Source organism: Desulfobulbus oralis (assembly GCF_002952055.1).
Classification (GTDB): Bacteria; Desulfobacterota; Desulfobulbia; order Desulfobulbales; family Desulfobulbaceae; genus Desulfobulbus; species Desulfobulbus oralis.
The window spans coordinates 630,007-1,086,078 of sequence record NZ_CP021255.1; the positions used below are offsets into that span (position 1 = coordinate 630,007).

Here is a 456,072-nt window from a genome sequence, read left to right on the forward strand (position 1 = left end):
TGCAGGGAGGGCACCTCCGTGCCCTTGTACAGACCGGCTGCCGAGGCACCCAGGGAAAAGGCCGGCGGCACGAACGAACAGACCAGCGTGCCGCTTTTCCTGAGGAAGCTGCGGCGGCTGGACGAAAAAGCGGCATGGCTCGCGTTTGGCGGCGCAAGGCGGCGAAACAGCCAGCGACAGAGGCGGAGGCCATCCAGACAGAAGGTCCAGAGGAACAGCAGAATCAATGCGGTAAAGAGCCAGATCTGCAGCGTCAGGAGCCAGGCCGGTATATCCGGTCCGGCAAGGTTGCGGAACAGGGCCGAATCGATGGCATACACCTGCGACACCACTGCCAGCCCCAGAATGGCGGCAATCCGCCGGGGCCAGGACCAGTCGTGCCGCAACAGCGCATGCCCGGCCAACCAGCATGCCGGCAGCAGAATGGCGAAGAAAAGAGTCAGCATATTGAATCAGACGAAACAGTCGGAAGGGAAGGCTGCAGGCCGTGCTCACCCGCCCCTGCCGTCGAGTCGCTGCATGTAGCTTGCCCACTCCACAGGCAGCAGGCTCTGTTTTTTGGTATTGCAGTCCTTGCAGCAGGGGACGAGGTTGTCTTTGGTGCTGCGGCCGCCCCGTGAAAGCGGCACAACGTGGTCCATGGTCAAATTGGCGTAGCCCACCTTTTTGCCGCAGTACCAGCACTCGCCGCTTGCAGTTTTCTGCTGCCACCAGCGGGTCTTCCGCAGTTGCCGGGCCTTGTCGCGCTCCCGCCGGAGCTCCGCCTCGTCCGGCTCGCTCATGCCCATGAGCGCCCGCAGCATTTCCTGTTCGTTCATACCGCAGCCCCCGGCTTGAGCAGTGACCGCACCTGGCCCACCAAATAGAGGGAACCAGCCACGCAGAGCAAATCCTCCGGCCCGGTATCCGCCAAGGCCGCGTTCAGCGCCGCGGCCACCGGCTCCACTACCCGGGTTCTGGCCCGCTCGGCAGGAGCGAGCCCCTGCTGCAACTCGCCGGGCCTGGCCGAGCGCAGGGTTTCGGCCCGGGTCAGAATGATGCTGCCGGCCAGCGCGAAGAGCCGGCTGCGCGCTGCCGCCATGTTCTTGTCCGCCATATTGCCCCAGATCAGCACGATGCGGCGCCCTGCCTCCAGGGCCTCCAGCGCCGCACAGAGGGCCGCCACGCCCGCCTCGTTGTGCGCTCCATCCAGAACAATGCGGCGGCCTCGTGCCTGCAGGTATTCCATGCGACCCGGCCAGTGCACTGCCGCCATGCCGCGCCGGATGGCCGCTTCGTCCACCGGCAGGCGCCCAGCCACGAGTTCCAGCGCGGCCAGGGCCAAAGCCGCGTTCAGGACCTGATGCTCGCCCGGCAACACAAGCGGCAGATCCCGAAATTCCCGGCCGTGAATGCCGCGATAATACAGACCATGGGGCCGCATTGCCGCCGAAAAATCACGGCCGAACAGGTAGAGCGGGCTCGCGTTCCGTGTACAGCATGCTTCTATGACTGCCCTGCTGTCGCCGTTTCGGCCGGAGCAGACCACCGGCACCCCGGGCTTGATGATGCCCGCTTTTTCCGCGGCAATGCTTTTGAGGTCCGCACCCAAATAGGCCTCGTGATCGCGACTGATATCGGTGATGATCGATACGAGCGGCTGCACCACATTGGTGGCATCCAGCCGGCCACCCAGCCCGGTTTCCAGGATGGCGACGTCCACCTGCTTTTCGGCCAGCCAGCGGAAGGCCGCAAGGGTCGCGCATTCAAACCAGGTGGGCTCCGGGCCGGCCGGAATCGCCGCGATCTCCCGGCGCAGCGCTGTCATCAGGGCAGCGAATTCCGCTTCGCTGATGAGCTCCTCTCCGATGGCGAAACGCTCCCGCACACTCACCAGATGTGGCGAGGAATACAAGCCTGCACGCCAGCCAGCCGCCCCAAAGAGCGAACGCAATGTACTGCCCACCGAGCCCTTGCCGTTGGTTCCGGCAATGTGGATGCAGGCCAGTCCCCGTTCCGGATGGCCCAGACCTGCCAGCAGCAGCCGCATGGTCTCAAGTCCCAGCTTGATGCGAAACATCTGCAGGCTGTCCAGGTACGCGCAGGATTCAGAATAGTCCATCAGAAAAGAAAAAAGGCTGTCACTACGGATTGAGCAAAAGAGACATGGTGGGACAGGGGGGCGAGACCCCCGAAACGCCACTGGTGGTGTGGCCGTACAAAAAATAAATAAAAACAATATATTACAGTACAGATTTAGTTATTGTAGCACAGTCTTGTCCCAGCGTATAGCAATTTTCCCGGGACACGCGCCCGAAAGGCGGCCAGAGCCGCTGCCGAAAAAAGCGGCCACAGGCTTTGCCCTTTTCCAACAGGTTGCTGTCCCTTGCCGCCACCTCATAGCAGGGTAAAGCGGTTTTTGTGAAAGCGCAGCAGGCCCTCCTTTTGCATCAGGCCCAGCTCGCGGGAAAGGGCACTGCGGTCGACACTGAGGTAGTCGGCCAACTCCTGCCGGTTGAAGGGAATTTCCACGGTGTCACGGCCCTTGTCGAGCCGGGAGGACAGAAAGGCCAGGAGCCTGTCGCGGGTGCTGCGGAGCGACAGGCATTGCATCTTCGTGGCCAGATGCACATTTTTTTCCGCGAGGATACAGGCCATGTTGGCAATTATCCGGGCATGGACGGCACAGGCGTTGGAGCATCTGGTGACAATGCGCTCATAGTCGGCCAACAGCACTTCCGTGCGCCCGCAGGCGACCACGTCAAAGGGCAGGGCCCCTATTCCGGCACAGGCAAAGGCCTCGGCAAAGAGTTCGCCCTCGGGCACCTGGGCCAGGATCATCCGGCGGCCCCGGAAATCTTCGTGCACTATCCGCACACCGCCGGAAAGGACAATGCCCACGGAAAACTTTCGCTCTCCGGCCCGGAAAATCGCGGCCCCGTCGGAGCAGCTCCGACGGACCGCTGCCAGACAGCGCAGCACGGGAGCAAATTCGCCGGCCTCGATGCCTGCAAACAGGCGGCAGCGCGTCCGTAATTCGGAAATTTTCATTTTGCGGCCCTTGTTGCAAATGCAACTGCTTTTTCCCCCTGTATAGGGTATATGTGGCAATCAGGGTGTACCTGTTTTCTGTCCACAGCGCCAGCATTGTCTCACCGGATGGTCGCGCTTTTCCTGGAAGCAAGCGGAACATTCCCTGCTGTGCGGCGGGAAGATCTCTGGAGAGCGGATGTTCGGGGCTCAGCAAACTGGGGGGAATGCCTATGAAAAAAAAGAGCACGATCATGCCCTGGATCGCCATGTGTTCGGTGGCGGTAGCGCTTCTGGTCTTTCTCAATCTGATGCGGGAAACGAAAATGCTGACGCTTCTGTCGCACGAGTCGGAGGCCTGTATCGTCTGTCATCCGATGAACACCCTGTACGCCACCTGGCAGCACAGTTCCCACCGGAACGGCACGGTCTGCATCGACTGCCACCTGCCCAACGACGGCTTCGTCAACAAATGGATGGCCAAGGCCCGTGACGGCATGCGCCACTCCACGGCCATGACGCTCAGAAACTACGGCATGAACCTGCACGTGACCGACGATGCGGCGGGCCGCATTCAGGCCAACTGCATTCGCTGCCACGAGAGCGCGGTTTCCCAGATGCTGGACAACAGCGCACTGTACGCCAAGCAGCGGGACGACACGGTGCAAACGGGTCGCCGCTGCTGGGAATGTCATCGCAGCGTGCCTCACGGGCGCATGCGCAACCTGGCCGCTACCCAGAACAACTTTCTTGAGCAGGACATCAAATAACCCCCGGGAGGAACGATATGAAGAAATATCAGGTTGTGACGTCCGTATCGGTGCTCGCCATTGTGGCCATGCTGCTTCTGACCGTGTCCGTCAGGGAAAACAAGGCGGATCAGGCGAGAATCGCCGCCACGCCGGAAATCAAAGCATTCGAGGTGCGCTCTTCCGAATGGGGCAGGCATTATCCCCGCCAGTACTCCACCTACATGCAGACCAAAAAAAGCGACGCCTTCATAGACGTTTTGGGGGATCTGGAACCGGGCCTGGTCATCAACTGGGCGGGTTATGCCTTTTCCAAGGATTACAGCCGGCCCCGCGGGCACTACTACATGCTGGAGGATCAGGCGGTCACCCTGCGTACCGGCGCGCCCGATCCGGCCAAAGGTATTCCCAGCCCCCAGCCGACCGCCTGCTGGACCTGCAAGGGGCCGGATGTGTCCCGGCTGATCGCCCGGGACGGCGAGCTGGAATTCTTCACCGGCACCTGGGACAAGTACGGCAGCGAAGTGGTCAATCCGGTGGGTTGCGCCGACTGCCACGATCCCAAGACCATGAAGCTGGTCACCACGCGGCCCCATCTGAAACGCGCCGTGGATGCCAGCGGCATCCTCAAGTACGACGAGGCCACCCAGCAGGATATGCGCTCCCTGGTCTGCGCCCAATGCCATATCGAGTACTACTTCAAGCCCACGGAATGGACGGACAAAAACGGCGAGAAGAAGGTGGCCAAAGTCAACACCCTGCCCTGGGACAAGGGGCTTTCCGTGGAGGCGATCGAGCAGTATTACGATGAAATCGGCTTCACCGATTACACCCACAAACTCAGCAAGGCGCCCATCCTCAAGGCCCAGCACCCGGACTACGAGCTTTTCCGCACCAGCATCCACTTCAAACGTGGTCTGGCCTGCGCCGACTGTCATATGCCCTATGTACGCGAAGGGGGTGTGAAGTATACCAGCCATCAAATTCTGGGCAATCCGCTGGACAGCATAGGCAATACCTGCCTGAACTGCCATCATGACAGCGAAGAGGGTTTTCGCGCCATCATCAAGCGGAAACTGGAGCGAAAATACGAGCTGGCCAAACAGGCCACGGTGAGCATCGCCACCGCCCATCTCGAGGCGCAGAAGGCCTGGGAACTGGGGGCAAGCGAAGAGGAAATGCGGCCCGCGCTCATGGACATCCGCAAGGGCCAGTGGCGCTGGGATTTTGCCCTGGCCTCCCATGGCTCCTTCTTCCATGCCCCTGAGGAAATGCTGCGCATCGTTGCCGACGCTACCCACTACGGCCAGGAGGCGCGTATCAAGTTGCGGGCCATTCTGGCCAAATACGGCGCTGGCGATTACGTGGCGCCCGATTTCTCCACCAAGGAAAAGGCCCAGGCCCTTGCTGGCATTGACCTGCTCAAGGAAAGCCGGGAAAAGACCCGCTTTCTCAATACGGTCCGCAAGGAATGGTTCAACGAGGCCAAGAAAAAGGGGGTCTTTGACCCGCAGGGCGAACAGGATATGATCCCCTTCATTTCCGCCTGGCCGGTGCCTGCGGAGGACGGATCCACGGAAAAGGCGCCCATGGAGACCAAGGCTGCCGGGGAGCAGACTCCCGACAGGCAGGCCACGGAAAAGCTGTAATCGGCACGTGGGGCCCCAGGCTGCATAAAGGCCTGCCCCAAAATCTGGCTGGACCCAGGCTTCGCTGCCTCCGCAGCGGAGCCTGTTCGCTTTTGTCGTGAACAGGAGAGGTCGAAAATCGAAGCTTTCCCTTTTTTCGGTATTTTGCTATGATCACCCATTCCATTTGAGGCCCGCCATGCTGCATGCGCGGGCTGTTTTCGTGTCAATCGGGAGGCATCCATGGCCAGTGTAGTCGTTGTTGGGGCGCAGTGGGGAGATGAGGGCAAAGGCAAGGTGGTCGATCTGTTGACCCGCTATGCCGATTATGTGGTTCGCTACCAAGGCGGCAACAATGCCGGCCACACCCTTGTGGTGGACGGAAAAAAATATGTGTTTCACCTCGTGCCCTCCGGCATTCTGTACGAAGACAAAGTCTGTGTCATCGGCAACGGCGTGGTGGTGGACGCGGCCGTGTTGCTGGGCGAACTGGACGATCTTGCAGCGCAGGGCCTGCAGGTCGATCCGAAGCGACTGCTCATCAGCTCGGGCGCCCACCTCATCATGCCCTACCACCGCCTGCTGGATCAGGCTAGGGAGGGGGCGCTCTCTTCCGGCAAAAAAATCGGCACCACTGGTCGCGGCATCGGCCCCTGCTACATGGACAAGGTCGGACGCGTGGGCCTGAAGGTGGGCGATCTCCTGGACATGCCCTTGTTCCGCGACAAGCTGGCCGCAGCGCTGGAAGAAAAGAATTTCATGCTCACCAAACTCTACGGACAGAAGAGTCTGGATGCCGGGGCCATTGCCGCCGAGTTCGAGCCCCTGGGCGAGCGCCTGGCGCCCTTTGTCGGCAATGCCTCTGTGCTGCTGGACCAGGCTCGCAAGGCCGGCCGGCACATTCTCTTCGAAGGCGCGCAGGGCACCCAGCTCGATGTGGACAACGGCACCTATCCCTTTGTCACCTCATCCAACACCGTGGCCGGCGGCGCCTGCACGGGCAGCGGTTTCGGCCCGGTGCATGTGGATGCCGTCATCGGCATTGCCAAGGCCTATACCACGCGGGTCGGCGGCGGGCCCTTCCCCACCGAACTGCCGGAAGAGGACGCCATCGGCGCCCATCTGCAGACGCAAGGCCACGAATTCGGAGCGACCACCGGTCGGCGCCGCCGTTGCGGCTGGTTTGACACCGTGGTGGTGCGGGATGCCGTGCGCCTGAACGGACTGACCGGTCTGGCCATCACCAAACTGGACGTGCTCACGGGCCTGAAGACGCTGCAACTGGCCAGTCATTATGAGGTGGCGGGCGAACGCTATGAGCGGATGCCGGAAAACATCAGAAAGGCGGCACAGGCAAAAGCCTTTTATGAAAGCTTGCCCGGCTGGGACGAAGACATTTCCGGCGTGCGCGAACTGGCCGATTTGCCGGCAGCGGCCCGCGACTATCTGAAGCGGCTCGAAGATTTGAGCGAAGTCAGCCCGGCCATGGTCTCGGTCGGAGCGGACCGGGAGGCCACCATTATGTTGAAGAACCCTTTTGAGCCTGTCTGAAACCTGCTTGCCAAAGAGGCAGGAATGCTTATTCAGCAGGGCGGGCGAGATATGAGCCAGCGGCGCTTTGGCGTACTTTTGCGGCTGGACCCAGAACATTGAACGGAAACCGGCCCGAGCGGTTTCCGGGGAGGAAAAATGGCACGTATTACCGTGGAAGATTGTCTGGACAGTGTGAATGGCAACCGCTTTCAACTGATTCATCTGGTGGTGGAGCGGATTCGCCAGCACCGCAAGGGCGAACCCTATCTGGTGAAGGACAAAAACCGGGAAGTGGTCATGACCCTGCGTGAAGTGGCAGCCGGCAAGGTACGGGTCGACAATATTCAGACTTTGGCTGCGAAGCTGAAGAAAGACAAAAAGACCGAGGCCGCTTCCGAAGAGGACGCCAAACAGCAGGCCCCGACCGCTTGAATGTGATGAGCCAGACGTATTACGAAATTCTCGAGGTCGGGAAGACGGCCACCGCCGAAGTCATTAAAAAGGCCTATCGCAAGATGGCCATGAAGTATCACCCCGACCGGAATCCCGGCGATCCCGAAGCGGAGCTGCATTTCAAGGAGGCGGCCGAGGCCTACGAGGTGCTGAGCGATCCGGAAAAACGCCGTATCTACGACACCTATGGCAAGGAAGGCCTGCAGAACAGCGGCTACGGAGGGCCGGGCGGCAATGCAGACATTTTCTCGCACATCAACGACCTCTTCGGCGATATCTTCGGTTTTGGCGGCGGCCGGCGGCGCGATCCCAATGTGCCGGTGCAGGGTGCGGATCTGCGCTACGATCTGCGCATTTCCTTCATGGATGCGGTGCACGGCATAGACCGTGATATAGAAATCGTCCGGCGCGAAACCTGCTGGACCTGCGAAGGCACGGGCGCCCGGCCCGGTTACAAGCCCCAGACCTGCCCGGCCTGTCACGGCAGAGGCCAGATTCTCCGCTCCCAGGGTTTTTTTCAGGTCAGCTCCCCCTGTCCGCACTGCGGCGGCACGGGTCAGGTCATTGCCCAGCCCTGTCAGGATTGCGGCGGTTCCGGGCTGGTGCGCAAGACCAAGACCGTGAAGCTGCATATCCCGGCCGGGGTGGACGATGGCTCCAGAATGCGGCTTTCCGGCGAGGGCGAGGGCGGACGCCGCGGGGGGCCCTCGGGCGATCTGTATGTGGTGCTGCATGTCGAGCCCCACGAGCATTTTCAGCGGGAAGGCCAGACCATATTTCTGGAGCTGCCGCTGGCCATGGTCAACGCCGCTCTGGGCTGTACCGTGGATGTGCCGACCATTCACGGCACCAGCAAACTGGAAATTCCGCCAGGCGCCCAGTCCGGCGACCGTTTCACCCTGCAGGGCGAGGGTGTGCCCGGCCTGCGCGGCGGCAGGGGCGATATGCTGGTCGAGGTGCGGGTCAAAACGCCTACAAAGCTGAGCGACGAGCAGCGCGAGCTGCTGCGGCGCTTTGCCGAGTTGAGCAGGGACGCCAAGCCGGAACAGGAGGAAAGTGGCTTCTTTGGCCGTCTTTTTCAGGGTCTGGGCCAGAAGCCAAACCCCAAAAGCGGTAAAAAGCAAAAGGCACAGAACTAGTGCCATGCCGGGTTGGCAGCGCCCTCGGCAAGCGGCATTGCCGTTGCCGAGGCCGACGGGATCATTTATGGTGTGCGTGAACAGAACAGGCACATCGTCCCAGGCATCGTTTCCTGCACACCTGGGCCTATGCCTGGATCCCGCAGGAGAAGGAGAATGGTCATGACCAACGAAGAATTGCTGAGTTTTAAAAGACTGCTGGAAGATATGAAGGCATCGATCAATGCCGGAGTCGACCGAACCCTGGACACGCTGAACGCCCCTGCCGGCAACATTCCCGATCCCAACGACCGGGCCAGTCTGGAAACCGACCTGAGCTTCGAGTTGCGCCTGCGCGAACGTGACCGCAAGCTGGGTTCCAAGATTGACGCGGCGCTCAAACGGATCGGCGACGGCACCTTCGGCATCTGCAAAAGCTGCGGCCGGCAGATTTCCCGGCAGCGGCTGGAGGCCCGCCCGGTGACCGAGTTGTGCATCGATTGTAAAACCCGGCAGGAAAAGCGGGAAAAAGAACAGGGGCGCTGATCCATGCCCGAACTGCGCAAAGACCCTATCCTTGGCCGCTGGATCATCATCTCCCAGGAACGGGGCAAACGGCCCTCGGATTTCTTGATTCCGGACAAAGCCCGGACAATGGGGGGCTTTTGCCCCCTCTGTCCTGGCAACGAGCACACCACGCCGCACGAGGTGCTGGTTTACGGCCGTGACGGCGGGGCCCCGGCAGACAGCCCCGGCTGGAAGCTCAGGGTGGTGCCGAACAAGTTTCCGGCCCTGATCATCGAAGGCAATCTGGACAAGCAGGCGGAAGGCCTCTACGACCGCATGAACGGCATCGGTGCGCACGAGGTCATCATTGACACCCCGGACCATAACACCCGCTTCGTCGATCTGCCGCCCGACGAGATACAGTTGTCCTTTGCGGCCTATCAGAGCCGGATCCGCGATCTTTCGCAGGACCGGCGTTTCAACTACGTGCTTGTCTTCAAGAATTACGGCTGCGCTGCCGGGGCCTCTCTCGAACACTCCCATACCCAGCTCATCGCCCTGCCGGTCCTGCCCCGGATGACCGATGCCGAGCTGGCCGGCGCGCTTTCCTATTTCCGCTACAAGGACCGCTGCATCTACTGCGACATCATCCGGCAGGAACTGCAGCAGAACATCCGCGTGGTCTGCCAGAACGAGCACTTTGTCACCCTGACGCCCTTTGCCCCGCGCTCGCCCTTTGAGCTGTGGATTCTGCCCAAGGAGCACAGCTCTTCCTACATCGACCTGCCCGAGTCCCGGCTGTCCTCGCTCGCGGCCATTTTTTCCGAATCCATGCGCCGTCTTGACGGCTGCATTCCCGATGTTTCCTATAATTTCCTGCTGCACACCCAACCGCTCCGCAGTGAAGCGCTCGAACACTACCACTGGCATTTCGAGATTCTGCCGGCCCTGACCTCCATAGCGGGATTCGAGCGGGGTACGGGCTTCTACATCAACCCCATGCCACCGGAGCAGAGTTGCGCCTGTCTGAAGGCGGTTCATCTTTAAGGAGGGCCTATGCCACCGAAAAAAATCCTGATCATCGATGACGAACCCGCCATCCAGATGTTGTACAACGAGGAATTTGTCGATGCGGGCTACACGGTGGCAAGCGCCTACAACGGCGAGGAGGGCCTGGCCGCCTTTACCGAAGATCCCCCGGATCTGGTCATCCTGGACATCAACATGCCGGGGCCGAACGGCATCGAGGTGCTGCGGCGCATGAAGGAACAGCGGCCCGATGTGCCGGTGATCCTCAATTCGGCCTACCAGGAGTTCAAGCAGGACCTGGGCGCCTGGGCTTCCGATGCCTACATCGTCAAATCCTACGACATCGACGAGCTGAAGGAAACCGTCCGCCGGCTTCTGGCCTGAGCCGGCCACCATGAAAGACATCCAGAACCAGTGTGACAGCAGGCGCATCAATATCCGCAAGGTGGGCATCCGCGGGCTGAGCTACCCGGTCATTGTGCTGGACAAGGCGCACCGGGGCCAGAAGACCGTGGCCACGGTGGCCATGTCCGTCAATTTGCCGCACCAGTTCAAGGGCACGCATATGAGCCGTTTCGTGGAGATCTTGAACGGCTTTCACGAGCGTTTTACCCTGTCCGCCTATCAGCGCATTCTGGAAGAGATGAAGGAGCGTCTCGATGCCGGAGCCGCCCATCTGGAAATGGCCTTTCCCTACTTTTTCGTTCCGGACCAAAGTGGGGGAAAACAGCTTGTGCGTTACGAATGCCGGCTCTTCGGCACGCTGGCCGACAGGCTGGAACTGGTGGCAGAAGTGCGGGTGCCGGTGGCTGTCGCCCCTGGCGGCGGGGCCATGGCCGTGGTGGCGGTGCGGATGCGGCAGCTCTTCTGGATTGAGGATCTGATTGAGACTGTCGAGGCTGCGCTGGCAGATCCGGGCGGGGCCTTTTCCGTGGAGCGGGCCAGTTCTGCCATAGCAGCGGCGCTCTCGGCCACTGGGGCGCTGATCTGGTTCCGGGTCCAGGTCACCAAACAGGGACTCGACCACCTTGCCTTTGCCGTGCGCGAATGGCCCGATCCACCGGAGGCGGTCCAGCCCGTTCACGCCCTCTCCCTTTTTGGGTCAGGGCCGGAGATGCCGATCAGCGACCTGAACGTGTAAAAGGCCGGCCGCTTTCCCTGCCAGCAGGCGGCAGGGGGCATAATCGTAACAGCCCCGAGCAGTTGATCCGGTTTTTGGTCTCCAACTTTTTCCTGTGTGCCGTCATGAGCGAACTGCGTGAACTTTTATTTGAAATCGGCGTTGAAGAGCTGCCCTCCGGCTATATCGAGCCGGCTCTGGCGAGCATGGCGGCACGGTCAGCCGCCCGGCTGAACGAACTGGGCCTGAGCTTTACAGGTATGGAAACCTTTGGCACCCCAAGGCGGCTGACGCTGGTCATCCGCGCCCTGCAGGACCAGCAGCCGGACCGGAAAAGGGAATACATCGGCCCATCCAAAGCCGCGGGGCTGGACGCCAACGGCCATCTGACCAGGGCGGCCGCAGGTTTTGCCCGTTCCCACGGGCTGGATCCGGAAGCGCTCGAAATCGTGGATACCCCGAAGGGCCCGTACTTCATGGCTGTGGAAGACATCAGGGGTGAGGCGACGAAAACACTCCTGCCTGGCTTGCTGGAGTCGCTGGTTCGCGAAACCGTGTTCCCAAAATCCATGCGCTGGGCCAGCACCACCTTGACCTTTGCCCGCCCCATCGAGTGGTTTCTGGCGCTCTACGGCGGCGAGATCGTGCCGCTTGCGATCGAGCAGATCCCCTGCGGCAATTTGAGCTACGGCCACCGCTTCCACGCCCCGCAGGCTTTCGCTGTCACCGGTGTTGACGACTATCTGCAGGCCCTGCCGCAGCGCTTTGTGCTGCCGCTCCCCGGCAGGCGGCGTGAAATGGTCGTTGCGGGCGTCAAAAAGGCCGTGGCCGAGCAGGTGCCGGTGGCGGATGCGCAGGCAGAGCTCCACGAAGGGCTTTTGGCCACGGTGAGCAATCTGGTGGAATACCCCTATCCCATCTGCGGCCATTTCGATGAAAAATTCCTGCAGGTGCCGGCTGAGGCCATCATCACCTCCATGCGGGAGAACCAGAAATATTTTCCGGTCAAGGATGGCAAGGGGGCTCTCCTGCCGTATTTTGTGGCGGTCAACAATACCCGCATCGAAGACCGCAGCCTTGCGGTCAGCGGCCACGAACGGGTACTGCGCGCCCGGCTTGAGGATGCACTTTTCTTCTTCAACGAAGACCGGAAGGCAAAAATGGAGAGCCATTGCCAGCGTCTGGACGGCATTGTGTTCCACCAGAAACTCGGCACCATGCAGGCCAAGTCGGCACGCATCGTGGCGCTTGCCGGCTTTCTGGCCGACAGGCTGGCGCCGGAACTGAGCGACACCGTGCGGCGGGCCGCGCATCTGGCCAAGGCAGACCTGCTCACCAGCATGGTGGGCGAGTTCCCGGAGCTGCAGGGCGTCATGGGCCGGGTCTATGCACTGCACGATGGAGAGTCCCCGGCCGTGGCCCAGGCCATAGAGGAGCATTACCTGCCGCTGCACGCCGGTGGCGCCGCGCCGGCCTCGCTCGCCGGAGCCATCGTGAGTCTGGCTGACCGCATGGATACCTTGGTGGGCTGCTTTGCGGTGGGCGAAAAACCGACCGGCAACAAGGATGCCCTGGGGCTGAGACGGCAGGCGCTGGGTCTGGTCAGCGTGATCCGCAGACAGCATCTGGCGCTTTCGCTGCGAGCCCTGGCAGAAAAGGCGCTGGCCCTGTACAGCGGGGTCGCGGCAGTGCAGAAGGCTGGCGAAAAGACTGTGGACGACGTGCTGGCCTTTATCCGGCTCCGCTTCGAAAACGAACAGATTGCCGAAGGACGGCCGCAGGAGGTGGTTGAGGCCGCCACTGCCCCCCGCTTCGACGACATCTGCGACTGCATGCAGCGCATTGAAGCGCTCCTGGCCTTCCGTGGCGAAGAGAATTTCCGTATCCTGACCGCATCCTTCAAGCGTATCAGGAATATTGTGAAGGATAACCGGAATACGGAAATCCGGCCCGAGTGCTTTGTGGAAGAGGCGGAAAAGGCACTCTTTGCCGCCCTGGGCCAAGCGCAGGAGGCGAGCCGGCCGCTCCTCGAACGGGCCCGGTACCACGAAGCTCTGGCCGCCATGCTCCTCATCAAGGAACCGCTTGACCGCTTCTTCGATCAGGTCATGGTCATGGCCAGCGACCCGGCCCAGCGCCAGAACCGCCTGAACCTGCTCACCGCCCTCCTGGCCATGATGCTGGAGGTGGCGGATATTTCCCGCATGAGTGTGAAAGAAGAGCAAAAGCCATGAAAGAAGCTTCGCTGCACCTGTGAAGACGGGCGCAGGCCGAAGCGCTGCTTCGCCCTGTTCCTGAGCACAAAAAAGCCCCGCCAGAACCTGGCGGGGCTTTTTTGTGCGGCTCAATCCGGCAAGAGGTTGTCGCCATCCATTTCAGGCGGCTTGGGAAGCCCCATCAGGTGGAGCACCGTGGGCGCAATGTCCCGGAGCGCGCCGCCCTCCCGGAGCTTTGCACCCTTCAGGCTGTCCGCCGCCACGATGAAGGGTACCGGGTTGGTGGTATGGGCTGTGTGCGGGCCGCCATCCCTGTCGATCATGACTTCGCAGTTGCCGTGATCGGCAGTCACCAGCATGGTCCAGCCGCGTCCGCGCAGAAATTCCCAGATCCGGCCCACGCAGGAGTCCACGGTTTCGCAGGCCCTGATGGCTGCCGGCAAGACGCCGGTATGGCCCACCATATCGCCATTGGCAAAGTTGAGCACGATCAGATCATAGGGCGCGCCTTCCTCTTCCGCCTGCGCCACCTTGAGGAGCAGCCTGTCCGTGATCTCCTCGGCACTCATCTGCGGCTTCAGGTCATAGGTCGCCACATCACGCGGCGAGTGCACGAGCACCCGCTCCTCCCGGGCATAGGGCTCTTCCCGGCCGCCGTTGAAAAAATAGGTGACATGGGCGTACTTCTCGGTCTCTGCAATGCGGAGCTGCCTGAGCCCCTTATTGCTCACGATCTCGCCCAGGATCTGCTGCAGGCTCTGGGGCGGGAAAGCCACGGGGAAAGGGAAATCCGCCTCGTATTCGGTCATGGTGACGAGTTGCCTGAGTCTGGGCCGGGCGCTGACGTCAAAGCCGGCAAAGTCCGCATCATGCAGGGCATGGCAGAGTTGCCGTACCCGATCGGCCCGGAAGTTGAAGCAGAGCAGACTGTCGCCGTCCTGGATGGTGGCCACTGGCTGCCCAGCCCGGCGCAGCACAATCGGCTTGATGAACTCGTCGCTCTCACCCCGGCTGTAGGCATCGGCCACGGCCTGCACCGGATCTGCCGCCGCCACACCCTCGCCCTGCATCAGGGCTTTCCAGGCCTGCTCGACCCGCTCCCAGCGCCTGTCCCGGTCCATGGCCCAGTAGCGGCCGGTGATACTCGCAACCGTACCGCAGCCAGTGCTCCCGATGATGGCCACGAGCGCTTCCATATAGCCCTTGCCGCTCTCCGGAGGCGTGTCACGGCCATCCATGAAGCAGTGGATGAAGACCGGCACCTTTTTCTGCGCGCCCAGTTTCAGCAGCGCCTCCAGGTGCCTGATATGGGAATGCACGCCGCCATCGGACAAGAGGCCGCAGAGGTGCAGCCGTCCTCCTGCCGAGGCCACGGTGTCAAAGAGCCGGTTCAGGACCGGATTCGTGGCAAAGGAGCCATCCGCAATGGCCTTGTTGATGCGCGTGAAGTCCTGGTACACGACCCGGCCTGCGCCGATGTTCAGATGGCCGACCTCGGAGTTGCCCATCTGGCCTTCGGGCAAACCGACAGCACCGTTGTGGGCCGTGATCCGTGTGGCCGGAAACTCGCGGCGCAGCTCATCCAGAGCGGGCGTTTTCGCCAGAAAAGGAGCGTTGCCCGGGCCATCCGGCGCAAGGCCCCAGCCGTCCATAATGATCAGGAGAACCGGTGTGCTGGTCATGGCAGCTCTCCCTGGCTGGCTTCAGCCAGCAGCGCGGTGGCGTCCAGGCGGGGCGAATCGTGCCACAGGCCTTCCAGGTCATAGAATTTGCGCTGCTCGTGATAAAAAACGTGCACCACCACATCGCCCAGATCCAGCAGCACCCACAGGCCCTCGTTCAGTCCCTCGCTGCTTCTGGCATTGGCGCGTTTGGCGCTCAAAGCCTCTTCGATCGCCCCGGCCAGGCCCTGCACGTGCCGGGTCGAACGGCCGCTCATGATCAGAAAGTAGTCGGTGAAGCTGGCCAGGCCGCGCACATCCAGAACCACCAGATCCTCGGCCTTGGCCTCTTCCGCAATACGCACGCAGGCAGCGGCGAGCGCCCGGCCATCCAGGTTTCTGCACTCCTGTTTCAACTGTCGCATCTTCTCGTCTTTTCTTCAGCTTTTGGCGGTTTCGGCCTTTTGGGCCAGGGCTGTTTTGCCCGCCGCACGGGGCTGGCGCTCCCGGGGCGGAAATTCAAAGGATATCCTGCCCTTGCCGTCGAGCAGCAGGTAGGCGTCAAAGGGCTTTTTTCGTTTGGAGATAAAGCCCCTGATCAGGGGCGTTCTGCCGGTGGCCAGCAGTGCCGCAATCTGCTCCCGCTCCAGGTTCCGGCCCAGGATGATCTTGGCGATGCGCAGCCCGTTCCTGTCGTCGCCGGCAAGGGCCGAGTCGGAGAGATAGGCGGCAGGCGTTTCAAAGACCGGGGTACCGTCTACGGGCGAGACGCCCACTGGCTCCTGAGCGCGGATGGCGTCCAGGTCGTCCTCGGCCACCGCGCCGGCAAAGAGAAAGTCCACCTTGCTGTTCTGGAGTCGGAGGGATGCGGTGAAGGGTTTGCCGCGCTTGGAGCGGAAATCGTCGAAAGGCCCCAGGGTCTCGCCCCGGATAAGCGCCGCTATTTCCTCTTCCCGCATGACACGGCCGCCCAGGACCTTGCGGATGACCAGCTTTTTGTCTTCTGACTCGTAGGCATCGGAGCGTTCGAAAAACCGGCTGCCCCCAATCGGCGAAAAGCCGGCCTCCGGCGCCTCGTTTCTCGGCCCGGCCTTGACGCGCGCCACAATTGCGCTCGTCATCCGGCGGATTTCCTCCATGAACTGGGGGCGGGTCATGGCGCCTTTCAGGATCTGGTTCAGCTTGTACTCCCACTCCCCGGTGAGCTCGGGCGAGGCCAAGACGTCAATCTCCCGCGCTTCCAGGAGGCTTATGAGTTCAAAAGCCTTGCCCGTGGGCGCCAGATCGCGCTGCTCCCGCACCACGTATTTTTCGTTCAAAAGCTTTTCAATAATGGCCGCTCTGGTGGCAGGCGTGCCCAGCCCCCGCTCCTTCATGGCTTCGGCCAGTTCCTCGTCGTCTACCAGCTTCCCGGAATGCTCCATGGCGGAGAGCAGCGTGGCTTCGGTATAGCGGGGCGGCGGCTTGGTCTCCTGCTCTGCCAGCTCTATGTCCCCGCACTGGATCGCCTCGCCTTTCGGCAAGGCCTGCAGCTCCTGCTCCGCATCCTCGCCGGCGCCGCTTTTCCCGTAAATGGCGCGCCAGCCCGGCTCGACCAGAATCCTGCCTTCGGTCAGAAAATGCTCGCCAGCCACCAGGGAAAGCCTAGTCGTGTTCAAATACACGGCCGGCGGGAAAAAGACGGCCAGAAAGCGCTGCACCACCAACTGATAGAGCTTCAGCTCCGCTTCACTCAGGCTGCCGGGCACATGGGCGGTGGGGATGATGGCAAAGTGATCGCTGATCTTTTTATTGTTGAAGATGCGGCGGTCAAATTTCAGGTAGCCTTTGGCCAGCGCCTCGTTCGCAAAGGCAGCGAAGTGCCAGCCGCACTGGCTCTCCACGGTTTTTTTGACAGTACCCAGGTAGTCTTCCGGCAAAAAGCGGCTGTCGGTGCGGGGGTAGGTCAAGAGCTTGTGGCGTTCGTAGAGGCTCTGGGCAAGGGCCAGCGTATTCTTGGCGGAAAAGCCGAAGCGGTTGTTGGCCTCGCGCTGCAGCGAAGTCAGATCGTAGAGCGCGGGCGCACTCTGGCTGCTCTTCTTGCTGCTCTCCGTGACCGTCGCCGGCTGCCCGCTGCACCGCCGGACAATGGCCAGGGCCCTGTCCTTCTGCCAGATGCGGCTCTTGCGGGCCTGCGGATTCTGCTCATCCTTCTCGAAAGCCGGGTCGATCCAGAGCCCCTCATAGCTCACAGGGCCACAGGAAAAATGGCCGCGCAGTTCCCAAAAGGTGCGGGGCACAAAGGCGCGGCGTTCCCGCTCCCGCCGCACCAGCATGGACAGCGTGGGGGTCTGCACCCGGCCGCAGGGTGTTTTCCGGAAGCCGCCGAAGCGGGAATTGTAGCAGGTGAGCGCTCTGGTGGCGTTGATGCCGATCAACCAGTCGGCTTCGGAGCGGCAAAGGGCCGTGTCCTCCAGCGGCTGCATCTCTTGATTGTCGCGCAACTGCTCCAGGCCGCTGCGGATGGCCTCCCGGGTCATGGACTGGAGCCAGAGCCGGCGGATGCCCTTGTTCGGGCTCTTGCCGCCCAGGGCCTCCTTCAGGATGTATTTGAAAATCAGTTCACCTTCCCGGCCGGCATCGCAGGCATTGACAATGACATCCACCTCCCTGCTTTTGATGAGCTTTTTCAGGGCGTTGAACTGGGTTTTGGTGTCCGGCAGCACGGCCAGGGGAAATTCGCTGGGCAGAATCGGCAGATTGTCAAAACTCCATTTCTGCAGAGCCGGGTCAATGTCTTCCGGGTAGGCGATGGTGACCAGATGACCCAGCGCAAAGGACACAATATGGCCCTCGCCCTCGTAGTGGGTTTTGGTTTTGGTGAACCTGCCCGGCAGGCAGCGCACAATATCGGCCGCCACACTGGGTTTTTCCGCAATGATCAAGGTCTTTCCCATACAAAAAAGCGCGTTTTGCGCACATGTGTCACAGGCCTGAAACGGACGTGCCCACCGTTTTCCAGGCCATCCGGAAGGCGGTGGGCGACAGAAGTAAACGGATGCGGCGCCTTTGTCAACTCCGGGCCGCACCGGCGGTTCAGCGCAGCAGGCTGGGATCAATCGCTCTCAGAGCCTTTTCCACACTGTCCAGATTGCGCTCCACCTTGCTGCCCAGCCCTGCCTCGGGATAGTTGTTCCGCACATCCAAAAGCAACTGGCGGGAAGACAGCAGCAGTTGCTTGCGAGTCCCGATATTGCCCGTCTGCATGGCCTGCACGAACAGCTCGGCCGCCTGCGCCCGCTTGACATCGCCAGCCATGGTCGCCGCTTCCCTGATGCGTTCCCTGGCCTGCTGGTTGAAGCTGCTGCCCAACAGCGAATTGAAGGTCTGGATCGCACCGTCATAGTCGCTGCCGCTCATCTGGGCCACGCCATGTTCATACTGCTCCTTCAGCGCCTGCTCCCGGGCCGCAATCTGTTCGGCGCTGAGCGGCGCAGGACTTGGGGCCTGCGGCGCGCCGCTCCCGCCCGCGGGCGCATCGGGCGACGGGGCGCCCGGCACAGCCGGGGCAGCGTTGGCATCGAGCGGGCCAGCCGTATCCCTGCGGGTGTTTTTGATGATGTCGTTCACGTTGGCCACCAGACGGGAGGCCGGATAGTCGTTCAGAAACTTCTCCGCCTGGGTGGCCACCGCATTGCCGTCACGTGCGGGGTTGTAGGCCAGGTAACTGTGCACGAGCACGGTATAGGCTGCCAGCTCATCACCGCTGGCCGTCTGCTGCTGCAGTACGGCCAACTGCCGCTGCGACCAGGAATCGCTCTGGCCGGACGGCAGGTGCGCCAGCCTGCCGTAGTACTGCTGCGCAGCCTGATAGTTGCCGTTGCCAAAGGCCAGATCACCCAGAACGCGCAGGACCTCCGCCGCCAGCGGGTCGTTCTGCTGGCCCAGCGCCGCGTCCAGAGCCGCAAGCTGGTTCTGGGCCTCTTCAAACTGGTAATTCTTCAACAGCGCCCGGCTGTACTGCAAAGAGGTCGCCGCTGCCGGCTGCCGGCCCGTACCCGCCCAGTTCTGATTGTAGAGGGTAATGACCCTGGGGTAGTCGCCCGAGTCAAAGGCAGCTTGAATCTGTGGGTCCGGGGCGGCTGCCGGCGACAGGGAGGCGCTGGGGGGCGGGGCCATCTGGTTTGGGGTCGTCTGGTAGCTGCCGTTTTTCAGGTCCGAGAGCAGGCGGCCGCAATCGCCTTCCAGAAACTGCATGTCCTGCTGATTCACCTGCTGGAGCATGTTGTTCGCTATGTTCTGGGCCATGTCCAGGTCGCTTTCCCGGGTCAGCCGCTTCTGCAGGGAATCATAGCCGGTCAGAATGTCCAGCAGTTCGGACTTGCATCTGGAGAGCCGCTCCATCTGCCCGTGGGGAATCATCATGGAGGATGGGCTGTTTTCGATCGCCTTGATTTCACCCAGCCTGGCCTCATAGGAGCGAATGCGGCTGGAGATGGTATTCAGGGCCGGCTGAATCAGATCGGGCCGGGGAATCTTTGGAGAGGGCGTGTTGCCGGACTGGATCGGGGGCCCGCTCTGCACCACGCGGGTATCCTGGCCGCCGCAGGCGGTCAGAACCAGCGCGGCCAGGGCCGCCGCGCAGAAAAAGCCGTGCCTGAGTGTATGCTGTTTTGCCATGCCGCACCTTTCTGGTGATTTTGCTGCAATCAGGGCGCTCTCAAGGCCCCGGAAGCCGTTCCTATCTTATTCACCTTCCGGCCAAAGAACAAGCCTCAAGTCTCAGTACCTTTCAAGCCCTGCGGTGGCAAAAGAGGCAGCGGTACGGCGGTGGATGCTGCTTGGGCAGGGGATTGGACATTTCCGGCCCGTGGCATTCCTGGCAGTGTTTTTCCGCGGCCCTTTTGGACCCGGTCTGGTAGGGCGCATGGTGCTCGTCTTTGGGCATGGCCGGCGTGGAGGCCGGAGGGGCCAGCCAGAGCAGGAACAGAATGCCCGCACCCGCCAGCAGGAAGAGCAGGTTCAGAAGCCAGATTTTTCTTTTTTTGCGGCACCCGGCCCCAGATGCAATATGCCCGCTGGATTCAGTCATGAAGCGCAGGCGCGGGGCCCCTCGGTCGGCTCATGTTTCGCCGCTGCAGCGCGGACATTTCGAGCTGGTGAAAATCCAGCACACGCAGGCGCAGCAGCAGGAGCAGCACTTCCGCCAACATGCCGGTCAACAGCGGATTCCGGCCCGACCAGTCCAAAATCCTCCAGTGGCGACGCTGACCTTGTATCAGGGCGGCCAGCGCAGGCGTCATGCTTTGTCGGCTCACAATCATCTCCGCAACCGCCTCTCCACTTGCAAATGCCGGAAAGATGCCTTCTCCGGTCAGGGGCGAAGCCAGCCCGGCCGCATCCCCTACCAGCCACTGCCGGCCAAAACACAGGCCGCAGTACGCGGCATTGATAAAGCCGGCCTGCCAGGCAACACCCTCAGTGGCCAGCCCCTGGCCGGCGGCCCAATGCGCCAGATGCTGCCGCAGGCAGGCAGCGCCCATCCGGCCGGCATCTGCCAGTGCCCCCACAGAGCTTGTGTCCCTGTGTGGAAAAATCCAGGCATAACCAGCGCCAAAGAGTCTGGGCGCCAGGTGCCATTCCATGCGCGGAAGCACCAAAGGCAGCCGGGCGTTCAGACCCAGAAAAAGCCTGGAAGGCAGGCCCAGAGTCCGGCGCAGCAGAGAACGGGCGCCGTCCGCGCCAACCACATGCTCGCAGCCTATGACCTGTACCCCGCCTGCGGCGCGCACGGTCACGCGGCCCGGCTCCACGGCCAACACCTGTGCTCCGCCTCTCAGTTGCGCACCGGCCTCTGCTGCCTGTCTGGCCATCCATTGGCCCAGTCGCCGACGGCTCAGGGTGGCGACAATGGGAGCCGCTTTCGGGTCGCGCACCACGATCCGCTGCCGTGGGCTGATCAGATGCTGCTCGGAAAAAACGCGTTCCAGAAGCTCCGTCGGCACGCGGGGCAGCAGGCCCTGGCTCGTGACGCCGCCTGCGCAGACCTTGTGGCCAAAGGCGCTTTTCCGTTCCAGAAGCAGCACCCCCACCCCCTTTTGGGCCAAGCGCTCCGCGCAGGTCAGGCCGCCCGGACCGCCGCCGACAATCACCACATCTGCCCGCTTGGGCAGGGGAGCCGCAAAATCTCCGGAAAATCTGCTCATGGCGTCACAAAAATGAAAAAATCCGGGGACGCAAAGCCCTGTCCGGCAAGTGGCAAGGACCTCTTGTCATGAACCGGGTCTCCGAAAAAAACCAGCAGGTCTGGCTATTCCAGGATGAGTCCAACCAGGCGGTCGAGATCGTCTCGGGAGTAGTATTCAATTTCCAGTCTGCCGCGTTGACCCTGCTGCACGATACGTATCCGGCTGTGCAGATGGTTGGCCAGTTGGATGCTCAAATCCTGGCAATATGACGCAGGCAAGCCAGCCTGAACCGCCGTGGCGCTGCCGCTGGAGGCGTTTTTTGTGGGCAGGCCCGGGTGACGCGCACAGAGCCGTTCGGCCGCACGCACGGACAGCCCTTCGTTCAGAATTTTGTCGCGCACGCTCTGCAGTCTTTCCGTGTCGTCCTTGACACGCAGGAGGACGCGGGCATGGCCTTCGCTGAGTGCGCCCATGGCCACATCCTGCTGAATGGCAGAGGGCAGGGCCAATAAACGCAGGGCATTGGCGATTGTGGAACGTTGCCGCCCCACCTTGCGTCCCACTTCTTCCTGGGTGAGCTGAAAGTCCTCCATGAGCCGGGCGTAGGCCTGGGCCTCTTCTATGGGGTTCAGGTCCTGCCGCTGGATATTTTCAATCAAGGCCAGTTCCAGACTCTCGTCCTGGCCGGCCCTGTCCAGGAGGATCACCGGCACTTCCTCCAGCTCCGCCAGTTTAGCGGCCCGCAAACGGCGTTCACCGGCTATCAAAGTGTATTGATTTCCGGGGCCTCTGGTCACCAGCAGGGGCTGAATGACCCCCTTTTCGCGGATGGAGGCGGCCAGTTCCTGCAGTTTCTCTGCATCGAAAAAAACGCGGGGCTGATTGGGATTCGCCTGTATCTTATCGATATCACAAAGAAAATATCGATCTTCCCGCTCGGCTTCATCGGCATTGGACAGCAGAGCCGCAACCCCGCGCCCCAGAACTGCTTTATCGCTCACTTGCTCGTTCCCTCCTCTCTCTGCTGCGCGTTGCGCTGCAGAAATTCTTTGGCCAGCCGCCTGTAGGCTTCTGCCCCTGCACTTGTCGGGTCGTATTCGTGAATGGTTTTGCCGTGGCTCGGGCTCTCGCTGAGTCGCACGTTTCTCGGAATGGCGGTTTCATATACCTGGTTGCCGAAATACCGCTGGATTTCCTTGGCTACCGAGAAGGTCAGCTTGTTGCGCCGGTCATACATGGTGAGCAGCAGGCCCTCGATATAGAGATCACGGTTGAAATTTTTTTTCACCCTGCGCACGGTCTGCACCAGCAGAGCCAGACCCTCCATGGCAAAGTATTCGCACTGCATGGGAATGATAATGGAATCGGCAGCCGTCAGGCAGTTAATGGTCAGAATGCCCAGGGAGGGCGGGCAGTCGATGAAGATATAGTCATAATCCGTTTTCAATGGACGGAGCACCCGCTTCAGGTGCTTCTCCTGCTGCTCGGTCCCATGCAGTTCCACCTCGGCACCCACCAGATCAATGGATGCAGGCAGAATCCGGAAATTTTCCACCTGACTGTCCACGACACACTGTGCCGCATCCTGGGCGCCCAGGTAGCAGTGGTAGATATTTTTTTGTGCGTCCACCCTGATACCGGCGCCACTGGAGGCATTGGCCTGCGGATCGGAATCCACCAGCAAGACCCTCTTTTTACGCAGGGCCACTGCAGCCGCAAGGTTCAGGGCCGAGGTGGTCTTGCCCACGCCGCCTTTCTGGTTGGCCAGGGCCACAATTTTTGCATTCACGGAAATTCCTTTTCCTCCTGCTGACACAGTGGTATGAGCTATACGAACGGGTGCCGTTTCGCAGGCGATGCTCCGGCGCCACTGTGTCACGAAACATGTTCTCCGCCAAAGTCCGGCCGCATAATACACCATTATCCTGCCGACGAGAACATCTCTTTGCCAGCAATGTTTCACGTGAAACACTGAGCTCCCCTCATATCACAAAAGGTGCATACCATTGAGTACGGAATACTCGTCTGATATTCTGATTGTAGGCAGCGGCGTTGCCGGCCTTTCCCTGGCGCTGAAAGCCTCCCGGTTCGCCAGAGTCACACTGGTGACCAAAAAAAACAGGATCGACAGCGCCACCAACCGGGCACAGGGCGGGGTGGCCGCGGTGCTTTCGGGGGAAGATTCCGTGGCAGACCACGTGCATGACACACTGGTTTCCGGGGATGGCATCTGCCATGAAGACGTGGTGCGTATGGTGGTGAGCGAGGGACCGGACCGGATACGGGAACTGGCGGATCTGGGCGTGCGCTTCCAGATGCAGAAAAACGGCTCGACCTTCGAGTTGGGCCGGGAAGGCGGACACTCTGCTCGGCGCGTAGCTCATGCCGCCGGTGTAACCGGCAACGCCGATCTGACCGGCAGGGAGATAGAACGGGCCCTGCTGGCCCGGGTTGCCGCGCACCCGGATATTGAGGTTCTGGAAAACCACATGGCCGTGGACCTGTTGATCGCCTCACGCGCGGGCCTGGCCCCCCCCAGCGAAGATCGCTGCCTGGGCGCCTATGTGCTGAATCACCAAACCGACAGGGTGGAGACTTGCCTGGCCAAAGTGACCGTGCTCTGCACAGGAGGCTGCGGCAAGGTCTACCTCTACACCACCAACCCCGCCATCGCCACCGGAGATGGGGTGGCCATGGCCTACAGGGCTGGCGCCAGGATCGCCAACCTGGAGTTTATCCAGTTCCACCCAACCTGCTTTTACAACCAGGAGATCACCGGTTTTCTGATTACCGAGGCTGTCCGCGGTGAAGGCGGCATTCTGCTCAATGAAGCCGGGCAAGCCTTCATGCAACGCCATGACCCCCGGGGCGACCTGGCCACCCGGGACATCGTTGCCCGTGGCATTGACGCAGAGATGAAACAAAGCGGTACAGCCTGCGTGTATCTGGACATCAGCCACAAGGCAGCAGATTTTGTCAGAAAGCGCTTCCCCAATATCTACGAAACCTGTCTCAGGGGTGGCGTGGACATCACCAAAGAGCCGATCCCCGTGGTGCCGGCGGCCCACTACATGTGCGGTGGCGTGCAGGTGGATACCTGGGGCCAAAGCAGCCTGAGCGGCCTGATGGCGCTGGGCGAAACCTCCTGCACCGGCCTGCACGGCGCCAACCGTCTGGCCAGCAACTCACTGCTGGAAGCCGTGGTCTATGCCGACCGGGCGGCACGGAAGCTGCCGGAAATACTGGCAGCCCTGCACAAGCTGCCGGTCCCTGGCACGGTGCAGCCATGGAAGACCGGTGGAGCCGCAGTCATCGACGAGGGCGTGCTTATCAGCCGTAACTGGGATGACATCCGCCGTCAGATGTGGGATTATGTGGGCATCGTGCGACGCACCAAGCGCCTGCAGCTCATGCGGGAACGCCTGACCACTTTGCGCCGGGAAATCAAAACGCACTTTTACGACTACCTGCTTACACCGGATCTGGTGGAATTGCGCAACCTGGTCGTGATTGCCGAGCTTATCGTCTGCAGTGCCATGTGGCGCAAAGAATCCCGTGGCCTGCACTACATCCGGGACTATCCAAACCGGGACGACGGCAATTTCCTTCGGGATTCCGTTCTGGATAAAAGTAACATGGCGGACTTGCTCGACAGTATATAATTGAAAATTATTCCTAATAACCTTTGGAAAAATTTTTTCTCTGTCTTATAATGCGGGGCATTGCAGAGGGCGGCCCGAAACAGCGCCCTCACCATTGTCGCGCTTTTCCGGAGAAATGAAGCTATGTCTGATACACGAAAAAATATACGGCTTGGCTGGATAGGCACCGGCGTCATGGGGCTTGCCATGTGCGGCCACCTGATGGATGCAGGCTACCCTTTGACCGTGTTCAACCGTACAGCGGCCAAGGCCAGGCCACTGGTGGAGCGTGGAGCGAAGCCGGCCGCTTCTGCCAAAGAAGTCGGTGCGGCAAGCGACATCGTCTTTTCCATGGTTGCGTATCCGGCTGACGTCGAGGCTGTGAGCATCGGCCCGGATGGGGCCCTGGCCGGGATGCGGCCTGGGTCTGTCCTCTGCGACATGAGCACATCCAGCCCGACGCTGGCGGCCCGCATTGCCGAGCAAGCGGCACAAAAAGATGTCATCGGCATGGATGCCCCGGTCACAGGCGGGGATGTGGGGGCCAAAGAAGCCACGCTTGCCATCTTTGTCGGTGGGGCAAGGCCCGGTTTCGAGCGGCTTCTGCCCTGCCTTGAAGCCATGGGCAGGAAAATCATGTACTGCGGCGCGGCCGGCATGGGTCAGCAGGCCAAGCTGGCCAACCAGGTTGCCATTGCCGGCGTCATGTTCAGTGTGTGCGAATCCCTGCTGTATGCCCAGCAAGCCGGGCTCGATGTACGGCGCTGGCACGAGCTGGTCTCTGTGGGAGCGGCCGGATCGGTTGCCATGAAGACGCTGGGCAGCCGCATGATGGACGGCGACTTTGCGCCCGGCTTTTTTATCGACCATTTCATCAAGGACTTGGGCCTGGTACTTGAGGAATGCCGCCGGATGCACCTGATCCTGCCAGGCGCGGAGCTGGCAGATACAATGTACCGCAGCATGCAGACCCATGGCCAGGGCAGGAACGGCACCCAGGCTTTCATCAGTGCCCTGGCCGAACTTTCCGCGAAAGCCTGGGCTCCTGTGCCCAAATAACCATCTGTTTTGCCGTCCGTTTGGAGTACAGTGACCATGGAGCAAAGCCCGCTACGCATGACCTATCAGCGAGAGATCATCCTCGAGGAATTGAAGAAAACGAAAACGCATCCCACTGCGGATGAACTCTACAGCACGGTGAAGCAACGCATCCCCCACATCAGCTTGGCCACGGTGTACCGCAATCTGGAGACGCTCGCCAACAGCGGCCTCGTGCGCAAGCTGGAAGTGACAGGCCGGCAAAAACGCTTCGACGGCAACACGGAACCACACGACCATATCACCTGCACTGTGTGTCAACGCATAGACGACATTGTCCATCCTCTCAACGAAGGACAAGCGCCCATGCCGCAATCTGCTGCCTGGCATGGCTACCGGTTGACCGGGTGGAGCGTGGAGTATTTTGGCATCTGCCCGGACTGCCTGCAGAAAAGTAATGCAGCAGTCACGGATAACACTCGATGACCACAATACCCCACACTCCTGTCCTTCAAAAAGTTAACCAAACCAAGGAGCACGTCATGACCCAGAAAAACGAAATCTACAAATGCGTCGGCTGCGGCAATGTTATCGAAGTTCTCCACTCCGGAACCTGTATCCCCCTGTGCTGCGGCAAGCCCATGGAGTTAATGCAGGAAAACACCGTGGATGCGGCCAAGGAAAAGCACGTGCCGGTTATCACCAAAATCGACGGCGGCTACAAGGTCGCGGTCGGCTCTGTTCTACACCCGATGGAGGAAAAGCATCTGATCGAATGGATCGAGCTGATTGCCGATGGCGTGGTTTACCGCAGGGATCTGAAACCTGGCGATGTGCCGGAGGCCACCTTCATGGTAGCAGCCAGTCAGGTGTCGGCCCGCGAATTGTGCAATCTGCACGGCGTGTGGAAGGCCGGCATCTGAGGCAGACATCATGAAAAACACGGAACTCGCAAAGGGCATCTACTGGGTTGGTGCGATTGACTGGAACATCCGCGATTTCCACGGCTATTCAACCAACCGTGGCAGCACCTACAATGCGTATCTCATCGTCGACGACAAAATCACCCTGGTGGATACGGTCAAGGCGAAGTTCAAAGGCGAACTGATGCACCGTATCCGGAGTATCATTGGTGACCCGAAGCAGATCGACTACATTGTGGTCAATCATGTCGAGATGGATCACAGCGGCAGCCTGCCCGAGGTCATTGCCGAAGTGCAGCCTGAGAAGCTTATCTGCTCAAAAATGGGGCAAAAGGCTCTTTTGCAGCACTTTCATCGCGAGGATTGGCCCTATCAGGTGGTCGGCAGCGGTGACGAAATCAAGCTCGGCGAGCATACGCTGAGCTTTCTGGAAACCCGGATGCTGCACTGGCCGGATTCCATGTTCGCCTATGTGAAGGACGAGCAACTGCTCTTCAGCAATGATGCCTTTGGGGAGCATCTGGCCACGAGCGAGCGTTTTGACGACGAGGTGGATGCCGGTGTGCTGGCCCATGAAACCACCAAGTATTACGCCAACATCCTCACGCTGTATTCGCAGCAGGTCAGAAATCTGCTGGCCAAGGTGGCGGAGCTGAAACTCGACATCAAAACGATTGCACCGGATCATGGCGTCATCTGGCGCAAGGATCCTGGTCGCATCATTGCCTCATACAAGCGCTGGAGCAACTATGAAAGCAACGGACGCGCGCTGGTCATTTACGACACCATGTGGGAATCCACCCGCAAAATGGCTTTTGCTGTGGCCGAAGGTCTCCTGGAGGCAGGTGTTCCGTACGACATGTTCGACCTGGCGGTTCACCACAGAAGCGATGTCATGACCGCTGTCCTGGATGCCAGCGCGCTGGTGTTGGGCTGCCCCACGCTCAACAACGGCATGACGCCGCACATGGCCGATTACATCCAGTATATGCGGGGGCTCAGACCAAGCCGGAAGATTGCCGCCTGCTTCGGCTCCTACGGCTGGTCCGGTGAATCGGTCAAGATGATGACCGAGATTCTGCAAGAGCTGAAAATGACCATCTGTCATCCCGGGCTCAGGGTGCAGTACGTGCCAACCCACGCCAACCTGCATGACTGCGTCGAATTGGGCCACACTGTGGCGAAAGCCACGAAAGCCTTCCTGGCAGGAGAGCAGGTCGAATCCGTGGTCTGAACACAAGGCGCCTGGACCGGCACGGTTGGGCGCCATTTTTTGTTGCAAATTGGGGGACAGTCCGTTAGCCTTTTGCATGCTCTGTCTTTGATCCGGAGAATGATTTTCCGAAAGAGCATTCTTTCATCCGACCATTGCAAGGAGGACACAATGAAAAAATTACTGTTTACCGTGTTTTTTTTACTGTGCTTTGCAACTGCAGCCTTTGCCAAGGTAAACATCAACACCGCAACAGTGCAGGAATTGACCGCACTCCCCGGGATTGGGCAGGTCAAGGCGGAAGCCATTGTGAAATACCGGGAAGCAAACGGTTCTTTCAAGAGTGTGGATGATTTGACCAAGGTCAAGGGTATTGGCCCCAAAATGCTGGACAAGATCAGGGATGAAATTTCTGTAGAGACCAAAGCCAAGAAGTAACAAATTCCGCTGTTTTCCCGACCCGACAATACAGGGCCTTTGCCGCTTTGCGCAAAGGCCCTGTATTTTTCTCTCCGGCTACGGCTACTTTTTCTTTGATTGAGGAGATGACCATGAAGCAAATCCGTTACCCTGTTCTCTCTGTGCTCCTGCCACTTGTTCTGCTCGCGGCTCTTGTTCTGCCCGGTCTGGCCACTGCACAGCCCATCAGGGTGTTGGTCAGCACTTTCCCTGTTTACCAATTTACCCGCAACATCACGCAGGGCAGCACAGCCCTGCAAATCGAGCTGATGCTGCCGGCACAGCTCGGCTGCCCCCATGACTATGCCCTCACGCCCCAGGATATGCGCAAGCTGGAATCAGCTCAAATTTTCATCATCAATGGGCTTGGCATGGAGGAATTCCTGGGAGCTCCGCTGAAAAAGGCCAACCCGAAACTGCAGGTGGTGGACAGCAGCGCCGGTATCGGCGATATCCTGAACTACAGCGATGCAGCCGAGGGGGAAGAGGCTGATGATGATCACAGACACCACGAAGCCGCCCATGTGCACAGTCATGAACATGATGCACAGCAGCGCCATCATGAACACAGCGAACATCATCACGGGCATGATGAACACCATCATCACCACTCCGGGCCCAATCCCCACCTCTTTGCCAGTCCGCGCATGGCCGCCCTGCAGGTAGCCAATATCGCCAAGGCTCTGGCAGCCGCGGCTCCTGGAGAAAGGGAACTCCTGAGCCGCAATGCGCAGGCCTACATCCAAAAACTCGATGCACTCAACGAGGCTTTCGAACAGCTGGGCAAACGGCTCGCCAACAAGCGTATCGTCACCCAGCACGGTGTTTTTGATTATCTGGCCCGCGACATGGGGCTGAACATTGTGGCCGTAATCGCCGCTCATCCCGGTCAGGAACCATCGGCAGCCGAAGCGCTGAAGCTGGTGCGGACCATCAAGGACGAAAAGGCGGGCGCTCTGTTTACGGAGCCCCAATATCCGGACGGCATCGGCAGAACCCTTGCCAAAGAAAGCGGCATTCCAAGCTCGGTGCTGGATCCGGTGGCCAGCGGCCCTGAAAATGCCCCTCTGGACTACTACGAGCGCATCATGCGCGCCAACCTGGCCAGTATGGCCGATACCCTTGGCACCAAGTAGACCCACAGAAGCGGCGGCCAGGGGTGAGGCGGCGCTACGCTTCGAAGCGCTGACCGTCATGCGCGGCGGGCTGCACATCCTGGATGCGGTCAGTGCCACCGTGCCCAGGGGCAGTTGTACCGCCATCGTTGGCCCCAACGGGGCGGGTAAAACGACTTTGCTGCTGGCTCTCCTGGGCGACTTGCCCTACCTTGGCCGTATCGACTTTCCGGGAAGGGCCGAGGGCCAGCGGCCGCGCATCGGCTATGTACCGCAGAAGCTGGACTTTGACCGTGGCCAGCCGATCACCGTACGAGAATTTCTGACACTCGGCCTGCAACGACGCCCTCTGTGGTTCGGCGTTGCAGGCAGGTGGCGGCGGAAGGCCCACGATAAACTCGCCCAGGTGCAGGCCCTGCATCTGGCCAGCCGACGTTTGGGCGCACTCTCCGGTGGTGAACTGCAACGGGTGCTGCTGGCGCTGGCGCTTCTCCAGGAGCCTGAATTGCTGGTTCTGGACGAACCCGAGGCGGGTGTGGACTTTCATGGCGGCTTTATCTTCTGCGAACTCCTGGACAGCCTGCGGAAGGAACAGCATTTTACCCAGCTCATGGTCAGCCACGATCTCTCCACGATCACGCATCACGCCACCCATGTCATCTGCCTGAAGCATGGCGTGGTGGCCGAAGGCCCGCCGAAGGAAGTGCTCACTCCAGCCAACCTGGGCATCACCTTTGGCTTGCATATGGGTCTGGTCAAACCGGACTCCCTGCCCTCCGGACTCACGGCCTGCACCGCTACCTGCTGCAATCCGCCCCGTAATCATGCCTGAACTGACCCCTCTCTACACACTGTTGGCCCATATCTGCCCCCTTGACTGCATGCAGTCCCGCTTTATGCAGCAGGCGCTTCTGGCACTGCTCCTGCTCGCACCCATGACCGCTGCCATGGGCATTCTGGTGGTGAATTTCCGTATGGCATTTTTTGCCGAGGCCATCAGCCATTCCGCCTTTACCGGCGTGGCGCTGGGCATGCTGCTGACTGTGTCGCCGGAGCTCACCATGCCGCTCTTTGGCCTGGCCGTGGGTCTGGGAATCGTGGCGGCCCAGCATCACAGCTCACTGGCCAGTGATACGGTGATTGGCGTCTTTTTTTCCGGCATGGTGGCCTTTGGTCTCGCCATGGTCAGCCGTGACCGCTCCCTTGCCCGTGACATGCAGCGCTTTCTCTACGGCGATATTCTCACCATCAGTGAGACGGAACTCTGGGTTCTGCTGTTGCTCGCCTGCGTGGTGCTGGTCTTTCTGGCCCTGAGCTATAACCGGCTGCTCTATGCGGGCCTGGACGAAACGCTGGCGCGCACGCACCGGGTTTCGGTCTTACCGCTGCAGTACGTATTCTGCGGCATCCTGGCGCTGTTGGTGATGTTCGCGGTGCAGGCGATTGGGGTCTTTCTGGTGACTGCACTGCTGGTGGTGCCGGCAGCCACAGCGCGCAATCTGTCTGGCAGCGCAGGCGGGATGTTCTGGTGGGCAGTGGTGGTAAGCGAAATTTCCGCAGGAACGGGCCTCATCATCTCCGCTCAGGACTGGGCCCAGACGGCCACAGGCGCAACGATTATTCTGATTGCCTGCGGCTTTTTTGCCGCGAGTCTCCTGGTGATTCGCCTCAAGAACTAAAAAAAGTACAAACAAAAAAACCGGACAGCCCACCCACAGGCTGCCCGGCGCCCCAACAATTCCCGGCGAAACTGCCTATTTCACCGGAAAGGACAAAATCGATCTGAGGCTCACCCCCTCATATCCTGCACCTTTTTCATCAAGCTTGACCATGGTACGCACCATCCAGAAACCCGGACTGGTGATTTTCACCGTGGCTCGACCATGGGCCACTGGAGAGGCGGTATAGGCCCAGGCATTGGGTACGTCAGAGAAACCGCTGTACGTAGCATAGATGGTATCGAATTTGGCCGGTTTGCCGTCGAGCAAAACCTTGAACTCGATTTCATCGCCCACTTTGGCCGCGAACGGATCGCTCATGGGGACGATTTCCAGGCGCTGGCCTACCACTTTATCATAGCCGGCGCTGTTACCGTCCACCGGCAAAAGCAGCTTGGAGAATTTTTCATACTGCACCTTCTCATACAGCATGGGCTTGCGGTGTCCGGTGATGATGGCCGTCCCGCCGCCTGCCAGCGTCACCTTGGTATCATAGGTCAGCCAGTTCTGATTGGCAGTGAGCGGCAAGGCTTTGCCCTGATAGAAAACTTCGGAATAGCCTTCGTCCTCCAGTTCTTCAGATCTCAGAAAAACGTGGGTAGAATACACGGACAGCGGCACCACCTGCTCTGCGTGGTAGCTGTCCCATGCCTCGGGCATCACAACAAATTCATGGGCAGAGGCCGCAACTGGCAAGGAACAAACAAACAAGGCAGCGGCAAATAAAAACGACGAGCAACGCATACCGACCTCCCGATCAGAGAAAGGAAAAGGAATCTTGAAAAAATCGTACGCAGTTATAGCGTATAATTTTTAAAATAATATTACCATTAGTACCGGCCTGCGTTTGCCCTGTCAAGTATTTTTGGCTGATGAATTCAAGTTGCATGTGCACCGGTGAGGCCCGGTTAAAAACTTCAGCGCAAGTCTGGCAGGTTAGGCTCAGCAGTCCATTGAAAAAGTCGCAGCAATGCGCATTGCGAGTAAAAAACATCGCAAGGCCGAGGTGTAGCCAACTGATTCTTCGTTACTTTGAATTTGAAATGCCTGTAGCATGGGACCTGAAATATAGTTTTTCAATGGCCTGCTAGCCGGTAAAAACAACCCTCACTGTTCAGGTTGGGCGAGTCACTCGTTATGAACTTCGACGATCAAAAGACGTGTGGGGCGGAACGGCGACCGCTATGCGTCGTCTCTGGCCTTGGCAGCATGAGCTGTCGGTTGATGCCCGGTCCTGCCACCTTTCCCTGCTCCAGGGCAGGGCCGGAACAAGAAATATGAAAACCCCGTATTTTTACGAGTTGTTGCAGCGCAGGATTTCCCCTTAAATATTGTTTCAGGCGCCTCGGTCACATCCGGGCGAAACTATCCTTTCCGGGATGCAGGGGAACAGCGTCGCCGTACGGCCGTCCTGCTGCATCCTGTCAGCCGAACCAGAACGGCCGGGAGAAGTCTATGGAAAACATCTACGATATTGTCATTGTCGGTGCCGGGCCAGCTGGCATGACCGCAGCCATTTACGCCATCCGGGCCAATATGCGGGTGCTGCTGCTCGACCGTCTGTCTCCGGGCGGCCAGATGATCAATACCAACGAGGTCGAGAACTACACTGGCGCGGGCAGATTGAGCGGAGCGGACTTGGCGATCAAAATGTTTGAGCATACCCAGGAACTGGGTGTGGCCTTCGATTACAAGACCGTTGTCGATATTGCCGTGGGTGATGCAGTGAAAACAGTCACCTGTGAGGAAGACGCCACGACGTACAAGACGCGGGCTGTCATTCTGGCCACCGGTACCGTACCCCGGCGCCTGAATGTGCCCGGTGAGGCGAAGTGGGCGGCTAACGGCATAAGCTGGTGCGCCATCTGTGACGGGGCCCAGTATCGGGGCAGGGATGTGGTGGTTATCGGCGGCGGCAATTCGGCGGTGGAGGAGGCCATATACCTGGCTGGCATCTGCACCAGGGTCAGCATCGTCACCCTGTTCGACCTGACCGCTGATCCCAAGGCCTGCGACCGGCTGCGCAGCATGCCCAATGTCAGTGTCTATCCCTATCAGGATGTGCTCGAATTCACCGGTGAAGAGCGGCTGGCCGGCGTCCGCTTCAAGTCAACCAGGGAAGATGCGACCGAGTGTTTGGTCACTTGTGACGGGGTCTTCGAGTATATCGGCCTCCAGGCCTGCTCCGAGGCCTTTGCCAGGCTCGGTATTCTGGACCGCAGCGGTTGCATCGAAGTGGACGCGCGCATGCGCACCAGGGTGCCGGGCATCTTTGGCGCCGGCGATATTACCGTCAAGCACCTGCGGCAGATCGTGACCGCCTGTGCAGACGGTGCGGTAGCGGCCAACAGCGCCGCATCCTATGTCGAATCTCTCAGATAAAAGGGTCACCAGGCCAAGGAGAAGCTATCATGATTACCGAAATCACCGCCCAGGACTACGAGTCGCTGGATCCGGCCACGCCGAAGATGATCGAATTTTATTCCAAGACCTGCGGCCCCTGCAAAATGCTGTCTTTTGTGCTCAAGGCCATTGCCCAGCAGAAGCCGGATTTTCCCATTTACCCCATTGATTTCGATGCGAATCAGGAGCTGAAAGAGCGGCTCGGCGTCAAAGGCTTCCCCACCATGCTGTTTTTCAAGGACGGCCGGGAGGTCAGCCGCCTGGAGGGTTTGCAGCAGAAGCCAGCCATTATCAAAGCCATAGAAGCGCTTGTCTGAACAGGAGGAAAGCATGGACTACAAGGTTCGTTACACCAATGAAGACCATCTCATCACCCGACAGAACCGTGCGGAGAAGGCATTTCTGGCTGCCTTTGAAAAGGACAAGCCGGAACTTGAAAATGCCCATGTGCTGATCAATCCCTACCTTATAAACCCGCTGTGCGCGCTTTTGCTTTTCAGGAGCAAAACCCCTGCCTCGGCCACACTGACCGTGCATGGCAAGCGCAACAGCCGCGAAGACATTGTGCATGTGTTTCCCCAGACAACCAGCCACGTTCTGCCGGTGATCGGGCTTTATGAGGGTATGAGCACTCGTGTCACGGTCAGCCTGTCCAGCGGGGAAAGCAAAACCTTTGCCATCGCCAGCCAGCCCCTGCCCGAAGATGTGTGCCGCTGCCGCAACATCAGCACATCCATGAATTATTTCGGCACAAACTTCATGTTTCTCACGCCTGCCGGAAAGAACCTGCCCACAGCCTACGATTACATGGGCGATATCCGCTGGCTTCTGACCGTCAACACCATGTTCGACATCAAGCGGCTGAAGAACGGCAATATCATGACCGGTTCACACCGCTTCTGCTACATGCCCTACAACAGCACAGGTCTGGTGGAGCTGAACCTTTTGGGCAAGATCTACCGGGAATACCGCCTCCCCGGCTGCTACCATCACGACCATTTTGAGATGGAGGATGGCAATATCCTGGCGCTGACCCAGGATTTCACCCGGGACACGGTGGAGGACATGTGTGTGCTGCTTGACCGCGAGACCGGCAATATCCTGAAAACCTGGGACTACCGCAAGGTGCTGCCCACGGATGCGGCGGGTTCCGGTTCTCAGGATGCGCACGACTGGTTCCACAACAATGCCGTGTGGTACGACAGAAAGACCCACAGTCTGAGCTTCTCCGGCCGCCATCAGGACGCCATTATCAACCTGGACTTCGAAACCGGTGAGCTTAGGTGGATTGTCGGCGATCCGGAAGGCTGGCCCGAGGCGATGCAGAAAAAATACTTTTTCAAGCCGGTGGGCGATCTGTCCCAATTCGACTGGCAGTACGAGCAGCATGCCTGTGTGATCTGCCCGGACGGCGATGTCATGTGTTTTGACAACGGCCAGTATCGCTCCAAGGACAAGGCCAAATACATCAGGAATCGCGACAACTTTTCCCGTGGCGTGCGCTTTCGTATCGACACCGGGAAAATGGAGATCGAGCAGGTGTGGCAGTACGGCAAGGAACTGGGCGAGGCCTTTTTCTCCCCCTATATCTGCAATGTGGAATACTACGCCGAGGGCCATTATCTGATTCATTCCGGCGGGATCGGCTGGCAGGACGGCTATGCCTCCGACATGCTGGGCGCCTTTATCAACCCCAAGACCATGCCCGGTACGGACATCTGCTCCAAGACCGTGGAGCAGAAAGACGGCGTCGTTATGTATTCTATGGAGGTGGACGGCAATTTCTACCGTGCCGAAAAACTGGCCCCCTATCACGACGGCGACAATGCCGCCTTTGGTGCAGGCAAATTGGTAGGCAGGCTGGAAGTGACGCCCACCTTTGACACCATTGCCGAGGCGAGTGAGACCAATACGGTCATCGACTCCTGGCATCAGATCCACATTGAAGAGGACGAAGACCGGCTGGTGTTCCACGGCCGCTTCGAACGGGGCTCTCTGGTGCAACTGCTGCTCCAGAGCGACAGAGAAACGCGTCCCTATTTCATCAACACCGCCGCTACCTGGGCACTGGCCATGTGCTCCGGCGCCTACCTCGAGAACGACGAGCGGGTCATCAAGAAGAACATCAGCAAGGAAGGCCTGGCGGGCATCTACGAGATCAAGGTGCTGGTGGAGGACAAAATCTACAAAACCGGCATCAGCATCTGCTGCCCGTAAAGTAAACGCCGGCCCGGCGAACGATTTGAGTTCCTGTGCCGGGCCGGCAAAGCCGTGCCGCTGTCCTCTGTGGCGAGCCGCAGGCAGGGCCCTTTCAGTTTCCATTTTGCCGTTTCAAGGAGATGATATGCAAGAAGAACCAAAGCGTTCCCTGCTTCCCCTGGTGCATACGCTCATCGGCTTGACCATCATGTTTTCCGGGCATTTCCTGCCCTGCCCTGCCATGGTGGTGGAGACCAGCGACAAGCTCCTGGCCCTGAATCTGCCACAGGTGGACGGCGGTTTGCAACTTGGCATTACCCGCACCGGCATGATCGTGTCCATGATCTTTTTCGGCGTCATCTATCTCTGGACCTTTGTCGACACGATATGGCCAGGCCTTGTGGGGCTCCTGGCGCTGATCTTCAGCGGTTTTGCCCCTGCGCCCAAGGTGATGCAGATGTTTCTGGGCAATCCCATGGTGGTCATGCTCTTCTTCCTGTTCATGGTGGCGGCGGCCATAGTGTACAGCAATCTGGCCGGCTGGCTGGCCCGCTATCTGATGACGCGGGACTTCATCAAAGGCCGCCCCTGGGTGTTGACAACGACCTTTCTGATCACCACCTACCTGGTGGCCTTTCTGGATCAGGTTTCGGCCACCTTCCTCATGTGGCCCATTCTGTACGCCATTTTCAGGGAAGTGGGCTTCAAAAAGGGCGACCGCTATGTGACGATCATGACTGTCTATGTCATCATTGTCATCCTGCTCTGCTTTGCCTCCGACCCCTTCAAGGGCGGAGCCATGTACCTGGTCAGCAATCTGCAGCACCTGGCTGCCAGCGACTCGGGGCTGGCGGCACCTCCACTGAACATCGCCCTGTATTTGTGCTTTGGCCTGATCATTTCGGTCTGCTGTATCGCACTGTTGTTGTTTCTGCTGCGTTTTGTCTTCCGGGCGGATGTGACGCCGCTTAAGCGGCTCGATCCGGCGGCGCTCAGGAAGGAGCCCCTGCCGCCCCTGAACGGTGTCCAGAAACTGGTGCTCATAGACTTTCTGCTCTATGTGCTCTGGCTGCTCCTGCCCGCCATTATCGGCACAGGCAATCCTGTAGGGGCCTTCCTGCAGAAAAACAGCATGGCCGGTTCCCTGCTGGCTGCCACGCTCCTGACGGTGGTTTTCGTCAAGGGGCGGCCTGTGGTGGATATCCACGCCTCCAACACGCAATACCCCTGGCGTGTGTTTCTGCTCATTGCCGTAGCCATGCTGCTGGGCGGGGTGATGACCGGCCCCGGCACCAATGTTGCCCTTTATATGGAATATGCGCTGCGTAATCTGCTGGGCAACATGGATGCCACCACCTTCTCTATTGTGGTGGTACTCATCGGCATTATATTTACCAATTTTTGCAACTCGGTGGTGCTGGGACTGGTGCTGACCCCGGTCCTGCTGGCTGTGGCCAATGCCTTTAACATCAGTTCCGCTCCCATGATGGCCTGTTTCATTTACGCCGTGCTCATCGCCGCCTGCACGCCGGCGGCCTCGCCCTTTGCCGCCTTGCTGTACGGGCAGACCGACTGGATCGACAGACGCGACATCGGGCGCTATACGGTCATATCTTCGGCCTTGGTGGTGCTGGTCGTCATTGTGGTTGGCATACCCCTGGCCCGCGTCCTGTTCTAGACGGTGCGGTGCGGCTGATGCTTTTGCAACGAGGGCGCATTCAAAGGCGCAGGTGCACCGGTGGGAGCCTGGTTAAAAAAACCGCAGCAAGGATCCTAAGAGTCGTTCGTCCAGGGTAATATGGCTGTGGGACATGGCGGGCTCCTTCTGGTAGACTGTGTATTGATACCGCCGACTCTACCAGAATCCTGGACTGGTAACCTTTTTGCCACCTTCGCAGCGGGTGCCTTTGCAAGGTGAATCTACCGGTGGGGAGCAGAAAAATAATCTCGGCATGAAATCCTGTCACCGCGACATTCAAGAGCGGCAAGGCTTGCGCAAGAGAGCGGCTGGTCAAAAGCGCTGTCCGGCATCGGCTGCAGAGGAGTTTTGTGGTGTTTTGCCGGCATGAGCGATGTCATGCCCGGCCGCATGATTCGGGCCGTATCTGTTGCGCCTGTGTGTTGGCGCTGTGCCGCTGTATTCTGCCCGTTTTGGTGCTGTTGCTCCTGCCCCTTGCGGGCAACTCGTACAGCCTGCAGCAACCCGCCGGAAAACCGGGGATGCGAGTGCTGGTGCTGGATTCCAATGCCCGGGATTTCCCGGCCTCCCTGTTGGTGGAACAGGGGCTGCACGAGGCCCTGGCCGCCGAGCCCAATCTGGCGCTACAACTTTCTTTTGAGTATCTGAGTCTGACCCGCTTTCGGGGCAAAGCGCAGCGTGATGCTCTTGTCTCTTTGCTGCGCCAGCGCTACAGCGGTCAGGTGGATTTTGTCATCGGCGTCGGTGTGGCTGCCGCCCTCTTCCTCATGGAATACGACAGCCTCTTTCCGGGAACCCCGGTCCTGCTCAACGGCATTCCGGAAACGCTGGGGGAACGTCTCCGGCATTCTGCCCTGCGGGACAGGCTGAGCTGCATCGTCGAGCCGAACAGCACCCTGCACGCACTCCGTGACTCGATCCTGCGGCTCAGGCCGGGTACCCGGCAGGTTTACCTGGTTTCCGGTATCAGTGAAAGCGACCGGGTGCGTGCCGGCGCCATCCGGCAGGCCTTTGCCAGTCTTGCGGACAGGCTGCAATTCATTGATCTGAGTGGCCTGCCTCTGGGGGATATCCTGGATCGCTGCGCCACCCTGCCGCCGGACTCGGTTGTTTTCTTTTCCACCCTCTTCGTTGATGCCAAGGGCAGGAGCTTTGTGCCCAAGGCAGTGCTGCAGGCGCTTTCTGCCTCTGCCAGCGCCCCTGTCTTCGCCCAGTACGATCAGTACCTAGGCAGTGGCATCGTGGGTGGGCCCATGTTCTCCATGCGGCAGGCAGGCAGGAAGATGGGCAGGGTCGTGCTGGACTGTTTGCAGGGGCGTTTTCCTGAACAATCCTTTTTGATCGGCGCTGACACGAGCTCCATCCAGTACGACGCCAGGCAGCTACGGCGTCATGGCATTGACATGCGGCTTCTGCCTGCCGGCGCCACCGTGCTGTTCCAGGAAATCAGCGTCTGGGACCAGTACAGGCATTACTTCATTGGCGTCGGCCTCCTGCTGGTTCTGCAGTCGGCACTCATTGTCGGGCTGGTGGGCACTTTGCGCCAACGCCAGCGGGCCCAGGCGGCCCTGTATGCCAACCAGCAGGAACTGGAGCGACTGGCCGGTCGTCTCATCTCCTCGCAGGAAGAGGAGCTGAGTCGTCTGTCCCGGGAATTTCACGACGATTACGCCCAGCGGCTGGCAGCCATGGCCATCGAGACCGGGGCGCTGGAACTGCAGTGCCAGGATATCGGGCCGGCCTTGCCGGGTCGGATTGGCCATATCAAAAACCGGCTCATCAACCTGTCCGACGATGTCCATGCCCTGTCCCGGGAGCTGCATCCCAGAATTCTGAAGGATCTGGGCCTGTCACGGGCACTTCATTCCCTGTGCCGGCACTTTTCCGACCGGGAGAGCTGTCCGGCGATCTGCCGTATCGACGCAGACAGTGACGACATCCCCGAGGATATAGCTCTTTGCGTCTATCGGGTTGTGCAGGAAGGCCTGCGCAATATTGCCAAGCATGCCCATGCACAGCGGGTGGATATCGATATTCGGCATACGACCGGCCGCCTGTCGGTGAGCATAGCGGACGACGGAGCCGGTTTTGATCCGCACAGGGTGCGCCATATCCCGGGCATCGGACTGGCCAGCATGCGCGAGCGGGTGCAGTATGTTCGGGGCACGTTCACCATCCAAACTGCGCCGGGGCAGGGGACAGTGATCCGGGTCACGGTGCCTCTGTCGGAGGAATATCATCATGAAAAAAGCGCGGATCGTCCTGGCCGATGATCATCGGTTGGTGGCCGAGGGCCTGCGAGGTCTTTTGGAGCCGGATTACCAGCTCGTGCGGATTGTGGAAGACGGGCGGGCGCTCCTTGAGGCGGTGGACCGCCTGATGCCAGATGTGGTGGTGGCGGACGTATCCATGCCGCTTTTGAATGGCATCGAGGCGGCGCGCCAATTGAAGAAGAGGCACCCGGCCATCGCTGTCGTCTTCCTCACCATGCACATCGACGTGGCCTACGCGGCCAGCGCCTTTGAAGCAGGCGCCTTGGGCTATGTGCTCAAGCATTCCGCGCCTGCCGAGCTGCTGACAGCAATCAGTTGCGCTCTCAGGGGCCGCACCTACATCACGCCCCTTTTGGCCGGAGAACTGCTCGACTACCAACGCAGGCGGCCAGAGGACGGGCAGCAAGACCCGTTTTCCCGGCTGACCTGCCGCCAGCGCGAAGTGCTGCAACTGCTGGCCGAGGGGCTTTCGGCCAAGGAAGCGGCGGCGGTGCTCGGCATTTCGGCAAGAACGGTCGAATTTCACAAGTACGGCATGATGGACAGCCTGGGCCTGAAAAGCTCGGCGGAACTGCTGCGCTTTGCATTGGAACACGGGGTCAAATAGCGCAGCCGCCTGTTGCCTGACCGCTCCATGCACCGCTATAGGCCCCCCATTTTTCCCTCCTGCCAGGACAGGCTGCTGCTCTCTTGGTTCCTGACACCGGTAAATTTATCTGCAAAACCCGGTAATTTTTCGAGTATTCAGAAGCGTTCTCTCAGGTTTTAATTCCTCCTGAACGCCGCATGAAGCGCCTGATTGCGATATACGTTTTTAACGCATGGGAGGAACGAAACATGAGCTTGGGAACAAGGGCAAAATATGCGTTCTACAGCACCGCTGCCATCTGCCTGCTGACAACTGGCCAAAGCCTTGCGGCGGACGAGACGCCGCATAAGACCCAGGAGATGGCGGAAGCCCAAAAACAGGCATCCACCCGCATCGGCCCCACGAGCGGCACACCGGTCAACACCATGATCAGCGGCGGCGGGGTTATTGCCAGGGGCAAGCTGCTCACCCAGGTGAACAGTTCCTTCCGGGACAAGGATGATATCGTGGAAAATGCCGGAGCAGGCGCCAGAACCTCGAAACAGCTCATTGCTCTGCTGAAGCTGCGTTATGGCCTGACCGATAATCTGGAAGCGCTCTTGGTGCCCGGTTATATCTATGTCCATCGGGATGCCTACGACCGTTTCGACAGCGACCATCTGGGTGGCCCGAATGATGCCAAATTAGGCATCAACTACGGGATTTTGCAACAGAAGCAGGGCGATCCTTTGAGCCTCTGCCTGACGCTTGGCCTCAACCTGCCGACCGGCCAGTCCGGAGCCAGGCACCCGCCGGGCAACGATGTCTGGTCCTACAACGCCGCTTTGGGCATCACAAAGGTCTGGCCATCCGGCCACCGCATCGACGGGGCGGTCGGGTTTACCCAGCCTACGGAAACCGGCAACCTGGGCGTGCGCAAGGATACCTCGTTCACCCTGACCGGCAGCTATCGCTACATCTTCAATCCCAACTTCGATGCTGGCCTGGAATTTACTGTGGAAAACAGCCGGGAATGGCAGCAAAACGGTGTGGACATGCATAACGGCTACACCGAAATGTACGCCGGCCCGGCCATCAACGTCAATTTCCCGGATTGGGGCATGTGGGTGGGTATTGGGGCCTACCTTCCGGTCTTCAGGGATTATGACGCGCCCACGGCAACGGATGACATCCGTATTGACTTCAAACTCGGCAAGATGTGGTCCTGGTGAGCGCAGCGGCTTCAGGGCTCGGGCAGCCCCAGGCCGTTTCCATGGGAGCGACTTGCCCTGCGCTGTAAAAAAATCTTGTGCCGGCTCAAGATCTGCTTGGCTCGTGTGCCGATCAAGACTGCTGACTTTCATTGAGTGCCACCTTTTGTTTTGAAGTGTGAAAACTGAATGAGCCAGTCTGATACCCATTCAACATGAAGGAGATCGCCATGCGTAAATTCGTCGCCTTTCTGGCTGGCGCAGCTCTTTGCGCCGTTCCCGTTTCTTCCCAGGCCTACGAAGCCATCTGCGGCCCCTTGGGTGTACTCCATTACCAGAAAGAAAAGTCCTACGGCGGTTATGTGCTCTACACCAATCATCGGGGCGGCACCAGGACCTACCTCATTAATCTTGAGGGCAGCGTGGTGCACGAATGGAATCACGGCCGTGAGGCCTTCATGGCCGAACTTCTGCCCAACGGGCACCTGCTGCGCGTCGAACAGGGCCCCGGTTCCCCGGTGACCTTTGGCGGCTGGCACGGAACTCTGCGCGAATACGACTGGGACGGCAACGTGGTGTGGGAATACACCATCCGCGACAAGAACAGGGTGGCCCATCACGGCTTCGACCGCCTGCCCAACGGCAACACCGCCATGCTCATCTGGGAAAAGATGAGCTGGGATGAAATGATCGCCAAGGGGCGCGACCCCAAGGACCCGACCGTCTACAAGGACGGTTTCAAATACCCCGACGGCAAGGTGCTGGAAGGCGTATGGCCCGATGCCATCATCGAGGTAGATCCCAGCGGCAAGATCGTGTGGGAATTCCATGTGAAGGATCATATCGGCACGGCCAAAGACCAGTGGGATCCGAACTATCATCTACCCTTCGGCTATATACCCGCGTACTTCGCCGGCCCGGACTGGACGCACTGGAACTCCGTACGCTACAATCCCAAGACGGACCAGTATCTGGTGAACTCCCGCGACTGGGGTGAAATGTACATCATCGACCGCAAGACCAAAAAAATGGTCTGGCGCTGGGGCAACCCCTACGCTTACGGCGCGGGCAGCAAGGAACAGGGCTATGCCCGCAACGGCGATCAGATCCTCTTCGGTTCCCACGACTGTAACTGGCTGCCCAACGGTAACCTGAGCATCTTCGACAACGGCACCATGCGTCCCAGCGGCAACCACAGCGCCGTCTATGAGATAGAACGCGACGGCACCTTCAACGGCGGCAAGATCGTCTGGTCGTTCAAGACCAAGGACTCGAACAGCTTCTATTCCGATTACCAGAGCGCGGCGCAGAAGCTCCCCAACGGTAACTGGCAGATCACGTCCACCAACAACGGTCACGTGTTCGAAGTGACGCCCGACGGGGAAGTGGTGTGGGAATTCGTGAACCCCATGTCTGGCGACGAACCCTACTGCGTGAGGAAGGACAAGAATCCCTGGACGCAGATTCACCGTGCCTTCCGCTATGCGGCCGATTCTCCGCAACTCAGGGGTCGCGATCTCAAGCCCATCCGCAAACTTGCGCCTTCCTGCCCCGACTGGCAGACTCTCCTGAAATACAAGCCTTCCCCCAACGGCGACGAAGCCCCGAAGGTGGAAAACACCCCTGCCTCTGACCAGAAAGGCTCTGATTACGCCATGCCCAAGAAGTAATGGATGAGCCCTGCCAGGCGGCCATGCCTGCTCCTGCCCCGGTCGCTCCGCAAGGAGCGACCTTGTTTTTGCCTGACCGGAACCCTGGCATGCGAAAAACTCGCACCTGCGGCGCGGCATTCTCCGGAAAAAGGCCCGGCAGAGACTGAGGAACGCCGGAGAGCCGCTTCCCCGGTAAACGGAAAACGAGGCCCCCGTCCGGCAGGGAGAAAGCCCGTTGCGGCGTGTTGCAGCGGAGACCTTGCCTCATGTGCCCCGGGGGCGGCATGGGTGCAGCGCAGGAATGAACCCCGTTCGCTGTATTGCGCAGCCGCCACAGGGGTCGCCCTGCCGCAGTAAAAAAACCTTGTGCCTGGGGATAAGAAAAGGGCGCCCTGAAAAATCAGGGCGCCCTCTTTTTCGAGCCGGCTTGACAGAGCGGGATCAGCCAATCACGGCCAGCACCGCATCCTTGGCAACCGAGTCGCCAGCCTTGCAGGGCAGGGACTTGACCGTGCCGTCGCAGGGCGCGGTCAGGCTGTTCTCCATCTTCATGGCTTCAAGCACCACAATGGCGTCACCTTTCTTGACCTGGGCGCCAACTGCCACGTCGTACTTGATGATCAGGCCCGGCATCGGCGCGGTGAGCGGCGTGCCGTCAAGCGCCGCCGGGGCCGGTGCTGCTGCCGCGGGCTTGGCGGCGGCTGCCGCTGCAGGTCGGGGTGCTGCCGCCGCTGCCCGCGGAGCGACGGCCACGGGCTGATAGTCGCCGGTTGGGTCAACATCCACACTGAAGTACTCGCCATCCACAAAGACGTTGAAGGTGCGGACATTGGGGGATTTCTCCGGCATGCCCTTCTCCGGAATTTCGATCACCTTGCCCTGGCGCGCCTTGTTGACCAGATCCTGCATTTTCCTGGCTTCTTCCAGGGTAATCTTTTTGTCGCCCGGAGCCACGTCGGTCTTGCCATACTTCCACTCCAGAAACTTGCGGCCTGTAGTCGGGAATTGGGCATACAGAATGACATCGTCCAGATCCTTGGCCAGTGAGCCGATTTCCTGCTTGGCCTTTTCCAATTCCGGCGCCAGCTCGTCGGCCGGACGTTTGGTGGTGGGCGTCTCGCCCCGGGCATAGCCTTTCAGCGCCTTCTTCTGCACTTCCGGATTGATCGGCACCGCGGTCTTGCCGTAGAGACCGTAGCACAGGTCCTTGACCTGGTCGGTGATCTTGCTGTAGCGCTCACCCGGAGGATCCAGCAAAACGTTGTTCACGGTCTGCACACCCACGATCTGGCTGGTCGGGGTGACCAGCGGCACCTGGCCCAGGTCCTTGCGCACCCGGGGCAGCTCCTTGAACACGTCGTCAATGCGGTTCAGGGCATCCATGGCACGGAGCTGGTTCACCAGGTTGGAGAGCATGCCGCCCGGGGTCTGGTGCAGGAGCACGTTGATGTCGATGACCGACGTCTTGGAGTTGTCGAGGAGATGCCGGTACTTGGGCAGGATCTCGCGTTCCATGATGGTGTCGATCGCCACCAGTTTCCTGATGTCAAAGCCGGTGTCGCGGTTGGTGCCCAGCAGCGCCATCACGATCGGCTCGATGGCCGGGTGGGAGGTGCGCAGCGCATAGGGGCTCATGCAGGTGTCGATGATGTCCACGCCGGCTTCAATGGCCTTGAGCATGGTCATGTCGGCCATGCCCGAGGTGAAATGGCTGTGCAGGTGAATCGGGAGCCTGGTTGCCGCCTTGAGCGCCTTGATCAGGTTATAGGCGTCGTAGGGCGCGAGCAGGCCGGCCATGTCCTTGACGCAGATGGAATCCGCGCCCATGCTTTCCAGATCCTTGGCCTTGCCCACATAATAATCGAGATTGTAGACATCTCCGCCCAGACGGGGCTCGGTGATGGTGTAGCACATGCAGCCCTGGAAGTGCTTGCCGGCCTTTTTGATGGCCTTGACCACGGTCTCGAAGTTCCGGTAGTCGTTCAGGGCGTCAAAGGTGCGGAAGATGTCCATGCCGTTTTCGGCAGAGCGCTCGACAAAGGCAGTGGCCAGATCGTCGGCATAGTTGCGGTAGCCGACCAGATTCTGGGCGCGGAGCAGCATGGAGAAAGGGGTTTTCTTGATGTATTTCTTCAGGGTGCGCAGACGCTGCCACGGATCTTCCTGCAGGTAGCGGTGCATGGTGTCGAAGGTGGCGCCGCCCCAGGTTTCCATCGCCCAGAAGCCGATTTCATCCATCTGCTCGGCAACCGGGATCATATCCTCGGTACGGCCGCGGGTGGCAAACAGGGACTGATGCCCATCGCGCAGGCTCAGATCCTCTATTTTGACGGGGTTCTCCGCTTTGGGCCGGTCCGGAGCATAATTCATTGTGGTCATCTGCACTTGATCGCTCATGGTCGAATTCTCCTGCAATTCATTGTCTTGGGTACTGGTTTCTACAGCATCAGAACGCTTTCATCTGGATAAACCGGCGCATCTGCATGATTTCCTGGCGGCCGGACAGGGCCCACAGGGGCGGCCCCACAAGCGGTTCCGCAGGCGCATCCAGGACAGCGAGCGCGGCGGCGGCTTCCTCATCCTGGAGATAGGCGTTCACGGCGGCAATCGCTGCGATTTTTTTCTTTTTCAGGTCTGCCATTCGTGCCTCCTGATGGAGTGGGTTCGGGAAATGGGCCAAAGGCCAGCTTCCCAAAATTACAACGGAATATTGCCGTGTTTTTTCATGGGCAGCGTGTCCCGCTTGCCCCGGATGGATTCCAGGGCATTGATGATGCGGGCCCGGGTCTCTGCCGGTTCGATGACTGCGTCAATGTAGCCCCGTTCAGCCGCGCAGTAGGGGTTGGAAAAGTTGGTGTTGTACTCCGCCTCCTTTTCCGCCAGAAAGGCCTGTGCGTCTCCGGCTTCCTTGGCGCCTTTGGCGTAGAGCACTTCGACCGCGCCCTTGGAGCCCATAACCGCGATTTCGCCGGTGGGCCAGGAGTAGTTGATGTCGGTGCGCAGATGTTTGGACGACATGACACAGTAGGCGCCGCCGTAGGCCTTGCGGGTGATGACCGTGACCTTCGGAATCGTGGATTCCGCATAGGCGTAGAGCAGCTTGGCGCCGTGGCGGATAACGCCGCCGAACTCCTGGGCCGAGCCGGGCAGGAAGCCGGGCACGTCGACAAAGGTGATGATCGGAATGTTGAAGCAGTCGCAGAAGCGGACGAAACGCGCGCCCTTGTCGGAGGAGTTGATGTCCAAAACGCCCGCATAGTAGGCGGGCTGGTTGGCGACAATACCCACGCTTTTGCCGTTGTAGCGGGCAAAGCCGATCACGATGTTGGGTGCGAAGTTTTTCTTGATTTCGAAAAAGATGCCGTTGTCCACTGTGGCGGTGATGACCTTCTTGATGTCATAGGCCGCATTCGGATTGTCCGGGATGATGTCGTTCAGCTCCGGAGCCGGGCGGTTGATCGGGTCGTCGCAGGGGGTGTCCGGCGGATTTTCCAGATTGTTCTGCGGCAGGTAGGAGAGCAGCTCCTTGATGTAGCGGATGGCGTCGTCTTCATCCTCGGCCGCGTAGTCGGTCACGCCGCTGGTGGTGGTGTGCATGACCGCCCCGCCCAGGGCCTCGGTGCTGATGTCTTCGTGCAGCACGGTCTTGACGACCTTGGGCCCGGTCAGGAACATGTAGGACTGCTCCTTGACCATGACAATGAAGTCGGTCAGGGCAGGCGAGTAGACCGCGCCGCCGGCGCAGGGACCGAAAATGCCGGAAATCTGCGGGATGACCCCTGAAGACAGCACGTTACGGGTGAAGATCTCGGTATAGCCGGCCAGAGCCTCGATGCCTTCCTGAATGCGGGCGCCGCCGGAATCGTTCAGGCCAATCACCGGAACGCCGTTCTTCATGCCCAGATCCATGATCTTGCAGATCTTTTCGGCCAGGGTGCCGGAAAGGGAGCCGGCCAGCACCGTGAAATCCTGGGCATAGATGTACACCGGGCGGCCATTTATTCTGGCGCTGCCGGTCACAATCCCGTCACCCAGAAACTTGTTTTTCTCCATGCCGAAGTTGTGGCAGCGGTGCAGCTTGAAGGCGTCGTATTCCTCGAAGCTGCCGGGATCGACCATGGCTGCGATGCGTTCCCGGGCGGTCTTCTTGCCGGCTGCGTGCATCTTGTCAATTCTGGCCTGCCCCCCGCCTTGGAGAGATAGGGCGCGTTTCTGTTTGAGTTCCTCTAACTTCTCTCTTGTGCTCATGCTTTCACCTTGCAGATGTTGCGGGAATTGCGGGGTCCAACAGAAGAAAGGGGGCCTGCCCCGGACACGCCGGAGCAGGCCTAATAGTTCAGACCTTAAAATATTTCAGACCTTATAAACCTGCTTGCACAGCTCGCCCAGTTTGCCCAGGTTCTGGCAATGATGGATGCCGCAGCGCTTCATGGCCTCGATCTTGGCAGCCGCCGTGCCCTTGCCGCCGCTGACAATGGCGCCCGCATGCCCCATACGGCGGCCTGGAGGCGCGGTGAGGCCGGCAATGAAGCCGACCACCGGCTTGTCCGGCATATTTTCCTTGATCCATTCGTAGGCGTCTTCCTCGGCATTGCCGCCGATCTCGCCAATCATGACCACAGCCTTGGTCTCGGGATCCTTTTTGAACTCCTTCAGGCAGTCAATAAAGCTGGTGCCGTTGATGGGATCGCCGCCGATGCCGATGCAGGTGGTCTGGCCAAAGCCGGCCAGGGTGAGCTGATTGACCGCCTCGTAAGTCAGCGTTCCGGAGCGGGAGACAACGCCCCAGGGGCCGCCAGGCTTGACGATGGAGGCCGGCATGATGCCGATTTTGCAGGCGCCCGGGGTCAGCAGGCCCGGGCAGTTGGGGCCGATCAGGCGAGTCTGCGGACGGGTCAGCAGGTAGTTTTTGACCTTCATCATGTCCAGTATCGGAATGCCTTCCGTGATGCAGACCACCAGCTCGATGCCTGCGTCAATGGCTTCCATGATGGAGTCGGCGGCAAAGCGCGGCGGTACGAAGATCATGGAGGCGTTGGCGCCGCTGGCCTTTCTGGCCTCGCGCACGGTGTTGAAAACCGGCACATCGTCCATCTTCTGGCCGCCTTTTCCGGGCGTTACGCCTGCTACGACCTTGGTGCCGTATTCAATGCACTTGCGGGTATGGAACATGCCCTCCGAGCCGGTGATGCCCTGGACGAGCAAACGGGTATTCTTGTCAGCGAAAATGCTCATGCTATCCTCTCAATGTATGGGGTTCTGTTGAACAGCGAGTGGGCCTTGAACTCACTTCACCATGGCTGCCACTTTTTCGGCAGCATCGTTCAGATCCTTGGCCGGGGTCAGCTTCAGGCCAGATTCGGATTCGGAGAGAATCTTGCGGCCCTCCGCCGAGTTGGTGCCTTCCATGCGCACCACGACCGGCACCGAGAGGTTCAGTTTTCTGGCCGCGTTGACCACGCCGTGGGCCAAAACGTCGCAGCGGAGAATGCCGCCAAACACGTTGATGAGGATGCCCTTGACGCGTGGATCCGTGGTAATGATGCGGAAGCCGTTCTCGATGGCCTCTTCGCTGGCGCTGCCGCCAACATCCAGGAAGTTGGCCGGAGATGCGCCCGCGAACTTGACGATGTCCATGGTGGCCATGGCGAGTCCGGCGCCATTGACCATGTTGCCCACATTGCCGTCCAGATGGATGTAGTTCAGCCCGTACCTGGAGGCGTCGATTTCCTGGAGATCTTCCTCGTCGAGATCGCGCATTTCCTGGATGTCGGGATGGCGGAACACAGCGTTGGAGTCAATGTCCATCTTGGCGTCCAAGGCGAGGATATTGCCTTCGGCGGTGATGATGAGCGGGTTGATCTCCACCATGGAGCAATCGTAGTCCATAAAGAGCTGGTAGAGATTTTTGACCAGCGCGCCCATCTGCTTGTGCAGTTCCTTTTCCAGGCCCAGGCCAAAGCAGATCTGGTTCAGGTGGAAGCTCTGCACGCCGGTCACCGGGTTGACATTTACGGTGATGATCTGCTCGGGGCTCTCGGCCGCCACTTCCTCGATTTCCATGCCGCCGGCCTGGCTGCAGATTATGGCAACCGTTGCGGTGGCGCGGTCGGGGATGATGGAGAAATACAGCTCCTTCTTGATGTTGAGGCCTTCCTCAACCAGCACCTTGCGCACCAGTTTGCCTTCCGCGCCTGTCTGTTTGGTGACGAGCTTCATGCCGATAATGGAATCGGCAACCGGTTTGACATCGGCCCTGGTCTTGGCCAGTTTGACGCCGCCGCCCTTGCCGCGGCCACCCGCATGCACCTGGGCTTTGACAACGACCGGCAGCCCGAATTCATCGGCAATCTTTTCGACTTCCGCTGAGGTCAGGGCCAGTTTGCCCCTGGGTGTGGGGACATTGTACTTCTGGAACAGTGCCTTGGCTTGATACTCGTGAATTTTCATAGACGCCATCCTTTTTGCGGCGACTCCAGAGCAGGGAGCCTGCCAGGGGAGGTTGAAGGGACTGCTTCCCTAGTGAGCGGATACGAGGGGCGGAAGAAAGCATACACTGCGGGTTCATGAGGTGCCTTGCAGAACGGTTGTCGCATATTGCATGCGCGTTGGCGGACGAGAAGCCTGCACCGGGACGCTTCAATGTTGATCGGCAATGTACAATGATTCAGCACCCAACATGAAACAATTATTTAAAAAAAAAAGCACCTGGCGTCAAGCTCTAAAGTGTGGGATATCCTGGGCCTGCCGACGTTCCAAGCCCTTGGCTGGCAGGGGCAGGAGCAGGAAAGCAGTGCCCCGCACAGTGCGCGAAAGGAGGGATCTGCAAGTTGCAATTTGAGTACTGGGCACCTGATCAAACATCGTATTTGTGCGCTTGTGCAGTCGTCCTGGGGCACTGGCAATCAGTTGCTCCGTTCTCTTTGAAAACTGCCGCCCTTTGGAAAATATTGTCGCAAAAATCTATTGTTCTTTTCATGCGTGCTGCGCGCCACCTCGCCGCCGCTGTAATCTCACAGGTCCGCTATCCGTTCCGGGTACGGGCGCGGCGATGCAATGCCCGGGACAGCGTTTCAGGCCTTCGCCAGCCGCAGACCTAGCTGGTAGGCTTTTTCCAAATCACGCGGGAACTGTTGTTCATGCACCCGCTTTTTGCTCTCCGGGTCAAACATCCCATGCATGTATTGGGAATAATCTTTGAACTGTAAAGTATCATTGATGGTCATCCATTCGGATGGACCGTGCAGAAGCATGCCCAGATATTTAACATAATTTTTGATGATTGCATGATAACCAAATTCTTCCATGATCTGTGCATCTACGTTCATGGTACATATAAGCCCACTGGCAATTTTCCCCTTGAATTTGCTGATTTCATTCTGGTTGTATGTAGAATTCATGAAGAGCAGTCGTTCAAAAAAAGCAATCATGGACGATTCAATGTTACTGAAATATATTGGTGTTCCCAGAATCAATACGTCTGACTGCATAACTTCCACCAAAATTGGTTGCAAGTCGTCTTTCAACACACAAATCTCTGCGTTATTATGCAGAAGCTTGCAGGCAAAACAACTGGAGCAACCCTTGAAGTTCAGACTGTAAAGGTGTATCATTTTTGTTTCTGCGCCCACTGCTGTCGCTCCTTCCAATGCTTTTCCCACAGCCTGTGCGGTATTCCAGTTTTTTCTGGGGCTGGCATTGATGCCCAATACCTTTTTCATGTTTTTTGCCTCTTGTGGGTGTAGTTGATGATTTTGCCGAGTTTCTACTGCCCCGGCGACATTGCCTAGGCCCGGTGCAGGTGGCCACAGGTGTCCAGCATTTTATCGTACAGCCATTTTTTCAGTAACTCCACAGGTTGCCGCTGCTCCGAATCGGCAAAGGGTATGTGGATGTTGCCTTGGATGCTCAAATCCGGTAGATGCTCACTGCCAAAATGCACCGCTCGGTCAGGGTGAGAAAAGGTACAAAGGACAGGGCGGGATTCTGGTAGAGTTGGCAGCACCAACAACCACTCAGCCAGAAGGAGCCCGCCATGTCCCATAGCCATCTTACTCTGGAAGAACGCATCAGGATCGAAATATTTGTGTCCATGGGCCTGAGCTGCCGGGAAATGGCCAGACGCCTGGGCAGGAGTCACAGCACTGTTTCCCGGGAGCTGCGCCAAGGCAGATCCAAATCCGGCTGTCGTACCCGGACTGCTGATTGCCGGTCCCGAAAAAAACGAAAGATGCTGCGCCATGACGCTGCACGAGCCGCTCCGATCTGGTCGCTTAGGTTGATGAGAAGCTCCGTAGCGACTGGTCTCCTGGGCAAATTGCAGGCCGCATTCGCCCTGGCAGCGCGGCACCAACGAGAATGGGGGGGCCTGCTGCGACAGTACTGCCCAAGAGGCATCAGCTTGCACAAAATCACGGAAAAACAGATCAGGAACGTAGTAGAACGGTTGCATAAGCGGCCTCGCAAATGGTAAAATTACCAGAATCTCGCTGAATTTTTTAAGCATAAATTCACTGGTGCAGTTGCAAGTTGAATGCATAAAATAGATCATAAATCACCGTTATCCTCCATCCTTGGCAAGATCCGCTCCTAGTCGCTCTCCAATGTATCGCAGTAACGGAGCCACCTGAGTGAGTTGATATGCAACTGGCTGATTCTCAGATTGCAGTAATTTCGACAAGAACTCCCAATCATCAGAAAGGTTACCGATATCCAATTCTTTCGGTTCCTCGAACTCATATACATCTCTGCTGGGAATATTCCAGTAATTCTCCTTTTCAAATTCAAAAAATTTTACCCCTCTTGTATCCATAATATGGTTGAAAAGGCGGTCAATGGTTTGTTTCAATTCAGATAAGTCTATCTGCATTACTTGCGTCCTTTCTTTCGTTCACATTCTTCCTGTATCCTCTTAAAATTCTCTATTTGACCGAGAAGACTTTTAATTCGACCAGTGAAAATATGCTCTTGTCGATCTGGATGAGTATTGAGCATAAGCTCTTTGTTCTCCATTGAAAAAGATCTCTAGTGTACTGCCGCAGCTTATCTTGATACTCTTTAAGCTGATCTCTCAAAGCCTTACATGGATCTCGACACTCACCATGTCTTACTGGATCTCCGCCAATATTCTGTTGAAGAAGTTGCAGCAATGCTCATTGTGAGTAAAAAACTGCATAATACAGAGGAGTAACTTACTGATTCTGCCTTACCTGGAATTTGCCATTCCTGTAGTATGGAACTGAAATATAGTTTGCAAAGGGCTATTATATCTTTCTCTCGGGAGATTATCAACAACTCTTGATTTCCTTGCACATCATGAATGCAGCTCCTTGATGCGAAGTTCACAGAGATCCATGAGCCGGCCAGTCCACTGTTCACGGCCGTGGATACGGGTGCTGACGGCAATGAGCCGGGCCAGGGAAAGCGTGGTATAGACCGCCACCCGCTGGTCATGGACATGACCGGTCAATGCGCCAAAGCGTGCGGCCAGTGCCTGTTCAATTCCGCTGAGACGATCAGGTTCGCCCTGGCTGCGCAGGCCGTAGTCGATGAGATGGGCGAGACAGTTGCCCGGATCGAGCCCCGGGTCACCCTGACAGTAGAGATCGAGATCCACCAGAAAGAGCCGGTCGCCGTCAAAAAGAATATTGTCATGATAGCAATCCCGCTGACTGGGACAGGGCGGGCAGTACGGCAGGCTGCGCCCCAGCCGCGTGCAGGCCGCAAGCAGCTCGTCGATGCGGTTTTTCCAGGCCGGATGCAGCCAGGTCACGGCGGTCAGTTGTGTCTCCAGGATGCGCAGCTCATCTTCCACGCCGTGCACCCGCTCCGACAATGGCCCCAGCCGGTGCAGCTTGTGCAGAGCCCCGGCGATCCGCCCGGCCAGGGCCGGGCCATTTTCCCCGTGCAATCCTTCGATAACCGGCCTTGCCGGCACCTTTTTCTGCAGCCACATGGAAAGATGCGGCAACAGGCCCAGGGGCTCGGGAACCGAGACGCCATCCGCGCAGGAACCGTCAAAACCGTTTTCCCACAGATGCCGCTGCACCGCATGGCTGCGCCGGTCGAGCCCCCTGGCCCTGATTTTGCCCAGAACCGAAAAGCGGCCGCCCTTTTCCGGGTCGGTCAGCTCATACTCGATCAGGCAGCGGCGGCCCGGTTTGTGCCGCCGCACGTAAATAGCCGCCACCTGCCATGCCGTGCCGGCAAAGGGATTGCGCCCGGATGCTTCCACCTGTTCCCGCAGGGCGCGGGTCATGTACGCCGGGTCTAGAGCCTGGACCAGCATGGGCATTTTGGAATCGGCAATCCTGCTCTCCGGATCGTGAACCGGAACGGGAGCGCTCGTGCCGCGCCCAATCGGCACGGCCCTATGTTCCGGTTTCATGCCGGGCATGGTTTCTCCAAAACGCCACTGCGTGGTACACGAGCCGGGCCATCAGCTCCGGCCACTGCGGGTGACGGGTACGAAAAGCCTGGGGCGTGAGCTGCAGCAGTTTTGCCGCTGTGTGGAGGCTGTAGCGCAAAAGAGTTTCCCGTTGTCCGCAAGCCTCCAGGTAGCCCTTCAGCACCACGTCTGCCAGTACAGCGGCGGTACCGGCCGCAAGGGCTCCCGCCGCCTCGTCATAGAACAGTTGCGCGGTAAAAGAGCCAAGATCCGCGGCAGGATCACCGATGCGGGCCTGATCGTAATCGACGATGGCGATTCCGCCGTCATCCGCCCCATCGACCAGCACCTGATCGCTGGAAAAATCTCCATGGATGGGGTGATGCGGGCAGGGCATGGAGAGCAGCTCCGCGCCGATCCCGGCGGCGAGACGGCGCAGCCGGACTGCCAGGGCTGGGCAGAGAAAGGCCGTTGCATTGGCGGCGGCCAGAACCGAGAGCGCCTCGTTTTCCGGCACAGCCCTGGCCAGCGAACCAGGGCTCTCTCGATGGAAGCCGGCCAGGGCCGCGCCCACGGCCTGCAATTGGCCAGACTTTCGGCTCAGCTCCCGAGCCTCGTGCAGGAGCTGGCGCAGCGGCCGGCCGTCCAGCCAGCGGCTGATTATGATGCGCTCATCCTGGGAAATGCCCAAAGGCCCGGCGACGCTCAGGCCGTCATCCGCGGCAAAGGCGCCGATGGTCCGCGCGGCCCTGCAGGCGTTTTTGAAGTCCCGCGCCTCATAAACCTTGATGAGCGCCCGGGCTGCACCGCCCACCAGCAATTTGCCCACGTATCTGCGCTCGTTTTTATAGCGCAGGGTCTCCATTCCGGCCGGCCACAGCTCGGGCATTGCGGGCAGAAGATCCTGCAGAAGCCGTCGGCGCGCATCCGCCTCCCCCAGCGCCGCCAGGCCCGGCAGTTTTCGATCCCGTGGAAAAGACCAGACCGCCAACTGCCAGGCATCCACAAAATGGGGCTCATGACCACCCTGCCCGGCACCGTTTCCCTTCTGGCAACGGGCCCGCTCTTTGGCGTATTCCTTTTCGGGATAGGCCTTGGCCGAAATCCGTATTGCCTTTTGAGCGCCGACCCCGGCGGCAAAACCCGCCAGGCAGTTGGTGTGCGGTTTGTATTTGAGATAGCTGAGGGTAAGATCAAGGATTGCCTGTTCCGGATAGAGCCGCTGCAAAAGTCCCAGCGCCCGCTCCGGATCGAGCAGGATGCTCAGTCCCGGCAGGCCGGGCTCTCTGGCAATCACCTCCAGATCATGGCCGTTCAGCATGGTTTATTCTCCGGCGGTTTCGCGCCCCTGCGAAGCGGACGGGTTGCGGGCCCGAAAAAGCGCGGCATACGACCCGCCCCGGCCGAGCAGCTCCGCATGGGAACCCTGTTCGATGATACTGCCGTTTTCGAGAAACACGATTTGATCCGCCCGGGCGGCCAGATCGAGATCATGGGTGATCATGATCACGGTGCGGCCCCGGGCGAGCTTGCCAAGGGCCTCGATCACCGCCTGTTCGTTGCTGCGGTCCAGACCGGTGGTCGGCTCGTCGAGGATGAGGATCGGGCTCTGCCGCAGGGCGGCCCGGGCAATGGCGATGCGCTGCTGCTGGCCGCTTGAAAGGGTGACCCCGCGCTCGCCCAGTTCGGTGTCGTAGCCATTGGGCATGGCCATGATGAAATCGTGGGCGTTGGCGAGTCTGGCCGCCTGCTCGATTTCGGCGAAGCTGGCACTGGCCGCGCCGTAGCCGATATTGTCGCGGATGCTGGCGGCAAAGAGCAGGCTGTTGGGCAGAACGATACTGATCTGCTCCCGCAGGGATTTGAGACGAAAGCCGCGGATATCCATCCCGTCGATAAGCACCCGGCCCTGACTGGGGTCATAGAGACGCAGAATCAGGCTCACCAGGGTGGATTTGCCCATGCCCGAAGGCCCGACCACAGCCACATGGCGGCCCGGCGGCACAGAGAGGTCAATCCCGCGCAGGATGGGATGGGCCGGATCGTAGGCGAAGCTCACCCCCTCGAAACAAAGAGAGCCCTTGAAGGGCGGGGCGGCCACCGCATCGGGCAGGTCCTCGATATCCGCCTTTTCTGCCATCAGATCGACGATGCGCTCGCCCGCGGCCACGGCTCTGGCCATCCGGCTGGTATACTTGGCAAACATGCGGATCGGCCGGAAGGTGCTCTTGAGGTAGGTGATGAAGACAATCAGATCGCCCGGCGAAAGCTCTCCCACCAGCACGAAGAGCGTGCCCTGCCAGAGAACAATGGCCGAGGACAGGCCGATCATGACATCGGCGCTGCGTTCCAGATTGGCGGTGAGGCGCTTGACCTGCACCCCGGTACCGAGGCTCTTCTGCCCCACTCGGGCAAAGACGTCGGCAAAGTTTTTTTCGAGCGACAGGGCCTGTACATCGCGGATGGCGGCCAGGGATTCGGCTGCGGTGGCCGCCATCGCCCCCTCCTGTTTGCGCAGTTTGCGGGTCATCTGGTGAATCTTTCTGCCCAGATGGGTGCTGATGAGCCAGAGCAGGGGCCAAGGCAGCAGCGCAAAGAGGGTCAGTTGCCAGTTCATCCACAACATCACCCCGATCATGCCGGCAAGTATCAGCAGATGGGCGAGCATCGGCATGATGGCGGTCACCATGGTCTCGCCGATCAGGTTCACATCGCTGACCACGCGCAGGGTCAGCTCGCCGGTTTTGGCCCGGTTGTGGAAGGAAAGGGAGAGCCCCTGCAGGTGCTGGTAGAGATCGTCCCGGATCCTGGCCATGGTGCGGCTGCCTGCCAGGGCGAAGCCGATGCTGCTCAGATAGGACAAGACTCCTCTGAGGGCAATGATCAGCACCAGACTGAGCGCGAGCAGAATCAGCAACTGCATGGAGTCGAGGCTGGCCAGCAGGGGAATTTTTGCAAAACCGCTGTGGGGACTGTCGGAGACGATCCAGTCGATGACGATTTTCAGCGGCCAGGGCTCCAGCAACTGGGCGGCGATACCGGCCAGAAGGGCCAAAAGGGAGCCGGCGAGCAAGGCGGTATGACGGCGCAGATAGGGGCCGAAACAGGCGAAGATGCGGCGCAGACTGGGCAGGGCCGCGGATATGCCGGCCGGCGCCTTGGAAGGCGTCGACAGGCCCTCCCCGGTCTTGCGGGTATTTTCGCTTGGGTCCTCGTGCCTTCCCTGCTCTTTTATCTGTAAACCCGCGATGGCAAGGATACGGGCCGCCACGCTGTCCCAACTGTGCCGGTTCAGGGCCTCGTCTCTGGCGGCTTGCCCCAGCCTGCGGCAGAGGGCCGGATCGGCGCGCAAGCCGGCAAGAGCGGCCTGCAGTCCGGCCGCATCACCCGGCGGATAGAGCAGACCGGTCTTTTGCTCGCGCACAACCCGGTCGAGCCCGCCGACCCGGCTGGCCACCACCGGCAGAGCGGCCGCCATGTATTCATAAATTTTCAGCGGCGAAAAATAAAAGGGCTCCATCTCCGGATAGGGGGCGACGCCCACATCCATCTGCCGCAGCCAGTTCGCGACTTCCGCCGGAGGAACCGCGCCGGTCAAAGTGACACTGTCGGAGATTCCGGCCTGCACAATGCTCCGCTCAATGCCTGCCCTTTCCGGGCCATCACCCACCAGCAGAAGGCGCAGGCCCGGATCCTGTGAGTGCATGGCGATGAACACATCGAGCAGCAGCTCAAGTCCGTGCCAGGGCTTGAGGGAGCCGAGAAAACCGATGGTAAAGGTTGCCGGCGAATCCGGCTGGGGACGATCCGCAAAGAGTTCGGCCGGAAAGCGGGCCGGATCGATGCCGTTTGCAAGCACCCGCACCCGTCCCCGGCTCTGCGGATAGCCATCGAGATAGGCGGCGACTCCCGGCGACACCGCAATGATGGCATGGGCCGCCGCAAAGACCCTGGCCGCAATCCGTTCCGCCTCCTCGCGGTGCACCAGTTCCCGGTGCCGGATCTGCTCTTCGATAAGCGGCGCATTGACCTCAAGGATGCCGGGGATGCCCTGGGATTCGGCATACTCCATGCCGGCGCAGCTCCACAGGGAATAGCGCTCGTAGACGCAGTCAAACGGCCCGGCGATCCTCAGGGCGTCCTGCACGGTGCCGGCGCTTACCATGGCCGCCCGCTCGCGCCGGGCGGTGTCGCCCCGCGGCGGCTCCGGCAGGCAGTGTACCGGCAGGTCTCTCAGATCCGCGGGCGGCTCCCCGCCCAGGCGCATGGCAAAAAGCTGCACCTGAAGCCCCTGCCGCCGAAAAGCACGGATGACTTCCTGTACGTGGATGGAGGCGCCCTTGGCACCAAAGACCGGAATGCCGGGGTCGGCGCAGACATATGCCAGACGCATCAGGCCCTCCTCGCCGGGGTCGCGGCGGCCGTTTCCGGCAGACGGGGGGTGGCCATGGCGGCCCTGAAGAGCTCACGCTGGGCCGCCGCGTTTTTCCGGATATCGAAATCCTCTTCAACCAGGGCCCGGGCCCTGCCGGCCAGGGATGACCGCAGATTCGCATCCTGCAACAGCCGCTCCATGGCATCGGCCAGGGCAGCGGGATCGCGCTCCGCCACGCAGAGACCGGTGTCGTTATGCCGCACCAGTTCGGGAATGCCCACCACCTGGGTGGAGATGACCGGCGTCCCCAGGGCCATGGCCTCCACAAGCACCGTGGGCAGGCCATCGCGGTCGCCGTCGGAGCTGATCACGCAGGGAGCGACAAAAAAGGCGGCCTCACGAAAAATCCTGATCAGCTCCGCGTGGGCTCTGGGCCCGGCAAGGCAGACCTGCTCAGCCAGACCAAGCCGCTCGATTCGCTGCTGCAAAGCCTCCCGCATCATGCCCTCGCCCACTATGCTGCAGTGAAAAGCAATGCCCCGCTCCCGCAGCAGGCCGCAGGCCTCGACCAGCACATCAAAACCCTTTTTCTCCACCAGCCGGCCCACGGCCAGGATTTCCCGGCTGTTCAGATTGGGGGGCCGGTACGTAAAACGGTCCAGATGCAGGCCGTTGTAGATACGCCGCACCTGTTCGGCCGCCTGACCATAGGTGGCCTGCAGATAGCGCTGGTTATAGCCGGAGACCGTGATCACGCCCGCGGCATCGCCCAGCTTCCTGTGCATGTCCTCCTGATCGACTGCCTGATGATAAATATCCTTGGCGTGTACGGTCAGGGTATAGGGAATGCGGGCAAGCCTCGAGGCAATGCGGGTGACCGTCGCCGCAAGCGTGCCAAAATGGGCGTGAAAATGGGCAATCCCGCGCTCGCGCGCCTTCAGGGCCAGCTTGATGGCCTGGAGTAGGTCTCCCTCCTCCATGTCGCCCAGCTCATCCAGAGCCTGCCAGAAACCCGGCAGTTCCCTGCGGGCAAGGCTCATCATCTCCCAGAGGCTGTGCGTGGCGGCGCTGATGTCGCGGATATAGGTGACCGGCGCCCTGACCTGGGCCAGGATATCCTGAAAATGGCTTTCCCGGACCGGCCGCAGAGCAAAGATGTGGATTCTCATCCCGGCCTTTTCGTGTTCGAGAATTTCATTGACGATAAAGGTTTCCGAGAAGCGCGGGTAGCGTTTGAGCACATAGGCCAGCGCGGGCTGTTGCGGTGTCGTCATGATGCAACCTTACTCGAACGAGTGGAGGAGGCGGAAGAGGCAGGGTCGGCGGCAACATGGGCGGACCCGAACATGGCGCTGACCAAAGCCGGAATCTTCTTTAGCCCCCCAAGATCGATCACATTGCGGGCAGGTTTGAAGGCCTGCTCCTTATGGAGCCAGCGGGAGAGAGCGGCCGGATTCAGATCTTCCAGGCAGATGACGTCGACCACACCCAGAGCCTGCAGGCGTTCGGCGCGGATTGTCTGCTCGAGTCGGGGCTTGTTGCGCGGCACGATCAAAGCGGGTTTGCCGAGGCTCAATATTTCGGTCACCGTGTTGTAACCGCCCATGGCAATGATCCGCTTGGCCCGCTGCATCAAGCCCATGGGTTCCTGCAGAAACTCCAGTACCCGCAGACGGGGATTTTCTCTGGCCTGGGAGCGCAGTTGCCGTTTTTTCTCCTCCGGTAAAAATGGTCCGGTAACCATGATGCCGTACTCGCCCTCCGGCAGTTGCGACCTGGCAAAGGCGCTCGCCACGGCCAGGCCGTCCTGCCCCCCGCCAATGACACAAAGGGTAAAGTCCTGCTGGAGCACATCCAGCTCTACCCAGCGCGCCGACTCCGGATCCACGTCCTCTTCTTCGCCGGACGGCAGACGGTCCATGGGGTCGAGATAGCCGGTGAAGGTCGTCTTGAGCCTCAGGGAGGGGGAAAAACTGTAGGCAGAGGTCTGATCGTACACGTCTGGATCGCCGTAGATCCAGACCGCTTCATAAAATCGCTCGATAAAGGCCTCGTTCTCCTGCTCCTGCCACTGCCTGCGCACCGCCTCCGGATGATCGATTATGTCTCGCAGACCCAACACGGTTCTGGTGGTATCGGAATCTTTCAGATTCTCCAAAACCGGGCTCAATTCCTGCAGAGCGCCGCGCGGCACATTATCCACGATAAAGAGGTTGGGGTTGAAATGGGTCAGGGCCGTCCCAATCACCTGGGACCGCAGATTGACCAGGGCATTGGTTTCTACAAAAAGGGAGCGGGGCGAGTAGTTCCCGTGCCGATCCTTGTGGTAGGCGGGCAGGGTCAGACAGTCGACGCCCTTTGGAATGCGGAATGCGCCCGCCTCGTGGATGCCGGCAATGAGCAGCACCTTGGCAGCCAAAGGCGACTCCGCCAGGGCCCTGGCGATAAGCTGGTTGCGGCGGATGTGGCCAAGGCCCATGGTGTCGTGGGAATACAGGACGATTTTCATGATCCGTTCTCTCGTTGATACTGGTGGGCTCGGAGCTGTCCCTTGTGCTCGGGCAGAAAATGGGGATTGCTCAGCTTGCCTGTTCCTCTTCTCAGGCTGTCTGTGCAAGGATCTATTCAGGATAGGCGCCCAAGCTCAAAACGCATTGGTTACGAAGGGCCAGCAACTTGGTGGGTTGTGTAGGTGGTGCAGGAGTGAGAGCGGGTAGATGCTCATGGCCAATGCCCCGCACGCTCAGGGGGAGAACAGGTGAAAGGGACAGGGCGGGATTCTGGGAGACTTGGCAGTGTCAAGCAGCAAGCAACCAGAAGGGAGCCGACATGTCCCATAGCCACCTGACCCTGGAAGAATGCATCGTGATCGAATGATTGTCAGCCATGGAACGAGTTGCCGAAACAGTACCACGTATCCAGGCCGAAGCCATACATGCTTTGGCCTGGAGCTGCGCCGCCACAGCTCCAAATCCGGCTGTCGGGCCCGAACAAGACGAAGATGCCGCGCCATGACCGCTCATGAGCCGGCCCGACCAGGTCGCCTGGATCGATGAGCAGCTCTGCCGCGACTGCTCGCCAGAACAGATTGCAGGCCGCATTCGCCCTGGCAGCGCGGCCCCAGCGAGAACGAGGGTGGCCTGTTGCGACAGTACTGCCCAAGGGACATCAGTTTGCACAAGATCAGGGAGAAGCCGCTCGTCAAGGCTGCTCATCGGCTGAATAGGCGGCCTCGCAAATGGTGAGCTGCCAGCGTTCTGCTGAAGCTCGTAACCTGACCCTCGCTGCTGCACTGGCAAGCTGCATGCACCATCTGCCATGGCCGCAGGATCATCGGCAGGCCCGGCATTTTTTCGCCCCCTTTCCCGCGATGCCTGTGCAATGAGAAGGTATCCCGGTTTTTTTACAGCGCGCGCCGGCGGACCCAGATATGGTGCGCGACCAGGAGCCCAAAGGCCGCGGCGGTGAAGACGTGAGCCTTTTCGCTGCCCATAATGCCAAGCGCCGCGCTGGTACCCAAGGCCGCAAAAAGCGTGCGGTTTTCCAGCTTGCGCGGTGGCACGCCGCCCAAAAGAGTCCTGAGAAAATGCGGCTCGGGCGCTCTGGTTTTGGCCAGTTCCGGCAGCTCGCTTTCAAGGGCTTTGCACAGGGCCGCGACCGCTGTTTCCAGGTGCCCGTTCTTCTTCAGATACACGAGAATCGATGCCTTTCCCGGCACCGCTTCTTTCACTCTGGTCACGCCCTTCAGGACCTCCAGCGCCCTGGCCCGACCCATTTCCGTACCCAAAACCGGGTGACGCAGGCGCACCCGGCCTTCCATGGCATGTACAACATACGCAGGGAACAGCATCGTTTTTCCTCCTGATTGCTTGAGCAGATTTTTCTTGACCACACTCAAATGGCTGGTATTTTAGCAGGGACTAAATTTTACAAAGAAACAAAAGAATATTTGCATTTTCGGAATGAGGCAAACATTTTTGTGTTTTACTTGAAAAAAATAAATTCACCGATATTTTTAAAGCATCTTTTTGATTGGGGCTAAAGTCAGGACTCTAGACCCAGTTTGGACTTTAACCCAAAAAGACGGGCACGTAAACACGTAGCTCTTTTCAAGGGAGGACAACATGAACGATGGATTGAAGCTCGGTCTTGCATTTCTTGGTGGCGTGCTGCTGGGCACGCTGGGTGCGGTTGCCCTCAGCCGGGGCAAGCTCGACATCAAGCCCGTAGCCGCCGACCTGCTCAGCCGGGGCATTGACGTGAAGGACGCCATCATGGGCAAGGTCGATGCCCTCAAGGAAGATGTGGCCGATCTGGCCGCCGAGGCCCGCGAGGCTTCCGACAAGCGCAAGGAAGCCAAAGTTGCCGGGGCCTGAACCCCTCAATGTGCTGGCTTTGCCCCTGCGATGGCTTTTGGCGTCGCAGGGCTTTTTTTTGAAACGCCGCGATTAGGGGGGCGGACATGACCTTTTACATTGTGCATGAACTCATTCGGCTGGCGGACGGGCATGGGGGCCGCATCCGGCTCCGCGCGAATCTGGCCTTTACCGCGGCCCGGGCGAATGACCTGAACCATGCTTTGGCGAACATCTCCGGCATTGAAGGCGTACAGGTCAATCCGAGGTCCGGCAGCGTGCTGCTGTTTTATGCAGACGCCGAGAGCCGTACCGCCGTTCTCCGGCTGTTGGCGGTTGCAGACACCCTGCCTGCCCGGCGAGAGGAAGGGGCAGCGGTGGAAGCCGAGGTCAGGCCGAAAAGTCCGTTCTGGCCGCTCATGCGCTTCTTTGTGGTCCGGCCCTTTCTGCCCACTCTCTGGCGCGTGGTGACAGCGGTCTGGGCCGCGGTGCCTTTTCTGGTCAAAGGCTTGCAGTCTTTGGCCCGCGGTCGGATCAACGTGGATGTGCTGGATGCGTCGGCGATCCTGGCGTCGTTGCTGCTACGGGATTTCCGCACCGTCTCGGTCCTGACCCTCCTGCTCGGGCTGGGCGACATTCTGGCCGCCTGGACGCGCTATCATTCCCTGAATACACTGGCCGAAAGCCTGAGCCTGAACGTGCAGAACGTGTGGCTCTTGCGTGACGGGAAGGAAGTGCTGGCCCCGATCGAGGAAGTTGCAGTGGGTGATCTGGTCGTGCTGGCCGCCGGCTCATCCATTCCGGTGGACGGCGTGGTGGAAGACGGCGTCGCAGTGGTCAACCAGTCCACCATGACCGGCGAGCCCCAGGGCGTGGCCAGGGAAAAGGGCGGCGCGGTTTTTGCGGGCACCGTCGTGGAAGAGGGCCGCATTGTCGTGCGTGTGACCAAGCAGGGCGACGACACCCGTTACCGTCAGGTCGCGGCGTTCATCGAGGAATCCGAATCCTTCAAGGCAAGCATTCAGGGCAAAAGCGAGCGTCTGGCCGATATGGCCGTGCCCTTCACCTTTGCCTTGGCGGCGCTGGTCTGGATTTTCACCCGGGATTTCCGTCGCGTCGCCGCAGTCCTCCTGGTGGATTACTCCTGCGCGCTCAAGCTGGCCACGCCCTTGGCCGTGCTGGCAGCCATGCGCGAGGGCGCCCATCAGGGCATCATCATCAAGGGCGGCCGTTATCTGGAAGCATTGAACGAGGCCGACACCGTGGTCTTCGACAAGACCGGCACGCTCACGGGCGCCTGCCCGCAGGTGGCCGAGGTCATTCCGGTACGGGGGCGGAAGCGCGACGACATCCTCCGCATCATGGCCTGCCTGGAAGAGCATTTTCCGCATCCGGTGGCACGGGCCGTGGTCAACCGGGCCTCGCAGGAAAATCTGCAGCACGAAGAAGAGCACGCCCAGGTGGAATACGTGGTGGCCCACGGCGTGGCATCCTACCTGCACGGCAAGCGGCTGCTGGTAGGCAGCCGTCATTATCTGGAACATGACGAGGGAGTGGATCTTGCTTCGCTGGCCAAGGCGATCGCCAAACAAAGCGCCCTTGGCCGCTCCCTGCTGTATCTGGCGGAAGACGGCAAGGCCGCCGGCATGTTGGCCATTGAAGACCCGCTCAGACCCGAGGCCACCGAAGTGGTGGCAAGCCTGCGGGAGATGGGTTTCAACCGTGTTCTGATGCTGACCGGCGACGATGAGCGCACGGCCAAAGCGATTGCGGACAGAGTAGGGATCACCGAGTTCAGGGCCCAGATTCTGCCCACCGACAAGGCGGGCATAGTGCAGGAACTAACGGCTCAGGGTTGCAAGGTACTGATGGTGGGCGACGGCATCAACGACGCCCCCGCGCTCTCGGCCTCCCACGTGGGCATAGCCATGATCGACGGCACGGCTCTGGCCCGTGAGGTGGCCAATGTCCTGCTCACCCGATCCGATCTGCATGGCATTCTCACGGCAAGGCAACTGGCTCGCGGCACCCTGAAGCGCATCCACACCAATTTCACGGCGACCCTGATCCTGAACAGCCTCTTCCTGGTTGGTGGCCTCACCATGCTGCTGCCGCCCGGTCTGTCTGCACTTTTGCACAACCTGACAACCCTTGGCGTATCCTTAAACGCCATGCGCCCCCACCTGAACCGGCACACCCACCCTGAACAGGCCGCGTAACGCCTGTCCAAACGCGCGTAAAAAAACAGGCCCGATCCTTAACGGATGGGGCCTGTTCGTGTTTACAGCAACGAGCGCGTCACAGTGCCGGCAAAGCCGAAACCGGCTGGCTGGCAAGGGCTGCAGACTGCGCCAGGGCTGCCGCTTCCCGCTTCTGACCGCAACGGGGGCAGCTTGCGCACTTGCCGCAGCAGCCGGGCTTTTTCCCGGCCGAATCCATTTCCAGAACGATGACCCGGTTGCCATCCACGGCCAGGGCAAAGCCACCCTGGCCCTTGAAGACGATCTGCCGGGGCGAAAGCCGCGTCTGCCGACAGGCGGCTTTGAAGCCCTGCGCCGCCAAAGGCTGCGGCTGCGCCGCCTCGCGCACATCGATGAAAATATGATTGCAGTGGTCGCGATACAATAAAAGCAGATTCATCACGGAGCAGGCCTGTGGCACGCCAAAAAGGCCGCAGCGGATGTGCAGGTTGTGCTGACTGAAACGATGACTGATGCCCAGAAATTGCAGGGCAGTACAGTGGTTCATGGGGCCTCCTGTCCGGTGCTGCAAAAAAAAAACAGGCCCGGAGTCGCCGTGACCCCGGGCTGCCTGAATTGCTGTTTGCCCGCGCCGGCCTGGGGTTGCCGGCGCGCGCCCACGTCACAGGTGCTGCAGAATGGATGCGGTGTAGTTTGACACCTCCTCATCATTGCCTCCGCCGTCGCCCTCCAGGCGCAAGCCTTCGGCCACGACCTCGGCACCCAGTTCCTTTGCCTTTGCCTCGATGACGTCCACTGCACCGCAGAAATGGACATACTCCCTGTCGCCGGAAGCAAAGGCAGCCACTTTTTTGCCCTTCAGATCCATCTTGTCGGCCTGTTCGAACAGGGTCGCGAAATCATCCTGCATTTCAATCTCATCGTCGCCCCAGCACGATGCGCCCATGAGCACCGCATCGTAGCCGTCTGCCAGATGATCCGCCGTGGCGGCCGCGGCGTTCTGCACCGTGACTTCATTGCCGGCCTTGGCCAGTTTTGCTTCGATGAGGTGCGCGATGTTTTCCGTGTTCCCAGTTGCAGAGCCAAAGACAATCAGGATTTTGCTCATATTGTTCCTCCATAAATTTTAGTCGAAACTAATTTTATTTATATGCTACAGAGGGGGCGGAGCAGCGTCAAGAAGAAAGCCTGGAGGAATCGGCAAAGGTAACACTTCGTGCAGGAAAGACAAAAACACCATCCCTGCCAGATTATGAAAACTGGATTTTGCGGGCCTCCTGCGCCTGGGAGTGGCAAGGAGCGCAACAGCCGGTTTCTGGTGTTGGCCAAGCTTGAGAACAAGACGGCCACTGCCCTCAAGGCGGTGCTTCTCTCCCGCCTGGGCCGGATCCCCGGTCTCTGCGGCGGCCTTTAACGCTGGGCAGCGGTTCGGAAATGGCCCGGTTCAAAGCAGTGGAGCGGGCAACTGGCTTGCTGACAGATTTGCCGCTGTAGAGTTCGCCTGAGCAAAGGGCAGTGATTTTGGATGTATTCCCGCTCGGATCAAGTGTGTCGATCAGCTCAGGCAACCAGCTTCATCTGTAATTGTTGCCAGTTGTGCCAGAGCTTCGCTGTATGAAATGGCCCTTGTTGCCTCCTGTTTTCATTAAAAGGTAAAGGAAACAAGTGTGTCTGAAACATAACTATTCACCCCTCCCTCACCATACGCAGTCAGGGCCTCCTTCAAGAGCTGGATAATATGCGGCTGTTCTTCCACTGGCGGAACAGGGCTCCTCAGCCATCCACCGCTAAAACCGTCAAAATGCCATAGCCTGCGATATGGCCGTTCTGAATAATTCTTAGAGCCGCCCCCCCGATAGAGCATGACCACACAATACCGGCCTTTCTCGTACAGCAGCCAATACTCCGGTTCCAAATCGCGGCCCAGATGATGTATCTGCACAAGGTAAGCGTCCCGCTCCCGGTCGCGGGTCCATTCCCAGTCACATCGACGCGCGTAATCGAAATGCAGCTCATCGCGCAGTTGCGCGATGCCGTACTTTTCCACGTCTTCGTCCGAGATGTACTCATTCACAAAGGCCATAATGCTGCCTCCTGGGAAATGATGAAAAATCTTTGCTCCGGCCCATGGGCCTGTTGAAAAACTATGATTCAGACCCCATGCTGCAGGAATGTCACAGTCCTGGTAATGCAGAATCGGTGAGTTGCTCCTCTTCCTTTTTCAACGCTTCGGCCAGCTTTTCTGCGCCCTGGCCTCCCCAGAGCGCTGTGACCATGGACTTGGCTCCCCTTACATCAAGCTTGTCGATAAGGGCGGTTAACTCTCTTTTGGCTTCTTTGGCATTGTTTGACAGCCTGGCCAAAAAGCCTTTGGCCTCATCGCACGTAAGATTACTTTTTGACGACAGTTCGGTTTCAAGTACAGTCATGATAAATACCTCCTGAAATTACGCTGCGTTAAACGACTCATCGAAAGAAACAACAGTCTCCGGAATTTGCTCGACTACGCCCAAAGCACCATACTCCGTCAGGGCTTCCTTGAGCGCCTGAAAAAATTCGGGCAGTTCTCCTTTAGGCGGAACGGAAAAAAGCCTGGACCCGTTTTGCCAAAAACCCTCAAAATGCCAGACAATCCGGTAGGGACGCTCATAAACTTTTCGACTACTCCCTTCGCCCTCATAAATCTGAAATGTGCTCAATTTTCCCTGGCGATAGAGCACCCAGACAGGAATGTCATTTTCTTTGCCAGGGCCTTTTCCTTTTCTTAGGTATATGTCGCGCTCCTTGTCCCGGGTCCAGGTATAGCGGCCTAACGGCTCATCGCGATAAAAAGCTTTTTCCAAACCCAAAAGGTCATACTTTTCCACGTCTTCGTCTGAAACGTACTCATTCACAAAGGCCATAATGCTGCCTCCTGGGAAGTGATGAAAAATCTTTGCTCCGGCCCATGGGCCACCTTTTCAGGGGCCATCCTGCATATAGCTGCCTTGCGTTATGGCTCCAATCTCCTGACTGGCACGGTCCAGGTATCGGGTTTCACTGCAAGGCCGTCATCCTCGTCCGGTGCCGGGAGATCAGAGGAGAAATCCGCTTCTCTGGCCGGCTTGTCGGGAACTTGCTGTGTGCAGGGACTTCGGCTTTTATGGCAATGAGTGACGAGGAGCCTGGGCACTGTGCCGGTGTGCAGGCAGGCCACAGAGTTCGGAAAGCAAAACGGGCCTGAGGCCCTTTGCTTCGATGCCCAGGCAAAGGCTCTCCACTTCGGCAAGCCAGCGTTCCAGTCCTCCGCTGCCTCCCCTGGGCGCCCTGTCGTGCAGCAGCACGATATCGCCTGGCCGAAGCCTTTTCAGCATACGGGCCGAAAGGCCGCACACGCGGCGGTTACCCATATCCCGCCCACGACAGGAAAAATTGACGGCCGCAAGCTGCTCCCGAGAGAGCGCCTCGGCATAGGCAGGCACGTTGATGCCCACCGGCGGCCGGAAGAAAGCCGGCTGCACGCCAAAACGTGACAGCGCCCGGCGGGTCAGGCGCATTTCCTGCGTCAGGCGCTCTGGCCCGCGAAACATGATGCAGGGCGCGTGGGTAAAGCTGTGGTTGCCTATCTCGTGGCCCGCAGCCAGGATAGCGCTGAGCTGGGCCGGGTACTGCCGCACTCTGCGGCCTGCGACAAAAAAGGTGGCCGGAAAACCGTGGCGGGCGAGCAGGGCCAATAAGAGCGGCGTAGAGACCGGATCCGGGCCGTCGTCAAAGGTCAGGGCGATGCAGCCGGCACTTTCCGGTCCTCGCGCACCGTGGCACAGTACCGGATAGAAGAAAGCCCAGCCCGGAAAGGCCGGGGCCAGCAGGCAGGCCCCCACAAAGCCCGCCAGGGGCAAGACGGCCAGAAACGGGGCACAGAGCCAGAGCAGCGCGGCCAGGGCAAAAGCCGCCATGCCGCATTGTTCCGCAGGCGAAAGCGGCCGACCCGGACTGCGCACCAGGCCGGTCATCCGACAAGGGCCCGCCAAAGCGCGAAGGCCAGCAGGACCAGAGCCGCAGTGTTCACCAGCATCAGTTGCCACCAGAAACGGTGACCAAACTCGCTCAGTTGCTGCAGAAACAACAGGCCGCCAAAACGACGACGCAGGCGGTCCAAACGCAGACAGGCATCGTTGTCGGAGGGGGAATCGCTCTGAAAGGCGAAGGCCGGGCAGGCGGCAAAAAAGCGGGGCGCGGGCAGGGAGCACAGAAAATCGTCGTAGGCGAGCCCGCGCCATGGCTGCTCTACGAGCCAGGCGGCAAAGGGCCGGTTCACGGCATAGGCATGGGTCAGACTGCGGTAGCGGATGCGGGCTACCGGCAATCCCCTGAGCTTGTGGCAGCTTTTGACCAGGCAGCCAAGGAAAAAGGCGTCCCACTCCGCTGTCTCCAGAAAAGCGGTCATTTGCGCGAGTCGATCTGCCGAAAAGCGCCGGAACAGCACATCGTCCTCAAAAACCAGAATCCGCTGCGCACCAGCCGCCTGTCCTCTCTGCAAACACAGGAGGTGGGATTCGTAAATACCCTGCTCCGGGTTCGCGGCCTTGTCGGCCATCACGAACTCCACAACCAGGCCCACCCGGGCAAACTCTGCCCGCACCGCCTCCCGGCGGTCGGCCCGTTTCCTCAGCGAAATGCAGTAGGCCCGGTCGAAAAAGGACCAGCCGGCAGGTGGCGGTATCCCCTTGTCCATCACCAGCACCGCGGGGGCTCAGCTTCCGGCCCAGGTCCAATACGGATACCGGGCCAGCATGGCATTGCTGTAGCGGGGATCGGTGCTCACCTCTTCGCCCACCCAGTCCGGTTTTTCGAGCGGCTGATCGGGGCTGGCCAATTCCACTTCAATCAGCACCAGCCCCGAGTTATTTCCGGCAAATTCGTCCACCTCCCATACCAGGCCATTCAGGGGAATGCGAAAACGGGTTTTCTCAACCAGCGGCAGTGGGCAGAGATCGAGCAACTGGGCCGCATCTGTTGCCGGAATGGGATATTCAAATTCCGGTCTGGCCAGACCATCCCCGTGGCCCTTGACGGTGAGGAAGGCGCTTGCACCGGCCAGCCGTACCCGCACGGTGCAGGCCCGATCCGCAGCCAGATAGCCCTGCACATAATGGGTACCTGCCGCCAGGCCGCGCCAGCCGTCGCCTGCGGGCAGAAATTTGCGCTCAATTTCCACTGCCATGAAGACTACCGGTTCACCCGGCCCCTGTCGGCAACAGGCGCCCCAGGGCGGCTCAAAAGCGGCGGGCTGGATTGGCCGGGAAGGCGCGCCTCCCAAGCGTCCAACAGCCCGGCGCAAAATCCGGCGACCCGCTGCCCAGGGGGCAAAACCGCTTCTGCAGGGCGGGCATTGCAGACCTTCCTCGCTCCACGCTGGAAAACGGCGCTGCTGGGTACAAAGAGACGCTGTGCATTGTCCGGCGGAGCAAGACAGAGTACTTTCATGGTTTACACAGCCTCCCTGGTTCAGCCTGCATCCTTGGTGGCACAGCACACATGCTGCAAAGTAAAGAAAGGCCTCCCCCGGCGCAAGGAAAATCCTGAACAGAGTCGTTCTGGAGCTCTTTTCCCCCACAGTCTTGTCCCGACATCTTGCTGTTGCAAAAAACCGCACAACCATCTACAAAAAAGGGTAGCATCTTCCCTGGCCGGAACCGTACCGGCCTTTTCCTGTACAGGCAGCAAAAGGCATACCATAATGGATATAAGCGCTTTTCGTCAGGACTATCAGAACACCCCCCTCAGCAAGACCGATCTCGACGCCGACCCGATACAGCAGTTTGCCCGCTGGTTCCAGCAGGCCTGCGACGCAGGCATTCATGAACCCAACGCCATGAGCCTCGCCACCGTGTCGGCCAGCGGCAAACCCAGCCTGCGCATGGTGCTGCTCAAATTCTTCGATGCCAAGGGCTTCGTCTTCTTCACCAACTACGGCAGCCGCAAGGCGCAGGATATCGCCGGCAACCAGGAAGTGGCCCTGCTTTTTCCCTGGGTGGATCTGGCGCGCCAGGTGATCATCACCGGTCCGGCCGCCAAGGTGAGCGCCATGGAGTCGGCCCGCTACTTTGCCAGCCGCCCCCGGGGCAGCCAGCTTGGGGCCTGGGTCTCGCACCAGAGCGCCGTCATCTCTTCCCGCCAGCTCCTGTTGCAGCAGTTCGACAAGCTGAAACAGAAATTTGTGAACGGTGAAATTCCGCTGCCCGATTTCTGGGGCGGCTACCGCATTGCGCCAGAGAGCATCGAGTTCTGGCAGGGGCAGACGAGCCGTCTGCACGACCGCTTTCGCTATCGCAAAGATGAAAACGGCGCCTGGGTCATCGAACGACTCGCGCCCTGAACGCTGCATTCAGGCCTCTCTGATGCCGAATATCATGCATTGCTGCCATCGCCTTGCAGCCCTTGTGCTGTGCGCGCTGCTGGTGCTCCTGCCTGTCGTGGCCGCTGGGCAGGAGGCGAAACAGCATCAAGCCGGTCAGGGCGATCAGGGGATCAGCGCCGCCAGTGACGGCAAGGCTGCCCCGAATAAAAAGGAGGATGCGGCTCCTGCCACGACGCCGGAAGCCAGGATCGCCCTGCTGAACGACCTGCTCGCACAGAAAAAAAATTTGCAGGACAATATCGCGGCCCTGAAAAAGAGCATTGCCAGCAGCCCGCCATATGCGGAGACAGCCGAACTTGCAGCCCAGCTCAACAACCTGAACCAGCAGCTCAACGACACTGACAACGACTTCGAGCGCATCGCCACCGGCGTGAATCCCATAGCCCTGCAGCCTGCCGAACAGAAAAAGGAGGCCTTTGACTGGAAAACGGAACTCACCGCGCTGGTCGAACCCATCATCCGGGAACTGCGCACCCTCACTGCGGCCACCAAACAGAAGGCCGATCTCCGCGCAGCCATCATGCGGCTGGAAAAACAGATACAGGTGACCCAGCAGGCGATCGCCAATCTGAAGGAACTGCGCAAGGCCGGCGGGGACAGAGCCCTGATCCGGGAACTGGACCAACTGCGGAATAGCTGGCAAAACGAACAGAACCGCCTGCAAAGCAAGCTGGATCTGAGCCGTCTGGATCTGCACCAGCTCAAGGCCGCGTCAGGCCGAGGCGCCATGCTCGGGCGGGTGGCGGAGCGGCTGAAGGATTTTTTCAAAACCCGGGGGCTCTATCTGCTCTCAGCCATTCTGGCCTTTGCCTGCACCTTTTTCCTCCTGCGCCTGCTCCTGAAACTGGCGCTCCACCAGCTGCTCGCCCATCAGGCAGACAGCCCCAGACGGCAGATGTACGCCCGGCTCGTTGCCGTGTTCTCCCACTTCGTCTCGCTGCTGTGCGCGATCGCCGCGATGCTGACCGTGTTTTTCCTCGTGGCCGACTGGTTCATGATCAGCCTGGTGCTGCTGATCTGCCTGGGAGTGCTCTGGGGCCTGCGTCAGACCTTGCCGAAGCAGTGGGAGCGCTCCCTCTTTCTGCTGAACTTGGGCCCGGCACGGGAAGGCGAACGACTCACCCTGAACGGCATCCCCTGGCGCATCGACAAACTGGGCATGTTCTGCTGGCTGTCCAACCCGGCCCTCGATGAGGTGCAACGCCTGCCCATCGAGCTGCTGCTGAAACAGGTTTCCCGGCCCTACAATCTGGACGAACCCTGGTTCCCGTGCCGGAAGGGCGACTATCTCCGTCTGGCGGACGGCAGTGTAGCGCAGGTCACCCATCTCTCCAGCGAGCAGGTGGTGCTGGCCAATCTGGGCACCGGCATGACCAACAGCTGCAGTACCGCGGCCTTTCTCGGCATGGGCATCAGCAATATGAGCCGGAAGTTCCTGGTTTCCGTCACCCTGGGCCTCTCCTATGACCTGCAGGCAGAGATCACCAGCAAGATTCCCGGCACCCTGCGCAGCTTCCTGCAAAGCAAACTCGAACAGGAGGGCTATACGGAAAAGTGCACGAACCTGAGCTGCGAATTCGGCTCTGCCGGCAGCTCCAGCCTCGATCTGTCCATTTCCCTGGAATTTACCGGCGAGATGGCGGCCCTTTACTACCGTCTGCGCCGGGCAATATGGCGCTGGTGCGTGGACTGCTGCACCGAAAACCACTGGGAAATCCCCTTTGACCAGCTTGTGGTGCATGGCGCGCCTGCAGCAGAGCCCGGCCCTGTTCTTGTGCACGAGGCCGCATGATGGACGATGCAATGCTTGCCGCCCTGCGGGAAGCAGTGGGCGCGGAGCAGGTGGCGGACAGCCGGACAGCACGCGTCACCCACGCCTTTGACGCCACCCAGCGCCGCTTTCTGCCGGACGTGGTGGTGTATCCGAACAGCACGGAGGAGGTGGCGGCCATTGTGCGGCTGGCAGCGGAGCGGCGCGTTCCGGTGCTGCCGCGCGGGGCGGGCAGCGGCTTTTCCGGCGGGGCCCTGCCGGTACAGGGCGGCATTGTGGTTGTGCTCACCCGCATGAACCGTATTCTGGAAATCGACAGCCGCAATCTCCTGGCCGTGGTGCAACCCGGCGTAGTCACCGCCACGCTGCAGGATGCGGTGGAGGCTGAAGGACTCTTTTATCCGCCCGATCCGGCCTCCAAGGCCTTCAGCACCCTGGGCGGCAATATCGCCGAATGCGCAGGCGGGCCGCGCTGCGTCAAGTACGGCGTAACCAGGGACTACGTGTTGGGCCTGACCGTGGTGACGCCCACGGGCCGGGTTATCCGCACCGGTGGCCGGGTGGTCAAAAACGTAGTGGGCTACGACCTGACCCGCCTTTTCGTGGGATCCGAAGGCACGCTCGGCATTGTCACCGAAATCATCCTGCGGCTTTTGCCCAAACCCGCGGCCCGGCGCACCATGCTGGCCACCTTCGACAGCATGGGAAACGCGGCCACCGCAGTCTCCACCATCATCCGCGGCAAAATCATCCCCGCCACTCTGGAATTCATGGACGCCTCGGCCATAGACTGCGTGCGCGGCGTAAAGGACATTGCGCTCCCGCCCGCCTGTCAGGCGCTCCTCATCATCGAGGTGGACGGCGAGGAGGCGCAACTGGGCCCAGAGCTGGAGCGTATCTGCGAATTGCTGCGGCCCCTGGGCCTCCTGGAGGCCACCATCGCGGGCAACGCCGCCGAGGCGGAGGCCATCTGGAGAGTGCGCCGCAGCGTCAGCCCCAGCCTGCGCCAACTGGGGCCGGACAAGTTCAACGAGGACATTGTGGTGCCGCGTGCCCAGGTGCCGGAGATGATCCGCAGGCTGGCTGAAATTTCAGCGCGTTACGGCGTGCCCATCATCAATTTCGGTCATGCGGGCGACGGCAATATCCACGTGAACGTGATGGTGGACCTTGGTCTGCCCGGTATGCAGGCCAGGGTGGACGGCGCGCTGGAGGACATCTTCAGGAATACGGTCGCGCTTGGCGGCGCGATCAGCGGGGAGCACGGCATCGGCATGGCCAAAAAGCCCTATATCGGCCTCAATCTGGATGCAGACACCCTGGCCGTTATGCGCGCGGTGAAACAGGCGCTGGATCCCCTTGGCATCATGAATCCCGGCAAGATTTTCCCGGATGACCCGGAGAATCTCCGCTCATGAACGCGCTCCGGGATCTGAGCGCCTACCGCGCCCGGCTGGCCGCCTGCGTGCGCTGCGGCGCCTGCCAGGCGGTCTGCCCGACCTATCGGGAAACGGGGAGGGAAAGCACGGTTGCCCGCGGCAAAATCGAACTGGCCGCCGAGATCCTGGCAGGTCGCATGACGCTGGATGAGGACAACCGCAGGGCCTTTGCCGCCTGCCTGCTCTGCGGAGCCTGCACGGCAGCCTGTCCGAATCAGGTGCCCACTGCCGCCATTGTGGCTGCCCTGCGGCGGGAGAGCGGCATGGCAGGCCACAGCAGCAGCGTCAGCCGGGGCGTGGCCGCGCTGACCGGGCACCCCCGGCTGACCCGGCGTCTCTTCGGCAGCGCCCGCCTTCTGGCGCCCTTCTTCCTGAAAAAGGTGCCGGAAACAAGCGGCCTGCGTCTGCGTTTTGCCGGCCAGGCCCTGCGGAACCGCGTTTTGCCGCCCTTACCCAAAAAGAGCCTCTTTGACCTTGTGCCGGAGCGGCTGCCAGGCCAGCCCGGCAAACCCACCGTGGCCTTTTTTGCCGGCTGCAGCATCAGCTACCTGTATCCAGACATCGGTGTGGCCGCGATCCAACTGCTGCACCGTCTGGGTTACACCGTACTGCTGCCACAGAGCCAGGCCTGCTGCGGCATGCCGGCCACCAGTTCCGGCAGGGGCGCACTCGCGGCCGAACTCATGCAGATCAACAGCCAAGCCTTTTCCGGGGCGGACACGGTGATCACGGCCTGCGCCTCCTGCGGCGGCATGCTCGGTCATCTGTACGCCGAAGGGGAGGACGAGGCGGCCAGGCAACTGGCCGCCCGGGTCAAAGACATCCACCTGTTCCTGCAGGAGGAGGGGCAACTGGCCGCCTTTGCCGCCCTGCCCAGATGGCGGGAGCGGTCGCAGGTCTGCTGGCACGACCCCTGCCACCTGAAGAACCATGGTATCACCGAGGCGCCTCGCGCGCTTTTACGGGCTCTGCCCAATGTGGATTTTACCGACCAGGCCGGCGCGGCGCTCTGCTGCGGTCTGGGCGGCACCTTTGCCCTCACCCAGGCCGCTTTGAGCCGAAAAATTGCAGGCCGCAAGGCAGCGGCCCTGGCAACCGCGGCAGCACATGGCACGGCACTGGTAGCCACCGGCTGCCCCGGCTGCCTCCTGCAGATCTCTTATATCATCCACATGGAGGGCCTCTCCCTGCAGGCCGCGCACAGCATCAGCCTGGCCTGGGCTGCACTGGAGCAGGCCCAGGCGGATGCCATCCAACCCTGAGCCAAGTCCCATGTCTGCTCCAAAAAATTCCCTTCTGGCTTTCTTCGCCTCGGTGCAGTTGGCGCTCTTCCTGCTGGGCCTGCTGGCCTCAACCGCCATCATCGGCACGATTATTCCGCAAAACGCCGACCCCATGTTCTATACGGAGCGCTACGGTCTGGCCAGAGCCCGCTTCTTCGAACTCCTGGACCTCGGCGACATGTACAATTCCTGGTGGTTTCTGGGGCTCCTGGCGCTCTTCTGCCTGAATCTTCTGATGTGCAGCGCCAAACGTCTGCCCCCGGTCCTCCGGCTGCTGCGCCGCGACCATCTGAGCGCCAGTGCCACCCAACTGGCCGCATTGCCGCTGCACAGGACATGGGCCAGTCCGCTGGCAGCGGACGCCGAAAGCACCCGGCTGCGGCTCCTGCTGCAAAAACAGGGCTGGCGACCCAGGGAGCGCCACCGGGACGACGGCATCATCCTCTTCGCCGAAAAGGCGCCATGGTCCCGACTGGGCGTGTACGTGGTGCACGCCTCCATTCTGGTGATTCTGGCCGGAGCGGTGCTGGGCTCGCCCAGCTTCGCCCGCCGGATCCTGCAGCAACCGGACTTTGCCTACAAGGGTTCGCTCACGCTGGCGGAAGGCAGTGTGTCCGGCCGGATCATGCCCCTGCGCGGCGGCGAGCCGCTCGACCCGGGCTTTGCCCTGCGGCTGGACAGCTTTGACATCGAAGTGTACGACAACGGCATGCCCAAGAGTTACCGCTCCCGGGTCACGATTCTGGATCAGGGCCATGAACAGCAGGCGGAAATTGCGGTCAACAAACCCCTCCGCTACCAGGGTCTCACCTTTTATCAGGCCAGTTACCAGAGTTCGCCGGAGTACCGGGTGCAGATCCGGAAAGAGCCGGACCTCATGCGCACCACGGCTATCATCACGGCCGCCACCGAATTTTTCTGGCCGGAAGGGGGCATAAGCTATGGCATTGTCAACCGGGAGCGCCGGGGCGAAATCACCGAAAAGGTCAAACTCTGGCTCTCGGACGGCCAGGGCGAGGCCGCACTTTTGTGGATGAACGTGGGGCAGGAAACCGTGATCGAGCGACCGAGCGGCCAGTACACTGTTTCCATCAAACCGCGTTATGTCTCGGTGCTGCAGGCTGCCAAGGATCCGGGCGTAGCTTTGGTGTATGCCGGCTGCCTGCTGATGCTGTTCGGACTGACCGTTGCCTTTTTCTTCTCCCACCGGCAGATTTTCCTGCTGATCGCGCCCGAAACCAGGGGCAGTCGCCTGCTGCTGGCCGGAATGGCCAGCAAAAACCGGGCCGCCTTTGCCGTCCACTTTGCGGAGCTTGCCAACACGCTCGCCACCCCCACCGATTCCCCCTGAAAAGGAGACACCATGGGCAGTTCCCAGCTCTTCGGCCTTGCCATGCTGGCCTATATCCTGGCTTCGGCCGCCTATCTGGGCGGTCTGCTGTTCAAAACCCAAAAATTCTGGCTGGCCGGCCGCATCCTCTGCGTCTGCGGCGTGATGCTGCACCTGCTCGCCACGCTGCTCCGCTGGTACGCAAGCCACCAGGTGGGCATGGGTCACGCGCCGCTCACCAATATGTACGAGTCGCTGGTCTTTTTCGCCCTCTCTGTGGCGCTGATCAATCTGTTTTTCGAACATCGCTTCCGGCTCCATACCCTGGGCGCCTTTGTCATGCCGGTGGCGGCTGTGTCCATGGCCTACGCCTCTTTCTCGGATCGGGTCGATGCCAGCATCAAGCCGCTCCTGCCGGCGCTGCAATCCAACTGGCTGATAGGTCACGTGGTCACCTGCTTCATCGGTTACGGCGCCTTTGCGGTTGCAGCCGGGCTGGGCGCCATGTATCTGCTGAAAAACCGGGCCGCCTCGCCGAACGCGGCCGACCGGCAAAACGCTCTGGTACAGGAATTGAACGACCTGGACGAGTTCGTGCACAAGACCATCATCTTTGGCTTTCTCTGGCTCACAGCCGGCATCATCAGCGGTGCGGTCTGGGCCAACGAGGCCTGGGGCACCTACTGGAACTGGGATCCCAAGGAGACCTGGTCGCTCATCACCTGGTTTTTCTACGCTTTCACCCTGCACGCCCGTTTTACGGGCGGAAAAAGCGGCTGTTTTCTGGCCTGGATGGCGCTTTTTGGCTTTGTGGCCGTGCTCTTCACCTATTTTGGCGTGAACTTCCTGCTTTCGGGCCTGCACAGCTACGGCTCGGCCTGAAAAGAAAGGCCCTGGCAGGGCAGTCAAGCGGTTGCCGGGGCCCGGACTCCGAACGACCGCTCTCGGTGCTGGTCCGAAGCCATAGGCCCAAGCCAGGCGCAAAAAACCCCGGCGCCTTGCGGCTGCCGGGGCTGTTCTTTTTTTGCCTGCACCGGCAAAATCAGTTCATGAGCGAGGCGCTGTGATGGTGCTGCACATAGGAGTTGAGGCCCTGGGCAATTCCTGTGGCAATCTGCTCCAGATAGGCTGGATTTTGCATCAACCTGGCTTCGTTGCGGTTGGTGATAAACGAAATTTCCACCAACACGGCCGGCATCTCCGCGCCGATCAGCACGAAAAAGGGCGCCTGTTTGACCCCCAGGTTTCTGATGTTGTACTTCTGCTTCAGTCCGCGGGACAGGGAGGCTTGAATGGCATGGGCCAGCTTGGACGATTCGTCGATTTTGGCATTCTTCAGCAGATCCCGCAAAATATCCTGTAATTCTCCAATATTGCGGGTAGAAGTGGCGTTTTCCCGTGCCGCCACCCGCATGGCATGCGCATCGGTGGCCAAGTTGAGGTAATAGGTTTCAACGCCGCCCACCCGCTTGTCCGAATTGGCATTCGCATGCAGGGAGAGGAAGAGATCGGCCTTCTTGGCATTGGCAATGGCGGTCCGCTCTTCCAGGGGGATGAATATGTCGCGGTTCCTGGTAAAGGATACCTGGTAGCCATACTGCTCCTGCAGTTTCCCGGCCACGATCCGGGCAAGCCGCAACACCACGTCCTTCTCCTTCACGCCATAGTCCATGGCGCCCGGGTCCTTGCCGCCATGACCAGGATCGATCACAATATGGTGCACGCCCAGGCCCAGTTGCTGGGCCAGGGACAGCGTGGCCGCTTTGCCGCCGCCAGAGGCCTCAGTAGCGCTGGCCGCCCATTTCTTCTGCTCGGTCAGATTGGGGATTCCGGCAGGGGGCTGTTCCTCCCCGGCTTCTGGCGTCGACGCCGTGCTCCCCGCTGTCTGCGACGGCGCTGTGCCGGGACGGGGGGCGCCTGGAGCGACAAAGGTGCCTCCCACCCCCCTGACAAGCGTTCCGGCGGGCGCATCCAAAGCGGTCCGCACGGAGGGCCTGGAACGGGGCGCCTCTGGCCGCGGCCTGGATACGGTCTTGACGCCGCGCACATCCACAATCACCCGAAACGGATCGGGCAGGCTGAAGATTTTGTAATCGGAAATGGATTCAATATCCAAAACCACGCGCACGGTATCCATGGTGTACTGGCCGCTACGAACCTGCCTGAGCAGACCGTCGCCAATGGCCACCGGCTCCTTGTTGTCCTTCGCCAGCAGGCTGTCGGCAAAGTCAATCAGCAGCCGCGGCGGCATGCCGTCCTTTTTTTCCAGCAGTCTGTGGGTATAGGCGACCGCCCGGGTGGCCGGAATGACGATGCGGGTATAGTCGTCGGAAGACCAGTGCTTGATCTGCTGAACCCGGGCCTTTTCCTGGCCGAGGGGCGCAGGCGAGGCCGCCGGCGACTCAGAAGTTCTGGCTCCTGTGTCTGCGGGCCGCGCCGTGGGAGGCGGGGGGGCGGGGGGGGGCGCTGCCTGGGCCTGAACGGGCGGACGGTTCAGGCGGCGCAGCAAATCAGCCGCAAGCCCGGCATGGTCGCCGCCCGGGTAGTCTTTGACGATCTTGTGCAGCAGCTCCGGCGCCTGCACCTTTTTTGCCGGATGCATCAGAGAGGCTTCGGCCGCATAGTACAGGGCGTCATCCGCCAGGGAGTTGGCCGGATAGGAGGCGGCCACGTCGTAAAAGGAATCTATGGCATTGTCCAGATCCAGCGGCATCCGGAAATGTTCGAACATCTGCCGGTACAGGCGGCCCTGCATGAACAGGCTGTTGGCGGTCAGCTCCTCGTTCTTGCGCATGAGCTGCACCCGGCGAAACTGCCGCACACAGGCCAGCCACCTGTCCCGGCTCTGGGCCTGCTCGCCGTTTTGCTCCAGACGCTCGTGCTCTGTCTTGGCCCGGGCATACAGGTCTTCGGCCGAACCGGCCAAAACCCGAACCTGGGGCAGGGGCATAATTCGAACCGGAGGCGCGGCCTCCAGCAAACAAGGCGGGATGCCTAGGAAAAGCAGACCGGCAAACAGAACAAAAAACGCAGGTCTTGCATATTGGAGGTGCATTGCCTTGATATAGTGAAAGGATGACATTTTTGAAAAAAGGATGTGCGAAAGGCCCGCACCGATCCAGGGTACCCGTTGCTTTTGCAGTTATATACAGGATTTACCCGAAGAGGTAAAAGAAATTGTACCATAAACAGGGCATGGCTGTTTTTTATGCATGCCGCTCGCTCCTATTTTGCCTCTCTGACAAGTTCCCGGATGCGGTACAGCGTATCCAGGGCCTCCCTGGGCGTCATGGCGTCTGGATCCAAGGTGCGCAAAAACTCGTCCAGCTGGCTTTCCTGCCGGGGAAAAAGCGACATCTGCCGGGGCGCCGGATCCGCCCTGGAACCTGCATCTCCTGGCTGGCCGTGCCGCTCGATTTTTTTCAGAATCGCGCTGGCCCTGCGGATGACCGGCGCAGGCACACCGGCCAGAGAGGCCACCTGAATGCCGTAGCTCCGGCTGGCGCCCCCTTCGACCAGCTTGTGCAGAAAGATGATGCTCTCGTTCCACTCCCGGACTGCCACGGAGAAATTACGCACCCCCGGGCAGGTGGCCGCCAGATCCACCAGCTCGTGGTAATGGGTGGCAAAAAGCGTCTTGATGCCAAGGCCGTTTTTGCCGGCCAGCTCTTCGGCCACGGCCCAGGCAATGGCCAGGCCATCATAGGTGGAGGTGCCGCGGCCGATTTCGTCCAGGATGACCAGGCTGTTTTCCGTGGCATTGTGCAAAATATTCGCGGTCTCGTTCATTTCCACCATAAAGGTGGACTGGCCGCTCCGAAGGTTGTCCATGGCGCCGACTCGTGTGAAAATACGGTCAACCAGGCAGATGCTCGCACTGTCGGCAGGCACGAAGCTGCCCAGATGGGCCATGAGCACAATCAGGGCGGTCTGGCGCAGCACTGTCGACTTGCCCGCCATGTTCGGGCCGGTGATGATGTGCAGCAGGCTGCCTTCATGGTCAAGGTGCAGGTCGTTGGGCACAAAGCGGCCGGGCTCCAGATTGCGCTCGATGACCGGGTGGCGGCCTTCTTTGATACTGATGCTGCGGCCCTCGTTGATCTCGGGCCTGCAGTAGCGAAAGCGCACCGCAGCTTCGGCAAGGGCAGCCAGCACATCCACTGTGGCCAGGTGCGCCGACATGGCCAGAAGCCGGCGGCTTTCTGAGGCAATCTGCCCGCGCACGCGGGAAAAGAGCGCAAATTCCAGATCGAGCCGCTTTTCCTGCGCGTTCGTGATGGCCTCTTCCAGCTCCTTCAGCTCCGGTGTGATGTAGCGCTCCACATTGGCAAGGGTCTGCTTGCGAATGAAATAATCGGGCACCTGGCCGGACTGCGTGCGGCTCAGCTCGAAATAATAGCCAAAGACCCGGTTGTAGCCGACCTTGAGCTTGCTCAGCCCGGACTTTTCCCGTTCCTTGCCCTCCAGCTCCAGAATGAGCTTTTTACCGTCCCGCAGGAGGCGCATCAGCCGGTCGAGTTCGGCATCGAAGCCCTCCCTGATCATGCCGCCCTCCTTCAGAGCGGGCGGCGCATCGTCCCGGATGGCGCTGGCAATGAGCCCGTGCACATCGGCAAGGGGGTCGAAGGCGCTGAAAATCTCCGAAAGAAGCGGGGCGGAGGCATCAGCCAGCATGGACTGAAATTCCGGCAATCGGGCGAGTGAAAGGCCAAGCGCATTCAGATCGCGGGCATTGCCCTGATTCAGGGTCAGACGGCTGCACAGGCGCTCCATGTCGGTGATGTGGGAGAGCAGTTCTCTCAGCCGCGCCCTGAGCTTGCTGCGCTGGGCCAGCTCCTCAACCGCCGCGAGCCGTGCCTTGATGGCATCCGCCGTTTTCAAAGGAAAAAGCAGCCAGTTGCGGAAGAGCCGCGCGCCCATGGGCGTGGCGCTCATATCCAACGTGTCCAGGAGCGAGCCCTCCCGCCGGCCGCCCACAATGGTCTCGGTCAGTTCCAGATTGCGGCGGGAAGATTCGTCTATGATCAGGAAATCACCGGGTTGCAGGGGACTCAGCCTGTCGATGTGACCAAGCCCGGTCTTCTGGGTCTCCTGCACATAGGCCAGAAGCGCACCCGCGGCCTGCAGGGCCAGCGTGAACTGCGCGCAGCCGAAACCTGCCATGTTGACGGTGTGGAAATGCTCCTGCAGCGTGGCCTGCGCACAGGCCCGCTCGAACAGGGCGGCCGGTCTGAAAGTCAGGCAGAGGGCAGCAAGCCTGGCCCTGATGGCCTCCGCGAGGCTGCTTTCCGCTTCGCCCTGTTCCTGCGGCTGCAGGAGTTCGGCCGGCTGCATGCGGACCAGGACATCCAAAAGGGCGTCATGACCGGCGGCAATGTCCACCTCGCTTGCCAGAAAGCGACCGGTGGACACATCCAGAAAGGCCAGACCGGCAAGCCGGTTTCTGGCCTTTGCAGGGCCCAGGACGAGCGCGCAGAGAAAGCATTCCCGCTTTTCGTCCAAAAGCTGGTCTTCCGTGGTCACGCCGGGTGAAATCACCCGCACCACCTCCCGCCGGACAATGCCCTTTGCCGCTTTGGGGTCTTCAACCTGCTCGCAGAGGGCCACCCGGTAGCCTGCGCGGATCATTTTGGCCAGATAGCCGCTCAAGGCATGGTAGGGCACCCCGCACATGGGCACTTTGGCCTCGTTATCCCGGCTCCGGGTCGTCAGGGCGATGCCCATAACCCGGGAGCCCAGCTCGGCGTCGTCCAGAAACATCTCGTAAAAATCGCCGATCCGATAAAAGAGCACAGTGTCCGGATACTGCGCTTTCATCTCCAGATACTGCTGGAGCATGGGGGTGATTTTGGGGGTAGGGGCGCTGTGCATAAATCAGGGCCGATAGTTCTGGAAATCGGGCAGAAGCACATCAAAGCTGCGTTCGATGTGCTGGGGAATGGTGCGCAGCTCGGCCAGCACGGTCATGAAATTGTGATCGCCCGGCCAGCGGGGCACCACGTGGAAGTGCAGATGTCCGGGGATGCCCGCGCCCGCACATGCCCCCAGATTCAGACCTATGTTCAGGCCTTCGGCATGAAAACGCCGTCGAAGCGTCTGACTGCAAAAGGCCAGCATGGCCATGAGCGCACTGTTTTCCTCCGGCGTGAGGTCGGCAAGATCGCCTGCATGGCGGCGTGGGGCCACGAGCAAGTGACCGTTCGCGTAGGGAAAGCGGTTCAGAAGCACGACCAAAAGCCGGTCACGGAACAAGAGCAGATGCGCCTTGTCGCTGGATCCTTCGCCTGGCGGCTCGAACAGGCAGCCTGTTGCACGCGGAGCCGAAGCCGCCACGTGCTCCATGCGCCAGGGTGTCCATAAGCTTTTCATATGTGCAGCAGTGTGGCCTGGAGTTCATCATCCGCTTCCAGAATGGCATAGGAACCGTTTTTGAAGGCGCCGGGGTTCAGGAAAAGTACACCGCCTTGCCCCGCTTTGGCGCCTTCCCTGTGACATACAGCCCGGTGGGTATGACCATAGATGATGCAATCCGCCTCGGGGAAGGCAGTCCACAGGCTGTCTTCAATATCCTGCAAATATGCGCCATGGGCCAGACCGATGGTAAAACGGCCCAGTTTGAACAGCCGGCGCTCGGGCAGAGCGAGACGGGCGCTGGCATGGCATGTGTTGCCGTGCACCGCATACACGCTTTTGCCGGCAAAAACCGACAAAATGCCGGGATCGACAAGATCGCCCGCGTGAATGATGATTTCACAGTCCGCAAAACAGCGGGCCGCCAGTTTTTGGAAAACCGGATCAACGGTTGTGATATGGGTATCAGAGAGAACACCGGCCCGGATGCTCATAATGGTCGCTCCAGAAAATGTCGGGCATGGATGCATTAAGCGCGTAACCGTCCAAATTAACGGCCAGCGCCTCTGGCGGCAAGCATTACGCGATTTTTCAGGTGCTGTTTGTAGCGGGACCGCCGCTTTCCTGCGGCCAGCGTATGGTCTCCTGCTCCGTGATCAGGATATCCAGCCGCATGTCGTGGGGCTCGGCCGGAATGAGATCCACAAGCTGGCAGGAAAAGGCCAGTCCAAGCCGCAGGGCCTGCGGCGCATTGCCGGAGAGAAAACGGTCATAGTAGCCGCCGCCATAACCCAGCCGGTTGCCCCTGCGGTCAAAAAGCAGGCCGGGCAGGATCACGATGTCCAGACTGAGCGCCGGAAAGAGGGCCGCCTCACGCCACCTGGGCTCTGGAATCCCCTGGTAGCCGGGCTGAAGTGCCTCATAGTCATGCAGCACAAGAGGCAGCATGGACTTTTTCTCGGGCACCGTCAGGGGCACGCATACCGTTTTGCCCAAGGCCAGAAGTCGCTCCGCCAGCGCGACCGTCGCCACTTCGCTTCTAAAGGCACAGTAGAGCAATACGCTTTTCGCCGCCCGCACTTCGGGAAGAGCGCATGCCTGCGCACCGATTCTGGCACTGGCCCTGGCACGATCCAGCCGGTCCAGCCCATCCCGCTGACCTCTCGCCCAAACACGCATCTTGTCCCGCTCTTGCCCCTTCACGCATTCCACCAGCAATGACCAAAGCTCCCTTTAAAAAACGGCTCTACCAAAAGCGGGTCAGGCCGCGCCCCCTACCTGTTACCGCCAGAGCAGCCACTGATACCTGGAAAAAGATACCGCTCAGACCGACTTTTATGTGCGAAAATTCTCATTTGCCAGTGAAGAATTTTTTTTTGTCCTGGCTGCTTTACTTTTCTTGAGTTTTCCTGTTATTTACGCTACTGAAAACCTGCCGGACAAGCTCAGAGGGACTGTTCTCAACTTGTGTTGTACACATGCAAAGGCAGGGCGCTTCGACCCGGCAAGCCACGGATAGAAGGCCGGAGAACGGGCTGGACAGGTCATGGTCAACCCGGAAGGCACAACCGGCAACATCACAATCTTGCACCACTTTTTCGAGCAACAGGAGGAAACGCATGACAGCACTGTTTTACCTGCTTGGCTATCTGGCTTTTATCGGGTTTATCAGCCTGGCCATCAGGAGACTCAGGACCTTTCGTAAAGCCACCCCCCTGCATGTACGCTGGGAATTGTACCCTGTACCCCACGAAGGCGACAAGGCGAAGCACGGGGGCAGTTATATGGAAGAAGTGGATTGGTGGAAGAAAAAACGCCACCTCAGCCATCTGGAAGACATCAAAGGTATTCTGGAAGAAGTGCTCTTCCTGCATGCCACCTTTAAGCACAATCTCAAACTCTGGGCCTGCACCTATCCCTTCCATCTGGGCATGTACCTGTTGATGGGCGGCACCATTATACTTATCATCTCCACTCTCCTGCAGATCTTTGGTATTGCTCCGGACAGCGCCCTGATAACAGCAATTGGCCATATAATCAATGGCAGTGCGCTTTTTGGCAGTTTCTGCATCATTGTAGGTGGCATTGCCCTGATCCAGCGCCGCCGCCATGATTCTGGTCTGAAACGCTACACAACCAATGAGCACTACTTGAATCTGGGCTCCTTTATCCTGTTTGGTGTTCTGGGTCTCCTGGCCTGCCTTTTCACGCCTTCTTTCTTTGATCAGGCAAGCACTTTTATGCATGGCTTGCTGACCCTGACCTTTACACCAATGAACAATACCCTGTTCAGCCTGCATATGCTCGTAGGTTTTGCTCTATTGATCATGATCCCAATGACCAATATGCAGCACCTGATTTTGAAGTACGACATGTATCATAATATCCGCTGGGAAGATACTCCAACTCCGTTCAGCTCCCGGAATCAGAAGAAGCTGATGGAAGCCCTGCAGCTCAAGGTATCCTGGAGCGCCGATCATATCCAGGGCAATGGCCAGAAAACCTGGGTCGATGTGGCCACAACCAATCCCGCTGCTTCTGAAACGGACAACTAGTGGATAATGAGGAGGACGTTCACGCCATGAATGATAATTTGAAAATAACCGACGTTTCCACTGTTAAAGACCAGATGGTCAGTATCGACATTAAAGATCTGCCCATTCTGCCGCTTGACGTCAAGCCGATGCCGTGGAAGCCCTTTACAGACGCCCAGAAGGAAAACACCGCCTGCATTCTCGATGAGGTTTGCGCTCTGAACATTCCAATGCCGAAAAGCCCGGCTGAAGAAGAGGATCTGGTGAACAAGTTCCTGACCGGTATGCGCAAGCTCTTCTCCAAGGAAAACAACTGGACCTGCCTGCCCATGCTGGAAACGAGCATGGACAACTGCGTGCAGTGCAATTCCTGCTCGGAAGCCTGCCATCTGTATGAGATGTCGGGCAAAAACGAGATGTACCGGCCGAACTACCGCTCGGAAATCCTGCGCCGCATCTACAAGCAGTACGTCAAGAAAGAACCGCTGGCCAAGTGGCGCTACGGCGATATGGGCCTCAACTGGAAAACCGTGGCCCGCCTGGGTGAACTGTCCTATCGCTGCAACCTGTGCCGCCGCTGCGCGCAGGTCTGCCCGATTGGCGTGGACAACGGCCTCATCGCCCGCGAGATTCGCAAGCTGTTCAGCCAGGAACTTGGTATTCACCCGCCAGAGTTGCACGACAAGGGTACCATGCTCCAGATGAGAGTGGGCTCTTCCACCGGTTTGACCCCCGAAGTGATCAAAGACACGGTGGCCAGCTTTGACGAGGATTTCAGCGAACTCACCGGAGTGAAATTCACGACGCCCTTCGACGTCCAGGGCGCCGACGTTCTCCTGATCCACAATGCCGGAGAAGTCGTGACCTGGGCCGAAAATGTCGCCGCCTTCTCCATCATCTTCCAGGAGGCCGGCCTGTCCTGGACAATGTCCAGCAAGATGCTGGCCTATGACGGTGTCAACTACGGCCTCTTCTATGACGATACCCAGCTCGCCCGTATCATTTTGAAGCACATGGAAGCTGCCAAGGAGCTGGGGGTCAAAAAAATTGTCATCGGCGAATGCGGCCATGCCACCAAGGCCATGAGCGTTATAGGAGATCGCACGGTTCCCTACGACATGCAGGTGCCACGGGAAAGCTGCTATGTCACCCTGCGCGACATCGTCATGTCAGGCAAGCTCAAACTCGACCCGTCCCGCAACTTCTTCCCGGTGACCTTGCACGATCCCTGCAACATCGTTCGACTGATGGGTATTGTGGAGCCGCAGCGTGAAATTCTGCGCAAGATCGCTCCCAAATTCCGGGAAATGCCCTGCAATGGTGTCCACAACTACTGCTGCGGCGGTGGCTCCGGTTTCGCCATCATGACCCGCAACAACCTAGAGCAGTGGCGCAACAACATTTCCGGCCGCAAAAAGATGTGGCAGATCAGCGAGGCCTTCAAGGAATGTCTGGGCCCGGAAACCAAGAAGTATATCTGCGCCCCCTGCTCTAACTGCAAGGGCCAGATTCGTGACATCTTGGGCGTCAACAAGCTCTTTACCAAAAACAGTCTGGCCTATGGCGGCCTGGTGGAGCTGATCGTGAATGCCATGACGAACGTCAACCCCTTCTCCATCTGGGAAGGCTGTGGTGAAATGGAAATGGTGGACTGGGCAACAGAGGCCCGGGAAATCTGGGAAGCCCAGCAGACCCAGGAAGCAGGAAATAACAGCGAAGAAAAGAAGTAATTTTTGCGTATACTAAAAAAAGGGGGAAGGTTGGAAGCCTTTCCCCTTTTTTTTTGCCTTTTCTCTTTTCCTGTCTGGAATGGAAAAAGATGCATATTCCTGCTTGACAAGGCGGGGCATTCTTTTTAGCCTTTTTGCCAACCCACGCCTTTATTTCCCAAACCAAGGAAGTACCATGATCAAACAGGTATCCGGAGAAATCTCTGCCGACGCTGTTCTGGATGCCCGGGACCTCAGTTGCCCCATGCCGCTTCTGCGCGTAAAACAGGAAATCGAACGCATCAAAAGCGGGCAGATTCTGCTTGTGCAGAGCACTGACCCTGGCTCACGCAACGATATTCCCGACTGGTGTGCCCGTATCGGACACGAATATCTGGGTGAACGTCAGGAAATCAACTACACCACCTACTATATCAGGAAGGGTTGATTGGCCCGCTTTGTCCTGTGAGGAATAGCATCACCACTGATCCCAACAAACTGGGAATTATCGTCACATCGCCCGAGCACCTGCGCCACGTGCTCGGGATAGTGCAGGCAGCCCTGCGCGCGGGAAAAGGTATCAAGGTTTTTTTGACCGGAAAAGCTGTCCATCTCACCAAATGCGCCGAATTTTCGGTACTGGCCGGGATGTGCGCAGTGGATGATCTGGCGATCTGCGCCGACAGTTACGCCTGCGAAGGCTACGATGTTGCAGACATCCCCCACGGCATAAGCTGCAGACAAATGCGCACCCAGGCTTTTCTGGGAGCGATCCTGGCCGAGTGCGGCAGGTATGTCGTTCTATGAGAACCCTCAAAGTCTATATCCTGATCACCAACAGGCTTTTCCACGACGGCATTCGCTCCGGCCTGGGCCTGACATTGGAAAATCACTATGTCTACCCGGTGGTCATGAATGACAAGTTTGATTTGCTGTCCGGCTATATGCAGGAAAACATCAACTGGATCAGCGAAATGGGAGGGCAGGTATTTACCTGCGCCACTGAAACTGATGAAGAGTCTGCCGACCTCAAACTGAGCTGTATCACTCTCGAAGAACTGGGCGAGCTTTTGCGGGACGCCGATTTCATTATTCCTTACGGCCTGCCCACCGCCTCTTATGCTCCACCTGCATGCAGCAGAAATAGGGAGAGGGGATGAAAATTTTACAGGTGTACCGCTCTGAGCCTTCTGAACAGGTCAAAAAGCTGGTAAAAATTCTCAATCGGGACCGCGTGGCCGACGAATTTCGCCTGTACGACGATGATCCCGATTATGACCTCCTGGTCCGAAAAATTTTTGCCAACGATAAAACGGTCTGCTGGTGGTAAACGACAGCGCTATCCGAAAAAGAACCTCATGATGCAGTTGTGGAACCAGGGCCGAAATTGCCGGATTTTGTTGTTTTCCCGGCTGGGATGTACACGATTGGTGAGCAGCACCACCACTTTGTCCTGCTGCAAATCAATCCAAAACGAAGTACCGGTAAAACCCAAATGACCAACTGTTGTTTGGGAAAAACAGTCGCCACTGCTGGAGTGGGCGGCACTTGGCCGGTCAAAACCCAGGGCCCAGGGCCCGGCAGGACTGGTGTAATCCAGAAAAAGGCGCAAAACTTCACTGTCCATGTACGGGTGCCTCTGCCGGCCGTGCCAGATATCCGCCAGCAGGATACACAACTCACCCACCGCAGGAGCCTTACCGAAAAGACCCGCATGCCCGGCCGTTCCCCCCAGGAGCCAGGCGTGTTCATCGTGGACTTCACCCACCAGCAAACGGCCGCGCCAGGGACAATGCTCCGTGGCCGCTATATTCTCCCTTGTCTGAGCAGGCACAGCGCCTATTGGCCGGAAAGCGAGCCCCTCTTCTAAGCCTATGGGGCCTGCTATGGTTGCTCTGAAAAAATCGGCAAGCGAGCCCTCGGCTACCTCTTCGACTATCCGGCCCAGCACCATATAACCCAAATCACTGTACACGCAGCTCGTCCGGCATTCATATTCAAAGGCCTCCCGAGCTATCAGGTTAAAAAGCCATTCCTGGTTATCTGCCTGCTGTAGCGGCGCAAATTGTCTGAAGTACTCACGGTACGCAGGCAGGCCCGAGCTATGGCTCAGCAGGTCTGAAATCCTTATCTGCTGCCAGTGGACCGGATAATCCCGGCAACACAAAAGACTGGCCAGAGGAGTTGAGAGATCCAGTTTTTTTTTGCTAACCAGAGCAGCTACGCAAAGTGCCGTGCACAACGGCTTGGTGAGGGAGGCCAAATCGAAAAGAGTATCGCCATCAAGCTTCTGGTCCTCTCTTCCATTTTGCGTCTGGCCGCAGGCTGCAATGAGCTTTTTCCACCTGCTTTTTTTTCTAAAGGCCACAAAGGAGGAGGCACCTGAGCAGACCTTTTCCAAAACGGCCTGCCGGCACAGCGAAAAAAGGAATTCATCTTGCTGTTTTTCCATGGTTTCTTATATATTTTTTTTGAGGGAACATTTGATTTTTTTAATAAATTAAGGTAGTTTAATGGGCTGTGCCAATTCTGTGGCCAAAATAATGTGGATAAGGTGTTCAAAGAAGAAAAATGCCTTGTTTTCCCATGTTATCCACCATGCATACACAAAAAGGAATATCATAAAAGTTTATGATATTCCAAGAGCTTAACATGTAAATCCACCGTGTAACCAGCATAACAATTACAACAAATCTATAAAAATAGGAATAAATTATGGGATTACACTGCATAGTTCGCTGTGACGATCTTTTGAAGGCGGTCAGCGCTCAACAGAATATTACGGGGAAAAAGGGCAGCATGGCCATTCTCAGTAATCTGCTTTTGGAAACGGATGACAATCACCTGATCTGTACTGGTACTGATTTGGAAATAGGACTAAAGCAAATTATTGCCGCTGAAATTATCGAAGCGGGAAAAATTACGCTTCCGGCGAAAAAACTTTTCGAGCTTGCCCGTGAATCAGGGGGAAATGATATCGTTTTGAAAGAACAGGATAACGCTTGGGTAGAAATAGAAGCCGGTTCAGGGCATTATCGTTTGGCAGGTATGCAAGCAGACGAATTTCCTCAGTTTCCCCTTTATGACGAAAAAGCACAAATTGCTGTAAAAAGTGAAATATTTACAGAAATTATAGATAAAACTTATTTTTCCATAGCACAAGATAAAGAGAGTATCTTTTCTCTTACGGCTGCATTATTACAAAAATATAAAGAAGAAGAAAATACCTATATAAAAATGGTGACAAGTGATGGTCATCGTCTATCTTTATGCAGTAAGAAAATTGAAACTAATATAGATATATTAGAATTAAATTCTTCTACTTTAATACCACGTAGAGGGATACAGGAAATACGTAAATTCTGTGAAAATATTGATATTATTAATTTGGGAATTGAGGAAAAACAAATTGTATTAAAAGACGAAAGCTCTATTTTAATTGTTCGCCTTATGAAAGGCGATTTTCCTGATTTTGCTTCACTATTACAAAGTATATCACAAGAAAATATTGTACATATAAATCGTATCCGTTTTCTAGAAGCATTAAAAAGAATAAACCTTTTTACAGAAGATATTTCTCATGCTATAAAGATAAGCCTAACACAAAACAAGATTATTCTTAATTCACAACATACGGAATACGGATCTGCAACTGATTCGTTTGAAATACAATATGGAGGAGAAGATATTGATCTTGCTTTTAACTGTCGATATTTTATAGAAGTTATACAAGTTATGGAGGGTGATATTATAAAATTAACGGTTAAAGATGAAAAAAGCCCTTGTATGATTACTTCGGATCAGGATGAGGGTTTTCTCTGTGTCATTATGCCAATGAAACTATAAAATCGATTGATTATGTCAAAAACCAACTACGATGCTGAACAGATCAAGGTACTGGAGGGGCTGGAAGCGGTTCGTAAACGGCCTGCCATGTATATCGGTAATACTGCTGAAGAAGGCCTGCATCATCTTATTTATGAAGTGGTCGATAACTCCATAGATGAAGCTCTAGCTGGTTATTGTACCGAGATCAGTATTACTATTCATGAAGATAATTCGATCACGGTTGAAGATAATGGTCGTGGTATTCCAGTAGATAAACACCCGACAGAAAAGATTTCTGCGCTGGAACTGGTCATGACTACATTACATGCAGGTGGTAAATTTGATAATTCCACCTATAAAGTTTCAGGAGGTTTACACGGAGTGGGTGTATCCGTTGTTAATGCTCTCAGTACCCAAACTGTAGCCACCGTTAAGCGTAATGGTCATATATATCGACAAAGCTATGAATATGGTAAACGAACAAGCGAACTGGAAGATTTAGGATCATGTGATGGTCGAGGAACAATTATATTTTTTGCTCCAGATCCCTCTATTTTTACCGAAACAACTATTTTTCGATATGATATTGTCAAAACTAGGCTTCGTGAATTAGCCTTTTTGAATAAGGATATTCGTATAAATTTAAAAGATGAACGGGATGGCGCAGAAGATACTTTTTACTATGATGGTGGTATTATTTCCTATGTAGAATTTTTGAATCGTAACCGTACAGCAGTTCATGCACAGCCTATTTTTTTATCTGGTGAAAAAGACAATGTACAGGTAGAGGTCTGCTTACAGTATATAGACGGTTATACTGAACGACTTTTTTCCTTTGTCAACAATATCAATACCCGGGAGGGTGGTACCCATATCGCTGGTTTTCGCGCTGCCTTGACCAAGTGCATCAATCGTTATGCCAATGACGAAAATGCTCCTAAAAATCTGAAGGAAAAGATGGAGGGAGATGATGTACGCGAAGGCCTGACCTGTATAGTTTCCGTGCGTGTGCCAAATCCACAGTTTGAGGGGCAGACTAAAACCAAGCTGGGGAATTCGGAAGTCAAATCCATTGTGGAAAACATTTGTACGGACAAACTTTCCATATACTTCGAGCAGAATCCGGCTGTGGCCAGAGCCATACTTGGCAAGGCAGTGGAAGCCGCCCGTGCCCGTGAGGCAGCAAGGCGCGCACGGGATCTTTCCCGAAAAAAAGGCACCCTGTCCGTGATGATGGCCGGTAAGCTGGCTGAATGTCAAAGCAAAAAACCGGAGGAGCGCGAACTCTTCATAGTGGAGGGGGACTCTGCCGGAGGCTCGGCCAAACAGGGCCGTGACCGCAGTATTCAGGCCATTTTGCCCTTGCGTGGCAAAATAATGAATGTGGAAAAGGCCCGCTTTGACAAAATGCTCGGTTCAGAGGAAATAAAGCAGTTGGTGGCATCCCTTGGCACCGGTATTGGAGAAGGCGAATTTGATCTGGAAAAGCTGCGCTACCATAAAGTTATCATCATGACTGATGCTGATGTGGATGGCGCCCATATCCGCACGCTTTTACTTACCTTCTTTTATCGACAGATGCTGCCGCTCATAGAAAAGGGTCATATCTATATTGGTCAACCCCCACTTTACCGGCTGGGAAAGGGCAAAAAGGAGCAATACTTCCTGAATGACGAGGAATTGGACAGATTTCTTTATACCCAGGCCAGCACTACCTTACAGATCAACAAAAAAAATGAAGAAAAGCTGGAATCGGAGAGCATGATCCGGCTTCTGCATGATCTATCCCGTTTTGCTCAACTTCTGGACTATCTGCAGCGCCTGAATGTACCAGAAGCATTGGTGCTTTTTCTGCTGGCTCAGGATATTCGCAGTGCCCGGCAATTCGAAGACAGCGCTGTGGTCGAAAATCTGGTGGCGAAACTGAAGGAGCAGCAGGTTCAGTGCAGCGAATTGCGTTCTTGTTCCTGGCGTCACAGTTGTTTTGAATGTGACGTTATTTTTTCCGGCCAGGCCCGGCAGGCAGCGGTTATGGGACCAGGAGTGCCGCTCTTGCCGGAATACCGGCAGGCAGCAGTGCTCTACAAGAATATTCGGCCCTATCTGGAAGGTAGTTTTGAAATTGCCAAAAGAGACGATGCCAATTCGCTTCTGCAGGCGGACAACTGGCGTATGCTGCTCACCATGGTAAGGGATGAAACCTTCAAGGGCAGTCATTTACAGCGCTACAAGGGTCTTGGTGAAATGAATCCCGAACAGCTTTGGGAAACCACCATGAACCCGGCCAACCGTACCCTGATCCAGGTGCATGTCGATGATATGGCGGTCAGTGACGACATGTTCACTACCCTGATGGGTGACAAGGTAGATGCCCGACGCGAGTTCATTCAGAGCAACGCGCTCTCTGCCGTGGACCTGGATATCTGAAATTTCCACAAAGCCGCCGGCAAAGCCCTGACGGCATCTTTTTTTGATCATTATGAGTGCAGAAGATCTTTCAGCAGGACAGAACCCCCATCAGAGTGTGGCCATTGACAAGGAGCTGCAGCGCTCCTACCTCGATTATGCCATGTCGGTCATCATTGGCCGGGCGCTGCCGGATGTGCGGGATGGACTGAAGCCTGTCCATAGGCGTGCGCTGTTCGCCATGCGCGAGCTGGGCAATACCTATAACCGGCCTTACATCAAATCGGCTCGTATTGTGGGAGACGTTATCGGCAAGTACCATCCGCACGGCGACACCGCGGCCTATGATACGCTGGTGCGACTGGCGCAGGATTTTTCCATGCGCTATCCGCTGGTAGATGGCCAGGGCAACTTTGGCTCCATGGATGGCGATCCGCCTGCGGCAATGCGCTATACCGAGGCCCGTATGACCAAACTCGATCAGGAGCTGGTCAGCGACCTGGACAAGGAAACCGTCGATTTCATGCCCAATTACGACAATTCCTTGCAGGAACCATCGGTTTTGCCCTCAAAAATACCCAATATCCTGATCAACGGCTCGGAAGGCATTGCCGTTGGCATGGCCACAAAAATACCGCCCCACAATATTACGGAGACTATCAATGCCCTGATCGCTCTGGTCGATAATCCAGATATAACGATATATGAATTGATGCAGCATATTACCGGCCCGGATTTTCCTACCGGTGGTATCGTCTGCGGACGAGCCGGTATCCGTGAAGCCTATGAAACCGGTCGGGGTGTAGTAATTATCCGTTCACGTACTCATATTGAGCAGCATGGTAATGATGAATCTATAATTATTACAGAAATACCTTATCAACAGAATAAATCTCTGTTGGTGGAAAAAATTGCGGAGCTGATTAAAGAAAAGCGTATTACTTCCATTTCCGAAATTCGGGATGAATCTGACCGCCACGGTGTACGGGTAGTATTGGAGCTGAAGAAAGGAGAACTGCCGGAAATAGTTCTGAATCAGCTTTATAAGATGACACCATTGCAAAAGAGCTTTGGTATAATCCTTCTCTGTATTGTCGGAAACAAACCAGAAATTCTGAATCTTAAGGAAGTATTACAGCATTTTCTGGAGCATCGGCGCACGGTCGTCTACCGCCGTACCTGCTATGAATTACGGAAAGCGGAGGAGCGTGCCCATATCCTGGAAGGACTCCGGATAGCCATCACCAACCTTGATGAAATTGTGGCGCTTATTCGTTCTTCATCAAATCCTGATGAAGCAAAATCCAGACTCATGACCAGATTTTCCCTGACAGATATTCAGGCACAAACCATCCTCGATATGAAACTGCAAAGGCTAACCAGCCTTGAGCGGGAAAAAATTATCAAGGATTATGAGGAGATTCTGCAAAAGATCAAATGGTATAAGGAAGTACTGGCAGACGGTAAACTGCTCCTTGAGATAGTTCGGGAAGAATTCGAGAAAATAAAGGAAGATTATGGTGACGAACGCCGTACTGAAATCATGGATGAACCGGATGAAATTCTTCCGGAAGACCTGATTGCACCGGAAAAAATGGTCGTCACCGTCTCCCACGGCGGCTACATCAAACGTAACCCCCTGAGCCTTTATCGCGCCCAGCACCGCGGCGGCAAGGGGATCAAGGGCATGGGCACCCTGGAGGACGACTTTGTATGCAGTCTCTATACCGCCTCGTCGCTTGACACCTTCCTCTTTTTCACCAACCGTGGCCGTGTATTCTGGCGCAAGGTCTATGAGCTGCCCCAGGCCAGCAGAGCTGCACTTGGCAGGGCTATCGTCAATCTTTTGGAGCTGGGCGAAGGTGAAAAGGTAGCAGCCATTCTGCCGGTTGCCGATCTCGCCAGCATGGACGATTCCCTGACCGTACTCACGATTACCAAGAAGGGTCAGGTCAAAAAGACTTCTATCTCCGAATACAAGCGACCGCTCAGAAAAGGCAAGGTGGGACTTACCATCAGGGAAGAAGATGAAATACTGACTGCGGCTATTACAAGCGGTCACGACGATATTTTGCTGGTTACCAAGAATGGTCAGTCCATCCGCTTTCACGAAGATGATGTACGCACCATGGGCCGCATGGCCTCGGGCGTGAAGGGCATCAATCTTATGGCGGATGACGAAGTGGTCGGAGCCGCCATTATCAATAGCGATGCTTCCATTCTTACGGTCACGGAAAACGGCTACGGCAAGCGAACGGCAGAGTCGGAATATCCGGTGCAGAGCCGTGGTGGCAAGGGTGTTCTGGCCATCAAGACCAGCGAGCGCAACGGCAAGGTGGTGGGGGTTCTCACCGTGCACGACGAAGATCAGGTCATGATTATCGCCAACTCCGGGCAGATCATCCGTATGCCAATGAATAGCTTGCGGCTGATCGGCCGCAATACCCAGGGCGTACGTCTGATCAATCTGGCCAAGGATGAGCTGGTAACCGACATGTCCATGCTGGCGCGGGAAGAGGGCGTGGATGACAGCGAAGAAGAAGGCATGGGCAGCGATAGGTCGGCAGACAGCGACAGCCCGGATGAGGCATGATGCAGAAAGTAGCGGTCATAGGTGCCGGAAGCTGGGGTACGGCCCTGGCAATGCTTTTGGCGGGCCGGCATGAAGTGTGGCTCTGGGGTCGGGACGCAGCCGAAATGGCTGCCATGCAGCGCTCCAGGGCAAATACACGCTATCTGCCAGGCCATCCTTTTCCGGAAAGCCTGATCGCCACGGGCGATCTGGAATCTGCCTTGACAGGGGCAGCCTGTGTGCTCATGGTTGTTCCGTCCCACGGTTTCAGGCAGGTCTTTCGGCAGGCTGTGCCATTGTTGCCCGGAAACATTCCGATGGTCTCGGCGGTCAAGGGTATAGAATTCCCCAGCATCCGCACCATGACCCAGATTATGCAGGAGGAAAGTGCTGGCAGGCCGCTTGCCCTCTGTGTGCTCAGTGGCCCAAGCTTTGCCGAAGAGGTGGCCTGTGGCCTCCCCACCGCCGTGACCGTGGCCTGTGCAGACAAAGTACAGGCTGCCCGCGTGCAGGAACTGTTCTCTACCCGCTTCTTCAGGGTGTATTCTTCACAGGATGTTTTGGGACTTGAGATCAGTGGGGCCATGAAAAACGTGATTGCCATTGCCTCGGGTATTTCCGATGGTCTGGGCTACGGCCTGAATACCCGGGCCGCTCTCATTACCAGAGGTCTTGCCGAAATCATCCGGCTGGGCACGGCCCTGGGAGCGGACAGTCGTACCTTTTCCGGACTTTCCGGTCTGGGGGATCTGGTTCTGACCTGTACCGGCAATTTGAGTCGCAACCGCAGCGTCGGTCTGAAACTGGGCGCAGGCAAGACGCTCAGGCAGGTGCTTGCAGAAATGACCATGGTGGCGGAAGGCGTCAGAACGACAGAGTCCTGTTTTCAGCTCGCCAAAGCCAGGGCTGTGGAAATGCCGATTCTGGAGCAGGTGTACGCCGTGCTGTACGAGGGCAAAAGCTGCAGAGAGGCGGTGACCCAGTTGTTTCAGAGGACCCTGAAGGAAGAACTGCTGGGGCATGGCAACTGAATGGTAGGCCTCACCAATGTTTGGACTACCAGACTCCAGCCGAGCTCTTTCACCTCGCCCTCACCGGTGCACCTGAGGGCTTGAATGCATTGTGGCACTTGCCAGGCTGCCAGGTGCCCCGCCTCCAGGACAGGCTCCTGTCGACCACACCTGACTTCTTAAACAGGAGCGCCATGCCAATGGCCCCCGGCCCGGCAGCCATGGAGCAGCTTGCTTGCCGCCCGCATCAGCGCTGCCATAGCGGCTGTGCCGGTGCTGTACCTCATGCTGAAGCGGCTGAGGTACAGCAGGAGACCCGGGCCGCGATTACACAGGAGGACCATGATGCCCGGCAAAAGCGAAGACAAGCCGTACCGCCGCCTGCTGCTCGTGATGGCGGTCTTGCCCCTGCTCCTGCCTGTTGCCGCCTGCCGGCAGGAGGCAAACAGCGGCTTTCAGGGTTACGTGGAGGGCGAATACCTGTATCTGGCCCCGGCCCGGGCTGGACGACTGGATGCGCTGCTGGTGCACAGGGGCGAGCGGGTGAGCGCGGGCGCCCGGCTTTTTCAGCTCGAGGTGGAAGACGAGGTGCGGACACTGGAAGCGAAGGAGGCTGCGCTGGCCCAGGCCAAAGCCGTGCTGGCCGATATGCAAACCGGCCAGAGAGCCGCGGAGCTGGCAGTGGCTCAGGCCCGCCTGGCCCAGGCCCAAACCGAGGCCGGGCGGACAGCGGCGCTCCTGCAGCGCCTGCACAGGCTTGCCAAAAACGGCGGCGTGTCCCAGCGCGACCTGGACGACAGCAGAGCCGCAGCCCACGGTGCCGCTGAACGGGTGCAGGAATTGGAACAGCAGCTTGCGGTCGCCACGCTGCCGGAGCGGCCGCACAGGATCGCGGCGCAGGAAGCGGCGGTCGCGGCGGCAGAGGCAGAGGTGGCGCAGGCCAGATGGGAGCTGGCCCGGAAAGGCGGTCAGGCCCCGGCTGCCGGGCTGGTGGTGGACACGCTGTTCCGCAAGGGCGAATGGGTTTCGGCAGGCAGTCCGGTGGTGCAGCTTTTGCCGCCCGAGGCTGTCAAGTTCCGCTTTTTCGTGCCAGAGACGCGGTTGGGCAGCCTGCGGCTGGGTACAGCGCTGCACTGCCTGGTGGACGGCAGGCCGGAGCCGGTGGCCGCTCAGATCGTATGGATCGCGCCGGAAGCCGAATATACGCCGCCGGTGATCTACAGTAACGAAACCCGGAGCAAGCTGGTCTTCATGGTGGAGGCCAGGCCAGCTGAGCCGGCACTTGCCGGCCGGCTGCACCCGGGCCAGCCCGTGCAGGTGCTGCTGCAATAGAGGGGCATTGCCCCGCAGAGCAATCCCGTCAAACGCCCACCGCTCACAAGCCCATGCCTGAAACCAACCAAGATGCGGCTGCCATTGACGTGCATGATCTGAGCAAGCGCTTCGGCAGAAAGCTGGTGGTGGACCGGGTCTCGCTCAGGGTGGAGCACGGCGAAATCTATGGCTTCCTTGGCCCGAACGGGAGCGGCAAGACCACGTGCATCCGCCTGATGTGCGGCCTTCTGACCCCGGATTCCGGCAGTGGCACCTGTCTGGGCTTTGACATTCTGAGGGAAAGCGCCGCCATCAAACGCCGGGTCGGCTACATGACCCAGAAATTCTCCTTTTGGGACGACTTGAGCATCCGCCAGAATCTGCATTTTGTGGCCCGGCTCTTCGAGATGAAAGAACGCCGGGCCGCGGTGGCGGCGACCATGGAAAAGATGGGGCTTGGCAGCCGGGCCGAGCAGTTGGCCGGATCGCTGTCCGGCGGCTGGAAGCAGCGGCTCGCCCTTGCGGCCTGCATGCTGCACCAGCCGGAACTGCTGCTTCTGGACGAACCCACCGCAGGCGTTGACCCCATGGCGCGCCGGGATTTCTGGGACGAGCTGCACCGGCTGGCGGCCAGCGGCATTTCGATCCTGGTCAGCACGCACTACATGGACGGGGCCGAACGCTGCCACAAGCTGGCCTGTATTGCCTCTGGCCAACTGCTGGCCACCGGCACGGCCCAGGAGATTGTGGCCGCGCAGGGGCTGGCGACCCTGGCCGTGACCGGGTCGGGTCTGAACGCCCTGGCGGAACGTCTGAAGACGCTGCCCGCTATCGAGCAGACCGTGATGTTCGGCGCGGCCCTGCACGTAAGCGGCAGGGACGAGCACGCGCTGCTGGCCACGCTGCGGCAGACCGCCTGGCCGGGCCAGGAGATCCGGCCCGTAGAGACCGGCCTGGAAGACGCCTTCATCGCCCTGATGCGCCGGGCCACAGACAACCTTGGAGCCGCCTCATGACAGGTTTTTCGTTCACCCGCTGGTGGGGCGTGGTCATCAAGGAGTGCCTGCAGCTCAGGCGCGACCGGCTGACCTTCGCCTTTATCGTGGGTGTTCCGGTCATGCAACTGCTGCTCTTTGGCTATGCCATCAACAGCGATCCCAAACACCTGCCGACCGCCCTGATCCTGGGCGAAAACAGCGCCTTTGCCCGCAGCTTCGAAGCTGCCCTGAAGAACAGCGACTATTTCCGCGTCATCACCCGGCTTGACGAGGCCACGGCCCGGCGGGCCCTGAAGCTTGGTGAAGTGCAGTTTGTAGTCAACATTCCTGCCGGTTTCAGCCGCCGCCTTTTACGGGGCGAAAGGCCCTCGATTCTGGTCGAGGCCGACGCTGCCGATCCCACCGCCACCAGCGGCGCCCTGGGCACGCTGCAGGGGCTGGCACTTGCCGTGGCCAGGCGGGAACTCACAGGCCCGCTCGCCCCTCTGCGCGGCCAGGCCCCGGCCTTCTCCGTCATCACCCACCGGCTGTACAACCCAGAGGGCCTGACCAGGTACAACATCGTGCCGGGTCTCATCGGCGTGATTCTGACGCTCACCACCGTGATGATGACCGGTCTTGCCGTGACCCGGGAACGGGAGCACGGCACCATGGAAAACCTGCTGGCCTCGCCGCTCAGTCCGCTGGAAATCATGACCGGCAAGATTGCGCCCTATATTCTGATTGCCCACATTCAGGTGTTTATCATCCTGGCGCTGGCCAGGCTGCTCTTCCAGGTGCCCTTTCTGGGCAACCCGCTGGCGCTCTACGTGGCCTCGCTCCTCTTTATCGCGGGCAACCTCATCGTGGGCGTGGCACTGTCCTCCTTTGCGCGCAACCAGTTGCAGGCCATGCAAATGACCATGTTCTATTTTCTGCCAAACATGATGCTCTCCGGCTTCATGTTCCCCTTTGCCGGCATGCCCGGCTGGGCGCAGGCCATTGGCAGCCTGCTGCCGCTCACCCACTTCAACCGGGCGGTACGCGGCATTCTGCTGAAGGGTAACGGCTGGAGCGAACTCTGGCCGCAGATCTGGCCCGTGGCAGTCTTCTGTGTGGTGGTGATGGGCCTTTCGGCGCGGTTTTTCAAGAGAACGCTGGATTAACCGAAACGAAAATCCTTATCAGAGATAAAAAGTCCTGAAGGCACGCGGAGCCCGGCAGCCGGCGGCGCAGAACGGGGCACAGGTCCGGCCGGAATCCGGATGTCTTTCGGACAGGTCCACCGATCAGAGCGTGATGTCAGCGTATTGGGCATTGCTGGCCCGGAGCAGGTCATCCGGCGCCAGCTCGATCTGCGAGCCGGGTCGGCCGCCGCTGACCACGATGCGGGGGAGCGCCTGTGCCTTGGCGGAAATTCGGGTGACCAGGGGCTTTTTCATGCCCACTGCTGTGCAGCCGCCACGGATATAGCCGGTGACCCTGGTCAGATCCGTGATGCGCAGCATGGCCAGCGCCTTCACACCGACGCTTTTTGCGGCTTTTTTCATGTCCAGTTCCTCGGCCACCGGCAGCACGAACACATAGTGATTCCGGTCAGCCCCCTCGGTGACCAGCGTTTTGAACACCCTTTCCCGCGGCAGGCCCAGCAGATCAGCCACCTGCATGCCGTCTTTGAACTCGGCGCACTCGTATTCGTGCTGCCGGTAGGCAATCTTCAGGCGCTCCAAAAGCCGCATGGCATTGGTCTTGACTTCCTTTTTGGCCATAGCCTTTCCTCGTTTCAGGTACCGGCAAGCCGGCCGCAACGGAGAGCGGAAACGGCCGTCGCCACAGGTGCAGGCGGCACGGTGGCCGGTGTGGCCAGCGCATCCGGCCTGCAGAGAGCTACACATCCTGCTGGCCGGCTTCACTTGCCGAACCCGGCCAGTCCTTTTCCGCCTCGCCCAGGTCTTTCAGCACGAGGGTCGGCTGGTACTGTTCTTTGGCCACATCCTCTAAGGTGGCTTCCCCGCTCAAAACCAGGATGGAGTCGATGCCGGCGTTGCGGGCGAGCTGCATGTCGGTGGTGAGCCGGTCGCCCACCATGAGCATTTCCGCCTTGCGATAGCGGGCCAGCAGCGGGGCCAGCACCTGGGGATCCGGCTTGCCGAAAATGAACTGGGGTTGCCTGCCGGTGGCGCTTGCAAAGAGGGCAATGAAGCTGCCCACGTCCGGGAGCGGGCCTTCGGGTGAGGGGCAGACCAGGTCTGGATGCGTGGCCAGAAAGAGCACCTGGGGCTTTTGCAGGAGCAGCGCCGCGCGCGCGATCCTGTGGTAGCTCAGCTCGGTGTCGTAGGCCAGCACCACGGCCTGGGCGCCTGCCTCGGCAAATTCCAGTTCCGGCATGCACTCGTGCAGATAACCCTGAAACTCCGTGTTGCCGACCGGATACAGGCATCCGATTTTCCGGGCACGCAGAAAATCCACCAGCGGCCTGACCGGCGAGAGCAACCGGGAGAGCGTGGCCGGAATGCCCATGAGGTTCAGCCGCGCCACATAGCTGCGGGGCGATTTCGAGGTGTTGTTGCTCAGAAAATAAAAGTCCAGATCCTGCCAGTGCCGCCGGATGAAGGCCACCGCGCCGGCAATCGGCAGATGGCCCAGGTAGACGGTGCCGTCCATGTCCAGCACCACGCAGCGTTTTCCGCTCCAGTCCATAGTGCACCCTGTTCCGCAAAATGATGGCTTTTGGCCGCCGCTCTGGTATAGCTCAGGCGGCACCGTTTCGCCACCCATACCTTCAGGAACCTGTCCATGACCCCGCTTCGTTTTGTGATCCTGTTTCTGCCGCCGCTCTGGCTGATGGCCCACGTGCTGGGCTGGAGGGGTCTGCGCTGGCCCCTGCGCCTGCTTGCGGCCCTGGCCCTGGTGCTGGTTTCGCAGGCCCATGCCATTGACGGCTGGCTCTTTCAAAGTATTGCCGGGCCGGACATGCCGGCCTGGCTGCTCATGCCGCAGCTCTGGCTCTACACGGCCATGCTGCTGCTCTTCTGCTGCACGTTCTTTTGGGACACGCTCTGGCTGCTGCGCCGGCTCTTCAGGCAAGCGGCCGTGCAGACCAGGGCCGACTTTGCGCCCGATCGCCGCCGCATCCTGCGCCGGGGCGGGGCGCTGGCCCTCTCTCTGGGCGCTTCGGCTGTGGGTATGGCGCAGGGGCTGGCGCTGCCCAAAGTCCGGGAACTGAGCCTGGCCCTGCCCGACCTGCCGCCGGATTTGGCGGGGCTCCGCATCGCGCATCTGGCCGATCTGCACATCGGCCCCCTGACGAGCAGGGAATGGGTGCGGGAGGTGGCAGCCCTGACCATGCGGCTCCGGCCCGATCTCGTCTGCCTGAGCGGCGACCTCAGCGATGGCCGGCCGGAATATCGGGCGGCAGATGGCGGCAGCCGGGCCCGGGCCTTCTCCGAGCTGGCCGCGCTCAGGGCCGAATACGGCGTCTTCGCCTGCACCGGCAATCACGAGTATTACAGCGATTATCCGGGCTGGATGGCGCTCTACGCCCGGAGCGGCATCCGGGTTCTGCATAACGAAGCCGTGCTGCTGCCGCGGGGTGCGGCCAGGCTGGTGCTTTTGGGGCTCGACGACCGCACTGGCGGCCGTTTCGGCCATCCGGTGGCAACAGATGTGCCGGCGCTTTTGGCGGGTCTGCCAGGCCGGGCGGACAATGCCTGCCGCCTGGTCATGGCCCACCGGCCGAACACGGCCATGCTGAACGCCCAGGCCGGCGCGGATATGCAGCTTTCCGGCCATACCCACGGCGGCCAGTGCCTGGGCATGGACAGGATCGTGGCCCACTACAACCAGGGCCTGGTGCGCGGCTGGTACAGGGTTGCCGGCATGCCGCTTTACGTGTCGAACGGCGCGGGGCTGTGGTCGGGCTACCCGCTGAGGCTGGGGGTACCGGCGGAAATCGAGCTGATCACCCTGCAAAGGGGCCAGGCCACGGTGATGCCCGAGCTTTGAGCCCGTGCCGGGACAGGGCGCTTTCCTGTTTCCAGAGCGGCCATGCGGATACAGAGCGGGCCTTTGCCCGGAGCTTCAGGCGTAGCCGTAGCGCCCGCGCAGGTGGAGGAAGCAGGGGAGGCTCACTGCCAGCGAGGCCAGTTCCGCCATGGTCCAGGCGCACCACAGGCCGTCCAGCCCGAAGAGCAGGGGCATGATAACCAGGCTCAGCGTGCCGAAGACGAACATGCGGAGCAGGGCGATCAGGGCTGAAACCCTGCCGTTGTTCAAAGCGGTAAAGAGTGAGGAAGCGAAGACGTTTGCCCAGAGGAGCAGGAAGGCCGGCGCGAAGAGGCGGATCGCCCGGGTGCTCAACTGGCAGAGTGCCGGGTCGTAGCCGGTGAAGGCCCGCGCCACCGGCCCGGCGGCCCAGGCGCAGAAGAGCGCGACGAAAAGCCCTGCGCCTGCGTTCAGAACGAGGCTTTTGGCACAAAGGTTTTTCAGTTCGTCCCGCCTGCCCGCGCCGAAGTTGTAGCTGAAGAGCGGGGCAACGCCAATGGCGTAACCGGCAAAGATCGTGGAAAAGACAAAGGAGACATAGAGCAGAATCCCAAAGGCCGCGACCCCATTTTCCCCGGCCAGCCTGAGGAGCTGGTAGTTGTAGAGCACAATCAGGTAGGAAAAGGCGATATTGTTGAGGAATTCCGAGGCGCCGTTGCCACAGGCCCTCCCGAGCACCCTGGCCGAAAATCCGGGCCGGGTCAGCCGCAACAGGCTTGTGTTTTTCCGGGCGAAGTAGAGGAGCGGCAGGCCCCCGCCAATGCATTCACTGATGGCGGTGGCCAGGGCCGCGCCCGTCAGGCCCCAGCCCAGCAGGGCCACCAGCAGGGCGTCCAGCAGCATGTTCGTGCAGCCGGCCGCCACCGTGACGGCCAGCCCCAGCTTGGGTTTTTCCGCGGTGACGAAGAAGGTTTGAAACAAAAACTGGAGCATGAAAAAGGGCAGGCTCAGCAGGCAGATGCGGCCATACACGAGGCTGCCTGCCAGCAGTTCGCCTTCCGCGCCCAGAAGCCGGGCGAGCGGCCCGATGACGGCCTCGCCCGCCAGGGCCAGGAGCGCCCCGCCCCCGAGCGCCACATACACGAAGAGGGAAAAGCTCCTCTGGGCCTCCGCTGCCCTGCCTTCGCCCAGGAGCTTGCCCACGATCGCTGCCCCACCCGTGCCCAGCATGAAGCCGATGGCACCCAGCATGCCCAGAAGCGGCACGATCAGCGTCATGGCCGCGAGGGCGCTCTTGCCGGCAAAATTGGAAACAAAGTAGCCGTCCACCACGCTGTAGATGGAGGTGAAGAGCATCATGGCAATGGCGGGGCAGGTAAAGCGGAGCAGGCGCTTGTAGCTGAACTGATCGGAAAGCCGGATGGTCATGGGTCTGGAGCTGGAATGGATTGCGGGGGAAAGGCGGTTTTTCGTCTTCCCCGCTTGGAATCGGAGGCTTCCTACGTTAAGATAGACTGGTCTTTGTAACCTGCCTGCGGGTCGCGCGCAACCCGGTACGGCCTGCACAGGCACTTTTCCCGAGATCGAGGCGCCATGCTGGAAACTACGGTTGTCGTTATCGGCGGCGGGGCGACGGGTATGGGCACGTTGCGCGACCTGTGCATGCGCGGCATCCCGGCCATACTGGTGGAGCAGGGCGGGCTGGCTCACGGCACCAGTTCCCGCTTTCACGGCCTTCTGCACAGCGGCGGCCGCTATGCGGTCACTGACAATGCATCGGCCCGGGAATGCATTGAGGAAAACCGCATCCTTCGCCGCATCGGCCGTTTTTGCGTGGAGGGCAGCGAGGGCCTTTTCGCGCTCACGCCGGCAGACGATCCGGCCTGGGTGGAGCCCTGGGTCGCGGCCTGCGCCAGGGCGGGCATTGACGCGCAGGAGCTGGAAGTTGGAGAGGCGCTGCGGCTTGAACCCAGGCTGTCGCCGGAGATCCGCCGGGTGTTCCGGGTGCCCGATGCGGGCATAGACGGCTTCCGGCTGGTGGTGCACAACGCCATGTCGGCCAGACGCTACGGCGGCAGGGTGCTCACTTACCACGAACTCACGGCCATTCACCAGAACGGCGGCCGGATCAGCGGCGTGACCGTTTTGGACAAGCGCAGCGGCCAGAGCGTGGCCATTGCCTGCCAGGCCCTGGTCAACGCGGCCGGTTCCTGGGCAGGCCGGGTGGCGGAGCTGGCCGGGCTGCGGGTGCCCATTGCGCCCGATCGCGGCACGCTCATCGTCTTCAATCATCGCTTCGCCTCGCGGGTGCTGAACCGGCTGCACCGGGGCGCGGACGGCGACATCTTCGTGCCCCACGGCTCCATCACCATGCTGGGCACCACCTCCAGTCCGGCCACGGGGCCCTCCGACACCCGGGCCACTTCCGCAGAGGTGCTGCGTCTTCTGGACCTGGGCGAGGCCCTGTTCCCGGAGCTGCGGCTGTACCGCATTCTCCGTGCCTTTGCCGGTACGCGGCCGCTGATGGCTGCGGATGGCGCCACCGGCCGTCAGGCCAGCCGCAGCTTTCAGGTGCGGGATCACGGCGCCGATGGCCTCCTGGGCATGTTCTCCATCTTTGGCGGCAAACTCACCACCTACCGCCTGATGGCCGAAAAGGTCTGCGACCGGGTGGCAGCCTATCTGGAGCTGCAGGCCGCCTGCCGCACCGCGGAGGAAGCGCTGGTGCCGGAGCCGGCCAGGGGCGATCTCGAACGGGCAGCCCGCTATTTTCCGGTGCAGGGCCTGCAGTTGATGGTCGGCCGTCTGGGCGACGAGCTGCCGGCGGTCATCGAGCGGGCCGCGGCGAGGGCGCGGCACACGCTGCCCGGCCGGAACGCCGGGGCAGGCAATCCGCTGCTCTGCGAGTGCGAGATGGTGACGCTTGCGGAAATCGAATGCGTGGGTCGTGATGCCGCCACCCATTCGCTCACCGATATTCGCCTGCGCACACGCCTGGGCATGGGCACCTGTCAGGGCACGTTCTGTTCGGTGCGCAGCATCGGCGCCCTGGTGGATCAGGATGTGCCCCTGGACTTGTCGCCGGTGGACAATGTGCGCAGCTTTTTGCAGGAACGCTGGCGTGGGCTCAGGCCGGCCCTTTGGGGCACGCAGGCCCGGGAGCTGGAACTGGGACGCGCCGTGTATGGCTGTGTGCTGAATCTTGACGGAGTGGCGCATGCAAAGGGCAACTGAAGTGCTGGTCGTGGGTGCGGGCATGGCCGGGCTGTGCGCGGCGCTGGCCGCGGCGCAGGCAGGCAGCCGGGTGGAACTGCTGAGCAATGGCGTGGGCTCGCTGGCCATCAGCGGCGGCTCGGTGGATCTTCTGGGCGCAGTGGGCGGAGACCCTGTGGACCTGCCCTGGACTGCCATGGCCATGTTGCCGCCGGAGCATCCCTACCGGCTTTTGGGCCGGGAGCGGGTGGCGGAAGCACTTGCGGCCCTGCAGGCCTGCACGGCCCGGCAGGGTCTGCCCCTGCATAACGCCACCCTGGACGGCGAGCCCTGCAATACCTGGCTGCCTACCGTCATGGGCACGCTCAGGCCCAGCTATCTGGTGCCCGCGGCCCTCAATCCGGAGGCGCTGGCCGGGGCGCATCGCGTGGTGGTGGCCAGTGTCGAGGGCCTGCGCGACTGCCAGCCGGCCCTGGTCATCCGCCAGCTCAGGGAACAGCCCCGCTGGCGCGGACGGGACTTCGTGCCGGTCAAGCTGGCCTCCCCGGAATGCGACAGCGGAGAGCGCAGTCTGAATGCGCTGGATCTGGCCCGGATGCTGGATCGGCCCGAGGGCCGGAACTGGCTGGTGCAGGCGCTTCTGCCCCATGTCGGCCGTGCCGATCTGCTGCTCCTGCCGCCTGTCCTGGGCAGCCGGGCCGATGCCTCGATCTGGCGGCATGTGAGCGAAGCCCTGCACTGTCCGCTGGTCGAGATGGCCAGCATTCCGCCCGGGGTGGGCGGTCTCAGGCTTCGGGATGCCCTTTTGCGCGAGCTGGGCGGATACGAATTCGGCATGGTGGAAAATACCGAAATCCTCCGCGCTGAAAGCGATGCCGGTCATTGCCGGGCTCTGGTCGCCGGCAATGTGGACGGCGAGAGCCGCTATGAGGCCCGGGCCTTTGTGCTGGCAACCGGCGGCATTTTGAGCGGCGGCCTGCAACTGGATCCGGGCCGGGCCCGGGAAAGCGTGCTGGGCATCGACATTCCGGTGCCTGCCGAAGTCGAGGCCCTGTCCGAAGCGGATATTTTCGGCCCGCACCGCTTCTCGCGCCTGGGCGTCACGGTGAATGGACGGATGCAGCCTGTACAGCCCCAGGATGCGGCCGGCCGGCCGCTCTGGGACAATGTCTTCTTTGCCGGGCGGACTGTGGGCGGCTATGATTTCGCCCTTGAAAAAAGCGGCCACGGCGTGGCCTGTGCGACCGGCTGGCAGGCCGGACTCTGCGCGGCCCGGCTGGCGCAGGAGGCCGGCAAGACGGCTGGCGCCGTCATGAGCGGGGTGCGGATATGAGCGTGCAGATCAACCCTGACCAATGCATTGCTTGCACCACCTGTCTGGTGCAGTGCCCGGTGGCAGAGGCGACCCCGAAGTTTCCGGGCCCACGCATGATAGGCCCGGCCTACGAGCGCTTCCGCCGCATGGGGCTCGAGGAAGACCCCTCGCTGCAGTATTGCACCAACTGCAAGAACTGCGACATCTCCTGTCCGCAGGGCGTGCCGGTGGCCAATATCAATATGCTGGCCCGGCTGGCGCAGTGCGAAAAAAAGCGGCCCGGCCTGCGTGAGTGGGTGCTGGCCCATGGCGACAAGGAGGCCCGGCTCCTGAGCCTTGTGCCGGCCTGGCTGAAAAATCTGGGCATGAACAATCCCCTGACCCGTGCCGTGCTGGACCGGCTGGGCATTGCCCGTCAGGCCACGCTCCCGGCCTATGCCGCCCAGAGCTTCCGCAGGCAGGCAGCGGCGCTGAGCCAGCCCGAGCTGCCGCGTCAGGTCGTGCTGTTCTCCGGCTGTTATATGGACATCTACGACCCGGCCACCGGGCTGGATCTGGTCTGGCTGCTGAACCGGGCAGGTTTCAGGGTGATCGTGCCCAGGGGGCTGGTTTGCTGCGGTCTGCCGCTCATTGCCAACGGTTTTCAGGCCGAGGCGCGGGCCAATGCGGTCAGGAATATGGCCGAACTCGCCCGCTGGCAGCAGCAGGGCCTGCCGCTCCTCACCATCTGCCCGAGCTGCCGCCTGATGTTTCGCGCCGAACTGCCGCTGTTCTTTCCGGAGCTGGAGGCGCAGTACGGTCCTCTGCCCGTGCAGGATGCCTGCGCCTTCCTTCTGGACTGCGTGGACTCCGGCCTGCTGCAGGCGCCGGAAACCGGGGAAGCGGCGCGGAGCATCATCTATCACGCGCCCTGCCATCTGCGTGCCCAGGGTTGCGGTCTGCCGGGGCTGAGCCTGCTCCGGCGTCTGGGCTTCAAGGCGGAGAATGCCGATGCCGGCTGCTGCGGCCTCTGCGGCAGCTACGGCTTCAAGAAGGAAAAATATGCCATCAGCCAGCAGATCGGCGAGCGGCTCTTTGCCCGGGTGCGTGCCAGCGGGGCGGAATGTGCGGCCAGCGAATGCGGCACCTGCCGGCTGCAGATCACCCACGGCAGCGGTCTGCCCTGCCCACACCCCCTGAGCCTCGTCCGCCAGCGACTGTCCGGTTTGCACTAACGGGCTGTTATACATCAGGGCCTGCCAGTGGGCAGCAGGGGGGTATGCTGGCGAGAGCTTAAGATTCCTCTAACATACTTTGTGAGGGATGTTATGTCGCTCTGTGTTTCTTCCGGTTTGTACGCTCTTTTTTCTTCTTCTCCATCCTTTTTCCGGAATGGCCCGGGCACAGAGCCTGCCCTGGCCCGGCTGCCAGCCAGACCTGCGGCGGGCAGATGTCCGGGCTGGGCTCTTTTCACTCTTCTTCTGCTGACGCTGTGTTGCGCTCTGGCTTTGCCACCCATGGCGCAGGCCGGGGAGAAGCAGGCCAAAGTCAAACCGCGCGTGAAGTATTATCAGGTCGAAGATACCGGCTGGAACGTATGCCGGGACATGGTGAAGAATCTGAACAAGCTGCAACCTTCACGAGTCTCGTTTTGGTGCAAGCTGCGTTTTCATCCGGATATGCCGCAATTCAGCGAACCTGACTGGGAAGAGCTGAAGATAGAAAACAACCTGCAGATGATTTACGACCTGGAGCACGAGTGGAATAGAACATCTGATCAACACCCGTCGTTTGCGGAATGGCAGGCGCAATATATTCACGATATGCGGGCTGGCTATAGAGAGCTGCGAGGAATTTACGGCGGCAGGCCATGGCACTGCCGTTCCCCTTTCCGTCCATGCCTGCGCAGGGCAAAAGTGCGTTTTGAGCAAAATGGTCCATTGGTCACGGTAGTGTCTTATACCTATCGGTCTTTGGCTGAACAGGAAAGTTTTTGCGAGACGCTCTACACGACTTGTTCGTATGATTTTTTGCATATGGATCGTGAGCCTTACCGACGGGATTATGCCAACTGTGTGGCAGCTGTGGAAAAAAAATTTGGTTTTGTTGATGGTCTTTGGGCTCCTCTCGGCATGCCATACGGGAATCCTACCGGGTTGGTAGAAGATTCTCTTTATGTGCATGTGCCTGTAAACGAATTTAATCCGCACGAATCTTATGAGGCTATACCAAATGATGAGAATAGCAGAAGATTTCCAAGCCAATGTGACGGGCGTCAACTCTTTTTATATAAAGGCCGGGCATTTTCCATATCCAAAAACCGTACAATTTGCCGGATGAATGACCATATGTTTAAAGATATTTGTGCAATTACTGGCGAAGAAGTACTCCAACCATGACGCCGGAGGTAAATCATGGCAATTAATGAACGCATTTTGACAGATCAGCAGTATCAGGATCTTCGTTATGCCCTGATAAGAACCCGTTAAAAACTTCGTAAGGCAGAGGGGTACCCACTGCTTCTGCGTTACCTGGAATTTGAAAATCCTGGAGCATGGAACCTGAAATATAGTCTTGCAACGGGCTGATAGGTTAACGAATCAATAATTGCAGTAAAAACAAACCATTATATTCTCTGCATCCTTTTTCCGGGAGGGGCGACATGGCTGTCTGTGTGGTCGATCATCCTCTTGTGCGCCATAAGCTGGGCATCCTGCGTATGGCGTCCACTGCCACCCACGAATTCCGCCCCGTGGCCAATGAGCTGGCCCGCCTCCTGATTTATGAAGCCACCAGCGAGTCACCAGCTTGTCCGCTGCAATTACTCCCGGATGCATCAGCATTTCCACAGCCACCCATTGGGTGACACGCCGCACCACCATAACGAATAGGTTCTTTTAGGATATCTGTACGATCACAAGCGAGGCGTCAGTTCAACCATACTTTGTGAGGGATGCCATGTTTCACAGTGTTCCTTCCGGTTTGTACGCTCTTTTTTCTTCTTCTCCATCCTTTTTCCGGACTAGCCCGGGTACGGCGTCTGCCCTGCATCTGCCGGTAATCAGGCCCTCGGCGCGGGGAGTCCTCAGTCTGGTCTTTCCCTTGCTGCTGGCGCTGTGTTGCGCTCTGACTCCGCCGGCCGTGGCGCAGGCCGGGGAAAAGCAGGCGGCCCCTGCGGGGGAACAGGGCACAGAGCCAGCCCCGGTGCCCTGCTTTTACAGCAAGAGCTCGTATAAGAAATTACCGCCCAAGGCGCAGGAGGTATACGCCCAGCTCTACGAGGCAAATATGGACTTTATCAAACACGGTCTGGCCAACTACTACAACACCGAGGACAAGAGCGTGAGCAGAAGATTCGATGATGTTAAAAAATTGTACGACTTAAAAGACTGCCATGCCTTTGGGCTGAATATTGATATGCGCCCGGGGGCTTTTACCAACTGGTCGATATCAGCGCCAAAAGCAGAAGCGACATCCAGATGCTTGCATCGCTCGGCCAGTTCCCCGGCCCCAGACCTGATTACAATACAGAAATTGCCCGCAGTCATCTGTATTGTGACTATCAGGAGGAGTACAATGGCCGTATCTATGAGTACTGGTACATGATGCAGTCGGCCTGGGGGACCCGCTGCCTGTACTGCGAGTTTTTTGTGACTGTGGCCCAGTCAAGGGGGGCAGAGCGCAAAATCATCCACCGGGCCAACCGGTTTTTCAGAACCTATAAAGTAGATGAAAATTTTTCCGTTGTGTTTCCTGAAGACAAGTACATAAATCATATTCGTGGCAGCTATACACATTGCCCCTTTTGCCCGAATTGAGGGTTGGCAACAACATCCCATTTATTTTGGAGGAATCTATGAACGTGTATCTGATGAAGTTGTACAGCAGTTTCAGGATTCTGAGCCGAAAATTACGCTGCGTATTTCTTCTGCTGCTCTGCCTTGGTAGTGTGCCAGTTGCTTCTTTTGCGTCGCAGCATGGAACTGAGAATACAGCATCGGTGCAGGAAGAATTTGTGCCCTGCTTCCGCAACTACTATGATTATAAGAAAGGGATTCCTGAGATGGCTCGTGCAGCGTATGAGGATCTGTATGCGGCGAACATAGATTTTATCAAGTATGGCCTGGCCAATTATTACAACAGCGAAGACAAGAGCAATGGAAAAATAATTCGTGATGTAAAAAAATTCTATGATAAAAGAGGAAGTAAGGCATATGGTATTGAAATTGATGTGCATTTTCAGGGGGGCTGGTATCAGTTGGCCAGTGTTCATGCCAAAACAAAGATTGATAAAAAAACTTGCGGAGTTTGGTCAATTTCCAGAGTATGATCCAAATTATAATGGCGCTGTTGCTCGTAGTGAGTTGTGGTGCGACTATCAAGAGGAGTATAATGGCCGTATTTACGAATACTGGCTCATGATGCAGTCATCCATAGCAAAAGCCTGCCTGTACTGCGAATTTCTGGTAACCGAGGCTCAGTCAAAAGGAAGTGAGCGCAAAATTATCCACAGGGCCAACCAGTTTTTCAGAACATACCAGGTTGATGACAAGTTTTCTGTAATTTTCCCTGAAAACAAATACAATCTTCATATTGTCGGACGGGCATATGGCTTTTGCCCCAACTGTCCTCGGTAGTATTTTTTGTAGTTACTCACTACACGAAGGAGGAAAACATGAACAATTACCTGATCCAACTGTATTTCAGCTTCAGGATTCTGAACAGAAAATTACGCTGCGTTTTTCTTCTGCTGCTCTTCCTTGGTAGTATGCCAGTTACTTCTTTTGCGTCCCAGCATGGAACTGAGAATACAGCATCGGTGCAGGAAGAATTTGTGCCATGCTTCCGCAACTACTATGATTATAAGAAAGGGATTCCTGAGATGGCGCGTACAGCGTATGAGGAAATGTATGCGGCAAACATAGATTTTATCAAGCATGGCCTGGCCAATTATTACAACAGCGAAGACAAGAGCAATAGAAAAAGAATTCGTGATGTAGAAAAATTCTATGATAAAAGGGGAAGTGAGGCGTATGGCGTTGTTATTGATGCGCATTTTCAGGGAGTCTGGTATCAGTTGGCCAGTGTTCATGCCAAAACAAAGATTGATAAAAAAACTTGCGGAGTTTGGTCAATTTCCAGAGTATGATCCAAATTATAATGGCGCTGTTGCTCGTAGTGCGTTGTGGTGCGACTATCAAGAGGAGTATAATGGTCGCATTTACGAATACTGGCTCATGATGCAGTCATCCATAGCAAAGTCGTGCCTGTACTGCGAATTTCTGGTAACAGAGGCTCAGTCAAAAGGAGGTGAGCGCAAAATTATCCACAGGGCCAACCAGTTTTTCAGAACATACCAGGTAGATGACAAGTTTTCTGTAATTTTTCCAGATGATGCATATAGAAAGCATCGTACATCCTATGGATTTTGCCCCAACTGTCCAAAGTAGTGCCTTTTTGTTTTTATTCACAACACTAAGGAGAAAACCATGAACAATTACCTGGTCCAACCGGTTTTTCAGAACCTATAAAGTAGATGAAAATTTTTCCGTTGTGTTCCCTGAAGACAAGTACAATCTCAACATTATTGGCAGGTGGTATGGTTTCTGCCCTGAATGTCCCGACTAACAGCCCCTTGAAAAAGTCGCAGCAATGCGCATTGCGAGTCATCAACTTCGTAAGGCAGCGGAACAACTCACTGATTCTATGTTGCCTGGCATTGGCAATTCCTGTGGCATGGGGTTTGAAATATGATTTCAACGGGCTGATAGGGCGCATAAATCTCCAGGAGGCGAATCGCATCTTTGGGTCTGACCAGGCCAATTCGCACCGCTGCCGCCCTGAGTCAGTACCTGTTTGTTTTTCCACTCATGCACTCAATGTCCAGACAGTAGACATTGGTCTTGTGCAGGGCGGACTCCGCGTATCTCCGGCCCTGCTCCATAAAGTCAGGCGCATACCTGCGCACGAGATGCATCAGCCCGATCATTTTTTCCTCTCCTGAGCAGAGGCGCACAGCGCCGAAAACCATGGCGCTCCGGTAGCGCATGCCGAATGCGGCTGGCAGCGGCTCCGTTTTGCCCACTACACAGAAAGAAACCCTGTCGCAATGGGCCAGATTCGCCACCTTGTGGCCCGCCTGTGCGCTGTGCAACCAGATATGATCTTCGGCAAAGGCATAGCTCATGGGCACGCCGTAGGGCTGCCCATCCTGGCCGATGGTCGCCAGCACACCGTATTCGCCATTGCGCAAAAGCGCCCGTGTCTCCTCATCCTGCAACCGGCGCTCTTTTTTCCGCATTTCGTGCATGTTGCTCTCCAGGTTTGCCTCTCACAGCCGTCCAGCCGTCAATGGGCCGGAACCTTGCCCAGGGCCGGAATTTTTTCAAGACGGCGAAAGGGGCGATTGTTTGAATTGTCAATTTTAGAAGTGGCTAAAAATAATTGACATAACGTATTCGGTTTTTTAACATGGCCGCAAACGAGCTGCATGAAACTCGCAGGCAAGAACTTCAGAATATACGGAGGACAATCATGTATACCGAAGGTTCCGGAGCGTTCTCCGGACAGAGTCAGGCCGAATGGACGCGCCCGCAAAGTCAGGCATCGTCGTCATCGGCGTTCAGCGAACATCAGATTCGGCCAGATATCCGGCTGTTGGTGCAAAACCGGGACTGGGTCGACGAGCCCCTGCAGTTTGACTACAGAGCGGACGAATCGCCGGTGCAGTTTTTTTACTGTCTTTCCGGCAAGGCCCGCATCAGCATTGCCCGACCGGACGGCAGCGTGGTGACCGGACAGGTCGCTGCCCGCAACTATGCGGTTTCCTATGTTCCAGGCGCTGTGTCCACCTGTATTTCGAAGCGCAAGGCCAACCTGCAGGTGATTGCGCTTTTGGTGCAGCCGGAGAGTCTGCAAAAACTCATGTGCAGGGAGCAGGGCAGTTGCCAGCAGTCCTGCGCTTCCTCGTGCCGCTCCTGCGTCAGAAATCTGGTGGCAGGCGTTGTGCAGCAGGCCTTTCATCAGGAAGACATCCTCCCCCTGCCGCTGGAAATGACCTTGAAACAGATCTTCGACTGCCCGGCTCTTTCCGCCCTGGCGCCGGTCTTTCTGGAATACAAGACCATGGAGCTCCTCTACAACCAACTGAGCCTCTTCGATTCGTCAGAAGAAGAGGCGCAGAAGCAGATCACTCCGGCAGAGCTTGGGGCCGCGCAAAGGGCCTACGACATTCTCCTGCATGATCTGGCTTCGCCGCCCTCCCTGCTCAATCTGGCGAAAACCGTTGGTCTCACGCACACGCGGCTGAACCACATCTTCCGCCTGCTGCACCACGATACCGTTTTTGGCGTCCTCCGCGACAAACGGCTGGAATGCGCCCGAAAGCTCCTGGAGGACAACCGGAAGAGCGTCACCGAGGTGGCCTATGAATGCGGCTTTGCCACACCCAGCCATTTTTCACGGTCTTTTCTGGGCCGCTACGGCGTGCAGCCAAAACGCTACCAGAGCGGTTTTGCCGCGTCACAGCTTTCCTGATCTTTCCTGATTTTTCCGAGCGCCGCAGGAAGGGAAAAGGGAGAGACACGGTCCGCGCAAGCGCCGGTGTCTCTCCCTCTTTTTCATGCAACTCGCGGCATGCCAACGTTCAAGTCCGTTATTTCACGCCGGCAAAGGGCCTCATCTCCACATCACAGGTGCCGCCGACCCGCACCGATTCCTGCCTGGGCGCCGCGTTACACAGCTCGCCGCGGTTCTGCACCCGGCACCTGACCTCAATGGGACGGCCCTCGTTCACCCAACTGGGGGTTTTGCGATAGCGGCCGACACGCTCGAAGGTGCAGCCCTGCGGAATGCCATAGGGCGCACAGCGGGTCGTCTTTTTCAGGCTGATCCGGCGGGCATCCACCACAAAGCCGGGATAATTGTCCACCACCTGCGCCGTGTCGCGGTCAGCGCCACTCCGCGCCAGGAAGGATTGGAACAGATAGCCGCCAGGCACCCGCGCGCCAACCTTGATGCGCGTGTCGGCCAGCAGGACAAAATTATTGCCTTTTCTGGCCACTGCCCCGGAGAGGTACTCCACCCGATCGTACTGCGGGAAGCACTTGCCCATGGCCGGAGCGTGGTAATAGTGCTTGAGCGCCTTGAGCGCCGGGAGCGGATTGCCGGGGAAGATTTCCGCCAGATCGCTGTCGCCGCCGTAAAGGATGCGCTCGACATCGGAGACATTCTGCTCGTAGAGATTGCGATACAGCGGGTATTCGCGGCCCGCGCCACCGCTGTTTCGGAGGAAGCAGGAAGTCAGGCTCGAGGTCTGGGTCACGTATTCGTCCCAGATGTTGTACTGGGAAACCGCGCTGGCCACGCTGGTAAAATCGCCCGGACTCACGCAACCGTGGTGTTTGCTGCAGGATTCACGGGCCCGGTTTCGGATGGAAAGTGCTATGATGTTGCGCTCGCAGGTGCCGTAGGCGCTGCAACCGCGGCCCAGATGGCCTTCGAAAATCGCGGTGCGCATGGTGTAGTCGAGGTGCCGGGCCCGGTCAATGGCCTCCGGGCTCCACTGGGTTCGGGCCATGCGGCTAAAGCTGGCCCAGGCCTCTTGCAGAGCGGCACGGCGGCCCATGAGCCGGGTATTGACCGCCGCACAGGAGGCGGAATTGTGAAAGGCACGCACAATCTGGTCGGTCGTGCCCCGTGATCTGGCCGGTTCAGGCTCCGAGGCCGCAGCAGGCGGCTCGAAGACCGGCGGTTTCTTCATGTCGTAGAGGTCACGGCTGCTCAGTGCATACCGTGTGCCGGCCGGACAGTGATGATTGGCGGCCATCAGGTGCTGGCGTGCCCGGCGGGTTCCCTGAAAGCGGGCGATCGATGCCGGCGTGGCCCTGGCCGCATCCACCACGACCTTGAAGCCCACATAGGGTACGCCGTTCCGGTCGGTCAGGGCTTCGCCGCCGCTCACCACCACACAGGGAATGAGCGAGGAGCCCTGGGCCAGACTGCCGGCCGGCCGGATGGGCCCGCCCGAGTGCAGACTGGCAATCTCGTAATAGGGGATTGCGGCCGGGCCGTTGAAACGGTAGAGGGTCATGACCTGGGCCGCCGGGACCTCCGCCCGGGCGGCGGGGGCCATGGTCAGGGACAGCAGCAACGCGAGTAAAAGGACAGGAATCGGCATGGGGCAAGCGCAGGGGACAGAGGAACATGCAGGTCTTGCGGTACTGCTGGCCAGCTCCGCAAAGTCATCGCGATCATAACCGCGGCAGGCGCTTTCTGGCAAGCCCTTCCTGGGGCAGGAGCGCCCGATCCCGGCAGGGGCCGGCCTCAGGCGCCGCAGTCGGCCGGGTCGCCATGAACTTTGGCCAGGGCATGGGGCAGGGCGGGCAGCACGGCGGCCAGATTTTCTGTCACTGCCCTGCGGCTGCCTGGCAGGTTGAGGACAAGGCTCTGTCCCAGGACCCCGGCGACAGCCCGGGAAATGGCCGCATGCGGCGTTCTGGCCAGGCTGGCCGCCATCATGGCCTGGACAAAGCCGGGCAGGGGCAGATCGAGCAGTGCCGCCGTCACCTGCGGGGTGCGGTCGCGGGGCGAAAGGCCCGTGCCGCCGGTGGTGCAGATGAGGTCATAGCCCTGCCCCAAGGCCAGTTCAGGCAAAAGTGCCCGGAGCGCTGCCGGTTCGTCCGGCAAAAGAAAGCCCTGGGTATGGCAGAGCGGCAGGTGTGCGGCTGCAAGCTCCGCAATGGCCGGGCCAGCACTGTCTTCCCGTTCGCCCCGCGCGCCCTTGTCCGAAAGGGTGATCCAGGCCAGGCTGAAGCCCTCCTTGCGGGGCGCCAGATCCACAGGGCCGGCCGGCAGGTGGTCCAGCGCCTGCAAAAGGGGACAGGCCACCGCGTGCGGAGCGGCCGGCAGCCAGATGCGACCTGACACCGCGAAAAGGGCCGCGCCGTCCGGGGCCAGAAGACGCGTGCCCACAGCCAGGGGCGGCAGGGCGCAAAAGTCGGGCGATTCCAGCCGATGACCCGGACTGCCCTGCACGGCTGCAGGCAACAGCGGCAGGCAGGCATCTTGTGCGCAGGCACAGACCTGGAGACGAATGTTCATGGGTGGCTCCAAAAATTATTTCCGCGTTCCGGCCATTGAGCCGGGCACGGGCAGTTGACAAGACCGACGAAAGAGGAGGACGTATGCAGGAATCATTTTCCCATCTGGATGCCAGGGGGCGACTCAGCATGGTCGATGTGGGCGGCAAGGCCGCCACGGAACGCCGGGCCATTGCCGAAGCCGTGGTGGCGCTGGCTCCGGAGACCATGCAGCTTCTGCGTACTCAGGCCCTGCCCAAGGGCGACGTGCTGACCTGCGCCAAGGTTGCAGGCATCCTGGCGGCCAAGCGCACGGGCGAACTCATACCGCTCTGCCATCCGCTGGGCCTGAGCTTTGTGGATATCCGCTTTGCCATCACTGATGGCTGCGTGCGCATCACGGCCGAAACCCGCACCACAGGCCCCACCGGCGTGGAAATGGAGGCCATCGTGGCGGCGCAGATGGCTGCAGCCACCATCTATGACATGTGCAAGGCGGTGCAGCGGGACATTGTCATCAAAAAGGTCCGGCTTTTGCACAAGAGCGGCGGCAAGAGCGGCGTGTTCAACGTACCCGGCTTCCAGCCGCCGGAATGAAGACTTCAACCGCCGATGGCCGCCATCGGCGTGCCAGCCACGGCCTGACCCTGCGGCCGATTCCGCAGGAGTTCCGCGCCCACGGGTTTTTTCAGGCAGGCCAGGCGCAGCACCCTGGCCAACTGGGCATCATCGCAGGCCTGATGACGCAGGAGCCCGCGCAGGCGGTATTCGTGATCGTCAAAGAGGCAGGTGCGCAGGTTGCCGTTGCAGGTCAGACGCAGGCGGTTGCAGGAAGCGCAGAAATGATTGGATACCGCCGCAATAAAGCCCAGCCGGCCTCTGCCCCCCAGCACCCGGTACATGCGGGCCGGGCCGGCGTTCCGCAAAACCTGCTGTTCCGGCGCGAGCGCCACGCGCGCTGCCACTTCGCGGAAGATCTCGGCTGCGGGCCAGAAGCTTTCAGGCGACCAGTGCGTGCCTGCGCCCATGGGCATAAATTCGATGAAACGAACGTCCACCGGCAAGCTGCGGGCCGCATGGATGAAGTCATCCAACTGCCGGTCGTTGATGCCGCGCATCGCCACCGCATTGATTTTGACCCGAATGCCCGCGGCCAGCAGGGCATCCAGCGCCGACAGGACAGCGGGCAGCAGATCGTGGCCCGTAACCTGTGCAAAGGTTTGCCGATCAAAGCTGTCCAGGGACAGATTGACCGCTCCCAGCCCCAGCCGCCCGAGCAGCGGCACATGGGGCTCCAAAAGCGTGCCATTTGTGGTCAGGCGCAGGTCGAGCTGTGGAAAACGCTCTCGCAGCATGACAAGCAGATGCTCGCAGCCCCTGCGGACAAAGGGTTCACCCCCGGTCAGTCGCAGCTTGGTCACGCCGCCGGCGCTCATGAGGCCTACCAGACGCACGATTTCTTCGTAGCGCAGGATCTGCGGGTGGGGGATAAACTGTTGCCGTCCGAGGTTGCGGCAGTACAGGCAGTGCAGGTTGCAGCGGTCGGTCACGGAAAGGCGCAAATAATGCACCGGCCGGCCGTGGCCATCGATCAGGGGCTGCGGGAGCCGGCAAGCCGGCAGGGGGGCAAGCGCTGGCTTCGTCTGCATACGGCGCTTCTTCAGTCCTGGACAGGCAGGACAACCAGCGTGTCGCCGGTTCGCAGGCGGCCGCCGCGCAGCACTCTGGTGAACACGCCCTGGGTCGGCATGATGCATTCGCCCATGGCCTGAAAGATCTGGCAGTGGCTGTGGCATTCCTTGCCGATCTGCGTCAGCTCCAGCAGCACCTCGTTGCAGGAAAAACGCGTACCGATGGGCAATCTGGCCAAGTCGATGCCATCCACTATCAGGTTTTCGCCAAAGCAGCCGTGCTCCACCTGCGCGCCCCGCGCCTTGAAGGCCAAAATTTTTTGCCAGGAAATCAGGCTGACCTGCCTATGCCATTTGCCGGCATGGGCATCGCCGTCAATGCCAAAACCGGTCACCAGCAGGGCCTCGCCGACATCCCTTTTGGCTATGCCTTTTCTGGAGCTGGTACACACGGCAATGATGATGCCGCTCTTCTGTGCTTCTGTCATACTGGCACCTCTGAAGCGATTCGGGTCGTTCAAATCATCCCTTACGATGCGGGGCTCGGCCAGTGCGCAGGCATCCTTCCAGACATCGGCGGTCATGATCGGGATATCCGCCTCTCGCACGGTCTTGCCGTACTGCTTGCCGAGAGCCGGCAGCCCGTCCGGAGTGCCGATGTCTCTGGACCAGGCGCTGCAGACGCTTCGCGCGCATCTCCCGCACCCGCGGGTTTTTCAGCGTTTGACATCCGACAGGGAGCGCTCCCGGGCACAGTGGCGCTCACCGATCGGCAGGCTGGAGCTTGCCGCGCAGTTGCGGCAGCGTGCCAGCCAGTGCGGCCAGAAGCTCCGCCACCACGGAAACCGCTATTTGCTGGGGGGTTTCCGCATAGATGCCCAGGCCGATGGGGCAGCACACCCTGGCCAGTTCCCCGGCAGGCACGCCCTCTGCACGCAGAAGGCGGTACACGTGCTCCCGTTTGCTGCGGCTCCCTATCATGCCAAGATAGCGGGGATGGACGCGCAGCGCCTGTTCCAACACCTCCCGGTCAAAGGCGTGGCCGCGGGTCATAATGGCCACATAGTGCCTGGGCTCCAGGCCGCAGGCCGCCTCCAGGCCGGAAAAACCGGGTAAAACGTGGCAATGCCGGGCCATGGGGAAGCGTCCCCTGTTGGCAAATTCTTCGCGGTCATCCACCACGTCCACCACAAAACCGCAGGCATGGGCCAGGCGGGCCACTTCCAGGGCAACATGGCCGCCGCCGCACAGCAGCAGCAGCGGCGGAGCCTCCAGAGGCTCGACATAGTATTCGGCGCCGCTCTCCGTCGCGACGAGGCCAGGACGCTGTTTGGTGGTATCGAGAAAGGACGCGACCTCATCGAGTCCCTCGATCACCAGTTCAGAGCTGGCTGCTGCCCTTGGCAGTTTTTCCACATACAGACGGCGCTCCGGGACGAGCCGGCCCTTTCCCGCCAGCCTGACCAGCCAGGCGCCGCGCCGCCCCTGGCGAATGCTGGCGTCCGCCAGGGCAAACAGGCCTGCCTGCCCGGGTTGCAGGGCCTCGCACAGCACTTCCATGCGGCCGCCGCAGATCATGTCGCTGTCCATCGCGGCCGTGGCGTCCATAACAAAGACCTCACGCGCTGAGTGCTGATCGTTCAGGCACTGGCGCGCCGCTTTCATGGCGGCTGCCTCCATCGCTCCGCCGCCCACCGTGCCCTCAAAGCCGCCCCTGGTCTGTAGGGCCCTGGTGCCCGCATGGCGTGGGGCGGAACCCGCACTGGCCACAACCGTCACCAAAACAAGCGGCTCGCCTCCTTGCAGCAGAGCGGCTGCACGCGCCTCCAGCGTAGCCTCTGGTGTGGTGGCGGACAGGCCGCCTGACTGCTCATTCGCGGTTGTTGCCCGATCTTTCATGGCCAAGCTCCTCAAGGTGAAAGCTGCAAAACGCAGTGCCCCGTGCAGGCTGCCTCGGGAAAGGCTGCCCCTATGCGTGATCTTTTACCATATATGGACGGCCTGTGCCAGACCCGGGGCCGATTTCCCGCCAGGGAATGCCGGCCCTCCCTGGCGCTGTCCTCTAACACCCGGGGCTGCGCTGAACGCTTGTGGGTGAAGAGCGCTTTGTCACCCGACGATACCTGCGCCCTGGGAGGCGGCCGACCTGTCCGCTCCTGTTCCGCCCGACGCGGGCCTTCAGGCCCGGGCCTCTCCTCGCTGACGGCGTTCCATGTGGCGCTGCACCAAAAGGAGCAGACCCGAAAGGCCAAGACCAAGCCCCATGTAGAGGACTGTGGCTGCGGTGGTTGATTCCAGGCCGGCAAAGCTCAGGGATTCCACCTCCTGCGAAGCCCAGGTCAGCTCCGGCACGCTGATGAACATTGCAAGCGAGCTGTTCTTCAGGTTATGCACCATGCGCGCGTTCAGGGCCGGCAGCGAGGCCGAACAGGCCAGGGGCAGGACGAGGCGAAACCAGTAGCGCCAGCCGGTGAAGCCCGAAAGCCGGGCGCAGGCCAGGGCGTCCCGGCCCGTAGTGTGCATCACGGAAAACAGAATGTCGGCCAGATAGGGTGCATTGTTGACCGTCAGCCCGGCCACTGCAGCCCAGAAGGGAAAATGCTCCCAGCCGTTCAGCGCCCGGCAGGCGCCCTGCGGCAGGAGAAAGGGCAGGCAGTAGAAGGGCAAAATCAGCCAGAATACGCCGGGGATGCTGCGCACCACGTGGCAAAAGCCCGCGCAGAGGCGGGCGCAGACGACAGCTTGGGTGCTCTGACTCCGGGTTCTGCCAATCGCCAGGGCCACGCCCAGGGCAAGGGACAGCAGCGAGGACAGGGCTGCGATGCTCAGCGTGAGGGCCACGCCGTGCAGGAGAATGCGCAGATAGACAGGCTCGATCAAAATAGACCAGTGGGGTGTGTACATGGGATTTTCCCGTGGTTAAACTGCCACGCCTGGGGCCCAGCCCTGAAGCGCCCCTTGGTCCCTGCCGGACCACAGCCATTATAGCAGGAGAACGCGCATCGTGCAGGAAGAACAACGGAACCTGGTGCAAAACGGGCCAGCGCCTGCTCCCGACCGCTCCGGCCTCTTGCATCTGGCGCTGGTGCTGGCACGGATCCATCACGCCCGGCTCCTCGGCATCGACGCCAACGGGGTTATGGCTCTGCCCGGGGTGGCGCGGGTCATGACCGCGCGGGATGTGCGGGGCACAAACCGCCTGTTTGCGCCACAGGGCACACCGCACAGTCTGAACAGGGGTTTTGAGCAGCCTGTCATTTGCGACGATACAATCCGCCGCTACGGCGACATTGTCGCCGTGGTCGCCGCGGGCACGCGCCCTGTGGCCCGGGAGGCCGCCGCCCGGATCAAAATCGCCTGCAGGCCGCTGCGCGCCATGCTGAACTTTGCGGAAGCCGCAAGGCCCGGCGCTCCGTCCGTGCACGAGGGCATACCCAATGTCTTCATGGAGCAGCCGCTGTACAAAGGCCAGGACCCCCGCCCGGTGATCGAGGGGGCCGCCTGCGCAGTCGAGGCGGCTTTCAGCACCACCCGCGAGCCGCATTTGCCGCTGGAGCCGGATGCCATTCTGGCCTGGCCGGACGCCGGCGGCGTCGTCATTCGGGGCAAGGTCCAGGATCTCCACGGCATGGCCCGCAGAATGGCGCCAGCCCTGGGCCTCGCCCCGGAGCGGATCCGTATCATCGCCACTCCGGCGGGCGGCAGTTTCGGCGCCGCGCTGTCACCCGCCAACTGCGCCGTGGCCGCGGCCTGCGCGCTGGCTCTGGCCGCGCCGGTCTCACTGGTCATGAGCTATGAGGAACACCTGCTCACCACGGGCAAGCGCGCAGCGGTACAGGGCCTGGGCCGACTGGCCTGCGACGCCAGAGGCCGGCTCGTGGCCGGAGATTTTCTCGTGCACATTGACCAGGGCGCCTACAGCGAAGCCGCCGGGAGCCTGACCACCAAGATGCTGCGCTTTTTCGGCGCCCCCTATCGCCTTCCCCAGCTGCGCGGCCTGGCGCGCACCGCCTTTACCAACGGCAACTTCGGCGCCTCCGCCTTTGGCACGCCACAGGCGCACATCCTGGGCGAAACGCTGGTGGATATGCTGGCCCGGAAACTGGGCGCGGATCCCTTCGAGTTCCGCTGGCAGAATCTTGCGGAGCCCGGCGACACCGGGCCAAATTCCGTGCCCTTTCGCGTGTATTCCATGCGCGCCATGATGGACAAAATGCGACCCACCTACCAAGGGGCGCTGAGCACCGCCCGGCGCGAAAGCCGCCCGGAACGACGGCGTGGGGTGGGCGTCGCCTGGGGCGGCGATACGGTTTCCGGCGGCGCCGACCGCGCTGAAGCCGATGTGGAACTGAACCCCGATGGCAGTGTGACCGTCTATAGCAGTTGGGCCGAGCTGGGTCAGGGCGCGGATCTCGGCTCGCTCATGCTGGTCCATGAGGCGCTTCGCCCCCTGAAGCTGCAGGCCGAGCGGATTCATCTGGCGCGAAATGACAGCGCCTGCTGTCCTGACACCGGCCCCACCACCAGCAACCGTTCCCACCATGCAGCGGGTCTGGCCATCATCGACGCGGCAAACAGCCTGCTGGCCGCCATGCGCAGGCCGGACGGCGCCTTTCGCACCTGGGCGGAAATGCGGGCGGCAGGCCTGGCCATGCGCTACCGGGGCCGCTATCAGGCGCACTGGCCCGGCATCGACCCGGACACCGGGCGAGGTTATGGGGCGGCAGAGCAAAATTTTGTGCTCTATGTGGTGGAAGTGGCGGTTGAACCGGCCACAGGCCAAACCACGGTGCTCGCGGCGCACATGGTAGCGGATGCGGGCCGGATCGCTGCCCCACAGAGCGTGCGGGGCCAGGCTTTTGGCGGCTTTGCCCAGTCTTTGGGCTTTGCCCTGACTGTGCGGGGTTGCGACGGGCCGGGCCAGCTTGGCCCGCTGGACGCGGGCATTCCGCAGTGCCGTGACGTGCCGGACATTATGAATCTCGATTTTGTCGAAAGCCCGCGCGGCAATGGGCCGTTCGGATCAACCGGCTGTGCCGAGGGCTTCCAGAGCGCGGGTTGCGTGGCGATTCTGAACGCCATTGCCGATGCAGTGGGCCTGCGCATCACCGCCTTGCCAGCCACACCTGCCAAAGTGAAGGCGGCGCTGGAAAAGCAGGCCGGGGGCGAGGAGCAGGCGCCGTGGAACCTGGCATCCGAGCTGTATGCGCATCTGGCGCGCCTCAGGAAAAAAAGCGGCGTATGAAGCGGGGCTGTTGCTGTTCGTTCCCGCAAAAGCCGGCTTTTGGCCGACAGAGGCGCCAGACAGTTAGCCCCGCCCCAAGGCTTTCAGCCAGAGCGTATCGTTCGCAGCGGCTGCCAGTGCCAGCCCCGGCGGGAGCCCCTCGCTTTCCGGCAGCATGACGAGCCCGGCAGGATCCGAACTGTTTCGAACCAGCAGCAGATCGGCCAGACCCGCACGGAGCAGCAGCGGGGGTGTCGTGAAATCCAGCCGTCGCAGGGCGGGCGTGCAGCCCTGGCGTCTTGCCAGCAGGGCGAGCACGGGGTTGCAGCGCAGACTTTCGAGCGCCACATTCGGGCCCTCTGCTGCAATCCCAATGGTCAGCGTGCCCGAAAGCCTGACCCGGTCCAGCGCGGACACCTCCGGCAGGCCGCCGCTGAACAGTTGTCGTGTGGTGGCCGTACCGGGCTCCAGCAGGACCTGTTCCGGGCTGCCGACATCCAGAATGCGGCCTCGTTCCATGACCACAATGCTGTCCGCAATGCTCCGGGCAAAGGCGGTCTGATGGGTGACCACAACCATCGTCTGCCCCTGTTCCCGAATCTGCCGAATCAGGCCCAGCACCTCGCGCACACAGGAGGGGTCGAGGGCAGAGGTCGGTTCATCAAACAGCATGAGCCGGGGTGAAAGCGCCAGTGCCCGTGCGATCGCACCACGCTGACGCTCGCCGCCGGAAAGCTGACCCGGATGCCGAGCGGCCTTGTCTTCGAGGCCGATGGCACGCAGAAGCCCCATGGCCTCGGCCTCGGCCTGCCGGCGCGGCACGCCGTGCACCAGCCGGGGCGCAATGGTGATGTTGTCCAGAAGCGAAAGGTGCCGGTAGAGCTGCTCGCCCTGAAAGACCATGCCCACCTCGCCCCGGCCGCAGCCTCTGCGGCCCGGCCCATTGCGCAGTTGGCCGTCCAGCCGGACTGTGCCGCCGTCAACGGGGTCAAGCCCGGAAATCGCCCGAAGCAGCGTGGTCTTGCCGCAGCCGCTGGGGCCGCAGATCACCAGGCACTGTCCCTCCGCCAGTGTGAAGGAGAGGTGGTCAAGCACGAGCCTGCCCTGCCGCCTGGCCACCAGTCCAGCCACCGCAAGCAGTGGTGCGGGCGCTGCCCCAGCTTTGGTCATGCGCTCTCCTCACTCGGCCCAGATGGGGAGTGGCGGCGCAGGCGGCAGCGGATACCTGCCCTTTTCGCCGAACCACTTGTCGTAGATTTTCTGATAGCTGCCATCGATCAACATGGTACGCAGCGCAGCGTTGACCCGGTCGCGCCAGGCAGACTGGTTCTGCGGCACGCCAATGCCGTAATAGGTGGGGCTGTAGACCTCGCCCACCGGCTCGTAGGCCGGATCGCCGCCGGACACGCCCGCCAGAATGATGGTGTCGTTGGTGTAGCCATCCACCTTGCCCGCCTTCAGGGCCAGAAAGCATTCCGCATTGTTCTGGAAGGACAGGACTTTCGGCTCGGGATCGCCCAGTTTTTTCAGGGCTGCGGCTACGGCCTGCTGGGCGTTGCTGCCCTGGGAAATGGCGATGCGCTTGCCGACAAAATCCTTCAGTTCCCGGTACCTGCCCTTTTCGGCCAGGATACGCTTGCCGTCATTCAGATAGGTGTCGCTGAAGTCGATCTGGGCGTCGCGGCTCATGGTGTGGTTCATGTTGGAGAGCACCATGTCGGTTTCCCCGCTCACCAGTGAGGTGATGCGGGTTTTGTCGTTCACTTTGATGATCTCGTGTCTGAGCCCCATCTTGGCGGCCAGGGCGCGGGCCAGATCGGCGTCAAAGCCATCCGGCTCGCCCTGGTCGTTCAGAAAATTCATGGGCGGCGTGGCAAAGCCCAGGCCAATGCGCAGCGTGCCCCGCTTTTGAATGGCCTCGTCCAGATTCTTCCACTCAGCGGCCAGGGCGGAACCCGCGGCCATGCAGGCAAGCGTGAACAGGGGCAAAAGGAAGGTCGGGACAAACAACCGGGTTTTCATACACATCCTCCTGGTTCTGAGGTTCGGGAAAGCCGCCGGACCATCCGGCAGCGAAAAACATCTGCGGCCATTCGCCTTGTTTGCAGGGAGCAGGCCTGGATGAGACATGCGGATTCAAATGGTCGCCCAGCCCTTGCTCCCAACAGGACCTGGTGAGCAGGCTTTTTTTCAGAAGCTTTGCGCCGCTTCCAGCCCGTCCTGCCCGTATCGGCGCGCGAGCCGCAGGCGCAGACGCCTGGCCAGCCAGGTCAGGAGACCGGAAAAGGCCATAAAGCCCAGGGCAATGAAACAGTACATGGCAATCAGGGTGGCCGGGTAGCGATTGGCGAGCAAGATGCCGGTTTGCGTCAGTTCTATCAAGCCAAGCACGAAGACCACGGACGAGTCTTTGAAGAGCGACACCATGACGGCAAGCAGGGCGGGAATCATGGTGTGCATGACCTGCGGCGCGAGGATGACCCGGGCCGCGGTGCGCCTGGGCATGCCGGCCAGAAGCGCAGCCTCCATTTGGGCGGCGCCCACCGCCTTGACGCCGCTTCTGAACACCTCGGCCACCTGCGCTGTCCCGTACACCGTGAGCGCGGCCACTGCGGTCAGTCCCGGCGGCAACGAGCGGACACCCAGAAAAAGGGGCAAGGCATAGTGCATCCAGAACAGCATGAGCACCAGCGGAACGCTTTTGACCAGCTCGGTATAGGCCATGGCGAACGGAGCCAAAAAGCGCAGCGAAAAGACCCGAAAACAGCCCAGAATCACCCCAAGGAGGAGGGAGGCAGGCAGCGCCAGCAGCGCCAGCAGGATATTCAGGGCCAGACCGCCCGCAAGGTCGCCCTTCAGGCCAAAGAGCAAGGCGGGCAGGTAGCGGGCGGCTTCGGCAAAGGATGCGGCCGGGTCAATCATGAGGCTTCATCGTTCACTGACACTGATGCCAGCCAGCCCGTTGCAGCGCTTCCGCCGCACGTTCGCAGTCATAATCGCGCCAGGCCTTGTCCGCCGGCACCGTGTCGCGGGGAATGGCGCCCATGTCAATAATGGCCACGTTCGCGCCCGAGCTCAGCGTCAGGTCAGTGGTCGGGTGCACACAGATGTCGGGGGTATGACCGCTTCCCGCCAGACGCAGGGCCGCGGTGATCTGGGCGATGCGTTCGGGCGCAAGCATCTGCGTGTCGCCCAGCGGCGTCCCGGGCACGGGCACCCGGGCCATCAGGCCGGAGATTTCCGCTCCTTCCCGGACCAGCCCCAGAAAGGAAGTGGCGATTTCCCCGTTCCCGTGCTCCGGACCGATGGGTTCAACCATGGCGGCAAGGCGCAGCGGCGAGGCCTGCACGGCGCGCATCGTCGCCAGCCGAGTTTGCGGATCAAAGGCCGTGTCCGTGCCTTCCCGAAGCCGGAGGGTATGGTACACGCAGGAGCCCCCGGCAGCCGCTATCCTTTCCGCTGTCTGGAGATCGAATTCGCCGGTATTCAGCGCCAGTTCGCAGCTCTTGGGCACAAGCCCACGGATTGCCGCAAGCAGCCTGCACAGATGCTCGATGCTGAAAAATTCCGTGGTGCGCAGGACCAGATAGTGGACGCCTGCCTCTGCATAGTGCTGGAAGACGCGCAACACTTCGGCATCGTCATAAACCTTGGGCTGCCGCACAAGCCGCCACTTTTCGCCCAGGGAGCAGAAGCGGCAGCTCATCCGGCAAGGCGCATTGTCCAGGCCCAGTGCACCCCAGAGATAGCCTCTGCCGCCGGTGATGCGCAGCGCCTCGGCGTGGGCGGCCTGACGCAGCAACAGAGCCCCTTCGGAATCCGGCGCAATGTCCAGAAGCTCCACGAGTGTTTCCCTGTCCAGCAACTGTCCTGCCCGGCAGGAGCGGACAGCCTTCCGGACGAGTTCCGCCGCCTTCACAGGAGCTTCGCCAATTCGGCGGCGGTTGCGTTCACAAGCGGCGCGCAGACACTTGCGAACTTGCCCTCCTGTATGGCCGCAGCCCGTCCGCCCGGCGCAAAGATGTCGTGCCCGAGCAAGGTCTTGCAGGTGAGCGCGCCGCCGTGGGCAGCCAGAAAGCGCTTCAGGAAGGCCTCCCGCTTGTCCGCCAGAACGAGGCCGGCATCCATGACCGTCGCGTCATCGCTGCCCGCCCTGGCGGCATAGCGCGCCCCCAGAATCAGCATGGCAGCGGTGATGCAGCCGCAGGTTTCGGCGCAGCCCATGCCCGAACCAAAGGCCACGGCGGAGCGCCGCAGCGTGTCCGCATCGTCCCCAAGGCGCCCTGCCAGCATCATGCACACCTGCTCCGCGCATTCCCGGCCCCGGGCGAAATCGTCCAGGATTTCCTCCTGAGTCTTTTGCATAGTCGCCTCATAGTGACAAGTTTTCCGGCCTGGTGAACAGGCGCTGCAATAACGGATCAGCCGCTTCCTGCCGATCCGTCCGTTAAAAAAATCCCGGCAGCCGCATTGCCAGGCACCACGTGCAAATTACCTGACATTTGAACTCGCTCATTTTCAGCGGCCTGCTACCATCCCGGCAGGAAACGGCGGCTGGCGCACTGTCCGGGAATATGCCAGACTGCTTCGAGCGGCAGGCCGAAGTACCGGGCCAGCAGCGCCCGCATGACGCCCGCATGGGTAATCAGCAGCAGCGTTCCCCCGGGGTAGCGCTGCCGCCAGCGGGCCAGCGCGTGCAGGGCGCGGCGCTGCACCATGCGGAAACTCTCGCCGCCCGGGGGCACATAGTTCATCATGTCCAGGCCCCGGGCCTCAAAGGCGCCGGGCCAGAGATCGCGAACCTCGGCCCAGGTCAGGCCCTCCCAGAGGCCCAGGCCGATTTCGCGCAAATCGGGCTCCACATGCAGGGGCCAGCCCCGCTGCCGTCCATCCAGCAGGAGGGCCGCTGTCTCCCGGCAGCGGCCCAGGTCGGAGCAAAGAACAGCCGCAGGCTCCGGCTCCAGGGCTGGCAGGAAATCCTGGGCCAGGGCCCGTACCTGCGCCCTGCCTGCCGCACTCAGAGGGATATCCCGGGCGCCGGTCAGGCGGCGCTCCGGATTGGGCGGCAGCGCGCCGTGTCTGAGCAGCCAAATGCCCTTCACGCGCGCCGGTCCGGCTCTCTGGCAGGAGTCAAAACCTCTCTGGCCATGGCAAAAGGCGCGCAAGCGCATTCCCTGGCCACCCGCTCCGCCAGCTTCTGCGCCCGGGCCATACGGCCCAGGATGGCGGCCTGCACCGCTTTGTCGTCCGCAAAGTGCCGCATCTTCTCCTCATAGCGCCGCTCCAGCGGCACCAGCCTGTCGCCCGCGCAGTACTTGTCCGCCAGACAGACCAGTTCCCGTTCGCTCAGCGGCATGTCATCCGGCAGTTCCAAATCCAGGTGGTCGCGCACAATCCTGGCCATACGGGGCAGGCCCAGACTGTCCAGCAGTTCGCCGCCCGCCAGCTCGTGACGGGGCAGGCCCTTGCAGATGTCGTGCAACAGACCGCCGGCCTGTGCCAGCCTGGGGTCGCATGCAGCGGGTCGGCCCTCTGCCTCGCGCCTGGCGACCAGCCGCTCCGCAAAACGGGCGGCCACCTGCCCCACCGCCTCGGAGTGGCGCAGAATTTTCGGCAGCACATCCCGCTGCCGCAGCAGCACCCAGGCCTCCTCGGGGCTCAGCACCCCCCGCTCGGGAGCCAGCCTTTGCAGGCGCTTGTAGTCTTCGGGCCTGTCCATGTCCTCCAGAATCATGGCATCCGCCACCGAAAGCACCCGCCGGGGCAGGGTCGCAAGGGCGCCGCGCAGGCCCTCCCGGCCGTTGTGGGCCAGAATGCGCCGGATGTAGGCCGCTGGAATCAGGGGCGGGTGGCCTTCCCTGCCTGAAAAAAGCGGGATGAGCACCGGCGCGCCACTGCCGCTCCGGGCCCGATCTTTCTCCGCCTCCGCCTGCAGGGTCATGAGCGTGAGCGGCCGCAGCAGCGGCACATCCACAGGCGTGACGACAAGCGCCTCCGTGTCGCCCTGTGCCGCTCTGTTCGCAAAGGCCGAAAGGCCGGTGCACACCGAGGAAAACATGCCCCTCTCGGGAGCCGGATTGCGCACTGTCTCGAGATCCAGTCGCCTGGCCTCAGCCTCCACTGCCTCCGCATGATAGCCGCTGACCACCACGATATCGGTAAGGCCCTGACCACGAAAAAGGCGCGCCAGCCCCTCCAGTGCGGAGCAGTCCGCACCGGAGGGGCCCAGCGGCAGGGGCAGGAGGGCCTTGACCCGCCCCATGCGCAGCGACTGACCGGCTGCAAGAATAACAACAGATATATTCATAAGCTCTCTCGATGGACTTGTCTGGCAGTGCCCTTCTCCGGCTGCACGATGTGCGCCCTGCCGTCCGGGCCGCGGGCAATACGGCCCAAGACCGGCCCCAGCCGCTTCAGGGGACTGCCGCAGGCGCAGGGGCCGGGCAGCAGGCTGGCGACATCGCCTGTACGATAACGGATCAGCGGCATGGCCTCGCGCAGGGTGGTCAGCACCACCTCGCCCACCTCGCCCGGCGGCAGCACCGTGTCTCCGTCCATGTCCACGATCTCCACCACCACATCCAGCCAGCGCAGATGATAGCCATCATGGGCCGGGCATTCCAGCGCGCAGCCGTAGCAGGTTTCGGTCAGGCCGTAGTGATCCAGCACCAGACAGGCCCAGACGCGTTCCAGGCGCTGTCGCAGTTCAGCACCCAGGGGCTCGGTGCTGGTCAGTATTCCTGCAAGACCCGGCGGCGCGGCCTGGGGAAAAAAGGCCAGCAGCCGCGCCAACTGGGTCGGGGCCGCCACCAGGGCATGGGGGCCTTCGTCCAGCAGCCAGCGGGCCAGCCGCAGGCCCTCCCCTTCCCGCAGGAACTCCGGCGGCGGGTTCAGCACAAACACGCCCGCAGCGCTCAGTCCCTGCCGGAGCAGGTCGGCCACGCCATCGGGCCGTTCCGCTCCAGGCAGCAGCACCGCCAGCCTTTCGCCGGCACGCACCAGCATGCCCATGCCCACGGCAAAAAAATTCCGGGTCTGGGCCAGATCGCCGGCGCTGAAGGCCAGTCTTTTGGGCGGTCCGGTGGTGCCGGAGCTACGCAGCGTCACCATGCGCTCCACTTCGTTCAGGGAGACCGCCAGGAAATCCTCGGGCCGCTGCAGCGCTTCGGGCCGGGTGAAGGGCAGGGCGCTCAGCCCGGCGGGCGTGGCCAGATTCAGATCATACGCGGCGAGCTGCCGGCGGTAAAAACGGGAACGCCGTGCCCTGGCCAGGGTCCGGCGCAGCAGTTCGGCCTGCAGCCCGGCCAGACGGGCAGGCCAATCCACAGCGCCTGCGGCTCCGCATGCCGCAGCCAGGCATGCGTCCAGCGGGCAGGACGGGGCGCAGGCGGACAGCTTCACAGCGGGTAGAGGCGGGTGCCGCCCGCAGCGGTGAGGTTGTGCAGGCAGAAGGGAATGAGCCGTCCGGCCGGCCGGACCACATGGATGCAGCAGCCCCGCACCCGGTCCAGGTCCAGGCTGAGCGCGTCCTGAAAGGCCATGCCGGAGAGGGTGAAATGCCGCGCTACGCCTTCCTGGGCCAGAAAACGGTCAAAGGCGTCCCCAGCCCCGTCGGCCGGGGCCGGCCCGCGCTGTCCCCTCCAGTGGAGCGCCACAAAGCGCCTGGCCGCACGCGAACCCTCGGCCGCCGTGGGCAGTGGCGGAACGAGCCGCTGCAGGGGCCGGGCCGCATCACAGCAGGAGCCGCCCTGATGCAGCCAGGCCAGACCCGGCTTGCCCGTACCGTCCACGCGGCGGTAGGCGGCATTGAAGGAGCATAGTTCGTGTTCGCAGGCCGGCGGCCGCAGATGCTCCGGCCGCACCAGTTCCGGGGCCTGCCGGGCCAGCGCGTTCATGATCTCCGCCAGGGTCAGACGCGGCGCTTCGGCAAGCGGCCACGGATAGCGGCCAAAAAAGGCCGCCGGCTGCAGGTGCAGGCCCCGCACCGCGGGGCCAAGCTCCAGGGCCAGACGCAGCAGGGCGCCCAATTCGTGGTCATTCACGCCCCGCACCACGGTGGCCACCAGCACCACGCCCAAACCCGCACGGGCACAGTTGGCCAGCGCCCGGCGCTTGAAAGCCAGGCAATCCCGGCCCCGCAGCATGCGGAAAGCCGCATCGCCGACCGCATCCCACTGCAAATACACCGACTCCAGCCCCGCATCCGCCAGGGTGGCGGCATAGTCCGCCTCCTCTGCCAGACGCAGGCCGTTGGTGTTGAGTTGCACCAGGCCAAAGCCGCGCTGCCGCACCATATCCACAATCCCGGGCAGATCGTCCCGTACCGTGGGTTCACCGCCGGAGATCTGGACATTGCAGGCGCCGGAGGCCCGTTTCAGGGCATCCAGCCGCTGACCGATGTCTGCCAGCGCCGGGTCGGAGGGGGAACTGGCCGTACCCGCTGAGGCATAGCAAAGCGGACAGGCCATGTTGCAGCGCAGGGTGACTTCAATCAGGCCCGTACAGGTGTGCTGGCCGTGCACCGGGCAGAGACCGCAGTCGAAGGGACAGCCATCCTCGAGTTCGGTGGCCGGGTGTTGCGGATAGGAAGGACTTTTGGGCCGCGTCCAGTCTGCAAAGGCCGGGGCCGAAGGAATATTCGCCTCCGGCTCCTGCCACACCGCCACCCGGAATTGGCCGTGCTCCGGACAGCTTTTGCACAGTTCCACTGTCCTGCCATCAGCCGAATGGGCGTAAAAGGCATCCAGCCGCCGCAGACAAAGCGGGCAGAGGCTCTGGGTGCGGCGCAGCATCAGGTCTCCCTGCTCAAATCCAGTTCGTAGTTCTGCACCAGTTCCAGCATCTTTTCCCAGCATTCGGCCAGCAGCTCGCCGCAGGCCACCGGGTTGGGCTCTTCGCCCTGCTGCCCCGTGCCGGCGCCCAGGCCACGGGCGATCTGAGAGCATCGCAGGCCGCCATAGGATGCCACCCGCTCGTAGAACCAGGTGGCATATTCGTGGATCACCGGCGTCCGCATGGGATGGGGGCTGACCCCGTCCTGGGCCGTGCCCGCAGCCAGGGCCAGGGCCATGGCCCCGCTGGTCAGCAGGCCGCAGGGGCCGTCGGAATGGCCCAGGCCGTGGCACAGCCCCCCGGCCGCGCACACCAGATCCGGGTTCTCACGCTCCATGGCCTGCAGCATGAGGAGGGTCAGCAGTTGACCGCAACAGTAACCCTGACGCACCCAGGGCATAAGTGCCATCATCACTGGATTCATGTCATCGCTCCTTCTGGACTATCCACAACCCATAGCCATGGCGGCGCTGCATGGCGCCGCAGGCGCAAAGCCCGCCTACACCGTGCCAGATCATCTGCGCCGCCAGTTCCACCAGGGCCCGGTCATGATTTTCATAGCGCAGAATCCGGAAACCGGCTCCGGTAAAAAGCGCCTGCCATGCGGCAACCGATCGCGCTCCGGCCAGGCAGGACGAGCCAGCGTCGGCATCGGGCACAGCCAGGGCGCCAGCCCGCCAGGTCACATCGCTTGCCACAAGCAAAGCGCCGGCCCGCAAGATCCGCCGCGCCTCCTGCAGGGCGATCTCCGGCCTTGCCACCAAAGAAAGGACGCATTCAAAAAGCGCCAGCCGGGCGCAGTTGGAGGCCAGCGGCATGCTGCAACAATCCGCCCGGATGAGCGCCGCAGCTGCCGGCAGCTCTGGCCATTCATCCTCTCCGGCCTGCCTGTCCAGTCCCAGGGCCCGGTAGCCGCGTGCCGCCAGGAGCCGCAGGCTCGCACCCGCGCCCGCGCCACAGTCCACAACCAGGGATTCCGGTCCGGGCTGCAACAACGCCGCCGCCTCACACCAGTCCAGTGCCGCCTCTGTGAGCTTGAGACCCCCGGGCCGCCAGGCATTGCCGGCCACGGCCCGAAAACCTGGTTGTTCCCAAAGGGCGCTCACTTGTCTTCCACCGTAGCCTCCACTTCCCTCATCTTGCCTTCGGCCAGACTTTTCGGCACCAGGGTCAGGCCGCATTTGGGGCAGCGCGGCAGTTGCACGTCAAAGGCGCTCTGGAGATAGAAGACCGGCAGTCCGCCCGATTCCAGCGGCACACCGCAGCGCCCGCAAATCCACTGGCCGTGATCCGCCTCATAGCTCGGTCCAAGGCTCATACCCGTTCCTCCCGCCGGCCGTCAGTGGTGACCTGATTGCTCCGGATGACCTCATCGGCCTCCTGCCCGCCGGCTCCCGGCACGATCATGCGGTGACACCAGGCATCCAGCACCACAAAACCCGCGTCCCTTTTTTCATACTCGACCCAGAAGGTCACCTTCCGCGGCCGCCAGGAGCCGAGCCAGTGGCCGCTTTCCCTGTCCTGAAAGCGGTGACCGCTGGCCTCGGCGGCCAGCACTGCGCCACGGACGTCGTCCAGCAGGATATGCCGCTCTTCCAGGCTGGGCAGCATGTCATCCGGCACCTGCACCCGTGCCAGTTCGGCGGCAGCGGCCTCCCCCGGATCCTGGGCGCCTCCGCCGTAGCGCGCAAGCAGTTGCCGCCGCAGGGCCGCCCGGTTGGCGCGCCGGGCCGAAAGCCCCGGGCCCTGCTCCGTGCCCGCGCCTGCGCCGCCGGGCAGAAGCAGATCCAGAATATGCCAGCATGCCTTGCCGCTCGCCGCCATACGGTCGCGGCACATGATGCAGGAGGCCAAACCCGGATGTTCGAGCTGGGCGGCACGGTGCTCGGCCATAGCCCTGGCCAGTTCCGGCTGACTGCACCACACCAGGCCGCCATAGCCGCAACAGGCCGTCGCGGCGCCCGTGAGCAGCGGCTCCGCCACCCGGGCCCCGCATTTGGTCGCCAGACTGCGCACGGCTCTGAGCCACGGCTCGTTATGGCGGACCGTGCAGGGATCCTGAATGGAAAAGGTAGCGGGCAGCTTCGAGCCGTTTTGCGGCAAAAGCCCTTGCAAAGAGGCAATGTCCAGTCCGTCCAGCACCTCCCAAAGCGAAAGGGGCCGGGCTTCGGGCAGGGCCTCGCCCAGGGCGCTCAGACAGGAGGCACAGGCAGTGATGATGCGGGGCCGGCCCAGTTCTTCCCAGGAGGCACGCAGTTTGGCGCTGTGCTCGCGAAAGATGCGCGCCCGGCCCGCCCAGTGCGCCGGCATGCCGCAGCAGGAAAGCATGAGGGCCAGACCTGGGCTCTTGCCCTGGTTCAGCCGTTCCCGCAGCCAGCCATAGAGGGCGGCCACCTGCGCCCCCGGCGAGGCGGCAAGCTGGCAGCCCGGAAAGAAGAGCCAGGCAGGTGCAGCCGTCGTGCTGTCTGGCACGATCAGGCTGCATTCGGGCCCGGAGGCGCTTTCCATGTCTTCCAGCGCGAACTCATGGGCCGAAGGCGGCATAAAGCCGCGCGCCACCATGTCTTCCCGCGCGGAGAGGCAGAGTTCGGACATGGAGAAATTTTCGGGGCAGAGTTCCTCGCACTGGCCGCACAGGGTACAGCCGTTGATGAGTGCATTGGCCGTGTGAATACCCTGCACGATGGTCGCGTTGTTGAAGATCTGCCGGGCAAAGAAACGCGGATACCCCTTGTACTTCTGCATGTACACGCACTGCCGCACGCAGATCATGCACTCGCACTGGAGACAGCGGCCCGCCTCGGCGGCGGCCTCCTCCGGCGTGTACAGCGGCTCGCCCGCCGCCCCGGCGGCCGGTTCGATGCGGGGAGCGGCCGCAATGCCGCTCACATCGGTGTGCAGGGTGCCTGCAGCCTTTTCGCGGGCAGCGGTCAGGGAAGTCCCCCCCGTGATGCGTGTCAGGGTCTGGGCCGCGCGCCTGCCCTGACCGGCCTGCCCGGAGGCGGAGGCAAAGGCATTGCCCGTGGCGCTTCGGCCCAGCCAGCCTGCGCAGCACACATTGCCGTGCCAGAGCAGGGTTTCGGCATCCACCGCTCCTTCTTCCGGAGCGAGTCCGGAGCAGGCATCCACCAAAACGGCATCGTATTCGGCGGCGGCTCGTTCCACAAGCGCGGGGCACAGCTCCGCCTCGACAAAGCGCACGTTCTGGCGGCCCAGCCTTTCCAGATCCTGGGCCAGAAAATCCCTGAGACCTTCAGGCCGGCCCAGTCCGGGATACTGGGCCAATATGGCGCTCTCCAGCGCACCGCCATGGAAGAGCGTCACAGGATAGGATTTCCGGCCCAGGTCCCAGGCTGCGGTCAATCCCGCCAGGCCCGCGCCGACAATCGCCATGCGGAAGCGCTTGGGCGGCAGGGGCAGGGTCCGGCCCGGGGCGACGTCTGCCGACATGCAGGCCAGTTCCAGACCATGGATGGCGATGCTGCCGCCCAGGTCCCGGCGCAGGCAGACATTTTCGCAGGGATGATCACAGATGCAGGCCATAATGCCCGGCAGGGGCACGTGGCGCTCCAGCACCTTACGGGCCTCTCCGGGCCTGCCCTCGGCCATGCGGGCCATAAAGGCGCGCACATCGAGGTCAAAGGGACAGGCCGCTCGACAGCGCGGCGGGCTTTCCTGGGTACAGTGGGATTCTACTCTGTGCAGGCTCTCCTGATCCAGCAACATGGCTTCGCTTCTCCGGCAAAGGTGACAGGCGAGATGGCGGGTTGCCCCGTTCCGCCGGAGGCAAGCAGGCTGCACTCCGACAGAACGGGGGCCTTGAACAAGGCCCCCGCTGAGGTCGGACAGGTTTGTCCTTACTTTTTCGGCATGGCTGCCAGCACCTTCTCCGGGCGGGCGGGCAGATGGGTCACGCGGGCGCCACAGGCGTGATAGATGGCATTGATGATGGCTGCATGGGGAGCGGTCAGAGGCATTTCGCCCACGCCGGAGGCGCCAAAGGTGCCATCCTTTCTGGGCGTTTGCACATAAACGATCTCCATGTCATCAGGAATCATCTTGATGGTGGGTATACCGGCGCCGCCAATGGTGGCGTGCTTCTTCAGATCCTCATAGTCTTCACTCAGGGCCAGGCCCACTCCCTGGGCCAGACCGCCATAGATCTGACCGTCAACAATGAGTTTGTTGCACAGTTTGCCGATGTCAGTCACGCAGACCAACTTCTCCACCGTGCTCTTGCCGCTTGCGACCTCGACCGCGACCTCGGTCAGGAACAGGCCGTACATGTAGTTGGCAAAGGGCGAGCCCTGGCTTTTGGCGTCGCAGTTCGTGGCAGGCTGCGTCCACTTGCCGTCGAAGTGCACCGGCTTGCCGGCAGCCTTCAACTCGTCGTAGGTGTAGAAGCCGCCGCCCGGTTTCTTCATGCCCTCAACCAGCATCTGGCAGGCCACGCGGATGGCGTTGCCGGTGAGCACCTGGGAGCGGGAACCGCCGGCCGGGCCGGAGTTCGGGGTCTTGCTGGTGTCGTTCATCACCATATGAATCTGATCCGGCTCGATGTTCAGGGGCCGCAGGGCCTCATGGGCCGTGCCCAGGGTACCGGAATCCGCGCCCTGGCCGTGATCTTCCCAGGAGTTGCCCACCGTCACGCTGCCATCCGGGTTCAATTCGACCCAGGCCTCGGAAGAATCCGGGCCGTCCAGACCGGCGCCGTAAACGCCCAAAGACAGGCCCACGCCGCGTTTGACCTCTGCGGTGGAGCGTTCCCTGACCCGCTTCTTGGACGCCTCATAGTAGGGCCGCATCTTCTGGAACATCTCGGGCAGACTGAAGACCTCCGGCGTCTGTCCGGTCGGGGTGGTGTCGCCCGGGCGGTAGCAGTTCTTCTCACGCAGATCGAAGGGATCCATGCCCAGCTTCTCGGCCAGCTCGTCCATCAGCACTTCGGAGGGAAACTCCGACTCCGGCGCGCCGTAGCCGCGGAAGGCCGCGCCCCAGCAGTGGTTGGTGGCCACGGTACGGCCCTTGCCGCGGATATTGGCAATGCCGTAACCAGCGCCGATATACTGGGCGCCGCGCAGGGTGAGCAGATCGCCGAACTCGGAATAGGGGCCGTGGTCGCAGGTCCAGTCCGTCTCCATGGCCAGGATCTTGCCCTCCCTGTTGGCCGCCATGCGCACGTTGGTCCAGAAGGGCGAACGCTTGCCGGTGTAGTTCTGCTGCTGCTCGTAGTTGTAGTTCAGATGGCAGGGCCTGCCGGTCGCCATGATCGCCACGCCCAGGAGGGCTTCCATGGTCGGGCTGAACTTGTAGCCAAAGGTGCCGCCCGTGGGATTCTGGACCACGACGAGCTCCTCGGGGAACTTCAGGCCCAGGCCGGGGGCGATCATCAGGGCGTGCAGGTGGATGCCGACCGACTTGGAGTGGATGACCACCTGACCCTTCTCGTTGATGTAGCCGAAACCGACATCAGGCTCGATCGGCAGATGGGGTTGGCGCTGCGTGTAGTAGCTGCCTTCCACCACCACGTTGTTCGGGTCGTCGAAGAAGGGCTTGGTGTCCGCGCCCTTTTCCTCCACCGGTTCATAGTAGACGTTCGGCGTGCCCGGGTGGATTTCGATGGCGTCCGGGGCCATGGCTTCCGGAGCGTTCATGTACTCGGGCAAAAGCTCGAGATCGAATTTGACCTTGTCCGCGGCGGCGCGGGCATGTTTCTCGGTGTCGGCGCAGACGATGGCCAGGGCGTCGCCGTACTGGAAGATTTTCTTGTCGTTCAGAATGGGCCTGTCCCAGCCGTCGCCCTTGTTGTCGGGGAAGGTGATGAGGCCGGTGATGCGGTTCTTGCCCTTCACGTCCTTGTGGGTCAGGACGCGGTAAACGCCGGGCATTTTTTCGGCTTCGGAGGTGTCGATGCCCTTGATGTTGGCATGGGAAACCTTGGCCTGGGCCAGGGCCAGATGCAGGGTGTCCTGAGGCATTCGCAGCGCGGAATCGTTGCCGAATTCCCAGGAACCCGTGACCTTGGCCACCGCACTTGGCCGTGGCATGGTGCTGCCCCAGATGCGGCCGTCGGCGGGCATCTTCCAGGTCAGATCTTCAAGGCGCTTGTCGCCGCGCATAAGGGCGGCAGCGTCCATGACCGCATCGACCAGCGGCTTGTAGCCCGTGCACCGGCAGACATTGTGGTTTTTCTGGAACCAGTCGCGCACTTCTTCACGGCTGGGGCTCTTGTTTTCCTGCAACAGGGCATAGGCGGAAAGGATGAAGCCGGGCGTGCAGAAGCCGCACTGCGCCGCACCGTGGAAAATCCACGCGTGCTGCAGGGGATGCAGGCGGTCCGCGGTTCCGACGCCTTCCAGCGTGGTGAGAGCCGCGTTGTCGTTTACGCGGCTCATCTTGACAATGCAGGCGCGGGTCGGCTTGCCATCGACAAGCACGGTGCAGGCGCCGCACTGGCCCTTGCCGCAGCCGATCTTGACGCTGGTGATGTGCAGTTGGTTGCGCAGCACATCCACCAGGGTGTCGTTCAGATCGACCAGGACACGCTGGGGCACGCCGTTGACGACCAGGGTTCTTGTTTCCATAACAGCCTCCTTGGAAAAGGGAATGTATATGCCAACGCGGAACTCCGCGGGGTGGCCCGCTTCTCTACTTGCAAAACGGACAAACGGGATAGTGGCACTCCGGGCACTGGGAACAGAAGCCGCCGTGGCCGAGGGCAATGATGTCTTCAGCCTTGAGCTCGAGCCCGGCAAGCAAACGTGGGACAACCACGTCAAAAATGCTGGCCTTGTGGTACATGACGCAGCCGGGCAGGCCCAGAACAGGCACACGGCCCGCCGCGCCCTGCGCGTACGCGAGGAGAAACATGGCGCCCGGATACACCGGCGCGCCGTAACTGAGAATATCCGCGCCGGATGCGCGGATGGCGCTGGGGGTGCGGTCATCCGGATCGACCGACATGCCGCCCGTTACCACCACCATGTCCGCGCCCTGGGCCAGAAAGGTGCGGATAGCCTCCGCGGTCATGCGCTCCTCGTCGTTCGTGAGCATCTGCCCCATGACCGTGCTGCCCAGAGCGGCGAATTTTTTCTTCAGCACCGGACCAAAGGCATCCTGGATACGGCCGCTGTACACTTCGCTGCCCGTGGTCACCACGCCGACTCGTGCAGACTTCAGGGGCAGGATTTCGATCACCGGCCCGGTAACGAGTCGTTCCATGGCCTGCAGCTTGGCATCCTCGATCAGCAAGGGAATCACGCGCATGCCGGCAACGGCACGGCCCCTGTTGACAAAGTGCAGGCTGTGCAGCGTGGCCACGGTGATCTCGCCCAGACTGTTGATAGCGGTCAGTGTGGGCACATCGATGCGCAAGAGACCGTCGCAGGCGGCCTTGAGATCGATGCGGCCCTCCTTGGGCGCGGTGCGCTCCAGATGCTTTCCGCCCACCGCCGCCACGATTCTCTCCGCGGCATCGTTCTCGTGCACCAGGCCTGCCCGGGGCTCATAGACATACAGGTGTTCCTTGCCGACACTCAGCAGGATATCGATATCCTCCGCCCGCACTACATGGCCCTTGCGAAAAACCGGGCCCTTGCTCTTGCCAGGTTCGATGCGGGTGATGTCCTGGCACAAAACAGTACCGACCGCGTCGCGGACGGGAATGGTGGTCATCAGCGGCTTGGACATAGCATCTCCTGAACTGGGGATATCGGATGAGAGAGCTTATTCACTATACGGTATTTTTATACAATGTCATATCATAATTTGGATATCTGACCGCTATCCGGAGAGCGCGTTTGCTATAGGAATAAAAATCAACTGGTTATAAGAAAAACTGGAAACTGATTCCTGGATTCGGGCACCACAGGCATCCAGCACAAAAAAGCCTGCAAGCCTGAAGAGTCGTCGAACCAGTCGCCTCATGCCTTGCAGCCGCTGCTGCGGATACGATCAGAAAACAGCGAGCCGGGACAGGGCTCGCTTTGCCAGATGGCCGCCTGTCCGGGCGCGCACAGAAGGCGGGCGAGAAGCGGCGGCCGCCACCAGGCAGGCGTTCACGCGGTGCAGGGCCGGGGCCAGATCAAGGCCTTCCTCCTTCCGGACAGAGGCCGCAGCGTTGAGGCGCCCGAACCAGAGTTTCCGGGCTTTCCCCGGGGGCAACAGGGTCAGGCAGGTATTGCCTTCCCGGTTCTCCGGGCGGATCGTCAGCCTTTCGGCTGCGACCAGAGTGCCATGACAGCGGAAGCGCCCATAGTGGGTTCAGCCTCCCGGAAAAGCGGAGGGGCATCGGGCACTGGGCAAGGGTGGCAGGGCCAGGGCTGTTACTGCGTGCTGGCCTGCAGGTGCCGCAGACAGGCCCCGGCGGAAGGAAAGGCCGCCCGCAGGGCGGGATAATCCGGGATGCTTTGCGCCCGGCCCCTGTTGTAGAGCACCAATGCGCCCGCGAACTCGTCCACGTCGTCCGGGTCGTGGGTGATGATGATGGTGGGAATGGTGAGGGTGGAGAGCATTTCCAACAGCTCGTGACGCAGGCGGTCCCGAAGCAGGGGATCCAGTGCGGAAAAGGGCTCGTCCAGAAGGAGCAGTTGCGGATCGGCATTGAGCGCCCGGGCCAGCGCCGCACGCTGCTGCTGCCCGCCGGAAAGCTGGGCCGGATAATGATCCCCCAGCCCGCCGATGGCGAAGCGTTCCAGCATGGCCTGCGCCCGCTCCCGCTCCGGGCCTCTCACCACAAGGCCCAGAGCGCCGGAACGGGCATAGGCCACGTTCTGCAGCAGCGTCAGGTGCGGAAAGAGGGCGTAGGCCTGAAACATGTAGCCGATCTTCCGTTCCTGCACCGGCACAAAGACACGGGTCCCGCTGTCGTAGAGCGTGCGCGCAGCCACGCGGATATATCCGGCATCCGGCCGGACCAGCCCCGCGATGCACTGCAGGGTCAGCGTCTTGCCCGAGCCCGAGGATCCGAAGAGCACAGCGCTCTTGTGTTGGTCGCCGATGTCGTAGCGCACCTCCAGGCGAAAGGGTGCGGCAACATGGCGAAACTCCTTGATCAGGCTGAGCGAAAGCATCAGTGCCGCCTCCGCAGTTTCATCAGCAGTTCCGCAGACATAAGCAGGGCGACGCACACCGCCGAAGTCACGATGACGAGCAGCGCCGCCCGGGCGTCCTCGCCAGCCTGAAAGGCGTCATAGATGGCCAGTGCCAGGGTCTGGGTCTTGCCGGGAATGTTGCCCGCGATCATCAGGGTGGCGCCAAATTCGCCCATGCCCCGAGCAAAGGCCAGCATCACGCCGGCAAAAAGACCCCGCCAGGCCAGAGGCAGCGACACCGTGACGAAAACACGCCATTCCGAGGCGCCCAGGGTGCGGGCCGCATCCTCCAGACTGCGGTCGACCTGCTCCAGGGCCGCCCGGGCGGATTTGTAGATCAGCGGAAAGACCACCACCGTGGCCGCGATCACCGCCCCCTGCCAGGTGAAAATCAGATTGATGCCCACGCTGTTCAGCCAGTGCCCAAAGACGCCGCGCCGGCCCACCAGCAAAATCAGGTAGTAGCCCAAAACGGTGGGCGGCAGGACCAGCGGCAGGGAGCAGAGCGCGTCCAGGAAGGCAGGGACAGGGCCTTGCGTCCGGGACAAGCGCCAAGCGGCCAGTGTGGCCGCCACAAAGGAAAAAAAGGTGGCCGTCGCGGCCACCTGGAGGGAAAGCCGCAGCGGCGTCCAGAGAACAGGGGCAGTGGCATCCATGCCGGCAAGGGAGGGCATGACAGCCGGCCCAGCCTGCTGTCATGCCGCGGGGGAAAACTCAGGGTTTGCTGAAACCGTACTTGGCCAGTACGGCCTGGCCTTCCGCAGACAGCACGAAGTCCACAAATTTCTGGCCCATTGCGGCATTCTTGCCGGTAGTGGCCACTGCAATCGGATAGCTGACCGGGTCATGGCCTGCAACATTCATGACCACATCCACCTTGTCGGCCATCTGCAGGGCATCGGTGCGGTACACGAAACCGGTCTCGACCTCGCCGCGGGCCACATAGTCCAGCACCTGACGCACGCTGTTGCCCTGAATATACTGCGGCTGCAAGGCCTCCCACAGTCCCACGGTGCTCAGGGCGGATTTGGTATAACGGCCGGCGGGCACGGACTCCGGATTGCCCAGGGCTATTTTTTTGAAGTTCCTGAGATCCGCCAGATCAACCGGCTTTTTCCCGCCCTTGGGCACAATCAGCACCAGATCGTTCAGGGCGAAATTCCTGCGGGTGGCAGGATCAACGACCTTGGCCGCCACAGCCTTGTCCATGGTGGCCTGGTCGGCGGAGGCAAAGACATCCACCGGCGCGCCCTCCTGAATCTGCTTCAAAAGCGGGTTGGAAGCAGCAAAGTTGGTGTGCACCGTCAAATCGGCCTGCTGCTTTTCAAACAGGCCTTTCAGCTCGGTGAAGGCATTGGTCAGGCTGGCTGCGGCGGAAACCGTCATTTCGGCAGCGGCAGCGGGCAGGCACATGACACTCAGGGTCAGGAGGAGCAACAGGGTATGGGCCAGGGCCCCTCCAATCATAGCTTTTCTCATGATCTTTCCTCCTTTCTCAGCATGGGACACGCTTTGGGATAATGCCCGGCACCGCTTTCCTCCGAAAGCAGTGCCGGTAAGGTCATGGCGGAAACGCCGGGATTATTCCGTGGCGAGCATGACCTCCGAGGCCTTGATGATGCCCACCACCAGCTTGCCCGGGGCCAGATCCAGGCGCTTGACGCTGTTTGCGGTAATGACCGAACACAGCAGGTCGCCGCCGGCCAGATCCACGGTGACCACGTCGTTGACCACGCCGGGCTCAATGGCCTTGACCGTGCCGGGCAGAACGTTGCGGGCCGAGATTTTTGCCGGTTGGATGTCCAGGCCCAGCATGACCGAACTGGCCTTGATCACGACCATGGCCTGGCTGCCTTCCTTCAGCCCCAGACGCTGCACCGAGTTTTTGGTAATGACTGAAGTCACAACCGCTCCGCCCCGCAGTTTGACGCTGACCACGTCGTTGACCGCGCCCGTCTCAATGTGGGTGACCGTGCCGGGCCAGATATTTCTTGCGCTGATGTTCATGTTGACCTCCTTTAAGATACCGTATTACGGATGATTTTTCCGTAAATCCACTATATGGGATGTGAGTATACCATGTTGTCTTTTCCATGCCACAAAAAAATCCCCGGGATAAAGAGGCCTGAGCCTAAGAATTTTTTCAATTTGGTATTGACTTAATTTGCTGTTTTTAAAGGCTTTTCAAGCCTAGCAGGCATGAGTCCAATGGTCTCAGCCCTTCTGAAATACGTTCAGTGAACCAAGGTTCGTTGGTACTCTGGGAATGTTCTTATCTTTTACGATGGAATTTTTTGGGCGTTACACCGTACCGTCTGAAGAACTCATGACTGAAATGACTCAGATTCTGGTAACCGATATGCATGCCGACCTCCGTGACATTCATGCCGCCAGAGGCAAGCAATTCACGAGCAATCTCCAGACGATAATTTCTAAAGTATTCAAACACAGGCAGGCCGAAAACCTGCTTGAAGCCCATTTTCAATTTTTTTTCACTAAGGCCTGCCATTTTCGCTAACTGTGCAAGGCTTGGTGGGTTTTCCATATCCCGTACCAACAATTCTCTAACATCCTTTATGCGCCGTATATCTGAAGCCGATAGTGATATTGTCCGTTCATAACTATTATTACTGGAAAGGTATTCAATAAGTTGTATTTCAATGAGTTCAAGAGTTCGTGTTTCCATATATAATTTGTGTAATATTCCTGAATAGTCGCTGGTTACAATGTCGGCTACAAGGCGCATTTTTCGAGTACTGTGAGTGCCTATCCACTGAAATGCAGTTTTGCGGCCTTCAAGCACACGTTCCAGTTGCTTTGTGATGTTGCTATGTTCCGCAACAAGATAGGGATAAAGGAAATCTTTATTCATGATAATACTTAGTCTACGCATGCCACCTTTGCATCTCATATTCCCTACTGTGTCTGAAAGATATGTGATGCTATTACTCCCACTGGTGTGTAACTGCTTTGTTCCGCTCAGCGCTCCATGTTTGTAGCTACAATGGTTTGATCCAGTGAGCATAAACCCGAAGATGAGCGGAGAACTCTGAATTTCAAATTCCACACACAATGGATTTGTGGGTGGAAGTTGGGAAAGTTGCAACACGAGTCCCGGTCTGAGCATAAAAGAATCGGTTCCGCAGGTTCGGTAAAAACCAGGACCAGCGAAGAGTGTCAAATCTTGTCCTAATCCCATACTTTCCTCAACGACCCCGGCGATACCCCGCTGGGGATATTTTTTGACCCTTCCACGGTTAGCAAGACTCCTTTTTTTAGTTTAATGAAAAAAACATCAAATTCAATTAAAAGCAGCACACGTCCGGAAAGGAGACAGGCCATGCGACACCATATTTTTGGAGGGATCCTAAGTTTTTTTCTTCTATTCGAAAGCGCCCATGCGGCAGAATCACAGCTGCAACCCGCTGATACCTACATGCTGGAAACGATCACCGTTACCGCTACTAAGCGTGAACAGACGCTCCGGGAGATTGCAGGCAGCGTCTCCACAGCTTCGGATATCGATCTGGAAAATCAGGGGGCTGAAACCCTGCAGGACGCCACAAAAATATTTCCCAACGTCCACATGAAAAGCACCAGTTCCGGTAACGAAATTGTCATTCGCGGCATGTCCACCTGGGATACGGCATTGCAGTCTCCTGCGGGGCTTTATGTGGATGGGGTCCCGTATCCCTTGTCATACATGCAAAACATTTATCTCCATGAAATAGAAAGCGTTGAGGTAATGCGTGGTCCGCAGGGGACGCTTTATGGCAGGAACAGCGAGTCAGGAGTAATCAACTTGGTACGGCGTACACCGGACAATTGGTTGCGAGGTTCGCTTTTTACGGAATTAGGAAGTCATGACACTTTGCGTCTGGGAGCTTCCGCGGCCGGACCATTGATTGAAGACAAAATATACTTTTCAGGAAGCTATCTTCGCCATCAAACGGATGGCTTTGTCCTCAACGAATATAAACAGAAAGATCAGGCGGCACGGCACAAGGCTGATTCGGGACGAGTGGTGTTACGACTCACCCCTACGGATGCGTTGGATGTACGCATGTCATTGGATGCCACACACAGTGACGATGGTATAGGCAGTATGCGCCTGTCCACCGGCCCATACCGTAGCGGACGGTATAAAATTCGCTCCGACGCCCCAGACGAAGCTTCGTCTGATCTTGTGATTCCTGCGTTCACCATCACACATACTGGAGAGTATGTTAGAACGACATCAATAACCAGTTATTTAGATTATAAATACAAGATGTTGTCTGATCTCGACAGAACGCCTTTGCCTCAAGGCGAGTCCGAGATAAACATTAATCAATGCAATATCTCGGAAGAGCTGCGCTTTTCTTCCGTAGGTAAGCAGAGGCTTTCTTGGGTAGCTGGGCTCTTTGCGGGAAAAACTCCCATGACTACGAATGTAAACCGGATTCTCCGACAGTCCGCCGCAACCACATATCTGCATACAGACTACACGGAAACAACTGGAGCACTTTTCGGGCAGGGCACCTATGCCATTACGGACGTTTTTCGGTTGACCGCAGGCCTACGAACTGAATATACCAACTTAGACGGTGAACAAACATATAAAACCACTGCAGGGAATCGTATGTATGAAAAAGATTTTGATTATACTGAATTCCTTCCTATGGTTTCAACCTCTCTCGATGTTACAGACAATCTGACTACGTATGCATCATGGTCTCAAGGCTATCTACCAGGAGGATTTAATGTTTTTTCATACAGTTCAAAAGATACATTTTATTATAATCCTGAATACAGCACAAATTACGAAATTGGGTTGAAAACGCAATGGATGGATAACAAATTACAAGCCAATGTTTCCGCTTTTTATTCTGACATCAGAGACAAACAGGTTCGGGAAGAAGTTCCATCTGCAGGCATCGGTACATGGAAATTCACAAATTCTGCAAAGGCTCATACCTCAGGCATTGAGCTAGAGGTCAGGTTGTACCCACTTGAGGGCTGGGAGTTGCGTAGTGGCGTTGGATATGCTCGTTCTGAAATTGACGACTGGATGGTGTCTACTCCAAGTGGTGGAATAAAAAACTACAGCGGCAATCGTCTGACTTGGGCACCAGAGCTCACTTATCACCTAGGTGTTGGTTATATACATCCATCCGGATTTTTCGCACAGACTGAATATCTCGGATCTGGGAAACAATATTTCGATGCTGAAAATACACTTAGCGATCCTGGATATAATACAGTAAATCTTCAATTCGGATACCGTGGAGAAAATCTTACCGTGGCTATTTGGGGGAAGAATATCTTTGATACACATTATATAACAAAGAAACTTGTGGCTAATGGTAACAAAATTGAGGAGGACGGCAATCCCTTCAGTTTCGGTACAACTGTTTCATGGAGTTTTTAGAATGCACGATGAAAAAAAAATTGCATCCGAACATTCTACGTCACCGGATGTTTCAATCCTCACAGAATGGATGCTCGGCTCAGTGCGCACAGCCTTGCTTGATCTGGCCATTGAGCTGGAATTACCCGATATTCTTCACAAGACGGGTACGCTGGAAGGTATAGCAGCACACCTCGGTAATCCGCATGCTGAAAATCTCGCTCATGTCCTTGATGCTATGGCAGCTCTCGGCCTTGCCTCAAAAAAGAATGGGATCTACGCCAATTCTGCACTTGCCGAAATGTATCTTCGCAAAGAAACCAATACCTACCTAGGCCACCTGATGCGTAGACTCCAGGCCATGCAGCACCGGAATCTCCGTAACATGAAGGAACTGCTCTATTTTGGGCCGCAGCCGGTAAAAGAAGATGATCGTATTGACGGAAAAAATCTGTGGAAAAAATCTAGCCGCGACATGATTGCTTACCAACAGGGCGAGGTATCGCGCAGACTGGCGGACATGGCGGTGTCGCTGCCAGAATTTTGGCATTTCCGCCATATGCTCGATCTTGGATGCGGACCAGGTATTATTGGTTTGTCTATCATGGGCCGTAATACAGCATTACGGGGAGCATTCTGCGATTTGCCGCCTGTACTGGAGTTGGCCCGAAAGGAGGTCGAGGCTGCGGGTATGAAAGAGCGTGCGGAGTTCTATCCCGGTGATTACAACCAGATCGACTTTGGATGTGGCTATGATTGCATATGGGCTGGACAGAGCCTGTATTTTGTGAAAGACCTCCCTGCATTCATGAAAAAGCTGCTGGACGCCCTGAACCCCGGTGGAGTCTTTGTCAGTCTGCACGAGGGACTGAATCGAGAGCGCACCGCCCCGGAGAAGGTGGTTATTTCCCGCCTCTCTCTGGCGTTGGAAGGCCAAGATGTTTCGTTCGAGGAGGGGCGCATAGCTGGGCTGGCACTTGAGGCTGGTTTCGCCTCTCTGGAACGGCGAACTATCAACATGCTTTTTGGTGAAAATGAAGTGGCAATCCTGCGTAAGTCCGGGACATTGACGGAAGGTGCGGCATGAACATCCGTTCGTGCGCGTCCGCGCTTCTTCTTGCTTGGGTGGTCTACGGGGGCTGGACTATCTCTGTCGCGGCGCAACCTCCCCTACGCCTTGCCGGTCCACCCGTGCGCGAGGCCATTCCGCTAGTGTTAATGCACACTCTACCTCCCCACGTACCAGGAAGGGAAGGGGCTGTGTTCACGCCCTGGAATTCACCAGAGCAGCTTCGCGCTCTCATCGCCAAAGGAAAGGTAGATGTGGCACTCATGACGGTGGCGTCCGCCGCCGCGTTGCACAGAGGTGGAGAGGTGGTTCCCTTTTTCAGACAGTTTGGCGGCAAGTTTAAGGTGGGCTTGTGTCATAGTTAAGCCACCAAGACAAGTTCCCGCTCTCCGGCATAGCCGGGCAGAGGAAGTTGCCAATATGCCTCATCCGGGGTACGGCTGTCCAGCGAGGAATGAGGACGTTTGCTGTTGTAGTAATCAATCCAATGTTTCAACCCTTGCCTGAGTTCCCTGCCGTCAGCAAAGGCATGCAGATACACGCATTCGTATTTCAGGGAACGCCACAAGCGCTCTATCATCACATTGTCGCGCCAGCTTCCCTTGCCGTCCATGGAAATGCGAACTCCGGCAGCCTGCAGGGTGCCAACGAAGTCATCGCTCGTAAACTGGCTGCCCTGATCCGTATTAAAAATATCTGGCGCGCCATAACGGTCCAGGGCTTCTTCAAGCGCCTCAATACAAAAATCAGCCTCCAGAGTGTTGGACAAACGCCAGGACAAAACCTTGCGGCTGGCCCAGTCCATCACGGCTACCAGGTAAAAAAAGCCGCGCTGCATTGGAATGTAACTGATATCCGCAGTCCATACCTGGCCGGACCGATTGATCTGCAGGCCGCGCAACAGATAGGGAAATACCCTGTGGTGCGGATGCGGTCTGGAAGTGTTGGCCTTCTGGTAGATGGCTCTCAGGCCCATCAATCCCATCAGACGGCGGATTCGTTTACGGCCAACCCGATAGCCTGCACGCCGTAAATGACGCATCATCTGCCGGGCTCCATACCAGGGCGTGTGCAGATATTGTTCGTCGATGAGTCGCATCAGGCGCAGGTTCTCCTCGCTTTCTCCAGTCGGGCGATGGTACCAGCCCGAGCGTGACAGGGCCAGCAAACGGCATTGCCTGGAAATGCTGAGCTGTTCATGGTTTGGATCAACCAGTTTTTTCCTTCTCTCGCAGCTCAGCGACAGCGCTCGAAGGCATTGGCCAAAAAATCACGTTCCACCGTGAGTTGGCCAATTTTGGCATGAAGCTCCTTGATCTGCGCCTCTGAGGTCTTGCTTTTGCGTTCGCTGGCGCCAGCAAAGGCAGCGGCCATATTGTCCATGGCCTGACGCTTCCAGCTGGTGATCAGGTTGGGATGGAGTTCGTAGCGGCTGGCCAGTTCGGCAATGGTCTGCCCGCCACGAATCGCCTCCAGAGCAATCTTAGCCTTAAACTCGGCTGAAAAGCGTCTGCGTCGTGTGGTACTCATGGGTGTCGCTCCTGATTTGGGATGTGCAACCCACCTTAACACTCTGTCCAATTTTCAGGGGCCACCTCTCACAACAAGGGCGTGCACTGCACTGTAGTGGCCGTATTTTCCGGTCCAGCTTGGATTGTTTCCACGAATCAGGAATTTTCTAGCGTGAACATGCTGAATGGGGAGGAGATTCTGTTGCCTTTCGGGCCAGGGGAAATGCCGGAAGTTGTGTTACGCATACTCATGAAAAAACACGGGCTGAGCTTCATGCCCCGCCATGTGGGTAGCGCTCTAGAGGCTGTGGGTATGCTGCGTAGCAGTCGTGCAAAGCATGCCTTTCTGGTGGAACCGGCGGCAGGAAAGGCCATATCTGCCCTTGGAATTCAGATTGATGCCGCAGGAAATCCCCTTCGGGGCTGTCTTGATATCCGTGCGCTGTGGGCCGAAACGTTTCCTCAGTCTCCCTATATGCCACTGGGGGCGCTTGCCGTTTTTGGTTCGCTGGCGGACAGCCGAGAAGCTCTAACTGCCATCCGTGCGAGTTATGTTGAGGGCGTGATCCATGCTAGGGAGCACCCCCGCATGGCGCTTGAAACTACGGGCGTTGTTTTTCCTGTTTTGGGCAGGAGTCTTGAAGGAATGGGTGTAGAGCGAGTTTGCGACATACACATTATGGACAGCGACCACGCAGCGATGATGGTGACTTTTTTTCTCACCCAGTTACTTGAAGTTTCTCCGGCCTCCATTGGAGGGCGTATGCCTGGAGAAGGCTTCCTGAGGTTATCCAATGCGCGCCACTGATATGTTCTGGGGGGGGGTGGGCTGCGGTGTTCTTATAGGAGCGTGGGAGGTTGCGGCGCGGGGCAGTCAGGGATTTGTTATGCCATCGCCAGCGGCGACGCTTATCGCCCTGTGCGATATCCTTTCGCAGCCAGACTTCTGGCGCGATGACTTCCGCATCAGTTTTGAGCGTTTTGTGTGCGGTATCGCTTTAGGTGGAGGTGCGGGGATCTGCTTAGGGCTGGCAGCTGGGTTTTACAAACAGCTGCGTTTGGCGCTTACCCCCGCCCGCTGGATGCTTTCCAGCGTGCCTGGCGTAGTTGTGGTCATGCTCGGCATGCTTTGGTTCGGTATTGACTCTGAAATGGTGATTTTCGTTGTGGCCCTAACGGTAGTGCCAACGGTGTACGTAGGTGTTGTGGAAGGTATCCGTGCCGTGGATTCCGGGTTGCAAGAAATGATCGCCGTTTACCGCATTGCCCGCTTACAACGCTTCTGGCATGTGTATCTTCCAGCTATCACAGCACCTTTACTCTCAAGTTCCATTATCGCCCTCGGGGAGGGATGCGTGTAACCATTCTGGCGGAAACTATAGGTGCCACCTGTGGGCTAGGCCATGCTTTAGCCATTGCCAGAACCAATCTGGATACTGCGGCGCTTTACGCTTTGGCGCTGGTCAGCATGCTTCTGGTGGGTGTTCTTGAGGCGGCTTTGCTGTTGTTGACCAGACACAACACCTCTCAGAGGAAGGCAAGATGACTTCTCTGGTGCTTTTTTCTCAGGTGGGTTTTGCCTACGCAAGACATGATGTTTTGCGTGACCTTTCCCTACAGCTGAATCCTGGAGAAGTAATAGTTTTGCAAGGTTGCAGCGGAGTAGGCAAGTCAACGTTATTGCGTCTGGCTGCGGGCATTTTGCGTCCCACAAGTGGATATGTCCACATCGGAGCGCAACGCATTGGTGTTGTCTTTCAGGAACCCCGTCTGCTGCCGTGGAGAACCGCACTCCAGAACGTCATGCTACCTTTGCTCAGCTTGGGGATGGATCCCGCCCAAGCCGGACAAAAGGCGACGAATATGCTGGAACATATGGGGTTAGCCCATTTTCTGGAGGCGGTGCCCGAGGAACTCTCCGGCGGCATGAAGCAGCGCGTTTCACTGGCCCGGGCGCTAGCTGTGAACCCGGAACTATTGCTTCTCGATGAACCGTTTGTCGGTTTTGATCCCGCTCTACGCGCCGAAATGAAACAATATTTGGCTGATTTCCTTTCCCAATCTAGAGCTGGAATGATGCAGATTGCACATGACAATGAAGATATATTCATAAAAACGGCACACATTATGATGTTGGGTCAACATAATGTTGAATGCCATCAAAAAAGGACACAAATATGAAAAACGTGGAACCGTTCTGGATGACGCTTCAGAGTTTTAGAGATGATACATTTATCGTGCAGATACTGATCATCGTTGCGTACTTGTGCATATTGTTTCTAATTGCCAAACAAGAGGGGTCTAGAACTGATGCTATTATCAAAATTATATTGAGTAGTATATTTATTTTTAACAGTATTGTTTGCTTTTTGATCTACTTCAGTGAACTACCCATGGCTAAATTTTTTGCTGGCCCACTGTATCTAGCTATAGGATATCTATTTCTTGTAGATATTATGGCTAAAAGAATTCATTTTACATTCAATATTTCTCCTTTGAGACGTTTCTTGGCATTTACCTTTATCATTCTTACTTTCTTGTTTCCAGTATTTGGTATGTTCAGCGGCCATGGCATGATTGCTCTGCCAGGTGTGCCATGCCCATTAGCAATCTTTACACTGGCTCTTCTCAGCGCAGCAATACCACGTGTGGATAATATCATTGTTTTTATGTTGCTTGCCTGGGTTCTGGTCAATATTCCTAAGATTTTTGGATATGTTGGATGCTACGAGGAAATAATCCTCATTCTGGCTGGTGCGTATGTACTTGGTCTGAACAGAATCATGCCAGAGGAAAGCACCGGAGACGAACATGCTTCGACATGAGTTCTTATCAAAACCGAAGTTCGAAATTACCCCACGCTCCATAGTGAAACGACCTGTAGAATGTGTGGATGCTGGAAGCGCCTATTGCCCGTGCCAACTCGCGGAACTTGGACAATGTATAGAGTGCTCACTGCTACGCGGTGAAGACGAATGCCGTTGCCATTGGGCCGGATCGTGCATTTGGTCTCACAGCCAGTGGGGGAGAGGTAAGATCCGGCAAAGCTGCAAGTTTCCAATCCTTCAACAATGGGAGCACCATGAGGGTGCGATAATAGTTGTTGTACGAGTTACGCCGTCCCTTGCGGCTGAGCTGCGTGCGCCAGGAAGCTTTGTTTTCGCTCGTGGTAACGAAAATCCGCATTTTGATACCCCTATTGCCGTTGTTAGAGCATCCCCAGAAACACAAACTATCATACTCGCATACAAGATAATAGGTCCGAAGACTATAAGCCTGCGTGGATCCGGAACTGAGTTGTGGATACGCGGCCCGTACTGGAATGGGATAACAGGCCGTAGACGTATTATGGCGATGAGGGGCGAATCTTGCCTTCTTGTGTCCGGGGGTATTGCAGCTTCTGTCCTACCCAATGTTGCTGATTCGCTGCTACGTGGTGGAAATCAAGTCACTGCGGTGCTTGGAAAACCAGAATGTGCATTTATAAAGGAATTTTTGCCGGCATCTGAGATGCGCGTTCTTGAAATGGCCTTTCCTGACGAAAAAGAAGCTCTCCATACACTGATGAAGGAAATATCTTGCCAGATGGTGTTCTGTGCCGGAGGGGAGCTTTTGACCAAAATGACGGCGGATATTTCGGCTCGCGCTGGTGTGGCTGCATTATTTTTTGGCGCTGTCAGGCGAACCATGTGCTGCGGCGAAGGCATATGTGGAGCATGCCATGATGTAATTGGTTGTGAATCCATCAGAGTGTGCAAAACACTGCGCTAAGGTGCGCTACTCGGTAAGGACGGGCAGAACATGAAAGGTACGGCGATTATTATCGGAGGCGGGTGGGCAGGTTCTGCGGCGGCACTTGCTGCAAAGCAAGGTGGAGCCGACAGGGTCGTCATTCTGGAGCGTACGGACATGCTTCTTGGCTGCGGTTTGGCGGGTGGAATCATGCGGAATAATGGCCGGCAAACGGCAACGGAGGAATTGACAGCCATGGGTGCGGGAGGACTTTTCAGCATCACCGACAGTGTCGCGACGCACAAAAATGTTAATTTCCCGGGGCATGCACACGCTTGGCTCTATTCTACTACTAAAATCGAACCGGCGGTGCGGAACTTTCTGGAAATGTGTGGTATTGAGATACGATTCCGCTCGCGTGTGGTTGAATTTCTGGCTAGCGGCTCAACCATTTGCGGCGTGACGTTGCATGATCTGACAGAGTCAAGGCTCGAAGGTGACGTATTCGTAGACGCTACAGGCTCTGCGGGTTCGTTGAGCAATTGCACACGATACGGAAACGGTTGCGCTATGTGCGTTCTGCGCTGCCCTATGTTTGGACCTAGGATTAGTCTGACGGCCTGCGCTGGGCTGACTGATTACGTCGGTATGAGACTCAACGGTGAAGTAGGCTCCCTTTCCGGTTCTTTTGAACTCCGTAAGAACTCTCTTTCTGTGGACATCCAAAAGGCATTGAATACGCGAGGGCTTGCCATTGCTCCGTTGCCAAAATCATTGATCAACCGGGAGAAGCTGCGGAGCAAATCTTGCCAGCAATACGCTCTGCAGGAGTATGCGGCTAATGTGATTCTCCTGGATACCGGAGACACGGCTAAAGTTATGACACCGTTTTTGCCACTGGAAGATATGCGATGTATTGCCGGATTTGAAAACGCTATGATTGCCACGGGGAGCGGATATGCAAACTCGGTACGCTTTCTGTCTAGAGCCCCTCGGGATAACTCACTAAAGGTGGATACCTTTTGTAATCTCTTCTGTGCTGGTGAAAAATCCGGATTTTTTGTGGGTCACACCGAAGCTATAGCGACAGGATCTCTTGCCGGACATAACGCAGTGCGGACCTTGCAGGGAAAACATGCAATTACGCTACCGAAAATTCTTGCTTGTGGTGACATTATTCATGCCGAACAGGAAGGCATTTCTTCTGAGTTGGGCCTCGTAAAACGCTATACATTTTCTGGAGGAGAGTATTTCGACAGAATGAAAGTAAAAGGTCTTTACACAACACGGATGAGTGAGATTGCTAATCGCGTTCGTGAGGCAGACTGTTACAGAATATTTGCAAATAGAATATAATAGAATAGGAGTTTGAGCATGACGAATCAACACACAACACGCTGCTTTTTCGGCTGCAATGCAGGCAATGGTTTTCATACTTTTTTTAACTTTTTACCCAGGCTTGAAAGAGCACGTATTATTATTGTCAAAGGTGGGCCAGGGACGGGAAAATCTACGTTCATTAGTGCCGTTGGAGAGACTTTTGCTCAACAGGGTTATGATCTGGAGTATCAACATTGTTCCCTTGACCCTCAATCGTATGACGCTGTTGTCGTTCCGGCATTGAAAGCCGTAGTCACTGCTGCCACAGGTCACCATGTCTTTGATCCCAAAAATCCCGGTGCAGTGGATGAAATTCTCAACCTTGGTGACCATTGGGACACCGAAAGAATCCGTCAGCACTCCAAAGAAATTATAGAAATCAACCAGGAAGCGGAGAGGCTTTTCCGTAAAGCTTTCCGGATCTTGAACGCAGCCAGACAGTTCCTTGCCAATGTGGAAGATATTCATATTGCTCACCAAGATCCTAGAGAGCTGTCCACTGTAACAGAGTGTATCATTGCAGAAGCTCTTCTTCGCTCCAACTCGGAAATGTACGGTGCGGAACGCCATGCCTACATTTCTTCCAATACACCGGAAGGAACCATTCACAACATCGCCAGTCTGTTGCGCCCAGAAACTACGGCTTTTGCTGTGAAGGGAGAAGCGGGCATGGGCCGGACAAAAATTCTGGCGGGCGTGGCCGAAAAAGCGAAACTCCTTGGTTTTGATGTGGAGTATTACCATAGACCTATTGACCATCATCTGCTGGATCACGTGCACATTCCCGCACTGAATCTTCTGGTGACAACGCAACCTGACGAGTTGTCGACGCAGGTTATCGAAGAATCCTTTACGCTTCAGGGAAAGAAGACTAAACGTCAAACAGAGCTTCAGGACGAAATTTCAGAAAACGTGGCCAGATATGAACAGACTCTTTCTCTTGCAATGCAAACCCTAGCGCAGATCAAAGCAGAACATGGCGTTCTTGAAAAATATTACATTGACAGTATGGATTTTGATGGGGTCAAAAAGCGCCTTGCCGCAACCATAGAATCCATTGAGCGGCAGGCCACCATATCTAAACAGGCGCATTAATTATGCATCTGAGGTGAGGCATTGTATACTACTGGATGATATGTTCATGTCTAATTTGGATTAACATACAGAATACGCTTACATAAGTTTTAAATAGGATTACAAAATCTCATTATATGAGAATGTAATGCTATATTTACCAACAAGTATAATTGGAGTGCACCCTGCGTCGAGACCATCGTAGCCACTTGAAAAAGTTGCAGCAATGCGCATTGCTAGTCTCAGGCCTCATTAATTGCCAATAAGCAGGAAATCTGGTTAGTTGTGCTCAAGGAGGACGCCATGAGCCAACTTTTCTACCTTTCTGCCGGACAACTCGAACGTATCAAGCCCTTCTTTCCACGTTCACATGGTATTCCGCGGGTCGATGACCTGACAGTCATCAGCACATTTATGTCATCGAGCATGGCCTGCAGTGGCAAGACGCGCCACGTGAGTATGGCCCGGTACAAGAGGCTGTACAATCGTTTTTTGCGCTGGAGCCGGATGGGTATCTTCAACAATATTTTTACCGAATTGGCAAAAACAGCGGGACAGGATGGCCAGGTGATGATCGATGCGACCCACCTCAAGGCGCATCGAAGCGCCGCCAGTATACTTGAAAAAGGACTCTTTCCCGCTGGATCGGACGCACAAAAGGCTGGGCCGATGCCGGAGCCGGGCCGATTTTTGCCCGACTGGCAAGCTGAAGCTGCCCATCCTGGTCATTTGGCTGCCGAATGAGGTTGATGTCCCGGATTGTGCCATGATTGTCATTTCAAGATGGCGCCACTGACACGCATGGCCACAATGGCCTCTTTGCAGCCCTTCGGCAAATCAAGCCTTCTGCAACAGGCTGACATGGAACGTGGCGGGCTCCCTCCGGCTGCCTGGTGCCTGACGCTTTCACCCTCGACCAGAATCCTGCCCTGCCCATTTTACCTTTTCTCTCCCTGACCGAGTGCTGCATTGGCAACGGGAATCTACCCGGCGATGGGAAAAATTCCTCCCATGGGTACGGAAAAGGAGTATCATCGGCTGCAGACCTCGGGCACAGGGCTCGGGGCCAACAGGGCCGCCTGCGGAGCACCGGCGGTTCCGGGAGCCTGAGCGCCTTGCCGCGCGCGGCATACGATCATCCCACACAAGGAATGCCCATGGCCTGTCTTGCCGATAACCTGCCTGCTCAGGTCAAGAGCCTGCGCCTGGTCACCGATGCTTCCTGGTTGGGCGAGGGCGCCATGCAGGCGGCTTTTTTTCAGCCAGACCTGCCTGGCCAAGCGGATCGCTTTGCACGTGCTGCCTGCCCAGCGCGGATCGCTTTGCGCGGCGGATTCTGCCCTTCGCCGGGCTCAGGCGGCCCTGGCGCCCTCTTTCGACCACGTCGGGAGCATGGCGCAGGCAGGCGGCGTGGCCCTGGCTTTCCCCGGGTTCTCGTAGTGCCCGGGGCGGCGATTCCGAGCGGAACCCATATCCCGTTGAGTTGCCGGAGGAAAACCGTTCAGCAGATGAGCATCCTGTCCGTGATGCAGCGGGAGGCAAAACGGCAGGAGGCCGAAAGCCCGGTGCCGGCCTTTTGCGCCCAGGTGCGGGCAGAGGGCCAGCGCAGCCAGTGCAGGTTCTCGCCCGGCCATGTCGCTGAAAATGTCATTGGCCGGGCGCATTGTGCGGTGCTGATAGTTGCCGCACAGGAAGGTGCCGGCGATCCGTCCCCTGATGCCACCGGCGCTGCGTCATGACCCGTCACCTCATCCTGCGTCTTTTTCCCTTTGTCGCCTGGTTGCCCCTGTCGCCGCTGCTTTTGCGCGCAGACCTCGTTGCCGGCATTACCGGTGCCCTGGTGCTGGTGCCCAAGGCCATGGCCTATGCGCAGCTGGCTGGCCTGCCCCTGCAGTTTGGCCTCTATACCGCACTGGTTCCGGCCATTATCGGGGCCATGTGGGGTTCTTCGCGGCAACTGGCCACGGGCCCTGTGGCCATCCTCTCGCTGATGACCGCGGCGGCGGTCACGCCCCTGGCAGCTCCAGGTTCCGCGGACTATATCGGTTTGGCCCTGCTGCTCGCCCTGATGGCGGGCTGCATTCAACTCGTTCTTGGTCTGGTCAAACTGGGCAATGCGGTCAACTTTGTTTCCCATCCGGTCATCCTGGGTTTCATGAACGCAGCCGCCCTCATCATCGGGCTGTCCCAGTTGGACATGCTGCTTGGCATTCCCAAGGGCCGCAGCGATTTTTTCCTGATGGATGTCTGGGAGATGCTGGGCTACCTGCCCCTGACCCATCTGCCGACGCTGGCCATGTCGGTGGGTACCGCGCTGCTGCTGCTTGGGGTCAAGCAGATCCGTTTCCTGGCCAAATCCGGGGTCTTGCTGGTGGTGCTGCTCACCACCCTGATCAGCTTCTGCATCGGCTTTGAACATAAAACAACGGCCCGCATAGACGATGTGGCCACCCCGGTTGCCCGGGAGATCATCGAAAAACACGATGCCTCCCTGCGGCACATGGCAGCGATCGCCAACAGCATCACCAGCCTGAACGCAGAGCTGCGCCAGGCGGAAAAAAACAGGGACTCCCGGGCAGCCGCCGAGTTGCGCTTTCGCCTCAACCTGCTGGAGATCGAAAGCGAGGCGGCACAGAAGGACAGCCGTGCCAGCATGCGCACCCTGCGCAAAACCTATTTCGTGCGTACGCTCTCCGGAGAGCCGGTCCGGTTCCACCAGTGGAACGCGGTACCCCAGGGGGTCAAGACTGACGGCCGCCTGTGGCATATCCAGAAGATCAGCCAGGGGCAACTGTACCTAAACGGTGGTGGCGAGGTGGTGGGCGCCGTGCCTGCCGGTCTGCCCTCATTGAAAATGCCCGCGATCAGCCTCAACGGCATAGCGCAACTGATGAGCGCTGCCCTGGTTGTGGCCCTGGTGGCCTTTATGGAATCCATTTCCATGGCCAAGGCCATGGCCGCCTCAACCAGGCAGCGCATCGATCCGAACCAGGAGTTGATCGGACAGGGTCTGGCCAACATCGGCGGTTCTTTCTTCCAGGCCTATCCGGCCAGCGGCTCCTTCACCGGTTCGGCCATCAACCTGCAGGCCGGGGCGAAAACCGGCCTGGCCATGGTGTTCAACGGTTTTTTTATCGCCATAACCCTGCTGTTTCTCACCCCCTATATCTACCATTTGCCCAAGGCGGTGCTGGCAGTGATCATCACCTTTGCCGTGGCCAGCCTGATCACCCCCAGGGCCTTTTTGCAGGTCTGGAGGGCCAGCCGGGCCGATGCCTGTGTCGCTGTGGCCACCTTTGTGCTCACCCTGCTGGCCGCGCCCCATCTCGATAAAGGGATCATCATCGGTGCCTTGCTGGCCATCGGTCACAGTCTCTACCGTACCATGGCGCCCAGGGTGGCCATTCTTGGCCGGCATGAAGACGGCAGTTTTCGCGATGTGACCGTCATCCCGCATCTGGTTATTTCCACCAGGGTGGTGGCCCTTCGCTTTGATGGCGCCCTGTATTTCGCCAATGTCGCCTATTTTCAGGACGCGGTGCTGGCAGCAGTGGCAGATCACCGCGACATCAAGTACTTGCTTGTCGTGGGCGATGCGATCAGCTTCATCGATTCTTCGGGCGAGGGCATGCTGCACAGTGTGGTCGCCCAGCTCCATCGCTCGGGGGTGGAGGTGGTTTTCTCCGGCTTGAAGAAGCAGGTGTTGGATGTGCTGCGCGCCACAGGTCTGTTTGGCTTTATCGGTGGGGAGCAGAATATCTTTGCCACCGAAACCCAGGCCCTAACCGCTATCTACTCCAGGCTGGGCGAAGGTGAAAACGCCTGTGCCATACCGCCCGTCCAGAGGCCGTCAAGGGGCAGGGGGGATCGGCCATGACAGGGCAGTCCCTGTTTTTGAGGTACTGCTTCTGCGCTGGGCCTGCAAGACAGCCCAGCCGATAATGCAACTTGCAAGCGTACCGGTGAGGGCAGGGTTCAACACTTCAGCGGGAGTCTGGTAGCTTGAGCGGTTGCGAGGTCGTCTATGCGGCCGATGGGCCGCCTTGCCCCTGGCGGCGCAGGCCGGATCCGCCGCCACGCCCCAAAGCGGGATCTGCCTACAACAGGCTGCGGCCGCCGGGCTATATCGATAGGCCCGGGAAACCGGCCTCCGCCCCGGCCTTGCCGCCTCCGGCGTTTGTGGGGCGGCGTAAATGGCGATAGTTGGTATCGCCAAGCTGTGGGGCTGCATAAATCCAACGGTAGATGGTCTCTCACTGATGCGCATGCCTGCATCCTCTGGATAGTCCAGCCGCGGACAGCCCGCAATCTGTTCGGGCGACCAGTCGCTACGGAGTTTCTTATCGACCCAGACGACCAGATCGGAGCGGCTCATGCAGCGGTAATGGCGCAGCCCCCGGCAAAGGCTGTATGGCTTCGACCAGGGCATCTGGCAATTTCCCGTAGCTCAAGCCTGTGGATACAAATAATTTGATGCCGATGCGTTCTTCCAGAGTAAGATGGGTATGGGACATGGCGGGCTCCTTCTGGCTGCTTGGCTATTGCTACTTTCAACTCTACCAGAATCCCGCCCTGTCCTTTTAACTTTTCAGGTTCCTACCAAGTGGTGAATTTGGAATGAGAATCTACCGGGCATAGCAGATTAGGTTCAGGCCTCATTAATTGCCAAAAAGCAGAAAATCTGGTTAGTTGTGCTCAGGGAGGACGCCATGAGCCAACTGTTCTACCTTTCTGCCGAGCAACTCGAACGTATCAAGCCCTTCTTTCCACGGTCACATGGTATTCCGCGGGTCGATGACCGGAAAGTCATCAGCGGCATCATTTATGTCATCAAACATGGCTTGCAGTGGAAGGACGCGCCGCGCGAGTATGGCCCTTATAAAACGCTCTACAATCGTTTTTTGCGTTGGAGCCAGATGGGCATCTTCAACAACATTTTTGCCGAATTGGCAAAAACAGCGGGACAGGATGGCCAGGTGATGATCAATGCGACCCACCTCAAGGCGCATCGTACCGCCGCCAGTTTGCTCAAAAAAGGGCTCTTTCCCGCTGCATCGGACGCACAAAGGGCGGGCTGAACTCCAAAACTATGCCCTTTGCGACGCTCACGGCAGGCCAGGTAAGCGACTACAAGGGAGCCGCCCTGCTTATGGATGCCATAGATGCTTTGCCCGAGGCCAGGGAGCTGCTGGCGGACCGTGGTTATGACGCCGACTGGTTCCGTGATGCCCTGCGTACCAGAGGCATTACGCCCTGCATCCTGCCCGGAAGGAGCCGAAAGAGACTCTGCCCGTACGATCAAAATCTGTATAAACAGCGGCACAAGATCGAGATCATGTTTGGCAGGATCAAGGACTGGCGGAGAATAGCCATGCGTTATGACCGCTGCGCACATACCTTCTTTTCAGCTCTGTGCCTCGCGGCTTCCATCATATTCTATCTCGATTAATGAGGCCTGAGCCTAGACAAACCTTTTTGTCCGGAAAAAACAAAAAATACCATTACATAACAACCAGTTATCGCTATTCCAAAGTTAGTGGGACAGCAGTGCCGGGGAACGCAGGTTGTTCTGCACGGTGCCGAGTTGACCTGGGTCTTGCCAAAGGGCAGGGCAGCCCCCGGTCAAGACAGTGGGCAAAGCTGCGCTCCACCCGCTCGCCCCGCGCCCGCAAAAGCGCCTTGCCCGTACTGGAACTGATCCGCTTCCTGTTCCCGTACACCGCATCCCGGGCATCCATGTCGCCTTTCCAGCGCAATCGCCCCTTGCGCGCCGGTTCACTGATCCGGCTTGTGCAAGAATCCGGCAAATCCTTCAGCACTTTCCGGCTGTGATAGCCCTTGTCCGCCACCAGGGCAAAGGGCTCGTCAATGCTGGGCGCTCCTTCCTTGTCCCCGACCACGCACAGCCTGGCCTGGGCGTCGTCAAGTGTGGTGGCAAGCGTTGTGGTGTCACCCTGATCCGCAGGATGCACCACAGCCGAAACAATGGCCCCGGATTCCAGATCAACCACATGCTCGGGCTTGTACGCCATGTGGGTGCGGCCATCCTTGAGTTTGCCTATGCGTGCGTCCTCATCGGTGCTCGATTGCCAATCCTTGTTGGAGGTCTTTCTGCCCTGGCGCTTGCGGTCAAAGGCGATCAACTCCGCCCTGGTCGGCGTCCTGATGCCGCTCTCTTCAGCCAGGCGTTCAAGCATTTCCTGGTAGGTTTCGCCTGTATCCCGACGAACAATGCTCTTCATGGCCGCATTCGCCTCCATGCTAGAGGCTTCGATGCCCAGATATTTCCCGTTCAGCAGCTTGGCTTGCTCCAAAATCCGCAGCACAAAGACAAACATTTCGTGATGCACTTCCAGTGGCAGGCGCCCCCGGATGCGGCACAGGGAGGAATGATCGGGCACGGATTCGGTGGGGCCGAGCCCGAGGAATTCGCGCAGAGAAAGGGAGTCGGCACAGCGCCAGCAGATGCCGCGTTCAGAGTCGATGCCCTCGAAGTAGCCGATCAAAAGCATGCGGAAATAGCGCCCCGGCGGGATGGACCTGCGGCCGAGTTTTTCGGCGTAGAAGGGCGCACAGAGCTTTTCGAGGAAGGCGTCAAATGCTTTCTGGTGCAGGAGCTTCTGCAGCCGCTCGTAAAAGACATGCCCCTGACTTTGGGGCAGCTGATCATAGATCAGCCACATGCTCTTCTGCTCTGCCTGCTTCCGGCCAAGACTCATGACGCCTCCTCAACATAATTTGATCGCCTGTGCACTATTATGCCTTGCCTGAAGACTTTTTCAACGGGCTGCTGAAGTGATTTCTGAGGCGACCGGAGCGTCGCGGCACCGTGTTCATGAAGGAACGGCTGTGCTTTGCCTGGCTCCTTGATCCAGGCTTTCAGCACGCCAGCCGCACCCGATACTTGCGCAGGAAGCCCACGGGATTGTAGGTCATCTTCGCCTGGCGCAGGCCAGCCTCGTCCAGGTCCTGGGCCCGGTTGATGGTGGCGAAGCCCCGGCCCGCATGGCGGGAAAAGGCGCAGTTGATGGTCTGATAGACGCCCTTGAAGCCGCCCAGCCCCTTTTCAAAATGCACTCCCAGGCTTTTGCCGTCCAGATTCTCCCCCACGCTGAAGGCCACGATCCGGCCGTCCACGTACAGTGAACCGCCCACCAGCCCCCGGAACTGGTTCCAGTGACTGAGCACGCGGTTGATGGCCTCGTTTTCAGCACGCAGGGACAACGAGCCCTCGCATTCGTGCCACTGGCACCAGTCATCCTGCAGGCCCAGCACATCCTCGACCATGGCATCGCTGATGGGGCGGTAGTCTGGCTCGCCGTAGCTTTTGATGTAGTTGTTCAGGTGGGTGTGTTTCTTGTGAAAACGCCTGCCCGGCAGGGTGGCCAGCTCTTCCTGGCTGTACAGGTACTCCCACTGGCCCCGGTCTTCTTCGATGTCCAGCGTTTCGGGCAGATCACGCTGCCAGAGCTGCGCCAGCTCCTCCGGCACGCGGATGATCTCCGGACCCAGGCCGGAATCCGGCAGATCCTGCCAGTTGACGGCATCCCATGCGCCAATGGGCGCCCAGAGGCAGGGTCTGGGCCGGGTCTGGCGAATCCAGCACAGGCCGTCCGTAAAGACCCATTCCAGACCGTAGTGCCGCTGCCAGCCCCAGAGATTGGCCAGGGTATAGTCCAGCGAGCGGCGCGGGGTCTGCTGCCAGAGTTCATAGTAGCGTTCGCTTTCCGCCAGGGTCACGGGGGTAAATGCCTTGCTCACCGGTATGCTCCTCTTGGGATTTCAGGTTTTTTCGACGCCAGCCCGCTGCGCCGAAGGGCTGACGCGCATGGCGAAACGTGTCCAGTTGCGGCGGAGCAGCACGTACAGCATGATGCTGGTTTGCACCGCCTGCGAGGCCAGCATGGCCAGGAAGACGCCATCCGCCGTACCCCAGAGCCTGTGGCCCAGCAGCCAACCCAGCGGCAGCCGCAGCAGCCAGAAGGTGCCGCCGTAGATGAAGAGATTGTAGCGGGTGGCGCCTGCGCCCACCATAATGCCGCCCATGACCGTGCTGGCGATGGAGAAGGGCGTGGACAGCAGATTGTAGTTGAGATAGTTCACAATCTGCATCTGTGCGCCGGCGTCAGAGGCGAGCATTGCGGCGAGCGTCTGCCGGAAGGGCCAGAGGCAGGCGGCGACCACGCTCATCATGAGGCTTGCCACCCAAACCATGTTCAGGCCGACCCGTTTGGCCTGGGCCGGCTTGCCGGCGCCCAGGGAATTGCCCACCAGGACGGCCACGCTCATGTTGAAGGCCATGCCCGGTAAAAAGAGCAGCGCCTCCACCCGCATGCCGGCGGTGAGGCCGGCCAGGGCATTGACCTTGTCATGGGGCAGCGAGGCCACCAGCGCAAAGAGGGTCAGGTAGCCGGAATGCCAGACGAGCTGGGCCGCGCCGGCCGGCAAGGCCACCTTCATCAGATAGGGCAGACCGGCCTTCAGCCAGCGCCGGGTGGGCAGGGCGCTGCCGGAGAGGTAACCGGTTCGGTTCAGGAGTATGCAGTTGCAGAGCGCCCCCAGGGCCACCGAGCCCACCATGGCCCAGATGAGTCCCATGTAGCCGCAGTCCGGCAGCCCCATCCAGCCCAGTCCCAGCCCGAGGCAGAGCACAAGATTGACGCAGCAGACCAGCATGGCCACGGCCAGGGCCGGCAGCACCTGCCGGGTGGCGCGAAACATCATGCCGGTCGCGGCATAGAGATACTGGGCCGGCAGAGCCAGCATGCTGGCCCGCCACATCTCGCGGGACTGGGGGAAAATGCTCTCCGGCACCCTGAGGAGACGCAGAATGGCATCGTGCCACAACCAGCCCGCAAAGGCCACTCCCAGCCCCAGCGTGAAACAGCCGATTACCGTGGCCGCCACATAGCGCCGGGCCCGATCACGCCGCCGCGCACCCAGAGACTGGCTCACCGCCGCCATGGCGCCGCTGGAGAGCGCCATGGCCACCACCATCAGAAAGGTGCTGCACTGGTTCACCATGCCGAGGGCGGCCTGGGTGTCCGCACTGATCCGGCCGGCCACCCAGACGGCCACAAAGCCCATGAAGAACATCAGATACATCATGAGCATCTGGGGCCAGGTCAGGCTCCAGACGACGCGGGGGCTGGTGCTCAGGTCGCCGGTTTTCGCGGAAGCATCAGCGGGGCTGTGCCTTGTTGCCATAGCTTTTCATTCGGTTCGGATCATGCAGAGGCCGGAATCGACGGTTCCCGGCCCGGCCCGTGCTGCCGTGAAGCTATGCACGATCCGGCCGCTTGCAAGGGCGGCTCTGCAGGACTCGCCGCATGCCGGGGCAGACGATGCCCTGGGCCGGCTGGCGGCATGGGGCGCTTTCCTACCACTCCACCCTGAGCATGTTCTCCGCCGGCCGCACGCGCGCCAGATGGATACGCACCGTGTCGCCCGGCTCCACATGAAAGGAGGGCATGGGCGGCAGATCCACCTCAAAGAGGCAATCCGTCAGCAGCAAACAGACCCGTCTGGGATTGCTGCTGATCACCATGGCCTTCACCCGCTCGCCTTCCCGCGGTTCCAGATAGCGCAGAATCCAGTAGCGGTGGCGCTGCTGGCCTATGGCCGCGGCCCGGGCCAGATTCTGCTGCAGGATACCGGCAAAGGCCTTGCACTCCTCCGCCGAAAAGAGCATGCCCCTGCCGGCCAGCGCGTGGCCAAGCTGGTGCTGCATGACCAGATCCAGAAAACGCCGGATGGGCGAGGTCAGGGTGGTGTAGCTGTTCAGGCCCAGGCCGCTGTGGGTCTTGGGAAAGGTTGTCAGCTCGCCCCGGGAAAGCCACTGGCGCTGGCAGGCAATGTCAAGGATGGTGTTGTCCGCACCGCTCAGCAGGCGGCGGCGCGGCGGGGGCTGCGAGCGAAACAGCCCCGGCAGCTCCCGCACCGCGCAGTAGTCCGCAGCCATGGCGTTGGCCAGGATCATCAGCTCGGCGACCATGGAGCGGGCAGGGCTGTCCGCGGGCTCCAGGCGCACGCCGATATGCTTCCGGTCGCTCAGGTCAAAGCACACATCGGGGAGAGACAGAAAGAGCGCGCCCTGTTTCAGCCGGTTCTGGCGCAGCCGCTGGCGCAGGCGGTTCAGCAGCCTGAAGGCCGGTTCGCTGCGCATGAGCGAGTCCACCTCGTGATAGCTCAGGCGGCGCTGCACGCAGACGACGGAAGGGGTGATGCTGCTGTGCAGAATGTCGCAGTCTTCGTTCAGGGTGACCAGAAAACTGAAGGCCGGCCGCACCTGGCCCTCGATGAGGCTGCACAGACCCTGAGAGAGCGACTCCGGCAGCATGGGCACCTGCCCTTCCGGAAAGTACATGGAGGTGGCGCGCTCCCGGGCCTCGGCAAAGAGCGGGCCGTCTGGCGCCACATGGCGGCTGACATCGGTGATGTGAATGCCGACCTGCAGCCGGCCCTCCTGCATGCTCACATGCAGGGCGTCGTCGAAGTCCCTGGTGTCTTCGGCGTCAACGGTGAAGAGGGGCAGGTCGCGGAAGTCCTGACACCTGGGGGCGGCCAGCAGCGCCGCCGCGTCGGGCGCCTGCGCCAGGGCCGCGCAGGCCATGCTTTCCGCCGAAAAGACCAGGGGATAATCCGAACGCAGGAGCGCCAGATTTTCGTCCTCATCCCAGACGCCGGCGGCCACCAGCAATTGACGGGCCGCATCCGGCGCGGTCAGTCCGGCCTGTTTGAAGATGTCGCGCATCAGCTCGGCCGTCCCGCTGTCGGCACGTTCCAGCGCCCAGTCCTGCACCATGCCGATGGTCTGGTCGCGCTCCGGCCACTGCTCGGCGTGCACCGCTTCGCCCTGCCGCATCCGGCTCAGCCAGCGGGCCGCGTCCGCCACCTGCCGTGCACGGATGGCGGCCTGCTCACGCTGGCGCCTGAGCTGCTCCACCTGCTCGGCGCTGTTGACATGAATCTGGCCGTTTCGGTACCTGAAGTAGAAGGGGTCGGCAAAAACCGCGCGGAGAAAGGCGGCGCGCCGGTCATCGTCCAAATCCCTGCCAAAATGCAGCCCAGCCAGAAAATCAGGGGCAAAACCGCCTTCCGGCTCGTCGCTTACGAGTTCCCACAGCTCGTCCAGCCGGATGGCCGCAGCCAGGGCCCTGCGCCTCTCGCAGCGTTCCTGCAAAAGCGTCTGGGTGGCGCTGCGCCGCTCCCAGGCAAAACGCTCTTCAGAGGCGCTCAGGATGCGGCTTTCGGGCAAAAGAAATTCCCGGCCGCTGTGGCCGAGCAGGCGGAGTTTCCGTTCGCTGCCGGCGATCACCAGGGCACAGTGAAAGACGCCGTTATCTATATATTCGATGAGAGTGCCGGGGAGAATCATGGCTTTCTTGAGGGAATGCGGCATACAGTGTAAAAGATTCACTCTATCCGGCCTGTTGCTCAAAGTCACCCGTTTTCACAAAAATCAATGCTTCCGGAGAACTGTTGATGGCAGTTGCCTTTCATTCCGGCGTCGCCGCCCTGCTGGGGCCGCCCAATGCCGGCAAGTCCACCCTTTTGAACCGCCTGTTGGGCCAGAAAATCGCCATTGTCACGCCCCGGCCGCAGACGACCCGCAACCGCATCATGGGCATTGTCCATGGGGACGACTACCAGATTATCATGCTGGACACCCCGGGCCTGCACAAGGCCAGGGCGGAAATGAACCGCCGCATGGTCCGGGTCGCGCGGGAGGCCATGCGGGATGCCGATGTGACGGTGTTTCTGGCAGATGCGGCCGAAGCGGCGAAAAAGGCCGATTATCTGCAAAGGCAACTGGCCCTGCTGACGGCGCCGGAAGCCGGCGCAGCCGGGCTGCCGGACTGCCCGCTGCTGCTCGCCCTGAACAAAAGCGACCAGGTGCCGCCCGATGCCCTGCACAGGCTGGCGCAGCAATGCCGGGCGCAGCACGATTTTGCCGGCGTGCTGACCCTGTCGGCAATCCGGGGCGAGGGCCTGGACGCGCTGGTGCAGGCCATTGTCAGCCATCTGCCGGAGGGGCCGCCCTACTACCCGGAGGATATGCCGGCCGACCTGAGCGAGCGCTTTCTGGCTGCGGAAGCCGTGCGCGAAGTCATTTTCCTGCGCACGCGGGATGAGGTGCCGTATGCCACGGCAGTGCTGATCGACCTTTTCGACGAGACGGTCAGCCCCAACCGCATCGTGGCCACCATCATAGTGGCGCGGGATTCACAAAAAGGCATTCTGATCGGTAGGGGCGGGGCCATGCTGGGCGAGATCCGCCGGCAGGCCACCCGGGAACTGGCCCGGATGCTGGGCCGACCGGTGCGCCTGGCGCTGTGGGTGAAGGTGCAGAAAAACTGGCCGGAAAAAAACGGGGCGCTGACCCGGCTGGGACTGCCGGAATAGCCCGGCTCAATCTTTTTTGAGCAGCTCCAGCGCGCGTCTGAGCTGGTTGTCCTGCTCCAGCCGCTTGCCCATGTCCATAATGCTGTTGACGCGCTGGAAGGTCTCTTCCTGGCGGGAACCGTCGGGTGCGGCCTCCGTTGCCGCGTGGGCTGGTTTGGCGTCGTTGTCCAGATGGCCGGGCAGATCCTTTTCCCGAAGGATCTCCTGCCCCGCCGCCGCGCTGTCCTGATCTCCGGGCGTATCCAGCGGGACCACGATGTCCGGCCGGATCCCCGTGGCCTGGATGGAGGCGCCGCTGGGCGTGTAGTAGCGTGCGGTGGTGAGCCGGATGGCCGCGCCGTCGGGCAGCGGCACGATGGTCTGCACCGAGCCCTTGCCAAAGGAGGTGGTGCCCAGAACGCGCGCCCGTTTGTGATCCTGCAGCGCGCCGGCCACTATCTCCGAGCCGCTGGCCGAACCGCCGTTGATCAGCACCACCATCGGATAGTTTTCGACCCGGGTATCCGGATGGGCTTCATACAGAATCTGCTCCCGGTTGCCCCGCCCCCTGGTGGAGACAATGGTGCCGTGATCCAGAAAGATGTCCGCCACTCTGACCGCCTGTTCCAGCAGGCCGCCCGGATTGTTGCGCAGATCCAGCACCAGCCCCTTGATCGGCTGCTGGGCCCGAAGCTTGTCCAGCGCTGTGAGCGTGTCGTCGGTGGTCGAATCCTGGAAGTTGGAGATGCGGATATAGCCGTAACCCGGCGCCAGTTGGCTCGCCCTGACCGAGAGCAGCGGAATTTCAGCGCGAACCATCGTAAAATCGCGGGTGCCCCGCCACTGGGCCCGGTGAATGGACAGGGTGACCTTGCTGCCCTTGGGCCCCCGCATCTTCTTCATCGATTCGACGAGGCTCATGTTCTTGGTGGGCTGGCCGTCAATGCGGAGAATCTGGTCGCCGGGCTTGATGCCCACACGGTCGGCCGGAGTGCCGTCTATGGGGGCAACCGCGGTCAGCACGCCGTCCAGCAGGGTGACCTCTATGCCCACGCCGGTGAAGCTGCCGCTGGTTTCCTCCTCAAGTTCCTGGTAATCCTCGGGCGTCATATAGCCGGAATGGGGATCCAGAGAGCTCAGCATGCCGTTGACCGCTCCCTTCATCAGGCTGTTCATGTTGGTCTCGTCCACGTAGTACTGCTGCACGAGCGTCAGCACATTGGCGAACATTTCCAGCTCCTGATAGGCATCCGGCTTGTCGCCGCCCGGCTTGTCGCCGCTTTCCTTGGCGTCGCTCCAGGCGGGCGCCGCCAGCAATGCCAGCAGGACGGCCACGAGCAGAAAGGCGGCATGTGCAGTGCCACAGCGCAGCGAAAGCAGTGCACTCAAGGGCGGCAGGGCGGGAGCTGAGGGTCTGGCAGACATAGGCAGTACGGATGCATTCATTCGGCCTCCGGCGTCGTTTCGGCATGCTTGTCTGGCGGGACGGGCGGAGCTTCCTGGTTATCGTTCTGGTTCGGAATGGGCACCAGAGGCGTCTCATCGGGCGAGGGCGCAGGCGGGGCGTCAGCGGGCTTTTCCGGACCTGCCCCGGCCGGCGGCAGCACAGTCTTTTTGGGCGCCCTGGATAAAGCGCCGGGTTTGAGCCAGGTCGTCGGGTCTTCGGCCACCGAACCGTGGCGAACTTCAAAATAGAGGCCCTTGCCGATCAGGGTGGCAAAGGTGTCCGTGGTGCCCAGCAGATCGCCCTGGGCGACCCGGGTTTTCTCGCCGACCAGGATTTTGGCGAACTTGGCGGTCACCGTGTAGTACTGCTGGGCATGTTCGATGATCACCATCTTGCCGTAGCCCGGCATGTAGTCGGCATAAATGACCACGCCGCCGTACACGGCCCTGACTTCCCGTTCGCCGTCAACGCCAATGGTAATGCCATGGGCAAAGGGCGCGGAATCGACTTCGTCCCCGAAGCCGGGCTCCATAAAGGAGCGGATGATGCTGCCCTCGATGGGCGGCGGCAGCTTGCCCTTGCTGCCGGTAAAGGCGCGGACAACCCGCTGCCTTTCCTCATCGGCCATACGCTTCAGCGTGTCGGTCAGTTCGCGCTGGGCCCGGTTCATCTCCTGGATGGCCCGCTCGTGGAGACTACGCTCGGTCTGCACCTTGTCCAGGAACTGCTTCTGCCGGTCCGCTGCCAGTTGCAGTTGGTGCTGCTGCTCGCCGGCCTCGGCGATCAGTTGCGCCAGTTCGTCCTGTTCCCGGGCCAGGGCCTGTTTGGCCCGCTCAACCTCCTGCATGCTTTCCCGGAAGCGGAGCAGATGCTCCCGGTCGTAGGTGACCAGCGAACGGAAGGCCTCGTTGCTGCGCACCAGTTCACCCATGCTCGAACTGGAAAAGAGGGCGTTGAAGAGCCCCGTTTTTCCCATGAGATAGGAGGCGCGCATCCGTTTCATCAGATGCTCCTGGAGTTGCCGGTGCTGCCCGGCCAGCCGGGCCAGTTCCTGGGCCCGGGCCTCGATAAGCGCCTGTTTTTCATCCTGCCGGGCCTGCAGATCCTCCAGTTGCCGGCGTTGTTCGTCCATGGCCATGTCGAGGCGCTGCAGCTCGGCCAGCAGGCCATGCTCTCTGCCGGCGTTTTCCTCCAGTCGCTCTTCCTGGGCCTGGATGGATTCCTCGAGCTGCCTGATGCTGATGCGGGTCTCTTCTTCGCTGAGGGCCTGCGTGGTTTTGGCTGGCCGGGTATCGCTTCTTCCGGTCTTCGCCGCTTCGGCCTGGGGCGACAGGGCAAGCAGCGAGAGCAGGGTGCAGAGCAGAAAAAACCTTCCAGACATCACAGATAAAGAACCGGGCGGGTGGAATGAAAGCTGCCCGTGGCGCAGAGCAGCGTGCCTGCCGCCACAATGGCGCACATAACCGGCCAGGACAGGAAGTCGAAGGGCACCAGATGAAAAAGCGTGGGGCCTGCAAACTGGAGCCTGATCCAGCGGTAGAGCAGGTAGAGCGCGGAGATGCCCGCAAGCGAACCGCAGAAGCCCATGAGCGCCCCTTCCAGCAGAAAGGGCATGCGAATGTAATGGGTGGTCGCGCCCACCAGCCTGAGCAGCTCCAGTTCCCTCATGCGGGAGAGCATGGAGAGCCTGATGCTGTAGGCCACCATGAAGGTCGAGGTCATGATCAACAGGATGCCCGAAAGCGTGATAACGATGCGCATGAGCTGGATGAAGGAGTGGAAATGGTCTATCCACTCCCGGCCGTACTGCACCTTTTGCACGCCGTTCAGGTGTTCCAGATAGTCGGAGAAGCGCTTGATCTTGGCCAGACTGTCGAGAGAGCGCTTCGGATACACTTCAATGGAAGGCGGCAGAAAGTCATTGGGCACGCCGCCCAGCACGTCGCTGTCACTGCCCAGTTGCTTTGAAAAACGCTGCAAGGCCTCATCGCTGCTGACAAATTCGATACGGTCCACCGCGTCGAACTGCTCGATCCGGTGGCGGTATTCCTCCTGCAGCGCCGGCGGCGGGTCTTCGTTCAGGTAGACCACGAGCCGGAGGTCGTTGCCCATGCCCGCGCCTACCTGAATGGCATTGGCATAGGTGAGATAGAAAAAGGAGAAAATCAGCACCGAGAGCAGCACCGTGAAAAAGCTCATGAGCTGTGATTTCCAGGTCAAAAGCAGGTTGCGGCCGGTGTGCAGCAGCATGGTGGCGAGAAATCTCATGCCTGACCCTCCACAGGCGCGGCCCCGGTTGCAAAGGACGTGTCCGAGCCCACCAGGCGGCCGCCGCGCAGCTCCAGGATCCGCCGGCCCAGGCCACGGTAGAGGCTCTTGTCGTGAGTGGCGATCAGCAGTGTGCAGCCCTGCCGGTTGAGCTGGTAGAACAGGCTCATCACCCGGGCCGTGTTTTCAGCGTCCAGATTGCCGGTCGGCTCGTCGGCCAGCAAAATCTCCGGGTTGTTCGCCACCGCGCGGGCGATCGAGACCCGCTGCTGCTCGCCGCGGGAGAGTTCGCCGGCCAGCATATCGTACTTGCGACTCAGGTTGAGCTGCTCCAAAAGGCTGCGCACCCGCTCCTCTATGACCGATTTTTTTTCGTACATGACCTCCATGCTGAGGGCAATGTTGTCGGCCACGCTCTTGTCCGCCAGCAGTTTGAAATCCTGATAGGCCACCCCCACCTTGCGGCGCAGGAGATGGATATTTTTGTGATTGAGCTTGCTCAGGTCAAAACCGGCCACGTCCAGAAGCCCCTTGCTTTCCTTTTCCATGCGGCTGATGAGCCGCATCAGCGTGGTCTTGCCGGCGCCGCTCATGCCTGTCAGGTATACGATTTCGCCCTTGTTGATGGCAAAGGAGATATCGGAGAGGGCTTCGACATCGGGCGGATAAAACTTGGAGACCTTGATGACTTCAATCACCGGAGGCGGTGGCAGTTCCTGATTCATGGGCATGGCAGGGTTTGAGGCAGCGCGGGCTGCAGACAAAAAAGAAAATTGCCGGCCAGGCAACAAGAGAACACCCCGGCACTGACCAGCATGCTTCTTACTATAGCATCTCGTGAGGCAAGTCCAGCGTTTTTTCTGGAGAGATTGCGGGGTTGCGGCACCGGGGACCGCCATCGTGTCCGGACGGTGGTGTGCGGCAGGGGGCTTTCTGCTGGATAGGGGCCAGGGAGCCGGGTATAGTTCCGCCCATCCTGCTCCTGGAAGCGAACAGCACAAGTGGAGGTGTTTCATGGCGTATCGGGCGCTGCTTTTTGATCTGGACGGCACGCTGCTCAACACATTGGAGGATCTGGCGAACGCCTGCAACCGCGTTCTGGCGGCAATGGGGCACAAAACCCATGCCGTGCCGGAATACCGTTTCTTTGTGGGCTCCGGCGTGCGGATTCTGGTCGAACGGATGCTGCCCGCGCCTTTGGGCCGGGAGGTCGAAACAGTGGAGACTGCGCTCGGCGCCTTCAGGGAGGAATATGCCAGGTGCTGGCACGAGCACAGCCGGCCCTATCCAGGCATTGCCGACCTGCTGGATGACCTGGTGCAGCGTGGGCTGGAGCTGGCGGTGCTCTCGAACAAGCCGCAGCACTTTACCGAACTCTGCGTGCAGACGCTGCTGCCATCCTGGCCCTTCCGTTCGGTGCTGGGCCAGCGGGAAGGGGTGCCCAAAAAGCCGGACCCGGCAGGGGCGCTGGAGACGGCCCGGCTGCTGGGGCTCGCGCCCGCTGAAATGCTCTACGTGGGCGACAGCGATGTGGACATGCTGACCGCGAAGCATGCAGGCATGAGCGCCGTGGGCGTGCTCTGGGGCTTCCGCGGCGCGGATGAACTGCGGGCTGCGGGTGCGGATGTGCTGGCAGAGCGGCCCGGGATATCCTCCGCTACCTGGACAGAAGCCTCTGATGTCTGAGCTGCTGGCCCTGCTGGCCCCGCCCTGCGTGGGCGCCCTGATTGGCTATGTCACCAACAAAGTCGCCATCCGGATGCTGTTTCGGCCGCTGCGGCCCTGGCATCTGTGCGGCTGGCGCCTGCCGTTCACGCCGGGGATCATTCCGGCCAAGCGCCATGCCCTGGCCCTGCGCATCGGTGAAATGGTGGGCGCTCGTCTGCTCACTGCCGACTCCATCAGCCGGGCCATTGCCGCCGAAACCTTTCAGCAGCAGCTCCAGGCCCTGATGGCGCGGCAGATTGCGGCCTTTTGCGGGCGGGACTGGCCCCCGCTTTCCGCCCTGTTCCTGCCGGATCATGCAGACGAGCTGGCGGCCCTGCAGAAACAGGCCAGCAAGGCGCTTGCCGGCTGGTTGCAGGCATTTTTGACCGGGCCCGGGGCCGAGGCGCGGCTGGCGCCGCTGCTCACCGGGACGGGCGCCCGGCTGCAAGAGGCGTCGCTCGAGCCGTTCATGCAGCGCCTGCTGGCCCAGGCCCTTGCCGGGAGCGGCGAAAGTCTGGGCCGCTTCTGTCAGGCCCTGCTCCGGCAGGCCGCTGCTGAGGGCCTGGCACTGATCGATCTGGTGCCGGAAGACCTGAGCCGAAGGCTCGCTGTGTTCATGCAGGCCCAGGGCCCGCTCATTCTGGAGCGTGTGGCGGATGAAGTGCTGGCGCAGGAAAGGCGGCCCCAGGTGCTGGAGCTGCTGGTCGCCCTGGTCTATCAGGTTCTGGGATCGCTTGGGGCCCTGGGCGCGATTGCCCAGGGCTTTTTCGAATCCGGCGCCATGGCCGGCAAAATCGACCGCTATCTGGACAGCCACGGCGACGAGGTCAGAGGCTGGCTCACGAGTCCGCCCCTGCAGCGGCAACTGGCCACGGTACTGGAAGAAAGCGTGGATGTGCTGCTGCGCAGACCGCTTGCCGATCTGCTGAACGAATTGCCGCCGGGCGAGCTGGACGCGCTGTGCCGAAACCTGGGCGAGCGCCTCGTGGCGGCGCTGCCTGGCCCGGCGGCGAATGCGCATCTGGCACGGCAACTGGCACTGGGCCTCACCCGGCTGCTGCGGGCAGCGCCGGACGGCAAAACCAGTCTCTCGGCCCCAGTTGCAGCCTTTTTTCGGGAAGAGGCGGGCCAGGCGCTGCTGCGGGACATGGCCGCCGCCCTGGTGCGGCAGCTTTTTAGCGGAGCGCCGGGCCCCATCCTGGGCCCGCTGTTCCGCCAGTTCCCGGACTCGACGCGCGAGCTGGTCAAGACCCGGCTGGTCCGGCTCGGCAAGGAGCTCCTGCTGCGCGAGCTGCCCGGCCTGGTGCAGGCGCTCAATTTCCGGGAGCTGATCAGCGAAAAGATCGATGCGCTGGATCTGCTGCAACTGGAGCAACTGCTTTTGGGCATCATGGCCGAGCAGTTCCGGTATATCAATCTCTTTGGCGCGGTGCTGGGCTTTCTGATTGGCGGCTTGAACCTGGCGCTGCAAGGCCTGCGGTAATCGGATGGCAGGCCCATGCACAGCGGCTGAATGTAGCTTGCAGCAGCGCTGCTGGCGAACTGGAGCAGAGCTCATGGGCTCCCTTCGCGGGGATAGCCCGGCTGATGGCCGCACCGGCCGGCGCTGCCTCGCTGTTCGCGCCCGCAAAATGGCTGGACAGCCTCTGCCTGCAAAAAGGCGACGCAGGCCATGATCAGGTACCTGCGTAACCGTTCCAGACAAGGCAGGATAACAAAAAATGCAGGCCGGGATTGCACAAGGGACTGTGGCCTGCTATCCTGCAGCCACGGTTTTTTCATCCCTTCAAGCCCAGACACGCCATGCTGCACATCAACGACAACTATCTCAAGTTACAGGCCTCCTACCTCTTTGCCGACATTGCGCACCGGATTTCCGTCTTCCAGCAAAAGCACCCGGAGCGCGAACTCATCCGCATGGGTATCGGAGATGTCACGAATCCCCTGCCGCAGGCCTGCATCACGGCCTTCCACAAGGCGGTGGACGAAATGGGCGCAGCCGCTACCTTCCGCGGTTACGGCCCGGAACAGGGCTATGAATTTCTGCGTCAGGCCATTGCCGAGCACGACTTCCAGAGCCGGGGCGCCGACATCGACGCCGGTGAGATCTTCATCTCCGACGGCGCCAAATGCGATACCGGCAACATTCAGGAGCTCTTTGCCCAGGGCGCGCGCATTGCCGTGCCCGATCCGGTGTATCCGGTGTACGTGGACACCAACGTCATGGCCGGACGCACCGGGGTCTGGGCGCAGGGTCGCTACCAGGGCCTGATCTATCTGGACTGTACCGCTGCAAACGGCTATGTCCCGGAGCTGCCGGCGGAAAAGGCGGACCTGATCTACCTCTGCTTCCCGAACAACCCGACCGGCGCTACGGTGAGCCGGGAGCAGCTCGGACTCTGGGTGGACTATGCCCACAAGCATCAGGCGCTCATTCTCTTCGACGCGGCCTACGAGGCCTTTATCCGCGACGAGCGGCTGCCCCACACCATTTACGAAATTCCCGGCGCCCGGGAAGTGGCCATCGAGTTCCGCAGCTTTTCCAAAAGTGCGGGCTTTACGGGCACCCGTTGCGCCTATACCGTGGTGCCCAGGGACTGCAGGGCCTGGGACGCGGCGGGCCGGGAGCAGAGCCTGCACGGTCTCTGGAATCGCCGCCACAGCACCAAGTTCAACGGCGTCTCCTACCCGGTGCAGCGGGCCGCCGAAGCGGTGTACTCGCGGGAAGGCCAGGCCCAGTGCCGGGCGCTCATCGACGGCTATCTGGAAAATGCCCGGCTGATCGGAGAGGCGCTGGACGAGCTTGGCTACCAGCATGTGGGCGGCAGCAACTCGCCCTATATCTGGGTTGCCTGCGGCCGGGATTCCTGGGAGTTTTTCGATCTGCTCCTCACGCACGCGGGCGTGGTCTGCACGCCCGGCGCCGGTTTTGGCCGCTGCGGCGAAGGTTATGTCCGGCTTTCGGCCTTCAATTCCGGGGAAAATGTGCAGAAGGCCATGGAGCGCCTGGCCGGGGCAGCCAGGATGCTGAAGGCCTGAAGGCCGCCCTGCTGCCTCCTGGGGGCGCATCGGGTACGAAGCAGCAACCTGTTGCATGCGGCAGGCGGCCCTTTGGCCGGCGAGTCAAAGGCAAAACTGCCAGGACCGCAAAGGCCCTGGCAGTGGCCCATGCGCACCAGGCGGGCCCGGGCGCTACAGGTTCAGAAGCCGCTTCGCGTTTTCCGAAGTGATTTTTCTGAACAAAGGCTCCGGTAAATCCAGCGCCCGGAGGGCGTCCAGCCCCTTTTTCTGGTCGGTCCAGGGCAAATCGCTGCCAAAGAGCAGGTAATCCGCCGGGTGCGCCAGAAGCATCCTGCGGAAGCGCTCCGCAGGCAGCATCTCCGGGCCGAAGGAAAGCTCCAGATAAATGGGCCGGCCGAGGAGCAGACGCTCCACCTCGTCCCAGTCATCCCAGCCGCCCAGGTGGGTGGCGACCAGCCTGAGTTCCGGCCAGCCTCTGGCCAGCCAGAGCGTCCTTGCCGGGTCGGAGCGGCGCAGCCTGGGGAAGGCGATGTCAAAGCCCGAATGCAGCACCAGTATGAGCCCCAGCCTGCTGAGTTCGTCGTAGAGCGGAAAGAGCGCCGGGTCGTCCAGGGTGAAATCCTGATAGTAGGGGTGCATCTTGATGCCCGGAAAAGCGGCCGCGTGCAGTTGCCGCACATGCCCGATCATGTGCGGGTCTTTGGGATGCACCGAAGGCAGCGGGATGAGGCGGGCGCTGCGCACGCTCTGTGACCAGGCCATAATATGGTCGAACTGGGCCGGCTTGGTGGCAATGGAGCAGATGAGCGCCTGGTCGATGCCGGCCCTGTCCATGGAGGCCAGAAGCCCTCTGATGGTGCCGTCGCTGAAGGAACTGCCGGCCTTTTGGGCCAGGGCGCCGATGGCCCGGGGCGCCAGCGTGTCCGGGAAGGCATGGGTGTGGCAATCGATGCAGGGCATGGACGCTCAGAAGAGGCGGACCACAAACAGGCCCACTTGCAGCACGAGCAGGGCATAGATGCCGGCCATGACATCGTCCAGCATGATGCCGATGCCGCCGTGGAGGTGGCTGTCCAGCCAGCTCACGGGAAAGGGCTTCCAGATGTCGAAGATGCGGAAGAGCAGGAAAGCGGCGCAGGCGGCCATGGGGTGGGCGGGCGCGGCATAGAGGGCGATGAGCTGGCCCACTACTTCGTCAATCACCACCGAGCCAGGGTCGGCTTGGTCGAGAATCTTCTCCGCCGCCCCGGCGCTGATCAGGCCCACGACGAAGAGGATGGCCACGATGAGCCAGTAGGGTGCGGGCCGGATGGGTAAAAAATAGGTGATGGCCAGCCACAGCAGGGCCGTGACCGCGGAGGCCCAGGTGCCCGGCGCCCCGGGCAGAAAGCCGATGCCGCCAAAGGTGGCGAGACGAAGCAGGATTTTGTCCACGGAGTTTCCTTTCAGGTAAAGATCAGGCCGGGCGCAAGCGGCGTGCCATGCAGACAGGCGGCAAGCGGCATTCGCCTTTTGCCTTCCGGCTGGATTTCTCTGAGACACAAAAGGCCCTGACCGCTGGCCACATACAGGCCGCTCCCATCGGCGCGGCAGATGGTGCCCGGAGCGGCGTCACTGCTCTGCTCCACACATACGGGCTTGAAAAAACGGTAGCGCCGGCCCTGCAAGAAGGCATAGGCCGAGGGCCAGGGGTCACAGCCGCGAATCAGGCAGTGCAGGCGGGCGGCGGGCTGGGTCCAGTCAAGATGCCCCAGGGCCTTGTCCAGCATGGGGGCCTGAGTCGCGAGGGCCTGTTCCTGCGGGCGTGGGCTGAGCTGCCCCGTCTTCAGGCCCGCCACGGCCTGCACGAGCGTCTGCGCCCCCAAGGCGGCCAGACGCGGAGCCAGGGTGCCTGCCGTATCCTCCGGTCGAATCGCCTCCCGGGCCGTGAGCAGTACCGGGCCGGTATCCATGCCCGCATCCAGTTGCATGATGGACACGCCCGTTTCCCCATCCCCATTGATGAGCGCCCACTGAATCGGCGCGGCGCCACGGTATCTGGGCAAAAGCGAGGCGTGCACGTTGATGGCCCCCAGCGGGGCTGCCCGCAGAACCGCTGCGGGCAGTATCCTGCCATAGGCAACCACAACCAGCAAATCCGGCGCAAAGGCCTCAAGCTGTGCCAGGAACTCCGGGGCCTTCACGCTTTCCGGCTGCAGCACCGGCAGGCCATTGGCCGCAGCCAGCCGCTTGACCGGCGGCGGCTCCAGTTTCCGGCCGCGGCCCCGGGGCCGGTCGGGCTGACAGACCACAGCAGCCACCGCGTCCGGACCCTCGAGGAGCGCCTGCAAACAGGGCACGGCAAAGTCCGGCGTGCCCATGAAAATCAGGCGGAGGGGTCGACTCATGCCGCTTCCTGCCCGTCCCGTGCCAGGATCTTTTTGAGTCTGTTTTTGTAAAGCGCACGTTTGAGGCCGCTCAGATGGTCAAGAAACAGAATACCCCGCAGGTGATCCACCTCGTGCTGGATGATGCGGGCAAAGCGGTCTTCCGCGTCGAAGTTCAGCGGCTGTCCCGCCACGTCCAAAGCCTGTACATGAATCCTGTAGAAGCGCCTGACCGAGGCGTGGTACTCGCGCACGCTCAGGCAGCCTTCGTCGTCGGCCACCGTGCCCTGACCGCCCGACAGCACCGGGTTGATGAGCGCCAGATAGTCCTTTTTTTCCTTGGTGGACTGATCGACCACCACGACCTGCACCGGCAGGCCGATCTGGTTGGCGGCCAGACCCACGCCGGGCGCAGCGAACATGGTTTCGCCCATGTCGGCCACCAGCTTTTTCAGTTCCTCGTCAAAAACGGTCACCGGTCTGGCCTGCTGGCGCAGAATCGGGTTGGGGTAGGTTATAATCTTTCGCAAGGCCATCTTTTTTGTGGAATGGAGGAAACTTGTGCTACGTACAATCCGGATGTTATGTAATCCCTTTGGCCGGGCTTGTAAAGACAGGATAGCCACTGTCCGAGGCCGGGCAGCGATGGCCGGCTGGTCCGCCTGGTCGCACGAGATCCGCTGCCGGTTCCTGCGCTTGTTTTCTCCGGGCCGATACAGTAGATTAGCACTCCGTTTACCGCTGCCCAAAAGCGGCAGGCCCGGAATGCCCAGCCAATCACACGGGAATTCCCCCTTTCAGGGAGCAAGCATGAGCGGTTTTGGCCTTTTGAGTATCATCCTTTCCTATCTTGTCGGCTCCATTCCCTTTGGCCTGCTTTTATCACGAAAGAGCGGCATCGACATCCGCAGCCAGGGCAGCGGCAACATCGGCGCCACCAATGTGACCAGACTGTTGGGCAAAAAACTGGGCGCGCTGACCCTGCTCTGCGATGCAGGCAAGGGTTTCCTGCCCATCGCCTGCCTCAGCCTCTGCACCCGGGAGCCGCTCGTTCTGGGGCTGGCTGGCGCGGCCACAGTCCTGGGCCACATGTTTCCCGTGTATCTGGGCTTTCACGGCGGCAAGGGCGTGGCTACGGCGCTGGGGCTTTTTCTGTTCCTCGACCCCTGTGCCGTGGCGCTGGCCCTCCTGGTGTTTCTCATCGCCCTCTGGCGCACGAATTATGTTTCCGTCGCTTCCCTGGCCGCGTCGGCCTCCCTGCCCCTCTGGATCTGGATCCTGCGCGGCAGCTCCTGGCATATTCCACTGGCCCTGGTCGTGATGGCGCTGATCTGGAGCAGGCACCGCGGCAATATCGAACGGCTGCGGCAGGGGACGGAAAAACCCTGGAAAAAGGTATGAAACGGCAGTAATGGCAGGAAATTGAGGTGGCAGCCGGCCTGCTGGAACCGGGGGCGGCCACTACCATGGCAGACATCAGGGGGCTGTCACCGTCTGTGCCGCCAGGGCCACCCGGCTGGCTCCGGAAACACCGCAGACGAAGCGCGGATGTGCCGCATGACCGCGGCCTGCAGCGTGCTCGGAGGCTGCGGCGAACGGTACCTTTTCCCCTGAACGGTCTGGCTTCTGCGGTGAAAGGGGCAGCTTACGATCCCGGGGACTGGTGGTTGGCCCGCTTTGCTCGGGATCCCCGGGGCAACAGCAAATAGAAGGGGCAACACACGTGCGCATCCCGGAAGCAATCGCTCAAAAGAGACCTTTTGTTTCACTGGAGTTTTTTCCGCCGAAAAAGCGGGAGGACTGGCCGGCCTTTCTGCAGACCGCCCGCGAACTGGCCGGCCTGAAGCCGCTGTTCGTCTCCGTCACCTATGGTGCAGGCGGCTCTTCCCGGAGCAACACCCTGGAAATCTGCCGGCTGCTGGCGGAGCGTTGCGGCTTCACGGTCATGCCGCACCTGACCGGGGTGCTCGCGAGTCCGGAAAGTATCGACCGTTTTCTGGATGAAATCAAGGCGATCGGCATTGACAATGTGCTGGCCTTGCGCGGCGACCGGCCAGCCGCCTTCACCGGTGCGGATGAGGAACTGTTCGCGGCCTTTCCCCATGCGGCCGACCTGATTCGCCACATCAGAGAGCACAGCCCGGGGCTTGCCGTGGGCACAGCCGCTTTTCCCGAGGGCCATGCCGAAGCCCGTTCCTTTTCGTCAGACCTCAAAGTGATGCGCGACAAGTTCCAATCTGGCGCGGACTTTGGCATCACCCAGCTTTTTTTCGACAACCGCAGCTACTTCGACTATGTCGAACGTCTGGGTGAACTGGGTGTCACCGCGCCCGTCATTCCCGGCATCCTGCCGGTGCGCAGTCTGGCCTCGCTGCGCTTTACCCTGAAGCTCTGCAACGCCCGCGTGCCCGGCAGCCTCATCAACGAGCTGCTGGATGCGGAAGAGCGGGAGGGGCCGAAAGCGGCCTTCGAAGTCGGCATCGCCCACGCGCGGTCTCAGGTCCGGGAACTCTTCGAGCGCGGAGCGCCGGGCGTGCACCTCTACACCCTCAATCGGGCCGACATGTGCACCCGCCTGCTGGACGGTTTGCTCTGAATGGCGTGACCCGGACACGTTCGGAAAAAACCATTGGGCCGAAAAACTCGGGCCGCAGGCTTGACAAAGCGCGGCAATCCTGCTTTCTAATAAGTTTTGAGGAGAGGAAATTTTCGTAATGGTAAAAAGAAACGCATTATGGACAGAGAAGCAATAAGCGACGGGCACGCAGGCCTTTCACGCCGCGCCTTTCTCCGGGGAGCCCTGGCCGCGGGCGCGGGGCTGCTGCTGTGCCCGGTTCCCCAAAGCGTCAGGGCGGCCGTCCCTCCGGTCCGGCGCCGCCTGGCCTTCTACCACACGCATACCGAAAAGAATCTGGAGCTGACCTATGCAATCGGCCGCATATACAACCCGGTGGCCATGAATCAGCTCAACGCCTATCTGGGCGATTTCCGTACGGGCGAGATCCACCCCATTGATCCCCAACTCATGGATATCCTCTGGGCTCTGCAAAAGCGGATTGGCGGCAGGGGCGTCTTTTCCGTGATTTCAGGCTACAGATCGCCCCACACCAATGCTGCCCTGAAACGCCGGAGCCGCGGCGTCGCGGGGAACAGTCTGCACATGCAGGGCAAGGCCATTGACGTGCGTTTTTCCGAAGTGGCCAGCGAAGCGCTGCGCGACTACGCCATTGACCTCCAGGCCGGCGGGGTGGGCTTCTATCCTGATTCCGATTTTGTGCATCTGGACACCGGCAGAGTCCGCACCTGGTAACCGGCGCTACAGTAGCAGGACGCAGACCCAGACCAGACAGGCCAGGGCGATGGCACAGGCGACTGCCGCCGAACCCAGATCCTTGGCCCGGCCGGAAAGTTCGTGCCGCTCGGGGCCGATCCGGTCCACCACGGCCTCAATGGCGCTGTTCAGCAGTTCAACCAGCAGGATGGCCAGCACACTGCCGGCAAGCAGTGCCCGCTCCACGCCGTTTTCGCCCAGCCACAGGCCAAGGGGCAGGAAAACGAGTGCGGCAAGCGCCTCCTCACGAAAGGCCGCTTCGTTGACCCAGGCGGCGCGCAGCCCGGCCCAGGTGCATGCGCTCGCTCTCAGCAAACGGTGCCAACCCCGACCATTTTGTTTATCCACCTTTTCCCTCCGGATTTCTGGACATATGCGCCCCATAAGTGGCGACCCGGTCTCATCAGGTACCACGGCACAGGTACTGCCCGAGCGCGTTGTTTTTCGCCATGACCCAATAAAAACCGAAGCCCGATGCCTCTGCAATCCAAATGCACGCATCACCTGCTCGACATCCTGTTTCTCCACAGCCTGCACCATGGAAAAAATCTGTGGGACAGCAGTGATTCAAGACCCCTTCACTGTTGTTCTTCCGCGTTCGGTGGACAGTGGGCCCGTCCTGGACATGTTTTGCCCAGCCCTTCACGGTACCCTGGCAGCGCCGGCCGCTCCACTTCCGGCAGTTCCTGATAGGAGCGCCAATCCTCCAGGGACTCCAGATGGGTGCTGACTGTGGTATTGGGCAGGAGTTCCGCCACTGCGTTTTCAAATTTGCTGGCCTGGCAATGGGCACAGTGCACGGTCCAGTGGCCGGGAAAAAGCATGTGCACGGTCACGAAGCGGGAGGCTGCGGCGCGCCGGGTTCGCAAGGCGTGGAAAACGATGCCCTCCTGCTCGTAGGGCTGCATGGCCTTTTTGATGCGTTCCATCTCTTCCTCCGGCAAAGCCGAATCCATCAGGCCGTCAAAGGAGCGGCGCACAATGCTGTAGCCGGTATACAGGATATTGAGGCCCACCAGCCCGGCAATCAAGGCGTCCAGTTGCATCCAGCCGGTCAGCCATACACAGGCCACGCCCACAAGCACGCCCGCCGAAGTCCAGACATCCGTCATCAGATGCCGGCCATCCGCCTCCAGGCTGATGGATTCGTGCACCCTGCCGGCATGCAGCAGGATGCGGGCTGTAACGAAGTTCAGCACCGAGGCCACGGCCGAGACGGCCAGGCCCACGCCTATCTGGCCCAGCACAGGGCCCGGATGAAGCAGCCGGTCGATTGCGGCATAGAGAATCGCGCCGGCAGCGAAGATGATCAGCATGCCCTCGAAACCGCTCGAAAAATACTCCGCCTTGTCATGACCAAAGGGGTGGCCCTCGTCTGCCGGCCGTGCCGCATAGCTCAGCATGACCAGCGCAAAAACCGCGCCCGCCAGATTGACGATAGACTCCACAGCGTCCGAAAGCAGGCCCACCGAGCCGGTGAGCATCCAGGCCCCGGTCTTCAGCACAATGGTCAGGAGCGCCGTGGCCATGGAAAGCCAGGCGTAGCGGGTCGGGCGGCTTTGCGATGCGGTCATGCTTGAACCTCTGAACAGGTGCGATGGAGGAGCAGGTTGCGCTGTATCCGGGCAAGGGACCAAGAGGCTTGCGGCAGGAGGCCCCGATCACTTCGACTCATCCTGCGGGACGACGGCCCCGGCTTCACGAATCCCAGGCAGCGGTGCGGTATAATGCTGGAAAAGGCTGCGGATACATCGGGCAAAACGCAGGGCGCAGCGGCCTCAGGCTTTGTCTCTGCCGGACACGATTGCTGGTTTATGATTCTCGTTATACAACTTTTTGTTGTAAAAAACAGGCTGCTGGCGGTTTTTTAGGGAAATGAGGCCGGCCTTGGACTGCGGCACCTGCACGAATCGGGGCAAAGCTGGACAGCGGTTCGCAGTCATGGTAAATGGAACGATCCTGGAAAAATCAGATCTGGCGCTTCCCCGTAGCAGGTATGAAACAAAATATCCTTATCACCGGCTTCATGGGTGCGGGCAAGAGCAGTGTTGCCCGGGCACTGGCCGAGTTGACCGGCCTCTTTGCCGTGGACACCGACGATCTGATCGAATCGCTGCTCCACTGCTCCATCAAAAGCTATTTTGTCAGCCATGGGGAAAACGCCTTTCGCCGGCTGGAGCAGCGGCTGGCCAACTGGCTCGCCTCTTCGGTCGATCATACTATTGTCGCTACCGGTGGGGGCTTTTTCCAGGTGCAGGGGCTCATGGAGCTGGGCCAGGTCTGCTTCCTGAACGCTGACTTCGACACCATCTGCCGGCACCTGCATGTCTGTGCCGGTGACCAGCAGACCGTGATGCGCCCGCTCTTCCAGAACCTTGAGGCCGCCAAAAAACGCTTTGACGAACGGCTGCCCCTGTACCGCCAGAATGCGCACCACATTATCACGGTTGGCACCCAGGACAGCATGGATCTTGCCCGGCAGATTCAGGATATTCTGCGGCAAAACGGCCTGTTGGCCCAGTGAACCGCGATCAGACAGACAGGAACCGACAATGCCTCAAATCTCAGCTTCCAGCTTTCTGGACCGCACCTTTCGTGCAATCTGCCCGCAGGACAACGAATGGCGCGACCGGGCCAGAGCCCGCCTCTCGGAACTCACCATGCCCTTCTGGGCCCTGGGCGATCTGATGGATCTGGCTGTGGACCTCGCCGGCATCACCCGTTCGCTGCATCCGCCCGTGGCCCGAAAACGCGTGGTCGTCATGGTGGGCGACCACGGGGTTGCCACCGAGGGGGTGAGCCAGTATCCGGTCGAAGTGACGGGCCAGATGCTGCGCAATATGGTGAACGGCGGCGCGGGCATCAATGCTCTGGCCTCCCAGGCAGGTGCGGAGATTACGCTGGTGGATGTGGGCGCGAAGGAGGATTTTTCGGATCTGGTGGCCAGTGGCGCCCTTATTGCCAAAAAGATCGGTCACGGAACGGACAATATGCTGCTTGGCCCGGCCATGAGCCGCACGCACGCGGTCATGGCGGTGGAGGCGGGCATTGAAATTGCGAACCAGTTGGCCGATTCGACAGACCTGTTTGCCACCGGGGAAATCGGCATTGGCAACACCACGCCCAGCAGCGCCGTGGCGGCAGTCATTACGGGCCGCCCCGTGATCGAACTCACGGGCCGTGGCACCGGGCTGGACGATGCCGGTCTGGCGCACAAGGTGGCAGTCGTTGAGGCGGCGCTGCAGAAAAACCGGCCAGATGCCAAGGATGGTCTGGACATACTGGCCAAAGTCGGCGGCTTTGAACTGGGCGCAATCGCGGGGCTGATCCTGGGTGCAGCGGCCAAACGCAAGCCGGTGGTGGTGGACGGCTTGATTTCAACGGCCGGCGCGCTCATTGCCTACAAGCTGGAGCCCTTTGTGCGAGACTTTATCGTCTGTGGCCACGGAAGCGCCGAGCCGGGCCACGCCCCCATGTGCGCTTTCCTGGGCAAAAAACCGCTGCTGCAACTGGGGATGCGCCTGGGCGAGGGTACAGGCGCGGCGCTGGCCTTCAACCTTGTCGAGGCGGCGGCCCGGGTGCTGACCCAGATGGCGACCTTTGCAGAGGCCAGTGTCAGCACTGCCAGAAAAAACTAATTTATCAAAACATACCATGTTCAAGAGGAGAATCTTTATGCTGCATTCCATTTTGTTCTGCATCACCGCGGCCCTGATCGTGGCTGTGGCTGCGCCGGTCGTCGCTGGAGCCCAAGCGCAGCCGGTCAAGGTGACCTATACCGTGCCGGCAGAACTCAGTGACCAGGAGAAAAAATGGTACGAAATTTTTCAGAAAGGCAACGCTCTGGCTGTCGGCTGGGTGAGTATTTCCCAGGACCTGCTCTCCCGCCTGCCCCTGAGCGAGCAGCTTGAGCAGAAGGAGAGGCTGCGTGAGCTGGGCGACAAAATCGGCCGGGAGTGGTGCAAGGACAACAGGACCAGAAAAATTGACACCACCATGTTGCGGCAATGGGGCAAAGAGCTGAAGACCGCCTCGGGCAAGGGCAACGAGGTCCTGACCCTGGCCCTGAACAGCATCGACCAGAAGGTGGAGCGTCAGTTGGCAAAATAGCGTGGGGAGCGGCCCTTGCCCAGGGTGCTGCGGAAAGTGACAGCCATGGACGGTCCAGACCGTGCAGTCACGAAATTGGAGCCATAAAACAAGCCACCTGATATGAACGCCGCGAGAAATGAAGACGTATGCTTCGCATCTCGGGTGGCTATGCCACGCCACCGCTTCAGGCGCGGAAAGGCGTTTGCTGTCAGGTGCCTGGCCTTGTCAGGCTCTTTGTCCTCACCACGCCGCTCTGTACGCCTGCTTTTGGGCACAATGAGCGGCGATATCCCCTGTCTTGCCGCCTGCTCAAAAATCGCATCGGTGTCAGATCCCTGTCGGCCAGCAGCCTTTCCGCAGTAACACCGTCAATCAGCGCGACTACCTGTGTGCCCTCTGCTGTTGTACCAGCCTGTTGAAAAGCCTCCAGGCAGGGCATAATGGTGCCCAGGCGATCAAACGTTGTCGAGGGGAGGGGTCCATGCGTCCTGACCGGAGGCAGGCACGGCAGAAGAGCCTGTGGCTTTCGTACGATCAACGGCCCCAGAGTCAGGGGCAGGTCTTGTACCAGCGGCTGCAACAGCTCCTGCACGAGGAAGGATTTGATACCTTCCCCGAAAAGCTCTGCGCTCCATTCTCCGTCGAAAAATCTGGCCGCAGCTCCATCCCGCCGGGCCGCTCTTTCCGCATGCTCATGATCGGCTGTTTCGGGGCATCGACTCTGGGCCCGGCATCTGCCGGCGCAGTTCGCGATGCCCTGTCCCTGCGGGAATTCTTGGGCCTTGCCTCTGGTGAATCCGTGCCCGCTCACTCCTCCCTATGCTGCACATTTTGGAAAAAGCCAGTTTGCTGCATGGCAAAGATGAGGGGATCGACGCCTCTGCCATGGCGGCGAATGCGGCCATGAAGCGCCATTGTGCGCAGCAGGGACAGGGGCGAGATTTATCAGGAAGTGCTTGTCGCCTGGCAGAGGCAAGCGGCAGCAGGACGCCGACCCAGGCGGAATTGTTCGCCTTTGACCGCAGGCGCCAGGGCGAAAAGACATCCAACAAGGATTGGCAATCGACCACGGACGAGGCAGCGCGCAGAGCCAAACTAGGCTCAGGCCTCATTAATCGAGATAGAATATGACGGAAGCCGCGAGGCACAGAGCTGAAAAGAAGGTATGCGCGCAGCAGTCATAACGCATGGCTCTTCTCCGCCAGTCTTTGATCCTGCCAAACATAACCTCGATCTTGTGCCGCTGTTTATACAGATCTTGATCGTACGAGCAGGGTCTCTTCCGGCTCCGTCTGGGAGGGATGCAGGGTGTAATGCCTCTGGCGCGCAGGGCATCACGGAACCAGCCCGCGTCATAAGCACGGTCTGCCAGCAGCTCCCTGGTCTCGGGCAAAGCATCTATGGCATCCATAAGCAGGGCGGCTCCCTTGTAGTCGCTCACCTGGCCTGCCGTGGCCGTCGCAAAGGGCATGGAGTTTTTGGAGTTCAGCCCACCCTTTGTGCGTCCGATGCAGCGGGAAAGAGCCCTTTTTTGAGCAAACTGGCGGCGGTACGATGCGCCTTGAGGTGGCTCGCATCGATCATCACCTGGCCATCCTGTCCCGCTGTTTTTGCCAATTCGGTAAAAATATTGTTGAGGACGCCCATCCGGCTCCAGCGCAAAAAAACGATTGTAGAGCGTCTTGTACGGACCATACTCGCGCGGCGCATCTTGCCACTGCAGGCCATGTTTGATGACATAAATGATGCCGCTGATGACTTTCCGGTCATCGACCCGCGGAATACCATATGAACGTGGAAAGAAGGGCTTGATACGCTCGGGTTGTTCGGCAGAAAGGGAGAAAAGTTGGCTCATGGCGTCCTCCTTGAGCACAAGCAACCAGATTTTCTGCTTTTTGACAATTTATGAGGCCTGAGCCTAAACGATGGCCGCACCCATTGCCTGTTCGAGATGGAACAAATGACACGCACGGGCATAATAGCCTCTTTGCATCCCCTTCGGAAAATCAACCTCTCTTCAACGGGCTGCTATACGTTGTCCCACTTGTTGCGACGAGGAGTGAAGCGAGCGCCCGTATGTGGCGCGTGAACAAAACCTTCGTGAGCTCTGCAAGATGGCAGCCACGTGACAAAAACAACAAAGGGCGAACCCGGCGGCCCGCCCTTTGCACATCTTTCGTCAGACAGGATCAACTCACCAGTTCTCGCACAGAATCTCGAAGTGGTCGATTGGGTGGTTGCAGGCCGGGCAGCGTGCCGGCGCCTCGGTGCCTACGTGGATATAGCCGCAGTTCCGGCAGCGCCAGACCACGATCTTGTCCTTCTTGAAGACCGTGCCCTGGTCCACGTTGGCCTTGAGGGCCAGAAAAACCTTTTCGTGCTGCTTTTCCGCAACCGCAATGGCCAGAAAAATTTTGGCGATTTCCTCAAAGCCTTCTTCCCGTGCCGTTTTGGCAAATTCGGGATACATCACGTTGGTCTCGTAATGCTCGCCGCCTGCCGCTGCCGCCAGATTCTCGGAAGTGGTTCCGATTGTGCCTGCCGGAAAGCTGCCGGTAATCTCCACCTCGCCGCCTTCCAGCAGCTTGAACAGCCGCTTGGCATGCTCCTTTTCCTGATTCGCTATTTCCTCGAAAATCGTAGAGATCTGCACAAAGCCGTCCTTTTTGGCCTGGCTGGCAAAAAAGGTGTAGCGGTTGCGCGCCTGGGATTCGCCGGCAAAGGCGGTGAGGATGTTCTTTTCGGTTTTACTGCCCTTCAAATTCGCCATGATGTGCTCCTTGGTTGTGCCGCTTCTGCGGCTGGACTGTTCAGGCGGCTTTGCCCCGGTTTCACGTGGGTGCACGCAAAACACCGCCTCCCGCCGATGCGGGCCGTGGGAAAATGTTCATTGCTCATGCGCCCGCTGCTGCAGGGCCATATCCATCAGCACCAGGGCGGCCATGGCCTCGACAATGGGCACGGCCCGGGGCACCACGCAGGGGTCGTGCCGGCCCTTGGCGCTCAGCGTCGCCGGACTGCCGTCAAAATCCACCGTTTCCTGGGGCAGGCCAATGGTTGCCACCGGCTTGAAGGCCACACGGAAGACGATGTCTTCGCCGTTACTGATGCCGCCCTGCACGCCGCCGCTGTTGTTGGTCAGCGTGCCGAGCCTTTGGCCCTTGCTGACAAAGGGATCGTTGTGCCGGCTGCCTCTGAGGCTTATCCCCGCAAAGCCGGAGCCGATGTCAAAGCCCTTGGTCGCCGGGATGGACAGCATGGCCTGGGCCAGCCGCGCCTCCAGTTTGTCAAAGACCGGTTCCCCCAGACCTGCGGGCACCTGACGGCACAGGCAGTTGACAATGCCGCCGGTGGAATCCTTCGCTGCCCGCAGCTCCTCAATGAGCTGCTGCATCCGGGAAGCGCTTTCCGGATGGGGACAGCGGGTGATGTGGGCATCCACCCGGTCCCGGCTCATGCAGCTCAGGTCCGGCTGCGGCATTGCGATATGACCGACCGCGCTTACCCAGGCGACGATCTCCACCCCATACCTGAGCCGCAGCCATTTTTCCGCAATGGCCCCGGCCGCCACCCGGCCGATGCTTTCCCGGGCGCTGGCCCGGCCACCGCCGCTCGCGGCATGGATGCCGTATTTTATCTGGTAGGTGTAGTCGGCATGGGAGGGCCGCGGAATGCTGCGCATTTCGCCATAATCGCCCGGCCGCTGGTCCGTGTTCTGCACCAGCAGCATGATGGGCGTACCCAGGGTCTTGCCGCCTTCGGTGCCGGAAAAAATCTCGACCCTGTCCTCTTCGTCCCGATGGGTGGTGATGCTGCTCTGACCGGGCCGCCGCCGCGAGAGCTGGGGCTGTATGTCCGCTTCCGTCAGCGCCATGCCGGCCGGACAGCCGTCCACAACGGCGCCGACGCCCCGGCAATGGGACTCGCCAAAGGTGCTGACCCGAAACAGATCGCCAAAGCTGCTGGCCATGATGCCCCTCCGTGCTTGTCATTGAGCCCCGCCGCCGGCCCTGCCAATCCGGGCCGCCGCGATGCACATGATGCCTGCACCATAGTGCTGAAATCAGGCCCGCGCAAGACCAAGGCGGAAGCGCCGAAGCCCGCAGGCAAAAAAAGCGCCTGGGTCGCATGACCACAGGCGCTGGTGTTTCTTGTCCGTGCCTGCAAAAGCGAACAGCGGCACCCGCCGGAAAATGGGGCTGGAGCGCTCCGGGCAGGCTGCCCCTGTCCCGTCCGCCCAGACCTCCAGGCTCGGGGCCGGAACAGAAGCGGCTCCGGTGAGTCCGCACACATTGTCCGGCGCTGAATCCGGCCATGGCTCAGGCCTTGCCTTCTTCTTTCCAGTCCGGCCGCAGGTGCAGTTCGGTGAGCTGCGCACGGCTGACCGTGGACGGCGCGTCGGTGAGGGGGCAGGTCGCCTTCTGGGTTTTGGGAAAGGCAATCACATCACGGATGGAGCTGGCGCCGGTCAGGAGCATCATCAGCCGGTCCACCCCAAAGGCGATGCCGCCGTGGGGCGGCGCGCCCAGTTCCAGTGCCCGCAAAAGAAAGCCGAATTTGTCCCTGGCCTCCGCCTCGCCAATGGCCAGCGCTTTGAAGACCTGCTGCTGCATGGCGGACGTATGAATGCGGATGGAACCGCCGCCCACCTCGTTGCCGTTCAGCACCAGATCATAGGCCCGGCTCCTGACCTTGCCGGGCTCAGTCTCGAGAAGCGGCAGATCTGCCTCTTTCGGCGCGGTAAAGGGATGGTGCACGGCGGTGTAACGCCTGGCCTCGCTGTCGTACTCCAAAAGCGGAAAGTCCGTAACCCAGAGGAAATTGTCCTTCTTCGGGTCCAGGAGATGCAGACGACGACCCAGTTCCAGCCGCAACTCGGAGAGCACCTGATGCACCACCTTGGCCGTGTCTGCGCCAAAAAGAATCAGGTCGCCCGGCTGCGCGTCCAGCGCATCCCGCATGGCCGCGATTTCCAACTCGCTGAAGAACTTGGTAATGGGCGACTGCCACTCGTTTTCCTTGACCTTGATCCAGGCCATGCCGCGGGCGCCGAAGCGGGCCGCATAGGCGGTCAGATCGTCCAGCTCCTTGCGGGAAAAGGAACCGCAACCCTTGGCGTTGATCGCCTTGACCAGGCCGCCCTTTTCCAGCGCGCTCTGGAAGACCTTGAAGCCGCAGCCCTTGAGGGCCTCGCTCAAATCCACCAGTTCCAGGCCAAAGCGGGTGTCCGGCTTGTCGCTGCCAAAGCGCCGCATGGCCTCGGCATAGTCCATGCGCGGGAAAGGCGTTTTGGGCCGCTGGCCCCTGATGCCTGCAAAGAGTTCGGCAATCAGGCCTTCGACCAGGCCCATGATGTCCTCCTCGTCCACAAAACTCAGCTCCATATCGATCTGGGTGAACTCGGGCTGACGGTCGGCGCGCAGGTCTTCATCGCGGAAGCACTTCACGATCTGGTAGTAGCGGTCCATGCCCGCCACCATCAAAAGCTGCTTGAAGAGCTGGGGCGACTGGGGCAGAGCGTAGAATTTGCCTGGATTCACGCGGCTGGGCACCAGATAGTCGCGCGCGCCCTCGGGCGTGGACTTGGTGAGCATGGGCGTTTCGATTTCCAGGAAATTGTGGCTGTTCAGATAGGCCCGCACGCACTGCATGGCCTGATGCCGCAGAATCAGGTTATTGGCGATTTCCGGCCGGCGCAGGTCGAGGTAGCGGTACTGGAGTCTCAGCGTATCCGAAACTTCCACATCCTCGTCCAGCGGGAAGGGCGGGGTTTCGCTGGTGTTGAGGATGCGCAGCTCGTCCGCCATCACCTCGATGGCGCCGGTCAAGAGCTTGGGATTGTCCATGTCCGCGGGCCGCTTTTCCACATGGCCGCGCACCGCGAGCACCCATTCGCTCCTGAGCTGGTGGGCCTTGGCGTGGACCTGGGCGTTCACCTCCGGGTTGAAGACCACCTGGGTGATGCCCCAGCGGTCACGCAGGTCGATGAAGATGACGCCGCCGTGGTCGCGGCGACGCAAGACCCAACCCATCAGAACGCATTCTTTGCCCAGGTCCTGTACGCCCAGGTCGTTGCAGGTGTGTGTGCGCTTTAAAGCACCCATTGATTCCATAGTTTTCTCCAGAAAAACGGCTGCGGCATGAGTGCCGCCTTAAAACCAAAACAAATTTGCCTGCGGCCAGGACAGTGCCACCACAGTTATCAACCAACGTAGACAAGGGCCCTAGTCACACATGTATAAATAAGCGTGGTCAGGATGGAAACGGTTAAGGCAGTTACCATGGTGATGTTCAGCGTCATGCTGTAGGCGACCATCTGTGCACCAAAATACACGGCTAGTTCCAAAAATCCCGCCAAGGTGCCGAAACTTGAGTCCAAGCCGGATTGATGCAAGGCGAGCAGGGCCAATGCAGTAAAAAACAGACTGTAAATAACAGCCTTCGCCGCATCACCCGCACTGACCGGACAGCGGGTGATGAATTGGGTGACCAGCTTGATAACGGTAAGAGCGAAAACAAAACGCACTGCCAAAAACACGGTCAGCCCAATGGGCAGCATAAAGGCCAGGGCAATCAGCAAGATGGTGGCCAATAGAGCCAGCATGTCAAGCAGCGCCCATCGCTCGTACCAGTTCGCACAGTCGCAGATTTTGCCCTTCCGCCTCCTCGGCCAGCGAAAACGGCCTTTGCTCCTGCGTCCGCATGTCGCGCAGGATAGCTTCCTTTCTTTCCCATTCCTGCCCGCCCACAATCAGGGTATACCGAGCCTGCAGGCGGTCCGCGATTTTCATTTGCCCCTTGAGGCTGCGGCCGCTGTAATCGATGGCCACATGCAGGCCCTTTTGCCGCAGCAGCTGGGCCAAAAGCGTGCAGTGACGCAGGGCTTCCGGCCCCAGGGCAGCCAGATACAGGTCGGTGTCGCCTGAGCCGGCAGCCTGCTCGTTCTGCTCCATGAGCAAAATCAGGCGCTCCATGCCGATGGCAAAACCGATGCCGGCAACCTTGGGCCCGCCCAGATCCGCAATCAGGCCGTCGTAGCGGCCGCCGCCGCCCACGGCAGACTGGGCGCCCAGGCGGTCGGTCACAAATTCAAAGGTAGTGCGGGTGTAGTAGTCCAGCCCGCGCACCATAAAACGGTTCAGGTTGTAGGGAATGCCCAGCATCTCCAGGGTCTCGCGCACCGCGGCGAAGTGCGCCCTGCACTCGTCGCAGAGGGCGTCCTGGATGGAGGGCGCGTCGGCCACCAGGGCCCGGCAGCCGGGCTTCTTGCAGTCCAGCACCCGGAGCGGATTGGTGTGCAGCCGGCGGCGGCAGTCCTCGCAGAGCTGATCCTGCACGCCTGCCAGCCGTTCGATCAGCACCTGCCGGAAGGCCGGCCGGCACCTGGGGCAACCCATGGAATTCAGCTCCAGACTGACGTCCACGCCCAGCTCGTGAAAGAGCATGTGACCCATGGCGATCAGCTCCGCGTCCTGCTCTGGCTCGACAGGGCCGATAATTTCGGCGTCGAACTGATGGAACTGGCGCAGCCGCCCCTTTTGCGGCCGCTCATGACGAAACATGGGGCCCAAGGTGTAGAAGCGCTGCACCGGCTGCTGGACATGCATGCCGTGTTCGATAAAGGCGCGCATGATGGAGGCCGTGGCCTCGGGCCGCATGGTGAGGCCCTTGTCGGCAAAGGTATACATCTCCTTTTCCACCACATCGGTGGCCTCACCGATGGAGCGGACGAAGAGTTCGGTTTTTTCCAGAATGGGCGTTCTGATCTCGCGCAGCCCAAAGCGGCGGCAGATCCCGGTGGCGCAGGACTCCAGCCGTTGCCACAGATGGATCTGATCCGGCAGAATGTCCTTGAAACCGTTGATGGCCTGAAGTGTCGTCATGGCTTGATTGCGGCAAAAATATGGGGCGAAAACACGGAAAGCCAAAAAATTTACCTCAGAACTTGGCATTGCGTCAAGTCGATGTGGATTATTTTGCCTATCGCTTTTATAATGCTAGGATAGTCTTTTGCCCCCATGGCCGGGGGCAGGTCCTGAAGCCTCTTGTTCAAACGAGATTCGCATGAGACTGCCCGAATTGAGAATAGGTCCACTGATTGCCAAGATTCCGATCATCCAGGGTGGCATGTCGGTGCGTGTATCCACCTCCGAACTGGCCGTGCCAGTCGCTGAATGCGGCGGCATTGGCACCATCGGCGGCTCCGGCATTCCGGTTGAGGAACTGCAGGAAGACATCTGCAAGGCGAAAAAGGCCACAAAGGGTGTGATTGCGGTCAACATCATGTACGCCATGCGGGATTTTCACAATCTGGTGATGGGTTCCATCAAGGCCGGGGCCGACATGATCATCACCGGGGCAGGCTTTTCGCGGGACATTTTCAAGATCGGCAAGGAACACAATATCCCCATCGTCTCCATCGTGTCTTCGCTGTCCTTCGCCAAACTGGCGGAAAAGCTGGGTGCGGCCGCAGTGGTGGTCGAGGCCGCCGAGGCGGGCGGTCATCTGGGAACGATGACGCCGCTCCGCGAACTCTTCCCCTCCATCCGCAAAATGATTTCCAAAATCCCCCTGATTGCAGCCGGCGGCATCACCAACGGCTATGAAATGGGTGAAATGATGGATCAGTACGGCGCCGACGGCGTGCAGCTCGCCTCCCGTTTTGTCTTGAGCGAGGAATGTTCGGTCTCTCAGAAATTCAAGGAAAGCTACCTGCAGGCCGGCAAGGACGACATTGTCCTGGTGAGTTCGCCGGTCGGCATGCCGGGCCGGGCCATTAGAAATCCCTTTGTGGACAAGATGCTGGCCCACGACGAGTCTATCGTCTCCAGAAAATGCCGCTTCCAGTGCCTGCGCAAGTGCGACCGGAAGTACTGCATCAGCGAGCGGCTTTTGGCCTCGCGGGATGGCGACGTGGAAAACGGATTGGTCTTCTCCGGCGCCAACGCCTTCAAGATGAAGGAAATTCTGCCGGTGCGGGAAATCTTTGACCGCTTCGTCAAGGCGGCCGAGTCGGTGTACAAAGAGCGGACCCAGGAAAGCGAACTGGCCACGGTCACGAGCAACGCCGGCTGAGCCTCAACGTTCTGCGTTCCATTCTTCAAGCATGTCCAGCGAGCATCGGCCAGCAGACACAGTGCCCGAAACAAAACCGGCATCCCCCCCGACGGCGACCATTATCCCTGAAGGCGAGCACCCGATCCGCGAGCAACTGCTCGACCGGGAGGCCCTGAAGGTGCTGTACCGCCTGCGCGATGCCGGCTTCAAGGGCTATCTGGTGGGCGGCGGCGTGCGCGACCTGTTTCTCGGCAAAAAGCCCAAGGATTTTGACGTCTCCACCGACGCCCGTCCCGGCGAACTGCGCAGGATTTTCAGGAACAGCCGCACCATCGGCAGGCGCTTCCGGCTGGTGCAGGTCTTCTTCCACGGCAACAGGATTGTGGAGGTCTCCACCCTGCGTTCCCACAGCGAAGGCGCCGAAAACGGCGAGGGCGACGTTCTGGCTGCCAACAACACCTTTGGCACGCTTGACGAAGACGCCTTCCGTCGCGATCTGACCATCAACGCTCTGTTCTACGAAATAGAAAACCACACGGTCATCGATTACGTGGGCGGTGTGGCGGATCTGAACCGCGGCATCATCCGCATGGTGGGCGACCCCGGCCTGCGTTTCCACCACGATCCGGTCAGGATGCTCCGGGCGATTCGCCATGCGGCCCGCACCGGCTTCAGCATAGACCCGGCAACTTTTGCCGCCCTGGGCGAACATGCCTCCGAACTCATGCTGTGCCCGCCCTCCCGTTTACGCGACGAAATTCTGAAGGACCTGCACTCCGGCGCCAGCCGCGCCTGGGCCGAACAGTGCATGGCCACGCCGCTCTGGCTGACACTGTTCCCCTTTCTGGGCGAAGGCGGGAAGGGGCGCGTGCGTGAAATGCGCACCATGCTGCTCAGGATGCTTGCGGAAATCGACCGGATCAACCAGAGTGGTACCGAAGAAAAGCCGGTGCACATGGACGACCATTTCCTCTTTGCCGTCCTGCTTTTGCCCTGGGCCATCACGGCCTTTGATCTGCCCGGTGCGGAGCGGCTGCAGGGAGCGCGTTTCCACGAACTCGCGCTCGCCCTGCGCCAAGGTGTGGAGGAGTGCTTCGGCACGCCGTTCAACATCCAGCGCATGGCTAAGGATCGCATCTGTGTTCTGCTGATGCAGCTCCCGACCCTGCATCACGCCAGCGCTGGCGGCAAGCCGCCCCGGTGGCTCAAAGGCAAGAGCTACTATGCCGAATGCAAACGCTTTTATGATCTGTTTCAGCTTGGTCTGGGCGACAGAAGCGCCGGAATTGCGGCGGAGGACTTTGTGCAGCCCAAGGCGGCAGAGCGGGTGGTCACGGTCATCAGCGCGGTAGAAACGCCCAGTTCCCGTTCCCATGGCCGGGGCAGCGGCACGCCGGTGTTCAGCAGGCAGCCGGGCGGCGTCTTTGGTCTGTGCAGAAAACCAGCGTCCTGAATCACCTGGCCGTGCCGCCCGCCGGCGGAACGGCGAGAAGGTGTCCCTGCTCCGGGCTTTTCGCCTGAACCAGCTTGGCTAAAAAAAAGCGGGGTCTGGACTCTATCGCAGCGCTCTGCTGCCATTCCGTCCGGAACCGCCAAGGCATGGAGCGCAAAATGCACAGCATGGCAAAGACCTTTTTTCGAAATTTACGTCAACCAGCGGGCCTTGTCGGACGCTGCGTCCTGAGTCTCATGAATATCGGCCATGCCCCACATTCGGCCTGGGGCAGGGCCCACCTGTCACCAGCCCGGGATGCGCATATCCTGGATATCGGCTGCGGCGGCGGGGCCAACCTCGCCCATTTCCTCAGGATGTGCCCCGAGGGGCTGGTGTGCGGAATTGACTTTTCAACGGTCAGCGTGGCCCACAGCCTGAGAAAAAATGCCGATGCCGTCGCAGCGGGCCGCTGTGAAGTCAGACTGGGCAACGCGTCTGCCATCCCCTATGGCGAGGACCGCTTTGACGTGGTCACCGCTTTTGAAACCCTGTACTTCTGGCCCGATCTGCCCCAGGCCTTTTCCGAGGCGTATCGGGTGCTGAAGCCGGGCGGCCTGTTCCTCATCTGCAATGAAGCGACGAATCCGGAATGCCGCTGGACTGCGTTGATCGAGGGCATGCAGGTCTACACTGAAGATACCCTGCGCGGCCTGCTGGCAGCGGCCGGTTTCACGGACATGGACAGCGATACCGGCAGGAGGGGCAATCTGTGTCTGCGTGCCCGCAAAGCTCCGCGCGGGAATGGGGAAGAGGCGGCGGCCCAATCCGGCGAGAGTGCATGACTTGTTAGGCGGCATTTCGCAGCGCACGATTTCCTTTCCGGGAGCCAGGGGCGCGCCCACTCTCGGCCACAGCAATCTTGCGGCCCGGCGCTATCGGGCGGCAAGTCCAATCATGGAGCCGTTTCTGCCGCACAGGCCGCCGTTTTCCCGTTTCGCGCGGCGGAACGAAAAATACCCATGATTGCAACACGTGCAAATGCCCATGATCCCAATCTGGGCGGCCGGTACGCCGGCTGTCGCAAGCTGTCTGGCGCTCATGGCCCAGAAGTCGAAATGCGCGGGCTTGCCGGTTGCGGCAAAGGCATGCATCCATGCCGGCAATTCCTGTTTGTAGGTGATGAATTCGGCGCAGCAGGGCCCGAGAGAGGGGCTCACGACCGCGCGCAGCTCTGCGGGACGCACGCCAAATGCGGACCGCATCCGGGCAACGGTCTTGCCGATGATGTTCGCCACGCTGCCGCGCCAGCCGCAGTGCACCGCGGCCACGACCCGTCGCCCGGGCGCGTGCAGCAAAACCGCCTGGCAATCCGCCTGCTGAATCAAAAGCGCCAGCCCCGGCACATTCGTGATGACGGCGTCAAATCCGGAAAATTCCCCGCTCTCCGGCATGTGGTCCAAAAGCAGTACTCGGTCGGCATGCACCTGCTGCAGGGCGACCAACTGTCTCAGGCCCAGGGCGGCCAGCGCCCGTCGCCGGTTTTCCTGCACCAGATCCTGCTTGTCGCCCACATGGCAGGACAGATTGAGCGTGGCAAAAGGCCCGGCGCTCACCCCGCCCAGACGGCAGAACATGGCGTGCGGCGTTTGCAGCAGGGGATGTTGCAATGCGGGCGGCAGGGCGCTCTTCACTTCGGGCATGCTGGTCGGTCCTCTTGAGATCCAAAGGGGGCAAGCTCCGCTCAGAAAACCACAGTGCAGGCCCGGGAGCAAGGGGCTTTGCGTTTTTCCGGCCTTTGCCGGAAAAGGCCGTGCTTTCCGGCTTCTTTTGTCAAGACATGCACTTTCCGATTGAATTTTTCCCGTTTGGTCACGTACATTGAGGCCATGGCCGGAGCAGCCGGCCCCGCTTTTGCCCATGACCCTTCGCTCTGGGCGGGACATGGGCTGCCCCAACCCTTTCCTGTAATGGAGGTTCGGAAATGAAACGGAGTATTGCGCTCTTTGTCGCCCTGGGGATGATCTGTGGCCTGGCTCTTGCCGTCGCGCCGTCCGCCCGGGCAGCCAAGCCCCTCATCGTCAAGATTGCCGGCATGAAGCCAGAGGGCGAGCCGGAAACCATTGGCATGCACCAGTTCGGCAAGTATCTAGAAGAGCTGTCGCAGGGCAAGTACAAGGTGCAGGTCTTCCCCAACAGCCAGCTCGGCAAGGAAGACGCCTACATCGCCAGCACCCGCAAGGGCGTTATCCAGATGTGCGCCACCGGCACCCAGACCTCGGCCCTGCATCCGGCCATGGCCATGCTGGAAACCCCCATGCTGTACGATGATCTGGACCACGCCCGCCGTGCCATGGCAGGCAAGACCTTTGAGCTGATCAACGAAGGCTTCACGGAAAAATCCGGCCTGCGGACCCTGAACGCCTTCCCGCTGGGCTTCCGTCATTTCTACACCAAAAAACCCATCAAGAGCATCAATGACCTGAAAGGCCTGAGGATGCGCGTGCCCAACATTCCGCTGTACACCAATTTCGCCAAGGAATGCGGCATCAGCGGTCAGCCCATGCCCTTTGCCGAGGTGCCCGGCGCGCTGGACCAGGGCGTGATCGACGGCGGCGACAGCCCGCTGGCCGACATTGTGAGCCTGAAGATGTACGAGATTACGCCGGAAATCACCCTGACCGGTCATATTCTGGTCATCCATTCGCTCTACATCAACGACAGGTTCTATCAAAGCCTGCCCGCAGAAGACAAAAAGTGGTTTGACGAGGCGGCCAGGCGTTCGGCCGACGACGTGTGGCAACTGGTCAAGGAGGGCGACCTCAAGGCCAGGGAAACCATCACCGCCGGCGGCGGACGCATCACCGAGCCGACCAGCGAATTCCATGACTACATGGTGGAGGCCGGCAAGCGGAGCTGGAAGCTCTTCTATGACACGGTACCCAATGCCCAGGCCATTCTGGACAGTGCCGCCAGCTACCGCAGCAAATAATTTTTTGCCCGTACGGGCCGGGAATCTTGCCTTCCCGGCCTTTTTTATTCGTCCGTTCCGAGACCAGGGGAAAAGAAGCCATGCAAGAGAACAAAACCCAGTCTCCGCCGCAGAAGTCGAATCCGGCGCAGCTGCTGTTCGAGATTTTCTGCGCCGTCATCTTTCTGGGCATGATCGGGCTGGTGTTCTACAACGCCGTGCTGCGCAAATTTTTCGGATCGAGCTTCCCACCCAGTGAGGAGTGGGCTCGCTTCCTCTTCATCTACATCACCTTTTTCGGCGCAATCGAGGCCTTCATTCACCACAAGCACATTGCGGTCGACCTCCTGGTGAACCTGCTCTCCGGCCTCACGCGCAAGACCGTCAACATCCTGGCTTCGGCGTTCAGCCTGCTGGCCCTGGGGCTGCTGCTCTACGGCGGCCTGATCAATGTGCAGCAGACCATGGACACCAGATCCGTGGCCACGGGCGTCAACATGGCGCTGATCAACGGCACCCTGCCCCTCATGGCCATAGCCGCCATTCTGGTGGAACTGCGCTCGCTCTGGAAAATCATTCGCCGGCCCGCGGCCTTGTTTCACAAGGGACAGGGGTGAGCCATGGAACTCCTCATCTTCCTCGGGTCGCTGTTCTTTTTCATGCTGCTGGGCGTGCCGCTGGCCCTGGTCCTGGTCTTGTGCGCCATTGTGCTCATGTGGCATTCGGGCATGTGGGACGCCATGATCATTCCCGGCAGCATGCTGGACGGCGCCAACAACTACCCGCTCATGGCCATTCCCTTCTTCGTGTTCGCAGGCGAAATCATGGCAGCCGGCGGCCTGTCCAAGCGGGTGGTGCAACTGGCCCAGCTCATCATCGGCCGGGTGCGCGGCGGTCTGGGCTATGCGGCCGTCATTGCCAGCATCATCTTTGCCGGACTCATGGGCAGTTCGGTTGGCGAAGCCGCGGCCTTGGGCGGCCTCCTGCTCCCCATGATGCGGGAGGTGGGTTATCATCCCGGCCGGGCCGGCGCAGTGGTGGCCTCGGGCGCCATTCTTGGCCCCATCATCCCGCCCAGCACCAACTTCATCCTCCTGGGCGCCACAATCAGCGGCCTCTCCATTACCAAGCTCTTCATGATCGGCCTCATGCCCGGCATCATGATCGGCCTGGCCCTCTGCATAGTCTGGTTTTTCATTGTGCGCCACGACGGCTACAACGAGACCATCAAGTTCAGCGCCAGGGAGGCGGTACGCATCGTTATTGACTGCACCCCCGCCTTTTTGATGCCCGTGCTGCTGCTGGGCGGCATCCGCTTCGGCTTCTTTACCCCTACGGAGGGCGGCGCCTTTGCGGCGGTCTATGCGATTCTGGTCTGCGTGTTCTACTACCGGGAGCTGAACCTCCGCGAACTCCTGCGCGTGAGCGCCCGGGCGGCCCGCACCACCTCAGTGGTCATGCTGATTGTGGCCACGGCCACGGCAGTGGGTTGGTTCATCACCATAGCCCGGATTCCGGACCAGGTGACCCAGTTGTTCACGCCCCTGATCGACAAGCCGATTCTGCTGCTCCTGTGCATCAACGTCTTCCTGTTCCTGATCGGCATGGTCATGGACCTGACGCCCAATGTGCTCATCTTCGCGCCGGTCTTCTATCCGCTCATCCAGCAGGCCGGCATCAACGAGTACTACTTTGGCCTGCTCTTCATTCTGAATCTGGGCATCGGCGTTATCACCCCGCCAGTGGGCACGGTACTCTACGTGGTGTGCAGCGTGGGGAACATCAAGTTCACCGATCTGGTGGTCAAGCTCATACCCTTTCTGCTGGTGGAAATAGGGATGCTCTTCCTGCTGCTCTTCTTCCCGAAACTGTCCATCGTGCCCATGAACTGGCTCATGGGCGGCGGCTAAAGCATTGCAACCTTAAGATTGTATAGAGCCACAAGATCTGAACCAGCCCTGGGCATCGTTTGCAGAAACGCGGTCCAGGGCTTTGTCGATTCCCGCTGACCAGGTCTTGATGAATTCACGTTGCACGTGCAGCAAGCGGCTCCGGCGCCAGAATGCGGCTGCTGCGCACAAATGCCATTGACTTTAAGGGGCGTTTCCGAAAATATACGGGGCGTTTGCGCTCCGGTTGGTCGGGGCGCTTTTCGCGCATTCGCTGTCAGGAGGAACAGCCATGAAGAAATTGACGGGCCTTGCGGCCCTGACTTTGGCGCTCTGTCTCGCCGCTCTGGGCGCTTTTGTCCAGACCGGTCATGCCAACGAGGCCATCCGCATCGGTCTCATGGGCCCGATGACCGGTTCCTGGGCCAGCGAAGGTCAGGAGATGAAGCAGGTGGTGGAGCTTTTGGCCGAGCAGTACAATCAGGCGGGCGGCGTTTTGGGCAGAAAAATCGAAATCCTCACCGAGGATGACGGCAGCGATCCCCGTACCGCGTCACTGGCCGCCAACAAACTCGCGACCCGCAACATTGTGGCCGTGATCGGCACCTATGGTTCCTCCATCACCGAGGCCTCCCAGAGCATCTTCGACGAGGCCGGCATCGTGCAGATTGCCAACGGCTCCACGGCCGTGCGCCTCTCCGCCAAGGGCATGCCCAACTTCTTCCGTACCTGCCCGCGGGATGACGACCAGGGTAAAATGGCGGCCAGCGCCCTGAAAAAGCTGGGCGCAAAAAAGGTGGCCATTCTCCATGACAATAGCTCCTACGCCAAGGGACTGGCCGAGGAAAGCCGGGAACACCTGCAGGCAGCAGGCGTGTCGGTCATCTTTTTCGACGCGCTGACGCCGGGCGAACTGGACTACAACGCCATCCTGACCAAACTCAAGGCCGCTGATGCGGACTTTGTCTTTTTCACCGGCTACTATCCGGAAGCCGGGCTGCTCCTGCGCCAGAAAAAGGAAATGGGCTGGAATGTGCCCTTCATGGGCGGCGATGCCGTGAACAATCCGGCGTTGATCGAAACCGCCGGCACTGCCGCTGCCGAGGGCTTCTACTTTGTCAGCCCGCTGCTGCCGGCCAATCTGGACACGCCGGATGCCAAAAGTTTTGTCGAGGCCTTTACGAAAAAGTACGGCAATGCGCCGAAATCCATCTATCCGGTGCTGGCGGGCGACGGCCTGCGCGTACTGGTCGAGGCCTTTAAACAGACAGGCACTACGGAGAGCGCAAAGGTGTCTGCCTATCTGAAATCTGCCCTGAAGAATTATTCCGGGCTGACCGGCCCGCTCGCCTTCAGCGAAAGCGGTGACCGGGCGGGTAATGTCTACCGGCTCTACAGGGTTGACGCCAGGGGCCTGTTTGTGCCCGAAAACTGAAGATGCTTCCGGGTTCGCCAGATATGCGATCCCGCTTTTCGGCCCAGGGACCTTTTGATGGGATCTTTTCTGCAGCACTTTGCCGACGGCTTCGCGGCCAGCGGCGGTTTTGAGCAGCTCTTTCAGCAACTGACCGGCGGTCTGGCGGTGGGCGGCATCTATGCCCTGGTGGCGCTGGGCTATACCATGGTCTACGGCGTACTGAAGCTGATCAACTTCGCGCACGGCGACCTCTTCACCATTGGCGCCTACCTGGGCCTGACCCTGCTGGGCTCCCTGGCTCTGGGCGAGCATCTGGGCGCCTTCGCGGGCATTGCCGTGCTGGCCCTCATGGTCATGGTGCTGGTCGGCCTGATCGGCATCATTCTGGAGCGCAGCGCCTACCGGCCCCTGCGCACCTCACCCAGGCTTTCCGCCGTGGTGTCGGCCCTGGGGGCCTCCATCTTTTTCCAGAATGCCGTCATGCTCATCTACGGGCCGGGCAAGTTCGTGTTTCCCCAGGGGCTTTTGCCCGCAACGCCGGTGCAGCTCTTTGGCTTTTCCGTGCCGCTCATGCGCATCCTCATCCTGGCCGCCTCCCTCCTGATGATGGTGGCGCTCTACCTGTTTGTGCAGAAGACCCGCATCGGCACGGCCATCCGGGCGGCAGCCATCGATCAGGACGCGGCCCGGCTCATGGGCATCGACGTTAACTTCGTCATCATGATCGTGTTCTTCATCGGCCCGGCCCTGGGCGGCGCGGCGGGATTGATGGTGGGGCTGTACTACGGCCAGATCGGTTTCACCATGGGCTGGATTTATGGCCTCAAGGCCTTTGCCGCGGCCATCATCGGCGGCATTGGCAATATCCCCGGCGCCATGCTGGGGGGGCTTTTGCTGGGGGTGATTGAGGCTCTGGGCGCGGCCTACATTTCCTTTGCCTGGAAAGACGCCATCGCCTTTTTCGTGTTGATTCTGATTCTGATTGTGCGGCCCACCGGGATTCTGGGTGAACGGGTGGCGGAAAAGATATGAAACGGCTCTTTGGATATCTCGCCCTTTTCGCGCTCCTGGCCGCCGCTCCGCTGCTCCTGAACCGGTTTTGCGCAGACAGCCGCTACTGGGTGGATGTGCTGAACAGCGTGGGCCTTTATCTCGTTTTGGCCCTCAGTCTGAACATCATCCTGGGCTATGCCGGCATGTTCAACATGGGCCATGCCGTGTTTTACGCCATCGGCGCCTACACGACAGCCATCCTGAACACCCGCTTCGGGGTGCCCGTCCTGGCCACCCTGCCGCTCGCAGGCTGCACTGCGGCCGTCTTCGCGCTGATGACGGCCCGGCCCATCATCCACCTCAGGGGCGATTATCTGCTGATTGTCACCATTGGCATGGTGGAAATCGTCCGCATTGCGCTGATGAACGACGTCTTCGGCCTGACCGGCGGGGCCAACGGCATTTTTGGCATTGAGCGCATCAGGTTCTTCGGCTTCAGGCTGACAAAACCCGTCCACTATTTTTACCTGATCTGGGCCTTTGCCGGGCTGACGGTCCTGCTCTTTTCCCTGCTGGAAAATTCCCGTTTTGGCCGCGCCCTCAGGTATCTCAACGCAGACGAGGTGGCGGCCGCAGGCAGCGGTATCGATGTGGCCCACTACAGGCTGGCCGCCTTTGTACTGGGCGCGGGCTGGGCCGGCATGTGCGGTACGCTCTTTGCCGCCAAGATGACCATCATCTCCCCGCAATCGTTCAACTACTGGGAATCGGTGCTGCTGTTCATGATCGTCATCCTGGGCGGTTCGGGCAGCATTCCCGGCGTGATTCTGGGCGCCTTTCTGGTGGCCGGCCTGCCGGAACTGTTCAGAAGTTTTGACAATGCCCGGCAGCTCGTCTTCGGCCTGGCGCTGATGATCATGATGATTGTACGACCCCAGGGGCTGTTGCCACCCAAAACGCGGCGCTACCAGGCGGCCGCGCCGCTCACGGCTCTGGCGGAGAAAACACCGTGAGCCTCCTCGCTCTCGAGCGCATCAGCAAGCGTTTTGGTGGACTGCTAGCCGTTGACCGGGTGAGTTTTGCCGTGGAAGAGGGCAGAGTGGTCGGCCTGATCGGCCCCAACGGGGCGGGCAAGACCACGGTTTTCAACCTGATTACCGGCAACCTCAGACCAGATGCGGGCACGGTCTTTTTCCGCGGCCAGAATCTGCATGGACAAGCACCCCACAGGATTGTGGCGCTGGGCATTGCCCGCACCTTCCAGAGCATCCGGCTCTTTCAGGGCATGAGTGTGCTGGAAAATGTGCTGGCCGGCTGTCACTGCCGCATGCAGGCCGGCCTGTTTTCGTCACTCTTCCATACCCCGGGCCAGCGCCGGGAGGAGCGGGCCGCCCTTGCCGAGGCCCAGCGCGTGCTGGCATTCGTGGGGCTTTTGGCGGCTGCGAACCAAGTGGCCGGAAACCTGTCCTACGGCAAGCAGCGGCTCCTGGAAATCGCCCGGGCACTGGCCACCCGGCCCAGTCTGCTCATCCTGGACGAGCCGGCAGGCGGCATGAACGAGCAGGAAACCGCCGAGCTGGCCAGCCTCATTGCCCGGCTGCGGGTACAGGGTCTGAGCATTCTGTTGATCGAGCATGACATGCGGCTCGTGATGCGTTCCTGCGACCATCTGGTGGTTTTGGAGTATGGCCGCAAGATTGCAGAGGGCACGCCCGCGGAAATTCGGAGCAACCCGAAAGTGATAGAGGCCTATCTGGGCGCGGATACGGACGATGACGACGCTGCTTGAAATCAGGAACCTGCACGTGAGCTACGGCAATGTGGAGGCGCTGCACGGCATCGACCTGGCTGTGGAGGCCGGCGAGATCGTCACCATTCTGGGCGCAAACGGCGCAGGCAAATCCACCGCCCTGCATGCCGTGAGCGGGCTGCTCAGGCCCACAGGGGGCGAGATTCTCTTTGATGGCCAGCCGCTGCACCGGCTCCCGGCGCACCGCATTCTGCGGGCGGGCATCAGCCAGTCGCCGGAAGGACGCAGGGTCTTTGGCACCCTCACGGTACGGGAAAATATCAATCTGGGCGCATACACGGTGCGTGATCAGGCCCTGGCGGCGAAAAACAGAAAGTGGATTTACGAGCTTTTTCCGCGCCTGGAGGAGCGGCAGCACCAGCTCGCGGGCACGCTTTCCGGCGGCGAGCAGCAGATGCTGGCGATCGGCCGGGCCCTGATGAGCAGACCGCGCGTCTTGCTGCTGGACGAGCCGAGCCTGGGGCTGGCACCGCTTTTGGTGCAGGCCATCTTCCAGACCATCCGGGAAATCAATGCGGCCGGCGTGACCGTGCTGCTGGTGGAGCAGAACGCGCGGGCGGCGCTCCGGCTTGCGCACCGGGGCTATGTGCTGGAGCTTGGCCATATTACAGTTTCCGGGCCCGCAGACGAGCTGCTCGCCGATCCGCAGGTCAGGGACGCCTATCTGGGCGGGGCCTAGGGGGCGGCGGTTGCCGCCGGTCTGGGCATGAGCAGGATGAGCAGGACGCTCGCCGTATCCGCCCCGGAGCGGGAGCTGCCGTGGTGCATCGGCAGGGCGCTTGTTGGCGAACGGCACAGGTCTGCTGGCTGCGAACCATGGCCGGGAGCCGGAAATTTCCAAAAATCGAGGCAGGAGAAAGTTCGATGGCAGCTTTGCTGGTGGTCTTGGTGTTCATAGTACTTGGCGCGCTGGCCCTTTTCATTGTCCTTGCCATGTGCTTCCGCACCGTGGTCGAGACCAATGAAGTGCATATTGTCCAAAGTGCGGATAAAACGGTTTCCTATGGCAAGGATACGGGAAACGGCAACGTCTATTATGAGTTTCCAAGCTGGGTTCCCCTGTTTGGCGTGAGTAAAATCGTTCTGCCCATGTCGGTCTTTGCCATAAAAATCAACGAATATGAAGCTTACGATGTTGGCCGCCTGCCCTTTATCGTTGATGTGACGGCTTTCTTCAGAATCGAGAATTCCAACCTGGCGGCGCAGCGGGTTCGGGATATCAATGATCTGGAAAGCCAGTTGACCAACATTATTCAGGGTTCCATTCGTTCCATTCTGGCCAAAAGGGAGCTGGAAGAAATTCTGGCCATTCGCTCAGCCCTTGGTGATGATTTCACTGAAGCCGTGACCACGCAACTGAAAAACTGGGGGGTGGCGCCGGTCAAAAATATCGAATTGATGGACATCAAGGATCGGGATGGGGAGAGAGTCATTCACAACATCATGGAGAAAAAGAAATCAGCCATTGAGAAGGACAGCAGGGTCGAGGTGGCTGAAAACCTGAAAAGGGCGAAAATCGCGGAAATAGAAGCACAACGGGAAACCGATATCAAGGAGCAGGAAGCCCATAAGCTCGTTGGTCTGAAAACCGTGGAAAATGAGCGGGAGGTGCAGATTTCCCGCGAGCAGGCCAATCAGTGCATTAATGCGCAGCAGAAGATTACGCAGGAAAAGGCCATGGAAGTCCTGCAGGTTCAGGAAGTGAAAAAGGCGGAAATCAAGAAGCAGGTGGAGATTGTCCAGGCAGAGCAGGAGCAGCAGAAGGTGGAGATCGATGCGGAAGCCAAGAAAAACGCCAAAATAAAAGACGCGGAAGCGAACCGGGCAAACCAGATCCTGATTGCGCAGGGCGACCGGGAAAAACAGATCCTGAATGCGCAGGCCAACAAGGAAACCCAGATTCTGGTGGCGCAGGGGGCGAAGGAAAGCCAGTTTTTGGCCGCCGAAGCGCTGCTGGAGATGAAAAACAAGGAGAGTCAGGGTATTCAGAAAATCGGCGAGGCGGAAGCCGAGGCCCTGCGCCTGAAGGAGCTGGCTCCCATCAGCGCGCAGATTGAACTGGCCAGGGCGATTGGCGAAAATGGCGGGTATCAGGGCTACCTGATTGCCATCAGGCAGCTCGAGGCCTGCGAGGTGATCGGGGTGGAGCAGGCCAAGGCCATGAGCCAGGCAGACCTGAAGGTCATTGCCAACGGCGGCAGCATCGGCGAGGGCATGAATGACATCAAGGACATTATCAGCGCCAAGGGGGGCGTGCAGCTCGGTGCCATGCTGGAAGGGCTGGCCCAGAGCGATGTTGGCAGGAAAATACTGGGCCGGGTCGTGGAGAGGCCGCAGGACCGGAACGGGGAAAAGTAAACAGACATTTTTCAGCAAATGCAGGAGTGCTCATGGCTCATATTCTGATAGTCGGTGCGGGCGGGGTTGGTTCGGTGGCAGCACACAAGTGCGCCCAGGTGCAGCAAGCGGGAGGCGTTTTTGACCGCATCACCCTGGCCAGCCGTGGACTGGCCAAGTGTGAGGCGATTGCCGCTTCCATCAAAAAGCGGCTGGGGGCGGACATAGCCACAGCCAGGCTGGATGCCGACAATGTCGCTGAAACAACGGCCTTTTTGCAGCGGGAAAAACCGGATCTGCTCCTCAATCTGGCCCTGCCCTATCAGGACCTGCCGCTCATGGAGGCCTGCCTGGCCGCAGGCGTGGACTATGTGGACACCGCCAACTACGAAGCTCCGGATCAGGCCAAATTCGAGTACAAGTGGCAGTGGGCCTACCGGGAGCGCTTTGCGGAACGGGGCCTGTGCGCGCTGCTGGGTTCCGGCTTCGACCCCGGCGTGACCAACGTGTACACCGCCTGGGCGGCAAAGCACCACTTTGACGAGATCCGGCAGCTCGACATCATCGACTGCAATGCCGGCGATCATGGGCAGCCCTTTGCCACCAACTTCAACCCGGAAATCAATATCCGCGAGATTACCCAGCGGGGCCGTTATTTCGAGCATGGCGAGTGGGTGGAAACCGATCCGCTTTCCTGGGCCATGCTCTTTGATTTTCCGGAGGGCATTGGCCCAAAGAAGTGCTTCCTCATGTTCCATGAAGAGCTGGAATCCCTGACGAAAAACATCAGGGGCCTGACCCGTGCGCGTTTCTGGATGACCTTTTCCGAGCAGTATCTGAACCATCTGCGCGTGCTGGAGAACGTGGGCATGACCCGCATCGACAAGGTCGAATTTCAGGGCAGGGAGATCGTGCCCCTGCAGTTTCTGAAGGCCGTGCTGCCGGAGCCGGCCTCGCTGGGCCCGCTCACCCATGGCCGCACCTGCATCGGCTGCGTGTTGCAGGGCAGACAGGCGGGCCGCGAGAAGCGGATGTACGTGTACAATATCTGCAGCCATGAGGCGGCCTACGAGGAGGTCGGCTCGCAGGCCATCTCCTACACCACCGGCGTGCCGGCCATGATCGGCGCCAAGATGGTGCTGGAGGGCAAATGGAAAACGCCCGGCGTGTGGAATATGGAGGAATGCGATCCGGATCCCTTCATGGCCGATCTGAACCGCTACGGCCTGCCCTGGAAGGCCGTCGATTGGCCGTGACCGCCTTTGACGGCAGTAAAAATTGCCGTTTTGATCCGGCCGGGCTCGAGCGGACGCCGGCCTTTGTGGTGGATCTGGGCCTCCTGCGGCAGAATCTCTCGATTCTGGCCCGGGTCAGGGCGGCCACGAGCTGCAAAATTCTCCTGGCGCTCAAATGCTTTGCCCTGTTCAGGGTCTTCCCCCTGCTCGCCGGCACGCTGGACGGCGTCTGCTGCAGCTCCCCCCATGAGGCTCGGCTGGGTCGTGAAGAATTCGGCGGCGAGGTGCACTGCTTCGCCGCAGCCTTTTCCGATGCAGATATTGACGAACTGGCCCTGAGCAGCGACCATCTGGTTTTCAACTCCCTGGCCCAGAAACGCCGCCTGTTGCCGCGGGCCCGGAAGAGGGCCGCGCAACACGGCCGCAGGCTGGCCTTTGGCCTGCGCATCAATCCGGAGCATTCGGAAGGGGCGGTTCCGCTCTACGATCCCTGCGCGCCCGGCTCCCGGCTCGGCATCAGGCGGCGGGATTTTTCGCCCGATGCGCTGGATGGGGTCAGCAGCCTGCACTGGCACAATCTCTGTGAGCAGAACGCGGATGCCCTGGAGCGCACCGTGGCAGCGGTCGAGGCCCATTTCTCCGAATTTTTGCCCAAAATGAGTTTTGTCAATTTTGGTGGCGGCCATCACATCAGCCGCCCCGACTACGACGTCGAAGGGCTGATGGCGGTCATTGGCCGCTTTCAGGAACGCTGGGGCGTGCAGGTCTATCTGGAACCGGGTGAGGCCGTGGCCCTGAATGCCGGCTATCTGGTGGCCTCGGTCTTGGACGTGCAGCCCGCGGCAGGCGGCGAGGCGGCCAACGTCATTGTGGACACCTCCGTGGCGGCCCACATGCCGGATGTGCTGGAAATGCCCTACAGGCCCCATATCGTGGGCAGCGCGGCACCGGGTACAGAGGCCTTCCCCTGCACCTGCCGGGTAGGCGGGCTCTCCTGTCTGGCGGGGGACGTGGCCGGGGACTATGCCTTCCCGAACATGCCGGCATGCGGTGAACGGCTGGTCTTTACCGACATGGCCATCTATACCATGGTGAAAACCAACACCTTTAATGGCGTGCAATTGCCCGATATCGTGCTCTTCCACCCCGAAACGAAGGAGCTGGAGCTGGTGCGCCGTTTTGGCTACGAAGATTTCCGCATGAGGCTCTCATGATGCCGGATTTTCTTGCCTCTGAATGTACGAAACGGGGGCCCGAGGCGCGCTTTCATGTGCTGCCCGTGCCGCTGGAGGCCACGGTTTCCTACGGCGGCGGCACGGCCGGGGGACCGGCTGCGATTCTTGCCGCCTCCCAGCAGCTCGAGGACTGGGACGGCCATTCCTGTCCGCTGGAGGCGGGCATCCACACCTGCGCGGCTGTTGACTGCAGCGGCGGGGTGGAGGCGGCGCTTGCCCGCATAGAGAGGGCGACTGCGGCGATCCTGGCGCAAAAGCGCCTGCCCGTGCTGTTGGGCGGCGAACATTCGGCCAGCCTGGGCGCGCTCCGGGCGCTGGCCAGACTGCGCGGCAACAGGTCCTTTGGCCTGATCCAGATCGATGCCCATGCCGATCTGCGGGAGGCGTACGAGGGCACGAAGTTCAGCCACGCCTGCATCGCCCGCCGGGCCGTGGATGATTTGGGGCTTCCGCTCTTCCAGTTCGGCTGCCGCGCCTTCTCGGGGGCCGAGGCGGAGTTTCGCAAACATCATCCGGCCATCCACTTTCTGGATGCCGCCGACTTTGCCGCAGCTGGCTTCCCGGAGCAGCTCCTGCCCCCGGAGTTCCCGGACGAGGTTTACCTGAGCTTTGACGTGGACGGGCTCGACCCGGCAGTCATTCGTGCCACCGGCACCCCGGTTCCCGGCGGCCCGGGCTGGCGGGCCTGTCTCTCCTTCGTGCAACGCGCCCTTGCCGGCCGCAAAGTCCTGGGCTTTGACGTGATGGAACTGGCTCCCCAGGCGGGCGACCGCGTTTCGGATTTTGCCGCAGCCCAGCTTGTCTACGCACTGATGGGCATTGTGCAGAGAAATGAAGCCCGCACATGAACCCAAGGCCCGATTGGGGGGCAAGGCTGCTTTTTCATCCCTGTTGCGGGTGCAGGGCCGGGCAGGCCGCACTGTGCAGTGCGCAGCACATTGCCTGTCCCATCGAGGAGGCAAAGATGAGTGCACCATTCATCGTCCACACCGAAGCCAGCCGCTCCTGGGGCGGGCAGGAGATCCGCGTGCTCACGGAACTCCTGGCCATGCGGGCGCGCGGCTGCAGGGTGGCGCTCCTGGCCACTGCCGGCGCGCCCTTGGCCGAACGTGCGACTGCGGCCGGCATTGCCGTTCACGAGCTGCCGGGCTTCAGGGACATGAATCCGGCTACCTGGATGCGCCTGTGGCGACTCCTGCGCTGGCTCCGGCCCACGGTCGTGAACGCCCACTCTTCCGACGACTCGTGGACCGCCGCGCCCCTGGCCCGGCTGCTGGACGTGCCCCTGGTGTTGCGTACCCGCCATGTCCTGACCACCGTGTCATGCCTTGGACTCTACCGCCTGCCTCACGCTGTGGTGGCCTGCAGCGAGGCCATTGCCGACGGCCTTGTCCGGCAGGGGCTGGACAGGGGGCGCATCAGCGTGATCCCCACGGGCAACGACGAAGGGCGTTTTCGGTTTTCCGCAGACAAACGACAGGCACTCCGTGCCCGCTACCAGATTCGGGAAGGCGAGCTGCTCGTTGGCAACGTGGGCTTTCTGCGCGGCTACAAGGGGCAGCATTTCATTCTGGACACCCTGGCCGCCTTGCCGCAGCGGTACCGGGCCATCTTGGTGGGCGATGGCGATTTGCGGGGCGGGCTGGAACAGCGGGCTGCAGAGCTGAATCTGGGCGGACGGGTAATTTTTGCCGGCCATCAGGAGCGCCCCGAGGACTTCTATCAGGCCTTTGATCTGTTTTTCTTTTCATCCCATGCGGCTGAGGGGGTGTCCCAGGCTCTGGTGCAGGCGCTCCTGAACGGCCTGCCGGTCCTGGCCTGCAGGCTGGCTTCCACAGAGGAGGCGCTGGCAGGCGTCACGGCCAGCAAGCTGGTGAACCATGGTGATGTCCGGGCCGCCTGCGCTGGCGTTCTCGAACTGGCCCCGCGGCCTGGACGCGATCCCGTACAGATGGCAGCACAACACCAGTTGATTGCCGCGCGTTATGGGCTGTCCGCCATGATGACGCGACTCACCCGGCTCTACGCTCGCCACGGTATCGTGCTGCCCCAGGCGACCTCCGGCCCGGCGACAAAAAAGGTGGTTGAAGCCCTGTGCACAGGCGCGTAATATAGGGGCAGACGCCGGACAGTTCTCGCTTTTCTGCAGGATACCTTTATGCAAGCTTTAGCGCCTTTTCTGGCTTTTATACTGTTGTTGCTGGGCGGATGTGCGGACACGACCCCGCCTGCCGCCTACCAGGGCCCGCAGTATCCGGAAAGCGCCCGGGTCGAAGTGCTGTTCCAGCCCGGGCAGATAGCGCCTTCCTGCCGGGTTTTTGCCGAGCTCCTCGCCTTTTATCCGGCAGATGTCTCGGCCCAGACCATTGCCGCCGTGCTGACCGGCGAGGCCCGCGTGCGCGGCGCGCAGATCCTGCTCATCGGCCAGAGCCGGGAAGCGGCGGAGGATGAGGACGAGCCCTATTTTCTGTACCTGGGTCCAGCCCGGGAGTACGCCATGGACCGGGGCTGGAGCAACTGGAGTTCCGGCTACAGCGTCTGGAAAAAGCAGGGCGACTGGCTGAATCTGGGCCACAGCGAATGGGGGCGGGAGGATGTTTTGTACCAGAGGCCGCTCGCTGTGCAGGCGGCCATGCTCCGCTGCAACTGAGCGTGGCCGAGGGAGGCGGCTGCCCGGCGCCTGTCGGCCACCCGCCTGGACCTTTTTTATCTCTGACCCGCAAGCGGGCCAATGACACAGGAGGCATGCATGCTGACCCTTTCCATACTCTCTTTTTTTGACAGCACCCAGATACCGCAGCAGTTCAAGGATGTTGATGTGGCCATCTTCACCAACCCATGGTTCATGGTGCCCCTGGTGGCCCTGGTCGGCTGGTGGATCTACAAGCAGGCCTGGCGGGACCTCTTCATTCTGGCCCTCCTCATGGCCGACTGGTATCTCTCGGGAACCGAATACATGAGAACCCTGATTGTGGGCGATCAGCTGCAGATCAACAAGATCCTGCCGATCATATTTGGCGCGGCAGCGCAACTGGGCCTGATCATCTATCTGCTCTTCGTCAGGGGCGACTGAAAACGGAGCGCCTTTTGTCATTCAATGCCGCCTGCCCCTGAAGCAGGAATGGAGCCATCATGCAGTACCGCAACAGTGTTTTTGTGGTGACCGAGGAGCGATCCTGCCCGTTGTACAGCGTTGGCGACGAGGTCCGGGCCAAGGACCTGATCCTCAGTGTCACACGGGGCAGGCCGGTCTGCCTGTCGATGCTGGAGAAGCTGATGCCGCTCCTGTCAACGGAGTCCTCGGCCCATGCGCGTGGCAGAAGGAAGGACAGGGTGGAATGCGGCGGCTGCGAGGGCCTGATTCGTCTGGAGTCGAAAAAAGACGGCGCCTTTACCACCCTGCAAATGCGCCTCATGGCCGTGGCCGAGCGTCAGGCCCAGCTCTACAAGTCCGACAACGGCTTTGCCGTGCTGCGGCAACTGCCGGCCTTTGCCGAGCTGCAGGACGAGCTGTTGTACAGCTTTTGCACCATTGGCCAGGTGCAGCGCTTTCAGCCCGGCGAGCGGGTGGTCAACCGCGGCGAAGTGGCGGACCGCATCTTTATTATGCTGACGGGCCGGGTGGTGCTGAGCGAGCAGGATCAGCACGACGAAGAAGAAACTGTGGTGGAACTGGCGCCCGGCGAACTGATCGGCGAGATGGGGCTGGTGGCCGACACCGTCTATGCCTTCGACTGCTACTGTCTGGAGCCGGCCAGTCTTTTGACCATGCCGGTGGAACAGGTCAAAGCGTTTTTGAGCCAGCACCCGGCTCTGCACATTTTCTTTTACTCGCAACTCGCCAAACGTCTGGAAAAGTTGAGTTTGTCCCGGATGGAAGCGGCCAGCGGTTTCAGCGCCAGCCTGAGGGAGATGATGGTCGTGGAACTCTGCCAGCTCATCAATACCAGCCGGAAAAGCGGTCGGGTCACATTGGTGCTGGACGACGATACCAAGGGCGAACTGCTCTTCAACGGGGGCGAGCTGATCGGGGCCAGGCACGGCAGGGAGTCGGGGAAAGAGGCCTTTTACTCCCTGCTGGGCCGGAATGACGGCACCTTTACCTTCGTTTCCGGCCTGAGCGAGGAGGAGAAAGGGCTGCCCCTTGTCGGCGGCTTCATGGGGCTGATCATGGAAGGCATGCAGCAGATAGATGAAAGCCATGCCGCAAAAAAGCGCCGGATGAGGCCGATGCTGGGCCGGAGCAGGTAGGCCCCTTTACAGCTTCCGGAAGATGAGACAGGCGTTGGTGCCGCCAAAACCGTAGCTGTTGCTCATCACCGTGGCGAGCGGGCATTCCCGCAGGGCGGTGACGATGTCCATGGCAGCGGCTTCGGGCTCCATGTCTTCGATGTTGGCCGAGGCGGCGATGAAGCCATGCTGGAGCATGAGGAGCGAATAAATGGCCTCGTGCACGCCGGCCGCGCCCAGGGAATGGCCGGAAAGCGACTTGGTCGAGCTGATGGGCGGGCTGCTTGCGCCAAAGACTTCGCGGATCGCGGAGAGTTCCACCAGGTCGCCGATGGGTGTGGAAGTGCCGTGGGCGTTGATGTAGTCGACCCGTCCCGTGCAACTCGCCAGCGCCAGCCGGATGCAGCGCACCGCGCCTTCGCCGGAAGGCGAAACCATGTCCACCCCGTCGGCGGTCGCGCCATAGCCCACGATTTCGCCGTAGATTCTGGCGCCGCGTTTCTTCGCCCGTTCCAGCTCCTCCACCACCACGAGGCCCGCGCCGTTGGCCACCACAAAGCCGTCCCGGTTTTTGTCGTAGGGGCGCGAGGCCTGCGCCGGCTGGTCGTTGAAGTGGGTGGAAAGCGCGCCCATGGCGTCAAACATGGCGGTCTGCGTCCAGTGCTCCTCATCCGAGCCGCCGGCAAACACGATGTCCTGTTTGCCCATCTGGATCTGCTCCAGCGCGGTGCCGATGCAGTGGGAACCTGTGGCGCAGGCGGATGCAAGCGAATAGCTGAGGCCCTTGATGTGGAAGGCGTTGGTCAGGCAGGCGGAAACCGTGCTGCTCATGGTCCGCGGCACCATGAAGGGGCTGAGCCGTTTCAGGCCCTTGCCGCGCATGATGTCGGCCGTGGCAACCACATTTTCCGCCGAGGTGCCGCCGGAGCCGATGACGAGTCCGGTGCGCGGATTGCTGACTTCGTCTTCGGCAAGCCCGGCGTCCTGTATGGCCTGCCCCATCGCGATGGCGGCAAAGGCTGCCGCATCGCCCATGAAGCGCAGGTTTTTCTTGTCCAGATGCTCTTTAGGATTGATTCTGGTGAAGGCCCCGATCTGGGCGCGCAGCCCGAGTTCCCTGTACGGCTCGTGGAAGCCCGCTCCGGAACGTCCCGTTTGCAGCGATTCCAGCACCTCGCCCAGGCTGTCGCCCAAGGAGGAAACAATGCCCATACCCGTGATGACGGCCCGTCGCATGATGTTCTCCCGCTCTGAAACATGGGCACGGCAACCCCCACAGCTGCCGTGTGGGGCCACAGTCTACCAAAAGCGCGCAAAAGCGCAAGTCAAGCTGCCCAGGCAGGGCGGGACCCAGGCCCGGATGGGCCTGGCGAGGCGGAGACCATGAACATGCGGCAGAACAAACAGGCCATTCTGGCCCTGGTGGCCGATACGGGCCTGTCTTTGGCAGAGCTGCTGACCCGGCTGGCCGCTTACCCGGCACAGGCGGCGGTGCATGCCCTGTTTTCGGCCTTGTGCCGGCCGGAAGCGCTCTTGCGCTGGCGGGGCGTGTCCTGCATGGGCGCGACTCTGGCCCGGCTGGCCGATGCCGACATGGAGGCCGCCCGGATTGTGATGCGGCGTTTGCTCTGGAGCCTGAATGACGAGTCCGGCGGCATTGGCTGGGGCGCGCCGGAAAGCATGGCCGAGGCTATGTGCCGCCACCAGGGACTGGCTCTGGAATACGCTCACATGCTGCTCTCCTATCTCCGGGAGGATGGTGCGGAACCCTGGCAGGACGGCAATTATCTGGAGCATCCGCTTTTGCAGCAGGGCGTGCTCTGGGGTCTGGCCCGCCTGAGCGGCTGCCGGCAAGCCCTGCTGGTGCAGCTCGGTGCCGGCCCGGAACTGCTGCCTTTTCTGGCTGCGCCGGAGGCCACGGCCCGGGCGCTCGACTGCATCGCCCTGGGCAATCTGGGGCTCGAAACGACGCGGGCTGCCCTGCAAGCCCTGGCCGGGGACAGGGCTCCGGTGCGCCTCTACACGGCAGAGGGGGCCTTTGTGCAAACGAGCGTAGGCGCCTGCGCCACAGGAGCAATGGAGCGGATATGAGCAAGACAGCGCAGCGATTTTTTCCGGCCGCGGCCTGTGCCCAGTTGCACATCGCCCTGGGCGATGCCGGCGCCAACCTGAGCGCACTCGAGGGGCTGCTGGCAGCCCGGCCGCCGATCCCGGACAGCCTTGTGCTGCTGCCCGAGATGTGGGCGAGCGGCTTTGTCTTTGGAGAAACGGCCCGTCTCGCCGCGGAAACTCCAGAGCTGCTGGAGAACCTGAAAAAACTCGCGGCCCGTTACCACATTTTTCTGGCGGGCAGTCTGACGGCCCTGGAGCAGGGCCGGAGCCTGCCCCTGAACCGCCTCTATCTGGTGGGGCCCGAAGGGCTGCTCGGGCAGGCGGACAAGCAGTTTCTCTTTGCCGCATGGCAGGAGGATCGGCATTTCCGGCCGGGCCGGGCCTGCCTGCCCATGGCAACGCCAATGGGCCCGGTGGGCGCTTTGGTCTGCTATGATCTGCGCTTTCCCGAGATCTCCCGCGAGCTGGCCTTTGCCGGCTGCCGGCTGCTCATCGTCGCTGCCGAATGGCCCCTGTCGCGACTGGCCCACTGGCGGGCGCTGACCCAGGCCCGGGCCATTGAAAACCAGTGCTATGTGGTGGCCTGCAATGCCTGCGGGCAGACGGGCGGGCTGATCATGGCCGGGCATTCCAGGATCCTGGGGCCGGGCGGCGAGGTGCTGGCCGAGGCGGGGGAGGAACCGGGCCTCGTGGTCGCGCCCCTCGATGCCGCGGCACTGGATGCCCAGCGTCATCTCTTCTGCGCGCCGGCGGAACGGCCCTGGCGCGGGAGCGACAGCGGCAAGCTCTGCACGCTGGCCGAAGTGCTGCCACGGCTTGCGGCCCTGCGCGGCCAGGGCAGCCGGATCGCCTTTACCAACGGCTGCTTTGATCTCCTGCATGCCGGCCACGTGACCTATCTGGAAGAGGCCAGGCGCTCGGCAGACTGTCTGGTCCTGGGGCTGAACAGCGACGCTTCGGTCCGTGCGCAGGGCAAGGGCCGGGAACGGCCGGTCAACCCCGAAGCCGACCGGGCGCGAGTGCTGGCGGCCCTGGGCTGTGTGGATTTTATCGTGCCCTTCGATACGCCCACGCCGCTCGCCCTCATCAGGGCCATCCTGCCGGATGTGCTGGTCAAGGGTGCAGACTGGCCGGAGGAGCAGATCGCAGGCGCGGCCGAGGTGCTGGCGGCGGGCGGCCGGGTGCTGCGCATCCCCCTGAGCCCGGGGCGCTCCACCACGGCGATCATCCGGCGCATTGCAAAACATGTGGCTGGGTAGCGGCCACCAGCGCCGCCTGCGGCCTCAGCGTCCCTGGCTGCGGCATAGCGGCGTGGAGCGCAGGGCAGGCAGTTCTGCATTTCATCAGGAGAGTATTTTGCCTATGTTGCTTCAGAGCGTACTCGAGCGTGAGCCGAAAAGGCAGGGACAGCGGGTATGGCGCAAACGGCGGCATCTGGACGGGAGCATGCGGCAGCCGGCCCCTGGCCCCGGCTTGCGGCCGCGCCGCCTTTGGCCCGTTTGGCCATGAGCCCGCCCGTACTCCGGATTCTGGGCCGCGTGCGTTCCGGGCTCGGCAGCCTGGATGAAGCGCCCCCTCAGGGCGAAGAGGGCGGATCTGCTGCCTGGCTTGAGCTCGACGAAGCGCTGGCTCCGGCCCTGACCGGGATCAGGATTGGGCAGGAGCTGGTGCTGCTCACCTGGCTGCACAGGGCCAGACGCGACACGCTGCTGTGTCATCCGCGCTCCGATCCCAGCCGTCCCCTGACCGGGGTTTTCGCCACCCGCTCGCCGAACCGGCCCAATCCCATCGGCCTGCACCGGGTGCAAGTCCGCCGGATCGAGGGAACGCGCCTGCTGGTCTTCCCGCTGGAGGCCATAGACGGCACCCCAATTCTGGATCTCAAGGCCGCCTGGCGGGTACCTGCTGCCCCTGGTCTCAAGGGCCAGCTTATCTGAACCGGGGCTGACAGTGCGGGCAGAACCAGGTTGAACGACCGGCCAGCACCGTGTGGCTCAGGGGGGTGCCGCAACTCGGGCAGGACTCGCCGCTTTTGCCGTATACCTGCAGTTGCAACTGGAAATAGCCGGGATGACCGTCTGCGCCCAGAAAATCGGCAATGGTGGCACCGCCCGCCTGAATGGCGGCCTCGAGAATCCGGCGGCTCTCGTGGATAAGCCCTGCCCAGTCGGGAGCCTGGAGCGTGGCAGCCGGCCGCTCCGGATGCAGGCCGGCGGCAAAGAGGATTTCGTTGGCATAGATATTGCCGATGCCGGCAATCAGGCGGCTGTTCATCAGGAAGGATTTGAGCGGCGTCTGGCGTTCGGCTGCCAGGGCCAGCAGCGTTTCGGCCGTGAAATCCGGCCCCAGCGGCTCCAGCCCCTCGGCGGCGGAAAAGGCCTGCTCGCTTGTGGCCGCGTCTTTGGCAGGCCACAGCAGCACCGCGCCGAAACGACGGGCATCGTTGAGACGCATGAGCTGGCCGCTGTCCAGGGCCAGCTCCAGATGATCGTGCCTGCGGCGCGGCGTAGCGGCAGGCAAGAGCGAGAGCTTGCCGCTCATGCCCAGATGCAGGACCAACACCGCGCCGCCGGCAAAACGAAAGAGCAGATACTTGGCGCGACGGTCGATGCCGACGATCCGCCCGCCCAGCAGATGCCGTTTCAGCCGCGCCGCACTCACCGTGGCCCGGAGCGGGAGGCGGCTCGTCCAGGCCGCCTGCACCACCCGGCCCGCCACCGCGGGCAAAAGACCCCGACGGGTCACTTCCACTTCCGGCAGTTCAGGCATGTTCTCCATCCTCCGCAGTCAGGGCCAGGGCATGACCGGCACGGAGCGCGGCCCGCACCACCACGGATTCGGGCCGGTCGCTCAGGGCGCAGTACAGTAAAACGGGTGCTCCGGCCGCCGGACTGCCCTCGAGAGCCGTGACCCGGATGCGCTCCATGAACGTCGGCTGGCTGGCATAGACACGCTTCTTCACCGCCTCCTTGGCGGCCCAGAGCAGGGTCAGCCAGGAAAGGGCATCCGTGCCGGCGCCCAGCGCCCGTTCTTCGGCATCCGCAAAGCGCTCCTGCACCCGCACAAGCCTGGGGCTGCGTTCCTGCACATCCAGCCCGCAGGCTGCATATGCGGCAACTGCCACGGCCAGACCGCCGCTGTGGGACAGGGAAAGCCGCGGCATCGGGCGGCAGATCTGGTCTGCAGCCTGCGCCAGGGGTTGGCCGTGACAGTCATTGACGATGCCGATCTGTGCTGGGACCAATGCCTTCGTTGCTGCCAGTTGCATCAGGGCGAACTTGGCCGCAAGCCGGCCACCCAGCCACTCCTGGCGCCGTCTGGGCAGTTTCAGACCGCAGAAACGCCGCTTCTCCGCCTCGGTCAGGAGCCCTGACAGCGCAGCCCCGACACCGGGCGGCGCCGCCAGCTCCGCAAGCAGTTGCAGCGGCAGCGCTGCCAGCCGGATGTCTGCGGCAGCGGGCGGCGTCATGCCGGCCCAGAGTCCGTCCATATCCTGCATGCCCTGACACAGCAGCGGCCAGAGCTCTGTGGCAGAAAGTCCAGCTTCTATCATAGGCGGGGCGAGAGTCATCAGGCCCTGAGGCCTGCGGGCGCAGCCAGGCGCCCGTATTCAGTGGTGGACAATCTGGCTGGTCCTAGTATTTTATGGGCATTGAGCTGGCCTTCAGGAGCAAAGCGGCGCAGACCCTGAAACATCTCCTCTCCCCGCGTCAGACGGCAGCAGCAGTTTTTTCAGGCCAGCCAGGGGCTGCTTGCCATGGAGGCGGCAACAGGGGAGGACAAGCCGCTTGCCCTTTCACCTCAACCCCCGGAATATCATGAACGATGCTGTCACCTGGCTCGATCTGGTCGTCTTCATCCTGCTGGCCTTCTTCATCGTGCGCGGCGCCTGGGTAGGACTGATTCGCCAGCTTGCCGCCTTTTTCGCCCTGGTGGGCAGTTATGTCATTGCCGCCCGCTATGTGGGCCTGCTTCTGCCCTGGACCAGAAATTTCGTGGACAGGCCGGCCCTGGTCTTTCTGGTCAGCTTTGTCCTGCTCTTTCTGGCTGCCGCGATCCTGTTCAGTCTGGCCGGAAAAATTCTGCACAGGCTGGTGCAGGTCGTGCTTCTGGACTGGTTCGACCGGCTGCTGGGTCTGCTTTTGGGCATCGTCAAGGCCGGCATCCTGGCCTCATTGCTCTATATGGCGCTGGCCAGCACGCTTTCCGCATCGAACACCCTGCTCTCCCGCTCCTGCACCGCACCCTTTCTCCGCGAGGGCGCGGAATTGCTCAAGACCCTGATCCACGATCAAAAGATTCGCGACTACTTCAGGGAAAACGCGCCGGCCATCCCGCCGGAGCTGATGAACCCGGACGGGGAAAAAAACAAAGAACCCGGCTGGACCCAGGGGCAGGGCCCCGGCAAGCCGGGACGGTCGGATGTGGCAGAGCCGAAGGCCGCCGGAAAACCGCGCTGATCAGCCCAGAGCCTCGGCCAGAAGCGCGTCCCGGCAGCGGCCGACAAAGCATCGCAGATCCTCTTGCCAGTCCTGCATGACATTGCAGCCGGCAGCCTTCAACCGGCTGTTTTCCAGAATGGAATTGGCCGGCCGCCTGGTGGGCGTGGGATATTCGGCCGTGGTGCAGGGCTCCATGCTGTAGGGCAGGCCCATGCAGTCCAGAAAGCAACGCGCAGCCTCGTACCAGGTGCTGTAGCCTTCGCTGGTGGCGTGAAAAATGCCGGTCAGATCGCTGGCCAAAAGGCGCTCGATCTGCAGGGCCAGCCGCCATGACCAGGTCAGCGAACCGTACTGGTCGTTGACCACCCGGATGCAGCGCTTCGGGTTGGCCAGAGCCAGGCGCAGCATGGTCTTGAGGAAATTGCCGTTGCCCATGCCGTAGAGCCAGGCGGTGCGCAGAATGGCGTAGTCGGCCGTTTCCGCCTCTACGGCGCGCTCGCCGGCCAGCTTGCTCCTGCCATACACGGACAGCGGCCGTGGCGGGTCGGTCTCCACATAGGGCCTGGGCACCGGCCGCTCACCGTCGAAGACATAATCGGTCGACACGTGGATGAGCCGCGTTCCGTGTTTGCGGGCCGAGCGGGCCAGCAGCTCCGGACCCCTGGCGTTGACGGCCATGCAGGCCTCGACCCTGGTCTCGCAGGCGTCCACGGCGGTGAAGGCCGCGCAGTTGACCAGCACTGCCGGCTTTTCCCGCGCAAACAGGGCTGCCACCTGCTCCGCATCGGTGATGTCCACTTCCGCCGAGCCGCCGGCCCAGATCTGGTGTTTTCTGCCCAGAATTTCCCGGGCGTCCTGGCCAAGCTGGCCGTTTGCGCCAACAATGACGATTTTCATGTCCGCCTCAGGTCCGCAGGGCCGCCTGCCCATCCAGCATGTCCATCAGGTAGCGGCCATACTGGTTTTTCAGCATGGGCGCGGCCAGACGCTCCACCTGCAGCGCGTCGATATAGCCCATCCGGTAGGCGATTTCCTCGATGCAAGCCACCTTGAGCCCCTGCCGCTCCTGCACCGCTTCGATATAGCTGGCCGCATGCTGCAGGGATTCGTGGGTGCCGGTGTCCATCCAGCAGAAACCCCGGCCCAGCAGTTCCACCGACAGCCGGCCCTGTTGCAGATAGTGCCGATTCACGTCGGTAATCTCCAGCTCGCCCCGGGCCGAAGGCCTGATGGCGCGCGCCACCTGCACCACGTTGCTGTCATAGAAGTACAGGCCCGGCACTGCGTAGCGCGATTTCGGCCTGGCGGGCTTTTCCTCGATGCCGATGACCCTGTTGTTCGCGTCGAACTCGACTACCCCGTAGCGTTCCGGGTCATTGACCAGATAGCCGAAGATGATGCCGCCCTCGGTCAGGTGGCTGCAGTGCTGCAGTACCCGGCCAAAATTGTGGCCATAGAAGATATTGTCGCCCAGAACGAGGCACACCGGCTCCCTGCCGATGAAGTCCGCGCCCAACAGAAAGGCCTGGGCCAGACCCTCCGGCTGCGGCTGCTCCAGGTAGCTGAAATTCAGCCCCAGCCCGGTGCCGTCGCCAAAAAGCGCCTGAAAGCGCGGCAGATCCTGGGGGGTGGAGATGATGAGAATGTCGCGGATGCCGGCCAGCATCAGCACCGACAGCGGATAGTAGATAAGCGGTTTGTCATAGACCGGTAAAAGCTGCTTCGAAAGCACGCGCGTCAGCGGATAGAGACGGGTGCCGGAGCCGCCCGCGAGAATGATGCCTTTCATGGTTGCTCCCTGTGGCAGACGACACAGCTCTTGCAGGGTGCGCTGTGTCTGTGCTACTTTTGATTGCTATCGTGACAGGCATATACTGTATTTGCCCTCTCTTTCAAACCCTCTTTTCACCATGGCCGCAAGCCTGCGCTGCATAACACCTTCAGATATCCGCGGCAGGGTGCCGGATGAGCTGAACGCCGCCCTGGCCGCCCGTATTGCCCTGGCCTTTGTCAGATACACCGCCAGCCGGCACGTGGCGCTGGGCCGGGACGTACGGCCGAGCAGCCCGGAACTGGCCCGGGCGATCGGCAAGGCCCTGCTGGCCCAGGGCGTGTCCGTCACGGATCTCGGTCTTTCGGGCAGCGAAGAGCTGTATTTTGCCGTGTTCAACGGGGAGGCTGCCGGCATCGACGGCGGCATCATGGTCACGGCCAGCCACAATCCGGCCGAATACAACGGCATGAAGCTGGTGGGCCCTGGGGCAGCGCCCATCTGCCAGACAAATGGGCTGCCGGAGATTGTCCGGCTGGCGGCGGGTATGACGGCCATGCCGGACACCGCGGCAAACCCCGGGCATTATGCGAAACAGCCGGACAAAAGCGCCTATGTCAGGCGCATCCTGGACATTGCCCGTCCGGAACAGCTCCCGCCCTTCAGGATAGTGGTCAACAGCGGCAACGGCTGCGCCGGGCCGGTCATTGACGCCCTGGCCCCACACCTGCCCTTTGAGCTGATTCGCCTGCACCACAGGCCAGACGGCCGTTTTCCCAACGGTGTGCCCAACCCGCTGCTGCCGGAAAACCGCAGGGATACGTCCGAGGCGGTCATCCGGCAGCGGGCCGCACTGGGCATTGCCTGGGACGGCGACTTTGACCGCTGCTTTTTCTTTGACGAGAAAGGCCGTTTCATCGAAAGCGCCTATGTGGTCGGGCTCCTGGCTGCGGCCATGCTGGCGCTGCATCCCGGAGCCGCCATTCTGCACGACGCGCGTGTCGTCTGGAACACGGAAGACATGGTGGCCCGGGCCCACGGCCGGACCATCATGGCGCCAAGCAGCCATGCGCTTATCAAGGCCGCCATGCGGCAAAGCGGTGCGATTTACGGGGGCGAGATGTCGGCGCACCACTATTTTCGGGACTTTGGCTGCTGCGATTCCGGCATCCTGCCCTGGCTTTTGGTCTGTCGGCTCATGGCGGAGCAGGGGCAGCCTCTGTCCGCACTGGTGGCCGAGCGCATCCGCGCTTTTCCGGTCAGCGGAGAGATCAGTCTCAGGCTCAAAACGCCGGCCGGGGCCATACTGAACACAGTCCGAAGCCGTTACGCCGATGGAGTGGTCAACGAAAGCGACGGCCTGTCCATCAGCTACCCGGATTTTCGCTTCAACCTGCGGCCCTCCAGCACCGAGCCGCTTTTGCGCCTGAACGTGGAGACACGAGGGGATGAGCGCCTGCTGCACGACAAAACCCGGGAGCTCCTGGCGCTGCTCCAGCCCCTCGTCTGAGTCGTAACCCGAAAGGACCGCTATGGCCATTCAACCCGTCATTCTGGCCGGGGGCACCGGCACCCGACTCTGGCCGCTTTCCCGCGAGCTGTATCCCAAGCAGGTGATCCGGCTTCTGGGCGAGCATTCGCTGCTGCAGAACACCCTGCTGAGGGCGGCGCTCATCCCGGAAGCCAGGGCGCCGCTTCTGGTGGCGAGCGAACAGCAGCGCTTCATGATCCAGCATCAGGTGCAGAGTCTGGGCCGCTCGGCCCGCATGCTCCTGGAGCCCCTGGCCCGGGATACCGGCGCGGCCGTATGCGGCGCGGCGGCCTTCCATCGCGCTTGCGGGGCCGCGGACGACGTGCTGCTCATCCTGCCGGCCGACCATCTCATCCGCCGGACCGAAGCCTTCCTGGCCGCTGTGGCCGAGGCCGCCCGGCGCGCCCGGGAAGGCCATCTCGTCACCTTTGGCCTGATCCCCAGCCGGCCGGAAACCGGTTTCGGTTATATTGCGGCGGATGCCGGGGGGCAGGTGGAGCGTTTTGTGGAAAAGCCCGATCTGGAGACTGCCAAAGCCTACTGCATGAGCGGCAGATATCTCTGGAACAGCGGCATGTTCGCCTTCAGGGCCGATACGTTTCTGGCCGAAATGGCACGTCATGCGCCCGGGATCCATGCCGCCATGACGGCTGCCGTCCGTGACGGCAGTCAGGAGGAGGGCGGGGCCTGTTTTACCTTTGCCAAGGCCGCCATGGCCCAATCGCCGTCCATCTCCATCGACCATGCGCTGATGGAAAAAACGGAGCATGCCGTTGTCGTGCGCTGCGAGCTGGGCTGGAGCGACATCGGCTCCTGGCAGACCCTCTGGGAAGTCCTGGACAAGGATGAAAACGGCAATGCGGTCACGGGCGACGTGCTGCTCTCCGGCGTGCGCGATTCCCTGATTCGTGCGGACCACAGCCTGCTGGCCGCCATTGGCCTGGAAAAGATGCTGGTGATGCAGAGCGCGGATGCGGTGCTGGTCGCGCCGCTGGCCCGCTCGCAGGAGGTGAAGCAGATGGTTGCGGAGCTGAAGCAGCGGGGGCGGAGCGAATATCACTGTCACCGGCAGGTGTTCCGGCCCTGGGGCAGCTATACACTGCTGGAGGAGCAGCCGCGCTTTCAGATCAAACGGCTGTCGGTCAATCCGGGGGCCAGCCTGTCCCTGCAGAAGCACCGCTTCCGGCATGAGCACTGGGTCGTGGTGTCGGGCATGGCCACGGTGCAGAACGGCACTGACACCCTGACCCTGCATGAAGACGAATCCACCCATATTCCGGCCGGCACCCTGCATCGGCTGGCCAACAACCAGAGCGTGCCGCTGGAGATCATTGAAGTGCAGATTGGCAGCTACTTGGGCGAAGACGATATCGAGCGCTTCGAGGATGCATATGGCCGCCGCAGCGGCAGTGCGGACTGAAGGACGAAAAAGACACAGGCCATGCCCGCCGGGGTATGCGCTGTGCGGGGCGGCCGCAGCCTGCGAGAGAAGAGCCAGGATCAGGCTGTCAGGTGTTGCAGATCGCCTTGCGGATGGGCAAAGGCCTGGAACGCGTCCACATAGGCGTCCAGAAGCTTTTGATCGGCCTCGGACACGTAAAAAAATTCGATGCCATAACGGTAGCGCGGATGGATGAACGCCGAGTAGGCCACCCTGCCCATGATGTCGACCAGGGTGTTTTTCAACTCGAGCGTGATCATCACCTTCTGCCCCCTTTCCAGCGCAAGATGGGTCTCCATCAGGATGCCGCCCTTGCTGACGTTCAGGGTTCTGGCCATGGTATATTCCCCATGGCGGCCTCTTTCGTCCACCACGACAAAATCGAGCAGGTTCAGGGATTGTGGCCGGCTGTCTCTTCTGCGTTCTCTGTTCATGGGAGCATTCCACATTCGTTTAGGGCAAGCAACTTCCTGAAGCGGACAAGTCGTGATATAGTTATAGTGTTTACGGAACAAGGGCAATCTTTTTTTCGGACCTTGCCCGCGGAAGCAAAGATCGTGGGCAGCGTCCGGGAAAATCCGGGCTCTTTCCCGCAGTGACGAAGGCATGAAAGCGGGCGGCATTTTTTTGTCTGAAAGACTGCGGCCCGCCTGGCCTTGAACCGGACAATCAATCAGCCTATTCGGCACAATAAGGGGTATGATATGGAGAGAGAAGAAATTAAGGAGATTATTGCCAGGAAAAACGTCAATTTTTTCCGGCTGCAGTTTGTGGATATTTTCGGCTTCATGAAAAATATCTCCTTCCCGCTCAGCCAGATTGAAAAGGCGCTGGACGGCAAGATCATGTTCGACGGTTCCTCCATCGAGGGCTTTGTCCGTATCAACGAATCGGACATGTACCTGAAGCCTGACTTCAACACCTTCGCGCTGCTCCCCTGGCGCGACAAGTACGGTTCGGCTGCGGCCCGCATCATCTGCGATGTGCACAATGCCGACGAAAGCCCCTTTATCGGCTGTCCCCGGCAGAACCTGAAACGGGTGCTGGCCGAAGCCCGGGAAAAGGGCTATACCATGAACGTGGGCACGGAATGCGAGTTTTTTCTCTTCAAGCAGGATGCCAATGGCCAGGCCACCACCATCACCGACGACGTGGCCAGCTACTTCGACACCGACCCGGCCGACGCGGGCACCGACTGCCGCCGCAAGATCATCCAGACGCTCGAGGCCATGGGTTTTGAAATCGAGGCCTCGCATCACGAAGTGGCCATCGGCCAGCACGAGATCAACTTCAAATACGCCAACGCCCTGACCGCAGCGGACAACACCGTGACCTTCAAGTGGGTGGTGCGCACCATTGCGGCAGAATTCGGCCTGCATGCCACCTTTATGCCCAAGCCGGTTTTCGGCATCAGCGGCTCCGGCATGCACACCAACCAGTCACTGTTTACGCTGGACGGCAAAAATGCCTTTTTCGATGCGGATGCCGGCTTGCAACTAAGTGAAGTGGCGATGAAATATATAGCAGGCCTCTGCAAGCACGCCCGCAGCTTCTGCGCAGTCACCAATCCCCTGGTCAACTCCTACAAACGGCTGGTCTCGGGCTATGAAGCGCCGGTCTATATCGCCTGGTCAGCCTCCAATCGTTCGGTTCTGGTACGTATTCCGGCCTCACGAGGCATGAGCACCCGTACCGAGGTGCGCAATCCCGATCCGGCCTGCAACCCCTATCTGGCCTTTGCCGCCATGCTGGCAGCGGGTCTGGACGGCATCGAGAACAACCTGCCCACGCCGGAGCAGAGCACGGCCGATCTCTACGAAATGAACGAGGAGGAACGCCTGGCCGCAGGCATAGCCATCCTGCCCGTTGACCTGCACGAGGCGCTGGAATGTCTGAAAGCGAGCCAGGTCATGAAAAAGGCCCTGGGGCCGCACATTTTCGATAAGTATCTGGAAGGCAAGGAGCGGGAATGGGACGAGTACCGCACTGCGGTCACCGACTGGGAGATCAAAAGCTATCTTTGCAAGTACTGAATGCCCACCCGGCTGGGCTCCGGGCAGCCGGAGGCTACAACCGGCCTCTGGCTGCCTGTCGTTTTGCAAAGCCGAAGGCAGTCTGCATGGAGAGCAGCCTTGCAATACGCCAAAAGACTGCTTGGTGTGGCAGGGCTCTGCCCTCTCGGGGCGCATGGCCGGCTTTTCCAGGCCCCATCCGCACAGTCACCGTCTGGATAGGCCCTGTACCGGTGGCAGCCACGCCATGAGTGCGACGACCAGCCACACTATGCCGGCCATGCAGCCGCTGCGGCCGGAAACGAGCCTGCGTTTTGCCTGCCGGCCGGGGGTGATCTGCTTCAACGAATGCTGCCGTGAGCTGGATCTGGCGCTTTTTCCCTATGACGTGCTCCGGCTCAGGAGGGCGCTGGGCATTTCCTCCGGCGAATTCATGAAAAAATATGTGCTGGTGACCCAGGAAGATGGCCAGGTCTTCCCGATTTGCCGGCTCAGCATGGTGGACGACGGCCGGGCAAGCTGCGTCTTTGTGCGTCGGGAGGGGTGCAGTGTTTATGCTGATCGCCCTGCCGCCTGCAGGGCCTATCCGGTAGGCCGGGGCGCATCCTTCCGAGGCGACGGCAGCTTGAGCGAACGGCTCGTGCTGTTGCAGGAGCGGCATTGCCATGGCTTTGCCGAAAACTGCGAACGCAGTGTGGCCGCTTACCTGGAGGCTCAGGGTTTGAGCGAATACAACCGCTTCAACGACGCGCTCCTGAGATTGCACCAGCACCCGAGGGTGCTGGATGGCAGCTTCGTACCCACAGAGCGGCAGTTGCACCGATACGTGCTGGCCCTCTACGATCTGGATCGCTTCCGCCGGCTTCCGGGCAGGGCTGCGATTCAGATGGCCACCCGGCAGGAGGCGCTGCCAGACAAGGACGAGGAGCTTTTGCTGCTCGCCATTGACTGGCTGGTCAGGGATTTTTTCGGCCCCTGAACCCCGCGCCGCTCCTGCGCGTACAGGCTGTCTCTAAAGTCTTTGGAAAACACCGGCCAGAGTGAGTGCCGCCACGCCTGTCCACCGTGAAGCTGGCCCGGCCCATGCGGCAAAGCCTGGGGCAGCGCCGGCAAGGACAGCCACAACTCATGCATGGATACGGCCTTTGCTGCTGGAGTAGCATAATGCGTACACCAAAACTTGTGATTTTCGACTGCGACGGGGTGATGGTTGATTCCCGTGAAGCAGATCGCTGTTTTTACAATGATATTCTCTCGGCCTTTGGCTGCCCGCCCATGACCCGGGAACAGACGGATTACGTGTTCATGCACGATGCCCGGACCGGGCTGCGCTTTTTGTTCCGCGACCACCCGGAGGTGAGTGCCGCCGAGGTGGAGATGGTGGCGGCGGAGAGCGATTTCACGCCCTACCTGCGGCGCATGACTCTGGTGCCGGGGCTGGTGGATTTTCTGCATGCGCTTCGCCGGCATGGCTTTACCGCCATATCCACCAACCGGGCCGGCTCCATGCAGGAGCTGTTGGCGGCCTTTGAACTGAGCCATCTCTTCGATTTTGTCATGACCGCGGCCGTGGCGCCCATGCCCAAGCCTGCACCCGACGGCATGGCGCTTATCCTCGGGCATTTCGGGTTGCAGCCGGAAGAGGCGCTGTACCTGGGGGACACGCTGGTAGATGCCCAGTATGCCGCGGCAAGCGGCGTGCCCTTTGTGGCCTTTGGCAACCCGGTGCTTGAGGCTAGGTATCATGCCGCGACTTTCGCCGAAGTGCGGGCCCTGCCGCCCGTGCAGGCACTGCTGGCCGGGGCCCCGCGCCCTCGCCCTTAGGGCAAAACAAATTCTTGCTTTTTCTGCCGTATCGGGTAGAAAGGCTCATCCCAAGCCGCCATTGCAGCGGTTTCTGGCGATGTAGCTCAGATGGTTAGAGCATGCGGCTCATATCCGCAGTGTCCGGGGTTCGATTCCCTGCATCGCCACCAAGGACAATTCCAGAGAGATCTGGCATGATATATATAAGCCCGCAGCCAATCGAGGTTTGCGGGTTTTTTCATGCCTGCCAGCCCGTGTATGAGGTTTGGGGCTTGATCGGGGCGTGTTGACAGTGCTTGCGAAGCTGGTTGTCTTCCGCAGTGTCTGCCTATGCAGCCAACAGAAGAACAACATACCCTGGTTCAGGCTGTGCTCCCGCACCAATGGGCCAATGTCAGTCGTCCAGCCTTGCAAGTATCCAGGGCTGAGGCCATTCAGGCGGGTGGCCAGCGGATAGGACACACTCGAGGCACCCTAGCCCAGGCTCTCAACGATGCGGGCAAAGGCGCTGGCATTGTGGCAGGCTTCGCCCAGCATGAGGCCGCCTAGCCCCTCGATCGCCCAGATGCTGCGGGCATTGCCCGCATGCACACCGCCGCCGTACAGAACCGGCCGATCATCACTCTGGCGTCGGATATGCGCCACGCTTTTGGCAATGGTCTCCAGATCCTCCTTCTGCAGCGGCATGGTCACCCTGGGCGTAAAGGCCCAGAAGACCTGTTCCTGCTCTTCCCGCCGGAGCGCGGCCAGTTGGGGGGCAAAAGTGCCGCTCTCCACGCAGACAATGGGCCTGATTGCCTCATCCAGGGCCTCGGCGACCTCCCTGGCCACGTCCTGCACACTTTCGTGGAAATAGCAGCGCCGTTCGCGGTGGCCTGCCAGGGTGTAGCGCACCAGGCCCTTCAGCCAGGCGGCCGGAGTGGCGCCGGTGTAACTGCCCTGGGGAAAGGGGGAAAGGGCCTGCGCCGCCAGACTGAAACCGGCGTGCCCCCCGATTTTGTCGGCAGCATCGCCAAGGGCCATGTCCGGCAGGGCCAGCACGACTTCAAGCGTGTCCGGCGTCTTGCCCAGGGCCGAGAGGAGGGCATCGCACCATTCGCCCACCAGTCTGGGGGAACGATAGGCTTTGAGGTTGGCGAGAACGATTTTTTTCATGGTCATGGCCGTTCTTCTTCTGGAGGATCGCCCTGCTGCAGAAAAGGCGCGAGTGCGGCCCGGATGTCTGCCTCGCTCATGCCGCTTATCCGTAGCGTTTTTTGCCGCCCCTGCCCGCCGCTTTTGAGGCTGACCGCGCTTTTGGGCAGGCCCAGAGCCTTGGCCAGCACGGCCAGCACCGCCCGATTGGCCTGACCATCCACCGGCGGAGCCGTGAGCCGGAGCTTCAGGGCGTTGTTCATCAGACCGGCAATCTGGTTTTGCGCGGCCCTGGGCTGTACGTGAACGTGCAGGAGCATGCTGCCGTCGCTCTGGGGCGAGAGGAAGGGCATTCAGCGCATCCCCACCGCCTGCTGCACCATGGCGCTCAGGAAGCTCTGCACAAACACAATGGCCAGGATGAGGGCAATGGGCGTCAGATCCATCCCGCCTATGGGCGGGATGAAGCGGCGCAGGCGGTCCAGCACCGGGTCGGTCACCCGGTGGAGAAAGCGCACCACCGGGTTGTGGGGATCGGGATTCACCCAGGAAATCAGCGCCCGGGCAATGATGATCCAGATGTAGGCGTCCAGAAGCAGATTGATCGGGCGGGTCAGGGCCAGAAAGAAACTGGTGAGAAGAGACATGGCAAGTATCCGAAATTAGGCCGCCGGAGCGGCTGAAAAAGAGTGGTCAGGCGATTTCGCTGCCCGGGTTCATGGCCGGGTCGACAAAGAGCAGCTTGAGTCTCTCCGTGCCATCGTCCTGTTTTTCCCTGGCCGCGAGAATCATGCCGGCCGAAACAATGCCCATGAGCCTGGCCGGCTGGAGGTTGGCGACCAGGGCCACCTTTTTGCCCAGCAGCTCCTCCGGGCGGTAGTACTTGGCAATGCCGGAAACCACGGTACGCTCCTCCGGGCAGTGCAGTGTCAGTTGCAGCAGCCTGTCGGATTTTTTGACCGGCTGCGCGGCCACGATTTCCGCCACCCTGAGATCAAGGGCTTTGAACTGCTCCAGGCTGATCAGCTCGGCGCCGCCTGCGGAACTTTTCGCGGCTTCCTTGTTGGCCGGCATCTCCTTCTTCCGCTCGAGACGCGGGAAGAGCTGAACAAGTTCGCCGATCTGGGCCCTGGCCGGCACGGCCTGCCAGTCGGCCAAATGGGCAAGCCGGGCCTGCGAAAATGCCGCCTCCATGCCCAGGGCCCTGGCCATTTTGGCCGCGGTTTCGGGCATGATGGGCTTCAGGGCCACGGCAATCATCCAGAGGCTGCCGCCCAGCAGGGCCAGCACGGTGTTGAGCCGCTCGGCCCTGTCCGGCTGTTTGGCCAGCTCCCAGGGCGCATTGCTCACGATGAAGCGGTTCAGCAGGCCAATAACCTCCCACAGGGCCTGCAGGGCCCGGTGGAAACGGAAATCACGCATTTCGGCCTCATAGGCCCGGGCCATGTGATCGAGAGCGGCCTGCAACTCGCGGTCGCTGTCCTCGAGAGCGCGGTCGCCGGCCACCGAAGGTATCCGGCCCCCGGCATATTTGCCGATCATGGTCAGGGAGCGGGAGAACAGATTGCCCAGATCGTTGGCCAGGTCCGCGTTCTGCCGGGCCAGGATGGCATCGTGGGAGAAGGAGGCATCCAGGCCGAAGTTCATTTCGCGCAGCAGGAAATAGCGGACTGTGTCCACGCCGTAGCTGTCCACCAGGTCCCCGGGCCTGATGACATTGCCCAGGGATTTGGACATCTTGGTCGAGTCCACATTCCAGTAGCCGTGCACGTGCAGCCGCCAGAACGGCTCCAGCCCCATGGCGTGCAGCATGGTGGGCCAGTAGATGGCATGCGGCTTCAGGATGTCCTTTGCGACCACGTGTTCGGCCACGGGCCAGAATTCGCGAAACATGGGATCGCCGGGCCAGTCCAGGCCGCTCAGGTAGTTGATGAGCGCGTCAAACCAGACATAGGTCACGAATTTGTCGTCAAAGGGCAGGGGGATGCCCCAGGTCAGGCGGCTCGTGGGTCGGGAGATGCAGAGGTCTTCAAGCGGCTCTTCCAGAAAGGCCAGCACCTCGTTCCGGTAGCGCTCCGGGGTGATGAATTCGGGATGCCTCCGGATGTGCTCGATCAGCCAGTCCTGGTGCCTGGACATGCGGAAGAAGTAGTTTTGCTCCGTTATCGGCTCCGGCTCCTTCAGATGGTCCGGACACAAACCGTTGACCAGCTCCTTGTCGGTCAGAAAGCGCTCGCAGCCACGGCAGTACAGCCCTGCATATTCACTGAAGTAGATGTCGCCCTTGTCCTGCACCAGGGTCAGAATGCGCTGCACCGTGGCGATATGCTCCGGGTCGGTGGTGCGGATGATATGGTCCGGCTGCACGTTCAGGATGGGCCAGATCGCCCGGAACTGGGCCGAGATGTCGTCCACATACGCGCGGGGTGTTTTGCCCCCCTTGGCCGCGGCTTCGGCGATTTTTTCGCCGTGCTCGTCGGTGCCGGTCTGAAAACGGACCTGGTCGCCCAACAGCCGTTTGAAACGGCTGTAGACGTCGGTGACGATGGTGGTGTAGGCGTGGCCCAGATGGGGCTGGGCATTCACATAGTAAATCGGGGTGGTGACGTAGGTTGGCATGACTTCCTGCTGGATTGAGACCGAATTTTATTCCTGACGCGTTTTGCCTGGCTTTCTGCGGCGATTGTGGCGGGGGCGGGCGTTGGCCGGGGGACCGGCCGCAGGCGCCATGCCCGCCTTGCTGTCCTCAGGGGGCGCGTTGGCGTCCGCGTTTTGCCACTCCGCCCTGCCGACGCTTTTATGCGTGCCGTCCGGGCCGCTCACGGTGAGGGTTTCGGTCAGCGGATGCTGCTGCAGGACAGTCCAGCTTACGCCGCCCAGGTCGAGCGTTTTCCCGGGCTTGGGCATTTGCCTGCGAACGTTTTTGTACTGCTCGTATTCGTAGGTCAGGCAGCAGAGCAGGCGGTTGCAGTTGCCGGAAATCTTGGCCGGGTTCAGCGGCAGCTCCTGGGTCTTGGCCATCTTGATGGAGACCGGGTCGAAGACCTTTAAAAAGGTGGCGCAGCACAGAGGCCGGCCGCAGGCGCCCAGACCGCCCAGCATCTGGGTTTCGTGGCGCACGCCGATCTGCCGCATTTCGATGCGGGTGTGGTATTGCCGGACCAGCACCTTGACCAGTTCCCGGAAATCCACCCGGTTTTCTGCGGTAAAGTAGAAGATCATCTTGGAGCCGTCAAAGAAGCGCTCCACCCGCACCAGACTCATCAGAAGGCCCTGACGCGCCACCTGGGCCTGACAGAAGGAGAAGGCTTCCTGCTCCTGCAGCAGGAGCGCTTCGTACTGGCTTCTCTCGTCTTCGGTGGCAGGCCTGAGGATTTCAAGACAGGTGGGTTTGTCTGCCGGTTGCAAAAAGGCGCCCAGGCAGCCGCCCACGATGGCAGGCTCCGGGCCCTGTTCCATATGCACCATGACCAGTTCGCCCCGGTGCAGGGGGGCTCCGTGGGTAAAGGCCGCATATTCCCGAATCCCCTCGCGGAAGCGGATGCGATAATGGTAAAGCTCCGCGCTTTCCGGAGGATCGGCAAGCCGTTCCGGTTTTTTGTCAGTTTCTGGTCCGTTCATGCCCGTACAGGAAAGGAGCCGAGAGGATCAAGAAGTTCAAGCAGCAGAACTTCAAAAACCAGGGCTGGGTTACAGTTGCGGGAAAGGGCGTCCAGCGCCTTTTCGATGGCTGTAACTTTAGCAGATAATTGCTCTGTATTCCAGACTTCTCTGATGGCCGCCAGGGCAGGGTCGGCTTGTCCGGGCGGTGGGCAGCCAAGCCGGCTGGCCAGCGCGTCTTTCAGGAGCGCGGCAAGGGGCCTGAGCAGCAGCTCGCCGAACCCTTTGTGTTCGTGCAGCCGGCCTGCCAGGATGAGCGCCCGCTGCACCCGCTCCGCCGGATTGCCGTGGTACTCGCCCAGGGCTGCCGTCAGGTCATGGTACAGGGGGCGCATGGCGTCCTGGGCCATGCCGATCGCCAGGCCGGGACAGCCGCCGCTCAAGCGGGCCAGTTCAAGGGATTCTGCCGGCGAAAGTCCCGGGTTCCGGCCCGCGATCACCTCGGCCGCGAGTCGTACTGGCAGGGCCTGCAGGGGGATCAGCTGGCAGCGGGAGCGGATGGTGGGCAGGATGCCGGCATTATCGTCTGCTGTCAGGAGCAGCAGGTTGCCGTCCGGCGGTTCCTCCAGAATTTTCAGCAGGCTGTTGGCCGCAGCCGCCTGCATGGTATGGGCCCCGTGAATCAGCACGACCCGGAGCGCCCCTTCCAGAGGCGGAAAGCCCAAAGCTTCCTTCATCCCCCGGATGCGGTCGATCCGGATGCCCTGGCCGTCCGCTTCGATCACGGCAAAGTCCGGATGATTGCCGCCTGCCATCTGGCGACAGGATGGACAAAGGCCGCAGCCCGCAGCCTCTGGATCCGCCTGCCCGTTCCGGCACAGCAGGGACTTGGCGAATGCCCTGGCGAGCGTTGTTTTGCCGCAGCCTTTTGGGCCGGTGAAGAGATAGGCATGGGCCAGCCGCCCGTGCCGCCGCGCGCGAGAGAGCAGGCGCAGGGCCTTGTCCTGACCGACGACGCTAAATCCGCTCATGCTCATCTCCCTGGCGCCTTAAAAGAGGCCAAGCTGCCGGGAATCGTCCTGCTTTTCCGGCTGACTTTTTTTCTTTGCCGTCCGATTCCCATGTCCGCTGTCCGGCTGCCTGTGCAGGCGCTGACGCAAGTACTCCGGCAGCCTGGGCGAGCCAGGCAGCCTGCCTAGCCGTCGCAGGCGCCGCGTGGGGGCTGGCAATGGGCACGAGGGCAGGGCCCTTGCCGCTCCGGCAGGCTGGGACGGCGCTGCAGTGGCCGTGGGAGCCCGTCGCTCCTTTGGCGCTGCGCCCTGCAGATACAAAAAGCGTTCCAGCGGCTTCTGGTAGGCGCTCCACTGGTAGCTGTCGGGCGGCATTTCGGCCTGCAGCCCGGCCACCACGTTCATCTTGGCATCCAGGTCGTCAATGTGGTGCAGAACCAGCGCCTCGGCAGTCATGGGCAAAACCGGTGAACCGAATTCAAGCTGGCCGTGATGGCTCAAAATGAGATGCGCCACCTGGTCTTCCAGCTCCTGCGGCAGCTTGATCTGGATCGCGGCCTGGTGCAGCATGGCCACCCCCATGACGAGGTGGCCCAGCAGGCGGCCCCGGTCGGTGTAGTCGATGGGCGGCCGTGGACCGGTAAATTCCTCCGTTTTTGCGATGTCGTGCAGCAAGACCCCGGTCATGAGCAGATCGGCGTTCAGGGCGGGATAATTGGCGGCCACGGCCAGTGCCAGCCTGGCCATGGAAAGCGTGTGTTCCGCCAGACCGCCCTGGTAGGCGTGGTGCATCCGCTTGGCAGCAGGCGCGGTAAGGAAGCGGGCGAGTGTGTCGCCGCTGAAGATGCTTTCCAGCAGGGCGCGCAGTTCCGCGCTCTGCACGCCTGCAATGTGGGCTTGCAGCTCGGCCGCCATATCGGCCCCATTCCGCTCGCTGGTCGGGAAGAAATCCGCCGGGTTCAGGCCGGCTTCATCCACCGCTTTCAGGTTCGCCAGTTTGAATTGCAGTTGGCCGCCGAACTGCTCCACGGTGGCGCTCACCCGGACAAAGGCGCCCTCCCTGGCCTGCGGGGCAAAGAACTCTGCCCTGTCCCAAAGCCGGGCTTCAATTGCACCGCTGCTGTCCATAAGCGTCAGGGCCAGATAGGGCTTGCCGCTCCGGGTTTCGGCCACCATGCTGCGGCTGACCAGAAAGACCGCATTGATCTGCTGGCCCTCCTGCACCTGACGCACAAAAACATGAGGCTCCTGTCCTGTCTCGAGCTGCGCCGTTCTGCCGGTATCGAATGAGTTCATAGCGGCGGTTCCTGTGGATAAAAAATACAACTATATTACTAGGGATTCTTCTTATAGAGGGATGCGAGCTTGTAGCCATCCTGCCATAGGGTATAGATCTCGGAATAACCAGGCACTTGATAAGTGTTGCCTATAATATTCCTATAATCTACAAATAAATAATCATAATCATTGATAACCCAAGTGATCCGTTTGAGTGCTTTTGAGTTCAAAGATACCAAGCCAACAGGTTCAAACTTGACCTTCAGTTTTTCGCTGTTGTCATGTTTCAGCATATAACTGTATATTTCCTTGCGACCATGACCGGCACGATTATTCTCAGCACCATATTTCATGCCAATGATATTGTACATGGCCTGTTCGTAGGGATGATTCTTGATCATTCTGGCAATACTTCCCAGGAATCCAAGGGACATGAGAAGCGGTATAATAAATAAAATATACTTTGATTTTTGTGCAACTTTTGAGTTTGCGACAATCTCTTGCAGCATCTGTATGCCGGCTGCAGCAATTACGACAAATGCCGGATACAGAATATACATGTGTCGCCATCTACCATATATCTTTATATGAAATACTATTTGAAATATAAAAAGGATAAAAAACAAACCCATATAAACCCAGAGAAATCGATATCTGACAAAATTCTCAAATTTTCTTCCTTTAAAGGTGTTGAATATAATTAATATCGTACCAATGAGAAAGGCAATAATGGTATAAACGGGAATTGTCAACAGCATATACACGGGGAGGTAATACCAGGGCATGTCTTCCCATTTACCTACTTTTCCCATGAATTCCATGGTGTCATTCCAGTTGGGAAAATTGAGGGCGCTGTTGATAGTGTAGAGCAGGGTTTCGCCAGGATTTAACCAATAAACCGGCATAACAATATAATAAATTGCACAAAAAATTATAATTAACCAGACGAGAGAAAAATTTGTCGTTAATCCCCTCTTTAAGCGAGGATTCAACCATGATTTAATATCATTATTTGATTTTAAAAATACTATATCTTCAACTATTGCATATGTAATATATGTTGGTATTAAAATAACCCCGTAAAAACGAATTGTTGTTGCCAGTGCGGTAAACAAGGCAAAGAGTAATAAATATATGTTATTTTCTCTGTTTTTCATTAATTTTATCATGAAAAAACAGGCAATAATATAGATTGAAACAAACAAGCCATCTTTAATATTGGTGATTGATTGAGCATATAAATTATAATGCAGATGCTCCATCAATACGCCTGCCAGGGCAATTAATTTGTTTGCTAGAATTTCTTTTAAGGTAAAATAAAAACAAATCAAAGCGATAAAATATATTATAAAGCAATATAAATGTCTATTTATCAAAGATTTATAAAATGATGTCTTAAATCCTTTCAGATCCTCAATAAAAATAATGGGTAGTTGAAAAAACATCCCGTATTGTCTGTCACGCCATTCTGGAAGCTCAGGCAGATTTCTGGCCGAGATCACCGGAACTTCCCGATGAAAGAGCAGGTCGTTTATGTATTCGTAGGTGATGAAGCCGCTGATCCGTTCCACCGCGGCATCACCAAAGATGTCATAGTCTTCATAGGTGCCAATACCGACGATGAAAATAGTGAGAAAGGTCGCCACAATGAGCCATGATGTCGCTTTGCCCCGCTCAATGAAACCCTGTCCACTCATACATCTTTCCCCACTTATTGAAATACCGGCTTTCTTTGCCTGTTACGGAATCCAGCAGCAGGCCTCAAACGTTGAAGCGGAAGAGGATGCAGTCGCCGTCCTTGACCTCGTAGTCCTTGCCCTCGGAGCGCATCAGGCCCTTGTCTCTGGCCGCAGCCTCGGAGCCGCAGGCCATGTAGTCCTTGTAGGCGATAACCTCGGCGCGGATGAAGCCGCGTTCAAAGTCGCTATGGATCTTGCCGGCCGCACCCGGCGCCTTGATGCCCTGGCTGATGGTCCAGGCCTTGGTTTCCTTTTCGCCTACCGTGAAAAAGGTGATGAGCTCCAAAAGCCGGTAGCCGGCCCTGATGAGCCGGTGCAGGCCGGGTTCCGCCATCTGCAGTTCGGCCAGATATTCCTTTTGCTCTTCCGGGGCCAGTTGGGCAATCTCCTGCTCGATCGCGCCCGCAATGCGCACCAGCTCCGCCTTTTCGCCTGTAGCGACCCTTTCCAGCGCGGCCACGTGCGCATTGCCACCGGCGAGTTCGTCCTCGCTCACATTGGCCACATAAAGCACCGGTTTGGCGCTGAGCAGGCATAATTCCCTCATTACCCCCTGGTGCTGCTCGTCCTTGCAGACAAAAGTCCGGGCCGGCTCGCCTGCGCCCAGATGCGCCTGCAGCCGTTCCAGCATGGCCAGTTCGGCGATCAGCGTCCTGTTGCCGGATTTGGCCTGATTTTTCGTGCGCGCCAGGCGTTTGTCCACGCTTTCCATGTCCGCCAGAATCAACTCGGTGTTGATGACCGACACATCGCGCAGCGGATCGACGCTGCCGTCCACGTGCACGATGTTGTCGTTCTCAAAACAGCGCACCACGTGGATGATGGCATCCACCTGCCGGATATGGCCCAGAAACTGGTTGCCCAGACCTTCGCCCCTGCTCGCCCCCCTGACCAGACCGGCGATGTCCACGAACTCCATCTGTGTTGGCACCTTGTTTCGGGTGTGTACCAGGTTGGCCAGCCTGTCCAGGCGCTCGTCCGGCACCGGCACGATGCCGATGTTCGGCTCGATGGTGCAGAAGGGATAGTTTTCCGCCTGAATGGCCGCTGAGGTCAGGGCATTGAAGATGGTGGACTTGCCCACATTGGGCAGGCCGACGATACCGCACTGGAAACCCATATTTTCTGTATTGTGTTGAGGTGTTGTGGTTCGGATGAGGAGCAAAAAGAAAGGCGGCCCGGCTGAGGGCCGCATCATGCAAGAGAGCTTCTTTTGTACACCAGCCGGGGCAAGTCTGGCAAGGAGGAAGGCTGGGCCTGCCGCTTCCCGTGGCGGGAGACCTGGCACGCTAAAGGGGTGCATTGCCTGCGCGCCAAAACGCCATTGCCCTGCTTTTGGCAGGGCAATGGCCTGGCTTTGTTCCGGATCTTGGGCTGCCACGGGGCGGCTTCGACTGACGGATCCGGCAAGGCCGGTCTGGCCCCCGCAGCCCGGAGCCGTAGCGCAAGGGCGGCAACGGGGATTTCCCTTTCAGGAACGAAATGCAGCGCCTGCCCCGTTCAGGCGCCTGCCTGCCCGCTTTTCCGGCAAGGGGCTTTCACAGCAGACCGGTTGCCTTCACGAACAGCACCACCATGATCGGCGGACACAGGTAGCGAATCATGAAGGCGAAGATCTTTTTCTGTCCGAAGCGCTCGCCGTTGCGCTCCATTTCTTCAATCACCCACCGGGGTTTCACCAGCCAGCCAATCAGCACGGCCGAGAGCAGCGCCACCAGGGGCATGAGCACGCCGGTGCTGATATAGTCCATCAGATCGAGCAACTGCGCCTTGGACCCGTTCGGCAGCGGCAGTTCCACGTAAAAACGGTTGTAGCCCATACAGATGACGGTGGAGGCCACCGCGTACAGGGCCGTGAGAATCAGGGTCGTTTTCTTCCGGGACGAGCCCAGGATCTCCATGCAGGTGGCGGTCAGGGTCTCCAGCACGGACACGCAGGAGGTCAGCGCGGCAAAGGCGGCCATGAGGAAAAAGATCAGGCCGATGAAGACGCCGATACTGCCCATGGCATTGAACACCTTGGGCAGAGAAACGAACATCAGGCCCGGGCCGGAGGCCATGCCTTCCATGCCCGCATACACAAAGATGGCCGGAATGATCATGAGCCCGGCCAGCACCGACACGCCGGTGTCGAAAAGGCCGATCTGGGCAATGGAGTGATTCATGTTCACCTGGCCCCTGACGTAGGAACCGTAGGTAATCATGATACCCATGGCGATGCTCATGGAGAAGAAGAGCTGCATCATGGCGTCCAGAAGAATTTGCAGGAAGGAGCTGAAGGTGAGGCCCTGGAGGTTGGGAATCAGGTAGACTTTCAGCCCCTGCAGGCCGGTGCGGGTGACGCCGCCGGCATCGGTATGGCTGAGGGTCAGCGAGAAGAGTGAAATGCCTACCACCACCAGGAGCAAAACCGGCATGATGAAGACCGAAGACTTCTCGATGCCCTTTTCCACGCCCTTGTACACAATCAGGGCGGTCAGGCCCAGAAAGATCAGGTTGAAAATCAGGGGGGCGCTGTCGGCGGTGATAAAGGCGCCGAAAAACTTGGAATCCGCCGCGGCCTGCCCGGCGCCGCTCAGGTAAACCGTGATGTATTTCAGAATCCAGCCGCCAATGACCGAATAGTAGGTCATGATGATGGCAGGCACGAGAAAGGTCAAAACGCCCAGAAAACCCCAGCCGGGCCGCACTATGGCGTAGGCCTTGACCGGACTTTGCCTGGTTTTGCGGCCAATGCTCAGTTCGGCAGCCAGCATCGTGAAGCCGAAGGTCACCAGCAGGAACAGGTAAATGACCAGAAAGAGCCCGCCCCCGTCCTTGGCCGCAAGATATGGAAAACGCCAGATATTGCCCAGTCCGACGGCGCTGCCCGCTGCGGCCAGCACAAAGCCCAGTTGGCCGGTGAAGCGACCCCCGCTTTTGGTTGCCATGCTTGTTCTCCTGATGGAAATTGACGAAATTGACAGAAAAAAGGCGCTTCGCCTGTGGCGAAGTGCCCCTGTTGACGGTAAAAAACCGCGGCGCTGCTCAGCGCTGCCTGGCCATCGTTTTCTTCCGCATTTCCGCGGCAAAATCCAGCATCCGCTGGATGGGCACCCGGGCCCGGGCCGCCATATCCGGCGCCACCTGAATTTCATTCGCTCCGTTTTCCAGCACAGCCGCCACCTTTTCCAGGGTATTCATGGCCATCCATACGCAACGGGTCTTGTCGTCTTGGGCAATGCCCTCATCCCCCCGGGTGGGTGCGGAAATCAGGATTTTCTCCGGCGCCTGCTGGCTCATTTTGTTGAAGATGCCACGCTCCGTGGCCACGATAAACTCCTGGTTCGGCAGTTGTTGCACGGCCTTGATCATGGCGGTGGTGGACCCGACCACATCCGCCAGCGCCGCCACATCCCGGGGTGATTCCGGATGCACCAGAACCGCCGCCTCCGGATGACGCCGCTTCATCTCGGCCAGGGCATCGGCTTGAAAGCTTTCGTGCACCACGCAGGAGCCGGGCCAGAGCAAGACATCGGCGCCGGTCTCCTGCTGGACATAACTGCCCAGATGGCGGTCCGGCGCCCAGAGAATCTTCTCGCCCTTTTCGGCCAGATGCCGCACAATGGGCAGGGCAATGCCGGAGGTCACCACCCAGTCGGCCCTCGCCTTGACCGCCGCGCTGGTATTGGCATAGACCACCACCGTGTATTCCGGGTGTTCGTCGCAGAAGCGGGCAAAAAGTTCCCCGGGGCAGCTTTCGTCGAGTGAGCAGGTGGCCTCCAGATCGGGCATTAACACCCGTTTTTCGTTGTTCAGGATCTTGGAGGTTTCGCCCATGAAGCGTACCCCGGCAACCACCAGGGTGCCGGCCGGATGCTCCATGCCGAAACGGGCCATTTCCAGCGAATCCGCCACGCAGCCGCCGCTTTCTTCCGCCAGATCCTGCAGGGCGGCTTCGGTGTAGTAGTGGGCCACCAACACCGCGTTCTGCCGGCGCAGCAGATCCCTGACATGCGCCTTCAGCCGGGCGCTTTCGGCGGCGCTGCGCTCCGGCAGCCGGGGCAGGGGGGGCGCCTGACACCGGGGTGTCTGCACGGCCGCAAGCTGCATGGCATCATTTGTTTTCATGGCGGATCCTTGGGAAGAAGGGCTGCGCAGTCCGGCACGCGGACCGCAGCGCAACATAGCCAGTGCCTTCCTGCAATGGCAAGAAAAAAGCGGCCAAACTGCGGAACCTGTGGTATGTTTTCGCTCTTCTGTGCACAAGTGCCGGGATGACCGGCCGCCAGACCTCGCACATCGTCGGGGCGGTGCCTGCAAACGGGCAGCCACCTTGCCCTTGCCTCATTCATCTATGGAGCTTTCTCATGGGACAGAACTATTTCAACACCCTGCCGCTGCGTCTGCAACTGGAACAACTGGGCCAGTGCCGTTTCATGCATGCCGATGAGTTTGACGGCGTGGGCAAACTGCAGGGCAAAAAGATCGTTATCGTCGGCTGCGGCGCCCAGGGTCTGCATCAGGGGCTTAACCTGCGCGACTCCGGTCTGGATGTTGCCTATGCCCTGAGAGAAGAGGCCATCAAAACCAAGCGCCAGTCCTGGAAAAACGCGACGGACAACGGCTTCAGGGTCGGCACCTATGAGGAAATGATTCCGACCGCCGATCTGATCGTCAACCTGACTCCGGACAAGCAGCACTCCAAGATTGTTGCCGCCATCATGCCGCTCATCAAAAAAGGCGCCTGCCTGGCCTATTCCCACGGCTTCAACATCGTTGAGGAAGGCATGGCAATCCGGCCGGACATCACGGTCATCATGGTGGCGCCCAAAGGGCCGGGCACCGAGGTGCGGGAGGAGTACAAGCGCGGCTTTGGCGTGCCCTCCCTGATCGCCGTACACCGCGAGAACGACCCGAACGGCGAGGGCATGGATCTTGCCAAGGCCTATGCCTGCGGTCTGGGTGCGGACAAGGCGGGGGTGCTGGAATCCTCTTTCGTGGCCGAGGTCAAAAGCGATCTCATGGGCGAGCAGACCATTCTCTGCGGCCTGCTGCAGGCCGCTTCCCTGCTCTGCTACGACAAAATGGTGCAGGAAGGTGTCGAGGAGGGCTATGCCTCCCAGCTCGTACAGAAGGGCTGGGAAGTGATCTCCGAGGCCCTGAAGCACGGCGGCATCACCAACATGATGGACCGTCTTGCCAATCCGGCCAAGATCATGGCTTTCGATCTGGCGGAGCAGATTCGGGACATCCTCACCCCGCTTTTCGAAAAGCACATGGACGACATCATGTCCGGCAAGTTCTCCAGCACCATGATGGCGGACTGGAAAAACGGCGACAGGGACCTGCTCGCCTGGCGGGCCGAGACCCAGGCCACGGCCTTTGAAAAGGCGAGCTCTGCCGATGAGGACATCTCCGAGCAGGAATACTTTGACAACGGCATCCTGATGGTGGCCTTCATCAAGGCCGGCGTGGAGCTGGCCTTTGACACCATGGTGGCCGCCGGCATCAAGATGGAATCCGCCTACTACGAGAGCCTGCACGAGGTGCCGCTCATCGCCAATCTGATCGCCCGCAAGAAGCTCTACGAGATGAACGTCGTCATCTCCGACACGGCCGAATACGGTTGCTATCTCTTTGCCCGGGCTGCCGTGCCCATGCTGCACGAGTTCATGGTCGGCCTTGACACCCAGGCCATCGGAGAAGGGCTGGACAGCGATGACAACGGCGTGGACAATCTGGAACTGATTGCGGTCAACGAGGCCATCCGCAGCAGCGATGTCGAGTATATCGGCGCGGAACTGCGCATGCACATGAGTGCCATGAAGCCGATTCTGTAAGCCTGGCTCCATCTTGTAAGCCACAGGGCGGGCGCGTTCCTCAAGGGGATGCGCCCGCCCTTTTTTTGCCGGAGCGGGGCCGCCCCGGGCCGATTCCTCAGGCGCCGGCTTCTGCCGCTGTTTGCTGATCTTCCCTTTCCTCCTCCATCTCCGCCTGCTGCGCGATCAGGCCGGCAAAGTCGGCCCGGGCCTGACTGGAGCCGATCACCGCCACCATGTCGCCCGCCTGCAGGCGGAAATCCGGGCCGGGATTGCTGGCCATGCGGCCTCCGCGCAAGACACCCACCACCGAAACGCCGGTACGGGCGCGGATCTGGGCCTCGGCCAGGGTCTGCCCGGCCAGTTCGCTGCCCTGCCGCAGCGGTTGCCATTCCAGATCAAAGCTCTGCTCGGCCGTGCGCAGTTGGGCCAGGGTCCTGTATTCCTGAATCAGGCGGTCGCCCCGATCGCCCTGCCGGAAGAATTCCTGCCGGAGCGGTTCGGTGTACTGATGCACCTCCTGCACGGGCAGACCCAACTGCAAAAGCGCCTGGCGGGTCATTTCCAGGCCTGCTTCAAACTCCGGGTAGACCAGATTGTTCACCTTTTGCTGCGCAAAGTCCTTGAGGAACTCGGTATCCGAGAGCCGCGCCACCACCCGGATCTGCGGATTCATGCGGCGCACGGCGCCGATGGTGGCCTGGGACACCACAATGCCCGGAACGGTGACCACGAGCAGGACCGCCCCGGCCGCGTTCGCCGCCTCTAGCACCAGAGCCTGACTGGTGTCGCCGAAAATCACGTTGAAGCCTGCCTGCTTGGCCATTTCCACCCGGCGCTGGTCCAGCTCGATGATGACAAAGGCAATATTGAGTCTGTGGAAGATGCGGGCCATCTGCATGCCCACACGGCCCCCGCCGGCAATCAGCACATGATTGCCGATTTCGTCGCTGGTAAAGTTGATGGTCTGGAGCGCCTCGCCTTTCCTGTAGCGCTTTTTGAGGGCGTAGAGACGGCTCGTCTGGTTGGAGAGCAAGGGCGTAATCAGCATGGTCACCACCGCGGTGGTCAGCACCAGACTGTAGATCTCCTCGGTGATGGCATGGTTCTTGAGACCAACGCCCGCGAGGACAAAGGTAAATTCACCGATCTGGAAGAGGCCCAGTCCCACGGCGATCGGAATGACATTGCCGTAATGAAAAATGCGCACAATGACGGAAAAGATGAACGCCTTGCCCACAGTGACCAACAGCACCAGGAGCAGTACCTCCTTCAGATGCGCGAGTAAGAATTTCGGGTCCAGCATCATGCCGACCGAGGCGAAAAAGAGCAGGGCAAACAGGTCGCGCAGGGGGATGACGTCCGCAAGGGCCTGATGGCCGTAGTCGGATTCGGTGAGCACCATGCCCGCGATAAAGGAACCGAAGGCAAAGCTGAGGCCGAACAGGTAGGTTGCATAGCCGATGCCCAGGCCGATGGCAATCACGGAGAGCAGAAAGAGTTCGCGGGAGCCCAGCGCCGCGATCCGCTTGAGGAGCACCGGCAGCAGCTTGGCGCCCACAAAGTACATGCAGGCCAGAAAGAGGGCGGCTTTGCCCAGGGCCATGCCCAGCGCGGGCAGCCAGGCCGCCGGGTCGCTGATGTCGTTCAGGAGTGGCAGGAGGATCATCATGGGCACCACGGCCAGATCCTGGACGATGAGCATGCCGATCATGACTTTGCTGGAAAGGGTGCCCATCCAGCCCTGATTCATCAGGGTTTTCAGGAGCACCATGGTGCTGGAGAGCGAAATCATGGCCCCGAACCACACCGAGGCCACCGTGCTCCAGCCCAACAGCTTGCCGATGCCGGAGCCCAGGGCGATCGTCAGCGCGATTTGCAGCGGCGTGCCCACAAAGGCCACCAGCCTGACCGGCAGGAGCGTCTTGTAGGAAAACTCGAGACCCAGCGCGAACAGCAAAAGGTCCACGCCTATGTCGGCCAGGAGCCGGATGTCCTTGATGTCGCTGACCGTAAAGCCGCCGGTGTACGGGCCTACGATAATGCCGGCCAGGATATAGCCCAGAATGAGCGGCTGCTTCAGCCGCTGCATGATGAGTCCGCAGAAAAAGGCGGTGAGAATCAACACAACGATGTCAGCGGCAATACCCATAAAAATGCCTGTAATGAGGAAAGGGAAGAGGGCGCTTTGCGTACCTGTACAGCAGGAGAGGCAACCGCCCGGCCGCTGCCCACAGGGCGGCCCGTCGCTGCCGCCCCTGTGTCCGTCTGTCCGCAGGGCGGGATTGCCGCTTTGCATCCGGCACGGCGGCTTCCAGACCCGGACATGCAGGCTGCCTGTTGACAGAAGACCCGGGGCAGCGGTAACAAGAATCCGGAGCCTGCTTTTTTGTGCAGTCATCCGGGTCAGGCTACATATACCTGATTGACCGGCCCTGTGCCAGCCGATTGCAGGGGCTGGCCCTGTCTTGGGCGGATGTTTTTCCGATTCTCGCGGGCAGCGGCCCGCAGCCACCAATGGAGGCAGCCATGTTGCTTGTTTTTCTCACCTATCTGGCAGTGGGCCTGATTGCCGGGGTGCTGGCCGGGCTTTTGGGCGTGGGCGGCGGCATTGTCATTGTGCCCATGCTGGAGTTCTGCTTTACCCGGCAGGGCATTGACAACGGCGTGCTCATGCACATGGCGCTGGGCACCTCGCTGGCCAGCATCATGTTCACCTCGGTTTCGAGCTTCATGGCGCATCACCGCCGCGGCGCGGTGGACTGGAGCATCGTCAGGCGCATCACCGTGGGCATTCTCGTGGGCACCTTTCTGGGCACCTTTGTCGCTGCCAGAATGTCCACCACCTTTCTCAAGGTCTTCTTCTGCATTTTCCTGTACGTGGTCGCCACCCAGATGCTTTTGGGCAAAAAGCCCAGGGCCAGCCGCGAGCTGCCGGGCCCGTCCGGCATGTTGGGCATGGGCGGCCTGATCGGCGTGGTCTCCAGCTTCGTCGGCATTGGCGGCGGCACGCTTTCCGTGCCCTTCATGCTCTTCTGCAATGTGGAGGCCCACCGGGCGGTTGGCACCTCGGCGGCCATCGGCCTGCCGATTGCCCTGGCCGGCGCTCTGGGCTATCTGTTCAACGGCTGGAGTGCCGCGGCCCGGCCCGAATGGAGCCTGGGCTACATCTATCTGCCCGCGCTTTTGGGCATCGTGGCGGCGAGTGTGTGCACCGCTCCTCTGGGTGCCAGGATCGCCCACGCCCTGCCGGTGGCCAGACTCAAGCGGGTCTTCGCGCTCTTTCTCTACGTGGTCGCCACCCGCATGCTGTGGAAACTCGTGGCGGGCTGAGGGCAGGATTTTTGACCTGCTGGGGGGCCATGAGTGGTATCCGGCCGGCAGTTGCTGAGTGCCTGCCCGCTCTTCTTTGCCGCCACCTGGTTATGGCGTTCAAAACAGGCTGAGCTGAACGAAGCGCCGGCTTGCTCTCTGCTTCAACCTGTACCTGTGCCTGAAAGCGGCCGCTTCCCTGGCCTTTGCGGTCAAATGATGCTGCGTTGACGCCGCAGGCATGGGTCAATCGATGTGGCCGCGGCCTGCCCATCCCCTTTGGGGCAGGCTTGTTATGCACTCTGCCAGGCTGCCGGCCGGCAGCCTGACAGGCATTGCCCTTCCCCGCATGTTGCTCAGCCGCCGCTTTGCCTGTCCCGGGCCCGTTGTGATTGCGTGATTGCTTTTTCATCGGGCCATTTTATAATGCAGCCATTGTGGTGCCGGTTCCGCTGCTTGCCCTGACCGGCATCTCCCTGTTTATCCGTTTTTGACGCCCCCGTGAGTATCTACAAATTGAAACCTGCTTTCCAGTGGCTGTTGCGGCCCCAGGTGAAACGGCTGGCGCAACGGGGCGTGACGCCCAATCAGATCACCTGTTTCGCCCTGGCCGGCTCCGCCGCGGTGGGCATGGTGCTCTGCCTGTTCCCCTGGCACGGGCTTTTTGTCCTCCTGCCTGTCTGGTTCTTTCTCCGGATGGCCCTGAACGCCATGGACGGCATGATGGCCCGTGAATACGGACAGCAGACCGTGTTCGGCTGCTATCTGAACGAGCTGGCCGACATTGTCGCCGATGCCTTCCTGTACCTGCCCTTCGCGCAGTTGCCGGAGTTCTGGCCGCCCTCCGTGCTGCTCTTCATTTTTCTGGCCGCGCTTGCCGAAACAGCGGGCATTCTCGGCGCCCTGGCCGGCGCGTCACGCCGCTACGACGGCCCCCTGGGCAAGAGCGACCGGGCAGCCCTGCTGGGGCTGCTGGCCCTGGTGCTGGTCTTTGTGCCCCGGTCCGGCCTGTATGCGCTGGTTTTTCCGGTGCTGGATACCCTGCTGTGTCTCACCATCTGCAACCGTATCCGGCACGGCATGAAAGAGGCGGCTGCAAAGCGGAACCCATAAACATCGGGGCACACTTATGCGTCACTGCCAGGAGAAATTTTTTACCACCCATGATGGCTGCCAGTTCTTCTACCGCTACTGGCCGGCGCTTGCCGGGAGGCCCAGGGGGGCGGTGGTGCTCATGCACCGCGGTCACGAGCATTCGGGCCGCATTGCCCATTTGGCGGAGGAGCTGAATCTGCCGGATTTCGCCATATTCGCCTGGGACCAGCGTGGCCTGGGCCGCACCCGGGCTTCAAGCGGGCCGGCCCTGTCCATGAATGTCAGCATCCGCGATACCGACAGCTTTCATGGGCACCTGCGGGACGTCTATGGCTTTGCCCATAACCAGACAGTGGTGCTCGCCCAGAGCATGGCCGCGGTGATTGCCAGTGCCTGGGTGCTGGACTATGCGCCGGATTTGCGCTGTCTCATCCTGGCCTCGCCCGCCTTCAGCGTAAGACTGTACGTGCCCTTCGCCCTGCCGCTCATGCGCCTTTGGCGCAGGCTGCGCGGCGAATTTTTCGTGAACAGCTATGTCAAGGCCCGCCTGTTGACGCACGATCCGGAGCGCCGGCGCAGTTTTGCCGCCGATCCCCTCATCCAACGCCCCATTGCGGCCACGGCCCTGCTGGAGCTGGCGGAGATGGGGCAGCGGGTGGTGGACAATGCGCCGGCTGTCATCAGCCCCACTCTGCTGCTTGTTTCCGGGCGGGATGCCGTGGTGCGGCACGAAGCGCAGCATCGTTTCTATGAACGGCTCGGGGCAGCCGACAAGGCGCGGATTTATGTGCCAGGAGCCTTTCACGACACGCTGGGCGAGCGGGACCGGGCGGACTCTGTCGCCGCCTGCCGCGACTTCATTGTGCGCTGCTTTGCCGGCCCGACTGCACGCCCCTGTCTCCTGGATGCGGATCGGCACGGATTCAGCCGCAGGGTGCAGGACCAGATTTCCAGGCCTTTGGCAGCCTGCTCGCTGCGCGGCATGTACTGGCAGTTGCAACGGCTGCTGATCCGCATTGGCGCCCACTTTTCCGAGGGCTTGCGCATCGGGCGGGAGACCGGTTTCGATTCGGGCGGCACCCTCGATTATGTGTACCGAAACCAGCCTGCCGGCACCAATGCCTTCGGGCTTTTTGTCGATCGGCTCTACCTCGACGCCATCGGCTGGCGGGGTATCCGGCAGCGTAAGGCCCACCTGGAGGAGCTGCTGCAAAAGGCCCTTGCTCTGGTGCAGGAACAGGGCATGCCCTTGACCGTCATCGATGTGGCGGCCGGTCATGGCCGGTACGTGCTGGACGCCCTGAAGGCCGCTTCCGTGGCGCCCCAGGACGTCCTGCTGCGCGATTTCAGCGAAGACAATGTGGCGGCCGGTCAGGCGCTCATACGTGAGCGCGGGCTGGAAGACACGGTGCATTTTGAAAAGGGCGATGCCTTTGACCGGGGCGCGCTGGCCAATCTGACGCCCAAGCGTTCCATTGGCATTGTCTCCGGTCTCTTTGAACTTTTCCCGGAAAATGCGCCGCTGCGCGCCGCTCTGGAGGGCCTGGCCGGAGCCCTGGCCGGGGGCGCCTATCTTTTGCTGACCAACCAGCCCACGCACCCCCAGCAGGAATATATCGCCCGGGTTTTACAGAGCCATCTGGCGGGCCGCCCCTGGGTCATGCGCTGCCGTTCCCAGGCGGAAATGGATCAACTGCTGGAGGTGAGCGGTTTTGAGCCCATCTGCCGTCTTGTGGACCAGTGGGGCATCTTCTCCGTAACGCTCGCACGCCGCAGGGATCTGCCTGCTTAAAGATCTGGCCGGAATTTTGTGGGAAACAGCATGCGCAGCAGAAGCTGGTACACACCGCCCAGAATTTTTCTGGCCTCGCTGCTCCGTCTCCTGACCGGGGTCCGCTGCCTCTGCCGCTGTCCGCCCGGGGGACGGCAGAGCATTTACTACGCCAATCACACCAGTCATCTGGACGCACTCGTGATCTGGGCCTGTCTGCCCGATGCCATCCGGCGCCGCACCCGGCCCGTGGCCGCCGGTGACTACTGGAGCGGGGGCCTGCGCGGCTTTTTCGCCAACAACATTTTTGACACTGTCCTGGTCGATCGGGGCGGCCGCTTTGACAAAGGCAGGCTCGCCCAGGCGCTCGCACCCGTTCATGCGGCCCTGGATCAGGGCGACAGCCTGATTCTTTTTCCGGAAGGCACCCGCAGCATGCAGGATGATGGTCACCTGCTGCCCTTCAAAAGCGGGCTTTTTCGCCTGGCCCGGGCCTACCCCGATGTGGCGCTCGTCCCGGTCTGGCTGGAAAATCTGAACCGGATGCTGCCCAAGGGCGGGGGAGCGTGGCTGCCGGTGCCCCTGCTGTGCAGCCTGATCATGGGCGAGCCCCTGCACGCTGTGCAGGCGGACGAGGACCGCCGGGTTTTTCTCGCGCGGGCGGAAGCGGCGCTGCTGGCCCTGGCCCCGCCCCATCCCGATGAGCGTTGACGCCATGTGGTACGTTATTCTGGGTGCCTTCGCCTATCTTGTTGTGAGCACACTGACCGGCTGGTTTTTGCAATGGCGTTGCCTGCAGCGCGCCGGGTCATCGGCAGGGGCGGCCCTGCCGGACTGGCTGGATAATTTGCTGGCGCGCAACCGTGCCTGGTGGGCCATGCAGATCGTCTTCGTCGCAGCCGTGGCCCTGGGCAAATGGGGGATAACCCTGCTGTTCATCTTTGTTTCCTTCAATGCGCTCCGGGAATTCGCGACGCTCGTGCCCTCCCGGCGGGCCGATTACCGGGCGCTCCTGTGGACTTTTTTCATCTTTCTGCCGCTTCAGTACTGGCTGATTCTCTGCGACTGGTACGGGCTCTACACCATCCTGATTCCGGTCTATGCCTTTCTGGTGCTGCCCTGTCCAACGGCCTTTTGCGGTGACACGACCCATTTTCTGGATCGGGTGGCGCGCGTGCAGTGGGGGCTGATGCTCTGCGTGTACTGCCTGTCCCACATTCCGGCGCTGTTTATGCTGCGGCTGGCTGACCCGGCCATGAACATGCAGCTCGTGGTTTTTCTGGTCGTGGTGGTGGAGGGGAGCGACGTGCTGCAATACCTCTGCGGCAAGTTGTGCGGCCGGCACCGGCTCGCCCCCAGTGTTTCGCCCTCCAAAATCGTGGAAGGGCTGGTCGGCGGCATTGGTCTGGCCACACTGTTGGGCGGCGCTTTGTCTTTTTTGGGGCCTTTCGACTTCTGGCAGGGTCTGGCCATCTCCCTGGTCATCACCTGCATGGGCTTTTGCGGCGGCTTTGTGCTTTCGGCCATCAAGCGTGATCACAAGGTCAAAGACTGGGGCACGATGATTCAGGGCCACGGCGGCATGCTGGACCGGGTGGATTCCCTGGCCTTTGCCGCACCGGTCTTTTTCCATATCATTCGCTATTTCTGGGCCTGAACCTTTGCGGCCCGGATCGCTGGCAGCCCGTTGTGATTGCGTGATTGCTTTTTTCATATGCCAGAGTAAAGTACACAGCTTTTGGAGGCGGCCCTTTCCTGGCCGCCCGTGATTTTTGCCAACAAGGAGCTGCCATGGCAGAACCCAACAGCGCCGGCAGAACGCCCCAGGAGCCACCTCCGCTGTATCACGAGGCAGGGCTTCTGGAAGAGTTCAACCTGCCGCCCAAAGTCATCCGTTATCTTCGCGCCCACCAGCGCCAGCTCTGGACGATTTTCGGTCTGGCACTGGCCTTGGTGCTGGTGCTTGCAGGCATTGACAGCTACCGCGGACACCGGCTGAAAAAAGGCGCGGAGGCGCTGGATGCCGCCCTTCATGCCGAAAGTGGCCAGCGGGAACAGTTGGAAAAGCTGCTGGCCGATTATGGCGCCACGCCGTCCGCGCTCTGGGCCGAGGTGGAACTGGCCCGGCTGGACGAACAGGCCGGCAAGACCGAGGCGGCGGTCAGCCGCTATCAGGCTGTTCTGGACAAGCTGAAGCGTGACTCCAAACTGGAACCGCTGGTGCTGGGCAAGCTGGCCGGTCTGGAAGAAAACCGCAAACATTGGGACGCGGCCCTGGGCTATCTTAAACGGCTTGAGGGCATTGCCGGCCGGGCGCCGGACGCCGCCCTGGCCATGGGCCGCATTTACGAGACCCAGGGCAAAAAGGCGGAAGCCCTGGCCATGTACAAGAAATTTGTGGAAGCCACCGCGATTTCACTTGAGGAGAGCGGTGTCGATCAGAGACGGCAGATGATCATGAGTCATATGGAATTGATGCAGGCCAGGTGATGGAAATTCTGCAAAAGCCGGATGAAATGCAGGCCTGGGCCCTGGCCCGGCGCAGGAGTGGCGCGGTCATCGCTCTGGTGCCGACCATGGGCTTTCTGCACGAGGGGCACCTCAGTCTGGTGCGGCTGGCCGCCCAACGCGCGGATACCGTGGTGGTGAGCATCTTCGTGAACCCGACCCAGTTCGGGCCGAATGAGGATCTGGCCCGCTACCCGCGTGATCTCGACCATGACCTGCAGCTTTTGGCAGAGGCCGGCGTGACCATGGCCTTCACGCCCACGCCGGATCTGATGTATCCCGAAGGCTTTCAGACCGAGGTGCGGGTCAAGGGGCTGTCCCAGGTGCTCGAGGGCAAAACCCGGCCCACACATTTTGCGGGTGTGGCCACGGTGGTGTCCAAGCTCTTCCACATCGTGCAGCCGGAGCTGGCCTGTTTCGGCGAAAAGGATTTTCAGCAGCTCGTGCTCATCCGCCGTATGGTCGCGGACATGAACATGCCGGTCAGCATCCTGGGCGGCCCCATTGTGCGTGAGGCGGACGGCCTGGCCATGAGTTCCAGAAACGCCTATCTGGATGCGGCCGGCCGCGCCTCGGGGCTGAGCCTGTCCTCGGCGCTCGGGCTGGCGCAACGGCTCTATGCGGACGGGGAACGCCGGGCTGCCGTGATTCTGGATGCGGTCACGCGGCATATCGACTCCTTCCCGCAGACCAAGATCGATTATGCCAGCCTTGTGGACAGCGATTCGCTGGACGAGACGAGCATGGCCAATGAGCGCACCCGGCTTGCACTCGCGGTCTATATCGGCGGCAAGGTCCGGCTCATTGACAATGCGCTTCTGGCGCAGCAACATATTTGAGGTGCACACATGCCCGGATTCGAGGTTTTTGGCGAAGAGGAAAAGCGGGAAGTCATGCAGGTGCTGGAGAGCGGCGTGCTCTTCCGCTACGGCTTCGAGGAGCAACGGGGCGAACAGTGGAAGGTCCGTCAGTTCGAGGAGGCCTTTGCCCGCTACACCGGCGCGGCCCATGCCCAGGCCGTGAACTCCGGCACCGCGGCGCTGAAGGTGGCGCTGGCGGCTCTGGGCGTGGGCGCGGGGGACGAGGTCATTACCCAGGGCTATACCTTTGTCGCCACCTGGGAGGCGATTCTGGACTGCGGCGCCATTCCGGTCTTCACGGAAATCGACGCCAGCTTGAACATGGACCCGGCAGATCTGGAAAAGAAAATCACGCCGCAAACCAGGGTCATCATCCCGGTGCACATGATGGGCGCTGCCGCGAAGATCGAGGAAATCCTGGCGATCGCGAACAGGCACGGCATTCCGGTCATCGAAGACACGGCCCAATCCATGGGTGCACGGCTCAACGGCCGGCATCTGGGCACCTTCGGCGCCATCGGCACCTTCAGTCTGGATTCGGTCAAGACCATTACCACCGGCGAAGGCGGCATGTGCATCACCAACGATTCCGCACTCATGCAGCGCATGGACAACTATCACGACCACGGCCACGACCATCTGCCCAATCCCGGCGGCCGCGGCGGCGAGAAACGGCCCTTTATCGGCTTCAACTTCCGCATGATGGAGCTGCAGGGCGCGATTGGTCTGGCCCAACTGGCCAAGCTGGACGGCATTGTTGCGGCGCAGCGGGCCAACAAGGAGGCCCTGCGCGAGGCGGCCAAGGCCATTCCGGGTGTAGGCTTCCGCGAGATGCAGGATCCCTCCGGTGACAGCGCCACCTTCTTTACCTTCATGCTGCCGGACAAGGCGCGGGCAGACAGGGCCGCTGCCATCCTGAAGGCGGCCGGAGTCGCGCCCACCCGCTGGAGCGAAAATACCTGGCACTACTATCCCAACTGGGAGCATCTTTTGCAAGGGCACACGGCCGCTGCGAACGACTGGCCCTTCAGCGTGGGCGGCAAGCGGCGCTACCTCTATGACCCCAAGGCCCTGCCGCAGACCGTTGCCATTCTGGAACGGGCGCTCACCTATCAGGTGCCGGTGCGGATGAGCGCCGAGCGCAGCCAGGCGCTCCATGACGGTCTGACCCAGGTTGCCAGGACGCTCTGATTTCAACCTGTTACGCCGTATGGTCGGGGCAGGGCGCATGGTGTGTCCTGCCCTTCTCCCTGTTCAGGACCCTGTCTTTGCCAGCCCCGGCTCCGGCCCTGAGCCATCCCTTTCTGCCCATCCCCCTGCTGCGACAAGCACGATTTCCCGCTTTCATTTTCTGGCCGGCTGCTGGTTGTTTGGCCTGCCCTGTGGCCTGCCAGACAATTTTTTTTCTTTGGGTCGGGCCTTGGGAAGCCCCGCATTTTCAGGCCCTCATGAGTGATTGCTTCTCAGGTACTGCAATATAGGAGCGTCATTGCACTTGCCTGATGCAAAAGAATGTATTAAAGGTTCCCGCCAACATCACAGAAGGAGCAATACGACACCGGGCCTGATCGTGTCTGTTGATCAGAATGTACCCACGGGGCGCCTTGCCGGCGCGGCCGCCACATTTTTTCGGGTGGCTGCGCTCATCACGTTTACCTGTTGTCAATTCGTTATTTGCACAGCGCTCCGGCAGCGAGCTGCGGCCCGGCCCGGTTGGCCCGGCTCTGGAATCAAGCCGAGGAGGGAAAAGTTTGAAATGGAATCAATGGGATTTGTGGAAGGTTTGCTCTGGCTGACCTTGAACATTTACCACGAAGCACGCAGCGAACCGGAAATCGGCAAGCTTGCGGTGGCCCATGTGACCCTGAACAGGGCCATGGAAGAGCAAAAAAGTATTGAGGAGGTAGTAACCGCACCCTATCAGTTTTCGTGGACCTTTCAGAAGACCTCGTTTATCCCGGCCGAGCCCGGCTCGCTGGAAGACAGCATGGGCGTGGCGCTCAAGGCCATCACCTCGAAAGATTTTACCCAGGGATCCACCTTTTACCATCGTACCGATGTTTCCCCCAGGTGGGCTGCCCATAAAAACTTCACCGCCCAGTACGGGTCCCACAAATTTTACCGGCAGGCAGGCGCTTCCGTCCCTCCGCTGCCGTTCTGATAGCCTTTGTTTCTGAACCGGTTTCAACCAATCACGCGTTGACAATTTTATAACGCTCGAATATAGAAAGCCATTCGCTAGGGGTGCGGCGTCATGCCGCTGAGAGGAATGCCAACCCTATGAACCTGCTCCGGATAATGCCGGCGAAGGGAAGCGCGCTCATCGAACACGAAATTTTTCACCTGTTCGTTTTCAGCCGCCAGCCCTCCCCGGGATGGCGGCTTTTCTTTTCCACTGTGTGCTCGTGATTTGACGCTATCCGCCACTTGGGCCAGCCCGGGGTGACAGCGCTGCAGGAAAGGTGGCTCCGCATCAACCCAGCGCCTGCTGGAAAGGCCGCATGCCGGAGCGATTGACTGCAGTTGTTCATGGCAGCCAGCTTCTCTGCGGGTTGCGAATTGGTTGTGGCAGGCCTGGATCAGCGGACAGACAAAAGGATGCCTGTGGCAGCCCTGCCGGCTGTCGCCCATAACAGCCGTACAGTGGCCGCTTACATGGCTGCAGGCATTTTCCAGGAACGGGGAGAGAGATCATGAGTCAGGCAAGCTTACCGGGTGGCGTCTATGGCATGACTGCCGAGCGCTTTTCCAGGGGACGCAGCAATATCGATGTGGTCAAGGCGATGATACAGGGGGGCGTGCGCGTGCTGCAGTACCGGGAAAAACGGCCTGACAAGCAGTTTCGCGTCATGCTGGAAGAGTGCCGGGCCATTCGTCAGTTGACCCGTGAGGCGGGCGTGCTCTTTCTCGTGGACGATTATCCGACCCTGGCGCTGCTTGCCGAGGCCGACGGGGTGCACGTGGGTCAGGACGACTGGCCCTTGGCCGAGCTGCGCAGGCTGGTCGGGCCGGATATGATGATCGGTGTTTCGACCCACGAAGCGGCCGAGGCCCAGGCAGCGGTTGCGGGCGGGGCAGACTATATCGGCGTGGGGCCTGTTTTTGCCACCCAGACCAAGGCCGATGCGGCCGCACCGCTTGGACTGGACTACCTTGACTATATTAAAAACAATATTCCACTGCCCTTCGTTGCCCTGGGAGGCGTCAAGGAACATAATCTGGCGCAGGTGATCGCCCATGGCGCGCGTTCGGTCTGTCTGGTGACGGATATCGTGGCGGCGGACGATATCTGCTCCAAGGTGCAGCGCCTGCAGGCAATGTTCTGATCCCGTTTTTTTCCGGTCCATGGGGGACCCCGGGTTCTGCGGGCCCGGTGTTTGACGATGATCCCGTAGTTGAGGAGTGTTTCCATGAGCACACAGATGGCTGCGGCCAGAAGAGGCGAATTGACCCCGGCGATGCGGCAGGTGCTGGCAGCCGAGCGCATTGACGAAAACGACCTGCTTGCCGGTCTGGCCAGCGGCACGATTGTGGTGCCGGCCAACCACAAACACGGGAGCCTGAGAGGCTGCGGTGTGGGCAAGGGGCTTCGTACCAAAGTCAACGTGAATCTGGGCGTTTCCGAAGACTGCTGCCATGTGGAGCGCGAGCTGGACAAGGTGCGGCGCGCCATCGAGCTCAAGGCGGACGCCATCATGGATCTGAGCACCTTTGGCGATACCCGGGCCTTTCGTCGTCGCACCGTGGAACTCAGCCCGGTCATGATCGGGACCGTGCCGGTTTATGACGCAGTCGCCCGCTATGGCAAGGAGGTGGGCAGGATCACGGTGGATGATTTTTTCGAGACTGTGCACGTCCATGCGGAGGACGGCGTGGATTTCATGACCATCCACGCAGGTCTGACCCAAACTGCGCTGCAGCGGCTGAAAAACAGGCCGCGCCTCAGCCATGTGGTCAGTCGCGGCGGCTCCCTGCTTTTGGACTGGATGAGCGCAAACGACCGGGAAAATCCATTTTACGAGCACTTTGACCGGCTCCTGGCTCTGTGCCGGGAATATGACATCACGCTCAGCCTGGGCGACGGGCTCAGGCCCGGTTGCCTGAAGGATGCCACCGACGCGGCCCAGATTCAGGAGCTGATTTTGCTGGGCGAACTCAGCGCCCGCTGCCGCGAGGCGGAGGTACAGGTTATGATCGAGGGGCCTGGCCACGTGCCCCTGAACGAGGTCGTGGCCAACATGCAGTTGGAAAAGAAGCTCTGCCAGGGCGCCCCCTTTTACGTGCTGGGACCGATCGTCACCGATGTGGCGCCGGGCTACGACCACATCACCTCAGCCATCGGGGGGGCCCTGGCCGGGGCCGCGGGCGCGGATTTTCTCTGCTACGTCACGCCGGCCGAGCATCTGCGCCTGCCCGACGCCCAGGACATGAAGGAAGGCATAGTCGCGGCGCGCATTGCCGCCCATGCGGCGGACATCGCCAAGGGCATACCCGGCGCGCAGGACTGGGATAACGCCATGGGCGAAGCCCGGCGCGAGCTGGACTGGACCCGCATGTTCGAACTGGCCATCGATCCGGAAAAGGCCAGGGCATACCGGGCCTCTTCCAGGCCGATCGATGCCGAAACCTGCACCATGTGCGGCGATTTGTGCGCTGTCAAACGCAGCCGGCGGATTTTGGCAGGGCAGTAGAGCAGCCACGAACACGCGAACAGGCAGGAAGGCCACCGCCCCGGCGGCTTTGTGCGGGGAAAATGGCAGGGCTTTGGCCCGCAGCTCGGGTGGCAGGCGGCCGGTCACTGGCCCCGCGGGATTTTCCCGGCTTCCTGGCCGCCGGAATCAATGGTTAGGCTCTGGCCTCATGAATCGAGATGGCATATGACGGAAGCCGCGAGGCATAGAGCTGAAAAGAAGGTGGTATGCGCGCAGCGGTCATAACGCATGGCTATTCTCCGCCAGTCCTTGATCCTGCCAAACATGATCTCGATCCTGTGCCGCTGTTTATACAGATCTTGATCTACGGGCAGGGTTGCTTTCGGCTCCTTTTGGGCGGGATGCAGGGCTTAATGTCTCTGGCGAGAGAGCATCACGGAACCAGTCGGCGTCATAACCACGGTCCGCCAGCAGCGCCTTGGCCTCGGGTAAAGCATCTATGGCATCCATAAGCAGGAGGGCTCCTTGGTAGTCACTCACTTGGCCATCCTGTCCTGCTGTTTTTGCCAATTCGGTAAAAATATTGTTGAAGACGCCCATCCGGCTCCAGCGCAAAAAACGATTGTACAGCGTTTTATACGGGCCATACTCACGCGGCGCATCTTTCCATTGCAGGCCATGTTTGATGACATAAATGATGCCGCTGATGACTTTCCGGTCATCGACCCGCGGAATACCATGTGAACGTGGAAAGAAGGGCTTGATACGCTCGAGTTGTTCGGCAGAAAGGGAGAAAAGTTGGCTCATGGCGTCCTCCTTGAGCACAACTAACCAGATTTCCTGCTTTTTGGCAACTAATGAGGCCTGAGCCTAGATTGTTTCTCAGTGAAGTGAAAATCAGGCTACTTTGGTTTCTTGAAGGGTATTATTCGTGTCTGTTGTGTTTTTTTGGCTTCTCCTCCATATTTTAAATGCAGGAAAATAGACTTCGAGTTGGTTTTCAAGCCATCTCAGATTTTCAGATTCTGCGCTTTCCTTTGCCCAAGTTTCAAATTCAACCAGGAATGCTTCTGCGGGCTGTGTGCGCTTGCCTTCTGCCTCGGTTGTTCTCTTAGGGCCTTGTCCGGTCATTATCCATCTTGTTGTTATTCCGTATTTTAGTTCAATTTTGAATGCCCATTCAGCTGGAAATGGGTCTTTCTTGCTTCGACTAAAAGTTGACTGTGGAATTCCAAGTAGTTCTTGGATTTCTTTGTCGGTTTTTAGACCGAGTTCAAGCTTAAGCCTTCCTAAGGCGGAAAAAAAATGCCCATTTGTCATTTTTTTTCTTGTTGAAATCCATAAATGGACATAAAATAACCAAAATTGGATTTTCTATTTATTCATGCATAAATTAGCACGAGTTGTTGCAGAAGATAGCAAATAACGAAATAACAAATTAGAAAAATACCATAAAAGCGACAAGAAACCAAGAAATGACAAACAGGGGGCGAAACGGCAGTGACAAGCGCAACGGGTCAGGGGCAACAAACATCGGTTTGGCCTACGACTGAGGCATCACGCAGGAATTTAGGGAGTACGTGGCTTGAGGGTCGGATTACGGAGTCACGGCAAGTGGGTGTGGATCGGGAAAATATGCCAATTTTTGAAACGATTTTGATGACGCCTGCTGCGGATAAATATTCGTGAGGATTTATCAATTGAGTGGAAATCCAGTGTCGGCCGTGGCGTGACGGGGGCGCTGGCATTATCCGCATTCTTTGTGGGTAGTCTGAGAAATGGAGCGGGAATTGTCCCTTATCCTTCCGTGAAGCGGGAAAGGGGGGCGCCCTTCCATTTTCGGGTGCAGGGGGGCAAGCAAACGAGTAGGTCAGCTGCGCAACCAAATTCTCAACGAATCCAGGATGGGCGAATACTCAGCTCAAACTCCTTTGTGCCGAGGGATGCATCCTTCTGGAATAATCCATACAGGTCCTTAACCGGACATTATTGATTAATTTAAGATAAGCACTTAAAAAATGATGGAAGAAAGGAGTCAAACGATGTTGTGCAAAAAAAGCAGATTCAGAGTGAAAAGTAATTCCTTGTTGCATAAATCCGTCGTTGTTGCTCTGCTCATCGCTGTGTGCGGGGTGGGGAGTGTCAATGCTGCACAAGTTATGAAAGTAGGTGGGGCAAGAGACGTGCCGCCTGTCTATTTCAAAGACGCCCAATCTGTTCTGATTGGTTTTGACGTTGATGTGCTGCGCGAAATAGGCAAGCGAATCGGGAAAAATATGGAATTTCAGGGTATTGACTGGTCCGAAAAGTCAGTACTGCTCAATAGTGGCAAAATTGATATTATTGCTTCCGCTCTGAATATCACTGATGAGCGTAAGACCAGTTATAGTCTCACACGCCCGATCATTGACAACGGGTATGTGGCAATTGTTCGGGCGGATTCGTCTATCAGAGAATTGGATGAGCTGAGCGCCAAAACTGTTTGCATACTCAACGGAGTTTATTATATTTCCGAACTTATGAAATTCAAAGGAAAATCCGGACCACCTGCCACAGTCATAACTGGCACGAACGAATTCTGCCTGACCGAAATGCTGAAAGGCAAGATGGATGCCACGGTAATCAAATTGCTGGCAGCAAACTATTATATGAAGTTCAATCCCGGATCTTTTCGTGTTCTGCCAGGAAAACTGACCACTGACAAAACAGCCTTTGCCTTACGTAAAAGCGATGCTGCACTACGTGATCAATTTGACAAGGTCATAGCTGAAATGGAAAGCGATGGCACCATGGCTGAGCTTCGTAATCGCTGGTTTGATCAGAATGAATAAAGGAGGGTGCACGTCTGCCGGAATTCAGCCCAAGGAAAGACTGTAAGGCAGATCTGCAGAATCGTGGTATTGAGCAGATAGAGTTTTCCCTGAAGACAGTACTGTCTCATTAAAATTGGTTCCTCGCTGTTTCATGTGGGTAAGGTGTTTTTTCCTTGTTCCCCTTCTTGAGGTTTTAATCCATGCGTGACACCGACCTTTTCCAAATGGCCCTTGGTTTGACTCCGCCGTGGCAGGTGGAGTCCTGCGAGTTTGCCGCAGAGCAAAAGCGCCTGGACATTCGTTTGGCCTTTCCCCGGGGCAGCGTCTTTGTCTGTCCGCAATGCGGCCAGGCAGACCTCAAGGCATACGACACCACGGAAAAGAGCTGGCGGCACCTGAACTTCTTCCAGCACGAAGCCTGGCTGACCGCGAAGCTGCCCCGGGTCAAATGCGACCATTGCGGCGTCAAGCAGGTATCCGTACCCTGGGCGCGTCCAGGCAGCGGCTTCACCCTGCTGTTCGAGGCCCTGGTCATGAGCCTCCCAGGGCCATGCCAGCACGAAGCCTGGCAAAGCATGTGGGCGAGCATGGCACCCGGCTCTGGCGCGTGGTGAATCACCATGTGGAGGAGGCCAGAACGAGCATCTCCTTCGCCGACGTCGCTTCCTTTGGCGTGGACCAGACAGCCAGCAAACGCGGCCACAACTACGTCACCGTGTTCGCCCACCTGCGAAGCCACAAGGTGCTGTTCGCCACCGGGGGCCGGGATGCCGCCACAATCCAGCGCTTCAAGGAAGAGCTTGCGGCCCACGGCGGCGATCCCGCAAAGGTAAACGAGGTGTGTTGCGACATGTCGCCCGCGTTCATTGCCGGCGTGGAGGCGAACTGCCCCGAGGCGCACATCACCTTTGACCGGTTCCACATCATGAAGGTGCCGGGCGACGCGGTGGACCAGGTGCGGCGCGAGGAGGCGAAGACTCGGCCCGAGCTGGCGAAGAGCCGGTATGTGTGGCTGAAAAACCGTGACAAATTACCTGCCTCACAACAGGAGCGTCTGGCGGCACTCACCATGTCCAGGCTGAATCTGAAAACGGCCCGGGCCTGGCAACTGAAAACGACATTTCAGGACTTGTTCCGGCAGGCCCCCGGCCAGGCGGAGGCCTTCCTGAAGAGGTGGTGTCTCGTGGGCACTGCAGGCTCCTCTGGCGGGATTACGCCGGAGTTCCCTGCTGATCGCCCGAAGGACTCCGGTTCAGGGCTCCGGCGATCTTGCGGATTCCGCAGCCCTGAGCACGAAGGCACAGTATACTTTCCCGTTCTGTTGCTGCGTTTAGCTCGTAAATCCAGGATGTATTTTCCTGAAGAGTGCCCCTTGCTGCTGGCGTTGCGCCTCGTGCCTGAGCCAGGCCTGCACCTGTTTGCCCCGTCGCAGGCGCGTGAGCTGCAGCATCAGGGGAAAAGGTGTTTCCAGGAGACCATAGTCTTTTTGCAGACGCCTTTCCATGTAGAGCCAGAGCCGGGCTGTGGCCTCGGCATCGGCCAGGGCCCGGTGCCAGTTGCCGTTCGGCGCGATGCCGCAGTGTTCGGCCAGAACCGAGAGCTGGTAGCGGGGCGCTTCCGGCACAATCCGGCGCGCGGCCAGGAAGGTGCAGGCATGGGGGTTGCCGCATTCCAGCCCCAGCCGCCCGAGTTCAGAAAGCAAAAAGCTGCGATCAAAGCGCACGTTGTGCGCCACGATGGGGGCATCGCCCAAAAACGCGCGAAAGGCAGGAAAGACCTCGCGGCTTTTCGGGGCGGTGGCCAGCATCTCGTTGGTGATGCCGGTCAGTGCCGTGATAAAGGCGCTCACCGGCAGACCCGGATCGACGAGGCTCTGGAAGCGCTCCCCAATCACACCGTTCTGCAGCCGCACTGCACCGATTTCAATCACCCGGGCGCCGTCCGATGGCTTCATACCCGAAGTTTCGAAGTCGAAAATGATCAGTTGGGACTGGGGCATGCTTGCTCCAAAGGACCGGAGATGCCAGGCCGGCGGATCACGGCGCGGAGGGGCTGAGCCGGCCGCCCCGCGCATTGCAGACAGGGAGAAGACTCTTTTGTGCCAGGGCAGGCGCTGGGTTTGCAGGCTTTGTCCTGCTCAAAGGCATCGGCTCTGGCCCTGCCCCCTGTCAAGCAGGGCAATCATCTGCCCAGGCTTCGACCCAGACCGGCCTTTTTGTGTTTTTCCTCTGCATGCAAAGCAAAAGGCTCCCGGCCCTCTGGGGCAGGGAGCCTGTCTGTTGGCCAGGCGATCACGCTTCAGAAATCCACCAGTTCCACGTCAAAGACCAGCCAGGCGTCCGGCGGGATGAGCCCGCCGCCTGCACCGCGCGTGCCGTACCCGAGCTCCGGCGGAATGATGAGGATGCGGTGTTCCCCCTTCTTCATCATGGCCAGGCCTTCATCCCAGCCCTTGATGACCATGCCGGTGCCGACCGGAAACTCGATGGGTTCCCCCCGGCGGCGCGAGCTGTCGAACTCCCTGTCGTTGCTCAAGAGCCTGCCTGTGTAGTGTACCTTGATCTTGGTGCCCTGGGCCGGCGTGGAGCCGCTGCCCTCCTCGACCAGAACGGTGTAGAGACCGGAAGCGGTACGGTGCGCCTTGGGCCAGCGGGTTTTGACGCGTTTTTCCATGGCCTCCTGTTGGCTCTTTTGCGCTTTGGCCGCCGCGGCTTTCCTGGCTATGAGCGCGGCATTGAAGGATTCCTGGTCGATTTTGAAGCGCTCGGCCTCGGCTCCCTGGCGGATGATTTCGATGTGTTGGATATGGTCGCCCTGGCGGATGGCGTCGACCACTTGCTGTCCTGTCACCACCTGGCCGAACACCGTGTGCTTGCCGTCCAGGTGCGGGGTGGCCGTGTGGGTGATGAAGAACTGGCTGCCATTGGTGTTTGGGCCGGCATTGGCCATGGAGAGCACCCCCGCGTTGTCGTGCCGCAGCGTGGCATCGATCTCGTCCGGGAACGCATAGCCGGGCGTGCCGGAGCCGGTGCCCAGGGGGCAGCCGCCCTGAATCATGAAATCGGCGATGACACGGTGAAAGGTGAGGCCGTCATAAAAAGGCTGACCCTTTTTGGGGCCGACCGTACCCATGGCCAGTCCCGCGAAGTTGATGACCGTGAGCGGGGTTTTGTCGTAAAACAGTCGCAGAAGGATATCGCCCCTCTCGGTGCTTATTTTGGCGTAAAGTCCGTCTTTCATGGTGTTTTCCTTGACTTGGGCGCCTTTTTGGGCGTTTGGCTTTGGGGCCGCCGGGCTCGAGGCCGGCAGCGCCGTGAAACAGAGGGTACAAACGAAGAGAGCGGACAGAAGCAGGCTCTGTCTGATGCCTGTGCAGTGCATGTGCAATCCTTGCCTTCATCGGCTTTGTGGCTTTCTGGGAGGACCGGTCGCCTGCTTACCCTGCCTGATGGCCCTTGTCAACCATGTTGGCGTGGCGGGCCGCTCAGGGGCGCTGAATCTGTTGATTTGCCTTGACAAAGAGCAGCCCTGTTCTATAAATTTTCGCGGGAATTTGGATCCGCCTCACGTCGCTGAAATGCGGCCTTCGCAAAGGCCGTTCCTGCATGTCCTATCATAACCTTTGGAGGAAAGATCATGTATGAGATTACTGTAGACAAGGCCAAATGCACGGGTGATGAAGAATGCGTCAACGCCTGCCCTGGTCAGGTTCTGGAGCTGGTTGACGGCAAGGCCGAACCGGTGCATTCCGACGAATGCCTGGGTTGCGAGACCTGCGTTGAAGTTTGTCCGGCCGATGCGATTACCGTCAAGGAAATGTAATTGCCTTTAGAGCATCCTGGTTCTCCACGATAAGCCCACATCCCTGGCGGAGTGGGCTTATCGTGTTTCTGCAGCCAGGCCAGGGACCGCCGCAGTCCGGCATTTTTCGGAAAAGACCATGGAAGCATCGAAACGGGTCATTGTCAGCCGAGCGGCTTTGGTCCACAACTTTGCACTGTGCCGCAGGCAGGCGAATGGCGCGGGCATTATCGCTTTGGTCAAGGCCGATGCCTACGGCCATGGCATGCTGGAGTGCGCCCGCCTCTTTGCCAATCTGGGTGCAGCCGGGCTCGCGGTTGCCGATGCGGTGGAAGGTGTGGCCCTGCGCGAGGCGGGTCTTGCCGTACCGATTTATGTACTGGCCGGGCTGGCCCCGCAGACGGTCCCTGGCATTGTGGCCCACAATCTGACGCCTTTGGTGAGCGATGGGGCCATGTTGGAGCGGCTTGCCCACGAGGCCCAGCGGCAGAAGCGGGTTTGCACCGTGCATCTGAAGGTGGATGTCGGCATGGGCCGGCAGGGTGCGCTGCCGGAGGATTTTCCGGAGCTGACCAGAAAGGCGCTCTCGCTGCCGGCCATACAAATCGGCGGGATGATGGCCCATCTGCCCAAGGCGGACGACCGGAACAGCGATCATTCAGAGCGGGCCAGGGATGCCTTTGCCAGGGTGAGCGCGGTCGCCCGGGCGCTCGTGCCCTATCCCCTTTTCTGTCATCTGGCCAGCAGCGGGGCCCTGTTTTATGTCGCAGACTCCAGATTTGACCAGGTGCGGCCGGGCATTGCCCTTTACGGTTGTTATCCCGGCGGGGCGGCTGGGAAAAAATCGGCTGGCGCGCCGGATCTCCGGCCTGCCATGAGCTGGACGGCCGATATTCTTTTGGTGCGTCAGGTGCCGGCAGGCCACAGCATTGGCTATGACTGCACCTGGATCACGAAGCGGCCCACCAAAATGGCCGTTTTGCCGCTCGGCTATGCGGACGGTTATCTGCGCAGGCTCTCGAACCGGGGGCAGGTCCTGATTGCCGGTCGCCGGGCGCCGGTTCTGGGCCGTGTGTCCATGAACCTGACTGTGGTGGATGTGACCGATATCCCGGGCGTCGATGCCGGCGACGAGGCGGTGCTTCTGGGCCGGCAGGGAGCGGATGAAATTACGGCCGACGAGCTGGCCGGCTGGATGGAGACCATCAATTACGAAGCGCTCTGTCTGATTGGCCGGCTGAACCGGCGTGTTTACCAGGATTGATGAACCCATGATCAAATCACAGGTTAAGGCGTGTCTGGAGCGGTGCGTGGCTCTGGGGGCGCAACAGGGCTACTGGCCGGAGGATGCGGCGAAGTCCTGCGGCATCGAGGTGCCCAAGCGGGCGGAGCAGGGGGATTTTTCCACCAATTTTGCCATGATGACCGCAGGCAGAATGCAGGCCAGGGCCCGGGATCTTGCGGCCAGGCTGGTGGAGCTTTTGGCCCGGGAGCCGATGTTTGCCAAAGTGGAAATAGCCGGCCCCGGTTTCGTCAATTTCTTCCTGAAGCCTTCGATATGGGCCCAGGTGCTGGCGCCGGTGTACGGGCAGGACGAAAAATTTGGCTGTTCGGAGACTGGCGTGGGCAAAAGGGTGCTGGTGGAATTCGTGAGCGCCAACCCGACCGGGCCCCTGAGCGTCGGCCATGGCCGCAACGCGGTGCTGGGCGACGCCATTGCCCGTGTGCTGACGGCAGCCGGCTACACGGTGCAGCGCGAGTACTACTTCAACGACGCGGGCCGCCAGATGCGGGTTCTGGGCGCTTCCACCAGGGCCCGCTGCATGGAGCTCTTGGGCCTGCCGTCCGAGTTCCCGGAAGACGGCTATCAGGGCGGCTACATCTACGATATTGCCAAAGACCTGGTGGCGGCAAAGGGGCAGGCGCTCAGGGATGCGCCGGACCAGCTCTTCATCGAGCAGGCCCGCGAGGCGATCTTCCAGGACATTCAGAACACGCTGGCCCGCATCGGCATCCGCTTTGACAGCTATTTCAACGAACGTTCGCTCTATGAGCAGGGTTTGCTCGAAAAGGTGGTGGCTGACCTGCGCGCCAGAGATCTGGTGTACGAAAAGGACAATGCCACCTGGTTCAAAAGCTCGGCTTTCGGGCAGGAGCAGGACAGGGTCATCATCAAGAGCAGTGGCGAGCCGACCTACCGGCTTCCGGACATCGCCTATCACCGGGAGAAATTTGCCCGCGGCTTTGACTGGATGATCAACATCTTCGGCTCCGATCACATCGCCACGGTGCCGGATGTCCTGGCCGGCCTGCGGGCGCTGGGCCTGGACGACAGCCGGGTCACGGTGGTGCTTTACCAGTTCGTCACCCTGATGCGCGGCGGCAAGCAGGTGAAGATGTCCACCCGCAGGGCCACCTTTGTCACTGTGGATGAGCTGGTGGATGAGGTGGGCAGTGATGCCATGCGCTTCTTCTTTTTGATGCGCAAGCCGGACAACCTGATCGAGTTCGATCTGGATCTGGCCAAGCAGCAGAGTCAGGAAAATCCGGTGTACTACGTGCAGTACGCCCATGCCCGCCTGTGCAGCATAGAACGGCAGGCGAAAGAGCTGGGCGTGGCACTGCCCACGGCCGCCGAGGCCGGCGATACCGCCCTGCTGGGCCGGCTGGACCTGCCGGAGGAGCTGACGCTTTTGAAAATGCTGGCCGCATATCCGGAATTGATCGCCGATGCGGCCCGGGATCTTGCGCCGCACCGACTTGTGTTTTATCTGATGGAGCTGGCCGGGGCCTTCCACAGCTATTACAACAGGCACAAGGTGCTGGGCGAGGATGCCGAACTGAGCCGGGCCAGGCTTTTGCTGGCCGGCGCACTGAAAAAGGTGCTCAGAAACGGCCTTGCCCTGATTGGCCTGACTGCGCCGGAGCGGATGTAGCCCGTGTTCGGCCTTTCCCGCAACAAGGCGCCGGAGCGCAGTATTCCGATTGCGTACGGCAATGCGGCCCAGCCCCAGCCCGGACAGCAGGGCAGGGCCTTTCGCATCGAGCTGAGCTGGAAGGGGCTCCTTGGCCTGATTGTTATCTTCTGCATCCTGGAGATGTGGATGTTTTTTGTGGGCATGTGGGCCGCTGCGAACATCGTGTTCCCCACGGGCAAGCCGGCTGTTTCGGAGATGGTGGCGCCAGGGACGGCCGCGCCCCAGACCGCTGCCCGGAAATCTCCCCCGCTGCCAGGGACCGGGCAGCGGCAAACGGAAGCCGCCGCCACGCCGGGGCCTGCGGACGAGGCGGCAGCGGATGATGGGGTCATGCGCGGCGAAGCGCCGCCTTCATGGTGAACTGATGGGCTTTTCCAACCGGCAAAGCGGGGTTTTTCTGGTGCTGGCCGCTGCCATGCTTTGGGGTACCTCCGGTACGGCCCAGCGTTTTGCGCCTGGGGGTTATGATCCTCTGGTCATTGGCGCGCTGCGCCTGCTGGTGGGGGGCGCGGCGCTGCTGTGCCTGGCGGTCTGGCGGCGGGAGCTGGGGCATTTCCATGACTGGAACTGGCCGCAGGTTTTGGGCGCGGCGCTTTGCATCAGCAGCTATCAGCTTTGCTTTTTTGCCGGCGTGCATCTGACCGGGGTGGCCGTGGGCACCATGGTGGCCATTGGCTGTGCACCGGTTTTGAGCGGTTTTTTCGGCCACTTTCTTTTCGGTGAAAGACTCAGACCTCGCTGGTGGCTGGCAACCTTGCTGGCAGTGACGGGCTGCACGCTGCTGGGCCTGGGCAGCGCCGCCCTGCACGTGAACATCTGGGGTATTTTGCTTGCCCTGGGCGCGGGTCTTGTGTATGCGGCCTACAATTTTTTTCTGAAGGCACTCCTGGCCAGGCATCCGCCCACGGCCGTGGTGGCAGTGGCAAGTGGCGGCGGCGCGCTGCTGCTCCTGCCGGTTTTGTGGCGTTGCGATCCGCTCTGGCTGCTGCAGTGGCGCAGTGTGGCGGTGGCCCTGTATCTGGGTCTGGTCACGCTGGCGCTTTCCTACTGGCTGCTGGCGCGTGGCCTGCGCGGTTTGCCCGCATCCACGGTGGTGACGCTGGGACTGGCCGAGCCGGTGACCGCAACCCTGCTGGGCCTGGTGGTGCTGGGCGAACGGCTGCACGGCCTGTCGGCGGCAGGTATTGTCCTGGTCTTTGCGGGTCTTTTGGTTTTGGCCGCTCCATTGCCGCGCAGGGGGGCGGGGCAGGGGCGCATTGGCGGGCGGGAGGAAACATGAACGGGCATGGGGGACAGCCGGGCCGCATCCGGCCCGCACGCATGGGCGATGTGCACCGCATCCACGAGATGCTGAACGGCTTTGCGGACCAGCGCCTGATGCTGCCCCGGGCGGTCAGCTCCATCTATGATCACCTGCGCGATTTTGTGGTCTATGCGGAAGGCGAGCAGCTTTTCGGCATCTGCGCGCTCCAGATCTGCTGGGACAATCTGGCGGAGATTCGTTCGCTCGCGGTGGATGTCAGTCGCCAGAAGATGGGCATTGGCCGCAGCCTGGTGAGTTCCTGTCTGGACGAGGCCAGGCTGCTGGAGATCGGACAGGTCTTTACGCTCACCTATCAGGCGCCCTTTTTCCGCAAACTGGGTTTTCAGGATACGGACAAGCAGCTTCTGCCCCACAAGATCTGGAGCGACTGCCTGCATTGCCCGAAATTTCCGGACTGCGACGAGGATGCCCTGATCTGGCGGGCGGGCGCGTAGGCAGACCACTTCCGGCCCCGGCAGGGGGCCGCCTTTATACATGGAGTCGAGCGATGCTGGGAAAAGCTCTGGCCAAGGTGTTTGGCAGCAAAAATGACCGCATGATCCGGCAGTACCGCCAGATCGTCGCCCGGATCAACGGGCTGGAAGAGGGCGTGAGCGGACTGGATGATGCCCGGCTTGCCGCCAAAACCGTGGAGTTCAGGGAGCGCATCGCGCAGGGCGAATCCCTGGACGCGCTGCTGCCCGAGGCCTTTGCCGTGGTGCGCGAAGCGGCCAGGCGGACACTCGGCGAGCGGCACTACGACGTGCAGCTCATCGGCGGCATCGTGCTGCACGAGGGCAAGATCGCGGAGATGAAGACCGGCGAAGGCAAGACCCTGACGTCCACTGCGCCGATTTATCTGAACGCGCTCGCCGGCAAGGGCGTGCATGTGGTCACGGTGAACGACTATCTGGCCAAACGCGATGTGGAGTGGATGGGCCAGATCTACCGCTTTCTGGGGCTGAACACCGGCTGCATCGTGCACGGGCTGGATGACAGGGAGCGCCGCGAGGCCTATGCCGCGGACGTGACCTACGGCACCAATAACGAGTTCGGCTTCGACTATCTGCGCGACAACATGAAGTTTTCGCTGGCCGATTACTGCCAGCGCGGCTTCAGCTATGCCATTGTGGACGAGGTGGACTCCATCCTGATCGACGAGGCCAGAACCCCGCTTATCATTTCCGGCCCGGCGGAGATGTCCACCGATCTGTACGCCAAGGTGGACGCCATCATGCCCAGGTTCAGGAAGGAGGAGCACTACACGGTGGACGAAAAGGCCCGGCAGGCCATGTTCACCGACGAAGGCGTGGAGCTGGCGGAGCGGCTTCTGGAGGTGGACAACCTCTATGACACCGCGAACATGATGCTCCTGCACCACATGGAGCAGGCCCTGAAGGCCCACGCGCTGTTCAAAAGGGATGTGGACTACATTGTCCGGGACGGCAAGGTGATCATTGTCGATGAATTCACTGGCCGTACCATGGAGGGCCGCCGCTATTCCGACGGCCTGCACCAGGCCCTGGAGGCCAAGGAGCGCGTCAGGATCGAGCAGGAAAACCAGACGCTGGCCTCCATCACCTTCCAGAATTACTTCCGCATGTACGACAAGCTGGCGGGCATGACCGGCACTGCCGACACCGAGGCGGCCGAGTTCAAGCAGATCTACGGTCTGGACGTGGTCGTCATCCCGACCCACGAAAAGATGAGCCGCCAGGACTATGCGGACGTGATCTACAAGAACCAGGAAGCCAAGTACCGCAATATCGTCAGGGAAATCAAGGCGCGCCACGAGAGCGGCCAGCCGATTCTGGTGGGCACCGTTTCCATCGACGTTTCGGAGAAGATCAGCGGCATGCTGAGCAAGGAGGGCATTCCCCATGATGTCCTGAATGCCAAGCAGCACGAGCGGGAGGCCGAGATCGTGGCCGGCGCCGGTCAGAAGGGCCGGGTCACCATTGCCACCAACATGGCCGGCCGCGGCACGGACATCAAACTGGGCGAGGGCGTGCGCGAGCTGGGCGGCCTGCACATTCTGGGCACCAGCCGCCACGAGAGCCGCCGTATCGACAATCAGCTCCGCGGTCGCTCCGGCCGTCAGGGCGATCCGGGCAGCTCCCGTTTCTATCTTTCCCTGGAAGATGATCTCCTGCGTATCTTCGGCTCCAACCGCCTGACCTTTCTCATGGACAAGCTGGGTATGGACGAAGACGAGCCCATCGAGCATTCGATGGTCACCAAGGCCATTGAAAACGCCCAGCGCAAGGTGGAAGGCCACAACTTTGACATCAGAAAGCACCTGCTCGAGTATGACGATGTCATGAACAAGCAGCGCGAGGTGATTTACAGCCAGCGCCGGGCCATTCTGGAAGGCACAGACGTGCATGCGCTGGTTGCCGACATCATGCAGGAACTGGTGGCGGAGATTGCGGCCGAGTTCGCCCAGTCCAGCGTGCCTGCCGAGGAGTGGGACTGGCAGGGCCTGGACGAGCGGCTCCTGCAGCAGTTCAACCTGAAGCTGGGCTGGAACGACGAGGAAAAACAGGGGCTGCGGAAGAAGGCGGACCTGCAGGCCAAAGTGCAGGAGGCGGTGGATGCGGCCTATGCGGGCCGGGAACAGGCCAACGGCCCGGAGCAGATGCGCCAGCTCGAGCGCATGGTCCTGCTGCAGATCCTGGATACGCTCTGGAAGGAGCACCTGCTGCAGATGGACCGCCTGAAGGAAGGCATTGGTCTGCGCGGTTATGGCCAGAAAAATCCGCTGCTGGAGTACAAGAAGGAAGGCTACAACCTCTTTGCCAAGCTGATGCAGGCCATCAATCAGCATACGGTCAGCAACCTCATGCGCATCCAGATCGTGCGGGAGGACGAGCTGGCCAGGATGGAGGAGGAACAGCGCATCCAGCGGGAGCGCCAGATGGCTCAGGCCAAACGGGTCGAGCGGCAGGACGGGGAAGCGCCCGCTCCCCAGCCGGTGCAGCGGGAAGGGAAGGTCGGCCGCAACGCGCTCTGTCCCTGCGGTTCCGGCAAGAAATACAAGAAGTGCTGCGGCCGCTTCTCCTGATGCAGGCCGTAGCCCCGGAGGAGGCCGGAGAGCGTCTCGCGGTCGGCAGGGCCGCAGGGCTCTGTGAGGCCATGGTACAGGAGGTGGGCCGCCACGTCCTGGGCAAGGAACATCAGGTGCGCCTGGCCATCTGCTGCCTTCTGGCCCAGGGGCACCTGCTCATTGAAGACCTGCCAGGCATCGGCAAGACCACGCTGGCCAAGGTGCTGGCCCGGATTCTGGGCCTCGAATTCCGGCGCATCCAGTGCACGAGCGACATGCTGCCGGGCGACATTCTGGGCGTCTCCATCTTTGACCAGAAAACGGGAGGCTTCCATTTCCATCCCGGCCCGATCTTCACCCAGGTCCTGCTGGCCGACGAGATCAACCGAAGCACACCCAAGACGCAGAGCGCGCTGCTGGAGGCCATGGAAGAATACCAGGTCTCGCTGGACGGCGCGACCCATCCGCTGGCCCGGCCCTTCTGGCTGCTGGCCACCCAGAATCCTCTGGAACAGGCCGGCGTCTACCCGCTGCCGGAATCCCAGCTCGACCGCTTCCTTTTCCGTATCACTCTGGGTTATCCGGAAAGGGAGGCGGAGCGGCGACTGCTGGCCCGGGGCGGCACGGGCAGCAGCACGGCGCTGGCCGGAATCCGGCCGCTTGCCAGCGCCAGGCTCGTGGTGCAGTTGCAGGCAATCGCCCGCAGGGTGCACCTTTCCGACACGCTGATCGCCTATGTGCAGGAGCTGCTGGCCTTCAGCCGCAACTCCGGCCAGTTCGCTGTGGGCCTGTCGCCCCGGGCCGGGCTGGCGCTGCTGGCTGCGGCACAGGCCTGGGCGCTCATGGCGAGCCGCGACTTTGTGCTGCCGGAGGACGTACAGGCGGTCCTGCCCGCTGTCGTCGGCCATCGCCTGCGCTCTGCCGACACGCTCGTCGAGCCGGGGCCCGAGGCGCTGCGGCAGGCCTTTGCCGGGGTGCACGTTCCGGCATGAGCGCCGAGATCCGGACAGCCAAGCCGCTGCCGCGTCTGACCCGCCTTTTGCCGTACTGTCCCCTGCCGCACGGCTGTGCGCTGCGCCCCACCTTTTACGGCTTTGTCTATTTGGGCATGGTGCTCGCCCTGCTCCTCGGCTCCATCAACTACAACAACAATCTGGGCTATCTGCTCACCTTTCTTCTGGGCGGGCTTCTGCTCGTGTCCCTGCGCCAGACCTGGCTGAACGTGCAGGATGTGCTTCCTGTCTCGGCCCGGGCGGAACCGGCCTTTGCCGGCGGCGTGGCCCGGGTGCTCCTGCAGGTGCGGGCGGAGAGCGAGCACTTGGCGCTGCAGTTGTCACTGGCGCCGGACTGCCGGGTGCTGACCGATGTAGCGGCAGGGGCGCTCAGCTCCGTGGAACTGGCGCTGCCGGTGCGGCAACGCGGCCTGCAGCGCTGCGAGCACCTGACAGTCGCCAGCACCTTTCCTTTTGGTCTCGTGGAATGCCAAAGGCAGGTGTTGCTGGCCCTGTCCTGCCTGGTCTACCCGACGCCCATCCGTACAGCCTTTGTCAGCCGGTCACAGGGAGATGACAACGAGGCGCGACAGCCCGCCCACATGAGCGTCGCTGCGGGCTTCGATTTTTCGGGTATCAACGCCTACCGGCCCGGCGACAGCCTGAACCGCATTCACTGGAAGAGCCTGGCTCGCGGGCAGGGCCTGCATGTCACGGAATTTGAGGAGGAAAACCGGGGCGGAGCCTTTCTGGCGCTGGCCCTGATACCGGGCGGCAACCTCGAGCACAGGCTCTCCCGCCTCTGCCATCTGGTGCTGCTCGCCTCCAGTCGTGATCTGCGCTATGGGCTGGATCTGGGCACGACCATCATCCAGCCCGACCACGGCCCTCGTCACCGGGAGCGCTGCCTGGAGGCGCTGGCCCTCTACCCGGGGGGAGCTCGCTCATGACGGCACAGGCCCGGCAGCAAACCGGGCTCAGGGCCACGCTGCTGTTGGCCATTGTCCTGGCCTGCCTGCTGCATCTGGTCAACATCTCCGCGCCCACTCTCCTGGTCTGTCTCGCTTTATGGGCCTACCAGCTACTCGGTTTTTTCCGGCCCCTGCCCAGCCCCGGGCCCAGAGTCCTCACCGTGGCCGGCGCGCTCTGTTTTGTCTTGATCGCAGCCACCAACGAAGGCCTGACCGTCGAGTTCTTCGTCTCGCTGCTGGTCCTCATGATCAGCCTCAAGCTCTTCGAGTTCCGGGGCTGCCACGACGCCATGATGACGGCGATTCTGAACTACTTTGTCGTGGCCAGCGGCATGTTCTTCAGCGATTCGCTTCTGGTGACCTGCTACATTGCGCTTTGCCTGGTGTACAACAACGCGGCCCTCGTGCGTGCCAGCCATCCGGGCCTGCCGTTGAAACGCTGCCTGCGTTGGGCCGGCCGGCTCACGTTGCAGGCCCTGCCCTTTATGGTCATACTCTTCCTTGTCTTCCCGCGCTTTCAGGGCGGCCTCTGGGGACGCCCCAGCCTCATTCAGGCCCGCTCCGGTGTGAACGATACCCTGAAGCTGGGCGGCGTGGCCGAGGTGGCGCGCAACATGGATGTGGCCTTCCGCGTGCATTTTGACGGCCCCCTGCCCCTGGAGACGCTCTACTGGCGCGGTCTGGTGCTCTGGCACTTCGACGGCGAGACATGGACGCGTGGGCCCGGGCAGCGTAGTCTGACGCCGGACCGGACGCAGACGGCCGGCATGGTGCGCAGCTACCGTGTGACGCTGGAGCCCCACGAAGGCCGCTGGCTCTACACTCTGGACCGGCCGCTCACAGTGCAACTCCTGCAGCCGCCACGTGGTCTTGCGATAAGTGGAGCCGGTGTGGTGGAAGGCGCCCGATCGGTGTCGGGCCGGGTGGAATATCAGGCCACTTCAGACACTGCGGCCCGGATGCTGTGGTCTGAACAGAACCGGATGGCCAAGGTCTGGGGCCGGCAGTTGCCAGAGAGCGGCAATCCGCGGGCCCGGGCGCTGGCCGCTCTCTGGCAGGGCAGGAGTCCCGGGGACATCGTCAACAGCGGCCTGGCTTTTTTCGGTCGGGGCGGCTTCCGCTACACGCTCGCTCCGGATGAGGAGCTGGGCGCCGATGCCATCGACGCCTTTCTCTTTGAGCGCCGCGCCGGCTTCTGCGAGCATTTTGCCGCCTCCTTCGCCTTCCTCATGCGGGCCGCGGGCCTGCCCACCCGGCTGGTGGTGGGTTATCTGGGCGGCACGGTCAACCCCTACGGCGGGTACCTGGCAGTGCGCCACGCCGACGCCCATGTCTGGTGCGAGGTACTGCTGAACGACGAATGGCAGCGCATCGACCCGACCGCGGTGGTGGCTCCCGGCCGACTGCGCACGGGCAGCGAAAGCCGCGCGCCTGCCCCGGCGGATCTCACCCTCTCGGGCCTTTTCAGCGTGGGCAATCTGCCGTCCTGGCTGCAGCCCCTGGGTAATGGCTGGGACTATGTGAACATGCGCTGGAACCAGCTCGTCATGCAGTACTCGGCGGCCAGCCAGCGCCAGCTTTTCGCCTGGCTGGGCCTTGACTGGGGCAGGCAGGCGGCTCGTCTTGGACTTTTGATCGCGGGCATTGCCGTTTTGGGCATTGGCTATTTTCTTGTGGCGGTCTTTATGCGGCGCAGCCCGCGGGAGGAGGCGGATGTGGTGGCCCAGGCATGGCGGCGTTTTCGGGAAAAGCTCGAGGGCGCGGGCGTGGCGGGAACAGCCAGGCAGGGGCCGGTGCGGCTCCTGGCCATGCTGGAGGCAGAGCGGCCCGACCTGGCCAGGACAGCGTCAGCCGTGGTGCAGCTCTACATTCGCCTGCGCTATGCCAAAACGCCCGAGGCGGCCCGTGGCGAAATGGAGCGGGAATTGGTGCAGGCGGTACGGGACTTCAGGGCTCCTCGACCGGGAAAGCAGCCCTGAGGTTTGGCGCGCAATGGCGGGCCGGCCGCGCTGAGCATGACGATTGGCGATCTGCCTGTAAACTCTATTGCAGCCTTTGAGTGTGGAGGTATCCGTATAGAATGGAAAATAAGCATTTGTGGAAATTTCAGGATAGTCAGCATAAAATGCTTGATTATTTCATAAGAAAATTCTGTATTCTGAAGTATTCTTTGTTCTTTATATAAAATACAATTATAAATATTAAAACTGCAAAATAATTAATGCCATAGTACAAAATTAATTTTGTTGTAATAGTTAAATTACTGAATGTATTTATATATGTATTTATTCTATCTATAATTAATATTTTTAATCCTATAAAAATAGTTAAACATATATAATAATTTAAAAATAATTTCATAAAATATAGAAATTTGCTTTGTATCAGTTTTCTATCATACATAACTACTGTTTTTGCGATAAAAAAATCAGTACACAAAGATGATATTGGCACCATAACAAGCATATTAACTGATATTTCCCCTAATAAACTCGGTATCTTTACGCCATAATGTATTAGCCACATGAATGTAAAAATAGAGATAACGGGGACACCATTTATTAGACTTGATGATAATAACAAGGCAGAATGCAAACTAATTTTTGCAGCTAAATAGCTTTTATGTTCATCCGGCATTTTTTTACTCTGTAAATTCAGGTTGGTATGTTCTCGTTGCAAAAGCACCGCCCGTTCAGAATGAGAACAGGTTAGCAGCCCATTGAAAAAGGCGCTGCAATGCGTATTGCAAGTAAAAAACTTCGTAAGGTAGAGAGGTAACTCAGTGATTCTGGGTTACTTGTAATTTGAAATTCCTGCAGCACAAGACATTAAATATATCTTATCAGTATTTATGTATAACATACATCTCATCAACATGAGATACTCAGCAATAATCTTGCTGATTATTTAATAAGAAAATTCTGTATTCTAAAGTATTTTTTATTTTTTAAATAGTATATTATTATAAATACTAAAACAACAAGGTAATTAGTGCCATAGAATAAAACAAATGCTGTTGGAAAAGAAAATTTATTAAATGTATGATTCTCTGTCGTAAAAGATGTTGTTAGTATAGATAATATGGTTATCCATATATAGTAATTTAAAAATAATTTCATAAAATATAGAAATCTATTTTTAATTATTCCTCTGTCGTACATAACTACTGTCTTTAGAATAAATAAATCAGTGCATAAAGATGATATTGGTAGCATAACAATCATATCAATTGATTCACGGGCTAATGGACACGCTTCCCATGTAAAAATGTATTTTAACCACATTATCATAAAAACAGATATAACTGGTATGCTATTTATTAAAAATGATACACATAATAAGGCGGAATGTAAAATAATTTTCTCAGCTAAATAACTCTTATGTTCATCTGACATTTTTTGCTCTGTAAATTCAGGTTGGTACACTATTACTGCAAAAGTACCGACCGATCAGGGTGAGAACAGACTATCCGTCCGTTGAAAAAAGGCACTGCAATGCGTATTGCAAGTAAAAAACTTCATAAGGCAGAGAAGTAACTCAGTGATTCTGCGTTATTTATAATTTGAAATTCCTGCAGCACAGGCCTGAAGTATGATTTTTATCTTTATTTATGTATAACCTATATCTCATCAACACAAGATACTCAGCAATGATATACTGATTATTCAATGAGCATATTCTGTATTCTGAAGCATTTTTTGTCATTTAAATAAAATATAACTATAAATATTAAAACTGCAGAATAATGGATACCAAAGAATAAAAAAAATCTCGTTAGATCATTCAATTTTTGAAACGCGCGAAACGCATTATTTTCTATAATAATTCGTATGGTTAATGATGAAAATATGGTTAAACATATATAATAATTTAAAAATAATTTCATAAAATACAAAAATTTACTTTTTATCATTTTTCTATCATGCATAACTACTGTTTTTACAATAAAAAAACTAGTACACAAAGACGATATTGGCAGCATAACAACCATATAACTTGATATTCTTGCTAATAAACTTGGTATTTTTATATTATAATGTATTAGCCACATGAATGTAAAAATAAATATAACTGGTATGCTATTTTTTATAAATGATATAAATAATAAGGCAGGATACAAAATAATTCTTTCAGCTAAATAGCTCTTATGTTCAGCTTCCATTTCTTGTCCTGTAAATTGCAAATATGCTATTGAGCCCGTGGTTAAAAATCTCAATGGGACTTTGCTAGTCTAAACGTTTACACGGTCATTATCCAACCGACGAGTTCCTGTCCGCAGCATTCCTTTCTTTCGTGATTAGCTGAAAACTGCTGCCTGGCCCGCCTGCCGACTCCAGATCCCTGCATCCAGGCATTCCCGAACCATCAACAGGCGTCAAAGTCTGCCGCAGTGCCTGTGCCTGTTCGCGTAGGCAGGGGATGTTTTTCCTCAAAAATCAACGGCTTCGGACTTTGCTTTTTTCTCTGTTTAATTACCCCGATGCCTTTGCTTTGGCAAGTGCCTGTACATCCGATCTTGGCCCTGCATAGGGGGGCTCATCCGGCCTGCAGGATATGTACGGCACAGGGTTGCCGACCTGTTCCCGGGGGCTCCCGCCGGGCCATGGGCCATGGCAAACGGCTTTTTATAGCCGCAGGAACTCATCCAGCATATGCGAGCGGCAGTCAGGCTACAAAAGGCCGTGATCGAGTCGTGAGCGAAGTGGCCGTGGCCGCTTCGGAGCGAGTTGCGATTCGTTCGCTTCATGGCGCTGCCGTCTTTGCATTTTCCCGCAAAGTGGGTATTATCCGGCCGCATTTTTCCCTTTAGCGACCCGGACATGCCTATGACCCGAGAAGAACTGCAGGCGCAACTCACCCAAATTCTGGAGCAGGATTTTGAATTCAGCAACGTGGCTCCAGGCGACAATCTGCGCGATGTGCACGGCTTTGACAGTATCGATGCCATTGAACTTTTGGCCAAGCTCGAAAAACTCCTGGGCTTTTCCATCAGCCGCGAGGAGAGGGAAGGCGCCATGCGCATCCGCACGCTTGCCGACATTCTGGACTATATCGAGACGCTCCAAAAGAAGCGGGCCGAAGACGGCGGGGGCGCATGAACCGCCGGGTCGTCATCACCGCCGTTTCCGCCATCACGCCCATTGGCTACGGCAAAAAGGACATCGTGGAGAGCCTGCAGAAGGGCCGCTCCGGGGTGAAGCCGCTGCGGGACGACGGGCTCCTCTGCAGCCGCATCCACTCGCGCGTCTTTGGCACGGTGGATGCGCCGGTGCCGCTGGACTTCCCCCGCCAGTTCCGCAAGACCATGGGCCCGGTCGCGCGTTACGCCTGCCGGGTGGCGGGCGATGTGCTGGCCGCTTCCGGCCTGCAGCAGGACTTCGTCGGCTCCGGCCGGCTCGGCGTGGCCTTTGGCTCCACCCACGGCAGCCCCAGCGTGCAGCGCGACATCTACCGCACCTTTTTTCAGCACATGGACGAGGGCTTTTCCTCTATCGGCGCCGTGGACTACCTGCGCTCCATGGTGCATACCACGGCGGTCAACATCACCCGCATGTTTGGCATCCGGGGACGGGTCATTGCCACAGCCACGGCCTGCACCACCGGCAGTCAGGCCATCGGTTTTGGCTATGAGGCCGTCAAGTTCGGCCTGCAGGACGCCATGCTCTGCGGCGCGGCCGACGAGTACGACACCACCACGGTGGCGGTGTTTGACAATCTTTTGGCCTGCTCGGTGAATTTCAACGACTCGCCCTCCAGAACGCCCCGGCCATTTGACAGGGATCGCGACGGCCTCGTGGTGGGAGAGGGCGCGGCTGCGGTCATGCTGGAGGAGTATACGCAGGCCAGACGCCGGGGCGCGCCGATCCTGGCCGAGGTTCTGGGCTTTGCCTGCACCAACAACGGCGGCGACATGATTCTGCCGAACCAGGACGGTATCAGGGCGACCTTGAAGCTGGCCCTGGAAAACGCGGCCCTTGCACCGCAGGAGGTGGATTTCGTGAGCGCCCACGCCACAGCCACCAAGATGGGCGACGTGATCGAGGCCCAGGCGATTGCCGAGGTGTACGGCGAGGGCGCATCCGGCCCCTATGTCAGCGGACTCAAGGGCTACACCGGCCACACCATGGGGGCCTGCGGGCCGATGGAGCTCGCCTTTACGCTCTACATGATGCAGGAGGGCTTTCTCGCGCCGACTTTGAATCTGGATGCAGTGGACCCACGCTGTGCCATGCTGAAGCATACCCCCCCCGGGCTGGCCGGCAGCCCCCGGATCGCGGCGATCCAGAATTTCGCCTTTGGCGGGGTCAACACCTGCCTGCTCGTCAAAAAAGGTCCCGATGTCTGCTGAGGTGCACGCTGCCCCGCTCCGGCGGGCCTACGATCTCGCGGTGACGCTGGCAGCCTGGGGCTATTTTCTGTGCGCCTTTCTGGCGGGCTTCGGTCTTTTGTACGCCGCCGCCGGCCTGTGCCCGAAACCGCAGCTCGCCTTCCAGCGGCTGAACCACTGGTATTACCGGGGCTTTTTCGCCCTGCTGCGGCTGGTTGCGCCGCGGCAAAGGTGGCGGCTTGCGCCCGAACTGGCGGCCTGCCGGAGCTGCGTTGTCCTTTGCAATCACCTTTCCTACCTGGATCCGCTCCTGCTGATGGCCCATCTCCCGCGCTGCACGACCGTGGCCCAGGCCCGCCTCTTCGACTACCCCATCTTCGGCTGGGTGCTGAAGTCCGCCGGTTATGTGCCGGCCAGCAGCGAAGGCCAGTTCGCAGGCCTGATGCTGGACCAGTTGGAGGGGCTGCGGCAGTACCTCGCGGAGGGCGGCGTCCTCTTTCTGTTTCCGGAAGGCACACGCAGCAAAAGCGGAGCGGTGGGCGCTCTGCTGCCGGGCGCGCTGAAGCTCGCGCGGCAAAGCGGCGCCCCCCTTGTGGTCTTTCGTTTCGACAACACGGGCCGTCTCTTTCCGCCCGGCCGTTTCCTGTTTGATGCGGCCAGCCCCCGGGAAATACGGCTCAGCTTCCAGGGCCGCATTGCGCCGGAAGAGCCTGTCTACTCGGGCCCGCTGGCCGAACTGTCCGCCCATCTGCAGGCGCTGCTGGCCAGGCCTGCCAAGCCCTCCGCATAGCGCCATGCATGTCCTCCTGCTCTCCATGCCCGACATTACGCCGGTTATCATCCACGAGGAGGCGGTGCATCTCCCCAATCTGGGCATCGCCACCATTGCGGCGAATCTGGACCCCGAACATGAGGTACGGGTGGCGGATCTGGTCCGCAAGCGGCGCTGCCTCAAAAAATACCTGAGCCGGCTCCTGCGGGACTTTCAGCCGGATGTGATCGGTCTTTCCTCCATGACCTGGCAGTTCGAAACCTGCGTCAGGATCGCGCATCTGCTGAAAAGCCTGCGGCCCCAGGCCAAAACCGTCCTGGGCGGCTACCATGCCACCCTGATGTTCGCGGAAATCGCGGCGAGCCCGGATGCCCGCTGGTTCGACTTCATGGTCCGCGGCGAGGGGGAAATCGCGATGAACCGGCTGCTGCGGGCCCTGGACGGTCAGGACGATGTGGCGCGCATTCCGGGCCTGTCCTACAAAATCGCGGGCCTGTTCCGGCACAATCCCCGGGCGGAGAACCTGGACCTTGCCGCCATCAGGCCGCCGCTGCGCGATCAGCGCCGCCTGACCTGGGGCTACCACATCATTGCCCAAAGGGGCGAGGTGCTGGAAACATCCAGGGGCTGCACCAGGGGCTGCAACTTCTGCTGCATGCGCCACATGTACGGCCGCTGCTTCCGCGCCTTTCCCATCGAACGGGTCATGGCCGATCTGGACGTGATCTATCACGAGAGAAAAACCCGCTGGGTCTTCCTTTCGGATGACAATATCGTGCTGAACGTGCAGCGGGTCATGCAGCTCTGCGAGGCCATCATCGCCCGCCGGTACAAGGGCCTCATGCTCTCGGTGCAGGCCGACTGCCTCACCATTGCCTCCCACGAGGAGATGGTCGCGAAAATGGCCGAGGCGGGCTTCCGCATCATCTTTCTGGGGGTGGAAAACGGGTCAAAGCGCAATCTGGCCCAGGCCGGCAAGGGCGACATCGTGGCCGCCGCGAAGCAGGCCATCAGGAACTGCCACAAATACGGCATCATGGTGCTGGCCGGGATGATCTTCGGTTTTCCCGACGACGATGCGGCCGCCATCCGTGAAAATTACGAATTCTTCCTGGAGATCGGCGCGGACATCCCCTACTGTCAGATCCTCACGCCCTACCCCAAAACCGGGATGCGGCAGCAACTCATGGATGCCGGTCTGGTGGCGAATCCGGAAGGCTACAAGCGCTACAACGGCCTCTGGGCCAACGTGCGCACACGGCACATGAGCGCCGATGAATTGCAGTTCCAGTTCTGGCTGCAGCGGGAACAGGTCTTCGGCTGGTGGAACCCGCCCGCCCTGCTGCGGAAAGAGGGCTGGCTCTGGACCTCCTTCTGGCGCTTTGTCATGAAGCCCCTGCTCAAGCGCAGCTACGAGAAGAAGCTGAAGACCATCGGCTGGGAAGGGCTCTTCCGCGAGGCCCGCGCCCACTGGCAGAGCATGAATCACTTTTCCGATCTGGAAGACTACTGATGGAGCTGTACAATCTGGAATTTTCGGCAGAGGCGGTGCGGGAAGCGGCCGCGGCCGGGCGACTGCTCTCCATGGAAATCGAGTTCAGCCGCCGCTGCAATTTCCGCTGCGTGTACTGCTACGTGGAAAACCGGGTTGCAGGGCAGAACGAGCTGAGTCCCGAAGAAAGCCGGGATGTGATCGTGCAGGCCAGGGACCTGGGGGCGCGCAAGATCATCATCCTGGGCGGCGAGCCCAGCATTGACCCGAACCTGCCGGCCATGCTGCGTTTCATTGCCGGTCTGGGGCTGGACATCGAGATCTTTACCAACGGCAGCGGCATCAGCCGGGAACTGGCCGCCCTGCTGGCGGCCGGCCGGGCCCGGGTAGCACTCAAGCTCAACTCCCGGAACCCGGAGCTGCAGGACCGGCTGGCCGGGAAAAAGGGGGCGGCCGCTCTGATCGGGCAGGCGCTCGCGAATCTGCGGGAGGCGGGTTATCCGCGGAACGGGCTTTTCCTGGCCCTGTCCACCGTGATCTGCCGCCAGAATCTCGTGGAGTTGCCGGAACTCTGGCGCTGGATGCGGGGGCAGAACATCGAGCCCTACTTCGAGGTGATCACCCCGCAGGGCCATGCCAGGGAGCAGCATGGACTCGCGGTGTCCGGCCCGGAGCTGAAAGAGCTGTTCGAGCGCCTGGCCCAAATTGACCGGGAGGAATTCGGCCGCATCTGGGAGCCGCAGCCGCCTCTGGCGGGGAACCGCTGCATGCGGCATCTGGTTTCCTGCCTGGTGACCGCCACGGGCGAGGTGATGCCCTGCGTGGGCGTGACCCTGTCGCAGGGCAATATCCGGGAGCGGAAGCTGGCCGACATCCTGCACGAGTCTCCGGTCATCCGCGATCTGAAAAACTACCGGCAAAGCATCAAGGGGCCCTGCCGCACTTGCGAAAAGGCGGCGGAATGTTATGGCTGCCGGGGCGCGGCCTATCAGCTGACCGGCGACTACCTGGCCAGCGACCCCACCTGCTGGCGGAACTGCCCGGATGGGGCTGAGCCGGCCTGCATCGCCGGCCCTACTGATCCGACTTGAGCACCGCCAGAAAGGCCCGCTGCGGAATATCCACGTTGCCCACGGTCTTCATGCGTTTTTTACCGGCCTTCTGCTTTTCCAGCAGTTTGCGTTTGCGGGAAATGTCGCCGCCGTAGCACTTGGCGGTCACGTCCTTGCGCAGGGCCGAGATGGTCTCGCGGGCAATGATGGTGCCGCCGATGGCCGCCTGAATGGCGATCTTGAACATCTGGCGCGGAATCTCCTCCTTGAGCCGCTCGCAGGCAGCCAGCCCCCGTTCCCGCGCCCTGCTGCGGTGCACCAGTTGGGAGAGGGCGTCCACCTGCTCGCCGTTCACCAGAATATCCACCTTGACCAGATCGCTTGTGCGGTAATCCAGCAGCTCGTAGTCAAAGGAGCCGTAGCCCTGGGTGACGGATTTCAGCCTGTCGTAAAAGTCGTAGATAACCTCGGCCAGGGGCAGCTCGCAGCTAAACTCGATACGGCCCGGCATGGGATAGTGGTAGCGGGTGTTTTCGCCGCGGCGCTCCAGGCAGAGGGTCATCACCGCGCCCATGTAGCGCTCCGGGATGTGGATGGTGGCCCGGATGTAGGGCTCCTCGATGCGGGCGATACTGGCCGGATCGGGGAAATAGGAGGGATTGTCCACCTCCAGGACGCTCTGGTTCTGCAGATGCACCAGATACTTGACCGAGGGCACGGTCAGAATCAGCGAAATGTCGAACTCGCGCTCCAGCCGCTCCTGCACCACCTCCAGATGCAGGAGGCCCAGAAAGCCGCAGCGGAAGCCGAAGCCCAGGGCCGCCGAGGAATCCTTCTGGAAGACCAGCGCCGCATCGTTTAACTTGAGCTTCTCCAGTGCGCTGCCCAGGTCCTCGTATTCGTCGGTTGTCACCGGGTAGAGCGAGGAGAAAACGACCTGCTGCATCTCGCGGAATCCGGGCAGCGGCGCGGCTGCCGGGTTGTCCTTCAGGGTGATGGTGTCGCCGGGCCGGGTGTCGGATACGGTTTTGACTCCGGCCACCACATAGCCGACTTCGCCGGCCGTGAGTCTGGCTGAGGGCTCGCGGCGCAGGCGGAAGTGACCCAGCTCCTCCACCCTGTACGTCGCGCCGTTGGACATGAAGATGATGGTGTCGCCGGTCTTCAGCGTGCCGTTCATGATGCGCACCGAAATGACCGTGCCGCGGTAGGGATCGTAGCTGGCGTCGAAGATGAGCGCTTCGAGCGCCTTTTCCGGGTCGCCTTTGGGCGGCGGCAGATATTTGACGATGGCCTCCAGGAGTTCCGGCACGCCCTCGCCGGTTTTGGCGGAGCAGAATTGGATGCCTGCGGCCTCCAGGCCCAGGTCGTGCTCTATCTGGCCTGCGATCCTGTCCGGCTCGGCGGAAGGCAGGTCGATCTTGTTGATGACCGGCACGATGACCAGGTCGTTTTCCATGGCCAGGTACAGGTTCGCGAGAGTCTGGGCCTCTATGCCCTGGGCCGCGTCAATGAGCAGGAGCGCGCCTTCGCAGGAGGACAGCGCCCGCGAGACCTCGTAACTGAAATCCACGTGTCCGGGCGTGTCGACCAGGTTCAGCTCATAGTCCTGGCCGTCCTGGCCATGATAGGGCAGGCAGATGGTCTGTGACTTGATGGTAATGCCGCGCTCGCGCTCCAGATCCATGTTGTCCAGCATTTGATCCTTGTATTCGCGCTCGCTGACCATGCCGCAGAGCTGGATCAGGCGGTCGGCCAGGGTGGATTTGCCGTGATCGATATGGGCGATTATGCTGAAGTTTCTGATATGGTTCATGCGTGCCGTTCTGTGGTGGAAAGGAAAGGTCCCGGCATTTTTAGCACAATGCGGCACAAAAGGAAACAAAAGGCGGGGCTGGCACTTTCCCGTGTTTTTTTTCCCCAATTCGGGTACATTCCGTTCGCATGAAGCTCAAACGACCGCGTACTCCCACGGGAAGACGCGGTTTTAACGACTTGGAGCCGATGAAAGAAGACGAGAGTCCCACAGATTTGCCGATTGAAGAACCCATGCACCAGCCGCTGGTCCTGCTGGACAGCGACGACAACCTGCCTGCGGTCAGCAACCCGGCCCTGCACCGCTATCTGCAGGAAATCAGTCAGTACGAGCTGTTGAGCCGCGAGGAAACGGAGGAACTGGCCATTCGCTTCAAGGAAACCGGCGACCCGAACGCCGCCTACAGGCTGGTCTCCTCCAATCTGCGGCTGGTGGTCAAGGTGGCCATGGATTTCCAGAAGTACTGGATGCAGAACTTCATGGATCTGGTGCAGGAGGGCAATGTCGGTCTGGTCCAGGCCACGAAGAAATTCGATCCCTACCGGGGCGTCAAATTTTCCTACTATGCCGCCTACTGGATTCGCGCCTATATCCTGAAATTCATTATGGATAACTGGCGGCTGGTCAAGATCGGCACCACCCAGGCCCAGCGCAAGCTCTTTTTCAGCCTGAACAAGGAGAAAAAGCTTCTGGAAGCGCAGGGCTTCCGGCCGGACGTGAAGCTTCTGGCCGAGCGGCTGAACGTGAAGGAAAGCGATGTCGTGGAGATGAGCCAGCGCATGGACAACTGGGACGTCTCCCTGGAAGCGCCGGTCAGAAGCGACTCCGAAGACGAGCAGAAAAGTTTTCTGCCCTCCGGCGGCCCGGGCATTGAAGACAAGGTGGCCGGCCGGCAGATGCGCGAACGTCTGGGCAAGGTGCTGGCCGCGGTTGACGACAGGCTGAACGACAAGGAACGCATGATTTTGCAGACCCGGCTGCTCACGGACGAGCCGAAAACCCTGCAAACCATTGCCGACGAGTTCGGCATTTCCCGGGAACGGGTGCGCCAGATCGAGGCCAACCTGCTGAAAAAACTCCGGCGGCAACTGGAAAAGGACCTGCCGGACATTCAGGATTTTCTGGACGGTGACGCCGCTGTGGCAAGCGAGGGTCCGTCTGCAAACGACTTTTAACCTTTTTCCTTGCTATGTCATGAGAGTTCCTCTGCTTGACTTGGGGCCGCAACTGCACAGCCTGCGGCCCCGGATGCTCGACGCCCTCACCCGGGTGCTGGATTCCACCGGCTATATTCTGGGCCCTGAGGTGACGGACTTTGAAGAGCGCATTGCGGCCTACTGCGGCACAAAGTGCGCGATCGGCCTTTCCAGCGGCACGGATGCGCTTCTGGCCGCGCTGATGTCCCTGGACATCGGCCCGGGCGATCTGGTGCTGACCACGCCCTACAGCTTTTTTGCCACCATGGGCGTGGTCCTGCGCGTGGGCGCGCTGCCCGTCTTTGTGGATATCGATCCGGACAGCTTCAACATGAATGCAGACCAGGCCGCGGAGGCGCTGGCCAGGGACCATAAAAATGGCCGAAAGATCAAGGCCATTCTGCCGGTGCACCTGTACGGCCAGTGCGCCGACATGCCGAAGCTGAGCCGGCTGGCCCAGGAGTATGCGGTGCCGCTCATCGAAGACGCAGCCCAGGCCATTGGTGCGGAATGCCCCTTCGAGCAGCCGGACGGCAGCGTGATCTGGAAGCGCAGCGGCAACCTGGGACTCTGCGGCTGCTTCTCCTTTTTCCCCAGCAAAAATCTGGGCGGCATGGGCGACGGCGGCATGCTGACGACCTCGGACGAACAGTATGGGGCGCTGGTGCGCTCGGTGCGCAATCACGGCGAGGAGGGCCGCTACTACCACAAACGGGTGGGCGGCAATTTCCGGCTGGATGCCCTGCAGGCAGCCATTCTTTCGGTCAAGCTGGACTACCTGGACTCCTGGCATCAGGGCCGGGCCGCCAATGCGGCACAGTACCGCAAACTGTTTGCCGACGCGGGTCTTACGGACAACCCGGTGCGGCTGCCGCAGGAGCTGTATGCGCAGGTGCCCGGCGCAGCGGAGCACCATCACCACATCTACAACCAGTTCGTCATCCGGGTGCGCAGGCGGAGCGAGCGCGACAAGCTGCGCCAGTATCTGCTGGACCATGAAATCGGCTGCGCCATTTACTATCCGCTCTGCCTGCACCAGCAGGAGTGCCTGCCTGCCGCGATGCGTGGCGCCCATCTGCCGGTTGCCGAGGAGGCGGCCGCCACTTCCCTGGCGCTGCCGATCTTCCCGGAGCTGCAGGCGGAGCAACTGGCCTTTGTGGTGGCAACGATTCAGAAATTTTATAAAAGCTGTTGATATCCGCAGGCCGCGGCCTGCATGCTTTCAGATTCCCGCTGACCAGGCGGGAATTTTTTTATGTTTTCTCTGCCGGCAGGGGCTCGCCTGCAGACGCAAGGCTCATGTTGTGAGCAAGGAGTGTTGGAGATGAACGCAGTGGAACGGATTCCCGTGTCGGTTGCCGGCAACAGGCAGTTGCGCGAGGAGTTGGAGCGGCTGGAGCGGGTGGAGCGGCCCGACATCATCAGGGCCATCGAAGTGGCCAGGGGCCACGGCGATCTGAGCGAAAACGCCGAGTATCATGCGGCCAAGGAACGACAGGGCATGGTCGAGGGCCGCATCATGGATCTGAAGGACAAGCTGGGCCGGGTCGAGGTCATTGACTGCACCAGGGTCAGCACCAAACGCGTGGTCTTCGGTACGGTCATCACCCTGTACGATGTGGCCGAGGAAAAGGAAGTGACCTTCCAACTGCTGGGGCCGGAAGAGGTGGATGTCAAAAATGGGGTCATCTCCTTTCGTTCCCCCCTGGGGCGCGCACTCCTGGGCAAGGAGGCGGGCGACGAGGTACTGGTGAAGACGCCGAAAGGCATGCTGGAATACGAGGTGCTGAGCATCAGCGCCTCGGAGACGCCCTGAGGGCATGGCTTGTGCAGGGCATTTTTTCGCGCTTTCGGACAAAAATCAAGAGAAGCGGCCAGGTCTTGCTGGTACAATGAGGCCGGACAGGAAGATGTATTCCTGCGCCGAAGACCCGGAGCAGAACCGCTCTCGGAAACCACGCTCCGGCCGGAGCCGGGGCTGGACGGCCCGGGCCTCAGGGCCGGCCCTGGCCTCCGGACAGACATGGCAGATGAACAGAATCGGGGAACTTGCATGAAGATACTCGTGATTGGCGGCGGGGGGCGTGAACACGCCCTGATCTGGAAACTGCGCGCATCCGATGCGAAGCATCAGTTGTACTGCGCGCCGGGCAATGCGGGCATTGCCGGCCTGGCCCGCTGCGTGGACATTGCGGCCGGCGATATTCCGGCACTGCTGGACTTCGCCCGGGGGGAGGCCATCGAGCTGACCATCGTCGGGCCGGAAGAGCCCCTGACCAAAGGCATTGTCGATGCCTTTCAGGAGGCTGGCCTGCGCATCTTCGGCCCCGGCAAGCAGGCGGCCATGCTGGAGGGCAGCAAGGTCTTCAGCAAGGATTTCCTCAAAAAATACCAGATCCCGACCGCGCGCTACCGGGCCTTTTCCGAAGTGGAAGCGGCCAAGCGCTATCTGGACTTCATGACGCTGCCCTGCGTCATCAAGGCGGACGGCCTGGCCGCCGGCAAGGGGGTCATCATTGCCCAGACCCGTGCCGAGGCCGAACAGGCGATCGAGCTGATGATGTGTGACAGGGCCTTTGGCGCGGCAGGCGAGCAACTGGTGATCGAGGAATGCCTGCGCGGGGAGGAGCTCTCCTTTCTGGCCTTCACCGACGGCAAGACCGTGCTGCCCCTGCCGTCCGCGCAGGATCACAAGGCGGCGCACGACGGCGATCAGGGACCGAATACCGGCGGCATGGGCGCATATTCGCCCGCCCCGGTGCTCACGCCGGAACTGGAACAGAAGATCATGGACGAGATCATGCTGCCTGCGGTGCGCGGCATGGCGACCGAGGGCCGGCCCTACTGCGGCATTTTGTATGCCGGCCTCATGGTGAGTGAGGGCCAGGTCAATGTGCTGGAGTTCAACTGCCGCTTTGGCGATCCGGAATGCCAGCCGCTTTTGATGCGGCTTAAGACCGATCTGGTCGAACTCTGCAACCACTGCATCGACGGCACGCTGGATCAGGTGCAGTTGAGCGTTGATCCCAGACCCGCGGTTTGCGTGGTCATGGCCTCGGAGGGCTATCCGGGCAGGTATGAGAAGGGCCGGGTCATTTCCGGGCTGGAAAAGGCCGCGGCCATGGACCGGGTCGAGATCTTCCACGCAGGCACCAGAAACGAGCATGGCCGGATAATCACGGATGGCGGCCGGGTCTTGGGGGTGACGGCCATTGGCGAGACCATTCAGGCCGCGGTGCAGCAGGCCTATGCCGCGGCAGCGGAGATCAGATGGGAGGGCGGCTGGTACCGCCGCGATATCGCCTACCGGGCGCTCTGCCGGCTCGCGGCGCCTGCCAGGCCGGTGGTGGGCATTGTCATGGGCAGCGATTCGGATCTGCCGGTGATGCAGGCCGCAGCGGAGTGGCTGGAGTCCATGGAGATTGGCTACGAGTTCACCATCGCCTCGGCCCACCGCACACCGGAGCTGGCCGCAAGCTATGCACAGGGAGCCCGGGAGCGCGGCCTCAAGGTGATTATCGCAGGCGCCGGCATGGCCGCGCACCTGGCCGGCGTGATCGCGGCCCACACCAGCCTGCCGGTTATCGGCGTGCCCCTGAACGCATCCTCCCTGGGCGGACTGGATGCGCTGCTCTCGACCGTGCAGATGCCGCCGGGCGTGCCTGTGGCCACCATGGGCATTGGCGCGCCGGGCGCGAAAAACGCGGCGGTGCTGGCCGCCCGGATCCTGGCCCTGGCCGACGACAGGCTGCGCGTGCGTCTGGAAGAGTATGCCGCGCACATGGCCCAGCAGGTCGAGGAGAAGAACGCCAGGCTGCACCTCCATGGCCGGGGTTGAAGCGGTCACGCCGGCAAGTCTGGCGCGGGCCACAGCCCTGCTGCGGCGGGGCGGCCTGGTCGCCTTTCCCACAGAAACCTACTATGGCCTGGCCGCGGATCCCTTCAACCCGGCGGCCCTGCAACGCCTCTTTCGGTTGAAGGCCAGACCGGTGGAGAAGCCGGTGCTGGTCTTGGTGCAGGATGGGGGCCAGTTGCCGCTTTTGGCCAGCGCAACGCCGACCTGCTATCCGGCGCTCATGCGGCATTTCTGGCCCGGCCCGCTGACGCTGGTCTTTCCGGCCCATGGCGCTCTGCCCGCCGAACTGACGGCTGGTACCGGCGGGGTGGGCATCCGGCAGTCCCCCCATCCGGTGGCGAGGCAGCTGCTCTCCGCCTGGGGCGGCCCCCTCACCGCCACGAGCTGCAACCGCTCCGGTCAGCAGCCCGCAGGCGACGCCCGGCAGGCGGCAGCGCTTTTTCCGGATGACGAGGGTCTGGTGCTGGACGGCGGCCGCACGCCCGGAGGCGCCGGATCCACGGTCGCGGGCCTGCGGGCCAATGGCCGATTGTGTTGTCTGCGCGAGGGCCGGATTCCCTTTGCCAGCGTGGAGCGAGTGGCCCGGGAGTGCGGCGGGAACCCGCACCGGCAAGGGCTCCTGCCGTCAGAGCGGTGCTGAAAAATCGCCGGGGTCGAGCTGCCCGTGAGGGCGAAGCAGGGCGCGGGAAAAGGCAGCTTGGCATGGCACGGGGCCGGAGCCGCGACTGCGAAACCGGCCCGATTCTGGCCCACCCGGGGGCGACATCTGCCGGGTGGGCTCATCCTGTCCGCATTACTTGCGGCATGCCGCTTTGTCCCTCTGCTGTCCAGGCCATTCGGCCGCCCGAACCTGCCGGCAACGGACCTGCCCCTGACTTTCCGCATCCGCTGCACCGCAGGCGTCGGGCCCGCTCAGGCCCTCCTGTCCTTCCAGAGCATGGCCACGAGCGGACTGGCAATGAACATGGACGAGTAGGTGCCGATCAGCATGCCGATCAGGAGCGCGAAGGCGAAGTCGTGAATGGTCGCGCCACCGAAGAGGAAGAGCGAGACCACCATGAACAGGGTGGTCAACACCGTGATGACTGAACGGGACAGGGTCTCGTTGATGCTGACATTGATCAGGTCAAAGAAACGCATTTCTTTGTTTTTACGCAGATTCTCGCGGATGCGGTCGAAGATGACGACCGTGTCGTTCAGCGAATAGCCGGCGAGCGTGAGCAGCGCGGTCATCAAAAGCAGATCAAACTCCTTGCCGCAGAGCCAGCAGATGCCCAGGACCGCCAGCACGTCGTGGAAGGTGGCGGCGGTGGCCGCAAGCCCGAAGCGGTAGTCAAAGCGGATGGCCAGGTAGAGCACCACGCCCAAAAGCGAGAGCACAATGGCCACAATGGCCTTGCTGCGCAGCTCGGAAGACACGGAGGCCCCGATTTCCGACTTGCTCTCCAGCGCAAAGTGCTTGTCCTTCAGGTGCTCGTCCAGAACCGCGGTGATGCGGTCGGAATCGTCGCCCACCGTGTCCTGGCTCTGCTTCAGCTTGATGATGAGCTGGTTGTCGCTGCTCACCCGCTGCAGATCCAGCCCCGCAAAGCCGTTCTGGCTCAGAACCGGTCGCACTTCCTCAAGCGTGAAGGGCTGGGCCGCCCTGTACTGCAGCATCAGGCCGCCGGTAAAATCCACGCCCATCCTGGCCTGGCCGCGGACCAGTTGCACAAAGGCCGTCAGCCCAACAAGCACCAGGCAGACGGAGATACAGAAGCAGACCTTGCGCAGGCTCATGAAATTGATATGGCTGCGCTTCAGCATCTGCATGAAGTGGAGCTGGTGCAGACGCCGCGCGCCAATCATGGAATCGTAGATCAGGCGGCAGATGAAGAGTACGGCCACGAGGTTGAAGATGATGCCCATGCTCAGGGTCACGGCAAAGCCCTTGATGGGGCCGGTGCCAAAGAGAAAGAGCACCAGGGCGGTGATCAGGGTCGTGACCTGGGAGTCGATGATACTGGACGCCGCCTTGCCAAAGCCGCCGTCCACCACGGCCTTGATGCTCTTGCCCGCCCCCATTTCCTCGCGCATGCGTTCATAGATGAGGACATTGGCGTCCACCGCCATGCCCACTGTGAGGATGATACCGGCGATGCCGGGCAGCGTCAGGGTCGCGCCCACCATGGCCAGTCCCACGAACAGGAAGAGGATGTTGAAGAGCAGGCCGATGTTGGCGATCAGGCCGGAGATGCGGTAGTAGAGCAGCATGAAGCCCACGACCAGAATCGTGCCGATGATGCCCGAATAGATGCCCTTGTTGATGGAATCCTGGCCCAGGCTCGCGCCCACGGTCAGATTCTGGATAATCTCCACCGGTGCAGGCAGGGAGCCGGCGCGGAGCACAATGGCCAGATCCGCGGCTTCGGCGTGGGTGAAGCGGCCCGTAATCTGGGCGCTGCCGCCTGCAATTTTTTCGGTAATGACCGGGGCCGAGCGCACCTTGCCGTCCAGAATGATGGCCATGCGGCGCTTCTCGTATTTTTCGGTGAGCTGGGCAAAGGTCTGCGCGCCGGAGCCGGTCAGTTCCAGGCTGACATAGGGCTCGTTGAAGTTGCCGCCGATGCGGACCTGCGCATCCTTGACCATGGCGCCGGTCATCAGCACCGGGCTTTCCATCAGCAGCGGCACCTCGGATTTCACCTGGGTGTCCCTGTCCACCACCTGCTCGAAGTACACCTCCGTGCCCTGGGGCAGGCGGCCCTGCAGGGCCAGATTGAGCTGCTTCCGGCTGCCGCCCCGCTGCCACTGACCGGCCTTGATGGCGTCGTCAATCAGGGAGGGCAGATTCTCGCCGCCTTCGGCCACGGCCTTGAATTCCAGTTGGGCGGTCTGGCCGATGAGGTCGATGGCGCGCTTCGGATCCTGCACGCCCGGCAACTGGACCACGATCTGCTCTTCGCCCTGCTTGAGGACAATCGGCTCGGCCACGCCAAACTGGTCGATACGGTTTCTGATGATCTCCAGCGCCTGATCCACCGAGTTCTTGCTGATGTTCTCCGCCTCTTCGGGCTTCAGCTTCAGGGTCACGCGGGGAAAACTGCCCGCCTCGGCAGAGACGCTGCTGTCCAGGCTCGCGAACTTGTCTTTGAGGATCTCTCTGGCCGCATCGGTTGCACCGGTGTTGGGCAGGGTCAGCAGAATTTCATCTGCCCTGCCGGAATCCAGCCGCACCGCGGTGATGCCCTTTTCGGCCAGCAGGTTCTTGAAATCCGTGGCCGCAAAATCCAGCGTATTTTCCAGGGCCTTGGCCCGGTCCACCCGCAGAACCACGTGCAGCCCGCCTTTCAGGTCGAGCCCCAGATTGATGCCGGCAGGGGCGCAGTACTTGGTCCACCATTCGGGCAGGCCGGAGTAAAAATTGGGCAAAAGCGCCAGCCCTGAGAAAAACACCAGAAAAATGACCAATGCGATCTTGAGTTTACGACCTGTTGTCATGTCCTGCTCCAGAAAAAGAAAGCGTACCGCCCAAAGCGACCGCCTGTTATATAAAGGCAGAATCCGCTTTGCGCAATGCCGGCCTGCGGCTCCGGTCGGGATTTCCCGGCAGAATGCGGGCTTCCGCGCAAAAATCGACTCCTTGATCGGCAATGGGGCGGGGTCGGTTGCCGTGCCGCGGGACTCCGGTCAACGCCGAAGCCCTGCCCGGCGGGAGCCCCACAACAGCCGTTGAAAGGCAAAGGGCTGATCCCGGAGTATCCCGGAATCAGCCCCTCCTGTCTGCCTGGCGGTTTTTTGACGCTGTCCAGGAAATGATGGCCAGCGCGCAAAGCCGTGCGTTGGGGTGGCGGCGGTTTACTGCTCGCTGGTCGCCTCGACGGCCTTGTCCTTCACGTCCTTCCCCGCCTGTTTTATGGCCTTGCCGGCATCCTTCATTTCCTCCCTGGCGCTGTCGGCCATCTTGCCGGCTTCAGTCTTCATGTCCTGCGCAGCGGCCTTGGTCTGGTCGGCAAATTCCTGACCCGCAGCCCTGGCCGCCTCGCCCGCAGAAGCGGCCTTGTCCTTCATGGCCTCGCCGGCGTCTTTCATTTTCTCCCTGGCGCTGTCGGCCATCTTGCCGGCTTCGGTCTTCATGTCCTGCGCAGCGGCCTTGGTCTGGTCGGCAAATTCCTGACCCGCTGCCCTGGCCGCCTCGCCCGCGGAAGCGGCTGCTGCCTTCATCTCCTCGCCCGCAGCCTGAACCTGATCGCCGACGCTTGCCGCCGTTTCCTCCACCTTGGCCGACGCATCCCTGGCCACATTCTTGGCTGCGTCAAGGGCCTGGGCGCCGGCGGTCTTGGCCGCTGCGCCCGCGGAGTTGGCCGCGTCCTTCATGTTCTCGCCCGCCTGCTGCATGGACGCGCCGGCATCCTTCATGGACTGTTTGGCCTCGTCCATGGGCGCGACTGTCTTCGTCTGCTGCGAGTCCTGAGTCTGGCTCTTGTTGCCGCCATTGTCACAGGCGGCAATGGTAAAAGCCGCCAGAACTACCAACGCGCATACAAGTTTTTTCTTCATGATGGCACCTCCGTGCAATGGTTTGCATGTAAACAGGGGTTGCAGCGGCCGGGGCCCCGCAACCGGAAAGATGGGCTCGTTCAGGCCATTGGGCCGTGCAGCAGGGGAAAGCCCATTTCCGCCCGCTGCTCCACATAGTGCTGCGCCACCTGCCGGGCGATCGCCCGGATGCGGCCGATGTAGCGGGTGCGTTCCGCCACGCTGACGGCCTTGCGGGCATCCAGCAGGTTGAAGGTGTGGGAGCACTTGAGACAGTAGTCATAGGCCGGCAGGGTCAGGCCGATTGCCGCCAGTCTCAGGGCTTCACTCTCGAAAAAATCGAAGGAGCGCCTGAGTTCCGCCACATTGGCCTGCTCGAAGTTGAAGGCGGAGAACTGGCGTTCCGCCTCGTGGAAGATTTCGCCGTAGTTCACCTTCTGGTTCCACTGGATGTCGTAGACCGACTCCACCTTCTGCAGGTACATGGCGATGCGTTCCAGGCCGTAGGTAATCTCCACGGTCACGGGTTTGAGGTCGATGGAACCGGCCTGCTGGAAGTAGGTGAACTGGGTGATTTCCATGCCGTCCAGCCAGACCTCCCAGCCCAGACCCCAGGCGCCCAGGGTGGGCGACTCCCAGTCGTCCTCCACAAAACGGATGTCGTGCTCCAGCAGGTTCAGGCCAAAGCCTTCGAGGCTCTTCAGATACATGCCCTGGACGTCGGGCGGCGAGGGCTTGATGACCACCTGATACTGGTAGTAGTGCTGCAGGCGGTTGGGATTGTCTCCGTAGCGGCCGTCGGTCGGCCGGCGGGAGGGCTGCACATAGGCCGCCTGCCATGGCTCCGGCCCCAGTGCGCGCAGCAGGGTGGCCGGATGAAAGGTGCCGGCGCCCACTTCCATGTCATAGGGCTGCATGATCAGGCAGCCGGCAGAGGCCCAATAGTGGTTCAGCGAAGCGATAATATCCTGAAAATACATGGTGTGAGAGTGCGTGAAATCTTGCGTTGCCTGTTTTCGGCGGGATGGCTACTGTAGAGCCCCACATTTACCATAGGCGCGGAAGGCGGTAAACGAAATTGTCACTTTGCCGCAGCGCCCAGTTGCCGGTGGAGCCCATGGAACCGCAATATATCCGCATCCGCGGGGCGCGGATGCACAATCTGAAGAACATCTCCGTTGACCTGCCCAGGAACAGACTGATCGTGTTTACCGGCCTCTCCGGTTCGGGCAAGTCCACGCTCGCCTTCGATACCCTCTACGCCGAGGGCCAGCGCCGTTATGTGGAGTCCCTTTCCACCTATGCGCGCCAATTTCTGGGTCAGATGGACAAGCCGGAGGTGGACCGGCTCGACGGCCTTTCGCCTGCGGTGGCCATCGAGCAGAAAACCACGGGCCGCAACCCGCGATCCACCGTGGGCACGGTCACGGAGATCTACGACTACCTGCGCCTGCTTTTCGCCCGGGCGGGGCAGCCCCACTGCCCGCAGTGCGGCGCGCCCATACGCGCACAGAGCATTGCCGACATGATAGATCTGCTCATGGCCGAGCCTGAGGGCACGAAATGCGTACTGCTGGCCCCTGTGGTGCGGCGGCGCAAGGGCGAGCACGAGCAGGTCCTGCAAAAACTGCGGCGCGAGGGCTATGTCCGGGTGCGGGTGGACGGAGAAATGCTCCAGCTCGCCGGGGACATCCGCCTGGAAAAGACGAAATTTCACAGCATAGAGGCGGTGATTGACCGGGTGGTCATCAGGGCCGGTCTGCGCAGGCGGCTGGACGAATCGGTGAGTACGGCGGTCAAGCTCGGCAGCGGCGTCATGATCGTTTTGTTCCCGGACAGCGGGGAGGAGCGGCTCTACAGCGAATCCGCGGCCTGCCACCAATGCGGGATTTCGGTGCCGGCGCTCACGCCCCAGCTCTTTTCCTTCAACAACCCGCAGGGCGCCTGCCCGGACTGCGACGGTCTGGGCGTGACCCGCTATCTGGACGAAAAACTCCTGGTGCCGGATGCCAGCCTGTCCATTGCCGAAGGCGCCATCAGGCCCTGGTACAGCCACAAGCTCGCGCCCTGGACCGTGCCGTGGATGGAGGCCCTGTCGCAGCACTACCACTTTGAGGTGAGCACGCCTTTTGAAAGGCTGCCGGAGCGGGTGCGGCAGCTTATCCTGTACGGCAGCGGCGAGGAAAAGATCGCACTCAGCCGGGGCCATGGCGCGGCCCGACGGGTCTCGCAGCAGCCCTTTGAGGGCCTGATCCCCCGCCTGAACCGGCTTTCCAGGGAGACCTCCTCAGTGGCCATGAGCGAACTGGCGGACCGCTACATGTCGGAGCGGGAATGCCCGGCCTGCAAAGGGGCGCGGCTGAAGCCCGAGGCGCTGGCCGTGCGCGTGGGCCCCTGGGGCATCAGGGACATGAGCGGCATGGCGATCGAGCGGCTGGCAAGCGAGCTGGAGGGGCTCAGCCTGGAGGCGAGGCACGCCCAGATCGCCGCGCCGGTCCTCAAAGAAATCCGCCAGCGTCTCCGCTTTCTGAAAGGCGTGGGCCTGGGCTATCTGACACTGGCACGCTCCGCGGGCACCCTGTCCGGCGGCGAGGCCCAGCGGATCCGGCTGGCCTCCCAGATTGGTTCGGGCCTGGCCGGCGTGCTCTACATCCTGGACGAGCCCAGTATCGGCCTCCACCAGCGGGACAACCACAAGCTCATCAAAACGCTTGTCAGTCTGCGCGATCTGGGCAACACGGTTATCGTGGTGGAGCACGACTCGGACACCATCGCCACGGCCGATCACGTCCTGGACATTGGCCCGGGCGCGGGCGTACATGGCGGCGAGGTGCTCTATTCCGGTCCGGTTGCCGGCCTCTTGGACTGCGAAGCCTCGCTCACCGGCGGCTATCTCTCCGGTCGCCTGAAAATAGCGGTGCCGAAAAAGCGGCGGCCCGTACAGGAACGGCATATGCTGGAGCTGCGAGATGCCTGCGTCAACAATCTGAAGCATCTGCACGTGCGCTTTCCCCTGGGCCTCATGACCTGCGTGACCGGGGTGTCCGGTTCGGGCAAGAGTTCCCTGGTCATGGAGACGCTCCTCAAGGAGGCGGAGCGCTATTTCAACGACAGGCGGGGCTATGCCAAAGGCCAGCCGCAACTCTTTGGCCTTGAACAGCTCGACAAGGTCATTGACATTGACCAGAGCCCGATCGGCCGTACCCCGCGTTCCAACCCGGCCACCTACACCGGCGTCATGTCTCCGGTACGCGAGCTGATGGCCCAGTTGCCCGAATCCCGGGCCCGGGGCTACAAGGCGGGCCGCTTCAGCTTCAACGTCAAGGGCGGCCGCTGCGAGACCTGCGAGGGCGACGGGGTTTTGCGCATCGCCATGCACTTCCTGCCGGACGTCTATGTGGAATGTGAACGCTGCCACGGCCGGCGCTACAATGCGGAAACCCTGGACATCCGCTACAAGGGCAAAAATATTGCGGACATTCTGGATATGACCGTGGCCGAGGCCCTGGACTTTTTCCAGAACCTGCCGGGCATTCAGGGCAAGCTGCAGACCATTGTGGATGTGGGCCTGGGCTATGTGCGGCTGGGCCAGTCCTCGGTCACGCTCTCCGGCGGCGAGGCCCAGCGCATGAAGCTCGCCAAGGAGCTGAGCCGCCGGGCCACCGGCAGGACGCTGTACATTCTGGACGAACCCACGACCGGCCTGCACCCGGATGATATCCGTCAGCTCCTGGATGTGCTGGGCCGGCTGGTGGCGGCGGGCAACACCGTGGTGGTGATCGAGCACAATCTGGATGTCATAAAAACTGCGGATTATATCATCGATATCGGCCCGGAAGGGGGCGAGGCGGGCGGCGGGATCGTGGCGACCGGCACGCCCGAAGAAGTGGCGGCCTGTCCGCAGTCCTTTACCGGCAAATTTTTGCAACAGCTCTTGCCCGGCTGATTTTTTGCTTTGCAGAGCGGCGCTTCCCGGCTAGGATGCGCCAATATTTTTTCAAGGAGGCATCATGGCTGATCAGCATGAGCAACAGACCGGGCAGCCGGTTTTTCGTATGCAGAAGATGTACATCAAGGACCTGTCCTTCGAGTCGCCCCACGCGCCCCAGGTTTTTCAGGCCTCGCAGAAGCACGAACCCACGATCGAGCTGGATTTGAAGCTGAAGCACGAAGTGGTGGCTGAAGACAACTACGAGGTGTCCATGACCGTCACCGCCAAAATGGTGGACAAGAGCAACAACGACACCGTACTCATGGTCGTTGAACTGGAGCACGCCGCAGTCTTTTTGCTCAGGGGCATTCCGGAAGAGCATCTGGAGCGTCTCCTGCGGGTGGATTGTCCCTTCATGCTGTTCCCCTTTACCCGGCAGATTGTGGCCCAGGTGACGATGGACGGCGGCTTCCTGCCCCTGAATCTGGAGCCCATCAATTTTGCGGCCATGTACGAAAACATGAAGAACAAAAACCAGAAGCAGGATGCCTGATTTTGCCCAATTGCCAGGGTCTGCGGGCCCTGAAGGGGAAATGTTCTGTTGAATTGTCTGGCCTGATGTGTTAGATAGGCAGCGCGATTTGCGCACCAGTGGCTCAGCTGGATAGAGCGTCGGACTACGAATCCGAAGGTCGGGGGTTCAAATCCCTCCTGGTGCGCCAGTAGAATCAAGGGGTTGCGGCACAAAACCGCAACCCCTTTCCTTTTGCTTTTTGTCCACATGCGGAAACGCGGTCCAGGGCTCTCCCGATTCCTGAGCCAGCTCGTTGTTGGTTCCGGCCTTTACCCCCGCATCTGCTGCACTGCGCTCCACCGCTTTCCGCAGGGATTCGGGGGGGCAGGGCTATGGGCCGGTCAACACGAACACGCTGTCGCCCCGTCCAGGCGGCTGGCAGATAAGACCGTCACTGCCGCCCAATACCTTCAACAGGTGCAGGACGGTCAGCCTCGGAAACACTGAGCTCCTATGTCCGCGCGGGCGCGCCTCGAGCCGCTGCTTCGGTCAACTGCGCTATTCCACCAGCTTTTTGTATTTGCCATAGCCTTCCCTGTCCATGTCGGCCAGCGGGATGAAGCGCAGGGCTGCGCTGTTGATGCAGTATCTGAGCCCGCCCTGTGCTTTGGGCCCGTCGGGGAAGACATGACCCAGATGGGAAGCGCCCATGCGGCTTTTCACCTCGGTGCGGACCATGCCGTGGCTGGTGTCGCGGTGTTCGCTCAGCCGTTCCGGCTCAATGGGCTTCGTGAAGCTGGGCCAGCCGCAGCCGGCATCGAACTTGTCCTTTGAGGAAAAGAGGGGCTCGCCCGAAACGATGTCCACATAGATGCCGGGCTCCGTGTGGTTCCAGTAGCGGCCGGAAAAAGGCCGTTCCGTGGCCCCATGCCGGGTCACCTCATAGGCTTCCGGCTCCAGCCGTTTTTTCAGTTCCGCATCGCTTGGCAGGGTAAAGTTTTCGGACCAGTTCCAGCCTTCCTGTACGAAATCCTGCTGCTGGCCGCCCTTTGGCCTGATGTCCTTCAGGCTGTCAAAGCTGATATGGCAGTAGGCTTTGGGGTGTTTTTTCAAATAATCCTGATGGTAGTCTTCGGCCGGATAAAAACTGGTGAGCGGCAGGAGTTCCAGGGCAAAGGGCCTTTGGTATTTGGCCTGCTCCGCGGCCATGATCTTCGCCAGCACGGCGCGGTCGGCCTCATCCCGGTAATATATGCCGCTGCGGTACTGGCTGCCCCGGTCATTGCCCTGCCGGTTCACACTGAATGGGTCGATAATTTTGAAAAACTGCCGCGCCAGGGTTTCAAGGTCAACGCGCGCCGGGTCATAGACCACACGCACGGTTTCCGCATGACCGGTGGTGCCGGTGCTGACCTGTTCATAACTTGGATTTTTCGTGGTGCCATTCGCATAGCCCGGAATTGCCTCCAACACACCCGGAATGCGGGAATAGTATTCCTCAACACCCCAGAAACAGCCGCCGGCAAACCAGATTTCCCGCGATGCGGCCAGACTTGAGTGAGCAGTCAGCATACAAAGCCCCCAAAAGAGGAGAAAAAGGACAATTCGGTCCGCGTGTCTGCCGCTGACCTTTGGGATGGTAGGTATCATCATCGAAAGACTCCTTGTTGTTTTTTAGTGCATGGGAGCAAGGCGGCCAGTGTCCAGCGCTCAATCGGTAGGCCGGAAAGTACAGGGCGCGCTCGTACGGACCAGATCTTATGCAGGAACCTCGAAGCCCTGTGCACAGGCTGTGCGCTGCCAAAGACTTCGCAAGCCTCTGCATGGGAGGTGGCATGCGCTCGCACTTCCTGGAATTTGGTTTTGGCCGCGGCTGGATGGAGGCAGCCTGATGTTGCGGATTGCGGGCCGGAGCAAGTCGTTGTGGACAAAAATGAAAAAGAAAAAAGGGTTACGGTTTATGCCGTAACCCTTTGATTTTCATTGGTGCCGAGACCAGGAATCGAACCAGGGACACACGGATTTTCAGTCCGTTGCTCTACCGACTGAGCTATCTCGGCACATTCACGAGAACGGATGCCTTCATAGCAAAAAGCCGGAAACGCTGTCAAGCCTTTTTATCCGATATGAGCAACTCGTCCAGCTCGACATTGAAATCATCCAGGGCGGTGCCTGTTTTGATGGCTGGGGCAGCCGGCCTGCTGGCAGATGCCGGAGCGCTTGTTTTTATGCCCAGGTTGTCATCGATATCCAGATTCTCCAGGTAAAAGACTCTTCAGCGGCAGGAAGATCCGCCGCAGGCGCCTGCAGATCGGAAATATCCACGCCGGAAAGGTTGAGATCCATATCCATGTCTGAGTCTGCGGGGGCATCGTCGCCTTCGGTCGGCAGCGGATCACCGCCATCCAGGGCCGCAACCTGATCAACAGCGCCGGCAAGGGTCCCCACCTCCGCTGCCTGGGCGCCTGCATGGAGCGGCAGTTCTTCCTGAGTCTCTTCAGGTTCGGGGGCGAGCAGAAACGAAGGCGAAATGGCATCGACCACGGTTCCCATCAGTGCTGTAGCGGCGGCGGCAATATTTTTCTTGCACCGTTTACAGCGTTCCAAATTGTCAAACGAGGTATAGCCACATTTGGGACAGCGCATGACAGGGTACTCCCTAAAAATTTGTAAAAAAGAGGCGATCGATATCCGCCTGTCCTTCATTATCCTGCTTCAGAAAAGAAAAGCAAGTGTATTCCTCAAAAACATAGTGTCAGCCCCATCTTTTTGCGGGCCATTCCGTACACAGCGGCCAGGCGCCATGCCGGCTGATTTTTACATCAAGACGTTGCAGCCCTGGTCGCAAAAATATGCTATGGTATCTGGCACGAAGCCGCAACAAGCGGTTCTGAACATTTCAGACTCACGACCTGACATGAACATCGTCATCATTGGCGCCGGCGCCATGGGCTGTCTCTTTGGGGCGCTGCTGGCCCCTGTGGCCCGGGTAAGCCTCTACTGCCGCCGGAAAAGTCTGGCCCGGATTCTGCGCACCCGGGGCATTGTCATCAAAAGGCTGGATGGCCGGCAGGAGCAGGTGCCGGTGCAGACCCTGAGCGAGTTGGAAACCGCTCCGCGCAAAACCTTCGACTATGCCCTCATCCTGACCAAAACCCAGGCCAGCAGCGAGGCCGGCCGCATTGCCCGGGAGCTCTTGCGCGCTGACGGTCTGGCCATTACCCTGCAGAACGGTCTTGGCAACCGGGAGCACATTGCGGCACACGTGGGGCCGGAGCGTGTGCTGGTCGGGGTCACCGCCCAGGCAGCCACCCTGATGGATGCCGGATCGGTGCGCCATACCGGCATGGGCGAAACGGCGCTGGGGCCGGCGGACAATCCGCAGCGGCTCCACGCCTTCAATCTGGTCAGACTCTTTGGCGAAGCAGGCATCCCCACCGTCATCGCAGACGATCCGGATGCGCTGCTCTGGTCCAAGCTTGTGGTCAACGCGGCCATCAATGCGGTGGCTGCCCTGCTGCGGGTGCCGAACGGCGTTTTGGCCGAAAGTCCGGACTGTCGAGCCATTATGGCGCAGGTGGTGGCCGAAGCCAGGGCCGTGGCCGAGGCCCTGCACATCGAACTGCCCGATTCCGATCCCCTGAGGCATGCGCTGGCCATCTGCAGGCAGAGCGCGGGCAATCGCTGCTCCACCCTGCAGGACGTGCTCCGTGGTCGGGCCAGCGAAATCGAGGCCATCAACGGCGCCATTGTCCGGCTCGGCGCGGAACACCGGGTTCCCACACCGGTCAACGACACGCTGACCCGGCTCATGCACGCCCTGGAGGCCACCACGGAGACGCGCGTGGTCTGAACACAAGAGGTCATCATGCAAACCAGGAAACTCACCATCCCCGATATTTCCGCGCGCAAGCAGGGTCCGCCCCTGGCCATGCTGACCGCTTACGACTACTCCTGGGCCCGGATCGTGGATCGGGCCGGGGTGGACATGGTTCTGGTCGGCGACAGCCTGGGCATGGTGATGCTGGGCCACACCAGCACCGTGCCCGTCACCATGGACGACATGGTCCATCACTGCCGGGCCGTGGCGCGCGGCATAGAGCATGCCCTGCTGGTGGCGGACATGCCTTTTGGCTCGGTGCGCAGCAAGCGCCAGGCCCTGGCCAACGCCATCCGGCTTGTGCAGGAGGGCGGCGCGGATGCGGTCAAGGTGGAGGGCGGCGCGGAAACGGCCAACATTGCGGCCGCCATCGTGCGGGCCGGAGTGCCGGTGCAGGGCCACGTGGGCCTGACGCCGCAGACTGCGGTCAGTCTGGGGGGCTTCAAGGTGCAGGGCAAGGACGCCACCGCGGCGCGCAAGGTCTTTGACGACGCCCGCGCGCTGGCAGATGCGGGTTGCTTTTCGGTGTTGATGGAGGCCGTGCCCGCTCCGCTGGCCGCGGAAATTACCAAAAGCCTGGCCGTGCCAACCATTGGCATCGGCGCCGGCAACCAGTGCGACGGGCAGGTTTTGGTCATGCACGATCTTTTGGGACTCTACGACCGTTTTGTGCCGAAATTCGTGAAGCAGTACGCGAAACTCGGCGAAACCGCCACCGCAGCCATTCAGGACTATGTCAGGGACGTGGCCAACCGCAGCTTTCCCGCGCCGGAACACAGCTTTCACATGAAGGATGAAGAACTGGCACTCCTGCTGAAGAGCCTCAGGTGAGGCGCTGCAGCGCGTGTGGCAGATGCTGCGGCCCCCTGCGCCCTGGCTGCCCTTTGCACAGCCGCTCGCACCGCTGATGGCAAGCGGTTGATGGAGGATGAGCCGGTCCTTTTCGTCCATCTGCACGGACCTGTGCCAACAGGGCGAGTACCGGTAGCCGGCCTGGCTGCCGTCCGGCGTGCGGATGAGGCCGCCGGAATGGACAAATGACAGGCATCGGCGCGCCACCACGCAGCCGGTTGGCCACTCTTTGTTCGTCTGCGGTCGCCTGCGCCCACACCCTGCCCCCGCGCAGGGAAAAGGGCCTGGCCACTGCCCGCTGACCGGAAGGATTCGGGGCTGGCCCGCGCAGGCGGCCGAGGAGCGGGATGACCTGCAGGCCGGACAGGCAGGGATCAGACTGAAAGCAGGAGTTTTTGTCTTTCAGCTTCGCAGATCCCCGAAAAAAGGGTGGCCCGAGAGCGGCCGCAGCATGGCAGAAAAGAGTTTGTCTGAACCGTCCCGGAAACCGCCTGGCCTGCGCTTTGGGCCGGGCAGGCTGCTTGCCGGGCCGGGCAGGCCGGTTTTTGCGGCGCCGGCGGGCCGCTGCGGGCGGGGGCCTGTATCTTCTCTTGAAAGAATGGCCATTTCGGTTTATGCACGGGCCTTATCCGGTGGGGGCCGCTGTTCCTCCCGGTTTTGTGCCTTACTTCAACTGAAACTTGTGTTGCATGACTATGGAAGCGGAACGTTTCGATCAACTGCTTGAGGAAAAGAAGAGCAAGCCTGTCCGGATGCAGCCCGGCGACCGGGTGGACGCGCTTATCGTCGGCGTGAGCGGCGAGCACGTCTTTCTGGACGTGGGCGGCAAGAGTGAAGGCGTCATGGCCGCAGCCGAACTCCGCAACGAGGCCGGCGAACTGAGTGCTGCCGAAGGCGACCGGGTGCAGGTGTATCTCCTGTCGAACCGGAACGGCGAGCTGATCTTCACCGCCCGGCTCGGCGGCCATGGCTCCCGGGAGCTGGAAGAGGCCTTTCAGGCCGGCATTCCGGTGCAGGGCACCGTGAGCGCCGAAGTCAAGGGTGGCTTTTCGGTGATGGTGGCGGGCCAGCGCTGTTTCTGCCCCTATTCGCAGATGGACATTCGCCGGGTGGAGTCTGCGGACGAGTATCTGAACAAAACCTTGAGCTTTCGGGTCATGGAGTACAGCAACCGGGGCCGTAATATCCTGGTGTCGGCCCGGGCCGTCCTGGAGGAAGAGCGTCAGCGGCAGCGCGAAAAGCTGGTGCAGGAACTGCAGGTCGGGATGCAGGTAGCGGGTGTGGTCAGCTCCATCCGGGATTTCGGGGCCTTTGTCGATCTGGGCGGGGTGGATGGCCTCATTCCCATCGGCGAGCTGGCCTGGGGCCAGACCGAGCGGGTGAGCGACGTGTTGAGCCGGGGCGACAAGGTCCAGGTGGTCATCAAGGCGCTGGACTGGGAGCGTGACCGCATATCCCTCAGCCTGCGCGATACCCTGCCCAATCCCTGGGATGCGGTACAGAGCGCCTACCCGGTCGGTTCGCGGCATCAGGGCCGGGTGGTCAGGCTCGCCCCTTTCGGCGCCTTTGTGAGCCTGGAACCGGGGGTGGACGGTCTCGTCCATATTTCCAGGCTGGGCGCGGGCCGCAAGCTGCACCATCCCCGTGAGGCCTTGGAACTCGGGCAGGAACTGAGCGTTCAGGTGGAGGGCGTGGATCTGGCGCAGAGACGCATCTCCCTGGCCCCGGCAGACTGGGAGCCTGCAGGGCAGGAGCCGGGCGACAAGGCATCCCGTTCCCCCCGCGAAGGTGGCGGGCACGGCGGTCATGAGCGGCAGGGCGAGCGGCGGGAAGCCTTCAAAATGCCAGCCGGCAAACCGCTTTCCATGGGCACCCTGGGCGATGTGTTCGCCAAGGCAGAGGAGCAGCGGAAGAAACGGTGAAAGCCGGCCTTGCAAACGGCTTCGTTTCCCCTTTCATTTTTCCGAATGGAACACCATGCTGGAACAGGAAGAACTTGCGCATGTGGCCAGGCTGGCCAGACTGGATATGGATGCGGCGGAACTGGCGCGAATGACCGGCCAGTTGGACGCCATTCTGCGCTATGCCGCCAAACTGGATGAGGTGGACATCAGCGGCGTGGCTCCGACCACCCATACGCTGAATGCGGTCAATGCCCTGCGCGACGATGAGGCGCGGCCCTCCCTGCCTCGCGACGAGGCGCTGAACAATGCGCCGGAGCGGAATGATCGGGCCTTCATCGTTCCCAAGGTCATTGCCTGAAATCCTGACGCCATGAATGCACTGCACACGCTGGGCCTGAGCGAGGCCCTGAATTTATTGGCAAAGGGTGAAATCTCGGCCCTCGAGCTGACCAGGGCGCATCTGGCGCGCATCGAGGCCGTGGACGGCCGTGTCAGGGCCTTTCTGGCGGTCGGCGCAGAACAGGCGCTGGACGCAGCCAAGAGGGCGGACGCAGACCGCAGGGCGGGGCGGGCCGGACTGCTCTGCGGCGCGCCTTTGGGCTTGAAAGACCTGCTCTGCACCAGGGACCTGCCTACGACCTGCGGCTCGAGAATGCTGGAAAACTTTGTCGCCCCCTACAATGCCACGGTGGTGGAAAAGCTTCTGCAGGCCGGGGCAGTCATCCTGGGCAAACAGGCCATGGATGAGTTCGCGATGGGTTCCAGCTCCGAGCACTGCGCCTTCGGGATCCCGGAAAATCCGTGGCAGGCGGGCCGCATCTGCGGCGGCTCCAGCGGCGGTTCGGCGGCGGCGGTGGCGGCGGACGAATGTCTGGCCTCGCTTGGCTCCGATACCGGCGGTTCCGTGCGCCAGCCCGCCTCGCTTTGCGGCGTGGTGGGGCTCAAGCCCACCTATGGCCGCGTATCCCGCTATGGTCTGGTGGCCTTTGCCTCGTCCCTGGATCAAATCGGGCCCCTGACGAAAAACGTGGCTGACTGTGCGCTGCTTCTGGAAGCCATAGCGGGCTTCGACCCCAGGGATGCCACCTCTGTGAACCGGCCCGTACCGCGTTATCGCGACGCGCTCCAGGCGGGCCTTGCGGGCAGGACCATTGGCGTGCCAACGGAGTATTTCAGCGCTGCCCTGGACAGCGACGTGGAAAAGGCGGTGCGGCAGGGCATTGCCGTGCTGCAGGACTTGGGCGCCCGGGTGGTGGACATCAGCCTGCCGCACACCGAGTACTGTGTGGCGGTCTACTATCTGATCGCGCCGGCCGAGGCCAGCTCCAACCTGGCCCGCTTCGATGGCGTGCGTTACGGCTACCGTGACCCGGAGACGGCGGAACTGCCCGAGCTCTACAGCCGCAGCCGGGCCCGCGCTTTTGGCGACGAGGTCAAGCGCCGTATCCTGATTGGCACCTATGCGCTTTCCGCCGGCTACTATGACGCCTACTACAAAAAGGCCTCGCAGGTGCGCACCCTCATTCGTGAGGATTTCACCCACGCCTTTCAGCACTGTGACCTCATTGCCTCGCCCGTGTGCCCACGGCCTGCCTGGCCCATCGGCGCGACCCAGGATGATCCCCTTGCCGTCTATCTCTCGGATATCCTGACCGTCTCGGCCAATCTGGCCGGCATCCCCGCCCTGTCTGTGCCCTGCGGCTTTTCCGCGGAAGGTCTGCCCATCGGCCTGCAGCTCCAGGCCGCGCATTTTGGCGAGGAGATCCTGCTCAGCGCCGGGCAGGCCCTGGAGAGCGCCCTGGGCATTACACGCAGGCCGGCATTGTGAGGCAGTCGGTCCGGACTGCAGCGTGTCCATACGGGCTGTTCCCTGGTGCAGCCGGACAGGAGACCAGGGCTGCCGTGCACTGTCCCCAACCAGCCATGATTTCCCGATGAAGCTGCCCATTCCCGAACACATCAGAAGCATCGTTCCCTATCCGCCCGGCAAACCGCTGGACGAGCTGGAACGGCAGTACGGCGTCAAAAACGCCATCAAGCTGGCCTCCAACGAAAACCCCTGGGGCCCTTCGCCCCGGGCGATCGCCGCGATTACTGCCGCTCTGCCCACTCTGCACCGCTATCCGGACGGCTCCTCCTATGCGCTGACCCAGGCGCTGGCCAGGCATCTGCACTGCGCGCCGGAGATGCTGGTTCTGGGCAACGGTTCCGACGAGATGCTGGGGCTTTTGGTGAGCGCCTGCATGGAACCGGGCGATGAAGCCATTTCCAGCTTTCCCTCCTTTTTGATGTACCAGAAGTGTGTGCAGGTACAGGGCTGCAGGAATATCGTCCTGCCCCTGAAGGATATGCGGCACGATCTGGAGGCCATTGCCCGGGCTGCCACCAGCCGTACCCGGCTCGTGTTTCTGGACAACCCCAACAATCCGACCGGATCCCTTTTTCCCGAGGCCGCCCTGCTCGAGCTCTGCCGGGCCCTGCCCGACACCGCCCTGGTGGTGCTGGACGAGGCCTACCGGGATTTTGCCGATCCCGCCCTCCAGCTGGATTCGGTACGCCTGGCTGGCGAGCAGCGCCAGGGTGCACAGATTGTGGCGCTCCGCACTTTTTCCAAGGCCTATGGGCTCGCCGGCCTGCGGCTGGGTTACGGCCTGATGCGCCCGGAACTGGCCGCCATGCTGCACCGGGTGCGCCATCCCTTCAACGTGAACAGTCTGGCCCAGGTGGGCGTGGTCGCGGCGCTTGCAGACCAGGAGCACTATGCGCGCACCATCAGCGGCACCCGTGCGGGTCTGGCCTGCTTGCAGGAGGCGGTGAACGGACTCGGCTGCAGGTGCTTTCCATCCCAGAGCAATTTCTTTCTGGTTGACGTGCAGGGCGATGCGAACCGGCTTTACGAGGCCATGCTCCACCGGGGCGTGATCACCCGCTCCATGAGCGCCTACGGCTTTCCGAACTATCTCAGGATCACGGTCGGCACGGAGGCGGAAAACCGGCGTTTTCTGACAGCCCTGGCCGAATGCCTGCACGAGTTGCACTATGGCTGAAAAACTTGCGATCGTCACCATCGACGGCCCGGCCGGAGTGGGCAAAACCACCATTTCCCGCATGGTGGCGGCCCATCTGGGCTACACCTGCCTGGACACCGGTGCGATGTACCGCTCCTTTGCCTGGATGCTCACGCGCACAGGCCATGATGGCGAGGATCTGAAAAAAGATCCGAGCCTGTTGGCCATGCTGGGCAATGTGGAGATGGTATTGCTGCCGCCTTTGCCGGGGGAGGAAAACGGCCGGGTGCGCCTGGGCGGGCAGGTCCTGGGTCCGGAACTGCGCACCGAGGCCATCAGCTTTCTGGCCTCCGAGATCGCCTCGCTGCCGGAACTGCGCCGGGTGCTGACCCTCATGCAGCAGCGCCTGGGCGCCAAAGGCCGGGTGGTGATCGAGGGCCGGGACACGGGCACCGTGGTTTTTCCGCAGGCAGCCTGGAAATTCTTCCTGGACGCCACCCCGGAAGAGCGTACCACAAGGCGACTCAGGCAATTGCGCGCCAGGGGCGATATGGCCACCAGTGAAGCGGCGCTGCTGGAAAGCATCGTGGCCCGTGATCTGGCCGACCGGAACCGGAGTATCGCCCCGCTGGTCGCCGCCGCCGATGCCTACACCATCGATACCACCAATCTGGACATCAGGGCGGTGGTGGGCGAAATGCTCGCACACATCGGGAGCAAGCCGCTGTAAGCCCGGTGTCGGCGCGGGCATGGGGGCCTGGTGCTCTTCGCCCGCCGCTCCCGGAAAAAGCCACAAAAAAACCGCCCTCCTTTCCGGATTGGGCGGCCTGCGGCATTCTGGCGGAGGGACAGGGATTCGAACCCTGGGTGGAGTCACCCCCACAACGGTTTTCGAGACCGTCCCGTTCAACCGCTCCGGCATCCCTCCGCAACACAGCCTTGCCTTTGTACCTTGCCTCCTGCGAAAAAGCAAGAAAACGCTCGTCTGTCAGGCGCCTGTCCGTTTTCTTTGCGGCAGGCGGTTTTCGTTTTCCTTCCTGTGGAGGTCTCATGTTCATCCAGAGAAGGCATGCGCTTCGCCTCATCGCCGCGTGCATACTTTTCCCCGTTTTGGGCGCCTGTGCCATGCTGCACGGTCTGCGGGAAAGCCCGCAGGTCGCTCTGGCCGATATCCAGCTTGCGAAGGCGGGGCTCATGGAAAGCGAGTTTCTGCTGCATCTGAGGGTGACGAACCCAAACGACGTGGCCTTCGAAGTCAGCGCCCTGTCCTGCGTCCTGAAGCTGGACGGCAGGCCCTTTGCCCGAGGCCTGGCCTCCAGCCGAACCCGGGTGGGCCCCTATGACAGCGCGCTGGTGCCGGTCAGCGTGTATGCCTCGGTGACGGATATGGCCGGCGCTCTGGCCCGCCTGATGCGGGCCGGCGTGGGGGGCGCCGCTCCTGCCCGGTATGAACTGGAGGGGACGGTGCTGCTGGACGTGCACGGTTCCCGGCTGAAGCGGCCCTTTGTCAGCAGGGGCCAGTTGTCGCTGGACAGGCTGGGAGAAGGGAAGTGAGTTCGGGCGACCCGGGGCCCTTGCCGGCTCTCCGGCGGACGCCCAATGCAGGTCAGAGCTGCCGGGCCTTGAAGGTGTCGCACTGGTCGGGATTGCCGCTTGCATAGCCCCGCCGGAACCAGCGGACCCGCTGCTCCGAGCTGCCGTGGGTGAAGGACTCGGGCGTGATATAACCACGCTGGCTTTTTTGCAGCCGGTCGTCGCCGATCTGGCTGGCCGCGTGCAGCGCCTCCTCTATGTCGCCCGGTTCGACCAGATTTTTGCTGCGGTCCGCATGGTGGGCCCAGATGCCGGCAAAGCAGTCGGCCTGCAGTTCCACCCGTACGGAGAGCTGGTTGTACTCCGTCTGGGACAGGCGCTGGCGCTGACGCTGCACCTGATTGCTGATGCCCAGAAGGTTCTGCACGTGGTGCCCGATCTCGTGGGCCACGACGTAGGCCTGGGCGAAATCGCCCGGTGCGTTCAGCTTCTGCTGCAAATCGTCGTAGAAGGCCAGATCAATGTAGACTTTCTGATCGGCTGGGCAGTAGAAGGGCCCCATGGCCGACTGGGCATAGCCGCAGGCCGAATTGACGGCGCCGCGGAACAGTACCAGTTTCGGCTCCTTGTAGGTCTTGCCGTGGGCGCGGAAGATGCGGTGCCAGTTGTCTTCGGTGTCGGCCAGCACCACAGCGACCAGTTCGCGGGCCTGCCGTTCCCTGTCGCTTTCCTGCACCGGGCCGGCTTCCTGCGGTTGACGGCCCTGCAGCACGCTGCCGATCTGCATGGTGGTTGAGGGATCTATGCCGAAATACATGCCCACCAGCGCCAGCAGCAAAAGTCCGATGCCGCCGCCCTTCATGGGGCCGGAGCTGCGGGAGCCGCGCCTGTCTTCCAGATTGCCGGATTGCCGTTGACCCTGCCAGCGCATGGGAACCTCCTGATATGCGAATGGGGAGCAGGTTCTGCCTGCAAACATCTGCCCAGGGTACTGTCCGTTTTTGCAAAAGGCAAGAGCAAGCCCTTGATTTCCTGAAAGGATCGCGCCCGGTCCGGATGCTTGACAGTCTTGACCGCTGCGGTACACTGCAGTGCCTGACCGATAAAAAAAAACGGCAAAGAGGCGAGCGGCATGCGCACACAGGGAGCGTATCTGGATGGGCGGCAACAGCAGGCACTGCTGGCCTGGGCCAGGCAGGCGATTGCCCGGGCCGTGCACGCGGGAGATGGGGCAGCGGGCGGCTCTTTGCCGGATGAGCCGGTGTTTCGGGAAAAGCGGGCGGCTTTTGTCACCCTGACCAGAAATGGCCGCCTGCGGGGCTGCATCGGCACGCTGCTTGCCGTGGAAAGTCTTGGGGACAGCGTGCGGCATAACGCCTTGAATGCGGCCCTCCGCGATCCGCGCTTTGCCCCGCTTGCGGCGGCGGAGCTGCCGGAAATACGGATCGAGATTTCCGTACTGGATGCACCTGCGCCCCTGGTCTATCGGGACAGTGAGGATCTGCTGAGCCAACTGCAGGCGGAGCGGCCCGGCCTCATTCTGGAGGCGGACGGCCATCGCGCCACCTTTCTGCCCCAGGTCTGGGCGCAACTGCCAGAGGCCCGGGATTTTCTCTCGGCCCTCTGCCGCAAGGCCGGCCTGCCCATGGATGCGTGGCAGGACTCGGGTCTTTGCTATCGGCGTTACGCCGTGCAGTGTTTTCGGGAGAAACAATGAGCGAGTTGCTGTTGCCGCCCGAGCTGGAGCGGGAGATGGCTGCCGTGTACGCGGAACTGGCCCGGGCCTACGAAGTCGTGGCCAGTGCCCTGGGTCTGAGCTGCAGCGGCTGTCCGGACAACTGCTGCGATTCCTGGTTCTTTCACTACACCTACTGTGAATGGGCCTATCTGTGGCAGGGCCTGAAACAGCTTGACGGAGCGACCCTTGCCGCCATCCACGCGCGGGCCGAAGCCTACCTGGGCGCTGCCCACAAGGCAGAGGCCGCCGGGCAGAGGCCGCGGCTGCTGTGTCCCCTGAACGAGGGGGGGCTGTGCCGGCTCTACCGGCACCGGCTTCTCATCTGCCGGAGCCACGGCGTGCCGGCCACGCTCGCCGGCCCGGACGGCCGGATGCGGCGCTTTCCCGGCTGCTTTCGCTGTCAGGAGCTGGTGGCAGGCAGTTTCGGCGAGCCGGCGCAGGCCCCGGCCATGGAGCGCACCGTGCTGTTCCGGCGTCTGGCCCTGGTGGAACAGCGCCTTTTGGGGCCGGACCGGCGCAGCTATCCGAGGCTGCGGCTCACCATTGCCGACATGATCGTGCAGGGGCCGCCGCAGCGGCAGTGAAAACCAGGGCGGCACCCGGGTCACAGAACAGGACAGAGGCCATGAACGAACTTTTGCAAAAAACAGGGGCAGTCCTGTTTTCCGGCGGTCAGATCGACCGCGACACCGCGCTGGCGCTGGCCGGAGCGGGAGAGGCGCTGTACCGGCTGGCCGATGAGGTGCGCCGCCACTTCATGGGCAACCGCTTTGACCTTTGCGCCATCATCAATGCCAAAAGTGGCGGCTGCACGGAAGATTGCCGTTTCTGCGCCCAGTCGGCGCGACACCATACCGGTGCGGCCCAGTACGCCATCGTTGACAGGAACGAGGCCTTGGACATGGCCAAGGCAAGCGACCGCCACGGTGTGGAGCGACTGGGCCTGGTCACGAGCGGCCGCAGTCTGAGCGCCAGGACCGTGGAGCAGCTCTCCGGCCTGCTCAAGGCGCTGCGCGCGGAAACCGGCCTGTATTTCTGCAGCTCTGTCGGTCTGATGGATGAGCGCATCGCAGGCGCCCTGGTCAGCTCGGGCGTGCGGCGTTGCCACTGCAATCTAGAGGCCTGTCGCAGCTATTTCCCCAGGGTCTGCAGCACCCACACCTGGGAGGAAAAGGTGGCGACCCTGCAACTCGCCCGCGCCCACGGTATGACGCTCTGCTCCGGCGGCATCATCGGCATGGGCGAGAGCCTGGCGGAGCGGGTGGATCTGGCGCTGGAACTGCGGGCGCTGGGCGTCAAATCCATTCCGGTGAACGTGCTGACCCCGATACCCGGCACTCCCCTGGGCGATGTGACGCCGCTGACCCTGGATGAGGTGCTGACCGCCATTGCCCTGTTCAGACTCATCAACCCGGATGCCGTGGTGCGTATGTGCGGCGGTCGTCAGCAACTGGGCAAGGCCCAGTACCGCTGCTTCAGTGCCGGCGCCAATGGGGCGATTGTGGGCAACTACCTCACCACGAACGGCAACGAGCTGGCAGAGGATCTGGCGCAGATTCGTGCCCTGGGCTTCAGCTTCGCCAGGGAGGCGGCCCATGCTTGACGAAAACGCGCTGGCCTTCGATCGCGAGCATCTCTGGCATCCTTACACCTCCATGACCAGGCCCCTGCCGGTTTATCCGGTGGCCAGGGCCCAGGGCGTGCGGCTCTTTCTGGCCGACGGGCGCGATCTGATCGACGGCATGTCGTCCTGGTGGTGCGCCATTCACGGGTACAACCATCCGGCCCTGAACGCTGCGCTCGAGGCGCAGATAGGGGAGATGTCGCATGTGATGTTCGGCGGCCTCACCCACGAGGCGGCCATTGCACTGGGCCGGCGCCTGTTGCGCATGGCGCCTGCGCCTTTGCAGCACCTCTTCCTTTGTGATTCCGGCTCGGTCAGCGTGGAAGTGGCGCTCAAGATGGCGCTGCAGTACTGGCAGGCCCTGGACCGGCCGGAAAAACACCGGCTCCTGACCATCCGCGGCGGCTATCATGGCGACACCTTTCATGCCATGTCGGTCTGCGACCCGGTCACCGGGATGCACGGGCTTTTCGCCGCCGCACTGCCGCGGCAGCTTTTTGCCCCGAGGCCCTGCTGCCGTTTTGGCGCGGACTGGGACGCCCATGATCTGGATGCAATGGCCTCGCTGCTCATGGCGCACAGCGAGGAACTCGCGGCGCTCATTCTGGAGCCCATCGTGCAGGGCGCGGGCGGGATGTGGTTCTACCACCCCGAATATTTGCGCGAACTGCGGGCGCTCTGCGACCGGTACGGCGTCCTGCTGATTTTCGACGAAATCGCCACCGGCTTTGGCCGTACCGGCAGGCTCTTTGCCGCCGGGCACGCGGGCGTGGCTCCGGACATCATGTGCGTGGGCAAGGCCCTGACCGGCGGCACGATGACGCTTGCGGCCACCCTGACCACAGCAGCGGTGGCCAGGGCGCTTTCCAGGGTGGACAGGGGCAAGCCGGGCGTGTTCATGCACGGGCCGACCTTTATGGCCAATCCACTGGCCTGCCGGGTGGCCTGCGCCTCCCTGGATGAGCTGGAGCGCTGCGGCTGGCAGGAGAAGGTGGCGCGGATTGAGGCGCAGCTGCGACGCGAGCTGGAGCCGGCCCGCAACATGCCGGGTGTGGCTGATGTGCGTGTCCTGGGGGCCATTGGCGTTATCGAAACCGAGAAACCGGTGGACATGGCCCGCCTGCAGCGCTTCTTTGTGGACAACGGCGTCTGGATCCGGCCCTTTGGCCGCCTGATTTACGTGATGCCGCCTTACATCATCGAGCCTGCCGATCTGTCCAAACTGACTGCCGCCCAGAGAGAGGCGGCGGCCATCACTGCCAGACATTGAGCTGCTTATGCATCAGGATCGTGTCAACAAAGTCGTTCTGCTGGTGCTGGTACTGGCCGTTTCCCTGCTTTTTCTGGGGATGATCCGGCAGTACCTGATGCCCCTTTTCATGGCGGCCCTGTTTTCGGCCCTGCTCTCGCCCGCCTACAGGCGCCTGCGCGACCGCCTGGGGGGGCGTTCGGTTCTTGCCTCGGTGTTGATCGTCGTGGCGGTTTTTACGCTGATTCTGGTGCCCCTGACCATCCTGACCGGCATCGTGGTCGGGCAGGCGGTGAGTGTCAGCCAGTCGGCCACGCCCTGGATTCAGGACCTTGTCAAGCAGCCGCTGCCCCTGCAGCAGTATCTGGAAAAAATCCCCTTTCACAAGCAGTTGATGCCCTACCGGGAGCAGATCCTGGGCACCCTGGGCGAGGCGGTGGGCGCGGTGTCCGGCTTTTTCATCAACAGCCTTTCCTCTGTGGCCAAGATGACGCTGAACGCCCTTCTGGGCATCGTCATCATGCTCTACTCCATGTTTTTCCTGCTGATCTCCGGCTCGGTGCTGCTGCGCAAGATCCTGTTCTTCCTGCCGCTCTGCGATGCGGACGAGCAATTGCTGCTGCACCGCTTCACCTCGGTCACCGCAGCCACCCTGAAGGGCACAATGATCATTGGCCTCCTGCAGGGCACGATTTGCGGCGTGGGCTTTGCAATCGCAGGCATCGAGGGCGCGGTCTTCTGGGCTACGGTCATGGCGGTGCTCTCCTTGATCCCCGTCCTGGGCACGGCCCTGGTCTGGGGGCCGGCGCTCGTCGTGCTGCTGGCGCAGGGGCATTACGGGGGCGCGCTTGTGCTGCTGGGCGTCTGCGGCGGCATTGCGGGCAACATCGACAATGTGCTCAGGCCGCAGTTGGTGGGCAAGGACACCCAGATGCACCACCTGTTCGTGCTCTTCAGCACCCTGGGCGGCATCGGCATGTTCGGCATCTTGGGCATCATCGTGGGGCCGATCATCGCGGCGCTCTTCATCACGCTCTGGGAACTCTACGGCCGGGCCTTTGGCGCCTATCTGCCCGTGGTCAATCTGCTTGCCGGTGGGGAGCGGCAGCCGGAGCGCCCCAGCCCGCAAGCCGTGGCAGTCACGCCCGCAGCCCCGGCCGGCAAGCCGGAACAGGCGGCCACAGCGCCGGCTGCCGACCGCCGCTCCAAAACCAGAAAGCCCGGCACGCGGGGCAGGAAGCTCCGTCGCCGGTGAACGCCGTTGTTTCAGCCTCTTTTATGAGGAGCCATAAAAGAACCGGAGCCGCTCCATGCAGCCCGGCCTTTGCTCTGTCAATCAATTCTTGGGCTCACAGGGAGCAACCATGAATGACAAACCAGCAATGACCTGCACCTGGCTGCACCGGCGACGGGCTTCGGTATGTGTTGTGTTTTTTGCGGGCTGGGGCATGGATGCCAGGCCTTTTGCACCACTTTCTGCAGGTGGAGTGGACGTATGCATGCTCTCGGGCTACCAAAAGGTTGAAGCCCCTAACATGATGCAATTACATGAATATGAAGAAGTGGTGCTGCTCGCCTGGTCCTTTGGCGTGTGGATGGCGGCGCAGGTCTGCACCTGGCAGCTTCGGGCCGGCTGCAGCGACATGATTGCCCTGGCTGGCACCCTGAAGCCTGTGGATGCACAGCTTGGCCTGGCGCCAGAGCAGTTCGAGGCAGTGCTTGCAAATTTTGACGAAACCGTGCTGGTCAAATTCTACGGCTCCATGTTTGACGAGGAGGCCCATAGCGCCCTGTTTTTAAAAAACCGTCCCCGCCGCGAGCTTGCCGACCTGAATCGCGAGCTGGCCTTTTTACATCGGGAAAGCCTGGCGGCGCCGGTGGCGCTGGACATGTTTACCCAACATATTGTCACCAGCCGCGACCGTATCTTTTCCGGCCGCAATCAGACGCGCAGTTGGGGCAGAGAAAATGTCCGGGTGCTGCAGTGGCCGCATTTTCCTTTCTATCACTTTGCCACCTGGGGCGAGCTGCTAGCCGCTTTACGGGCAGATGTGTGACAGACCGTGCCCTTCATGAACCGTATGGGTTTTTTTCCGCCAAAAGGCAGGCTACGCGATGGCTGCTAGTTCTCATGGCCAATGCGCCGCTCGCTCAGGGTGAGAAAAGGTGCAAAGGGCAGGGCAGGATTCTGGCCGAGGTGAAAGCGTCAAGCACCAGGCAGCCAGCAGGAGCCCGCCATGTTCCATAGCAGTCCGTTGAAGAAATGTTGATTTTTCGAAGGGGACACAAAGTTGGCGATTGTGCCCCTGCCTGTCAGTTGTGCCATCTCGAAATGACCATCATGACACAATCTGGAGTATCAGCCGTATTCGGCAGCCAAATGACCAATATGAGCAGGTTCAGCTCATCAATTCGGACAAAAAGCAGCCGGCTCCAGCATCGGCCCAGCCCCTGGGGGTGCCAAAACCAAACAGGGCCCGCAGCAGGATCCCCAAATTGAACCCCGCAACATGAATAATGTAACGCTTCTCCACATTGGCCAGTCCGCGAAGATGCACCCGCCGCATGCCGCCCCGGTCAAGGCAGTGGGCAAAGCTGCGTTCCACCCGCTCGCCCCGCGCCCGCAAAAGCGCCTTGCCCGTACCGGAACCGATCCGCTTCCTGTTCCCGTACACCGCTTCCCGGGCATCCATGTCGCCTTTCCAGCGCAATCGCCCCTTGTGCGCCGGCTCGCTGATCCGGCTGGTACAGGCATCCGGCAAATCCTTCAGCACCTTCCGGCTGTGACAGCCCTTGTCCGCCACCAGAGCAAAGGGCTCGTCAATGCCGGGCGCGTCTTCCTTGTCCCTGATCGCGCACAGCTTGGCCTGGGCGTCGTCAAGTGTGGTGGCAAGCGTTGTGGTGTCGCCCCGATCCGCAGGGTGTATCACCGCAGAAACTACCGCCCCGGATTCCAGATCAACCACATGCTCAGGTCTGTACGCCATATGCGTACGGCCATCCCTGAGTTTGGCTATGCGCGCATCCTCATCGGTGCCCGATTGCCAGTCCCTGTTGGCAGTCGTTTTCTCCTGGCGCTTGCGGTCAAAGGCGATCAACTCCGCCCTGGTCGGCGTCCTGATGCCGCTCTCTTCAGCCAGGCGTTCAAGCATTTCCTGGTAGGTCTCGCCTGTATCGCGGCGTACAATGCTCTTCATGGCCGCATTCGCCTCCATGCTAGAGGCGTCGATGCCCAGATATTTCCCGTTCAGCAGCTTGGCTTGCTCCAAAATCCGCAGCACAAAGACAAACATTTCGTGATGAACTTCCAGCGGCAGACGCCCCGGATACGGCACAGGGAGGAGTGATCAGGCACGGATTCGGTGGGGCCGAGCTGGAGAAATTCGCGCAGAGAAAGGGAGTCGGCACAGCGCCAGCAGATGCCGCGCTCAGAGTCGATGCCCTCGAAGTAGCCGATCAAAAGCATGCGAAAATAGCGGCCCGGCGGGATGGACCTGCGGCCAAGTCTTTCGGCGTAGCAGGGAGCGCACAGAGCTTTTCGAGGAAGGCGTCAAATGCTTTCTGGCGCAGGAGCTTTTGCAGCCGCTCGTAAAAGACATGCCCCTGACTCTGGGGCAGCTGATCATAGATCAGCCACATGCTCTTCTGCTCTGCCTGCCTCCGACCAGGACTCATATTGCCTCCTCAACACAATTTGATCGCCTGTGCACCATTATGTCTTGCCAGAAGACTTTTTCAACGGGCTGATAGCGGCCATTTGGCTCATGTGGCCGGGTAAAAATCTACCCTCAAGATTCAGAAAACGCGGATAACTGCATTCTGAAAGGTATCCATTAAAAATATCCAGAAAAACAAAGCGTTCAGGAGCGGCAGTCTTGTTCAGGAAAACAGTACAGAGAATTCTAGATATCCTTGCAATCCCATTGGCATACCTGCTCAGAAACAGGAGGGTGCAGGAAGAGTTGTGGAAGATAAACCACTTTCGTCCGGAAAGTGGTCTGTGTCACTGGTGTCACAGGCCAAACGACATAGAAGAGGAAGTATACAACATTGCAACCAGACAATCCGCACAGTATGTTGTCGATCATTTCAGCCACATATCCGGGACGATTGATCGCTACCACATGCTGCGATACTGCGTGCAACGGGCAAGTATCGACGGTCTTTTCCTGGAATTTGGCGTGTACAACGGCGATTCCATCAACTGCATTGCTGAAACCGTGCAAAAAACTGTCCACGGTTTTGACTCGTTCGACGGACTTCCGGAAGACTGGGAGGCCTGCAAGAGTGGCCAGTTTTCCCGCAATGGTGTTGCTCCCAAAGTCCATGACTCCGTACAGTTGCATGTTGGCTGGTTTGAAGACACCCTGCCGCAATTCGTGCAGAAACACAAGGAACCGGCCGCCTTTATCCACATAGATTCAGATCTGTACTCTTCGGCAAAAACAGTGCTGACTCTCTTGCAAAAGCAGATCGTTTCCGGAACAGTGATCGTTTTTGATGAATATTTCAACTATCCAAACTGGCAGCAACACGAATTCAGAGCCTTCCAGGAGTTTGTCCGTGATTGTGATATCCATTACGAATACATAGCCTACTGCAGCAGGGGATATTCCGTCGGCGTTCTGATAAAGTAGAAAATCTGCCCAGGCCCCGGCGGTTCAGGGCACCGGCGAACCGGCGGGGCTGGGGCGCCATTACCGCGTTTACCTTGGGGCCTTTGGGCCAGCCTGCGTCGTGCGCCCGAAAAACATGCCCGGCGCGAGCATGGCCCCATGCAAAGCACCGCACAGGCGCCCGGCTCCGATCGACATGGCGGAAGACATGGCGTTCACCGATTCCGCTACGTCCACCTGAAAATTGCTCCCGATAACGTCCTTGACAGCCTCGCAGCACAAGAATCCGTTGGCGTACGACGCCTCCGCGTGCTTCTGAAGGGCCTTCGGCCTCACTGCCGTTACGGGATACGTGACGATCGATTATTCGTGTCTCCCTCTGCAATTTGACAGCGGCTTCAGGAACTCGCCGCCCTGTTTTGCACGCGGCCGCCGCCTAACCGCTTTACTTCGGGAACAAAAGCTTCAGGTAGCCTCCCAGCACCCAAAGGACGACAAGGACGGCAATGGCCGTCTGCACGTGCCCCAACACCGCCATCCAGGCCAGCCCCGTGTACCCGGCCGCCATCTGCACCGCGAGGGCACTGATCACCAGGGGGAAGGTAAACGCCGCATGGCCGGGGGTAAAGAAGGTCCGGCAGAGCCTCAGCAGATACGACACACCCACCCCGTAGAAGAAGAGGGACAAGACAAGAAGCAGCCACACGAGGAGGGGCTCTTTCACCTCGAACGAGACCATGTAGCCCACCAGCAGCATGGATGCGGGCGCGGCAAGGATGACCGCCGTGGGCCTCGCGGCGTCCGGAACCTGCCCGACCTTCCAGAGACGCCAGCAGACGAAGGGCAGAAGGCAGAAGTAGGAGACAAAGGCAAACCAGAAGGCCATACGTCCGATATCCAGGCGCCCCGTCACCGGAGCGGAGGCGCTGGCCACAGCAATGCCCATGTAGACGATGAACCATGAAGGGAACACCTTCTCCAGGGCGAACCCCTTCAAAAACATCCAGCTGAACCACAGGATCAAAAGGGCATGACCGACGAGCCCGGCGTACCAGACGGCCGTCCCCGCCTCCGGTGCATAGGGTTTGACGTATCCGGCCAGCAACAGGGTCGCCATCGTGAAGGTCGGCAGGACGCTCGCCGCGACCGGGTTCTCGAGGGGCTCCTTCAACCTGGCGTTCAGGACCAGCAACTTGAGCAGATAGGGCAGATAGAGAAGAAAGGCCACTCCCCCGAGAAGCAGCCGTGCCCCGTGACTGTAGTCCTGCACGAGGTTGCCCAGCGCGAACAGAGAGAGGCTCAGCCCCGCGGTCGGAATAGGATATTGCCGCAGAAAATTCAGAACCAACATAGCTCTTCCCCCTTTCACGGCAGGCAAGTCTTTTGTTCACACTCGGGTATGGAGCAGGCGCGAGTGGCATGGTCACAAAAGAGATCAAGCGCCTCTGGGCCATGGCTTATAACCGAGGTGCAAGCAAGTCAAGGCTTGTTTGCAAAATCCTGGCAATCAGCGCCTTGACCATAACGAAGATGACGGCGCGGGCATCATGCCTGCCTCTGCCGCCAGGTAGCCCCAAGGCGACCCACGGCGGGCCGCCTGGCAAGCGAAGTTGGCTCAGCGGGAGAGGGCCCTGTTCAGGTTTTCGTCCAGCTTGGCAAGGAAATCCTGGGTGCTCAGAAACTTCTGGTCGCTGCCCACCAACAGGGCCAGGTCTTTTGTCATAAAGCCGTTCTCCACCGTGTCCACGCACACCCGCTCCAGGGTCCTGGCAAAGCCCATCAGGGCCTCGTTACCGTCGAACTTGCCGCGATACCAGAGGCCGCGCGTCCAGGCGAAGATGGAGGCAATCGGGTTCGTGGAAGTCTGCTTGCCCCTCTGGTGCTCGCGGAAATGCCGCGTCACCGTGCCATGGGCCGCTTCGGCCTCCACGGTCCTGCCGTCCGGGGTGAGGAGCACGGAGGTCATCAGGCCGAGAGAGCCGAAGCCCTGGGCCACGCTGTCGGACTGCACGTCGCCGTCGTAGTTCTTGCAGGCCCAGACAAAGCCGCCGTGCCACTTCATGGCGCTGGCCACCATGTCGTCGATCAGCCGGTGCTCGTAGGTGATGCCCGCCTGCCTGAACGCTGATGCGAATTCCTGGTCAAACACCTCCTGGAACAGATCCTTGAAGCGGCCGTCGTACTGCTTCAGGATGGTGTTCTTGGTGGACAGGTACAGGGGCCAGCCCAGGTTCAGCGCGTAGTGCATGCAGGAGCGGGCAAAGCCCCGGATGGAATCGTCCAGGTTGTACATGCCCAGGGCGCAGCCGCTGCTTTTGAACCTGTACACCTCGTGGCCGATCGGCTCGCCGCCGCCTTCCGGTTCAAAGATTATCTTCAGCGTGCCCGGGCCGGGCACCAGAAAATCCGTGGCCTTGTACTGGTCGCCAAAGGCATGGCGGCCAATGACAATGGGCCGGTTCCAGCCGGACACCAGGCGGGGGATGTTCCTGCAGATGATGGGCTGGCGGAAGATGGTGCCGCCAATGATGTTGCGGATGGTGCCGTTGGGCGACTTCCACATCTTTTTCAGGCCGAATTCCTGCACCCTGGCCTCGTCCGGCGTGATGGTGGCGCACTTCACGCCCACGCCGTATTTTTTGATGGCTTCAGCCGCCTCCACCGTGACCTGGTCTTCGGTTTCGTCCCGGTGCATGATGCCCAGATCGTAATATTTCAGATCAATGTCCAGATAGGGCAGGATGAGTTTTTCCTTGATGAATTTCCAGATGATCCGGGTCATCTCATCACCGTCCAGCTCCACGAGGGGGCTCGTTACCCTGATCTTGTCCATGGCTCGCCTGTTTACCTCCGCTGCGTGTTTGAATGGGGGCAAGGCCCCTTGTTCCCTCTTTCAGGCCGTCAAGCTGCCAACGGCCTCCATGTATTCGGCCACCGTGGGCAGCCTGCCCAAAAGGCCGCTGACCGCGGCCAGCTCGGACGAGCCCAGGAAGACCCTGGTGCCGTCGCCCATGCGGTTGTCAAAGTTGCGGGTCGAGGTGGAGATGACCGTGGCGTTCGGCATCACCCGGGCCTGGTTGCCCATGCACAGGCTGCAACCGGGAACCTCCATGCGGCAGCCCACCTGGGCGAAGGCGCTCAGGCAGCCCTCATCCTGGAGGGTCTGGCGCACCAGGCGGGTGGACGGGGCGATCCAGATCCGGCTCCTGGCGTAGGGCGCTCCATTAAGGAGCCTGGCCACGCGCAGCAGATGGGAGAGATGGGTCATGCAGGAGCCGATGAAGACCTCGTCGATCTGGGTGCCCGCCACCTCGGAGAGCAGCTTCACATCGTCCGGATCGTTCGGGCAGGCCAGAATCGGCTCCGTGATTCCGGCCAGATCGATTTCCAACACCGCCCTGTATTCCGGGTTCGGGTCCCGCCTGAGCAGTTCCGGCCTGGCCAGCCAGGCCTCCATGCTCGCGATGCGACGCTTCAGCGCCTCCGCGTCCTCGTAGCCCTCGGCCACCAGCGCCTTCAGCTCCCGGATGTTGGACTCCATATGCTTCTGCACCGTCTCGGGCGGCAGGGCCAGGGCACAGGCCGCTGCGCTGCGTTCCGCACTGGCATCGCTCAGCTCGAAGGCCTCCTCCACGCTCAGATCGTCCACCCCCTCGATTTCCAGAATCGTCCCGGCGAAGATGTTGATCTTGCCCTTCTTGGGCACGGTCAGCAGGTCCTTTTTGATGGCGAAGTAGGGGATGGCGTTCACCATGTCGCGCACCGTGATGCCAGGGTTTCTCCTGCCCGTAAAGCGCACCAGAACGGAAGGCGGCACTTCGAGCGGCATGAAGCCCAGGGCCGCGGCGAAGGCCACCAGGCCGCTGCCCGCCGGGAAGGAAATGCCCACGGGGAAGCGGGTGTGGGAGTCGCCGCCCGTGCCCACGGTGTCCGGCAGGAGCATCTTGTTGACCCAGGAATGGCACACGCCGTCGCCGGGCCTGAGGGATACGCCGCCACGCTCGATTGCGGCCTGGCGCATCAGCTCCCACCGGCCCAGATCGACCTTTTTCGGGTAGGCCGCGGTGTGGCAGAAGGACTGCATATACAGATCGGCCTTGAAGCGCAGGCAGGCCAGTTCCTCCAGTTCCTGCACGGTCATGGGGCCGGTGGTGTCCTGGGAAAGCACGGTGGTCATCTCGGGCTCGCAAAGCATTCCCGGCACCACGCCCGGCAGCCCGCAGGCACGACCCAGCATCTTCTGCGCCTGGGTGAACTGCTGGCCCGGTCTGGGCCGGGGACTTTCGGCCACGGCAAAACAGGTGGGCTCGGCCACCTTCAGCGCCGCGCAGGCCGCCTTGGTCAGGCTCTTGCCGATGACCAGATTGAGGCGGCCCCCCGCACGGTACTCGTCCAGCAGGGTCGCGGGCGGAGGCGTCACCCTGATTGCCGTGCCATCGGCTTTTGTGAGCGTCATCGCGGGCAGGGAGAGGGTGATCCTGTCGCCGCTTTTGATCGCGTCAACCTCGCATTCCAGGGGCAGTACGCCCGCGTCGCGGGAGGTGGCGTAGAAGATGGGGGCGAAGGTGCCCGCCAGCACCAGGCCGCCGCGCCGCTTGTTCGGGCTGCCCGGAATGTCTCTGCCAATATGCCAGGCCAGGGAGTTGACCGCGGACTTGCGGGAGGAACCGGTGCCCACCACGTCGCCGGCAAAGGCCACGAGCGTGCCGCTTCGCCGCATCTTGTCCAGTTGCTCCACGCCGCCCGGAAAACGTCTGATGCCAAAGAAGGTGGCGTGCAGGGGGATGTCGGCACGGCTCTGGGCCTGATTGCCCGGCGAGAAGTCGTCGGTGTTGATCTCGCCGTCCACCTTGTACACCTGGAAGTCCACCTGCTCCGGCAGGGCCGGGGACCTGGTGAACCACTCGGCCCTGGCCCAGGATTCCAGCACCGCCCTGGCGTGGATATTGCTGGCGGAGAGGGCCAGCACCCGGTCAAAGGCCTCGTAGATCTTGACCAGGGGCTTCAGAGCCTGGGCCGCCTGGGCCGCCACCTGGTCTTGCTCCAAGAGCCGGATGAGTGCGGCCACGTTGTAGCCGCCCCCCATATTGCCCAACATGGCGATGGCCGCTTCCGGGCTCACGGTCCTGGTCGTGACGCTTCCGGACGCCACTTTTTCCAGCCACGCGGCCTTGACCCTGGCCGCCGCCGCCACGCCCGGCTCCACGCGGTTTGCCAGCAGCTCAACCAGCTCCGGGCTTTCCTGACACCTGACCTCCCTGTCCTTGCCCAGAAAATCGGTCAGTTCCTGCACCTGCCCGGCGGAAAGGGGCAGGGCCGGAATGCCCTGCGCCTGGCGGGCGCCTGCATCCTCTTTGTACTTGCTCAACATTTGCATGATGTTCTCCAAAAAAGTTTGGGGTATGCGGGCCTGGCAACCAGGTGGATCGTCAGCAGGGGCCCAGGGCATGGCTGCTCCGGAAGGAGTGCGGCATGAGGCCGCTCAGGCTGACCAGGAACACCAAGGCGATGCGGCCCGATCGCCCCGGGCATCGCTTTTTGGGACTGTGCCTTGGTTGTCGTTCCGACCGGAGCCGGGAGCTAAGGCAAAAGCAGCAGCCGGCCGCTGGCGGCGTCCATCCGGCAGTGCATGCCGATGGGCAGGGGCATGTTTTGGCCCTGATGGCCAAAGGGCAGGCCCGCCCAGATGGGAAAACCCGGCGGCGCCAGTTCCAGCACGCGACGCCACAGGCCTTCCTGCAGCCGAAGCCTGGTCGTGCGGTTGTCGGCGCCACTATCGAAATCGCCCAGCAGAAGCCCGGCCAGACGGTCGAGCCGGCCTGCCTGGGCAAGCTGGGTCAGCATCCGGTCCAGCCGGTAGAGATATTCGCCGGTGTCTTCCAGAAAGAGCACGCAGCCGTCAAAGGGCCTGTCCCAGGGGGTGGCCAGCGCATGCACCAGGGTGGCCAGATTGCCGCCCACGAGCCGGCCCTGCCCTGAGGCAGCGGGGCCGCCGTCGCGCAGGATTTCCATGCCGGGCAGCGGCACGCTTTCGGGTATGCGGCCCGCCAGCCAGGCGAAGAGCTGCTCCCGGTCTTCCGGCCGGCAGCGGCTGAGCGAGGCGGCCATGGGGCCGTGCAGGCAGACGCAGCCGGCCGTGCCTGATACGTGGTTCAAAAGCAGGCTCAGATCGCTGAAGCCGATCAGCCACTTGCAGTGGCGCGCGAGCAGACCTGCATCCAGCAGCGGCATGAGCCGCAGACAACCGTAGCCGCCGCGTACCGCCATCACGGCCCGGATTTCCTCGTTTTCCCAGAGCCGGTGCAGGGCTGCCGCCCGGGCTGCATCGGTGTCGGCCAGATACTCGCCGGGTCTTGGCCCGATATGGCCCTCCTCATGCACCCGGAACCCGGCATCCCTGAGCAGGCCTATGCCTCGATACAGCAGCTCCGGATCCTTCGGCGGGCCGGCCGGGCAGAAGAGGCCAAGGGCATCGCCCCGGTGCAGGGGCGGGGGCAGGCGGCATGTGTCGGTCATGGCCTGCCCCCGGTATTGCGGGCAAAGAGCAGGGCCAGTCCCTTCAGGGTCAGCTCTTCGTCGACGCGCTCGACGCTGCGCATATAGGGTTTGACGAGGGCGGCCATGCCGCCGGTGGCGATGGTGGCCACCGGGCCCTCCGGCACCATCTGCCGGCCCAGCACCTCGACCATGCGGTCCACCAGTCCGCCAAAGCCGTAGAGCATGCCCGAGTGGATGGCCTTGACCGTGCTGGTGCCGATGGCCTGCTCCGGTATGGCATTGATGTCCAGCCGGGGCAGTTTGGCGGTGCGGCTTGCCAGCGCGTCCAGGGAAATGCCGATGCCTGGATGGATGGTGCCGCCCAGATAGGCCGGCCCAGCGCCCACGCAGTCGAAGGTGATGGCCGTGCCGAAATCGATCACGATGAGCGGCGCATGGATCTGCTCCCAGGCCGCCACCGCGTTGACAATCCGGTCAGCGCCCAGTTCTTCGGGCTGCTCGACCCGGATCTCCATGTCAAAGCGCATGCCGGCATGTACGGCCAGGGGCGGCCGGCGGAGAGCGCTGAGGGCCGTGCGGGCAAAGCCCAGCCAGCTCGTTTCCAGGGCGGGCACCACCGAGGCCACGATAAAGCCTTGGATGGCCGTAAAATCCAGCCCCAGCATGTGCAACAGGCCGTGATAGCGCAGGGCCAGCTCGTCCGCCGTCCGGTCCTGGTGCGACTGCATGCGCCAACTGCGCAGCAGGCGCCGGCCATCGTACAGGCCGCTTACGGTATGCGCATTGCCCACATCGACCACGAAAAGCATGCTTTCTCCCGAACTCTTACTGAAAGGTGGCGGCTCTGTCTTGAAGCGGCCGCCAGAGTAGTCTATTTTGCAGCATCCTGCCAGATCTGTCCGGGGCAGGAGCCTTTCTTTTTGGAGGGATTGCCCATGAAAGACTATATTCAGGTCACGACCACCATCGACACCAATGCCCGGGCCGAGCGGCTGGCCCAGGCGCTTCTGGAAAAACGCCTCGCCGCCAGCGTCCAGGTGGTGCCCTGCTGGTCGGCGTACCGCTGGCAGGGGCGGATCGAACGAGGCCGGGAGTTTCGCTGCGCCATCAAGACGCGCGCCGACCTGTGGCCGGAGCTTGTCGCCCTGATCCGTTCCCTGCATCCCTACGAGGTGCCGGAGATTTTCGCCACCGCCATTCTGGATGTTACGCAGGCGTATGGCGCCTGGCTGGACGAGGAGCTCGCGGAGGCGCACGATGGCCGCTGACGCCAAAGGGCGGGACACGCCGAAACGCCGCCGGAAAACATTTCGCTGCCACTGCTGCGGCCAGGAAAAGCCCTTCTGCTGGAACTGTGTGTGCGGTTTTCAGATCTGCCCGGAATGCTTCGAGGAAAACAGGTGGGGCATGAGCAATGGCCCGACCTGGATCTGCCCGGACTGCGAGCGGATCCACATGATGGAGTAGGCTGCATACAAAAAGGGCAGCGCCTGCCGCGCTGCCCCTGTGCAGAGGTGGGCCGGCCCTATTCGTAGCTCCGGCCAAGCAGACGGCCCGTGTCCACGATGGGAATGGCCTCGTCCCTGTAGCTGAAGCAGGAAAGGCTGATGGCCGGCCAGAGCGGACTGTCGTTTGGCAGTTCGCAGGCCATGCTGTCATCCACAAACACGGTTTCCGGCAGCGCCGGCAGCACCAAGGCGCCGTATTCCAGCGGCTGCCCGGGAACGCGCTGAAAGGCCAGCACCAGGATGTATTTGGGGGGCTCCGCCGCGGGCGCGGTCTGTGGCAGGAGCAGCCGGGCCAGATCAATGACCGGTATCCACTTGTCCTGCCAGAGCAGCAGGCCCCGTGCATGGGGGGCAGCGCCGGGCACAGGGAAGATGTCCGGATTTTCGACGATTTCAAGGGTCGTGTGCAGCGGCAGGGCCAGATGGTGGCCGCTGGCGAATGCCACGATACGGGCCGGGGCCGTTTTCCTGTGCTCCGTTCCATTCCGGCTCTCTCCAAGGGCCAGAGTGCTCGTCATTTCCTGAAGCGCTTCCTGATCACTCATCTTATGCCCCCAAGAGCAGATGTTGCAGGGTCTTTGCAGAGCAGACAAAAACCGGCTGCCCGTCCATGAGCGTATACTGCCGGACCGGCGAAGCCGCGTTGAGCAGCACGTCGGGCAGCTCATGGATTTCCGGAGCGAAGTCGGGCAGCGTCCTGGCCTCCGACCAGCACCACTGGGTGGTTATGCCCTCGGCGGTCACGATCTTCGTGGTGATGAAGCGATCTTCAGGACAAGTGTCGAGCAGGGTGAAATCCTGGGCAAGCACAATGTAGCAGACATCGTCCTGGCCCGGAACGGTCAGAAAGCCCGGCAGACCGCTCTGCGTGGGCAGGGTGTCCAGGTGCTCGATCTCCCCGATCTCGGCCTGCGGAACAAGCAGCCGCAGCTTGTCGGCGCGGAGGAGCACAGCGCCATGTTCTGTTGATGTCGTTTGAGCCATTTCGAGTCCCTCTATGGGTGCAGGCCGCCTGTCCCCGGCCTCAGGCGGCAGTGGCCAGCGCCCTGTTGATGACCTTGAGCAGATCGTTGTCGTTGTAGGGCTTGGTGATATACTGGTTCACGCCGGCACTGTCGGCCAGAGCCCGGTGTTTTTCCAGGGAACGCGAGGTGATCATGATGACCGGCAGGTTTTTGGTTTCCTCTTTGTTCCGTATGTAGCTGGTCAGTTCGATGCCGTTCATGTTGGGCATCTCCAGATCGGTAAGGACTATATCCGGCTTGAGCGTGTCCAGCATGGAGACGGCCTCCATGCCGTCCTTGGCCGTGCCGGTGTCGAAGCCGGCGTCCGTCAGCAGCTCCTGCAGGGAGTTGCGCACGGTCAGGGCATCGTCGACCACGAGCACGCTTTTGCGGCCCTGCCGCTGGGCGGCCTGTTCGGCGCCGGCATCCTGCCGGACCGGGGCCTGGGTCTTTCTGACGGCGCCGGCCAGGAGCTGGGGCACATCGATGTCCACCGCCACGCTGCCGTCGCCCAGGATGGACAGACCGGCCACGCCGCGGGCATGGCGACCGAAGCGGCCGGGATAGACGACGAGCAGTTCCCGGGCATCGACGAGGCTGTCCACCAGAAGGGCACGGGTCTTGTCCGCCAGATGGACGATGATGACATCATAGTCGTTCAGAGGCTTCTCCGGATCCAGCGGCAGACCGACCAGATCCGCCATGAACAGAGCGACCATGGCCTTTTCGCCCTGGCGGTAGAAGAGCTGGCCGCCCAGGCGGTCAAAGCTGCCGGCGCCCCGCGGCACCGCCTGCGACACGCTGATGGAGGGCAGGGCATAGCGGTGCTCGCCAAGGCCGACGATGATGGAGTAGACGGTGGAGAGACTCGCGGCAAAATGCAGTTCAAAGGTGCAGCCTTCGCCAGGCCTGGAGAAGACCTGCATCGTCCCGTGCCTGTCGCTGACCCATTCATGCACCACATCGAGGCCAACGCCGCGCCCGGAAATTTCGGTGACTTCCGTGTTGGTCGAGAAGCCCGGCGCCAGGATGAGCCGGGCCAGTTCCTCTTCACTGATGTCCGTGTGCCTGGCCGGGATCAGGCCCTTTTCGACGCCCCGTTTGGCAATGGCGTCATAGTCGAGGCCCCGGCCGTCATCCGAGCAGCGCAGGGCGATCTGCTGGCCCTGCAGGGCAAAGGACAGGGTGATGTGGCCTGCCGGCGGCTTGCCGCAGGCAATGCGGTCCTCAGGCGATTCCAGCCCGTGGTCGACCGCGTTGCGCAGGAGGTGCAGGAGCGGTTCGGCCAGCTTGTTCAACACGTCGCTGTCGATCAGGGTGTCGCCGCCTTTGAGTTCGAGCACAGCCTCCTTGCCGGTGGCCTTGGCGGTGGTGCGCACATTGCGTTGCAGGCGGGTCTCCAGAACGCCCACTTCGGTCATGCGGGTGCCGTTGACCAGATGCTGGAGGTCTCGGGAAAAAATCTGCTGGCGCGACTGGATGGCGGAAACCGAGGAGATCGTCCCCTCGAGCGCGTGGGTCAGCACGCGGAGGTCGCCCGTCTCTTCGGCCAGGGCATGGGTGGTGCTGTGCAACTCGCTGTACTGGTCCATTTCCAGCGGGTCGAATTCCGTATCCTCCGCACGCCGGTTCCGGGCGCGCATCATGGTGAGCGCGCGAATGTCCACCAGGTTCTCCAGTTCCATCAGGCGGCGCTGGACGCGCAGATTCTGGCGCACCAACTCTCTGGCCTGCAAGCCCAGCTTCTTCAGGCTGGCCTCCATGGCGGCGCTGGTCACCGAAACCTCGCCCGAGATCCGGAACAGTTCCTCGATGAGTTTGAGATTGACGCGCAGGGTGGCGGCGGTGCCCTGATCGACACCCCCGACCGCCTTGATGCCCGGGACCGGACTGGTCGATACGGCAGGGACCGGCATCTGTGCTCCGCCGCCTGCCGGAGCCCGGCGTACGAGCTGGCTCAGGTCGTCGCCGCGGTCAATCAGGTTGGCCAGATCCAGAATGCCCTGCAGCACGCTTTGTGCCTGCTGCGGATATTCGTCGCTGCCGTTGACGTAGTTGACCATCTGCTCCAGACAGTAGGCCCCGTCCAGCAGGATATCGCCCACCGTCTTGCCGACCTTGTTGTCCTCCTGGTGCAGTTCGAAGTATTCGAGAATGTCTTCCAGGTTGTGCCCCAGGGAGACCAGCCCCTTCAGGCCGATGATCGCGCCGGAGCCTTTCAGGGTATGGGCCACCCGCTTGGCAGCCGTCAGGTCGGAGCCGTCGCCCGAGCCAGCCACGATGCTGCGGATCAGCCTGATGAGATGGGCGGCCTGCCCGGGCGCCTCCTGCAGGAAGCCCTCGATAACCTTGGGATCCACATCCTCGGGCAACACCAGGGCCACATCCTCGGGATGCGCCAGCAGGGGCCGCAGGTTTTCCGCTCCGCCTGCGGCCGGCCCCTTGAGCTGGGCCGGCATCACGCCGAGCTGGTAGGTGACTTTGAGGGCCTGCTCCTCCTCCATCGGGCTGGGGGCGCGGCAGAGCATGTCCACCAGTCCGGCGGCGGCGGATGGATCCTCGGTGTGGCGCAGGTAGTAAACCATGCGATCCGGCCAATTGTGCAGAAATTCGACCGTCTCCTTCCGTTCCTCCGCCGTTTGGGAGGCCAGCAGCAGGGTATTGTCAAGAACATGGGTGCATACTGCCTGCAGGCCGGGAAATCCCGCCATTTCAGCGGCTTCGCCCATACGCTGTACCTGTCCGCTATACTGATCCATAGCGTCTATGAAGGCGTTGTCTTCGAAACCAAGCGTGGCAAGCTGTTCCAGACTTTCGTCCAGATGCGGCTTCATCAGTTCGATTTCTCCGGCCAGTGCCTCGATCAGGTCGTTCAGTTTCACGGTATGCACCCCCCTCTTGGGTTTGCGGCTCCAACTCAGGCTGCCTGCGGCAGCTTGAAGACGCTGACGGAATCAACGAGCTGGCGGGCAGTGTCGAGCAGGGAGTCGGTCTCCCGGTTCTGCGCCTGAATCTGCTCGGCGGTGTTCTCGGTACTGCTACCAATCTTCTGGACAGCTTCCAGCAGCTGGGCGCTCATGGCCTTCTGCTGTTCGGAAGCGCCGGCAATGTGGCGAACCTGCTCGACGAGCTGGGCGGTAATTTCCTGCGTGCGCCGCATCTGCTCGCCAGCCTTCTGGGCCTGCTCGGAACCGGCGACAACCTGTTCGATGGTCTTGTTCACGGTGTTGATGGTTTCGTTTGTTTCCACCTGGATGTTGTTCACCAGGGTGGCGATCTGCTCGGTAGCGTTACGCGAGCTTTCCGCCAGCCGCTGCACCTCTTCGGCAACGACCGCGAAGCCGCGCCCGGCCTCACCGGCGACGGCGGCCTGCATGGAGGCGTTCAGGGCCAGGACGTGCGTGCGTTCGGCGATGGTGTTGATCAGATTGACGATGCCGCTGATTTCCTGGGAACGCTCGCCCAGGCGCTTGATGCGTTTTTCGGTTTCGGCAATGGTCTCGCGGATGGATTCCATGTCGCGGACCGTGTCGGTAACGGTGCCCAGAGCGTTATGGGTAACCTCGGTGGCCTCACCGGCGGAAATGTTGCTCTGTTCGGCCAGGGCCGCCACCTGGTTCATGGTCTGGGTCGCTTCAAACAGCGATTCCATCATCTGGTTGACGTTTGTCCGTTCCTCTTCCGCGGTCCTGGTAACCTGCTCGGCTCTTGATTTCACGTTGCCGGACGCCTGGGCCACATGGCCGGCGATATCGGTGACGCCCATCAGCACGCGGGCGGTTTCCTCGGCCAGGGCGTTGATGGAGTCGGAAATCGTGCCGATAACATCTTCGGTCACAGGCGCTCTGACTGTTAAGTCTCTTTGCGAGAGCTGGTTCACTGCCTGCAGAATGTTGATGACCGAGTCGTTCAGCTGTTCGTTTTCACGCTCGGTTCTTTTCTTTTCGCTTTCCGTCCTTTCCAGGTCTCTTTTGGATTGGGCCAGCATCAGGAAGGAGACGAGGCCAATGAGGATCAGGGCGGCAAGGAAGAGGCTGATGAAGAGTGTCTGCGCCTGCCTCTGCGCGGATTCCGCGGCTTCGATTTCGCCCTTGGTACGCTCCTCCATGTGGTGGAAGAAGTCTTCCAGCGGCAGCATGGTCTGCGCTTTGGCCTGCAGGTATTCAGTGCCGTTGAGCAGGCGGATGGCGAAATCGCGGTCCGGCTTGCCCAGGCGGCCAAAGGTGTTGGAAGCGTCCAGATAGCGGCCTTTGACCGCATAGATGGCCTGATTCTCCAGGCGCACCAGATCGCGGGCGCTGCTTTCCACCTGTTCCAGAGCAGCGAACTCTTCCTTACTGAAACCGGCTTCACGCATCAGGTCCAGGAGCGATTTGGTCACGCCCGAACCTTCGCGGGCGGGTTGGCCGCCCGAGACCAGATCCCAGTAGACGTGATGATAGTGGAGCGGCCGCTCCAGCTTGCCGTTCCGGATATCGATGACCGCGTTGTAATCGCGTTCGAACTTGGCGTCGCCGGTAACGGCGTAGTTCATGGCCAGTCGGGTCTGGTCGTCGATGCTCTGCCACAACTCGGAGGCCAGCCGGTAGGACTGAATCTGGCTGGCCTGGGCTTTGGTCAGTTGAGCAGACGCGTTACGCAGCCGGTTGAACTGGAAGGCCAACAAGCCCAGAACCACGACAAGGGCAATGGTGAATAGAGTGATGTATCGTTTTAAATTCATGAGAGTCTCTCCTTGTTGGGCTTTTCAGCCGCTGTTTTATTTGTAATCCTTTTTGGCGGCGCCAAACCATTTCTTCGTGATGCGGTCCAGGGTGCCATCGGCTTTGATTGCCGCAAGTGCCTTGTCGAACTGGGCCAGCAGTTCGGCATCTGTTTTGCGCAGGCCGAAGGCTATCTCGTTTTCACCAAAGTTTTCAGCCAGAATATGGAATACCCCAGGCGAGTTGGCGACATAATAGGAAGCCGGCAGGGAATCCTGCACCGAGGCATCGGCAGAACCGTCAAGCAGCGCCTTCAGGCAGCCGTCCGCCCCGGGAAGCTGCTCTAATTTAGCGATGCCCTTGCCGGATGCGTCTTTGAATTTTTCGACTGCCGGCACGGAAAAAGTGCCCGCTTCCATGCAGACCGTTTTGCCTGCCAGATCGCTTTTGGAGCGGATGGAAGAATCCGCGGCCACCACGATCGCCTGGGCATTTTTTATGAAAGGCATGGTGAACGCGTAAATTTTTCGCCGCTCGGGCGTGACATTCAGGCCGGAGGCGAGCAGATCGACGCTGCGACTGTCGAGCAGCTCGTCTTTTCTGCTCCAATCAATGACCTGAAGTTCTATGGTTTTGTTGATTCTTTTGCCTATTTCCTGCAGGAGATCCACTTCATAACCGACGAGCTTGCCCTGGTCGTTGCGAATGCACATGGGGGCGAACACGTCCGTCACGCCGACTTTAAGCGCAGTCTCCTGCGCTTCTGATGAAAGTGGCAGCAGTAAACTGAGACAAATGAATGCGCTGAAAAAGAATAATTGTTTCATTGTAAACCTCCCCAGGAGAAAAATGAACGTAACAACCCGTTGAAAGGCTGATATCACGTTGTACATTCCACAGATGCAGAGCATACGGTTAAAGCCATAGATTTATAATTTGTTGTATGCAGCCAGAATAGTTTTCTACAGGCTGGTTAAAAACATCGTGGTGGTGCAACGCCGCTGCCCCGTTCACACCTGAGCCTAGTTTATGTCGCCCAGCCAGCGCTCACGAAGTCTTTTCATGGTGCCGTCAGCCTCCATGGCTTTAAGCGCGTCGTTGAATGTGCCGAGCAGGGCTCTGTCTTCAAGACGCAGGGCAAAGGCAGTTTGGCGTTTGCTCAGAGCTCCGGGCACGATACGAAACTGTCCGGGGTTGTGTTTGATATAATATTCACAGGTCACCCCATCCATCACGGCACTGTCCGTCTCGCCCGCCGTCAGCTGTATCAGGCAGCCTTCCATGGTGGGCGCTGTCTGAACTTTGGCTGTCTGGCCGCTGGCGCTCCGGAAGTCCTGCACCAGTTCGCCAGCTGAAGCGCCTTCCATGACACAAACCGTTTTACCGCCCAGGTCGTCCCGCGCTTTGATGGGCGAGGCAGTGTTCACGATAAGCATTTGAGTATACTTCTGAACCACCGGGTCGGTAAAGGCATAGATCTTTTTGCGTTCTTCCGTGATACTGAGACCGGAAGCGATGACGTCGATCTGCTTGCCGTTCAGCTCTTCTGTTTTCTGATCCCAGTTGATGACCTTGAATTGCATGGTTTTGCCGATTCGCCTGCCGACTTCCTGTAAAACATCCACGTCATAACCGACAAATTTCGTGTCGGCATCGCGAAAGACCATGGGCGGATTGTCGGCAAGTACCCCCACCATCAGGGTTTCCTCGGCATGCCCGCTCCCTGCCCACAGGATCGTAAGCAATGCGGGAACGACGGATAGTTTTCTCCAGAAAAAACCTTTCATTGCATCCCCCGATAGATTTGTTGTCTCCCCATCCGTCCCGGCGTGTTGCCGTTTCTATTTGCCTTTGCCAAGCCAGCGTTCACGAATGGCCTGCATTGTGCCGTCGGCTTTGATTGCCGCAAGCGCCCTGTTGAATTCCTCTGCCAGCGTGGCATCGGATATGCGCATGCCATACGCATATTCATCCTTGCCAATATCCTCGGGCAGAATGCGAAAGGCACCCGGGTTGTGGTTGGAGTAATAGATGCCGGGCACTCCGTCCAGAACGCTCGCATCCACCTCGCCGGCGAGCAGCTTGACGAGGCATTGTTCATTGCCGTCAGCCGTTTCCACCTGAATTTTTTGCCCGGGCAGTTTGCGAATTTCGTCGATAATATAGGCTCCAGTCAGCGCGCATACCGTTTTTCCCTCTAAATCCTTCTTGTTTTGAATTGGGGAAGCGGCCGCTACAATGATTGCCTGAAAATTCTGCATGACCGGCTGGGTATAACGGAGGATTTTTTTACGTTCTTCGGTAATACTCAACTGGGAGGCAATCACATCAATGCTTTTGTTCGCCAGTTCCTGTTCTTTTTGATCCCAGGAAATGACCTTGAATTCGATTTTTTTGTTAATGCGCCTGCCGATCTCATGCAAAAGATCCACATCGTAACCAATCAGCTCCGCGCCCCGATCGCGAAAGACCATGGGCGGAATATCGTCGCTCACGCCAACAACCAGTGTGTCTGCGGCAGTTGCTGTCTGAGCTCCTGGCCCGAACAGCAGCAAAGAGGCAAACAGGACCATACCCATTTTAAAGGAAAAGAAATTTTTCATATCCATCTTATGGCAATCCTGATAGAGTAGTAAAAATACTGATATTTGTTGGTGATGCAGTTTCAGGCTTTAAGCTGATCAAATGCTTATTTGACGCTGCCAAACCAACGCTCGTGAATGCTTTTCATTGTGCCATCCAACTGCATGGCACGAATTGTCTCGTTCAACTGTGTAAGCAGGGCCCTGTCACTGAGACGCAGGCCGTAGGCAAGATCGTCCTCGCCAAAGTGATCTGCCAGAATGCGGAATTGCCCAGGATTTTGATTTGAATAGTAGGTCAGTGGCGTCAAATCCAGCACTGCGGCTTCCACCTCTTCTGATATAAGAGAGATCAGGCAATCATGCAAAGAAGAAAAACTGAATTTTATTGTTGATCCTGATTTTACATTAAATCGTTCAACAATAGGTATGGAGTTACTGTCTTGAAGAAGACAAACTTTTTTCCCGATAATATCATTTTTTGTATGTATTGGAGATGTTGCATTAACTATAATGGCCTGGGCGTTTTGAATTAATGGCTCGGTGTAGGCAATGACTTTTTTTCTCTCCTCAGTAATACTGAGATTTGAGGCTATGAGATCAATATTCTTGCTGTTGAGTTCCTCGATTTTTTTATCCCACTCAATAACCTTGAACACTATGGGTCTGGAGAGACGTTTCCCTATTTCCTGCAGGAGATCCACGTCGAAACCGACCAGTTTCGATTCGTTGTCTCTAAAGCATATGGGTGGCACATCATCCGAGATGCCAACTGTTAGCGTGTCCTCCGCTTGTGCAGTGCCAGGACCTGTTCCGTCTGCCAGGATGCCCAAAAGACATGCGCCGGCAATGAGCATTTTGGAAAAACAAGATGGTTTCATACGCGCCATGTTGCAAAAAGAATGGGGGATTGATTTAGTCTGTATTTTACTCGTGACTGCCAAACCAGCGTTCGCCAAGGGTTTTCATGGTGCCGTCCGCCTCCATGTCCGCAATGGCTCTGTCAAATTCAGCCGCCAGCTGGGTTTCGTTTTTCCGCAGTCCAAAGGCGGTTTGGCCAACAGACAGCTCGCCTGACAGAATGCGGAACTGTCCGGGATTGTGTCTTACATAGTAGGCGCAGGTCACACCGTCCATCACCGCGCTTTCCACTTCACCGGAGGCCACCTGCACCAGACAAGCCTCCAGGGTCGGCGCCTGACTCTGCTTCGCTACCGGGCCCCCTGGCCCCCGGAACCCGGCCACTGTTGCGTTTGAGGAGGAACCCGCCATTGTACAGACGGTCCTGCCGCTCAGATCATTGGTGGTCTTCATGGGAGAGCTGTCAGCCACAATGGCCGTTTCCGTGAACTTTTTCACCACAGGGGCGGTCAGGGCATACAGCCCTTTGCGTTCTTCGGTAACCATGAGGGCAGCGGCGATAACATCAATTTTCCCCGAGTTGAGGTACTCTGTCTTTTCATCCCAGGGGATCACCATGAACTGCATGCTTTTGCCGATTCTCCGGCCAATTTCCTGCAGCACGTCCACGTCATAGCCAACGATCTCCGCCTCGGCGTTGCGAAATACCATGGGTGGAGAATCGTCAAGCACGCCGACTTTCAAGGTGCCCTCGGCCATGGCACTGCCGGTCCACAGGCCCAGCAGCAGTGCCGGGACGACGAAAAAGACATGATGGAACAGTCTGTTCATTGCATTTGCCCTCTATGATACAATGGTGTTTAACAGTATCTTGCTGCATTGAACGCGCGATTTTTCTCTTGGTTCTGGCCACCCCAAGCAGCGTACACGGGTGGGCTGCATTGTGCCAGCGCACTGCAGCCCCTCAAGGCTTTGATTGATGCGCTGAACCGCTGCCCTGTCTTTCAGACGCAGACAGAACGCTCCTGCTTCACTTTTCGAAAATGATCCGGGAGTATGCGCGACCATTGCTAATGATTACGTGGACAACAAGCTGCAATCAGGCAGTCCGCTGCCGCCTTGCCGGCCATCAGTTCCCGTAAACATGCATCAATTGAGCTGCTGGTACTGATTTACCTCCTTACTGCTTCTCCTTGTTTCTGAAGACTAGGGACGGATAGGTATCCTGTATTTCCATGGCCAAGCCTGTCGCTACTCTTTTCTTTGTAAAATGGGAGCCAACAGGAGCAGAACAAGACGCAGCGAATAATAAGGGTGCTTGTCATCACTATCCTGAATCATCGGTTGATGCACAGGTTGGCCACAGGGTGCACTCTTGCGCATCAACCGCTTCCCCTATGCTTTAATTCGCTTCCAGTGTGCGCTCCAATGCATTCAGCAGCGAATCACTGTCCAGGTCAAACCATATCTGCTCTTCAATCATACAGCAGGCCCGGACATGGGGTTCGAGGAGCTGCGGGGCCAGATCCGCATCGCTCTGCTTTTCGTTCGTCCATTTGAGGCGATAGGGCAGGTTGTCGATGAGAATGCCTGCCGCGTCGGCATCGTGCCCCAGGATCAGCAGTCGCTGGGTGCTTTGGTCCGGCGAGCTGTCCAGGTGCAAAAAGCGGAGCAGGTCAAAGACCGGGATGAGGCGGCCATGCAGGTTGACGACCCCAAGAAGCCAGTGGGGTGTATTGGGAAGGTGGTATATTTGGGGTATGTCGGTGAGTTCGCTGCTGTCATCGAAATTGATCATCAGACCCAGCTCCCCGACACGGATGCCCTGTCTGTTCTGCTCCCCCTCATAGGTGGCAGACTTCCGATTGTTGACCCTGAGCGCCATGACGCCCGTTTCGCCGCGCGCCAGGACAAAGTCCCGTTCCAGAGCCGCTACGGGCATCAGAGCGGGATAGACGAGCTCTGCCGCCATGGCGATGGCCTGTTCTGCTGAATCCGTACCCATATCCACCTCTCCGGGCTAAAAAGACTCGTGCTGGCTGCACTTACAGGTTGCGCAGAACGTCCAGCACATCCGCATCCGTGTAGGGCTTGGTGATATAGCCTTTGGCGCCCAGCATCTGCCCCCAGGCCTTGTCGGCCTTCTGATTCTTGGCGGTCACCAGCACCACGGGGAGATCCTTGGTGTTGGGATCGTTGCGCAGCGCGCGGGTGGCGGCGAAACCATCCATCACCGGCATGTTGACATCCATGACCACGCAATCCGGTTTGGCCTGTTTGACGGCATCCAGGGCAGCCTGACCGTTGACCGCGGTTGTCACCTGGTAACCGGCGTTGGAAAGCAGCTTTTCGATACGGCTGAGATCGGCTGGATTGTCATCTACAGCCAGAATTGTACGAGCCATTTTCTCTCTCCTTGACTATTTGGGAAAAAAGGAGCGCAGGCAGCAGAGCTGCCGCGTGTTACGCTGACAGATATTCATTCAGGGTTGTATACAGCGTTTGCGCCTGCACCGGCTTGGTCAGATAGGCGTCGCACCCGGCCATTTTGCCGCGGATCCGGTCAAAGGGCGAGGTGCGGCTGGTGAGCATGATGACCTTGACCCGCTTCAGCATGTGGGGCAGGGCCTTGATACGGCGGCAGGTCTCGTAGCCGTCCATGCCGGGCATGAGCACATCCAGCAGAATGCAGACATAGGGGACGTTCTGGCAGCGGGCGATGGCCTCGTCACCGCTGTCGGCAAAGTCGGCGTTCATGCCCCGCTTGGCGAGAAAGGATTGCAGCTGTTGCCGCACGGCCAGACTGTCATCCACCACCAGGACCCGCTTCGCCTCTTTGGGCGCGGCAGCGGCCGGGCCGGCGCTGGCGGTTTCAAGCTTTGGCGGGCCGGGTTTCGCTGTCGCCTGCGGCTGGAACTGAGAAACGGGTTGGGCTGTTGCTGTCTGGGCGGGGGCTTTGCCGCTGTTTTTGAACATGATCCGGGAAAGGAGCATGGGCAGAATGGGCCACTGTACCGGCCGCTTGAGGGCCGTGTGGTTGGCCGGAATTTCACCCCTGCAATCGACCCAGCCCACGGCCTTTTTGGCGAGCCAGGCTTGTGCGGCTGCCCATTGCATGGCTTCCGGACTTTGACCATCCACCAGAATGACGTCGGCCGCCGGCCCCTCGTCTGCCTCAAGCAGGTGCAGAGCGGGCGTGCGGCGTTGGGACAGTTTCACGATGGCCTGCAAAAGGCGCCGTTCAGTTTCATTGAAACCCAGAACCAGCAGCTTGAGCGAAGCGCTCTCCGGATTGGCTGTTTGCATAACTCACCTTTTAGATTGCAGGAAGGCTGCCTTCCTGCTTTTCAGGCGGCTGCACTGCCGCCACACAGCGCATTTGTGCCGGACCCAGAGTTTTGGCAAAGCACTCGGCATGCGGCATGAAGGTCTTTGCCTGAGTCAGACTGACCAAATTTTTCGATTTATGGCGCCTATGCGGCGCCTTGTCCCCCCGCCGGGGCTCTGCTCGCCTTGCAGGCTTGAAGGCCAACAGTCTATGGGACAGCGGCACGCGGGAACAATTTTCCGTATTCTCCGAAAATCGGGAACTGAAGTCAAGGGATGCGTGCAATATTTCCCGGGGTGCAAATCCGGGACTGCCGTGCGCCTGCAGGGTGGCCAGGAAGATTCGGGTGTGGAAATCGGACCAGGGGAAGCGCCCGGCCTGCACAGGCTGCGCATGCTCATGAGCTTCGTTCCACCAGAGCATGCACTGGACTGTAAGCCTTGACCAGAGGGGCAGCGACAAGAGCAGGGCATTTATCATTTGCCTTACTGCTGTCCTACAAGGTGCATTGAAGGTACAGGTGCGACGCCTGGGCTCTGGTCAAACACTGCAGCGGGGCTCGGCAGGTCGCACGGTCACCTGGTCGCTCGCTCTCCACCCTTCCGGCAGCGGAAGGGGGCGCTTGAACTCGTTGCAGGCGAGCGGGGCCCTCTTGCCCCCTGCGGCCGGCATTCAGCCTTCAGCGTGCAGCAGGTATTCTCCCAGCGGTGCGGCGGCGGCAAAAAAGGCGGTATTGTCCAATCGGCGCGCCTCATACAGCAGCAGGGCCGAACCAGTGGCGGCCGTGAACTGCACCTCGGCAATGCCCCCTGCAAGCAGGGCCTTGCGCAGTGCTTCGTAAGAAGTCGTTATGCGGAGAGCTGCATGGCGAATGCGTGCCCTGCCGGGCAGAAAGCTGACCAGGGAACGCCTGAGCATCTCGATGGCCAGAGGATTGATGCTCTGCTTTAGAGGCGCTGCCGTGTCTGCTGGAGGCGCCATTGGCTGGGCCCTGGGTTCCGTTTTATGGCTCTGCCCGGGTTGCACCGGCGGCCTGCCGATACAAGGCTCCGCCGCCGGCTGCCGCTGGCCCCTGCCATGCAGGCCGTGCCCCGATCCGCCCCCGTGTCCCGGGCCCCGTCCGCTGCCACGGGACGGCCCGGTTCCGCTTGCACTTTGTCCTGGGCCAGAGCCTCTGCCCTGGCGGCGGGCAGCCCCGGAATAGGCGACATTGCCGCCTGCAATCACCAGGCTGCTCCCTGTGGTGAGGGCCAGGGCCGTCTGGTGGCGCCCCTGGGCGAGAATGCGGCAGAGCGTTGGCGTCGAAATGCCCATGCTGCTGGCCGCGTCTTCCTGGGACAGTCCCTCGGCATCCACCAGACGCATGGCCTCAAGCATGTCCAGCGCGAGCACGGTCTGTCCGTTGGCAGCATCTCCCTGGGCCTGATAGACGGTGATCCTCGGCACAAAACCGATCCGGCGTACTTTGTGTGGCCTCATGGCAGGGCCTCTGCAATGACCGTATTGTCCGTGCAGGGGGCCGGAGCACCGGGATTGGCGCGACCGCGCCGGATCCCGCAGCCCGGCTCTGCCGCATGCGCCTGACCGCTGTTTTTACTCTGCATGTCCTGCCGCCTGGAGGGCCTGTTCGCAGTCGAGCAGAAAGGAGGCCAGCGGCAGAACCGCAAGCAGAAAACCCGGAGAGTCCAGGCGGCCCGCATCGTAGCTGAGCAGGGCCGAACCGGTGCGAGCGGAAAATTTGACGGCGTCAATACCCTTGGCCAAGAGCAGTTTTTCCAGCGGCGCAAAGGCGTCCGCCACGGTCAAACCCGGATGCCGTACACGAACGCGCCCCGGTATGTTGGAGACGATGCAGCGCTCAAGCAGGGCCAGCGCTTCAGCCTCATGCCGGTTGGCCTCAACAGTCTTCCCCGTCTCCGGCGCCTGCTCTGCCGGCAGCGCCCTTTCCTGGATACCCCCCCGATCTTCGTCGTGGCTGGCCCTTTGCGTTTTGCTATCGGCCAGACTCTGCAGCGCCTTGAGAATGTTCTGGCTGAGATCGCCGTCCCCGGAACGGCCCGCGGAGGAGCCGCGTCCTGAACCTGAAGCGCCGCCCCGGCCGCCTTGGCCTTTGCCCATGCCCCCGCCGCCTTGGCCTTTGCCCGTGCCCCCGCGGCCGCCACCCGCTTTGCCGCCGCTCAGCAGCCCGGAAAGCAGGGAAGTGGCTGCGCCGCTTTTCCCCAGTGTTTTGGCCGCTGCCAGTGCCAAACCGGCCAAGCCGCCTGCGCCTGCCAAAGTGCTCCCTTTCATTGTTGCCTCCTCTGTGCGCTTGCTGTCTGCGCACGGAAAATGTTACATATTTTTTACCTGCAAAGCTGCCGGAAAGGACAGTCCATGTCCATGCCGGAAACTTTGGGGAGGAAGGCGCGGACGCTTCCTCCCCCGGCGTCATGCCGCAATCTGCACCAGAGCCTTGCCCCTGCCACAGGCCGGGACTTACACTATGGGCTTTTCCTCCTCATTGGAAACGGGGGCCGCTTCCTGCGGCAGTGCCCCATGTTGACAGGACCTGGCGCCCTGTCCCTGATGCCTGTCCCTCTTCTGGTCGTGGTGCTCGCACTGACCCCGTCCCTGTCCGTGCCGGCGGCACCCCGGGCCTTTCCCCCGGGCGCCTTCTGTCCCGGCACCCTGAGTCTGATCCTGAGCCGCAGTCTGCCCAGACGGACGCCGGCAGTGGCGACCACGTTGGCCATGCCTGTGCATTGAGCCCCGGCTTTTGTCGTTTTCCATGTTCGTTGTCGTTTCGTGTCCTGTGTTCATGTCCATGGTGATGCTCCTGTATTTTGGGGGCTCTCCCAGTCCATGAAACCCGGTGTCATTGCCTGGGAATTGCCCTGTTATGAAATTAAACTCATAATAGGGCAGGGGGCGGAGAATGTCAACGAGTTAAAGAATTATTTTTCATAATAACCCTGCTTCGCCCTGCAGGCGGTGCCCGCATTGCGGCGAATCTTCTGTTGGGAGGCCGGTCGGGATCAGCGCTCGGCCAGGGCTTCCGGATCCAGGAGCAGAATGCGCTTGCCTTCCACCTGAATAAGCCCTTCCTCGCTCATTTTCTGGAAGATGCGGGAAAGCGTTTCCGGGCTGGTGCCCAAAAGACTGGCCAACTGGCCCTTGGGAATATCCAGGGCCACCTGCTGCATGTTCTTCTGCTCCCTGGCCATGTAGAGCAGGTACATGGCCAGACGGCCGGGCACTTCCCTGAGCGTCAGATGCTCGATCTGCGTGGCAAAACGGCGCAGCCGCATGGCCAGCACGGCCAGCATGTTGAGGGCAAGCGAAGAGTTTTTTTCCAGCAGGGCGACAAAGCGCTGTCTGGGGAAAAAGTACAGTTCTGCCTCGCTTAGGGCCGCAGCATTGGCCGGATAGGGCTGGCCATGGAAAACAGGCACCTCGCCAATGGGCTCGCCAGGGCCGAAAATATGCAGAATCTGCTCCTTGCCTTCAGGAGATGTTTTGAACACTTTCACCTTGCCTGAGGCAATGATATAAAAACCAATGCCTGCCTCGGCCTCGCGGAAGATGACCGCGCCCCTGCGGCAACAGCGTTTGCTGGTAATGCCGTAAAGTTCCGCAAGCTGCTCCTCGGAGAGGCCGCTGAAGAGCATGCACTGGCTGAGCAGGCGCATGGAATCGAGCATGGGTGCAAAAAACGTAGAATTGATTCATAGCAAAGACAGGGACTGCGCACAGCTATACTGTACCACCCGGCCGAAAGTAAACAGTATTGCTGCATTTCCCCCAGGCACAGGGGCGCCCGACCGTTTTGCCGCCGCTGCGGACAGGGCGCCAAGGTTGCAGATTTTTTCATGCGGATATTTTATGGATCGACGCTGCAAAACCTACATGACCCTGCCTGACCTGCATGCGGGCCTCCTCACGCCGGCGCAACTGGAGCGTCTGCTCAAGCTGGTCAGGGACTATGACATTCCCGGCGTCAAAATCACCAGCGCCCAGCGCATTGCCCTCCTGGGCATGGATCCGGATGGCCTGAGCGCACTGCAGCGGGATCTGCATCTTGACTCCGGCCCGGCTCACAGGCGCGGACGTGCCCACTATGTGCAGGCCTGTCCCGGCAAGGCCTGGTGCAGGTACGGCATGGCCGGGACCCTTGGCATTGCCGGCAAGCTCGAGCGGCTCGAACTGGACGGCCCTCTGCCCAACAAGGTCAAGATCGGTATTTCCGGCTGCCGCATGTGCTGCTCTGAATCCTGGCTGCGTGATATTGGCCTTATCGGCGAGAGCAGGGGTTGGCGGGTGATTTTTGGCGGCAATGCCGCTGGCAGGCCGCACATTGGGGAGGAGCTGGCCAGCGGTCTTTCGGAAGACGAGGCCCTGGAGCTGATTCGCAAGGCCTTGCATTTTTATATCCTGGCGGCCCGGGGCAAGGAGCGCACGGCCCGGCTGCTCGAGCGCATTGGCATTGCAGCCCTGCGACAGGCGGTGTCGGGATCACAGGGGCCAGAGCTGCAGCGGGTCGTTGGCGCCAAGGCATCACAGCACAATGGGGATGCAATCTCCACGAAAGATTAGGCTCAGGCCTCATTAATCGAGATAGCATATGACGGAAGCCGCAAGGCACAGAGCTGAAAAGAAGGTATGTGCGCAGCGGTCATAACGCATGGCTATTCTCCGCCAGTCTTTGATCCTGCCAAACATGGCCAAAGATCTTGTGTCGCTGTTTATACAGATCTTTATCGTACGAGCAGGGTCTCTTCCGGCTTCAGCGCAAAAAGCGATTGTAGAGCGTCTTGTGCGGGCCATACTCACGCGGCGCGTCTTTCCACTGCAGGCCATGCTTGATGACATAAATGATGCCACTGATGACTTTCCGATCATCGACCCGCGGAATACCATGAGAACGTGGAAAGAAGGGCTTGATACGTTCGAGTTGTTCGGCAGAAAGGGAGAAAACTTGGCTCATGGCATCCTCCTTGAGCGCAACTAACCAGATTTTCTGCTTTTTGGCAATTAATGAGGCCTGAGCCTAGCTCATTGGCTACGGTGCGGAATTCGTGGGTGGCAGTGGATGCCGTACGCAGGATGCCCAGCTTATGACGCACAAGAGGATGATCGACCGCACGGACAGCCAGACGCCCTCCGGGAAAAGGATGCAGAGAATATAATGGCTTGTTTTTACTGAAATTATTGATTTATTAACCTATCAGCCCGTTGCAAGACTATATTTCAGATCCATGCTCCAGGAATTTCAACGTCCAGGTCACGCAGAAGCAGTGAGTTGCTCCTCTGCCTTACAAAGTTTTTTACTCGCAATGCGCATTGCCGTGGCTGTTGCAACGGGCTCATAGACCTCAGCATCCCAAAACCTGCCCGCCCCTGCCTTCATCTCGTCGACTCCTGATGCTTCGCTGCGGCGGGTGCAGGCAGGCCCACCTGACGCCTTTTTTTGACAATGCCCAGCCGCAGCATCGCCAGCCAGCACAGCAGGGACAGGCCGGAGATCAGGACAGTCACGCTGCCCGCCGCATACACCAGACCGCTCCAGAAGGGCAGGGCGCAGAGGAACATGGACAGGCTGCCGCAGAGCAGGCCGCCAGCGTTGATGAGCGAGGTCACCGCGCCGTTGTCGCCCTGCACGCTCTCCATCATCAGCACCGTTCCCGGCGGCCGCAGGGCCGAGCCGCAAAAGGTGATGGGGGCGTAGAGCGCCGCAAAAACGACTGGACCGGCGCCGCCGAACAGGCAGAGCAGAATGCCGCAGACCCCGGACAGGCCCAGATGCACGGCAATCGTCAGCCGCCGCTGCCAGTGCCGGAAAAAACGCATGTGCGCGAGCGGCCCCAGCATGCTCACCACCGCATTGCCAGCAAAAAACAGGCTGTAGTGCTGGGGTGAAAGGCCGAACAGGGTCTGAAACACGTAGGACGAGACTGCCAGATAGGCCATGAAGGGCATGTTCATGGCGGAAAACAGCAGCAGCGGCCAGCGGAATTCCGGATGACCCAGCACCACGAAGAGCCGGCCCAGCGCGCTGAAGACCGAGCCCCTGTTCCGGTGCGCAGGCAGACAGGTTTCCCGAAAACCGAGCGCGCCCAGAAAAGACAGCAGTCCGCAAAAGGCCAGCATCCAGAAGATGCCCCGCCAGTCCACAGCCAGAAGAATCCAGCCGCCCAGAACCGGGGCCAGAATCGGCGCCAGCACCATCACGGTCTGCATCCAGGCAACCACCTGCTCAAGCGCCTGACCACGCAGCATGTCCTTCACTATGGCCAGCGCCATGGCACTGACCGCGCCGCTGCCCAGGGCCTGCAGGGCGCGCCAGCACAAGAGCGGGACAATGGAGCTGGCCAACGCAATCGCCACACTGGCAAACACGTAGACCAGGCTGCCGCCCAGCAGCACGGGCCGCCGGCCGTACTTGTCGCTGAGCGGCCCCCAGATCAGCATGGACAGGGCAAAGATGAGCAGAAAACCGCTCACGCTCAGGCTGGCTTTGGCGTAATCGGTTGCAAGCGAGGTCACCATGTGCGGCAGCGCCGGCAAATACATGTCGGTGGAGAGCGGAGCAAAGGCGCTGATAAAGGTGAGATAGCCTATCAGCCACTTGTTGCTGAAAATGAAGAGGCGTTTCATGCTGAAAACCGGGGCCGGAAAAAAGCTGGAGGCCTGAAAAGGCGGAACGTGAACGCCAGTATAGCACAGCGTGGGGCAATGTGCTGCATTGGCGAGGCGGACATGGCCCGGGAGCTGCCTGACCTTGAGTCCATCAATCCCCGTTGGACGGCATGCTGGTGCAGGCCACCGGCATGGCCGATACCCGGGACGTGGTCACTTAGTCCATGTTCGGCGTGGGTGCACGGGGCATCGGCTTAAGCGCCGGGTGGCCTTCTACCGGTGAGCGAAAAGCGCCGGAAAATGGGCGGTGGCGGGGAAACGGTCACCACCTACAGCATCCACAAAAGAACTGGGTGGGCAGCCCCGTTGATGCGAGCGGTTCAGCGCTCCCAAGGCGCGCAGCCGCAAGAGCAAGCACTGCGTTCTGAAGTGGACAATGCCCTCTGCTCGGCAGCCAGGTCAGCCTTGACGCCACAGCCTGCCCCGCTTGCGGTGCTGGCCAGTCTTGTTCCGCTGCCGGGCCGTATCGTGGGGGCGGCACGGGCCCTGTGGGCACCGTGCCGGGGCTAGCCTGGACCTGCACCGTGGCGGCCATTGCCTGGCTGTGCCTCCGACCGCTGGCTGCCGCTTCCCCGCTGACCCTGGCCGCGGCTCCGCTGGCTTTTCTCATGCTGCGGAACCGGGGCCAAAAGGCGGCAGTACCTCCAGTGAAACCCGGCAACCGGAGCCCGATTGGCAGGTTCTGACCCGCGGAAGGCCGGTCCAGAGAAGAACTGGTCGGCGCATTTTGGCAGGAGCCGAAAGAGAGGCCGGGCCGGAAGCGGGCCTTGTATCCCCGCTGGTTCCCCGGCTCTGGCAGGCTGCCTGCAGGGCATTGCGGACAAACGAAGAGGCCCCGCCTGGCCATGTGCAAAGCGGGGCCTTTTTGTGCCGCCTTGTTTCCTCCTTCAGCGCTTCGGCCGCCTGTCGATGATGCGTTGGGCCTTGCCCTCCGAGCGGACAATGGAGTGCGGCTGCAGGAGGCGCACCCTGGCGGTCACGCCCAGAAATTCCTTGATGCTCTTCCTGAGGCCGCTCTCCAGGGCCTGCAGCTTCCTGATTTCGTCGGCCAGCAGCTCTTCGCCCATCTCCACACAAACCTCCAGCGTATCCAGGTTGTCCTCCCGGTCCACAATGATCTGGTAGTTCGGGGTCAGCTCGTGGCAGGCCATCAGAAGCGCCTCTATCTGCTGCGGGAAGACGTTGACGCCGCGGATGATGAGCATGTCGTCGCAGCGGCCGGCAAGACGGGTGATGCGCACATGGGTGCGGCCGCACCTGCAGGGCGTGTAATCCAGGCTGGTGAGGTCGTGGGTGCGGTAGCGGATGAGGGGGATGCCCTCCTTGGTCAGGGTGGTGATGACCAGCTCGCCCTCCTCGCCCTCCGGCAGCGGCTCGCCGTTCTGCGGGTTCACGATTTCCGGGAGAAAATGGTCTTCCCAGAGATGCAGGCCTTTTTTCTCTTCCACGCATTCCATGGCCACGCCCGGCCCCATGACCTCGGAGAGGCCGTAGATGTTCAGGGCGTCAATGCCCATTTTCGCTTCCATGTCCTGGCGCATGCTCTCGGTCCACGGTTCAGCGCCAAAGCAGCCCACGCGCAGGGGCAGGTCCAGGAAATCAATACCTTCCGCCATGCCGGCCTCCCAGAGATGCAGGGCATAGGAGGGCGTACAGCAAAGCACGGTGGCGCCGAAATCCCGCATCAAATAGGCCTGGCGCTTGGTCGCGCCGCCGGAGGCGGGCACCACGGTTGCGCCAAGGCGCTCCGCTCCGCCGTGCGCACCCAGCCCGCCGGTGAAGAGGCCGTAGCCATAGGCCACATGCACCACGTCATGCCGGGTCACGCCGGCCGCAGCCATGCCGCGCGCGGTCAGCTCGGCCCAGTTTTCCAGATCGCGGGCGGTGTAGCCCACCACCACGGCCTTGCCGGTGGTGCCACTGGAGGCGTGGAGCCGCACGATATTGTCCCGGGGCACGGCAAAGAGGGCGTAGGGGTAGTTGTCGCGCAGGTCCTGCTTTTCGGTAAAGGGCAAAAGCCGCAGGTCTTCCAGCGATCTGATGTCTGCCGGTGTGATGCCCAGGGTGTCGAAGCGTTTGCGGTAAAAGGGCACGGTGGCATAGACACGGTTGCAGACGTTCTGCAGGCGGCGCAGTTGCAGCGCCTCCAGTTCTTCACGGGGCAGGGTTTCCTGTTTGATATTGAACAGCACGGGTTTTTCTCCTTGTATGGGGTTGGCCGGCTGCACCCGCCTCCGGGCAACAGTGGCGCGATCAGGCAGCAGGTTTCGCCTGGCAATTTGTGGGCTTCAGGAGTCTGTCAGCGAATCCACGAGCGGCTCCCAGCCGATGGCGTCGCTCTCGCGCACATCCGGCACCAGGACGATGTTTTCCGGAAAGCCGTAGTCATGGAGGGACCGGCGGCATGCTCTCAGGGTGTCGCGCACCATGACAGGCTCATAGTTGCCGTACAGGTTGTAGGCCAGACCCAAAAGCCGCATGCCGCGGTGCTGCACCGCCTCCAGACTCAGGCGGGTGTGGTTGATCGAACCCAGCCGCGGGCTGGTGACCAGCAAAAGCGGCCACTTGTGGCGGGCAAAATAGTCCAGCATGATGAGGTTGTCGTTCAGCGGCACCAGGAGGCCGCCTGCCGCCTCGGCAAGCAGCCACCGATAGCGGGCCTGCATGGCCGCAACCGCCTGGTCCAGCCCGGCCTCCTCGATGTGCTGCTTTTCCTGCGCTGCCGCCAGCGCAGGCGAGGCCGGCAGCTTGAAGACATAGGGATTGCTCAGATGCGCCTGATCTGCTTCGCTGAGGGCGATGCCCATCAGCTTGCGGTGCAGGGTGATGTCTTCGGCGATGCCGCTGCAACCGGTCTGCACCAGCTTGATGGTGCTGGCGCTGCCGAAGCGGGTCAGCAGATAGCGGGCCAGCAGTCCTGTGCAGTAGGACTTGCCCACGCCGGTGTCGATGCCGCCCACAGCAATGGTCTGTTGTGCATTCATGGCGCTGTCTGCCCGTTCTTTTGGGCCACGAGGTAGAGAGGATGCGCGGTCAGGCGCACGCCGCCGTTTTCGGCAAAATGTGCCTGGTAGGCCTCGGCAAAACGGGCGAGCCGGCCTTTGGTCCAGCCCGCCGGACTGCGGAGGGCGTTGACGCCGGTGTCCCGGAGATGCCGGAGCAGGTCCAGGGGGCTGGCAAAGTGGAGCTGGCTCCGCTGTTCCCGGGCCAGAAGAATCTGGAAGTGCCGGGCCAGAATGTCCTGCAGCTCGGCCAGACTCAGGTAGGAGAGGCCGCTCCCGGTCAGCTCACGGATCTCGTAAAAATTGTCCGGTCCGTAGAGGGCAATGGCCAGAATGCCTCCAGGGTTCAGGTGGCGGGCCAGTTTGGCCGCAAGTGCCGGAAAATCATGCACCCATTGCAGGGTGGATGAGGAAAGGATGCAATCAAACTGGCCGGGGATGGGCAGCTCTTCGATGTCTCCGCTCAGAAAGGCAGGCACGAGGGGCCAGTTTGGGCTTTTGGCCGCGATGCAGGCCGCAAAGCCGGGAACCAGATCGCAGACGACGAGCCGTGCGAGCCCGGGCCAGCGGGCCACGATCTTTTCCGTCAGGATGCCGGTCGCACAGCCAATTTCCAGGGCGGTGCCCGGTTTCAGCCGGGGCAGGGTTGCGGCCACGCCGGCCAGCAGGGTCTCGGCCACCTCCGCCTGCATCCGCGCTGCGGCCTCGTAGCTGCTCAAGGCATGGGTAAAGCGCCTTTGAATGAGGCTTTTGTCGGCATTCATGATGCGGAGGGAGGCGATGGGGGGCTGCTGTCGCCCTGTGTGGATGAAAACAAAGCATGTGAAAACGAAAAAAATGGGAAGGAGCAGCCGTCCCCCTCCCATTTTCCGCCAGCCTGATGAAAACGCTCAGATGCCCCAGAGCAGATCCTGCCTGATCCAGCCTTTCACGCCGTTTTCGTGCTGAATCTGCACCCAGCCGTCTTTCTTGGCAAGCACCCGGAACACCACCCCGTAAATGGCTGTGGCCACTACCTGGCTTTTAGTGTTGGGCTCCTTGCGGATGTTGACATTGCGGTCGCTGCCCTTGTTGGCCTTGACAACCGCATGGGCATCCTTGGAAATCACGCTCTTGTTGACCCAACCCTCGCTGCCTTCAAAATCCCTGACCCTGAGCCAGTCGCCGGATCTCTTGATGACCTGCAGGGGGAAACCGTCACCCATCTTCCACAGTACCTCGTGCTTGTGGCCAGGGCCTGAGCGCATGTTGACATTGTTGCCCTTTATGGCGACCATCTCGGCAAAAGCGGTGCTCTGGAACAGGAAGCAAAACGCACAAAACGCTGCGCAGAACAGTGAGGGTTTCAGGTTCATGGCGACACATCTCTTTGTCTGTGTTTAAGTGAAGCCCGGCAGAAATTTGCCTGGACAGCCAAAAACGGCACGCAGGCAGAAAGCCCGCGTGGGCCATGCCGGGGCGCTCCAGTGCTCCGGACAGAGCACTTTATCTTCTACTGGCCATGGCATAAAATTGCAAGCCTTTGCCTCATCCGAAACCATGCATTTTTCACCCAGCGAGCTGGAAAGGCGCCTGAATTTTTTTCTGCCCGAAGGCAGACTGACAGCGGCCCACGCAGACCCGGGCGGCAATATCAACCAGACCTGGATCCTGCGGCTCGCCCGGGGGCAGCGCGCGGTCCTCCAGCGGCTCAGCCCGGTGGTATTTCCCGATCTGCGGGCGCTCATGGCAAACTTCCGCACCGTGACCGCGCATCTGGCGGCCTGCCGACAGCGCGATCCGGTCATACCGGAATTCCCGCAGGCCTACCGCAACCCGGCAGGCCTCGATGCGCTCGATGAGGCGGACGGCAGCACCTGGCGGCTGATCAGCTACATCGGCCCCTCGCGCACGCTCATGCAGGTCAATGCCCGGCAGGCCACGGCGGCAGGCCGCATGCTGGCCCGCTTTCACAAGCTGCTCCTGCCGCTTGGCAGGCAAAAACTTGCCGACCCGCTGCCCGGCTTTCATGATACGGCAGCCTACCTCGCCCGCTTCGATGCGGTGAGCAGAGGCAAAACGCCGGCCAGTCAGGAAGAGGAATGCTGTTTTGCGGGCATCGACCGCCTGCGGCCCTTGGCCGGGCTGCTGGAAAGCGGCGCCCACGCTAGGCACCTGGTGCATGGGGATCCCAAGTGCGGCAATTTCCTCTTTGCGCAAAATGCCGATGCCGTGCTCAGCCTCATCGATCTGGACACGGTGCGCCTGGACTATGTGCTCCACGATCTGGGCGACTGCCTGCGCTCCTGCTGCAACGTGGGCGGTGAAGATGCCGAAACTCCATGCTTTGATGCTGAAAATTTCGCCGCCCTGGTGCAGGCCTATGGGGCAGGCGGCCGTGAAATCCTCACCCAGGACGACCGGGCACTCCTTGTCGATGCAACCCGGCTCCTTATTTTTGAGCTGGGCCTGCGTTTTTTCACTGACCATCTGGACGGCAACCGGTATTTTCAGTGCCGTTTCCCGGGTCACAATCTGAAGCGGGCCGTGACGCAGTTCAAACTGCATGCTGCCCTGATGCAGGACGAAAGCCGCCTGCGCACTCTTGCCATCTAGTCACAATCTGCCATGCCAAGTTCCTTTGCTCAGCTCGCCCGATCCAGCGAATGCCATGCCCGCACGGGCCGGCTCGCCACCCTGCACGGCCACATCGAAACCCCGGTCTTCATGCCGGTGGGCACCCAGGCCACGGTCAAGGCCATGACGCCGGAAGACCTGAAACAAATCGGCGCGCAGATCATTCTGGGCAATACCTATCATCTGTATATCCGTCCTGGCCACGAACTCATTCGCGAGCTGGGCGGCCTGCACCGCTTCATGCACTGGGACCGGCCTATCCTGACCGATTCCGGCGGCTTCCAGATCTTCAGTCTGAACGAGCTGGCCAGCATCACCGAGGACGGCGCGTCCTTCCGCTCCCATCTGGACGGGACAAAACTTTTTCTGAGTCCGGAGGATGCAGTGGCCGTGCAGGAAGCTTTGGGCAGCGACATCATGATGGCGCTTGACACCTGCATCCCCTATCCGGCCACCAGGGCCGAAGCGGCCAGAGCCACGGCGCTGACAAACCGCTGGGCCAGACGCTGCCGTGCGGCGCAGACCGACACCGGCCAGCTGCTGTTCGGCATAGTGCAGGGCGGTCTCTATCCTGATTTGCGGCTTGCCGCGCTGGCTGAACTCGCGGAAACCGGTTTCGACGGTTATGCCCTGGGCGGACTTTCGGTGGGCGAGCCCAAGGAGGAAATGCTGGCCATGCTGGCGGCATGCGGCCACCGGATGCCCGCCGATCACGCCCGCTATCTCATGGGCGTGGGCACGCCCGAGGATCTGGTGGAGGGTGTCATGCACGGCATGGACATGTTCGACTGCGTGATGCCGACCCGCAATGCCCGTAATGGAATGCTCTTTACTTCACAGGGGAAACTGGTTATTAAAAATGCCTGCTTTCAAAAGGATGCTGGCCCGCTGGATCCGCTTTGCACCTGTTATACCTGCAAAAATTTCTCCCGGGCCTACCTGCGCCACCTGTTCCAAAGCCACGAGATTCTGGCCAGTCAGCTCAACAGCATCCACAATCTGCACTACTACAATAACCTTATGGCCCAAATGCGCGAGGCCATCCGGCAAGACCGCTTTCTGGCATTCAGGGACGAGTTCTACCGCCTGCGCGGGGGTCAAAAACCCATGTAATGGAGGATTTCATGTCAGGAATTGCATTTGCCGCCGGAGGCGCGGCTGGTTCTGCGCCTGCAGCGGGCGGCGTGGCCATGCTGGGCCAGTTTTTGCCGATCATTCTCATCTTTGCCGTGTTCTATTTTCTCCTGATCCGGCCCCAGCAGAAAAAGGCCAAGGAGCATCAGGCCTATCTGGCCAATCTGAAACGGGGCGACAAGGTGATCACCAGTGGCGGCATTTATGGCCAGATCACCGGCCTGACCGAAAGTGCCGTGACCCTGGAAGTGGCTGAAAACGTGCGCATCAAGGTCAGCCGTTCCTCTATCCTGGGCTCAGCCCTTGAGGCTGAAAAGGCCGCTGCCGCCCCCGAGGAGAAGAAGGGCTGAGGCATTGGCGGCTGCTGAGCAGCCGCAGGCCATCGTGCATGGCAGCCTCAGCAAATAAAAAGGCCGCACCCGCATACAAAGGTGCGGCTTTTTTGTTGACATCGGAGGGAAAAGTGGGCGGCACCCCTGTTTTTAGAGACTCCTGTTCGGAAGGCATCTGATATTTGGCGCTGACCCCCTGGCACCGGGCTCCCCTGCCCTGTACCGTGTAAGCACGAAATTTCCCGGGGTAGATTCGGCGCACTGGCAAGTTGAACGCATCTCGGAAAAAATACAGCTTGCCAAAGTACTGCAGCGGGCGGCTGCGCTGACCGGATTTGTCGTATCAGGGCTACGATCATTTCAGTCCTGGAAAACGAACATGACAGGGTTGTAGCTTCCGGACCTTGAGCGCCACGTGAGGGGGAGGATTGGTTGCGTGCACCTTTTCCCGGATTGGTGCAGCCTGTGTCCGTTTCAGGCAGGAAATGCAGGACAGGGGGAGAAAGGGCCAACTTGTGCTTGCAGCAGTGCCTGCGGGCATCTATGATGTCGGAGGGCAGCCCGGCCGTACCTGACCGGTATCCGTACAGGTACGGTATAAGCTGGATACATGGGAGGATACACGGGACAAGGCCTGGAGGAGTCTGCCTTTTACAGGTATCCGCTTGAGAAGGCGTGTCGTCGTGGCAGGGAGGAATAGCCGGCAGTGGCGGTTACGCGCTCCCTTGCCATGTTTTCACTTCAAAACGTAACGAGGTTGCAGATGAACAGAAAGAGGTTGGGAAAGGGCTGGATCATGGCCCTTGCCATGCTGCTGGTGTGGTGTGGACCGGTGAGAGCCGCGGAGGACGTGCCTGCAGGCGAAGGGACGGTTTCGATGCAGGCCGCGGCCGATCAGGCCGGGCCGGTCACGCTCCGGATAGAGGGAGACAGCACCCTCAACAACGGTGGCACCATTCGGGTGCAGGGGCAGGCGCCTGCCGGAAAGCCTGTTTTTCTGGAGGTTTGGGCAGATGCCCACCAGGTGCGGGCCAGCCGCTTTGACGGCGAGCCGGACCCCAAGACCGGTGTGCGGCCCTATATCTTTTATCTGACCGAGCGCATGCCGGCCTATTTCAAGATCTTTGTTCCCATCACCATGCAGGACAAGATCGACGCTGAGAAAAAAAAGGGCCGCAAGTGGAGCATGTCGAACATCATCAAGGAGTTGGGAGCCGAATCGGCCTTCAATGTGCCTGCCGCAGCCCCTGTCCGGGCCTACCAAAGTTCCTTCATGGCCAGCGTCATCGGCAGCCGTGGCCAGCTGATCTCCGATAAGCCGAACCGGAAGGTGGCCATGCAGCTGACCAAGGCCCGCTTCCGCGACCTGGACAAGGTGGTTGCCGCCCAGGTCGATCTGAAACCGAATGGCAGCTTCACCGCCGACATCGTGCTGCGCTCCGGCATTGCCCCGGGTGCATACAAGATCGTGGCCCATGTGGACAAGGACAGTGCAAGCGCACCGGCAACCTTTACCAACACCATCGCCTTTCCCACCGTGTACCTGAACAATGCGGGCACGAGCATGAATCTGGTCTATCCCTTTCTGTTGAGCCTGGCGGTCACCATCTTTGGCGTGCTCATGGGGGCTGGCGGCGGTTTCATCCTCAATCCCCTGCTGGTCACCCTCTTTCCATTGCTCCCCCACACCGTCGTGGCCGGTACTGTGACACCCACGGTCCTCTTTTCACAGGGGAGCGGTATCTACAACTACTCCAGGATCAACTTCATCAGCTGGAAGCTCGGCGTCGGCATAGGTCTGGCCATGCTGGCCGGCGGCTTCATCGGCCCGAAACTGACGGAAATGATCAGCCTGACCCAGTTCACCTTTGCCTTTGGCTGGATCCTTTTGGTCCTGGCCGCCCTCATGCTCTGGCAGACCACGCCCGGGTATCTGGCAAAGAACAAGAAGGAGCAGGCCATTCTGAAGGAGTACAAGAAGCGCGCCCAGGAAGCGGCGACCAAGAAATGAGCATTTCCCACCGAGGAGGAGAACGATAATGAAAGTAGAATTCTGGGGACAGGAATTTCAAGTCAACATGTTCGTAGGCTGCCTGGGCGGCTTTCTCATTGCCGTGTTGGCGTCCATGTTCGGTTTTGGCGGCGGCCCCTTCATGGTACCGCTGATGACCGTCTTTCTCCGTCTGCCCATGTACCTGGTGGTGGGCAGTTCGCTGCTGGCCATCTTCTTCAACACCACCATGAGCACCATGCGGCACTATCAGTTCGGCAACTTCGACTGGATACTTTTCTGCGCCATGTTCCCGGCGGCGATCCTGGCAGGCTTCATCGGCCCGAGAATCGCCAAAAGACTCAGCCCCATCGTGGTCAAGCGTGTTGCCTGCGTGGGCCTCACCATCTTGGCCCTGCGGCTGCTGGGCGTTTTTTAACACTTATGGAAAACCCTGAGGAAACCGCCTTTCCGACTTCCTTCCGCCCCGGGCGGCACCGGAATTTTCCGTTGCCGCCCCGATCCTGTCTCTCTACAGCCCGCCAATGCCCTCCCAGGCGAGCAGCAGCCAGCCCAGCATGAGTACCAGGCCACCAGGGGTGCCAGCATGCCCCACGCGCCCATGGGTATAACAGCCCGTTGAAGAAAGATTGATTTTCCGAAGGGGCTGCAAAGGGCCATTGTGCCCGCGCGTATCAGTCGTGCCATCCCGAAATGACAATCATGGGGGCATAAAACGGAGCGCACAGCTTTTCGGGGAAGCTGTCAAATTCTTCCTCATGCAGGAACTGTTGCAGCAGCTTGTAAAAGACTGCCCCCCGACTCTGGGGCAGTTGATCGTACGAAAGCCACATGCTCTTCTGCTGTTCCTGCCTCCGGCCAGGACTCATGGACGCCTCCCTCGACACAATTTGATCGCCTGGGCACCACTATGCCTTGTCTGGTCAGCGCGGGACAGCATTGCCTGCAGGGGTTCCCGCTCCTTGAGCCGCAGCGCCAGAATGGAGGCGCCCCAGCGCAGATTGGGCAGCAGCAGGACGAGGGCCAGCAACAGCGCCGGCACTCTTCTGCGCAGGCGAAGCATGCGCAAAAACAGGCCGAGCAGGACGAGGAAGCCAACCGCAAGCCACAGGGCAACGGGTGTTGCAATCATAAAAATGGTGCATGCAGCGGCGGCGAACAGAGCCCAGACAATTTTTGTGGCCATGTTTGCTCAGCCCTGCCGCCGCATGCTCTGCCGGGCGCGGATGGCCTGGGCCAGGGTGTATTCGTCGGTGTACTTGAGATCCATGCCCATGGGAATACCGCAGGCCAGGCGGCTGGCGGTCACGCCCAGCCTTTCCAGCTCGCCGGCCAGATAGGCGGCCGTGGCCTCGCCGGGCACGGTGGAGCTGGTGGCGATCAGCACCTCGTCCACCACGCCGTTTTGCACCCGGGCGAGCAGTTCCCGCACCTTCAGTTCCTCCGGCCCGATGCCGTCCATGGGCGAGAGGACGCCGTGAAGAATGTGGTAGAGCCCGCCGAAGGCCCCGGTTTTTTCGATGAGCATCTGGTCGCCAGGCTCTTCCACCACACAGACGAGCCGCCGGTTGCGGCCGGGGTCGGCGCAGATGGCGCAGGGGTCGCTTTCCGAAAAGGTGAAGCAGTGGCGGCAGAGATGAATGGCCCTGTGCAGTCCTGCCAGGTCCTCGGCCAGGTTTCGGGCCTCGCTGGCCGGCTGGCGCAGCAGGTAAAGGGCCAGGCGCGTGGCACTTTTCCGGCCGATGCCGGGGAGCTGAGACAGGCTTTGAATCAGCCGTTCGAGTGCCGGGGGCGTGATCTGCATTCAGAACAGACCAGGGATATTGATGCCGCCGGTCAGCCGGCCCATTTCGCTCTTGGCCATGTCCTTGGCCTTGCCCAGCCCGTCGTTGACCGCAGCGCTCAGCAGGTCGCCCAGCATCCGGGCATTGGCGGGCGTAATCAGCTCGGGGTCGATGTGCAGGCCCACCAGCTCGATCCGGCCGTTGAAGGTGGCGGTGACCATGCCAGCGCCCGCCGTGCCGGTCACCTCCCGGTCTGCCAGTTCCTCCTGCATGGACTTCAGATTTTGCTGGAGCTGCTGCGCCTGTTTCATCAGATTCATCATGTCCATGATAGGTCCTCTTTTGGGATTATTCGTCGTCTTCCTGCGGCAAGTCGCTGTCGAAGCCGTCCATGGCGGAGGCATCCGGCCCTGCCGCCGTTTTGCCGGCAGAGCCGGTGCTGATTCGGATATCGCCCAACTGGCCGGCCATGACTTCCAGGGTGGTCAGCACAACGGGCTCTGCCGCCAGCGCCTTGCGTTCCTGGGTACTGGTGCGCCCGGTCAGCGGATTGACCTCCTCCGTTCCTGCCCTCTCCTCTTCGATCTGCACGCTGAGCGGGGCCTGAAAATATGCCTGCACGAATGTCGTCAGTTCTTCGGTATGGGCAGCCTGTTTCAGCATGATACAGTCGTTCAGGTCCGCAAACAGCACGGTGAGCGTGGTCCCATGCACCTTTTTCGACAGCGCCCTTTGCAGGCTGAGCCCCATCCAGGGCATTTTTTTCCGTACCTGTTCGGTAAAGTCCTGCCACTCGGCTTCGAGGCGGCGGGCCAGCGCATTCGAGTCGACCGGGCTGTCGGGCGCAGCCGCCGACGAGGCTTGTGGCATGTCCGCTGCGGCGGGCAGCCCGGCCGGCGGCGGGACTGCATCAAAGGCAGGCGGTGGGTCGGGGGCGCAATCGGGCGGCGCTTCGTCAAAGGGCGGCGCGTTTGGCAGAGGCGGCATATCGGGGCTATTTGCCCGGGCCTGTTCCCCGTCCGGGCGCCTGGCTGCGGCTTCTGTGGGCGGCACCTCCGGCAGGGGCCCTGCTTTTGCCGGTAACGGTTTTGCGGGCGCCGCGGCCGTCCGTGCCGGTGCCGTCCTTTTTGCCGCAGTGCCTGGCTCTGCCGGCAGGGGCGCATCGCCCAGAAGCTCGTTGAAACGGGAAATCAGTTCGGCGGTTGGCGTGACCTCCGCCACCTGCACGGCCCGGATGAAGGCCATTTCCAAAGCCAGGCGGGGATCGCGGCCTGCGTTGGGCTGCGCCATCGCATCCATCAGCAGGTTGAAGATCGCCGACAGCCGGTCTTGATCGTAAGGTGCGACCAAGGCGCGCAGGGCGGCAAGTTCGTCTTCGGTCAATGCCAGCAGGGCCTCGGTTTTCGGGCCCAGGCTGCAGAGCAAAAGCTCGCGGAACCAGTGCAGGAGATCGCTGGCCAGGCGTTTGAGATCGAGCCCCTGATCCTGCAGCGCCCCCAGCAGCGTGAAGGCCCGGCCCAGATCGGCCTCCAGCAGCGCGGCGCCCAGTTCCGCCACCGCCTGCCGGCTGACCAGACCCAGAACATCCTGGACATCCGCCTCGCTGACCTCCTGGCCGCAGTAGGAAAAGACCTGATCCAGAAGGCTCAGGCCGTCGCGCACGCTGCCCGCCGCTTCCCTGGCCACCATGTCCAGGGCTTTCGGGCTGATGCGTATGCCTTCCCGATCCGCAAGTTGGGCAAAATGATCGCGCAGTTCGGCAAGCGGCAGGCGCTTCAGCTCAAAACGCTGGCAGCGGGAGAGAATGGTCAGCGGCACCTTGTGCAGCTCGGTGGTGGCGAACATGAAATACACGTGCTCCGGCGGTTCTTCCAGGGTCTTCAGCAGGGCGTTGAAGGCCTCTGTGGTGAGCATGTGCACTTCGTCGATGATAAAGATCTTGTAGCGGGAGCTGCTGGGCTGGAAGCGGATGCCCTCCTTCAGCTCGCGGATTTCCTGAATGCCGCGGTTGGAGGCGCCGTCCACTTCCTTCAGGTCAACGCTCGTGCCGGCTGCGATTTCCCGGCAGGATTGGCATTCGTTGCAGGGCTCCACCCCCTGACGCCCGCTGCAGTTGAGGGCCTTGGCCATGATGCGGGCCAGGGTGGTTTTGCCGGTGCCGCGCACGCCACTGAAGATGAGGGCGTGGGGGACTCTGTCCTGGGCCAGGGCGTTTTTCAGGGTGCGTACCACCGCGCGCTGGCCGATGACCTCGGCAAAACGTTGGGGACGGGCTTTCCGGGCAAGAACAAGGTAGGACACGGCATTGTAAAAAAGCGGGGAAGAACCGGATAAAAAGATAGCCGGGCAACCCTGCGCACATAAAGAGGAATTCGCTACCGCTGCTTCCTTCCGGACCTGACGGGGTTTGCGTGTCTTTATTGCACAGGACCCGGCTATCACACTTGGGACCTTTGTAGCCTGAACGCTCATGGGGCAGCATTCAGAGAGTGCCTTTATAGCGTTTTCGCCCGGCAGGGTCAAGCAAATTTATCGGCTTCGGCCTGCATATTGTTGTGGCCCGGACATGCCGGGACCGGCACTTTCGCATCCGGGGCGGGCATGGCTTTCTTCCGCTTTGCCCGATGAGGGCTGGATAATCTCTGAACGGCGTTGTATGATGCGGCCCAGACAGGCAAAAGCGTCACAGAAACTTTTTCCATCGGGGCAAGCATGCGGGTGCAGGGATTTACTGCGGCGGCCACTGCGGCGGGCATCAAATATGCAAACCGGGCCGATCTGGGCCTGATTTTCTCCAGGGTGCCGGCAGCGGCTGCCGGCGTGTTCACCACCAACCGGGTCAAGGCCGCTCCGGTCCTGCTGGACCGGGAGCGGATGCGGGCAGGGCGGGCCCAGGCCATTCTGGTCAACAGCGGCAATGCCAATGCCTGCACGGGCGAGGCGGGCATGCGGGCGGCCCAGGCCTGCAGCACGCTGACAGCCCAGACCCTGGGCATTGACGAGCAACTGGTGCAGGTGGCCTCGACCGGGGTCATCGGCCAGCCGCTGCCGCTCCAGCCTTTTGAAAAGGCTGTGCCGGAGCTGGTGAACAATCTGGGAGCGGACAGGCTGTGCGAGGTGGCCCGCGCCATGATGACCACCGATCTGGTGGAAAAGACCGTAAGCACGCAGGTCAGCATCAAGGGCGTGCCGGTCACGCTCGCGGCCATGGCGAAAGGCTCCGGCATGATCCGGCCGGACATGGCCACCATGCTCTGCTTTATCCTGAGCGACGCGAAGATCACGGCTCCGGTGCTTAGCCGGCTTCTGCACAGGGCAGTGGATGAGAGCTTCAACACCATCACCGTGGACGGCGATACCTCGACGAACGATACGGCCATGGTGCTGGCAAACGGTCTGGCCGGCAACCCGTGCATCGACGAGCACAATCCGGAGGGCCTCCAGCTTTTCGGCGAGGCTCTGACCGGTCTGTGCCGGGAACTGGCGCTCCGGATCGTGGCGGATGGCGAAGGTGCGACCCGGCTTGTGCACGTTCGTGTCACGGGCGCGCGGACCAAAACCGAGGCCCGTAGTGCTGCCCAGACCATTGCCGAATCGCCCCTCGTGAAAACCGCCTTTTTCGGCAAAGACGCCAACTGGGGCCGGATCATCGCGGCGCTGGGCCGCTCGGACTGCGGCTTTCGGCAGGACGAGGTCAGCATCGCCTTTGACGATGTCCTCCTGGTCGAGCGCGGCATGGGCCTGGGGGCGGCGGCCGAGGCCAGGGCAACGGCCGTTCTGGGACAAAAGGAATACACCGTGACCGTGGGACTTGCCGAAGGGACATGCGAAGCCGAGGTGCATACCTGCGACTTTTCTTTTGACTATGTCAGGATCAACGCGGATTACCGGAGCTGAGGCTTGTGACCGGTCCGCCTGAAGATACCTGGCTTGTCCCGGATCCGCTCAGCCCCGAGCGGCTTCAGGCAGCGCTGGCTGCGGCCTTCCGGGTGCAGGCGCTGCCCGAATACGGCGCAGAGGTGACTTATGTGGACAGTTTTGACTGGCGGCTTTATCAGGCCGGCATGCTGCTGCATACCCATGGCCATTCCTGGACACTCTACGAAAGCTCGGGCAAACTCACTCTGCTGCGGGGCGGGCCGCTTTGCCGCAGGAGCTGTACGCTGGAGGCTTTTCCCGAGGGCGCCATGCGGAGCGCCCTGGCGCCGGTTTTGGGCCTGCGTGCGCTTCTGCCCCTGACCAGGGTGGACCTGCGCGGCCGGCAACTGCACCTCTGCAATGAGGCGGGCGACATCATGCTGCGGCTGGTGTGGGAGGAGCAGCGTCTGCTTGAAAGCGCCCAGAGCTTTCGCATGGTGCGCCTTTTTCCCCTCAGGGGACACAGGCAGGCCCTGGATGCGGCCCGGAGCATCCTGCGGCATACCGGCATCGTGCAGCCGGTTTCACCGCTGGCAGGCTTTGAAGCCGGCTGCCGTGCCGCGGGGCGCATTCCCCTGGATTACAGTTCGAAATTTCCGCAGGCCATTGCGCGCGACATGCAGAATCTGCGCGCCCTGGATGCGCTCCGGCTCATCTGCCTGCATCTGCTGACCGGCATTCGCCGCAATGTGCCAGGCGTGCTTGGGGATTGGGACACGGTATTCCTGCATGATCTCCGGGTGGCCCTGCGTCGCACCCGCACGGCCCTGGCCATGGGGCGGGACTTGTTTCCCGCGGGTACACTCGATGTTTTTCGATCCGGCTTTGCCGAGCTGGGGCGCGCTACCGGAGCGACCAGGGATCTGGACAGCTTTTTGCTCGGCGAGGCGAAGTACGCGGACCGCCTGCCTGCCGAGCTGCGACCAGGCCTGCACATGGCCTTTGCGGGCATTGCCCGGGAACGCGCCAGGGTGCGCCGCATCCTGGTGCGCCGTCTGCAAAGTGAAAAGACCGTGGGCCTGCTGCAGGACTGGGAGGATTTCTGGCGACAGGCCGGGCAGGGCGACGAAGCCGCGGCTGCCGGCGGGCCGGTCAGGGCCCTGTCCGACCGGATGCTCCGCAGGCACGGCCGCAGGGTGCTCGCTGCGGGGAGCGGCATTACCGAAAGCTCTTTGGATGCCGAACTGCACCAACTGCGGGTGGCCTGCAAAAAACTGCGCTACACCCTGGAATTTTTTCGCGCGCTTTACCCCGAAGAGGAGGCCCGCAGCGTCATCCACACGCTGAAGGAGGTGCAGGGCATTTTGGGCCGGCTGCACGACGGGGCCGTGGCGCGACAACTGGCTCTGGACTGGCTGGGCAGCATGCAGGCGGCAGGGGAAAACAGCGGCAGTGGGCAGAACAGTGCCCTGGCCGGAGCGGCCATGACCCGGATTGCCGAAGAGCTGCGGTTGCTGCGGCCGGCTCTGCTGGCACGCTTTAAAGAAGCCTTTGCGCCCCTGGCCGGGCGCTTCGGTGCTCTGGCGCCCTTCCTGGAACCGGAGCGGTTCTAGGCTCAGGCCTCTGCCCTCTACCGCTTTTACCTGCCGGTCAGCCGCAGGAACAGCCGCCTGATGCTGCCCTTGAGGAAGCGGCCCGGGTTGAAGCGTACGGACATGAGTTCGTCCGGCACCTGAAAGCCGTCCGCCTGCAGGGCCTGCAGCATGGCCTGGTCCAGCTCGAACCCGTTCAGGCTGGTGCCGCTTATGCCCAGCTTCCGCTCAGCCAGCCAGAGCGGGCTCCGGCTGGGCGGCAGACGCAGAATCCGGAGCAGAGCCGTATCCAGGGCAAAGGGATTGCGGCTGCCGGCCACACAGCCCAGCGGGAACGGCCGGCCGAACACCGGGCCGATGATGTGCATGGCCACGATGCCGTCCACCAGGTGCACGGCTGGCGGCAGCACGCCGGGAATGGAGGCGATCAGCTCGAAGAAGATGTGGTGTCTGCCGCCGTGGATCATGTGACGCAGCGGCTTCTGAAAGCCGGACACGCAGCCGAAGCAGTTTTTGACCGCAAGCGTTACCCGTGCCTGGGCATGGGCCTTGACCTTGGGCAGATTCACCAGCAGGTCGCAGTCCAGAGCCGCTTCCGCAAGGCCCACTGTCACGCCGTGGGTCAGGCTGATGGGTCGGCGCCTGCGGAAATTGCGCACCCTTACGCCAAGGGCTCCGAGTTTTTGGAGTGCGCCCATGGCATCCAGCACCCCTGCGGCCGAACCAAAGGCAGGGGAATCGCCGATGCTGACCCGGCTGCCCTGATCGAGGAACCAGCGGCTCACGGCCAGAATGAAGCGGGTATCCGTGCAGGCGAGGCGGCAGTTTTTTGCGGTCAGGAGGTTGGGCTTCAAAAGCACGTGCAATCCGTGCAGATTGGCGCCGTCCGTGAGCTTTCCGAGCATGGGCGCCAGCGTTTCGCCCAGGCCGGGTTCCTGATAATCCTTTTGCGGAGCCAGATAGATTTTTCGATCTTCGGGGAGCATGACAAAAAAACCGGCTTGATCTCCGAAAAGACCAAGCCGGAAAAGGAGAGAAGAGATGAAGAATTACCTAGCTTATAGCACAGGCCGTGCCAGTTTTTGAAATTTTTCAGGCGTGTTCATTTTATTGCGTTTTTTCAAGCAGATATGATTTTGCTGGTACAGCCGGGCTCAGGCAGGGCGGCACGGGAAAATTTAATTAACTGAACCCGGGCGGGCGCCACCTGAGGCAGTTTTTGGTAAAAGAACGTTTATTCAATGAAATAAAACGTTCATATTTTTTAACCCACGCATTTTGGGGCCTGCAGCCCCCCGGCACCCAGGGCCTTGTCTTCCCTGCCGGCTGCGCTGCTGCCTGGAAGACAAACGGGCCCTTCGTTTGGCCCCCTGACGAAGACTTTGCCATGCCTCTGACCATGCAGAGAGTGATTGAGCAGCGCAGGCTTGCGGCCCGGGTGACGGAACTGGGCGCGCAGATCAGTGGAGATTATGCCGGCCAGGAGCTGGTGTTGATGGTCGTGCTGGGCGGGGCCTTTGTTTTTGCCGCCGACCTGTGCCGCCAGATTACGATCGACTGCCGCATTGATTTTCTGCGTGTGGCCAGCTATGGCGCCGGCACCGAATCTGCAGGCACGATTCGTCTGGTGCAGCCGCCGTCCCATCCGGTTGCCGGCAGGAACATTCTGCTGGTGGACGACATCGTGGACACCGGCCTGACCATGGCATGGCTCAGGCACTATTTCCGCGGACAGGGTGCGGCATCGGTCCGCCTGTGCGCGCTCATCGACAAAAGGGAGCGCCGCCGGAGCGGCTTTGAACCGGATTATGTGGGTTTTGCCCTGGATCAGGGCTTTCTGGTGGGTTATGGCTTGGATTTTGCCGAGAGATACCGTAATCTGCCTGCCATATACAATTTGCAGGAGCAGGGCTAGTCTGCCCGCTTGCCTGCCCAGCCTGCACCACTTCGGGGGTTTATCATGTCGAAAAAGAAATTTGCCGTTATTCTGGCGGGTTGTGGTCATCAGGACGGTTCGGAAATTCACGAGGCCACACTCACCCTGTGGGCCATTCACAGGCACGGCTGCGATTTTTCCTGCTTTGCCCCGGACATCGGGCAGCATCACGTGCTGAACCACATCAATGGCCAGGAAATGGACGAGAAGCGCAACGTGCTCATCGAAGCGGCCCGTATTGCCCGTGGCCAGATCGCCCCACTGGCCACCTTTTCGCCGGCCGGCGTGGATGCGCTGGTACTGCCGGGCGGTTTCGGCGCGGCCAAGAATCTCTGCTCCTACGCCTGGGACGGTCCGAACTGCACGGTTCAGCCCGATGTGGCCCGGGCCATCCAGGCGGTGCATCAGGCGGGCAAGCCCATTGGCGCGCTCTGCATCGCGCCGGTGATAGTGGCCAGGGTTTTGGGCAATGGCGTGATGCTCACCAGCGGCCAGGATCAGGCTACGGCCCAAAATCTGCTTGCCATGGGTGCGAAGAATCAGCCCACGAGTTATGGCGAGATCGCGGTGGACAGGGCCAACAAGATCGTCTCCACGCCCTGCTATATGCTGGATTCCCGGATCGACCAGGTGGCGGACGGCATTGACAGGCTGATTGGCGCGCTGCTGGAAATGATGTAGGAGAAACAGAACCACGGTGCAAAAGGCCCAGGTCTCGGGCGAAGGCCGTTTGCATCCCGCGCACGGGCCGTGTTATCCGGCCCCGCCCGACCTTCGATCGGGGAGAGGTGCTTTTGGTTGAAATTCTGCTCCTGCTTTCGCTGATTATTTTTTCCTGCGTGTTGTTGAGCAGGATCTCCAGCAGAATCGGCGTTCCCTCGCTGCTGGCCTTTATTCTTTTGGGCATGTTTTTTGGTGCCGACGGTCCTCTGGCCATTAACTTCGACAACTTCGAGCTGGTCAGGGACGTGTGCACCTTTGCCCTCGTGTTCATCATGTTTTACGGAGGGTTCAGCACCAACTGGCGGCAGGCCCGCCCCGTAGCGGTCAAAGCCTTTCTCCTCTCGTCCTTGGGCGTGGTGCTGACAGCCGCGCTGGTGGGCCTGTTCTGCCATTTCGTTCTGGGCCTGGAACTGATGGCGAGCCTGCTGCTGGGTTCGGTCATTTCCTCAACCGATGCGGCTTCGGTTTTTTTCGTGCTGCGTTCGCGGCGGCTGCATCTCAGGGACAACACGGCTTCCCTGCTGGAGGTGGAAAGCGGCAGCAACGACCCCTGCGCCTACATGCTGACAGCCGCGTGCATTGCCTTCATGCAGGGCGGAGCCAGCGCGGGCGGCATTGCCCGCATGCTCTTTGCCCAGATCGTCTATGGCCTGATTCTGGGCGGCCTGATCGCCCTGTCCGTCCGATGGCTTATGCAGCGGATGAAGATCAATGTGGACGGTTTTGATGCCATACTGATGGTGGGCGTAGCCCTGTTCGCCTATGCCGCGCCCGAGGCCGTGGGCGGCAACGGCTACCTTTCCGCCTATGTTGTGGGCCTGATTCTGGGCAACACCGGTTCCTACGGCAAGAAGCATCTGTTCGGCTTTTTTGACGGCTTCACCGGCCTCATGCAGATGGGCGTCTTTTTTCTGCTGGGTCTGCTTTCCTTTCCGTCGGCCCTGGTGCACTGGGCCTTGCCCGGCCTGGGCGTGGCGCTCTTTCTCACCTTTGTGGCGCGGCCTTTGGCCGTGGCTCTGCTGCTGACGCCACTGCGCAGTTCGCTGGCCCAGCAGATGGTGGTGTCCTGGGCCGGGCTGCGCGGGGCGGCTTCCATCGTATTCGCCATTATGGCCCTCATGGCCGCAAACATCGAGCAGGGACTGTTTGACGTGGTCTTTGTCATCGTGCTCTTTTCCATTCTGCTGCAGGGCTCCCTGCTGCCCTGGGTGGCCGGCAAACTGGACATGATCGACGCTGGTGGCGACGTCATGAAAACCTTTACCGACTACTCCGAAGAAGAGCCGGTCCAGTTTATCCAGTTTAAAATTCCCGATGGCCATCCGTGGAGCGGCCAACTGCTTAGGGAGGTGCGTTTGCCGCCCGGGACCCTGGTGGTGCTGTTGAAACGCGACGGGAAAAACATTATTCCCAATGGGGAGACGCCGTTGCTGGCAGGCGATTCCGTTATCCTCAGCGCGGCGAGTCCCACGACAGTGGCCGGCATTTACCTGTCCGAAGTCCGCTTGGACAACTCCAGCGCGTGGTGTGGCAAGACCCTGGCCGAGCTGCCGCGGGAGAAGAATTCTTTGATTATCATGGTGCGCCGCAGCAAACGCATTCTCATCCCCAACGGCCAGACGCGTCTGGCCGCAGGCGATGTGCTAGTGCTCACCCGGCTGGAATGAGCCGCGCCTCTGTCTTCCGCCTGACGGCAGCGTGCCGCGGGCAGTACCGTATGATTGCAACGGTGATTGACCCCATTCAGGAGCAAACGATGACAAGTACCGCAAAAACCTTTCTGTTGATGGCTGCGCTGACCGCGCTCTTCATGTTCGTGGGTAGCGCGCTGGCCGGCCGGCAAGGCATGATCCTGGCCCTGTTCATGGCGGTGGGCATGAATTTTTTCGCCTACTGGTATTCGGACAGGCTGGCGCTCTCCATGAACGGCGCGCAGGAAGTTTCCGAGAGCGAAGCGCCGCATCTGCACGCCCTGGTGGCTGAGCTGGCCAATCGGGCCGCTCTGCCCAAACCGCGGGTTTACGTGGTGCAGAGCGACACACCCAATGCCTTTGCCACGGGCCGTGACCCGGAACATGCGGCGATTGCGGTCACAAGCGCCATTATGCAGGCCCTGAACCGGGATGAACTCGCCGGCGTTTTGAGTCATGAACTGGCGCATATCAAAAACCGCGACATCCTTATCAGCTCGATTGCCGCAGTCATGGCCGGCGCGATTGCCCACCTCACCACCATGGCCATGTTTTTCGGGGGCAGCCGCGACAGCGAAAACAGCAACCCGATTGCCGCTCTGGCGGCCATGATTGTCGCGCCCCTGGCCGCCAGTCTGATTCAGTTGGCCATTTCCCGCAGCCGGGAATATCTGGCCGATGCCACCGGCGCCCATATCTGCGGCCGGCCGCTGGCCTTGGCCAGTGCGCTGGACAAGCTGACGCATTACAATGAGGCCCATCCCATGAACGTCAATCCGGCCTCGGCCCAGATGTATATCGTGAATCCCCTGAGCGGCGGCCAGCTTGCCGGCCTTTTTTCCACGCACCCGCCCATGGCGGAACGCATCCGCCGGCTGCGCGGGATGCGGCTCTGATTGCGGCGACTGGCGGCAGAGCGGCGCCCTGTCCGCTTCGGCCGGGGCGCAGGCATGAAAACAAACAGGTGATGGCCTGTTCGCAAAACGGATAGGGTAGAGGAGCAGGATAAGCGCTGAATTCTGATAGGTAAGCGGACCGTACTGCTCCTCAAGGCAGTTGATTAACCGAAATGAAGGACACGAAGGGGGTACAGCATGTCTGCATTACGAGGAGGAACCTTAACTCTGTTGGCTGTACTGGGCACGTCATGTCTTGCACCGGCAGCAGCCCTGGCCTCGCCGGGTGCGCAGCACAGCATACCCGGGGCGGAGCTGCCGATCTACTGGGTCATTCCCTTTGTCTGCATGCTGCTCTCCATAGCTATCGGGCCCCTGGCGGCGCCCCATTTCTGGGAACGGCATTTCGGCAAGGTCTCTGTTTTCTGGGGCATGGCCTTCCTCGTTTCCTGCCTGATCGTGTACGGCCCTGCTGTGGCCCTGTACGAATTTCTCCACATTATTCTGGCCGATTACATCCCCTTCATCGTGCTCCTGTTCGCCCTGTTTACGGTGGCTGGCGGGGTGCGTCTCAAGGGCGTCCTGGTGGGCACTCCGCTCGTGAACACCGCTCTGCTTGCCGTAGGCACCATGCTGGCCAGCTGGATGGGCACGACCGGCGCGGCCATGCTCCTTATCCGCCCGCTTTTGCGCGCCAACGCCCACCGCAGGTACCGGGCCCATTCCGTCGTGTTTTTCATCTTTCTGGTGGCAAATATCGGCGGTTCGCTGACGCCGCTTGGCGATCCACCACTCTTTCTGGGCTACCTCAGGGGGGTCAGCTTTTTCTGGACCACGACCCACCTTTTTCTCGAAGCCGTACTGGTAGCCGCCATTCTGCTTGTCCTGTTTTTTCTCACAGACACCGTGCTCTTCCACAGGGAAGGCCGTCCCGCCCCGCCGGCGAACCCGGACGAAACCCGGGAAAAGCTGGGACTTGAAGGCAGCGTCAACCTGCTGTTCCTGGCCGGGATTGTGGCGGCGGTGCTCGTTTCGGGCATGTTGAAGCTTGGGGTCTGGATTGAGGTGAAGGGCGTGGCCATCGAGGGTCAGAATCTCCTGCGCGACTGCGTACTGCTGTGCATCGCGGCGCTCTCCTGGAAGTGCACCAGCATGGGCTGCCGTGAACGCAACAACTTCTCCTGGGGGCCCATCCTGGAGGTTGCCAAGCTGTTCTTCGGCATCTTCCTGAGCATGATCCCCGCGCTGGCCATCCTGCGGGCAGGCACCGACGGTGCGCTTGCTCCGCTCGTCAATCTCGTCTCGCACGAGGGGCGCCCGATCAATGCCATGTACTTCTGGCTGACCGGCGCACTTTCCAGCTTCCTGGACAATGCGCCGACCTATGTGGTCTTTTTCAACACCGCAGGCGGGGATCCAGTGCGGCTCATGGGCGAGTGGGCCAGTACCCTGGCGGCCATTTCGGCCGGCGCCGTCTTCATGGGCGCCAACACCTACATCGGCAATGCGCCCAACTTCATGGTCCGCTCCATCGCCGAAGAGCAGGGCGTGCCCATGCCGAGCTTTTTCGGCTATATGGTGTGGTCCGTAGGCATTCTGTGTCCGATTTTCGCCCTGATGACCTGGATATTTTTCATGTAAGTCCGGACGGCAGGCGTATACAATGGCCCCGGGGCCTGGCGCAGCTTTGGTCCGGCGCTTGCGGGCAGCGCGGCGCAGTGCATGGCATTCGGGCTTTCCGGGCAGGCGGCAGACCCTGTGTCGCCGGGTTGGCCGCCCGCTCCGGAAGTTTGGAGAGCAGAGGCAGCAGCAACAGCAGGAAGACACTCACCCACGGAGGAAAAAAATGAAAAAGTATCAGTGCGACGTTTGCGGTTATGTTTACGACCCGGCAGTCGGGGATCCGGATGGCGGCATCGCCCCGGGAACCGCCTTTGAGGATATTCCAGCCGATTGGGTTTGCCCGGTCTGCGGTGCCGCCAAGGACGACTTCAGCCCGGTGGAGGACTGAAATCTGAAAGCCCCGTTGCGGCTCTGCCGCACTGGCTTGACTGCGGAACAAAAGGGCGGCGTCTCAAAAGGACGCCGCCTTTTTGCCGCCCTTTGGCAGGTCTTGTTTTGGGGCAGGCCTTTTCTTGAGCGCCGTGCAACTGGCACGTTTTGCGGGCGGCATAGGCCGTGCGGCAGCGTAATCCGGCAGGATGGCAGGAGTCTTTGGTGGCGGCATTTTCCCTGGGATCAGCTTTCAGCATCTCGAAAGCAGGCCCGTGCCGGCAGTGCGGCGGCTGAACAGGAGGCTGACACCCTTTTCCTCTGCCAGTGCCCCAATGTTTTTAAGCGGGCGCTTCAAGCGGGCCTGCAACTTGAATGCCCAGGTTCTTTCTCTCCCCTTCTTTTGGCAGAGCGCACTAATTTGGGAGTGGAACCGAAAGCGATCTGCTATAGTCCATCCCTGCCGCAGGCATGCCGCTGGGTTCGTGCAGCTGCGGACACCGAAGCGGCAATGCCCAGGCTTTTGCAGCACCGCCCTGAACTCCAGAGGGTCTACAGTAAATGCAGCCTGCCCATGGGCTGGAGGCCATGGCCTTGGGGCAGGCCAGGATGCGGCCCGCGGGCAGCGAAGAACAGATGCCTGCCCGTATCAACGCCTGCGCGCCGCCTTGCCGCAGATGCTCCGGCTCTTTTGCGAGCCGGATTTCAAGGACTGAAGCATGAACAAGAAAACCATTTACCTGAAAGATTATCTGCCGCCGGCCTGGCTGATACCCGAAACCGAGTTGCGGGTGACGCTGGCTCCTGAAGACACGCAAGTCGAGGCCATTCTGCACTGCAAACGCAATCCGCACAGCAAAGAGCCAAACGCGGCCATTGTGCTGAACGGGGAGCGGCTGCAGCTTGAGCGGCTGGCGCTGAACGGCCGGGATCTGGCGGCCCGCGAATATGGCTATGCGGAAGGGCTTTTGAGCATTCCCGTGCAGGCCGACGAATGTACGATTGCCAGCACGGTGCGTATCAACCCCGCCGCCAATCTGGAACTGGACGGCCTGTACCGCTCGGCAGGCAACTACTGCACCCAGTGCGAGGCCGAGGGTTTTCGCAAGATTACCTTCTTTCCGGACCGGCCGGACGTGATGAGCGTTTTCACCACCACTGTGATCGGCGAAAAAACGGCCTGCCCGGTGCTGCTCGCAAACGGCAATCTCAGGGAGCAGGGCGAACTCGCAGGGGGTCTGCACTTTGCCACCTGGCACGATCCCTTTCCCAAACCCTGCTACCTCTTCGCGCTGGTGGCGGGCAATCTGGTGGCGCTGGAAGACAGCTTCACCACGAAGAGCGGCCGCCGGGTGGCGCTCGCCATCTATGTGGAACCGCGTAACGCGGGCAAATGCGGTCACGCCATGGCGGCGCTGAAAACCGCCATGCGCTGGGACGAGGAGCGTTTCGGCCGGGAGTATGATCTGGACAATTTCAAGATCCTGGCGGTGGACGACTTCAACATGGGCGCAATGGAGAACAAGGGCCTGAACGTGTTCAACTCCAAGTACGTGCTGGCCCTGCCGGAAACCGCGACCGACACGGACTTCGACAGCATCGGGGGCGTGATTGCCCACGAGTACTTCCACAACTGGACCGGCAACCGCGTCACCTGCCGCGACTGGTTCCAGCTCAGTCTGAAGGAAGGCCTGACCGTGTTCCGCGACCAGGAATTTTCCTCGGACATCGCCTCCCGGCCGGTCAAGCGCATCCGTGACGTGAACCTCATCCGCTCGATCCAGTTTCGGGAAGATGCCGGGCCGATGGCCCACCCGGTGCGCCCCGCATCCTTTGTGGAAATCAACAATTTCTACACTGCCACAGTGTACGACAAGGGGGCGGAGCTTATCCGCATGATGCACACGCTCCTGGGTGAAGCGGGCTTCCGCAGGGGCATGGATCTGTACTTTGAGCGCCATGACGGTCAGGCCGTGACCTGCGACGACTTCGTGGCCGCGCTGGCGGATGCGAACCACCATGATTTCACACAGTTCAAGCGCTGGTACAGTCAGGCCGGCACGCCGGAACTCTTTGTGACGAGCCGCTATGACGCGGCAGGCGGGCGGCTCCTGCTGCGACTGCGCCAGAGCTGCCCGGCCACACCGGATATGGCGGAGAAAAAGCCCTTTGTCATCCCGCTGGCCCTGGGGCTGCTCGCCAGGGACGGGCGGGAACTTTCCTTCAGCCACGCGGGCCGGAAGAACCCGGCCTTTCTGACCATCACCCAAAAGGAGCAGGACTTTGTGCTCGATGAGGTGGCCGAGGAACCGGTTCTCTCGCTTTTGCGCAATTTTTCCGCACCGGTGAAGCTGCACTTTGACCAGAGCGACGAGGAGCTGTCCCTGCGCCTGGGATACGACCGCGATCCCTGGGGCCGCTGGGATGCCGGTCAGCACCTGGCGCTGAAGGCCCTGATGCAGGGTATCGAACAGTTCCGGCAGGGGCACCAAAACATCACTCTGCCGGATACTCTGAAGCACGGCATGGCGGCGCTGCTGGACGACGAGCGGGCAGATGCGGCATTCCGCGCCGTCAGCCTGGTCCTGCCCACTGAAAACTGGATTGGCCAGCAGATGGCGCCCCTGGATCCGGAGGCGGTCTTTTGGGTACGGCAGCGGCTGCGGGCACTGCTCGGGCAGGAACTCCGGCCCGCCTTCCTGCGGCATTACGAAGCCCTGGGCAAGGCGGCGCACAGGCCCTATGTCTACACCACCGCCGAGGCCGGCCGGCGGGCGCTGCGGAACATGTGCCTCGACTACCTGCTCTGCTGCGCGCCGGAGGCTCCGGCGGATGCGGACATGCTGGCCCTGGGCGAGCGCCAGTACCGGGAGGCGGACAACATGACCGATGGGCTCGCCGCCTTAAGCGCCGTGGTCAATGCCGACCGTGAGCGCGGCGATGCCCTGCTGCAGGATTTTCTCGCCAAATGGCAGACAGACCCCCTGGTCATGGACAAGTGGCTCTCACTGCAGGCCGCCTGTCCTCTGCCCGGCACGCTGGCGCGGGTGCGGGCGCTCCTCAGGCATCCGGTCTTTGACCTGAAGAACCCGAACAAGGTGCGCGCCCTCGTTGCCAGCTTCTGTGCACTGAACCAGCGGCAATTCCATGCCAGGGACGGCGCAGGCTATGAGTTTCTGAAGGCCATGGTGGCGAAAATCGACCGCTTCAACCCGCAGATCGCCACCCGCATGGCCGCGCCCTTCACCCAGTGGCGGCGCTATGACGCAGACCGGCAGCAGGGCATGCGCGCGCAGCTTGAAGAGCTGTTGCAGGCAGAGGACATTTCGGATGATCTCAAGGAGTTGCTGGAAAAATCTCTTTGGGAGGGGTAAGATTTTTTAGAAAGTCATATTTTTCCCGGCCCGAATTGCCAGCGGGGGACGAGATGAAGGGCAGGATAGGCTGTGAGCGGGCGGGAAGAGGGCCCTCCCCTCACAGGGCGGGCCGGGGAGAAAAGATCGAACTCCGAAACGAAGGAGGAAAACCATGAACTGCATCTTCATTTCACCGCATTTTCCGCCGCAGTATCATCATTTCTGCCAGCAACTGAAGTTTGCCGGTGCCAACGCGCTGGGCATCGGTGATGCGCCCTACGACGAACTGAAGCCGGCGGTGCGCGATTCGCTCACCGAATATTACCGTGTGAACCGCATGACCGACTATGAGGAGCTTTTGCGGGCCTGTGGCTATTTCACGCATAAATACGGCAAGATAGATCGTATTGACAGCTTGAACGAGTACTGGCTTTCCACCGAGGCCAGGCTGCGCGACGACTTCAACGTCTACGGCCTCAAAACCAGCGATCTGCCTGCGGTACGCCACAAATCGGAGATGAAAAAGCGCTTTCAGGAAGCGGGCATTCCCGTGGCGCCGGGCCGGGTGGTGGAGTCGCTCGCCGACGCCAGAAAGCTCGTTAAGCAAATCGGCTATCCGGTGGTGGCCAAGCCGGATGCGGGCGTGGGCGCCCACCACACGTATCGTTTGGACAACGACAAGGATCTCGTCCGTTTTTTCGAACGCAGGCCCGACGTGGACTGCATCATGGAAGGCTTTGTCTGCGGCCAGATCCATTCCTTCGACGGCCTGGCGGACAAGAACGGCAAGCCGGTCTTCCTGACTTCCCACGTGTTCAGTCAGGGCATCATGGAGACCGTGAATGAGGGCCAGCACCTGTCCTACTATTCGGTGCGCCGCATTCCGGCGGTCCTGCACAGGCAGGGCATGAAGTGCCTGGAGGTCTTCGATGTGCGGGAGCGCTTCTTTCACATCGAATTCTTCAAAACCGACAAGGACGAGTTTACCGCCCTGGAAATCAATATGCGACCGCCGGGCGGCTTTACCACCGAGATGTTCAACTATGCCTGCGACATCGACATCTATCGTGTGTGGGCCGAGCTGCTGGTCAGGGGCAACAACCAGCTCGACTTCGAGCGCAGGTACTTCTGCGGCTACGCGAGCCGCAAGGAAAACATCCGCTACCTGCACAGCCACGAGGAGATCATCGAGCGGTACGGCGCGGACATCTGCCAGGTCAACCAGATTCCTGTCGTATTCTCCGGTGCATTGGGGGAACTGGGCTATATCTTTCGCACCGAAAAGACGAGCCGGCTGCAGGAAATCATCCGCTTCATCCACCAGACCGGCACAAGGCAGGAGGCCTGATGTACGTCGAAAACCATCACTGGGACAGCCCCAGTCTGTCCAGAAACATGCGGATCAGGGAATATGGCCACCTGGGGGTGCCGATCGTGGTCTTTCCCTGCTCCCTGGGCCATTATGACGACTATGAAGGCATGGGCATGGTGGACGCCATCAGTGACTTCATTGATGGGGGCATCATCAGGCTCTTCTGCGTGGAAAGCGTGGATGCAGGGACCTGGTTCAACTTCGGCGTGGCGCCTGGCGAACGCGACCGCCGTTATCAGGAGTATGACAGCTACATGGTCAACGAGGTGGTGCCCTTCATTCGCGAGCGCTGCCGGCAGCCGGAACTGCGCATCATGACCAACGGGTGCAGCATGGGCGCGTATCATGCGGTCAACCTCTTCCTGAAGCATCCCGACCTCTTCGCGGGCTGCCTGGCCTTGAGCGGGCTCTATCGCCTGGATCGCCGGGAGTTCGGCATGCAGGCCGGCGATATGGAGCAGGTGTACTTCAATTCGCCCATCCACTATCTGTCCGGCATCGGTAATCCCTGGTATCTGGACTGGTATCGCAAGAGCGACATTGTGCTCTGCGTCGGCCAGGGCGCATGGGAAGAGGCCTGCCTCGAGGATACCCGCAGCATGGCGGAGATCTTCAGGGAAAAACAGATCCCGGCCTGGGTGGATTTCTGGGGTCACGACGTGGATCACGACTGGCCCTGGTGGTTCCGGCAGATGCGCTATTTTCTGGGCAGTATCTACCGGGAGCCCTGACACGCCGGGGCCCCGGAATGCGGCATGGTGCGGGCAGCCCGGCCTTGCGGCCCGGCCCGGCTTTTGCTACTTTCAAAGGCCTTGCTGAAACAAAGTGAGGCTTGGGCCACTCCCGGACGCACGCGCCATGACCATCAACCGAAAAGCCATAGTTCTTTTTCTGCAGGAGCTTAGAAGCTCCGTCCGGCAGCTCGCGCTGGCAATCGTCTGCTGGACCCTGCTCATCTTTTTGTGGTCAGACCGGCTCCTGCCCGTGCTGCAGGCGCATGTGGGTGGCAAACTGTATTTTTTTTCCGTGGCCGAGCCGTTTCTGGCCCACGTCAAACTGTCTTTTTTTACGGCGCTCTTTGTACTGATGCCGCTGCTGCTGCGCGCCCTGTGGCGGGCCCTGGCCCTGCCTTTCGGCATGAGCACGCTCAGACGCGCCGTTTTTACCGTGGCGACCACCATCCTCTTTTACAGCGGCGCACTCTTCTGCTATCAGTTGACGCTGCCCTACGGCATCCAGTTTCTTCTGGGCTTTGGCGGTGAAACCCTGACCCCTGCCATCTCGATCAACCGCTTCGCCAATTTCATCTCCATCTTCGTGCTGGCCTTTGGCCTCCTGTTCGAGCTGCCGGTGTTCATGATTTTCTGTACGAGCACGGGGCTGGTGTCCTGCGCCACCTTTATGCGCCACCGCCGCTATGCCGTTTTGATCATCGCCATTCTGGCCGCAGTCTTGACACCTACTCCGGATGTGGTCAATATGGCCCTGATGGGTTGCCCCCTGTATTTCCTGTATGAACTGGGCATTGTTCTCATCCGCATTTTCCGGCTGGACCGGAACGCGCGGGCGGCGCGGGCGAAACAGGCGCCCACTGAGGAGGGACAGGTGGGCCTCAAAAGCTGATAATCCGGATGCCCGCCTGCGCCAGCAGCGCCGCAGCGACGCCAATGCCTGGCGCCTCGCTGCCGCAGGACGGGCTGTCGGCCTTGAGCAGGGCCAGTTCTATCCGCTGCATGCGGGCCAGGGCCAGGGTCATGCGTGCGCCTTGGATGAAGGCGGCGCTCAGATCCCGGCCGTGGATATCCAGCACCCGGGCTCGGGCGGCCAGCACATCATGGCCGTTGCCGCCCAGGATGCTGGCCGCCGGCCTGGGCGTGGGCAGGCCCCCCAGTTGTTCGGGGCAGATCGGGAGATACGGTCGGCCCGCCAGCGCATCCAGGCAGGCATCGTTTCTTTTGCACCTGCCGTCATAGCGGGTGCAGAGGCCGAGCAGGCAGGCGCTGACCAGGCAGGGTGCTTGGGTTTTCATGGGAGAAGGCAGTGAAGGTGTGGACAAAGCAGAGGCGGCGTACCGGCCGGGGCTTCAGAAGGCAGCAAAATGTCGACCGGGCCGCGGCGCGCCGGGCGTTCTGGATGCTCGCGGGCTTCATGGGCATACTCTTCCTGGCCTGGCTGCTCTTCGCGCCGGGCGGCGGTCTCGTGTCCTATCTGAAGGCCAAAAGGGAACTGGCCGGTATACGTCAGCAAAGTACGGAATTGGAAAAGAGCAACGCCCTGCTGCGCCAGGAAATCGGCCGGCTGAAAACGGATGAGGCCTATCTGGAAGATGTGGCTCGCAGACAGCACGGCCTTTTGAAGAAGAACGAGCGCGTATACGAATTCAGGAAAAAGGAAGGCAGGTAGGCTGGGTCGGGCATCACACGGATGCCCTCTGCCCCGCCGCAGCCGGGGCGGACAGGCCTTTCCCGCCGACAGCTCTGGTTCGTCGCTACTTCGAAGGTGGGTACGCAGGAGCGGCATGGGTATTGGTCGATGGGCATGGCAATATGGGGCAAGAGCTTCGCTGAAGGCGGGAGCGCCTTTTTCCGGGGCTGCACAGTAAACACGTGGGCTGGGGCGTCAATGTCTGGGGCCGGCTTGTTTTGGGGGCTGTGGTGAAGCCTTTTGCCGAAACAGCGGAGAATCAACTGCGGACAGCGGAGCTGCGGGCCCTGGCCCGGGCGCTCCGCGCACGACTCCTGCTGCATCGGGACTGCGGCATTGTCGAATACCCTGTCGTGGCCCCGCTGCGGCTCGGGCCAAAGGCGCAGACCTGCCCCGATCCGGGTATGATGGGTGCCCCTGGCGCGACGCTGCGTTCGCCTGGGCTGCCGGCCGGCAAGACGGGGCCCCCGAAGGGGCCACAGCCCGGAGCATGGGCTTGTGGGCCGGAACAACAGGCTGTTGTCCCCGAACAACTGCGCGGGCTGCAGGCCGAAGTGCTGGCCTGCCGGCGCTGCCCCCTGGCCGCGGCCCGTCGCGTGCCGGGGCAGGGCAGGGTCGGCGCGGCCTTCATGGTGGTGGGTGATTTCGCCGTTTTGCCACCGCAGGGGCAACAGGAGCAGCCCCTGTGCTTCGGCCTGGAAGAGGACGTCATGCTCTGGAATATGATGGGCAATGTCCTGCACCTGGGGCCGGAGAGCGTGTATGTCAGCAACGTGCTCAAGTGTCCGCCTGCGCCGGGGCAGGCGCCGGCTGACCTCTGCCTGCAGCAGTGCCGGGCCCATTTGCTGGCGGAAATCGCGTTGCTGCGGCCCGCGCTCATCTGCGCCATGGGCGAGCTGGCGGCGCGGACGCTGCTGGCGACGAAGGAACCGGTGGCGCGTCTGCGTGGCGGCCGGGCCCATGCCCTGAAAATTGGCGACGGGGCCATGAGCGCCTTGCCGGTCATGGTAACCTATCATCCCCGTTTTCTTTTGCAGCAGCCGCTCCTGAAACGGGCGGCGCTGGAAGATCTGCAGGCCATGCAGGCCCGTCTGCAGCGCGGCGGCCGGCGCTGAGCGGGCCGCTCAGCCCCCGGTTTTGCCGGTGACGAAGAGCTCGAAGAGCTTTTCAAAGACAAAGGGGATGGCCGAGGCCTGGGCATTGGCCGAGCTGGCGTAGGCCTTGGTCAGCTCGAAGGCGCGTTCGAAGCATTCCTCGAATTCGGACTGGGTGCCCTTGCGCAAAATTTCGGTCAGTTTCTGGGCGACTTGTTCTTCCATGGCGGCTCCTGCTGATGAAGAATGTGTGCATCCAGCCTACCACGCCGGGAGCCTTGGCGTCAGCGTTTTTCCGTCAGGGGAACGCGGCGCTGCACGGTCAGCGGCAAATCCCCTGCCGGCCGGGGGCAGCCCGAGCGGGGGGCTCATACGGCCTTTGCAGAGAGTATTCGAAGGACAGGGCCGGCATGCCAGCCGGCAAGGAGGCCAGCATATGACGGACCAGGAGCAGCATTCCTTTTTGCGGCGCTGCGTCAGCGACATTCTAAACGGCCTTGCCGGCGGTTTTACCCGCTTTTCCGGCCCCAGCCGGGCTGCGGCACTGGTGGCGCCCACCCCGGAAAGCCCTCTCTATGTCTGTGACCCCCAGCGGCTGCTCCGGGGCCACGAACCCATCTTCAGACAGCTTTTTCTGGACAATGAGGACTGGCGGCACCGTAACCTGGATGTGCTGCGCGGCCGGAGATTCATCGATGTGCTGCCCCTGCCCGATCCGGATCTCTCCGGCCTTTTGGCGAGCGGCGCCTCGTCCGGACCGGTTTTTTTCCAGTACTGGTTTACCGAAGAGCATCCGAATCTCTGCTCGACCGGCCCCAGCAAATGCTGGCTGGAGCACGCCATCTGGCGGCTCACCAACGACCTGGCCAGCGGCGATGGGAATTTTACCGGCATTTCCGGTGATTTCCTGAAGGAATACGCCACCCACGCAGTGCGCGACTACATCATCGACCGTATGAACGCGCTGGTGGGCTGGGACACGCCGCTGCGCATCTATCCGGTGCTGGACGCGGTGCTGATGCTCTCCGAAACCCGGGAAGAAGGCTCCTGGCCCGAAGGCGAACTGCTCTTCATCGACCCGCGGCGGGAGCCGGATCTCGAATACCTGATCCGCTTTGACGAGGCGGCCCGGCCCCGGCTCGTGCACTACCGTTATGTGCGCAAGATGCTGCAATGTGTGGAGAAGGCGGCCCGTTTTCTGGTGAGCGACGGCCAGTCGGTGCTGGGCATCTGCGGCGGCGCCCGGCCGCATTTTTCCGTCAGCGCCGAATTTCTGGGCCACCGGGGTTTTATCCGGATCAATAAAGACAAAGTGTGCAGCTTTGCGGAAGGGCGTTTCTCCTCCATCAACTATCGGCCTACCCTGGTGCAGCTTGAGGAGCTGCTGCTGGAATGCGACCTCGATCCGGGCCGCCGTTTTTTCCTGTTCCGCATCGTGACCGGCATGGTCTACCATGCCCAGCGCCAGAAGCACGGCTGCACCCTGGTGCTGGACTTGAACGAAAAGCCCGAGAAAATCACCGGCTATGTGCTGAATCCGCCCCTGCCCCTGGCCAAGCCGGCCATGCTCCATATGGCCAAGTCCCTGGCCAAGGTGGACGGCGCCCTGCACATCGGCGCGGATTTGCATCTGCACGGCTTTGCCAGTCTTTTGGACGGCCAGGCCTTTGGCGGAGAAAACCGGGCCCGGGGGGCGCGCTACAATTCGGCCCTGCGGTACAGCCGCGAGCATCCGAACGTGGTCGTGGTGGTGGTGTCGGCCGATATGCCGGTCTCCGTGCTCTACCGGGGCAGGGACCGCTCCGAGGACGAGTGGCGACGCCAGCCGCAGGCGGGTTCCTATCCGCTGGTGCCGCTTGCCGACTGGGTGGCCTGAGATGCCCTTTGCAGCGCGGGATGCGGTCAAAGATGCGGTGCGCGAGGCTGCCGATATAGTGGAGGTCATTGGCGAGCACGTGGCTCTCAGGCGTTCCGGCGCGCGCTACATGGGCCTGTGCCCTTTCCACGGCGAGAAGACGCCGTCCTTTTCGGTGAACCCGCAGGAGCAGCTTTTTTACTGTTTCGGCTGCGGCGCCAGGGGCGACGTCTTTTCCTTTGTCATGCAGCACGAGCACGTGGATTTTCCCGAGGCCCTGAAGATGCTGGCAGCCCGCTACCACATCACGCTGCCGGACAGGCAGTTGAGCGATGCCGAAAGGGCACGGCTGAAGGAACGGGATCGGCTCTATGCGGTTTATGAGGCGGCCACGCGCTGCTACGAAAAGGCCCTGTGGGATGCCGGACTGGGGGCGCCGGGCCGCGGGTACCTGGAGGCTCGGGGGGTGCCGGCCGAGGCGGCCAGGCAGTACCGTCTGGGCTACGCGCCGACCCCGGAGATTGCCGGCTGGGACTGGCTCACGCAGATGTTGAGCGGGACGGAGGGGCCGCACTTCGACCGGGAACTGCTCGTGCAGGCCGGGCTTGCGGCGGTGAATAAAAGCGGCAGGCTCTATGACCGCTTCCGCGGCCGGGTGCTGTTTCCGCTCGTCGACACGGGCGGCCGGGTGACGGCCTTTGGCGGGCGCCTCTTGGGCGAGGGCCAGCCCAAGTACATGAATTCACCGGAGAGTCCGATTTTCAGCAAGAGCCGCCAGCTCTTCGGCCTCTATCCGCATCGGGAAGCCATCAGGAAGGCTAGGCGCGCGCTGGTGGTCGAGGGCAATTTCGATCTGCTGTCCCTGGCCATTCACGGCGTGGGCAATGTGGTGGCGCCGCTGGGCACGGCGCTGACCAGAGATCATGTGCACGCGCTCGCTCACTACTGCGACGAGGTGGTTTTGCTCTTTGATGCCGATATTGCGGGCTCCAGGGCCGCCATGCGGAGCATCCCCTTCTTTCTGGAGGAAGGGCTGGCCGCGCGGGTGGCGCTCCTGCCCCAAGGCCATGATCCGGACAGCTATGTGCGGGAGCAGGGCAGGGCGGCCATTGACGCGCTGGTGGAGAGCGCCTTGCCGCTCGCGGAATTTTTTCTGGATGCGCTGATCGCCAGACACGGCCTGAGTTTGGGCGGCAAGGCGCAGATCGTGCAGGAACTGAAGCCGCTCATTCGTTCGGCCCGCAAACAGGAGCAGCGGGAACTCATGGTCGCCCACTTTGCCGGCAGGCTGGGCCTGTCCACAGACTATTTCCGGGGCGGCGCCGTCCCGCCCGGGCCCGAGGCGCCTCCCTCTCCGGAGGAAACGTGCGAAACGGCCGCGCCTGAGCAGCCCCTGATCTGCCCCTTGCGCCGGCTTTCCCGGCAGGAAAACCAGGTGCTGGATTTCCTCCTCTTCTGGCCGGAATACTGTCAGCCGCTTGCCGATGCCGGCCTGGCGGGAGTCCTGCGCAGCCCGGCTCTGGTGCACCTGCTGGAGCTGATGCTGGCCCATGGCGCGGCCACGGCTTCGGCGCCGGAGTATCTGCTGGCTGCACCGCTTGAAGCGGACGAACGCGCCTATATCGCCGAGCGTCTGGGGCAGCCGCCGGCCTTTGTCGGTGGGGATGCGGCCGCCGAGGCCAGGACCATGTTCGGGCAGCTCATGCAGTGGATAGGGCAGCAGCAAAGGCTGCAGGAGAGCGCCCGTTTGCAGCGGGCGCTGGAGGCGGCGGAACAGCGGGGGGACAGCCGGGGCGCCCTGGAGCTGCTGCGCGCCAGGCGGCAAAGCGACCGGGGTGGGCCCTGATTCTTGGGGAAAAGCCGGGTGCAGGCTTGCAATCTACTGAAAATCATGTAATTTTTTGTATCTGTTTGTAAAGGCCTCTGTGCAGAGGGGGCGGATACGGCCATTTTGCTGAGAAGAGAGAAAGACGGTGGATCTGGAAACACAGCATTCGGAAGGACAAAACCGTTGTGGGGCAGCTTCCTGTTGGGATGGGAGAGAACGCCGCCGTTCCCCGTACGACCGGCGTCTGGGCGGGGACAGGCGTCAGGGGGACCGGCGCGGCCTGGGCAGCGACGACGATCCCATGAACCTCTACCTGCGGGATATGGGGAATCTGCAACTTTTGAGCCACGAGGAAGAATTGGGTCTGGCCCGCATAATGGAGGACGGGGAGCGCCGTATTCAGAACGCCGTGCTCCGCCTGACACTGGGCATGAGCGCGCTTGATGATCTGGCGGCTGACCTGAAACGGGGTACGGTACGGATCACAGCCATTCTGAAAGGTCTGCCCGAGCAGGAAGGCGAGGAAACCGCGCAGGCACAGGCCGAGCTGCTGGAGCGCATTGCCGATGCGGGACACTTGGCCCGGCGTCGCAGCGGTCTTTTTGCCGAGTTGGGTCAGGTGGCCTTGGAGAGTGATGAGGGCCGGCGGCTCGCCCGGGAAATTCTGGGGTGCGGCCAGGACATCTCGGCCCTGTTTGCCCCATACCGTTTTCGCGCCCAGGGGCTGCTCTCCGTGGCCGATGCGGTCAGGGAAATCGGGCAGAAGTTCGCCAAAGTCCGGGTTGCGGCCCAGCAGCGGGAACTGCTCAAGGCGGCGGGCAGGCCGGGCGAGGCCCCGCCCGACCCGGAGGCGCTGGACCGGCGGATCAGCTATGAGCTGGCCGGCACTTTGGGCGTGAGCTGGCCGGTCTTCGAGAGCCTGCAGCAGGAGGTGGAGACCGGCCGCACCACGGCCAAACAGGCAAAAGATACGCTGGTGCAGGCCAATCTGCGTCTGGTGGTTTCGGTGGCGCGCAAGTACGTGCAGCGCGGTCTGCCCCTGACCGATCTGATTCAGGAAGGCAACATGGGCCTGCTCAAGGCGGTGGAGCGCTACGACTATTCCCGGGGCTTCCGCTTTTCCACCTATGCCACCTGGTGGATCCGGCAGGCCATTCACCGGGCCGTGGCGGATCATGGCCGCACCATCCGGCTGCCGGTGCATGTGCTGGAGATGATCAACCGCATGTTCCGCAGCTCGAGGGAATTCCAGCAGGAAGAGCAGCGGGAGCCCACGGTGCAGGAGCTGGCGGAGAAGATGGGGCAGCCGCTGGAATCCGTGTCGTCCACCCTGAAAATTGCGCAGGACGCCATTTCCCTGGATGCGCCGGTGGACGATGAGGAAAGCGCCATGCTGGGTGATTTCATCGAAAGCCACGCCTATCCGGACCCGCAGGACATTTCCATGGAGGAAAGCCTGAAGCGCTGTCTGGCCCGGGTGATGCACACCCTGACACCCCGGGAAGAGCAGGTGCTTCGCATGCGCTACGGCATTGAGCTGGAAACCGACTATACGCTGGAAGAGGTGGGGCGCTGTTTCCGGGTGACCCGTGAGCGTATCCGCCAGATAGAAGTGCAGGCGCTGAACAAGCTCCGACATCCATCCCGAAGCAGTGCATTGCAGGAATCGTATTTTGCAGGGTAGGGCCAGGGGGCTGCAGGTGCTGCCGCCATGATCTGCGAGGATGCGGAATCGTGGCTCACCCTGCAGTTTCTGCCGGGCTTGGGGCCGGGCCGTATTGCCCGGCTTCTGGCCCATTGGGGCCGGGCAGAGGAGATTCTGGAGCACCGGGCCGAGGCGGCGCGCCTGCCGGGCCTTGCCCGGATTTTGGACGACGACAGCGCTCTGAACGCCGCCCGTGACCAGGCCCGGCGTGAGCTGGAGCGCATAGCCCGTCAGGACATTTCGCTCATTTCCTGCGTCAGCGGGCACTATCCTTGGGCACTGCGGGAAATTGCGGACAGGCCGGTTTTGCTGTACGTACAGGGCGAGGTCGCCCTGCTTGCCCAGCCGATGCTGGCCATTATCGGCGCCCGCAGCGCCAGCGGATACGGCCTGCGCACCGCCAGGCGCTTTGCGGCGGCCGCGGCGGAGCGCGGGCTGGCCGTGGTGTCCGGCGCGGCCTATGGCATAGATGCGGCTGCGCACCAGGGCGCTTTGCAGGTTGGCGGCAAAACCGTGGCCGTGCTGGGCTGCGGCGTGGATGTGGCCTACCCGGCCGCGCATCGCGGACTGCTGCGCGACATCGCCCAGAGTGGCGCGGTGGTCTCCGAATTTCCTCTGGGCACCAGGCCCGAGGCCTTTCGTTTCCCCATCCGTAACCGCATTATCAGCGGCCTGTCCCGGGCGGTGCTGGTCGTTGAGGCCGGCGAAAAATCCGGCTCGCTCATCACTGCCCGGCTGGCCCTGGATCAGGGCAGGGAGGTGCTGGCCATTCCGGGCAGCATTGATTCTTTAAAGAGCAGCGGCGCCCACTGGCTGATTCAGCAGGGTGCCACGCTGATTCAGCGGGTTGAGGATGTGTTCGAGGCCATGGCCTGGTCGGTTCCAGCGGGTACGAACGACAAGGGGGGCCCCTCTCCCGAGGTCCCGCTTGCACCGGAGGAACGGCAGGTTCTGCAGGCCCTTGACGCCTATCCTGCCGATATTGACCGAATCGCCCAGCAATGCGGTCTGGCGCTTACGGCGCTGCAACCGCTGCTGCTTGCCTTGGAATTGCGGGGATTGGTGCGGCGCCTGCCTGGCCAGCTCTATGAGCGGGTGCGGCCATGACCCGGTTTCCCTTCAACCGCTGAGGTGCCAGATATGGCCGAGATGCCGGCAATGCGACGAGTTATGATTGCGCCTTCCATCCTGTCCGCGGATTTCGCCCGCCTGGGCGAGGAGCTGCGTGCAGTGGAGCGGGCCGGTGCGGACTGCATCCATATCGACGTCATGGACGGGCATTTTGTGCCCAACCTGACCATTGGCCCCCTGGTGGTGGCCGCCCTGCGCAAGGTGACCGGACTGCCGCTTGACGTGCATCTGATGATCGAGCATCCGGACAGATACGTGCCGGACTTCATCAGGGCCGGAGCCGACTGGATCAGCGTGCACGTGGAGAGCTGTCCGCATCTGCACCGCAGCCTTGGCCTGATCCGGGAGGCGGGTGCAAAGACGGGCGTGGTGCTCAATCCGGCCACGCCGCTCTGCGCGCTGGATCATGTGCTGGAGATGGTGGATTTTGTCATGTTGATGACCGTGAATCCGGGTTTTGGCGGCCAGTCCTTTATTGGGGCCATGCTGCCGAAGATTGTGTCCCTCAGGGAACGGCTGGATGCGGTGAATCCGGCTGCCGGCATCGAGGTGGACGGTGGCATCGGGCCGGCAACCATTGCGGCGGCCGCGGCGGCAGGCGCAAATATTTTTGTTGCAGGATCGGCGATCTACGGTCAAAATTCCTATGAAGAGGCGATTCGCGCCATGCAGAACAGCATTCGCTTGCAGGCAGGAGGTCCCAGCTATGCCGTATAAAGATTTTTCCTCCCTGAGTGCGGCCACGCGGCTTTTAGAACTGGCCAGAAAGCCTTTCGATCTGAGCCGGGCCGGCGCGCTGTCCCCGCAACGTATCCGGGATTACAGAAGCAGTGCCTGCGGTTTTGACCTGCTCTACGCCACCGAACGGCTGGATGAGCCGGTTTTGGACGCCCTGCAGGCGCTCGCGGACGAGGCCGGGCTGATCGAGCAGTTCATGGCCATGAAAAGGGGCGCCCCGATGAATCGGATCGAGGGCTATGCCTGTGAAAACCGGCAGGTTTTGCACACCGCCAGCCGGGATCTGTTTTCTGCCCAGCCCTATGCGCCCGAGGCCACGGCCAGAGCCAAAAGGGAATTGGAGAAGCTGCGCCATTTTCTGGACAAAGTGGCGGCCGGCGACATTGTGAACGAGCGGGGCGAGAGCCTGGGCACGCTCGTGCAGGTGGGGATTGGCGGTTCGGATCTGGGGCCACGGGCACTGTCCCAGGCCCTGAGCGCCTTTGCCCTGCCCGGGCGGGAGGCCCGTTTCATCGCCAATGTGGATCCCGACGATGCGGCGGCCGTGCTGTCCGGGCTGGATTTGAACCGGAGTCTGGTCGTGGTGGTGTCCAAAAGCGGCACCACGCTGGAAACCCTGACCAACGAGGAGCTGATGCGCGCGGCACTGGCCAGGGCTGGCCTGGACCCGGCAAGGCACATGCTGGCCGTCACCGGCGAGGGCAGCCCCATGGACGATTCCAGCCGCTATCTCGCCTCCTTCTACATGTACGACTATATCGGTGGTCGCTATTCCGCCACCTCCATGGTGGGGGCCGTGACCCTGGGCTTCACGCTGGGCTTCGAGGCGCTGCTGGCCTTTCTCCGGGGTGCCTGGGAGATGGATCTGGCTGCCGAATCCCCCGATATCCGGAACAATCTGCCGCTGCTGCTGGCTCTGATCGGCATCTGGAACCGCAATTTTCTGGGTTATCCGAGCTGTGCCATCCTGCCCTACAGCCAGGCGCTGGCCCGCTTCCCGGCCCATCTGCAGCAGTGCGACATGGAGAGCAACGGCAAGTCGGTGACCCGGCAGGGGAACATGGTGACCTGGCAGACCGGGCCGGTCATCTGGGGCGAGCCCGGCACCAATGGCCAGCACGCCTTTTACCAGCTCATGCACCAGGGCACCGAGATCGTTCCTGCTGAATTCATCGGCTTTCGCAGGAGCCAGCGCGACCTGGACATCATGGTTTCCGGTACCACATCCCAGCAGAAGCTGGTGGCCAACATGCTGGCCCAGTCGCTCGCCCTGGCCAGGGGCAGGGACGATGACAACCCGGCCAGACGTTTCCCCGGCAACCGGCCCAATCTGGTGCTGCTCGCGGACCAACTGACCCCATACCAGATGGGAGCGCTGCTGGCGCTCTACGAGCACCGCATCGCCTTTCAGGGCTTTTCGTGGAACATCAATTCCTTTGACCAGGAAGGCGTGCAACTGGGCAAGGTGCTGGCGAAAAAGCTCCTGCAGCACATGGCGGAGGGCGATGCCCGGTCGGGGAATAGTCCAGCCGGGACGAGCCCGGAGGAGGCGCTTTTGGCGCTTGCCGGAATGCTGGGTCGGGACAGGCCGTAACCTGCCTGTTTTTCCGCCATTTTCACGATCTTATTTTTGGTTGACAAAGAATTTGCGGACGGATATGCTCACGTGGCGACTACGCTCTCACAGGAGATTGTTGTCATTTTGCCTGTCAAGCAGGCTGAGACTATAAGGTCTCTCTTTAACACCCACTTTTTTGAGGAGGAAAACTGATGGCAAAGCACCAAACGCCCCTGTTGGACGAGCTGGAAAAAGGCCCATGGCCGAGCTTCGTGACCGCTTTGAAACAGCAGGCTGAGACCAAGCCGGAATGCTGGGACCTTCTTGGCCAGCTTGAGCTCTCCTACAAAGACCGTATTACCCACTGGAAACATGGCGGTATTGTTGGTGTATTCGGTTATGGTGGTGGTGTTGTCGGCCGGTATTCGGATCGACCGGATCTGTTCCCGGGCGTGGAGCATTTCCATACCATGCGTGTCAACCAGCCGTCAGGCATGTACTACAGCACCCAGCATCTGCGTGCCATGATGGATCTGTGGGAAAAATACGGTTCCGGTGTCACCAATATGCACGGTTCCACCGGCGACATGATCCTTTTGGGCTGCCGCACCGAGAGTCTGGAACTCATGTTCCATGATATGACACACCAGTTGAATCAGGATCTGGGCGGCTCCGGCTCCAACCTGCGTACCCCGTCCTGCTGCCTGGGCGAGTCCCGCTGCGAGTGGGCCTGCTATGATACCCAGGAAGTCTGCCACACCCTGACCCAGAAGTATCAGGACGAACTCCATCGCCCGGCTTTCCCCTACAAGTTCAAATTCAAATTTTCCGGCTGCCCGAACGACTGCGTCGCCGCCATTGCCCGCTGCGATTTTGCCGTTATCGGCACCTGGAAAGACGATATCCGCATTGACCAGGATGCGGTCAAGAAGTATATCGCCTGCGATCCGGCCTATCCGGCCGACGGCGGTGCGCACAAGGGCCGTGACTGGGGCAAGTTCGATATCCAGAAAGAGGTCATCAATCTGTGCCCGACCCACTGCATGAAGATGGATGGCGACAAACTGGTGATCGACAACTCCGAGTGCAACCGCTGCATGCACTGCATCAATGTCATGCCCCGCGCCCTGCGGCCCGGCCTGGAAAAGGGCGCGACCATCTCCATCGGTGCCAAGGCCCCGATTCTGGAAGGTGCCCAGTTTGCCACCTTGGTTGTGCCTTTTGTCAAAGTTTCCAAGGATGACGACTATGAAACGCTGACCGAGTACATCGAGAAGATTTGGGACTGGTGGATGGAGGTCGGGAAAAACCGTGAGCGCGTGGGCGAGACCATGCAGCGCGTCGGTTTGCCCACCTTCCTGAAGGTCATGGAAATCGAGCCCCTGCCGCAGCACGTCAAGGAGCCTCGTTCCAATCCCTACATCTTCTGGCGTGAAGAGGAAGTGCCGGGCGGCTGGGAGCGCGACATTGTCGAGTTCCGCAAGCGCCATGCGGCCTGATGTCCAGCGTACACTCCATTCATTGAGATAGATATCCAAGGAGACAAATATGGCTTACAATCCGAAGAACCCAATGGAAGACCGCATCTCCGACATCGGCCCCCGCCACTATGGGGAGTTCCTGCCGCCGGTGATCAAAGAGAACAAGGGCAAATGGCTCTATCACGAAATTCTGGAGCCGGGCGTACTGGTGCACGTTGCCGAGGGCGGGGCCAAGGTCTTTACCGTCCGTTGCGGTTCCCCCCGTTTGCTGACCATCAACGGGATTCGTGACATCTGTGATGTTGCCGACAAGCACTGCGACGGTTTTGTTCGCTTTACCACCCGCAACAACATCGAGTTCATGGTCGATTCCGAGGACAAGGTCGCCGCTCTGAAGGCCACCCTCAAGACCTATGGCAACCAGTTCCCGGTCGGCGGTACCGGGGCCAGCATCAGCAATATCGTGCACACCCAGGGCTGGGTTCACTGCCATACCCCCGCGACCGACGCCTCCGGCCCGGTCAAGGCGGTTATGGATGACCTGTTCGAGTATTTTGGCACGATGAGCCTGCCGGCGCATATCCGCATCGCCTTGGCCTGCTGCCTGAACATGTGCGGCGCTGTTCATGCCTCCGACATTGCCATGCTGGGCATCCACCGCAAGCCGCCGATGATCGACAACGAGCGCATCACCGGTGTCTGCGAGCTGCCGCTGGCCATCGCCGCCTGCCCGCTGGGCGCGGTCAAGCCCGCCAAGGTCGAAGTCCGTGGCGAAGAAGTTAAGAGCGTCAAGGTCAATGCCGAGCGCTGCATGTTCTGCGGTAACTGCTACACCATGTGCCCGGCCATGCCTCTGGCTGATCCCGAGGGTGACGGCATCGCCATCCTGGTGGGCGGCAAGGTCTCCAACTCCAAGTCCGAACCGAAATTCTCCAAGCTGGTTGTGCCTTGGCTGCCGAACAACACGCCGCGTTGGCCCGAAGTGGTTTCAACCATTCGCAAGATTGTCGAGGCCTATGCCAAGGATGCCCACAAGTATGAGCGTCTGGGCGAATGGGCCGAGCGGATCGGTTGGGAGAAGTTCTTTGAAAAGACCGGTCTGCCCTTTACCGAAAAGTCCATCGACGACTACCGTCTGGCATACAACACGTGGCGTACGTCGACGCTGTTCAAGTACACAACCCACACAGAGGCATACACCAAGTGAGTCGCTTGGCTGTTTACCGGTCAGCTCTCTGCAAAGGGAGCTGACCGGATTGTGTTTGATCCCCTTTTTTGCAGGAGAGTGCTCCATGGCATTAAGTGTTGAAGATTTGAAAAAGGCCATTATCGAGAAGGCCTCGAAGGCTCCGAAACCGCAGCTCTACATCAAGGATTTCTATGACTGTGATCCTGATGCCAAGCCCCGCGATATCAAGAAAGTGGCGAACCAGTTGGTGACAGAGGGCGAGCTGATGTTCTGGTCCTCCGGTTCTACGACCATGTACGCTCGTCCTGACCGCATTAAGAACGAAGAGAAGAATATCTAAGTTCTTTCTCGTAGGGTGTTTTTTTATGGAGCAGAGATCGTGGCTGATCTCTGCTTTTTTGTTGGCGCAAAATGCGCCCCTGGGTCATGAGACAAATCCACTATTACCCCCAGCTTGACTCGACCAGCCGCGTGGCCAAAGACCTGCTCCAACAGGGGGCAGCCGCAGGCACTGTTGTCCTAGCCGCCCAGCAGAGCGCAGGCCGCGGGCAGTATGACAGAACCTTTGCCTCTCCGCCCGGGGGGCTGTATTTTTCCCTGATTTTGTATCCGGAAATTCAGGCACAGGAAGCGGCCATGGTGACCCTTGCCGCAGGACTGGGCTGCCGCGACGCTCTTGGTGCCCAATGCGGGCTCAGCCCCCAAATCAAGTGGCCCAATGACCTGTACTGCGCGGGCAGAAAGATAGCCGGCATCCTGACCGAGTACTGTCTGCCCGCGATGGGGCGGCGGGAGGCGGCGGTGGTGATCGGTGCGGGATTGAATGTCAACAGCAGCTCAGGCGATTTCCCCGAAGAACTGCGACCTCTGCTCGGCACAGTGCGGGATCTGACCGGTGCTGCCATTCATGACATGGGAACTCTTTTGGAGGCTTGCGCGGCGTGTATCGAGCGCCGCGTGGCACAGCTCCTGTGGGACCGCAGCTCCTTTCTTGCAGAGTGGCAAAAGGCGGATTACCTTCTGGGCCGCCGTATTCGACACCTGTTGAAGGAGCAGGTACTGGCCACCGGCATCGGCCGGGGGATCAATTACAGTGGACGCTACCTGCTGGAGCAGGATGACGGCAGCACAGGAGCCGTGCTGGCTGGACAGCTCAGAGCATTGGAAGGGTGATGGCGCCCTTTGGTCGGGCTCGGGTCGAATGGAAAAACAGTCGCTTTCCGCCATGGGAAGCGCGAAAAGGCGGCTCGGATTGCTGAAGGCGGGCATTTCGCCCGGCGACCGGGCTGTGGAGAAGAGTGATGAGCGTTTCCGAAGCAAAGAAAGTGCTGGATATTGAAGTCGAGGGCCTCAGGGCGGTGCGTGACCGCCTTGGCCCGGAGTTTGAGCAGGCCGTTGACCTGATTATGGCCAGCCCGACCAAGCTGGTCGTGACCGGCATCGGCAAATCCGGCCTGGTGGGGCAGAAGATCGCCGCGACCCTGAATTCGACCGGCACGCCTGCCCTGTTTTTGCACCCGGTGGAAGCCATGCACGGTGACCTGGGCCTGGTGGCCCCGACCGATGTCGTACTGGCGCTGTCCTATTCCGGCGAGACCTGCGAGCTCAATCAGATGCTGCACAGTGTGCAGCAGCGGCAGGCGCCCATTATCGCCTTGTGCGGCCGCCCGGAGTCCTCCCTTGGGCAGTTGGCCCAGGTGGTGTTGAACAGTGCCGTGCCGCGTGAGGCCTGCCCGCTGGGTCTGGCGCCCACCACCTCAACCACAGCCATGCTGGCCATAGGCGATGCGCTCGCCGTGGTGCTGCTGCAGCGGAAGCATTTCAGGGCCGAGGACTTTCGCCGCAACCATCCGGGCGGTAGTTTGGGTGCCCGGCTGAAGGTGGCAATCCGGGATGTCATGCTGAGCGGCGACAGTGTGCCGCAGGTCAGACAGGAGGCCACCCTGCAGGAGGCTCTGGCCGAGTTGAACGCCAAGAGCCTGGGTGCGGTCTTCGTGACCGGCCGGCAGGGGGAGCTGGTTGGCATTGTGACAGACGGCGATCTTCGCCGGGCGCTTTCAGGAGGCCAGGCCTTTGACTCGCTGACCTTGGACCAGGTGATGACTGTCAGGCCGCAGACCGTGTACAGCGATCTGCTGGCAGCAGACGCTCTGAGCCTCATGCAGCGGCACGAAATTACGGTACTGGCAGTCCTCAATCGGGAGGGCCACTTTCTGGGCATGGTGCATCTGCACAGCCTGCTTGGCAAAGGCGAATTCCGCTTTCTCGTATAGCCTCAGTTTCTGATCGGTGTCCACTGACCGCTGCGTTCGTCGTAGGCGAAGAGTACCGCCAGTTTGGAGGCCCGCCCCCCGCTGCTGTCCATGCAGCTGAGTTCATAGATCTGCCGTGCGCCTTCCCGGCGCAGGAAGGTGGCCTTGAGCGAAGCCAGGTCTTTTTCAGGGATGTTGGGAAAGCTGCTGCGAAAATAGGCGGCGCCCCGCGCCTCCAAAGCCTTGCCCAGATTGGCCTGACCCGAATGCTGCCGGTGCTGGGCAAGCTGGCCTTCGAGCCTGCGCTGCAGCTCGACCACCTCGGGGCTCTGATCATAATGGCCGCTGTTGAGCCGGGAAAGCGCTGCATTTTCCAGACGAAGCGCAGAGGCCCAATCCCGCCTGCCTGCGGCGCGGGACGCCTCTCTGAGCGCCTGATTGGCAAAGGCCACATCTCGGGTGCGCTCGACCTGATGCAGCAAGTCGGCCAGACTCTGCCGTATTTCGGGGGGGCTGTTATCCGCAAGACTGATGGCCTGCTGATACAGCGCCGCCGCTTCCTTCCATTGCCGCCTTTCAAAGGCCTGTTTCGCTTTCGGGAGCATTTCATATATCTGCAACTGCACATGGGTGGCATCGATCAGGATGCTGTCTTCCCTGCTGATGTCCTGGCTCGTGGCCTGCATCTGCCTGGCCTGCTGCAGATACGAACGGGCGCTGTCCAGCCGGTTTTTGCTCATGGCCTCGGCAGCCTGCCCCAAAGTCCGGCGCAGCCTGAAACCGCTGCGTCGTTTTTGTACAATGGGTGCATATTCTGCCGTAATGGCCGCAGATTCGGCCGCAGATTCCCGTAGTCTGGTTTCCGCCTCACGGTACAGATCGTCTGCGTTGTCCCAGTTGTTCTGTTTTTCCGCCTGCGCGGCCTGCTTCAACAGCAGGCCCACGCTCGTCTTTTTGACGATGGCGTCAAGGCGTTTTTGTTCGTCGCCCAGAACAGGGTAAGCCGAGATATAGTTCAGAGCCTGGCTGTAGGAGCGTATGGCCTCATCATCCTGACCGTTTGCCAGCTGCTGCGCTGCAGCCTGCTCCATTCTGGCCATTTCCCCCAAGGCCATGGCCGTGTCCCTGTCCACATAGTTGCCCTTGTACTTGACCCGGCTCCTGTGCGTACTTTCAACCAGGGCCGGCTCAGCGAGCATTTTGTTGATCTTCTTTTTCAGGCCGCCTTTTCTGAACCAGAGCACAGTCAGTCCGGGCATGTTGTCCCGGACGTTTTCCAGAACCTCTTTCGCGTTTGCGTACTGCTTTTGGTCTATATAGTTTTGACCATCCTGAATACGCCTGTTGATCATGCTCAGCGTGGATTGGTCGCTCATGGCCAGGGTAAAAATCCAGAAAGCAACGACCACCCCCAGGGCACCCAGGAGGATGCGCCTGAGCGGAAAGTCTTCGGGCAGCCAGGCCATTTTTTGCTTTGGTATCGGGGGGCCGCTTTCTCCACTTGCCTGGGTATGCTCATGAGTGGCGCCCTTGGCTGCCGCGCTCTCCTGTTCGCTCAGGGCATCTGTGAGAGAAGCGGTAATAAATGAGGACTGCTGCAGGCGCTGGGCAAGGGCCTGGGCATCGGGGTGATCCGGAATACGCGCCAGAATGGCCTGGGCATACTCCACCGCCTTGCCGTAGTTGCCCGCATCCTCCTGCTTTTTGGCCATGGCAAAGAGCTTTTTTGTCTCCTGCTTGGCTTTTTTTACCTTTTCTTCGGCTTCGTCCCGTTCGGGAAACCACAGGCTGGGGGGCAGCTCATTCAGGCGTTTGCCCAGAATGTAGAGCTGGTTTTGTGCCAGCAGGTCGCGTATTTCCTGAATCTGGTCCTGATACTTCCCCGGATCTTCCTCAGGAATTTCCTCGTCCATGCCAAACGCAGGATTGAAATCGTCTTCCTCCAGCATGCCGAGCAGGCTTTCCTGCTCTTTGTTGCTCTTGGCCGGACTGTCCAGGGGCAGGTCTTTTTTGTGCTCGTCGTACCACTCGGTAGCATCGGGATTGACCGGATTTTCCACCTTGTAAATGCGGCCGGTGATCAGGCTGGCCAGATAAATCACCAGGTCCGGCAGAGAGGGCTGTCTGGCCCACTGGGCGGCAATGGCAAAGCTGTCGTCGTCCTCATTGAGTGCCGGGTGATACATCGGGCTGAGCGCCTCGACCTTGGGTGCATTCTGCGGGAAACCCAGGGGCAGGGTAATCAGAATGCGGTGTTTCCGCCCCACACTGATGCCGTCTTCATCAGGCACGTACGCCCGCATGTTGAATTCAAGCTCGTATTTTCGAGGCGGCTCCCCACGGGTGCCGGCAAGGGCAATATTGGCATACTGCTTCAGAAAGTTTATGAGTTTGTCGCGCTCACTGTTGAGGTAACCGCTTTCTGTAACGAGCTCGGGGGCGTTTGCCATGATCCGCATCCAGAATGAAGTTCGGAGATTGTGGTCAGCACAGGCCAAGTTTGTGGCTCATGCCCCAATATTGGGGCCTGGGACACAGATAGACAAATTTTATACAAATCTGATGGAAATACAACAGAAAGGCTGCGCAGGGACTGGCAAGGCACTGGAAGCTCGCCTGTTTCTGCCACTGGCCGTGGACAGCATTCCGCTCTGCCGGGGACAGACCCGTCTTTGCCCGCGCCGGGCCTGCCGGAGCCAATGTTTTTTTCCGGGTTACCCTTGATTTTTGAGGAAGCTGGCCTACTGTTGAGCCCGTCTGGACAAAACCGGCAGAATCCTTCGATTTCAGCGGAGGATGCAGTTTTGGCATTTTTTAGTGAAAAATTTTTTCAAATCCACACCAACCAAGTTCAAAGGAGAAATTCATGAAGATTCGTCCACTGAATGACCGGGTTCTGGTCAAGAGACTGGAGAGTGAAGAAAGAAGCGCGGGTGGCATCATTATCCCCGATTCTGCCAAGGAAAAGCCGGCCCAGGGCCAGGTCGTCGCGGTTGGCCCCGGCAAGCTGAACGAGGCCGGTCAGCGTGTGGCCCTCAACGTCAAGGCGGGCGACAAGGTTCTCTTCTCCAAGTATGGCGGCACCGAGGTCAAGCTGGATGGCGAGGATTTCCTGATCATGCGCGAGGACGATGTCCTGGGCGTTGTTGAAGGCTGAAATAATTATCCGATTTTAAAAAGGAGCAATATCATGGGTGCAAAGGAATTGAAATACGGTGACAAGGCCCGGGAGAAGATGCTGAACGGCGTCAATACCTTGGCCAATGCGGTCAAGGTGACCCTTGGTCCCAAGGGGCGCAACGTGCTGATCGAGAAATCCTTTGGCGCGCCGGTCATCACCAAGGATGGCGTGACGGTTGCCAAGGAAATCGAAGTCAAGGACAAGTTCGAGAACATGGGTGCGCAGATGGTGCGTGAGGTCGCGTCCAAGACCTCCGATGTTGCCGGCGACGGCACCACCACCGCCACTGTCCTGGCCCAGTCCATCTTCCGCGAAGGCGTCAAACTGGTCGCCGCCGGCGCCAGCCCGATGGAAATCAAACGCGGTATTGACGCGAGCGTTGTCGCGGTGGTTGCCGAGCTGAAGAAGATCGCAAGCCCCACCAAGGAGCAGAAGGAAATCGCCCAGGTCGGCACCATTTCCGCCAACAACGACGAGACCATCGGCAACATCATCGCCGAGGCCATGGACAAGGTCGGCAAAGAAGGCGTCATTACGGTGGAAGAGGCCAAGTCCATGGAAACCTCCCTGGATGTGGTGGAAGGCATGCAGTTCGATCGCGGCTACCTGTCTCCGTACTTTGTCACCGATCCGGAGCGGATGGAAGTGAGCATGGACAACCCGCTGATCCTGATCAACGAGAAAAAAGTCTCCAATATGAAGGATCTGCTGCCCATTCTCGAATCTGTCGCCAAGATGGGCAAGCCGCTTTTGATCATTGCCGAGGATGTTGACGGCGAGGCACTGGCCACGCTGGTGGTGAACAAGCTGCGCGGCACTCTGCAGATCGCGGCGGTCAAGGCCCCTGGTTTTGGCGACCGGCGCAAGGCCATGCTGCAGGATATCGCCACCCTGACCGGTGGCCAGGTGATTACCGAAGACCTCGGCATCAAGCTGGAGAATGTGACCATCAACGATTTGGGTACGGCCAAGCGGGTTACCGTGGACAAGGACAATACCACCATCATCGACGGCGCTGGCGACAAGGAAAAACTGAACGCCCGTGTCAAGCAGATTCGCGCCCAGATTGAGGACACCACCTCCGATTATGACCGGGAAAAGCTGCAGGAGCGTTTGGCCAAGCTGATCGGTGGCGTGGCAGTCATCAATGTCGGTGCCGCCACCGAGGTCGAGATGAAGGAGAAAAAGGCCCGCGTCGAGGATGCCCTGAATGCCACCCGCGCTGCAGTTGAGGAGGGCGTGGTCCCTGGCGGCGGCGTGGCCTACCTGCGTTGCCTCAAGGTGCTGGATGATCTCAAGCTTGCCGGCGAGCAGGAGCTTGGCAAAAATATCATTCGTCGCGCGCTGGAAGAGCCGATTCGTCAGATCGCCGCCAACGCAGGTCGCGAGGGTTCGGTCATTGTCGAGCATGTCAAGACTCTGGAAGGCCCGAATGGCTTCAATGCGACGACGGAAGAGTACAGTGATCTGATTAAAGCCGGTGTTATTGATCCGGCCAAGGTTACGCGTTCTGCCCTGCAGAATGCCGCTTCCGTATCCGGGTTGCTGCTGACCACCGAGTGCATGATCGGCGATATGCCCGAGGAGGACAAAGGCGCTGGTGCGGCTGGCATGCCTGCTGGTGGCATGGGCGGCATGGGTGGTATGGGCGGCATGATGTAAGCCCTGATGGCTGCTTGAAAGTGTCAAGTCCCTTTCCTCGTTGCGAGGAAAGGGACTTTTTTTGTGATGGGCGGTGGGCGGCAGAATTTGATAATTAATATTAGGTGATTATTTTTCGCATTAACACCTTGCAATCGACCGAATTCCGCTTATACTAGGCAGACAATGCTGCATCTGTTGCCGCACTCCAATTAAAAATACCAAGGAGCACCTATGAACACTGTTGACAATCTGAAGGAAGCTTTTGCTGGAGAGAGTCAGGCCAACCAGAAGTATCGCGCCTTTGCCAAGCGGGCGGAGAAGGATGGCTTCAAAAATATCGCCAAACTGTTCCGCACCACGGCCGAGGCCGAGCGCATCCACGCTGAAGGTCATCTCAAGGCGCTGGACATGATCGCCAGCACTGCGGAGAATTTGCAGGGCGCCATTGATGGCGAGACCTTTGAATTCAGCAAGATGTACCCGCCCATGCTGGAGCAGGCCAATGCCGAGGGGCACAAGGCCAAGACCATGTTCCGCTTCGCGCTGGATGCTGAGGCTGTGCATGCCGACATCTACAAAAAGGCCCTGGAAGCTGTGAAAAAAGGCGTTGACCTGGATGTGAGCGAGTTTTTCCTCTGCCCGGTTTGCGGGTATATAGAGCTGGGCAAAGCCCCGGACAACTGCCCGGTTTGTGGGGCGAAAGGCAGCACCTTTGTGCAGGTTGCCTGAACGCGGGCCCACCGCCTTGCGCAGAGCCCGGTCTCCCTTCGGGGAGACCGGGTTTTTTGTTGTCGTTTTGCGGCTCCGAATATTTGACAGGCCTGCGGGCAACAGGTATAGATGACACTGCCTTTTGGCTGAAATTCGACCGTAGGAGGCCGCCTTGAATACTGCCAATTCCGTCCGGCTTTTTGCAAAAGCGCGGGCTTCGATTCCCGGCGGCGTCAACTCGCCGGTACGGGCCTGTCGTGCTGTGGGATGTGATCCGCTCTTTGTGCAGAAGGCAGCGGGTTGCCTGATCACTGATGTGGATGGCAACACCTTTATTGATATGGTCAGCTCCTGGGGGCCATTGATTTTGGGGCATGCCCATCCGGAGGTGGTGGCGGCCATCCGCCGCACCGCCGCCTTGGGGACCAGCTTTGGCGCACCCTCCCCTCTGGAGGTGGAACTGGCCGAGTTGCTTTGCAGCGCCCTGCCTTCGCTTGATATGGTTCGCTTCGTCAATTCCGGAACTGAAGCCACCATGAGCGCCATCCGTCTGGCCCGTGCCCATACCGGCCGCAATATTGTGGTCAAATTTGATGGCTGCTATCATGGCCATGCCGATTCCTTTCTGGTCAGGGCCGGCTCCGGGCTGATTACCCTGGGTATTCCCGGCAGCCCCGGCGTGCCGGACGACATCGTTAAAAACACCGTATCGATTCCCTACAACGATATTCCGACCTTTAAGGCGACGCTTGGGGAGCGGGGCGGTGAGATCGCCTGCGTCATTGTGGAGCCGGTAGCCGGCAACATGGGCGTGGTTTTGCCGGAACCCGGCTTTCTGGAGACCTTGCGCACCGAAACGGCGGCCCGGGGCATTGTGCTCATCTTTGATGAAGTCATTACCGGTTTTCGTCTGGCCTATGGTGGTGCCCAGACCCGTTTCGGCATTGAACCGGATCTGACCACCCTGGGCAAGATCATCGGCGGCGGCTTGCCGGTTGCGGCCTATGGCGGCAAACAAGCGCTGATGAACAAGGTCGCGCCCGAAGGTCCGGTATATCAGGCCGGCACCCTGTCGGGCAATCCGCTGGCCATGGCCGCCGGCATCACCATGCTGAAGCTCCTGCACGAGCCCGGCTTTTACGAGGAGCTGGAGGCAAAAGCCAATCGCCTGGCAGACGGGCTGGCAGAGCGTGCGCAGGCTGCCGGTGTGCCTCTTACCCTGAATCGTATCGGCTCCATGATGACCTGCTTTTTCTCCAGGGGCCCGGTGCGGGATTACAACTCGGCCATGACGGCCAATACCGACATGTACGCTCGCCACTACCGCAGCATGCTCGCGGACGGCATCTGGCTCGGGCCTTCGCAGTTCGAGGCTTTTTTCCTCTCGGCAGCCCACGAAGAGAGGCATCTGCAGAAAATTCTGGATGCTGCCGAGCGCTCGTTCAGGAACTTGATGCATGTAATCAAATAAATATTGCGTTTGCCGGGTGGGCGTGCTACCTCTACCGCCAGTAGGGACTCGCCAAAAGTCTTGCCGGGGGAAATCGTGTCCGAAGAGCGCCAGGAAATCGTGCATCAACTGAGTGTATACGGGAATGTGGGCCTGACCTTCGTGGCTGCGGTACTGCTTGGTTTCGGTGCCGGATGGGCGGCCGACAACAGGCTTTTTGCCGGCGGGACAGCCCCGTGGCTGACCTTGGCCGGACTGGCAGTGGGTATTGCGGCCGGCTTTCGCTCCCTCTGGGCATTGACCAGAACTGTGCGCAATGACCGGTAATGATGAATGTGCAATCCTGGTGCAGCGTATTTTGCTGCTTGCCGTCACGCTGGCCCTGGTGATCGCCGGGGTCGGCTGGTTTTTTGTCAGTGCCGGTTTTGCCCTGTCGGTCACAATAGGGGCGGCTCTGGCCTGCGGCAGTTTTTTTCTGCTCCAGCGCGACGTGCGACGCCTGATGGAACACGTGGCTGCCACAGCGGGCAGCGCTGGTGGGATGCTGCCCAAGGTGGGCTTTTTTGTGAAGGCGCTGGGCCGTTTTGTCATTTTGGCTCTCGTGCTTTTTACGGTGGCAAACAAAATCAACATTCAGCCCCTTGGGCTTGTTCTGGGACTGGTCACTATCATGGTCAGCACGGTGGTGCTTGGTCTGTTGCGGAAACGAGAACGGCTTTCTGGCATTTCTGACTGAGGAGAAATCATGGAGCATCCAATACTGTTCATTTCTCTGGTGCTGCAGGCCCTTGGTCTGCCGGTTCCCCACACGGTCGTGGGTCATAGCTTTATTGAGCAGCTCTGCACGCCCTACATGACCTATACCTGGTTTGTCATGGCCTTTCTGGTCATGGTGTCATGCATGACCCTGGGCAAGATGGAGCTGGTGCCGGGCAGCGGTCAGAACTTCTGGGAAGTGATCATCGGCGGTCTGATGGGCATGCTGGAGGAAAATCTGGGTGAAAAGGGCGCCAAAATGCTGTTCCCGATGATGGCAACCTTTTTCCTCTATATTCTGACCTCCAATATGATCGGTCTGATCCCCGGCTTCACCTCGCCGACCGCCAATCTGAACATAACCTTGGCGATGACCATCGTGGTCTGGCTCACCCATCATTACCTCGGCTTTAAATATCACGGGCTGCACTATTACAGGCACTTCATGGGCCCCAACAAATGGCTGGCCCCGCTCATGTTCGTGCTGGAGGTCGTCGGTAACCTCGCCCGGCTGGTTTCACTCTCCATGCGTCTTTTCGGCAATATCTTCGCCAAGGAAGTCCTGCTGAGCGTACTCTTCATGCTGGCGGGCGCCTTTTTTGCCCCCCTGCCCATCCTCATGCTGGGCGTTTTGGTGTCGGTGATCCAGGCCGTGGTGTTCGTGCTGCTGTCCACTATATACTGTGCGGGCTCCATGGCGCCCGCCCACTGATATTGCTTTTACGTCCGTCCGACGGAGAAGAAGGCCACTTATCTACACTCATTACTGGAGGAATTTGCAATGAACACGATTAGTCTCGCCCTGATTTGCATTGGTGCAGCCCTGAGCATCGGCATCGCCGGTTTTGGCGCTGGCATCGGCATGGGCAATGGTCTGCGCGGCGCCTGCGAAGGTGTGGCTCGGAATCCTGATGCCAAGGGCGCCATCACCACCACCATGATCATCGGTATGGCTCTGTGCGAGTCCATCGCCATCTACGGCTTGGTTATTGCCTTTATCCTGCTCTATGCCAATCCCTTTGCCTCTGCTCTGGGCCTGTAAGAGCAGTTGACTCGTACTCTCCAGGGCTGCAGCCGGTGGCTGCAGCCCTTTTTTTATGATCTTTCGAAGGCTGACGGCGCATCACTGGCCTGCTGAGCACGAAAGGGGCAGGCGCAAGTCCCGGCTGCGTTGGCTCCTGGCCTTGACTGTAAGCGGGGCAGGACAGCGCCTCCGGGCGGACTTTTCGCCTCTGCTGACAAACATCAAAGGGAATATGGGAATGAAAAAACTGCATCTGGTCAGCCTGGGTTGCCCGAAAAATCTGGTGGATTCCGAGGTCATGCTGGCCGCTCTCGAGGCAGATGGCTGCCGGACTGTGGACAGGCCCGAAGAGGCCGACATTCTGGTGGTCAATACCTGCGGCTTTATTCAGAGCGCTGCGGAGGAGGCCATTGACACGATTCTGGAGATGGCCAGGTACAAGGAAAAGGATCCCGGAAGGCGTCTGGTGGTGACCGGATGTCTGGTCCAGCGTTATGGGGCGGAGCTGGCGGCATCCCTGCCCGAGGTGGATTATCTGATCGGTCTGGATGATTTTCCGGATATTGCCCGTATTCTTGCCGGGCAGGAGCCAAGGCAGCGCCTCCACACCCGGCCTGGCAGCGCCGCCTATCTCATGGACAGCGGCGTTGGCCGACGGCTGGCTACGCCTTTTTTCCGCGCCTATCTGAAGATTACCGAAGGCTGCGACAATCGCTGCGCCTACTGCATGATCCCCAGCATTCGCGGGCCTCTGCGCAGCCGCAGCATTGCCGATCTGCTTGCCGAGGCCAGACTTCTGGAGGCGCAGGGCGTACAGGAACTGTCCCTGATTGCCCAGGACCTCTGCGCCTATGGCTGCGATTTGGGCCTCCGGCACGGGCTCATGGCCCTTCTGGAAAATCTGCTGGCCCATACCCGTATTCCCTGGTTGCGCCTCCTCTATCTGTATCCGGACGGGGTTGGTGACGAGTTGCTGGATCTCATGCGGGGTGAGCCGCGGATCCTGCCCTATCTGGACCTGCCCCTGCAACACGTGAGCGACCCGGTGCTGGCCGCCATGAAACGCCGCTATCGGCGGCGGGATATTGAGGCCCTGCTGGAGCGGGTACGCGGGGCTTTGCCCGATTGCGCCCTGCGCACGACCATGATGGTTGGCTTTCCTGGTGAAACGGAAGCGCAGGCACGTGAACTGACGCAGGCCATCCGCGACTGGCGGCTCGATCATGTGGGGGTCTTTGCCTACGAAGATGAAGAGGCCTGTGCTGCCCATGATCTCCCGGGCAAGGTGACGCAGGAGGCGAAGGAGGAACGCCGGGCCGCTGCCATGGCCGCCCAGGCAGAGGTTAGTGCCGGCATTTTGCGGGGGAAAATCGGCACGATCCAGTCGGTTCTGGTAGAAGGCTACAGCAGGGAGAGCGACCTGTTACTGGAGGGGCGCACCAGTTTTCAGGCGCCTGAGGTGGATGGCTGCGTGTACATCAATGACGGCCAGGCCGAGCGGGGGGCAATCGTCCGCGTGCGCATCACTGAAGCGCATATCTATGATCTGGTGGGGGAAGCGCTGAGTGATGGAGAGCTGGCCCGCTAGTTTTTCCGCTGCCTGTTGACCTGTTCCCGCAGGTCTTTGCCAACCTTGAAAAAGGGCAGCTTCTTGGGTTGCACCGTGATCTTTTCTCCGGTTTTGGGATTCCTGCCGGTGTAGCTCTCGTAATGCTTGACAATAAAGCTGCCAAAGCCGCGGATTTCGATGGATTCTCCCCGGGCCAGCGCATCGGCCATGGCCTCGACAATGGTATTGACAATGGAACCGGCTTCCCGCATGGAAAGGTGCAGGGATTCTGCAAGCTGTCGCGTCAAGTCTGATTTGTTCATCCAAGGCCTCCGTGAGCAAATGCACACGGCATATGCGGTGATGGTTCAGGGAAGCGCTGCCCGAATATGAGGGAGGGGGCAGTCTTGAGGGACGCAAGAAGTATCTCCCTGATTCTAAACAACAATTTTGATTGAAGTAAAGAAAATATTTACGGGGCTGCGGAAAAGAGCTGCCGGAACTCGGCCGGCGAGAGTCGACGCCACCGGCCTGGCCGCAGATTGCCCAGGCGCAGATTGCCGTAGGCGGTGCGTTTCAGGTGGAGCACCCGGTGGCCGATGGCCTGAAACATGCGGCGTACCTGACGCTTGTGGCCCTCGTGGATGACGATTTCTACAAGACATTGCTGGGCAGCCCTGCGCAGGATTCGTACCTGGGCCGGCCGGGTCCGGAATTCTTCCAGGTCAAGGCCGCTTTCCAGCCGCCGCAATGCCTCGGGGCCGGGCACACCGCTGACCAGCGCTTCGTAGGTGCGGGGGATTTCCCGGCTGGGATGGAGGATGCTGTGGGCAAACGCACCGTCATTGGTCAGAATGAGCGCCCCCTCGGTGTCGAAATCCAGCCGGCCCACCGGGAAAACCCGCTCGGGGATGTCCTGCAGGAGTTCCGTCACGAGTCGGCGGCCCTGCGGGTCGGACAGGGTGCTGATGTAGCCGGCCGGCTTGTTCAAAAGCAGGTAGACGTGTTTTTCCGCAGCAATCTCCTGGCCATCCACGCAGATACGGACCTGATTCGGGTCAAACCTGCTCCCCAGTTGGGTCACGATGCTGCCGTCCACCTCGACGCGGCCCTCCAGAATCAGTTGTTCCGCCGCCCTGCGTGAGGCCACACCGGCCTGGGCCAGGATTTTTTGCAAGCGCTCTGCCATGCTAGAGGCCAGGAATGAGTGGCATGAGCGCATCGACCTGCGCCTTGGTGGCCGGGTCGACCTCCAGCACCTCCGTGTACCAGGGCTTCATGCGGCAATCAAACACCAGGGGGGCTGTGAGGCCCACATGAAAGCGCCGCACTTCCTGGCCCTTGCCGTGGATATCTGCTGCCGGCTCGAAGCGGGTGAAGATGGTCCACAAAAATTCCTGCAGGGATGCAGTGGCCGCATCCGTATCATCCACCAGCATGCAGAGCGGCCAGTCTCCAAGGCCGGGCCATTCGGCCAGACATTGGGCGAGCTGCGCCTTTTCCTGGTACGCCACGCCCTGCACCACGAGTGTGCCGGGCAGGTACACTTTCGCCTTTGTGCAGTCTGGCGGCAGATTGCCATGAAATTCCCGTGGCAAATCCCGCCGTTTCTCGCCCAGTCCCAGCATCATGGCCTTGGAGCCGGAGTTGACCGAAGGTCCGGTGTAGTCCAGGGTATCCTGCGAGACGTTGGCGAATATGTAGAGATCCTGATCCCACTGGATGCGTTCCAGAATGTGCTGCCAGAGTGCCGGAAAATCGGCAACATCCACCGCTCCGTCGGTGAGCAGAAGAAATTTGCTCAGGGAAAGCTGGCCCTCGCCCAGAATGCGCAGACCGGCGGCAAAGGCCTCCCGGTCGTAGCGATTATGGACGCGCGCTGCAGCCAGGCAGTGGAAACCGGTTTCGCCAAAGGTCTTGAGCTGGATCACGCCCTGCATGACCAGGGGGAAGAGCGGCGAAAGCAGGTCCTGCAGAAAGTCGCCGATAAAGTAGTCTTCCTGCCTGGGCCGGCCAACCACGGTGGCCGGATAGATGGCGTTTTTCCGGTGATAGAGGTGGCTTGTGTGGAAAACCGGGTAATTGTGGGCCAGGGAATTGTAGCCGTAATGATCGCCAAATGGCCCTTCAGGCCGGCGTTCAAAGGGCGGTACCATGCCCTTGATCGCGAATTCCGCTTCAGCCACCAGGGGATGCCCGCCCAGCGGGTCGGCCACGAGCCGCAGCTTTTCGCCCTGCAGGAGCGAAGCCAGGATCAGCTCCGGCACGTTTTCCGGCAGGGGCGCAATGGCTGCCAGCATCAGCGCCGGCGGCCCACCGATGAACAGGGTCAGCGGCAGAGCCTGATTCTTCCGTTCCGCCACAAAATAGTGATTGCCGCCGCCCCGGTGAATCTGCCAGTGCACCCCGGTCGTGGTGTCGTCAAAACGCTGGATGCGGTACATGCCGAGATTGTGGCCCAGGCGGTCCGGGTGCTCGGTATAGACGAGCGGCAGGGTGACGAAGGCGCCGCCGTCCGAATGCCAGGAGGTGAGCAGCGGCACTTCACTCAGGCGGCAGGGCGCCTGTCTGCAGTCCAGAATGGGGCCGGTTTTGACTGTTTTCAGACCCAGGCGCAGGGCCTCAGCGAAAAGCCCGCGGGACCGCCACAGGGTAGAGAGTGTGGGCGGCGCGGCGCTTTCCGCGAGCCGCACCAGCCCCTGGACAAAATCCCGCGGCCGGGAGCCAAAGGCCAGCGCCAGACGGCCCTCTGTGCCGAAGAGATTGGTGACCACCGGGAAGGCGGAATTCCTGACCTTGGTAAAGAGCAGGGCCGGGCCGCCCTTGGCAATGACGCGGCGGTGCAGCTCCGCAATCTCAAGGTGCGGGTCAACTGCCGTGTCAATGACCCTGAGTTCATGATGGGCGCGCAAAAGGTCGAGGTAGGCACGCAGGTTGTGCAAGTGGTGCATAGGCGGATTGGAGGTTTGAAAACGGCTTTTCCGGGAGATCGCGATGCAGCGCTTGCCTTGGCCTAGCGGTCGGCCAGGAGCAGCCAGCGGACGCTACGCTTGCGGGGACCGTCGAATTCCGCGAAGAAGACGTGCTGCCAGGCGCCCAGTTGTATGTGGCCGCCGTGAATGATGAGAGATACGCTGGAGCCGGTCAGGCTGGCCATCACATGGGCCGGCGAATTCCCTTCGAGGTGCCGGTAATGCGCTGTTTCCGGCACCATGCGGGCCAAGGCCGCCAGCATGTCCTGCTGCACATCCGGATCTGCGCCTTCGTTGATGGTGAGCCCGGCGGTGGTGTGAGGATTGTACAGCACCAGCAGGCCTTCCTGGATGCCGCTTTGCTGAACCAGAGCACGAAGACGGCCGGAGAGATCGACAAATTCCCTCCGGCCGTCAGTTTTGACTGAGAACTGGCCTTGCGGCATCAGCGCTGGATTTCCCACTGCCCGTTTTCGTTGCGGCAGGCGGTGGTGGTCACGGTTTTTTTCCGGCCCTCTATCCAGGAATCGATTTCAGCCTTGCGGCACCACCGGTTGTTGGACTGGTAGGCCGAATGCGGGGTCACGGAATACTGATAACCCGTGTCCGGGTTGACCCAGGAAGAGGTTTGATTGGACACCCCGCGCTCGTACATGTGGTCGAGCTGCTGACGGTCGTACTTGTCCATTTCGTTGCCAACCATGTAGCCGATGAGGCCGCCGACCGCAGTGCCGATCAGGGTACCTTGGGTGTTATGGCCAATGGCCTGACCGGCAATGGCGCCGATACCGGCGCCCACGCCCGCACCAATGCCGCCCCGGCTGGGTCCGGTGGCGCAGGCCGAAAGGGCCAGCAGGGAAAGGATTGCCAGAATGCTCAGGTATTTCATATGGATATCTCCTCAGAAGGTGGGGAATTTTCCACTGGAACATGCAGCTCCTTGTTGGGTTGCACGCCCAGCTCTTTTAACGCTTCCGCCCGGGCCAGCAGATTCCCCTGTCCGCTGTGCAGGCGATTTCTGGCGGTGCGCCAGGCCAGCTCTGTCTGTTGCAGGCGCAGACCAATGGCGTCGAAGGCCTCCACAAAACCAGCCAGTTTATCATAAATGCTGGCTGCCTGTTTGGCAATGGCCAAACTGTTGTTGTGCTGCTTGTCCACCCGCCAGAGATGGTGGATGGTGCGCAGAATCGCGAGCAGGGTGGAGGGGCTGGCAAGCACCACCTTGTCCCGCATGGCATCGGTCAGCATGTGTGGTGCCTGTGCCACCACTGCCTGAAAGGCGCCTTCCACCGGAATAAAGAGCAGCACGAAGTCCAGGGCGCCCGGCCCCATGAGCGTGTGATAGCGCTTGCCGGCCAGCAGGCCGATCTGCCGTTTCACCGAGGCCAGATGGCGCTGCATGGCGGCCTGCGCTTCCGCCGGGTCACCGGCGCCGACCGCCTGGGTGTAATCCTTGAGCGACATCTTGGCGTCAATCAGCACCTCCCGGCCCTCGGGCAGGTGTACCACGGCGTCGGGCTGGAAGAGACCACCGTTCTCGTCGTGGAGCGCAGGCTGGGTGTCAAATTCCTGTCCGGCCCGCAGGCCGGAGGCTTCCAGCACTCGCGAAAGCACCAGTTCGCCCCACTGTCCCTGAAACTTGTTTTTGCCGCGCAGGGCCTCGCTCAGGTTGACGGCGTCGTTGCTCAACTGCTGGTTCAGGCGGCGGAGCTGGTCCAGCTCCTGCTGCAGCGCGCTGCGTTCCCGGCTTTCCTCGCGGTGCAGGGTTTCCAGCCGCTCGCGGAAGCTGCCGATCTGCTCGTGCAGAGGCTGCAGCAGCAGGTTCAGAGAGCTCTGGTGTTTTCGGCTCAGGCTTTCGTTTTGCTGGTGCAGAATGCGGTCGGCTGTTGCCTGAAAATGCGCTTCTATCTGTCGCCGGGTTTCGGCCAAAAGGGCATCCCGCTCGGCCAACTGCTGCCGCAGACCGGCGCTGGCGCTCTGCAGGGCGGCGTTGTCCACATCCAGTTCCCGGCATTCCCCGGCCAGCGCCCGGCATTCCTGTGTGAGCCGCGCCACTTCGTCCCTGTATTCCTGGGCCTGTTCCTGCAGCCGCTCCAGCCGGCTCTGCAACATGAGAGCTTTGTGCCGGCCCTGCTGGCGTATGAGCAGGCAGAGCAGGAAGGCGACAAGCAGTCCGCAGCTCAGGCCCAGAGTCAGGGAAAAGGGTTCAAAAGGCGGACCGAGCCGGGCAAGCAGGGCTGCAGGGGACAAGGCGTCAGCTTTTGGGCAGGCGGGCACGCAGGGAGTGGATCTCGTCCAGCAGTTCCAACACCAGCGCGCAGCCGGACAAATTGATATGCAGGTCGCGGGTGAGCCGGTTCACGGTCTGCACCCGGTGGATGGCAAGCAGGGTGAAGCGCCATTCCTCGGGCCGTTCGCCTTTCGGGGTGATGATGTCTTCTTCGATCATGGCCCGGATGTCGCCTGCACTGACCCCGCAGACCCGGCATAATTCCTTGAGCGAGCAAAAATTTTCCTCGTCCAGTACCGTGCCTTCCAGATAGACGCCCGTGTGTTCGCTCATGTCAGACTCCCAAATCCGCACGTGGGTTGAAGGCCATTTTTTCAGCCATGCTGCGGTAGATCTCCTGCTGCTCCCTGGTGTGGGCCTCGGGCAGCACCACTTTGAGCGTTACGATCTGGTCGCCTTCGGTTTTGGCCGTGGACAGTCCTCTGCCCTTCAGCCGCAGCTTGCGGCCGTTTTGGGAATTGGCCGGAATCTTGAGCTGTACCTTGCCGTCCAGTGTGGGCACGGTCATGGTGGCGCCCAGGGCCGCTTCCCAGGGCGTGATTGGCAGCTCCAGGTGAATGGTCCGTTTGTCGGCACGGAAAAACGGGTGCGGGGCAAAGCGGATTTCCAGGTAGAGATCGCCCGGTTCGCCACCACCCAGACCCGGCAGGCCCTGGCCTTCCAGCCGGATGCGCTGGCCCTCCACGATGCCCTTGGGAATGGCGACCTTGAGTTGTTGCGGCTGCATGCTCAGGTGGCCTGCCGCATCCGCCACGGGCCTGTTCAGATGCAGCGCCTGTCTGGCGCCGTGGAAGGCCTCTTCCAGGGTGATGGTCACAAGGACTCTTTGGTCTTTGCCGCGCATGGCAAAGTCCTGCTCGTTCCCCTCGCTGCCCATGCCGGTGAAAGCGCCGTGTGCAGCGCTCTGGCCGAAGAGCGATTCAAAGAATTCGCTGAAATCCTGCCCGCTGCTGGCGCTGGCATGAAATTCGTAAGAGCCGCTCTGTCCCGTTTGTGGCCCGGCCTGGGAGCGGTTTTGCCAGTTGGCGCCAAATTGATCGTACGCGCCGCGCTTTTCAGGATCTTTCAGCACTTCGTAGGCTTCGTTGATATCCTTGAAGCGGGCTTCTGCGTCCTTTTCCCTGCAGACATCAGGATGATATTTGCGGGCCAGCCTGCGGAAGGCCTGCTTGATGGCATCCTGCGTGGCATCTCTCTTGACACCAAGTATCTGATAATAGTCTTTATATTCCATGGTATTTTAGTATTTGCCGATAGTGCTTGACACTGTAAGATCAAGTCCTACAAATGAAAAGAGAAAAAACGATTCTTTGATTTTGTCTGCGCCCTTTGGTGGCAGATGGTGCACGGCCTTGAATCTCTTGCAGGAACTTGCCGATATGACAGAGAAAACAGTGTGTGCTCCCAAAAACGTCTGGATGGTCACCCGGGAATACGAAGGCATTGCCGGTGCGGGTGGCGTCAAGGATGTCTGTCGCCAGTTGGCGGAGACTCTGGTGCAGGACGCCCATTGCTCGGTCAGTGTGGTGCTGCCGCGCTATGGCTTTATCGATGCGGCTGGGCTGGGCTTTCGGCTGGCCGCTATCGGAGATCGCAGCGGCCGCATCGGCGCGCGCCGCTACACTCCGCTTTTTGAGGTGGACATGAACTACAGCGGCGAAGAACGCCGCGAACCGGTGGCCGTGTGGCAGGGCGAACTGGGCGGCGTCAGGCTCTACCTCCTGGAGGCCGATCGCTATGCGACCAAACGTGGGGTCTATACCTACACTGAAGAGGATGAGCAGGAGGTCGAGTGGCAGCACCGGGGCCGGGGCCATCTGGATTATTTTGCCATGAATGTGCTGCTGCAGAAGGCGGCACTGGATGTGATGATGTTTCTGGGCGAACGGCCGGACCTGATCCATTGCCACGACGGCCATGCTGCCATCCTGCCGGCCATAATGAAGGAAAATGGCGGCTACCGTTCGTATTTCAGCCGTACAGGCGCTGTGGTGACCATCCACAATGCCGGTCAGGGCTATCATCAGGAGGTGAACGATCTGGACTTTGCCCACGCCATCACGGGCCTGCCCCGCCGGGTGATTGACGACAGCCTCCTCAATGGCAGTTTCGACCCCTTTCTGGCAGCGTCTGGCTACAGTGTGCTCAACACGGTAAGCGGGAACTATGCGGTGGAGCTGCAGCAGAGCCAGGAAGATGGCCGCACCGGCTGGCTGGGACATACGCTTTCCGCCCGGGGCATTGCACTCTTTGGCATCACCAATGGCATTGATCCGGCATCTTTCGATCCTTCGCGGCCCGAAATCCTGCACCTGCCCCATGGCTTTAACATCAGAAAGCACGAGCTGTCCGGCAAACGCGCCTGCAAGGAGGCCATGCTGCATCAGCTCTCCAGTGTGCGGATCTGGGAGCGCGTGCGTCAGTACGGCGTGCTGAGCGGCCCCGGCACGATGCCGCTTTTCACCTTTGTCGGCCGTTTGACGGCGCAGAAAGGGGTGGATATCCTGCTGGAGGCGCTCTTCGAATTTTTGCGGGACGAAGCACCATTGCAAGCCCTGGTCTTTGGCGCCGGCGAGTCCGGGCTGGAGCGGCAGTTGGAGCGGCTGAGCGAGTCCGAACGGGGCTGGGGCAGGCTCTGCTTTCTTAAGGGTTATGATCCGGCGGTGGCCAACCAGGTCTATGCGGCAGGTGATTTTTTCCTGATTCCATCCCGTTACGAACCCTGTGGCCTGACCGACTATATTGCCCAGCTCTTGGGCAATCTGCCCATTGTGCACCGGGTCGGTGGTTTGGTGAAGGTGCTTGACGGTGAAACCGGTTTTTCCTATATCGATAATTCGGCTGACTCTCTGGCTGGCGCCATGCGGCGGGCCATGGGCGTGTATGCCGGCGGGCCGGAAGCCGTGACCCGCATGCAGGTGGCTGCGGTCGAATGTATAGATCGCGAGCACACCTGGAAAACGGTGATGGGCGCCTATGTGCAGCTTTATCGGGAGTCCATGCGGCGTTGGCAGGACTGATACGGTGTTTTCCGCGCCAGCCCGGGAACGTCTGGCGCATCTCTTTTCATACGAATTTCAAGGAGTGTACAAATGGCCATTAAAATCGGCATCAACGGCTTTGGCCGGATCGGCAGGAACGTATTTCGCGCGCTGGGCTGCGATCCGGCTTTTGCGGACATCGAAGTGGTGGGCATCAATGACCTGACCGATGTGCAAACCCTGACCCAGTTGGCCAAATACGACTCTGTCATGGGTCGGGCCAGCGAAGACATCAAGGCTGGTGAGAACAGTTTGATCGTGGACGGCAGGGAAATCCCCATCACCAGCCATCGCGACCCGGCGGAAATCCCCTGGCGGAGTCTGGGGGCCGAGTATGTGCTGGAATGCACCGGCCTGTTCACCACGCTTGAGAAGGCGCAGGTGCATATTGACGCGGGGGCGAGCAAGGTCGTGATTTCCGCGCCGGCCAAGGGCGGTGTCAAGACCATAGTCATGGGCGTGAATGAGGATGAGTATGATCCGGCCGAACACCATGTGGTTTCCAATGCCTCCTGCACGACCAACTGTCTGGCGCCGGTGGCGCAGGTTATTCTGAACAATTTCGGCATCAGGCGTGGTCTGATGACCACTGTGCACGCCTACACCGGTGATCAGCGTCTGGTGGATGCGCCCCACAAGGACCTGCGCCGCGCCCGGGCAGCCTGCCTGTCCATGATTCCCACCAAGACCGGGGCTGCTGCTGCGGTAGCGCTTGTCATCCCGGAACTGAAGAACAAGTTTGACGGTCTGGCGGTGCGCGTGCCCACGCCGACGGTGTCTCTGGTGGACGTGGTTATGGAAGTGGAGAGGGAAACCACCACGGATGAGGTCAACAAGGTCCTGGCCGCCGCTGCCAACCGCTATCTGGGTTACACCGACGAGCCGCTGGTTTCCATCGACTTCCGGGGCGATGCCCACTCCTCCATTGTGGACGGCAACTGCACCCGCGTCATGGGCACCACGGTCAAGATCATGAGCTGGTATGACAACGAATGGGGTTATTCCAACCGTATGCTGGATCTGGTCCGGCACATGGATGCCAACAAGGCGCTGTAAACGGTATTTTTGTTTTGTCGGTGGCACCGGCTTCTTCATCTTTGGATGAAGAAGCCGTTTTGCTCGTTATTGGGGGCGATGCATGCAATCGTTGGTGCCGCACTGCCAGGGCGAATGCGACCTGCAAAGGAGGTGCGTGAGGATTGCTCGCTCCAGCTCCCTGAACCCGGCCGTTTCCGAACCATTATCACGTGCTGGCGCCTGCCGAAGAGCCGGTGCCAGCTCACCTAAACACGGCAGGAGCGCCTCGCCCGAGGCGGCGGCCGTCTTTTTTTGGGCCTTGGCCAGCAGCAGAAGGCGACTTTTGCACTCCTGGCAACTGAGCAGCTCTGCCTGACCCCTGGCGGCGCAGACCAGATCCGCCCCCACGCGGGCACTCCCGGCAACAGGCTGTGGCCGTCGAGCTATGTCAATACGCCCGGGAAGCCGGCCTCTGCCCCGGCCGCACCGGCTTTGCCGCCTGCGGCGTCGGTGGATGCGGCGTAAATGATGGTAGCTGGTATCGCCAAGTCTTTTCCAACTTTGCAACACCGGAAAATTTGAGTATAATTTTTTGCGAGGCCTTTGGCCGATGCTGCGTTATTTTTTGCAAAACTGAGATTATCTTTACGGTTAGTGATATAAAAAGCAGATGGAAGATACACGCTACTTAACAACTGATTTTGAAATAATGTCAAATTTTGATCTATCGCCAATATGCGCAGCATTTGGGGAAGATGCTGTCGTTTTGTACAATGGAAAGTGGGGAAGACATTATAAAGCATCATTTGAAACTTCAAATGAATTAAGCAATGATGTTAACGATATTATTTCTCATTTCTATGAACTAATAATAGCATATGGAAGATAAACAAAAAGAAATATATGATACTAGCTTTTTAAAAATTTTCGATATCGGTTATGAATCTGGTGATTCTAATGCCTGCTTTTTCACAGAAATACGAGAAACAACAATAAAAATGCTTTCTGAAATTGATGCAAAAATAGGTATTACGATTTATCCGCATATTACTCCACCAGTTTAAAATAATTTAAGAATTTAACTAACTAGACATTTGAACGAACTCACTGAAGTTTGCCGTTCAATTACACGTTATGCATAAATACCAATGGCAACTGAACCCAGTACACTCCAATGGAGTGAAGTTCTCTCATGCCAAGAGCTGACGAACAAAATATATTTGTCGCTTTCTCAAGGATGCATTCATTCGAAGGTTATAAGGCATAAGAAAGTCAGATGGGATTGCTGCTTGGCTATAACGGCAAATCACCACATGCCCCACTAAATTCCGAGATTGGCAGGTTTGCGAAGAGAATCGCAAAGCATTACGACATTCAGTTCACCGAAAGGAGCTCAAGAAAGTACAAGTACTTGGATCTGTTTTTTTAATGGCGGGGAAGATGGAACGTATTTTGTCTGGCAATTAAGCCCAGAACTTGTGTAATTCCTGCAAGACCTTGAATTGACAGGTGAGCAGCCCTATCCAGAAGAGCAGCTTGTTGACAGTGACTTGGCTTTAGTCTGGGGGCGCAAAAAGAACAGTTGTCGTAAATGCATACGAAAGAAGCCCAAAGGCACGCAGCATGTGTATTGCTCATTGGGGACATCAGTGCGTGGCATGTGGCTTCGACTTTGCCAATTCATACGGCGCTATTGGCACAGGCCTTATTCACGTTCACCATTTGGTATCTGTGACAGAAATAGGGAAGTCCTGCCAAGTCAACCCAATTGATGATTGATGGCATGTCTGTCCGAATTGTCATGCCATACTGTATACATCGGGCCATAATTTGAGCATCAAACAATTACGAGAGTTAATACATGTGAACAAATGTGGGCAAGGAGAGAACCACACATAAGATTGACCTCAACATGAACGGTCAAAATACTGAGAATCTTGATATCATCTTAGATCCACATTGTACAAAGTATAAGGAGAATTAATATGGTGAATAAACCAAGAAAATTATGGATGGCAGGAATTTTGAGTATTATACAACCTGGGCTTGGTCACGTTTATAACGGAGAAATACGTAAATCACTAATTATTTATCTGTTGCCATTTTTGTTATTACCATTATTAATATTTGGCTTGTATACTCGTTTTGCTATCTATTATCTGGCACTGTTTACCCTTCTTATTATCGTATATTATGTATTAGTTATATTTGATGCTGTCAGAATTGCAAAAATATTCAGCACAATATATCCTCTCAAGAAATACAATAAGATAATTATTTACATTGGGATACTCATTTTGGATGTAAGCATAAGAGTTTCTGTACAAGGTTTTATAAAAAATTCTATCATTAGGACATACAAATTATCGGCAGTAAGTATGGAACCAACATTACTTGCAGGTGACTATATTTTGGTTGATCTTCGAGAAGGAGCAAAGAACCCCCAAAAAAGGATTTGGTTATATTTGAATACCCCAAAGACCCGTCCAAGGATTTTGTAAAACGTGTTGTCGCAGTGGGTGGAGATACTGTTGAAATAAAGGATAAACAACTTATCGTAAATGGTAATATTATTAAGGAAGAATATGTTGTTTATACGGATGTAACTACGTATCCTACCATTACATATCCACGAGATCAATTTGGTCCGGTTACTGTACCTGCCAATTCATACTTCGTAATGGGTGATAATCGTGATCATAGTTTAGACAGTAGATTTTTTGGGTTTGTTTCAAAAAATATGATTAAAGGAACGTTAAAGAGTATTTATTGGTCATATGATCGGAAGACATCTTCAATACGCTGGAATAGAATAGGTAAGAAAATATCATAGCATGATAATAAAAATAACAAATTTATGTATTACATCATTCTTATAGGCTTTGATAAGAATAAATATATATAAAATCAATTATAATACATTCATCAGAAAGAAGATAAAATCCCATAGCTAGATTATCAGTCCATCTAGGTTCAGAGATAATCCTGATGGATTTATTATTATAAATACATAATTTATAAAGATAAAAGAAAGAATTTTCTGCTACTATTATATATAAATAACCATATAAATAATAATACAACAAATACTAATATCGGACTTACGGAAGTTCGGCAGTGAATTCCACGTTATATGTATATATACTGAAATAAATAATCCTTTTTCGTTGGCATTCATTGGAAGGTTGCTCTTTGTTAGTAGCATTTTTCCAGTAAGATCTGAAAACTTTCAAATCACAGGCGTATGAAAATTCAATGAATAGCTGGACTTTGAAAATATTGAGCAAGTTCAGTTAACCGAGAAACAACAAAAAATATTATCAAACAACTTTTTCGGTAAGCTGGTTATTGAATAGTCCTGTAAACAAGCACTTTTGAGGGTAAGGTGTATACCTATCAATTCTTGAATATAGAGGAGTCAGGTGATACTGTTACGATCAAATAATATTATCCCATCTCCAAGAAAAATGTAAAGGTCGTGATGACTATCAAAGGTAACTGTTATTCAATTCCTTTGAGATACTTTAGTTTTGATGAAGTATTTTGCAGAGTTAAATATCACATATAACACCTTGTTCCTGTGAACTCGCTGAGCTCAGCGTGCAACTTTCGTCGAGGGTAAAAAATGATTCCAGCCGGGTATATGGCTAAACATGTTGCGGCTCGTCCAGATGGGTTAAAGGCTAATCAAGTGAAGGATATTTACTCTGTGAGCAATTGTATATCCGACGACTTTGCTGACTACATAAACTTCTGGAAACACAATGGATACTGGCTGTTTGACTCACCAGAAATAATTCGGTCAGTAGCCAAAGAGCACTCCATAGATATTATCAATGCAAGACTATTTTTCTATGAGATTTATGAGTATGAATATGACGAAGATGAGAAATCATGGAATCCATTTGTTCCAGAATCTTCGTTTGAAACTCACGTCATACAGCCAGTAACAAAGAAGCTTGAAGGATATGATGTTGTATCATTTTACGTCCATACAAGTCCGGAGTGCTCGCCATTGTCATGTAATTCACTGGCATCCGAAATAGAAACAAATGAACATTGCTTGTTGCCTACATTTGAAAAGGCAAAGGACTTGCTTGAGCAAGGGAAATTTGCTAACTCAGAACCAGGTTCTTACAGGATATTTGCTGTCTATTCTGTGCAATGGCCCTAAACCGCTCTATCGGACATCAAAAAGGCTACCGCTTTTGACCCAGTAGAGCTGACATTGTGTGCCACATTGAAGAATAAACGGTCCATGATAGATATCATAATCAATAGGCTGACAGGCCAGGTAGTTATTAAGGTATCTCCAAATGAATTTACATTTTTATGGCGAGGCAAATCACTAAATATCAAGACGTATGTCCATTTATTTGACGATAATGGTTATTATAGAATACTGGGAATAGGTGAAGATTTTGAGGGATCAAGCAGATGTACTCGTGTCGAATTATTTTCTGAAAAACTTCCACCCAATGATCGCATTTTACGTCCAGAACTTTTAGAGTTGTTTATAAGATTTGGTTTACAAAAAATCATTGGTCGCAGAAGCATTATGAGACCAACAGTAGTATTTGAAGAAACTCATAATATTTCAAAGATATTATCAGGTTATCAGAATTCAGTCCTGATAGAGGCTGCTTATAAGGCCGGCGCTTATTCTGTTCAAATAAACTAATTTTACACAACCAATCGTTTCATCAGATTTGTGGCTTTCAACGGTGAATTTCATGTTAGCAAAAATGAAGGGATGGACATTATTCCAGCAAGTTGTAATAATAAAACCCCTAAATGGTTTTGGTTTCTAGCTATTCTGTGTAAGTAAATATGATTTAAACATTGTCATGATGTTAGAACAAAGCAAACGAAAGGAGAGACAAGTTTGTAATATTCTGTCCACCTTTCCGGCAGCAGAGTGGCGGCGACAAAATAATCCAGACAGCAAAAGGTTTAGATTCTATCCGTAAATAGCTCTGATTTTTCTAAAAGCGATAATCGCAGCGGCCAGGAGCAGAAGAGCAAGATACGAGTCGGCTGGCTTTTCGTATCGCACAAGCAGCTTTCTGAAGCGATTGAAATGCATGACGCGCCTGGGTGACCCATCGTCGGGCGCGACATCCTGGATTGTTCTTCTTTTCCTGGATTTCTTCGCCCCGCTGTTTGACATGAGGATGGTAGCCCCGTGCCTCCATGGCCAATCCCGCCGCTTCTCCTGAATATCCTGTATCAGCGCAGAGATGCTGCGTGACCTTTTTCTTGTCGGGGGCGTCGATGACAATCTCATCCAAAACCAATTTCAGTTGCGTGACATCATGCCGGTTTGCTCCCGTCACGACGAGCGATAACGGGACACCACGGCCGTCCACCAGCAGATGGCGTTTGCTCCCCTTTTTTCCCTGTCCGTTGGGTTGCGTCCAACCGCTTCCTGAGCCAGGGGCGCTTTGACCATGGCGCCATCGATACTTTGCCGACTCCAGGCGATACCCATCATTTCATCGTACTCCGCAAGACCGGCTCGCCGGAGAGCGACGAAAAAACCAGCCCGCATCCATCGCATAAAGTGGGCATGAACGGCACCCGCGCTGCCAAACCGTTCCCTGGGAAGAGCTTTCCACTGGCAACCGGTCCGCAGAAAATACATAATGGCCTCAAATACCTGGCGGGGAGGCATAGGCCTGCGGCCACCGCCAGGTTTTCGCCTATATTCCCTGCCCGCCTCACGTTCAACCGGTGGAATCAGAGGTGCAACCCGTTCCCAAAAGCTATTGGACACTGCCCATGACTGCACCTTTGACATAAGAGCCTCCGCGATCTCAATGAACTGATTGCAGAACGAGGCCGTAAAACAAGAGAAAATCAAAACCGTTATTCAAGGATAAGTTCTTGCAGTCGCTATTAGAGCATATTTTTGGTTTGGGCGGCATTCTGGCAGGAAAGCGGCGGCTTGAAAAATTCAAGCTGCCGGCCCAAAGAGCCGGTACCGGAAATCCGGGGATAACGGGGGCATGGATCTGCTCAGCGCGAATAGCCATGCGACACTTTCTGCACCTCAACTTTCCCCATCCGGCAAGTGCTCGACATTGTCACCCTCCTGGCTTTCTGGCCGCAGCCTGAATAGCATCAGCCGGGCGGCAAATTTTGATGGCATCGGGCAGCGGCCAGCGGGTGACGCTTGGCATGCAGGCCATACGGGAGTCGGCGCAGGCAGCGGATATGCGCATAGCACTGTGGCACTTGGGCCGGCAGCCAGGGGGACGCCTTTTTCCCTCATTCATCTCAGAAACATGATGGCCGCAACCAAAGCTGGTGCGGCCATCATGCCCGCCTTTTACAGCGAAGGGCTGAGTCTGCCCGCGCTTTTCTGCGCCTTGCGGCTGTCCCGAGTCAGGCCTGCGTCATTTGGCGACGCGTGGCACACCAGCCGCGCCAAAAGGCTGCATGGAGAAGCGGTAAATTTCGTGGATTTCCTTGTCATAGCCCGGATAAAAACCCTTGCCCATGCCCAGCACGATGCGCGCGCCGCGGTTCATGTGCACCAGCAGGTCGCCGGTTGCGGGATCCACGCACAGACCCTCGATTTCCCCCTGCTTGATGGCTTCGTCAAAGGTTTTTTCCATCACCAAAGTGGCATTGGTGGCCGAGCTGACATCCACCCGATAGAGATGATCCGGCTCGTTGTCGTCGGCCGTGCCGTCGTCGGCAGTCAAAAAGAGCGAACCCTCATAGTAGAACACGCCCTGTACCCACTGTGGCACCGGCTGCAGATGCACCTTGCGCAGATAATGGCCATCCAGGTCGTACTCGTAGAGGTGGCGGCCGCTCTCCTCGCCCACCCAGGAGCACATCCACACGGTCTTCTTCACCGGGTCAACAGTAATGCCCGACACCTCCTCCTGACCGGACTTGGGCTCAAACTTGAAGGTGCGCTTGAATTTCAGGGTAGCGGCGTCGTGCACCGCGATCTGGATGTCCTTGCCCACGCCGTCCATGAAATTCTCGGCCCCGACGTACAGCTCGCCGTTATACACGTCAATGTCGCCAATGTGGTTGGAGGGAATGGAATAGCCTTCGAAGGGCCTGTCGTTGGTCAGGAGTAGCTTGCCGTTCATGTCGTATTTGAAGAGGCGCTTGCTGTCGCTGATGTACATGTACTTGCCGTCGCAGGCCACGCCCTGACGGCCCTCAACCGGTATGACGCTCTTGAGCCGGTATTCGTACTTTGGCGCGTACGCGGGCCGGGCCTGGCTCAACTGGGGGGCCAGCAGCAGCGCGGACAACAGGGTCATCGCAAAAAGGCCTTTCATGTTCTTCCTCCAGAAGTGGAATGGAAAGGAGCCCAGCCCTGCTCATGCGGCAGGCGGGCGTCCAGGCGGCAGAAAGCTGCGCGGGATTGTGGCAATCCCGACCGACTGAGTCCGATACGCCTGCATTTTTCTTACCAAATGGATGTGCTGCAGGCAATCCCAATCAGGAGAGAAGATGTGTTCCCCGTTGTTTGGCCAGGCTCAGGCCTCATTAATGTCTCTTTCTGGGAATGGGAGAAAATCCCTCGCCTTGAGGCGAAGACTTCATGTACATCTGTTTGTTTCGCTTCCTCCACAGATTTCTGCAAGTAAATTGGTTGGCCGCATAAAAGGGAAAACCTCACGCAGGTTGCTTGCAGAAAACCGACGTTTGTCCGGGCAATTTTGGGGCCGTCATCTGTGGGGTCGCGGATATTTTGCCGCCAGTTCAGGCAATGTCACAGACGATGTCATCATGCAATATATTGCAGAGCAGGACCTGGAGGAGCGAGCCCACGATGACGATTTTACCCTGGCTCCATAAGCCGCCTTGCAGGCGGCAATGGTTCGAAGCTACCGCCTTTAGGCGGTAGAGAATTCACTCGAGATAGAATATGACGGAAGCCGCGAGGCACAGAGATGAAAAGAAGGTATGCGCGCAGCGATCATAACGCATGGCTATTCTCCGCCAGTCCTTGATCCTGCCAAACATGACCAAAGATCTTGTGCCGCTGTTTATACAGATCTTTATCGTACGAGCAGGGTCTCTTCCGGCTTCAGCGCAAAAAACGATTGTAGAGCGTCTTGTGCGGGCCATACTCACGCGGCGCGTCTTTCCACTGCAGGCCCCATGCTTGATGACATAAATGATGCCACTGATGACTTTCCGATCATCGACCCGCGGAATACCATGAGAACGTGGAAAGAAGGGCTTGATACGTTCGAGTTGTTCGGCAGAAAGGGAGAAAACTTGGCTCATGGCATCCTCCTTGAGCACAACTAACCAGATTTTCTGCTTTTTGGCAATTAATGAGGCCTGAGCCTGGGCATAAGAGCCGGATTCTGAACTGTTGCGACACCGTTCCCGGGAAATGCCTGTATGGCTTTTGCCAGGACATGCTGCAATTTTCCGGTAACTCATGCCATGGATACAAATACTTCGTTACTGATGCGCCCTTACAGTGTAAGATTGCTCTGGGACATGGCAGCGCCTTCCGGCTGCCTGGTGCTTGGTAGTGCCAAGTCTACCAGAATCCGGCCCTACCCTTTTCACCCTTCTGCCCCTCCTCTCGGGCCGGTGCCTTTGCAAGGTGAATTTATCCTGGATGACAACAGTATGCAGCGGATCCACTGCGATCCGCTGCTGAATTTAATATTAATCTTGGAAGAGGATCTCCATGGGCACTTGGCAGTTTTTGACATGCGTTGTCGGTGTAGTAATAGCTATAATCTTGTTAAAGATTTTTTTCACTTTATGGAAAGTGGTCGATAAAAAATTACATCCGGAAATGGAAAAGATTGGAATAACACCAGAAGTCGCATTCAAAAATCTAAGAAATAAAAATATTACTGTTTTTCTGAAAGATGGGAAAATTCTTACAGATCTTAAATATATAAAAACATTATTCTTTAATGATGGTGAGTATTCCTTGAATACTGTTGTATATTTTGAAGTAACAAATCAACAGAAAAGAGCTTTCATCTCAGGAACTGATATAGTAAGAATAGAAACAAATATAGATTAAAAGGTCTAGCCAGTCCTTGCCCCGATCCCGGAAAGCGCGTTGCTAGTATTTAGTCAATGTCGGGGTGGCTTATCCTCGTGTTTGGTAGGGAGTATACGATGGTCAATAAAGCGGAGCTCGGAGGCTATTCGGAAGAGCCATTTTTCAAGACTGACAAGGATTATGATCAGGGACGTATCATTGCCTGGGCTGGTGACGTTGAACGGCAAGCGCAACTTTTTTGGTCACTCGCTGAGACGCTTGGTGAGAGGATTGATTATCTGCTCAAAGTTGAGCTTGATGTTAACGAAAAAGCTAGTCAGTGGAGAAGAATTTTTGGCAATATCCTTTTAAGTGATCTGAAGGTAGCAATCAAATCCCACGATGAATTGTTCTTTCATGATAGTGGATTTCAAATCTGCCTCAGGAAACCAGATAGTGGAGAATATTTTGCATACGATGAACACGGTATTTTCTGAATATACTCGAATGATGAACGTTTCATTGAAATTCTTAAGGAATCAGGACTTTCTGAACTCGAGGCGCAGTTGATATGCGATTCAAGCCATTGGCATATACGACCCAATAATGCAGAATATCGCCTTGAACAATTTATTCAAACTTTAATAAAATTCAGTCAGTACAATGAATGCGAAGACACCGGATAATTGTATCATGTAACGGCAAAATACTGTACTTGATGCACATATTAAATACACAGCCCACCAAAAAGTGTTTTACTTTGTCAGGCGTGATCTCAATCTGAGTTTGATGAATTAGTTCAAAAATTCATGAGCGATGTAGTAATGTATGTTGAAATAATTGAGAGAGACTGTTCAAGGATTGAGTAAATTGTTGATGAACTGATGGTAGGAGGTAGCTCTGATAAAAACCGCTTTATTCCTGCTTCATGACATGAAGATGAATGCCTCATTGAAGTAAATAATGCTGCGGATTTTTTAACCGGAGGCATGAGGATAAGACGAGGGTAGCAGAGCTTTACATGTCTAGGCATTCGTTCAGGCGAACGGACAATGGCTGCACAGTAATCTTCCCTCAGCTCCTGCAGTGCTCCGGAACAACTTCCTCAAATGTTGGGTGCAACACGGTCAGACCACGACCATTGTCTCGTATGCGCTATTGTTGTTCTTTCATTTTGAGAGCTTTTCAACCAAGACCGCTGCATTTTTGTCCATGTGCAGAACCTGGCAGCTCGGTTGTCGTGCAGCCTGATGAAGTGCTGTACCTCATCCCTGAGATCCTGGACAGTTGTGAATATGCCCCCATGGCTGGCTCTGCGCTCCACCTAGCCGAGCCAGCCTGCAACCGCGTCCAGCCAGGCTCGCTGGTTGGCGTCAGGTGGAAGAGACCCCGGGGATGGGCTTTGGGCCATGGCACCACTGCCGCCGTGTTATGGTGCCGCTGTTGTCCGGGATCACATGAAGGCCGGACCCGCTGGCACAGCCTTGTTGAGCTGCCGCAAAAATCCGGAAATTCCCTGGCCCGATGCCTCCCCGGGTCGTTCGTCCGGATACACCAGTATCAACACGCCCCAGACAGTCCTGTGCCGACACTATCCCGGTCAAAGAGGCCGCACCGCATCGAATGGAGCCGATATTGGCGCTCCAGACCGGGCCCTTTCGGCTCCGCGATCCGCGGTGCGCTGCCGCTGGGCAAAAGGCTTGCCCGGACAGGCCCAAGCCGGTATATTCCGCCCTTTATTTTGGCGAAGCAATGGAGCTTTCATGATCGAACTGGACTTCAAAAAAGGTGCAGACGGCCTTTTGCCCGCAGTGGCGCAGGATTACCAGACCGGCGAAGTCTTGATGCTGGCCTATATCAACCAGCTCGCCTGGGAAAAGACGCTCGCAACCGGCAAGGCCCATTACTGGAGCCGCTCGCGGCAGGAACTCTGGCTCAAGGGCGGGACTTCGGGCCATGTCCAGCTTATCAGGGAAATTCTGGTGGACTGCGACAGGGATACGGTCATTTACAAGGTGGAGCAGGTGGGCGACGCGGCCTGCCATACCGGTTACAGGAGCTGTTTTTTTCGCCGGGTGCAGGGCGACACGCTGGTGCCGGTGTACGAGGACAAGGTTTTTGATCCCGGGAAAGTGTACGGTGTAAAATAAGGAGAAAGCACGTGGAAGTTTTGAAACTGGGCATCCCCAAGGGCAGTCTCGAGGAGGCCACCATCGAGCTGTTCAGAAAATCCGGCTGGCGCATCAAGCTGGCCTCGCGCAACTACTTTCCGGAAGTCGATGATCCGGAGCTGTCGTGCAGCATCTGCAGGCCGCAGGAGATGTCGCGCTACGTGGAATCCGGTATGCTGGACGCGGGCATTACCGGCAAGGACTGGACGCTGGAGAACGAGTCGGATGTGGCGGTGGTCGCCAATCTGGTTTACTCCAAGGTGAGCCGTAAGCCGGCGCGCTGGGTGGTGGCTGTGCCGCAGGACTCCGGCATCAGCACGGTGGAGCAACTGCACGGCAAGCGGGTCGCCACCGAGCTGGTCAATGTGAGCCGCAGGTTTTTTGAGTCCAGGGGCATCGAGGTGGATATCAGCTTTTCCTGGGGGGCAACCGAGGCCAAGGCTGTATCGGGTCTGGCCGATGCCATCGTGGAGATTACGGAAACCGAAAGCACCATCCGCGCCAACGGCCTCAAGGTGATTCATGAGCTGATGCAGTCCAATGTGCAGCTCATCGCCAACCATGCGGCCATGGCCGATCCATGGAAGGCGAACAAAATCGGCAACATCGCCATGCTGTTGCAGGGGGCGCTCCGGGCCGACCGGATTGTCGGCCTGAAGATGAATGTGCCCGCCTCCAGGCTGGATGAGGTTATCGGCCTGCTGCCGAGCCTCAATGCGCCCACCGTGGCTCAGCTCTACAAGACCGAATGGTTTTCGGTGGAAACCGTGGTGTCCGAGCAGCAGGTACGGGATCTGGTGCCCACGCTGAAGCAGGCCGGAGCCGAAGGCATCATCGAGTATGCGTTGAACAAGGTCATTTGATTCCTGTTCGGGCGCCTGCGCGGGGAGGCCAAGACCCATGGACAAACTGCCCCTCGAGCAGGCGCGTTTTTTGCTGTCAGCCCATACTCTGGCCCAGTTGCCGCCTGCCGGCGTGCCGGAAATCGCCTTTGCGGGCCGTTCCAATGTGGGCAAGTCCAGTCTGATCAACCGGCTGCTGGGCCGCAAAGGCCTGGTACAGGCCAGCAGTAGGCCGGGTAAAACCCGTTGTCTCAATTTTTTTGCCCTGGCCGATTCCGCCTATTTCGTGGATCTGCCAGGCTACGGCTATGCGCAGGTTTCGCTGGCAGAGCGCCGTCACTGGGGCGAAGTGGTGGCAGCCTATGTGGAAAAGCGATCAACACTGGTGGCTGTGGTGGTCATCTGCGATCTGCGCCACGAGCTGAAGCGGCACGACTTCGAACTGGTGGCCTGGCTCAGGCATATCGGCCGGCCGTATATCGTGGTCTACACCAAGGCCGATAAGCTGGGGCGCAGCCAGCAGGAGCGGCACGCAGCCATTCTGGACGCCGGGCTGAACATCGGGCGGGAGGAGCGCATCCTGTTTTCCGCACAAACAGGGCAGGGCAGGGATGCCCTGCTGGCACAGGTGCAGGCGAGGCTGGCGGCAGCGCTCCAGTAGCGGCTGCTTTCATGGCAGCGGGGGCCAGCTACCCTGGCTTGCCTGCATTCGGCAGGCATCCGAAACCCGCGCCCTGCCCTGTCGTTGCCGGCGACCAGAAACCACGGCGCAGGCACAGCCCCACACCGCGGGCGCGGCCACAGCTGGCACCGGCCCGACCAGTGTCCGGCCGTACCACGGGCTGCCGATAATGTCCATCCGTCCGGGTGCCCCGGCAGCCTGTTCCGGCAGCGCCACGGATAGCGGCGCCCCTTTGGCCGTATCGGAAGATCCGTCAGAGGCATGCTGCGGATCAGCCAGTTGCGGACTCGGCCCTTTCGGGCTTTGTTCAGGCTCGGCGCCGCTGCATCTGCCAGAGCCTTCATGCTTGCATTATCCGATGCGGCTGGGTAATTTTTTCCGCCGCGCAGCACGCTTTTTTATTCCCTGCCCCGGGGGCGGCGGCCAGCACGGCCGCCATGCCGACGGAGCTTTTTACAGACCGCACACTATGGATTACCGGGATACACTCAACCTGCCGCAGACCAGATTCAAGATGAAAGCCAATCTCGCCCAGCGGGAACCGCAGGTCCTGAAGCGCTGGGAGAAAGACCGGCTTTACGACAGGCTTCAGGAGGCCGCCCGGGGCAGAGCCCTCTTTGTGCTGCACGACGGTCCGCCCTATGCCAACGGCAACATTCATATTGGTCACGCCTTCAACAAGATCCTGAAGGATATCATTCTGCGCGCCAAGAGGATGGAGGGCTTTTCCGCACCTTATGTGCCCGGCTGGGACTGCCACGGTCTGCCCATCGAGCACAATGTGGACGCCGAACTGGGCGGGAAGAAACGCAGCATCCCGCCGGTGAGCAAGCGTGCCGCCTGCCGCCGCTATGCGGAGAAATGGATCAAAACCCAGTGCAGCCAGTTCCAGCGCCTGGGTGTTCTGGGCGACTGGGAACATCCGTACCTGACCTTCGCTTTCGACTACGAGGCGGATATCGCACGGGAATTCAACCGCTTTCTTCTCTCCGGCGCAGTCATCAGGGCGAAAAAGCCGGTTTACTGGTGCAACACCTGCGGCACTGCCCTGGCCGAAGCAGAGGTGGACTATGGCGATCACAGCTCGCCTTCCATTTATGTGAAATTCCCCTTCAGGGAAGATCCGGCGGAACTGGCTCCGGAACTGGGCGGCAAAAGGGTGAGTTTTGTCATCTGGACCACCACGCCATGGACCCTGCCCGCCAATATGGGCATCGCGCTGCACCCGGATTTCCAGTATGCCATGGTGGAGAGCGACGGCGAGGTGCTCGTCATCACCGAAAAGCTGGTGCCCTCCTGCATGGCGCTCTTTGGCAAAAAGGACTGGCGCATTCTGGCCACCATCCCGGGCCCGCGGTTCGAGGGCAGGCACTGCCGCCATCCTTTCATGAACCGGGATTCGCTGCTGCTTTTGGCGGATTATGTCACCGACGACACCGGTACCGGCTGCGTGCACACCGCACCCGGCCACGGCGCCGAGGACTATCAGACCGGTCTGCGTTACGGGCTGGAGATTCTCTCGCCCCTGGACGACAGCGGCCAGTACACCGCTGAGGCCGGGCCCTATGCGGGGCTGCAGGTGCCGGAGGTCAACGAGCGGATCATCGCCGACCTGAAGGCCAGCGGCGCACTCATGCAGGCCGGGCAGATCTCCCACAGCTATCCGCACTGCTGGCGCTGCAAAAAGCCGGTCATTTACCGGGCCACCCCGCAGTGGTTTGTGTCCATGGATGCTCAGGGGCTCCGGCAAAAGGCTCTGGCCGCCATTGAGCGGGTGCAGTGGACGCCGGCCTGGGGCCAGCAGCGCATTTACGACATGGTCAGCGCCCGGCCCGACTGGTGCCTGTCGCGGCAGCGTACCTGGGGCGTGCCGCTGACCGTGCTCAGCTGCGCAGCCTGCGGCGAGGTGCTGAAGAACGAGGCGGTCTGCGAGCGCATCGATGCGCTGTTCAGAAAGGAGGGCGCGGATGCCTGGTTTACCCACGAAGCTGCGGACTTTGTGCCGGAAGGCCTGAGCTGCAACTGCGGCAGCAGGCTCTTCAAAAAGGAACACGACATTCTGGACGTGTGGTTCGATTCTGGCACAAGCTGGGCCGCGGTTCTGGAAAAGCGGCCGGAACTCTGCTTCCCGGCCGACCTGTACCTGGAAGGCAGCGACCAGCACCGGGGCTGGTTCCAGTCCTCACTCCTGGCCTCGGTGAGCAATCGCGGGCTGGCGCCCTACAGGGCTGTCCTCACCCACGGGTACACGGTGGACGGTCAGGGCAAAAAAATGTCCAAGTCGGTCGGCAACGTGGTGGCGCCCCAGGAGATTATCGACAAGTACGGTGCGGAAGTGCTCCGGCTCTGGGTGGCGAGCGAAAACTATCAGGACGACGTGAAGGTTTCGGACCAGATCCTGAAGCATGTAACCGATGCCTACAGAAAGCTCCGCAACACCCTCCGCTTTCTTCTAAGCAATCTCTACGACTTCGATCCGGCAAAGGATGCCGTCCCCCTGGAACAGCTCATGCCCATTGACCGCTGGGCGCTGGCACGCTTCGCCGGGCTGTCCCAAAAGGTCTGCCAGGCCTACGGGCGCTACGAGTTCCACGCGGTATACCACAGCCTGTACAATTTCTGCGGCACCACGATCTCCAGCATCTATCTGGATGTGCTGAAAGACCGGCTCTACTGCGAGGCCGCGAAAGGCCTGAAGCGCCGGGCCGCGCAGACCGCGATCCATCGCATTCTGGATGGGCTGCTGCGTCTCATGGCCCCCATACTCTGCTTTACCGCGGAGGAGGCCTGGCAGCATCTGTACGGCATCGAGGAGGCAGAGGAGGACTACACGAATTCGGTCTTCTTCGCGGGCCGGCCCGAACTGGATGATATCAGGCCGGATGCGGAGGCGGATGCCCTTTGGCAGCAGTGCCTCACCCTGCGCGGTGAAATCACCCGCGTTCTGGAAATCGCCCGGCAGAACAAGGCCATTGGGCTGTCGCTGGACGCGGAAGTCGTGCTGCAGGCCGGGCCGGAGTGGCGGCACTTGATTGCCGACAACCGCGCGCTTTTGCAGGAACTGTGCATTGTGTCCAGCCTGAGGCTCGCCAGCAGCGGCGAGCGGCTGGCCTTTACCGACACCGAAACCGAGGGCCTGCAGATTGCCGTCCAGCCGGCGCCGGGCCGGAAATGCGAGCGCTGCTGGACGATCAGCGAAAGCGTGGGCCAGGACAGCGGGCACCCGAACCTGTGCAGCCGTTGCGCCGCTGTTGTGCGTGGGTTGGGCTGAGATGCGCCTTGTTCTGTTCAGTGCTGTTTTTCTGGCCGCGCTGGCGCTGGATCAGATCAGCAAATTCTGGATAAGCGCCCACTTTGTCCTGTTTGAAAGCCGGGAGCTTGTGCCCGGCTTCTTCAACCTGACCTATGTCACCAACAACGGCGCTGCCTTCAGCATTCTGGCCGGCCAGCCGGCCCTGTGGCGTCAGGCCGTGTTTGTCCTCATCAATCTGGTGGCGCTGGCCGTGATCGGGCTGGCCCAGTACCGCTTCGGCCGGAACGACCGGCTCTACACGGTGTCGCTGGCCCTGATTGCGGGGGGGGCGGCAGGCAATCTCTGCGATCGGATGCGCCTCTCTCACGTCATTGATTTTCTGGATTTTTATATAGGAGCGTACCACTGGCCCGCCTTCAATATCGCGGATTCGGCCATTGTCTTGGGGGTGGCGCTTTTCATGTTCAACTCGATCTTTCTTGAACCCCGCCAGGAAAAACAACACAGTCATCAGCCATTATGAAAAAAACAGCCATTTTGTTTCCCGGACAGGGATCCCAGTATCTGGGCATGGGCCGGGCCTTTGTGGAGGCGGAGCAGGGGGCTGCGGCCGTTATGGACTTGGCCGAACGCGTGTCGGGCTTCCCCCTCAGGCGACTCGCCTTTGACGGCCCCCTGGACGAGCTGACGCGCGTGCTCTATCTGCAACCGGCCCTGACCGCGGTCAACATCATCTGCTGGGAACAGCTCAAAAAGCGTCTGCCCGGCTGGACGCCGGCCTTTGCCGCCGGCCACAGCCTGGGCGAATATTCAGCCCTGTATGCCGCCCAGGTGCTGAGTCTTGAGGATACCCTGGCCCTGGTGACCAGACGCGGCGAGCTGATGGAGCGCGAGGGCCGGCAGCACCCGGGCGGCATGGCGGCGGTTTTGGGGCTGGAACTGGCGCAGGTTGAGCAGATCCTGGCGGAGGGCAGGCCGGAGGGCACGGTCGTGGTGGCCAACCACAACACGGCCCAGCAGATTGTGCTTTCGGGCGATGCGCAGGGCCTGGATGCCGCGGCAGCCCTGCTGAAGGCAAAGGGTGCGAAAAAGGTCATTCCGCTCCAGGTGAGTGTGGCCAATCACAGCCCGCTTGTCGCCGGTGCGGTGCCGGATTTTGCCGCCAGCATGGCCAGGATCGATTTTCATGCACCGGAGATTCCGGTGATCTTCAACGTCAGCGCGGGCATAGAGCGTAACCCGGAGCTGATTCGCGACCTGATGTCCTATCAGATCGCCTCCAAGGTGCACTGGCTGGAGATTGTCCAGGCCATGCTGGCGGATGGTGTCGAGCTTTTTGTGGAACTGGGGCCGAAGAACGTGCTCACCGGTCTGGTCAACAAGATCCTGCCGAAGGGCAGCACGGTGCAGTGCCTGCAGGCCGACACCCCGGACGCGATGGATGCGGCTGCCAGGGCGATTGCCCCATAATATGCGTTTTTTGAACAGACAGAGAGGATAACATGCAGAACCTGATGAAATGCTTCTGGCCGGTATTGACTTTGCTTTTGGTGTTCACGGCCCTGGACTGGACCTTTATGAGCCACAGTGCCGACGCCCGGGCTCGCGGCGGCGGCCGTTCCTTCAGCATGCCGGCACAGCGCAGCGCGCCGGCGAACCAGATGCAGCAGAACCGCGGCGCCCAGCGCCAGCAACCCGGTGCGGGCAGTTTTGGCCGTGGTTTTCTGGGTGGTCTGGCCGGCGCGGGCCTGGGTGCGCTGCTCTTCGGCTCCATGTTCGGCATGGGCGGCACCGGCCCCGGTCTGTTGCCGCTTCTGCTGCTGCTGGGCGCAGGCTATTTCTTCTGGCGCCGCTTCATGCGCAATCCTTCGGGTCAGACTTCCGAAGGCTATGGACCTCCCGGGCAGGGTGCTCCCTTTGGCTATGCGCAAAGGGTGGCAGCCTCCCCCTCCTTTCAGGACATCGCCGGGCCGGATGAGGAGACCACGGGCCTGGCGGCCATCCGCCGTACCGATCCGGGATTCGACGAGGCACATTTTCTGGAAGTGGCCTCGGACGTCTTCTTCAAAATTCAGGCCGGCTGGACGCGGCGGGATTTTGCCGCCATCCGTCACCTGCTGGGCAGCCAGCTGGCTGGCGAGTATGAGGGCCATTTTCGCGATATGGCGGCCAGGGGCCAGTTGAACAAACTGGAAAACATCTCCATCCGCAAGGTGGCAATCGCGGATGCCGGCAGTGACGGCCGGGAAGACTATGTCACTGTGCTCTTTACCGCAAACCTGCTGGATTACACCGTGGACGAGCGCACTGGCGCGGTGCTGGAGGGCAGCACGAGCCAGCCGGTCAAATTTGCCGAAGAGTGGACCTGGGCCAGACCGGTGCACACCGACAACTGGCTTTTGGAGCGCATTCAGGAGGTGCAGGCCTGAAGGGGCGCTGCACCTCCTGAAAAATTCGTTCCCAGCGCCGGTGCCGGGGGCGCTGTCTGCAGGATCAGTACAGACAGTGCCCCCGGATTGCCACGGGGCAGTCGGCCTTTATTTTACAGGGCCGTGCCCTTTTTCGGGACGAAGAGGCGGGAGCAGTCCACGCCTTCCAGCTCGAGCAGCCCGATTTTTGTGGCAATGCCGCCGGCATAGCCGGTCAGACTGCCGCTCGCGCCCACGACCCGGTGACAGGGAATGATGATGGCAATGGGATTGTGTCCGACCGCGCCGCCCACCGCCTGGGCCGACATGCGCGGCCGCTGCAGCCGGGCTGCCAGTTGGCGGGCGATCGCGCCATAGCTCGTCACGGTGCCGTAGGGAATTTCGCAGAGGAGCTGCCACACGGCCTGCCGGAAGCCGCTGCCCTCCGGTGCGAGCGGCAGCGCCGGAATGGCCGGCTTCTTCCCGGCAAAATAGGCGGCAAGCCAGGCCCGCGCAGCCGCAAGGACCGGCCAGTCCGGATTGATCTCGAATTCGCCTTCGGCTGTCCCGCCAAAGTACTTCTGGCCGCAGAACCAGAGTCCGGAAAGCCTGTCGCCTCTGGCTGCCAGGAGTATCCGGCCCAGGGGCGACTCGACGTATGCTCCAACGTGTGCTGTTTTCATGGTACGGCGAAAGAGAAGCCGGGTTGTCCCCGGGCAGGGAAGGAGGCTTCAGGCCGGGTGCAACACTCTGCACAAGGAAATGGCTGCCAACACGGACTGTCCTGCCGCCCGGATTGGGCTTTTTCTTGGCGCGGCATTGCTCCCCTGCGCCACGGGCATCTGCCGGGGCCCTGCTCAGGCTTCCAGGCCGTCGAAGGCGGCGAGCAGCCGCTGCGTGGCGGCCACCGCAGGCAGGACACCGTCTGCGACCTGACGCTCGATTCCGGCGATGATGCTTTTCACCCCGGCATGGCGGATGAAGCGCTCGTGGAGCTGGTCGTTGATCATCTCGTGGACCCATTTGACATTCTGGTCGCGGCGGTGCTGCTCGAACACGCCCGAGGCCTGGGTGATCTGCCGGAATTTTTTGATGACCCCCCAGATTTCGGGAATGCCCTCGCCGGTGAGGGCGGAGCAGGTGAAGGCGTGGGAGGTCCAGCCTTCGGTTGCGGGTTGCAGGTAGTGCATGGCCCGCTCGTATTCGCCCTGGGCGGTTTTGGCGCGGAGCCTGTTGTCGCCGTCCGCCTTGGTGATGACCAGGGCGTCCGCCAGCTCCATGATGCCCTTCTTGATGCCCTGCAGCTCATCGCCTGCACCGGAAAGCATGAGCAGAAGGAAGAAATCCACCATGGAGCGCACCGCGGTCTCGCTCTGCCCCACGCCGACGGTTTCGATCAGCATCACGTCAAAGCCCGCGGCCTCGCAGACGAGCATGGATTCCCGCGTTTTGCGGGCCACGCCGCCCAGCGTCGTGCCGGCGGGCGAGGGCCGGATGAAGCAGCGGCTGTCCCGGCTCAGTTGCTCCATCCGGGTCTTGTCGCCCAGAATGCTGCCGCCGGAAATGGAGCTGCTGGGGTCAACCGCCAGCACCGCCACCTTGTGGCCCTGTTCCAGCAGGTAACAGCCAAACTTTTCGATGAACGAACTCTTGCCCACGCCGGGCACGCCGGTAATGCCCACGCGGATGGCCTTGCCGCTGTGGGGCAGCAGTCGCTGCAGCACCTGCTGCGCCATGTCGATATGTTTGGGCGCATTGCTTTCCATCAAGGTAATCGCGCGGCCCAGGACAGCGCGATTGCCCGCGAGCACGCCTTCCGCATAGTCGTCCGCAGTGTAGGCCGGCCGCGTAAAAACCGGAGCGCTTGCGCCCGACGCGGCATCCGCTGCTGCCTTCTGGTAGGAACTGATGCCGTCGTGGCCGCTGGCCACGCCGTCCATCACCCGGCAGGCGAACTCGGCGCCCGCATCTTCCGGCTGCCATTCCGGCCTTTTGCTGTCCCTAGAGTCCGTGCCCATGGCTTCTCCGTGTTCAGGTAGGCCCTCCTGCAGCAGGCGATGCCACAGGAGGGCAGGGATGTGCCGCAGGATTACGCCGCTTCCGCCGGATGCAGACGGGCGTGCAGCTCGGTCAGAATCTTCTTCGCCGCCACGGGGATGATCGTGCCTGGCCCGAAGATGGCCGCTGCGCCGTGTTCGCGCAGGAACTGGTAATCCGGAGCCGGGATGACGCCGCCGATGACGCACATGATGTCCGGACGGCCCAGCTTGGCCAGCTCTTCAACCAAAGCCGGGAGCAGCGTTTTGTGCCCGGCTGCCAGCGAGCTGAAGCCCACGATGTGCACGTCGTTTTCCACGGCCTGGCGGGCCGCTTCTTCCGGCGTCTGGAACAGCGGGCCGATATCCACGTCAAAGCCCAGGTCGGCAAAGGCCGTGGATATGACCTTGGCGCCGCGGTCATGGCCGTCCTGGCCCAGCTTGGCGATCATGATGCGCGGCCGGCGGCCTTCCTCTTCCTCGAACTTTTTGGCCATGTCAATGACTTCCTGAATCACGTCCTTCTCCGCAAATTCTGCCTTGTAGATGCCGGAGATGGCCCGGATGGTGGCCACGTGGCGGCCGCAGACCTTCTCGATGGCATCGCTGATTTCGCCCAGAGAGGCCCGGGCCCGGGCGGCGTCGACGGACAGGGCGAGCAGGTTGCCCTGGCCGCTCTTCGCGCATTCGGTGATGGCGTTCAGGGCGGCCTGGCATTTGGCCTCGTCCCGCTCGGCACGCAGCTTGGCGAGCCGCTTCAACTGGGCCTCGCGCACGCTGGTGTTGTCCACTTCGAGGGTATCCAAGGCGTCTTCCTTTTCCAGCACATAGGTGTTGACGCCCACAATTTTTTCGCGGCCCGAGTCGATGCCGGCCTGACGGCGGGCTGCGGCTTCCTCGATGCGCATCTTGGGCAGGCCGGTTTCAATGGCCCTGGCCATGCCGCCCAGTTGTTCGACTTCCTGAATGTGGCCCCAGGCGCGCTGCATGATGGCGCCGGTGAGTGCCTCCACGTAGAAGGACCCGGCCCAGGGATCGGCAGGTCTGATGATATTGGTCTCGTCCTGCAGGTAGAGCTGGGTGTTGCGGGCGATGCGGGCCGAGAAGTCGGTGGGCAGGGCGATGGCCTCGTCGAGCGAGTTGGTGTGCAGCGACTGGGTATGGCCCAGGGCCGCGGCCAGGGCCTCGATACAGGTGCGGCAGACGTTGTTGAAGGGGTCGCCCTCGGTGAGGCTCCAGCCCGAGGTCTGGCTGTGGGTACGCAGGGCCAGCGATTTCGGATTCTTGGGGCCGAAGCTCTTGATGATCTTGGCCCAGAGCACGCGGGCGGCGCGCATCTTGGCCACTTCCATGAAGTAGTTCATGCCCATGGCCCAGAAAAAGGAGAGCCGGGGCGCAAAGGTGTCGATGCTCATGCCGGCGTTGACGCCTGCACGGGCATAGTCCCAGCCGTCGGCCAGGGTATAGGCCATTTCGATGTCCGAGGTGGCGCCAGCCTCCTGCATATGGTAGCCGGAAATGCTGATGCTGTTGAATTTCGGCATGTTCTGCGAGGTAAAGGCAAAAATGTCCGAAATGATCTTCATCGACATGGCGGGCGGGTAAATATAGGTGTTGCGCACCATGTATTCCTTCAGAATATCGTTCTGAATGGTGCCCGCGAGCTGCTCCAGTTTGACCCCCTGTTCTTCGGCAGCCACGATGTAGAAGGCCAGAACCGGCAGCACCGCGCCGTTCATGGTCATGGACACGCTCATTTTGTCCAGCGGGATGCCGGAGAAGAGAATCTCCATGTCCAGGATGGAGTCCACCGCCACCCCGGCCTTGCCGACATCGCCGACCACACGGGCATGGTCGGAGTCGTAGCCGCGGTGGGTGGCGAGGTCAAAGGCAATGGAGAGACCCTTCTGCCCGGCGGCCAGATTGCGGCGGTAAAAGGCGTTGCTCTCCTCGGCGGTGGAGAAGCCGGCGTACTGCCGGACCGTCCAGGGCCGCTGCACGTACATGGTGCTGTAGGGGCCGCGCAGATAGGGCGGAACCCCGGGCATGTAGCCCAGGTGCTCCAGACCCTCGCAGTCCTTTCTCGTATAGAGCGGCTGCACGTCGATCTGCTCGACCGTGCGCCAGGCCAGTTCCTCGGGGCTCAGGCCGGTTTCGGCCTGCACTTTCGCCGCCCAGGAGGCGTAGTCCATCTTCCTGCCCGAAGGTCTGAGGGCAATTTTGGTGAAATCGGGTGCGTTCATCAGATCACCTCCAGATGTTGCTGTACTTTGGTCAGGAGATCCAGCGCATTGGCGCGCACATGCAGAAACTCGTCCACACCGGCAGCCTTGAAGGCCTCGATTTGATCTTTGGGATAGCCGGCCAGAATGACCATCATGTCCGGCCTCGCCGCCTTCACCTTTCTGGTCAGTTCGGGCACGATCTCCGGGTAGCTGTCGTCGGTGGAGCAGATGACCATGGCCCTGGCGCCGGAATCCAGGGCCGCACCGACGGCCTCGTCGATCGTGGGAAAGCCGTCGTTTGCGATGGTGGCCAGGGCGGCGACGTTCAGAAAGGCGGTGGAGAAGTCGGTACGGGCCTTGTGCTGCGGAATCGGCCCCATGTTGGCCATAAAGATTTTTGGCGCGCCGCCGTGCTTTTCGGCCCAGGCCTCGGTGGCCATGCGGATGCGCTCGAAGGGCTCGGCGCCGCGATGCACCCGCAGCCTGTTCACCTGCGGCGCGGCCTCCTGACCCCTGGCCGCGGCGAAAATTTCGCCCAGACTGGCGCCGGCCCTGGCCGCGGCGATGGCTGCAGTCATCAGCGCTTCCTGACCGGAATCCGCCTGCCGGCCGACTTCGGCCAGGGCTGCATCGCGGCTTTGGCCCTTTCTGGCCGCAGCCAGGGCCGCCTTACGGGTCTTCAGGAAGGCCTCGTGGTCAATGGGCTCGATGATCTGCTTGGCCTCCGCCAGATTCGGATACATGCTCGTGCCAACAAAGCGGTCGGTGCGGGTGGCCACGTTCTTAGCCCGTTTGGCGGCTACTTCAGCCACCTGCGCCTGCGGGAAGCCGGCGGAGAGGGCCTTGAACATGCCGCCCTGGCCTTCAATCTGCTGGAAGAGCGCCCAGGCCCTGTCGGCGAGCTGTTGCGTGAGTTGCTCCACATACCAGCAGCCGCCGGCCGGATCCACGACCTTGTCGAAGTGGGCCTCCTCGCGCAGCACGATGTGCACATTCCGGGCGATACGGCTGGAAAATTCGTTGGGCGCGCGGAAAATTTCGTCGTAGGGGCCGACATGGATGCTGTCCACGCCGCCGGCCACGGCGGATAAGGTCTCGGTGGAGACGCGCAGCATGTTGACCCAGGGATCGACCTTGGTCTTGTTCCAGCGGGAGGTGCGGGCGTGAATGTGCATGGCGCGCACAGGCTCCGAGCCGCCGAAGCTCTCGACGACCTGGCTCCAGCAGAGGCGTGCGGCCCGGAATTTGGCGATTTCCATAAAGAGGTCGGAGCCAATCGCAAACTCGAAGTTGATGTGGCGGGCCGCGGTTTCAGCCGCAATGCCGCGCTTGTCCAGCTCGCGCAGATATTCGGCGCCGGTGGCGAGAGCGCTGGCGATGTCCTGCACCGCACTGCCCCCGCTCTCCTGATAGGCGCTGGCGTCAACGGCGATGGTCCGCAGATTGGGCGCTGTGGCCGCCGCCCAGCGGGTCAGAGCCGCCATGTGGGCATAGGCCCTTTCCAGGGACAGCGGCAGGGTACCGGTGCGGGCCAGCGTGCCCAGGGGGTCGGCCGAAATGCTGCCGCGCAGTTTGGCCGTGTCCTGCCCGGCCGCCTGGATCCGCGCCGCCAGGAGGGCCGTGGCGGCCAGGCCGGATGGGCCGGTGGCCAGACGGCATTCCTGCGCGGTCAGATCAATATCCCTGAAGGCCAGCTCCGCATCCGCAAGGGTGTTCAGGGACAACCCATCCCTGCCCGCTGTTTCCGCGGTCGCATTATCGGCATCGAAGCCGTTCTGGGTGGCTTCGTCCAGGACAATGTTCAGACTGGTCTGTCCCTTTTGCAGGGCGTGCTTCGCGGTTTTGTTCCATTCGGCGGGATCCGCGCTGCGCAGTTCCTGCGACACCTGCCATGGCATGCTAACCGCACCGGAAGCCCTGATGCCGCGGACAAAGGGCGCTTCGCCGGGCTGGCTGTCCACATAGGCCAGACCTTCCAGGTCTTCCTGCAGGTAAAGAGGCTGAATATCGATGCCTTCGTACGTTTTTTTGATCAGCTTTTCAAAGGGCTTGCCCTTCAGATCGGCTTCCACCTTGGCCCGCCACTCTTCCTTGGTGACCGGTGGGAAATCCTTGAGGATATCCAGTGTCGATCCCATTGCTACCTCCTGTTTGTGATGTGGCGCTTGCCCCGTCCGGGACGTCGCACGAGTGTCTGTATCGCCTGCGAAAACGCATGTCGATCAACAAACGGAAACACGGGCCGTCTGAACTGATCTCAAAAAACGGCAGGTCTTCTGGCTTCCGGATCATCCTTCGCGCCGAACCTTCCCGGCCACCGGATTGGTGGTCAGTGGCACAAAAGAGCGCTTTGTCCCCGGATACAGCGGCCGGACCGCAACGGATTTGCACCGTTTTCCCTTTTCACCGCCGGTCAGCTCACAGCCGGCGACACCGCTTTTTGCATTTTTTGGAGCCAGCCGTGCGGCCGGCCGTTTGTGCCTCCTTGAAGTGAGATGGTCGGATGTGCCGTCAACAAAGGCCGGAACAAAAAGATCCGGGGTTGTTTCGATTTGGCGGCTCCTTTCTGGAATCGGGCTCAACGATAGCGTGTCGGCCCGGATTGCTGCATCGGAACCTGCCGCCCCGCCACCCGCACAGGATACGACCGGAAACGGGCGCCGGAAAAGAAGAAGCTGAACATTAGCAAGCCATAATTCGGATAAAACAGCAAGCCAAAAGGTGCGGGCCCGGCAAGAGGCTGAAACGGTATGCCTGAAACAGTGCGGCGCGGACTTGAAATGGCTCTTCCCTGTGCTGAATGAGAAAGGCCGTAGTGCCATGGCAGCCCGTTGAAAGAGTCGCAGCAATACGTATTGCGAGGAAAAAACTGTGTCAGGCAGAGGAGCAACTCACTGATTCTTTGCTACTTGGAATTTGAAACTCCTGTAGCCTGGAACCAAAAACATGGTTTTTCAACGGGCTGCTAAAAGGCAACAATGCCGCTTTTACCGTGCTGTGTCGTCTTTTCCCAGACGCACATAGGCCATGACAAAGAGCAGGGCCCAAAGGAAATCAAAAACGGCAAAGGGTTTCCACATGCCGGGGTGAATTCAAATTGCAAATGCACCGGTGAGGGCCTGGTTAAAAACCTCAGCGGGAGTCTGGTAGTGTAAACATTTGCGCGGCCGGTTATTCAACCGTTCTGCGACGTTGCGGAGTATTTCTTCCGTGATCTTGTCTTCGACGATATGACGGTTGCTGTCGGATGGGGCTGCGCAGCTTCGGCTGGGATGCTCTTGGTCGTCTGAAAACAGTCCGGCGGAACGGTCAGGAGCTAGCCGGCTACGGCTATGACAGCCAGAACCGTCGTGTTCGGAAGACCGTGGGTGCGAAGACCACGTACTATCTGTATGATCTGGAGAGCCGTCTGCTTGCGGAGATTGCCGGGAACGGCAGGGTACTGAGGGAATATGTCTGGCTGGGGCAGGAGCCGGTGGCGCTTCGGGAATACGAACTCCGGCCTGGCCTGTACTACTACATCAACGATCACCTGGGCACACCGCAGCGGCTGATTACAGGAGAGGGCACAGTGGTCTGGCAGGCTGCCTATCTGCCCTTTGGCAGGACCCAGGTCCAACTCGGCACGGTGCAGAACAACCTGCGCTTCCCCGGCCAGTACTTCGATGCCGAAACCGGGCTGCACTACAACTGGAACCGCTACTACGATCCGGATACCGGAAGGTATCTCTCACCTGATCCCATCGGCCTCGATGGCGGACTCAACCTCTATGCCTATGTGGAAAGTGATCCGGTGAATTGGATGGATCCGGAATGCCGGCTGTCAGCCAATGGCCCAACACCACCAGCACATAGGCCGCCTTCAGGCCGATGCCGTAGGGGATGAGCAGGCGCCTTTGCAGCGGTGCCCTGGCGATCTGGAAAAACATCCAGGCAAAGACGAGCAGGAGCAGGGCGGGAAACTGCACATAGCCGATGTGGTTGGGCGGCTCCACTCCGACCCAGCCGTAGATGCCGTAGGGAGCCAGGAGAAAGGCCAGCCCCAGAAGACCGTCGTAGAGGGCTGCCAGGTAAAAAATCTGGGAAATGCGATGTCCATGCATGGCGTTCACCGTGTCCTTGTTTTTGAGAAGAGCTTGAAAAAGCGCGCTTTCAAATGCCGCGTCACAGTGCCTTGCCCCTGAGCTCCACAAGGCATGTTCGGGCAGGAAAGCCGCATTACCGGGGCTTCCTGTCGCTCCTTTCTGCTTCACCAGTGCGCGCAGTTGCCCTTTGAAATGTGCACGCCGGGCCTTGGTCGCCTCTTCGCTGTACAGGCGGGCGGTCAGTCGCTTGAAACCCTGGGACAGCTCGGCCACTGTCATCCGCCTGGGCACGAAATTGATATCGAACAGGGTGCATTTCTCCCAGGCATTGGGGCTGATAATGCGGTTTTCCCTGTGCAGGGCGGCGTAGAGCGGCGTGCCGGGAAAGGGTGTTTGCAGGGTGATCTGCACCTCGTGCAGGCCGGAGTCCATGACAAAATCATAGACCTCGTCAAAGATCGTCTGGTCATGACTGTCCAGCCCCAAAACGAAACAGCCGTTGACGCTGATGCCGTGCGACTGGATGGTCGCAATCGCCTCCCGATAGCCGGCCTGCTGCCTGTACTTCCAGTTCCGCCTGGTTTCGAGCTCCTGCAGGGCAGGGGCTGTCGGGCTTTCAAAACCTATCAGTACCTGGGCGCAGCCGCTTTCGCGCATCAGGTGCAACAGTTCGCCATCCTGGGCGAGCGATACATCTGTTTCCGTGAACCAGCGGATGTTGCGCTTTTTCAGCTCGGGCAGCAGCTCTTTCCAGTAGGCCTTGTTGACAAAGGTGTTGTCGTCGGCAAATTCGATGAAGGGATGCTCCCACAGGGCCTTGATGCGGTCAATTTCCGCCAGCACCCTGGCCGCGGGTTTCTGCTTGTACTGTTTGGTCAAGAGGATGGAGCTGGCGCAGAAGGCGCAGCGATGCGGACAGCCCCGGCTGGTTTGCACGGTCAGGCGATTGTAGCGCCCAATGTCCAAAAGCTCGAATGCGGGCATGGGGGCATCCTGGAGATCAAACTCCGCACCCTCTGTCTTGTAGTAGGGCTGCAGGGCGCCGGCCTCCGCATCCCGCAGCACAGCGGACCAGCTCAGTTCTCCCTCGCCTACCAGCACGGCATCGCAGTGTTCTTTGGCCTCCGCAGGGAGCGTGGTGGCGTGAATGCCGCCGATCACCACCTGTTTGCCCGCCTGCCGCAGTTCGTCTGCCAGGGCATAGGCCTCTCCGATCTGGGCGCTGTAGCTCGAAATGGCGATAAGATCGCAGGAGTCAAGCTGCTGGCGTATGCCATCCTCCGCGGTGAGCCTGTCCACCTCTATGTAGGCCACATGGTGTCGGCTCGGGGTCATGCCGGCCAGGGTGAGGAGACCAAGACTGGGCAGCGAGGCAATCACCTTGCTCCGCTCGACAAAGCCCGGCAGGGTCAGGCCCATGTTGAGCAGCTCCCGATCGCACACACGGATGCCGCTCATGGCAATCAGCGCAATCTTCATATGCCTGTCCACTGGCTGAAGAAAAGCAGGGTGCCGATGACCAGACTCAGCACCGGAATGAAAAAGAAATGGCGAAACGCCTCTCTGTACGCCGCGAGAAAGCAGAGCAGCGGCATGGTGACAGCCCCGACGACAAAAAGACAGGAGGCGTATGGCGAGCTGGGCGCGACATGAAAGACCGCGCCGCTGAAGGCATAGCTCATATTGATGAAGGCGATGCCGAAAAAGGAGATATGACCGAGCCTGACCATCCTTCGGCGCCAGGAATGATAACCGCCCAGCCAGTCTTCTCTGTGGAAAAAGAGACCGAGCACTGCACCCGCGACAAACCCGAGCAGGATGCCGATCCAGGCGGCGTAAAAGTTGAGCATGTACATACGATCACCACTGCTGTTTCATAAAATTGTAAAGGGAATCCAATAAATAAAGGACTGAATACCATTTCAGGCTACAATGCTTTTGCTCAAAACCTAAGCAGAACAGGGATGCCCGAACCAGTGAGCCCCCATAACACAATCCTCATGTGTAATGCATTTTTAGGCCATATTGCATTGTAGGGTTTAGCGTTATCTCTAATGCCAGCCAAATAGGTGTCCCAGGGAACGAAACACATCGGTATAAAAGTTTCCACCGATTTCTCGTATAAATTCAAAGGGCAAGTCTGGAGCGCCAAGGAACGGGCGCAGTGTCCACGCCAACTGGGTTCCCACAAAGGCAAACAGCAACAGCCAAAACCTCAGAAATGTCCGTCGTGATCGCTTGGTCGCTTCGCCATCTTCTGATAGTTGTACATACATACGATTAAAGAAGAGCACTCCCAGTAAGCCGGATACTACGAAAAACGCCACATTCAGCAGCTTGAAAAATTGATAGCTCTGCGTTGTGACAATGAAGAATAAAGTGATCGGGGCGAAACCAACCAGCGCCACGCCAATGATTGCCATTCCGGTCGCCAGCAATACAAAGGTTTGTAGAATGGATCGTTTTGATCCCAAAAATGAGCTGAAGATGAACAGTGTCGGCATGCAAATCACGGTAGTCAGCAGAAACAGGATTGGCAGTTTAAGGCAGGATGAAAGAGCTTGTAAAAAACTATGCTGACTGCCAATAATCGCGCCATAAACGGCGAAAGAGGCAACACCGATGAGGTTTAACTCTATGAGCTTTCGTTTCAGATCAATACCGTCGGCTATTTCCTTAAGAAATGCTTCACGATGTTGCAGGATAGAGATCAAAGATTTCATAGATATTCACCTTTTAACTTGAGGATCTAACGCCAGAATAAATCATCCCAAGGCAATGTAATTAAAAATTGACAAAATGAATTTTCCAGATTCGGTCTGAATGATTGATCCTCTGAACTGAACTGTCTTTCATCTCCAGGCCGCTGAGGTAGAATTAACCAACTGACAAAACAAAGCGTGGTAAAGTTAAATGTATATGGAATAGGCACATGACCTTACAGAACGATGCAGTGCTGCAGGGTAGTTTGGTTGAGTATCTTATTATGGTAATTTATTACAGACATTATTTTTATATAATTTATATTCACTTAGAGCACCGGTTTTGCATGCATTAAAACATTCATGATTAAAAGCCTCAGAGTTGAATCCTGGATAATTTCTCAACACATGTACAACCCACATTTCATAATTACTACCAGGAAAATAGTCTTTTGCATCTTCAATACAATCTAACTCACTTTTATGTAGTCTAACGCATGCCTCTGATATTTTATATAGTTGTAAACAGTCCTCATCATTCATTTTTGTAATATTGGTATCTGAATATTCAATTTTAAGAATGTTACCTTTCAGAATTGCCTTTTTAATTTTTTGCTTTTCAAAACCTAAATCAACTTCAACTAAGCCGTCTCTTTCTTTCGGATTTATCACCATTGAGTCCGAATTGAAATTTGCGTCGGTTACTATTGAATAATTCTTATTTTTATCGAATAAAAGAAAGCTTAATGGGTCAATTCGGCAACCAGAGCCACCACAACTTTTACTAAAAAGAATGGCAACATAATCACCTGTTTTAAAACTACCGATTATATGTAAATAATTGCTAGATGATGTCTCTTCATAAATAATTTTTCCATCTAATCCAAGATATTGTGGCGGAGTATGACCTTCGTCAAGTACCTCACTCAATGTTTGGACTAAGCCAACATCAGTTTTAATTTCATCTTGTATGAAATATTCCTTTGCATGAACAAAGCTTGAAATTAAGAATATAGGTAATAGATATATTGCTCTTATACTCATTGTTAATCGTCCTGATGCGTGTGTTCAGTAGCAAAGTGTAGCAAAATCCGATGCTGTTCTAGCGATATATATGCAATGAAAATCTATCAATACAAATTTTAGTCAAGATGGCCTAAGCTCTTTGATATAACGTGATTATCTTCTGCCTCTATATGACAGATATGTTTAGAGAATGGCGATCCAAAAAAGATAACCATCAGTTCATCTTTTCCTTTATCGTTGCTCCATCTGGCTATATCTGCACCTTCTGCGATTGCTCTCTCCTTCAGTCCAGAGGTTGGATCTCCTGGTGAAAGAGAAGCGCAGAAACGTTTAGCCTTGCCTGCAGCGGAACGTTCTGCATATTCTGTATACAGGCCAAAGCAAAAAAATATCGCAAGACTGCACAGCACTAAAAGAATAAACTTACGGGATAAAATTAATGTTTTCTTCAGTATGCCAACGCCTTTGTTCATATTTCCCTCTGTTTGATTTGTGTCGTGCAGTGTCTGCAATTGTTTTTATCTTTTCATTGCCGTTTCTACCCGCACGCCACAAATCTTCTTCAGAAGCCTGTTATCGTCACGCGCTGTCAGGCGCCGGCGCTCCATCGCAGGGGTGAAACCCCGCGTTTGCCGCTGCCAGTTTGGGAGCCCCGGCAGAGCCGGGGCTCAGGCCAGAGGTACTACTACTTCTTCACCCACTTGCCGTCTGCCTGCACAAACTGGCCCTTGGGCGTCTTGTCGATGGCCTTTTTCCCGGCCAACTGTTCCACATCCTTGAGGGCAATGCCGTTTTTCTGGGCAATGCTCTGATATTCCGCCTTGCGTCTGGCATTGACCGAAGCCGCCACCTTGGCGGCCTCCGGGTTGTTCTGCACCAGGGCCAGATAGCCGCTGGCCGTCTCCCCCAGCAGTCCCTGCTCTTTTGCCGTCTGCAGATCCATGGCCCATCCGGTCCCGGTCAAAAGGCTCACCAAAAAAGCGCCCAGTACTGACGAGATAATCGTGCGTCGCATTGCTTTCCTCCCCTTAAAACAAGCCCTTGTCCGAGCTGAGTACATCGTCCAGCGCCTTTTCGACCTTGACCTTGATCTCATGCTCGATTTTGACATTCAGATTGATGGTGATCGGCTTGTCCGACGCCTCCACCTGCACCCTGGGCGTGCAGCCCGCACAGCCCAGAGCGAGGAGATACAGTCCGGCCACAAGGGCCGGCAGGATTGTTCGCATGGCTTCCTCCCGCGCCAATGGCGCAATGCCCCGTCATTTTGTCTTGTTGGGGCGGTAATGTTGCCGCACCCAGTCGTTCAGGCTGGATGTCAGTCCCTGACTATAATTGAGACTTTTGAGCAGTGAAAGCACATTCTGTTTGGTCTGGATGTTCAGATGCACCGGCCGCGTGGCCGAAAGCGCCGGGCTTTTGCCCTCCAGATGCAGGTCGATGAGGAGCTGGCCATCCGGCCGGTAATCCACTGAGGCAGCCAGCTTGTCATAACGGTATTCTTCAAGCGCCTTGAGGGCGTATTCGCCATAGGTGGATCTTTTCAGGGCTTCTCCGCTGGTCTGATAGCGGATAAGCCCCCCCTCAGCCACGCTCCTGACCGTGCCGCCGTACACCCCAGGGCCCTTGGGGCCCATCGCGAAGGGCAGGCTGCCGTCAATGCGGCCGGAAAGGGAGAGCCCGTCCACCGGATGCAGCGCCAGAATGGCGGCCAGATCCAGATTTTCCAGGCTGAAAGTGCAGGAGCTGATCCTGCCGGTCTCAAAACGGTAGGGACAGGCTTTGACCGAAACAGCACCGGAAAAAACGCTGACCCTGCCGCTTTCCAGTTGCAAAACGGGCCAGCCGCTCTTCTGCTCTGGCGGCATGACTCTGAGCGCCAGTTCCAGATCCCGAAGCGGCAGTGGGCCCTCTATGCTTTTGACAGCCACCGCGCCGCTTTTCAGGGAGCGGAAGCTGGGCGCGAACTGCAGATGGTGGCTGCTGGTGATGCCTTCATACGTGAAGCCCCCGTGGTGGACGGCGCCATCGCGCAGGGAGGTGGCGAGCGTGCAGGCGAGCGGGGCCTGCCCCCATTTGAGCTGCAGTTCGGCCTTGAACAGCCCGCGTTCAACGGCTTCCGCGGGCAGGGGCATAGCCGGCTGGGCAAAAATCTGCAACAGCGAAGCCTTTGGCCCGAATTGCAGGTGTTCCGGGGTGCGCACCACAAGCTGCTGCTCCGGATTGCCGGCTGCGGCCTTCCAGGTCAACTGCAAAGCGCCTCCGGCTTCCGGCAGACTGACATCGAGGGCCAGCGCCCTGGCCGTGCTCGTGTTTTCAAAAGAACATCTGAGCTTACGCAAGTGCAGCGGGACAAAGCCCACCGGCCCGGTGACGAGGCCCTGCACAAAGACCGGCTCCCTGGGCTGCCAGTCCAGCTTCTGGCCTCTGTCCCCCAGGGCGATTTTGAGCGGCAACAGGCCGGTGGCGCGCTCTATCTGCACGTCTTCAGACCTGAAATGCTGCACTGCAAAACGCGACCCGGGGCCGAAAACGATGCGGCCCCAGTCCTGGGCCGCATCCTGCGGCCGGGAAAATTTCGCCTGCATGCTCAGTTGTTCCCCGGTCAATTGGCCTATTTTCAGGCCGCTGTCCGCGCCCAGTGCCAGGCCCGCCAGGTGCAGCGGGGTCGCAGGACGCCAGTCGAACATGACAGCCGCCTCCTGCCACGAAAGCGTGCCGGTGAGGGACAGCCGGCCAGCCGCCAGGCGCCCGAAGGGGCCGCGCAGATTGCTGACGTCGAGCCCGGAATCTTCCGAAAACACGAGCCCTTCCCCGCTCTGTTCCGTAAAGGCCTCGAGGGTGCAGAACAGCTCGGCGCGGCCAAGCTGCCAACCGGCCAGATCCAGATCCGCGGCGGTCAGCGCCAGCCGGACCCGCTGATCCTCGACCCGCAGCGTGACCTGGATGGCGCCCCTCTCAAGGGCCAGACTCTCCGGCAGGCAGTCGCGAAAGGCAGCGGTATCGAGCGTGCAATGGGCCTGCAGACTCCGGTCATCGCGGGCAATCGTGATGGTCAGCGGAGGCGCTGCCGCCTGCCCCTTTTGCCGCAAAACGAGCCGGCCTTTTTTTCCGTCCGCATCGGCGCTGTAATCCAGCCGCAGTCTGGTGGCGGGCTGCCGGCCCGAGGTGATTTCGACTTCGTCTATTATCAGGGACTGCAGGGGCAGGAAGCGGAACTGCTGGACCAGCCGGAACAGCGGAGCCATGGAAAAGCCGCTCCCTTGCCCCCTGGTCACTGGCTGCCACTGCGCCGGCGCCCGGATGGCGAGGCGCCGCAGCGCAATCCTGCCGAAGTGACCGGCCCGGAGTTCACCTGGCGAAAAATCACTGCGCAACTGCTCCAGTTCAATCTGCAGCGCCCCTGCAGGCAGGGGCAGCCGCGCACTGGCCGCCCGAAGCATCAGATGGGCAGGGCCAATGCCCCCGGTTTCGACAAGCACGTCCTCGAAGCCGGCCCGGTTCAGCGCCAGCTTCACCAGGGCGTTCACCAGCACATGCCGGCAGCAGACCAGGCCGATAACGAGCAGCAGGGCCAGCAGCAGGAGGGTCCTGAAGCGTGAGGGCCTTTTCCCGGCCGGGGCTTTGGGTACAGACATCAGGTTGATCATGGCGAGGCGGGGGAGGATGTTAAGTCACCTGTTCCTTATTCTGCACAACTAAGGTGCAGCCCAAAAAAACAGGGAGCGGCAGGGCCCATGCCTGCCTGGGGTGGAAAAAAATGCGACTCTGTCCTATAGTGAGGCGATTGGAAGGCTGCGCCTGTCAATGGCGCGTTTTTATACCGAATTGACTGTATATGTTCACGTTCCCGAAAAATTTGCAACGGCCTTGTGCAATCCTCCTGGCAGCGCTGGCATTGCTGCCGCAATTTGTCTGCGCGCAGGACGAGGCGGCGCCACCAGCCCCGCTTGCCGCGACCATCGGGATTCCGCCCCCCGAGTCGCCTGCAGAAGCGCCCCTGACCGAAGCGCCCACGCCGCTGCAGGCCCGTCTCGAACAGATGTACTTTGACGAAGAGCACCGTCTGGGCAGCGAAGTGGTCTATGCCGCGGGCCAGCTCATGGATCTGTACCGGGAAAACGCTTTCCAGCCCCTGTGGACCGATCCGGCCAAGATCGAGGAGCTGCACCGGGCCGTGCTGGCCGCTGCCGATGACGGGCTGAATCCGGCCGATTACCATCTGGCAGCCATCCAGAGCGCACTGGGGCCGGACGAGGCGGCTGCTGCAAACGCGCCGCCGCAAGCCGTGGCTTTTGTGCCCGCTCCGGTGCAAATCGGCAGCACAGCCAAGGCGGCCCTGAGCGCGGAACAGTTGGATCGGGACATTCTCTTCAGCGATGCCCTGCTGCTTTTGGGGGAGCACCTGTTGCACGGCAAGGTGGACGGCCAGGACGTGGAGGAAAAAAAAGGTCTGGCTGCCGGGCTGCCGGATGTGGATATCAACTTTTACCTGCAGGCCCTGCGCTCGGGCAAAATCGTTGCGGCCATGCAGAGCTGCACGCCAAAAAATGCCCACTACCAGGCGCTGAGGACCGCTTTGGTGCTGTACAATCACCGGGCCAAACCAGGCGCGTTGAGCCATGTGCCGGAAGGCCCGGCCCTCAGGCCCGGCATGCGCGACAGTCGGGTGCTGGCGCTGAAAAAGCGCCTGAGCGAAAGCGGTGATCTGGATCTGGCGGATTCCGGGGAGGATCTCTACGATGAGGCGCTCACGGCAGCGGTCAGGCAGTTCCAGAGCAAAAACAAACTCAGGGCCGACGGCGTGGCCGGCAGGGGCACCATTGCGGCCCTCAACAATCCGTCGGCGCCGTCAAAAAAACACATCCAGCAGATTCGCGCCAACCTGGAACGCACCCGCTGGCTCATGCACGACCAGCCCGACTCCGCAGTGCTGGTGGATATTGTTGGCTACCAGTTGCACTACTACGAAAAGGGCAAGCCGGTCTGGAGCACCAGGGTCATGGTGGGCAAGCCGTACACGCAGACGCCCTCCTTCCGCTCGGCCATCAACTATCTGGTGCTGAACCCGACCTGGACCGTGCCGCCCGGCATGATGAAAAGGGAATATCTCCCAAAGATCCTGAACGATCCCGGATACCTGTCCAGCACGGGCCTCAAGGTCTACGACACAAAGGGCAATCAGGTGAACCCTGCCACGATCAACTGGAGCAGGTATCTGAAGCGGCCCTGTCCCTACGTGTTGCGGCAGGCCGCAGGCAAAAGGAATTCTCTGGGCCGCCTCAAATTTCTGTTTCCAAACCCCTACCACGTCTATCTGCACGACACGCCCAGCAAAAATCTCTTTGACCGGCAGGGGCGGGCGCTCAGCCACGGCTGCATCCGGGTGGCTTCCCCGGTGGAGCTGGCCCGCCGGATTCTCGAGGGCGACTCCGAAAACACGGTGACGGTCAAACAGTTTGACAAGCTCCTCGCATCCGGTAAAACTGGGGGCATTCGTCTGAAAAATCCGCTGCCGGTGTTTCTGCTGTACGCCACGGCCAAAAGCGACGGCAAAGGAAACATTGTTTTCACGCCCGATATTTACGGCCGGGACGCCGCGGTGATCGCAGCCCTGGATCAGCCGCCCAGACCCCTGGCCCAGAGGCCGCCGGCCCCGGAACAGCCTGTCGAGGCGGTCGAATCTGCCCTGACGGCGGACAAGCCGGAGAACGGGCAGAGCCAGCCTGAACACGGTGTGGTCAGGCCCGCATCCCCGGCCGGGCCGGTGGACAGCCCGGCCGGAGCCGCGCAGGCAGCCCGCCGGAACATGCCTGCAGAGCGAACCTAACCGCCAATATTTTACACAGGAAGCAGCAATGGCAGAAAAAACATGGAAAGCGGAAACCATTGCCGTTCAGGGCGCGTATGAGCCTGGCAACGGCGACCCGCGCGTCGTACCGCTGGCCCTGAGCACCACCTTTGCCTACGACAGCGCCCAGGATGTGGCCGATCTTTTCGACCTCAAGACCTTCGGTCACTTCTACACCCGCCTGAGCAACCCCACGGTCGCGGCCTTTGAGGGCAAGATGTGCATGCTGGAAGGCGGCGCCGGGGCCCTGGCCTGCGCTTCCGGCCAGAGCGCCACGTCTTTGGCCATCATGAATATCTGCCAGGCCGGCCAGCACGTGGTCGCGGCCAGCACCCTCTACGGCGGCACCTACAATCTGCTGTCCCATACACTGCCGAAGTTTGGCATCAACTGCACCTTTGTGGATCAGAAGGCCCCGGCCCAGGAAATCGCCGCTGCCATTCAGGACAAGACCCGGCTCGTCTTTGGCGAGGCGCTTTCCAACCCGGGCACCGAGGTTCTGGACTTCGAGAAATTCGCGGGCGTGGCCCATGCAGCGGGCATTCCCCTGATTGTGGACAACACCTTCCCCACTCCCTATCTGTGCCGGCCCTTTGATTTTGGCGCGGACATCGTGGTGCATTCCTCCTCCAAGTATCTTGATGGTCATGCGGTCAGTCTGGGCGGCGTGATTGTGGACAGCGGCCGTTTCAACTGGGCGAACGGCAGGTTTCCGGAGCTGACCGAGCCGGACGAAAGCTACCACGGCATGAGCTATACCGGCGCGTTCGGCGAGCTGGCCTACATCGTCAAGGCCAGGGCCCAGTTGACCCGGGACCTGGGGGCCGTCATGTCGCCCATGAACGCCTGGCTTGCCAATCTGGGTCTTGAGACCCTGCACATCCGCATGGAGCGCCACACGGAAAATGCCACCCGGCTGGCGGAATGGCTCGCTCACGACAAACGGGTGCAGTGGGTGAAATATCCAGGCCTGAAAAACGACCCCAACCATGCCCTGGCCAGAAAATACCTGAAAGGCATGAGCGGGGTGCTCACCTTTGGCGTCAGGGGTGGCGCCCAGGCCGGCGAGCGCTTCATGAACAGCCTTAGGCTGGCCAAACTGGTGGTGCATGTGGCCGACACCCGCACCTGCGTGCTGCATCCGGCCAGCATGACCCACCGCCAGCTCTCGCCGGAGCAGCAGCAGGCGGCAGGCGTGACGCCGGAACTGATCCGCGTCTCCGTGGGCATCGAAAACATTGACGACATCATTGCCGACTTTGATCAGGCGCTGGCTGTGGCGTGCCAGGGATAGGCGGCCTCTGCAGGGGCTGCACGCTGCGGGCCGGGGTAAAAACCTCGACCCGCCCTGCGCCTGCCAGCAACAGGGCCTGGGAGCAGGCTGCCACCGTGGTGCCGGTGGTGAAGACATCGTCCACCAGAAGGATCTTTTTGCCGGCCACTTCGCTGTCCGCCGCAAAGGCATGTTGCAGATTGCGGCGTCGGGCCCCGCCGTCCAGGGCCGTCTGGGGTGTGGTATAACGCGTGCGGACCAGCAGGTCGGAACGGATTTTGTCCTGCCACATGGGGAAGCAGTGGCGTGCCAGCAGCAGCGACTGGTTGAAGCCCCTTTCCCGCAGCCTGCGCACATGCAGCGGCACCGGCACAATGAGATCGGGCCCGGCAAGATCGGCCATGAGGGCGGAGTTCCGGCACAGGGCTCCGAGGCTCGGCAGCCAGGAAAAATTGTGGTGGAACTTGAGGCCCAGAAGGGCATCACGCAGCACGCCCTCGTAGCAGAAGGGCGAGCGGGCCAGGGCAAAGTCCGGCCCTTTCGCCAGACAGGCGCCGCACAGGTGGCTGGTACCCGCCTGAAAGGGTGTGCCGCAACAACTGCAAATGGGCGCATGAATCGCCGGCAGACGCGCCAGGCAGTCTGCGCAGCAAAGCGGCGGCAGGCCAGCCGGCAGAGCCGTGCCACAGGCCAGGCAGCAGGGCGGGAAGAGCAGATCCGCCAGGGCCCGCAGCAGATGCCGCAGCTCAGCCCCCATCCTGTTCATGCTCTACCAGTCCAGATTTCACTGCCCTTGTACCGGGCCTTTTCTCTCGCAATCAACCAGAATACCCCATGTCTCCCTTACAAACCGCGCGCGGCGTCTTCACGCTGTGCCTTGCCCCGATTCTCACCTTCATCGTTTCCCTGCTGGCCCTCATCGACATGCTGTGGGTACGGCGTTCCGAATGGCAGGCCCAGCAGTTTCCCCGCTGGTGGGGCCGGACCATCTGCCGGCTTGCCGGCGTACAGGTCCGGGTGGAGGGGCTCGAATATATCGACCCCAAACAAACCTACATCTTTGCCGGCAACCATGCGAGCCAGTTCGACATCTTCACGTTTCAGGGCTATTTCCCCTACGACTTCCGCTGGCTGGCCAAGAAGGAACTCTTCCGCCTGCCGGTCTTTGGCTGGGCCATGCACCGGGTCGGCTACATCCCGGTTGACCGCTCGAACAGCCGGGATGCCATGAAGAGTCTGGATGCCGCAGCAGCCCGCATAGCAAAGGGCAAAAGCGTGCTCATCTTTCCGGAAGGCACCCGGAGCCCGGACGGTCACCTGAAGGCTTTCAAGGCCGGCGCCGTGCTGTTGGCCATCAAGGCCGGCGTGGCGATCGTACCCATGGGCTTCAACGGCTCCTTCCAGGTGCTGCCCAAGGGCAGGTGGCTGCCCGCTGCCGGAGAAATCGTGCTCAGAATCGGGCCGCCCATTGTCACGACAGGCTGCAGACCGAAAGACAAACAAAAGCTCGCAGGCGAGCTGCACGAGGCCGTGGCCGCGCTGCTGGACGAAGCCCACAAGCCCTTGCCGGACGATGCCGGGCCGGAGCCGGCCCAGCCGCAGCAGGCCTAAGCACCCGACCGCGTTCCATGTTCAAGACCATTGCCACCCTGCTCTCGATGCTCCTGCAGAAGGAGGGCAATGCGCGCAACCGGTGGTTCCTCATCAGGTTCTGCGCCATGCTGCTGGTGCTGATCGCCATCTGCAGCCTGCTCTTCCATGCCATCATGCTCTATGAAAACCGGCACTACTCGTGGTTCACCGGTGTTTACTGGACCTTCACCACCATGTCCACGCTGGGTTATGGGGACATCACCTTTACAAGCGACGTGGGCAAGGTCTTCTCCACCTTTGTGCTCCTGACCGGCATGGTGCTGCTGCTCAGCATGCTGCCTTTTATCTTCATCCAGTTCTTCTATGTGCCCTGGCTGGAGCGGCAGAACAGGGCCCGGGTACCCCGCACCGTGCCCAATACCCTGAGCGGGCATGTCATTTTCACCCACTTTGACCATGTGGCCGAAATCCTGCTCGACAGACTCAAACAGTACGGCACCGAGCACATTATCGTTACCCCGGAGCTGAGCCAGGCCCTGGAACTGCACGACCGCGGCTACCGCGTCCTCTTTGGCGGACTGGACGATCCGGAGACCTACCGGAAGCTCCGCATCGATCAGGCCGCCATGGTGGTGGTGCTCAACGACGACATGGTGGCGACCAACATCATCTTCACCATCCGTGAGGTCTGCGCCGGCGTGCCCACCGTGGCAAACGCCGATTTGACCGACTCGGTGGACATCCTGAAGGTGGCCGGCAGCACCCACGTGTTCCAGTTCACCCGGTTGCTGGGCAAGTCGCTGGCCCGGCGGGTCCTGGGCGTCAGCATGACCTCGAACATCATCGGCGAATTCGGCCGGCTGCGCATTGCCGAAGTGCCGGCCATGGGCACCTGGCTGCAGGACAAGAGCATTGCGGAAACCCGGCTCCGGCAGGTGGCGGGCGTCAACATCGTGGGCCTCTGGCAGGAGGGCCAGTTTCAACTGCCCAGGCCCGACACCGTGATCGGCGAGTCCACGGTGCTGATTCTGGCCGGCACCCTGGAGCAGCTCCAGTGCTTCGACCAGAGCATCCTGCTGACCAGCGGCGAAAGCGCCCGGCAACATGCGGTACTGATCCTGGGCGGCGGCCGGGTCGGCGAGGCGATCTGCGAAAACCTGCGCGCCCGCGGCATCGACTACCGGGTGGTGGAAAAGCAGCCGCTGTCCAGAGCCGACAAGCGCATCATCCACGGCAGCGCGGCGGATCTGGAAATCCTGCTGCAGGCCGGGCTCAAGACCACGCCATCCATCATCATCACCACCCATGACGACGACCTGAACATCTACCTCACCATCTACTGCCGCCGCCTCCGTCCTGATGTGCAGATCATCAGCCGCGCGAGTTTTGACCGCAACATCAACACCCTGCACCGTGCCGGGGCCAATCTGGTGATGTCGTTCAGCTCGCTGGTCACGGCGACCGTCACCAACCTGCTCAAGCCCGAGCAGATGCTCATGCTTTCCGAGGGGCTGAACGTGTTCCGGGCGGCTCTCAATCCCAAACTGGACGGACAGTGCCTCAGCGAACTCCGGCTCCGGCAGGATATCGGCTGCAGTGTGGTGGCCATCAAACGGGGCGAAAAAATCGACGTCAATCCCGATCCGACCCAGCCCCTGTCCCTGGGCGACGAGCTGGTGCTGATCGGCTCGGCAGAGTCTGAGAAACGCTACCATGAACTCTATCCCGAACAGCCGGCAAACGAGCAGGAAGAGGACAGCCTGCCGAAGGGCGCGGACGACGAGCACGGCAATCCGGAATTCGGCGAAGAACACGAAGTCGCGGGCCATGGACACGAACTCAAACGATAAGGCCCGTTGCAAAAACCACCAACAATGGAGACGAGATGCCCATCCTACCCTTTGCCCTTCTGATCTGCATGGTCTGCTGTCTGTCCCTGCCCTGTATGGCTGCGGATGAATCGTTCCCGGATGCATCGACACCGGCCAGCCCGGCCAGCGTACAGCTTTCGCCTTCGGGCGGGCTGCTCAGGGTCGAACAGGATCTGCCTCTCATCCGGCAGGGTGGGACTGCGGTAATCAGCTTTGTGCTGCCGGCCGGATCCGAGAATCTCCGGCTGCAGGTGCCAGGCCAGACCATTGCCGGCTGGAGCAGCGTGCCCCAGGTCATCGAACGTACCGGCGCCCTCTCGCGGCGGGAGGCCCGGTTGAAGGCAGAAAAGGCGGATATCGAGCAGCAGCGGGTGCGCATCGGGGCGCAGATGGCCCTCTGGCAGGAACGGCCCGAAACCGCGAAGTTCAGCTACGAGGATATGGCGGCCATTGAAAAAAAGCTCGCCGAGGGACTGCCTGTCCTGCAGAGGGAACTGGCCCGGCTGGACCAGCGGCATGCGCAGGTGGCGGCCGAGCTGGAGGGGCTGGAAACGAATGCGGCTCTGGGCAGCAGGGTCAGGGTCGTCCTGGACGGGCCGGTACAGGCCGAAACAGTACGGGCAGAGTACAGTTACACCCTTGCTGACTGTGGCTGGGAACCGGTCTACAGCTTCGCCGCCAGGACCGAAAAGGGTGATGCCAACGGCATTGACGTGGGGCTCATGGCCAGGGTCTGGCAGCGGAGCGGCATAGACTGGCAGAATGCCCAAATTACGCTTGTGACCCGCGG

411 protein-coding genes, 4 tRNA genes, 1 other RNA gene, 11 pseudogenes and 2 riboswitches (2 of these 429 cut by a window edge) are annotated in these 456,072 nt (G+C 60.2%); of the genes and pseudogenes, 234 read left to right on the top strand and 193 right to left on the bottom strand.

Annotated elements, in window-relative coordinates; translation table 11 throughout:
* From CAY53_RS02685 to CAY53_RS02700, 4 genes are all read right to left on the bottom strand, one after another.
* Positions 1 to 446, bottom strand: partial view of a metallophosphoesterase gene (locus tag CAY53_RS02685; RefSeq protein WP_104935819.1) — the beginning only. Its footprint begins 790 nt before the window's first position; the window shows 446 of its 1,236 coding nt (coding positions 1–446); the start codon lies at positions 444 to 446; the stop codon falls past the left edge of the window.
* 45 nt (positions 447 to 491) lie between these two features.
* Positions 492 to 818, bottom strand: a complete 327-nt coding sequence (locus CAY53_RS02690; RefSeq protein ID WP_017866383.1) for an HNH endonuclease — start codon at positions 816 to 818, stop codon at positions 492 to 494.
* Complete coding sequence (locus CAY53_RS02695) at positions 815 to 2,101, bottom strand: bifunctional folylpolyglutamate synthase/dihydrofolate synthase (protein WP_104935820.1); 1,287 nt, start codon at positions 2,099 to 2,101, stop codon at positions 815 to 817. The genes CAY53_RS02690 and CAY53_RS02695 overlap by 4 nt, the downstream gene beginning before the upstream one ends.
* A 275-nt stretch (positions 2,102 to 2,376) precedes the next feature.
* Positions 2,377 to 3,030, bottom strand: a complete 654-nt coding sequence (locus tag CAY53_RS02700) for a Crp/Fnr family transcriptional regulator (protein WP_017866385.1) — start codon at positions 3,028 to 3,030, stop codon at positions 2,377 to 2,379.
* Between the two features lie 212 nt (positions 3,031 to 3,242).
* On the opposite strand from CAY53_RS02700, the gene nrfH reads away from it, so the two are divergent.
* From nrfH to glyS, 10 genes are all read left to right on the top strand, one after another.
* Positions 3,243 to 3,779 (top strand): cytochrome c nitrite reductase small subunit, encoded by a 537-nt coding sequence (gene nrfH, locus CAY53_RS02705; protein ID WP_245874854.1) that lies wholly within the window; start codon positions 3,243 to 3,245, stop codon positions 3,777 to 3,779.
* A gap of 17 nt (positions 3,780 to 3,796) precedes the next feature.
* Positions 3,797 to 5,407, top strand: coding sequence for an ammonia-forming cytochrome c nitrite reductase (gene nrfA, locus CAY53_RS02710; RefSeq protein WP_104935821.1), 1,611 nt, complete (start codon positions 3,797 to 3,799; stop codon positions 5,405 to 5,407).
* 222 nt (positions 5,408 to 5,629) lie between these two features.
* Entirely contained in the window at positions 5,630 to 6,937 is a 1,308-nt protein-coding gene (locus CAY53_RS02715) for an adenylosuccinate synthase (protein ID WP_104935822.1), read from the top strand.
* Positions 6,938 to 7,075: 138 nt separating this feature from the next.
* Complete coding sequence (gene rpoZ, locus CAY53_RS02720) at positions 7,076 to 7,351, top strand: DNA-directed RNA polymerase subunit omega (protein ID WP_017866388.1); 276 nt, start codon at positions 7,076 to 7,078, stop codon at positions 7,349 to 7,351.
* A gap of 5 nt (positions 7,352 to 7,356) precedes the next feature.
* Complete coding sequence (gene dnaJ, locus CAY53_RS02725) at positions 7,357 to 8,511, top strand: molecular chaperone DnaJ (RefSeq protein ID WP_104935823.1); 1,155 nt, start codon at positions 7,357 to 7,359, stop codon at positions 8,509 to 8,511.
* 162 nt (positions 8,512 to 8,673) lie between these two features.
* Complete coding sequence (dksA, locus tag CAY53_RS02730) at positions 8,674 to 9,036, top strand: RNA polymerase-binding protein DksA (protein ID WP_281261042.1); 363 nt, start codon at positions 8,674 to 8,676, stop codon at positions 9,034 to 9,036.
* Between the two features lie 3 nt (positions 9,037 to 9,039).
* Positions 9,040 to 10,044 carry a galactose-1-phosphate uridylyltransferase gene (galT, locus tag CAY53_RS02735; RefSeq protein ID WP_104935825.1) on the top strand — a complete coding sequence of 335 codons (1,005 nt, stop codon included), beginning with the start codon at positions 9,040 to 9,042 and terminating at the stop codon, positions 10,042 to 10,044.
* A gap of 9 nt (positions 10,045 to 10,053) precedes the next feature.
* Positions 10,054 to 10,410 carry a response regulator gene (locus CAY53_RS02740; protein WP_017866392.1) on the top strand — a complete coding sequence of 119 codons (357 nt, stop codon included), beginning with the start codon at positions 10,054 to 10,056 and terminating at the stop codon, positions 10,408 to 10,410.
* A gap of 10 nt (positions 10,411 to 10,420) precedes the next feature.
* Positions 10,421 to 11,167 (top strand): GTP cyclohydrolase, FolE2/MptA family, encoded by a 747-nt coding sequence (locus CAY53_RS02745; protein WP_104935826.1) that lies wholly within the window; start codon positions 10,421 to 10,423, stop codon positions 11,165 to 11,167.
* Positions 11,168 to 11,271: 104 nt separating this feature from the next.
* Positions 11,272 to 13,380, top strand: a complete 2,109-nt coding sequence (gene glyS, locus CAY53_RS02750; RefSeq protein ID WP_245874855.1) for a glycine--tRNA ligase subunit beta — start codon at positions 11,272 to 11,274, stop codon at positions 13,378 to 13,380.
* 110 nt (positions 13,381 to 13,490) lie between these two features.
* Here glyS and gpmI read toward each other — a convergent pair whose 3' ends face one another.
* The 8 genes from gpmI to CAY53_RS02790 form a co-directional block, all read right to left on the bottom strand.
* Positions 13,491 to 15,044: a 2,3-bisphosphoglycerate-independent phosphoglycerate mutase gene (gene gpmI / locus CAY53_RS02755; protein WP_104935827.1), complete on the bottom strand. Its 1,554-nt coding sequence runs from the start codon at positions 15,042 to 15,044 to the stop codon at positions 13,491 to 13,493.
* Positions 15,041 to 15,448: a ribosome silencing factor gene (gene rsfS, locus CAY53_RS02760; protein ID WP_104935828.1), complete on the bottom strand. Its 408-nt coding sequence runs from the start codon at positions 15,446 to 15,448 to the stop codon at positions 15,041 to 15,043. Before rsfS ends, gpmI begins: the two co-directional genes overlap by 4 nt.
* A 15-nt stretch (positions 15,449 to 15,463) precedes the next feature.
* On the bottom strand, positions 15,464 to 17,959 hold the full coding sequence (locus CAY53_RS02765; RefSeq protein ID WP_104935829.1) for a DNA topoisomerase III: 2,496 nt from the start codon (positions 17,957 to 17,959) through the stop codon (positions 15,464 to 15,466).
* A 139-nt stretch (positions 17,960 to 18,098) separates the two neighbouring features.
* On the bottom strand, positions 18,099 to 19,682 hold the full coding sequence (locus CAY53_RS02770) for a tetratricopeptide repeat protein (protein WP_104935830.1): 1,584 nt from the start codon (positions 19,680 to 19,682) through the stop codon (positions 18,099 to 18,101).
* 112 nt (positions 19,683 to 19,794) lie between these two features.
* Positions 19,795 to 20,094, bottom strand: a complete 300-nt coding sequence (locus CAY53_RS02775; RefSeq protein ID WP_104935831.1) for a hypothetical protein — start codon at positions 20,092 to 20,094, stop codon at positions 19,795 to 19,797.
* The gene (locus CAY53_RS02780) at positions 20,087 to 21,208 is read right to left on the bottom strand and encodes an NAD(P)/FAD-dependent oxidoreductase (RefSeq protein WP_104935832.1); all 1,122 of its coding nucleotides are present in this window, start codon (positions 21,206 to 21,208) and stop codon (positions 20,087 to 20,089) included. Before CAY53_RS02780 ends, CAY53_RS02775 begins: the two co-directional genes overlap by 8 nt.
* Before the next feature lie 104 nt (positions 21,209 to 21,312).
* Positions 21,313 to 22,191: a ParB/RepB/Spo0J family partition protein gene (locus tag CAY53_RS02785; protein WP_104935833.1), complete on the bottom strand. Its 879-nt coding sequence runs from the start codon at positions 22,189 to 22,191 to the stop codon at positions 21,313 to 21,315.
* A complete protein-coding gene (locus tag CAY53_RS02790) occupies positions 22,188 to 22,979 on the bottom strand; it encodes a ParA family protein (RefSeq protein ID WP_104935834.1) in 792 nt (263 codons plus the stop codon). The genes CAY53_RS02785 and CAY53_RS02790 overlap by 4 nt, the downstream gene beginning before the upstream one ends.
* Positions 22,980 to 23,196: 217 nt before the next feature.
* Here CAY53_RS02790 and nadB point away from each other — a divergent pair, with 217 nt between their 5' ends.
* The 9 genes from nadB to CAY53_RS02835 all read left to right on the top strand — a co-directional run bounded on the left by nadB (position 23,197) and on the right by CAY53_RS02835 (position 31,258).
* Positions 23,197 to 24,852 carry an L-aspartate oxidase gene (nadB, locus tag CAY53_RS02795; RefSeq protein ID WP_104935835.1) on the top strand — a complete coding sequence of 552 codons (1,656 nt, stop codon included), beginning with the start codon at positions 23,197 to 23,199 and terminating at the stop codon, positions 24,850 to 24,852.
* A 123-nt stretch (positions 24,853 to 24,975) separates the two neighbouring features.
* Positions 24,976 to 25,890, top strand: a complete 915-nt coding sequence (locus tag CAY53_RS02800) for an NAD(P)-dependent oxidoreductase (protein ID WP_104935836.1) — start codon at positions 24,976 to 24,978, stop codon at positions 25,888 to 25,890.
* 57 nt (positions 25,891 to 25,947) lie between these two features.
* Entirely contained in the window at positions 25,948 to 26,355 is a 408-nt protein-coding gene (locus CAY53_RS02805) for a Fur family transcriptional regulator (RefSeq protein WP_245874856.1), read from the top strand.
* Positions 26,356 to 26,411: 56 nt separating this feature from the next.
* Positions 26,412 to 26,792 (top strand): desulfoferrodoxin, encoded by a 381-nt coding sequence (locus CAY53_RS02810; protein WP_104935838.1) that lies wholly within the window; start codon positions 26,412 to 26,414, stop codon positions 26,790 to 26,792.
* Between the two features lie 10 nt (positions 26,793 to 26,802).
* Positions 26,803 to 28,026, top strand: coding sequence for an FprA family A-type flavoprotein (locus CAY53_RS02815; protein ID WP_104935839.1), 1,224 nt, complete (start codon positions 26,803 to 26,805; stop codon positions 28,024 to 28,026).
* A gap of 150 nt (positions 28,027 to 28,176) precedes the next feature.
* Positions 28,177 to 28,443, top strand: coding sequence for a ComEA family DNA-binding protein (locus CAY53_RS02820; RefSeq protein WP_104935840.1), 267 nt, complete (start codon positions 28,177 to 28,179; stop codon positions 28,441 to 28,443).
* A 113-nt stretch (positions 28,444 to 28,556) separates the two neighbouring features.
* Positions 28,557 to 29,600: a metal ABC transporter substrate-binding protein gene (locus tag CAY53_RS02825; protein WP_245874857.1), complete on the top strand. Its 1,044-nt coding sequence runs from the start codon at positions 28,557 to 28,559 to the stop codon at positions 29,598 to 29,600.
* On the top strand, positions 29,587 to 30,411 hold the full coding sequence (locus tag CAY53_RS02830) for a metal ABC transporter ATP-binding protein (protein ID WP_245874858.1): 825 nt from the start codon (positions 29,587 to 29,589) through the stop codon (positions 30,409 to 30,411). Before CAY53_RS02825 ends, CAY53_RS02830 begins: the two co-directional genes overlap by 14 nt.
* Positions 30,404 to 31,258 carry a metal ABC transporter permease gene (locus CAY53_RS02835; RefSeq protein WP_104935842.1) on the top strand — a complete coding sequence of 285 codons (855 nt, stop codon included), beginning with the start codon at positions 30,404 to 30,406 and terminating at the stop codon, positions 31,256 to 31,258. The genes CAY53_RS02830 and CAY53_RS02835 overlap by 8 nt, the downstream gene beginning before the upstream one ends.
* Positions 31,259 to 31,333: 75 nt before the next feature.
* Here the strand turns inward: CAY53_RS02835 and CAY53_RS02840 are convergent, their stop codons facing one another.
* Positions 31,334 to 32,041, bottom strand: coding sequence for a DUF4198 domain-containing protein (locus CAY53_RS02840; protein ID WP_104935843.1), 708 nt, complete (start codon positions 32,039 to 32,041; stop codon positions 31,334 to 31,336).
* 711 nt (positions 32,042 to 32,752) lie between these two features.
* On the opposite strand from CAY53_RS02840, the gene CAY53_RS02845 reads away from it, so the two are divergent.
* The 8 genes from CAY53_RS02845 to CAY53_RS02880 all read left to right on the top strand — a co-directional run bounded on the left by CAY53_RS02845 (position 32,753) and on the right by CAY53_RS02880 (position 43,320).
* A complete protein-coding gene (locus CAY53_RS02845; protein ID WP_104935844.1) occupies positions 32,753 to 33,679 on the top strand; it encodes an NAD(P)/FAD-dependent oxidoreductase in 927 nt (308 codons plus the stop codon).
* A 29-nt stretch (positions 33,680 to 33,708) separates the two neighbouring features.
* Positions 33,709 to 34,017, top strand: a complete 309-nt coding sequence (locus CAY53_RS02850) for a thioredoxin family protein (protein WP_104935845.1) — start codon at positions 33,709 to 33,711, stop codon at positions 34,015 to 34,017.
* Between the two features lie 13 nt (positions 34,018 to 34,030).
* The gene (locus tag CAY53_RS02855; RefSeq protein WP_104935846.1) at positions 34,031 to 35,917 is read left to right on the top strand and encodes an aryl-sulfate sulfotransferase; all 1,887 of its coding nucleotides are present in this window, start codon (positions 34,031 to 34,033) and stop codon (positions 35,915 to 35,917) included.
* A gap of 127 nt (positions 35,918 to 36,044) precedes the next feature.
* Complete coding sequence (locus tag CAY53_RS02860; RefSeq protein ID WP_104935847.1) at positions 36,045 to 37,577, top strand: SLC13 family permease; 1,533 nt, start codon at positions 36,045 to 36,047, stop codon at positions 37,575 to 37,577.
* 374 nt (positions 37,578 to 37,951) lie between these two features.
* A complete protein-coding gene (locus tag CAY53_RS02865; RefSeq protein ID WP_181040384.1) occupies positions 37,952 to 39,871 on the top strand; it encodes a sensor histidine kinase in 1,920 nt (639 codons plus the stop codon).
* Positions 39,840 to 40,478, top strand: coding sequence for a response regulator (locus CAY53_RS02870; RefSeq protein WP_104935849.1), 639 nt, complete (start codon positions 39,840 to 39,842; stop codon positions 40,476 to 40,478). The genes CAY53_RS02865 and CAY53_RS02870 overlap by 32 nt, the downstream gene beginning before the upstream one ends.
* Before the next feature lie 230 nt (positions 40,479 to 40,708).
* On the top strand, positions 40,709 to 41,671 hold the full coding sequence (locus CAY53_RS02875) for a transporter (RefSeq protein WP_181040386.1): 963 nt from the start codon (positions 40,709 to 40,711) through the stop codon (positions 41,669 to 41,671).
* A gap of 209 nt (positions 41,672 to 41,880) precedes the next feature.
* On the top strand, positions 41,881 to 43,320 hold the full coding sequence (locus tag CAY53_RS02880) for an aryl-sulfate sulfotransferase (protein ID WP_245874859.1): 1,440 nt from the start codon (positions 41,881 to 41,883) through the stop codon (positions 43,318 to 43,320).
* A gap of 423 nt (positions 43,321 to 43,743) precedes the next feature.
* Here the strand turns inward: CAY53_RS02880 and CAY53_RS02885 are convergent, their stop codons facing one another.
* The 6 genes from CAY53_RS02885 to CAY53_RS02910 form a co-directional block, all read right to left on the bottom strand.
* Entirely contained in the window at positions 43,744 to 45,699 is a 1,956-nt protein-coding gene (locus CAY53_RS02885; protein ID WP_104935852.1) for a pyruvate carboxylase subunit B, read from the bottom strand.
* Positions 45,700 to 45,748: 49 nt separating this feature from the next.
* On the bottom strand, positions 45,749 to 45,943 hold the full coding sequence (locus CAY53_RS02890) for a DUF8022 family protein (RefSeq protein ID WP_104935853.1): 195 nt from the start codon (positions 45,941 to 45,943) through the stop codon (positions 45,749 to 45,751).
* 56 nt (positions 45,944 to 45,999) lie between these two features.
* The gene (locus tag CAY53_RS02895; RefSeq protein ID WP_104935854.1) at positions 46,000 to 47,550 is read right to left on the bottom strand and encodes an acyl-CoA carboxylase subunit beta; all 1,551 of its coding nucleotides are present in this window, start codon (positions 47,548 to 47,550) and stop codon (positions 46,000 to 46,002) included.
* Positions 47,551 to 47,655: 105 nt separating this feature from the next.
* Complete coding sequence (sucD, locus tag CAY53_RS02900; RefSeq protein ID WP_104935855.1) at positions 47,656 to 48,537, bottom strand: succinate--CoA ligase subunit alpha; 882 nt, start codon at positions 48,535 to 48,537, stop codon at positions 47,656 to 47,658.
* A 51-nt stretch (positions 48,538 to 48,588) separates the two neighbouring features.
* Positions 48,589 to 49,752 carry an ADP-forming succinate--CoA ligase subunit beta gene (sucC, locus tag CAY53_RS02905; protein WP_104935856.1) on the bottom strand — a complete coding sequence of 388 codons (1,164 nt, stop codon included), beginning with the start codon at positions 49,750 to 49,752 and terminating at the stop codon, positions 48,589 to 48,591.
* A 623-nt stretch (positions 49,753 to 50,375) separates the two neighbouring features.
* The gene (locus CAY53_RS02910; RefSeq protein WP_104935857.1) at positions 50,376 to 51,023 is read right to left on the bottom strand and encodes a flavodoxin family protein; all 648 of its coding nucleotides are present in this window, start codon (positions 51,021 to 51,023) and stop codon (positions 50,376 to 50,378) included.
* A gap of 597 nt (positions 51,024 to 51,620) precedes the next feature.
* On the opposite strand from CAY53_RS02910, the pseudogene CAY53_RS14050 reads away from it, so the two are divergent.
* Positions 51,621 to 51,775, top strand: a pseudogene (locus CAY53_RS14050) (IS30 family transposase); the annotation flags it as partial.
* Between the two features lie 87 nt (positions 51,776 to 51,862).
* Here the strand turns inward: CAY53_RS14050 and CAY53_RS02920 are convergent.
* The 7 genes from CAY53_RS02920 to CAY53_RS02950 all read right to left on the bottom strand — a co-directional run bounded on the left by CAY53_RS02920 (position 51,863) and on the right by CAY53_RS02950 (position 61,914).
* Entirely contained in the window at positions 51,863 to 52,171 is a 309-nt protein-coding gene (locus CAY53_RS02920) for a hypothetical protein (RefSeq protein ID WP_104935858.1), read from the bottom strand.
* A 444-nt stretch (positions 52,172 to 52,615) separates the two neighbouring features.
* Positions 52,616 to 53,698 carry a phosphotransferase gene (locus tag CAY53_RS02925; RefSeq protein ID WP_104935859.1) on the bottom strand — a complete coding sequence of 361 codons (1,083 nt, stop codon included), beginning with the start codon at positions 53,696 to 53,698 and terminating at the stop codon, positions 52,616 to 52,618.
* Complete coding sequence (locus CAY53_RS02930; RefSeq protein WP_104935860.1) at positions 53,673 to 55,010, bottom strand: phosphotransferase family protein; 1,338 nt, start codon at positions 55,008 to 55,010, stop codon at positions 53,673 to 53,675. Before CAY53_RS02930 ends, CAY53_RS02925 begins: the two co-directional genes overlap by 26 nt.
* Positions 55,011 to 55,013: 3 nt before the next feature.
* Positions 55,014 to 58,082 (bottom strand): ABC transporter transmembrane domain-containing protein, encoded by a 3,069-nt coding sequence (locus tag CAY53_RS02935; protein ID WP_104935861.1) that lies wholly within the window; start codon positions 58,080 to 58,082, stop codon positions 55,014 to 55,016.
* Positions 58,082 to 59,338 carry a glycosyltransferase gene (locus CAY53_RS02940; RefSeq protein ID WP_104935862.1) on the bottom strand — a complete coding sequence of 419 codons (1,257 nt, stop codon included), beginning with the start codon at positions 59,336 to 59,338 and terminating at the stop codon, positions 58,082 to 58,084. Before CAY53_RS02940 ends, CAY53_RS02935 begins: the two co-directional genes overlap by 1 nt.
* Complete coding sequence (locus CAY53_RS02945) at positions 59,335 to 60,573, bottom strand: glycosyltransferase family protein (RefSeq protein ID WP_104935863.1); 1,239 nt, start codon at positions 60,571 to 60,573, stop codon at positions 59,335 to 59,337. Before CAY53_RS02945 ends, CAY53_RS02940 begins: the two co-directional genes overlap by 4 nt.
* 894 nt (positions 60,574 to 61,467) lie before the next feature.
* Positions 61,468 to 61,914 (bottom strand): hypothetical protein, encoded by a 447-nt coding sequence (locus tag CAY53_RS02950; RefSeq protein WP_104935864.1) that lies wholly within the window; start codon positions 61,912 to 61,914, stop codon positions 61,468 to 61,470.
* A 274-nt stretch (positions 61,915 to 62,188) separates the two neighbouring features.
* On the opposite strand from CAY53_RS02950, the gene CAY53_RS02955 reads away from it, so the two are divergent.
* Complete coding sequence (locus CAY53_RS02955; RefSeq protein WP_017865824.1) at positions 62,189 to 62,440, top strand: DUF6110 family protein; 252 nt, start codon at positions 62,189 to 62,191, stop codon at positions 62,438 to 62,440.
* 86 nt (positions 62,441 to 62,526) lie between these two features.
* Positions 62,527 to 64,638, top strand: coding sequence for a heavy metal translocating P-type ATPase (locus CAY53_RS02960; RefSeq protein ID WP_104935865.1), 2,112 nt, complete (start codon positions 62,527 to 62,529; stop codon positions 64,636 to 64,638).
* 79 nt (positions 64,639 to 64,717) lie between these two features.
* On the opposite strand, the gene CAY53_RS02965 is transcribed toward CAY53_RS02960, so the two are convergent.
* The 8 genes from CAY53_RS02965 to CAY53_RS02995 all read right to left on the bottom strand — a co-directional run bounded on the left by CAY53_RS02965 (position 64,718) and on the right by CAY53_RS02995 (position 69,823).
* A complete protein-coding gene (locus CAY53_RS02965) occupies positions 64,718 to 65,167 on the bottom strand; it encodes a hypothetical protein (protein ID WP_017865826.1) in 450 nt (149 codons plus the stop codon).
* A 114-nt stretch (positions 65,168 to 65,281) separates the two neighbouring features.
* Positions 65,282 to 65,728 carry a flavodoxin gene (locus tag CAY53_RS02970; protein WP_017865827.1) on the bottom strand — a complete coding sequence of 149 codons (447 nt, stop codon included), beginning with the start codon at positions 65,726 to 65,728 and terminating at the stop codon, positions 65,282 to 65,284.
* Positions 65,729 to 66,265: 537 nt separating this feature from the next.
* On the bottom strand, positions 66,266 to 66,703 hold the full coding sequence (locus CAY53_RS02975; protein WP_104935866.1) for a hypothetical protein: 438 nt from the start codon (positions 66,701 to 66,703) through the stop codon (positions 66,266 to 66,268).
* Between the two features lie 91 nt (positions 66,704 to 66,794).
* On the bottom strand, positions 66,795 to 67,049 hold the full coding sequence (locus CAY53_RS02980; protein WP_104935867.1) for a hypothetical protein: 255 nt from the start codon (positions 67,047 to 67,049) through the stop codon (positions 66,795 to 66,797).
* Between the two features lie 18 nt (positions 67,050 to 67,067).
* On the bottom strand, positions 67,068 to 67,523 hold the full coding sequence (locus CAY53_RS02985; RefSeq protein ID WP_104935868.1) for a hypothetical protein: 456 nt from the start codon (positions 67,521 to 67,523) through the stop codon (positions 67,068 to 67,070).
* A gap of 237 nt (positions 67,524 to 67,760) precedes the next feature.
* Positions 67,761 to 68,555: a polysaccharide deacetylase family protein gene (locus CAY53_RS02990; RefSeq protein WP_181040387.1), complete on the bottom strand. Its 795-nt coding sequence runs from the start codon at positions 68,553 to 68,555 to the stop codon at positions 67,761 to 67,763.
* A gap of 53 nt (positions 68,556 to 68,608) precedes the next feature.
* A complete protein-coding gene (locus tag CAY53_RS12860; RefSeq protein ID WP_181040388.1) occupies positions 68,609 to 69,334 on the bottom strand; it encodes a glycosyltransferase family protein in 726 nt (241 codons plus the stop codon).
* An 18-nt stretch (positions 69,335 to 69,352) separates the two neighbouring features.
* A complete protein-coding gene (locus CAY53_RS02995) occupies positions 69,353 to 69,823 on the bottom strand; it encodes a CYTH domain-containing protein (RefSeq protein ID WP_104935870.1) in 471 nt (156 codons plus the stop codon).
* Between the two features lie 516 nt (positions 69,824 to 70,339).
* Here CAY53_RS02995 and pdxH point away from each other — a divergent pair.
* Genes pdxH through ccsB form a run of 6 tightly spaced genes read left to right on the top strand, consistent with a single transcriptional unit; the run spans position 70,340 to position 77,725 of the window.
* On the top strand, positions 70,340 to 70,978 hold the full coding sequence (pdxH, locus tag CAY53_RS03000) for a pyridoxamine 5'-phosphate oxidase (RefSeq protein ID WP_104935871.1): 639 nt from the start codon (positions 70,340 to 70,342) through the stop codon (positions 70,976 to 70,978).
* Positions 70,979 to 71,012: 34 nt separating this feature from the next.
* Positions 71,013 to 72,812, top strand: a complete 1,800-nt coding sequence (locus tag CAY53_RS03005) for an AAA family ATPase (RefSeq protein WP_146106377.1) — start codon at positions 71,013 to 71,015, stop codon at positions 72,810 to 72,812.
* Positions 72,809 to 74,209, top strand: coding sequence for an FAD-binding oxidoreductase (locus tag CAY53_RS03010; protein WP_104935873.1), 1,401 nt, complete (start codon positions 72,809 to 72,811; stop codon positions 74,207 to 74,209). Before CAY53_RS03005 ends, CAY53_RS03010 begins: the two co-directional genes overlap by 4 nt.
* Positions 74,206 to 75,492 (top strand): (Fe-S)-binding protein, encoded by a 1,287-nt coding sequence (locus CAY53_RS03015; RefSeq protein WP_104935874.1) that lies wholly within the window; start codon positions 74,206 to 74,208, stop codon positions 75,490 to 75,492. Before CAY53_RS03010 ends, CAY53_RS03015 begins: the two co-directional genes overlap by 4 nt.
* A 10-nt stretch (positions 75,493 to 75,502) precedes the next feature.
* Complete coding sequence (gene resB, locus CAY53_RS03020) at positions 75,503 to 76,864, top strand: cytochrome c biogenesis protein ResB (protein WP_181040389.1); 1,362 nt, start codon at positions 75,503 to 75,505, stop codon at positions 76,862 to 76,864.
* A gap of 12 nt (positions 76,865 to 76,876) precedes the next feature.
* Positions 76,877 to 77,725, top strand: coding sequence for a c-type cytochrome biogenesis protein CcsB (ccsB, locus tag CAY53_RS03025; protein ID WP_104935876.1), 849 nt, complete (start codon positions 76,877 to 76,879; stop codon positions 77,723 to 77,725).
* A 160-nt stretch (positions 77,726 to 77,885) separates the two neighbouring features.
* Here the strand turns inward: ccsB and CAY53_RS03030 are convergent, their stop codons facing one another.
* From CAY53_RS03030 to CAY53_RS03050, 5 genes are all read right to left on the bottom strand, one after another.
* Positions 77,886 to 79,793: an N-acetylmuramoyl-L-alanine amidase gene (locus CAY53_RS03030; RefSeq protein ID WP_181040390.1), complete on the bottom strand. Its 1,908-nt coding sequence runs from the start codon at positions 79,791 to 79,793 to the stop codon at positions 77,886 to 77,888.
* A 275-nt stretch (positions 79,794 to 80,068) separates the two neighbouring features.
* Positions 80,069 to 82,714 (bottom strand): DNA mismatch repair protein MutS, encoded by a 2,646-nt coding sequence (mutS, locus tag CAY53_RS03035; RefSeq protein ID WP_104935878.1) that lies wholly within the window; start codon positions 82,712 to 82,714, stop codon positions 80,069 to 80,071.
* Positions 82,715 to 82,717: 3 nt separating this feature from the next.
* Positions 82,718 to 83,212 carry an HIT family protein gene (locus tag CAY53_RS03040; RefSeq protein WP_104935879.1) on the bottom strand — a complete coding sequence of 165 codons (495 nt, stop codon included), beginning with the start codon at positions 83,210 to 83,212 and terminating at the stop codon, positions 82,718 to 82,720.
* Positions 83,209 to 83,688: a metallophosphoesterase family protein gene (locus tag CAY53_RS03045; protein ID WP_104935880.1), complete on the bottom strand. Its 480-nt coding sequence runs from the start codon at positions 83,686 to 83,688 to the stop codon at positions 83,209 to 83,211. Before CAY53_RS03045 ends, CAY53_RS03040 begins: the two co-directional genes overlap by 4 nt.
* 97 nt (positions 83,689 to 83,785) lie before the next feature.
* Positions 83,786 to 84,397 (bottom strand): 5-formyltetrahydrofolate cyclo-ligase, encoded by a 612-nt coding sequence (locus tag CAY53_RS03050; RefSeq protein WP_146106378.1) that lies wholly within the window; start codon positions 84,395 to 84,397, stop codon positions 83,786 to 83,788.
* A 416-nt stretch (positions 84,398 to 84,813) separates the two neighbouring features.
* Here CAY53_RS03050 and CAY53_RS03055 point away from each other — a divergent pair, with 416 nt between their 5' ends.
* The 6 genes from CAY53_RS03055 (at position 84,814) to CAY53_RS12870 (ending at position 88,767) form a co-directional block, all read left to right on the top strand.
* Positions 84,814 to 85,749, top strand: coding sequence for a respiratory nitrate reductase subunit gamma (locus tag CAY53_RS03055; RefSeq protein ID WP_104935882.1), 936 nt, complete (start codon positions 84,814 to 84,816; stop codon positions 85,747 to 85,749).
* 26 nt (positions 85,750 to 85,775) lie between these two features.
* Positions 85,776 to 87,458 carry a (Fe-S)-binding protein gene (locus CAY53_RS03060; protein WP_245874860.1) on the top strand — a complete coding sequence of 561 codons (1,683 nt, stop codon included), beginning with the start codon at positions 85,776 to 85,778 and terminating at the stop codon, positions 87,456 to 87,458.
* A gap of 175 nt (positions 87,459 to 87,633) precedes the next feature.
* The gene (locus tag CAY53_RS03065) at positions 87,634 to 87,885 is read left to right on the top strand and encodes a sulfurtransferase TusA family protein (protein WP_017866082.1); all 252 of its coding nucleotides are present in this window, start codon (positions 87,634 to 87,636) and stop codon (positions 87,883 to 87,885) included.
* On the top strand, positions 87,882 to 88,244 hold the full coding sequence (locus tag CAY53_RS12865) for a hypothetical protein (RefSeq protein WP_181040391.1): 363 nt from the start codon (positions 87,882 to 87,884) through the stop codon (positions 88,242 to 88,244). Before CAY53_RS03065 ends, CAY53_RS12865 begins: the two co-directional genes overlap by 4 nt.
* Positions 88,241 to 88,597 (top strand): hypothetical protein, encoded by a 357-nt coding sequence (locus CAY53_RS03075; RefSeq protein WP_104935885.1) that lies wholly within the window; start codon positions 88,241 to 88,243, stop codon positions 88,595 to 88,597. Before CAY53_RS12865 ends, CAY53_RS03075 begins: the two co-directional genes overlap by 4 nt.
* The gene (locus tag CAY53_RS12870; protein ID WP_017866078.1) at positions 88,594 to 88,767 is read left to right on the top strand and encodes a hypothetical protein; all 174 of its coding nucleotides are present in this window, start codon (positions 88,594 to 88,596) and stop codon (positions 88,765 to 88,767) included. The genes CAY53_RS03075 and CAY53_RS12870 overlap by 4 nt, the downstream gene beginning before the upstream one ends.
* 9 nt (positions 88,768 to 88,776) lie before the next feature.
* Here the strand turns inward: CAY53_RS12870 and CAY53_RS03080 are convergent, their stop codons facing one another.
* Positions 88,777 to 89,889 carry a serine hydrolase domain-containing protein gene (locus tag CAY53_RS03080; RefSeq protein ID WP_104935886.1) on the bottom strand — a complete coding sequence of 371 codons (1,113 nt, stop codon included), beginning with the start codon at positions 89,887 to 89,889 and terminating at the stop codon, positions 88,777 to 88,779.
* Between the two features lie 263 nt (positions 89,890 to 90,152).
* Here CAY53_RS03080 and dnaN point away from each other — a divergent pair, with 263 nt between their 5' ends.
* The 7 genes from dnaN to CAY53_RS03115 all read left to right on the top strand — a co-directional run bounded on the left by dnaN (position 90,153) and on the right by CAY53_RS03115 (position 100,710).
* On the top strand, positions 90,153 to 91,283 hold the full coding sequence (gene dnaN / locus CAY53_RS03085; RefSeq protein ID WP_104935887.1) for a DNA polymerase III subunit beta: 1,131 nt from the start codon (positions 90,153 to 90,155) through the stop codon (positions 91,281 to 91,283).
* Positions 91,284 to 91,295: 12 nt separating this feature from the next.
* On the top strand, positions 91,296 to 93,692 hold the full coding sequence (gene gyrB, locus CAY53_RS03090; protein WP_104935888.1) for a DNA topoisomerase (ATP-hydrolyzing) subunit B: 2,397 nt from the start codon (positions 91,296 to 91,298) through the stop codon (positions 93,690 to 93,692).
* A 52-nt stretch (positions 93,693 to 93,744) separates the two neighbouring features.
* Entirely contained in the window at positions 93,745 to 96,264 is a 2,520-nt protein-coding gene (gene gyrA, locus CAY53_RS03095) for a DNA gyrase subunit A (protein WP_104935889.1), read from the top strand.
* Entirely contained in the window at positions 96,261 to 97,274 is a 1,014-nt protein-coding gene (locus CAY53_RS03100) for an NAD(P)H-dependent glycerol-3-phosphate dehydrogenase (protein ID WP_104935890.1), read from the top strand. Before gyrA ends, CAY53_RS03100 begins: the two co-directional genes overlap by 4 nt.
* Before the next feature lie 321 nt (positions 97,275 to 97,595).
* Positions 97,596 to 98,585: an HlyD family secretion protein gene (locus CAY53_RS13690; protein WP_104935891.1), complete on the top strand. Its 990-nt coding sequence runs from the start codon at positions 97,596 to 97,598 to the stop codon at positions 98,583 to 98,585.
* A 53-nt stretch (positions 98,586 to 98,638) separates the two neighbouring features.
* On the top strand, positions 98,639 to 99,583 hold the full coding sequence (locus CAY53_RS03110; protein ID WP_104935892.1) for an ABC transporter ATP-binding protein: 945 nt from the start codon (positions 98,639 to 98,641) through the stop codon (positions 99,581 to 99,583).
* Positions 99,580 to 100,710, top strand: a complete 1,131-nt coding sequence (locus tag CAY53_RS03115) for an ABC transporter permease (protein ID WP_104935893.1) — start codon at positions 99,580 to 99,582, stop codon at positions 100,708 to 100,710. Before CAY53_RS03110 ends, CAY53_RS03115 begins: the two co-directional genes overlap by 4 nt.
* 123 nt (positions 100,711 to 100,833) lie before the next feature.
* Here CAY53_RS03115 and ybaK read toward each other — a convergent pair whose 3' ends face one another.
* Both ybaK and CAY53_RS03125 read right to left on the bottom strand, forming a co-directional pair.
* Entirely contained in the window at positions 100,834 to 101,313 is a 480-nt protein-coding gene (gene ybaK, locus CAY53_RS03120) for a Cys-tRNA(Pro) deacylase (RefSeq protein WP_104935894.1), read from the bottom strand.
* Positions 101,314 to 101,431: 118 nt separating this feature from the next.
* Complete coding sequence (locus CAY53_RS03125; RefSeq protein ID WP_104935895.1) at positions 101,432 to 102,244, bottom strand: HAD-IIA family hydrolase; 813 nt, start codon at positions 102,242 to 102,244, stop codon at positions 101,432 to 101,434.
* 96 nt (positions 102,245 to 102,340) lie between these two features.
* On the opposite strand from CAY53_RS03125, the gene CAY53_RS03130 reads away from it, so the two are divergent.
* Positions 102,341 to 103,549, top strand: a complete 1,209-nt coding sequence (locus CAY53_RS03130) for a metallophosphoesterase (protein ID WP_104935896.1) — start codon at positions 102,341 to 102,343, stop codon at positions 103,547 to 103,549.
* A 75-nt stretch (positions 103,550 to 103,624) separates the two neighbouring features.
* On the opposite strand, the gene CAY53_RS03135 is transcribed toward CAY53_RS03130, so the two are convergent.
* Positions 103,625 to 104,956 (bottom strand): MATE family efflux transporter, encoded by a 1,332-nt coding sequence (locus CAY53_RS03135; protein ID WP_104935897.1) that lies wholly within the window; start codon positions 104,954 to 104,956, stop codon positions 103,625 to 103,627.
* A 165-nt stretch (positions 104,957 to 105,121) separates the two neighbouring features.
* On the opposite strand from CAY53_RS03135, the gene glpA reads away from it, so the two are divergent.
* The 8 genes and pseudogenes from glpA to CAY53_RS03180 all read left to right on the top strand — a co-directional run bounded on the left by glpA (position 105,122) and on the right by CAY53_RS03180 (position 113,184).
* Positions 105,122 to 106,762 carry an anaerobic glycerol-3-phosphate dehydrogenase subunit GlpA gene (gene glpA / locus CAY53_RS03140; RefSeq protein WP_104935898.1) on the top strand — a complete coding sequence of 547 codons (1,641 nt, stop codon included), beginning with the start codon at positions 105,122 to 105,124 and terminating at the stop codon, positions 106,760 to 106,762.
* Entirely contained in the window at positions 106,746 to 108,074 is a 1,329-nt protein-coding gene (gene glpB / locus CAY53_RS03145) for an anaerobic glycerol-3-phosphate dehydrogenase subunit GlpB (RefSeq protein WP_104935899.1), read from the top strand. The genes glpA and glpB overlap by 17 nt, the downstream gene beginning before the upstream one ends.
* Positions 108,071 to 109,270 (top strand): anaerobic glycerol-3-phosphate dehydrogenase subunit C, encoded by a 1,200-nt coding sequence (locus CAY53_RS03150; protein WP_104935900.1) that lies wholly within the window; start codon positions 108,071 to 108,073, stop codon positions 109,268 to 109,270. The genes glpB and CAY53_RS03150 overlap by 4 nt, the downstream gene beginning before the upstream one ends.
* Before the next feature lie 93 nt (positions 109,271 to 109,363).
* The gene (locus CAY53_RS12465) at positions 109,364 to 110,434 is read left to right on the top strand and encodes a hypothetical protein (RefSeq protein ID WP_146106380.1); all 1,071 of its coding nucleotides are present in this window, start codon (positions 109,364 to 109,366) and stop codon (positions 110,432 to 110,434) included.
* A gap of 263 nt (positions 110,435 to 110,697) precedes the next feature.
* A pseudogene (locus CAY53_RS13090) lies at positions 110,698 to 110,835 on the top strand (uracil phosphoribosyltransferase); the annotation flags it as partial.
* A gap of 158 nt (positions 110,836 to 110,993) precedes the next feature.
* The gene (locus tag CAY53_RS03165) at positions 110,994 to 111,641 is read left to right on the top strand and encodes a hypothetical protein (protein ID WP_181040392.1); all 648 of its coding nucleotides are present in this window, start codon (positions 110,994 to 110,996) and stop codon (positions 111,639 to 111,641) included.
* Positions 111,642 to 111,891: 250 nt separating this feature from the next.
* Positions 111,892 to 112,365: a hypothetical protein gene (locus CAY53_RS03175; RefSeq protein ID WP_104935903.1), complete on the top strand. Its 474-nt coding sequence runs from the start codon at positions 111,892 to 111,894 to the stop codon at positions 112,363 to 112,365.
* Between the two features lie 345 nt (positions 112,366 to 112,710).
* Positions 112,711 to 113,184, top strand: coding sequence for a hypothetical protein (locus tag CAY53_RS03180; protein WP_104935904.1), 474 nt, complete (start codon positions 112,711 to 112,713; stop codon positions 113,182 to 113,184).
* A gap of 696 nt (positions 113,185 to 113,880) precedes the next feature.
* On the opposite strand, the gene CAY53_RS03190 is transcribed toward CAY53_RS03180, so the two are convergent.
* Positions 113,881 to 114,345 (bottom strand): pyridoxamine 5'-phosphate oxidase family protein, encoded by a 465-nt coding sequence (locus CAY53_RS03190; protein WP_104935905.1) that lies wholly within the window; start codon positions 114,343 to 114,345, stop codon positions 113,881 to 113,883.
* A gap of 224 nt (positions 114,346 to 114,569) precedes the next feature.
* On the opposite strand from CAY53_RS03190, the gene CAY53_RS03195 reads away from it, so the two are divergent.
* The gene (locus tag CAY53_RS03195) at positions 114,570 to 115,571 is read left to right on the top strand and encodes a helix-turn-helix domain-containing protein (RefSeq protein WP_181040394.1); all 1,002 of its coding nucleotides are present in this window, start codon (positions 114,570 to 114,572) and stop codon (positions 115,569 to 115,571) included.
* A 118-nt stretch (positions 115,572 to 115,689) separates the two neighbouring features.
* Here CAY53_RS03195 and CAY53_RS03200 read toward each other — a convergent pair whose 3' ends face one another.
* Positions 115,690 to 117,213: a hypothetical protein gene (locus tag CAY53_RS03200; protein WP_245874861.1), complete on the bottom strand. Its 1,524-nt coding sequence runs from the start codon at positions 117,211 to 117,213 to the stop codon at positions 115,690 to 115,692.
* Positions 117,214 to 117,359: 146 nt separating this feature from the next.
* The gene (locus tag CAY53_RS03205; protein WP_104935907.1) at positions 117,360 to 118,136 is read right to left on the bottom strand and encodes a MogA/MoaB family molybdenum cofactor biosynthesis protein; all 777 of its coding nucleotides are present in this window, start codon (positions 118,134 to 118,136) and stop codon (positions 117,360 to 117,362) included.
* An 83-nt stretch (positions 118,137 to 118,219) separates the two neighbouring features.
* Here CAY53_RS03205 and moaC point away from each other — a divergent pair, with 83 nt between their 5' ends.
* Positions 118,220 to 118,711 carry a cyclic pyranopterin monophosphate synthase MoaC gene (gene moaC / locus CAY53_RS03210; protein WP_104935908.1) on the top strand — a complete coding sequence of 164 codons (492 nt, stop codon included), beginning with the start codon at positions 118,220 to 118,222 and terminating at the stop codon, positions 118,709 to 118,711.
* 5 nt (positions 118,712 to 118,716) lie between these two features.
* Here the strand turns inward: moaC and moaA are convergent, their stop codons facing one another.
* The 4 genes from moaA to CAY53_RS03230 all read right to left on the bottom strand — a co-directional run bounded on the left by moaA (position 118,717) and on the right by CAY53_RS03230 (position 122,649).
* A complete protein-coding gene (gene moaA / locus CAY53_RS03215; RefSeq protein ID WP_104935909.1) occupies positions 118,717 to 119,763 on the bottom strand; it encodes a GTP 3',8-cyclase MoaA in 1,047 nt (348 codons plus the stop codon).
* An 11-nt stretch (positions 119,764 to 119,774) separates the two neighbouring features.
* Complete coding sequence (locus CAY53_RS03220; protein ID WP_245874862.1) at positions 119,775 to 120,329, bottom strand: MOSC domain-containing protein; 555 nt, start codon at positions 120,327 to 120,329, stop codon at positions 119,775 to 119,777.
* 178 nt (positions 120,330 to 120,507) lie between these two features.
* Positions 120,508 to 121,644, bottom strand: a complete 1,137-nt coding sequence (locus tag CAY53_RS03225; protein WP_104935910.1) for an XdhC family protein — start codon at positions 121,642 to 121,644, stop codon at positions 120,508 to 120,510.
* 279 nt (positions 121,645 to 121,923) lie between these two features.
* The gene (locus CAY53_RS03230; RefSeq protein WP_104935911.1) at positions 121,924 to 122,649 is read right to left on the bottom strand and encodes an ABC transporter permease subunit; all 726 of its coding nucleotides are present in this window, start codon (positions 122,647 to 122,649) and stop codon (positions 121,924 to 121,926) included.
* A 100-nt stretch (positions 122,650 to 122,749) separates the two neighbouring features.
* Here CAY53_RS03230 and CAY53_RS03235 point away from each other — a divergent pair, with 100 nt between their 5' ends.
* A complete protein-coding gene (locus CAY53_RS03235; protein WP_104935912.1) occupies positions 122,750 to 124,990 on the top strand; it encodes a xanthine dehydrogenase family protein molybdopterin-binding subunit in 2,241 nt (746 codons plus the stop codon).
* Between the two features lie 63 nt (positions 124,991 to 125,053).
* Here CAY53_RS03235 and CAY53_RS03240 read toward each other — a convergent pair whose 3' ends face one another.
* The 20 genes from CAY53_RS03240 to CAY53_RS03340 form a co-directional block, all read right to left on the bottom strand.
* On the bottom strand, positions 125,054 to 126,139 hold the full coding sequence (locus CAY53_RS03240) for an amino acid ABC transporter ATP-binding protein (RefSeq protein WP_104935913.1): 1,086 nt from the start codon (positions 126,137 to 126,139) through the stop codon (positions 125,054 to 125,056).
* Between the two features lie 9 nt (positions 126,140 to 126,148).
* Positions 126,149 to 126,991 carry a transporter substrate-binding domain-containing protein gene (locus CAY53_RS03245; protein ID WP_181040395.1) on the bottom strand — a complete coding sequence of 281 codons (843 nt, stop codon included), beginning with the start codon at positions 126,989 to 126,991 and terminating at the stop codon, positions 126,149 to 126,151.
* A 168-nt stretch (positions 126,992 to 127,159) separates the two neighbouring features.
* The gene (locus CAY53_RS03250; RefSeq protein WP_104935915.1) at positions 127,160 to 127,891 is read right to left on the bottom strand and encodes an ABC transporter permease subunit; all 732 of its coding nucleotides are present in this window, start codon (positions 127,889 to 127,891) and stop codon (positions 127,160 to 127,162) included.
* A 13-nt stretch (positions 127,892 to 127,904) separates the two neighbouring features.
* Complete coding sequence (locus CAY53_RS03255; RefSeq protein ID WP_104935916.1) at positions 127,905 to 128,888, bottom strand: biotin synthase BioB; 984 nt, start codon at positions 128,886 to 128,888, stop codon at positions 127,905 to 127,907.
* A complete protein-coding gene (locus CAY53_RS03260) occupies positions 128,885 to 129,334 on the bottom strand; it encodes a C-GCAxxG-C-C family protein (RefSeq protein WP_104935917.1) in 450 nt (149 codons plus the stop codon). Before CAY53_RS03260 ends, CAY53_RS03255 begins: the two co-directional genes overlap by 4 nt.
* A 164-nt stretch (positions 129,335 to 129,498) precedes the next feature.
* Positions 129,499 to 130,071: a histidine phosphatase family protein gene (locus tag CAY53_RS03265; RefSeq protein WP_219842714.1), complete on the bottom strand. Its 573-nt coding sequence runs from the start codon at positions 130,069 to 130,071 to the stop codon at positions 129,499 to 129,501.
* A complete protein-coding gene (locus CAY53_RS03270; protein ID WP_104935919.1) occupies positions 130,068 to 131,276 on the bottom strand; it encodes a DVU_1551 family NTP transferase in 1,209 nt (402 codons plus the stop codon). The genes CAY53_RS03265 and CAY53_RS03270 overlap by 4 nt, the downstream gene beginning before the upstream one ends.
* The gene (locus CAY53_RS03275; protein ID WP_104935920.1) at positions 131,273 to 132,370 is read right to left on the bottom strand and encodes a DVU_1553 family AMP-dependent CoA ligase; all 1,098 of its coding nucleotides are present in this window, start codon (positions 132,368 to 132,370) and stop codon (positions 131,273 to 131,275) included. Before CAY53_RS03275 ends, CAY53_RS03270 begins: the two co-directional genes overlap by 4 nt.
* Positions 132,367 to 133,761: a radical SAM (seleno)protein TrsS gene (gene trsS / locus CAY53_RS03280; RefSeq protein ID WP_219842715.1), complete on the bottom strand. Its 1,395-nt coding sequence runs from the start codon at positions 133,759 to 133,761 to the stop codon at positions 132,367 to 132,369. The genes CAY53_RS03275 and trsS overlap by 4 nt, the downstream gene beginning before the upstream one ends.
* Entirely contained in the window at positions 133,761 to 134,225 is a 465-nt protein-coding gene (locus CAY53_RS03285; protein ID WP_104935921.1) for a DVU_1555 family C-GCAxxG-C-C protein, read from the bottom strand. Before CAY53_RS03285 ends, trsS begins: the two co-directional genes overlap by 1 nt.
* Before the next feature lies 1 nt (position 134,226).
* A complete protein-coding gene (gene trsM / locus CAY53_RS03290) occupies positions 134,227 to 134,907 on the bottom strand; it encodes a DVU_1556 family methyltransferase (protein WP_181040396.1) in 681 nt (226 codons plus the stop codon).
* Positions 134,904 to 135,119 (bottom strand): DVU_1557 family redox protein, encoded by a 216-nt coding sequence (locus tag CAY53_RS03295; protein ID WP_104935923.1) that lies wholly within the window; start codon positions 135,117 to 135,119, stop codon positions 134,904 to 134,906. Before CAY53_RS03295 ends, trsM begins: the two co-directional genes overlap by 4 nt.
* Positions 135,116 to 137,527: a pyridine nucleotide-disulfide oxidoreductase/dicluster-binding protein gene (locus tag CAY53_RS03300; RefSeq protein WP_104935924.1), complete on the bottom strand. Its 2,412-nt coding sequence runs from the start codon at positions 137,525 to 137,527 to the stop codon at positions 135,116 to 135,118. Before CAY53_RS03300 ends, CAY53_RS03295 begins: the two co-directional genes overlap by 4 nt.
* A gap of 131 nt (positions 137,528 to 137,658) precedes the next feature.
* Positions 137,659 to 140,385 carry a molybdopterin-dependent aldehyde oxidoreductase gene (locus CAY53_RS03305; RefSeq protein ID WP_104935925.1) on the bottom strand — a complete coding sequence of 909 codons (2,727 nt, stop codon included), beginning with the start codon at positions 140,383 to 140,385 and terminating at the stop codon, positions 137,659 to 137,661.
* Between the two features lie 64 nt (positions 140,386 to 140,449).
* On the bottom strand, positions 140,450 to 141,475 hold the full coding sequence (locus tag CAY53_RS03310; protein ID WP_219842752.1) for a molybdopterin-binding protein: 1,026 nt from the start codon (positions 141,473 to 141,475) through the stop codon (positions 140,450 to 140,452).
* A 650-nt stretch (positions 141,476 to 142,125) separates the two neighbouring features.
* A complete protein-coding gene (locus tag CAY53_RS03320) occupies positions 142,126 to 142,872 on the bottom strand; it encodes an ATP-binding cassette domain-containing protein (RefSeq protein ID WP_104935928.1) in 747 nt (248 codons plus the stop codon).
* A complete protein-coding gene (modB, locus tag CAY53_RS03325) occupies positions 142,872 to 143,567 on the bottom strand; it encodes a molybdate ABC transporter permease subunit (protein WP_245874863.1) in 696 nt (231 codons plus the stop codon). Before modB ends, CAY53_RS03320 begins: the two co-directional genes overlap by 1 nt.
* Positions 143,568 to 143,607: 40 nt before the next feature.
* A complete protein-coding gene (gene modA / locus CAY53_RS03330; protein WP_219842716.1) occupies positions 143,608 to 144,372 on the bottom strand; it encodes a molybdate ABC transporter substrate-binding protein in 765 nt (254 codons plus the stop codon).
* 102 nt (positions 144,373 to 144,474) lie between these two features.
* Positions 144,475 to 144,900, bottom strand: a complete 426-nt coding sequence (locus tag CAY53_RS03335; protein WP_017865434.1) for a TOBE domain-containing protein — start codon at positions 144,898 to 144,900, stop codon at positions 144,475 to 144,477.
* A 265-nt stretch (positions 144,901 to 145,165) separates the two neighbouring features.
* Positions 145,166 to 146,092, bottom strand: coding sequence for a helix-turn-helix transcriptional regulator (locus CAY53_RS03340; protein WP_104935930.1), 927 nt, complete (start codon positions 146,090 to 146,092; stop codon positions 145,166 to 145,168).
* A gap of 141 nt (positions 146,093 to 146,233) precedes the next feature.
* Between CAY53_RS03340 and CAY53_RS03345 the strand changes: the two genes are divergently transcribed.
* Both CAY53_RS03345 and CAY53_RS03350 read left to right on the top strand, forming a co-directional pair.
* Positions 146,234 to 148,303 carry a TonB-dependent receptor gene (locus CAY53_RS03345; RefSeq protein WP_104935931.1) on the top strand — a complete coding sequence of 690 codons (2,070 nt, stop codon included), beginning with the start codon at positions 146,234 to 146,236 and terminating at the stop codon, positions 148,301 to 148,303.
* A gap of 1 nt (position 148,304) precedes the next feature.
* Positions 148,305 to 149,369, top strand: a complete 1,065-nt coding sequence (locus CAY53_RS03350; RefSeq protein WP_181040397.1) for a class I SAM-dependent methyltransferase — start codon at positions 148,305 to 148,307, stop codon at positions 149,367 to 149,369.
* Between the two features lie 343 nt (positions 149,370 to 149,712).
* Here CAY53_RS03350 and CAY53_RS03360 read toward each other — a convergent pair.
* Positions 149,713 to 150,881 (bottom strand): IS3 family transposase gene (locus tag CAY53_RS03360; RefSeq protein WP_104935934.1). Its coding sequence is split into 2 segments (ribosomal slippage): positions 149,713 to 150,608 and positions 150,608 to 150,881, totalling 1,170 coding nucleotides; the frame shifts between segments, so codons are not numbered across the junction.
* Positions 150,882 to 151,034: 153 nt separating this feature from the next.
* Between CAY53_RS03360 and CAY53_RS03365 the strand changes: the two genes are divergently transcribed.
* The 10 genes from CAY53_RS03365 to CAY53_RS03415 all read left to right on the top strand — a co-directional run bounded on the left by CAY53_RS03365 (position 151,035) and on the right by CAY53_RS03415 (position 160,925).
* Positions 151,035 to 151,670 (top strand): substrate-binding domain-containing protein, encoded by a 636-nt coding sequence (locus CAY53_RS03365; protein WP_181040398.1) that lies wholly within the window; start codon positions 151,035 to 151,037, stop codon positions 151,668 to 151,670.
* Between the two features lie 79 nt (positions 151,671 to 151,749).
* Positions 151,750 to 152,223, top strand: coding sequence for an ABC transporter permease (locus CAY53_RS03370; RefSeq protein WP_181040399.1), 474 nt, complete (start codon positions 151,750 to 151,752; stop codon positions 152,221 to 152,223).
* Positions 152,224 to 152,404: 181 nt separating this feature from the next.
* Positions 152,405 to 153,043: an ABC transporter ATP-binding protein gene (locus CAY53_RS03380; protein WP_104935938.1), complete on the top strand. Its 639-nt coding sequence runs from the start codon at positions 152,405 to 152,407 to the stop codon at positions 153,041 to 153,043.
* Positions 153,040 to 153,687 (top strand): DUF6064 family protein, encoded by a 648-nt coding sequence (locus tag CAY53_RS03385; RefSeq protein WP_104935939.1) that lies wholly within the window; start codon positions 153,040 to 153,042, stop codon positions 153,685 to 153,687. Before CAY53_RS03380 ends, CAY53_RS03385 begins: the two co-directional genes overlap by 4 nt.
* Before the next feature lie 523 nt (positions 153,688 to 154,210).
* Positions 154,211 to 154,633, top strand: coding sequence for a hypothetical protein (locus CAY53_RS12470; RefSeq protein ID WP_181040400.1), 423 nt, complete (start codon positions 154,211 to 154,213; stop codon positions 154,631 to 154,633).
* 30 nt (positions 154,634 to 154,663) lie between these two features.
* A complete protein-coding gene (locus tag CAY53_RS03390) occupies positions 154,664 to 155,950 on the top strand; it encodes an FAD-dependent oxidoreductase (protein WP_104935940.1) in 1,287 nt (428 codons plus the stop codon).
* 18 nt (positions 155,951 to 155,968) lie between these two features.
* Positions 155,969 to 157,069 (top strand): hypothetical protein, encoded by a 1,101-nt coding sequence (locus tag CAY53_RS03395; RefSeq protein ID WP_104935941.1) that lies wholly within the window; start codon positions 155,969 to 155,971, stop codon positions 157,067 to 157,069.
* A gap of 282 nt (positions 157,070 to 157,351) precedes the next feature.
* Positions 157,352 to 157,792, top strand: a complete 441-nt coding sequence (locus tag CAY53_RS03400; RefSeq protein ID WP_146106385.1) for a hypothetical protein — start codon at positions 157,352 to 157,354, stop codon at positions 157,790 to 157,792.
* A 764-nt stretch (positions 157,793 to 158,556) separates the two neighbouring features.
* Entirely contained in the window at positions 158,557 to 158,787 is a 231-nt protein-coding gene (locus tag CAY53_RS03410) for a hypothetical protein (protein ID WP_104935944.1), read from the top strand.
* On the top strand, positions 158,784 to 160,925 hold the full coding sequence (locus CAY53_RS03415) for a SulP family inorganic anion transporter (RefSeq protein WP_104935945.1): 2,142 nt from the start codon (positions 158,784 to 158,786) through the stop codon (positions 160,923 to 160,925). The genes CAY53_RS03410 and CAY53_RS03415 overlap by 4 nt, the downstream gene beginning before the upstream one ends.
* A 463-nt stretch (positions 160,926 to 161,388) precedes the next feature.
* On the opposite strand, the gene CAY53_RS12875 is transcribed toward CAY53_RS03415, so the two are convergent.
* On the bottom strand, positions 161,389 to 161,562 hold the full coding sequence (locus CAY53_RS12875) for a hypothetical protein (protein ID WP_181040401.1): 174 nt from the start codon (positions 161,560 to 161,562) through the stop codon (positions 161,389 to 161,391).
* Between the two features lie 195 nt (positions 161,563 to 161,757).
* Here CAY53_RS12875 and CAY53_RS03420 point away from each other — a divergent pair.
* Positions 161,758 to 162,497 (top strand): IS5 family transposase gene (locus CAY53_RS03420; RefSeq protein WP_245874864.1). Its coding sequence is split into 2 segments (ribosomal slippage): positions 161,758 to 162,091 and positions 162,091 to 162,497, totalling 741 coding nucleotides; the frame shifts between segments, so codons are not numbered across the junction.
* Between the two features lie 73 nt (positions 162,498 to 162,570).
* Here the strand turns inward: CAY53_RS03420 and CAY53_RS03425 are convergent.
* The 4 genes from CAY53_RS03425 to CAY53_RS03440 form a co-directional block, all read right to left on the bottom strand.
* Positions 162,571 to 163,767 carry a transposase gene (locus CAY53_RS03425; RefSeq protein ID WP_219842717.1) on the bottom strand — a complete coding sequence of 399 codons (1,197 nt, stop codon included), beginning with the start codon at positions 163,765 to 163,767 and terminating at the stop codon, positions 162,571 to 162,573.
* A 160-nt stretch (positions 163,768 to 163,927) separates the two neighbouring features.
* The gene (locus CAY53_RS03430) at positions 163,928 to 164,809 is read right to left on the bottom strand and encodes a DUF2156 domain-containing protein (RefSeq protein WP_181040402.1); all 882 of its coding nucleotides are present in this window, start codon (positions 164,807 to 164,809) and stop codon (positions 163,928 to 163,930) included.
* A gap of 21 nt (positions 164,810 to 164,830) precedes the next feature.
* On the bottom strand, positions 164,831 to 166,255 hold the full coding sequence (locus CAY53_RS03435) for an MATE family efflux transporter (RefSeq protein WP_219842718.1): 1,425 nt from the start codon (positions 166,253 to 166,255) through the stop codon (positions 164,831 to 164,833).
* Positions 166,256 to 166,427: 172 nt separating this feature from the next.
* Entirely contained in the window at positions 166,428 to 168,425 is a 1,998-nt protein-coding gene (locus tag CAY53_RS03440) for a ribonuclease catalytic domain-containing protein (RefSeq protein ID WP_181040403.1), read from the bottom strand.
* Positions 168,426 to 168,532: 107 nt separating this feature from the next.
* Here CAY53_RS03440 and era point away from each other — a divergent pair, with 107 nt between their 5' ends.
* Complete coding sequence (gene era, locus CAY53_RS03445; protein WP_104935947.1) at positions 168,533 to 169,453, top strand: GTPase Era; 921 nt, start codon at positions 168,533 to 168,535, stop codon at positions 169,451 to 169,453.
* Between the two features lie 6 nt (positions 169,454 to 169,459).
* Here the strand turns inward: era and CAY53_RS03450 are convergent, their stop codons facing one another.
* Genes CAY53_RS03450 through ftsE form a run of 4 tightly spaced genes read right to left on the bottom strand, consistent with a single transcriptional unit; the run spans position 169,460 to position 173,872 of the window.
* Complete coding sequence (locus CAY53_RS03450; protein ID WP_245874865.1) at positions 169,460 to 170,878, bottom strand: S41 family peptidase; 1,419 nt, start codon at positions 170,876 to 170,878, stop codon at positions 169,460 to 169,462.
* A complete protein-coding gene (locus CAY53_RS03455) occupies positions 170,875 to 172,260 on the bottom strand; it encodes a murein hydrolase activator EnvC family protein (protein ID WP_104935948.1) in 1,386 nt (461 codons plus the stop codon). The genes CAY53_RS03450 and CAY53_RS03455 overlap by 4 nt, the downstream gene beginning before the upstream one ends.
* The gene (locus CAY53_RS03460; RefSeq protein ID WP_104935949.1) at positions 172,260 to 173,147 is read right to left on the bottom strand and encodes a cell division protein FtsX; all 888 of its coding nucleotides are present in this window, start codon (positions 173,145 to 173,147) and stop codon (positions 172,260 to 172,262) included. The genes CAY53_RS03455 and CAY53_RS03460 overlap by 1 nt, the downstream gene beginning before the upstream one ends.
* On the bottom strand, positions 173,144 to 173,872 hold the full coding sequence (gene ftsE / locus CAY53_RS03465) for a cell division ATP-binding protein FtsE (RefSeq protein ID WP_245874866.1): 729 nt from the start codon (positions 173,870 to 173,872) through the stop codon (positions 173,144 to 173,146). The genes CAY53_RS03460 and ftsE overlap by 4 nt, the downstream gene beginning before the upstream one ends.
* Positions 173,873 to 174,161: 289 nt before the next feature.
* On the opposite strand from ftsE, the gene CAY53_RS03470 reads away from it, so the two are divergent.
* The 3 genes from CAY53_RS03470 to CAY53_RS03480 all read left to right on the top strand — a co-directional run bounded on the left by CAY53_RS03470 (position 174,162) and on the right by CAY53_RS03480 (position 177,893).
* The gene (locus tag CAY53_RS03470) at positions 174,162 to 174,833 is read left to right on the top strand and encodes an HAD family hydrolase (RefSeq protein ID WP_245874867.1); all 672 of its coding nucleotides are present in this window, start codon (positions 174,162 to 174,164) and stop codon (positions 174,831 to 174,833) included.
* Positions 174,826 to 176,337: a DUF445 family protein gene (locus CAY53_RS03475; protein ID WP_104935951.1), complete on the top strand. Its 1,512-nt coding sequence runs from the start codon at positions 174,826 to 174,828 to the stop codon at positions 176,335 to 176,337. Before CAY53_RS03470 ends, CAY53_RS03475 begins: the two co-directional genes overlap by 8 nt.
* A 320-nt stretch (positions 176,338 to 176,657) precedes the next feature.
* On the top strand, positions 176,658 to 177,893 hold the full coding sequence (locus tag CAY53_RS03480; RefSeq protein WP_104937416.1) for an LL-diaminopimelate aminotransferase: 1,236 nt from the start codon (positions 176,658 to 176,660) through the stop codon (positions 177,891 to 177,893).
* Positions 177,894 to 178,046: 153 nt separating this feature from the next.
* Here CAY53_RS03480 and CAY53_RS03485 read toward each other — a convergent pair whose 3' ends face one another.
* Genes CAY53_RS03485 through def form a run of 4 tightly spaced genes read right to left on the bottom strand, consistent with a single transcriptional unit; the run spans position 178,047 to position 180,777 of the window.
* Positions 178,047 to 178,835 carry an amidohydrolase family protein gene (locus CAY53_RS03485; protein ID WP_104935952.1) on the bottom strand — a complete coding sequence of 263 codons (789 nt, stop codon included), beginning with the start codon at positions 178,833 to 178,835 and terminating at the stop codon, positions 178,047 to 178,049.
* A gap of 6 nt (positions 178,836 to 178,841) precedes the next feature.
* Positions 178,842 to 179,309 (bottom strand): phosphatidylglycerophosphatase A family protein, encoded by a 468-nt coding sequence (locus CAY53_RS03490; RefSeq protein ID WP_104935953.1) that lies wholly within the window; start codon positions 179,307 to 179,309, stop codon positions 178,842 to 178,844.
* A gap of 11 nt (positions 179,310 to 179,320) precedes the next feature.
* A complete protein-coding gene (gene fmt, locus CAY53_RS03495; protein ID WP_104935954.1) occupies positions 179,321 to 180,262 on the bottom strand; it encodes a methionyl-tRNA formyltransferase in 942 nt (313 codons plus the stop codon).
* Positions 180,259 to 180,777: a peptide deformylase gene (gene def / locus CAY53_RS03500; RefSeq protein ID WP_104935955.1), complete on the bottom strand. Its 519-nt coding sequence runs from the start codon at positions 180,775 to 180,777 to the stop codon at positions 180,259 to 180,261. The genes fmt and def overlap by 4 nt, the downstream gene beginning before the upstream one ends.
* Before the next feature lie 274 nt (positions 180,778 to 181,051).
* On the opposite strand from def, the gene plsY reads away from it, so the two are divergent.
* From plsY to CAY53_RS03515, 3 genes are all read left to right on the top strand, one after another.
* On the top strand, positions 181,052 to 181,642 hold the full coding sequence (gene plsY / locus CAY53_RS03505; RefSeq protein WP_104935956.1) for a glycerol-3-phosphate 1-O-acyltransferase PlsY: 591 nt from the start codon (positions 181,052 to 181,054) through the stop codon (positions 181,640 to 181,642).
* Positions 181,643 to 181,964: 322 nt separating this feature from the next.
* Positions 181,965 to 182,837, top strand: a complete 873-nt coding sequence (locus CAY53_RS03510; protein WP_104935957.1) for a methylenetetrahydrofolate reductase — start codon at positions 181,965 to 181,967, stop codon at positions 182,835 to 182,837.
* A gap of 138 nt (positions 182,838 to 182,975) precedes the next feature.
* On the top strand, positions 182,976 to 183,551 hold the full coding sequence (locus tag CAY53_RS03515) for a YcbK family protein (RefSeq protein ID WP_104935958.1): 576 nt from the start codon (positions 182,976 to 182,978) through the stop codon (positions 183,549 to 183,551).
* Between the two features lie 6 nt (positions 183,552 to 183,557).
* On the opposite strand, the gene CAY53_RS03520 is transcribed toward CAY53_RS03515, so the two are convergent.
* Together CAY53_RS03520 and CAY53_RS03525 are read right to left on the bottom strand one after the other, a co-directional pair.
* Entirely contained in the window at positions 183,558 to 183,956 is a 399-nt protein-coding gene (locus tag CAY53_RS03520; RefSeq protein WP_104935959.1) for a diacylglycerol kinase, read from the bottom strand.
* A 194-nt stretch (positions 183,957 to 184,150) separates the two neighbouring features.
* Complete coding sequence (locus CAY53_RS03525) at positions 184,151 to 185,146, bottom strand: cation diffusion facilitator family transporter (protein ID WP_104935960.1); 996 nt, start codon at positions 185,144 to 185,146, stop codon at positions 184,151 to 184,153.
* A 422-nt stretch (positions 185,147 to 185,568) separates the two neighbouring features.
* Between CAY53_RS03525 and CAY53_RS03530 the strand changes: the two genes are divergently transcribed.
* From CAY53_RS03530 to CAY53_RS03540, 3 genes are read left to right on the top strand one after another with little or no spacing between them, the layout of a single operon-like run.
* Positions 185,569 to 186,096: a shikimate kinase gene (locus CAY53_RS03530; protein ID WP_181040404.1), complete on the top strand. Its 528-nt coding sequence runs from the start codon at positions 185,569 to 185,571 to the stop codon at positions 186,094 to 186,096.
* A gap of 28 nt (positions 186,097 to 186,124) precedes the next feature.
* The gene (gene cobT, locus CAY53_RS03535) at positions 186,125 to 187,210 is read left to right on the top strand and encodes a nicotinate-nucleotide--dimethylbenzimidazole phosphoribosyltransferase (RefSeq protein ID WP_104935962.1); all 1,086 of its coding nucleotides are present in this window, start codon (positions 186,125 to 186,127) and stop codon (positions 187,208 to 187,210) included.
* 37 nt (positions 187,211 to 187,247) lie between these two features.
* Positions 187,248 to 187,682, top strand: a complete 435-nt coding sequence (locus CAY53_RS03540) for a hypothetical protein (protein WP_104935963.1) — start codon at positions 187,248 to 187,250, stop codon at positions 187,680 to 187,682.
* An 81-nt stretch (positions 187,683 to 187,763) separates the two neighbouring features.
* Here the strand turns inward: CAY53_RS03540 and CAY53_RS13370 are convergent.
* Positions 187,764 to 188,073, bottom strand: a pseudogene (locus CAY53_RS13370) (transposase family protein); the annotation flags it as partial.
* A gap of 72 nt (positions 188,074 to 188,145) precedes the next feature.
* Here CAY53_RS13370 and CAY53_RS14170 point away from each other — a divergent pair.
* A complete protein-coding gene (locus tag CAY53_RS14170; RefSeq protein ID WP_483863836.1) occupies positions 188,146 to 188,571 on the top strand; it encodes a transposase in 426 nt (141 codons plus the stop codon).
* On the top strand, positions 188,484 to 188,795 hold the full coding sequence (locus CAY53_RS12475; protein WP_146106386.1) for a hypothetical protein: 312 nt from the start codon (positions 188,484 to 188,486) through the stop codon (positions 188,793 to 188,795). The genes CAY53_RS14170 and CAY53_RS12475 overlap by 88 nt, the downstream gene beginning before the upstream one ends.
* Here CAY53_RS12475 and CAY53_RS03550 read toward each other — a convergent pair.
* The 6 genes from CAY53_RS03550 to hisS form a co-directional block, all read right to left on the bottom strand.
* Positions 188,776 to 189,519 (bottom strand): IS5 family transposase, encoded by a 744-nt coding sequence (locus tag CAY53_RS03550; protein ID WP_245874869.1) that lies wholly within the window; start codon positions 189,517 to 189,519, stop codon positions 188,776 to 188,778. The two genes, CAY53_RS12475 and CAY53_RS03550, sit on opposite strands and share 20 nt — an antisense overlap.
* A 339-nt stretch (positions 189,520 to 189,858) precedes the next feature.
* Positions 189,859 to 190,434, bottom strand: a complete 576-nt coding sequence (gene rbr, locus CAY53_RS03555; protein WP_104935966.1) for a rubrerythrin — start codon at positions 190,432 to 190,434, stop codon at positions 189,859 to 189,861.
* Positions 190,435 to 190,551: 117 nt separating this feature from the next.
* On the bottom strand, positions 190,552 to 191,634 hold the full coding sequence (gene aroC / locus CAY53_RS03560; RefSeq protein WP_104935967.1) for a chorismate synthase: 1,083 nt from the start codon (positions 191,632 to 191,634) through the stop codon (positions 190,552 to 190,554).
* 349 nt (positions 191,635 to 191,983) lie between these two features.
* Complete coding sequence (aspS, locus tag CAY53_RS03565) at positions 191,984 to 193,777, bottom strand: aspartate--tRNA ligase (protein ID WP_104935968.1); 1,794 nt, start codon at positions 193,775 to 193,777, stop codon at positions 191,984 to 191,986.
* An 89-nt stretch (positions 193,778 to 193,866) separates the two neighbouring features.
* The gene (locus tag CAY53_RS03570; protein ID WP_104935969.1) at positions 193,867 to 194,268 is read right to left on the bottom strand and encodes a hypothetical protein; all 402 of its coding nucleotides are present in this window, start codon (positions 194,266 to 194,268) and stop codon (positions 193,867 to 193,869) included.
* Position 194,269: 1 nt separating this feature from the next.
* Positions 194,270 to 195,547: a histidine--tRNA ligase gene (gene hisS, locus CAY53_RS03575; RefSeq protein ID WP_104935970.1), complete on the bottom strand. Its 1,278-nt coding sequence runs from the start codon at positions 195,545 to 195,547 to the stop codon at positions 194,270 to 194,272.
* Between the two features lie 181 nt (positions 195,548 to 195,728).
* On the opposite strand from hisS, the gene CAY53_RS03580 reads away from it, so the two are divergent.
* From CAY53_RS03580 to CAY53_RS03590, 3 genes are all read left to right on the top strand, one after another.
* The gene (locus tag CAY53_RS03580) at positions 195,729 to 196,739 is read left to right on the top strand and encodes an NAD(P)H-dependent flavin oxidoreductase (protein ID WP_104935971.1); all 1,011 of its coding nucleotides are present in this window, start codon (positions 195,729 to 195,731) and stop codon (positions 196,737 to 196,739) included.
* A gap of 61 nt (positions 196,740 to 196,800) precedes the next feature.
* On the top strand, positions 196,801 to 198,174 hold the full coding sequence (pcnB, locus tag CAY53_RS03585) for a polynucleotide adenylyltransferase PcnB (RefSeq protein ID WP_245874870.1): 1,374 nt from the start codon (positions 196,801 to 196,803) through the stop codon (positions 198,172 to 198,174).
* 236 nt (positions 198,175 to 198,410) lie between these two features.
* Complete coding sequence (locus CAY53_RS03590) at positions 198,411 to 198,998, top strand: class I SAM-dependent methyltransferase (RefSeq protein WP_104937417.1); 588 nt, start codon at positions 198,411 to 198,413, stop codon at positions 198,996 to 198,998.
* A gap of 90 nt (positions 198,999 to 199,088) precedes the next feature.
* Here CAY53_RS03590 and pgeF read toward each other — a convergent pair whose 3' ends face one another.
* Positions 199,089 to 199,856, bottom strand: a complete 768-nt coding sequence (gene pgeF, locus CAY53_RS03595; RefSeq protein ID WP_104935973.1) for a peptidoglycan editing factor PgeF — start codon at positions 199,854 to 199,856, stop codon at positions 199,089 to 199,091.
* A 281-nt stretch (positions 199,857 to 200,137) separates the two neighbouring features.
* On the opposite strand from pgeF, the gene CAY53_RS03600 reads away from it, so the two are divergent.
* The 16 genes from CAY53_RS03600 (at position 200,138) to CAY53_RS03675 (ending at position 216,291) form a co-directional block, all read left to right on the top strand.
* A complete protein-coding gene (locus tag CAY53_RS03600; protein WP_104935974.1) occupies positions 200,138 to 201,145 on the top strand; it encodes a TRAP transporter substrate-binding protein in 1,008 nt (335 codons plus the stop codon).
* Positions 201,146 to 201,225: 80 nt separating this feature from the next.
* Entirely contained in the window at positions 201,226 to 201,741 is a 516-nt protein-coding gene (locus tag CAY53_RS03605; RefSeq protein ID WP_017866257.1) for a TRAP transporter small permease, read from the top strand.
* A gap of 3 nt (positions 201,742 to 201,744) precedes the next feature.
* Positions 201,745 to 203,034, top strand: coding sequence for a TRAP transporter large permease (locus CAY53_RS03610; protein ID WP_104935975.1), 1,290 nt, complete (start codon positions 201,745 to 201,747; stop codon positions 203,032 to 203,034).
* A 271-nt stretch (positions 203,035 to 203,305) separates the two neighbouring features.
* A complete protein-coding gene (locus tag CAY53_RS03615; protein WP_104935976.1) occupies positions 203,306 to 204,448 on the top strand; it encodes a branched-chain amino acid ABC transporter substrate-binding protein in 1,143 nt (380 codons plus the stop codon).
* 57 nt (positions 204,449 to 204,505) lie between these two features.
* A complete protein-coding gene (locus CAY53_RS03620) occupies positions 204,506 to 205,462 on the top strand; it encodes a branched-chain amino acid ABC transporter permease (protein ID WP_104937418.1) in 957 nt (318 codons plus the stop codon).
* Positions 205,459 to 206,436, top strand: coding sequence for a branched-chain amino acid ABC transporter permease (locus tag CAY53_RS03625; RefSeq protein ID WP_104935977.1), 978 nt, complete (start codon positions 205,459 to 205,461; stop codon positions 206,434 to 206,436). Before CAY53_RS03620 ends, CAY53_RS03625 begins: the two co-directional genes overlap by 4 nt.
* A complete protein-coding gene (locus CAY53_RS03630; protein WP_104935978.1) occupies positions 206,433 to 207,212 on the top strand; it encodes an ABC transporter ATP-binding protein in 780 nt (259 codons plus the stop codon). Before CAY53_RS03625 ends, CAY53_RS03630 begins: the two co-directional genes overlap by 4 nt.
* A complete protein-coding gene (locus CAY53_RS03635; protein WP_104935979.1) occupies positions 207,196 to 207,912 on the top strand; it encodes an ABC transporter ATP-binding protein in 717 nt (238 codons plus the stop codon). Before CAY53_RS03630 ends, CAY53_RS03635 begins: the two co-directional genes overlap by 17 nt.
* Before the next feature lie 185 nt (positions 207,913 to 208,097).
* Positions 208,098 to 209,591 (top strand): SPFH domain-containing protein, encoded by a 1,494-nt coding sequence (locus CAY53_RS03640; RefSeq protein WP_104935980.1) that lies wholly within the window; start codon positions 208,098 to 208,100, stop codon positions 209,589 to 209,591.
* 32 nt (positions 209,592 to 209,623) lie between these two features.
* Positions 209,624 to 210,826 (top strand): saccharopine dehydrogenase family protein, encoded by a 1,203-nt coding sequence (locus CAY53_RS03645; protein ID WP_104935981.1) that lies wholly within the window; start codon positions 209,624 to 209,626, stop codon positions 210,824 to 210,826.
* Complete coding sequence (gene nspC, locus CAY53_RS03650; RefSeq protein ID WP_245874871.1) at positions 210,823 to 212,019, top strand: carboxynorspermidine decarboxylase; 1,197 nt, start codon at positions 210,823 to 210,825, stop codon at positions 212,017 to 212,019. Before CAY53_RS03645 ends, nspC begins: the two co-directional genes overlap by 4 nt.
* Entirely contained in the window at positions 212,016 to 212,888 is an 873-nt protein-coding gene (speB, locus tag CAY53_RS03655) for an agmatinase (RefSeq protein WP_219842719.1), read from the top strand. The genes nspC and speB overlap by 4 nt, the downstream gene beginning before the upstream one ends.
* A 116-nt stretch (positions 212,889 to 213,004) precedes the next feature.
* Positions 213,005 to 214,150 carry a glycosyltransferase family 4 protein gene (locus CAY53_RS03660; protein ID WP_181040406.1) on the top strand — a complete coding sequence of 382 codons (1,146 nt, stop codon included), beginning with the start codon at positions 213,005 to 213,007 and terminating at the stop codon, positions 214,148 to 214,150.
* 48 nt (positions 214,151 to 214,198) lie between these two features.
* Entirely contained in the window at positions 214,199 to 214,690 is a 492-nt protein-coding gene (locus tag CAY53_RS03665) for a hypothetical protein (protein ID WP_104935984.1), read from the top strand.
* A 99-nt stretch (positions 214,691 to 214,789) separates the two neighbouring features.
* Positions 214,790 to 215,113, top strand: coding sequence for a hypothetical protein (locus CAY53_RS03670; protein ID WP_104935985.1), 324 nt, complete (start codon positions 214,790 to 214,792; stop codon positions 215,111 to 215,113).
* A gap of 59 nt (positions 215,114 to 215,172) precedes the next feature.
* On the top strand, positions 215,173 to 216,291 hold the full coding sequence (locus CAY53_RS03675; protein WP_104935986.1) for a cyclic nucleotide-binding domain-containing protein: 1,119 nt from the start codon (positions 215,173 to 215,175) through the stop codon (positions 216,289 to 216,291).
* Positions 216,292 to 216,297: 6 nt separating this feature from the next.
* On the opposite strand, the gene fabB is transcribed toward CAY53_RS03675, so the two are convergent.
* Complete coding sequence (gene fabB / locus CAY53_RS03680; protein ID WP_104935987.1) at positions 216,298 to 217,506, bottom strand: beta-ketoacyl-ACP synthase I; 1,209 nt, start codon at positions 217,504 to 217,506, stop codon at positions 216,298 to 216,300.
* Positions 217,507 to 217,659: 153 nt separating this feature from the next.
* Between fabB and CAY53_RS03685 the strand changes: the two genes are divergently transcribed.
* From CAY53_RS03685 to CAY53_RS03695, 3 genes are all read left to right on the top strand, one after another.
* A complete protein-coding gene (locus tag CAY53_RS03685; protein WP_181040407.1) occupies positions 217,660 to 218,361 on the top strand; it encodes a DVU0298 family protein in 702 nt (233 codons plus the stop codon).
* Positions 218,358 to 219,641 (top strand): nitrilase-related carbon-nitrogen hydrolase, encoded by a 1,284-nt coding sequence (locus CAY53_RS13375; protein WP_104935989.1) that lies wholly within the window; start codon positions 218,358 to 218,360, stop codon positions 219,639 to 219,641. The genes CAY53_RS03685 and CAY53_RS13375 overlap by 4 nt, the downstream gene beginning before the upstream one ends.
* Positions 219,642 to 219,797: 156 nt before the next feature.
* Positions 219,798 to 220,319, top strand: a complete 522-nt coding sequence (locus tag CAY53_RS03695; protein WP_245874872.1) for an SAM-dependent methyltransferase — start codon at positions 219,798 to 219,800, stop codon at positions 220,317 to 220,319.
* Here CAY53_RS03695 and mutM read toward each other — a convergent pair.
* Both mutM and CAY53_RS03705 read right to left on the bottom strand, forming a co-directional pair.
* A complete protein-coding gene (gene mutM / locus CAY53_RS03700; protein WP_104935990.1) occupies positions 220,312 to 221,151 on the bottom strand; it encodes a bifunctional DNA-formamidopyrimidine glycosylase/DNA-(apurinic or apyrimidinic site) lyase in 840 nt (279 codons plus the stop codon). The genes CAY53_RS03695 and mutM overlap by 8 nt on opposite strands.
* Positions 221,144 to 221,872, bottom strand: a complete 729-nt coding sequence (locus CAY53_RS03705) for a 4'-phosphopantetheinyl transferase superfamily protein (protein WP_181040408.1) — start codon at positions 221,870 to 221,872, stop codon at positions 221,144 to 221,146. The genes mutM and CAY53_RS03705 overlap by 8 nt, the downstream gene beginning before the upstream one ends.
* A 328-nt stretch (positions 221,873 to 222,200) precedes the next feature.
* Here CAY53_RS03705 and CAY53_RS03710 point away from each other — a divergent pair, with 328 nt between their 5' ends.
* Entirely contained in the window at positions 222,201 to 222,842 is a 642-nt protein-coding gene (locus CAY53_RS03710; RefSeq protein WP_146106388.1) for a CvpA family protein, read from the top strand.
* On the opposite strand, the gene rfbD is transcribed toward CAY53_RS03710, so the two are convergent.
* Complete coding sequence (rfbD, locus tag CAY53_RS03715) at positions 222,843 to 223,721, bottom strand: dTDP-4-dehydrorhamnose reductase (RefSeq protein WP_104937421.1); 879 nt, start codon at positions 223,719 to 223,721, stop codon at positions 222,843 to 222,845.
* 7 nt (positions 223,722 to 223,728) lie between these two features.
* Positions 223,729 to 224,613, bottom strand: a complete 885-nt coding sequence (rfbA, locus tag CAY53_RS03720; RefSeq protein ID WP_104935993.1) for a glucose-1-phosphate thymidylyltransferase RfbA — start codon at positions 224,611 to 224,613, stop codon at positions 223,729 to 223,731.
* A gap of 121 nt (positions 224,614 to 224,734) precedes the next feature.
* Between rfbA and CAY53_RS03725 the strand changes: the two genes are divergently transcribed.
* Together CAY53_RS03725 and CAY53_RS03730 are read left to right on the top strand one after the other, a co-directional pair.
* Positions 224,735 to 226,105 (top strand): phosphohexomutase domain-containing protein, encoded by a 1,371-nt coding sequence (locus tag CAY53_RS03725; RefSeq protein WP_104935994.1) that lies wholly within the window; start codon positions 224,735 to 224,737, stop codon positions 226,103 to 226,105.
* A 22-nt stretch (positions 226,106 to 226,127) separates the two neighbouring features.
* The gene (locus CAY53_RS03730; RefSeq protein WP_104935995.1) at positions 226,128 to 227,546 is read left to right on the top strand and encodes a mannose-1-phosphate guanylyltransferase/mannose-6-phosphate isomerase; all 1,419 of its coding nucleotides are present in this window, start codon (positions 226,128 to 226,130) and stop codon (positions 227,544 to 227,546) included.
* A gap of 80 nt (positions 227,547 to 227,626) precedes the next feature.
* Here the strand turns inward: CAY53_RS03730 and CAY53_RS12885 are convergent, their stop codons facing one another.
* Positions 227,627 to 228,001: a PilZ domain-containing protein gene (locus CAY53_RS12885; RefSeq protein WP_181040409.1), complete on the bottom strand. Its 375-nt coding sequence runs from the start codon at positions 227,999 to 228,001 to the stop codon at positions 227,627 to 227,629.
* A gap of 270 nt (positions 228,002 to 228,271) precedes the next feature.
* On the opposite strand from CAY53_RS12885, the gene glnA reads away from it, so the two are divergent.
* The 4 genes from glnA (at position 228,272) to CAY53_RS03755 (ending at position 231,555) form a co-directional block, all read left to right on the top strand.
* Positions 228,272 to 229,600, top strand: a complete 1,329-nt coding sequence (gene glnA, locus CAY53_RS03740) for a type I glutamate--ammonia ligase (RefSeq protein WP_104935997.1) — start codon at positions 228,272 to 228,274, stop codon at positions 229,598 to 229,600.
* A gap of 226 nt (positions 229,601 to 229,826) precedes the next feature.
* Positions 229,827 to 230,558 (top strand): YkgJ family cysteine cluster protein, encoded by a 732-nt coding sequence (locus CAY53_RS03745; protein ID WP_181040410.1) that lies wholly within the window; start codon positions 229,827 to 229,829, stop codon positions 230,556 to 230,558.
* Between the two features lie 185 nt (positions 230,559 to 230,743).
* On the top strand, positions 230,744 to 231,403 hold the full coding sequence (locus CAY53_RS03750) for an HAD family hydrolase (RefSeq protein WP_181040411.1): 660 nt from the start codon (positions 230,744 to 230,746) through the stop codon (positions 231,401 to 231,403).
* A 75-nt stretch (positions 231,404 to 231,478) separates the two neighbouring features.
* Positions 231,479 to 231,555, top strand: a tRNA-Met gene (locus CAY53_RS03755).
* A 304-nt stretch (positions 231,556 to 231,859) separates the two neighbouring features.
* Here CAY53_RS03755 and CAY53_RS03760 read toward each other — a convergent pair.
* The 11 genes from CAY53_RS03760 to nadA form a co-directional block, all read right to left on the bottom strand.
* On the bottom strand, positions 231,860 to 232,546 hold the full coding sequence (locus tag CAY53_RS03760; protein WP_104936000.1) for a triose-phosphate isomerase: 687 nt from the start codon (positions 232,544 to 232,546) through the stop codon (positions 231,860 to 231,862).
* Positions 232,543 to 232,872: a DUF167 domain-containing protein gene (locus CAY53_RS03765; RefSeq protein WP_104936001.1), complete on the bottom strand. Its 330-nt coding sequence runs from the start codon at positions 232,870 to 232,872 to the stop codon at positions 232,543 to 232,545. The genes CAY53_RS03760 and CAY53_RS03765 overlap by 4 nt, the downstream gene beginning before the upstream one ends.
* Entirely contained in the window at positions 232,873 to 233,166 is a 294-nt protein-coding gene (locus tag CAY53_RS03770; protein ID WP_104936002.1) for a YggT family protein, read from the bottom strand.
* A 46-nt stretch (positions 233,167 to 233,212) separates the two neighbouring features.
* Positions 233,213 to 235,138 carry a methionine--tRNA ligase gene (gene metG / locus CAY53_RS03775; RefSeq protein WP_104936003.1) on the bottom strand — a complete coding sequence of 642 codons (1,926 nt, stop codon included), beginning with the start codon at positions 235,136 to 235,138 and terminating at the stop codon, positions 233,213 to 233,215.
* 27 nt (positions 235,139 to 235,165) lie between these two features.
* On the bottom strand, positions 235,166 to 236,140 hold the full coding sequence (locus CAY53_RS03780; RefSeq protein ID WP_104936004.1) for a PSP1 domain-containing protein: 975 nt from the start codon (positions 236,138 to 236,140) through the stop codon (positions 235,166 to 235,168).
* On the bottom strand, positions 236,137 to 237,150 hold the full coding sequence (gene holB / locus CAY53_RS03785; protein WP_181040412.1) for a DNA polymerase III subunit delta': 1,014 nt from the start codon (positions 237,148 to 237,150) through the stop codon (positions 236,137 to 236,139). The genes CAY53_RS03780 and holB overlap by 4 nt, the downstream gene beginning before the upstream one ends.
* A gap of 18 nt (positions 237,151 to 237,168) precedes the next feature.
* A complete protein-coding gene (locus tag CAY53_RS03790) occupies positions 237,169 to 238,425 on the bottom strand; it encodes a 3'-5' exoribonuclease YhaM family protein (RefSeq protein WP_104936006.1) in 1,257 nt (418 codons plus the stop codon).
* A gap of 38 nt (positions 238,426 to 238,463) precedes the next feature.
* Positions 238,464 to 240,104, bottom strand: coding sequence for a glycosyltransferase family 39 protein (locus CAY53_RS03795; RefSeq protein WP_104936007.1), 1,641 nt, complete (start codon positions 240,102 to 240,104; stop codon positions 238,464 to 238,466).
* A 64-nt stretch (positions 240,105 to 240,168) separates the two neighbouring features.
* Positions 240,169 to 241,266 carry a redox-regulated ATPase YchF gene (gene ychF, locus CAY53_RS03800; protein ID WP_181040413.1) on the bottom strand — a complete coding sequence of 366 codons (1,098 nt, stop codon included), beginning with the start codon at positions 241,264 to 241,266 and terminating at the stop codon, positions 240,169 to 240,171.
* 418 nt (positions 241,267 to 241,684) lie between these two features.
* Positions 241,685 to 243,076 (bottom strand): sodium-dependent transporter, encoded by a 1,392-nt coding sequence (locus CAY53_RS03805; RefSeq protein WP_104936009.1) that lies wholly within the window; start codon positions 243,074 to 243,076, stop codon positions 241,685 to 241,687.
* Between the two features lie 97 nt (positions 243,077 to 243,173).
* On the bottom strand, positions 243,174 to 244,256 hold the full coding sequence (gene nadA, locus CAY53_RS03810; protein ID WP_104936010.1) for a quinolinate synthase NadA: 1,083 nt from the start codon (positions 244,254 to 244,256) through the stop codon (positions 243,174 to 243,176).
* A 239-nt stretch (positions 244,257 to 244,495) separates the two neighbouring features.
* Between nadA and ilvC the strand changes: the two genes are divergently transcribed.
* On the top strand, positions 244,496 to 245,968 hold the full coding sequence (gene ilvC / locus CAY53_RS03815) for a ketol-acid reductoisomerase (RefSeq protein ID WP_104936011.1): 1,473 nt from the start codon (positions 244,496 to 244,498) through the stop codon (positions 245,966 to 245,968).
* A gap of 97 nt (positions 245,969 to 246,065) precedes the next feature.
* Here ilvC and CAY53_RS03820 read toward each other — a convergent pair whose 3' ends face one another.
* Positions 246,066 to 248,099: a monovalent cation:proton antiporter family protein gene (locus CAY53_RS03820; protein ID WP_104937422.1), complete on the bottom strand. Its 2,034-nt coding sequence runs from the start codon at positions 248,097 to 248,099 to the stop codon at positions 246,066 to 246,068.
* 377 nt (positions 248,100 to 248,476) lie between these two features.
* Here CAY53_RS03820 and CAY53_RS03825 point away from each other — a divergent pair, with 377 nt between their 5' ends.
* From CAY53_RS03825 to thiC, 11 genes are all read left to right on the top strand, one after another.
* Positions 248,477 to 249,280, top strand: a complete 804-nt coding sequence (locus tag CAY53_RS03825) for a sulfite exporter TauE/SafE family protein (RefSeq protein ID WP_104937423.1) — start codon at positions 248,477 to 248,479, stop codon at positions 249,278 to 249,280.
* A gap of 480 nt (positions 249,281 to 249,760) precedes the next feature.
* Positions 249,761 to 250,372: a CDP-alcohol phosphatidyltransferase family protein gene (locus CAY53_RS03830; RefSeq protein ID WP_104936012.1), complete on the top strand. Its 612-nt coding sequence runs from the start codon at positions 249,761 to 249,763 to the stop codon at positions 250,370 to 250,372.
* A 16-nt stretch (positions 250,373 to 250,388) separates the two neighbouring features.
* On the top strand, positions 250,389 to 252,146 hold the full coding sequence (locus CAY53_RS03835; RefSeq protein WP_104936013.1) for a bifunctional alpha/beta hydrolase/class I SAM-dependent methyltransferase: 1,758 nt from the start codon (positions 250,389 to 250,391) through the stop codon (positions 252,144 to 252,146).
* Positions 252,147 to 252,176: 30 nt separating this feature from the next.
* Positions 252,177 to 252,836 (top strand): lysophospholipid acyltransferase family protein, encoded by a 660-nt coding sequence (locus CAY53_RS03840; protein ID WP_104936014.1) that lies wholly within the window; start codon positions 252,177 to 252,179, stop codon positions 252,834 to 252,836.
* Between the two features lie 4 nt (positions 252,837 to 252,840).
* Complete coding sequence (locus CAY53_RS03845) at positions 252,841 to 253,782, top strand: phosphatidate cytidylyltransferase (protein WP_104937424.1); 942 nt, start codon at positions 252,841 to 252,843, stop codon at positions 253,780 to 253,782.
* Between the two features lie 134 nt (positions 253,783 to 253,916).
* Complete coding sequence (locus CAY53_RS03850) at positions 253,917 to 254,615, top strand: tetratricopeptide repeat protein (RefSeq protein WP_104936015.1); 699 nt, start codon at positions 253,917 to 253,919, stop codon at positions 254,613 to 254,615.
* A complete protein-coding gene (gene panC / locus CAY53_RS03855; protein ID WP_104936016.1) occupies positions 254,615 to 255,472 on the top strand; it encodes a pantoate--beta-alanine ligase in 858 nt (285 codons plus the stop codon). The genes CAY53_RS03850 and panC overlap by 1 nt, the downstream gene beginning before the upstream one ends.
* A 9-nt stretch (positions 255,473 to 255,481) precedes the next feature.
* Positions 255,482 to 256,684: a DegT/DnrJ/EryC1/StrS family aminotransferase gene (locus tag CAY53_RS03860; protein WP_104936017.1), complete on the top strand. Its 1,203-nt coding sequence runs from the start codon at positions 255,482 to 255,484 to the stop codon at positions 256,682 to 256,684.
* Between the two features lie 565 nt (positions 256,685 to 257,249).
* On the top strand, positions 257,250 to 257,654 hold the full coding sequence (locus CAY53_RS03865) for a cell wall hydrolase (protein ID WP_245874873.1): 405 nt from the start codon (positions 257,250 to 257,252) through the stop codon (positions 257,652 to 257,654).
* Positions 257,655 to 257,723: 69 nt separating this feature from the next.
* Positions 257,724 to 257,823, top strand: a riboswitch (TPP riboswitch).
* Between the two features lie 363 nt (positions 257,824 to 258,186).
* Positions 258,187 to 258,819, top strand: a complete 633-nt coding sequence (gene thiE, locus CAY53_RS03870) for a thiamine phosphate synthase (RefSeq protein WP_104936018.1) — start codon at positions 258,187 to 258,189, stop codon at positions 258,817 to 258,819.
* 84 nt (positions 258,820 to 258,903) lie between these two features.
* Positions 258,904 to 260,184, top strand: a complete 1,281-nt coding sequence (thiC, locus tag CAY53_RS03875) for a phosphomethylpyrimidine synthase ThiC (RefSeq protein ID WP_245874874.1) — start codon at positions 258,904 to 258,906, stop codon at positions 260,182 to 260,184.
* Positions 260,185 to 260,351: 167 nt separating this feature from the next.
* Here thiC and CAY53_RS03880 read toward each other — a convergent pair.
* Positions 260,352 to 260,952 (bottom strand): annotated as a pseudogene (locus CAY53_RS03880) (transposase).
* Positions 260,953 to 261,042: 90 nt separating this feature from the next.
* Entirely contained in the window at positions 261,043 to 261,465 is a 423-nt protein-coding gene (locus CAY53_RS03885) for a helix-turn-helix domain-containing protein (protein WP_104936019.1), read from the bottom strand.
* Positions 261,466 to 262,214: 749 nt separating this feature from the next.
* On the opposite strand from CAY53_RS03885, the gene CAY53_RS03890 reads away from it, so the two are divergent.
* The 3 genes and pseudogenes from CAY53_RS03890 to CAY53_RS14055 all read left to right on the top strand — a co-directional run.
* On the top strand, positions 262,215 to 262,976 hold the full coding sequence (locus CAY53_RS03890; RefSeq protein WP_245874875.1) for a substrate-binding periplasmic protein: 762 nt from the start codon (positions 262,215 to 262,217) through the stop codon (positions 262,974 to 262,976).
* Positions 262,977 to 263,158: 182 nt separating this feature from the next.
* Positions 263,159 to 263,572: a transposase family protein gene (locus CAY53_RS13380; RefSeq protein WP_104936021.1), complete on the top strand. Its 414-nt coding sequence runs from the start codon at positions 263,159 to 263,161 to the stop codon at positions 263,570 to 263,572.
* Positions 263,509 to 264,126: pseudogene (locus tag CAY53_RS14055) on the top strand (ISL3 family transposase); the annotation flags it as partial. The gene CAY53_RS13380 and the pseudogene CAY53_RS14055, both read left to right, overlap by 64 nt.
* 43 nt (positions 264,127 to 264,169) lie before the next feature.
* Here CAY53_RS14055 and CAY53_RS14060 read toward each other — a convergent pair.
* From CAY53_RS14060 to CAY53_RS03910, 3 genes are all read right to left on the bottom strand, one after another.
* The gene (locus tag CAY53_RS14060) at positions 264,170 to 264,364 is read right to left on the bottom strand and encodes a helix-turn-helix domain-containing protein (protein ID WP_425430774.1); all 195 of its coding nucleotides are present in this window, start codon (positions 264,362 to 264,364) and stop codon (positions 264,170 to 264,172) included.
* Complete coding sequence (locus tag CAY53_RS03905) at positions 264,289 to 264,957, bottom strand: 3'-5' exonuclease (protein ID WP_181040414.1); 669 nt, start codon at positions 264,955 to 264,957, stop codon at positions 264,289 to 264,291. The genes CAY53_RS14060 and CAY53_RS03905 overlap by 76 nt, the downstream gene beginning before the upstream one ends.
* A 299-nt stretch (positions 264,958 to 265,256) precedes the next feature.
* Complete coding sequence (locus CAY53_RS03910) at positions 265,257 to 266,339, bottom strand: peptidylprolyl isomerase (protein WP_104936023.1); 1,083 nt, start codon at positions 266,337 to 266,339, stop codon at positions 265,257 to 265,259.
* Positions 266,340 to 266,594: 255 nt separating this feature from the next.
* Here CAY53_RS03910 and CAY53_RS03915 point away from each other — a divergent pair, with 255 nt between their 5' ends.
* From CAY53_RS03915 to CAY53_RS03985, 15 genes are all read left to right on the top strand, one after another.
* Entirely contained in the window at positions 266,595 to 266,780 is a 186-nt protein-coding gene (locus CAY53_RS03915) for a ferredoxin family protein (protein ID WP_017866432.1), read from the top strand.
* 118 nt (positions 266,781 to 266,898) lie between these two features.
* Complete coding sequence (gene alr / locus CAY53_RS03920; protein WP_104936024.1) at positions 266,899 to 268,023, top strand: alanine racemase; 1,125 nt, start codon at positions 266,899 to 266,901, stop codon at positions 268,021 to 268,023.
* Between the two features lie 7 nt (positions 268,024 to 268,030).
* Positions 268,031 to 269,695 (top strand): arginine--tRNA ligase, encoded by a 1,665-nt coding sequence (gene argS, locus CAY53_RS03925; protein WP_181040415.1) that lies wholly within the window; start codon positions 268,031 to 268,033, stop codon positions 269,693 to 269,695.
* Positions 269,696 to 269,698: 3 nt separating this feature from the next.
* Positions 269,699 to 270,097: a hypothetical protein gene (locus tag CAY53_RS03930; protein ID WP_104936026.1), complete on the top strand. Its 399-nt coding sequence runs from the start codon at positions 269,699 to 269,701 to the stop codon at positions 270,095 to 270,097.
* Positions 270,098 to 270,101: 4 nt separating this feature from the next.
* Complete coding sequence (locus CAY53_RS03935; RefSeq protein ID WP_104936027.1) at positions 270,102 to 271,016, top strand: DMT family transporter; 915 nt, start codon at positions 270,102 to 270,104, stop codon at positions 271,014 to 271,016.
* Positions 271,013 to 271,495 carry an N-acetyltransferase gene (locus tag CAY53_RS03940; RefSeq protein ID WP_104936028.1) on the top strand — a complete coding sequence of 161 codons (483 nt, stop codon included), beginning with the start codon at positions 271,013 to 271,015 and terminating at the stop codon, positions 271,493 to 271,495. Before CAY53_RS03935 ends, CAY53_RS03940 begins: the two co-directional genes overlap by 4 nt.
* 53 nt (positions 271,496 to 271,548) lie before the next feature.
* On the top strand, positions 271,549 to 274,104 hold the full coding sequence (secA, locus tag CAY53_RS03945; protein ID WP_104936029.1) for a preprotein translocase subunit SecA: 2,556 nt from the start codon (positions 271,549 to 271,551) through the stop codon (positions 274,102 to 274,104).
* A 71-nt stretch (positions 274,105 to 274,175) separates the two neighbouring features.
* Positions 274,176 to 275,078: an AAA family ATPase gene (locus CAY53_RS03950; RefSeq protein WP_104937427.1), complete on the top strand. Its 903-nt coding sequence runs from the start codon at positions 274,176 to 274,178 to the stop codon at positions 275,076 to 275,078.
* Positions 275,075 to 276,028, top strand: a complete 954-nt coding sequence (locus CAY53_RS03955; RefSeq protein ID WP_104936030.1) for a DUF58 domain-containing protein — start codon at positions 275,075 to 275,077, stop codon at positions 276,026 to 276,028. The genes CAY53_RS03950 and CAY53_RS03955 overlap by 4 nt, the downstream gene beginning before the upstream one ends.
* Positions 276,025 to 278,028 carry a transglutaminase TgpA family protein gene (locus tag CAY53_RS03960; RefSeq protein ID WP_104936031.1) on the top strand — a complete coding sequence of 668 codons (2,004 nt, stop codon included), beginning with the start codon at positions 276,025 to 276,027 and terminating at the stop codon, positions 278,026 to 278,028. Before CAY53_RS03955 ends, CAY53_RS03960 begins: the two co-directional genes overlap by 4 nt.
* Before the next feature lie 2,847 nt (positions 278,029 to 280,875).
* Positions 280,876 to 281,148, top strand: a complete 273-nt coding sequence (locus CAY53_RS03965; protein WP_104936032.1) for an acyl carrier protein — start codon at positions 280,876 to 280,878, stop codon at positions 281,146 to 281,148.
* Positions 281,145 to 282,398, top strand: coding sequence for a beta-ketoacyl-[acyl-carrier-protein] synthase family protein (locus tag CAY53_RS03970; protein WP_104936033.1), 1,254 nt, complete (start codon positions 281,145 to 281,147; stop codon positions 282,396 to 282,398). The genes CAY53_RS03965 and CAY53_RS03970 overlap by 4 nt, the downstream gene beginning before the upstream one ends.
* Entirely contained in the window at positions 282,388 to 283,167 is a 780-nt protein-coding gene (locus CAY53_RS03975) for a lysophospholipid acyltransferase family protein (RefSeq protein WP_104936034.1), read from the top strand. Before CAY53_RS03970 ends, CAY53_RS03975 begins: the two co-directional genes overlap by 11 nt.
* A 4-nt stretch (positions 283,168 to 283,171) precedes the next feature.
* On the top strand, positions 283,172 to 284,662 hold the full coding sequence (locus tag CAY53_RS03980; RefSeq protein ID WP_104936035.1) for a B12-binding domain-containing radical SAM protein: 1,491 nt from the start codon (positions 283,172 to 283,174) through the stop codon (positions 284,660 to 284,662).
* Positions 284,662 to 285,732, top strand: coding sequence for a radical SAM/SPASM domain-containing protein (locus CAY53_RS03985; protein WP_104936036.1), 1,071 nt, complete (start codon positions 284,662 to 284,664; stop codon positions 285,730 to 285,732). The genes CAY53_RS03980 and CAY53_RS03985 overlap by 1 nt, the downstream gene beginning before the upstream one ends.
* Here CAY53_RS03985 and lepA read toward each other — a convergent pair.
* Positions 285,716 to 287,509 carry a translation elongation factor 4 gene (lepA, locus tag CAY53_RS03990; RefSeq protein ID WP_104936037.1) on the bottom strand — a complete coding sequence of 598 codons (1,794 nt, stop codon included), beginning with the start codon at positions 287,507 to 287,509 and terminating at the stop codon, positions 285,716 to 285,718. The genes CAY53_RS03985 and lepA overlap by 17 nt on opposite strands.
* A 188-nt stretch (positions 287,510 to 287,697) precedes the next feature.
* On the opposite strand from lepA, the gene CAY53_RS03995 reads away from it, so the two are divergent.
* The 5 genes from CAY53_RS03995 (at position 287,698) to CAY53_RS04015 (ending at position 293,201) form a co-directional block, all read left to right on the top strand.
* Complete coding sequence (locus CAY53_RS03995; RefSeq protein ID WP_104936038.1) at positions 287,698 to 288,684, top strand: sigma-70 family RNA polymerase sigma factor; 987 nt, start codon at positions 287,698 to 287,700, stop codon at positions 288,682 to 288,684.
* Between the two features lie 19 nt (positions 288,685 to 288,703).
* Positions 288,704 to 289,900, top strand: coding sequence for a DegT/DnrJ/EryC1/StrS family aminotransferase (locus CAY53_RS04000; RefSeq protein ID WP_104936039.1), 1,197 nt, complete (start codon positions 288,704 to 288,706; stop codon positions 289,898 to 289,900).
* A 138-nt stretch (positions 289,901 to 290,038) separates the two neighbouring features.
* Positions 290,039 to 290,521 (top strand): transcription elongation factor GreA, encoded by a 483-nt coding sequence (gene greA, locus CAY53_RS04005; protein WP_342752464.1) that lies wholly within the window; start codon positions 290,039 to 290,041, stop codon positions 290,519 to 290,521.
* A 237-nt stretch (positions 290,522 to 290,758) separates the two neighbouring features.
* Positions 290,759 to 292,543 (top strand): phosphoribosylamine--glycine ligase, encoded by a 1,785-nt coding sequence (gene purD / locus CAY53_RS04010; protein ID WP_104936041.1) that lies wholly within the window; start codon positions 290,759 to 290,761, stop codon positions 292,541 to 292,543.
* Complete coding sequence (locus CAY53_RS04015) at positions 292,530 to 293,201, top strand: L-threonylcarbamoyladenylate synthase (RefSeq protein WP_104936042.1); 672 nt, start codon at positions 292,530 to 292,532, stop codon at positions 293,199 to 293,201. The genes purD and CAY53_RS04015 overlap by 14 nt, the downstream gene beginning before the upstream one ends.
* A gap of 272 nt (positions 293,202 to 293,473) precedes the next feature.
* On the opposite strand, the gene secD is transcribed toward CAY53_RS04015, so the two are convergent.
* The 3 genes from secD to CAY53_RS04030 form a co-directional block, all read right to left on the bottom strand.
* Positions 293,474 to 296,041: a protein translocase subunit SecD gene (secD, locus tag CAY53_RS04020; protein ID WP_104936043.1), complete on the bottom strand. Its 2,568-nt coding sequence runs from the start codon at positions 296,039 to 296,041 to the stop codon at positions 293,474 to 293,476.
* Between the two features lie 357 nt (positions 296,042 to 296,398).
* A complete protein-coding gene (locus CAY53_RS04025) occupies positions 296,399 to 297,100 on the bottom strand; it encodes a hypothetical protein (protein ID WP_104936044.1) in 702 nt (233 codons plus the stop codon).
* An 80-nt stretch (positions 297,101 to 297,180) separates the two neighbouring features.
* A complete protein-coding gene (locus CAY53_RS04030) occupies positions 297,181 to 298,059 on the bottom strand; it encodes a glycine--tRNA ligase subunit alpha (RefSeq protein WP_104936045.1) in 879 nt (292 codons plus the stop codon).
* Between the two features lie 137 nt (positions 298,060 to 298,196).
* On the opposite strand from CAY53_RS04030, the gene uvrA reads away from it, so the two are divergent.
* The 3 genes from uvrA to CAY53_RS04045 all read left to right on the top strand — a co-directional run bounded on the left by uvrA (position 298,197) and on the right by CAY53_RS04045 (position 301,732).
* Positions 298,197 to 301,025, top strand: coding sequence for an excinuclease ABC subunit UvrA (uvrA, locus tag CAY53_RS04035; protein ID WP_104936046.1), 2,829 nt, complete (start codon positions 298,197 to 298,199; stop codon positions 301,023 to 301,025).
* Between the two features lie 64 nt (positions 301,026 to 301,089).
* On the top strand, positions 301,090 to 301,563 hold the full coding sequence (gene secB / locus CAY53_RS04040; protein WP_104936047.1) for a protein-export chaperone SecB: 474 nt from the start codon (positions 301,090 to 301,092) through the stop codon (positions 301,561 to 301,563).
* Between the two features lie 92 nt (positions 301,564 to 301,655).
* Positions 301,656 to 301,732: transfer RNA gene (locus tag CAY53_RS04045), tRNA-Arg, on the top strand.
* A 350-nt stretch (positions 301,733 to 302,082) separates the two neighbouring features.
* Here the strand turns inward: CAY53_RS04045 and msrB are convergent.
* From msrB to CAY53_RS04060, 3 genes are all read right to left on the bottom strand, one after another.
* Positions 302,083 to 303,096 (bottom strand): peptide-methionine (R)-S-oxide reductase MsrB, encoded by a 1,014-nt coding sequence (msrB, locus tag CAY53_RS13385; RefSeq protein WP_104936048.1) that lies wholly within the window; start codon positions 303,094 to 303,096, stop codon positions 302,083 to 302,085.
* A 412-nt stretch (positions 303,097 to 303,508) separates the two neighbouring features.
* A tRNA-Phe gene (locus CAY53_RS04055) sits at positions 303,509 to 303,584 on the bottom strand.
* 166 nt (positions 303,585 to 303,750) lie between these two features.
* On the bottom strand, positions 303,751 to 304,230 hold the full coding sequence (locus CAY53_RS04060; RefSeq protein WP_146106390.1) for a hypothetical protein: 480 nt from the start codon (positions 304,228 to 304,230) through the stop codon (positions 303,751 to 303,753).
* A 211-nt stretch (positions 304,231 to 304,441) separates the two neighbouring features.
* Between CAY53_RS04060 and CAY53_RS04065 the strand changes: the two genes are divergently transcribed.
* The 7 genes from CAY53_RS04065 (at position 304,442) to cmk (ending at position 311,898) form a co-directional block, all read left to right on the top strand.
* Positions 304,442 to 305,377, top strand: coding sequence for a ketopantoate reductase family protein (locus CAY53_RS04065; protein ID WP_104936050.1), 936 nt, complete (start codon positions 304,442 to 304,444; stop codon positions 305,375 to 305,377).
* Between the two features lie 15 nt (positions 305,378 to 305,392).
* Positions 305,393 to 306,235, top strand: a complete 843-nt coding sequence (panB, locus tag CAY53_RS04070; protein WP_104936051.1) for a 3-methyl-2-oxobutanoate hydroxymethyltransferase — start codon at positions 305,393 to 305,395, stop codon at positions 306,233 to 306,235.
* Between the two features lie 710 nt (positions 306,236 to 306,945).
* Positions 306,946 to 308,178, top strand: a complete 1,233-nt coding sequence (gene rpsA, locus CAY53_RS04080; RefSeq protein ID WP_245874878.1) for a 30S ribosomal protein S1 — start codon at positions 306,946 to 306,948, stop codon at positions 308,176 to 308,178.
* Positions 308,179 to 308,233: 55 nt separating this feature from the next.
* The gene (gene gatC, locus CAY53_RS04085) at positions 308,234 to 308,518 is read left to right on the top strand and encodes an Asp-tRNA(Asn)/Glu-tRNA(Gln) amidotransferase subunit GatC (protein WP_104936054.1); all 285 of its coding nucleotides are present in this window, start codon (positions 308,234 to 308,236) and stop codon (positions 308,516 to 308,518) included.
* A gap of 12 nt (positions 308,519 to 308,530) precedes the next feature.
* Positions 308,531 to 309,988, top strand: a complete 1,458-nt coding sequence (gene gatA, locus CAY53_RS04090) for an Asp-tRNA(Asn)/Glu-tRNA(Gln) amidotransferase subunit GatA (RefSeq protein WP_104936055.1) — start codon at positions 308,531 to 308,533, stop codon at positions 309,986 to 309,988.
* A 106-nt stretch (positions 309,989 to 310,094) separates the two neighbouring features.
* The gene (gene hisC, locus CAY53_RS04095; protein WP_104936056.1) at positions 310,095 to 311,207 is read left to right on the top strand and encodes a histidinol-phosphate transaminase; all 1,113 of its coding nucleotides are present in this window, start codon (positions 310,095 to 310,097) and stop codon (positions 311,205 to 311,207) included.
* Positions 311,200 to 311,898 carry a (d)CMP kinase gene (cmk, locus tag CAY53_RS04100; protein WP_104936057.1) on the top strand — a complete coding sequence of 233 codons (699 nt, stop codon included), beginning with the start codon at positions 311,200 to 311,202 and terminating at the stop codon, positions 311,896 to 311,898. The genes hisC and cmk overlap by 8 nt, the downstream gene beginning before the upstream one ends.
* Before the next feature lie 108 nt (positions 311,899 to 312,006).
* On the opposite strand, the gene CAY53_RS04105 is transcribed toward cmk, so the two are convergent.
* A tRNA-Ser gene (locus CAY53_RS04105) sits at positions 312,007 to 312,096 on the bottom strand.
* A 122-nt stretch (positions 312,097 to 312,218) separates the two neighbouring features.
* On the opposite strand from CAY53_RS04105, the gene CAY53_RS04110 reads away from it, so the two are divergent.
* Positions 312,219 to 312,722, top strand: a complete 504-nt coding sequence (locus CAY53_RS04110; RefSeq protein ID WP_104936058.1) for an LEA/WHy family protein — start codon at positions 312,219 to 312,221, stop codon at positions 312,720 to 312,722.
* 52 nt (positions 312,723 to 312,774) lie between these two features.
* Here the strand turns inward: CAY53_RS04110 and ypfJ are convergent, their stop codons facing one another.
* The gene (gene ypfJ / locus CAY53_RS04115; RefSeq protein ID WP_104936059.1) at positions 312,775 to 313,632 is read right to left on the bottom strand and encodes a KPN_02809 family neutral zinc metallopeptidase; all 858 of its coding nucleotides are present in this window, start codon (positions 313,630 to 313,632) and stop codon (positions 312,775 to 312,777) included.
* Between the two features lie 201 nt (positions 313,633 to 313,833).
* Between ypfJ and amrA the strand changes: the two genes are divergently transcribed.
* From amrA to CAY53_RS04145, 6 genes are all read left to right on the top strand, one after another.
* A complete protein-coding gene (gene amrA / locus CAY53_RS04120) occupies positions 313,834 to 314,418 on the top strand; it encodes an AmmeMemoRadiSam system protein A (RefSeq protein ID WP_104936060.1) in 585 nt (194 codons plus the stop codon).
* Entirely contained in the window at positions 314,415 to 315,023 is a 609-nt protein-coding gene (locus CAY53_RS04125; protein ID WP_104936061.1) for a hypothetical protein, read from the top strand. Before amrA ends, CAY53_RS04125 begins: the two co-directional genes overlap by 4 nt.
* 41 nt (positions 315,024 to 315,064) lie before the next feature.
* Positions 315,065 to 316,042 (top strand): biotin synthase BioB, encoded by a 978-nt coding sequence (bioB, locus tag CAY53_RS04130; RefSeq protein ID WP_104936062.1) that lies wholly within the window; start codon positions 315,065 to 315,067, stop codon positions 316,040 to 316,042.
* Positions 316,035 to 317,333, top strand: a complete 1,299-nt coding sequence (gene bioA, locus CAY53_RS04135; protein WP_104936063.1) for an adenosylmethionine--8-amino-7-oxononanoate transaminase — start codon at positions 316,035 to 316,037, stop codon at positions 317,331 to 317,333. The genes bioB and bioA overlap by 8 nt, the downstream gene beginning before the upstream one ends.
* A gap of 7 nt (positions 317,334 to 317,340) precedes the next feature.
* Entirely contained in the window at positions 317,341 to 318,567 is a 1,227-nt protein-coding gene (locus tag CAY53_RS04140) for an AI-2E family transporter (RefSeq protein ID WP_104936064.1), read from the top strand.
* 127 nt (positions 318,568 to 318,694) lie between these two features.
* On the top strand, positions 318,695 to 319,369 hold the full coding sequence (locus CAY53_RS04145; RefSeq protein WP_281261051.1) for a DUF452 family protein: 675 nt from the start codon (positions 318,695 to 318,697) through the stop codon (positions 319,367 to 319,369).
* A gap of 342 nt (positions 319,370 to 319,711) precedes the next feature.
* Here the strand turns inward: CAY53_RS04145 and CAY53_RS13105 are convergent, their stop codons facing one another.
* The 3 genes from CAY53_RS13105 to CAY53_RS13115 are packed head-to-tail and all read right to left on the bottom strand — an operon-like array spanning position 319,712 to position 320,987.
* Positions 319,712 to 320,647: a transposase gene (locus tag CAY53_RS13105; RefSeq protein WP_245874879.1), complete on the bottom strand. Its 936-nt coding sequence runs from the start codon at positions 320,645 to 320,647 to the stop codon at positions 319,712 to 319,714.
* Positions 320,560 to 320,844 (bottom strand): transposase, encoded by a 285-nt coding sequence (locus tag CAY53_RS13870; RefSeq protein ID WP_483863837.1) that lies wholly within the window; start codon positions 320,842 to 320,844, stop codon positions 320,560 to 320,562. The genes CAY53_RS13105 and CAY53_RS13870 overlap by 88 nt, the downstream gene beginning before the upstream one ends.
* A complete protein-coding gene (locus CAY53_RS13115; protein ID WP_219842722.1) occupies positions 320,769 to 320,987 on the bottom strand; it encodes a hypothetical protein in 219 nt (72 codons plus the stop codon). The genes CAY53_RS13870 and CAY53_RS13115 overlap by 76 nt, the downstream gene beginning before the upstream one ends.
* Positions 320,988 to 321,187: 200 nt before the next feature.
* Between CAY53_RS13115 and CAY53_RS04155 the strand changes: the two genes are divergently transcribed.
* Complete coding sequence (locus CAY53_RS04155) at positions 321,188 to 321,949, top strand: class I SAM-dependent methyltransferase (RefSeq protein WP_146106391.1); 762 nt, start codon at positions 321,188 to 321,190, stop codon at positions 321,947 to 321,949.
* A 69-nt stretch (positions 321,950 to 322,018) separates the two neighbouring features.
* On the opposite strand, the gene CAY53_RS13875 is transcribed toward CAY53_RS04155, so the two are convergent.
* The 6 genes from CAY53_RS13875 to CAY53_RS04185 form a co-directional block, all read right to left on the bottom strand.
* Complete coding sequence (locus CAY53_RS13875) at positions 322,019 to 322,264, bottom strand: C-GCAxxG-C-C family (seleno)protein (RefSeq protein ID WP_104936067.1); 246 nt, start codon at positions 322,262 to 322,264, stop codon at positions 322,019 to 322,021.
* A 109-nt stretch (positions 322,265 to 322,373) separates the two neighbouring features.
* Complete coding sequence (locus CAY53_RS04165) at positions 322,374 to 323,279, bottom strand: TDT family transporter (RefSeq protein ID WP_104936068.1); 906 nt, start codon at positions 323,277 to 323,279, stop codon at positions 322,374 to 322,376.
* 264 nt (positions 323,280 to 323,543) lie between these two features.
* Entirely contained in the window at positions 323,544 to 324,761 is a 1,218-nt protein-coding gene (locus CAY53_RS04170) for an NADP-dependent isocitrate dehydrogenase (RefSeq protein WP_104936069.1), read from the bottom strand.
* A 60-nt stretch (positions 324,762 to 324,821) separates the two neighbouring features.
* Positions 324,822 to 327,299 carry a bifunctional aconitate hydratase 2/2-methylisocitrate dehydratase gene (locus CAY53_RS04175; protein ID WP_104937428.1) on the bottom strand — a complete coding sequence of 826 codons (2,478 nt, stop codon included), beginning with the start codon at positions 327,297 to 327,299 and terminating at the stop codon, positions 324,822 to 324,824.
* Positions 327,300 to 327,508: 209 nt separating this feature from the next.
* The gene (locus CAY53_RS04180; RefSeq protein ID WP_104936070.1) at positions 327,509 to 328,444 is read right to left on the bottom strand and encodes a S66 peptidase family protein; all 936 of its coding nucleotides are present in this window, start codon (positions 328,442 to 328,444) and stop codon (positions 327,509 to 327,511) included.
* Positions 328,441 to 329,235, bottom strand: coding sequence for a type III pantothenate kinase (locus CAY53_RS04185; RefSeq protein WP_104936071.1), 795 nt, complete (start codon positions 329,233 to 329,235; stop codon positions 328,441 to 328,443). Before CAY53_RS04185 ends, CAY53_RS04180 begins: the two co-directional genes overlap by 4 nt.
* A gap of 126 nt (positions 329,236 to 329,361) precedes the next feature.
* On the opposite strand from CAY53_RS04185, the gene cutA reads away from it, so the two are divergent.
* Positions 329,362 to 329,694, top strand: a complete 333-nt coding sequence (gene cutA, locus CAY53_RS04190) for a divalent-cation tolerance protein CutA (protein ID WP_104937429.1) — start codon at positions 329,362 to 329,364, stop codon at positions 329,692 to 329,694.
* Positions 329,684 to 329,893, top strand: coding sequence for a hypothetical protein (locus CAY53_RS04195; protein WP_104936072.1), 210 nt, complete (start codon positions 329,684 to 329,686; stop codon positions 329,891 to 329,893). The genes cutA and CAY53_RS04195 overlap by 11 nt, the downstream gene beginning before the upstream one ends.
* Positions 329,894 to 329,951: 58 nt before the next feature.
* Here CAY53_RS04195 and CAY53_RS04200 read toward each other — a convergent pair whose 3' ends face one another.
* The 15 genes from CAY53_RS04200 to CAY53_RS12895 all read right to left on the bottom strand — a co-directional run bounded on the left by CAY53_RS04200 (position 329,952) and on the right by CAY53_RS12895 (position 344,701).
* Entirely contained in the window at positions 329,952 to 330,479 is a 528-nt protein-coding gene (locus CAY53_RS04200; protein WP_181040417.1) for a chemotaxis protein CheW, read from the bottom strand.
* Position 330,480: 1 nt separating this feature from the next.
* Positions 330,481 to 330,918 carry a hypothetical protein gene (locus tag CAY53_RS12890; RefSeq protein ID WP_181040418.1) on the bottom strand — a complete coding sequence of 146 codons (438 nt, stop codon included), beginning with the start codon at positions 330,916 to 330,918 and terminating at the stop codon, positions 330,481 to 330,483.
* Between the two features lie 40 nt (positions 330,919 to 330,958).
* The gene (locus CAY53_RS04210) at positions 330,959 to 333,820 is read right to left on the bottom strand and encodes a hybrid sensor histidine kinase/response regulator (RefSeq protein WP_146106392.1); all 2,862 of its coding nucleotides are present in this window, start codon (positions 333,818 to 333,820) and stop codon (positions 330,959 to 330,961) included.
* Positions 333,821 to 333,855: 35 nt separating this feature from the next.
* Positions 333,856 to 335,661 (bottom strand): methyl-accepting chemotaxis protein, encoded by a 1,806-nt coding sequence (locus tag CAY53_RS04215; RefSeq protein ID WP_104936076.1) that lies wholly within the window; start codon positions 335,659 to 335,661, stop codon positions 333,856 to 333,858.
* 36 nt (positions 335,662 to 335,697) lie between these two features.
* Entirely contained in the window at positions 335,698 to 336,468 is a 771-nt protein-coding gene (locus CAY53_RS04220) for a substrate-binding periplasmic protein (protein WP_104936077.1), read from the bottom strand.
* Positions 336,469 to 336,663: 195 nt separating this feature from the next.
* Positions 336,664 to 337,338 carry a substrate-binding periplasmic protein gene (locus CAY53_RS04225; RefSeq protein WP_104937430.1) on the bottom strand — a complete coding sequence of 225 codons (675 nt, stop codon included), beginning with the start codon at positions 337,336 to 337,338 and terminating at the stop codon, positions 336,664 to 336,666.
* A gap of 144 nt (positions 337,339 to 337,482) precedes the next feature.
* Positions 337,483 to 338,250, bottom strand: a complete 768-nt coding sequence (locus tag CAY53_RS04230) for a substrate-binding periplasmic protein (protein WP_104936078.1) — start codon at positions 338,248 to 338,250, stop codon at positions 337,483 to 337,485.
* Between the two features lie 80 nt (positions 338,251 to 338,330).
* On the bottom strand, positions 338,331 to 339,104 hold the full coding sequence (locus CAY53_RS04235; RefSeq protein WP_245874881.1) for a substrate-binding periplasmic protein: 774 nt from the start codon (positions 339,102 to 339,104) through the stop codon (positions 338,331 to 338,333).
* A gap of 46 nt (positions 339,105 to 339,150) precedes the next feature.
* On the bottom strand, positions 339,151 to 339,915 hold the full coding sequence (locus CAY53_RS04240; RefSeq protein WP_104936080.1) for a substrate-binding periplasmic protein: 765 nt from the start codon (positions 339,913 to 339,915) through the stop codon (positions 339,151 to 339,153).
* 571 nt (positions 339,916 to 340,486) lie between these two features.
* Positions 340,487 to 341,089 (bottom strand): chemotaxis protein CheW, encoded by a 603-nt coding sequence (locus CAY53_RS04245; RefSeq protein ID WP_104936081.1) that lies wholly within the window; start codon positions 341,087 to 341,089, stop codon positions 340,487 to 340,489.
* Between the two features lie 40 nt (positions 341,090 to 341,129).
* A complete protein-coding gene (locus CAY53_RS04250; protein WP_017865661.1) occupies positions 341,130 to 341,489 on the bottom strand; it encodes a response regulator in 360 nt (119 codons plus the stop codon).
* 58 nt (positions 341,490 to 341,547) lie between these two features.
* Complete coding sequence (locus CAY53_RS04255) at positions 341,548 to 342,390, bottom strand: response regulator (protein WP_104936082.1); 843 nt, start codon at positions 342,388 to 342,390, stop codon at positions 341,548 to 341,550.
* Positions 342,391 to 343,084: 694 nt separating this feature from the next.
* A complete protein-coding gene (locus tag CAY53_RS04265; RefSeq protein ID WP_104936083.1) occupies positions 343,085 to 343,891 on the bottom strand; it encodes a DUF134 domain-containing protein in 807 nt (268 codons plus the stop codon).
* Complete coding sequence (locus CAY53_RS13700) at positions 343,888 to 344,016, bottom strand: hypothetical protein (RefSeq protein WP_281261043.1); 129 nt, start codon at positions 344,014 to 344,016, stop codon at positions 343,888 to 343,890. Before CAY53_RS13700 ends, CAY53_RS04265 begins: the two co-directional genes overlap by 4 nt.
* Positions 344,006 to 344,701 carry a hypothetical protein gene (locus tag CAY53_RS12895; protein ID WP_181040419.1) on the bottom strand — a complete coding sequence of 232 codons (696 nt, stop codon included), beginning with the start codon at positions 344,699 to 344,701 and terminating at the stop codon, positions 344,006 to 344,008. The genes CAY53_RS13700 and CAY53_RS12895 overlap by 11 nt, the downstream gene beginning before the upstream one ends.
* A gap of 246 nt (positions 344,702 to 344,947) precedes the next feature.
* Here CAY53_RS12895 and CAY53_RS13390 point away from each other — a divergent pair, with 246 nt between their 5' ends.
* The gene (locus CAY53_RS13390) at positions 344,948 to 345,157 is read left to right on the top strand and encodes a hypothetical protein (RefSeq protein WP_245874882.1); all 210 of its coding nucleotides are present in this window, start codon (positions 344,948 to 344,950) and stop codon (positions 345,155 to 345,157) included.
* A gap of 269 nt (positions 345,158 to 345,426) precedes the next feature.
* On the opposite strand, the gene CAY53_RS04280 is transcribed toward CAY53_RS13390, so the two are convergent.
* Positions 345,427 to 346,092 (bottom strand): Crp/Fnr family transcriptional regulator, encoded by a 666-nt coding sequence (locus CAY53_RS04280; RefSeq protein ID WP_017865652.1) that lies wholly within the window; start codon positions 346,090 to 346,092, stop codon positions 345,427 to 345,429.
* 181 nt (positions 346,093 to 346,273) lie between these two features.
* Here CAY53_RS04280 and CAY53_RS04285 point away from each other — a divergent pair, with 181 nt between their 5' ends.
* The gene (locus CAY53_RS04285; RefSeq protein ID WP_017865651.1) at positions 346,274 to 346,984 is read left to right on the top strand and encodes a ferredoxin-like domain-containing protein; all 711 of its coding nucleotides are present in this window, start codon (positions 346,274 to 346,276) and stop codon (positions 346,982 to 346,984) included.
* 193 nt (positions 346,985 to 347,177) lie between these two features.
* Here the strand turns inward: CAY53_RS04285 and CAY53_RS14065 are convergent.
* The 6 genes and pseudogenes from CAY53_RS14065 to CAY53_RS04325 all read right to left on the bottom strand — a co-directional run.
* Positions 347,178 to 347,375, bottom strand: a pseudogene (locus CAY53_RS14065) (transposase); the annotation flags it as partial.
* A 419-nt stretch (positions 347,376 to 347,794) separates the two neighbouring features.
* Entirely contained in the window at positions 347,795 to 349,045 is a 1,251-nt protein-coding gene (locus CAY53_RS04300; protein ID WP_104936085.1) for an MFS transporter, read from the bottom strand.
* A gap of 929 nt (positions 349,046 to 349,974) precedes the next feature.
* A complete protein-coding gene (locus tag CAY53_RS04310) occupies positions 349,975 to 351,279 on the bottom strand; it encodes a phenylacetate--CoA ligase family protein (protein WP_104936087.1) in 1,305 nt (434 codons plus the stop codon).
* 96 nt (positions 351,280 to 351,375) lie between these two features.
* Positions 351,376 to 352,071, bottom strand: a complete 696-nt coding sequence (bioD, locus tag CAY53_RS04315) for a dethiobiotin synthase (protein ID WP_104936088.1) — start codon at positions 352,069 to 352,071, stop codon at positions 351,376 to 351,378.
* On the bottom strand, positions 352,068 to 352,853 hold the full coding sequence (bioC, locus tag CAY53_RS04320; protein ID WP_181040420.1) for a malonyl-ACP O-methyltransferase BioC: 786 nt from the start codon (positions 352,851 to 352,853) through the stop codon (positions 352,068 to 352,070). Before bioC ends, bioD begins: the two co-directional genes overlap by 4 nt.
* Positions 352,854 to 352,979: 126 nt before the next feature.
* Positions 352,980 to 353,444: an SH3 domain-containing protein gene (locus CAY53_RS04325; RefSeq protein ID WP_104936090.1), complete on the bottom strand. Its 465-nt coding sequence runs from the start codon at positions 353,442 to 353,444 to the stop codon at positions 352,980 to 352,982.
* A 184-nt stretch (positions 353,445 to 353,628) separates the two neighbouring features.
* Here CAY53_RS04325 and CAY53_RS04330 point away from each other — a divergent pair, with 184 nt between their 5' ends.
* From CAY53_RS04330 to CAY53_RS13710, 5 genes are all read left to right on the top strand, one after another.
* Entirely contained in the window at positions 353,629 to 354,684 is a 1,056-nt protein-coding gene (locus tag CAY53_RS04330) for a phosphotransferase enzyme family protein (RefSeq protein ID WP_104936091.1), read from the top strand.
* Positions 354,685 to 354,696: 12 nt separating this feature from the next.
* The gene (gene tgt, locus CAY53_RS04335; RefSeq protein WP_104936092.1) at positions 354,697 to 355,818 is read left to right on the top strand and encodes a tRNA guanosine(34) transglycosylase Tgt; all 1,122 of its coding nucleotides are present in this window, start codon (positions 354,697 to 354,699) and stop codon (positions 355,816 to 355,818) included.
* An 11-nt stretch (positions 355,819 to 355,829) separates the two neighbouring features.
* Complete coding sequence (gene yajC, locus CAY53_RS04340) at positions 355,830 to 356,189, top strand: preprotein translocase subunit YajC (RefSeq protein ID WP_219842724.1); 360 nt, start codon at positions 355,830 to 355,832, stop codon at positions 356,187 to 356,189.
* A 745-nt stretch (positions 356,190 to 356,934) separates the two neighbouring features.
* Positions 356,935 to 358,182: a sulfite exporter TauE/SafE family protein gene (locus CAY53_RS13705; RefSeq protein WP_104936094.1), complete on the top strand. Its 1,248-nt coding sequence runs from the start codon at positions 356,935 to 356,937 to the stop codon at positions 358,180 to 358,182.
* 28 nt (positions 358,183 to 358,210) lie between these two features.
* A complete protein-coding gene (locus tag CAY53_RS13710; protein WP_017866367.1) occupies positions 358,211 to 358,600 on the top strand; it encodes a sulfite exporter TauE/SafE family protein in 390 nt (129 codons plus the stop codon).
* Positions 358,601 to 358,856: 256 nt separating this feature from the next.
* Here the strand turns inward: CAY53_RS13710 and CAY53_RS04355 are convergent, their stop codons facing one another.
* The 6 genes from CAY53_RS04355 to ffs all read right to left on the bottom strand — a co-directional run bounded on the left by CAY53_RS04355 (position 358,857) and on the right by ffs (position 362,403).
* Positions 358,857 to 359,051, bottom strand: a complete 195-nt coding sequence (locus CAY53_RS04355; RefSeq protein WP_017866368.1) for a hypothetical protein — start codon at positions 359,049 to 359,051, stop codon at positions 358,857 to 358,859.
* The gene (locus tag CAY53_RS04360) at positions 359,048 to 359,368 is read right to left on the bottom strand and encodes a hypothetical protein (protein ID WP_104936095.1); all 321 of its coding nucleotides are present in this window, start codon (positions 359,366 to 359,368) and stop codon (positions 359,048 to 359,050) included. Before CAY53_RS04360 ends, CAY53_RS04355 begins: the two co-directional genes overlap by 4 nt.
* A gap of 6 nt (positions 359,369 to 359,374) precedes the next feature.
* Entirely contained in the window at positions 359,375 to 359,986 is a 612-nt protein-coding gene (gene recR, locus CAY53_RS04365) for a recombination mediator RecR (RefSeq protein ID WP_104936096.1), read from the bottom strand.
* Positions 359,987 to 360,295, bottom strand: a complete 309-nt coding sequence (locus CAY53_RS04370) for a YbaB/EbfC family nucleoid-associated protein (protein WP_017866371.1) — start codon at positions 360,293 to 360,295, stop codon at positions 359,987 to 359,989.
* A gap of 19 nt (positions 360,296 to 360,314) precedes the next feature.
* The gene (dnaX, locus tag CAY53_RS13715; RefSeq protein ID WP_181040421.1) at positions 360,315 to 362,267 is read right to left on the bottom strand and encodes a DNA polymerase III subunit gamma/tau; all 1,953 of its coding nucleotides are present in this window, start codon (positions 362,265 to 362,267) and stop codon (positions 360,315 to 360,317) included.
* A gap of 36 nt (positions 362,268 to 362,303) precedes the next feature.
* An RNA gene (gene ffs / locus CAY53_RS04380) (signal recognition particle sRNA small type) lies at positions 362,304 to 362,403 on the bottom strand.
* Between the two features lie 275 nt (positions 362,404 to 362,678).
* On the opposite strand from ffs, the gene argJ reads away from it, so the two are divergent.
* Together argJ and CAY53_RS04390 are read left to right on the top strand one after the other, a co-directional pair.
* Positions 362,679 to 363,863, top strand: coding sequence for a bifunctional glutamate N-acetyltransferase/amino-acid acetyltransferase ArgJ (argJ, locus tag CAY53_RS04385; protein WP_104937431.1), 1,185 nt, complete (start codon positions 362,679 to 362,681; stop codon positions 363,861 to 363,863).
* 5 nt (positions 363,864 to 363,868) lie between these two features.
* The gene (locus CAY53_RS04390; RefSeq protein WP_104936098.1) at positions 363,869 to 365,437 is read left to right on the top strand and encodes a CHAD domain-containing protein; all 1,569 of its coding nucleotides are present in this window, start codon (positions 363,869 to 363,871) and stop codon (positions 365,435 to 365,437) included.
* 26 nt (positions 365,438 to 365,463) lie between these two features.
* Here CAY53_RS04390 and CAY53_RS04395 read toward each other — a convergent pair whose 3' ends face one another.
* The gene (locus CAY53_RS04395; RefSeq protein ID WP_104936099.1) at positions 365,464 to 366,402 is read right to left on the bottom strand and encodes a DUF362 domain-containing protein; all 939 of its coding nucleotides are present in this window, start codon (positions 366,400 to 366,402) and stop codon (positions 365,464 to 365,466) included.
* 413 nt (positions 366,403 to 366,815) lie between these two features.
* On the opposite strand from CAY53_RS04395, the gene hpt reads away from it, so the two are divergent.
* The 10 genes from hpt to tatC all read left to right on the top strand — a co-directional run bounded on the left by hpt (position 366,816) and on the right by tatC (position 379,005).
* The gene (gene hpt, locus CAY53_RS04400; protein ID WP_245874883.1) at positions 366,816 to 367,331 is read left to right on the top strand and encodes a hypoxanthine phosphoribosyltransferase; all 516 of its coding nucleotides are present in this window, start codon (positions 366,816 to 366,818) and stop codon (positions 367,329 to 367,331) included.
* Positions 367,332 to 367,376: 45 nt separating this feature from the next.
* The gene (elbB, locus tag CAY53_RS04405; protein ID WP_104936100.1) at positions 367,377 to 368,033 is read left to right on the top strand and encodes an isoprenoid biosynthesis glyoxalase ElbB; all 657 of its coding nucleotides are present in this window, start codon (positions 367,377 to 367,379) and stop codon (positions 368,031 to 368,033) included.
* Positions 368,034 to 368,146: 113 nt separating this feature from the next.
* A complete protein-coding gene (locus CAY53_RS04410; protein WP_104936101.1) occupies positions 368,147 to 369,742 on the top strand; it encodes a potassium/proton antiporter in 1,596 nt (531 codons plus the stop codon).
* A gap of 89 nt (positions 369,743 to 369,831) precedes the next feature.
* Entirely contained in the window at positions 369,832 to 370,662 is an 831-nt protein-coding gene (htpX, locus tag CAY53_RS04415) for a zinc metalloprotease HtpX (protein WP_104937433.1), read from the top strand.
* Between the two features lie 198 nt (positions 370,663 to 370,860).
* Positions 370,861 to 372,303, top strand: a complete 1,443-nt coding sequence (locus CAY53_RS04420) for a sodium:proton antiporter (protein WP_104936102.1) — start codon at positions 370,861 to 370,863, stop codon at positions 372,301 to 372,303.
* A 205-nt stretch (positions 372,304 to 372,508) separates the two neighbouring features.
* On the top strand, positions 372,509 to 372,673 hold the full coding sequence (gene rd / locus CAY53_RS04425) for a rubredoxin (protein WP_104936103.1): 165 nt from the start codon (positions 372,509 to 372,511) through the stop codon (positions 372,671 to 372,673).
* 700 nt (positions 372,674 to 373,373) lie between these two features.
* Positions 373,374 to 376,028, top strand: a complete 2,655-nt coding sequence (gene pepN, locus CAY53_RS04430; RefSeq protein WP_104936104.1) for an aminopeptidase N — start codon at positions 373,374 to 373,376, stop codon at positions 376,026 to 376,028.
* Positions 376,029 to 376,182: 154 nt separating this feature from the next.
* The gene (locus CAY53_RS04435; RefSeq protein ID WP_104936105.1) at positions 376,183 to 377,358 is read left to right on the top strand and encodes an ATP-grasp domain-containing protein; all 1,176 of its coding nucleotides are present in this window, start codon (positions 376,183 to 376,185) and stop codon (positions 377,356 to 377,358) included.
* Positions 377,358 to 378,113 (top strand): esterase family protein, encoded by a 756-nt coding sequence (locus tag CAY53_RS04440; RefSeq protein ID WP_104936106.1) that lies wholly within the window; start codon positions 377,358 to 377,360, stop codon positions 378,111 to 378,113. Before CAY53_RS04435 ends, CAY53_RS04440 begins: the two co-directional genes overlap by 1 nt.
* Positions 378,114 to 378,240: 127 nt before the next feature.
* Positions 378,241 to 379,005, top strand: coding sequence for a twin-arginine translocase subunit TatC (gene tatC / locus CAY53_RS04445; protein WP_245874884.1), 765 nt, complete (start codon positions 378,241 to 378,243; stop codon positions 379,003 to 379,005).
* Here the strand turns inward: tatC and CAY53_RS04450 are convergent.
* Positions 378,995 to 379,411, bottom strand: a complete 417-nt coding sequence (locus CAY53_RS04450) for a 2-thiouracil desulfurase family protein (protein WP_104936108.1) — start codon at positions 379,409 to 379,411, stop codon at positions 378,995 to 378,997. The genes tatC and CAY53_RS04450 overlap by 11 nt on opposite strands.
* Before the next feature lie 11 nt (positions 379,412 to 379,422).
* Between CAY53_RS04450 and CAY53_RS04455 the strand changes: the two genes are divergently transcribed.
* Positions 379,423 to 379,785 carry an FtsB family cell division protein gene (locus CAY53_RS04455; RefSeq protein ID WP_104936109.1) on the top strand — a complete coding sequence of 121 codons (363 nt, stop codon included), beginning with the start codon at positions 379,423 to 379,425 and terminating at the stop codon, positions 379,783 to 379,785.
* A gap of 251 nt (positions 379,786 to 380,036) precedes the next feature.
* Positions 380,037 to 380,921, top strand: a complete 885-nt coding sequence (locus tag CAY53_RS04460) for a uracil-DNA glycosylase (protein ID WP_181040422.1) — start codon at positions 380,037 to 380,039, stop codon at positions 380,919 to 380,921.
* Positions 380,922 to 380,930: 9 nt separating this feature from the next.
* Here CAY53_RS04460 and CAY53_RS04465 read toward each other — a convergent pair whose 3' ends face one another.
* Positions 380,931 to 381,125, bottom strand: coding sequence for a hypothetical protein (locus CAY53_RS04465; protein ID WP_104936111.1), 195 nt, complete (start codon positions 381,123 to 381,125; stop codon positions 380,931 to 380,933).
* A gap of 211 nt (positions 381,126 to 381,336) precedes the next feature.
* Here CAY53_RS04465 and CAY53_RS04475 point away from each other — a divergent pair, with 211 nt between their 5' ends.
* From CAY53_RS04475 to CAY53_RS04525, 11 genes are all read left to right on the top strand, one after another.
* Positions 381,337 to 382,776, top strand: a complete 1,440-nt coding sequence (locus CAY53_RS04475) for a diadenylate cyclase (protein ID WP_104936113.1) — start codon at positions 381,337 to 381,339, stop codon at positions 382,774 to 382,776.
* A gap of 1 nt (position 382,777) precedes the next feature.
* Positions 382,778 to 384,601, top strand: coding sequence for a DNA primase (gene dnaG / locus CAY53_RS04480; protein WP_104936114.1), 1,824 nt, complete (start codon positions 382,778 to 382,780; stop codon positions 384,599 to 384,601).
* Between the two features lie 127 nt (positions 384,602 to 384,728).
* Entirely contained in the window at positions 384,729 to 386,267 is a 1,539-nt protein-coding gene (locus CAY53_RS04485) for a sigma-70 family RNA polymerase sigma factor (protein WP_245874885.1), read from the top strand.
* Between the two features lie 27 nt (positions 386,268 to 386,294).
* Positions 386,295 to 387,395: a DNA-processing protein DprA gene (gene dprA, locus CAY53_RS04490; RefSeq protein ID WP_219842725.1), complete on the top strand. Its 1,101-nt coding sequence runs from the start codon at positions 386,295 to 386,297 to the stop codon at positions 387,393 to 387,395.
* Between the two features lie 51 nt (positions 387,396 to 387,446).
* Positions 387,447 to 388,136, top strand: coding sequence for a ribulose-phosphate 3-epimerase (gene rpe, locus CAY53_RS04495; RefSeq protein WP_104937436.1), 690 nt, complete (start codon positions 387,447 to 387,449; stop codon positions 388,134 to 388,136).
* Positions 388,126 to 389,751 carry a glucose-6-phosphate isomerase gene (locus tag CAY53_RS04500; protein WP_104936115.1) on the top strand — a complete coding sequence of 542 codons (1,626 nt, stop codon included), beginning with the start codon at positions 388,126 to 388,128 and terminating at the stop codon, positions 389,749 to 389,751. Before rpe ends, CAY53_RS04500 begins: the two co-directional genes overlap by 11 nt.
* Before the next feature lie 176 nt (positions 389,752 to 389,927).
* Positions 389,928 to 391,214, top strand: a complete 1,287-nt coding sequence (gene dsrA / locus CAY53_RS04505; RefSeq protein WP_104936116.1) for a dissimilatory-type sulfite reductase subunit alpha — start codon at positions 389,928 to 389,930, stop codon at positions 391,212 to 391,214.
* Between the two features lie 49 nt (positions 391,215 to 391,263).
* On the top strand, positions 391,264 to 392,403 hold the full coding sequence (gene dsrB / locus CAY53_RS04510; protein WP_104936117.1) for a dissimilatory-type sulfite reductase subunit beta: 1,140 nt from the start codon (positions 391,264 to 391,266) through the stop codon (positions 392,401 to 392,403).
* Between the two features lie 85 nt (positions 392,404 to 392,488).
* Positions 392,489 to 392,725, top strand: coding sequence for a dissimilatory sulfite reductase D family protein (locus CAY53_RS04515; RefSeq protein WP_104936118.1), 237 nt, complete (start codon positions 392,489 to 392,491; stop codon positions 392,723 to 392,725).
* Positions 392,726 to 392,811: 86 nt separating this feature from the next.
* Positions 392,812 to 393,558 (top strand): biotin--[acetyl-CoA-carboxylase] ligase, encoded by a 747-nt coding sequence (locus CAY53_RS04520; protein ID WP_181040423.1) that lies wholly within the window; start codon positions 392,812 to 392,814, stop codon positions 393,556 to 393,558.
* 128 nt (positions 393,559 to 393,686) lie between these two features.
* Positions 393,687 to 394,658: a KpsF/GutQ family sugar-phosphate isomerase gene (locus tag CAY53_RS04525; RefSeq protein ID WP_104936120.1), complete on the top strand. Its 972-nt coding sequence runs from the start codon at positions 393,687 to 393,689 to the stop codon at positions 394,656 to 394,658.
* A gap of 2 nt (positions 394,659 to 394,660) precedes the next feature.
* On the opposite strand, the gene CAY53_RS04530 is transcribed toward CAY53_RS04525, so the two are convergent.
* Entirely contained in the window at positions 394,661 to 397,087 is a 2,427-nt protein-coding gene (locus tag CAY53_RS04530) for a hypothetical protein (RefSeq protein WP_146106394.1), read from the bottom strand.
* A 416-nt stretch (positions 397,088 to 397,503) separates the two neighbouring features.
* Between CAY53_RS04530 and groES the strand changes: the two genes are divergently transcribed.
* The 9 genes from groES to rimO all read left to right on the top strand — a co-directional run bounded on the left by groES (position 397,504) and on the right by rimO (position 404,991).
* Positions 397,504 to 397,794: a co-chaperone GroES gene (groES, locus tag CAY53_RS04540; RefSeq protein WP_104936123.1), complete on the top strand. Its 291-nt coding sequence runs from the start codon at positions 397,504 to 397,506 to the stop codon at positions 397,792 to 397,794.
* Between the two features lie 33 nt (positions 397,795 to 397,827).
* The gene (groL, locus tag CAY53_RS04545) at positions 397,828 to 399,480 is read left to right on the top strand and encodes a chaperonin GroEL (protein ID WP_104936124.1); all 1,653 of its coding nucleotides are present in this window, start codon (positions 397,828 to 397,830) and stop codon (positions 399,478 to 399,480) included.
* A 213-nt stretch (positions 399,481 to 399,693) separates the two neighbouring features.
* On the top strand, positions 399,694 to 400,191 hold the full coding sequence (locus CAY53_RS04550) for a rubrerythrin family protein (RefSeq protein ID WP_104936125.1): 498 nt from the start codon (positions 399,694 to 399,696) through the stop codon (positions 400,189 to 400,191).
* A 154-nt stretch (positions 400,192 to 400,345) separates the two neighbouring features.
* Positions 400,346 to 401,644, top strand: coding sequence for a glutamate-1-semialdehyde 2,1-aminomutase (gene hemL / locus CAY53_RS04555; RefSeq protein ID WP_104936126.1), 1,299 nt, complete (start codon positions 400,346 to 400,348; stop codon positions 401,642 to 401,644).
* 75 nt (positions 401,645 to 401,719) lie between these two features.
* A complete protein-coding gene (locus tag CAY53_RS04560; protein ID WP_017865556.1) occupies positions 401,720 to 401,950 on the top strand; it encodes an AtpZ/AtpI family protein in 231 nt (76 codons plus the stop codon).
* A 19-nt stretch (positions 401,951 to 401,969) separates the two neighbouring features.
* Positions 401,970 to 402,359, top strand: coding sequence for an ATP synthase subunit I (locus CAY53_RS04565; RefSeq protein WP_181040424.1), 390 nt, complete (start codon positions 401,970 to 401,972; stop codon positions 402,357 to 402,359).
* 9 nt (positions 402,360 to 402,368) lie between these two features.
* Positions 402,369 to 403,091: a F0F1 ATP synthase subunit A gene (gene atpB, locus CAY53_RS04570; RefSeq protein ID WP_104936127.1), complete on the top strand. Its 723-nt coding sequence runs from the start codon at positions 402,369 to 402,371 to the stop codon at positions 403,089 to 403,091.
* Positions 403,092 to 403,160: 69 nt separating this feature from the next.
* Positions 403,161 to 403,421 carry an ATP synthase F0 subunit C gene (atpE, locus tag CAY53_RS04575; RefSeq protein WP_017865559.1) on the top strand — a complete coding sequence of 87 codons (261 nt, stop codon included), beginning with the start codon at positions 403,161 to 403,163 and terminating at the stop codon, positions 403,419 to 403,421.
* 220 nt (positions 403,422 to 403,641) lie between these two features.
* The gene (rimO, locus tag CAY53_RS04580) at positions 403,642 to 404,991 is read left to right on the top strand and encodes a 30S ribosomal protein S12 methylthiotransferase RimO (RefSeq protein ID WP_104937438.1); all 1,350 of its coding nucleotides are present in this window, start codon (positions 403,642 to 403,644) and stop codon (positions 404,989 to 404,991) included.
* On the opposite strand, the gene CAY53_RS04585 is transcribed toward rimO, so the two are convergent.
* The 8 genes from CAY53_RS04585 to CAY53_RS04620 all read right to left on the bottom strand — a co-directional run bounded on the left by CAY53_RS04585 (position 404,988) and on the right by CAY53_RS04620 (position 411,448).
* A complete protein-coding gene (locus tag CAY53_RS04585) occupies positions 404,988 to 405,275 on the bottom strand; it encodes an HU family DNA-binding protein (RefSeq protein ID WP_017865561.1) in 288 nt (95 codons plus the stop codon). The genes rimO and CAY53_RS04585 overlap by 4 nt on opposite strands.
* Before the next feature lie 149 nt (positions 405,276 to 405,424).
* Complete coding sequence (locus tag CAY53_RS04590) at positions 405,425 to 406,141, bottom strand: pseudouridine synthase (protein ID WP_104936128.1); 717 nt, start codon at positions 406,139 to 406,141, stop codon at positions 405,425 to 405,427.
* A 1-nt stretch (position 406,142) separates the two neighbouring features.
* The gene (locus tag CAY53_RS04595; RefSeq protein WP_104936129.1) at positions 406,143 to 407,903 is read right to left on the bottom strand and encodes a UbiD family decarboxylase; all 1,761 of its coding nucleotides are present in this window, start codon (positions 407,901 to 407,903) and stop codon (positions 406,143 to 406,145) included.
* 62 nt (positions 407,904 to 407,965) lie between these two features.
* The gene (locus CAY53_RS04600) at positions 407,966 to 408,370 is read right to left on the bottom strand and encodes a secondary thiamine-phosphate synthase enzyme YjbQ (RefSeq protein WP_104936130.1); all 405 of its coding nucleotides are present in this window, start codon (positions 408,368 to 408,370) and stop codon (positions 407,966 to 407,968) included.
* Entirely contained in the window at positions 408,370 to 408,813 is a 444-nt protein-coding gene (locus tag CAY53_RS04605; RefSeq protein ID WP_104936131.1) for an RT0821/Lpp0805 family surface protein, read from the bottom strand. Before CAY53_RS04605 ends, CAY53_RS04600 begins: the two co-directional genes overlap by 1 nt.
* On the bottom strand, positions 408,810 to 410,174 hold the full coding sequence (locus tag CAY53_RS04610) for a DNA recombination protein RmuC (protein WP_146106395.1): 1,365 nt from the start codon (positions 410,172 to 410,174) through the stop codon (positions 408,810 to 408,812). The genes CAY53_RS04605 and CAY53_RS04610 overlap by 4 nt, the downstream gene beginning before the upstream one ends.
* Positions 410,175 to 410,178: 4 nt before the next feature.
* Positions 410,179 to 410,487 (bottom strand): chaperone modulator CbpM, encoded by a 309-nt coding sequence (locus CAY53_RS04615; protein ID WP_104936133.1) that lies wholly within the window; start codon positions 410,485 to 410,487, stop codon positions 410,179 to 410,181.
* Between the two features lies 1 nt (position 410,488).
* Positions 410,489 to 411,448, bottom strand: a complete 960-nt coding sequence (locus CAY53_RS04620) for a DnaJ C-terminal domain-containing protein (RefSeq protein WP_104936134.1) — start codon at positions 411,446 to 411,448, stop codon at positions 410,489 to 410,491.
* Between the two features lie 145 nt (positions 411,449 to 411,593).
* On the opposite strand from CAY53_RS04620, the gene CAY53_RS04625 reads away from it, so the two are divergent.
* Both CAY53_RS04625 and gap read left to right on the top strand, forming a co-directional pair.
* Positions 411,594 to 413,234 carry a glycogen synthase gene (locus CAY53_RS04625; protein WP_104937439.1) on the top strand — a complete coding sequence of 547 codons (1,641 nt, stop codon included), beginning with the start codon at positions 411,594 to 411,596 and terminating at the stop codon, positions 413,232 to 413,234.
* A 72-nt stretch (positions 413,235 to 413,306) separates the two neighbouring features.
* On the top strand, positions 413,307 to 414,311 hold the full coding sequence (gap, locus tag CAY53_RS04630; RefSeq protein WP_104936135.1) for a type I glyceraldehyde-3-phosphate dehydrogenase: 1,005 nt from the start codon (positions 413,307 to 413,309) through the stop codon (positions 414,309 to 414,311).
* 404 nt (positions 414,312 to 414,715) lie between these two features.
* Here gap and CAY53_RS12480 read toward each other — a convergent pair whose 3' ends face one another.
* Positions 414,716 to 415,018: a hypothetical protein gene (locus tag CAY53_RS12480; RefSeq protein WP_146106396.1), complete on the bottom strand. Its 303-nt coding sequence runs from the start codon at positions 415,016 to 415,018 to the stop codon at positions 414,716 to 414,718.
* Between the two features lie 132 nt (positions 415,019 to 415,150).
* Between CAY53_RS12480 and CAY53_RS12485 the strand changes: the two genes are divergently transcribed.
* The 5 genes from CAY53_RS12485 (at position 415,151) to CAY53_RS12495 (ending at position 418,953) form a co-directional block, all read left to right on the top strand.
* On the top strand, positions 415,151 to 415,336 hold the full coding sequence (locus CAY53_RS12485) for a hypothetical protein (RefSeq protein WP_146106397.1): 186 nt from the start codon (positions 415,151 to 415,153) through the stop codon (positions 415,334 to 415,336).
* A 921-nt stretch (positions 415,337 to 416,257) separates the two neighbouring features.
* Entirely contained in the window at positions 416,258 to 416,773 is a 516-nt protein-coding gene (locus CAY53_RS12490) for a hypothetical protein (protein WP_146106398.1), read from the top strand.
* Positions 416,728 to 417,105, top strand: a complete 378-nt coding sequence (gene lepB, locus CAY53_RS14070; RefSeq protein ID WP_104936137.1) for a signal peptidase I — start codon at positions 416,728 to 416,730, stop codon at positions 417,103 to 417,105. Before CAY53_RS12490 ends, lepB begins: the two co-directional genes overlap by 46 nt.
* 810 nt (positions 417,106 to 417,915) lie before the next feature.
* A complete protein-coding gene (locus CAY53_RS04645; RefSeq protein WP_219842726.1) occupies positions 417,916 to 418,446 on the top strand; it encodes a hypothetical protein in 531 nt (176 codons plus the stop codon).
* 84 nt (positions 418,447 to 418,530) lie between these two features.
* Complete coding sequence (locus CAY53_RS12495; RefSeq protein ID WP_146106399.1) at positions 418,531 to 418,953, top strand: hypothetical protein; 423 nt, start codon at positions 418,531 to 418,533, stop codon at positions 418,951 to 418,953.
* Between the two features lie 279 nt (positions 418,954 to 419,232).
* Here the strand turns inward: CAY53_RS12495 and CAY53_RS04650 are convergent.
* Positions 419,233 to 420,072, bottom strand: a pseudogene (locus CAY53_RS04650) (IS5 family transposase).
* Positions 420,073 to 420,670: 598 nt separating this feature from the next.
* Complete coding sequence (locus CAY53_RS04660) at positions 420,671 to 421,579, bottom strand: SdiA-regulated/phytase-like domain-containing protein (protein WP_104936139.1); 909 nt, start codon at positions 421,577 to 421,579, stop codon at positions 420,671 to 420,673.
* Positions 421,580 to 421,844: 265 nt separating this feature from the next.
* Here CAY53_RS04660 and tnpA point away from each other — a divergent pair.
* Positions 421,845 to 422,102, top strand: a pseudogene (tnpA, locus tag CAY53_RS04665) (IS200/IS605 family transposase); the annotation flags it as partial.
* A gap of 54 nt (positions 422,103 to 422,156) precedes the next feature.
* Here tnpA and CAY53_RS04670 read toward each other — a convergent pair.
* Positions 422,157 to 422,537, bottom strand: a pseudogene (locus CAY53_RS04670) (transposase).
* A gap of 418 nt (positions 422,538 to 422,955) precedes the next feature.
* On the opposite strand from CAY53_RS04670, the gene CAY53_RS12500 reads away from it, so the two are divergent.
* From CAY53_RS12500 to CAY53_RS04710, 9 genes are all read left to right on the top strand, one after another.
* Positions 422,956 to 423,303, top strand: coding sequence for a hypothetical protein (locus tag CAY53_RS12500; protein WP_146106400.1), 348 nt, complete (start codon positions 422,956 to 422,958; stop codon positions 423,301 to 423,303).
* Between the two features lie 98 nt (positions 423,304 to 423,401).
* The gene (locus CAY53_RS04675) at positions 423,402 to 423,761 is read left to right on the top strand and encodes a hypothetical protein (RefSeq protein WP_146106401.1); all 360 of its coding nucleotides are present in this window, start codon (positions 423,402 to 423,404) and stop codon (positions 423,759 to 423,761) included.
* 1,266 nt (positions 423,762 to 425,027) lie between these two features.
* A complete protein-coding gene (gene hisI, locus CAY53_RS04680) occupies positions 425,028 to 425,414 on the top strand; it encodes a phosphoribosyl-AMP cyclohydrolase (protein ID WP_104936141.1) in 387 nt (128 codons plus the stop codon).
* Between the two features lie 11 nt (positions 425,415 to 425,425).
* On the top strand, positions 425,426 to 426,298 hold the full coding sequence (hisG, locus tag CAY53_RS04685; RefSeq protein WP_104936142.1) for an ATP phosphoribosyltransferase: 873 nt from the start codon (positions 425,426 to 425,428) through the stop codon (positions 426,296 to 426,298).
* 37 nt (positions 426,299 to 426,335) lie between these two features.
* Positions 426,336 to 426,938, top strand: coding sequence for a ribosome biogenesis GTP-binding protein YihA/YsxC (yihA, locus tag CAY53_RS04690; RefSeq protein ID WP_017865864.1), 603 nt, complete (start codon positions 426,336 to 426,338; stop codon positions 426,936 to 426,938).
* Positions 426,939 to 427,428: 490 nt separating this feature from the next.
* On the top strand, positions 427,429 to 430,230 hold the full coding sequence (gene ileS, locus CAY53_RS04695; RefSeq protein ID WP_104937440.1) for an isoleucine--tRNA ligase: 2,802 nt from the start codon (positions 427,429 to 427,431) through the stop codon (positions 430,228 to 430,230).
* A 1-nt stretch (position 430,231) separates the two neighbouring features.
* A complete protein-coding gene (gene lspA / locus CAY53_RS04700; RefSeq protein WP_104936143.1) occupies positions 430,232 to 430,735 on the top strand; it encodes a signal peptidase II in 504 nt (167 codons plus the stop codon).
* Positions 430,732 to 431,682, top strand: coding sequence for an ACP S-malonyltransferase (gene fabD, locus CAY53_RS04705; RefSeq protein ID WP_104936144.1), 951 nt, complete (start codon positions 430,732 to 430,734; stop codon positions 431,680 to 431,682). The genes lspA and fabD overlap by 4 nt, the downstream gene beginning before the upstream one ends.
* A 32-nt stretch (positions 431,683 to 431,714) precedes the next feature.
* Positions 431,715 to 432,641 (top strand): Tim44 domain-containing protein, encoded by a 927-nt coding sequence (locus tag CAY53_RS04710; RefSeq protein WP_104936145.1) that lies wholly within the window; start codon positions 431,715 to 431,717, stop codon positions 432,639 to 432,641.
* Between the two features lie 113 nt (positions 432,642 to 432,754).
* Here the strand turns inward: CAY53_RS04710 and CAY53_RS13720 are convergent, their stop codons facing one another.
* From CAY53_RS13720 to CAY53_RS14075, 5 genes and pseudogenes are all read right to left on the bottom strand, one after another.
* The gene (locus CAY53_RS13720; protein WP_104936146.1) at positions 432,755 to 433,303 is read right to left on the bottom strand and encodes a methylated-DNA--[protein]-cysteine S-methyltransferase; all 549 of its coding nucleotides are present in this window, start codon (positions 433,301 to 433,303) and stop codon (positions 432,755 to 432,757) included.
* 174 nt (positions 433,304 to 433,477) lie between these two features.
* Positions 433,478 to 434,638 carry a methylmalonyl Co-A mutase-associated GTPase MeaB gene (gene meaB, locus CAY53_RS04720; protein WP_104936147.1) on the bottom strand — a complete coding sequence of 387 codons (1,161 nt, stop codon included), beginning with the start codon at positions 434,636 to 434,638 and terminating at the stop codon, positions 433,478 to 433,480.
* A 71-nt stretch (positions 434,639 to 434,709) separates the two neighbouring features.
* Positions 434,710 to 436,902: a methylmalonyl-CoA mutase gene (gene scpA / locus CAY53_RS04725; RefSeq protein ID WP_425430775.1), complete on the bottom strand. Its 2,193-nt coding sequence runs from the start codon at positions 436,900 to 436,902 to the stop codon at positions 434,710 to 434,712.
* Positions 436,899 to 439,019 (bottom strand): methylmalonyl-CoA mutase family protein, encoded by a 2,121-nt coding sequence (locus CAY53_RS04730; protein ID WP_104936149.1) that lies wholly within the window; start codon positions 439,017 to 439,019, stop codon positions 436,899 to 436,901. The genes scpA and CAY53_RS04730 overlap by 4 nt, the downstream gene beginning before the upstream one ends.
* A 111-nt stretch (positions 439,020 to 439,130) precedes the next feature.
* Positions 439,131 to 439,334, bottom strand: a riboswitch (cobalamin riboswitch).
* A gap of 639 nt (positions 439,335 to 439,973) precedes the next feature.
* A pseudogene (locus CAY53_RS14075) lies at positions 439,974 to 440,093 on the bottom strand (IS30 family transposase); the annotation flags it as partial.
* 35 nt (positions 440,094 to 440,128) lie between these two features.
* On the opposite strand from CAY53_RS14075, the gene CAY53_RS13725 reads away from it, so the two are divergent.
* Positions 440,129 to 440,767, top strand: a complete 639-nt coding sequence (locus CAY53_RS13725) for an RHS repeat-associated core domain-containing protein (protein ID WP_104936150.1) — start codon at positions 440,129 to 440,131, stop codon at positions 440,765 to 440,767.
* A gap of 232 nt (positions 440,768 to 440,999) precedes the next feature.
* Here CAY53_RS13725 and CAY53_RS04740 read toward each other — a convergent pair.
* From CAY53_RS04740 to CAY53_RS04765, 8 genes and pseudogenes are all read right to left on the bottom strand, one after another.
* Positions 441,000 to 442,445 (bottom strand): annotated as a pseudogene (locus CAY53_RS04740) (B12-binding domain-containing radical SAM protein); the annotation flags it as partial.
* Positions 442,442 to 442,822, bottom strand: coding sequence for a hypothetical protein (locus CAY53_RS04745; protein WP_017866707.1), 381 nt, complete (start codon positions 442,820 to 442,822; stop codon positions 442,442 to 442,444). The pseudogene CAY53_RS04740 and the gene CAY53_RS04745, both read right to left, overlap by 4 nt.
* Positions 442,823 to 443,017: 195 nt before the next feature.
* Entirely contained in the window at positions 443,018 to 443,689 is a 672-nt protein-coding gene (locus CAY53_RS04750) for an actin-binding WH2 domain-containing protein (RefSeq protein WP_104936152.1), read from the bottom strand.
* 261 nt (positions 443,690 to 443,950) lie between these two features.
* On the bottom strand, positions 443,951 to 444,712 hold the full coding sequence (locus CAY53_RS12505) for a hypothetical protein (RefSeq protein WP_146106402.1): 762 nt from the start codon (positions 444,710 to 444,712) through the stop codon (positions 443,951 to 443,953).
* Positions 444,713 to 444,810: 98 nt separating this feature from the next.
* Positions 444,811 to 445,167 (bottom strand): hypothetical protein, encoded by a 357-nt coding sequence (locus CAY53_RS12510; protein WP_146106403.1) that lies wholly within the window; start codon positions 445,165 to 445,167, stop codon positions 444,811 to 444,813.
* Between the two features lie 212 nt (positions 445,168 to 445,379).
* Positions 445,380 to 445,709, bottom strand: a complete 330-nt coding sequence (locus tag CAY53_RS04755) for a YdbL family probable chaperone protein (RefSeq protein WP_104936153.1) — start codon at positions 445,707 to 445,709, stop codon at positions 445,380 to 445,382.
* A 13-nt stretch (positions 445,710 to 445,722) separates the two neighbouring features.
* Positions 445,723 to 445,923: a YnbE family lipoprotein gene (locus CAY53_RS04760; protein ID WP_181040425.1), complete on the bottom strand. Its 201-nt coding sequence runs from the start codon at positions 445,921 to 445,923 to the stop codon at positions 445,723 to 445,725.
* A gap of 33 nt (positions 445,924 to 445,956) precedes the next feature.
* Complete coding sequence (locus tag CAY53_RS04765) at positions 445,957 to 448,332, bottom strand: intermembrane phospholipid transport protein YdbH family protein (protein ID WP_181040426.1); 2,376 nt, start codon at positions 448,330 to 448,332, stop codon at positions 445,957 to 445,959.
* Between the two features lie 260 nt (positions 448,333 to 448,592).
* On the opposite strand from CAY53_RS04765, the gene CAY53_RS04770 reads away from it, so the two are divergent.
* Both CAY53_RS04770 and CAY53_RS04775 read left to right on the top strand, forming a co-directional pair.
* Positions 448,593 to 450,524, top strand: a complete 1,932-nt coding sequence (locus tag CAY53_RS04770; protein WP_181040427.1) for a L,D-transpeptidase family protein — start codon at positions 448,593 to 448,595, stop codon at positions 450,522 to 450,524.
* Between the two features lie 28 nt (positions 450,525 to 450,552).
* The gene (locus CAY53_RS04775; RefSeq protein WP_104936156.1) at positions 450,553 to 451,839 is read left to right on the top strand and encodes an O-acetylhomoserine aminocarboxypropyltransferase/cysteine synthase family protein; all 1,287 of its coding nucleotides are present in this window, start codon (positions 450,553 to 450,555) and stop codon (positions 451,837 to 451,839) included.
* On the opposite strand, the gene CAY53_RS04780 is transcribed toward CAY53_RS04775, so the two are convergent.
* On the bottom strand, positions 451,793 to 452,584 hold the full coding sequence (locus tag CAY53_RS04780) for a ComF family protein (RefSeq protein WP_146106404.1): 792 nt from the start codon (positions 452,582 to 452,584) through the stop codon (positions 451,793 to 451,795). The two genes, CAY53_RS04775 and CAY53_RS04780, sit on opposite strands and share 47 nt — an antisense overlap.
* Positions 452,585 to 452,652: 68 nt before the next feature.
* On the opposite strand from CAY53_RS04780, the gene CAY53_RS04785 reads away from it, so the two are divergent.
* The 3 genes in view from CAY53_RS04785 to CAY53_RS04795 are tightly spaced (at most 35 nt apart) and all read left to right on the top strand, a layout consistent with a single transcriptional unit that may run on beyond the window.
* Positions 452,653 to 453,429: a lysophospholipid acyltransferase family protein gene (locus CAY53_RS04785; protein WP_104936158.1), complete on the top strand. Its 777-nt coding sequence runs from the start codon at positions 452,653 to 452,655 to the stop codon at positions 453,427 to 453,429.
* A gap of 17 nt (positions 453,430 to 453,446) precedes the next feature.
* Positions 453,447 to 455,261, top strand: a complete 1,815-nt coding sequence (locus CAY53_RS04790; protein ID WP_104936159.1) for a potassium channel family protein — start codon at positions 453,447 to 453,449, stop codon at positions 455,259 to 455,261.
* A gap of 35 nt (positions 455,262 to 455,296) precedes the next feature.
* On the top strand, positions 455,297 to 456,072 hold the beginning of the coding sequence (locus CAY53_RS04795) for a DUF4139 domain-containing protein (RefSeq protein WP_104936160.1). It continues 802 nt past the right edge of the window; only the first 776 of its 1,578 coding nucleotides appear in the window; it begins with the start codon at positions 455,297 to 455,299; the stop codon falls past the right edge of the window.

Coding starts and splice junctions, on each gene's coding strand:
- CAY53_RS03295 (WP_104935923.1), bottom strand. CDS start 135,119: ATGAGCCTTGGACCGAGCTATGAGGCGGATCACGGCCAGTGGATTTGC.
- CAY53_RS02895 (WP_104935854.1), bottom strand. CDS start 47,550: ATGAGCACAAGAGAGAAGTTAGAGGAACTCAAACAGAAACGCGCCCTA.
- CAY53_RS04730 (WP_104936149.1), bottom strand. CDS start 439,019: ATGGGATCGACACTGGATATCCTCAAGGATTTCCCACCGGTCACCAAG.
- CAY53_RS02955 (WP_017865824.1), top strand. CDS start 62,189: ATGAACGATGGATTGAAGCTCGGTCTTGCATTTCTTGGTGGCGTGCTG.
- CAY53_RS12495 (WP_146106399.1), top strand. CDS start 418,531: ATGATAGATATCATAATCAATAGGCTGACAGGCCAGGTAGTTATTAAG.
- argJ (WP_104937431.1), top strand. CDS start 362,679: ATGCGGGTGCAGGGATTTACTGCGGCGGCCACTGCGGCGGGCATCAAA.
- CAY53_RS03485 (WP_104935952.1), bottom strand. CDS start 178,835: ATGCCCTGCATCGATTGCCACACCCATGCCTTCCCGGACACGCTGGCG.
- CAY53_RS04435 (WP_104936105.1), top strand. CDS start 376,183: ATGAACTGCATCTTCATTTCACCGCATTTTCCGCCGCAGTATCATCAT.
- glpB (WP_104935899.1), top strand. CDS start 106,746: ATGCAAAGGGCAACTGAAGTGCTGGTCGTGGGTGCGGGCATGGCCGGG.
- CAY53_RS03225 (WP_104935910.1), bottom strand. CDS start 121,644: ATGAAAGATCGGGCAACAACCGCGAATGAGCAGTCAGGCGGCCTGTCC.
- CAY53_RS03845 (WP_104937424.1), top strand. CDS start 252,841: ATGTGGTACGTTATTCTGGGTGCCTTCGCCTATCTTGTTGTGAGCACA.
- CAY53_RS03475 (WP_104935951.1), top strand. CDS start 174,826: ATGTCTGAGCTGCTGGCCCTGCTGGCCCCGCCCTGCGTGGGCGCCCTG.
- CAY53_RS03110 (WP_104935892.1), top strand. CDS start 98,639: ATGCCTGAAACCAACCAAGATGCGGCTGCCATTGACGTGCATGATCTG.
- CAY53_RS04590 (WP_104936128.1), bottom strand. CDS start 406,141: ATGGCAGAGCGCTTGCAAAAAATCCTGGCCCAGGCCGGTGTGGCCTCA.
- CAY53_RS02920 (WP_104935858.1), bottom strand. CDS start 52,171: ATGCAGATAGACTTATCTGAATTGAAACAAACCATTGACCGCCTTTTC.
- CAY53_RS04465 (WP_104936111.1), bottom strand. CDS start 381,125: ATGGAAGAACAAGTCGCCCAGAAACTGACCGAAATTTTGCGCAAGGGC.
- era (WP_104935947.1), top strand. CDS start 168,533: ATGGCAGTTGCCTTTCATTCCGGCGTCGCCGCCCTGCTGGGGCCGCCC.
- CAY53_RS04355 (WP_017866368.1), bottom strand. CDS start 359,051: ATGAGTCCTGGCCGGAGGCAGGAACAGCAGAAGAGCATGTGGCTTTCG.
- CAY53_RS03305 (WP_104935925.1), bottom strand. CDS start 140,385: ATGGAAACAAGAACCCTGGTCGTCAACGGCGTGCCCCAGCGTGTCCTG.
- CAY53_RS03910 (WP_104936023.1), bottom strand. CDS start 266,339: ATGCACTGCACAGGCATCAGACAGAGCCTGCTTCTGTCCGCTCTCTTC.
- CAY53_RS02845 (WP_104935844.1), top strand. CDS start 32,753: ATGGAAAACATCTACGATATTGTCATTGTCGGTGCCGGGCCAGCTGGC.
- aroC (WP_104935967.1), bottom strand. CDS start 191,634: ATGGCCAGCAGCTTTGGCGATCTGTTTCGGGTCAGCACCTTTGGCGAG.
- CAY53_RS03915 (WP_017866432.1), top strand. CDS start 266,595: ATGTATGAGATTACTGTAGACAAGGCCAAATGCACGGGTGATGAAGAA.
- fabD (WP_104936144.1), top strand. CDS start 430,732: ATGAAAAAAACAGCCATTTTGTTTCCCGGACAGGGATCCCAGTATCTG.
- recR (WP_104936096.1), bottom strand. CDS start 359,986: ATGCAGATCACGCCCCCGGCACTCGAACGGCTGATTCAAAGCCTGTCT.
- CAY53_RS03380 (WP_104935938.1), top strand. CDS start 152,405: ATGACTTCTCTGGTGCTTTTTTCTCAGGTGGGTTTTGCCTACGCAAGA.
- CAY53_RS13380 (WP_104936021.1), top strand. CDS start 263,159: ATGCGTGACACCGACCTTTTCCAAATGGCCCTTGGTTTGACTCCGCCG.
- groES (WP_104936123.1), top strand. CDS start 397,504: ATGAAGATTCGTCCACTGAATGACCGGGTTCTGGTCAAGAGACTGGAG.
- CAY53_RS02930 (WP_104935860.1), bottom strand. CDS start 55,010: ATGCTGAACGGCCATGATCTGGAGGTGATTGCCAGAGAGCCCGGCCTG.
- CAY53_RS03060 (WP_245874860.1), top strand. CDS start 85,776: ATGAATGATAATTTGAAAATAACCGACGTTTCCACTGTTAAAGACCAG.
- CAY53_RS12860 (WP_181040388.1), bottom strand. CDS start 69,334: ATGGACAAGGGGATACCGCCACCTGCCGGCTGGTCCTTTTTCGACCGG.
- CAY53_RS03805 (WP_104936009.1), bottom strand. CDS start 243,076: ATGGCAACCAAAAGCGGGGGTCGCTTCACCGGCCAACTGGGCTTTGTG.
- CAY53_RS03410 (WP_104935944.1), top strand. CDS start 158,557: ATGAGCATCCTGTCCGTGATGCAGCGGGAGGCAAAACGGCAGGAGGCC.
- CAY53_RS03425 (WP_219842717.1), bottom strand. CDS start 163,767: ATGAGTCTTGGCCGGAAGCAGGCAGAGCAGAAGAGCATGTGGCTGATC.
- CAY53_RS02890 (WP_104935853.1), bottom strand. CDS start 45,943: ATGGCAGACCTGAAAAAGAAAAAAATCGCAGCGATTGCCGCCGTGAAC.
- CAY53_RS03480 (WP_104937416.1), top strand. CDS start 176,658: ATGCTGCACATCAACGACAACTATCTCAAGTTACAGGCCTCCTACCTC.
- resB (WP_181040389.1), top strand. CDS start 75,503: ATGTCTGCTCCAAAAAATTCCCTTCTGGCTTTCTTCGCCTCGGTGCAG.
- CAY53_RS03725 (WP_104935994.1), top strand. CDS start 224,735: ATGGCCGCAAGCCTGCGCTGCATAACACCTTCAGATATCCGCGGCAGG.
- CAY53_RS02945 (WP_104935863.1), bottom strand. CDS start 60,573: ATGAAAATCGTCCTGTATTCCCACGACACCATGGGCCTTGGCCACATC.
- CAY53_RS04530 (WP_146106394.1), bottom strand. CDS start 397,087: ATGGCAAACGCCCCCGAGCTCGTTACAGAAAGCGGTTACCTCAACAGT.
- CAY53_RS04280 (WP_017865652.1), bottom strand. CDS start 346,092: ATGCTCGATTCCATGCGCCTGCTCAGCCAGTGCATGCTCTTCAGCGGC.
- CAY53_RS12465 (WP_146106380.1), top strand. CDS start 109,364: ATGTCGCTCTGTGTTTCTTCCGGTTTGTACGCTCTTTTTTCTTCTTCT.
- CAY53_RS03200 (WP_245874861.1), bottom strand. CDS start 117,213: ATGCCGATTCCTGTCCTTTTACTCGCGTTGCTGCTGTCCCTGACCATG.
- CAY53_RS03345 (WP_104935931.1), top strand. CDS start 146,234: ATGCGACACCATATTTTTGGAGGGATCCTAAGTTTTTTTCTTCTATTC.
- CAY53_RS03015 (WP_104935874.1), top strand. CDS start 74,206: ATGAACGCGCTCCGGGATCTGAGCGCCTACCGCGCCCGGCTGGCCGCC.
- CAY53_RS03780 (WP_104936004.1), bottom strand. CDS start 236,140: ATGAACGGACCAGAAACTGACAAAAAACCGGAACGGCTTGCCGATCCT.
- rfbA (WP_104935993.1), bottom strand. CDS start 224,613: ATGAAAGGCATCATTCTCGCGGGCGGCTCCGGCACCCGTCTCTATCCG.
- ileS (WP_104937440.1), top strand. CDS start 427,429: ATGGATTACCGGGATACACTCAACCTGCCGCAGACCAGATTCAAGATG.
- rpoZ (WP_017866388.1), top strand. CDS start 7,076: ATGGCACGTATTACCGTGGAAGATTGTCTGGACAGTGTGAATGGCAAC.
- CAY53_RS02820 (WP_104935840.1), top strand. CDS start 28,177: ATGAAAAAATTACTGTTTACCGTGTTTTTTTTACTGTGCTTTGCAACT.
- dsrB (WP_104936117.1), top strand. CDS start 391,264: ATGGCTTACAATCCGAAGAACCCAATGGAAGACCGCATCTCCGACATC.
- CAY53_RS03590 (WP_104937417.1), top strand. CDS start 198,411: ATGAATATCGGCCATGCCCCACATTCGGCCTGGGGCAGGGCCCACCTG.
- CAY53_RS03195 (WP_181040394.1), top strand. CDS start 114,570: ATGTATACCGAAGGTTCCGGAGCGTTCTCCGGACAGAGTCAGGCCGAA.
- CAY53_RS03165 (WP_181040392.1), top strand. CDS start 110,994: ATGTTTCACAGTGTTCCTTCCGGTTTGTACGCTCTTTTTTCTTCTTCT.
- pgeF (WP_104935973.1), bottom strand. CDS start 199,856: ATGCCCGAAGTGAAGAGCGCCCTGCCGCCCGCATTGCAACATCCCCTG.
- CAY53_RS03030 (WP_181040390.1), bottom strand. CDS start 79,793: ATGCCCCTGCCCCAGGTTCGGGTTTTGGCCGGTTCGGCCGAAGACCTG.
- CAY53_RS03080 (WP_104935886.1), bottom strand. CDS start 89,889: ATGGAAAAACAGCAAGATGAATTCCTTTTTTCGCTGTGCCGGCAGGCC.
- CAY53_RS03705 (WP_181040408.1), bottom strand. CDS start 221,872: ATGGACGGACTCTGGGCCGGCATGACGCCGCCCGCTGCCGCAGACATC.
- CAY53_RS03300 (WP_104935924.1), bottom strand. CDS start 137,527: ATGTTGCTGGATCAGGAGAGCCTGCACAGAGTAGAATCCCACTGTACC.
- CAY53_RS03820 (WP_104937422.1), bottom strand. CDS start 248,099: ATGGGTATTGCCGCTGACATCGTTGTGTTGATTCTCACCGCCTTTTTC.
- CAY53_RS04745 (WP_017866707.1), bottom strand. CDS start 442,822: ATGTACATGCTCAACTTTTACGCCGCCTGGATCGGCATCCTGCTCGGG.
- CAY53_RS03640 (WP_104935980.1), top strand. CDS start 208,098: ATGGCAGCTTTGCTGGTGGTCTTGGTGTTCATAGTACTTGGCGCGCTG.
- yajC (WP_219842724.1), top strand. CDS start 355,830: ATGTCAGGAATTGCATTTGCCGCCGGAGGCGCGGCTGGTTCTGCGCCT.
- CAY53_RS03770 (WP_104936002.1), bottom strand. CDS start 233,166: ATGTCTCTTCTCACCAGTTTCTTTCTGGCCCTGACCCGCCCGATCAAT.
- def (WP_104935955.1), bottom strand. CDS start 180,777: ATGGCCTTGCGAAAGATTATAACCTACCCCAACCCGATTCTGCGCCAG.
- CAY53_RS12500 (WP_146106400.1), top strand. CDS start 422,956: ATGGGCACTTGGCAGTTTTTGACATGCGTTGTCGGTGTAGTAATAGCT.
- CAY53_RS04240 (WP_104936080.1), bottom strand. CDS start 339,915: ATGAACAGACTGTTCCATCATGTCTTTTTCGTCGTCCCGGCACTGCTG.
- CAY53_RS03520 (WP_104935959.1), bottom strand. CDS start 183,956: ATGGGGCGCATATGTCCAGAAATCCGGAGGGAAAAGGTGGATAAACAA.
- CAY53_RS03260 (WP_104935917.1), bottom strand. CDS start 129,334: ATGCAAAAGACTCAGGAGGAAATCCTGGACGATTTCGCCCGGGGCCGG.
- CAY53_RS04645 (WP_219842726.1), top strand. CDS start 417,916: ATGGCTAAACATGTTGCGGCTCGTCCAGATGGGTTAAAGGCTAATCAA.
- CAY53_RS03605 (WP_017866257.1), top strand. CDS start 201,226: ATGCAAGAGAACAAAACCCAGTCTCCGCCGCAGAAGTCGAATCCGGCG.
- CAY53_RS03150 (WP_104935900.1), top strand. CDS start 108,071: ATGAGCGTGCAGATCAACCCTGACCAATGCATTGCTTGCACCACCTGT.
- CAY53_RS03245 (WP_181040395.1), bottom strand. CDS start 126,991: ATGAAAACCCGGTTGTTTGTCCCGACCTTCCTTTTGCCCCTGTTCACG.
- CAY53_RS02780 (WP_104935832.1), bottom strand. CDS start 21,208: ATGAGCAGATTTTCCGGAGATTTTGCGGCTCCCCTGCCCAAGCGGGCA.
- CAY53_RS03395 (WP_104935941.1), top strand. CDS start 155,969: ATGACGAATCAACACACAACACGCTGCTTTTTCGGCTGCAATGCAGGC.
- CAY53_RS03685 (WP_181040407.1), top strand. CDS start 217,660: ATGCGGCAGAACAAACAGGCCATTCTGGCCCTGGTGGCCGATACGGGC.
- CAY53_RS04520 (WP_181040423.1), top strand. CDS start 392,812: ATGAGACAAATCCACTATTACCCCCAGCTTGACTCGACCAGCCGCGTG.
- CAY53_RS04145 (WP_281261051.1), top strand. CDS start 318,695: ATGACCTGCACCTGGCTGCACCGGCGACGGGCTTCGGTATGTGTTGTG.
- ccsB (WP_104935876.1), top strand. CDS start 76,877: ATGGGCAGTTCCCAGCTCTTCGGCCTTGCCATGCTGGCCTATATCCTG.
- CAY53_RS02700 (WP_017866385.1), bottom strand. CDS start 3,030: ATGAAAATTTCCGAATTACGGACGCGCTGCCGCCTGTTTGCAGGCATC.
- CAY53_RS12485 (WP_146106397.1), top strand. CDS start 415,151: ATGGAAGATAAACAAAAAGAAATATATGATACTAGCTTTTTAAAAATT.
- sucC (WP_104935856.1), bottom strand. CDS start 49,752: ATGAAAATTCACGAGTATCAAGCCAAGGCACTGTTCCAGAAGTACAAT.
- CAY53_RS02870 (WP_104935849.1), top strand. CDS start 39,840: ATGAAAAAAGCGCGGATCGTCCTGGCCGATGATCATCGGTTGGTGGCC.
- panC (WP_104936016.1), top strand. CDS start 254,615: ATGGAAATTCTGCAAAAGCCGGATGAAATGCAGGCCTGGGCCCTGGCC.
- alr (WP_104936024.1), top strand. CDS start 266,899: ATGGAAGCATCGAAACGGGTCATTGTCAGCCGAGCGGCTTTGGTCCAC.
- CAY53_RS04625 (WP_104937439.1), top strand. CDS start 411,594: ATGACAGAGAAAACAGTGTGTGCTCCCAAAAACGTCTGGATGGTCACC.
- dnaG (WP_104936114.1), top strand. CDS start 382,778: ATGCCCTTTGCAGCGCGGGATGCGGTCAAAGATGCGGTGCGCGAGGCT.
- CAY53_RS03455 (WP_104935948.1), bottom strand. CDS start 172,260: ATGTCTGGAAGGTTTTTTCTGCTCTGCACCCTGCTCTCGCTGCTTGCC.
- CAY53_RS02880 (WP_245874859.1), top strand. CDS start 41,881: ATGCGTAAATTCGTCGCCTTTCTGGCTGGCGCAGCTCTTTGCGCCGTT.
- rbr (WP_104935966.1), bottom strand. CDS start 190,434: ATGGCGAATTTGAAGGGCAGTAAAACCGAAAAGAACATCCTCACCGCC.
- CAY53_RS04110 (WP_104936058.1), top strand. CDS start 312,219: ATGTTCATCCAGAGAAGGCATGCGCTTCGCCTCATCGCCGCGTGCATA.
- bioA (WP_104936063.1), top strand. CDS start 316,035: ATGCTTGACGAAAACGCGCTGGCCTTCGATCGCGAGCATCTCTGGCAT.
- CAY53_RS03675 (WP_104935986.1), top strand. CDS start 215,173: ATGCAGTACCGCAACAGTGTTTTTGTGGTGACCGAGGAGCGATCCTGC.
- CAY53_RS04660 (WP_104936139.1), bottom strand. CDS start 421,579: ATGAAAGGCCTTTTTGCGATGACCCTGTTGTCCGCGCTGCTGCTGGCC.
- CAY53_RS04180 (WP_104936070.1), bottom strand. CDS start 328,444: ATGACCGACACATGCCGCCTGCCCCCGCCCCTGCACCGGGGCGATGCC.
- CAY53_RS03765 (WP_104936001.1), bottom strand. CDS start 232,872: ATGCCCTTCCTCTCGCCCCAGAGCGACGGCAGCATGCTCCTGCACGTT.
- CAY53_RS03730 (WP_104935995.1), top strand. CDS start 226,128: ATGGCCATTCAACCCGTCATTCTGGCCGGGGGCACCGGCACCCGACTC.
- CAY53_RS04165 (WP_104936068.1), bottom strand. CDS start 323,279: ATGTTGGTTCTGAATTTTCTGCGGCAATATCCTATTCCGACCGCGGGG.
- CAY53_RS03600 (WP_104935974.1), top strand. CDS start 200,138: ATGAAACGGAGTATTGCGCTCTTTGTCGCCCTGGGGATGATCTGTGGC.
- CAY53_RS04025 (WP_104936044.1), bottom strand. CDS start 297,100: ATGAAGAAAAAACTTGTATGCGCGTTGGTAGTTCTGGCGGCTTTTACC.
- CAY53_RS04550 (WP_104936125.1), top strand. CDS start 399,694: ATGAACACTGTTGACAATCTGAAGGAAGCTTTTGCTGGAGAGAGTCAG.
- glnA (WP_104935997.1), top strand. CDS start 228,272: ATGGAGAGAGAAGAAATTAAGGAGATTATTGCCAGGAAAAACGTCAAT.
- argS (WP_181040415.1), top strand. CDS start 268,031: ATGATCAAATCACAGGTTAAGGCGTGTCTGGAGCGGTGCGTGGCTCTG.
- CAY53_RS03950 (WP_104937427.1), top strand. CDS start 274,176: ATGGTACAGGAGGTGGGCCGCCACGTCCTGGGCAAGGAACATCAGGTG.
- CAY53_RS03970 (WP_104936033.1), top strand. CDS start 281,145: ATGAACCGCCGGGTCGTCATCACCGCCGTTTCCGCCATCACGCCCATT.
- nrfA (WP_104935821.1), top strand. CDS start 3,797: ATGAAGAAATATCAGGTTGTGACGTCCGTATCGGTGCTCGCCATTGTG.
- CAY53_RS03905 (WP_181040414.1), bottom strand. CDS start 264,957: ATGCCCCAGTCCCAACTGATCATTTTCGACTTCGAAACTTCGGGTATG.
- CAY53_RS04285 (WP_017865651.1), top strand. CDS start 346,274: ATGGATCGACGCTGCAAAACCTACATGACCCTGCCTGACCTGCATGCG.
- CAY53_RS02765 (WP_104935829.1), bottom strand. CDS start 17,959: ATGGGAAAGACCTTGATCATTGCGGAAAAACCCAGTGTGGCGGCCGAT.
- CAY53_RS03335 (WP_017865434.1), bottom strand. CDS start 144,900: ATGAACATCAGCGCAAGAAATATCTGGCCCGGCACGGTCACCCACATT.
- secA (WP_104936029.1), top strand. CDS start 271,549: ATGCTGGGAAAAGCTCTGGCCAAGGTGTTTGGCAGCAAAAATGACCGC.
- CAY53_RS03645 (WP_104935981.1), top strand. CDS start 209,624: ATGGCTCATATTCTGATAGTCGGTGCGGGCGGGGTTGGTTCGGTGGCA.
- rpsA (WP_245874878.1), top strand. CDS start 306,946: ATGACTATGGAAGCGGAACGTTTCGATCAACTGCTTGAGGAAAAGAAG.
- CAY53_RS03570 (WP_104935969.1), bottom strand. CDS start 194,268: ATGCTGGCTCTATTGGCCACCATCTTGCTGATTGCCCTGGCCTTTATG.
- CAY53_RS12505 (WP_146106402.1), bottom strand. CDS start 444,712: ATGAGTATAAGAGCAATATATCTATTACCTATATTCTTAATTTCAAGC.
- CAY53_RS12475 (WP_146106386.1), top strand. CDS start 188,484: ATGCTGCACATTTTGGAAAAAGCCAGTTTGCTGCATGGCAAAGATGAG.
- CAY53_RS13710 (WP_017866367.1), top strand. CDS start 358,211: ATGAAAGTAGAATTCTGGGGACAGGAATTTCAAGTCAACATGTTCGTA.
- cmk (WP_104936057.1), top strand. CDS start 311,200: ATGGCTGAAAAACTTGCGATCGTCACCATCGACGGCCCGGCCGGAGTG.
- rimO (WP_104937438.1), top strand. CDS start 403,642: ATGAAAAAACTGCATCTGGTCAGCCTGGGTTGCCCGAAAAATCTGGTG.
- CAY53_RS03610 (WP_104935975.1), top strand. CDS start 201,745: ATGGAACTCCTCATCTTCCTCGGGTCGCTGTTCTTTTTCATGCTGCTG.
- CAY53_RS02910 (WP_104935857.1), bottom strand. CDS start 51,023: ATGAAAAAGGTATTGGGCATCAATGCCAGCCCCAGAAAAAACTGGAAT.
- CAY53_RS03695 (WP_245874872.1), top strand. CDS start 219,798: ATGGCGCAAACGGCGGCATCTGGACGGGAGCATGCGGCAGCCGGCCCC.
- atpE (WP_017865559.1), top strand. CDS start 403,161: ATGAACACGATTAGTCTCGCCCTGATTTGCATTGGTGCAGCCCTGAGC.
- CAY53_RS04125 (WP_104936061.1), top strand. CDS start 314,415: ATGAGCGAGTTGCTGTTGCCGCCCGAGCTGGAGCGGGAGATGGCTGCC.
- CAY53_RS03790 (WP_104936006.1), bottom strand. CDS start 238,425: ATGAACTCATTCGATACCGGCAGAACGGCGCAGCTCGAGACAGGACAG.
- cutA (WP_104937429.1), top strand. CDS start 329,362: ATGAAAGACTATATTCAGGTCACGACCACCATCGACACCAATGCCCGG.
- gatA (WP_104936055.1), top strand. CDS start 308,531: ATGAATGCACTGCACACGCTGGGCCTGAGCGAGGCCCTGAATTTATTG.
- CAY53_RS02690 (WP_017866383.1), bottom strand. CDS start 818: ATGAACGAACAGGAAATGCTGCGGGCGCTCATGGGCATGAGCGAGCCG.
- CAY53_RS03250 (WP_104935915.1), bottom strand. CDS start 127,891: ATGATTGACCCGGCCGCATCCTTTGCCGAAGCCGCCCGCTACCTGCCC.
- CAY53_RS12895 (WP_181040419.1), bottom strand. CDS start 344,701: ATGAAAGGGAGCACTTTGGCAGGCGCAGGCGGCTTGGCCGGTTTGGCA.
- CAY53_RS03515 (WP_104935958.1), top strand. CDS start 182,976: ATGGACAGAGAAGCAATAAGCGACGGGCACGCAGGCCTTTCACGCCGC.
- gatC (WP_104936054.1), top strand. CDS start 308,234: ATGCTGGAACAGGAAGAACTTGCGCATGTGGCCAGGCTGGCCAGACTG.
- modB (WP_245874863.1), bottom strand. CDS start 143,567: ATGCCCTCCCTTGCCGGCATGGATGCCACTGCCCCTGTTCTCTGGACG.
- CAY53_RS04185 (WP_104936071.1), bottom strand. CDS start 329,235: ATGCTTTTCGTGGTCGATGTGGGCAATGCGCATACCGTAAGCGGCCTG.
- CAY53_RS02980 (WP_104935867.1), bottom strand. CDS start 67,049: ATGACTGTACTTGAAACCGAACTGTCGTCAAAAAGTAATCTTACGTGC.
- CAY53_RS02875 (WP_181040386.1), top strand. CDS start 40,709: ATGAGCTTGGGAACAAGGGCAAAATATGCGTTCTACAGCACCGCTGCC.
- CAY53_RS04230 (WP_104936078.1), bottom strand. CDS start 338,250: ATGGATATGAAAAATTTCTTTTCCTTTAAAATGGGTATGGTCCTGTTT.
- CAY53_RS04300 (WP_104936085.1), bottom strand. CDS start 349,045: ATGAAACGCCTCTTCATTTTCAGCAACAAGTGGCTGATAGGCTATCTC.
- CAY53_RS02775 (WP_104935831.1), bottom strand. CDS start 20,094: ATGACTGAATCCAGCGGGCATATTGCATCTGGGGCCGGGTGCCGCAAA.
- CAY53_RS03190 (WP_104935905.1), bottom strand. CDS start 114,345: ATGCACGAAATGCGGAAAAAAGAGCGCCGGTTGCAGGATGAGGAGACA.
- CAY53_RS02925 (WP_104935859.1), bottom strand. CDS start 53,698: ATGCCCGGCATGAAACCGGAACATAGGGCCGTGCCGATTGGGCGCGGC.
- CAY53_RS04265 (WP_104936083.1), bottom strand. CDS start 343,891: ATGAGGCCACACAAAGTACGCCGGATCGGTTTTGTGCCGAGGATCACC.
- CAY53_RS03860 (WP_104936017.1), top strand. CDS start 255,482: ATGCCCGGATTCGAGGTTTTTGGCGAAGAGGAAAAGCGGGAAGTCATG.
- CAY53_RS03620 (WP_104937418.1), top strand. CDS start 204,506: ATGGGATCTTTTCTGCAGCACTTTGCCGACGGCTTCGCGGCCAGCGGC.
- meaB (WP_104936147.1), bottom strand. CDS start 434,638: ATGGGCACGGACTCTAGGGACAGCAAAAGGCCGGAATGGCAGCCGGAA.
- ilvC (WP_104936011.1), top strand. CDS start 244,496: ATGGGACAGAACTATTTCAACACCCTGCCGCTGCGTCTGCAACTGGAA.
- CAY53_RS03750 (WP_181040411.1), top strand. CDS start 230,744: ATGCGTACACCAAAACTTGTGATTTTCGACTGCGACGGGGTGATGGTT.
- CAY53_RS14170 (WP_483863836.1), top strand. CDS start 188,146: ATGCGTCCTGACCGGAGGCAGGCACGGCAGAAGAGCCTGTGGCTTTCG.
- dksA (WP_281261042.1), top strand. CDS start 8,674: ATGACCAACGAAGAATTGCTGAGTTTTAAAAGACTGCTGGAAGATATG.
- bioD (WP_104936088.1), bottom strand. CDS start 352,071: ATGAATGCACAACAGACCATTGCTGTGGGCGGCATCGACACCGGCGTG.
- CAY53_RS03525 (WP_104935960.1), bottom strand. CDS start 185,146: ATGACCGCATCGCAAAGCCGCCCGACCCGCTACGCCTGGCTTTCCATG.
- CAY53_RS03055 (WP_104935882.1), top strand. CDS start 84,814: ATGACAGCACTGTTTTACCTGCTTGGCTATCTGGCTTTTATCGGGTTT.
- CAY53_RS02975 (WP_104935866.1), bottom strand. CDS start 66,703: ATGGCCTTTGTGAATGAGTACATCTCGGACGAAGACGTGGAAAAGTAC.
- CAY53_RS03340 (WP_104935930.1), bottom strand. CDS start 146,092: ATGGGATTAGGACAAGATTTGACACTCTTCGCTGGTCCTGGTTTTTAC.
- CAY53_RS02695 (WP_104935820.1), bottom strand. CDS start 2,101: ATGGACTATTCTGAATCCTGCGCGTACCTGGACAGCCTGCAGATGTTT.
- CAY53_RS13720 (WP_104936146.1), bottom strand. CDS start 433,303: ATGAAAACAGCACACGTTGGAGCATACGTCGAGTCGCCCCTGGGCCGG.
- dsrA (WP_104936116.1), top strand. CDS start 389,928: ATGGCAAAGCACCAAACGCCCCTGTTGGACGAGCTGGAAAAAGGCCCA.
- nrfH (WP_245874854.1), top strand. CDS start 3,243: ATGAAAAAAAAGAGCACGATCATGCCCTGGATCGCCATGTGTTCGGTG.
- CAY53_RS04585 (WP_017865561.1), bottom strand. CDS start 405,275: ATGAACAAATCAGACTTGACGCGACAGCTTGCAGAATCCCTGCACCTT.
- CAY53_RS02935 (WP_104935861.1), bottom strand. CDS start 58,082: ATGCGTCTGGCATATGTCTGCGCCGACCCCGGCATTCCGGTCTTTGGT.
- CAY53_RS04785 (WP_104936158.1), top strand. CDS start 452,653: ATGTCTCCCTTACAAACCGCGCGCGGCGTCTTCACGCTGTGCCTTGCC.
- CAY53_RS02715 (WP_104935822.1), top strand. CDS start 5,630: ATGGCCAGTGTAGTCGTTGTTGGGGCGCAGTGGGGAGATGAGGGCAAA.
- CAY53_RS03935 (WP_104936027.1), top strand. CDS start 270,102: ATGGGCTTTTCCAACCGGCAAAGCGGGGTTTTTCTGGTGCTGGCCGCT.
- CAY53_RS03850 (WP_104936015.1), top strand. CDS start 253,917: ATGGCAGAACCCAACAGCGCCGGCAGAACGCCCCAGGAGCCACCTCCG.
- CAY53_RS04710 (WP_104936145.1), top strand. CDS start 431,715: ATGCAGAACCTGATGAAATGCTTCTGGCCGGTATTGACTTTGCTTTTG.
- thiC (WP_245874874.1), top strand. CDS start 258,904: ATGAGCACACAGATGGCTGCGGCCAGAAGAGGCGAATTGACCCCGGCG.
- CAY53_RS03390 (WP_104935940.1), top strand. CDS start 154,664: ATGAAAGGTACGGCGATTATTATCGGAGGCGGGTGGGCAGGTTCTGCG.
- hisC (WP_104936056.1), top strand. CDS start 310,095: ATGAAGCTGCCCATTCCCGAACACATCAGAAGCATCGTTCCCTATCCG.
- CAY53_RS03450 (WP_245874865.1), bottom strand. CDS start 170,878: ATGAATGCATCCGTACTGCCTATGTCTGCCAGACCCTCAGCTCCCGCC.
- CAY53_RS13115 (WP_219842722.1), bottom strand. CDS start 320,987: ATGAGTCCTGGTCGGAGGCAGGCAGAGCAGAAGAGCATGTGGCTGATC.
- ftsE (WP_245874866.1), bottom strand. CDS start 173,872: ATGAATCAGGAACTGCCACCGCCTCCGGTGATTGAAGTCATCAAGGTC.
- CAY53_RS02860 (WP_104935847.1), top strand. CDS start 36,045: ATGCAAGAAGAACCAAAGCGTTCCCTGCTTCCCCTGGTGCATACGCTC.
- CAY53_RS03960 (WP_104936031.1), top strand. CDS start 276,025: ATGACGGCACAGGCCCGGCAGCAAACCGGGCTCAGGGCCACGCTGCTG.
- ypfJ (WP_104936059.1), bottom strand. CDS start 313,632: ATGCGCTGGCAGGGTCAACGGCAATCCGGCAATCTGGAAGACAGGCGC.
- rsfS (WP_104935828.1), bottom strand. CDS start 15,448: ATGCGACAGTTGAAACAGGAGTGCAGAAACCTGGATGGCCGGGCGCTC.
- modA (WP_219842716.1), bottom strand. CDS start 144,372: ATGAGAAAAGCTATGATTGGAGGGGCCCTGGCCCATACCCTGTTGCTC.
- CAY53_RS04600 (WP_104936130.1), bottom strand. CDS start 408,370: ATGCCGCAAGGCCAGTTCTCAGTCAAAACTGACGGCCGGAGGGAATTT.
- fabB (WP_104935987.1), bottom strand. CDS start 217,506: ATGCGACGGGCCGTCATCACGGGTATGGGCATTGTTTCCTCCTTGGGC.
- CAY53_RS03415 (WP_104935945.1), top strand. CDS start 158,784: ATGACCCGTCACCTCATCCTGCGTCTTTTTCCCTTTGTCGCCTGGTTG.
- CAY53_RS03985 (WP_104936036.1), top strand. CDS start 284,662: ATGGAGCTGTACAATCTGGAATTTTCGGCAGAGGCGGTGCGGGAAGCG.
- galT (WP_104935825.1), top strand. CDS start 9,040: ATGCCCGAACTGCGCAAAGACCCTATCCTTGGCCGCTGGATCATCATC.
- CAY53_RS03530 (WP_181040404.1), top strand. CDS start 185,569: ATGAAACAAAATATCCTTATCACCGGCTTCATGGGTGCGGGCAAGAGC.
- CAY53_RS03795 (WP_104936007.1), bottom strand. CDS start 240,104: ATGAGTGGACAGGGTTTCATTGAGCGGGGCAAAGCGACATCATGGCTC.
- metG (WP_104936003.1), bottom strand. CDS start 235,138: ATGCCAACCTACGTCACCACCCCGATTTACTATGTGAATGCCCAGCCC.
- CAY53_RS02770 (WP_104935830.1), bottom strand. CDS start 19,682: ATGGCAAAACAGCATACACTCAGGCACGGCTTTTTCTGCGCGGCGGCC.
- ychF (WP_181040413.1), bottom strand. CDS start 241,266: ATGGGTTTCCAGTGCGGTATCGTCGGCCTGCCCAATGTGGGCAAGTCC.
- msrB (WP_104936048.1), bottom strand. CDS start 303,096: ATGCTGACTGCTCACTCAAGTCTGGCCGCATCGCGGGAAATCTGGTTT.
- plsY (WP_104935956.1), top strand. CDS start 181,052: ATGAGCGGTTTTGGCCTTTTGAGTATCATCCTTTCCTATCTTGTCGGC.
- CAY53_RS03865 (WP_245874873.1), top strand. CDS start 257,250: ATGGAATCAATGGGATTTGTGGAAGGTTTGCTCTGGCTGACCTTGAAC.
- CAY53_RS02840 (WP_104935843.1), bottom strand. CDS start 32,041: ATGCGTTGCTCGTCGTTTTTATTTGCCGCTGCCTTGTTTGTTTGTTCC.
- glyS (WP_245874855.1), top strand. CDS start 11,272: ATGAGCGAACTGCGTGAACTTTTATTTGAAATCGGCGTTGAAGAGCTG.
- groL (WP_104936124.1), top strand. CDS start 397,828: ATGGGTGCAAAGGAATTGAAATACGGTGACAAGGCCCGGGAGAAGATG.
- CAY53_RS02810 (WP_104935838.1), top strand. CDS start 26,412: ATGACCCAGAAAAACGAAATCTACAAATGCGTCGGCTGCGGCAATGTT.
- CAY53_RS03350 (WP_181040397.1), top strand. CDS start 148,305: ATGCACGATGAAAAAAAAATTGCATCCGAACATTCTACGTCACCGGAT.
- CAY53_RS04195 (WP_104936072.1), top strand. CDS start 329,684: ATGGCCGCTGACGCCAAAGGGCGGGACACGCCGAAACGCCGCCGGAAA.
- CAY53_RS04440 (WP_104936106.1), top strand. CDS start 377,358: ATGTACGTCGAAAACCATCACTGGGACAGCCCCAGTCTGTCCAGAAAC.
- yihA (WP_017865864.1), top strand. CDS start 426,336: ATGGACAAACTGCCCCTCGAGCAGGCGCGTTTTTTGCTGTCAGCCCAT.
- CAY53_RS03980 (WP_104936035.1), top strand. CDS start 283,172: ATGCATGTCCTCCTGCTCTCCATGCCCGACATTACGCCGGTTATCATC.
- CAY53_RS04175 (WP_104937428.1), bottom strand. CDS start 327,299: ATGTTGAGCAAGTACAAAGAGGATGCAGGCGCCCGCCAGGCGCAGGGC.
- CAY53_RS04060 (WP_146106390.1), bottom strand. CDS start 304,230: ATGAAGGACAGGCGGATATCGATCGCCTCTTTTTTACAAATTTTTAGG.
- CAY53_RS04775 (WP_104936156.1), top strand. CDS start 450,553: ATGGCAGAAAAAACATGGAAAGCGGAAACCATTGCCGTTCAGGGCGCG.
- CAY53_RS03180 (WP_104935904.1), top strand. CDS start 112,711: ATGAACAATTACCTGATCCAACTGTATTTCAGCTTCAGGATTCTGAAC.
- CAY53_RS04255 (WP_104936082.1), bottom strand. CDS start 342,390: ATGCAAACAGCCAATCCGGAGAGCGCTTCGCTCAAGCTGCTGGTTCTG.
- CAY53_RS03635 (WP_104935979.1), top strand. CDS start 207,196: ATGACGACGCTGCTTGAAATCAGGAACCTGCACGTGAGCTACGGCAAT.
- mutS (WP_104935878.1), bottom strand. CDS start 82,714: ATGCACAGCGCCCCTACCCCCAAAATCACCCCCATGCTCCAGCAGTAT.
- CAY53_RS04755 (WP_104936153.1), bottom strand. CDS start 445,709: ATGCGACGCACGATTATCTCGTCAGTACTGGGCGCTTTTTTGGTGAGC.
- CAY53_RS03100 (WP_104935890.1), top strand. CDS start 96,261: ATGATGCAGAAAGTAGCGGTCATAGGTGCCGGAAGCTGGGGTACGGCC.
- CAY53_RS03125 (WP_104935895.1), bottom strand. CDS start 102,244: ATGGACTGGAGCGGAAAACGCTGCGTGGTGCTGGACATGGACGGCACC.
- CAY53_RS13705 (WP_104936094.1), top strand. CDS start 356,935: ATGAACAGAAAGAGGTTGGGAAAGGGCTGGATCATGGCCCTTGCCATG.
- CAY53_RS03205 (WP_104935907.1), bottom strand. CDS start 118,136: ATGAACATTCGTCTCCAGGTCTGTGCCTGCGCACAAGATGCCTGCCTG.
- CAY53_RS03400 (WP_146106385.1), top strand. CDS start 157,352: ATGAGCCAACTTTTCTACCTTTCTGCCGGACAACTCGAACGTATCAAG.
- dprA (WP_219842725.1), top strand. CDS start 386,295: ATGATCTGCGAGGATGCGGAATCGTGGCTCACCCTGCAGTTTCTGCCG.
- CAY53_RS03230 (WP_104935911.1), bottom strand. CDS start 122,649: ATGTACACACCCCACTGGTCTATTTTGATCGAGCCTGTCTATCTGCGC.
- CAY53_RS03370 (WP_181040399.1), top strand. CDS start 151,750: ATGCCATCGCCAGCGGCGACGCTTATCGCCCTGTGCGATATCCTTTCG.
- CAY53_RS03115 (WP_104935893.1), top strand. CDS start 99,580: ATGACAGGTTTTTCGTTCACCCGCTGGTGGGGCGTGGTCATCAAGGAG.
- pepN (WP_104936104.1), top strand. CDS start 373,374: ATGAACAAGAAAACCATTTACCTGAAAGATTATCTGCCGCCGGCCTGG.
- nadA (WP_104936010.1), bottom strand. CDS start 244,256: ATGAAAACAAATGATGCCATGCAGCTTGCGGCCGTGCAGACACCCCGG.
- CAY53_RS04200 (WP_181040417.1), bottom strand. CDS start 330,479: ATGAGTGATCAGGAAGCGCTTCAGGAAATGACGAGCACTCTGGCCCTT.
- CAY53_RS03660 (WP_181040406.1), top strand. CDS start 213,005: ATGAGTGCACCATTCATCGTCCACACCGAAGCCAGCCGCTCCTGGGGC.
- CAY53_RS03270 (WP_104935919.1), bottom strand. CDS start 131,276: ATGAATATATCTGTTGTTATTCTTGCAGCCGGTCAGTCGCTGCGCATG.
- CAY53_RS12490 (WP_146106398.1), top strand. CDS start 416,258: ATGGTGAATAAACCAAGAAAATTATGGATGGCAGGAATTTTGAGTATT.
- CAY53_RS04615 (WP_104936133.1), bottom strand. CDS start 410,487: ATGAGCGAACACACGGGCGTCTATCTGGAAGGCACGGTACTGGACGAG.
- CAY53_RS03995 (WP_104936038.1), top strand. CDS start 287,698: ATGAAAGAAGACGAGAGTCCCACAGATTTGCCGATTGAAGAACCCATG.
- CAY53_RS12480 (WP_146106396.1), bottom strand. CDS start 415,018: ATGCTGCGCATATTGGCGATAGATCAAAATTTGACATTATTTCAAAAT.
- CAY53_RS02885 (WP_104935852.1), bottom strand. CDS start 45,699: ATGAGCGATCAAGTGCAGATGACCACAATGAATTATGCTCCGGACCGG.
- hisS (WP_104935970.1), bottom strand. CDS start 195,547: ATGACGACACTTCAGGCCATCAACGGTTTCAAGGACATTCTGCCGGAT.
- bioB (WP_104936062.1), top strand. CDS start 315,065: ATGAACGAACTTTTGCAAAAAACAGGGGCAGTCCTGTTTTCCGGCGGT.
- hisI (WP_104936141.1), top strand. CDS start 425,028: ATGATCGAACTGGACTTCAAAAAAGGTGCAGACGGCCTTTTGCCCGCA.
- CAY53_RS03745 (WP_181040410.1), top strand. CDS start 229,827: ATGAGTGCGACGACCAGCCACACTATGCCGGCCATGCAGCCGCTGCGG.
- amrA (WP_104936060.1), top strand. CDS start 313,834: ATGCGCACACAGGGAGCGTATCTGGATGGGCGGCAACAGCAGGCACTG.
- sucD (WP_104935855.1), bottom strand. CDS start 48,537: ATGAGCATTTTCGCTGACAAGAATACCCGTTTGCTCGTCCAGGGCATC.
- CAY53_RS02815 (WP_104935839.1), top strand. CDS start 26,803: ATGAAAAACACGGAACTCGCAAAGGGCATCTACTGGGTTGGTGCGATT.
- CAY53_RS04360 (WP_104936095.1), bottom strand. CDS start 359,368: ATGGCCACAAAAATTGTCTGGGCTCTGTTCGCCGCCGCTGCATGCACC.
- CAY53_RS04450 (WP_104936108.1), bottom strand. CDS start 379,411: ATGAAAACCCAAGCACCCTGCCTGGTCAGCGCCTGCCTGCTCGGCCTC.
- CAY53_RS13375 (WP_104935989.1), top strand. CDS start 218,358: ATGAGCAAGACAGCGCAGCGATTTTTTCCGGCCGCGGCCTGTGCCCAG.
- secB (WP_104936047.1), top strand. CDS start 301,090: ATGGCTGATCAGCATGAGCAACAGACCGGGCAGCCGGTTTTTCGTATG.
- CAY53_RS04225 (WP_104937430.1), bottom strand. CDS start 337,338: ATGGTGGGGGTACTTGCCGACAATCCGCCCATGGTCTTTCGCGATGCC.
- trsS (WP_219842715.1), bottom strand. CDS start 133,761: ATGCTGCGCCGCACCCAGAGCCTCTGCCCGCTTTGTCTGCGGCGGCTG.
- CAY53_RS03130 (WP_104935896.1), top strand. CDS start 102,341: ATGACCCCGCTTCGTTTTGTGATCCTGTTTCTGCCGCCGCTCTGGCTG.
- CAY53_RS02965 (WP_017865826.1), bottom strand. CDS start 65,167: ATGAACCACTGTACTGCCCTGCAATTTCTGGGCATCAGTCATCGTTTC.
- CAY53_RS04790 (WP_104936159.1), top strand. CDS start 453,447: ATGTTCAAGACCATTGCCACCCTGCTCTCGATGCTCCTGCAGAAGGAG.
- CAY53_RS04420 (WP_104936102.1), top strand. CDS start 370,861: ATGTCTGCATTACGAGGAGGAACCTTAACTCTGTTGGCTGTACTGGGC.
- fmt (WP_104935954.1), bottom strand. CDS start 180,262: ATGAGTCGACCCCTCCGCCTGATTTTCATGGGCACGCCGGACTTTGCC.
- CAY53_RS03825 (WP_104937423.1), top strand. CDS start 248,477: ATGTTGCTTGTTTTTCTCACCTATCTGGCAGTGGGCCTGATTGCCGGG.
- gyrB (WP_104935888.1), top strand. CDS start 91,296: ATGTCAAAAACCAACTACGATGCTGAACAGATCAAGGTACTGGAGGGG.
- CAY53_RS03005 (WP_146106377.1), top strand. CDS start 71,013: ATGCATTGCTGCCATCGCCTTGCAGCCCTTGTGCTGTGCGCGCTGCTG.
- CAY53_RS03310 (WP_219842752.1), bottom strand. CDS start 141,475: ATGACCACCATTCCCGTCCGCGACGCGGTCGGTACTGTTTTGTGCCAG.
- CAY53_RS04515 (WP_104936118.1), top strand. CDS start 392,489: ATGGCATTAAGTGTTGAAGATTTGAAAAAGGCCATTATCGAGAAGGCC.
- CAY53_RS02990 (WP_181040387.1), bottom strand. CDS start 68,555: ATGGCGGCTTTTGCCCTGGCCGCGCTGCTCTGGCTCTGTGCCCCGTTT.
- gyrA (WP_104935889.1), top strand. CDS start 93,745: ATGAGTGCAGAAGATCTTTCAGCAGGACAGAACCCCCATCAGAGTGTG.
- CAY53_RS03045 (WP_104935880.1), bottom strand. CDS start 83,688: ATGAGCATCCGGGCCGGTGTTCTCTCTGATACCCATATCACAACCGTT.
- holB (WP_181040412.1), bottom strand. CDS start 237,150: ATGAGCGGATTTAGCGTCGTCGGTCAGGACAAGGCCCTGCGCCTGCTC.
- thiE (WP_104936018.1), top strand. CDS start 258,187: ATGAGTCAGGCAAGCTTACCGGGTGGCGTCTATGGCATGACTGCCGAG.
- CAY53_RS03065 (WP_017866082.1), top strand. CDS start 87,634: ATGATCAAACAGGTATCCGGAGAAATCTCTGCCGACGCTGTTCTGGAT.
- CAY53_RS04620 (WP_104936134.1), bottom strand. CDS start 411,448: ATGGAATATAAAGACTATTATCAGATACTTGGTGTCAAGAGAGATGCC.
- CAY53_RS03220 (WP_245874862.1), bottom strand. CDS start 120,329: ATGACCGCCGATGTCTGGAAGGATGCCTGCGCACTGGCCGAGCCCCGC.
- CAY53_RS02835 (WP_104935842.1), top strand. CDS start 30,404: ATGCCTGAACTGACCCCTCTCTACACACTGTTGGCCCATATCTGCCCC.
- CAY53_RS03885 (WP_104936019.1), bottom strand. CDS start 261,465: ATGACAAATGGGCATTTTTTTTCCGCCTTAGGAAGGCTTAAGCTTGAA.
- CAY53_RS03435 (WP_219842718.1), bottom strand. CDS start 166,255: ATGGCAACAAGGCACAGCCCCGCTGATGCTTCCGCGAAAACCGGCGAC.
- gap (WP_104936135.1), top strand. CDS start 413,307: ATGGCCATTAAAATCGGCATCAACGGCTTTGGCCGGATCGGCAGGAAC.
- CAY53_RS03385 (WP_104935939.1), top strand. CDS start 153,040: ATGAAAAACGTGGAACCGTTCTGGATGACGCTTCAGAGTTTTAGAGAT.
- CAY53_RS04595 (WP_104936129.1), bottom strand. CDS start 407,903: ATGCACCACTTGCACAACCTGCGTGCCTACCTCGACCTTTTGCGCGCC.
- CAY53_RS02950 (WP_104935864.1), bottom strand. CDS start 61,914: ATGCTGTTCCCTGCGTATGTTGTACATGCCATGGAAGGCCGGGTGCGC.
- gpmI (WP_104935827.1), bottom strand. CDS start 15,044: ATGACCAGCACACCGGTTCTCCTGATCATTATGGACGGCTGGGGCCTT.
- CAY53_RS04140 (WP_104936064.1), top strand. CDS start 317,341: ATGCATCAGGATCGTGTCAACAAAGTCGTTCTGCTGGTGCTGGTACTG.
- CAY53_RS12470 (WP_181040400.1), top strand. CDS start 154,211: ATGGCGATGAGGGGCGAATCTTGCCTTCTTGTGTCCGGGGGTATTGCA.
- CAY53_RS04780 (WP_146106404.1), bottom strand. CDS start 452,584: ATGAACAGGATGGGGGCTGAGCTGCGGCATCTGCTGCGGGCCCTGGCG.
- CAY53_RS04525 (WP_104936120.1), top strand. CDS start 393,687: ATGAGCGTTTCCGAAGCAAAGAAAGTGCTGGATATTGAAGTCGAGGGC.
- CAY53_RS03835 (WP_104936013.1), top strand. CDS start 250,389: ATGCGTCACTGCCAGGAGAAATTTTTTACCACCCATGATGGCTGCCAG.
- CAY53_RS03470 (WP_245874867.1), top strand. CDS start 174,162: ATGGCGTATCGGGCGCTGCTTTTTGATCTGGACGGCACGCTGCTCAAC.
- CAY53_RS03460 (WP_104935949.1), bottom strand. CDS start 173,147: ATGAGATTTCTCGCCACCATGCTGCTGCACACCGGCCGCAACCTGCTT.
- ybaK (WP_104935894.1), bottom strand. CDS start 101,313: ATGGCCAAAAAGGAAGTCAAGACCAATGCCATGCGGCTTTTGGAGCGC.
- CAY53_RS12510 (WP_146106403.1), bottom strand. CDS start 445,167: ATGAACAAAGGCGTTGGCATACTGAAGAAAACATTAATTTTATCCCGT.
- dnaN (WP_104935887.1), top strand. CDS start 90,153: ATGGGATTACACTGCATAGTTCGCTGTGACGATCTTTTGAAGGCGGTC.
- CAY53_RS04030 (WP_104936045.1), bottom strand. CDS start 298,059: ATGTATTTTCAGGATATTATCGCTTCGCTGAACCACTATTGGGCCTCT.
- CAY53_RS03320 (WP_104935928.1), bottom strand. CDS start 142,872: ATGCTTTCGCTCAGCCTGATCAAGGAGTTTCGCCATGTTGCCGCACCC.
- CAY53_RS04675 (WP_146106401.1), top strand. CDS start 423,402: ATGGTCAATAAAGCGGAGCTCGGAGGCTATTCGGAAGAGCCATTTTTC.
- CAY53_RS03665 (WP_104935984.1), top strand. CDS start 214,199: ATGCAAGCTTTAGCGCCTTTTCTGGCTTTTATACTGTTGTTGCTGGGC.
- CAY53_RS02850 (WP_104935845.1), top strand. CDS start 33,709: ATGATTACCGAAATCACCGCCCAGGACTACGAGTCGCTGGATCCGGCC.
- CAY53_RS04250 (WP_017865661.1), bottom strand. CDS start 341,489: ATGGCTCGTACAATTCTGGCTGTAGATGACAATCCAGCCGATCTCAGC.
- CAY53_RS02995 (WP_104935870.1), bottom strand. CDS start 69,823: ATGGCAGTGGAAATTGAGCGCAAATTTCTGCCCGCAGGCGACGGCTGG.
- CAY53_RS02855 (WP_104935846.1), top strand. CDS start 34,031: ATGGACTACAAGGTTCGTTACACCAATGAAGACCATCTCATCACCCGA.
- CAY53_RS03760 (WP_104936000.1), bottom strand. CDS start 232,546: ATGACCATGAAAAAAATCGTTCTCGCCAACCTCAAAGCCTATCGTTCC.
- tgt (WP_104936092.1), top strand. CDS start 354,697: ATGCCAAGTTCCTTTGCTCAGCTCGCCCGATCCAGCGAATGCCATGCC.
- CAY53_RS12885 (WP_181040409.1), bottom strand. CDS start 228,001: ATGAACAGAGAACGCAGAAGAGACAGCCGGCCACAATCCCTGAACCTG.
- CAY53_RS04500 (WP_104936115.1), top strand. CDS start 388,126: ATGCCGTATAAAGATTTTTCCTCCCTGAGTGCGGCCACGCGGCTTTTA.
- CAY53_RS03135 (WP_104935897.1), bottom strand. CDS start 104,956: ATGACCATCCGGCTTTCCGATCAGTTCAGCTACAAGCGCCTGCTCCGC.
- elbB (WP_104936100.1), top strand. CDS start 367,377: ATGTCGAAAAAGAAATTTGCCGTTATTCTGGCGGGTTGTGGTCATCAG.
- CAY53_RS04065 (WP_104936050.1), top strand. CDS start 304,442: ATGAACATCGTCATCATTGGCGCCGGCGCCATGGGCTGTCTCTTTGGG.
- CAY53_RS02805 (WP_245874856.1), top strand. CDS start 25,948: ATGACCTATCAGCGAGAGATCATCCTCGAGGAATTGAAGAAAACGAAA.
- CAY53_RS03580 (WP_104935971.1), top strand. CDS start 195,729: ATGAGACTGCCCGAATTGAGAATAGGTCCACTGATTGCCAAGATTCCG.
- CAY53_RS04215 (WP_104936076.1), bottom strand. CDS start 335,661: ATGAATTTAAAACGATACATCACTCTATTCACCATTGCCCTTGTCGTG.
- CAY53_RS04370 (WP_017866371.1), bottom strand. CDS start 360,295: ATGGACATGATGAATCTGATGAAACAGGCGCAGCAGCTCCAGCAAAAT.
- CAY53_RS04605 (WP_104936131.1), bottom strand. CDS start 408,813: ATGAAATACCTGAGCATTCTGGCAATCCTTTCCCTGCTGGCCCTTTCG.
- CAY53_RS12890 (WP_181040418.1), bottom strand. CDS start 330,918: ATGGCTCAAACGACATCAACAGAACATGGCGCTGTGCTCCTCCGCGCC.
- CAY53_RS12870 (WP_017866078.1), top strand. CDS start 88,594: ATGAAAATTTTACAGGTGTACCGCTCTGAGCCTTCTGAACAGGTCAAA.
- CAY53_RS13690 (WP_104935891.1), top strand. CDS start 97,596: ATGATGCCCGGCAAAAGCGAAGACAAGCCGTACCGCCGCCTGCTGCTC.
- uvrA (WP_104936046.1), top strand. CDS start 298,197: ATGGAACCGCAATATATCCGCATCCGCGGGGCGCGGATGCACAATCTG.
- CAY53_RS03840 (WP_104936014.1), top strand. CDS start 252,177: ATGCGCAGCAGAAGCTGGTACACACCGCCCAGAATTTTTCTGGCCTCG.
- glpA (WP_104935898.1), top strand. CDS start 105,122: ATGCTGGAAACTACGGTTGTCGTTATCGGCGGCGGGGCGACGGGTATG.
- CAY53_RS02985 (WP_104935868.1), bottom strand. CDS start 67,523: ATGGCCTTTGTGAATGAGTACGTTTCAGACGAAGACGTGGAAAAGTAT.
- CAY53_RS04015 (WP_104936042.1), top strand. CDS start 292,530: ATGGCCGGGGTTGAAGCGGTCACGCCGGCAAGTCTGGCGCGGGCCACA.
- CAY53_RS03955 (WP_104936030.1), top strand. CDS start 275,075: ATGAGCGCCGAGATCCGGACAGCCAAGCCGCTGCCGCGTCTGACCCGC.
- speB (WP_219842719.1), top strand. CDS start 212,016: ATGATGCCGGATTTTCTTGCCTCTGAATGTACGAAACGGGGGCCCGAG.
- CAY53_RS04760 (WP_181040425.1), bottom strand. CDS start 445,923: ATGCGAACAATCCTGCCGGCCCTTGTGGCCGGACTGTATCTCCTCGCT.
- CAY53_RS03965 (WP_104936032.1), top strand. CDS start 280,876: ATGACCCGAGAAGAACTGCAGGCGCAACTCACCCAAATTCTGGAGCAG.
- CAY53_RS02825 (WP_245874857.1), top strand. CDS start 28,557: ATGAAGCAAATCCGTTACCCTGTTCTCTCTGTGCTCCTGCCACTTGTT.
- aspS (WP_104935968.1), bottom strand. CDS start 193,777: ATGGAATCAATGGGTGCTTTAAAGCGCACACACACCTGCAACGACCTG.
- CAY53_RS03040 (WP_104935879.1), bottom strand. CDS start 83,212: ATGAAAAGCTTATGGACACCCTGGCGCATGGAGCACGTGGCGGCTTCG.
- atpB (WP_104936127.1), top strand. CDS start 402,369: ATGGAGCATCCAATACTGTTCATTTCTCTGGTGCTGCAGGCCCTTGGT.
- lepA (WP_104936037.1), bottom strand. CDS start 287,509: ATGAACCATATCAGAAACTTCAGCATAATCGCCCATATCGATCACGGC.
- secD (WP_104936043.1), bottom strand. CDS start 296,041: ATGACAACAGGTCGTAAACTCAAGATCGCATTGGTCATTTTTCTGGTG.
- CAY53_RS04000 (WP_104936039.1), top strand. CDS start 288,704: ATGAGAGTTCCTCTGCTTGACTTGGGGCCGCAACTGCACAGCCTGCGG.
- CAY53_RS02740 (WP_017866392.1), top strand. CDS start 10,054: ATGCCACCGAAAAAAATCCTGATCATCGATGACGAACCCGCCATCCAG.
- CAY53_RS04765 (WP_181040426.1), bottom strand. CDS start 448,332: ATGTCTGTACCCAAAGCCCCGGCCGGGAAAAGGCCCTCACGCTTCAGG.
- pdxH (WP_104935871.1), top strand. CDS start 70,340: ATGGATATAAGCGCTTTTCGTCAGGACTATCAGAACACCCCCCTCAGC.
- lspA (WP_104936143.1), top strand. CDS start 430,232: ATGCGCCTTGTTCTGTTCAGTGCTGTTTTTCTGGCCGCGCTGGCGCTG.
- CAY53_RS02940 (WP_104935862.1), bottom strand. CDS start 59,338: ATGACGACACCGCAACAGCCCGCGCTGGCCTATGTGCTCAAACGCTAC.
- CAY53_RS03240 (WP_104935913.1), bottom strand. CDS start 126,139: ATGACCAAAGCTGGGGCAGCGCCCGCACCACTGCTTGCGGTGGCTGGA.
- CAY53_RS02970 (WP_017865827.1), bottom strand. CDS start 65,728: ATGAGCAAAATCCTGATTGTCTTTGGCTCTGCAACTGGGAACACGGAA.
- CAY53_RS03010 (WP_104935873.1), top strand. CDS start 72,809: ATGATGGACGATGCAATGCTTGCCGCCCTGCGGGAAGCAGTGGGCGCG.
- CAY53_RS03175 (WP_104935903.1), top strand. CDS start 111,892: ATGAACGTGTATCTGATGAAGTTGTACAGCAGTTTCAGGATTCTGAGC.
- CAY53_RS04220 (WP_104936077.1), bottom strand. CDS start 336,468: ATGAAACAATTATTCTTTTTCAGCGCATTCATTTGTCTCAGTTTACTG.
- bioC (WP_181040420.1), bottom strand. CDS start 352,853: ATGAATGCCGACAAAAGCCTCATTCAAAGGCGCTTTACCCATGCCTTG.
- tatC (WP_245874884.1), top strand. CDS start 378,241: ATGACCATCAACCGAAAAGCCATAGTTCTTTTTCTGCAGGAGCTTAGA.
- CAY53_RS03975 (WP_104936034.1), top strand. CDS start 282,388: ATGTCTGCTGAGGTGCACGCTGCCCCGCTCCGGCGGGCCTACGATCTC.
- CAY53_RS12875 (WP_181040401.1), bottom strand. CDS start 161,562: ATGTCCCATACCCATCTTACTCTGGAAGAACGCATCGGCATCAAATTA.
- hpt (WP_245874883.1), top strand. CDS start 366,816: ATGCAGAGAGTGATTGAGCAGCGCAGGCTTGCGGCCCGGGTGACGGAA.
- CAY53_RS04750 (WP_104936152.1), bottom strand. CDS start 443,689: ATGAAATCTTTGATCTCTATCCTGCAACATCGTGAAGCATTTCTTAAG.
- CAY53_RS04325 (WP_104936090.1), bottom strand. CDS start 353,444: ATGAACCTGAAACCCTCACTGTTCTGCGCAGCGTTTTGTGCGTTTTGC.
- moaC (WP_104935908.1), top strand. CDS start 118,220: ATGCAGGAATCATTTTCCCATCTGGATGCCAGGGGGCGACTCAGCATG.
- CAY53_RS02960 (WP_104935865.1), top strand. CDS start 62,527: ATGACCTTTTACATTGTGCATGAACTCATTCGGCTGGCGGACGGGCAT.
- CAY53_RS03550 (WP_245874869.1), bottom strand. CDS start 189,519: ATGAGCCAACTTTTCTCCCTTTCTGCCGAACAACCCGAGCGTATCAAG.
- CAY53_RS04475 (WP_104936113.1), top strand. CDS start 381,337: ATGACGGACCAGGAGCAGCATTCCTTTTTGCGGCGCTGCGTCAGCGAC.
- mutM (WP_104935990.1), bottom strand. CDS start 221,151: ATGCCTGAACTGCCGGAAGTGGAAGTGACCCGTCGGGGTCTTTTGCCC.
- moaA (WP_104935909.1), bottom strand. CDS start 119,763: ATGCAGACGAAGCCAGCGCTTGCCCCCCTGCCGGCTTGCCGGCTCCCG.
- CAY53_RS02800 (WP_104935836.1), top strand. CDS start 24,976: ATGTCTGATACACGAAAAAATATACGGCTTGGCTGGATAGGCACCGGC.
- CAY53_RS04245 (WP_104936081.1), bottom strand. CDS start 341,089: ATGGGTACGGATTCAGCAGAACAGGCCATCGCCATGGCGGCAGAGCTC.
- CAY53_RS04395 (WP_104936099.1), bottom strand. CDS start 366,402: ATGCTCCCCGAAGATCGAAAAATCTATCTGGCTCCGCAAAAGGATTAT.
- CAY53_RS03710 (WP_146106388.1), top strand. CDS start 222,201: ATGAACGATGCTGTCACCTGGCTCGATCTGGTCGTCTTCATCCTGCTG.
- CAY53_RS03625 (WP_104935977.1), top strand. CDS start 205,459: ATGAAACGGCTCTTTGGATATCTCGCCCTTTTCGCGCTCCTGGCCGCC.
- CAY53_RS04330 (WP_104936091.1), top strand. CDS start 353,629: ATGCATTTTTCACCCAGCGAGCTGGAAAGGCGCCTGAATTTTTTTCTG.
- CAY53_RS02745 (WP_104935826.1), top strand. CDS start 10,421: ATGAAAGACATCCAGAACCAGTGTGACAGCAGGCGCATCAATATCCGC.
- rpe (WP_104937436.1), top strand. CDS start 387,447: ATGCGACGAGTTATGATTGCGCCTTCCATCCTGTCCGCGGATTTCGCC.
- CAY53_RS04170 (WP_104936069.1), bottom strand. CDS start 324,761: ATGGACAAGATCAGGGTAACGAGCCCCCTCGTGGAGCTGGACGGTGAT.
- cobT (WP_104935962.1), top strand. CDS start 186,125: ATGCCTCAAATCTCAGCTTCCAGCTTTCTGGACCGCACCTTTCGTGCA.
- CAY53_RS03075 (WP_104935885.1), top strand. CDS start 88,241: ATGAGAACCCTCAAAGTCTATATCCTGATCACCAACAGGCTTTTCCAC.
- CAY53_RS13700 (WP_281261043.1), bottom strand. CDS start 344,016: ATGCAGAGTAAAAACAGCGGTCAGGCGCATGCGGCAGAGCCGGGCTGC.
- panB (WP_104936051.1), top strand. CDS start 305,393: ATGCAAACCAGGAAACTCACCATCCCCGATATTTCCGCGCGCAAGCAG.
- CAY53_RS13725 (WP_104936150.1), top strand. CDS start 440,129: ATGGGGCTGCGCAGCTTCGGCTGGGATGCTCTTGGTCGTCTGAAAACA.
- CAY53_RS04235 (WP_245874881.1), bottom strand. CDS start 339,104: ATGAAACCATCTTGTTTTTCCAAAATGCTCATTGCCGGCGCATGTCTT.
- CAY53_RS03285 (WP_104935921.1), bottom strand. CDS start 134,225: ATGAATCCAGTGATGATGGCACTTATGCCCTGGGTGCGTCAGGGTTAC.
- CAY53_RS03440 (WP_181040403.1), bottom strand. CDS start 168,425: ATGATTCTCCCCGGCACTCTCATCGAATATATAGATAACGGCGTCTTT.
- CAY53_RS03670 (WP_104935985.1), top strand. CDS start 214,790: ATGCTGACCCTTTCCATACTCTCTTTTTTTGACAGCACCCAGATACCG.
- CAY53_RS03615 (WP_104935976.1), top strand. CDS start 203,306: ATGAAGAAATTGACGGGCCTTGCGGCCCTGACTTTGGCGCTCTGTCTC.
- CAY53_RS13390 (WP_245874882.1), top strand. CDS start 344,948: ATGTTGACAGGACCTGGCGCCCTGTCCCTGATGCCTGTCCCTCTTCTG.
- htpX (WP_104937433.1), top strand. CDS start 369,832: ATGACAAGTACCGCAAAAACCTTTCTGTTGATGGCTGCGCTGACCGCG.
- CAY53_RS03940 (WP_104936028.1), top strand. CDS start 271,013: ATGAACGGGCATGGGGGACAGCCGGGCCGCATCCGGCCCGCACGCATG.
- rd (WP_104936103.1), top strand. CDS start 372,509: ATGAAAAAGTATCAGTGCGACGTTTGCGGTTATGTTTACGACCCGGCA.
- dnaJ (WP_104935823.1), top strand. CDS start 7,357: ATGAGCCAGACGTATTACGAAATTCTCGAGGTCGGGAAGACGGCCACC.
- purD (WP_104936041.1), top strand. CDS start 290,759: ATGAAGATACTCGTGATTGGCGGCGGGGGGCGTGAACACGCCCTGATC.
- CAY53_RS03540 (WP_104935963.1), top strand. CDS start 187,248: ATGCTGCATTCCATTTTGTTCTGCATCACCGCGGCCCTGATCGTGGCT.
- rfbD (WP_104937421.1), bottom strand. CDS start 223,721: ATGAAAATCGTCATTGTTGGCGCAAACGGCCAGCTTGGCCAGGACGCC.